The sequence below is a fragment of the Flavobacterium sediminis genome (genome assembly GCF_003148385.1).
Lineage (GTDB): Bacteria > Bacteroidota > Bacteroidia > Flavobacteriales > Flavobacteriaceae > Flavobacterium > Flavobacterium sediminis.
This window is the reverse complement of the sequence record NZ_CP029463.1, coordinates 1,094,707-1,556,079: the sequence shown is the minus strand read 5'-3', so window position 1 is coordinate 1,556,079 and position 461,373 is coordinate 1,094,707. Positions and strand designations below refer to the sequence as shown.

The window sequence follows — 461,373 nt, the reverse complement described above, 5'->3', positions numbered from 1 at the left end:
TATCTGTATTTAAAAAAGCAATTTCTGTGGAGGCTGCCGGCGCAAAAATATAGTCGTAATGTTTTCCTCTAAGCTTTAATTGAATATATTTTGAATGTATATAACTCAAAAGGATTGAATTCTTATAGTTATAACCTTTTCTAAAAATAAGCTTGGTCAATCTGTTAGTAACAGCCATTGCTTTAATGAAAAAAAGTGGAATTGGTCCGATACAATCCACTTTTTCCACATTATTTTTTAAATTTTGATACATCTGGTAGTAGATTCCAGACCACGATTTTTTATCCAACGGGTCAGAAGCTGTAACAAATGCAATTTTTATTTTTTTAGTCATAGAAATTACTTCCATTCAAACTGTTACTGCACAAGAATTTTCTCAAGTTCAGGTGCAAAAGGTGGCTGTGCATATAAAACAGGATCATAATTTTCCCCTTTCCCGGTTGGTGTAAGGGTCGCTGAATTAAAATCCATTTTTAAATGTTCTGTTGGCGAAAAATAAAGAAAAAAATCGCTTCCGATAATTTCGAATTTTTTACCAAAATACTCGTAAGTAAATCTTGAAAATTTCATTATTCCTTGATCAGGATTTTGTCCCGGATCAATTCGTAAATAAGTCATAACAACTTCTTCAGGAATATTAAAAGTGATTTTTTGAGGTTCTTCACTTCCTTTTATCTCAGCCTTAACAGATTGTTCTTCTGTACAATTTGGAGACCCGTCTTCAGTATAATAAATCTGAAAAACATCATCTTTAGGAACTATTGCCTCTATTACTATTTTTACTTCGCTATCTTTCTGTACTTCTTTTTGAGGTACACTATTATTGTTTTCTTCTTTATTTTCTTTATCAATTTTACAGCTTAAAACTATAAAAGAAGTCAAAACTAAAAAAGTAAATATTTTCGTTTTCATCATTATTTTTTTATAGCAAATATATTTCTTTTTTACTATTATTTATAAATTTTTTATTCTATTAAAATCAATTACAAATAATATCTTTTTTACTATTTTTGCTCGATATAAGAAAAACTATGTCTTTAAAAATCAAAAAAAAAAACATTAGTCTATTTGTTTTCAGTCTTCTATATGCAGTTCTCTGCTACGGCTTTGCATTAACAAATTTTACTTTAACAATTGACAATGAGCAAGTTTTTCCTAAAGATCATTCCTTGGGAATGGGAAGATGGGGAACAAACTTAATAAGATGTAGAATTTTTGATGGAATTACTCCCTATTATACATTATTGCTTAGTCTGTTTTTTTTAGCATTTACAGCTGTTGCACTCTCACGCCTTTTCAATTTTAAAAATATATACAGCTATTTATTTTGTGCTTTATTTTTATCATTTCCACAAATGGCTTATCAAATGGTTTTTACAATGCAAGCAGATGCTGTTGCGATAGGTTTTTTTGCTTCATCCCTTTCAATCATTTTGTTTCTATGGGCTTTGGATCATTTAAAAATTGAATCCATAAAATCTTATCTGGCTTTACTTCTTTCTGCAATTTTAATTGTTTTTGTAATTGCTATTTATCAAGCTTTAGTGTTTTTACCTGTTGTAATCTTTACTATTTCTCTTTTTCAAAATACTTTCAAAGAAGATTATTCTTTTAAGAAAGATCTTGTAAGGGTTGGTTTTTTTACGATCTTAATGTTTATATCCGGTATTTTATATTATATTTCTGTAAAACTATTTTGTCCTCCGATGGGCGATATCGGTCATCTTGATAGCTATACATCATCAAATCAAAGCAGTTTTTATAATAGATTTATTGACTTCTATAATTTACTTGTTGATAATTTCAGAGGAGACTTTTATTATGGGGACAAACCTTTTCTCTTTGCATCGCTCATTAGTTTAGTTCTTATTGGGGTTTATATTTATCAAAAAAAGCATTTCTTTATTCGATTTACCTTAATCTTAGCTTCTTTTGTTTTAACTTTCTTTATTTCCTTTTTTATTACAAATGGCGCTCATCCACCAAGATTATATGTGGCAACAAATATTATTTTTGCATTTATAATAATCCATTTCTTTTCAAGTTTTAAATACAAGACTGTAGGCATACTTTTTGCAAGTATTATTTCACTTGCTAATATTTATTTGATCACACTTTTATTCTTATCTAGTTATAAAATTTGTCAACACGACCAGCAAATAGCCAGAAAAATAGATGCTTTTATATATACAAAATACCCTACTTTTAACTACAATACCGATTATGTATATTTTTATGGAAGTTTACCGGCTTCTGAGCATAATCGATTTGTATTACCTAAATCCGAGATTTTCGGAGGTTCATTTTTTAGTTGGGACGGAGGAAGCAATAACAGAATAATTAATTTTATTAAATTTTATGATATTGCATATTATCGTGAAATCGATAACAAAGAAACCTTTTTAAAAATTGCAGATTCAATTGAGTCAATTCCTATTTGGCCTAATCCTGAGTCTATTAAAAAAATAGATAATGTAGTAATCGTTAGGCTTGGAAAAGAAAAAGGATCAAAATTATCAGTAGAATAAGTATATTTATTGGATTACTAAAAACAATAAACTCTCAAAAAATGAAAGGTAAAAAGATATCTATTATTGTACCGGTATATAACTCTGAAAAATTTCTTGATTTACTTGTTGAAGCTGTTGATATTGAAAAAAACAAAAATAACTGGGATTTAGAATTAATTTTAATTGATGATGGTAGTAAAGATCACAGTTTTAAAAAAATATTTGAATTAGCCAAAATTTTCAAATACATCAAAGGAATAAAATTATCCCGAAATTTCGGACATCAAATAGCTGTAAAAACCGGTCTTACTTACTGTTCTGGTGATTACATAGCAATAATTGATGATGATTTGCAAGATCCCCCTAACTTACTTCCTAGCTTTTTCACTTATTTAGATAATGGATATGATGTTGCCTACGGAGTACGAAAGAAAAGAAAAGAATCTTTTATCAAAAAACTTAGTTACGCTTCTTTTTATAAGATCTTAAAAAAAATCAGTAACACTGATATACAATTAGACAGTGGCGACTTTTGTGTGATGAAAAAAAGGGTCGTAGAGAATATGCTAAAACTACAAGAAAAGAACCCTTTTTTAAGGGGTATAAGAGCTTGGATAGGTTTTAATCAGATTGGTGTAGAATATGAAAGACAAGCAAGAGTTGCTGGTGAATCAGGATATACACTTAAAAAATTATTCAAAATAGCTAAAGACGGTATTTTTTCATTTTCTAATGTTCCCATTCGACTAATAACCATTTTAGGCTCGTTAGGTTTAGTTTTTGCTTTCTTTTTCTCTTGTTATATACTTTTTCAATACTTTGTCAATTTAATTCCTGTAAAAGGGTATACTTCTTTAATTATAATTATCTCTTTTTTCAGTTCTCTGATATTAGTCTGTTTAGGGATCATAGGAGAATATATTGTAAGAATCTATGATGAAGTCAGAAACAGACCTTTTACAGTAATTGATGAAACAATAAATGTATGAAGATGAATGTCGGGATTATAGGATGTAATGGTTTTATTGGCAAGCATTTGTCTTTAGCAATATCCAAAATTGATAATATAAATCTAAAACTATTCGGGCGATCTTCTGAGAATAAAACCGGATTGGATTTACCTTATGAAAACATTGATTTTTCAGACAAGGAAAATTTAAAACAAAAAATTGAAAATCTTGATATTATTTATTACTTGGCTTCGACAACTATTCCGGCAACTAGTTGGGATAAACCTATTTTCGAAATAGAATCTAACCTTATTCCTTTTCTTAATTTAGTAGATCTTGCCAGTAAGATAGGTGTTAAAAAAGTTGTTTTTACATCAAGCGCAGGTACAATATATGGTAGTTCAAATGATAAGCTAAAAGAAATTGATGATAAACACCCTTTTTCTCCTTATGGCATTACTAAACTTAGTATGGAGCTTTATCTTAACTATTATAAAGTTAAAAATGATCTAAATTATGATGTTTTCAGAATTTCAAATATTTATGGTGAAGATCAAGATACAAGCAAAGGATTAGGTATTATTAATACATTTTTGGAAAATATAATTAATCATAAAGACATTAATATCTACGGAAAAGGTGATATCGTAAGAAACTATATTTATATCAAAGATGTTGTTGATTTCCTACTTACTTCATTAGACATAAAAAATGATACCTCAAATATTTACAATCTCGCTTCAGATGATAACCTAAGCATTAATAACTTATTAACTGTCATAGATTCTATAGTTGATGAAGATTATAACTTAACCTACCTTCACCACAGGAATAGTGATAATCCTAATATCTATATTGATAACTCTAAAATTAAGAACTCGTTTCCTGAAAAAAAATTCACTCCGATTCATAAAGGCATAAAATCCTGTTATGAATATCTAAAAAAATCTAATTAATTCTATAGCGTTTATTTTATACATTTTATTAAAAAATCAGTTTGATATAGAAACTTGGTAAGTAAATTTATTTTCAACAATATATCTATATTTATAATATAGCTACTTGTCCATAAAACCTAATAAATCAAATGTCCCGTATATAGTTCTTCCACTTCAATTTCCGGCGGTGTGTGTTTTAAGATCACATTACCGGTTGATACAATTTGTCCTTCTATCCTCTGTATCGGTTTTACGATCATATCATTGGAGCCTCTTTGATAAAATTTAATGGTTTGGACTTCAAAATTCTCTCCGTTAAACCTACCGTCACCAAAATAAAAGTTCAATAAAAGTTCTCCGGCTGTTCCGTTAATATAAAAATTAGTAACCGTGTTACTTTCTATTACAAATTGTCCGGTTGATGCTATATTAATATAATAATCTCCTGTTCCCGAACCGTCGCCATCTTCTCCTATAGAAAATAACCGGAATAAACCATAATGTAAAACGCCTTCACTTCTAATATCCTGTTCGGTCTTGCTATGTATTTCTTCTAAATTCGGAGCTGTAACATATACTTTTGTCAGACCATAATCACGAGCCAAATTACAAGAAGAATTGTCTTTTACCACTAATAGATCTCCTTGTAAACTTACCTCAATATCATCTATAATATTTTCGCTGGTCTCAATCTTAACTTCATATTCAGACCCTTCTTTAATTACTAAACCAACACCGGAATAGACTTTTACTTTCGTAAAGTTATCATACGGAAAAGTTTGAGTTACTGTGTTACCGTTTCCCTTAAAACAATCTTCAGAAATACCGCAACTCACTGTTATTGTTAATAATACTAAAAATAATATTTTCTTCATCTTTTATTTTTTCCTGCCTCTACTTTCTCAATAGTTGATTTTAGACATTCTCTTCTGTAAGAAACCAAAGATACTTACAAATCACAAAAGATAACAAAATTTTTAGTTATTCCTTTTAAAAGCTATCTTTGTACATATTGTTTCAAAATGAAAAGAGCTCTAATTACAGGTATCAACGGTCAGGACGGTTCCTATCTGGCTGAATTTTTACTAGAAAAAGGTTATGATGTTCACGGAATTATAAGAAGAAGTTCCACCTTTAATACAGAAAGAATAGAACATCTTTACATCGAAAGTTTACTTCAGGATCTACATAAAGAAAAAAAGATAAAATTGCATTATGGTGATATGACGGATTCGACAAACCTGATCCGTTTGGTTCAACAGATCCAACCTGATGAAATTTATAATCTGGCAGCACAGTCACATGTAAAAGTTTCATTTGACATGCCTGAATACACTGCCGAAACAGATGCTGTCGGAACCTTACGGCTGTTAGAAGCTATCAGGATTTGTGGTTTAACAGATAAGACCAGGATCTATCAGGCCTCTACTTCTGAACTATATGGAAAAGTACAGGAGATCCCGCAATCGGAAACAACTCCTTTTTACCCTCGTTCTCCTTATGGTGTGGCAAAACTATATGCTTTCTGGATCACTAAAAATTACAGAGAGTCTTACGGGATGTACGCTGTAAACGGTATTCTTTTTAACCACGAATCTGAACGAAGAGGAGAAACTTTCGTAACTCGAAAAATAACATTATCTGCTTCCAGAATAAAGCACGGAATACAGGAAAAACTATATTTAGGAAATTTAGATGCCAAAAGAGACTGGGGATATGCTAAAGATTATGTAGAATGTATGTGGCTAATGCTGCAACAAGACCAACCGGAAGATTTTGTGATCGCAACAGGGATACAATATTCTGTACGTTACTTTTGCGAACTGGCTTTTAAAGAAGCCGGAATTACTATTGAATGGCAAGGGGAAGGTGAAAATGAGGTGGGAATCTGCAAAGCAACCGGAAAAGTCTTAATAGAAGTGGATCCGAACTATTACCGCCCTGCTGAAGTTGAAACCTTATTGGGTAATCCGCATAAAGCAAAAACACTATTAGGTTGGAATCCGAGTAAAACTTCTATTGAGGAGTTAGTGAAAATCATGATGAAACATGACTTAGAGTATGTAAAATTGCCTCGTGTATGCTAAAAGATTCTAAAATATTTGTTGCCGGTTCTAACGGTATGGTAGGTTCAGCCATTGTCAGAAATCTGGTTAAAAACGGTTTTAAAAATATTATCACTAGATCGTCTAAAGAACTTGATCTGCGCAATCAGCAAGCTGTTTTATCCTTTTTTGAAATTGAAAAACCGGAATATGTTTTTCTGGCTGCCGCTAAAGTAGGCGGTATACATGCTAATAATACTTATCCTGCAGCTTTTATCTATGACAACATGATGATCCAAAATAATGTGATCCATGCTGCTCATTTAACTCATGTTACTAAACTGCTTTTTTTAGGAAGTTCTTGTATTTATCCAAAATTTGCACCTCAGCCTATTAAGGAAGAATATCTTTTAACCGGAGCATTAGAGCCTACTAATGAAGCGTATGCCATTGCAAAGATTTCCGGTTTGAAAATGTGTGAATTCTATAAAAAACAATACGGCTGTAATTTTATTTCGGCTATGCCAACAAACCTTTACGGTATAAATGACAATTTCAACCTGCAAAACTCACATGTTTTACCGGCATTGCTGAGAAAATTCATTGAGGCCAAACAAAATAACCAACATGAAGTTGTTGTTTGGGGTTCCGGAACTCCGATGCGTGAATTCTTGTTTGTAGATGATTTGGCTGAAGCCTGTGTATTCTTAATGCAGAGCTACAATGAGACCGAGACGGTAAATGTAGGAACCGGTGAAGATGTTACCATTAAAGAATTAGCAGAAACCATTAAAGATATTGTAGGATTTGAAGGCGAATTGGTTTTTGATTCTTCAAAACCTGACGGTACACCAAGAAAACTTTTAGATGTTTCTAAAATAAACCATTTGGGGTGGAAACATAAAACTTCTTTGAAAGAAGGCATTGAGAAAACCTTACAGTGGGTAGAAGAGCAACATTTCGAAATGTTCCGCTAAAAATCACAATCGGATTCCGATAGTTGCTTCAATTGCTTCTGCTCTTCCTCCGTGTGTTTTTAATCCGACTCCGGTAAAACAATTTTTGTATACATAATATTTTAATCCGACCCTTTGGTAGATGTCTATTTCGTAATCAAAGGGTTTGTAGACGTAATAACCAAATTGCGTTTCAACCGATACTTTGTTGATAAACAATTCATGTCCTACAAATAAACCGATTCGCTTGTAATCGGTATCCGGATCGGCATAATCTTTATGATCTTGCGGAAAGGCAATGGAAACAAACTTAATATAATCTCTTAAATATCTGGAAAAGAATATATCCGTTCCTAATTGTAAGGCGCTTTTTCTTCCTATTCTCTTATCGGCATATAGCCCGATGTGATAAAACTGGCGTTGTCCTAAACGCGGAACAGGACCTTCTGAACGTCCGGTTCTAAAAGCAATATTGTATTTAATTCGTTCTCTGAAAGAAGAATTAGGCGGCAAACTGTCTTTTATAAAAGGCTTTTCTTCATCAAAGTTATAGTTCAGACCCACATTAAGAGCAAAGGTGTTAATTCCGCTATTAGGTGCTTTAAAACGACCGTTAGAAAAGTGTGTAAGCATCAATCCGACTTGGATTCCGACTTTATCGAACAAATTTTGTTTCTGATATTGCAGTAAAAAATAGTTGTTGTCTAATATTTTTGTCCCGAAAGCATTATTCTTATTATTGGTCTCCTTATCATAAGGATTTGAGGTCATTCCTATGCCTTGGGAAATACGTAACATTAAATGCCTTTTTAAAAAGTAAAAATTATAATGCACCCCAATGGCATGATTAACGCCTAAACTTTTATTCTTAAAATCAATATACTGATAAGAGAGCCCGTAGTCAGGATAATTATAAATTTGCTGCCATTCCTTTTTTCCGTGTGTCTTCCAGTTGAACCCGACAAAGACTCCGTCAGGATGCCCGGAAATGAGATGTCCGACATAATCGGCATGTTTTATAATATTTCCCCTGAAAATCTGTGCATCAATGTATGTCGCATTTTTTTCTTTTTCCTGAGAAAAAGAAAAAGCAACGGTTAATAAAAGCAAGTAAAGGGGACTGATTTTTCTCATGAATAATTTTGCAGACAATTTGTTAAGCTTTCTTTCCAGTCTTTAATGGTGATACCGAATGTAGTCTTTATTTTAGATTTATCAAGTACACTATAAACCGGACGTTTTGCCGGAGTAGGATAGGCTGCTGTAGGAATCGGTTTTAAATCGATTGTACTATTTTTTTGCCGGAAAATTTCTTTAGCAAATTCGTACCAGGAACATTGTCCTTCGTTGCTAAAATTATAGATTCCATATATATCGGGTACTGAGTTTCGGGTAATAGGTGAAAGGATAATTTCAATCAATACTTTTGCTAAATCCACTGCATACGTCGGTGTTCCGATTTGGTCATTTACAACAGAAAGTGAATCTCTTTCAGAAGCCAATCGCAACATAGTCTTCATAAAATTATTCCCGAATTCAGAATACACCCAAGATGTTCTTACGATTATATGTTTTTTCCAGGTTGCCTGAATTGCCTGTTCGCCCTGTAATTTTGTTAAGCCATACATTCCGCTTGGAAAAGGCACATCGCTTTCCTGAAGTCCTAACTTACTTTTTAAAGGTAAACGCAATTCTCTATCATAGAAAGCCGTTCCATCAGCATAATAGGCATCAAAAACAAAATCGGTAGAAACATGGATTAATACGGTATTATGCTCTTTACAAGCATCGGCTAAATTCTGAGCTCCGTTCGCATTACTATCAAAAGCTTTTTCTGGTTCGCTTTCTGCTTTGTCAACTGCTGTATAAGCTGCTGTATTGATACAAAAATCAGGTTTTTTTTCTGCAAAAACGGTTTTACAGTTTTCCGGATCGGTTATGTCTAATTCTGACGAATTACAAAACACAAAATCGATTGAAGGGTATTTCCCTGCAACCGATCGTATAGCTTGTCCTAATTGTCCGTTAGCTCCCGTTACTAAAACTACCATACTTTTTTTGCATTTTCGAGTTTCGGTAATACTTTGTCTTTTTCGGAAATAATCAGTTCTTCTTCCGAAAAATTCCAATTAACATTGATCGTTGGATCGTTAAAAATAACTCCGCCTTCACTTTCTTTGTTGTAAAAATTATCACATTTGTAAAAGAAAGTAGCGGTTTCGCTTAGGACTAAAAATCCATGAGCAAATCCTCTCGGAACAAAAAATTGTCTTTGGTTTTCTCCGGAAAGTAACACCGATTCATATTGTCCGTAAGTAGGGGAATCCGGTCTGATATCTACTGCGACATCTAGTACTTCTCCTTGTAAAACACGAACTAATTTAGCCTGAGCATGCTCTCCGGTTTGGTAATGAAGGCCTCGTAAAACGCCTTTGGACGAAAAAGACTGATTGTCTTGTACAAAATTTACATGTTGCCCTACTCCTTCCTGAAAAGTCTTTTCGTTAAAACTTTCCATAAAATAGCCTCTCTCGTCTTTAATTATTTTAGGTTCAAGGATAAAACATCCTTTTAGTTTGGTTTCAATAAATTTCATTCTCAATTTTAATAATGTCTTCATATTTCAAACTGAATTCTCTTTGTTTGAAATATGAAGCTTTAAAATTTATAATAAGCTCATCAAATGTTTTCCATAACCGCTTTTTAACAACGGTTCTGCTAATTTCTTTAATTGTTCTGCATCAATATAGCCCATAGTATATGCTGCTTCTTCAATGGCACCTATCTTTAACCCCTGACGTTCTTCAATAACTTGTACAAATTGACCTGCTTGCATTAATGATTTGAATGTTCCGGTATCGAGCCAAGCTGTTCCTCTGTCTAAAATAGATACCTGTAGTTTTCTTTTTTCTAAATATGCTTTATTAACATCAGTAATTTCTAATTCACCACGAGGGCTAGGCTTTATATTGGCTGCTATCTCTAATACTTCATTGTCATAAAAATAGATTCCCGGAACAGCATAATTAGACTTAGGCTGCTCAGGTTTTTCTTCAATTGAAAGTACTTTTCCTTTTTTATCAAATTCAACTACTCCGTATCGTTCCGGATCATGAACGTGGTAAGCATAAACTATTCCTCCTTCAGGATCATTATTAGCTTGTAACAGTTCAGCTAAGCCGGTTCCGTAAAAAATATTATCACCTAATATCAATGCCACTTTATCATCTCCTACAAATTCTTTACCTATGATAAATGCTTCGGCTAAACCATTAGGTTGATCCTGTACAGCATATTCAAAACGACAGCCTAAATGACTGCCATCTCCCAATAGCTTTTGAAACAAGGGTAAATCGTGCGGTGTTGAAATAATTAATATCTCACGAATTCCTGCCCACATCAACGTTGATAATGGGTAATAAATCATTGGTTTATCGTAGATAGGCATCAATTGTTTACTCACTGCTAACGTTAACGGGTGTAAACGTGTTCCTGATCCTCCTGCTAATATTATTCCTTTCATTTTTATGTTTTACAGTTGGAAAAAATATAGCCAACTAAAATTTTTAATTTAAAAACTTATTCAAATACCACGCTACGGTTTTAACAATACCGCTCTCAAAATTCTCATCTGCTTTCCACCCTAATTCATTTTCTATTTTGGTAGCATCTATGGCATAGCGCATATCGTGTCCAGGACGATCTGTTACAAAAGTAATTTGCTCTTTGTAACTTCCTTCTTCCTTGGGTTTTTTCTCATCTAAAATAGAACACACCTTATCCACAATATACAGGTTATTTCTTTCGTTTCTCCCTCCTATATTGTAGGTTTCTCCGGATTGTCCTTTTTTAAAAGCCAATTCAATTCCTTTACAATGGTCTAATACATATAACCAATCGCGTACGTTTTTACCATCACCATAGATCGGAATGTTCTCTCCTTGTAAAGCTTTACGAATAATTGTCGGAATCAATTTTTCATCATGCTGTTTCGGTCCGTAATTATTAGAACAGTTTGTTGTTACCACATTCATCCCGTAGGTATGGAAATAACTACGAACTATCATATCTGAACCGGCTTTAGATGCCGAATACGGACTGTTAGGCGCGTACGCTGTAGTTTCATGAAACAGACCGGTTTCTCCTAGAGTTCCGTAAACCTCATCTGTTGAAACGTGATGAAAACGGGCTTCTTTAAATTCAGCTTTGTATTGATTGGGCTTTTCCATCCAAAGACTTCTGGCAGAATCTAACAAATTGAAAGTTCCTAAAACATTGGTCTTAATAAAGGCTTCCGGTCCGGAAATGGAATTGTCGACATGACTTTCAGCAGCAAAATGGATCACATCGTGGAATTGATATTTTTGGAACAGCTGCTGAATAAATTCTCTATCACAAATATCTCCTTTTACAAAGGTGTATCTCGGATGGTCTTCTACTTCTTTAACATTTTCTAAATTTCCGGCATACGTTAAGGCATCAAGGTTTACTAAATGGTACTCTTCGTTATTTTCTATAAAGTAAGGAACAAAGTTAGAACCGATAAATCCGGCTCCTCCTGTTACAAGTATTGTTTTCATCTAATTCAAATTTCTTTTTGCAAGCTGGTATTTGTAAAAACTCTTCAAAACTGCCAAAATCAGAAAAACAAAAATAAATAAAACCGGTAACAACAGTTTCATTTTCCCGTTTAATCCTCTTGTATCTTTACTATTTAAAGCAGTACTGATCTCTTTTATTATTTTATCATTATTTAATATATTCATTTTGATCGTTCCCTGCTCAGCAATCAAATTATTCTTTGTTCCGATAATTTCACCCAACTGGTTGTTATCGCTATAATAAACTAATTTGTCGCTCTTAGAACCACCGGAAACAGTATTGGAAAATTCATTTATTAAATTATCGATCTGCTTAATAATGCTGTCATTAGCGGCAAGTTTTTCTTTTTGATTTTCAATATATTGCTCTTTAATAGCCTCAAAATACGTTGAACTGTTAAGATAATTCATCAATGGTTTAACTATTTCATCTTCATTTGTATTCTCTCCTGTTGAGAAAGTTATCAGATGAAACGGAAAGTTCTTACTGGTCACTTGGTCAACCGTAATTTCTTTGATATCGCCGTCCTCAGCCATTAACTTGATCAGATCGAAATTTTGTGGTTTTCCGTCAACGAACTTATAAATATCATTTATCGGTTCGATCTCAATTCCATAGAAATTTTTCAGATTTTTGAACCCTAAATCATTAAAAAAAACAGTGTCGTTTTCTTTATTCTTAGAGTCCAGTAATGCTACTTTAGCATACAAATAATCAACACTTCCGTAATTTGGTGAAACAATTATTTCATGTATATATGATTTATTCGTCTTATCCATAAAATAACCTGCAATTACTCCTGTAACCAATAAAACACCTAAATAGATACTATTTCTTTTCAAAAAAAGTATACCGTCAAATAGTTTATCAACTAACAATTGGAATATACCTCCAATTTTCTGGAAAGCCTGCCCTAAATCAATTTCTTGGTCTTGAGAATTTGTACTCATCTTTTTAGTTACTATTAAAAATTTGCTCTAATATTTTGATTGTAATTAAATATGTTGGCTTAACTCCTGTAGTTCCCAATCCTCCGGATGCAAGAGTACTTCCTGTTTCCAAAGGATTATCGGAAGCATAATAAGCATAGCGCACTTTTACATTAGGATTGATACTTTTTCTGATCTTTGAAGCCGATTGAATTGCTTTTTGATAATAGGCTCCTTCCATTTCTAATCCTATTGCCTGCCAAGTGGATTCATGGAAGAATTTCAATAAATCTTTATTTTGAAGAGATGTTCCTAAAACAGTAATCATAGGTCCGGTAAAAACTGGGGTGCCATTTCCGTCAAACATTTCTGCCGTCAATTCATTTTCAAAAGGATAATTATCAGCCGTACCTTCATTAACATGAGCACAAGGGATCATGATGTCTCCTTTTCCTCCTTGTAAAATTCCGGCCTTACCCATAATTGAAACAGATTCTACTCCTAAGAAAATCTTATTTTTCTTATCTGCTTTGTATGGTTTTAATAATTCGTCAATCGTTTCAAAAGCCTGCTCTCCGAAAGCATAATCCATGACAATCAGAACTGGTTCTTTTCCTTTCTCTAATTTAGCTGTCGGAAAAATAGTTTTCTTGAAATCAATCTTTGCCGTATCAAAAACCTGCACATCAATATTTGTTCCTGAAGTATCCGGAAGAAAGGTCATTCCTTGTTTTAATGCATATTCTTCCACTTTACTTCTCAGATCGTCACTTCCCGACTTACTAAGATCTTCAAATATTTGAAAATCAGTAGATTCTTTGTATTTTTTACCTAAAACCGGTTCTGCAAATACTGAATTCATTACACTGTGCATATTTGCACTAATGATATGGATCGGTCTTTCGATTAATTCATTATCCGTCAAAACCTTTTTTATAGCATTAGCCCAGATCTCACCATAAATATGATGTCCTAAACGCTCTCTTAATATAGGGCTAAACGTAATGGTACGTTTATTATTATCAACCACTTCTTCAATGGCTAATTTTCCTAACCAATAAATAACGTGCAAAAATCGATCCGGTTGTTCTGCAATAGCAAACTTGTCATAAATATCCTGAACTTCGGCAAAAGTTCTTCCCAGAACATTTGCAGCATGAGAAACTGCTACTTCTTTTGCTTCCAGTGACAATTCCATATTTTGCTTCACAACCTGTTCCAGTTTTTCCCAATCGCGGGATACTTTTCCTTCGTCATCAATTAAAACACGATCTTTAATTTTATGAGACTCTATGAAAATAAATGTCAAATGGGTCAGAATATCATAAATATCCGAACGTCCTCTGGTTATTTCAACATTCATTTGTTCTTCGTCGATACGATAACAGTTACGTCTTCTCTTAGGAGGAACAATTGCTCTGAAATGTGAATGTGAATACCCTTCATCTGAAGTTAAGTTAATATAACGGCATTGTTCAATTCCTATCGGAAGGCGTTCAATAACATAAAGTAAGCCGTTTAATTCCACTTTTTCTTCTGCAATGGAACCATAGATCTCAGGTCGTAATTGCAATAAAGCTTCTCTTAAAGTATCTCCTGAAACACCCATTGGTTTATAAAATCCTCTGTTAAATAAATGTCTCATGGTAATGTACAGTCTCTCAATAGCTGCTGAGGACTCTTGCGCTCTTGAGCGCGAAATGTTTTTAATGTCTTTCATTAATTTATTTTTTCTTTCTAACCTACAAATGTAGTGTTTTTTTATTTTCTTTTGTTAGGCTTAGTTTAACTTAAGGTATAAAAAAAGAGAGCATTTCATAAAAACACTCTCTTTTTTAATCTCTAAAAATTTCGCACAAATCAATACATGATTTTCTTTGTGATCTCTTTTCCGTTTTCTAAAGTAATCTGAACAATTAAAAGAGTGTTATTCTTCATTACAGTTGTCAACTCAATAGCTGTTGAGGAAGCATTAGTAACTTGTGCTAAGCTTCTTCCTAAAACATCAAAGACATCAACCGTTGAAATCATTTCTTTACTCGAATGGATTGTTAATCCGCTATCAGTATTTACCCAAACATTAGATGCTGTCAATTCATCTTTCTCATTCGAAAGATAGGTTGTGTATCGCAATGTAAATCTGTTATCCGTAACTCCAGTAGTTGTAGTGAAACTGTAAGGTGCATTTTTCAGATCGTGAATAATTCCGAAAGCGGCATCTTCTAAATAAATACTTTGGTTAACATCTGCAAATAGCCCTTCTACTGCACCGATCGCTATTGTATAATTGCCATCCTGAGGAACTCTTAATCCTAAAGGCACTACATCTGTAGTTAAGAAAGGAAGTCCTTTTCCTTGGATAACCATTTTTTGATCGTTTATTAATGAATAAAAATTGTATTCTTTTTTATTATCCGTCGGAGCATCATACAATCTGTCTATTCCGTTTTGAGCTCCGTTAACATATCCTATCAATGTTCGGGTCACTTCTCCGGAATTAGTGGAAACCAGATCTAGCCAAATACTATTCCCTGAACCGTTAACTGCTGTTGGCTGTGCATTTCTAAAGAATTGATCGTTCAAATACGTTTTGTTTCTCATTCCGTTAGTGAACGTTACGTTCTCAGTTGTTGATATGCTTGAGTCACTCATTTTCACAAAGAAACTTTGTCCTGAAGCAATATTTCCGTTGAAAGTTGCCGGTCCGGATGACGCTCCTAAAGCATTATAGGTAATATAGTCATTTACAGAATAATTATACGCATAAGAACCATAGAACGGATTTGCTATTGAACTGTTAGGATTTGTTCCATGTGTCCAGATGTTAATGAATCCATCAATATTTGTATTTGCTGTTAAAAAATCGATAGCACTAATTGCACTTGGGTAAGGGTTTCCGATTAAATTCCAGTTATCGTCTACATTTGTAGCTAAAGTACCTGACGCTCCGGTGTTATAATCTGCTCCTGTATAAGTTCCTCTCTCGATCGGGATTGCTATAGTTCCGTTATTAGGTACTCCCACAAAATTAGCGGTAAAAGTTTGCAGAGTAGTATCAAAATTATCTGGACCTCTTACAATATATCCTTTTCCGAGAATCATAGTTTCATTTCCATTTGTCCAAGATCCGTAACCGTTTACATGTGTAGCAACCGTAGGAATCCATTTCCAGATACTATTACCCGGTGTATTAACAGAAATAGCTCCTGTACTGAAATCAGCTACCGGTGTTGACCAATACACATAATCTAATTTTCGAATGGAAACATCTCTTTTTACCGTTATTATTCCTGAATTAGCAACGTCTTGTTTCTGAATTAAACTAGCATTATTTTCAATGGTCAGTGACGATGAAGAATCAACAGTTACTTTGCCTGTTACAATCAGAGAGTTACCTGTATTAAACACGACATCAGCTCCGCCTATAACCGTAACTGTACATGCTTCGATATCTGAAGATGAGGAATAATTACCACTAAAGGCTACTGCAGTCAATTTTGTAGGCACTCCGTTAGACCAAGCTGTTCCGTCCCAGGTTGTCATTAAATCACCACATACTGTTCCTGTTGCAGGACCTACGGCATAACCTCCTCTTAATTTAGAAGAAAAAGCTGCACTAAAAACGACATTTGTTCCGAATGAGCCAATCGTTACCGGTATCTCTTCAATAGTATAGTTTTCAAAATTAGTACCATTTACTACACTAATCGGATTATCAACAACTTTAATAATTTTCAATTCTGAACGTAGTTTACCTGTTGCTGTTTCCCAAGCCGCAACTTCAGCTTCTGTAAAATAGAAACTAACGGTATAATTAGAAAGTGACGTATCGTTTGTAACATCAATAAAATATGTTTTTGACAGAATATAATTTTGTGTGGCTGTATCAACAAATGGCACTGTTGGTGCTCCTACAGAGGTTTGACTTTGATCAACCTCAACAGAAACACATCCATAGTCAAAAACAATCCCATTGTCTATTTCCGTCATTATTTTATTTGTTGCTGTGTCAGAAGCATATACCTGACCGGAAATAGGAATAGTTGCTTCATAACGCGTTGCATTATTCACTTCCGTTTGAACTTCCGTTTGGATCTCCGCTTCCAATAACAAAGTATCTAATAATAAAAGTCCGACCGTTGTATTATTGTTAGTATGTCTGAAAACTAAATATCCTGTTTGTCCGGCTAAAGCCGTCATATCAATACTGTGTAAAGTAGAAGCACCATTAGCAACTGTTGTCGCTCCTAACAATTGTGTTCCGGCAAGGATTGTTGGTTCGCTACTAGCATCCGTAGTAAAATATACGGTATAATTACCGGCATTAGCACCATATGCAGCCATAATAAATGACAATGTTGCCGAATTTACACCCGATGGTATACTTATCTGCGGACTGATGAAATAATTATTCGGAGAGGCATTTCCTGTTCCTCCCAAATAGCTCAATCGTTTTTCTGAAAAAGCACAACGTCCGGTTATTGTATTAGGAGCGGTACCCATTCCGTCTGCTCCGTTCACTATTCCCCAGTTGTTTCCGTCTCCATCCTGATCTATTACTGTCCAACCGGTCACATCTTCAAAATCTTCTTCTAAAATAGTTATTGTCTGTAAAGGATTCGGTGCAAAATCGTCGTTATACAAAGTAATATTCATTGTTGACGAACCTGAATTTACCAAAGCATCTCCTCCGTTTGCATTAACACTCAGCTCTACTTGAATAGTCTCGTCTACCTCCACTAAACCATCATTATAAACTCTAAGGGTTAAAAACTGATCAGCTGTTGTTCCGGCAGGGAAAGTAACAGAAGTATTTAGTATTGAATAATCTAAATTCTGAGTAGCAGTTCCGCTAGTAACTGTAAAAGTAACATCAGCATTTGCAGTAGCAGCCTTAGCAATAGTTACCGGAAAATCATAATCAGAATAATTACAATTTGTTCCTTCGTTAATAGAGCCGGTCGGTTCCCCAAACTTAATATACGGAGCCGGAGCCTGACAAGCTGTTGAAGCTACTAAAGTAGCTCTTCTGGTAGCAACTGAAAGAACGGTTACCATCCTGTCTTTCTGATCTTGAGTAAAAATGTTCATACAAGTATCGTCTGTATAATCCATGTAGTTCTCAATCATATCATTTCCGGCATTTGTAGGACATGAATCGGTACCTGCCGGACAACCAAAATTTGCTGCTCCTGCTACCGGAGTATCAGCACAAAAATCATCTACCGTACAATTACCATCTCCCCATATATGGCGTAAGCCTAACCAATGGCCTACCTCATGCGTTGTCGTTCTTCCTTTATCGTATGGCGCAGCATAAACTCCAGCCGGATAAATATCTGATGAACCGAACGCATTATATCCCATTATTACACCATCAGTTGTTGCTGCACCTCCATTAGCTGCTAGTCCGGTTAATCCTGAATTACTAGGGAACTGTGCATATCCTAAAACACCGTTCAAATCTCCGGTAAATCTGGCTGTCCACATATTCAGATAATTATCCGGATCCCAAATAGTATTTGGCTTAAGGGTTCCTTCAACACCTGCCTGATCCCAAGCTGCAGTTCCTAAATCAACTCTGTCAATTCCGTCAGTAGGATTTCCGTTAGGGTCTGTCTGAGCCATACAAAATTCGATCTCAACATCTACCCCTGCTCCATAGCCCGGAGTTCCAAGCATTTTTCTGTAATCTTCATTCAATACCTGAATTTGAGACAGTACTTGTTCGTCGGTAATATTTTCACCTGTTCCGTAAGCATCACCGTTATGAATAACATGGACAACTACAGGAATACTATACACTGCCTGTATATTTCTACCCGCAGCTCTATCAGCTTTTATCTGTGCGATTTTAGGTGCCAGCCAAGATTCAAACTCCTGAGTTGTTGATCTGTTATGAAATTTATTTCGTAAGTAAATTTCGTATTCATCCGTATGGCAACGAATGTGCCCACTTGGTGTTAAATTTTGACCAAATGTAACGGGACGATTATTAATTGCTTTTGTTGTGTTGGTTAAACTTAATGGTCTCTGGTTTTGCCCTGTTAAAAAAGAAAAAAATAACAGGCCAGATACAATCAAAAATCTTTTCATAATTATTCGGAGCTTTAAAAAATCGTCCCAAATTATGATGTTTTAAGTTAAAAATCCAAATATTTTTTAAAAAAATGTTATTTTTTAGTTAATTCTTAAGAAAAAACAGCGATAATTAACATGTAAAAAAGAAAATATCAACTTTTATTCAGTTGATCGGCAATTTTACGGTCGTTGCTCAATCTTGGTAATTTATTCTGGCCTCCTAATTTTCCGATTGATTTCATATACTCCTGAAATCCATTATTTTGTACTTTAGTAATAACCAAAGGCTGTAAAACATTTCCCGAAATTAAATCATCATAATAAACATTCTGTTTGCACATCGCTTTATCGATCTTTAAAGAAAATGCCTCTAAATCCGTAGGTTCATTTTCAAATTCTATAAACCATTCATGATAAGGCAACCCTTCTTTCGGGTTTATTTGAGGTGCAACAGTAAATTCATTGATACGAATATCGGTTCCTTGCATTGCCTCTTGTAATGCTGCTTCTACTTCTTTGCCAATAACATGTTCGCCAAAAGCTGATATATAATGTTTTATTCTTCCGGAAACAATTACACGGTAAGGCTTCATACTTGTGAACTGAACCGTATCGCCTATATTGTAGGCCCAAAGTCCGGCATTACTTGATAAGATCATTGCATAATTAACTCCTAATTCTACTTCGCCTATGGTATATCTTTTAGGGTTTTCATTGAAAAAATCATCTGCTTTTACGAATTCATAGAAAATTCCTGAATTCAACAACAACAACATTCCTTTCTCTTTTTGGGAATCCTGATAAGCAAAAAAACCTTCTGACGCCGGAAACAATTCAATGGAATCTACTTTTCTTCCTATCAGGTTTTCAAATTTTGCTCTGTACGGTTCATAATTCACTCCGCCATAGATGAACAAGTCGAAATTTTTAAAGATCTCTCCAACCGGTTTATGCGCCTTTTCTTTTAATCTTTCAAAATACATCTGTACCCATGAAGGTATTCCTGATATTACCGTCATATTCTCATTGATCGTTTCTTCAACTATAGCATCTACTTTAGTTTCCCAATCTTCAATACAATTAGTTTCCCAACTAGGCATGCGGTTTTTTTGCAAATACTGCGGAACATAATGTGCTACTATTCCGGAAAGTCTGCCTAATTTGATTCCGTTTTTCTCATCTAAAATCGGACTTCCTTGTAAAAAGATCATTTTGCCATCTACAAAATCTGCTTTACCGGTTTCGTGGATATAGCTCAAAATAGCATTTCGAGCAGCTTCAATATGATAAGGCATTGATGCAGCAGTAAGCGGAATATATTTAGCGCCGGAGGTCGTTCCGGAAGTCTTAGCAAAATAAATGGGTTTTCCAGGCCAAAGTATATTTTCTTTTCCTTTTACAACCTCATCAACATAAGAACGTAATTGTTCGTAATCGCGAATCGGAACTTTTTTTTGAAAATCCTCATACGATTTAATATCGGCAAACTGGTGGTCTTTCCCGAATCGGGTTTCCTTTGCCTGACGGATTAAATCTTCAAAAACTTTTTTTTGGGTTTCTATAGGATTATCAGCCCATTTTTGGGTTGTATTGTGAATGTATTGCGCAAAAAGTTTCGCGGCAAATGACTTTAGAGACATAACTTATTCAAAATTGATAAATTGCGTTGGATCGATAGGGAAACCATCTTTCCAAAGTTCAAAATGTAATGTAATTCCGGAATTAGGATTTGTTGTTCCTGCCAAAGCAATTACTTCACCCGAACGGATAGTGTCTCCTTGTTTCTTAGTAATTGAAGCCAAGTTTTTATAAACCGATAGAATCCCATCCTGATGACGCATGATAATCACGTATCCGTTAGATGGCGTCCAGTCTGCAAAAACAATAGTTCCGGTTGCTACTGCTTTGATCGGTGTATTGTTCATTAAGGTCAGCGTAACTGCAAGGTGTTTATTAGCGGCATTGTATTTTTCAATTATCTTACCTTGTGCCGGCGGAAATAACACAAAACTTACTTTTGGTTTTGCCGATTCGAATACGTTGAATTTATCTTCCTGCATTACCTGATCGTGCAATTCCTGTTCTGCTTTAGTTGCATTAAGCTTAGATTCGTCTACCACTTGTTTTTCGGCAGCAATCAGTGAATCTTTATTGAACTTTGTATATTCAACTTCCCCAGTCAAAACCTTTTTAATTGAGCTAATGTAGGCTTGATTTTCTTTTACATAAGTTTCTAACGAATCTGATTTTATAGCCAGATTTGTAGCTTCTTTTTTCAATTTGGTTGAAGCATATCCCGGAATATATTCCCGAAGTGGTGTAAAAGCAATGATATATGTTGTAATTCCTATCAAAAAGATGGCTCCTAATGTTGCCACAACAAACACATTCATTAAGTTAAGTTTTAATGAAAAAGTTTCTTCAAAAGTATCTTCATTAAGGACGATCAGTCTTCTTTTATTGAAGAGTTTTTGTATCAATAACTTTCTTTTGTGCTTTTTCTTGGACATTTCATAGTATTTAGGCTTTACAAATATAATAAATCCCAAAAGAGGTGTTTTGTCAGGAGTAATAATAATTCGTTAAAAAATATGTATTTGTCAATTTCTTATTATCTTTGTCTTATAAATTTATGTAAACATGAATGCATTAGCTATATTTTTAGGTCAAATTGGTCCAGGTTCTTGGGTAATTATCGGGATAGCTATCTTATTACTTTTTGGTGGTAAAAAAATTCCGGAATTAATGAAAGGTTTAGGTGGCGGTGTTAAAGAATTTAAAAACGCTATGAAAGATGAGGAAGAGCCAAAAAGCTCTAAAAAAGAAGACGATACTAAAGAATAAACTTTCTCGTTTTATACAACAATAAAAAAACCTAATTACAGCTGTAATTAGGTTTTTTGTTTTTATATAATCATACTTAATTGTATGCGCTTTCTGGCTTCATCAACCTCAATGACTTTTACTTGTACATGTTGATGTAGTTTCACGACTTCATTTACATCAGAAACGAAACCTTCTTTTAATTGTGATATGTGAACCAATCCGCTTTCTTTGATCCCTATGTCTACAAAGCAACCAAATGCCGTAATATTATTCACAATTCCGGGAACTATCATTCCGGGTTTTACATTTGCTATTGAACGTACGCTTGGATCAAATTCAAAAACTTTAGCTGCTTTTCTCGGGTCTAATCCCGGTTTTTCTAATTCTTTAACAATATCCTGAACTCCTAGAATACCAACGTCTTCCGTTGTATATTTTTCGGCTTGAATTTTACTGATTTGTTCTTTGTTACCAATGAGTTCCGAAACCTGAATCCCCAGATCTTTTGCCATTTTTTCGACCATTTTGTACGATTCAGGATGTACGGCAGAATTATCCAACGGATTCTTTCCATCCTTGATACGAATAAAGGCTGCAGCTTGTTGAAAGGCTTTATCACCTAAACGCGGTACTTTTTTCAATTGGCTTCTGTCTTGAAACGGACCGTTCTCAGAACGGAATGTAACAATATTTTCAGCCATTTTTTCACCAATTCCTGAAACATAACTTAACAATGATTTACTGGCTGTGTTGACATTGATTCCAACGGAATTTACACATCGGATTACAATAGAATCCAGTTCTTCTTTCAGCTTGGTTTGGTCTACGTCGTGTTGGTATTGCCCTACTCCGATGGATTTCGGATCAATTTTTACCAATTCAGCCAATGGGTCACTCAATCTTCTACCGATTGAAACAGCTCCGCGAACGGTAACATCGTAACTTGAAAATTCTTCTCGCGCAATTTTACTCGCTGAATAAACAGATGCACCGGCTTCGGAAACTACAAAAACCTGAACCGGCTTATCAAAAGCAATTTTTTTAATGAAGAATTCCGTTTCCCGACTCGCTGTTCCGTTACCTATAGAAATCGCTTCAATATTATACGCATTTACCATAGAACGGATTTTTTTCATTGCCATTCCTGTTTCGTTTTGTGGCGCATGCGGATAAATATTTTCGTTGTGTAACAGATCTCCTTTTTCATCTAAACACACTACTTTACAACCTGTTTTATACCCCGGATCAATAGCTAAAATTCGTTTTTCGCCCAATGGCGGTGCTAATAACAACTGTCGTAAATTTTCAGAGAAAACGTCTATAGCTTTGCTATCTGCTTTTTCTTTAGCTTCTTGTAAGACTTCATTTGAAATTGCTGGTTCCAGCAAACGCTTATAACTGTCGTCAATAGCTTTTTCAATATGGAAAGCGCTTTCTCCTTCATTTTTAATGATTGTTTTATCAATAAAACGCAGGGTTTCGTCTTTATCTTCATCAGAAAGTGAAATTTTAAACTTCACAAAACCTTCAGCTTCAGCCCGCAACATGGCTAACAAACGATGTGACGGGGCTTTCATCAGGTTTTCGCTCCATTCAAAATACTGTGAAAATTTTTGTGCATTGTCTTCCTCTTTTTTGGCTTTAACCACTTTGGTTTCTACCACAGCTTTTCGTTGAAAAGTACGACGCAGATTTTTACGTATAAAGATGTTTTCATTGATCCATTCGGCAATAATATCACGAGCTCCTTGCAAGGCTTCGTCTTCATTCGCTACTTTGTCGTTAATATATTTGGAAGCCAAAAACTCTAAATCATCACTTTTTTGACTCATGATGATCTTTGCCAGAGGTTCTAATCCGTTTTCACGGGCAGTATCAGCTTTGGTTTTGCGTTTCTTTTTATACGGCAGATACAGATCTTCCAATTCCTGTAAATTGAAACTGGTTTCAATTTTTGTCTGTAATTCAGAAGTTAACGCATTTTGTTCTTCTATCGATTTTAAAATCGATTCTTTTCGTTTTATAATTTCATCGAACTGTTTGTTCAATTTCGAAATGGTTTCTATTTGAACCTCATCTAAATTTCCGGTTTTGTCTTTTCTATAACGTGAAATGAATGGTATGGTACAATCTTCTGAAAGTAATTGCAATGTATTTTCAATTCCTTTTACAGGGAACTGAGTTGCATTTTGAATAAATTGTGTGTTCGTCATTTATTTATAAGCATTTATAAAAATAAAAATTGCGCCAGTTAACTGACGCAATTTAGCTAAATTCAGCAAACTGAATTAATCTTGTACAATATAATCTTTTGGATCTACTTTTTTAAATTCGGGTTGGATATTCACGTGATTGATATTGAATTTTTCTAATAAAATTTGTTCTATCTGATTTAAAATTTGATTGAATTCACTCATTTTAATATCTTCTTCACAATCTAAATGTGCCTCTAAATGTAATTCGTCTTCATTTAAGTTCCACAAATGAATGTGGTGCATTTTTTTAACGCCTTTTATTTGATGAACTTCTTTGATAATATCTTTAATATCAATTGATTCCGGGGTAAAAAGCATCAGCATTTTAGTAGCTTTTAACAGTAAATCATAACCAACTATGATAAGATAAATTGCAATCAATAAAGTTAAAACACTGTCTACCCAATAAATTTTATAAAACATCATCAACAATCCGCCCACTAGAACGGCAACTGAAGCCAGCATATCTGTTAACAAATGTAAATAAGCTGATTTCATATTCAGGTTATGATGCGCATCTTTTTGCAGTAATAAAACAGATAATCCGTTTACAACTATTCCTAACAATGCTAACCAAATTACTAAGGTAGGATGAATTTGATGAGGATTAAAAAAACGGTTTATCGCTTCATATATAAGGTATAAAGCCACTATAACTAAAGTAGCGGCATTAGTAAAAGCTGCAATTAATTCGGCTCTTTTGTAACCAAATGTATGATCGAATGAAGCTTTTTTATGCGCTAATTTGTGCGCCACATAACTAAAAACCAATGACAAAACATCTGAAAAATTATGTAGTGCATCTGAAATCAAAGCCAAACTTCCTGAGATCAATCCACCGATCACCTGAGCCAAGGTTATGACTACATTGAGTATAATGGACAATAACAGGTTTTTACCTTTTACTTCGTGTTTATGACTGTGGCTGTGTCCCAAAATTATTTACAGGCAATTTTTTGAACCCTTCTATCGTGTCGGCCTCCTTCAAATTCAGTCGTTAAAAAAGTATGCACCATTTCAACAGCTTGTTCAATAGCTGTAAATCGAGCCGGAATACTAATCACATTTGCATCATTGTGTTGGCGCGCCAGCGCCGAAATTTCTTTGGTCCAACACAGCGCCGCACGAACACCTTGATGTTTGTTCACCGTCATCGCTATTCCATTTCCGGAACCGCAAATTACAATGCCAAAATCAGCTTTTTTAGATTCAACATCATAAGCCACCGGATGACCGAAATCCGGATAATCCACACTTTCAAAAGTATCAGTACCGTGATTGATAACGGTATGCTCATTAAGTTCTAAATATTTAATGATTGCTTTTTTGTATTCCGGACCTGCATGGTCGTTTCCTATTGAAATGATCATAATAATACTATTGTGTTGTTTATAACTACAAAAATAGATATTATCGTCGTATCTTGCTTTACTTATAGGATAATTTTAGTAAAAATGACGTTTAAAGGTGTTATTGATTCATTTGGTGAAAATAGTTTAGGGCATGGTCCTTATATAAAAATTCCTGATACTATATTTGAAGCCATGTTGAAACTTTCACCTGACAAAAGAATAAAATGTACCTTAAATTATTTAGTTACTGTAAGCAGAGCCATGTCTCCCAAAGGTGATTTTCATTATATCTTATTGAACAAAGAAGTATTAAAGCTGGCTAATGTTACCATTAGTGATACTGTAAATGTTGAACTTCAACCGGATCAATCAAAATACGGTATTGAAATTACTGAAGAAATGGAAGAAGTTTTATTTTCAGATCCTGAAGGAAGTACGCTTTTTCATCAACTTACTCCCGGAAAACAACGAACCTTAATTACTATTGTTAATAAAATAAAGAGCTCTCAATTGCGCATTGAACGTAGTTTTGTGATTTTAGCACACTTAAAAAAATTAAAAGGTCAGATTGATTTTAAAATACTCCAACAAGATTTTAAAGATTACCGTAACAAAATGCGTTTTTGATAACTATTTCTTTAAATACCAATCAATTATATACTAATTCACATCAAAAAATAGAAGATGTTAATTAAGGTTTACAATTCATTGATTTTTAGTTAATTATAAATTAACATTAATTGTTAATAACTAAATACAGAAAAAGAGAAGTTTTTTTAGAATGATTCAAAAAATTTTGTAATCAAAAATTGCATCGAATAAATCAAGAGAAGTTTTCGCTTTTTTCAAAAAAGTTATCAGGTTATTTTTTACAGTTTTCAACAGATATGAATAGCTAAAGTTTTTTACAAATTCAATATAAAATAGGAAATCAACAGTTGTTAATAACTGAAAAATAAAATACTTCTTCAAATTAAAAATCAAGCTTTTATTAAAAAAAACTATTGTTAATAGCTTTGTATAAAATTGTAAAACTTAAAAAGTACTATTCTTTTCAAAAAGTTATTCCACATATTAACATGCTATAATCATAACCAAAATTTTAAATTTTTAAAAAAGATTTTTTTTTTGTTTTTAATAATTGTTGAAAACTTCAAAATTTTAAAACTGTTACTTTTTTATTAAAACTAAGAATGGACTATTAAATAGTGCTAACTAATTTGTACCTTTCACTAAAATTTGAAATGATATAATGAGTAAGAAATCTAGAAAACTAGGAAAAAAAGCCAAAGACTTTACGGCTTCCATTTTTAAAATACTTGCAAAAGAACCTTCTAAATCCTTTAACTATAAGCAAATTTCTGCAAAGCTTGAACTGACTGATACTAAGAGTAGAAATGAGATCATCAGGGATTTAAAACTTTTAAAATCTCAGGATAAGATTCACGAAGTAGAACCGGGTAAATACCAAATGGTTTCTAAAGCAGAATATTATGAAGGTTATGTTGATATGACTTCTCGTAAAACCGGTTATTTTGTTTGTGATGAATTAGAAAACGATGTTTTTATACCGTTCATTAATTTGAATCATGCTTTAGACGGCGATAAAGTAAAAGCTTATATTTATAACAGAAGAAGTTCTCGCAGACCGGAAGCAGAAGTTTTAGAAATTTTAGAACGCGATAAAGAAGAATTCGTAGGTGTAATTGATATTCAAAAGAATTTTGCTTTTGTTACCACTTCACATCCGAAGATGTATACTGATATTTTTATTCCGAAAAATAAAATCGGAAAAGCAGAGCATGGTGATGTAGTATTGGTTAAAATGGAAGATTGGCCTAAAAAAGCTGATTCTCCCTTCGGAACAGTTTTAAAAGTACTTGGAAAACCGGGTGAACATGATACAGAGATCCATGCAATTTTAGCAGAATATGGTTTACCGTATGAATTTCCTGTTGAAGTAGAAACTTTTGCAAAAAAATTAGATACTTCGATTACAGAAGATGAAATTGCAAAACGTCGCGATATGCGTGATGTTTTAACATTTACTATAGACCCGAAAGATGCAAAGGATTTTGATGATGCCTTGTCTTTTCAGGTTTTAGAGAATGGAAATTATGAAATTGGTATTCATATAGCCGATGTTTCGCATTATGTACAAGAAGGAACTGTTTTAGATGATGAAGCTTACAACAGAGCTACTTCTGTTTATTTAGTAGATCGTGTAGTTCCTATGTTGCCGGAAGTGTTGAGTAATTTTGCCTGTTCACTTCGTCCGCATGAAGAAAAATACACTTTTTCGGCTGTTTTTCAATTAAATACTAAAGCAGAAGTTGTCGATTCATGGTTCGGTAGAACCGTTATTTATTCTGATCAGCGTTTTGCTTATGAAGAAGCGCAAAACATTATTGAAACAAAATCGGATATAATTCCGGCTGAAATTTCTTTGACCGGTGATGAATATAAAGTAGATAAAAGTATTGTTGAAGCTACTTTAAAGCTTGACGAATTAGCTAAAATTTTACGCAGAAAACGTTTGGCACACGGAGCTATTTCATTTGATAAAGTTGAAGTTAAATTCAATTTGAATGAAAATGCAGAGCCAACAGGTGTTTACTTTAAAATAGCTAAAGATGCTAATCATTTAATTGAAGAATTTATGTTATTGGCTAACCGTAAAGTAGCTGAGTTCATAGGTAAACAAAAGAAGACTTTTGTGTATCGTGTTCATGATGAACCGAATGAAGATAAGTTGATGAACTTACAAATGGTGATCAAAAAATTCGGGTATTCTTTGAATTTTAAATCAAAAGATACAATTTCAAAATCTTTGAATACTTTGTTAGAAGATGTTCAGGGTAAGAAAGAGCAAAATATGGTAGATACTTTAGCGATCCGAAGTATGAGTAAAGCAGCTTATTCTACAGACAACATAGGTCATTACGGTTTAGCATTTGATTTCTACAGTCATTTTACATCGCCTATTCGTCGTTATCCTGATGTTATGGCACATCGTTTGCTACAGTATTATTTAGACGGAGGTAAAAGTGTTGACGAAGAAGCGTATGAAAATAAATGTCGCCATTGTTCGGAAATGGAAAATTTAGCTGCAAATGCCGAACGAGATTCTGTGAAGTATATGCAGGTTAAATTTATGCAGGATCATAAAGATGAAGAATTTTTGGGTGTTATTTCCGGAGTGACCGAATGGGGAATTTATGTTGAAATCGTTGAAAATAAATGTGAAGGAATGTGTCGTATTCGTGAAATCAAAGATGATTATTATGTTTTTGATGAAAAGCAATATGCTTTAGTAGGCGAAGTTTCTAAGAACATTTTACAATTAGGAGATGAAGTTTACGTTAAAGTTAAAAATGCTGATCTGGTTAAAAAGCAACTAGATTTTTGGTATATCCGTAAGAAAGAAGATTAATATAAGTTTGGGATATATTTTAAACTTTAAAAATCAATAAAAATGAAAAAATTATTTTTTACAACCTTATTAGTAAGTTCATTAGCTTTTTCTCAAGTAGAGAAAAAACTGGGAGATTTTGATAAAGTTACTTCTTTTGATCAGATTGATGTTCAATTGGTTAAAGGAAATGAAAATAAAATAATAATTAAAGGAGACAGAGCTAATGAAGTAGAAGTTGTTAATAAAAACGGCGAATTAAAAATAAGGATGCCTCTTACTAAATTATTACAGGGCGATAACATTTCTGTTACTTTATATTATACACATTTAGAAGCAGTTGAAGCAAACGAAGGTTCCAGAATTGCATCTAATGATGTGTTTAAAGCGATTAATTTTGAAATTATTTTAAAAGAAGGTTCAGAAATTTCTTTACAATTAGAAGTGGAACGCTTATCAGCCCGAACAGCAAACGGGAGTATATTAGAACTCAAAGGTACGGCTGAATATGCTGATGTATTAGTAAATTCAGGAGCCAAATATGAAGCTGAAGATCTGATTACTAAACAAACCGTTATTACGGCTAATGCCGGTGGAGAAGCCGAAATTTATGCCACTGATTTTGTAGATGCTAAAGTAAGAGCCGGAGGCGATATTTTAATTTATGGTAAACCGAAACAGATCAATCAGAAAACAATTGCCGGAGGTTCAATTGAACAAGCCGAATAAATAAATAGTTTTTTATAATTAACAATTCAGACAAAGCTTTTTTAAAACTTTCTCAGTTTTAGTAACAAATAGATAGTTTTTCGTAATTTCGTATTATAATAATTACTAATAGCTAGTAACTAATTACTGAAATAGTGCATTATCAAGATATTATAACGGCAATCCCTTGGGGATTGCTTTTAGCATTTTCTATTGGTCCCGGATTTTTTGTGCTTTTAGAAACCAGTATAACAAAAGGTTTTAGAGCAGCTTTAACTTTTGACCTCGGGATTGTATTTGCTGATTTCATCTTTATTTTAATAGCATATTTAAGTACTAATCAACTTTTAGAACAATTAAAAGATAATCCTACTTTGTTTATTGTCGGAGGTATAATCATGTTTGTTTACGGATTAGTGTCTTTTATTTTGTTAAAACGAAATTTTAAAAAGCAAACTGAAATTGAAAAAGACGATGATAATATTCGTAAGAACAATTATTTCGGTTTATTCTTCAAAGGTTTTTTATTGAATTTTATCAATATCGGAGTATTAGGGTTCTGGATGATGATCATTATCACTTATGGTCCCCAAATGAATATGGAAACGGAACGAATTTCTATATTTTTTGCTGCTATTTTAGGTTTCTACTTATTATTTGATATTGCTAAAATTTTGTTAGCCAAACAATTAAAAAACAAATTAACAGCTCAGAACATTTACAAAATAAAACGGGTTATCAGTATGATATTATTGATCTTCGGTTTATTTTTTATACTACAAGGATTCTTTCCGAAAATGAAAGATGACATCACTAAGAAAATTGAAACAGTTGAACGTGAGTGATTTTAAGACATAAAAAGAGCTACTTTTTTAAGTAGCTCTTTCATTTTAGAGGCATCGTCCGGAATATCTTTAATTAATTTTTTCTAAAAATTAGACATAAAAAAAGAGCTACTTAAAAAAGTAACTCTTTATTTCTGAGGCATCGCCCGGATTCGAACCGGGGTAGACGGTTTTGCAGACCGGTGCCTAGCCGCTCGGCCACGACGCCTTTTTATAGGAACGCAAATTTACACATATTTTAATGTAACACAAGAATTTTTTAGTAAATTTTAATTTTAATACACTTTCAAAGCTTATTTTTTACTGTACTTTTGACCGATTTTCATTAAAATTTTATTCATGAAAAAATTACAGCATTTAAAACCTTTATTTAATTTTTTTATAATTGGTTTAATAATCAATAGTTTAAGCAGAATAATCCTTTTTTATATTTTTAAAGAGAGAGTAGTTGAAACTGAAAATTATAGTCAATTATTTTTAATTGGTTTACGTTTTGACGTTATTCTATTGAGTTATTTATCTTTCTTACCTTTTGTTTTAATTACTTTTTTGCCGGATAATTGGTTACAAAAAATAAAAAATTTCTTCACCGTTTATTTTTTATTTTTCCTTTTTATAATGCTTTTAATGGAACTTTCCACTCCGGATTTTGTACACCAATACGATACCCGGCCTAATAGATTATTTTTGGATTATTTAATTTATCCTAAAGAGGTCTTGGGAACTCTTGTAAAAAGTTATTTAGGTTCATTAATAGGTACATTCGTTGTTTTAACGCTTGCTTTGGTTTATGTAATTAAAAAGGGAAAGAAATATTTTTTTCCGGTGTATAACTTTTCCTATTTGTATAAACTGATTACTTTTCTTCCGGTAGGTTTTTTATTGTTTTGGGGTGCTCGTTCCAGTTTGACTTCAAAACGTCCTATAAACGCCAGTAATGCTATTTTTTCATCCGATCAGATGACAAATGCCTTAGCATTGAATTCAACTTATACCGTTGGATTTGCTGCTTATTCTTTAAAGAATGAAGGAAATGTAAAAAAATACGGAAAAATGGATGAAAAAGAGGCATATAATCGTGTGAAAAAGTATATGGATGTAACTGATTTTCTTCCATCCGAGGTTCCTTTTTTACATGAAGTCAAACCGGATTCTGTTCAGCCGAAATATAATGTGGTTATCTTTTTACAGGAAAGTTTAGGAGCAGAATATGTGGGTTGTTTAGGAGGTTTGCCTTTAACACCTGAATTGGATAAACTATCAAAAGAAGGTTTATTGTTTACTAATTTGTATTGTACCGGAACTCGTAGTGTAAGAGGTATAGAACAGGTAACTTCCGGATTTATTCCGAATCCTTCAGAAAGTGTAGTAAAATTAAGTGGTGCTCAACAAGGTTTCTTTACGTTAGCGGAAGCTTTTGGTAATCAAGGTTATGATACCAGTTTTATTTATGGCGGTATGGCTAATTTTGATAATATGGCTTCATTTTTTAACGGTAACGGATTTAAAAATATTATTGATGAAACCGACTTTGATTCAGATGGTAACAACTATGCTCTAAAAGGAACTTGGGGATATAGTGATGAAGATTTAGTTACTAAAGCTAATAATTACTTCAAATCACAAGGTAATACACCTTTCTTTTCTTTGATGTTTTCTACTTCTAATCACGAACCTTTTGAATTTCCAGACGGTAGAATTGATTTGTATGAACAACCTAAGAATACGGTTCATAATGCTATGAAATATGCTGACTTTGCTATCGGTAAATTCTTTGAATTAGCTAAAAAAGAAGATTATTTTAAGAATACCATTTTTATTGTTATAGCTGATCACAATACGAGAACTTACGGTAAAAACCTGGTTCCGGTGAATAAGTTCCACATTCCCGCTTTGATTATAGATCCAAATGTAAAAGCAGGAGTATATGATAAATTAGCCAGTCAAATGGATATAGCTCCTACCCTTTTAGAATTATCAGGTATTACAACGTATTCGCCAATGGTAGGAAGAAATTTAATGAAAAAAGAAGAGGTTGAAGGAAGAACTATAATGTTGTTCCATGAAACGTATTCATTCAGAGTAGGTAACGAAATTGTAGTTTTTAATCCGAATGCAGAGCCTTTACAATTTCAGTTGAAGAATGATACTACTATGATTCCTATGCCTTTAAATAAAGAATTGGCAGCGGATGGCTTAGCTCATATAGTAACTTCAAGTTATCTGTATAAAGAAAGAAAATATAAAAGTAAATAATCCAAAGAAGATCTTTCAAAGAATATTTTTTGTAGATCTGAACTTGTTTCAGATTCTGAATTTGAAAGAGCTTCTTTTTTTAATTTCTGAATTCTTCCATTTCTATAGTAACACTTTCTACATCACCACCTATCGGAGGATTTAATTTAGAAACACCCACTTTGATGCGCGAGACTTGTGGTAATTCTTTAAAAATTCTTACAATGATACGATGAGCTACATGTTCTAATAGTTTAGCTTTTTCAGCCATTTCTTCAGTAACTATCTTATTCAGATGTACATAATCAACAGTATCGTGAAGATCATCAGTTTCAGCAGATTTTCTCAGATCAGTTTTAATTTCCAGATCTACTCTATAATCGCTTCCTATTTTTCCTTCTTCAATTAAACAACCGTGATAAGCAAAAACTCTTATATTATTTAATCTTATGGTTCCCATTGATACTTAGTTTCAAGTTATACGCTCAAAGTTAAGATGTTTTTATATTTAAACAATTAAACATTTTCTATCTTTGCAAAAACATTGAAAAAATAATATGTCAACTGAAGAAAAATCATTGAATTTCATTGAACAAATCATTGAAGAAGATTTAAAAAACGGTTTGTCAAAAGATAAATTACGTTTCAGATTTCCACCGGAACCGAACGGCTATTTACATGTGGGTCATGCCAGTGCTATCTGTTTGAATTTCGGTTTAGGTATTGATTACAAGGCTCCGGTTAATTTACGTTTTGACGATACGAATCCTTCCAAAGAAGAACAGGAATATGTAGATGCTATTAAAAGAGATATAGAATGGCTTGGTTTTCAATGGGATAAAGAGTGTTATGCTTCAGATTATTTTCAGCAATTGTACGATTGGGCGGTTGAATTGATCAAAAAAGGTAAAGCGTATGTTGACGATCAGACTTCTGAAGAAATGGCGCAACAAAAGGGTACGCCAACGAAACCGGGAACTAATAGCCCGAATAGAGATCGTTCAGTAGAAGAAAATTTAGATTTACTGGAACGCATGAAAAACGGTGAATTTCCTAATGGAAGTTATGTTTTACGTGCCAAAATTGATATGGCATCGCCTAATATGTTAATGCGTGACCCGATCATGTACCGAATCATGCATGCAGCTCATCACAGAACTGGTAATTCATGGTGTATTTACCCAATGTATGACTGGGCACATGGTGAAAGTGATTATATAGAACAAGTATCACATTCTTTGTGTACACTTGAGTTTTTGCCACATAGAGAATTGTATGACTGGTTTTTAACTAACATTTACGATGAGTCAAAAGTAAGACCAAAACAACGTGAATTTGCACGTAGAAATTTGTCACATACAGTAGTTTCTAAAAGAAAACTATTGCAATTAGTAAATGAAGGATATGTTACCGGTTGGGACGATCCGCGTATGAGTACTATTTCCGGTATGAGAAGACGAGGTTATACACCGGCATCCATCCGTAATTTTGCAAAAACTATCGGTATTGCTAAGCGTACAAATTTGATAGATGTTTCTTTACTTGAGTTTTGTGTTCGTGAAGATCTGAATAAAATAGCTCCTCGTGTTATGGCTGTTTTAGATCCGGTTAAATTGGTAATTACTAATTATCCGGAAGGAAAAGAAGAATGGCTTGATGCGGAAAATAACCCTGAGGAAGAAAACATGACCTATAGAAAAGTACCTTTTTCAAGAGAATTATATATTGAAAGGGAAGACTTTTTAGAAGAGGCTAGTAAAAAATTTTTCCGTTTATCAATCGGAAAAGAAGTACGTCTAAAAAATGCATATATTATTAAAGGTGAATCAGTTGTAAAAGATGAAAATGGTAATATTACCGAAATTCATTGTACCTATGATGAAGATTCTCGTTCGGGTAGCGGTACTGAAGCTAGTAAGCGTAAAGTAAAAGGAACTATTCACTGGGTTTCAATTTCTCATGCTAAAGCAGCAGAAGTTAGGGTATATGATCGTTTGTTTACACATGAAAATCCTGATGGAAATAAAGAAGTTGATTTTAAAGAATATATTAATCCGGTATCATTGAAAGTTATCACAGGTTATGTAGAACCTAGTTTAGTTACAGCTAAAGATCTGGATCATTTTCAGTTTCAGCGTTTAGGTTATTTTTGTGTGGATAGAGACTCAACATCGGAAAAATTAGTTTTTAATAAAACGGTTGGTTTACGAGACACTTGGGCAAAAATAAGCGAATAGTAATTCGTTTTTCAGTTTCCATAGATTTGTCATTTCGACTAAAAGGAGAAATCACATACAATATTTTAAACCTTCAAGAATAAACTTGAAGGTTTTTTATTTTTGATAGTTCGGGCTTTTAATTATTATTAAAAATTATTATATTATCTTTTTTAATTACTTTATCTAATAATAAATAAAAACTATTTAAAAATATTTTTTTATAATTTATATCTTTTAAAAACGACTTTTATATTTTAAATTTAAGACATTTTAAAAAAAGAGTAATATGATTTTATAGTAGAACTAAAGTAAGTTGATTTAAAGGCTTAATTTTTAATTTTAGTTTTGTAAAAGAAATTATATAGATGAAAACTATAATTTATATCAATTAATATATATTTTTATTATAAACAAAAAAACCATCAGTTTCAACTGATGGTTTTTTGTTAGTTAAACAGAATTTTTTTATTTCAGTATATAATTAAGCTTCTTGGTCATCTTCTGAGCTTTTCTTTTTAGCTGCTTTTTTCATGGCTTCGCCAACTTGATTACTTGCTGTGAAACTAGCTACCATATTGTTTAACATGTCACTTCCCGCTTGTGGAGAATTAGGTAACAGGATCAGGTTACTATTTGTATCACTACCGATTGATTGTAAAGTATCATAATGTTGCGTTACCACAATTAATGCAGATGCTTCCTGAGAATTGATGCCTACTTTATTCAACACATCTACTGATTCTACTAAACCACGTGCAATTTCTCTACGTTGATCTGCAATACCCTGACCTTGTAATCTTTTACTTTCCGCTTCTGCTTTAGCTTTGGCTACAATTCTGATACGTGATGCTTCCGCTTCATATTCAGCAGCAGTTTTTTCACGATCAGCGGCATTAATACGGTTCATTGCATTTTTAACCTGAATATCCGGATCAATATCAGTAATTAAAGTATTGATAATGTCATACCCATAAGTTGACATGGCTTCGTTTAATTCTCTTTTTACAGCAATTGCAATATCATCTTTTCTTTCGAAAACATCGTCTAATTTTAGTTTCGGAACTTCAGCACGAACTACGTCAAAAACATAGGATGTAATCTGATCGTGAGGATATTCTAATTTATAAAACGCTTCGTATACTTTGTCTTGCAATACTTTAAACTGAACGGAAACTTTAAGTTTTACGAATACGTTGTCTTTAGTTTTAGTTTCAATAATAACGTCTAACTGTTGAATTCTTAAGTTAACTCTTCCGGCTACTCTGTCAATTATAGGAATTTTTAACTGTAAACCAGAATTACGTATACTATTAAACTTCCCGAAACGTTCTATAATTACAGAAGTTTGTTGTTTAACGGTAAAAAATAAGGAAATAATAAAAATAACGATTACTCCGAGAACAATGTACATATTTTAATTTTTAATTGGTTACGGTTATTATACGCTTTTTTAGAAAAAAAGTTACAGTATTTAATATTAAACCCTAATTTTGACACAAAACCCTAATTTATATGAAGAAAATAATTGTTCTATTAACCGTTTTAATTTCCATCAGTTCTATAGCACAATATGGATATCGTGATAATAATAGAATCGGAATATCAGGAGGTATTACTCAGCTAAGTTTATTTTCAAATCAATTTAATGCTAGCCCGCAAGCAGGTTGGATTGCCGGTTTATCACTTAGAGGAAATTACTATAACAACTGGCAGGCAGTTTTTGGTATGCATTTTACGGATAGTAATTTTTCTTTACAATCCGTTACAAATGAAGATATTAATTTTAAATTAAGTGCTGTTCAGATATATTTAGTAGCTAGTTATATGGTTGTTGAAAACCATTTAACACTAGAAATTGGTCCGGTTTTACAAGTTAACAGTAAATTAAAGATCGATGGGAAAGATGAATATAAATTTTTGAAAGACAGTCCGTTATTGACAGCTAACGATATAGTGGATATTACAAAAATAAACGGAAATCTGTATGCAGGTGTTACAGCCGGATTGAAAAGAGTTCGTTTACATTTTAGTTATCAGTATGGTTTAAATAACATCATGAATAACTTAAATAAAAAGGATGAATTAGTCCTTTTAAATGGTAATAAAAAATTTAAAGGAAATATCGGATTAATAAGTGGAATGATTACTTTTTATTTATAAAAGAAACCCTCAACATTGTTGAGGGGTTTCTTTTTTTATACTGTAGCAATTGTTTTTTCAATACGTTTGATGGTCTCTTCTTTACCAAGCATTTCAATGATATCAAACAAATGGGGACCTTTTAACTCGCCTACGAGACTTAAACGAAGCGGTTGCATTACTTTTCCCATCCCTATTTCATTTGTTGTCATCCATTCTTTCAAACTGTTTTCAATAGTTTGAGATGTAAAATCTGAATAAGAAGCTAATTGTTCAATTACTTGTTTTAGTAATTCCTTTGTTGCTTCATTCCATTTTTTTGTTACTTTTTCATCATATGATGTTGGAGCTACAAAGAAATAATCCGATAAATCCCAAAGATCCGTAATAAAATTAGCCCTGTCTTTTACTTGAGCAATCACTTTAGTTAAATACTCTAAAGTTGTCGCAATTCCTTTTTCTTTAACAATCGGAGCAAAAAGGACAGCCAATTCTTCATCAGTTTTTTTGATCAGGTATTGATGGTTGAACCATTTATTTTTTTCCGGATCAAATTTTGCACCCGATTTATTTACTCTGGCTAAATCAAAAGAAGCAATCAATTCGTCTAAACTAAACAATTCTTTCTCCGTTCCGTCGTTCCAACCTAATAGTGCTAAGAAGTTGACTACAGCTTCCGGAAAATAGCCTTGTTCACGATACCCCATTGATGTAGATTCCTCTGTTTTCCATTCTAAAGGAAATACAGGGAATCCCATTTTATCACCATCACGTTTAGATAATTTTCCGTTTCCGACTGGTTTTAGTATCAATGGTAAATGTGCAAATTCAGGTGCTTCCCAACCAAAAGCTTTGTATAATAAATAGTGTAACGGTAAGCTTGGCAACCATTCTTCTCCACGAATTACATGAGAGGTTTCCATTAAATGGTCGTCAACGATATTAGCTAAATGATAGGTTGGCATACCATCACTTTTGTACAATACTTTATCATCTAATAAATTGGTATCAAACTTAACCGTTCCACGAATGATGTCATTCAATTCTAAAACTTCATTGGTCGGCGTTTTGAAACGGACTACAAAAGCATCACCATTAGTAATACGCTCTGAAACTTTTTCATGAGATAATGCTAATGAGTTATCTAATTGTTCTCTGACGGTATGATTATAGATAAATGTTTTACCTTCAGCTTCTGCTTGCTTTCTTAATTCATCTAATTTTTCAGCAGAATCAAAAGCATAATATGCCCAACCATTTGTAATTAATTGTTCTGCATATTCTTTATACATGGCCTTGCGTTCACTTTGTCTGTACGGACCGAATTTTTCATTTTTTCCAACGGTTTCATCAGGAGCAATTCCTAGCCATTCCAATGCTTCAAAAATATAAGCTTCAGCACCCGGAACAAATCGAGTTTGATCAGTATCTTCAATTCTTAAATAAAAAGTTCCGCCATTTTTTTGGCAAATAAATAATTAAATAAAGCTGTGCGAACTCCTCCGATATGTAAAGGACCTGTAGGACTTGGAGCAAAACGAACTCTAACTGGTTTTGACATAGTTTAGTATTTGATTCTTTTTTTGATTCAATTTCGCTGCAAAGATACGATACACAGTTAAAATTTAGGCTCTTATGATTAGTTTCTCTATAAATTTTAGCTATTGCCCTATGTAAAAATAAATTGTACTTTTATTGGTTAAATGCAAATGCAAAAGAACCTTGGAAACAAAATCAATCATTTACAGTAAATTAGAGGCTTTCATTAAGAAGTATTATACGAATGAGATCATAAAAGGAACTTTACTTTTTGTGGCTTTAGGACTTTTATACTTTTTATTTACGTTGCTCGTGGAACATTTTTTATGGCTTTCTACTTCTGGACGTACTATTTTATTTTGGCTTTTTATTGTTGTCGAAGTTTTTTTGTTGGTCAAGTTTATTATTTTGCCGCTCTTCAAACTCTTTAAATTACAAAAGGGAATTGATTACACAGAAGCTTCAAAAATAATTGGAAATCATTTTTCTGATGTAGGCGATAAACTGTTGAATTTTTTACAACTTTCAGATGCTGCTCAGCGATCAGAATTGTTATTGGCTTCGATCGATCAAAAGGCTAATGCTTTACAGCCTATTCCTTTTTCCAATGCTGTTGATCTTTCTAAAAACAGGAAGTATTTGCCTTACGCTCTGATACCGATCATTGTTTTGCTTCTGTTTTTTATTACCGGAAATTCTTCGGTAATTGAAAATAGTTTATCACGTGTAGTGCATTATGAAACGGCTTACACTCCCCTGCTCCATTTCATTTTGATATTTTGAATAAAAATTTAGTTGTTCAACAACACGATAATTTTACTTTAATTGTCATTGCGCAAGGGAAAGTTATTCCTGAGAATGTTAAGATAAGGATTGGTAATGAGAACTATTTTATGGAAACAGTTTCTCCGGGTAAATTTCAATATAATTTAGATAATGTTTTGCATAATGTAGAATTCCAATTGATTTCCAATGAAGTGGTTTCTGAGCAATATGTTTTACAAGTTGTAGATGTTCCAACTATTTCAAATTTTAGTATGAAACTGATCTTTCCTAGTTATCTTGATAGAGCAAGTGAAACAGTTACTGGAACAGGAAATATTATTGTTCCGGAAGGAACAAAGATTAATTGGGATATTTCGGCACAGGCTACTACCGAGATTGATTTTGTTGATAATGGTAAGACCTTTGCTTTTCAGTTAAACGAGAAGGTATTTTCGTATTCCAAAGTAATCAAAAACCCTTTAGAATACCAAATAGTAACATCTAATGCACAGTTAAAAGCTTATGAAAAATTAGTGTATTCTATTGATGTGGTAAAAGATCTGCATCCGGTTATCAATGCTAATTTTGCTCCTGATAGTTTAAAAGTTAATTCTGAAATGATCATTGGCCAAGTTTCTGATGATTATGGTTTATCGAAATTACAAGTAGTTTTTTACGATAAGGATGATAAAGAAAAACTAAGAAAAGCTATTCTCCCATTGCAAAAAGGTTTATATGATCGCTTTGTTTACACTTTTCCGTCAGGTTTAAAATTAGAACCTGGTATTTCTTATGAATATTATTTCGAAGTATTTGATAATGATATAGTTAATGGTAATAAAAGTGCTAAATCTAATATTTTTAAGCATTATGAGTTAACTTCCAATGAAAAAGATGATATTTTACTAAAAAATCAACAGGAGAATATTAATGCATTAGAAAAATCTTTACAGGATCAAGAGAAACAATTAGAAAAGATGAACGATTTAGAACGTCTGAATAAGGAAAAATCATCTTTAAATTTTTCAGATCAAAAGAAAATAAAAGACTTCATTTCTAAGCAACAAAGACAGGAAGAAATGATGAAAGAATTCTCAAAAAAATTAGAGGAAAACATTAAGGATTTTAAGAAAGAAGATTCACCCGAAAACAAAGAATTAGAACGGCGTTTAGATGAGTTTCAAAAAGAATCTGAAAAGAATGAAAAGCTTCTGGAAGAGTTAGAGAAACTAACAGAGAAATTACAGAAAGAAGATTTATTTAAAAAAGCAGATCAATTAAAGCAAAATGCAAAGAATCAGCAAATGAGTTTAGAGCAATTAGTAGAATTAACTAAGCGATATTATGCTGAAGAAAAGGCTAAACAAATTGCAGAAAAATTAGATCAACTGGGAGATAAGCAAGAAGAACTTGCAAAAGAGAATCAAGAGAAAAATACCAAAGAAGAACAAGATAAAATCAATCAGGAGTTCGATCAAATTAAGGAAGAATTAAATCAATTAGAAAAGGAAAATAATGAATTGGAGTCTCCTTTAGATATACCTGATACTGATAGTGAAGAAAAGGATATTGATAACGATTTGGATAAGGCGTCGGACCAACTTCAAAAAAAGAATACTCAAAAAGCGCAGTCCAGTCAGAAATCAGCAGGGCAAAAAATGAAGGAAATGAGTAGTCAAATGATGAATTCTCTTGATGCTGGAAATTCAATGCAGATGCAGGAAGATATAAGAGCATTACGTCAGATCTTGGATAATTTATTAGCTTTTTCTTTTAACCAGGAGGATTTGCTAGAAACCACTGATCATGCACAATCATCATCTTTACAATTCAATAAAATTTTAAAGGAGCAGCAAAATTTAAAGATACAGTTCAAGCACATTGATGATAGTATTTTTGCTGTAGCCAAAAGAAATCCTATGATCTCAGAAGTTGTTTTGAATGAGGTAGGAAATGTTCATTATAATTTAGATCACGCCCTTTCTACCCTATCTGAAAATAATTTTTACAAAGGAAAAGGACACCAGCAATATACTTTAACTGCTGCTAACACGCTTGCTGATCTATTGAGTAATATCCAAAGTAATATGATGATGCAAATGCAGATGCAAATGTCCGGTCAGGGTCAGGGTAAACCGCAACCTGGTAAAGGTTCCGGCGGTGGTATGCAACTTCCGGATATTATCAAACAGCAACAAGAGTTGGGTGGTAAAATGGAAGAAGGAATGGGTAAAGGAAAAGAGAAAGGAAGTGAAAAAGGTAAAGAGAGCGGTAATGAAGGTGGCAGTGAAAGGGGTCAGGGAAATAGTGGTCAACAGAATGGTGACAACGGGACAAGCGAAGGAAAAGCCGGTGAAATTTTAGAGATATTAAAACAACAACAACAATTGCGTAATGCTTTGCAACAGGCTTTAGAAAAAGAGGGGAATACAGGGTTAGGTCAGTCTGCATTAGATAAGATGAAAGATATTGAAAAGCAGTTGTTGAATAAAGGTTTTAAAAATGAAACGTTACAAAAGATGTTGAATCTGAATCATGAATTATTAAAATTAGAAAAAGCTATTCAGCAACAAGGAGAGGATAATAAGAGAAAATCTAACACCAATAAAGAGGTTTTCAATGGCACGTCTAAAGCTTTGCCCGACACCGTGAAAGATTATTTGAATAGTATTGAAATTTTAAACAGACAAACACTACCTTTGCACCCGAATTATAATAAAAAGGTTCAAAATTATTTTAACCAACATGATTAGTTTTAACTACGAAATTGATTTTGCTTTAGAAAATGAAGATTTATATTCAGAGTGGATTGAGTCTGTTGTTGAATCTGAAGGAAAAACTCTTGGCGAAATCAATTATATATTTTGTAATGATGAGTATTTGCATCAGATCAATATGCAATATTTAAACCACGATACATTAACTGATATTATTAGTTTTGATTATACAGAAGGGGATATTATTAGTGGTGATATTTTTCTTTCTATTGAGCGTGTAAAAGATAATGCCAAGGATTTCGAGGTTCCCTTTTCTGAAGAGCTAAAAAGAGTAATGGCTCATGGTGTTTTACATTATTGTGGTTATAAAGATAAGTCTGAAGCTGATGAGCAATTAATGAGAGCTAAAGAAGAAGAAAAAATAGTAATGTTCCACGTGAAACATTAAGTCGCTTCTTTATTCTTTTTTTCTTATGGAATAAAAAAGAAGTTTTAAAATTCTAAACGTTCCACGTGGAACGTTAGTAAGAAAAATAAATTTTAGGTTTAGTTGTTCCACGTGGAACAACTAAAAAAATAATTAAAATTCATATTTAAAGTGAGTTTATTTCAAGATCAATATGATGTTATAGTTGTAGGTGCAGGTCACGCAGGATGTGAAGCTGCAGCTGCAGCTGCCAATATGGGTTGTAAAACCTTATTGGTTACTATGAATTTGCAAAACATAGCTCAAATGTCTTGTAATCCTGCTATGGGTGGAATCGCAAAAGGACAAATCGTTCGTGAGATTGATGCGTTGGGTGGTTATTCAGGAATTGTTTCTGATAAAACTGCAATCCAATTCAAAATGTTGAACGTTTCAAAAGGCCCTGCTATGTGGTCCCCAAGATGCCAAAGTGATAGAATGCGTTTTTCTGAAGAATGGAGATTGATGTTAGAGCAAACACCTAATTTAGATTTTTATCAGGAAATGGTTTCCGGTATTTTAACCGAGAATGGAAAGTTAGTCGGAGTGAAAACCGGCTTAGGATTACAAATAAAAGGAAAGACGGTTGTGTTGACCAATGGGACTTTTTTGAATGGTTTGATCCATATCGGAGAAAAACAATTCGGAGGTGGCCGTGCCGGAGAAAGTGCTTCTTACGGAATTACAGAAGATCTAGTGAATTTAGGTTTTGAATCCGGGCGAATGAAAACCGGAACGCCGCCACGTGTGGATGGACGTTCTTTAGATTATTCTAAAATGATTGAACAGCCCGGTGATGTGAATCCTCAAAAGTTCTCCTATTCTAATCAAACACAACCTTTAAAAGAACAACGTTCGTGTTGGATGACCTATACATCTCCTGAAGTACATGATTTGTTGCGTGAAGGGTTCGATCGTAGTCCGATGTTTAACGGACGAATAAAAAGTATTGGACCACGTTATTGTCCTTCAATTGAAGATAAGATTAATCGTTTTGCAGATAAAGATCGTCACCAACTTTTTGTAGAACCGGAAGGATGGCATACAGTTGAAGTCTATGTAAATGGTTTTTCTACTTCTTTACCGGAAGATGTTCAATTCAATGCTTTGCGTTCGGTCGCAGGATTTGAAAATGTAAAATTCTTCCGCCCGGGTTATGCTATTGAGTATGACTACTTCCCTCCTACGCAGTTAAAACATACTTTAGAAACCAAATTGGTCGAAGGTCTATATTTCGCCGGACAAATTAACGGAACCACAGGTTATGAAGAAGCAGCTTCTCAAGGTTTAATGGCCGGGATTAATGCGGCATTAAAAGTGAAAGAAGAAGAGCCGTTAATTTTAAAACGTGACGAAGCGTATATTGGTGTTCTTATTGATGACCTGATAACTAAAGGAACAGAAGAACCGTATCGTATGTTCACCTCTCGCGCAGAATACAGAACCTTATTGCGCCAGGATAATGCAGATTTACGTTTAACTCCTAAAGGATATGCCATAGGCTTAGCAAAACAAGAACGTATGGAGCGTATGGAAGAAAAAATGGTTAAATCGGAAGCATTTCTTCAGTTTTTTAGAGAGACCAGTGTAAAACCGGAAGAAGCTAATCCTATTTTAGAAGCAAAAGGATCTTCTCCGATGGCGCAGCCAGATAAAATGTTTAAAGTATTTTCGCGTCCGCAATTAGAATTAGAAGATTTTAAAAAATTCGAAAAGGTAAGTGAATATATTAACGAACATCATTTAGATAACGAAATTGTAGAACAAGCAGAAATTCAGGTCAAATATTCAGGTTATATTGAAAAGGAAAAAAATCATGCTGATAAATTGAATCGATTAGAAGATGTAACTATTCCTGATAATTTCGATTTTGATAAGATTAGATCTATTTCAATAGAAGCAAAACAAAAGTTAAATAAAATAAGACCTAAAACAATTGCACAAGCATCACGTATTAGTGGTGTGTCACCAAGTGATATTTCAGTGCTGTTGATTTATATGGGAAGATAATTTTAGAGAGAAAAGAGTAAAGAAGAAACAAAAGAAATATTTTATGCTTTCCTTTTGATTCTATTTTTTAAAATTGTTTCACGTGAAACATTTAATCTTACAATTTAATTTTGTCACTTTAAGCGAAGTCGAGAAGTCACATAAAGGAATAAAAGAATGATATTCAAAGAAAACAATATTTACATAAACGTAAAAGATTTTTCGGTTTCCGGAGAATCTTTTTCTTTGTTAGAAAATGTTGAGTATGGAATTTTAAAAACCACTCCTACTCCATCATTAGAGCAATTGCCTTCTTATTATGAAAGTGAAGATTATATTTCACATACGGATGGTTCACGCACATTTTTTGAAAAAATATACCAAAGAGTAAAAAAATATGCCATTCAAAGCAAAGTGCAATTAATTTCGAATTTTGCAACAAAAGGAGCTTTATTGGACATCGGTGCCGGAACAGGAGATTTTTTAGTTGCTGCTCAAAAACAAGGATGGCATGTTTTAGGTTTGGAACCGAATAAAAAAGCAAAAACAATTGCAAAGAGTAAAGGAATTCCGTTTGGAGAAAATTTAAAACTCATTCCGGATCAGAGTTATGATGTGATTACTATGTGGCATGTTTTGGAACACGTTCCGGATTTGGATTATCAATTAGAACAATTGAAACGAATTTGTAAACCGGGAGGAATTATTGTGATAGCAGTTCCTAATTACAAATCGTATGATGCCAAGCATTACAAAGAATTTTGGGCAGCCTATGATGTTCCTCGTCACCTTTGGCATTTTTCAGCAACATCGATCCGAAAAATGTTTTCTGAGAAAAATATCGGGTTATTAAAAATTAAACCGATGTGGTTTGATAGTTTTTATGTGAGCTTATTGTCAGAAAAATATAAAAGCGGAAAAATGAATCCGGTCAAAGCATTTTATATCGGTTTTGCTTCAAATGTATATGGAATCTTTAAAAAGGAATTTTCATCACACATTTACGTCTTAAAAAACAACTAAAACTTATTTTAAGGCATTTTTAAAGTGTTTTAAATGTAAAAATACATAAAACCATTCAAAAAATATAAAAATCAATCAAAATCGATTTATTTAAGTCGGTTTTTATAACAAAAAACTATCTTTTTGCTGTTTTAATAGTTTATTCTTATTTTTGTTTAAACTTGAAATTTTATGAATTCGGAAGAAAAACTTTTTTTTAAAGGTATCTATGGGGACGATTCCATTAACATGGTTCGGGAAACAATCCATATCGGTTCTTTCGAAGCAACAGGAAAAAGACATGAATGGCTTATTAAGCCACATGTTCATAGTAACCTTTTTCAAATTTTTCTCATTGAAGAAGGTTCTGTTGAGTTTTTGATTAATGATGGCTCCGAATTAATTGAAGGTATTTCTTTTTTAACCATTCCTAAAAATATTGTTCATGGTTTTAAAATGCATCCCGATGTAAAAGGTTGGGTTATTTCGTTGCATGATAAGAGTATGGAAAACATGCTTAAGTTGGATGCTGATATAATTATCAGAATGGATGAAGTACATATTTTTAAGTATGATGCTGAAGACAAGTTAATTAGTGATGCTTATAATACTTTGCACAAGTGTATTTATGAATACCATAGCGATTTACCGGCAAAACAACACGCATTGCAATATCTGGTAGGAATGTTATTGTTACGATTGTATAGGATCCCTACAACTTCTAAATTATCGATACAAATTCAAGATAATAAATTTACTTTATTTTACAGAAGATTCTTACAGTTAATTAGGGAGAAGAATTCATTCAAATTCGGTGTAGAAGAATATGCCTCACTTTTAGATATATCTGCCGGCTATTTAAATAAGATCTGCAGAGAAGTTTCCGGTCAATCACCTAAAGATATTATTATTGAATATTACATTGATGAGATCAAAAAAATGTTAGCTGATTTTGAGTTATCTATATCTGATGTCGCTTATAAAATTGAGCTAAACGATCCTGGTTATTTAACTCGGTTATTTAAAAAGAAAACGGGGATGACTCCAAAAGAATACCGAGCTTCAATAGGTGCTAAATAATTTCTTATCAATATATTACTCTTAAATCTTTTCTTTCTTTAAAGACTGTATAAATCAGTTTCTTAACTTCTTCTCAAATTGATTTATATTTTTCAGTTCTATTCAAAAGTCCCCTTTTTTGGGTTACTATAACGTTTGAAAACGTAAAAAATGCTATTTTTTTTTATTTAAAGTGTAAAAAAAATCGATTTGTCCTATTTTTTATTTAAAAACATAATTTTTTGCTCCAAATAAATGCAAAATTTGCATATAACTAAAAAATATGTATAAAAAAATAAATAATACATATTAAGATTTGAGGAATATTATCAAATTAATAATTCGCTCTTTTATTATATAAAAACTTACTATTAATTAAAAAATCAGAAATTATGACTAGAGAGTTAATCGATGAAGTATTGAATAGAATTCAATCTCAGGAAAAAAATGGAGAAGGTAACCCGCGTGTAAAAGAAATTGTAGCTCGTTTGTTGAGAGATTTATTTTATGCCATGGACGATTTGAATATCACTTCAGAAGAAATGTGGCATGCGTGTGATTGGCTAACTCAAACAGGAAAAAACAACGAATGGGGGCTTGTATTTGCAGGTTTAGGAATTGAGCACTTTATTGATGTAAGAATGGACTGGGAAGACGAGCAAGCAGGTGTTCATTTAAAAACACCTCGTACTATCGAAGGTCCGTTATATGTTGCCGGTTCACCGGAGTCATTAAGCTATGCTGAATTAGAAAATGAACCGAATCAAGGTGATGAAACATTGTACATGCAAGGTACTGTAGTTGACGAAGAAGGAAATCCTGTTGAAGGTGCCTTAGTAGAAGTTTGGCATTGTAACTTAAAAGGATTGTATTCGTATTTTGATTCCACACAATCTGAATTTAACTTACGAAGAGCTATTCGTACAGGAAAAGACGGAAGATACCAATTCAAATCATTCTTACCTGTAGGATATAGCTGTCCTCCGAATGGTTGTACCGATAATTTAATGAAATGGTTAGGTCGTCACGGTTCTCGTCCGGCACATATCCACTTCTTTGTAACTGCTCCTAACTACAGAAAATTAACAACGCAGATCAATATTGACGGAGATCCGTTATTAGGTCAGGATTTTGCTTTTGCAGATAGAGAAGAATTGGTTCCGCCAATCACACACTATACTGCAGAACAAGCGAAAGCTTTAGGAAAAGACGAAGCATTTGCTTCTATCGATTTCGATTTTAACATGGTTCATGACTCTACAAAAATAGCTCCGGGTGAAAACCACAGAACCAGAGCAGCTATTGTTACAGCATAATAAACTACATGAAAACCGTGTTTTCTATAACAACACGGTTTTTTTCTCTTCTTAACAAGTAATCACCAAATTATTTTAAATCTTTTAAAAAACTCTATTCCAGAGGAGGATTTCTATTGCCTAAAATGAAGTAATTATGGAACAAAACACAGTAAATTATATCGATTCTTTATTAATTCACGATAAAGAAAACGGAAAGTATCAGCACAACCGAAAAGCTTTTACAGATCCTGAATTATTTGAACTTGAAATGAAATACATCTACGAGAATAATTGGGTGTATTTAGCACACGAATCACAAGTAGCTAATGCAAACGACTATTATACAACAACTATTGGTCGTCAATCGGTTGTAATTACTCGCGATAAAGAAGGACAATTACACGGACTTATCAATTCCTGTTCACACAAAGGAGCACAACTGTGCCGCTACAGAAAAGGAAATAAATCCTCTTTTACATGTCCGTTTCATGGTTGGACATTCAACAATTCAGGAAAACTACTAAAAGTAAAAGATTCCAAGGCAGGCGGATATCCGGAACAATTTAACTGCGAAGGTTCTCACGATCTAAAAAAAATTGCACGTTTAGAATCGTATAGAGGTTTCATTTTTGGTTCCTTAAATCCTGATGTAGTTTCTTTAAAAGAATATCTTAATGACACGACTTTAATTATCGATCATATTGTAGATCAAGCTCCGGAAGGTTTAGAAGTGTTAAACGGTTCATCGCAATATACTTACAACGGAAATTGGAAGTTGCAAATGGAAAATGGTGCCGATGGTTACCACGTTTCATCAGTACACTGGAATTATGTAGCCACAATGGCGCGCCGTAATTACGAAAAAGAAGGTACAAAGGCAGTTGATGCCAACGGATGGAGTAAATCGCCCAGAGCGGGCGGATATGGCTTTAAAAACGGTCATATATTGCTTTGGACAACCAAATTAAATCCGGAAGTAAGTCCTATCTACAAACAAAAAGATCGTTTAATCGCAGAATTCGGTGAAGAAAAAGCTGGATTTATGCTAACAATGACACGCAATTTAGGGGTTTATCCTAATGTGTTCATTATGGATCAGTTTTCTACTCAAATTCGTGTAGTTCGACCAATTTCAGTGAATGAAACTGAAATTACTATTTATTGTTTCGGTGTAAAAGGCGAAAGCAAAGAAGAACGTTCAACCCGAATTCGTCAATACGAAGATTTCTTCAACGTAACCGGTATGGGAACTCCCGATGATTTAGAGGAATTCCGTTCATGTCAAATTGCATACGAATCTACTGAATTGCCTTATAACGACATGAGTCGCGGTGCAACACATTGGGTTTACGGACCAGATGATCACGCTGAAAAAATGGGAATTAATCCGGTAATAAGTGGAATTAAATCGGAAGACGAAGGTTTGTTTGTTTCGCAACATGAATACTGGAAAGAAACTTTGATTAAAGGTGTTTCTAAAGAAGAATTAGTTTAATTAATTAGAATTTAAAATGACAAATTTTGAAAAAATAACTGCTTTTTTATATAAAGAAGCTCGTTTTTTAGATGATAGAGAGTGGGAAAATTGGTTAGAATGTTACCATGAAGATGCTGTGTATTGGATGCCGGCTTGGACAGATGAAGATGAAACCACTACTGATTTTCAATCCGAGATTTCATTGATTTATTATCCTAATCGCGGTGGATTGGAAGATCGTGTTTTCCGTATCAAAACGGAGCGCTCTTCTGCCTCAATGCCTGAACCCAGAACTTCTCACAATATTACAAATGTCGAAATCGTAGAAGAAAACGATGGCGAAGTAAAAGTTCGTTTTAACTGGCATACTTACTCGTTCCGTTATAAAACAACAGATGTTTATTTTGGAACTAGTAACTACACACTACAAAAAACAGAAGATTCCTTTTTAATTACTAACAAAAAAGTTGTAGTCAAAAACGATTACATACGTCAGGTTTTAGACGTTTATCATATTTAAAATTATGTCAAGAATTGCTTTAAATTTTGAGGATGGTGTAACCAAGATAATTGAAGGTTTACCGAATGAAAAAGTATCCGATGCAGCCTATCGCAATAGAATTAATATTCCATTAGATTGTGCAGACGGAGCTTGTGGAACATGCAAGTGCAAAGTAAAATCAGGAAGTTATGACGGAGGCGATTACATTGATGAAGCCTTAACTGATGAAGAAGCAGCTCAAGGCTTTGGTTTGGCTTGCCAAATGACTCCGGAATCGGATATGATTATTGAAATTTTTGCCAGCTCAACAGCTTGTAAGGTAGAAACACAAACTTTTGCTACTACAATTTCAGCCGTTAACTATTTATCTCCCGAAATCGTTCAGTTAAAAGTACAATTGCCTGATAATGCTACTCTAGAATTTTTAGCAGGACAATATGTAAATATTGAAGTTCCGGGAAGTGAACAAACGCGCTCCTACTCTTTTGCAAATAAAGGTAGCCAAAATGAATTAGAATTTTTAATTCGAATGGTTCCCAATGGTTTAATGAGCGAATATTTAAAAAATGAAGCTCAAGTAGGCGCATCATTGAATGTAACCGGACCTTTAGGAAGTTTTTATTTGCGACAAATTGAAAAACCAACTTTATTTTTTGCAGGTGGAACAGGAATTGCACCATTTTTAGCCATGCTGGAAAGCTTAGCAGCCGAAGGAAATTCCAATCCAATTACACTATACTACGGAGCTACAACAGAAGAAAATTTAGTGGAAATAGATCGATTAAAAGAGTTCCAATCGAAACTAAATTTCAACTTTGAGTGTTGTGTTTCTGGACAAGAATCATCTCGTTTTCCAAAAGGATTTGTTACCCAATGGATTACCAAGGACAATTTAACGGAAAACGATTATGATATCTACATCTGCGGACCCAATCCTATGGTGGAAGCCGTTAAAGAATCATTAGCAACAGAAGGAATTCAATACAGCAATTTCTATTTAGAAAAATTTTTACCGACAGGCCACGCTGTTACCACCTAAAACTAACCAAAAAACAAAAACTAACCCAATAACGTAACAACCAAAAATTAAATAAAACTCATGAGAACTATCAACATTCAACAGGTAATCGACGACGCTCGATTCGGAAGTTTTCACTGGAAAGTACTTTTCTGGTGTTTTTTAATCATCATTTTTGATGTGTATGATTTAGTCATTTACGGTGTGGTTTTACCCATTTTGATGAAAGAATGGAACCTAACACCGATGGAAGCCGGGACTTTAGGAAGTTATGCCTTATTCGGCATGATGTTCGGGGCACTTATTTTCGGACCATTAGCTGATAAAATTGGTCGAAAAAAATCGATTATAATTTGTTTGGTTCTTTTTAGCGTATTTACTTTAGTGAGTACTTTAGCAGTTGAGCCATTCCAGTTTGGATTAAGCCGATTTATAGCAGGTTTAGGAATTGGTGGTTTAATGCCTAATGCCGTTGCATTAATCACAGAATATGCACCTAAAAAGATGCGTTCTTTGTTAACAACAATAATGTTTAGTGGCTATGCAGTAGGTGGAATGCTTTCTGCAGGTTTAGGAATGTTGCTTTTGCCTAGTTTCGGCTGGCAATCTGTATTCTATGTAGGTGCAATTCCACTAGTTTTATTGCCTATTATTTTAAAATATCTCCCAGATTCTTTAGGATTTTTAGTGAGAAGTGGTAAAAATGAAGAAGCTTCAAAAATCGTTTCAAAAATTGACCCAAATGCTATTGCTGCCAATGAAAAAGTAACTTTTGAAACACCTGAAAAAGTTCCGGGAGCAAGTTTAGTACAACTTTTCAAAAATAAAAGAGGTATCAGTACTGTAATGTTCTGGATAGCATTTTTTATGTGTTTGTTAATGGTTTACGGATTAAATTCTTGGTTACCAAAATTGATGAATCAAGCGGGATATCCATTAGGATCTAGTTTATCATTCTTATTAGCGTTAAATGTTGGAGCGATGATTGGTGCCATTGGCGGCGGATGGTTAGGTGATAAATTTCACTTGAGAAAAGTTTTGATCATCTTCTTGTCGCTAGCTGCAATTTCGTTGAGTTTGTTAGGTTTCAAGAGCAATACTTTTGTTCTTTATTTACTAATCGGAATGGCAGGTGCCACTACAATTGGAACACAAATTTTATTATATGCTTATGTAGCACAATTCTACCCTATGGACATTCGTTCAACAGGAATTGGTTGGGCTTCAGGTGTAGGTAGACTTGGAGGAATGGCAGGACCAATTCTTGGAGGAGCGTTATTGAGTATGGGATTACCATTCGAAGCAAATTTCATGATTTTCGCTATTCCAGGAGCTATCGGTGCTTTGGCTATTTGTTTTGTAAGTCTAAAATATGCTTACGTTAACAAAGTAACTTCACAAGTTGAACTTCAAACAGAACCCAAATTAGGATAATTATAGAACCTATTTTTTACAAAAATGAACAAATTTTTTCCCAATCGTTTCCAGAATAAAACTATTGTAGTAACCGGTGCAGGTCAAGGAATTGGTAAAGGAGTGGCTGTTAGAGCGGCTCAAGAAGGGGCTCAAGTAGCATTGGTAGACCGTTCTGAAATTGTGTACGAAGTTGTTAATGAAATTAAGGCTTTAGGCGGCGAAGCAATAGGAATTGTTGCCGATTTAGAAGTGTATGAAAATTTTGTTGCGACATTCAAAGAGGTTAAAGCTACTTTCAATAGAATTGATGTTTTAATCAACAACGTAGGAGGCACTATTTGGGCAAAACCTTACGAACATTACAAAGTAGATGAAATTGAAAAAGAAATCAAACGTTCTTTATTTCCGACACTTTGGGGATGTCATGCGGTTCTACCTTATATGCTTGAACAAAATTCTGGAGCTATTGTCAATATTTCTTCTATAGCTACAAGAAGTATCAATCGTGTTCCTTATGCTGCAGCAAAAGGCGGAGTGAATGCTATTACAGCGTCATTAGCTTTTGAAAATGCAACCAAAAATATTAGGGTAAACGGAATTGCCACCGGAGGAACGGAAGCTCCACCAAGAATAATTCCGCGTAATCCAAATGAACAATCGGAAAACGAGAAAAATTGGTACCAACAAATTATAGATCAAACGGTTGATTCTACCTTAATGAAACGTTATGGTACTATTGAAGAGCAAGTTGGAGCTATTTTATTCTTAGCTTCTGACGAAGCTTCTTATATCACCGGAATTACACTTCCGGTGTCGGGAGGCGACTTGGGTTAATCAAAAATAAATAAAGAACTAATCAAAAATGAGAAAAAATATATTGAAGAGCATTAGCATTTTGTTAATGTTCACAGGAGGCTTTTGCTTTTCCCAAAACATAGAACTAGATTCAATAGCTGAAAATAAAAAAATACAAAACGCTGTAGATGCGTATTTAAAAGAGCGTGATGTTAACCTAAAATTTTATGGATTTATCCGTCACGATGCGATGTTAGACTCAAGACAAACAGTAGATGTGAGAGAAGCGGCTGTTGTAATGTGGGCCAAAGACAGAAAATATGATGCTAATGGTGAAGACATCAATTCGGCATCACAATTTCAAATGTTGTCAATTCTTTCCAGAATGGGTGTAAAAATCAAAGGACCTGATGTTTTTGGAGCAAAATTAAACGGAGTTTTAGAAGGAGATTATTTTGGTAATGCCGAAGGAGGAATCAATGAATTTCGTTTGCGCCATGCTTGGATTACCTTAAATTGGAAAAAAACACAAATCGGAGCAGGACAGTTTTGGCATCCGTTAACAATTCCTGAAATTTTCCCCGGAACGGTAAACTTCAGTGGTGGAGCGCCGTATATGCCTTATAACAGGAATCCGCAAATCCGTTTAACACAAAAATTAGGAAATCATTTCAATATGATTGTTGCGGCAATTTCACAACGTGATTTCACTGCAAATACAGAACCCTATACAAATAGTGGTGTTCCGGCAGGGCATTTACAATTCAATTATAAAACAGATAATTTTATCATTGGTTTAGCCGGACATTATGAAAACATTCGCCCGAAAACAAGTTCAGGAACTTTAGGATTATATTCTAACGAAAGACTGAATAGTGTAACCGGAATGTTGTATTCAAGATGGGATACAAAACATTTTACGCTTAAATCAGAAGCTACTTTGGCTCAAAATGCAGCATCTTTCATTATGTTAGGAGGTTTTGTTGGCTTTACCAAGCCTGATGGCAGTTTAGAAACCTATCAAACGATGAATACTCAGGCATATTGGATTGATTTTACAGCTAAAACGAATAAAAGATTGGTGCCGGGTTTCTTTGCTGGATACAGTAAAAACAATGGTGTTGACAAATCTAATAGTGACCCAACGGTTACGGCACAAGCTTACGGATTTTCGGCAGTTGTTAGCGGAATTGGAGCCGGAGCCGGAGCAAGAACCATTAATTATATCTATCGCGTTGCGCCAAGACTAGAGTATGTGTTGAACAAATTAAAATTTGGTTTGGAGTTTGAATATTCTATGGCTGAATGGGGAGATGCTGATAACAGAGGAAGAGCCGTTACAAATTTAAGTGATGTGGCAAATTCCAGAATAATTTTTGCAACTACATTCAATTTTTAAAACATAGTTTGATGCTACAAAATAAATGGATTTCTCTTGCTGTGATATTAATGTCGCCCTTATTAACTGTGGTAGATGTTTACATTGTAAACATGGCTCTACCGGCAATCAGGGCGCAATTCACAGCGACCGATAGTCATACGGAGCTGGTAATAAGTTCTTATTTAGTAGGGTATTGCGTTTTTTTGATAACAGGCGGAAGAGCGGGAGATTTTTACGGACGCAAAAAAATGTTCTTGTGGAGTATGCTGGTCTTTACGTTTAGTTCGGCCATGTGTGGGTTGGCAGGAACCATTTGGCAACTTATTACCTTCCGTTTTATTCAAGGGATTTCTGCTGCTTTTATGGTACCGCAGACCTTGACCATGATTCAAGTGGCGTTTAGAGAACCCAATGAAAGAACTAGAGCTTTTGGTTATTATGGCGTTACTCTAGGAATCGCGTCTATTATCGGGCAATTTTTAGGGGGCTATTTTGTAGCATCAAACTTCATTGAAGAAAGCTGGCGCTTGATTTTTTTAATCAACGTGCCTTTAGGGATCATTACTTTAGCTTTGGCTTGGTTCAGCCTGCAAGAAACCAAACAAAAAAGTGAAGAGCGATTTGATCTTTCAGGAGTTCTGTTATTAACCGTCTCGCTTTCAGCTTTGATTTACAGTTTAACCACTATTCCCGAAACCGGTTTTTCAATAACGTTAGTTTCTTTGTTGTTGTCTGCGTTTTTACTCTTGTTTTTCTTTGGAAAAAATCAGCACAAAAAAACCATTCAACAATTAAACCCATTGCTTACTACTAGTCTATTTAAAATACGAAGTTTCAATTTAATTTTAGTAATAGCCTTGTTTTTTTGGGGAGCACATAATTCGTATTTGTTAATGTGTGCAATTCAGTTCCAAAGGGTTTTACATATCGATGCTTTAACAGCAAGTCGATATTTTTCATTTAATGGTGTAGGTTTTCTAATTTCGTCTTTAATAGCATTTCGTTTCTTAGCGAAATATGGAATTAAACTTTTAATTGGTGGCGGAATTTTAATGATTCTTTCCATTGTATTACAATTGCTTACATTAGACAGTAAAGAAAATATTTTCCTGATTCCGTTTTTTATGTTTATTTATGGTTTAGGACAAGGAACACTTTTACCTTCCATTTTGAATTATGCCTTGAAAAAGATTCCCGTGGAACATGCCGCTGCCGCTGGAGGTGTTTATGTAACGGTTCAGCAATTTTCTTCAGCATTAGGAATAAGTGTAATCGGAAGTGTTTTTTTCTTTGCCATTCGAAATAATTACAATGGTTATGTAATTGCAATGAGTATGGCTGCTATCTATTTGATTGTAGTAGTGTTATCATTACATAGGCTGTCAAAGTTTAAAGAAGCGCACTAATCACACGGATTAGATTCATCCAATAAAAATAAGAAAAGTATAATTTTTGAACCTGAATCAATTAGTAACTTTACGGGATTTAAAAAAATTAAAAAGAATATGTCAAATATAACCATTCAGAAAGTAGAAGCCATAATCGTAGATTTACCTACAATAAGACCGCATCATTTATCCATGACGGTAATGCGTAATCAAGCTATGGTTATCCTACGTTTTTTCTGTAGTGATGGAATAGAAGGAATCGGTGAAGCCACAACTATCGGAGGATTAAGCTACGGCGAAGAATCTCCGGAAAGCATGAAGCTGAATTTTGATACCTACTTTGCTCCTCTTTTAATCGGAAAAGATGCGACCAATATTCACCAAATCATGTATGTGTTGGAAAAAAGCATCCGCGGAAACCGAATTGTAAAATCAGCGGTCGAAACAGCTTTGTTAGACGCTCAAGGTAAAAGATTAGGCGTTTCTGTAGCTACGTTATTAGGCGGAGCCAATACAGACCGTTTACCGGTACTTTGGGCGTTGGCTAGTGGTGATACAGGAAAAGATATTGAAGAGGCTCAGGAATTAATTAAAATGGGTCGCCACAACACATTTAAACTTAAAATCGGATGGAGAGCTCCGGAAATTTCTATTGCTCACGTAGCGGCTATTAAAAAGGCTTTAGGCGAAGAGATTAAAATTACCGTAGATGTAAACCAAGCTTGGGATGAAAGTACGGCTAAAATTGGAATTGCGAAACTTCAGGATGCGGGAATTGATTTAATTGAACAACCCATTGTAAAAGATAATTTTGAAGGTCTGTCACGTTTAACCAATATGTTTATTGTACCCATTATGGCTGATGAAGCGTTGAATGATGCTTCCGATGCGTATAAACTGGCAAAAATACGTGGAGGTGATGTTTTTGCTTTAAAAATCGGAAAATCAGGTGGTTTGTACAATGTGTTGAAAACAGCAGCCGTTGCCGAAGCAGCCGATATCAGTTTGTATGGAGGTACACTTTTAGAGGGAACTATTGGTTCAGTCGCTTCAGCGCATGCTTTCAGTACATTAAAAAATATGTCTTGGGGAACTGAACTTTTCGGACCTTTATTGCTAACGGATGACATTGTAAAAAAAGGAATTGAATTTACAGATTCATCTATGAAATTACCTTCAGGTCCTGGTTTAGGATTAGAATTAGATTTAGACAAATTAGAAAAATACAGAAGAAAATAATAAAAATATAAAGTTATGGTATTCTTAGTCGAAATGGATGTAAATATTCCAACCACTTGGGATGAAGATAAATTGAAAGATTATATCAAGAGAGAACAAGAAACCTCTCAAAAATGGCAAAAATCAGGAAAGTGGAAGTATTTGTGGCGTGTGGCCGGACAATATTCTAACGTAAGTGTTTTAGAAGTAGAAAGCCCGGATGAATTGCATGCGATCATCAGCTCTTTACCCCTTTTTCCATATATGGACATCAAAGTAAAAGCACTTTGCAAACACCCAAATGCTGTTAGAGAAACACTTTTATAAAAAATAGAATTATGCCAATCATAACATTTGAATCAGGAAAAATTAGCGAAGAAAAAAAGCGAGAATTGCTTCAAAAATTAGTAGAAGTTGGGGTTGAGGTAACAGGAACTCCCAAGGAATATTTCGTAGTAAAAATTCATGAATATCCAGATGATAATTTTGCTATGGCTGGTGAAACAGTTACTCAGATTAAAGAAAAACTTCAAAAGAAATAAAAATGTCTTTTGCTAAAGTAAATAACACAAAAATCCACTACGAATACTTGCAAAACGGCAAGGATAAAACATTGGTATTTTCTAATTCTTTAGGAACCAATTTTTCCATGTGGAACCCTCAGATAGAAGCGTTATCTCAGGAGTATAACTTATTGTTTCAGGACACTCGCGGTCACGGACAAAGTGAAGTGACTTCGGGCGAATATTCTGCGGAACTATTAGGTAAGGATGTCTTAGCACTACTCGATTTCTTGAACATTGAAAAATTCGCTTTTTGTGGACTTTCCATGGGCGGATTAATCGGACAATGGTTGGGAATTCACGCTAAAGAACGAATTGAAAAATTAATCATTTGTAATACAGCGGCTAAAATTGGAACACTTGATGGTTGGAACCAAAGAATTGCAACCGTTTCCGAAAATGGGTTGGCCAATATTGTTCCGGCAACTGCCGAAAGATGGTTTACCGAAAAATTCAGGGCATCTTCTTACGATCAAATCCAACCTATTTTAGACGTATTCGCTAAAACGGATGTAGCTGGATATTGTTCCAACTGCGCTATGGTTCGCGATGCCGATTTCAGAACACAATTACATGAAATTGAAGCTCCTACCCTAGTCATTTGCGGAACGGAAGATACAGTTACAACCGTTGAAGACGGAAAATTTATGCAGGAGCAAATTCCAAATGCGCAATTAAAAGCATTTTACGCAGCACATCTTTCCAATGTAGAAGCTGCCGCTGAGTTTAATCAAGCACTATTGGATTTTTTAAAATAAAAGAACTAAGAAAATGAAAAAAACACCACAAATCTCTTTAGAAGAGGCCGCAAAATTGGTGAAAAATGGCGATGTGTTGCTACAAGGCGGATTCGGAATGACAGGAAATCCGGTGCACTTAATGCATGCTTTAGCCAAAACAGATACGAAAGATTTAACCTTTATCGGAAATAATGTAGGTGAACCTGGTTTAGGTGGAGGTCTATTATTGCGTAACGGACAAATCAAAAAAATGATAGGTTCGTTTTTTACCAGTAATCCCGAAGCGGTTAAAGCAGCTCAGGAAGGAAAAGTGGAATACGAATTAATTCCGCAAGGTACTTTGGCCGAAGCGTTAAGAGCTGGTGGAGCCGGAATTGGTGGTTTTTTTACACCAACGGCTGCCGGAACGGTAATTGCTGAAGGAAAAGAAACGAAAATATTGAAAGGCGTGCAACAGGTTTTTGTAGAAGGAATTCGCGGAAATATTGCTTTTATCAGAGCTTGGAAAGCTGATGCTGCCGGAAATTTGGTTTACAGGATGACTGAACAAAATTTCAATAGAGCCATGGCAACAGCTGCTGATTTGGTTATTGCAGAGGTAGAAGAAATTGTACCGGAAGGTTCTATTGATCCTAACGAAATTCATACGCCGGGTTGTTTTGTAGATTACTTAGTACAAGCTACGCTGCATTTGGACGATTTAGGTAGTTCAGCTTCCGTAAGTTCTTCTAAAAAAGTAAGCGAGAGCCGAATGAATGTGGCAAAAAGAGCGCTTCAGGAACTTCAAAAAGGCGATGTAGTAAATCTGGGAATTGGTATTCCTACTCTGGTTGCCGATTTAATTACACCGGAACATGGGATCATTTTACACACTGAAAACGGAATGTTGGGCGTTGGTCCTGCTCCGAAAGATGGTGGAGGTGCTTTAGATTATCCGGTTAATGCCGGAAAGATTCCGGTGACAGCTTTACCGGGAAGTAGTTATTTTGACAGTACCGAATCATTTGCCATGATCCGAGGAAAACATATCGATGTAGCGGTTATGGGTGGTTTAGAAGCTGATGAAGCGGCTAATTTAGCCAATTGGGCTGTTCCGGGACAACCTTTGTTAGGCGTTGGCGGTGCTATGGATTTGGCTTCTGGAGCTAAAAAACTAATCATTACCATGACGCATACCAACAAAGATGGTTCCTCTAAAATTGTACCAACTTGTAAATTGCCTTTAACAGCAATTGAATCGATAGATATGGTAATCACTGATTTAGCGGTATTTAAGTATATCGAAGGCCAATTGACTTTAGTCGAAGTCATGCCGGGAGCAACATTAGAAGAAGTTAAACAAAAAACAGAAGCAAATTTTATAGAAAAATTATCTTAATTTTAATCGAGATAAACGAATATAAAATATGCTCGAAAAATTAATTAAACATAGCATAGGTTCTGATTTAGCCATCTATATTTTCAGATGTTGTTTGGGATTTTGGATTGGTTACGAATTATACATCTATTTCATTGAACATCAATTGTATTGGGCTTTGTTGTCAATAATTTTGGTGATTTCGCCAGAGGCAAAAGATTCTAAACGATTGGCCATAGAACGTTTCAAAGCCAATTTTATTGGTTCGGGAATGGGACTGCTTTGTTTTTTAATAGGAACACCTAATTTCTTGATAATCATTACAGGAATCATTTTATCCATCGTTTTTTGTTATGTTTTTAAATTGATGAATGTGGTACGTACAGCAATTGTGGCTTTGATCATTGTTTTGATCTACGAACGGGACAACATGAGTTGGATGGGAGCTATTGAAAGGTTTTCCGGTGTTGCTTTAGGCTGTCTGATAGGATTAGCAATAACAGTGATTACTTCTTATGGAATTAACTTTCTGCGAAAAAAATGGAATTTGCCTGAAGATGAAGGCTTTAAAAATATTAAAAATGAATAAAAACGTATATATTATTGATGGTATCCGTACTCCCGTTGGAAATTTCGGCGGCGGATTATCACAAGTACGAACAGATGATTTAGCAGCAACAGTGATCAAAGAATTGGTTAAACGAAATCCTGAGATTCCCGTTGAAGAAATTGAAGATGTCATTTTAGGTTGTCATAACCAGGCAGGTGAGGACAACCGAAATATAGCGCGTATGGCTTTATTATTGGCAGGTTTGCCGTATACCATTCCAGGTGAAACAATTAATCGCTTGTGCTCATCAGGGATGTCTTCTATCGTAAATGCAGCCAGAGCTATAGCTTGTGGTGATGGTGATATTTATATTGCCGGCGGGGTAGAACACATGACTCGAGGACCGTTAGTGGTTTCTAAACCGTCTAAAGCTTTTGGAACCGATTCTAGAATGGAAGATTCAAGCTTCGGATGGCGTTTTGTAAACCCGAAAATGAAAGAAATGTATGGTGTTGACCCAATGGGAATAACTGCCGAAAATTTGGTAGAGTTGTACAATATTTCAAGGGAAGATCAGGATTTATTTTCTTATCGTTCACAAATGAAAGCTACAAAAGCGCAGGAAAACGGAAGATTGGCTAAAGAAATTATGACAGTCGAAATTCCACAGCGTAAAGGTGATGCCGTTCTTTTTGAAAAAGATGAGTTCGTCAGACCAAATACGACAACAGAAATATTAGCAAAGTTAAGACCGGCTTTCAAAAAAGACGGAACTGTAACAGCCGGTAATGCATCCGGATTAAATGATGGTGCAGCAGCCGTGTTTTTAGCATCAGAAGAAGCAGTAAAAAAATACAATCTGAAGCCAATAGCTAAAATTGTGAGTTCCGGTGTTGTAGGTGTAGAACCGAGAATTATGGGAATCGGTCCGGTTGGTGCTTCGTATAAAGCACTAAAAAGAGCCGGATTAGAATTAAAAGATATTGATGTTATTGAGTTAAACGAAGCTTTTGCCGCTCAAAGTTTAGCGTGTATCAGAGCATTTGGTTTAGCAGATGACGATGCCCGAATTAACCCCAATGGCGGTGCTATTGCTATTGGTCACCCACTGGGAATGTCGGGAACGCGAATTGTTTATAGTGCGGCTTTAGAGTTGCAGGGACAAAATAAAAAATATGCTTTAGCCACCATGTGTGTGGGTGTAGGACAAGGTTATGCTTTACTTTTAGAGAAAGTATAAAAACACGGTTCCATCCAATTAAAAATTAGGAGTTGGTAACTTGATAAGGAATTCTTATTTTTACCGCCGTAAAATTTTGAATAATAACAAATGAAAAAAGCATTTTTAATTTTAGGACTTGCAATTGCAATGATTTCTTGTAACAAACAAGAAAGCACACCGGCTTATAAAACAGCTTATATTGACACAGCTGAACTTTTAGAAAAATATGAAAAGTTTAAAGATGAAGACGAAAAGTTCAAAGTAAAATCGCAGGAAATGGGTCGTCCGTTGCAAGCAAAATTACAAGCTTTTCAGGATGAGGCTAATAATTTCCAACGCAATGCTCAAATAAAAGGGATGGCTTGGGCACAACAAAAAGGTGCTGAGTTACAACAAAGAGAGCAACAATTAGCAATGGAACAAGATGCTTTATTACGTCAAATTCAGGTAGAAAGCGATAGTATCCGTACAGGAATCATTAAATCGATGAAAGACTATATCAAAGAATACGGTAAAAAAGAAGGGTATGATTATATCTACGGAACGGGTGATGCTGCTACAGTTTTATATGCTAAAGATAACTATGATATTACACAAGAAGTTTTAAAATCGTTAAACGATGAGTTTAAAGCTTCTCAAGGTAAAACAGAAGAAAAAGCTGAAGCTACAGAAGAAACGAAAGAAGAAGAAAAATAATACCATTTTCTGTAAAATAAAAAAAGACCAGATAAAAATCTGGTCTTTTTTTATTTTACAAATACTACATAGATTACCCTAACCAGTAAACGGCTAAAATAGCCGGAATAAAGTAAATAACAATGGTTCTGGCACCATCGTAATCTTTAGCAATTCTTTGTCCGAAAAGCAAAAATAAAAGCGTTATACACGATAGAACGGCTCCATAATAGCCTACAATAGTATCAGGAGTATTGAATAATTCTATTATACCGGAAACGCACATTACACCGGAACAAATTTCCAAAACTAAAATAAGAAATAAGGCCAGCGGAACTTGTTTTCCTAAAAAAGTACCGTTAAAGTGACTTTTAAGCCATTCTACATTACCTTTCCAGTCTTTTATCTTGTCATAACCGGATTGTAAAAAAGTTAGGGCTAATAGAATTAAAATTAAAATAGGTGCTGCTTGAGGAATCATAGTTATTGTTTTTTATGAATGAGTCGGGTTAGTTTAATAGATAGATCTGTTAGAATAATTTTACTATTTCCATTGCGTTCAATGTGGTAAATAGCATCTTCTAACTCCTTAAAAATAGGTAAAATATTGCCACCATCAACAAATGGAGCAAACTTTCTAAGTTCAAACTTTTCAGTCTCAGGTTCCAGATATACCAGTTTTTCTGCCCCGTAATTCTGTAATAAGGCCTGTCTGAAAAAATCGATACAATAATATAAAAATTGTTTTTGAACCTCACGTCCTAATCCGGCTATGGTTTCACTCCAAGAAATTAAGTCTAAAATAGCAGCAGCATTCCCTTTAGCACGAAAGGCGCTTCTCACCCAATCGATGAACCATTTCTCAAAAGGAAACTCACTGGCATCATGATGGAACAAGTGCAACGCTTTGTTGTAATTTCCGTTGGATTGATGCGCTATTTTATAAGCCAGATTTTCTTCACAGCCTTTGTGTTTCATTAAGGCTTTCGCAATGGAATTTTCATCAACTGCCAAAAAATCAATTACCTGGCAACGGGATTGAATGGTTTGAAGAATCTCATCCTGGTTTTCCGTGATTAAGATAAAAATGGTTTTGGCAGGTGGCTCTTCAATCAGCTTTAGTAATTTGTTTGAAGCGGCAATATTCATTTTATCTGCCATCCATATAATCATTACTTTGTATCCACCTTCATAAGCCTTTAATGACAAAGCTTTGTTGATTTCCGTGGCTTCATCCACTCCTATCTGACCTTGTTTGTTTTGAACGCCGATCTGAGTAAGCCAGTCAAATAAATTGCCGTATGGATTTTCTTTTAAAAAAGTCCTCCAGTGAGTCAGATAACTTGCACTGGTTGCATTTTTTTTAACTTCTTCGCTTGTAGTCACCGGATAAACAAAATGCAGATCGGGATGGGAAAAATGATTGAATTTTAAATTACAAGCCTCATTACCGTTGTTGTTTTCTCCTTTATTCTGGCATAAAATGTACTGCGCATAAGCGATTGCCATAGGCAAAGTTCCGCTACCTTCCGGACCGGCAAAAAGCTGTGCATGAGGTATTCTTCCTAAGTTAGCAGTTCTAATCAGGTGATTTTTAATGTGTTCTTGTCCTAAAACGTCTTGAAATAGCATAGCACAAACCTAATCAAAAATTGCTAAACTGTAAATTTTAATTTTTCAAAATCCGAAAACGATTCCGTTAAAAAATATGGCAAATGTGACGTTTGTATTAAATTTGTAGGTTACAATACTTTATATTTGCAAGTATTCCAAAAATAAAATAAAAATGAAAACACTTAACGACTTTAATTTCAATAACAAAAAAGCAATTATCAGAGTAGATTTTAATGTTCCTTTAGATGAGAATTTCAATGTAACCGATGCTACTCGTATTGAAGCTGCCAAGCCTACAATTGATAAAATATTGAATGATGGCGGAAGTGTGATTTTAATGAGCCATTTAGGACGACCGAAAGGCGTGGAAGAAAAGTATTCCTTAAAACATATTGTGGCTAAAACAGAAGAAGTTTTAGGTAAAAAAGTAACTTTTGTTGATGATTGTATCGGTGACAAAGTTGCAGCTACAGTTGCGGCAATGCAGGCCGGAGATGTTGTTTTATTAGAAAACCTTCGCTTTCATGCAGAAGAAGAAAAAGGAGATGTAGCTTTTGCAGAAAAATTATCAAAATTAGGTGATATTTATGTGAACGATGCTTTTGGTACAGCCCACCGTGCTCATGCTTCAACGACGATTATTGCCCAGTTTTTCAGTGATAAAAAATGTTTTGGCTACCTTTTAGCAAAAGAAATCGAAAGTATCAATAAAGTATTGAACGATTCTGTTAAACCGGTAACGGCAATTTTAGGAGGAAGTAAAGTTTCGTCTAAAATTACCATTATCGAAAATATCTTAGACAAAGTAAACCACATGATCATCGGCGGAGGTATGACCTTTACTTTTGTTAAAGCTTTGGGTGGAAAAATAGGTAACTCTATTTGTGAAGATGACAAATTAGATCTGGCTATTGAAATTTTGAAAAAAGCAAAAGAAAAAGGAGTTCAAATCCATTTACCAATTGATGTAGTTGCTGCAGATACCTTTGCTAATGATGCTAATACACAAGTGGTAGATGTAAATCATATTCCTGACGGATGGCAAGGTTTAGATGCCGGTCCGAAATCATTAGAGATTTTCAAACGAATTATTCTGGATTCAAAAACGATACTGTGGAACGGTCCGCTTGGTGTTTTTGAAATGGAAAGTTTTGCAAAAGGAACAATCCAATTAGGAGAGTTTATTGCCGAGTCAACCGAAAAAGGAGCCTTTTCTTTAGTAGGAGGAGGCGATAGTGTGGCAGCAGTTAAACAATTCGGATTGGAAGATAAAATGAGTTATGTTTCAACCGGTGGCGGGGCAATGCTGGAAATGTTAGAAGGTAAAACACTACCCGGAATTGCGGCTATTTTAGAATAGAAAAATATTCCTTAAGTTTGTTTTGCCCTAAATAAACAATACAAACGATGAAAAAAATAAAATTATCCGCTTTAATTATTATGGCTGCACTAAGCTCTTTTGCACAGGAAAAAGAGCTTAATGAGCCTAATTTAGAGCTACCTAAGCTGTCGTATTTAGATTCTCTTAAAAGCACTTTTGTTAATCACAATACAAGTACTTGTATCGATGAAAGATGGATGGCGGAGTTATCTAATGATGAGATTTTTGAAGAAATGCTAACAGATGTAGTAACGACAGATATCGACTCAACGGTCACATTTGATCTATCAACAGACCTGTTAAAGGAACGTTTAAAAAGCCTGGATGCAAAATCTCCTTTCAATGTTGAATATACTCCGGCATTAGAAAATGTAATCAAAGCGTTTTTAAAGAACAGAAAAAGCTCTTTTGAGCGTTTGATGGCAATTTCCGAGTATTACTTTCCTATGTTTGAGGAACATTTAGACAAATACAATGTTCCTTTGGAAATCAAATATTTAGCTATTGTAGAATCTGCATTGAACCCGAAAGCGAGATCGCGTGTCGGAGCAACCGGTTTGTGGCAGTTCATGTATCCTACCGGAAAACAATACAACCTGGAAGTAAATTCGTATGTAGACGAACGTTATGATCCGTTAAAAGCGACAGAAGCTGCCTGTCAATATTTATCTAATTTATACGATATTTTTGGTGACTGGAGTTTGGTTTTAGCTTCTTATAATGCTGGACCCGGCAATGTTTCTAAGGCAATCCGTCGTTCCGGAGGAAGTCAGAACTATTGGAATATTCGTAGAAATTTACCGAGAGAAACAGCGAACTACGTTCCGGCCTTTCTGGCGACAATGTACATTTATGAATACCATAAAGAGCATGCTATCAAGCCAAATAAAGCACCTGTAACATATTTTGAAACCGATACTATTGCTGTTAAACGAGAAATGACTTTTCAGCAAGTTTCAGATATTTTAGATATCCCGGTTGAACAAATTGAATTTCTGAACCCGATCTATAAAATTCAGGTTATTCCGTTTTCAACTGAAAAAGCTCATTTTTTGCGTTTGCCTAAGAACAAAATAGGTTTATTTGTGTCTAACGAAGAAAAGATCTATGCGTATGTAGAGCATCTGGATGAACAGAAAGAGAAAGTTTCTACTTCCAATTCTGCCTTGGCAGATGCTAATCTGAATAGAAGTTTGATTTATCACAAGATCCGTTCCGGAGAAAGTATTGGTCTTATAGCACAAAAGTACAATACGTCTGTCTCTAATATCAAAAGATGGAATAATTTACGAGGAAATATGATTCATGCAGGTAAAACATTAAAGATCTATACCAATGATTATTCATCTTCTTCCCGATCAGCAAATTCAGTAGCTGACGGCTATTATATTGTAAAGAGAGGGGACTCTTTATATTCCATCGCTAAAAAATTTCCGGGAATTTCAGCCGATAATTTAAAAAAATGGAACGATATTAGTGGGGATAATATAAAACCGGGAATGAAACTTAAAATAAACGGTTAATTTCCTTATTTATATTAAACCATAAACGTTAAAAAATGAAGAAGTTTTTTGTAATTGTTGCCAGTATGTTGCTTTTATTTTCGTGTGATGAGAAAAAGCAAGATCCTAAGGCTCTCCTGCCGGAATCTAACGGAAAGATTAATAATGTATCAGTTGTTATTGATGAAAATTTATGGAGTGGTGAAATAGGAGATTCTATCCGTAAAAAATTTGCTGCACCGGTTGACGGATTACCACAAGAGGAACCCTTGTTCAATCTGAATCAGTATCCGATAAAGATTTTTGAAGGGATCATTCGCAAAAGCCGAAACATTATCATTGTAAATAAAGGTAATAGATCCGGTTTTGTTGAAAAACAAAATGAGTTTGCTGTACCGCAAAAAGTGTTTTATCTGGTAGGAAAAACCAATGAAGAGTTACTACAGTTAATTGAAGAAAAGTCTTCAGTTATTATCAATAGTATCAAATCATCAGAAGTTGATGAAAATCAAAGAAGATTAAATAAATCTTTGATCAGTGACAAGAAGATACAGGATCAATTTGGTATAAAACTTAATATCGGTTACGGTTACAAATATGATATGGTAAAAGATAAATTCTTATGGATACGAAAAGAATTTTCTTCCGGTTATAACAGTGTTTTGGTTTATGAAGTACCGCTTCACGTAATAGACAAGGATAGTAATACCATAGGAAATATTACAGCCATGCGGGATTCCATCGGAAAACAATTTATTCACGGAACTCTTGATAATACCTGGATGATTACAGAAGAGGCTTATGCACCTTATCTTTTTAATACAACTATTAAAGGTCGAAAAACATACGAAACGAAAGGAACTTGGGAATTGAAAAATGATTATATGGCCGGACCGTTTATCAATTATGCCATTCGTGACGAAAAGAACAATCGCTACCTGATTTTAGAAGGATTTACCTATAATCCGTCTAAATCAAAACGTGATCTGATTTTTGAACTGGAAGCCATTATCAAATCAGTAAAATTTTTGAAATAAGATAAACAACATTATAATTGTCATTCCGGACGAAGGGAGAAATCTTAGCTAAGCTAAATCTCATTTTTAAAAAAATATGAGACTTCTTCTTTGATCGGAATGACAATTTTTGGTATTAGATATTTTTTGAATGGATTTAGAATTTAAAATAAAGAGTTTTAACGAACTTTCAATAGTAGAACTGTATGAACTATTACAATTACGATCAGAGGTCTTTGTAGTGGAACAAAATTGCGTTTATCAGGATATTGACGGTAAAGATGAAAAAGCATTGCATGTTTTGGGATATTATGAAAGCAATTTAGCAGCCTATTCCCGTCTTTTTGATAAAGGATATTATTTTGATGAAAGTTCCATTGGCCGTGTAGTAGTAAGCCCGAAATATCGAGATAAAAAATTCGGACATGAATTAATGAAAGTCTCTATCCGGGCAATTTCAGATTTTTACAGAGAAGAGACCATAACCATTTCAGCGCAGGAATACCTCCAAAAGTTTTACGAGGCGCATGGTTTTGTAAAAATAAGCGAGATGTATCTGGAAGACGATATTCCACATATTAGAATGAAAAAAGGCTGAATTAATTCAGCCTTTTTCTTTACATATAAATTGTGACCTAGGTCACAGGTGTTTTTGAAGTAGATATCAGAACTTTGCAAAAAGAACAGTAATGAAGAAAATATTTGTAATCAACGGCGGACAACATTTTGCCCATTCCGGAGGCAAATTCAATAAAACAATAACGGATGCTGATAAAGCATTCTTTACGCAAGAAAAAGGATTTGAATTAAAAGTAACAGACATTAATGAGCCATATCATCTGCAGGATGAAGTTGAAAAATTTGTATGGGCAGATGTGGTTATTTACCACACTCCTGTTTGGTGGTTCGGACTCCCTTATAAGCTGAAAGAATATATAGATCTTGTGTTTACTGCAGGTCATCGAAAAGGCATTTATTACAGTGACGGAAGAAAAAATGAAAATCCGGAAGTTAATTATGGAACCGGAGGTTCTTTACACGGCAGGAACTATCTTTTAACGACTAGCTGGAATGCACCGGAAACAGCATTTACATTACCCGGAGAATTTTTTGAACAAAAAACGGTAGATGAAGGAGTCATGTTCGGATTTCATAAAATGAATGCTTTTACAGGAATGCAAAGACTTGACAGTTTTCATTTTCATGATCTGGAGAAAAACGGAACCGTAGAACGAATTGAAAATTATGTGAAATTATATCAAAACCATTTAGAGAAAGTTTTAAATAATTATAAAATCAATGAAAATGAGCAATAAATTAGGAGTAGGCATCAGTGTATTATGCTTAATGATAAGCTTTTCGGGATGTAAAGAAGAGTCAAAAAAAGAATCCGTAGAAATTAAAAAAGAAGAAAAAATGAAAGAGAAAATATTGTTTGTGGTAACAAGTCATGACACAAAAGGAGATACCGGAGAAAAGACCGGATATTATTTAGGGGAAGTTTCCCATCCATGGGAAGTATTAACAGAGGTCGGTTATGAAATAGATTTTGTTAGCCCTAAAGGTGGAAACCCTCCGGTTGACGGTTTTGATCTTGAAGACTCTATTAATAAAAAGTTTTGGGAAGACTCGTATTATCACAATAAAATTTCTAATAGTTTAAAACCCTCAGAGGTGAAACCTTCTGAATATAAAGCTATCTTTTTTGCCGGCGGACATGGAGCTATGTGGGATTTGCCTTTAAATGAAGACATTGCAAAGATCACAGCTGAGGTTTATGAGAATAATGGAGTTGTAGCAGCGGTGTGTCACGGACCGGCAGGTTTAGTCAATGTTAAATTGAGCAATGGCAATTATTTAGTTGAAGGTAAAAAGATAAATGGTTTTACCAATGAAGAAGAAAGTATTGTTAAATTAACAGATGTAGTTCCTTTTCTTTTAGAAGATAAATTGACAGAACACGGTGGTATCTTTGAAAAATCAGAACCTTGGCAGGTTCATGTAACTGTAGATCAAAGAGTAGTAACCGGTCAGAACCCACAATCTGCTAAAGATGTGGGAGAAGCTATAAAAGAGCTTTTAAAGAAATAATTAATAGGTTAATTAGTTTCTGAAAGCATATTCCTTTTTGTATTTTTACGAAATGGAATATGCTTCTTTTTTGCGCCAACATATAGAAGAAATAGTAAGGCTCACAGATGATGAATTTGAGATGATCTCAGGGTATTTTGTACCAAGGAAAGTAAGCAGGAAAGAGTACCTCATCAAAGGCGGGCAAATTGTAACTTCTGAGTTTTTGGTCGTTGAAGGACTACTTAAAGCCTTTATGTTTGATGATTCAGGTAAAGAACATATTATTCAATTTGCAATGGAGAATTGGTGGGTATCTGATTATCCGGCATTTTCTAAACAAGAAAGCGGAGAAATATGTGTACAAGCCTTAGAAACCTGCATAGTGCTGGAATTATCGCTTGAACATAAAAAGAAAATGTGTGAAGAAGTACCTAAAATGTATCAGTTTCACGCACAAAAAGCTTTTAGCGGTTATGTAGCTTTGCAAAAGAGAGTTTTATCCATGTTAAAGAACTCTGCCAAAGAAAAATATGAATTGTTATTAAGCCAGTATCCACAGTTGTTTCAACGTGTTTCTAAAACAATGATTGCTCATTATTTAGGTTTGTCGAGAGAAACTTTAAGCCGATTAGTGAAGGAAATAAAAGCTTAGATTTTAGTGATTACAAGCTCTACCCTTCTGTCAAACTGAGCACCTTTTCCCAGTGGTTGAGTGTTGCCATAGCCTTTATAAGTCATCCGGGTCTTAGCTATTTTTTTTAACAACAGATATTTGTAAACAGCTTTAGCTCTGTTAGTAGAAAGTTCTCTTTTTTTAGTACCGCGGTCAATAGCTTCCTTATGATAAGATGGAGTACAGCAAACATGACCCTGTACTTCAAATTTTATGTTTTTATGTCTTAAAAGTAATTTAGCTACACGCTCCAGTTCTTTTTTAGCTTTGTAGTTCAGAACACTACTACCCCGTTCAAACAGAAGTTTATCTAAGTAAATGCGGTCTCCTACAACCGGATCTTTCGGGACAGTGTTGTAAACCCCGGGATCTTTAATTCTTCAACAACAACGGGTTTGTAATTGACAACAACGTCTACTCTTCTGTTTTTAGAACGGATCTCAGGTACATTTTCTTGTAGATCTTCATCAATCAAGATACGTCCTTTACCTTCAATCGTGATGATGATTTTACTTTTGACGCCTTTCTCAATTAATTTGTCTTTTACTGTATTAGCTCTATTGGTGGAAAGTTTATAGTTGTATTCATCTTTACCTCTGTCGTCACAATATCCGAATATTTCAATGGTCTCAACTTTAGCGGTATCTAAACTTTTAACAAAGTTTACGACAGCTTCGGCTTGTTCTTCTTTTAAATTGTATTTATCAAATTCAAAATAAATAGAATGAACTTCTTCTTCTTGCGCCAGTGCCAAGGCGGAAAGAGAGAGAAGCAGAAAGCTATAGATCCATTTCATGTCATTATTTTTTTAGTATTTTGTTGTATTCTGTTACTGAATTAAGAATTTCCTGTGCTTTTTGTATTTCACCGGCGTTTTGAGTAAAATACGTATAAAGACCTTCTTTATAAGCATAACGAATAATCAGTTCTTCCTGAAGTAAACGTTTGATCTCATTTTTATATTTTTCAACTTCGGTTTCCTCGCTTTTTTTAAGAGCTTGTTTCAGTTGTTCGTATTGAGCAGTGATACTGCTTTCAATCTGTTCTTTTTTAGCTTTTTCTAATACATTTTCCAGAGCTATTTCCGTTTCTGTGTCTAACTTGTAGCGATCTTGTTTTATAAAGCTTTTAAAGACATTAAAATCAGCATCGCTTACCGTTGGATATTTTGATGCATCAGGGTTTTTGTAATACAATTGGGTAACAAAGTCAAAAATAGCATCATTTCCGGTTAAGGCGTCTGTTATAGAACTTGTCTTGGTTTCAGCAACGGCTATATCAGGTGAAATTCCTCCACCGTCATACACAGTTCTTCCGGCTTTCGTTTTAAACGCATTAAACTCTTCCTGAGTTTTTTTAATGGCTTTACCGTTGGAATAATCTAAAGCTTGAATACAGCGCCCTGAAGGTGTATAATAACGGGAAATAGTCACTTTTACCTGTGTTCCGTAAGGTAAGTTTAAAGGTCTTTGTACCAATCCTTTTCCAAAACTTCTGCTTCCTATGATTACGGCTCTGTCTAAATCTTGTAAAGCGCCGGATACGATTTCCGATGCTGAGGCACTTTTACCGTTTACGATAATAGCTAATGGAATTTCGAGATCCAAAGGTTCGTTTCGGGTAGCATAAGTGTTGTTATGCTTTGCATTCTTAGATTTTGTAGTTACGATGACCTCTCCTTTGGGTACAAAAAGATTACAGATGTTTACAGCCTCGTGCAATAATCCGCCGGGATTTCCTCTGAGGTCTAATATAATTTTAGTTGCTCCTTGCCCTTTAAGTTCTAATAAAGCTGCTTTCGTTTCTTTGCTTGCGGTCTCCGTGAATTTTGAAAGAACAATATAGCCTGTAGTTTTGTCATTCAGTAAGGTAGAATAAGGCACAGCTTTAAGCTCAACCTCATCTAAAACAATAGTTGTATTTTTTGTTTGTCCTTGTCTCAAAAATTGTAACGCAATAGTAGTGTTTTTAGAACCGCGTAAAAGCTGAGAAGCATCGTCTTTATAATCAGCTAGTCTGACATCTCCGATCTGTACGATCTCGTCTCCTGCTTTTAACCCTGCTTTATCGGCGGGAAATCCCTTGAAAATTTCTTTTAGAAAAACGCGTCCTTCTTTGCGTTGAACCATAGCGCCTATCCCTGTATATTCACCGGTGCTGTTTATTTTGAACTTTAAAACATCCTGTTCGCTGAAAAAAACGGTGTAAGGATCTAATTCTTTTAGCATACTCTTTAAAGCTACGTCCATTAATTCACCCGGATTGGTTTCATCAACATAATTCTGGTTAACGGTTTTAAAGGTATTAGTGAAGATCTCTATCTGTTTGGCAATCTCAAAAAAATCGTTTTTAAAACTTACGGCAACCCATAAAAAAGCAGAAGCCAAGGCAGGAATTACAACTTTTTTAGGCAAATTAATTTTCATATAAAAAAGATTTAATACTACGAATGTAGTTATTATTGAATAAAAAACGAACCAAAAGCATTAAGAATCGGCCTCTGTTTCAATTAACTTCTTAAAAAGAATAACGGTTTTTTCCTGAATTTCGTGAAAATTTAATTTTTCTTTGGTTTGATAGAAGAACATCATAGCATATTTTTTTTCTAAATTTTCGTTTAAAATATGCTTATTCAAACGATAAGCTTCACGAAGTAATCGTTTATAATGATTGCGATCAACTGCTTTTTTGAAATATTTTTTAGAAACAGAGACTCCCATTCGGATCTTTATATCCGATTCAGGGTCTTCAACGTATACTATTCGCAACGGGTATTTTGCTACTGATTTACCTTCACTGAATAGTAAACCGATAGTTGTCTGACTCTTTAATTTCTCGCTTTTCGGATAGTTGAATTTCATGGCGTAAAGGTATAAAAAAAGCGTTCTTTACAGAACGCAGATTTTTGATATTTGTTTTAAAGGAGGAGTTATTTTTCAGTTGTTTCTTCTGTGTTTTCGGTAAAAGAAAGTAATATTTGTCTCACTTTGTCAGTGTCATCAATAAAATAGCGGGCACTTGTGTCTTCATTGCCTACTTTTACAGACACAGCTTCTTTAGGTAATAACCGGAACATAAATTCATCGGTTCGGTCATCGCCTATTGCAAAAACGAAATCGTAGGTTTTGTTTAACAACCGGTTAGCAGCCGCACCTTTATTGACAGTGCCGTTTTTTACTTCTAAGGCTTTATTACCCTTTAAAACAGCAATGTTGTGATTCGATAAAAATCCGGTTAGTACCGTTGAGAGTTCGTTGGCTCTTATTTCGCCTAATACAGGATCCGTTTTACGATAATGCCAAACCAAAGAATAATTCTTTTCCTCCAGAAAAGAACCCGGTGTGCGGTCTACAAAGTTCTCCATAATCGGTCGGATAGAATCCATCCAGTTGTTGTTCAAAGACTGATTAATGATCCAGTCTTTTCCTTTTTTCTTAGTCCAAACACCGTGCTCAGCAATTAAAGTAACCGGCAAATGTCCGAATTGTTGTTCCAGAAAATCTTTATCTCTTCCACTGATAATGACCAGATCATTATTGTTAGTTATAAGCTGATCTAAAATAGTATACAGTTTAGCGTCTGGTAAAGCTAAATGCGGATCCGGATGAAAATTGACTAAGGTTCCGTCGTAATCTAAAAAGAAAATTTTAGATTGAGCAGTCCGGTATTGTGTGAGAACATCTTTCATTTCCGGCTCATTGAGCCATTTGGTTTTCTTTTCTTTTTGTAAGTCTTTAGTTGCTTCTAAAGATTTCATGAATTCCGTAGCCCATTTTTCCACGTCATAACGTTTGATTCTTTTTTGAATGAACTTATTCCGCATGATCTGTTCTTCTTCGGGCATTTCGAATGCTACTTTTAAAGCCTCGGCAATTTGATTGGAATCATTTGGGTTTATGATCAGTGCTTCACTCATTTCCTGAGCAGCTCCTGCCATTTCGCTTAAAATAAGGGTTCCGGTCCTGTCCGTTCGGGAAGCAATATATTCTTTGGCAACTAAGTTCATGCCGTCGCGTATTGGGGTTAAAAGCGCTATTTCACACGAAGTGTACAGGTCTATCAATTGTTCAAAAGGGAGGGAACGGTAAAAATACCAGACCGGAGTCCAACTAACAGTTGAAAATTTACCGTTGATACGTCCGACCAATTCGTCTATTTCTCGTTTTAACCGTTGGTATTGTGGAACGTTTTCCCGTGACGGAACGGCAAGCATTACCAGTCGGGCTTTTTCCTGAAATTGCGGATATTTGGTTAAAAAATATTCAAATGCTTTTAAGCGTTGGGCAATTCCTTTGGTATAGTCCAAACGATCGATGGACAAGATCAGTTTAGCATCATTAGAAACCTGAAGATGCTGTTCTAATCTGACTTTTAACTGACTTTTTTCTTCTTGAGATTTGTTTGTATTGTCAATAGCCGCTTCTTTAAATTTTTGATAATCAATTCCCATAGGAAAAGAATCGATTTTTACTTTTCTCCGACCTACCTGAATCGTGTTGAAATTAACATCATAACGCAGAATACGACTAACGGAACTGATAAAGTGCCTTTCGTAATCGTAATTGTGAAAACCGATGAGGTCAGAGCCCAACATTCCCTTTAAAAGCTCTTCCCGTTTTGGCAGAACCCTGAAAATTTCATAAGAAGGGAAAGGAATATGCAAAAAGAAACCAATGGAAACATTCGGTTTTGCTTCTTTAATGAGTTGAGGTAAAAGTAATAATTGATAGTCGTGAACCCAAACCTGATCGCCGTCTTCTAAGTACTCCAAAACTTTTTCAGCGAACTTTCGGTTGACTTTTTTATACGCTTCCCAGTGTTCATCTTTGTAATGGGTATATTCTGTGAAATAATGAAATAATGGCCATAAAAGATCGTTGCTAAAACCAAAATAAAAATCCTCTACTTCATCTTGTGTCAGGTCTACGGAGATGCATTTCTGTTGTTGGATGGCTTTGTTTATTTTGTTACGGGTACTTTCATCGATATCGTCTGTTGCTATCCCTGACCAACCGATCCATAAACTGTCTGAGTTTTGATGGATTGACTTCATCCCTGTTGCCAGGCCGCCAACGCTCGGTAAAATTTTTATTTCATTTTCTTCTTCATTTTCGGGTAGTGAAACATTTAGTGGTAATCTGTTTGAGACAATAATGGTTTTGTTTTTCATTAAAAAATATTTTAAGATGAAAATTTAATTTCTTAATTTACAAATATTTTTTAAAACAGCCGTAAAATTTACCGAATAAATGAAAAACTTAGATTATGGAATCATAGGGAATTGTATGAGTGCAGCATTAATTTCTAAAGAGGGTTCGATAGACTGGTGTTGCCTGCCTAAATTTGATTCGCCATCTGTATTTGCTAAAATGTTAGATAATGAAAAAGGGGGAAGTTTTTCTTTTATTGTTGATGAAACGTATACCATTTCACAAGAATATTTAGCCAAGACCAATATTTTGGTTACCAGATTTGAAAGTCCGGATGCCGCATTTGAAGTCCGGGATTTTATGCCGCGTTATTATGATAATGTAGGGAAACTTCATGCGCCGGTCGTGATCATTCGTTATCTGGTTCCGTTAAAAGGCAAGCCAAAGTTTAAAGTCAATTATGACCCAAAAGTGGTTTATGCTAAAGAAGAAACGATAAGTCGAGTTAAAGATGGTTATATTAAAAGCCATACGGTGAAAGGAACCTACGATTCCGTGTATTTATATTCTAATGTGGATTATGAGGCTGTTTTAAGCCAGGAAGAAATAACACTCACAGAAGAATCCTTTTTCTTGTTGAGTTATTATGAAAAGATCTTACCTCAACATATTAATCGTTGTATTTTACATTATCAAAGGACGTATGCGTATTGGTTAGACTGGTCTGAACGGACGACTTCCTATAAATATTACAATAAAGAAATTTTAAGAAGTGCACTGGTTTTAAAAGTCTTAACGTATCAAAAATCAGGTGCTGTATTGGCGGCTGTGACAACTTCTCTTCCGGAGACGATAGGGAGGTGCGAAATTGGGATTATCGTTTTTGCTGGATACGGGATGCTTCTATGGTATTAAGTGTTCTGATAGAATTAGGGCATGCTTCATCTGCCCAGCATTTTTTAAATTTCCTGATTGATATTATTCCGGAAAAAGGGAACAAGATGCAAATCATGTATGGAATAAACGGTGAACAAAAGTTGGAAGAATATTTCTTAGATCATCTCGCCGGATATGAAAATTCCAAACCGGTTAGGGTAGGGAATGCTGCTTATGTTCAAAAACAAAACGATATTTTCGGAATTTTAATGGAAGTGATCTATCAGCAATTCTTCCGTTTTGAAACTACTTTAGAGAACAGTGAAGAACTTTGGACGGTTGTAACCGGCATTGTTTATGTCGTTGAAGAGAATTGGATGAAAGCCGATAAAGGCATTTGGGAATTACGAACAGAAGACCGACATTTTACTTTTTCAAAGCTTTTGTGTTGGGTAGCAGTAGACCGGGCTATTAAGATTGCAGAATTGATCCATAAAACAGCTCCTTTAGAAGAATGGAAGCAATTAAGAGCCGATATTTATGACGATATTTATCACAATGCCTGGAACGATGAGATAAAGGCTTACACGCAATCGTATGGTTCTTCTGATTTAGATGCTTCAACACTTTTGATGCAGAATTATGGTTTTGTAAGAGCAGATGATTCTCGTTATATCAACACAGTTAAAGCTATTGAAAAAGATTTGTGTGAGGACGGCTTAATGTATCGTTATAAAAATAAAGACGATTTCGGGTTGCCTAGTTCTTCCTTTACGATCTGCAGTTTCTGGTTTATTGACAGTTTGTTTAAGATAGGAGAGAAGAAGAAGGCGATTCAGTACTTTGGTCAGTTGTTGTCTTACAGCAATCATCTAGGTTTGTTCAGTGAAGATATTGACTTTAAAACCAAACGTTTATTGGGGAATTTCCCGCAAGCCTATTCTCATTTGGCATTGATTCAGACGGCAATTAATTTTGCCGGTGGCATTACAGAGGAAGATGAATTGAAAGAAGTAATAAAGACGGATTAATATTTTTGAAATAAGGAAAGGCTGCATAAATGCAGCCTTTCCTTATTTATTCTTCACCAATTTTTTAGCAATTTCATCCAGAGTGTTTCTGTTTTGATCCACGTAATATAATCCGGCCTGTATCAGTTCAAAGATGTTTTTTTGTGAGGTGTCATCCATATCTGAAGAGGCGTTTTTAAGTTGTGGCATTAACCGATAGTAATTTTTTCGATTTCGAGGGCCCAACGTGCCATATATTTTGGTTAATAAATAATTTACGGTCTCTGCATTGGATGATAGTAATATATCGATCAAAGGCGAAATCCATTTTATTTTTCCGGCATTTTCAAATTTTTCAAATGTATAGGATTTGAAAACTTCTCCGGTTCCTATAGAAACCAATATAATGTCATTAATATCCGGATAGTCCGGTTTTAAACTGTCGTGTAGCACTTCTGAAAAAGGGATTTTTCGGGCTTCTGCATAAGCGCTTAACGCCGGATTATTAGCAAAAACACCTCCGTCGATCAGTACAAACTCTTGTCCGTATAAAGATTTTATTTTTGCCGGTTCAAAGTAGGTGGGAGCGGCGCTGGTTGCTCTACAAACATCTTTCACAAAGAAATTTTCCAAAGAAGAATGTGCTTCATGACTGCAAAATAATTTAGCTTTTCGCTGATTGATGTCGTAAGACGTAATCAAACAAGGCTTGGTCAGGTCTTTTAATTCTAAATATTTAAAAACATCTTCCAGTTGTTTTTCCAGGTTTTTCTGAGAGATCTTTTCATTAAATAGGCCAAAAGGATTGATGATTCCTTCCCAGAAAGAAACATTAAAAATAGAGTTTCCTTTTTTGGCATAAAGATCCAAAGCTTCTTCAACGGAAAACTTAGCGTTATTGGTGTTGTCAGGAAATAATAAAATGGCGGTTAATAGACCTCCTGTGCTGGTTCCGGCAATCAAATCAAAATAATCACCGATTTTTGCATTCGGATTATCTATTTTTTGTAATTGTTCTTCAATATAACGCAAAATAACACAGGTTATGATACCCCGGATGCCGCCGCCATCTAAACTGAGAATTCTGATTTTTTTTGCCATAGTATTTATTTTAAAGTTGTAGAAATTAGTACCGTTAAAGTGGTTTCCAAAATACGTTTTTTAATGTTGTTCAATCGTATTCTTGAGAGACCGGCAGCCTGTAAAGCCTTTAACGTTAAAATGGATTGTTGGCTTTTAAGCAACCATTTTAATTCAGATGCAGTCAAAACGGCATCAGCAACATAGGTTGTCCAGCGAATCAATTTTGCTTCGGATTTTTGTATGAAATCATCGATATCTTTTTGGATCTCGGGTTTTAAATGCTTGTATTCTTCTCCTAAAGTTTCTACCAAAGCTTTTTTTAACTCTTCAATACTATTGTTCTTTTCCATAGGGTTTTAATTTTGTGATATAACGTTTAATAGGTTGCGTTGAGATGTTTTGTCTTTTTTAATCTCGTATTCAATCAACAGGTCAAAAGCTTCAATGATTTGTTCTGAAGCTTCTTTTATGAAAAAAGGGGAGAGTGATCGTTCCTTTTCCCATTTCCTAAAATAAGCCGTTAGAAGATTTTTTTCTTCATCCGTTAGAATGTTCCACATTTCATACGTTATTTCGTTTTTAGGTTTGTTTTTTTCATATTCTTTAAGCTTAGCGACTTCCATGAGAAACAGTTCGACTTCCTTTTTATGGGTTTCATACGATGAAGAAGCTTTTGACATTAGGCTTTCTGCTTCAATTTTAAGTGCTGTTGTTTTTTGATAGGAATATTGGTCATAAACAGCAGTTTGCAAGGACTGACAAGAAGTAAATAAGATAATCACTGTAAGTCCGATCCATTTTTTTAGTGTTTTCATTTTCTGATTTTTTATTATTAAATTATGATATAACCGTTCTGGTCTTTTTCCTTTTTTGATAATGTTTTCCAATTGTTGTAACCTCGTTTTTCAAAATGAGGTAAATCCTTAAAATTCTTCCAGTTTCCGCCCCATTCCCAACCATATTTAGCAAAGATCTTTACACATTCATACCAATCGGAAACCTGATCGTTATCCCAGTCTTTAGCAGTGTCCCAAGAAGCTGTTTTACCGTTAATGATTAGGCAAATATCAACGGCAAATCCGTAATTATGAATGGATTGTCCGCCTTTAGCATGGGTTACTTTTTTACCGGCTTTAGTTCTTCCTTGTGCATATAATTTGTTTTGCTCTTCAACGGATCGCAGGCCTTGCGTAATGCGTATTTTTGCTTTTCCGGTTAAAGAACGATTGCATTCGTTAATGATGGTTGTTATTTCATCGCGTACCATTGGATGCAAAAGATTGATCCTTTTTTGAGTAAACTTGTCCATGTCTTATATTTGATAATATTAGAATACAAAAATACAAGAAAAAAATCTAATATACAAATATTATAAAGAAAAAAATCTAATTAAAAAGAAAATAATCTACCCAATATATTTTAATTTGTAAAAATTTATTTATAGTATTATTCGTTTTTAAAAATTTTCTTATTACATTAGTTTAAACTTTTGTTATGTCAATGATGCCACAAGCTCAATCTATTGATGAAGTTATTGCTATTTTAAATACCATAATAGATGAATCTGTCCAACAGAGTTCACCGTTAGGCTATTTTGCCGTTTTGTATTGTAAGGTTACAGAAAAAGTAAAAGAAGGTATTGCTAACGGAATGTTTCAAAACGGTCCCAGAATGGAGCGCTTAGATATTATTTTTGCTAATCGGTATATCAAGGCTTATTATGAGTACAGGAATGGAATACAAGCATCGTCTTGTTGGGAAGTTGCTTTTGAATATGCTGAGGATTACTGGGGTATTGTTTTACAGCATTTGTTGTTAGGAATGAATGCTCATATTAACCTCGATTTGGGAATAGCTGCGGCTGAAGTGGCTCCAAAGGATGCTATCAATGACCTGCATGATGACTTTAATACCATTAACGAGATTTTGTCAGGTTTAGTCGGAAATGTTGAAAAGGCCTTATCTGATGTGTGGCCGGTATTGAAATGGATTTTGAAGAAAACCAAACATATCGATACTTTTTTAATAGACTTTAGTATGCAGGAGGCTAGGGAAGGAGCTTGGAAATTCGCTGTTGAATTGGCTCCGTTAAATGCAAACCAATCGGAGGAATGCATTGAAAAGAGAGATTATTCCATAACAAAGGTTGCAGATCTGGTAGTAAAACCGGGAAAAATTGCTTCGTTTTTATTTAAAATCATGCGTTTATTTGAAATAGGATCAGTTGATGCTAAAATAGAAAAGTTGAGGAAGGTGATTTGATTAAGATGAAATTATATTTTTACAATTACAGTTTTTTTTAATAATTTAATTACCAGAATATTTATCCCGATAATCTTTTTTGTTTGTGACTTATTAAGCTATGTTTGAAATCAGCGATTTTATTTTAATAAAGTACTCAAAAACTCTAAAATTTCATCTAAAAACGGTTTAATGTTTTTCGCTTTTTCCCGTATTCTGGCAAATATAGCAATGCCAGTATCTGTTGAAAACGCACTATTTAAAAAGCTATAAAAAAAAACCAATTTTTAGTTTGGGGTTTCAATGACTTGCCAAATTCGTATTCTAACTCTTTACCTTCAAAGTTACTATTAAAATAACCATCAGTTGATAAATATAATTCTGAAATTAAAAAATATTTAATATCTTTTTTTTCTATTAATTCTATTTTTTCTTCTAGTTTTCTTTTAAATTTTAATTTATACGTTAATGACATACTTTTATTGTTTTAATATTATATAATCTATTTTTCCTTCTTTTGTAATGTACATTACTTCTTCTAAACCTTCAATAGCCCAGTCCATGAACTGCTGTTGCAATTTTGAAACATCTCCCTCCCAATTTTTAAGGTTTATTACAACTCTTTTGGATTGATCTTTTAAAACTTTATCTTGAACTTCTGATCAAATACCTCTTACAGGTTTATTTTTATTAAAGGAAGCATAACAATCGAAAACTCTGTCCTAAATAAGGTAGTCAGGTTCTCTTGTCGAATCTTTAATTATGGGATTTTGTTCAATATCAAACCCACTTTTAGCTAAAATTTTAGCAGTTTCATTTTTTAGTTCTAGTGATATTTTTGTTTCAATATCCGCTTTTTTAGAAATTCTATTTATAAATCCTTTTGGTTTAGCATGTACACTTGGCACTTTACTTGGTTTTGTTCTTTTTTTAAATTTTCTACAACCTCATCCAAATACTTCTCTAAATCTTTCCCCTTTTTCAGGTATTCATTAATGGTTTCTGCGAGTTGTTGTTTTGTACCCCTAAAAATTTCTTCTCCTTTATACGTCAGAATGTAAAGATCATCTTTTAGTTGTCCGAATTGTAAAAAAATTTATGATGTAATAAAAAAACCGTTCATTCATGAACGGTTTAAGGTTTAATGGTTTTCTTCAATAAATTTTTTAAAGTCTTGCATAAAAGCATAGAATTCTTGATGTGATAGTTCTAAAGGTTCAACGTCTTGTTTAGCTCTCATTGCCATTTTGTCTATGAGCAAAACACCATTTTTGTTGGCAAAAACAGTTATATCTTCATTGCCCCACACATATGGGTCTTTATCTGCTGCTAATGTTTTGTTTTTTTCTACCCCATCTATGATTTCTTGTGCTTTTTGTGGTGTCCAACCATAATAGGTAAAACTTTCTAATGTTTTGTATTTTTCGTTTTCTGAAAATACATAAAACCAGTCATCTTTTTTGTCAAATTTGTATTTCATTTTACTTTTTTTTAAAGTTTAGGATATGCATTCATTATATTTCCATTAATGTCTATTTCTATCAATATTTTGAATCCATTTGTGCATTCTCCTTCTATCTTTCCAAAATTAGAGTTTGTTGCCATTCTCTTTGTTAAACTTGCGTCTTTTTGAGCATTCTCATAAACAAAAGCAACTTCTTCCATAATTCGTTCTTTACTCCAGTTTCTTGGAAACATAGAAGAAATTTCATTTTTAGGGAAAAGTTTTCCTTTTAATGATTTTACACCAATTCTTGCTCTAAAAGGGATATCTGGTGGTATATCTTTAACCTTAGAAATACCAGATGGATAAATAATATCCCGAACAATTAAAGATTCGTTTAACCAATGCCCACCTTGACCTTGTAATCCTCTATATAGCCATTCTTTAGAATTAATCCATATATCTGATAATTTAGGCTTTATTATTTCTACATCTCCACTTAAATGATTAATAAAATTTTCATCAAATTTAGAACTATATTTTAAAAACGAGTTTTTTCTTTTGTTTATGATTTCAACTAACTCATCCAAATGCTTTTCTAATCCTATTTCATCTCCTTTTTTAAAGTATTCTTCAAGAGCCTTTTTTTATGCCTCTAAAATGTTCTATTCCAGTTTAAAAAATGTTTTTATAAAAAAAGTACAGCAAATAAAACTGTACTTTTAAAACTACCATACAAATATATTCATTTTTAATAATCACAATCCTCAGTTAATCCATTCATAAATTCTTCAAATGAATTTGCTAAAAATTCAGGTTCAACTTCTCCCATATCCATTGGGCAATAATATATTTTACCATAATTAATACCATCATTAAGATTGAAGCAAAAAGGATTTCCTCCTCCATCATAAGCAAAATTCAGAAATTTGTTTGGTAATAGGTCTTTTATCCTATCATATGTCTTTTCCAATGGAGATTTTCCATATTTAATAGGATAAAAGTGTGCAATTACTTTCCCTTTAAAACAGTCTTTTTCGTCTGGGCATCCACCATTAAACCTTAGTATATGCTCTTTATATTTTTCAGGAAGGGTTATTCCAATTTCAAATTCTAAATTTGAAACATCTAAAGTTGTTACTACTTGTTCAGTCAGTATAAAATTGTTCATAATTATAAATATTTTTTTAAAGGTATTGATTTCTGTGCCTGTCCCGCAGAACCAAAATGTCCATAAGTGGCTTCATGTGCTTCACGTAAAACCAATTGCATTGTACATTCCAATTCAGAGTTTAAATCGTCTAAATGATGCCAAGTATAATCTTTTAAAATTACTTTCATTGTTTTTTTATCAGTTATACCCATTACTTTAAAAGATTCTATAAAATCAAGATTTCGTTCACTTTTTATCTGAATCTTTACTATACTTTTATCATTATAGAGATACTTAGGTGCTGTAGAGAAATCTGGTGAAGCACCTACTTTACTTTTAGGAACTTCATATCCTTTTAATCTAGCATTTCTAGGATTATACTTTTTACCATTACTGTTTAGTTTTAAATTTACTTCATCAATAATTTTTTTTCTCTCTTTTGAAGTTTTTTTCGCAAAATTTATAAAACTTTCATAATCTTCCTTCGCTAACCTAAACAACGTATTTCCAGCCTCATCTAATAAATCTATGTTTGATTTTAAAGTTTTTTTAGTGAATCTTCCCTTAATAATTCTATTAAAGATATGATTTTCAATATCAACTAATTCATCCAAATACTTCTCTAAACCTTCTCCTTTTTTCAGGTAATCATTAATGGTTTCTGTGAGTTGCTTTTTTGTACTCCTAAAACTTCTTCTCCTTTATACGCCAGAATGTAAAGATCGTCTTCTAGTTGTCCGAACCGTAAACCTACTTTTGTCAGATCATTTACCCAGTTTTTTTGCAACACCTTTAATGATAGTCTGATAATAGCCGTTATGGGTTCTAATACTGAACCATTTCTAATTTTTGCAAAAAAAAGCTAACTTAACAAGTTAGCTTTTTAATTTTTTGAAAATTATAGATTGTTGAATCAATATAGTCTAATAATTCATCATATTTAAAATTGTCATCATCTAATTGTTTTATTTTGTTAATGATACCTTCAGGTAACAATTTCTCCGTTTTGAATCGTCATCGCTTAAAAATTACTATTACTGCATTTTTAAAGTTTTCTAAAACTTCTTTAGCATCAGAAATACCTCTTACATGGATTATTTCATGTCCATTTGGAGGCTTTTACCTTCGGTGTTATATTGTTTTAGGTCATGATTTTCTATTAGAAATCTTCATCTGATAATTTTTCAAAATGATTTAAAAAATTTTGCTGGTATTCATCTAAACTATTAAAGGAAGTTTCGCTAATTATTAGAATTTCTTTAGCTTCAATTAGAGTCAATTCTGGGAAAACTTCTCTTAATTTTACTATTGAATCTATTGAATTAGATTCTTTTTTTAATTCGTTTAAAATATCAAAAACATTTTTATTTCCTATTTTAATTTTTAAATATTTTTCTTTGGCATCCATAATAATTATTTTACATTAAATTTTTTAACAAATATTTCCATTTTTCCCCCAAACTTTTAGGTACATCAATTATTTTCTTTTCAAACCCCATTTTAGTTACCATTTTTAATACATCTGGATTAATGATAGATGACCCTCCTAATTCAAGTGTACTTATTTTAAATAAACTAGCTATCTTGCTTGATTTCTCTCTATACTCTAAAAATGATTTTAAAGCCTTACCAGTTTTGTCATTTATATAAAAAATATAACTTTGTACTTCATAAGGGGTTTTCGTTAAAAAACCAGAAACATAACCTCCCGTATTAGATAAAAATTCAAATGTTACAGTTTCTCCTTTTAAAAATAAAGATATAGATTTTTCTTGTACACCAATCTTTTTTAGGAAATCAAACTCTATTAAATCATCAATATACTTCTTTGCCTCTTTATCACTCATTTTTTTGAGTTTTTCGGCTAATTCATCAACTTCTTTTTTAATACCTCTAAAAATTTCGTTACCGTTTTTATAAAGACAAAATTGTCATTGTTTTAGATAATAATGAAACATTAAAAATAAGGCTACCATTTCCGGTAGCCTTATTTTTATTTATTTAAAAAAGTTTTCCACTCATAAAGAATTTCAATTAATTCTTTCAAAGGTATTTCAATACTAGGCAAATTACTATCCTCATCTGCAATAAAATATGCAGTTTTTTTATTACACTCAAACTGTCCTGATCCTTCACCAAAATCCCAAGCAACCTGAGGATGCTCTAAAATTTCTTCAAATGTTTTTTTACCTTCTAATACTTGTTCTAATTGAAAGATTACTTCATTAATAGTATATTTTGTGTCATCAACGAAGTAAGATAATAAAACATATTTGTCATCAAAAGGCTTGGTCAAACCTACGTTTTTATAAAATTCTAAATATTTATTCATATTGTTAATTATTAAAATTCATCAAAGTTTAAATATGCATTTTCTATGATGCCTTTTTGTTCTGAAAAAAATTCTACTTGATAACCTTCTTTGGTTTTTCCTACATATTTTCTATTGTTGTGAAAAATTATATTCTCACTGGCTTCTTTGGTAAGTTGTTTTATTTTTTCTAAACTCCAATTTTTAGGCCAAAGTGTGGATTCTTTCTTTTTGAAAAAACCATTAAGCTCTTTAATGAAGAATTGTATTTCAACTTTTTCAACTACTTCTCCTGTATGTAAAATATGAGTTTCGATTGTTTTTATTTTTTTAATTAATTTACCGTCAATGTATTTATGCATATGTACACCACCAGCTTTTTCTACTTTCACTTGCCAGGGAGGTAAAATTTCATTTGCATTTTTTCCTCCTTTACCTGTTGCATACGTGTAAATTTCTTTACTTTTTCCTGTTTGTGCATTTTTTATGTTAATTTTTATATTTCCATATAAAAGATGATCTTCGAATATAGATGTAAAATTCTTAAATTTGAATGATTCTTTCAGTTTTATTACTTCATCCAAATGTTTTTCTAAATCTGTTCCTTTTTTCAGATATTCATTAATGGTTTCTGTGAGTTGCTTTTTTGTACCCCTAAAAACTTCTTCTCCTTTATACGCCAGAATGTAAAGATCGTCTTCTAGTTGTCCGAATTGTAAAAAGATTTATGATGTTATAAAAAAACCGTTCATTACTGAACGGTTTAAGGTTTAATAGTTTTCTTGAACAAATTTTTTGAAGTCTTGGAGGAATTCAATAAACTTGTCAAAAGCCCAAATAAAGTCTTCTTCTTCTTTTTCTCGATTGGTTAAATCAAAGAAGGCAACTCCATCTGTTTTGGTTACGATTATTCCTAAATGTCCTCCTTCTACTTGATATTCTAACTCTTCTGTCCCTTCTAGAGCAATAGATTCATCTATTAATTCTTGTATTTTCTGTGGTGTCCAAAGGCGTGACCCAAAATGATATAGTGGCTTTTCATTTTTATTTAAAGAGTCATAATCTATGCTATATTCAAATTCTTTATTTTTATCTGAAATATTAGATGAATTAATATCATATTTTTTAAATTTATATTCCATAAATGTAGAGTTTGTTTTTACTGATTCATTTCATATAATTAATTATTGGATTGTAAAGGTTAAGTTTAAATTTTCTTTTATGAAGTTCAGGGAGTCTAATACTTCATCGTGAAAATTTATTTTAATGATTCCTTTTTCATTATAGGTTTCCATAAATTTTTCAATATCCTCTAAAGATTTTATTTCACTTCCTTCTGAGTAAAGTGTTTTCAAAATGATAAGAATGTTTTTGTCTCTGTTTTCTACTTTTTTTATTTCAATTGTTTTCATATGTCATTTTTTAATCCATTCAATAATTATTGCTTTAGTATTTTCATCAATAATAATTTCTTTTTCATTTGGTATAAATTTGTTATTAAGGGCTTTATTTAATGCTTTCCCTGCAGGAGTGGCAAAAGCCGCTTTAGTTTTATCTCGAGTAGTATTATAAACTTTCATGAATTCTATGTAATTTGTGTTTAAAGACCCTCTACCACTATATAACCCTCTAACCTTATCAAACCCTATTTGATCTAGAAATTTATACATGGCGGTTGAAATGTCGTGTTTTTGTAAAGTAACTTCAAATACATTTTCAAGAATACCATTATTAATACTAGAATATCCTTGAATTATTTTTTTTTCATATGGATCTATTACATACATAGAAATATCTATAACTCCATCTAAGGATTTGCGGATTTTGTGAGAAAATTTATAACTTAGATTATTAATTAAATCATCAAGCTCTTTGCTTTTTTTAGTTGGAGTAGTATTATATAACTCATCCAAATACTTCTCTAAACCTTTTCCTTTTTTCTGGTATTCATTAATAGTTTCTGTGAGTTGCTTTTTTGTACCTCTAAAAACTTCTTATCCTTTATACGTCAGAGTGTAAAGATCATCTTTTAGTTGTCCGAATTGTAAAAAAATTTATGATGTAATAAAAAAACCGTTCAGGAATGAACGGTTTAAGGTTTAATGGTTTTCTTCAATAAATTTTTTAAAGTCTTGCATAAAAGCATAGAATTCTTGATGTGATAGTTCTAAAGGTTCAACGTCTTGTTTAGCTCTCATTGCCATTTTGTCTATGAGCAAAACACCATTTTTGTTGGCAAAAACAGTTATATCTTCATTGCCCCACACATATGGGTCTTTATCTGCTGCTAATGTTTTGTTTTTTTCTACCCCATCTATGATTTCTTGTGCTTTTTGTGGTGTCCAACCTGAATCACCAAATCTAAAAATTATCTGATATTTTTTTTCTTCTGGCATTATGCCTAAAGTCACTAAATCTTCAATTACTTCTTTGTAAAATTTATATTTCATCTTTTATGAATTTAAATTATTGGATATGCATTCATTATATTCCCTAAATCGTCAATTTCTAATCGGATTTTAAAACCTGAAGTTGTTTTTCCTTCATATTTATTAAATATATCAGATGGTGATTTTATTTTTTTATTTACTCCTTTTACTACTGTGTTTTCATAAACAAAAGCAACTTCTTCCATAATTCGTTCTTTACTCCAGTTTCTTGGAAACATAGAAGAAATTTCATTTTTAGGGAAAAGTTTTCCTTTTAATGATTTTACATCAATTCTTGCTCTAAAAGGTATATCTGGTGGTATATCTTTAACCTTAGAAATACCAGATGGATAAATAATATCCCGAACAATTAAAGATTCGTTTAACCAATGCCCACCTTGACCTTGTAATCCTCTATATAGCCATTCTTTAGAATTAATCCATATATCTGATAATTTAGGTTTTATTATTTCTACATCTCCACTTAAATGATTAATAAAATTTTCATCAAATTTAGAACTATATTTTAAAAACGAGTTTTTTCTTTTGTTTATGATTTCAACTAACTCATCCAAATGTTTTTCTAAATCTGTTCCTTTTTTCAGGTATTCATTAATGGTTTCTGTGAGTTGCTTTTTTGTACCTCTAAAAACTTCTTCTCCTTTATACGCCAGAATGTAAAGATCGTCTTTTAGTTGTCGGAACCGCAAACCTACTTTTGTCAGATCATTTACCCAGTTTTTTTGCAACACCTTTAATGATAGTCTGATAATAGCTGTTATGGGTTCTAATACTACATTAGTTAATGAACCGTTGTAATATACGATAATAATAGCTTTAAATTGAATAAAAATATCATTTAATAAATTTATGATATCCGTTAGAAACGGTTTAATATTCTTCGCTTTTTCCCGTATTCTGGCAAATATAGCAACAAGTTGGTCTGCAACAAATGTTGCCCCGTCTCTTAATTTTTTTAAACTATATTGTGCAGCCTTAAATACATCGGTGATCTCTTTAACGATTATTCTGATCACATCAGCTCCGGTTTTTGCCCCGCCTGTCAATACAGCTCCGATGATGACATCAATAAACATGCCAATCAAATACCCAATATAGTACGCAATTCGGTCTACTGTTATAAAACTTCCTTCGTGGTCTAAGAAGAATTTCGCTAAATTTACGGGTAATGAAAAGATAAATTTATGAAGATCAACTAAGAACGCTATTAATGCTTTCAGGTTTTCCTTAGTGAAAAGGTTACTAATAGTATCAATCATATTTTCAAAGAACTCCAGAAACATGCTTAAATAAGAAGAGGGCGTGATCAGAATACTGGTGCCTGTACTTTTAGCAGCTTGAAGAGCTTCACACAATAAGATTACAATATCAAAAAAACCTTTAAAAACTTCAAAGATACTATTTATAAGCCCTACCAAAAATGCGTTTAAAGCAATCAGTGTGTTTTTAGCAAGAGCAATAGCGAGCAACTCAGGATCAGAAATATAATCTCTTATAGTTTGCAAAACAGTAAGGATCTTCTTTAAAGCTTTTTTCAGATATTTTTTGAACTCGGAAAAAGCAGTATCTTCCATTTGTTGTTCTGTTTTCAACAAAGACATTTCAAAGGAATCGATTTCTTTTAATGCTTTTTTAATGATGTTTTTGGTTTCTTTTTCTTTTGCCTTTTCCTCAAGGGTTTCAAAATGTTCCGGATCAAAAAATAACAGATTTGCTTCTTCATTTTTTGTGCCGTCGGAATTATAATACTGCCATCTTTTCTCATCAAATTTGAGCCCTGCTATTCCTTCTGAAAAAAGTTTCATAGGTTGAATAATAGCCTCTAATGTGAAATTAATAGGTATTGAAATTAATTTATCTGCAAGGATGAATCTTTTTTTAATGAAATGAAGCAAGCTGCCATTGTATTTGATCTCCTCTTCAATAGCTTTAATCAGTGTGTGATTGTCAATATTTATATTTAACTTTAATGAATCTATTACTTTAGTGGTTTGCTTTATAGGAAAAGAGCTAGTTCCTATAACATTATCACCTAACTTTATTCTTAGTACGGAACCGAAAACATTACTTCCCAGATCATTTTCTATAAATAAGACAACTTCATTTTGAAAACATTCAATATTTTGAAAGGCACGTTCCAGTTTTACTCCATCATCCGATACAAAAACAATCACACTTAGGGATTTTTCATGTAGAATATCATTAAGCAAATAAAGAGGAGTGTCTTTTTTTTCTCTGCTAATGCCGATAGTAACATTATCTAATGCTAAAAGCTCTCCTTTATTTAATCGGATATAGAATTTATCCTCAATTGCATAAATTTTTGTAGTAACTGTTTCGAAAGGGTATGCCGAGTAAAGATTGTTATTGAGTGAAAAAGATTCTTCGTTCCATGCAACAATGCCACTTTCTTTTATGTAGTTTATTGTTTCGTCAGATAGTATTTCTCCATCTTCTACATATTCAAAAGCAGTATGATTGTCATTTGTAAAGGCGATTTCTTTGTAAAATACTTCATAAATGTCTTGCTGGTTTTGCTCATTACTTTCATCGTCAATGCGAATATCTTCATTAAAGACAAAGATGTTTGACCGAGTATTTTTATATGAGTAACCACCAAAATTCTGCAGCCCATAATCAATTGCTCTCATAAGATTTTGTTTTTAAAAAAACACTCCGGCAGGTTTTACCTGCCGGAGGTTTAGGTTATTAAATAAGAATTAAAGAAGTTCAACCGTGATGTTGATCTCAACCGTTTGATCGTCTTGTAATTCCACTACTTGCTCTTTTGAACCTTCGGTTACCTGATACGTGTCGGTAGGGAAGTCATTTTCCGCATCTAACAACAATTCATATCTTCCGGCCGGTAAATGATTCAATTCCCAGCTTCCGTTAGCATCACAATACGTAAGGTCTTGTATAGAACCGTCAATGTTCTTCAATAGAATTTTAGAACTGATTCCGTTACTTCCTGCAATTTTACCCAATACTCTTGCAGTTCTCACAACGGTTTGTGCACCGCCTATCTGAGCATCGTTAAAATTAATTTGTGACGATTGCGGTACTTCATCCGGGTTCTCAAAGTCAGTTACATCGGTGTTAAACGGTAAAGCTTTATCTACTTTTAAACCAATGCTTTCCGCTTGTAGAATAGTCATAGACGTTGGCACACGTGTAGGCCAAGCCAAACCGACTTTTTCGCCTTCCGGCGCACGTAGTTCGTCCACAATTGACAAGTACAATTCGTCTTCGATAACCGGAACTTCTCCACCATTCCAGATTTGTCCGGTTTGCATGTAATAACGTACCGCCTCTTCAAAGCCAGGGCGAACGGTTACAATAACACGAGCCATACCACTTTGCATGAATGCTTTGAAAACAGAGTCGTTTGTTTGGTCGTATTGATACATTTTTGCCCATTCCTCACGGTTTGCCCAGTAATACGGATAGAAATTGTAACTCATGATGTCCCATTCAAAGGCTTGTTCCATAAATTTTACAAAGGAAGCATAATCATCAAGGTCGGCGCTCAAATTAACTTCATTACCATCAAACGTATTAACACCATTGAGGAAGTTTTTACCATACGTTCTTTTAGCTGTCGGTGTTTGATCGATCAGGTACGAAATACAGTTTTTACGTAAAATAGTATTTTCAATTTCGCGATAGAATAATGGATTTGTACCCAAAATTTGAACACCTTCGGCTTGTTTTTCAGCTAGCGCATCGTTATAAGTTGCTAATGCTTCTTCATAAGCTTTAATAATGGCGTTGAAGGTTTCTTGTTTCCATTTTTCAATAGAGTTATTATTTAAATAACATTTTGCTCGAATACTTCCGGAAATAATCGGACTTTCTCCGGTTGAAAAGGAATAAGACAGCTTTTTTTCAATGTTTAAACTACTTATAGTACCTGTTTTTAATGTCTGTGCAGTACCAATTATCCAAGTAGAACTCTTACCGCCTATCGTTAAATTAGCTTGATGTGCACCTTTAAAATTATGTGGATAGGTTCCGAATGCATAATCAACACTTTTTACAACATAATTTTCAGGTATATCCAAATCTCCGTTTCCGGATACAATTTGTACTTTACCGTCATCATGACCACCAAATGATGGGTCTCTTCCGTCGAAAGCCTTAGAGATTTCTATAAAGTTTTCCGGTTGGGTTTCAAACTCAACTTTATATTTTCCGGTCCAATATTTTAGCTTATCATTGGTTAATTGTGAGTAATCCGTTAAGGTGAAATCTTCTGCTGTTCTTGGATCAATTGGTTTTTCCAACGTCATAGCTGTTTTGGTTTGTACCAATGAACCTAAAGCTAGTTTATGTAGTTTTGCCGGTTCCGGAACCATAAACTCAAACATTAAACGCTTACCGTAATTAACGATCTGGTTTTTGAAGACTTTGTCTACCCAACGGTAAACGCCTACCACATGTTTATCGCCTTTACGATTGTCAAAGCCATGTGTGTTGTTTTCTTCAAACTCTTCTACAATTTTCTCAATACGCTCTTCTTTTACTTTGGTAACAATGCGGTCTAAGGCTCTTTCCGTGATCTCTTTAGCATTGGTCATTGCCTGACGTGTACTTTGCTCTTTTGAGTTATGAGTAGCATAGTTTGCATTCGTGTTTAAGCCAAAACGCGGTCCGGCAACTTTTGAACCCCATTGAGCACTGAAACTTGCTCCTGCAGAGAAATCTTTACTGTTTGCAATAACATTTGAAACCTCATTCTGCATTTCAAAACGATTAACTGTTGAGGTATCGGTCAATTGTTCTTTTTCGGTTTCGGTGGAAGTAGTTTCCGTAACTTCACTTTTTCGTAAACGTCTTGTCGCTTTCTCTTTGTATTCACGAGCCATAACGTTTTCAATGTGGGCAACTTCACCTTCTACATAACCGTGAATGGTTTGCTCTACTTTATTATAATCGGCTATACCCAATTGTTTGATGCCAAATCCGCTCGGAATAAAAGTGTAATCCGGACTAACAGCACTTCCTGATGTATCACCACTTGTTCCGATAACCGGATCCATTAAGAAGGCTCTGTAAATTGAGGCTAATTTGAAATCAGGAATTACAAATGTTTTTTCGCTTCCATTAGTAAACTGCACAGTTGCTGATAGTTCTTTAAGATCACTGGATATAGTATCCATATTTAAACTTAAGAACAAATCATAGCCTCCTAAATGAATAACTCCGGTAGATGATTTTTCAATGACAGAATCATCTAATTGTGTCATTTTGTATGTGATACTTGAGATTCTCCAGGAAGGATCAGGAATACCAACCATTAAAGTCATGAATCGGGTAGTGCTTAATGTACCTCTTTCTCTTGTTTTAATTTCATACTCAAACGGAGCCAAATTACTTGCGTTGTTATTGGTTTCAATTGTTGTTCCTCCAATTACAACTGTTGTGTTATTGTTTCCTGTTTGATTTTGAGAAATGAGATCATCATTAGCATTGGTTAATTCTTGTAAACCACTATAGGTGCTTTCAAAGGAATTAAAATCCTGAACTAGTGAAAAATCTTCTAATAATCGGCTTTGTTCAGTCGTTCTTCCGGTACTGATTATTGCTGATGGATTAATCAATGTATTAAGGACTTCAAGACTTTCCGTTGATAATTGGTTGGATAGAAAATCCATATCCATCTCATCTCTGAAGCTGAATTCAAATTTCGGCAGATCAGGCTGAGCCACTTCAGCAGGTTGCTGGCAAGGATCATTCGGATCATACGTAATGTTCGGATCTTTAACGCTACAATATTCTTGTCTGGCTGCTTCCAGATCTTTGTTGTACTGATCTAAGAGTGGCTTGATCTTCAACTCATGTGCTTCTAATTGTTTCTGATATTCCGCTTCGTACTCTTTGCGATATGTTTTTTCCGCTTTTTGTAATTCTCTTTGTAGTTTAAGTAAGCTGGCATTATCTTCTTTTAGTTTTGCGGCTGTTTCCAGCTTTTGCATGGCCGGATTCGAAATGTTGATCTCATTAGTTGGAGCAGCAATTTTAGCAGCAATCAGACCGGTTTCAGTTTGATCTTCGATAAACAATGCTTTAGGTAAGATCACTTTGGCTTTTAGTAGATCTTCGATTTTAAAAGAAGCATAGTTTACTAAAATATGTTGTGCTATAAGCAATTGCATCAAAGTTTCTTTGGCGTAAAAATCCTTTTGCGTGATTACTTGGTAATAAAGGTTTTGCCAGATAAGTTTTATGCTTTCGTCTGTTAACAAAGGCATGCCTTCTGCTTTAGCTTTTAATTCAGCGTCTGTAATAGTGCTTCTGTTTTTGGCTACCCAAACAGAAAAATCATATACTTTTTTGTCTAAAGTTTTAATTTCTTCTATTGTTAAGGGTTTAAAGTTTAAAGCCGTTACTTTCAGTGTTTCCAGTTTTGTTGTTTCGGCCGGCTTATTTGCAATGGCTTCGTTAAATTCGCCATAGGCTATTTCGGGTTGCAAAATGAAACCTTTATTCGCTTCATGTTCGGTTGATAATTCAGGAGCTCTCATGCTAACAAAGCGGAAAAGCGTGTTTTTAATTTCGTTACTCATTGTTTAAAAGATTAAAATTGACTTTAATAATAAGAATATATTCTTTGTTTTTGTAATTACATTGCAAATATATAAGATTAAAATCAATTATACAAATTATAATTAGAAAAAAATCTTCTTTTTTGTTGTTTTTTGTCTAAATATTTGACTATAAGCGTATTTTTATTTTGATTTTTAGAAAATAGTCGTATTTTTGTTGCAAAATAATCTTATAACGTATGGTTTCAGAACGATTGGGAATTTATTTAGAGAAAAAGGGCATAAGTTTTTATGCTATTGAAAATGCTTTGAATGCCGGTAGAGGAAGTATTTCTAAGGCTGTTAAAGAAGGAAAGAATATAGGTTCAAATACATTAGAGAATATATTGAATTTATATCCGGATCTTAACCCTACATGGTTATTAACCGGAGAAGGTTCTATGCTTAGGGATGATGATTTCCTGATGGACAAATCAGTTCAGGCTTATCCGTTGAAATCGGATTATTCTATGCACCATCAACAAATTCCGTTGTATGATCTTGAAGCAACGGCTGGCTTGATCCCATTATTTACAGAATCGGCCAATAATATTCCGTTGGATTATATTACCATTCCTAACCTGCCAAAGTGTGACGGTGCAATTTATGTGACGGGGATAGTATGTATCCTTTATTGAAAAGTGGTGATATTGTTCTGTATAAAGCAATAAATGATATTAAAAATGAAATATTTTGGGGAGAAATGTATTTATTGAGCGTAGAAATGAGTGGAGAAGAGTTTGTGATGGTTAAGTATATTCAGAAAGCAGAAAATCCTCAATATGTGAAATTAGTCAGTCAAAATAAACATCATCAGGATAAGGAAGTTGAGATAAGTAAGATAAGAGCTTTGGCTTTGGTGAAAGCGAGTATAAGAATAAATTCAATGAATTAAAAAAGCGGACTTTACAGTCCGCTTTTTTAATAGTATTAGATTTTGTTTTGCTTATTTTTTCTCATAAACGTTGTTGTCTAAATTTACATCAGCCATTAAACCGCTTGGGTCTATTACAATGGCTTTGATGTCGGATTTTGATTTAGGAATTTCAAAACTGAAAGTAGGAAATGCCCAATCCCAACCTTTTAAAACAGTTCGTTCAATAGAGTATGGATTTTCTTTTTCCCAACGCATTAATGTATTCGGAATGTAATAGGTTTTCTGAGTGCCATCTTCAAAGACTACTAACAGATCAAGCGGCATTGGCATGCGCCCGATACGCTCCAATGTTACTTTGGCTTTGCCGTTTTCCTCATCAACTGATTTAACGGCATAATCAATTGTGTTGGTAGTTTGTGTCCAGTCTACTAAATACCAATCTAAAATAGCTCCTGAAACCTTTTCAGCCGAACGTTTGATATCATTAGGCGTAGGGTGTGTGAATTTATAATCGTAGTAGTAACGTTTTAATGTTTTCATTAAATTATCAGTTCCTATTACATAACCTAATTGTGCTAAAAAGATCTCTCCTTTACTATAAGCTGCAATTCCGTAAGCCATATTGTAATCGTAACGATCAGCATGCGTTGATAACGGTTGCTCTTTTCCTGTTTTTACTAAATAACGATAATTTCCGTAAGCGCTCTGAAACGGATTTTGATCTTCTCCTTCTTTCTTTTTGGATGGCAATACTTGTTCCATGGCTAAATCAGAAATAAAGGAAGTAAAGCCTTCATCCATCCATTCGTGTTTGCTTTCGTTTGATGCTAAAATATGTTGGAACCAAGAATGTGCGAATTCATGAGCAGTTACACCAACTAAACTTCCATAGCTTCTGTTACCGGTAATTAACGTACACATAGCATATTCCATTCCGCCGTCTCCGCCTTGTACAACAGAATATTGTTTGTAAGGGTAAGGACCAACTGTTTTGTTGTAGAAATCTAATAATTCAGCCGTTTTAGGTTGCATTTTCTTCCAGTTTTCAAGGTTTTCTTTCTTGTTTTTATAGAAGAAATGTAGTTCTACATTGTCTGGTCCTGTGATTTTATCGTGAATATATTCATTGTCAGCACCCCATGCAAAATCGTGTACGTTTGGTGCTATAAAATGCCAGGTTAAAGTTTTAGTTTTTCTGGGGTGTTTTACCGTTACGCCTTTATCTTCATAACCATGACCGATTTCATTTTTGTTTTGTAAATAGCCGGTTCCGCCAATAGTATACTCTTTGTCTATAGTAATTTTGACATCAAAATTCCCCCAAACTCCGTGAAATTCTCTTCCGATATAAGGATCAGCGTGCCAACCTTCAAAGTCGTACTCTGCCATTTTCGGGTACCATTGTGTCATAGAAAGCGCAATGCCTTCTTCAGAATTTCTTCCGGAACGACGCACTTGCAATGGAACCTGACCGTCAAAATCTAAAGTGAACGTAGTTTTTTGATGAGGTAAAAGAGGCTTAGTTAATTTCACCTCTAAAATAGTGCCTTCTTCTTTAGTTTCAGCAGTTGTACCATCTTGTTTTAAATTGGAAATTTTTAAATAACCTATTTCATCCGGTTTTAGTTGGCTTATTCGGCTTTCATATATTTCTTTATCGGCTTGTTTAAAAGTTTTTACCATTCGCTTGTCCGGATCAGAAATACTGGTTAAACGAGCATCCATGGCACTACCCGGTTGAAAGGCGTTAGGATATAAATGATAGAATACACGATATAAAGTGTCAGAGGAGTTGTTCGTATAAACTAATTCTTGTTTTCCTTTATATTGAAAATTTTTCACATTCATGTCAACTTCCATTTTGTAATCGACATGTTGTTGCCAATATCCCGGATTAGGATTGTTTTGGCTAAAACCTAAAAGTGAAAAAAGAGAAAAGATTGCTATTTTTTTCATTTTTTTAAAATTTTTATCAAGTAACTAAAAAACCACGAAAACACAAAACTTTAGTTGTGAATTCGTGGTTTTCATTATTGATTGGTCAAATGGTTATTTTGACATTTTTTCAGCCAAGATCAGAGCATTATATGCGTTTACGATTTTTCCGGTTTTAGAAACTTCAGAAAAATTAGCTTTGTGCTGGTCTTCACCTGCCTTAATATCATTTTTAAGCGAAATACCACTTTCCATGATGATTTGTTTTACTTGTGCAGCCGTTAATTTAGGATAATAAGAACGGATTAAAGCTGCAACTCCGGCTACATTTGGAGAAGCCATTGAAGTTCCTTGTAAATATTCATACGTGTTTTCCGGTGTAGTAGCGTAAATTTTCATACCCGGAGCAAAGATGTCTACATTGCGTTTTCCGTAGTTTGAGAAAGGGGCTACCATTTTAGAACCATACTCAACATTTAATGCACCAATGATCAATACATTGTTTGAGATTTCAGGCTCACCGTCGTAAGAATCACTTGGATATTTGTTAATTACATCTAGATCATACGATTCATTACCGGCAGCAAAAATTACTAAAACGTCTTTTTCAGCGGCATATTTTAAAGCATCTTGTACCCACTCTTTGTGAGGTGAAAAATATTTACCGAATGAACCGTTGATTACTTTAGCGCCGTTGTCTACTGCATAGCGAATACCTAAAGCAATATCTTTGTCATACTCGTCTCCGTTTGGCACTGCTCTTACAGCTAATATTTTAGCATTAGTGGCTACACCGTCGCCTCCTAAATTGTTATCTCTAACCTGAGCAATAATACCCGCAACGTGAGTTCCGTGTTTTGCTTCTTTAGCAACCGGACCGATCACATTATTGTTACCATATTTAGTATCTGTGATGTCTTCCGGATTGTCGCCAACAATTGAACGTCCGTCAAATTCAACATTTAAGTTGTAATTCAATTGACCGTAAACATAATCTTTATAGCTTTCGATTTGTTTGTCGAAACCAGCTTTATCTGTTTTTGCTAAAATGTTTTCAAACATAGCTTTTGCTTGTGTTAAGCCTGTATCTGTTGTTTGAATAGCTTGAACTTCAGCTAAAGTGAAATCTTTTTTACCTAATTTATCTGCAATTGTTTTTTCCGCATTTAGAATCATGTCTAATTGCATCTTAGCAGGCTGAAGTTCTTTTAGTTTTTCATCTAATTCAGCTTTAGCTTTATTGTATTCCGGAGTTCTCGGTCCTTTTTTTACAATACGAGTCAATTCTAATTGCTCGTTAACGGCATCGCCTAAAAAGTTCCATCCGTGGATATCGTCGATATAACCGTTTTTATCGTCATCAATTCCGTTACCTGCAATTTCTTTCGGGTTAGTCCAGATTTTTCCTTGTAGATCTTCATGGTTGATATCAACACCGGAGTCTACAACTCCTACAATAACTGTTTGTCCTTTTTTCCCTTTAAGTAATTCAGCATAAGCTCTGTCAACGCTCATTCCGGGAACAGTGTCTTTTACTAAATCCAAGTCACTCCATCTTTTTAGATCTTTTTCAGCAAGAGGCGTGATTTTAAGAGGAAGGTTATCAACGTTTTCTATAGGAGTAGAAATCATTTTTTGAGGTCCACAACTTACCAAAGCTAAAGCTAGTAAGGCAGAGACATAGAAAGGATTAATTTTTTTCATTATTTCTTAAATCATTAATTATTGGGTAATACGTATATAAAAACTCTAATTTGTTACACAATTAACACTATTTTAAGACTTCTTCACAAGTCATAACTTCTTTTAAGCGAACCCCTTTTTCAGTATGTTGAACAGTTATGATCTGGTTGTGTGCATCATGTTCCAGCCATAATAAATAATCTTCGTCAGCAGCTTTATTCATGAATTTCGCTTTTTCATCTACGGTTAGTAAAGGACGGGTATCATATCCCATAACGTAAGGAATAGGAATGTGTCCGGCAGTTGCTAATAAATCTGCACAAAATACTAACGTTTTGCCTTCGTATTGAAGGTGCGGCAACATCTGCTTTTCGGTATGTCCATCTACAAAGAGAATTCCGAATCCAAGTGGGCTTTCAGCTAAATAATCTCCATCCGGTTTTTCTATGAATTTAAGTTGTCCGCTCTCTTCCATAGGCAAGATATTTTCTTTTAAAAAAGATGCTTTTTCTCGTACATTAGGAACAGTTGCCCATTGCCAATGGTCTTTATTGCTCCAGTACGTAGCATTTTTAAAGGCAGTTTCATATCCGGTTCTGTCTTTGTTCCAGTTTACACTTCCGCCACAATGGTCAAAATGCAGGTGAGTCATGAAAACATCAGTTATATCATCAGGGTGAAACCCTTTTTCTTTTAAAGATTTTTCCAGAGAAAAATCTCCCCAAAGAGAATAGTAACCGAAAAATTTATCCGACTGCTTGTTGCCCATTCCGGTATCAATTAAAATTAAGCGATTACCGTCTTCAATCAGCATACATCGGGCAGCTATATCAATCAGGTTGTTATGATCTGCCGGATTGGTCTTGTTCCAGATAGTTTTGGGAACAACTCCGAACATTGCTCCTCCGTCTAATTTGAAATTGCCGGCTTCAATTGCATGAATTTTCATTTTGCTATAGGGGATTTTTATAAAATTAACATTCAAAAGCTAAAAGTACTGAATACAATTCAGAAAAGCAGAATATAAAGTTTAATTTTTTTGTGATATGATAAAGGAAAAGGGGAGGATTTCCTGCTTTTTTGTATAAAGAAATCTTATAGATTCATAAGTTATAAAAATGTTATAAGCTATGAAATGAGTGTTAAAAACCATATCTTTGCGGTTAATTTAGACAAAATCAATTTAAGGTATGATAAAAGTGTCGGATTCTGCAAAGAAAAAAGCCATTGAATTAATGCAGGAAGATGGTTTTGATGCCGTTAAAGATTTTATTCGTGTAGGAGTAAAAAGCGGCGGATGTAGTGGTTTGTCCTATGAGTTGAAATTTGATTCCGTTCAAAGAGATGACGATAAGTTGTTTGAAGACAATGGGGTTAAGATTTTAGTTGACAAGAAAAGTTTTTTGTATTTGATAGGTACAACATTGGAATATTCAGGAGGTCTGAACGGAAAGGGGTTTGTATTTAATAATCCTAATGCAAACAGAACTTGTGGATGCGGAGAGAGTTTCTCCCTTTAGTTAAAAAACAAAAATAAGATATGTCTATATCAGACTTAATTTTATGAGTAAGTATACAGAAGAACATTTAAAAGAAGAACTGGCTTCAAAGGAATATGAGTACGGGTTCTATACCGATATAGAATCGGAGACTTTTCCTGCGGGCTTGAATGAAGAAATTGTTCGTGCTATTTCGAAAAAGAAAAACGAGCCGGAATGGATGACAGAATGGCGTTTGGAAGCGTTTCGGGTTTGGAATGAAATGTCTGAGCCGGAATGGGCGAATGTACATTATGAAAAACCGGATTTCCAGTCGGTGTCCTATTATTCTGCACCTAAGAAAAAGGATAAATACCAGAGTTTAGATGAGGTTGATCCCGAATTATTGGAGACATTCAAGAAATTAGGTATTTCGATTGATGAGCAAAAACAATTAGCCGGAGTAGCTGTAGATATTGTAATGGATTCCGTTTCAGTAGCTACGACTTTCAAAAAAACATTAGCAGAAAAAGGAATTATCTTCTGTTCTATTTCCGAAGCGATTCAAAATCACCCGGAATTAGTAAAAAAATATTTAGGAACAGTCGTACCTAAAACGGATAATTTCTATGCGGCATTAAATTCAGCAGTATTCTCAGACGGAAGTTTTTGTTACATTCCTAAAGGCGTTCGTTGTCCGATGGAGTTATCGACCTATTTCCGTATTAATCAGGGAGGGACCGGTCAGTTCGAGCGAACATTGGTAATTGCCGATGAAGGTAGTTATGTTTCGTATCTGGAAGGTTGTACCGCACCCATGCGCGATGAAAATCAATTGCATGCAGCAGTTGTAGAATTGATTGCGTTGGAAGACGCAGAAATAAAATATTCGACAGTTCAAAATTGGTATCCAGGAAACAAAGAAGGCAAAGGAGGAGTTTACAATTTTGTTACCAAGAGAGGTTTGTGTGAGAAGAATGCTAAAATTTCCTGGACACAAGTAGAAACAGGTTCGGCAGTAACCTGGAAATATCCTTCTTGTATATTAAAAGGAGACAATTCAGTAGGAGAATTTTACTCAATTGCAGTGACCAATAATTTTCAGCAAGCTGATACAGGAACAAAAATGATCCATTTGGGCAACAATACTAAATCTACGATTATTTCAAAAGGTATTTCTGCCGGAAAATCGCAAAATAGTTATCGCGGGTTGGTACAGGTTAGCTCCAGAGCAGAAAATGCACGTAACTTTTCGCAATGTGATTCGTTGTTAATGGGAAATGAGTGCGGAGCGCATACGTTTCCTTATATTGAAAGTAAAAATTCAACGGCACAGATAGAGCATGAGGCCACAACTTCAAAGATAGGGGAAGACCAAGTGTTTTACTGTAATCAAAGAGGTATTCCTACTGAAAAAGCTATTGCACTTATTGTGAATGGTTTCAGTAGAGAAGTGTTGAATAAACTACCGATGGAATTTGCTGTAGAGGCGCAAAAATTATTAGAAATTTCATTAGAAGGTTCCGTAGGATAAATTAATGTTCTTGAATAATGAATCTATCAAAAAATCAAAAAATACTAATAGGAATTTTACACTTTCTTCCTGTAATAGGGATGATAGCGTATTTCATTTTCTTTTTTAGTTTTTTTATAAATACTATTCCTTCTTTTGAGAACCAAGATCAGGAAAATCCGCCGGCAGATGTTTTAAGCGGATTTTTAAGTGCATTTGTTATTATAATCATAACAATGTTTGTCTCTATAGGAGTTAAAGTTTTTGACATTATTCATTTGACAAAATCAAATAAAAGAGAGACAGGAAATAAAGTGTTGGTTTGGGTTTTACTTTTTGTTTTTACGGGGATTATCGGGGAGATCGTCTATTATTTTTTAGAAATTCTTCCGGAAAAAAAGCCTGAAAATTAATGCCCTTTCTGTAATAAAATGAAGAATAAAGCTATAATCATTGTAGGATCATCTCGTAAAAAAGGGAACACAACCCGTATAGTTGATGCTATTGAAGAACAATATGATGTTGAGGTAGTTAACCTTAGTGATTATGAGTTTTCGTACTATGATTACGAAGCCCAAAACAAAAATGATGATTTCTTTAGTTTGATAAAGAGAGTTATAGAACATTATGATGTTTTGGTTTTTGCTACTCCTGTATATTGGTATACGATGAGTGGTGTTATGAAAGTATTTTTTGACCGGTTTTCCGATTTGATTCGGATAGAGAAAGAAACCGGAAGAAAATTAAGAGGTAAAAGCATGGCTGTTTTGTCTAATTCACACGATAGTGAAATTGAAGACACATTTTATCTGCCGTTTAAAAAATCGGCTGATTATTTAGGAATGCAATATTTAGGAAATGTGCATTACAATGCTGATATAAAAGAAGATACAATTAATAAAAAGATAAGTTTTTTACAAAAAAGATAAATAATGTTAAGCATTAAAAATTTACACGCTTCTGTAGAAGATAAAGAGATATTAAAAGGAATTGATTTAGAGGTAAAAGCAGGTGAGGTTCATGCTATTATGGGACCAAATGGTGCCGGAAAGTCTACACTTTCTTCTATTATTGCCGGAAACGAGAATTATGAAGTAACGGAAGGAGAAATTATCCTTGATGGTGAAGATATTTCTGAATTAGCTCCGGAAGAAAGAGCCCACAAAGGTATTTTCTTATCGTTCCAATATCCGGTTGAAATTCCGGGAGTTTCTGTTACAAACTTCATAAAAACGGCTATAAACGAAGGACGTAAAGCAAAAGGTATGGAAGAAATGCCGGCAAATGAAATGTTGAAAAAGATCCGTGAAAAATCAGAGCTGTTGGAAATGGATAAAAAATTCTTGTCACGTTCTTTAAATGAAGGATTTTCAGGTGGAGAGAAAAAGCGTAATGAAATTTTTCAAATGGCCATGTTGGAACCTAAAGTAGCTATTTTGGACGAAACGGATTCCGGATTGGATATTGATGCCTTGCGTATTGTTGCTAATGGTGTTAATAAATTAAAAAGTCCTGAAAATGCAGTAGTTGTAATTACTCACTACCAACGTTTACTGGATTATATTGTTCCGGATTTTGTTCATGTATTAATGGATGGAAAAATTGTGAAGTCAGGAACTAAAGAGCTTGCTCTTGAACTGGAAGAAAAAGGATACGATTGGATTAAAGCAGAAATTCAGTAAACAGTCTTAGTAAGACTAATTTGCTGTAAACTGTAAACTAAAGAATATGGATTTAAAAGAAAAATTACTTTCGTCTTATCTTGCTTTTGAGGAGAAGTTTGATGATCATTCTTCCCTTCATGATATACGAAATCATGCTATAAAAAACTTTGAAACAAAAGGATTTCCTTCCAAAAAAGAAGAAGCCTGGAAATATACTTCGTTAAATGCTGTTTTAAAGAACGATTACAGTGTTTTTCCAAAATCAGAACCGGCAATCGAATTTAAAGATGTAAAAAAATATTTTTTACACGACATCGATACTTATAAATTGGTGTTTATTGACGGAAAGTTCAGTTCTTTTCTGTCGCAAACAACACATGACGGAATCGACGTATGTTTGTTGTCTTCCGTTTTGAACAAACCTAAATACAAACTGATTCTGGATACTTATTTCAATCAGGTTGCCAGTAAGGAAGAATCTTTAACGACATTAAATACAGCTTTTGCTCAGGAAGGTGCATTTATCAATATCCCGAAAGGAAAAATTGCAGATAAACCGGTTGAAATTGTTCATTTTTCTACAGGTTCTGAAGCAGCCATAATGTTGCAGCCAAGGAATTTAGTGATCGTTGGTGAAAATGCCCATGTTCAAATTATTGAACGTCATCAAAGCTTGAATGAAAATCCGGTGTTAACAAATAGTGTTACAGAAGTTTTTGCACAGAAGAGAGCGATCTGTGATTATTATAAATTGCAAAATGATGTAGAGACAGCTAACCTGATAGATAACACCTATATTGCTCAAAAACAAGAGAGCAGAGTTTCAGTTCATACATTTTCGTTTGGTGGTAATATAACAAGAAATAACCTGAATTTTTACCATCAAGGGGAAAGAATAGATTCTACATTAAAAGGAATTACAATCATTGGTAACAGACAGCACGTTGACCATTATACTTTAGTGCAACATGCACAGCCTAATTGTGAAAGTCATCAGAATTATAAAGGAATCTTCGGTGATAGTGCTACAGGCGTTTTTAACGGGAAAATATATGTGGAAAAAGAAGCCCAAAAAACCGATGCTTTCCAGCAAAACAATAATATCTTGTTAAGCGATAAAGCCACAATCAATGCTAAGCCACAATTGGAGATTTTTGCAGATGATGTAAAATGTTCGCACGGATGCACTATCGGACAGTTAGATGAAAGCGCTATGTTCTATATGCAACAACGCGGAATTCCTAAAAAGGAAGCCAGAGCATTGTTGATGTATGCTTTTTCAAATGAAGTAATTGAGAGTATTAAATTACCGGACTTGAAACATAGAATTACTAAGATCATTGCTAATAAATTAGGTGTTAATCTAGGATTTGATTTGTAGAGAAAAATTATAATATATTTTAAAGACCGCCTTTAGGGCGGTCTTTTTGTAATGTTAAATTATAATTTCCATACCTTTATTCAAACTTTAATTCATGGGGAAATCAAATTTTTCGAAAATTTTGCTTCAAAAATTATATCAAAAAGAGTTTTTGAATGATAATAATTTAGAAGAAATAGCTGAATATCAAAAGAAAAACATTTTTTCGTTACGAAGCGAATTACTTTTGGTAATTTACTTTTCAGTGATTTTATTTACTTCAGGAATAGGGGTAATTGTGTATAACAATATTGACTCTATTGGACATTTAGCGATACTTTCGGCTAATTTTATTTTGATGTTGGTATGTTTTTATTTTAGTTTTAAAAAAGCGAAAGGCTATTCTAACCATGAGGTTTTATTCGAAAATCCACTTTATGATTATTTAGTTTTAACGGGTAGTTTACTTGCTTGTATTTTTTTAGGATATATTAATTTCCAATATGAAATTTTTGGAGAATCGTATGCTTATGTTTCTTTGATTTCAGCAATACTTTGTTTTTTTGTAGCTTATTATTTTGATAATAGAATTGTACTTTCCATTGCGATCACCAGTTTAGCCGCTTTTATTGGAATAACAATAACACCAAAAAGTTTGTTTGAAAATGAAGTTTATTCTAGTTTACAATTAACGTATTCCGGATTGGTTTTAGGAATCTTTTTATTAGTTTGGATGGAATATACATTAAGAACTAAGATAAAAGCCCATTTTTATTTTGTATATGCCACGTTTGCTTTGCATTTGTTAGGTGTTTGTATTTTGTCTGGTTTACTTTCAGAACATTGGTTTATCTTTATTCCTATTTTAATAGGTTTTGTATATTATTTTTACCAATTCAGTTATAAAGTTTTAGCAACTTCTGTTTTCGCTTTTATGTTATTGTATAGCTATTTCAGCTTCAATGTTTTGGGAGGGAAAATATTAACTTTAATAAATTTTGATCCTTTTTATGAACAGTTAATTATTGTTTCTCCGTTTTATGTTATTGCAAGTATTTATTTTTTTATCCGATTAGTAAAACAATTTAATTCCAAAAAAAATGCAAGCATACAATAAATTAAATATAGAGAATTATTTTTTAGCAGAAGAAGCGAAAAAGTTATATAGAAAGAGATTTTTAAATAAAGAACAATTAATAGCAATATGTTCTCAATTAGTCCAATTGAAATCTAATTCTAATATTTTCTTTCGAATTGGTTTTTTTCTGTTGGGTAGTTTTTTATTTTCAAGTATAATTAGTGCTTTTGCTGTGGTTTTACTTCAAATTATTTCGCATGATTATCAAATTATTTTCTTTTTATATGCTATAGTAGCTTACATTGGTTTGGAAGTGTTGGTTAAAATGAAGTTTTTCCGTCATGGACTAGACGATGCATTTATTCTTTCCTCTCAAGTTTCTTTTTTAATCGGAATAGGAATTCTTTCTGAATCAGTTATATCTGTATTAATAACGATGGTTGTTTTAGGTATTTTTTTTACAATTCGATTTATCAATACCATTTCGGCATTAATTGCATATATAGGATTGGTTGGTATTTTTTTCAATAGTATTGTTGAACACGATTTTATGCCTAAATTTTATTTGTCATTTGTCGGATTAGCATTGGCAGTTTTTATTTATTTTTTTGTAGGTTATTTAATTAAAAATCAAAATTTATATCCTTATTTTAAGACTTTTGATACTATTCGAATAGTTAGTTTACTTTTAGGTTATTTGTCTATGAATTATCTGGTAGTTCGAGAATTATCAGAATCGTTGATGGAGTTAACTATTACAAATGCTTCAGATGTTCCGTTTGCAATAGTTTTTTATATACTAACTTTTTTTATTCCTTTACTGTATATCTTTTGGGGAATAAAATGGAAAGACAAATTGGTTTTATACTCAGGATTATTAACATTGGTATTTGGGTTTTTCTCCATACGGTATTATTACAATATTCTTCCAATCGAATTTGTAATGGTATTTAGTGGTATTTTCCTTTTTGGGTTAGCGTATTTAATAATTCAAAAATTAAAGAATAAAACTGAAGGTGTTACTTTTAAGCCCGATAGAGATTTAGACAATTCATTATTGTTTAATGCTCAAGCAGTTTTATCGTTTGTTAATGTAGCTACACCAACAGAGGACCAAACCAATTCAATGGAATTTGGCGGTGGCGGATTTAGTGGGGGAGGAGCCGGAGAGAAGTTTTAATTCGATTTTAACCTTTATTTATTCTTATTATAAACAATCAAGTTGTAAATTTGCAACATGATTGACATTCAAAAAATAAGAGCCGATTTTCCTATTTTAAACCAAACGGTAAACGGTAAACCCTTAGTCTATTTTGACAATGCGGCTACAGCCCAAAAACCCTTAGTAGTTATTGAGGCTATTGAAAAATATTATAAAGAGATCAATGCTAACATCCATCGTGGAGTACATACATTAAGCCAGTTGGCAACAGATGCCTACGAAGTGTCCAGAAACACGATTCAGAAGCATTTGAATGCCAAACATTCCTATGAGATCATTTTTACTGCCGGAACCACTTTCGGGATCAATTTAGTAGCCAACGGTTTTGCCGCTTTGCTAAAAGAGGGTGATGAGGTAATGGTTTCACATTTAGAGCATCACAGTAATATTGTCCCTTGGCAATTGCTTTGTGAACGTACCGGTGCAAAATTAGTCGTAATTACAATGAATGATGAAGGAGAATTAAACCTTGATGAATTTGAAAAACAGCTTTCCGATAATGTAAAAGTTGTTGCTGTAAATCATATTTCAAACGCCTTAGGAACAGTAAATCCGATCAAAGAGATCATTGAAAAAGCACACAAGGTCGGGGCAGCAGTTCTTATAGACGGAGCACAGGCAACACCACATTTAAAACCGGATGTACAGGAGTTAGATTGCGATTTTTATGCTTTTTCGGGACATAAAGTATGTGGGCCAACAGGAGTAGGCGCCTTATACGGTAAAGAAGAGTGGTTGCGTAAATTGCCTCCTTATCAGGGAGGAGGTGAAATGATTGCTGAGGTAACATTTGAAAAAACGACCTATGCTGATCTGCCACATAAATTTGAAGCCGGAACGCCTAATATTGCAGGAGGGATTGTTTTAGGTACTGCTTTAGATTATCTTAATACAATAGGTTTTGAAAATATAGCGTCTTACGAGCAAGAGTTATTAGAATATGCTACTGAGAAACTACTGCAAATTGAAGGTTTGAAAATTTACGGAACGGGTAAAAATAAAGCTTCTGTAATTTCATTTAATATAGAGGGAATCCATCCGTATGATATTGGCACGATTGTAGATAAATTAGGGGTAGCAGTACGAACCGGACATCATTGCGCCCAACCGATCATGCAATATTTCAATATTCCGGGAACAATAAGAGCCAGTTTTGCGTTCTATAATACCAAAGAAGAAATTGATATCTTTGTAGAAGCGGTTCAAAAAGCGCAAGTTATGTTGTCTTAAAAATTAAGGAATTATGAAAACTTTGGCCACATTTATTTTAGGTTTAATGACTTTAACCGGTTGTAATTGCCAAAAGGCAGTTACAGAAAAGGAAAATATAACTTCTCAAGAGATCATGAAACAACAAACAATTCCTGTTTTGGAATATGAAGCTTTTACAAGAGGCTTTTATCAAAAGATCACAGTAACAGACCAAAAAGTTTCAGTTGTTACGACAAGAAATGGAAAAGCTGTAGTAACACCTATAAGCGATAAGGATTGGGAGGAATTACAAAGTTTATATGCTACAGTAGATAAAGAAGGTCTGGCTACACTAGAATCGCCAACTCAAAAGAGATTTTACGATGGAGCACCGATTGCTAATTTAAGAGTGATCGACGGAGATAAAATATATGAATCTGCTGCGTTTGATGGAGGTTTTCCGCCACAAGCTATAGAAAAAATAGTGAACAAGTTAATTGAAGTTGCTGATAATATAAAAGAACAATAAATGACCATTCAGGAAATACAGGAAGAAATAGTAGATGAGTTTTCAATGTTTGACGATTGGATGCAACGCTATGAATATATCATTGAGTTGGGAAAATCACTTCCTCTGATAGATGAACAATACAAAACAGACGATTATAGTATTAAAGGTTGTCAGTCCAAAGTTTGGGTGCATGCTGATGATGAGGATGGGAAAGTTATTTTTACAGCAGATAGTGATGCCATTTTGACCAAAGGGATCATTGCTATTCTGATACGTACTTTTTCAGGACATACACCCCAAGAGATCTTGGATGCCAATACAGACTTTATCGATGAAATAGGTTTAAAGGAACACCTTTCACCTACAAGAGCTAATGGGTTAGTATCGATGATAAAGCAAATAAAAATGTACGCTCTGGCTTATCAGGCTAAACACTAATAAGTGCATGTCGGTAATCAGAAAAAGAAATAAAGACCTCGGATTATTAGAGCTGGTCGCTATAGCACTTGGCGGTATGGTAGGTGGTGGTATCTTTACAGTTTTAGGGATATCCGTTTCAATGATTGGTAATTTAACTCCGATAGCTTTAATTATAGGAGGTTTGATAGCGCTCTTAGCAGCCTATTCGTATGTTAAGTTGGGATTGTATTACAAAGATGAAGGAGCAACCTATTCCTTTTTTAAAAGAACGTATCCTGATTCTCACTTTTCCGCTTCCATCATAGGCTGGTTTATTATTTTCGGGTATATCAGTACTTTGGCATTGTATTCATTCACGTTTTCGTCTTATGCTTTGAGTGCTTTCGGTTTTGGAGACGTTATTTGGGCTCGAAAAGCGGCAGCAATCTTCATTTTAGGTGTTTTTACTCTTATTAATGTTTGGAGTGTTAACGGAATGGGAAAAATTGAAGATATTATGGTATATACCAAGTTAGTTATTTTGGTTGCCATTTCTTTTGTTTTGATCCAATACGGAGAAGTTGATTTTAATACGTTCTTACAAAACATGGCTGTTGACTATAAAAATTCGACAGTGCTTTCAGTATTAATTGTGGCATCCGTAACCTTTGTTTCGTATGAAGGATTTCAATTGGTCATCAATGCGGTTAATGAAATGACCGATCCGGACAGAAATATACCGAGAGCTATTTATCTGGCTATCTTTTTAGCGATAATTATTTATTTGGTAATTGCTACAGGCGCATTGTTTTCTATAACACCACAGGAAATTGTTAAAAATAAAGAGTATGCCTTAGCTATCGGGGCTAAGAATGCTATCGGGAAGTTAGGTTCTAACCTCGTGGTATTAGGAGCTGTCTTAGCAACGAGTAGTGCTATAAGCGGAACAGTATTCGGTTCGTCTCGTCAGGTGGCTGTTATTGCAACAGATGGTTATTTCCCGAAATGGTTATCGATCAGAAAGGACAGTATTCCTAAAAATGCCATTTATGCCATGACTCTGACCGCTTCATTTTTAATTGTGATCGGAGGGCTGGAATTGATTTTAGAATTCGGAAGTATTACTTTTTTATTAGTCTCTTTATTGATGGCAATAGCTAATTATAAAATAAAAGAAAAGACAAAAGCCTCAACTTTTGCAACAAGTACTGCTATTTTAGGGCTGGCATGTGGCGGAATATTAATTTTATACTATGAATTTACCCATAATTGGGAGCAGATGTCATTCATAATTGTCCTTTATGTTATTTTAGGATTAGGAGCCTGGTTGTTTGCAAAAAGACATGAGAAGAAAACAATAAAAACTATAGATTAAAAATTAATTTTGTTATGGAAGAGTTTAATGATACTATAAACCTTGGTGAAAACGTAGTAAACGTTTTGAAGACCATTTATGATCCGGAAATTCCGGTTGATATCTACGAGTTAGGATTGGTTTATGACGTAATGATTAACGAGGATAATGACGTTAAGATATTAATGACCTTGACTTCGCCTAATTGTCCTGTTGCGGAAACTTTGCCGCAGGAAGTAGAAGAGAAGATAAAATCAATTGATCATGTGAAGTCTTGTGAAGTAGAGATCACATTTGACCCGCCATGGAGCAAGGATCTGATGAGTGAAGAAGCCCAGCTTCAGTTAGGAATGCTGTAAGTTATTTTATTATAGCGCTAATAAATTGAAAATGATTTAAAGATGGAAGAGATTGTAAATAAAATAGCCGAAAGCTCACTTGAAGTTTTTGATCTGGAAGATTATTTTCCGGGTGAACATGTGGTGGAATTGGATATTTCCCAATGGCTTTTAGAAGGTTTTATTCTAAAAGAAAAAGAGTTTCGGCAGCAATTAAAAGATTTTGATTGGTCAATTTATCAGGATAAATATGTAGGGATAACGTGTTCCACTGATGCTATTTTACCTGCTTGGACATTTGCTTTAATAGCGGTGTATTTAAAACCGATAGTGCTTAAAGTTATTCACGGTACAAAAGAGCAGGTTGTTGAGGAGTGGTATAAAGATATACTTGCTAAAACAGATTATTCCCCTTTTCAGGACAAACCGGTGATCTTAAAAGGGTGTTCCAAAAAAGAAGTCCCTCAGAGTGTTTATACGTTAGCTATACAGAAGTTGATGCCTTTTGCCAGAAGTATTATGTTTGGTGAGGCGTGTTCAGCAGTTCCGCTTTATAAAAGAACAAGGTAGGTTTGTAAGTTAAAGCTTGTGTTTTATTGAATTAGCAAGAAATCTTATCTTTGCCGAAATATTAAAATAGAGATATGAAAAAACTGGTATGGGTATTTTGTTTAGTAACTATTGGAATGAGTGCTCAACAAACGGAAACAGATTCAGTAAAGCACTGGACAAGAAAGGGAGTTTTTACACTTTTAGCCAATCAATCATCATTTAACAATTGGTTAGCCGGTGGTCAAAATAACTTTGCAGGGAATACAAATATTAATTACGATTTCAATTATAAAAACGGAGACTGGAACTGGGATAATAAATTGATCGTTGCTTATGGTTTGACAAAGATCAAAGGAGAAGATACTAAGAAAACCGATGATCGGATCGAGTTTAGCTCTTTGTTAGGGAAAAAAGCGTCAGGGTATTGGTTTTATTCTGCTTTTTTGAATTTCAAAACACAAATGGATTCCGGTTTTGACCCGGACGACCAAACCATCAAAATCTCACATTTCTTTTCGCCGGCTTATTTCCAATTCGGTCCGGGTATGTTGTGGAAAAAAAGTGATAATCTGAAAGTGAATATAGCTCCTGCTACTTCTAAACTTGTGATAGTTCATGATCATTTTACAGAATTCGGTTCTTCTTTCGGTGTAGAGCAAGGGAAAACGATCCGTTATGAATTGGGTGCAGCCTTAAATGCTTACTATAAGTTCACGATCATGGAAAATGTTACCGTGGAGAATATTCTGAACTTATATTCTAATTATTTGGAAGACGCTCAAAATGTTGATATAGATTACCAATTGAATATAGTAATGAAGATCAATAAGTACTTATCTACGAACTTTGCTTTTCAAACTATTTATGATGATAACGCATTTAGAGGCTTTCAGACACGTCAAGTTATTGGTGTAGGGGTTAATGCTAGTTTTTGATAGAAAGAATGCTTATAAATAAAAAAAGACCTCAATTTTGAGGTCTTTTTTTATTTATTCGGTATCTTCTGCTTCTTTATATTCCGGATATAAAAAGTTGTTATACGGAAAACGCGTAATATGGATTTCACGAACGGCTTCATATACTTTTTCTCTGAACTCCTCAAAATTAAGTTTATTCGTTGCAGAGATGAACAGTGCGTTGTTTTCACCCATTTTGTGCATCCAGGTTTGTTTCCATTCGTCTAAAGTGAAATGTTTTGATGTTTTTTCGATAGATAAGTCGTTTTCGTCAAAATGAACGGGCTTGTAAGCATCAATTTTATTAAAGACCATGATGGTCGGTTTGTCGTCACTTTTTATTTCCTTTAGAATTTCATTTACCGAAGCAATATGGTCTTCAAAATCAGGATGAGAAATATCTACAACGTGTAATAATAGATCAGCTTCGCGAACCTCGTCCAGAGTACTTTTAAAGGATTCTACTAACTGTGTGGGTAATTTTCGGATAAAACCTACGGTATCACTCAATAAGAACGGAAGGTTTTTAATGACCACCTTTCTTACAGTAGTGTCTAAAGTGGCAAAGAGTTTATTTTCGACAAAAACTTCGCTTTTTCCTATGGCATTCATAAGAGTAGATTTACCAACATTGGTATATCCTACTAAAGCAACACGAACCAAGGCGCCCCGATTGCCGCGCTGAACGGCCATTTGCTTATCAATAGTTTTGATCTTTTCTTTTAATAAGGCAATGCGATCTCGTACAATACGACGGTCAGTTTCAATTTCCGTTTCACCGGGACCACGCATACCGATACCTCCACGTTGGCGTTCCAAGTGGGTCCACATTCCGGTTAATCGCGGTAATAAATATTGGTATTGTGCCAATTCTACCTGTGTTCTGGCATAAGAAGTCTGTGCTCTTTGCGCAAAAATATCCAAGATGAGGTTCGTTCTGTCCAATACTTTACAGTCATCTCCTAATTCACGATTGATATTTTTCTGTTGCGACGGAGAGAGTTCATCGTCAAAGATTACAGTTGAAACATCGTTATCTTTAATGTAATATTTGATCTCATCTAACTTTCCGGCTCCTACAAAAGTTTTAGGATTCGGTTTGTCCATCTTTTGAGAAAAACGTTTTACGACTTCACCACCGGCAGTAAAGGTCAAAAATTCCAATTCATCAAGATATTCATTAAGTTTATCTTCATCTTGGTTTTGTGTGATGATCCCTACCACAACTGTTTTCTCAAATACGTGATTTTCTTTTTCTAACATAGTCTTTTCTTGATAGTACAAAAATACAATTATTTACAATAAAAAAAGTCCCGCATTTGCGGGACTTTTTTAAATAAACGTTTTACAATTAGTTTATTGTAATATTGTCGATTTGCATAGTTGTTGTAGGCCCTGAAGCTCCGTTACCAACGTATTCAAATATAAAATAACCATTTCCTGTGATACCGGATGGGATATTATAAACCCCACTGTCGATAAATGTACCGTATCCGCTTGAGTGACCTGAAGAAATAGTGAAATTAGAAGTAATATCTACTAAAGTAGCGTCAGTAATCAATCCGCCGGCAATATAATCTAACGAATAATATACTTTCAGAACAGATCCATTATCATAACCATCATTTGTTCTAAAAGAGAATGTACTGGCTGATGTCATGTCTACAGGAACAATAAATAAAGTTCTATTGTCCTCATTTCCTCCGAAAGATGTTGCTTGAATATATCTGTTTCCGCTAAATAATCGTACTTGCCAATATCTGCTACCTACCGCAGCATCATTAATATATGGAGGGAATTCGTTTTCATAAGTAGCATAAGATTCAAAGTTTTCAAATAAAGAACCGTTGAATGCTAAAGAACTTCCGACAATCGGCGGGTAGAAGTCAACATCAAAACGGTCATCATTTAGTTGAACATCGTGTAGTGTTCTGATCATAAATTGGTAGCTACCATTATATTTAGTTAAAACACCTCTTATTTTTCCACTTCCGCTTGGAATCGGATCAGAAGCAAATGAAGCATATTCACTAGCTCTTAAATCAATTGTGTTTCCATTCATATCAGTAATAGAATGATTAGTACCTGTACCGGCAGTATTAGTAGGATCAAAGTAAGTAGTTCCCAAAGATCCATCTGCAAATTGAACGTTTTCAAATTCAATTAATTTATGCATATAGGAATCATCTACCTGATCAATAGTGATATGGTTTACTAATTCATCCTCATCTACTTTATCACATCCTCTTAAAATAACATTTTCGTATTTAACAGCAGAAATTCTACCGATTTCGTTACCATAAGTAGGGTCAACATATAATTCACCAATCTCATAAGAATCTGTTAATCCTGTATATGAGTAGTATAAATCTTTTAAGTGAACATATACTTTTCGACCGGGTTCAAATTTAGTGTACAAGTTATAAGCATTAATCGGAATTGTAAAACCGATGCTACTATTAGAGTTGTTAACTGCATCTGTTGAGACTAAAGAGATAGTTTTATAAAAATTACCTCCTTCATCACTTGAAGTTACATAAGCCTCAATTACATCATCAGCCATATATTGTGTCGGGTTATCTGTGGCTGCAATACTTGTGATATCTGAAACTTGTTTAGTCGGGGTTTCAGAAACACATTCAGATGACAAATCCGGTGTACCGTAGTCATCACCATTTACACAACTTGTTAAAGCTGCAAATGTTGTTAATGTTAATAATAATTTTATATTTTTCATAGCTTATTTATTTTCATAAACATTAAGATTGTCAATTTCGTAAGTAGTTGTTACACCACTGCTGCTTCCTCCCTGATAACGGAAAGCAATATAGATATCACCATTAAATCCAGAGATATCAACCGGATCAGTTAGAGAGAAATCACTTGAATAACCACTTGTAGTATATACAGGTAGTTCAACATTCATATCAGTCCATGTTGCATTTGTTATTCCTTCTGCCGTATTACTGCCATCATAATCTGTAGATACCCAAACAGAAACTGCCTGACCATTATAGTACCCGGTAAGGTATTTAAAAGAAAAGGCTTCGTTTTCTGTAGTATCCAGATTTATAGCAGGACTGATTAACCATGCGTCCATATTAGCCTCACCGCTTCCATAAGCTGAGAGTTGAACAAACGTTTCACCTCCGTAAGAAGAACTATGCCATAAATCACCTCCGTTTATTGAAACATTGCTCCAGTTATCAAGATTAGAAGCGTCGTTAAAAGTCTCACTATAAAAAGGAACTTTCATAGTAGGAATAGCAGCATCGTCATCGTTAACACAGCTAACTAAAGAAAGAACCAAAGCTGTTGTAAATATTGTTTTAATTAATTTTTTCATAAAGCAATTTTTTAGAAGTTAATGTAGAAATTAACAAAATAAGTTCTTCCGTATCCATAGAAGTACTTAGAGCCAAAAGAAGGTGTTCCGTTAGCCTGATCTGCGGCTAAATCAGGATAAGTAGCCTTTCTTGATTGTTCAAAACCTCCGGTTTTATATTCAACATCAAACAAGTTGTTGATAGAAGCAAAGAAACCGAAAGTGTTTCTGTTTTTCTTACTGATTCTCCAAGATTTACCACCAGTTAAATTAACTAATGTAAAGTTGTCGAATTTTTCTTGTTTTAATAAGTCTCTTACTGAACTTTCAGTAGCACCGTCATAGTTAACGCCAGTAGAAGGATCAATGGTAAAGTTATCAGTTCTCAAGATACTTGCAACATCAATATAATTGTCCGCTAAATAGTTTACGTTTGCACTAACCCACCAGAAATGAGGATCACGATATTCTAAACCGATTGAATAAGCTTGTTGAGGCATACCTGGTTGACGGTAATCTTTAATATACACTGTTCCGAAGTCTTTTAAAGCATTCAGACCATCAGCAGCTCTACCATCGTCATTTGTTACCAAATGTGCATTGTTAGAATAAATGTATTGTCCGTAAGAAGCAGATCCCATTGCTTTTATTGTTGAAGTAATTTGGTATTCAAGACCTAATTCTCCACCTATAGCTTGTTTGTCTAAACCAGTAACGATTTCACTAACGAAAGAGTCACTATCACCACCTGCATCACCGATGCTTTCAGCATAATAGAAAGATATTTCGGTACTGTTTTGGATTTTATTATAGAATCCGGTTAAACGACCTTTGAATTTAGGCGCTTTGATAATATAACTTGCATCTGCGGCAACAATATTTTCGTCGGATAAATTAGGCGTAATAGTATTGTTTAAACGAGCATTTGAAAAAACATTACGCATGATCGGTGCTTTAGTCATATATGAACCGTTGAAATCAAGCATGTGTCTTCCGTTAATTTTATAAGTCAGACCACCTTTAAAACCGAAGTTCTCATAAGTAACTTTGTCGCTTTTTCCGTAAGAGTTGTCAGCGTAGATGCCGTTTTTATACAAACCTTCTCTTTGATATTCTGTTCTGGAGAAAGATTGCGCTAAATAGAAGTTGAATTTTCTATAATTGAATTTGAATTGAGTAAATCCGTCAATTACGGTAGCAAATAAATTATAATTGTAGCCGTATGTATCTCCTTCAACTACTTGACGATTCGGGTTATTCAAATCAGATTGAGAAGTGTCACCAGAATAAAAAGGATCAATGTCTAAGAAATATTGACCTCCTAAAAGATCTAATAAGTTTTGGAAATTGTGAGATTTTAAATGTTTAAAGTTAACAGCAGCATTTAAACTGATATTATCAGATAAACTTGAGTTTAAGATTGAGTTTGCACTCCATTGTGTATCATCAGTTCGGTCTTCATATAAAGCATAAACACTTCTACCTACATCAGCTGAGTTTTGGTTTGCAATATACATTGCATTCCAATTAATTTGAGGATTTTGGTAAAAATGATCCAATGCAATAGCTGCACCTTCTAAATCAGATTGATTATAGTAGTAATTCGGCATATACCCGTAATAAGTAGGGTCAGGATTGTTAGCATTTTGATAATCAATTCTACTATTACCTATTTTACCGGTTTGGTAAGCAACATTAGTGTTTAATGAAGTTTTTTCACTTATTTTCCAATAGTGAGATAGCATATTGATTGGTTCAGCGATGTCTTTATCTCTTGAATTTCGTTTCTCTCCGTTTTGCCATCCCCAGTAAGAATTGTAAGTAACACCCATTAAATCATTAACTTCTTTAGTGTTAGGGGATGTTTTTCCTCTACTGTTCTCAGCATAAATAGAAGTGAAATTTAAACTGTGTTTATCATTGAATTTCTTTTCAACAGAAGCAAATAGTGAATTTGCACTATAATCGGTTCCTTCAAAGAAACCTTCTTTAGCCCATCTTCTTGAAGCGGAAACTACAAAAGCCCATCCTTTTTTGTTAAAGCCGGAAGCATGTGTTCCCATAGTTCTCCAACTGTAGTTTGTATTAGTTCCTGATAGGGAAATTCTGGTTCCTGTTCTGTAATGTGAAGCACGAGTATTGATTTCTTGTGTTCCTAAGATACCACCGAAAGTATAATCAGAAGGGCCTGAACCCATTGTGAACTCTTGGTTACGAGTAGCATCATTTAAACCACCCCAGTTACTCCACTGCGGTCTTCCGTCATATAATTTATTCATGGAAATACCATTAATCATGGTAGTACCATAAGCATTATCTAAACCTCTTATTCTGAAACGAGCCATACCCCAGTTAAAAGCAGCAGCTTGCTGGTATGTATCTCTGGATGCCTGTAAAAGTCCTGAAGTACTTTCAGAACCTGTATTTTCATCACCCAAGTCATTTTCAGTAATGGTTACTAAACTCAATTGTTGCTCAGAAGTAATATCTTCTTCTAATAAAATTTCACCTAATTCAAGAGTTTCACCTTTAGTTGGTTCAAGAATTAAGGTTTGTGACACATATCCTGTGTAAGAAATTACCAACACAGGTTCATCGTTTGGTAAAGTTTCAAATTCAAAAGTCCCATCAACATCTGTCACAACTGAAACATTTGTGCTCTGAATAGTTGCAGCTACATTCTGTAGCGGTTTTAAGCTTTTCGAATCCACTACTTTACCCCTCAAGGCAGGTTTTTGCTGGGCAAAAACGAAAATGGCTTGTAGTACAAACAAGGTACTCAATACAAGTTTCTTCATAAACAAATTTAAAATTAATAATAATTTAAACGTTAAGCAATTAAAACTTAACAGCCCACAAATGTATAATTTTTAATAATATTATTTACCTTTGGCACCTAATTTGTAATAAACTTGACAGTAATATAACATTCGTTTTATGAAAATTAAACACGTTTTTGTCCTATTCTTTGCTTTTTTCGCAATACAGAATGCAACTTCACAAGACAAACAATTCAAGATTCACACTGTTGCTTTTTATAATTTTGAGAATCTGTTCGACACCATCAAGGATCCTGTAAATTATGATGAAGAATATACTCCGGCAAATGGCTGGACGTCTGAAAATTACAAAAAAAAATTGGATAATTTAGCTCGTGTAATCTCTGAATTAGGAATTAGTGATGTTCAAAAGAACCCTCCGGTAGTAATAGGATGTAGTGAAATTGAGAACAGAAGAGTTTTAGAAGATCTGGTAAACCAACCGAGAATTAAAAATTTAGGATATAGTATTATTCATTTTGACTCACCGGATAAAAGAGGAATTGATGTGGCATTATTGTACCAGCCAAAATACTTTAAGCCGGTTAGTTATACTAATATTCCTTTAATGATCTATTCTGATATGCTGGATGCTAAAAAAGGGAAAAAAGCAAAAGAAGAAACAGTAGAAGACGAAGATCAGGAACAAACTGATGAAAAGTCAAAAAGAGTATATACTCGTGATCAATTATTAGTAACAGGTTTACTAGATGGCGAAGAAATCAGTTTTATCGTAAATCACTGGCCATCTCGTTCGGGAGGTGAAAAAAGAAGTAGTCCTTATCGTGAAGAAGCCGGTAAATTGAATAGAAAAATAATCGATTCTCTATACAAGATCAATCCGAATGCCAATATCATTACAATGGGTGACTTAAATGATGATCCGGTTAATAAAAGCGTTAAAAAAGAAATAGGTACAGTTTCTAATAAGGAAGATATTGAACCTTATGGTATGTACAACCCTATGGAGAAAATGTATAAGAACGGAGAGGGGACTTTAGGCTATAGAGATGCTTGGAATTTATTTGACCAAATTATGCTTTCTGAACCTTTAGTTCGAAAAAGCAAATACGAAACTAAAAATTTCAATACATGGACGTATTGGAAAGCAGGAAGATTTATAAAACCTTATCTGATACAATCAGATGGCAGATATAAAGGTTATCCGAGAAGAAATTCAAATGGTGTGCCTGGTTTCAGTGACCACTTTGCCGTTTATATCTATTTGATTAAACAAGCAAAATAAACGAATTAAGATTATAATTTTGAAAAGGTTGGCGAGTGCCAACCTTTTCTTTTTTCGTAACTTTACAAATAAAAAATCATGGCAATAGCAAAACCTTTTAATCTTCAAAAATGGGTTGAAGAGAACAAACATTTGTTACAACCTCCGGTATCTAATAAAAACCTATATGTAGATTCAGATGATTATATAGTAATGATAGTAGGTGGTCCCAATGCAAGAAAGGATTACCATTACAATGAAACGGAAGAATTGTTTTACCAATTAGAAGGTGAGATTACCGTTTTTGTTCAGGAAGACGGAAAAAAGAAAGCGATGAAACTTTCGGCAGGGGATATGTATCTGCATCCGGCTAAAGTTCCTCATTCCCCGGCGAGAACAGAAGGTTCGATAGGTTTAGTTATTGAAAGGAAAAGAGCAGGGAAAGGGTATAACGATGGTCTATTGTGGTTTTGTGACAATTGCAATCATAAATTACATGAAGTTTATTTTGAACTACATGATATTGAAAAAGATTTTTTACCACATTTTAAACATTTTTATCAATCAGAAGACTTAAGAACCTGTAAGAAGTGTGGACATACAATGGAAACGGATCCTAAATTTGTTAAGTAGTTATATTTCAAAATGTTGTGATTTTTTAATTAACTATTTGTTCATTTTTTCTTCCGTAAAAAAGTGTATATTTGTGAAAAATATAACAAAACAACCATAAAAAAGTTAAAAAATGTCGACAATAACACTATCATCAGTTGCTGAACAATTCGGGATGAAAGAAGCCTTAGGATTGTTAGGTATTAAAGAGGTGAACCAAGGAACATCAACTGGGAACCAATGGTTTTCTAACGGTGAGAAAATAGATAGTTATTCTCCGGTAGACGGACAATTGATTGCATCGGTTACTGCTACTACAAGAGAAGACTACGAACAGGTAATGCAGGCTGCAACGGAAGCTTTTAAAACATTCCGATTAATGCCGGCTCCAAAAAGAGGTGAGATCGTTCGCCAATTCGGAGAGAAATTAAGACAATACAAAGAACCGCTTGGTAAATTGGTTTCTTATGAAATGGGAAAATCATATCAGGAAGGTTTGGGTGAAGTTCAGGAGATGATCGATATCTGTGATTTTGCTGTTGGTTTATCCCGTCAGTTAAACGGATCAACATTACATTCAGAACGTTTCGGACATAGAATGTATGATCAGTACCATCCTCTTGGAGTAGTTGGGATTATTTCTGCCTTTAACTTTCCGGTTGCAGTTTGGTCATGGAATACGGCTTTAGCCTGGATTTGCGGTGATGTTTGTGTTTGGAAACCCTCTGAAAAAACCCCTTTGTGCGGTATTGCATGTCAAAATATAATTGCTGAGGTTTTAAAAGAAAATAACTTACCGGAAGGAATTTCTTGTTTGATTAACGGAGATTACAAAGTAGGAGAGTTCATGACTCAAGATAAAAGAGTGCCGTTAGTTTCTGCAACAGGTTCTACCCGTATGGGAAAAATCGTAGCACAAGAAGTTGCCGGACGTTTAGGAAGATCTTTACTGGAATTAGGAGGTAACAATGCTATTATTGTAACTCCCGATGCAGATATCAAAATGACGGTAATCGGAGCAGTTTTCGGAGCAGTAGGAACGGCAGGGCAACGTTGTACTTCTACTCGCCGTTTAATTATCCACGAAAGTATTTATGATAAAGTAAAAGATGCAGTCGTTTCTGCATATGGACAATTGCGCATCGGTAATCCGTTAGATCAGAATAATCACGTTGGACCGCTTATTGATAAACATGCTGTTGAAATGTATAATAATGCTTTAGAAAAAGTAGTTGCTGAAGGAGGAACTGTTTTGGTAGAAGGCGGAGTATTATCAGGAGATGGTTTTGAAAGCGGATGTTATGTGAAACCGGCTATAGCTGAAGCTAAAAATGAATTTGAGATCGTGCAACATGAAACGTTTGCTCCGGTATTATACTTGTTGAAATATAGCGGAGATGTTGAAAATGCTATTGATATCCAAAACGGAGTAGCTCAGGGCTTATCATCTGCAATTATGACTAATAATTTACGCGAAGCAGAAAAATTCTTGTCACATGCCGGTTCTGATTGTGGTATTGCTAATGTAAATATCGGAACATCAGGTGCGGAAATCGGAGGTGCTTTCGGAGGAGAGAAAGAAACCGGAGGCGGACGTGAATCAGGATCAGATGCTTGGAAAGTATATATGAGACGTCAGACAAATACAATTAACTATACCACTGATTTGCCTTTGGCGCAAGGGATTAAATTTGATTTGTAAGATCAAATTAAAGAATAAAAAATCCCTGTTCAATTTTCATGAACAGGGATTTTTATTTGTTTTTAAGCTCTAACTGAGCTTTTTTTTATTTTGTTTTCTTTACATATTGCGTTAAAATTACAATATGTTGCCCTTCTACCCGTCCTTCAATTTGCTCGGCGTTATCCCAAACCAATTTGATGTTGTGAACCGGAGCACCGCGTTTAGCTGTAAAATTAGCCCCTTTTACATCCAGATCTTTAATCAAAACTACTGAATCACCATCTTGAAGAATGTTTCCATTACTGTCTTTGTGCACGATCTTGCCTTCTTCATCTTCGCCTTCACCTGTTGCTTTGGCCCATTCCAAGGCTTCTTCGTCAAGGTACATCATGTCTAATAGATCATGATTCTTTAAGCGGGCCAGCATTCGCCAAGAAAGTACCTGAACCGGTAAAAATTCACTCCACATACTTTCGCTTAGTCCTCTCCAGTCTATTTCATTCATAATTTCCGGATTGTCAATTTGTTCGGCTAAATTTTTAGCAATTAAAACCGAATGCTCAAGACTTTCTGAAGTATACGGAGGTAAAGTGTAAACGATTAAATCATGTTCTGCGCCGCTAATTTCACATTTAGAGCCGCTTCTGTCCTTTAATTTTTTTTCAATAACGCTCATTTTCTATTTATAGATTAAAACTCATTCCGATTGAGAAGTTAAACTGATTGTTGTATTTTTCAAACCCTACAACATTTGAATCGTATTTTGCAATAGGGAACTGGATCTCACTATAAAGGCCGAAACCATCAGTGAAAAAATAACGTGCACCAACGTGTCCGCCGAAGTTTTTTAAACCTAAATCCAATCCGGGATAAAAATCAAAATGATCTTCAAGCCCGAAGACATCAGCAATATTAGCATTAAAACGCGCTTTAAGATCAAAACGATCTTTGAAATCGGGTTTTTCTCCTGAAATTTTATCTACTCCTAACAGGTAACTTGAAACACCACCAATGGAAAAGTTTTTTCCCAATCCGTAATCATACATTAATATAATGCCACTTCCATGTTCTTGGAGATTGGCACCTACCTGAAACTTTTGATCTCCTTCTCCTTTGAAAACCTGAGCATTCATTAATCCGCAAAAGAATAATGTAAAAAATACTATTTTTTTCATTTTTAATAAAGTTTGAAGGAGCAAAGATAGAAATTTGAATTAATTACGGCCTTTTTCTGTCGGATACAATTGCGGTAAAGGATCACTTTGCCAGAATTCTTTAGTATCGATATCCATGAGCGTTAACCTGCCTTTAAAAGCAGCACCTGTATCTACGTTCCATACACAAGCGGCATTAACCGGAGTTTCTTTGGAAATACGGGTAACAGGAGTATGCCCTATGAAAATTTCACGGTATAGCTTTAATCGGTTAGGATATAGATCACTTTCAATCGGGATGGATGGGTCTAAAGCCAAAGCAGCCTCCCAAAGAGTTCTGTCCCAATAGAACATAGGTTTGTAGAATTCTGCATGAATTCCCCGTATATTAGTAAAACCTGCATGAATAAAAAGTCTGTTTTGACCATCCAGATGGTAATCGTTTAAATTTTCGAGGAATTCAATATGTTTTTGTTTTTGTTCAGAGGAAACTTTTTGATAGGCATTTATTGTAGATGCCCCGCCATGAATGAACCACTCGTCTTTATATTGTCCCGTTTTAAGGTAATTCAGAAGCAGGTCGTCATGATTACCTTTTATGAAAATACAATTTTGAGAAGCCTGAATTTCTATTAAAAAATCCAAGACACCCGGAGATTCGCTCCATCCATCTACATAGTCTCCCAAAAAGATCAAGGTGTCATTAGTTGTAACAGGAGCACTTAAAATGGTCTGCTGCAAGGCTTTTAGCCCTCCGTGGATGTCGCCGATAACAAATTTCTTCATAATAAAATTTTAACAAAATATACAGAAAAACTGGATGGTCAGAATTTTTTAGCTTCTTACTTTTGGTAAAAACATTTGATAATCAATAGATTATATGTTTTTGTAAAAAAAATATTAAAAAAACAAACAAAAGTAAGCATTAACCTTTAAAAGTAAAAATTATGAAAAAATTAACCTTTATTTTGGCAATTTCAACGTTAAGCCTAATTGCAGTTTCATGTACGGCTGATGATTTAGAGATTCAACAAGATGTGAATAACAAAGAAATTATCGTTGATGATTTTGATTATTCATTAGCTGACCGTGATTCACAAACAACAACTCAGGATACAGTAGCAACTACATCAGCAGTTGGTGATTCGGATACAAATCCTATAGTAACTTTACCTAAAAAAGATTGATTAATTTAAGAAAATATATAGAAATGAAAAATACAACCATTTTATTCGGATTAGTAGTATTATATGCTTTATTATCAGTAGCTACAAAAAAATCTTTCAATAAGATCAATGAAAATAATAATATTGTAAAAAGTAACCCATCGATAGGGACAAGTAATTCTATAATTTCTAACGAACAATTGCCAATTATCGATATAAAGAGAGATTGATATTTTTTTTGTTTAGATTTGCTATAAAAGCAATTTGATCTTGAAGTATTTTGTTGGTTTTTTAGCAAGTGTAATTTTTATCATTTCCTGTACAGGTAACGATAAGAGGGTTCGTTCTGATAGTAAGCTGGATTATTATTTTCAAGAAGTTTATAATAACGATTTAAGTAAAAATCAAAAGCTCAGTTATTTGGATTCGGCAAAAAACATTGTCGATCTGATGTCAGATAAGGATTCTCTTAAAGTTAAGAATGTTTTTAAAGTAGCAAATCGTTATTATGCTTTATTGGAATATGATAATTATTTAATAGAAAGTAGAAAAGCACTGTCTTTAAGTAAGCTGCAAGATGATTCTTTAGGTATTGCCAAAGGGAATTATTATATCGGAGATTATTATTTTTTTACATCAAAAAACGATAGTGCTTATTATTATTACTTAAAAGCAGAAAAAAAATATAATAAACTTAATGACAAATATAACCTAGCTAAAACAATGCTTCATATAGCCTACGTGCTATTGTATGAAAAAGATTTTCTGGGAAGTGAAGCACAGACTATTAAAGTCTTAAATATTGCAAAGGAGCTCCGTGACCAAGGTTTGATTTACGAATGTTATGTTAATTTGGGGAGTTCCTTAGCCGGGTTAAAAAATTATGAAAAATCTCTGGAATATCACTTCAAAGCTTTAAAGCAAACAGATAATCTTCAGAAGGATATTTACACACCACTGTATAAAGCACAAGTTCTTAATAATATTGGCTATGTTTATCTGATTCAGAATAAGTTTGATAAGGCACTGGAATATTATTCCGTAGCTTTAAAAAATGAAAAAGTCAGAGAGATCCATCCGGTTCTCTATTCTTCAATATTAGATTATTATGCGTATTCTAATTTTAAGCTGAATAATGACAATGCTCTGAAAGATTTTAACAATGCCTTAAAAATAAGAGATAGTATTAACGATACAGCAGGAAAGATCAAAAGCAGAACTCATCTTTCAGAATATTATTTAGGACAAAAAGACACTGTAAAAGCGTGGCAATTAAACGAAGAAGCTTACAAGTTAGCAAAAGCATCTCGTTATAATATAGAGGTACTGACCACTCTTGACTTTTTCACACAAATTGATCCTAAAAACGGGTTGAAATATGCTAAGGAGTATATCAGGTTAAGTGATAGCCTCCAGGATATGGAACGAAATACCAGAAATAAATTAGCCAGAATAAAATACGAGACAGATGAAATATTAAGTGAAAAAGAAAAAATCTCATCAGAAAAAAACACTATTTTATACGGAGCATTGGCAATAACCTTTTTCGGAGTGTTGCTTTTTATTATCTTTTACCAGAGAAACAAGCAAAAACAATTATTATTGACCCAGGAGCAACAACAGGCAAATGAAGAAATTTACCAGTTAATGCTGGAACAACAGTCCAAATTAGATAATGCGCGTAGTTTTGAAAAGAAAAGAATTGCCAGAGAATTACACGATGGTGTAATGAATAAACTGGCTAGCACCCGATTAAATCTTTTTATTTTAAATAAAAAAACGGACCCCGAAACTATTCAAAAATGCCTTGCCTATATTAATGAGATTCAGAATATTGAAAAAGAAGTAAGAGGTATTTCCCATGAACTATCAAACGAATCTTTATTTCATAATCAGAATAACTTTAATGCTATTCTGGAGGAACTATGTGAGGAACAGGAAACCGTATTCGGTACAAAATGTATTCGGGAAATTGATCAGAATATAACATGGGACACCATTAGTGCTTCTGTAAAAATGAACTTATATCGTATTATTCAGGAAGCAATGAATAATTGTAATAAGTATGCTAAAGCTAAAACTTTATTTATAAAGGTTTCATTAGTAGATAATGAACTGAAACTTCTGATAAAAGATGACGGTATTGGCTTTAATACAGATAAAGTTAAGAAAGGTATTGGACTTAAGAACATTAAGGAAAGAACAGATAACATTGATGGTCAATTCAAAATTTTTTCCGAAATTGGCACTGGAACAACACTTTTGATTAAAATTAATCTCGCCGCTAACCATGGATAAAAAAATACTTAATATTTTAATGATTGACGACCACCCTTCCATGATTGAAGGATATAAAAGTATTTTGACTTTTAATGATTTAGGGTATGGGATCAATGTAACCCCGGCTTATAATTGTCAATCAGCCTATGAAATTATTACTAAAACTGAAGATTTGTATGCTTTTGATATGGCATTTATAGATCTAAGTTTGCCGCCTTATGAGCAAGAGAAAATTTTTTCAGGGCAGGATTTAGCCATGCTTATTAAAAAGAAGTTCCCAGTAATTAAGATTATGATCCTGACTTCTCATGCCGAAGCATTTACTTTATTTGACATAAAAAGGAATATTGAGCCTAAAGGATTGTTAGTCAAAAGTGATTTTACTGCTGATGAATTGCTCAATGCTTTTGAGAGTATAATGGAAAATGAAGTGTACTACACAAAAACGGTTGAGGAAAGTATCAACGAACTAATGGATAATAAAAATGCTATTTTTTTAGACGAACATAATCGTGAAATTATCCAGCTATTGGCAAAAGGAGTACTGACTAAAAACATGCCGAATTATATAAATCTGGGAATAAGTGCTATCGATAAAAGAAAAGCACAGATCAAAGAATACTTCTTAATTAAAGGCGGAACTGACGAAGATATCGTTAGGGAAGCAAAAAACTATGGATTTATCTAATCTAAAACTTTAACAAAATATACATTTTTTCTGTATCCAAGTAAAGGGTATATTCTCGTAACTTTAATTTTTGAAAAAGAGTAGTAAGTTATAGAATAAAAACACCCAGTAAAATGAAAATGTTCTCAAAAGTTGTTATGGTTTTAGTCTTTTTGGCTTTTCTTTGGGTTTATACCATCATGGATTTAGCTCTGTATTTCTTTGATTTTACAAGAGAGACTAAAAATTTGATTTTTAACGATGTAAATCTTGAATTTAAAGTAATCTATTTCTTTGGAATTATTTTGAACTTAGGATTTCTCGGAATGATCTTAATGAGAAAAAGAACACAGTTTTTTTAATTGTATTTCATTTTTCTCAAGACGCGCATAACCTCTTTAAAAGACTGATAAACCTTAGGGTCTTGCCAGGATTTTAAAAGAGGTTTAGCGTTAATGAGCTTTTCTTTGGCTTCCTCAAACCCGTTTAAATAGCACAACATTAAAGTAGAAGGCAAATGCTCTAAGTCTAATCCTTCTCTTGTATTTAGAGTGATTCCATTTCCCAGTTTCTTCAGTAGTGTTAAATTCGAATTGTATATGTGATGCAATAATTTTCTATTGTACTGTGGAGGTTCAAACAACATTTCCGTTTCCATTTTATAGTAGCCATTATCAAAAAAAGTGATTACAAGTTTTTCTAACGGATAGTAACTTGTCCTGTCATTGATTCCCAAAGCAATATATTCCGTTATGATAAAAGTATGGTCGTCAAACTCTAAAGTTACCTCGTCCTGCGCGGAATAGAATAGTTTGATTTGTTCGTTAATAAGCTCAATATCAACGCGCGAAAGTAACTCTTTATTCCTTACTTTTTTCTGAATACCGGCCCAGCAAACTACAAATAACTCTTTAAAAACCTTATAACCGGATTCTAAGTCGCTATGCCGATTGTACAGAAAATCAATCACACCATCTAAAGTATGTTCAATACTATTTCTCGAATTGTTTTCGATGCTGATTACAGTCTCTGTGTTACTTTTCGAATACGGAATTCTATCTTCTGTAGGTATAGAATTACTGCCTCTTCTTACAAAAATAGTATTAGGTAAAATAGTATAAATCCCTTTCTTAAAAGAAGATACTTTACTTTTAGGTTTTATAGTGACCAATCCTACAACCCTGTCCTTATTCAGGTTAGGAAAATGAATGTTTTCATATTGAATTTTAGGAGGATTGTTCAAATAGGCATTGACTAAATTCTGAATTTTACTGTCATCAAAAAAATCATCTCCGGTAATTTCGTTGCTCTCATCTTCAACTCCCACAATAATATAAGAATTATTAGCCGGATTAGAGTTTGATAACGCACAAATATGTTTTAGAAACTTAGCTTTTCCTTCTTTAGTGTGCAGATTTAATTGTCGCTTTTTATCATAAAACGAACTCTCGTCATGATGAGCTAATAAATTCTTGATAAGTAAGCGTTTATTAATCATTCTCTAATTTTTTAAGGTACCCTATGTCCCATGCTCGCAGTCCAGATAGCGAACCAATCTTCTGTTTCTAATTCAAAATCCAGTAGTTTTTTTAAATTCAAAATACGATCTAAATTAGTAGTTCCTATGACCGGAATAATTTTAGACGGATGTCTTAATATCCATGTCAGCAAGATGATTTCGGCTGAAACCTCATATTTTAAAATAAGATCGGCCAATAACATTTTTAAGCGATTGGTTTGCTCATTTTCCTCTCTGAAAACTGAGCCCAGTGGATTCCATGCCATTGGCTGAATATCGTGGAGTTTCATATAATCAAGTTCACCATTTGTCATTGGATGGTAATGAGTTGCGGAAAATTGAATCTGGTTGTAGTCTACAGGAATGTAACGTCGCAAAAGTGCTGTTTGGTGTGGTAAAAAATTCGACACGCCAAACCCCAGTATTTTACCTTCCTTTTTCAACTGCGTAATAGTTTCAGCAACTTCTTCTGCTTGTAAAAGCGGACTTGGCCTATGGAGTAAAAGAATATCCAGATAATCTGTTTTCAGGTTTTTAAGAGATTGATGAACTGCTGCTGTAATATGCTCTTTTGAATAATCATAATGTTTGATAGTGTGAGGCTTAGCCTCACAAACATATTGAATACCACACTTTGTGATTAATTGGATTTTTTCTCTGGCAACATTTGCCTTTTGTAAGGCATTTCCAAAACTTTCTTCTGTAGAATAACCGCCGTAAATGTCAGCATGGTCAAAGCAGTAAATACCTTCGGAAATAAGACAATTTATTCGCTCCGCCATTTCTGAAATACTGAGATTTTTACCCCATACACCCCAGTTCATAACTCCGGCGATCACATTTGATTTTATCATGTTGAATATGAAACAATTTAAAATTTTCTTAAAAGTATAAAAAGAAATTCATAAAAAGCAGCTTTTATAGTGTTTAGCTGATTTTTTTTAACGCTATATTAACACCGTAGTCCTAAATAAATTTTGAATTTTGAAATGTTAAAAATATTTTCAATTTTTGACATGTTAAAAACAAATAAAGATGGAAGATAATACGGCTACTTTAGACATCAGGGCAATCAATGAGAAAATAGAAAGAGAAAGTGCATTTGTGGATTTGCTGACCTTGGAGATGAATAAGGTAATTGTGGGGCAAAAGCAAATGATTGAAAGATTGCTGATCGGACTATTAGGTCAAGGACACATTCTGCTGGAAGGTGTACCGGGATTAGCAAAAACGTTAGCGATTAATACGCTATCACAAGCAGTTCACGGTAGCTTTAGCAGAATTCAGTTTACACCGGATTTATTACCGGCAGATGTTGTAGGAACAATGATCTACAATATCAAGGAAAATGATTTCACAATAAAGAAAGGGCCTATATTTGCTAACTTCGTTTTAGCAGATGAGATTAATCGTGCTCCGGCAAAAGTACAGTCTGCCTTGTTGGAAGCCATGCAGGAAAAACAGGTAACCATCGGAGATGAAACTTTTAAATTAGATAAGCCTTTTCTGGTAATGGCAACACAAAATCCGGTGGAACAAGAGGGAACATACCCGCTTCCGGAAGCGCAAGTTGACCGTTTTATGCTAAAAGTGGTAATTGATTACCCTAAAATGGAAGACGAACGTATTGTTATTCGCCAGAATTTAAGCGGTGGTTTCGAAAAAGTGAAACAAGTTATTTCAACAGAACAGATTTTGCGGGCTCAGGAAGCAGTTCGTGAAGTTTATATGGATGAAAAAATTGAAAAATATATTTTAGATATTATCTTCGCTACCCGTTATCCGGAAAAATACAAATTGGAAGAATTAAAACCTCTGATCAGTTTCGGAGCTTCTCCCCGTGGTAGTATCAATTTAGCTACGGCAGCCAAATGCTATGCATTTATTAAGCGTAGAGGCTATGTGATCCCGGAAGATGTGAGAGCAGTTGTTCATGATGTATTGCGCCACAGAATAGGAATAACCTACGAGGCAGAAGCAGAAAATATCACTTCCGTAGACATTATTAACAAAATTGTGAACGAAGTAGAAGTGCCTTAATAGAAGTCTCAAGCCTGAAGTCCTGAGTTCAAAGAAAATAATTTTTAAGAGCCTAAGACTTTTGACTTTTCACTTTAAGACTTAAATTATGGATACCAAAGAAATTCTCAAAAAAGTTCGAAAAATAGAAATCAAAACCCGAAGATTGAGCGATCATGTCTTTTCGGGAGAATATCACACATCCTTTAAAGGACGAGGGATGACATTTTCTGAGGTGCGTCAATATCAGTTCGGAGATGATGTTCGGGCTATTGATTGGAATGTAACGGCACGCTACAATGAACCTTATGTGAAAGTTTTTGAAGAAGAACGGGAGTTGACCATGATGTTGATGGTAGATTGTAGTGGTTCGGAAAGTTTTGGTACCAAAAATCAATTGAAAAGCGAAATTATTACTGAAATTGCGGCAACATTAGCTTTTTCATCCACTCAGAACAACGATAAAGTAGGACTGATTTTATTTTCAGACGAAATAGAATTATTTATTCCGCCTAAAAAAGGAAAATCTCACGTTCTGAGAATTATCAGAGAGCTCATAGAGTTTACACCAAAAAGTAAAAAAACCGATCTGGCTCAGGCATTGCGTTTTTTGTCGAGCGTGCTTAAGAAAAAAGCAATTGTATTTTTGATCTCCGATTTTATGATAGGAGATTACGAGCATACATTAAAAATAGCTGCTAAAAAGCATGATGTAACCGGAATTCGGGTTTTTGACAGAAGAGAAGAAGCCTTGCCTAACATAGGGATGGTTAATATGCTGGACGCTGAAACAAGAGAAACACTTTGGGTAGATACTAATTCTAAGGCAGTACGTCAAAATTATGAGAAATACTATCATGATAACGTACACTATTTTACCAATACCTTTTCACGCTGTGGTGCCGGTAGTGTAAGTTCAAGAGTCGATGAAAGTTATGTGACCAAGCTTTTAGGCTATTTTAAATCGAGAAATTAGATTTTAGAGCATAGAAAGTAGAGAAAAGAAGAAAGATTAAAATGAAAACTAGTAAAAAATTTAATGTTAAAGACTTATTTTTTAAGATTTTGTCACATCGAGCAGAGTCGAGATGTCTCATTATCTTTTTCTTTTTCATCAGTTCAGTTTCCTTTTCTCAATCAATAACGTCTTCGGTTGATTCTACTCAGATAAAAATAGGCTCTCAGTTTAATTTAACAATAAAAGCCCAGGGGTCAAAAGTTCCGATAAAGTAGTCTTCCCTGAAGGTCAGTTCTTCGGACCGTTAGAAATAGTAGAATCATATCCGGTTGATACTGTCAGAAAAGAAGACAAGCTGGAATTAATTAAAAAATATGGTTTAACCCAATTCGATTCCGGTCGATACGTGGTACCGCCACTTCAGGTAGTAATTAATAATAAGATCACTAAAACCGATTCTTTTACTGTTGTAGTAAACAATGTTGTCGTAGATACTTTGAAGCAACAGCTGTATGATATTAAACCGATTGTTTCAGTTGAAGAACCGTTCAACTACGAATGGTTGTATTGGATATTGGCTTTACTGGCAATTGCTGCTATTGGTTTCGGGTTGTATTATTTTATTAAAAATCGTCAGGATAAACAAAATAAGGTTGAAGAAGAATTATTTGCATCTCCTATTGAAAAAGCGTTAAATCAGCTACAGGTTTTAGAGAAAAAAGAGCTTTGGCAAAAAGGAGAAACAAAAGCATACTATTCTGAATTGACCGATATTACACGAACTTACATTGAAGAAGCAGTTGAAGTTCCGGCAATGGAAAGTACTTCCGGAGAATTATACGAGTCTTTAATCGTCGCAGTTCGCCAAAAAAATATTAAGTTAAACAGAGAAACCCTAGAGCGGTTTAAAAGAGTAATGGCAACTGCTGATTTGGTTAAATTTGCCAAGTCAAAACCGTTAGACTTTGAGATCGAAAATGATAAAAGAATAATTGACAGTTTCTTAATGTCTTTGGATAAAGCAATTCCGAGAACAGATGAAGAAGCAGAAAATCAATTTGCAGAAGAACTCAAACGGAAAAAGGAAAAGAAACAAAAAATGCAACGATTAGCGATCCCGTTAGGAGTGATGGCTTTTCTGATGATGATTGTTCTGACGTTCTTTCTTGTTTCCAAGGGAACAACGTATATTCGGGATAAATGGGTCGGACATTCTGCTAAGTCTTTATTAGAAGGAGAATGGGTTACATCGGATTACGGAGATCCGGCAATTATAGTGTCGACACCAAAAGTGTTGAAACGAATTGTGGATGAGAAAACCCAGAATAATCTTCCGGCGCACATAAAAGGAACAGCAATGTTCAGTTACGGAAGTTTAACAGATAATTTTTCAATAACGCTGAAAACGATAGCTTTCAAAGATACCACGCAATTAGATATAAGTCAGGCGGCAGAAAGAGAATTAAGACAAGCTGAGTTGTTAGGCGCACATAATATGGTTGTTCAGACTGATGATTATGAAGATCCGAAAGGGATAACCGGCAAGAGAGCACAAGGAACATTTACCGCTTTGAATCAGGTTACTAAAGAAGAGGAAAAAATGAAGTACATGCTATTGGTTTTTGCTCAAAAAGGAGGAGCTCAAATCTTATGGCTTATATCGAGAGAAGACGACCAATACGCTGCAGAGGTAATGGATAAAGTCTTAGACTCAGTAGAACTAAAAAAAGCAATACCAAATGACTAATGTAACGTTTTTACATCCGGAGTTCTTTTGGTTGTTTTTGGCTTTGCCATTAGCAATAGCCTGGTATTTTTTTAAACGAAAAGAACAAACCGCAACGTTAAAGATAAGTTCAATCCGACCTTTTCAAAATAGCGGTACACTTTTAGCCAAACTTAGACCGCTTTTATTAGTGATGAGGTTGCTGGCGCTGAGCGCTATCATTGTTGCTTTAGCACGGCCAAGAAGCGTGGATGTTTCGGCAAAATCAAGAGTAACTAAAGGAATTGATATTGTAATGGCAATTGACGTTTCCGGAAGTATGCTGGCCAGAGATTTAAAACCAAACCGTTTAGAAGCGTTAAAAAGAGTAGCTTCAAAATTTATTGAAGACCGGATAAATGACCGAATCGGTTTAGTGGTCTATGCCGGAGAAAGTTATACCAGAACTCCGGTAACATCAGACAAAGCAATGGTGCAACAATCATTAAATACCATTGAATATGACGATACGGTTTTAGCTGACGGAACAGGTATTGGTGTAGGTTTGGCTACGGCTATCAATCGTTTGAAAGACAGCAAGGCAAAAAGCAGAATCATTATCCTTTTAACAGACGGAGTAAACAATGCCGGAACTATAGATCCGCGAATGGCGGCAGATATTGCTAAGGAGTATGGAATAAAAGTATATACCATTGGTATAGGGACTAATGGAACAGCGCCTTTCCCTTATGCAAAGGATCCGAGAAACGGACAGTTCTTATTCCGGAACATGCCTGTTGAAATCGATGAGAATCTGATGAAAGAGATTGCAAAAACTACTGAAGGAAAATATTTCAGAGCAACCAGTAATAAAAAATTAGAAGAAATTTATACAGAGATCAATAAGTTGGAAACTACAGAGGTTGAAGAAAAAAAATATTTCAATTACGATGAAAAATTTAAACCCTATGTGCTTTTTGCTTTGATCCTGTTAGGATTAGAAATGTTATTAAAAAACACCGTTTTTAGAGGTTTCTTATAAAATTATGCAATTAGAAGAACCAAAATATTTATATTTTTTAGTGTTACTGGCATTGGTGACCGTTTTGTTCATGCTTCAGTTGTTCTGGGGAAGAAAAAAACGTCGTGAATTTGCCGATGATGAACTGTTAAAACAATTAGCACCCGATAGCTCCGTTTTTAAACCGATTCTGAAATTTGTTACGCTAGCATTAGTACTTGTAGCTTTGATTATTGCTTTGGTAAATCCTAAAATAGGAACCAAAATGGAAACGGTAAAACGTCAGGGAATTGATATTGTTTTTGCTTTGGACGTGTCCAAAAGTATGCTGGCTGAAGATGTGGCTCCTAATCGTCTTGAAAAATCAAAACAGCTAATCAGTCAGATCATCAATAGTTTAGGGAGTGACAGGATTGGTATTGTAGGTTATGCGGGAAGTGCATATCCGGTTTTACCCATGACAACGGATTATAGTATTGCAAAAATGTATCTTCAGAACATGAATACCGATATGGTTTCATCGCAAGGAACAGCTCTGAATGATGCGATCAATATGGCAACAAATTACTTTGATGCTGTTGACACCAGTAAACTGATTATTTTAGTTTCTGACGGAGAAGATCATGGTGACGGAGCCGATCAGGCGAGTGAAATAGCCAAAGAAAAAGGAATTAAGATCATTACGATCGGAGTAGGAACTGAAAAAGGAGGTCCTATACCTATTAAAGATCGAAACGGTCGGGTTGAAGAATATAAGAAAGATAGCAACGGAGAGACTGTAATTACTCAGATGCATCCGGAAACACTCGAAACTATTGCAGAAAATGCAGACGGAGGCTATATTCCGGGGAATTCAACCAAAGAAGTAGTAGAGCAAATCAAAAATGCTTTAGACAATATTGAAAAAACTGAATTTGAAACACAACAAATAGCTGAATACCAAACACAATACCAATGGTTTGTAGGAATAGCATTTGTCCTGTTATTATTAGATATTTTCTTTTTGGAACGCAAAACAAAATGGTTGCAAAAATTGAATTTATTTAACGAAAGATAGTATGGAAAGGATTATAGTAGCTTTAACGGTTTTTGTATCATCAATCATCTTTGCACAAAACAAAGACCAAAACCTCTATGACGGTACAGTAGCATTTGACCAGAAAAAATACATTGATGCTGAGGTTGATTTTAGAGTCTCGCAATCTAATAATGCTGATAAAAAAGCCGTTGCTGAGTACAATCTCGGGAATAGTATTTATCGTCAGAATAATCCCGGCGAAGCCAAATATAAATTCTATAATGCAGTCGAAACGGCTAAAACAAAGGAACAAAAACATAAAGCATTTCATAATCTTGGGAATGCCTTTATGAAAGAAGAGAATTATCAGGCTGCTGTTGAAGCCTATAAAAATGCGTTGCGAAATAATCCTTATGACGAAGAAACACGTTACAATTATGCGTTGGCCAAACAAAAATTAAAAGATAACCCGTCGCAAGGAGATAACAATAAAGATAAAAACGGCGGGGATAACAATAAAGATCAGCAAAACCAGCAGAATCAGCAAAACAAAGAGCAAGGCGACAACAAAGACAACAAAGACAACAAAGATAAGGGCGACAACAAGGATAAAAACGATCAGGATAAAGGAGATCAAAAAGATAATAGTGATAAAGGCGACGATAAAAAGGACAAAGGTGACGGCAAGGACAAAGAGGAGGAGCAAAATAATCCACAACCTAAACCTTCCGGAGCTAATAAACAACAAATTGAAAACCTTTTAGAAGCGGTAAATAACGCCGAAAAGAAAATTCAGGATAAGATCAATGCTAAGAAAGTAAAGGCTCAGCCTGCTGCAAATGACAAAGATTGGTAAAATGAAAAAACTGCTATTTTACATATTGATTTTATTTCAAATGACAGCCTTAGCCCAAGAAGCGAAATTTGAGGCTAAACTGAGTAAGTCCTCCCTTGGATTAAATGAAAAACTTCAGGTTACTTTTTCTATTAATCAGGATGGCGATAATTTTCAAGCGCCTTCTTTTGATGGTTTTAATGTTGTAGGCGGTCCGTTTCAGTCCACTAATTTTTCCTGGGTAAACGGAGTAAAATCTTTTAACCGAAGTTATTCTTTTGTGTTGCAACCTAAGCAAAAAGGAACGTTGACAATCAAATCGGCGACCATTGAATACGGGGAGAGGTCTACAAAACCCAACCGGTTAAAGTGAAGGTTACAAATGCAGTTGAATTACCGAAAGACCCTAATAGTCCTGATTACAAGGCAGGAGAAGGTATTCATCTTGTAGCCGAAGTGTCTAAAGGAAATCCTTATTTGAATGAGCCTATTACGGTAGTTTACAAACTCTATTTTGATCCGCGCTTTTCAGTTCGGAATGTTCGCGAAATAGAAAATCCTAAATACAACGGTTTCTGGAGTCAGCATATAGATATCGACAAGTTACGGGCTGTTCAGGGAACGTACAACGGGCAGGATTATGCTATGGTAGTATGGAGAAAAGTACTGTTGTATCCGCAAGAAACCGGAGTGAAACAATTAGAACCTTTAAAAATAGAGCTGGATGTAGACGTTCCGGTTCGGAAGAGGATGGGTGGTTTCTTTGAAATGATGGATTATGAAACGACCTCTAAAACTGTTTCGGCAGGAGCCAAAAGTATTACGGTAAAACCATTGCCGGAAGACGGAAAACCGGCTGATTTTACAGGAGCGGTAGGGAGTTTTGATTTTCAGGTGAAACCGTCTAAAAATGAATTAAAAAGCGGAGAATCGCTTGATCTCGAGATTAGTGTTACGGGTAACGGTAACTTAAAATTATTCAATTTGCCGAAACCGGAGTTTCCTAGTGCGTTTGAAGCGTTTGAACCGCAACATCAGGAAAATGTCAATACCCCTTTGAGTGGTATGACCGGAAAGATCTCGGACACATACACCATTGTGCCACAATACAAAGGGAAATATACGATTAAACCGATCTCTTTCTCCTATTTTGATTTGGACACACAGAAATATAAAACCATTACTTCAAAAGAAGTTGATATCAATGTAACACAGGGAGCAGAAAATACTGCCGGAGGAAACAATGCCGCTGTTGCTAAGCAAGAAGTGGTAAAAAACAATACATTCCAGTTTATAAAATTAAACACAGTTTTTACACCATTAGTTAAAGAAGACTTTTTCGGAACAACACGTTATTACCTGTATCTGCTTTTGCCTTTTGCTTTAATTCCGTTTATCATATTAGGCAGAAAGAAAAAAGAAGCCATAGATGCTGATGTAGTAGGAAACAGAATCAGAAGAAACAACAAATTAGCTAAAAAATACCTTTCTGAAGCTAAGAAACAAATGAAGAGCAAGGTGTCGTTCTATATGGCAATGGAGAAGACTTTGCATAATTTCTTAAAAGCTAAATTACATTTAGAAACATCTGAAATGAGTAAAGAGAACATTCAGGAATTATTGTTGGACAGAAATGCGAATACCAATACGGTTTCTGACTTTATCCAATTGATGAACGATTGCGAATTTGCTCGTTATACACCATCTTCAGATGTAGCTATGCAAAAAGATTACGATAAAGCAGTAAGTTTAATTTCGGAACTGGAAAAACAATTATAGGTCATGAACAAAGTAATCGTTTATATCGTATTTTTTATTTCCAATATAGTTTTGGCTCAAGATGCGGCACAAGTAATTTTTGAAAAAGCCAATGAAAATTACCGGAAAGAACAATACCAAGCGGCAGCAGAGCAATACGAATCGATTTTAGAAAAGCAGAAAGTTGCTTCAGCGGAACTGTATTACAATCTGGGGAATTGTTATTATAAATTGGGGAAATAGCACCTTCTGTTTATAATTACGAAAAAGCACTATTAGTAAAGCCTAATGACGAAACCATAGAGACTAATTTACATTTTGCTCAAAAGCGGGCTATAGACGACATCAAAGTAGTACCGGAAGTTGGGTTCTCAAAATGGGTCTATAATTTTACTTCATTGCTTACGTATAACAGTTGGGCTTGGTTTGCAGTTGTTTGTTCCATAGTTTTTTTATTGTTTTTTGTAGGCTATTATTTTTCAGCGATTACCAATGTAAAACGAACATTCTTTGTGGGGATGTTTGTTGTTTTAGGACTTCTCGGAATGGCAGTGCTTTCTGCGTTTTTGCAAAAACGTTTTGATAGAAAAATTAGACCGGCTATTGTTTTTGCAGAAAGTGTTTTCGTGAAATCAGAACCTAAAAATAGTGCCGAAAATGCTTTTGAACTTCACGAAGGTACTAAAGTATTCGTAAAAGAAACATTAGATAACTGGAAACGAATTCAGTTGACGGATAAAACGGAAGGTTGGATCAAAAAAGATGCAATTAAAGAGCTAAAACCTTAAATACGTTCTTTTTTAAGTTTTTTGTTTGTTAATTTCAATACGATAAAAATACTTATAGCGACCATAATAGCGCAGAACAAGAATAAATATTTCATTCCGAAGAGGTTGATCACTGTTCCTTCCAGAGGACCGGTAGCACCTAGAGAAAGATCAATAAAAAGACCATAGCATGCCAGTGCTGCTCCCGCATTTGAAGGTGGTGCCAGCCGAACGGCTTCAACACCTAAGGCCGGGAAAATAAGAGAAAATCCTAAGCCGGTTATTGCAGCACCTACCAGAGCAAAACCAGGATTCGTAGCTAAAAATAAGAGGAGCAAGCCTATCGTTTCGGTGATTAGACAAATCAGAGATACTTTTAATCCGCCACGAATAGTGATCTGATTCGCAAAAAATACGCGACCAAGGATAAATAAGGCGCTAAAAATACTCAAACATAAAGCGGCATTCGTCCAGTTAAAATAGTCATAGTATAATGTAATAAAATTTGACAATCCCCGAATCCTAATCCGGCCAGACTTAGACAGATTCCGTAAGGAGTAACCAAACCTAAGACTTTTAAAAAGGGAATAGGTTCTGATTTAGAATTTCCTACGACAGATTTCTGAAAAAGCGTATACATCAATCCTAATAAGGCCACAATCGAGATGCAGATCGAAATTGTAGTTATTCCGAAATTTTTACTGATAATAACCCCGAGAGGAGCGCCTAAGGCTAAAGCACCATAACTGGCAATTCCGTTGTATGAGATAGCTGTTGCCGTATGTTGGTCGCCTACAACTAACATGGCCCAGTTGATAGGGCTTGCTCCTACCATACCTTCAGCACATCCGGTGATTAATCGAGTAATGGCTAAAAGAGTTAAACTTAACATTCGGTTTTCTTCGTAATGAAAAGCAATGAACAGTAAGATACCACTGAGTAAAAAATTGCTCATACTGATAATAACTGCTAGTTTAGGGCCTTTGGTATCTACAATTTTACCAGCAATTCCTCTTACTAAAAAAGTAGTAACATATTGCAAGCTTATGATAACCCCTGCAATAATTTCGCTAAATCCAAGTGTTTTATGGATGTAAACGGGTAAAACTGCTAAAGGAAGACCTATGCACAAATAACCCAGAAAGTCAGTGAAACAAAACTGACGATTTGCAATTTAGGGTTGTTAAACGACAAAGGTAAAAGTGTTTTGGGGAACATGTTATAGAAAAAGGATTTTAAAAGTGCAAATTTAAGCTGATTTTACCATAGCAAACCTTAAAAATAAGTTAAGTTCTTTTTTAAGTCTAGGATAAAAAGCAAATTTCTGATACATAAAAGAGACTAATTTTTTTACTTTTGAAAAAAAGGAAAATTGTCTATATGAATCATGAGATTTGGGATCCGATTGAACGTTTTGAGTTTGATCAGGCGGTATCCGGTTACGGATTTATTACTCGTTTAGCTTTTGAAAATAACTGGACTGCATTTTTTACTTTAAAAGCAATAGAGGAATACAAAAAGTTTATGTATCTGGCGGCAGTTGAAAATGTAATGGTTTCACCTTCAAAGATCGTAGATGTGGTTTGGCACCAGCATTTGATCTTTACCCAATCGTATAATGATTTTTGTAGCATTTTAGGAAAAAGAATTGAACATATCCTTCAACACACAATCCGCAAGAAAAAGAAAAGTTTGATAAAGCAGTAATCAAAACAAAAGAACTTTATGAGAGAAATTTTGGTGAGCAGCCAAAAGAATTTTGGTTCGATCAATCATTCGAAGACTCATTTACGTTTAAGCCTTCAAAGGTCAATGTGGTTTTGCAGGTAGTAATAGCTATTGGTATAATGGGAACAGGAGTGTTTCTATTCAGTCGTTATTTATATGATTTCTATATTGGAATTAATACCCCTGAATTTTTGTTTGATTTTCTCCTTTTAATAACAATTAGTTTTTTAGGACTGACAATTTACAATCGTATCAAGCTAAAAAAAAATAGCTAAAGTTCTTTTTACCCATCCTGCTATCCGGAATCTGAATGCAAGCGAATTAATCTACATTAAAACAAATCGTCTTAGAAATGTAATTCATGGGTATCTGAATAATTTGGTTGTTAGTAGAGATCTGAGAATTGTGTCCGAAAATAGTTTTGAAGCTGAAGAAGAGTATGAGCAACATGAGCAAACAGAATTTAATGTGATTATGGATGTTTGCAACGAAAGAACGTCATGGAGATATGAATACTTATTAACAAACTTAGAACAAAAGCCTATATTTCTAAAAGTGAAAAACGCTGTAGATATCATAAAATCAACAGTGTCAAATTCAGTGTCTTTCAAAAGACAGTTTTTCGTTAATCTTTTGGTTCTTTCTATTGTTTTGACTGTTGGTTTAACCAGAGCCTTCATTGGTTTTACAAGAGAAAAACCGATATTCTTTATTGTGCTGATAAATATTGTGTTGATCGTAATTAGTGCCATCTATTTGCAATACTTATATAACAACGTCTTAAAAGAAGTCTCAGGTCATTATGAAAAAGAAATTATCCCCAAAGACAGAACTCACTTTGACGGTTGGGAATGGAATTATTTTTTAATTGGATCGTCTTTATTATCTGTTTCATTTAGTTATTTGTTAGAATCTCAGGGAGGTCAAAGTACATTTACCTCTAATCATGATAATTTTTCTTGCGGTAGTTCTTGTGGTAGCTCATGTGGCAGTTCCTGTGGAGGAGGCTGCGGAGGTTGTGGGAATTAATTAAATCAAAAAGAGTAAACAATTAATCTGTTCTTTTAGCGTTTTTACTTTGTAAAAAATGGATACTGTTTTAAATTTGATATTTTATTGTTTTTTAAAAATTGTAAACTTTTTTAATTTTCAAAAAAATTAATCATCTATAAAACAGTAATTTAGTTATTTTTATTTGTAAACTTTTTAAAATTAACTGTTTTTAAAAATTTTATTTTTTACTTTTACAGAGTTAAAAAATCTGAAGTTATGGATACAAATTTAGAAGTTCAAAAAAAGCAAATCTATTCTAATGAGGAAGCCTATCAGGCATCATTAGAGTACTTTAAAGGAGATGATTTAGCAGCCAGAGTTTGGTTGAATAAATATGCCTTAAAGGATTCAGAGGGTAATGTCTATGAAAAATCGCCTGATGATATGCATTATAGGATTGCTAAAGAAATTGCCCGAATAGAAGCCAGATATCCAAACCCGCTTTCAGAAACGAAAGTATATGATTTGATTAAAAATTTTACCTACATTATTCCGCAAGGAAGCCCGATGACAGGAATCGGAAATCCATATCAGGTGGCTTCATTGTCTAATTGTTTTGTGATCGGAAACAAAGGGCAAAGTGATTCTTACGGTGGAATCATGAAAATTGATCAGGAACAAGTGCAACTTATGAAGCGTCGGGGTGGAGTAGGACACGACTTGTCACACGTTCGTCCTAAAGGTTCTCCGGTGAAAAATTCTGCGTTAACGTCAACCGGATTAGTTCCTTTCATGGAACGCTATTCTAATTCAACACGGGAAGTAGCACAAGACGGAAGACGAGGTGCCTTAATGTTATCGGTTTCCATTAATCATCCAGATGCGGAAGATTTTATTGATGCCAAGTTAGAACAAGGAAAAATTACAGGGGCAAATGTTTCCGTTCGAATTGACGACGGTTTTATGCGGGCTGTAAAAAGTGGCGAAGCATATACCCAAAAATATCCGACTTTCAGTCCGAGTCCGGTGGTGTCCAAAAAAATAAATGCAGTAGATTTATGGAAGAAAATTGTTCACAACGCTTGGCAATCGGCTGAACCAGGAATTTTATTTTGGGATACCATTATTCGTGAATCTTTACCGGATTGTTATGCAGATTTAGGATATGAAACCATTTCTACAAATCCGTGTGGTGAAATTCCATTGTGTCCGTACGATTCTTGTCGTTTGTTAGCAATTAATTTATTTTCTTATGTAAAAAATCCTTTTACAAAACAAGCATATTTCGATTTTGAATTATTCAAAGAGCATGTAGGCTACGCACAAAGAATGATGGATGATATCATCGATCTGGAATTAGAGAAAGTAGATACTATTTTAGCTAAAATTGATAAAGATCCGGAAGATGATGAAATCAAGCGAACTGAACGTAACCTTTGGTTAGAAATCCGTAAAAAAGCAAAAGAAGGCCGCAGAACCGGTGTTGGGATCACAGCAGAAGGTGATATGTTAGCGGCTCTGGGAATTCGTTACGGAAGTAAAGAAGGTAATGCGTTTTCAATTGATGTTCATAAAACATTGGCTTTAGCGGCCTATCGTTCGTCGGTAGAAATGGCTAAAGAACGTGGCGCTTTTACCATTTTTGAGGCGCAAAGAGAAGTAAATAATCCATTCGTACAACGAATTAAAGAAGCTGATGAAGCTTTGTTCCGGGACATGCAAAAGTATGGTCGTAGAAATATTGCTTTATTGACGATTGCACCAACGGGTACAACTTCGTTAATGGCACAAACAACTTCAGGAATTGAGCCTGTGTTTATGCCGGTTTATAAAAGAAGAAGAAAAGTAAATCCAAATGATAAAGATGTTCGTGTAGATTTTGTAGATGAGGTAGGTGATTCATGGGAAGAATATATTGTTTTTCACCATAAATTCAAACAATGGATGGAAGTGAATGGAATCGACACTTCTGTAAATTATTCCAACGAAGAACTAGATAAGATCATTGAACAATCGCCTTATTATAAAGCCACTTCAAACGATGTGGATTGGTTGAGCAAAGTAGAAATGCAGGGTGCTATACAAAAATGGGTAGACCATTCTATTTCGGTAACCATTAATATTCCGAATGATGCTACAGAAGAATTGGTAAACCAACTGTATTTGAAAGCTTGGGAAGTAGGTTGTAAAGGCGTAACGGTTTATCGTGATGGTTCGCGTTCAGGCGTTTTAATTGCTAAAGACGAGAAAAAAGAAAAAGAAGTTGAAGATATTGATGTAACATTCAAACGCGTTTTCCCGACTAAACGTCCGCAGATTCTTGAAGCTGATGTTGTTCGTTTCCAGAATAATAAAGAAAAATGGATTGCTTTTATCGGAAAAATTGATGGTCAGCCGTATGAGATCTTTACCGGTCTGGCCGATGATGAAGATGGAATCTTACTACCGCGTTGGGTAAATGATGGTTTTATTATCAAAAACAGAGATGACAAAGGAAATTCACGTTACGATTTTCAATATGTGAATACCAGAGGCTATAAAACGACTATTGAAGGCTTATCCTTCCGCTTTAATCCGGAGTTCTGGAATTATGCCAAATTTATTTCGGGAACTTTACGTCACGGATTAGAGATCGACAATGTAGTAGAATTAATCAACGGATTACAGTTAGATAACGAATCGATCAATACCTGGAAAAACGGAGTGGCTCGTGCGTTAAAACGCTATATTCCGGACGGTACAACTGCAAGCGGACAAAAATGCGGCAATTGCGGCGGAACCCATTTAATGTATCAGGAAGGTTGTTTAACCTGTAAAGATTGTGGTTCGTCTAAATGCGGATAAATAAAAAAAGGAGCTTTTAAGCTCCTTTTTTTATTTGATTTATTCTGTTTTTTGTTCATTATCAGGTCCAACATCTTCGTTCTCTAAGTCAATTGCATTTTCATTGTCAGTTGAAGGCTGAACGCTATTTTCATACCATTCTTCAATTTTTGGATACAAAAAAGCTGAGATTTCCTTGGTTGGATTGTAAAAAATAGATTCGTCTAACGTTCCTTGTTCAACCAACATATTATTCACATTCATTTTTTCGAAAAGTAAAATTACCACGCTTAACATCAAAATGGTTTTTAAAGCACTGAAAAAAGCTCCGGCTAATTTGTTCATCCAACCTAAATAAGCAAAATCGGCTATTTTGGTCAATAATTTTGCCGAAAGATGGATAACAACTACCACAAAAATAAAAGTCAGCGCAAATGCTGCAATTTCTATGTATTTCGGTTCCCAACTCACTTTGGTTTCTAAAACTGATTTTAAAACATACGAAAATTTTATAGCTACAAAAATTCCGGCCACTAAGGCGATAAGCGAAGCCAATTCCACAAAAAGCCCGTTTTTAATACCTTTATACAAAGCATAACTCAAGAATACGGCGAATACAATATCAATAAAGCTCATTTTTTCAAGAAAATAGATGAAAGAATAAAGAACAAAGACGACAGATTACGTAAAAACCAAAACCATCTTTTATCTTTGCAAAACAAATATAGAAAAACGAGAAGAATCTTTTTTCTTTTCTCTTTTTTCTTTCATCTTTAAAAAAAATGTCCAGAGACGAACAATTAAAAGCACGTTGGGAACGTGTGGTCACAATATTATCTGAAAAATTTGCCGATGGCGACGAACTTGATCTAGATGGAATTATCTATTTGATTGGAATTCAGGAATTAGGTAAATTTAAGCAAACTTTCAAGAAAGACGAAAAAGTAAACCTAATGCACATTGCCATTTGTCGTTTACTAGAACCTTATGGGTATTATCAATTTGAACATTTCGATAACGAAGGTTGGCCACATTACAAAGTAAAAGAACAATTACCAACGCTTAAAGCCGGAGAACAAGCCGTTTTAATGAAAGAAGCTGTCGTGAATTATTTTTTAGAGAAAGAACTGATCGATTAAATTATTATGGCTGATGAAAATCGACAAATTTGTTTTAGCAATAATAACTACGGTTTTTCTGGCGTATCTATTTCCGCAATGGGGAGCCAAAAGCAGTCCCATCCCTTTAGGTTTGATAGGAAGTTTAGGAATTGCACTGATTTTCTTTTTCTATGGGTTAAAATTACATCCGGATAAAATCAAAAGCGGACTCAAAAACTGGAAATTGCACGTTGTAGTTCAATTATCTACGTTTTTATTGTTTCCTTTAGTTATTTTAATAGTTAAACCATTAATTCACTCGGAACATACCGAAATGATCTGGTTAGCCTTTTTATTTTTAGCTGCGCTACCTTCTACTGTTTCATCTTCAGTGGTAATGGTTTCTATCGCTAATGGAAATATTCCGGCAGCCATTTTCAACGCCAGTATTTCCGGATTGATCGGTATTGCGATAACACCACTTTGGATGGGATTATTTTTGCAGCAATCAGCAAGTGATTTCGATTTAGGTGCAATCTATATCAAATTGTTGACAGAGATTCTTCTACCGGTTGTTTTAGGGTTGTTATTGCAACGATTTTTAGGAAAATACGCTGCAAAGTACAACAAACAATTGACCTTGTTTGATAAATCAGTTATTCTGTTGATTATTTATAAAAGCTTTTCGGAATCTTTCGAAGAGAAAGTCTTTACTTCTGTGAAGTTAATAGATTTACTCTTCATTTTTGCAGCAGATATTTTATTGTTTTTCGGGGTCTATTATCTAATTGGATTTCTTGCGAAGAAACTAAAATTTAACCGTGAAGATCAGATTACAGCTCAATTTTGCGGAACCAAAAAATCATTGGTACACGGAACTGTTTTTTCAAAAATTCTGTTTCCGACCACGATGGCTACCGGAGTGATTTTATTACCCCTAATGTTGTTTCATGCCACACAAATTTTTATTATCAGCGTCATAGCTTCCAAACTCGGGGTTGAAGAAAACAAATAGTTTTTCTTCTTAAAATGAGAAACTTTACAATTAAATCAGACCAAAAAAAATTTAATTTGTAAATTTGCGATCTATTTTAAGATTTGCAATGATTGACAAGATAAAAGAGCACATTGAAGAAGTAAAAGCTTTTCATGCTGACAATAAGGAGAAAATTGAAGAATTCCGCATCAAATATTTGGGAAGCAAAGGATTGCTAAGAGAACTGTTCGCTGACTTTAAAACGGTTCCGAATGAAATGAAGAAAGATTTCGGGCAAGTGATCAATCAATTAAAAACCATTGCTGAAGAAAAAGTAGCTACTTTACAAGAACAAATTGAAAGTAAAGAAGTAGCAAAAGGTATTTATGGCGATTTAACACGTCCCGGCGAACCTGTAACTTTAGGTTCCCGTCATCCGATATCCATTGTAAAAAATCAAATTATTGATATATTTTCCAGTGTAGGTTTTAATGTGTCCGAAGGGCCTGAAATTGAAGACGACTGGCATAATTTTACGGCATTAAACCTGCCGGAATACCATCCGGCAAGAGACATGCAGGATACCTTTTTTATTCAGACAAATCCGGATGTCTTGTTGCGCACGCACACGTCATCGGTACAGGTGCGTTATATGGAGAACAATCAACCGCCTATTCGTACGATTTCTCCGGGTAGAGTGTTTCGTAATGAGGATATTTCAGCTCGTTCACACTGTATCTTCCACCAAGTAGAAGGTTTATATATTGATAAAGATGTTTCTTTTGCCGATTTGAAACAAACGTTGTTGTATTTCACTAAAGAAATGTTCGGTAAGTCAAAAATTCGTTTGAGACCTTCTTATTTCCCGTTTACGGAACCAAGTGCTGAAATCGATATTTATTGGGGACTTAAAACAGAAACCGATTATCGCATTACGAAAGGAACCGGTTGGTTAGAAATCGGAGGTTGTGGTATGGTCGATCCGAATGTGTTGAAAAATTGCGGCATTGATGCTGATGAATATACCGGTTTTGCTTTTGGTATGGGAGTAGAGCGTATTGCTATGTTGTTGTACCAAATCGGAGATATTCGTATGTTTTACGAAAATGACGTACGTTTCTTAGAGCAATTCAAATCAAGTTTGTAATCAAGTGGTTTGTCATTCCGAGCGAAGTCGAGGAATTTCATAATCTTAATAAAATAAGGAACGAAATATTCGTTCCTTTTAATTATCATGAAAAAAGACATTATCATCCCAAAAGTAGAAGGCGTTCAAATCGTAGCGATTCAAGAATGGAACGATGATTTTCAGGAACATTCTTGGTACGCTTATTTATTGAATGAAACTGACCAAAAGTTAGAAATGGCAATTGTAGTTTCAAGAGCTTATGGACTAATTAATGGTGAAAATAGAAAAACCGGGACTTTCCGTCATGCTTTCAAAGAAGTGGAGCCTAAATCGGCGGTAAAAGTTGAGTTCTTAGAGAATAATGTGTTGCAGTTGAACAATGAATTTATGCTGAGTTATTTTTTAGAGGGCAAATTGTACGATAAAAAATTCATTTTCAAAACAAACAGTATCAACGAAAAAGCACAAACCGACTTACCGGTTATTGGACGTAGAGGTGTTTTAGCGGTGTAAATGTATATTATTGTCATGCTGAACTTGTTTCAGCATCTTTTTAATTATGTCTTTTAGAAATTATCATAATTATTGGGTCTATATATTGACTAACAAGCCAAAAGGGACTTTGTATATTGGAGTTACCGGAGGAATTGATGATAGAATGGAAAGACATATTAGTGGACAAGGAAGTAAATTTACAGCAAAATATAAATTGAAAATATTAGTTTATTGTGAAGAATTTCAGTTTATTAATGACGCGATTGCGAGAGAAAAACAGTTAAAAAACTGGCATCGAAATTGGAAAATCAATTTGATAGAAGAGCACAATCCAAATTGGGAAAATTTATGGAATTTTTCAGAATCTGAAAAATGAGTAAGTTACTGACTTAGTAAATAAGTTTAGATTGATTTTTAGATCCCGAAACAAGTTCGGGATGACAAGATCGCCTGTCATGCTGAACTTGTTTCAGCATCTTAAAACGCTATAATTTAACCACAATTACTGTTATTTTATTCCGGTTAATTGTGAATTTTATATAAAATCCTCAATTTTACAACTTTAAACAAACTGTAAAATGAGGATTTTTCTTTTTAGTATACTTTTAATTGTCAACTCTATTTTTGCACAAGACGTTGCAAATCATGTCAATCCGTTTATCGGAACGGGTGGTCACGGACATACGTTTCCTGGTGCAACAGTTCCTTACGGAATGGTGCAATTATCGCCGGATACCCGTATTGATGGTAGTTGGGATGGTTGTTCCGGTTATCATTATTCTGATGCTGTAATTTATGGTTTTTCGCATACACATTTGAACGGAACCGGTGTTTCTGATTATGGCGATATGATGCTGATGCCAACTATGGGTGAGCCTTCTTTTGATCATAAAGTGTATTCTTCGTCTTTTTCACATACTAATGAAAAAGCTTCAGCCGGATTTTACAGCGTAAAATTAGACAAACACAATATCGATGTACGTTTAACAACGTCTACTCGTGTGGGCTTTCATGAATATACGTTTAATAAAGCCGGACAAGCCAATATTATTTTGGATTTAAACCATCGTGATAAATTATTAGAAGGAAGAATTAGAGTTATTGACAATAAAACAATTGAAGTTTTAAGAAGAAGTGAAGCTTGGGCACAAAATCAATATGTTTTCGCACGAATAGAATTCAATGTTCCTATGATTATTAACAAGGAAAAAACGAGGTATAAAAGTGACGGGAAAATTTACGAAGGTGTTGAATTAGCTTTAAGTTTTTCAAAACAAGTCAAAAAAGGTGAAAAAATTCTAATAAAAGTATCGCTTTCACCAACCAGTTATGAAGGCGCCGAATTGAATAGTTCCGAAATCAAACATTGGGATTTTGAAAAAGCACATCAGGATGCAGTAGCACTTTGGAACAATGAGTTATCAAAGATTGAAATCACTTCTAAAGATAAAGACAAGTTAGCTATTTTCTACACCGCTTTGTACCACACCATGATGCAACCCAATATTGCACAAGATTTGGATGGAAAATATCGCGGTCGCGACAACCAAATTCATCAAGCGGAAGGATTTGATTATTATACGGTTTTTTCACTTTGGGACACCTTTAGAGCAGCACATCCTTTATATACATTAATTGATAAAAAGCGAACTTCAGATTATATCAATACGTTCATCAAACAATACGAACAAGGCGGAAGATTACCGGTTTGGGAATTGGCTTCAAATGAAACCGATTGTATGATTGGCTATCATTCCGTTTCTGTGATAGCTGATGCTATGGCAAAAGGTATTAAAGGTTTCGATTACGAAAAGGCTTTTGAAGCTAGTAAAGCTTCCGCTATGCGAGATGTTTTAGGTTTAGAAGCTTATAAGAACAACGGATTTATAGCAATTGACGATGAACACGAAAGTGTTTCTAAAACGGTAGAATATGCCTATGATGATTGGTGCATTGCCCAAATGGCAATGTTGTTAGACAAGCAAGACGACTATCAATATTTCATGAAGCGTTCCCAAAATTGGAAAAACATATTCGATTGGGAGATCGGATTTATTCGTCCGAAGAAAAATGGCGGTTGGGACGTGCCATTCGACCCCAAAGAGATCAATAATAATTTTACGGAAGGGAATGGTTGGCAGTATACTTTTTTCGTGCCTCAGGATATTCACGGTATGATTGAGGCGTACGGCGGACCATCAATCTTTGAAGCCAAGTTAGACGAAATGTTTAACAGCGAAAGTAAAACGACCGGAAGAGAGCAGGTAGATGTTACAGGTTTGATCGGACAATATGCTCACGGAAACGAGCCAAGTCACCACATGGCATATTTATATAATTACATTGGTAAACCCCAAAAGACAAATGAAAAAGTAACATATATTTTAGATAATTTCTACAAGAATACACCAGATGGTTTGATTGGGAATGAAGATTGTGGTCAAATGAGTGCCTGGTATGTATTGAGTTCGATGGGAATTTATCAAGTGACACCAGGACAACAATACTTTAACACTTGTAAATCAACTTATCCTAATGCAAAAATCAGAATCAATGAAAATAAAATTGTAGTTCCTAATACTGATGAAAGTGAGAATAAGTTTGTAAACTATAATTTGAATTATTTTCTTAAAGGACCAGATACTTTAGTTGCTCCTCCAGATGGTTTAGTTTCTATATTTCCAACTGTCCCTGTAATTGTAGCGAAAAGTAAATCATTTAAGGAAGAATTGCCAATACAGTTTAAAACATGGAATAAAAGGGCAAAAGTGTTTTACAGTATAAATCAATCAACTTTTACCCATTACCAAAAACCTTTTACCTTAAAAGAATCTGCCACTATTCATTTTTATTCAGATGATGAAAAAGGAAATAGAAGTGATACGATTACAGCTCAGTATTTCAAAAAGCCAAACAATTATACGATCGACATTAAATCGGAATATAACCCACAATATCATGCCGGAGGACCGGAAGGTTTGATCGACGGAATTTTCGGTTCTGTCAACTGGAGAAAAGGCGATTGGCAAGGGTATCAAAATAAGGATTTTGAAGCTGTTATTGATTTAAAGAAGAAAACAAAAATAGAAACAGTTTCAGTTGATTTTTTACAAGATACTCGTGCTTGGATTTTAATGCCGACTCAAGTTGAACTCTATGTTTCTGATGATAATGTGAATTTTGAAAAGATTGCCGTAGTTAAAAATACTCTTGATCCTAAGGATTATGAAGTGCAAACTCAAAAATTGACAACAAAAGTATCTGCAAAAGCACGTTATGTAAAAGTCATTGCACGAAACTTCGGAAAACTTCCTGTATGGCATCAGGGTTATCCTTTCGACGGTTTTGCATTTATTTTTATAGATGAAATAGAAGTGAACTAATCTCTGTGTTTAAAAAAGAATTATTTTTTATAAGGAAATAATATGGACCAGAAAATCGAGATAACCAAAATGCTCCCTACAACAGCTAAAGAAGTAGGAGAAGATATATGAACAAAAGGAGCAATAATCATTTTTGTACCGATAAAAGCTAAAATTAACGCCAATCCGTAATGTAAACGCCCGAACATATACATGAAGTTAGCTAAAAGAAAATAAAGCGATCTAAGCCCTAAAATAGCAAAGATATTAGAGGTGTATAAAATAAAAGGATCGTCCGGAGCAATTGCAAAAATGGCTGGAATACTATCAACGGCAAATAACAGATCGGTAAATTCCACAATAGCTAATACAACTAAAAGAGGCGTAGCCATTTTAATTCCGTTCTGAACAGTAAAGAATTTATCACCGTCAAATCGGTCGCTTACTTTAAAGAATCTATGAATAATTCGGGCTCCTGGACTTTTAGAAAAGTCTTTATCTCCTTCGTCCTCTCCGTGACTAAACCAAGATTTGATCCCTGCTACAATCAGGATGAATCCGAAAATAGTTAATAGATAATTGATCCTTACATGATGCCCGAAAAGCTCCATTTCAGGTAAATACGTATAATTTAAGATCCAAACCCCTGAAAAAATAAATATGGCTCTGAAAAATAAAGCTCCTAAAACCCCCAAAATAAAACTTTGTGTTGTAATTCACGACCTACATTAAAATAACCGAAAACCAAGATAAAAACAAAGAGATTATCGACAGATAATGCTTTTTCGATCCAATAGGCTCCTTGAAATTGTGAGAATTTCTCGATTCCCATATAATGGTAAATGATACCGCTGAATCCCATAGCCAACGAGATCCAGATGGCAGACCATATTGCAGCTTCTCTACTGGATATTGCATGACTTTTTTTATTTAAAATACCTAAGTCTAAAAGAAGCATGACAAAAATAGTGATCGCAAAAACAGTAATTATAACCGGATGATTAATTAAATGGTCCATGTAGAAAGTTTTTGCAAAGATATGAGGTGTTTTTTAAACCAAGGGATTTGTAATTACTTTTCTGAAAATCAATTTATTATAAAAATATAAAAACCATTAAAAAACAGGTAAATACTTGTTTTTTAATGGTTTATGTTTGTTTTTTTAAGAAACGGCTTTAATCCAGTTTTTCTGTTAATTTTTTAAAGACAGTTTTCGGATCCTTATTTTCATATAAAATGCTGTAAACAGCATCAATAATAGGTGTTTTTGCACCGTACTTTTGGTTCAGCAAATAAGCGCTTTTAGTGGCGTAATATCCTTCAGCGACCATGCTCATCTCCATTTGTGCTGATTTTACAGTATACCCTTTGCCTATCATGTTCCCGAACATACGATTTCTTGAAAAAACTGAATAACCGGTTACTAACAAGTCACCTAAATAAGCTGAATTGTTAATGTTACGTTTCATTTTGTGTACTTTTCGGATGAATTTTTTCATTTCCCGAATAGCATTACTCATCAAAACTGATTGAAAGTTATCGCCATAGCCTAAGCCATGAGCAATACCGGCTGCAATAGCATAGATGTTCTTTAGCATGGCAGCATATTCCGTTCCTACAATATCGTCAGAAGTTTTAGCAGTAATGTAATTACTACTCAGGTTTTTAGCCATTATTTTAGCTTTTTTCAGGTCGCCGCAAGCAATCGTCAGATAAGAAAGTCTTTCTAAAGCTACTTCTTCAGCATGGCAGGGTCCGGTAATAACGCCTATATTCTCATACGGAATATTATAGTGGTCGTGAAAATGCTGACCGACAATCAGGCTGGTTTCCGGAACAATGCCTTTAATAGCGGAAAAGATGACTTTATCGTCAAGACTTTCCGTTAATTTTTCAAGTTCCCCGTTTAAAAAAGCTGAAGGAATAGCAAAAATGATATAATCCGCAAATTTTACGGCTTCATTGATGTCATTAGTGAGGTGTAACTGTTTGATATCAAATTCAACAGAACTTAAATAATTAGGGTTGTGTTTTTGGTGTTTTAAATGTTCAACAGCATAAGTACTTCTCATATACCAAGCGATCTCACTTTGATTTTCGCATAACATTTTGGCTATTGCTGTAGCCCAACTTCCTCCGCCTATAACGGCAAATTTGGGTTTTTCTTCCATTCGTTTACAAATTAAGGAAATTCAAAGGTAAACATTCTGTTGAGAAATAAAAAACGTTTTCGTTGGCCGGGATTTGCCGTTCGATAAAACTTTAACAAATTTTTAAAACAATAGGAGGCAATTAAAAAAAGGATAAGGGCGTTATCTTGGTAATTCATGTTTATAGCTTTGCTACCGTTAAATAGTTTTTGGGTTAAGTCTATTTAAGTTTAGGTTGGTAAAAAAGCGGCTTGGTCCTAAAACCAAGCCGCTTTTATTTTTTTAAAGAGAATTAATAACTCATCTCTACGATTTCGCGAACTTTTTCCGGAGTCACATTTTGTTTTTCTCCTAAGCCTTTCCATCCGCGTTCTTCAAAACGTTTTACAATGATGTTAGCTGTTTCTTCATAGCTATCAGTGTTTTCCGAAATTTTGGTTTTCATTCCCATAGTGTGGAAAAAATTTACTGTTTTTTCAATGGACTGATGTGCTATCTCTTCATCCGTTCCGGTTAAATTCCAAACGCGTTTTCCGTACTGCGTTAGTTTTTCTTTTTTACTTTCAAACATTACTTTGTACAAATTCGGTCCGATAATGGCTAAAGTACGAGCATGATCAATTTCATATAGAGCTGTTAATTCGTGACCAATCATGTGTGTAGCCCAATCAGTAGGAACACCTTTGCTGATTAAGCCATTCAAAGCCATTGTACAGCTCCACATATAATTTGAAGCTAAACTATAATCGGTGGGATTTTCAACAACTTTAGGTCCGATCTCAATTAAAGTTTGTAAAATTCCTTCGGCAATTCGATCTTGTAGAATAGCGTCATGAGAATAAGTTAAATATTGTTCCATGACATGAGTAAAAGCGTCTACTACGCCGTTTTGCAGTTGACGCTTAGGAAGTGATTCAATAACTGTCGGATCACAAATAGAGAATTTTGGGAACAAAGCACTTCCGCCCAAAGTTAGTTTCTCATGAGTAGCTTCAATTGTAACGACAGCTCCAGAATTCATTTCAGAACCGGTTGCCGGCAGAGTTAGAACTGTTCCGAAAGGAACTACGTCATTGAGATCCTTGAAAAGAATTCGTTTTCTCAGAATATCAGCTTCGTCACCTTCAAACTGAACGGCAGCCGAAATAAATTTTGTCCCGTCAATAACACTTCCTCCTCCAACAGCTAAAATGAAATCTATTTTTTCTTGACGAATGATCTCAACAGCTTTCATTAGTGTTTCAAAACGAGGATTGGGTTCAATTCCTCCGAATTCAATTACTTCCACATCTTGTAAAGCATTTTTAACTTGTTCATAAATACCGTTTTTAAAAATACTTCCCCTCCATAGGTCAAAAGTATTTTTTGTGAATGAATTAATTCTGAAAGTTTTGCAATTTGTCCTTTTCCAAAGACATAATTTACCGGATTGTATAACTCAAAATTGTTCATAGCGTTTGTTTTATAAATTGTGCCTAACAAAGTTACAAAAAGGAAAAGAGAACAGTTGGTAATAGAATGTTAAGCTTATTTCGTTATTTTTGTGTATCAGTTACACAAAATAGAGAATATGCAACAAATAAGACTGGCGGTTGATGCAATTATATTCGGATATAGAGATACGGAACTCTATGTATTGTTGATCCAGCAGAAGTTCGGGAGTCAAAATTCATATTGGGCAGTTCCGGGAGGTTTAGTCAAGGAAGATGAGTCGTTGATAGATGCTGTAAAAAGAGAGTTGAGAGAAGAGACCAATGTACGAGTGAATTATTTAGAGCAACTGTACACTTTTGGTGATGATATTACCAGAGATCCGAGAAACCGAGTGGTTTCTGTTGCTTATTTTGGTTTGGTTGATCCTGCAAAGCTGGTTTTGAAAGCTGATACGGATGCAGATCATGTTGCCTGGGTAAAGATTAAAGATATTCCGAATCTGGCATTTGACCACAATGAAATGATTATCAAGGCTATTCAGCGTTTAAAAGATAAGCTGACCTATAAACCGATCGGGTTTGATTTACTTCCTGAAAAATTCTTATTTTCAGAATTGGAGAATCTCTATGCAACAATTTTAGAGAAAGAGATTGATAGAAGAAACTTTAGAAAAAAAATGTTGAGTTTCGGAATTATAGAAGAAACTGAAGAATTTGCCAATAAAAAAAGCGGAAGACCGGCTAAATTATATAAGTTTAAAAGTGCCGAATATCAGAAACTTGAAAAAGAAGGTTTTCACTTTGAAATTAAATTTGCGTAATTTTTACACAAATTATTTTGTGATAAAAGAAATATAATTTATTTTTGTGTAAAATAAACGCAAATATTATGTTTCTCAATTTAGATCCACACTTTATTCCTTTCGGAAAACAAAATGAAATAGAGTTCAAAAGTTTTATTTTTTCCGGAGGGGAGCCACATATCAAAATCCTGGCTGATTTTGATACCAATCACATTGTTACGGTTACCCATCGTATAAATTCATTTAATGATCTGGGTTTGTTTTGTTTGGCTGTAGATGCTCTAAGAAGAATGGGGGTAAAAACAGTTAATGGATTTATTCCTTATTTTCCGGCGGCGAGGCAAGATCGGTTAATGGTGGCAGGAGAACCTTTGTCTGTAAAAGTTTATACAGATATTGTAAATGGTTTAAATCTAAATAAAATACAGGTTTTTGATCCACATTCAGAAGTAACTCCGGCTTTGTTGAATAATTGTGAAGTTATTAGCAATCATGAGTTTATTAAAGAAGTCAAGAGAAGAGTAGGACAGGATGTTTTGTTGATTTCTCCTGATGGTGGTGCTTTGAAGAAAATTTATAAAGTGTCGGAATATCTTGGAGGTGTTGAAGTAGTGGAATGCAGTAAAAGCAGAGATGTGAAAACAGGAAAGCTTTCCGGATTTAAGGTTTATGCAGAAGATTTACAAGGTAAACCTTGCTTGATTGTTGATGATATTTGTGACGGAGGAGGAACTTTTGCCGGTTTGGCTGAAGAATTGAAAAATAAAAATGCAGGCCAATTGTATCTGGCTGTGAGCCATGGTATTTTTAGTAAAGGATTTGATAGTCTGAATGATTTTGAACAAATCTTTACAACCAATTCATTTAAGGATATAGAAGATGATAAAGTAGAAATCATACATCTTTAAAAAATGGAGAAAGATAAATTATATGGTGCGTTATTCGGATTGGCAATAGGCGATGCTTTAGGTGTTCCGGTAGAATTTAAAAGCAGAGAGTTTTTAAAAAAATATCCGGTACAGGACATGCAGGAAAATGGTTCGCATGGACAGCCAAAAGGAACATGGAGTGATGATAGTTCATTAGCCTTTTGTTTAGCTGAAAGCTTGTGTGAAGGATTTGATATAGATAAAATAGCATTGCTTTTTTTGCAATGGTATAATGAAGAAATATGGACACCTCACGGAACAGTGTTTGATATCGGTATTGCTACAAGGAAAGCTATTCATAGAATCTCTCAAGGGGAATCACCCGTTTTATGCGGAGGTTTTAATATAGGAGATAATGGTAACGGGTCATTAATGAGAATATTACCATTAGTATTTTGTTTAAAGAAAGAGAAAGATTATCATGTTGTGTATCAAAGAGTAAAAGACGTTTCATCTATTACTCATGCCCATTTTCGTTCTGTTTTTTCTTGCTTTATTTATATTGTTTATGCTTTGGAAATAATGAAAGGATTAAATAAAAAAGAAGCTTATCATAAAATGAAAGAGGTTGTCAGTGACTTTATATCGGATAAAAGCTTTAATAAAATAGAGTTGCAATTATTTGATCGGGTACTCAGAACAGATATTTCTAATTTAAAAGAGAATGAGATACGTTCAGGCGGTTATGTTTTGGATAGTTTAGAGGCAGGTTTATGGTGTGTACTCAATTCAGACAACTATGAGGAAACAGTATTGAAAGCTGTAAATTTGGGAGATGATACTGATACTACCGGTGCCATAGCTGGAGGTTTAGCGGGATTGATCTATGGATACAAAGTTATCCCGGAAAAATGGATAAGCCAATTGGTTCGAAAAGATGATATTACAAAATTATGTGATAGGTTAAGTGAAAAATATGAAATACACAGTTGAAACTATAAATACAGAGAACAAATTTCTTTTCTTTTGGGGGCATCAACCGGTCAAAGATGGACGAATAATCAAAACGTGTCTGAGCCAGTGGTGGGAAAGTAGTTTTAGTGTAGATGAGGTGGAATATAAAACAGCAGAGCACTGGATGATGGCTAAAAAAGCTGATTTGTTCGGAGATCAGGAAATTTTAGAAAAGATATTGGCTTGTAAGTCTCCTGCTGAAGCAAAGAAATTAGGAAGAGAAGTTAAAAATTATGAGGATTCAGTTTGGAACGAAAACCGATTCAGAATAGTGAAAGAAGGTAATTATCATAAATTTAATCAAAACCAGTTACTTAAAGAGTTCCTTTTGAACACTAAGAATAGAATACTTGTAGAGGCAAGTCCGGTTGATACTATTTGGGGGATTGGATTGGCAAGTGACCATAAAGATGTTTACAATCCGGAAAAGTGGAATGGATTGAACTTATTAGGGTTTGCTTTAATGGAAGTTAGAGATGAAATAAAACTGTAGCATGGAAATTAAGCTTATTCAGGGAGATATAACTCAAATTAAAGCCGAAGGTATTGTAAATGCAGCGAATACTTCATTATTGGGTGGAGGCGGAGTAGACGGGGCTATTCATAAAGCAGGAGGAAAACTGATTTTAGAAGAATGTATAACTATCAGAAACAGACAAGGTGGTTGTAATGTAGGCGAAGCAGTTATAACAACGGCAGGTAATTTACCGGCAAAATACGTGATTCATACAGTGGGTCCGGTTTGGAATGGAAATAAAACAGAGAAAGAACAATTATTAGCCAGCTGTTATAGCAATTGTTTACGGGTTGCAGAAGAGTATCAGTTAAAAACGATAGTTTTTCCTAATATAAGTACCGGAATTTACAGGTTTCCAAAAGATAGAGCTGCAAAAATTGCAATAGATACTATAAAACAGTTTCAAACACAAAGCATACAAGAAATAACCTTTGTTTGTTTTGATGAAGAAAACTATAAGTTGTACCAACAACTTTTATAAAGAAGAGAAAAATGAAATTAGAATTAGAGAGATATACAGAACAAATTGAAAGATGGCCACAAACTGGCTATCATATTATGGCACAATATGACGATAAAGAAATTGTAGTCTATCAATCCTATAATAGAGAAATCGGAAATTCTGCGGTTCAAAACCAATTTTTTGGTGGCGCATTTAGCTTTGAAAGGATGACATGGATAAAACCCAACTTTCTTTGGATGATGTATAGGAACGGATGGGGAACGAAAGATAACGGACAGGAAGTTGTTCTGGCTATTCATTTAAGAAAAGAATCTTTTGAAAAATATTTAAATAATGCAGTCTATTCTTCTTATAATCAGGTAGACGGGGAAATTACTCATGAAGAATGGAAAGAAGCTGTGAAAAAATCTGATGTGCGTTTGCAATGGGATCCTGATCATGACCCTTATGGCGTTAATCTAGAGAGAAGAGCTATTCAAATCGGGCTTCGAAATGGATTTATAAAAACATTCGCTACAGAGGATATTCTTTTAATAGAGGATATAAGTGATTTTGTGGCTGAGCAATATACGCATGTTAAAAACAATTCATTAGAGCTTTTAATGGTTCCTAAAGAAAAGCCTTTAGTTTTTGAAGACGAAATGTTGAATAAAAAACTAAAAATATCAAATTAAAATGAACGGGAAAGACGCAAAAGAGATCAGCAAATTCCTTAGCTTAATTCTAAGACACGCTCCACAAACAATACAATTGCAATTAGATGAAAACGGTTGGGCTAGTGTAAATGAGCTTATCACAAAAAGCAATCAGTTTGGTAAAGAATTGGACGAGGAAATACTAGATTATGTTGTTAAAAATAATGATAAAAAGAGATTTGTTTTTAATGAAGACAAGACAAAGATAAGAGCAAGTCAAGGACATTCTATTGAAGTAGAGTTAGACTTAAAAGAAGCTCATCCTGAACATTTTTTATACCATGGAACAGTGGCAAAATTTCTGGAAGCTATTCAAAAAGAAGGTTTGCAAAAAATGAGTCGCCAACATGTGCATTTAAGTAGGGATAAAGAAACGGCTACTAAAGTCGGAAGCAGGAGAGGTAAGCCGATCATTTTAAGTATTGATGCGCCAAAAATGATAGCAGACGGTTATTCTTTTTACCTTTCAGAAAATGGTGTTTGGCTTACAGACCACGTACCTGTTGAATATATTAAATTTTAATGTAATGTTACAACTCAAATTAGTTTATAGAGGAAAGGTCAAAAACAAAAATCATTAAATTTTTGAGACACCCAAAAATTTCAATATAGATTAAATGAAAAAGGACTGATCTGGGACTATTAAAAACGAAGTAAAAGGAAATAGTTTAATTATTATAAAAACAAAAAACATGAACCCCATATTATTAACAGACGGATACAAAGTCGATCATAGAAGACAGTATCCGATGGGAACCAGCTTAGTATATTCGAACTGGACACCAAGAAAATCAAGAATTCAAAATGTAGATGAAGTAGTCTTCTTCGGCTTACAGTATTTCATTAAAAAATATATTTTAGAAGATTTTCAAACCCATTTTTTCAGCAAACCGAAAGAAGAAGTTACTCAAAAGTACGCGCGTCGTATCAATAATTATTTAGGAGAAAATCAGGTTGGTGTAAAACACATCGAAGCATTACACGATCTGGGCTATATCCCGATGGTCTTCAAAGCATTGCCGGAGGGTGCCACCGTTCCGGTTCGTATACCTATGTTTACGATGTACAATACCTTACCGGACTTTTTTTGGCTGACAAATTATTTTGAGACCTTATTGTCTGCTGTTGTTTGGTTACCTTGTAATTCTGCTACTATAGCAAAACAGTACCGAAAAGTGTTAGACAAATATGCAGAAGAAACTTCCTCTGTTCCTGAATTTGTGGATTGGCAGGCACATGATTTTTCCATGAGAGGGATGGCAGGTATTGAAGCGGCAGTTAGTTCTGCAGCCGGACATTTATTGAGTTTTACTGGAACTGATACAATTCCCGCTATCGAGTTTTTGGAAGAATATTATAATGCAGATTCGGATGAGGAATTAATCGGAGGATCAGTTGCTGCTACAGAACATTCTGTAATGTGTATGGGGACGACAGAAGGGGAATACGACACTTTTAAACGGTTGATTTGCGAAGTTTATCCGAAAGGTATTGTCTCTATAGTTTCTGATACATGGAATTTATGGAAAGTACTGACGGATTATTTACCACGTTTGAAAGATGAAATAGTAAATCGTGAAGGAAAAGTAGTAATTCGTCCTGATAGTGGCGATCCTGTTCATATTTTATGCGGGAATCCGAACGGTAAGACGGATGAGGAAAGAAAAGGAGTAGTAGCATTACTTTGGGAAATATTCGGAGGAACAGTAAATGAAAAAGGCTATAAAGAGTTGATTCCGCAAATCGGAGCTATCTATGGTGATAGTATTACAATCGATAGAGCGACTCAAATATGTGAGATGCTGAAAGAGAAAGGATATGCTTCTACAAATGTAGTTCTGGGAATAGGGTCCTTTACTTATCAGTACAATACCCGGGATACTTTCGGTTTTGCCATGAAAGCCACCTATGGAGAGGTTAATGGCGAAGGAAGAGCTATTTTTAAAGATCCGATTACTGATGACGGAACTAAAAAATCGGCTAAAGGATTGATAAAAATTGAAAGGGAGAACGAAAAGTATAAACTGGTGGATGAGGTTTCTTGGGAAGAAGAGAGAACAGGAGAATTACAAGAAGTTTTCCGAGACGGAAAATTATTGATCAACCACTCTTTAAAAGATATCCGTAAAAGAATGCGATAGAATGTAAAAGGCTGAATAATTTCAGCCTTTTCTTTTTTTTATTTCTTGTAAAATAAATTGTGTGCTACATATTCCAATACACCCTGAGGAAGCATAGGTCTCACATTTTTGCCGTCTTTAATGCTTTTGCGGATAAATGTAGAAGAAAGTTCAATGACAGGAGCACCTACACGGTGTATTTTAGGATGATCGATAAATTGTTCATCAATCTCTCCCGAATTCACTCTCGGATAAACATATACCTCATGATGCTGTAAAATGACCTCATAATTCTTCCATTTATGTAACGAATTGAGATTGTCCTCTCCCATGATGAGACAAAATTCATGTTTAGGAAATTTTTCCTGTAAATGGGCTAAGGTATTAACCGTGTAATTCGGTTGAGGTAGTTTGAATTCAATATCGCTAGGCTGTATTTTTTCGTAAGCTTCTGTTGCCAGATGTACCATGTGTAAACGATGGTAATCGTCCAGCAACGTGTTTTTCTTCTTATGCGGATTATGAGGAGTTACCACCATCCAGATCTGATCTAAATCGGAATATTCGGCAAAATGATTAGCAATAATCACATGCCCGATATGTATAGGGTTAAACGTTCCGAAATATAATCCGATTTTCATGTTCTTAATTTTGAGTAACAGTTCAGCTTAGCCAAATTAGGGCATCGAGAATCATTAATAAATGCTGATTATTTAGAAATAAAATCTTTAACCAATTGGTAAGATTCCTCTTTAGCAGTGTCTAGATCATAATTTTTAATAATTCTGTCAAATTGCGGAGCAGTAGCTAATTCAACGTGTGCTTTGGCAATCCGCATATTGATCTTATCCTCACTTTCGGTTGAGCGTTCTTTTAAACGGCGTTTTAGTTCGTCAACACTAGGAGGTTTGACGAAAACGGCCAAAGTTTCTTCCGGAAATTTGCGTTTTATACGCAGTCCTCCGGCTACATCAATATCAAAGATCACGTGTTTTCCTTTTGCCCAAATGCGCTCCACTTCTGTTTTTAAAGTTCCGTAGAAGTTATCGGTGTAAACCTCTTCCCATTCAACAAAATCCTCTGCTTTAATATGCTTCTTAAAATCTTCCCAGGAAATGAAATAATAATCTTTTCCATCTATTTCTTCACCACGAGGAGCGCGGGTAGTACAAGAAATGGAGAATTCTAAGTTTAAATCTTCTTTACCTAATAAATACCTGACAATTGTTGTTTTTCCGGAGCCTGAAGGAGCTGAGAAAACAATTAGTTTGCCTTTATGTGTTGAACTCATTTTAGTATCGTTGTGTTGTTTTTCTATTTTTCTTAAAGGACATTTAAAACCTGTTCTTTAATTTTTTCAAGTTCGTCTTTCATCATAACCACCAGTTTTTGCATTCCGGCATGATTGGATTTGGATCCCATCGTATTGATTTCACGTCCCATTTCCTGTGAGATGAATCCTAATTTTCTTCCATTAGCATCTTTACTATCCATAGTTTGAAGAAAATACTCTAAATGATTGCCTAAACGTACTTTTTCTTCTGTAATATCCAGTTTCTCAAGGTAATAAATCAATTCCTGTTCAAATCGGTTTTCGTCGATTTCCGTTTTTAATTCAGAAATGGCATTTTGCAGACGATTCTTAACATTTTCAATGCGTTCTGCGTCCAATGCAACAACTTGTTCCATCAGGTTCTGAATATTTCCGATGCGCAATCTGAAGTCTTTTTCTAAGGAAGCTCCTTCAGAAGATCTGAACTGATTGATGTTGGTTAACGCTTCATGTACAATGGTTTCAATTTGTTTCCATTCATTTTCATCAATTTCCTCGCGTTCCGTTTTTAAGGCATCCGGCATTCTGACTGCCATCTTCATCAATTCAGTTAGGTCAGCACCTGGGATAACTTCTTGCATCTGGTGGATGTAACTTTTAACGATAGGGACATTTATTCTTGAAGTGGTTTCTTCCCCTGTGATCTCTATATAAAGTGAAAAATCTATTTTTCCTCTTTCAAGGCTTTGAGAAATAGTATTACGTAGTGAAAGTTCCATTTCTCTGTATGCAGCAGGCATTCTTACGTTTAAATCCAACCCTTTGCTATTCAGGGATTTTATTTCAACGGTAATTTTTTTGGTTGGCAATTGCAAATAAGCTTTGCCGAAACCGGTCATAGATTGTATCATATATATATTAAATAGTCTACAAAAGTAATTAATTGTGGCGGATAACCCAAAATATCAGGTAGTATCATTTATAAAAGTAAAAAGCCAGATTCGTTAGAATCTGACTTTTATATAACGCTTTATAATTATAGTAAGGATTTACAAAACCTTTTGAAAATGATCTCGATCTTCGGTTAAAAAGATACGGATGTTAAGCGAATTTAAGAAAAATTATCTTTTTTAAAAGAAAAATATGTATAATTTTTGACGAATTTAATTAAAAAACGCAGCCAAGGCCTTTAAATTTTTCGGACTGTTACCAATAAATATCTGTTCGTCAATAATGATTACCGGTCGTGCTAAGAAAGTGTAATGTTCAAGAATGTAGCGTTTAAAATCATTTTCGGAAAGCTTTTCGTCTTTTAGTCCCATTTCTTTGTATAACTTAGCTCTTTTGCTGAATAAAGCTTCATAACTTTTAGAAAGTGAGTGCATGTCTTCTAATTGCTTAACTGTTATAGGCTGTTCTTTGATGTCTTGAAGTTCAAAAGAATCTAAATTAGGGATCGATTGTAAAATTCTTTTACAAGTGTCACAAGTCTTTAAGTAATAAATTTTACGCATAGGATTGAAGTTTTTGCAAAAATAAGCTTTTCGTTAAAATAAACGTTATTTCAATTCAGACAAAAAAATCTGATTACATTTGATAAACTTTAAGAAGAATGAGTGTTTTTACAAAAGAAATTTCGATTCGCTGGTCAGATTTAGATCCTAATTTTCATTTACGGCATAGTGCTTACTATGACTTCGGAGCTCAGCATCGTATAGAGATTTTAGACAGTCAGGGATTGACTTTACGAGTGATGCAAAAGGAACATTTTGGTCCTGTTCTTTTTCGAGAAGAGTGTATTTTCAGGAAAGAAATTCACTTAGGAAATCGTATAACTATAAGTACTAAGATCGGAAAAATGAAGCCCGATGCTTCCCGTTGGACTATTGTACATGAATTAAAGAATGAAAAAGAGGGATTGTGTGCAGTGATATCAGTCGAAGGAGCATGGCTCGATACGAAGTTACGTAAATTAGCTAACCCTGTTCCGGAAATTGTACAGAAAGTAATGAATACATTTCCGAAAGCAGACGATTTTATAATGTTATAAATAAAAATATGATGGAAACAACGTTTAGAATTAATCAAACCAGTAGAAACTTTTCAGAAAGTTTTTTAAAAAATTTAAGTTTAGACCAACTTAATAAAATTCCAGATAATTTTAAAAATAATATTATCTGGAATATAGGGCATATTATAGTAACACAGCAACTTTTAGTTTATAAATTATCGGGACTTCCAATGAAGATTTCGGATGAGTTGATTGCTAAATATCAAAAAGGGACAAAACCGGAAAAACCGGCTTCTCAGGAGGAAGTGGATGAAATAAGGTCTTTATTGTTTTCAACGATTGAAAAAACAAAAGAAGATTATGAAAATGGTGTGTTTAAAAATTTTATGCAATATACTACTCAAACCGGAAACTTTGATATACACAATGTTGAAGATGCCTTAGAGTTTAATAATTATCATGAAGCATTACATGTTGGTGTTATGTTACAACTTAAAAAGTTTGTATAATTAGCTAACTTTGTACCCTAAAATTTTGAAAATATGAAATTCAACACAAAAGCGATACATGGTGGACAACATCATGAAAAGGTTACAGGCTCAGTAATGCCGCCTGTTTTTCAAACATCAACATTTGCACAGGTTTCTCCGGGCAAACCGGTTGGGGAATATGAATATAGTAGAGCCGCAAATCCAACCAGAACAGCGTTAGAAGAAGCTTTGGCAAGTATTGAGAACGGAACGAAAGGTTTGGCTTTTTCTTCCGGTTTAGCAGCTACTGATTCGGTTTTAAAATTGTTAAAACCCGGAGATGAAGTAATAGCGATGGATGATCTATATGGCGGAACGTATAGAATGTTCAGCCGTATCTATAGCGAATTCGGGATCAAGTTTCACTTTGTGGATATGACGAATTTGGAAGCTTTAGAATCTTTAATAAACGAGAATACAAAATTAGTGTGGGTTGAAACACCAACGAATCCGTTAATGAAGTTGGCAGATATTGAGGAAATAGCTAAGATTACTAAAAAATATCCTAATGTATTATTTGCGGTAGATAACACCTTTGCTACGCCGTATTTACAACGTCCTTTAGATCTTGGTGCGGATATTGTGATGCATTCCGCAACAAAATATTTGGGAGGACATTCAGATGTCATTGCGGGAGCTCTTGTAGTAAAAGATAAAGAGTTAGGCGAAAAATTACATTTTGCACAATTTGCAACCGGAGGAACTTTAGGGCCTATGGATAGTTATTTAGTATTAAGAGGTATTAAGACATTGCATTTGCGTGTGCAATGCCATTGTGAAAACGGACAAAAAGTAGCAGAGTATTTGAACGCTCATCCTGCTGTTGCAAGAGTGTATTATCCGGGTTTAGAATCTCACCCGAACCATGCTATTGCAGCAAAACAAATGAAAGGTGGCTTTGGCGGAATGGTAAGTTTTACCTTTGTTTCCGGAAAAAAAGAAGATGCGATCCATTTTCTTGAAAAAGTAAAGGTTTTTACACTTGCAGAGTCATTAGGGGGAGTAGAGTCGTTAGCTAATCATCCGGCGTTAATGACACACGCTTCAATTCCGGCAGATAAAAGAGCTGAGGTTGGAATTACAGATGATATGGTTCGTCTAAGTGTCGGAGTAGAAGATATCGAGGATTTATTGAAAGATTTAGAACAAGCTTTAAGATAAAGAAAAATAATATCATAAAAAATGCCTTGATTTCTCAAGGCATTTTTTATTTATGTAAAGTCAATTTTTTATCTTTTTAATCTAAGTAATAAATGTATCCGAAATTAAGCCACAAGTTCCAGTCGTTAGATTTATTCTCACTGTAGATATCCGGATCTTTTCGTAAACCGTCAACCCAATCAGAGAAGTAGTATTGCCAACGTAACTCAACAAATAAATCGGATAACTCAGTTAATTTGTAACGAGTACCTACAGATGATACAACAGACCAAGTTGTTCCTCCTTCAGTTGACCAGCCATCCGGTAAATAATCAGGATAGGTAGTTAACGGAGAACCTAAAGGGCCTAGTTCAGAATACGTGTTGTTTTGGAAAATAGAGAAATGAGCACCTAAAGCAACGAATGGAGCCCATGAACCTTCAGTAGCTGTAAACTCTCTGATGCTCAAAGGAAAATATTCTAATTGCATACCGATATCGGTTACTTTCGCTTCACCTTTCATAGCCGCTAATTGCGTTCCGAAAATACTGTTTTTATCAGCCCATTTACCAAAGTGTTCTAACTTAGTGCTGTTGTAAGATAACTCCGAACGAAGTTTAAAGTGGTCATTAAAATAAGTGTCCGGTGTGTAACAGTTACATTCAGCACGATAAGAAAAGTTCATATAATGAACTAATCCGATTGCAAAACCGGTATTACCGGCATTTGTCTTAAAGTCGTGACGAACCCCAAAGTCAGACTGAAAAGCCACTCCTCCAACGAATGCTCCAATCTCATGTGAAAAACCAAACTGGGCTTGAATGGTAAGGGGAGCCAAAAATAACAATAACAGTAGGTGTTTTATTTTTTTAGTCATCACTAAAAGTTTTCTATTATCTGACAAATATATAAAAACAATGCACACTTCAAAAAAAAATATTAAAATTCTCTTTAAAAAATATTAAAAAAAAACTGAGTATCAGGGTAATTAGCAATTTGATAAAATTTTGCCAAAAAAATAACTACTTTTATAATTAGATGTATATTTGTTGGACAAAAACAAACTGTGATTTATTATAAAAACTAAACCAAAAAAGAGTGATGAAAGAAAGTGTAAAATCTTTTGTTGAAACGGTTGCTAAGCGTAATGCAAACGAACCTGAATTTTTGCAAGCAGTGCAAGAAGTTGCAGAAACTGTAATTCCATTTATTGAGGCTAATCCTAAATACCAAGGCAAAATGCTGTTGGAGCGTATGGTGGAGCCGGAAAGAGTGGTTATGTTTAGAGTAGCATGGGTTGATGATGCAGGGCAAACACAAGTAAACAGAGGATACAGAATTCAGATGAATTCAGCTATTGGTCCATACAAAGGAGGGCTTCGTTTTCACCCTTCGGTAAATTTAAGCATTCTTAAATTTCTAGCTTTTGAACAAGTGTTCAAAAATTCATTAACAACTTTACCAATGGGCGGTGGTAAAGGAGGATCAGATTTTGATCCGAAAGGCAAATCAGATAATGAAATTATGAAATTTTGCCAAGCTTTTATGACTGAGTTAAGCCGTCATATCGGAGCAGATACAGATGTGCCTGCCGGAGATATAGGTGTCGGAGGACGTGAAGTAGGATATATGTTCGGGCAATATAAAAAATTACGTAACGAGTTTACAGGAGTTCTGACCGGAAAAGGAATCACTTTCGGAGGGTCGTTGATCCGTCCGGAAGCAACAGGCTACGGAGCTGTTTATTTTGCTGAAGAAATGCTTAAAAGAAAAGGAGATACGATTCATGGTAAAATCGTAGCGGTTTCCGGTTCTGGAAATGTGGCACAATTTGCAATAGAAAAAGTACTGCAAATGGGAGGAAAAGTAGTCACAGCTTCTGATTCTTCAGGATATATTTATGCACCTAACGGTATCCATACTGAGAAGTTAGATTTCTTAAAGGAACTTAAAAATGAAAGAAGAGGTAGAATTGAGGAAATGGCAGATAAATTTGAAGATGTACAGTTTTTTCCTAATGAAAGAGCATGGAATGTACCGGTTGAAGTTCATGTAGCCTTACCTTGTGCAACCCAAAATGAGCTAAACGGAGAAGAAGCAAAAGCATTAGTAGCTAACGGATGTATCTGTGTGGCAGAGGGAGCAAATATGCCATCAACTCCGGAAGCAATTGAAGTGTTCCATACTGCGAAGATATTATTCTCTCCGGGTAAAGCATCTAATGCCGGTGGTGTAGCGACATCAGGGCTTGAAATGTCTCAAAATTCATTGCGTTTAAGCTGGACAAGAGAAGAAGTAGACGAAAGATTAAAAGCTATTATGGCAGATATACACGATGCTTGTGTAAAATACGGAAAACAAGAAGACGGTTTTGTAGATTATGTGAAAGGAGCTAACATTGCCGGATTCGTTAAAGTTGCTGACGCTATGTTAGCACAAGGAGTTGTATAGTTTTCTTTAAAAAAACTAATAATATATAAAAGGTTCTCGATAGAGAACCTTTTTTTATGTTTTATATACCGAAATTATTATTCCTTCGTTTATACTATATTTGTAAAAAGTAGTTAAAAAATGAAAAATATCTTTTTTGCCTTTGCACTATTAATTTCCGTTACGGTTTCTTTTTCACAGAACAATCAGTTGTGGAAAGGATATTTTTCTTATAATGAAATTGTTGATGTGGCTTCTGCTACAAATAAAATATATGCGACCACTGAAGTTTCGGCTTTTTATAAAGATCTCCTACTATCAAACGTTGAGCAGATAAATTCTGTCAATGGATTTAAACCTGAAGATATCACGACAATCTATTACTCTGATAGTTTTAAAAAGTTTATTGCAGGAAACTCAAACGGTTTGTTGCTGATCGTTAACAATGATGGGACAGTTGTAACGAAGGTCGATATAATAGAGGAAGTTCCGGTAGCTCCTAATGTTAAAAGAGTGAACAGCTTTTACGAATACGACGGTAAATTATATATTTCATGTGATTACGGAATTTCAGTACTCAATCTGGCAACCAATGAATTTGTTTCCACCTATTTTATCGGTACTTCAGGAGAAGAAACCAAAGTATACCAGACAACCGTTTACAATAATGAGTTGTATGCGGCAACACAGGAATTCGGAATACGCAAAGCAACAGTAACCAATCCCTTTATTTATGACTTTTCACAATGGCAAACTTTTGATACAGGCTATTGGAATGGTATAGCAACATTTAACAATCAATTGGTGGCTATGAATACAAATTCCAAAACCTATAGATATAATGGAAGTAGCTTTGTAGAAATACTCAATCATAATCAGGCAGGATTAACTTTAAAAGTAAACGAGGGATATTTGACCGTCACGACTCAAAATAATGTCTATGTTTTAGACGATTCGTTTTTGCAAGTAGCACATGTTACAAACATTCCTGACTATTCAGTGATTTTTACAGCGGCAACAGTTGTAAACGATCATGTTTTTATAGGAACAGCGACAAACGGGCTTTTTTCGGCTTCTTTGTCTAATCTTTTTTCGTTTGAGAACTTATCACCGGACGGGCCGGTAAGAAACTATATTTTTCGACTAAAAAAAGCACCAAATTATCTTTGGGCAGTTTACGGAGATTACACCCGATTATATAACCCTTATCCGTTAGATGAATTCGGTGTAAGCAAATATTCCGGAGAGGACGGCTGGGAGTTACTACCATACGATGATGTTTATCAGGCAAAATCGTTAAGCGATATCATTTTAAACCCGAACAATGCAAATGAGGTTTACATCGCGTCATATTTCTCGGGACTATTAAAAATTAACGGCGATAACATTACACTGTATAACGATCAGAACACAGGGTCAAACGGATTAGAATCACTTGTATTAAGTGGGAATCCTAATTATGTAGACATCAGGATCAATAGTTTAGCCTTTGACAGAGAAGGAAATTTATGGATGAGCAATGCCTTTGTCGACAGAGGACTCAAAGTGTTGAGAGCCGGTGGACAATGGCAGTCATATAATTTGTCAAATGTATTGACAAATATTGCTACCGGTCGTTACGGAAGTATGGCGATAGATAATAATTTAACCAAATGGCTTCCTACATTGAATGATGGTTTGCTGGCTTATAACGAAACGCTCAATAAATATATTGTTTTAGATACGGAAACAGCAAATTTACCGGATAACGATGTTAGAAAGGTCGTGATTGATAATAATAACCAGCTGTGGATCATTACGTATAGAGGATTAAGGATTTTGTACAATGTCAGTACATTTTTGCAGCAAGAAGAACTGACCACTAATAATATTGTGATACAAGAAGGAGATCTGGCACAAGAACTTTTTTATCAGCAATCATTAATCGATATCGAGGTAGACGGAGCCAATAGAAAATGGATTTCTGTAGCTGACGGAGGAGTGTTCTTGGTGTCTTCAAACGGACAACAAACCATATATCAGTTTAATAAGAATAATTCGCCATTGCCAAGTAATAATGTAAATGATATTGAAATTGACGGAGTTACCGGTGAGATATTTTTCGCAACCGATAAAGGAATGGTATCCTTTTTAGGGACATCTACTAAACCAAGTGACGATCTGGAAAATGTATATGTTTACCCTAATCCGGTGCGACCTAATTATGTAGGAACTATAAAAATAGCCGGTTTGACCGATAAAGCAAATGTAAAAATAACTGATATAGAGGGAAATCTGGTTTTTGAAACTACTTCTGCCGGAGGAACAATAGAGTGGGACGGAACAGCCTTCGGGAAACACAGAGTGGCATCGGGAGTATACATGATTTTTGTAGCAACCGAAGACGGAATGGATACTACAGTTAAAAAAGTAATGATCATCAGGTAGTTAGTTGTTGTATGCTGGTCAAAACGAAAGCAATAGTTATCTCATCCCTAAAGTATCAGGAAAAAAGCTTAATTGTAAAATGTCTGACGGTTTCCGATGGCTTGAAATCGTATTTCATAGCCAACGCTTTCACCGGAAAAAAAAATCAGCAAAAAAGCTCATTTTTCCAGCCTTTGACTATCTTAGGAATAGAAGCCTATCATAAAAACAAAGGAACACTGGAGCGATTTAAAGAAATTCAGATAGAAACACCGTACCAAACGATCCATCAGGATATTTATAAAACGACCATCACACTTTTTCTTTCAGACATGCTGCACCATGCGCTGAAAGAAGACGGAAAAAATGAAACCTTATTTACGTTTTTAGAAACAGCCTTAACATGGCTTGATTCGCATGATGAAGTCTCTAATTTCCATTTGATCACCTTGCTGCAATTAACGCGCTATTTAGGATTTTATCCGCAATCAGACGTTGATTTACCTTTTTTCGAAATGACAGAAGGCATTTTTGTGCCTTTCCAGTCCCTTACCTGCTTGTCAGAAGAAGAAACCAAACTCTTTAAAACACTGCTTCAGCTGAGATTTTCAGACGATCAAAAAGTATTTTCAGGAAGTCAAAGACAAAAGTTACTTAAAATGATCGTAGACTATTACAGTTTTAATATCGAAGGCTTCCGGAAACCCAAATCTTTAGAAGTTCTAAAAGAAGTTTTCGGATAACATTTAAAGAAACAAACTTTTTAAATTTTAAAAAAGACTTAAAATTTCCTGTTTTCAGATAAAAATCAGCTCTCTTTAGCCTATTTTTTGTTCTCTTTTATTAAAAATCCTTACTTTCGCAAATCGATTTAAGCAAACGACAAAATGAGTACAAAATTTACTGAATACAAAGGACTTGACTTGCCTAATCTGGCAACGGAAGTCTTAGATTTTTGGAAACAAAACGATATCTTTCAAAAAAGTGTGACGTCACGCGAGGGAAATCCGCATTATGTGTTTTTCGAAGGACCGCCATCCGCAAACGGATTGCCGGGAATACACCACGTAATGGCACGCTCTATTAAAGATATTTTCTGTCGTTACAAAACACAAAAAGGATTCCAGGTTAAACGTAAAGCAGGTTGGGATACCCACGGACTTCCGGTAGAATTAGGAACCGAAAAAGAATTGGGTATAACCAAAGAAGATATCGGAACAAAAATTTCAGTAACCGAATACAACGAAGCCTGTAAACGTACAGTGATGCGTTATACAGACGTTTGGAACGATTTGACCGAAAAAATGGGCTATTGGGTAGATATGAAAGATCCGTATGTGACCTATAAACCCAAATATATGGAAAGCGTTTGGTGGTTGCTAAAACAGATTTACGATAAAAACCTATTGTATAAAGGATATACCATTCAGCCGTATTCGCCAAAAGCCGGAACCGGATTGTCTTCGCATGAAGTAAACCAACCGGGAACGTATCGTGATGTAAGCGATACGACGATTGTAGCTCAATTTAAAGCAGTTGAAGCAACGTTGCCTGACTTTTTACAAGGTTTCGGAACCATTCATTTTTTAGCTTGGACGACAACACCTTGGACGTTGCCAAGTAATACAGCATTAACCGTTGGACCAAAAATTGATTATGTTTTAGTAAAAACCTTCAATCAATATACTTTTGAGCCAATCAATGTAGTTTTAGCGAAACCATTAGTTGGAAAACAATTCGGAGGAAAATTCTTTGTGGCTGAAAGTGAGGAAGATTTTGCAAACTATAAGCCGGAAGACAAAAAAATACCTTATCAAATTATTGCTGAAGCTAAAGGTGCTGATCTGGTTGGTATCAAATACGAACAATTATTACCTTATGCTTTACCATATCAAAATCCTGAAAATGCGTTCCGCGTAATTTCTGGTGATTTTGTTACTACAGAAGATGGTACAGGTATTGTTCACACGGCGCCAACTTTTGGTGCAGATGATGCTAAAGTAGCCAAAGAAGCTACTCCGGAAGTGCCGCCAATGTTAGTTTTAGACGAAAATGGCAACCCCGTTCCGCTAGTTAACTTACAAGGTAAGTTTGTAGCTGGGTTAGGGGATCTGTCCGGTAAATATGTGAAAAACGAATATTATAATGATGGTGAAGCTCCTGAGAAGTCAGTTGATGTTGAAATAGCGATTCGTTTAAAAGAAGAAAATAAAGCGTTCAAAGTTGAAAAATACGTACACAGTTATCCGCATTGCTGGAGAACCGATAAACCTATTTTATACTATCCGTTAGATTCTTGGTTCATTAAAGTAACTGAGGTAAAAGACAGAATGTTCGAATTGAACGAAACGATCAATTGGAAGCCTAAGGCAACCGGAGAAGGACGTTTCGGAAACTGGTTGAAAAATGCAAACGACTGGAACTTATCACGCTCTCGTTATTGGGGAATTCCATTGCCTATTTGGAGAACAGAAGACAAAACAGAAGAAGTTTGTATCGGTTCGGTAGAAGAATTGTTCAATGCTATTGAAAAAGCGGTTGAAGCCGGTTTCATGACCGAGAATCCATATAAAGGATTTGAAATCGGAAATATGGAGGAAACCAATTATGATCTTGTGGATCTGCATAAAAATGTGGTTGATAATATTGTGTTAGTTTCACCTTCAGGAAAACCAATGAAGCGTGAATCTGATCTGATCGATGTTTGGTTTGATTCCGGTTCTATGCCTTATGCACAATGGCACTATCCTTTTGAAAATAAAGAATATATAGACAAGCACGAAACCTATCCGGCTGATTTTATTGCGGAAGGAGTGGATCAAACTCGTGGTTGGTTCTATACGTTACACGCTATCGGAACGTTGGTTTTTGACAGTGTAGCCTATAAAAATGTGGTGTCAAATGGTTTAGTGTTAGACAAAAACGGACAAAAGATGTCGAAGCGTTTAGGAAATGCGATCGATCCGTTCACTACTTTAGCCGAATACGGACCGGATGCTACACGTTGGTATATGATCTCCAATGCTAACCCGTGGGATAATTTAAAATTTGATCTGGAGGGCGTAGGAGAAGTACGTCGTAAGTTCTTCGGAACCCTGTATAATACCTATTCATTCTTTGCGTTATATGCTAATATCGATGGGTTTAAATATGCTGAGGCAGAAGTACCGTTAGAAGAAAGACCGGAAATCGATCGTTGGATCTTATCAGAGTTACACACGTTGATCCGATTTGTAGATGAATGTTATGCGGATTACGAGCCTACAAAAGCCACTCGAGCTATTTCTGACTTCGTTCAGGAGAATTTGAGTAACTGGTACGTTCGTTTATGTCGTCGTCGTTTCTGGAAAGGTGAATATGCACAGGATAAAATCGCAGCATACCAAACGCTATATACATGTTTAGTAACGGTAGCTAAGCTTTCAGCTCCGGTGGCTCCGTTCTTTATGGATAAACTTTACAGAGACTTAACTTTAACGACACAAACTGAAGCTTTTGAAAGTGTACATTTGGCGGAATTTCCGAAATATGTTGAAAAGTTTGTTGATAAATCTTTGGAAAGCAGAATGTTGAAAGCGCAAACTGTTTCGTCGTTAGTTTTGTCATTGCGTAAAAAAGAGATGATAAAAGTACGTCAGCCGTTGAAAAGGGTTATGATTCCTGTGCTTGACGCTGCTTTTAAAGCTGAAATTGAAGCTGTTTCAGACTTGATTAAAGCGGAGGTAAACGTTAAGGAAGTGGAATTAATGGATGATGCTTCAGGGGTTTTAGTAAAACAGATAAAACCTAATTTTAAAGCACTCGGACCACGTTTCGGTAAAGATATGGGGTTGATTTCCAAAGAAATACAGAGTTTTTCTCAGGAGCAGATCAATACATTAGAGCGACAAGGTGAAATAACGCTTGACATTTCAGGAAAAAGTATTAACTTAACAACCGAAGATGTAGAGATTTCGTCACAAGATATTCCGGGATGGTTAGTAGCCAATGCAAATGGTATCACAGTAGCACTTGACATTACCATTACGGATGCTCTGCGCAATGAGGGTATAGCAAGAGAGCTGGTGAACAGAATTCAAAATATCAGAAAAGATTCTGGTTTTGAAGTTACCGATAAGATTAAAGTTCAATTGCTAAAAAACGATCAGATTGAACAAGCTGTTAAAGCAAATGAAGGTTACATCAAGTCCGAAACTTTAACAAACGAACTTGTTTTTGTGGACCAAATAGAAAATGGTACGGAAATTGAGTTTGATGATTTGAAAACAATAGTATTAATTTCTAAATGATCGAAATTATGGTAGACGAGAAAGTAAGATATTCCGATGCTGAACTTGCGGAATTTAAGGAGTTGATTTTAGCCAAAATCGAAAAAGCGAAAGCAGATTTAGATTTGATTAAGAGTGCTTACATGAATGATTTGAATAACGGAACAGACGATACGTCTCCTACATTCAAAGCATTTGAAGAAGGAAGCGAAACCATGTCTAAAGAAGCCAATTCTCAGTTAGCCATACGTCAGGAAAAGTTTATCCGCGATTTAAAGAATGCCTTGATTCGAATTGAGAACAAGACTTATGGTGTTTGTAAAGTAACAGGGAAATTAATTGGTAAGGAGCGTTTGAAAATTGTTCCTCATGCCACTATGAGTATCGAAGCAAAAAATTTGCAACGATAAAATACAAACAAATTCCCGATTTAGGGGAAAGATTCCAGACTCCCAATGACTTAACCGAGGTTGAGCAGGAAGAGTTTGGAATTTTTTTTAGTAAATAGAAAAGTTAAAATTAGGCTAAAATAAGTGGTTAATTCAATAAAATTACTTTTTTTCGTTTTTAAAATAGGAATGTAGAAATTTCAGTACTTTTGCAGCTCAAATTCAAGAATATGTCATTAAAGAAAGCTTATATTTTAGTTTTTTTAGTCCTTATAATCGATCAAGTATCCAAAATATATATCAAGACCCATTTTTATTTAGGAGAATCCGTTAAAGTATTAGGTTGGGAATGGTTCCAGATTCATTTTATTGAGAATGAAGGAATGGCTTGGGGAGCCGTAATTCCCGGAGATTACGGAAAGTTGGCATTAACAGTTTTTCGTATAATAGCCGTTTTTGGTATCGGTTGGTGGTTATGGGATTCTGTGAAAAAGAAAGCTTCAAATTACTTAGTTGTCGCTATTGCATTGATCTTGGCAGGAGCTGTAGGAAACATCATTGATTCTGTTTTTTACGGTGTCATTTTTAACGATAGTTACCATCAGGTGGCAACGCTGTTTTCTGAAGATCCTTACGGTAAATGGTTTTACGGAGAAGTGGTAGACATGTTCTATTTTCCTATTTGGGAAGGTAATTTGCCGGAATGGTTGCCCATCTGGGGCGGTAAATATTTTACATTTTTCAATGCTATTTTCAATGTAGCAGATGTTGCTATTTCTGTGGGCGTTGGAATTTTGATCGTTTTTAACAAAAGAGCTTTTGGAGGCAGTAAAGAAGAAAAAACGCTTGCTGCTACTGCCGGTATTGAAGAAAAATAAGAGCTTGTCGGATAAAAATTCTTCTTAAAAGGAATAAATTTTACTATCCGTTACACAAAAATCCAGTTTCATATCTGTTTCCAGAATGTCTTTAATTTTTTCTTCCGGTTCAAAGAACGAAAGCCCGATCTTAATAACATCCGGTTTGCATTCACTTAGGAAAATATCATAAAAGCCTTTTCCGTAACCTACACGATGTCCTTGTTTGTCAAAGGATAATAAAGGAACAAAGACCACGTCAATTTTAGATACAGGGACTTCAATTCCGTTAACAGGTTCCGGAATATTGTATTCGTTTTTTTTGATTCGTGTAGCATCAGTCAATAAAAAATGAGTCATTCTTCGGGTTTCAAAATCACTTTTTGACACAACGGTTTCCTTGTCTTTTCCGGCTAAGATTTGCAAGATAAATTCAGTATCCACTTCTTTATGTTCCACAATAGGTAAAAAGAGATGATAATACGTCTTGTCCCATATATTCAGTTGTAATAAGTTATTAGCTATCGCTAAACTCTTTTCTTCAATATCGTTTGAAGAAAGTTTTTTTCGTGCTTCTTTACTCTTTTTTCGTACTTCTTTTTTATCCATTTATAGCCGCTTTCAAATCTGCTATAAAAGTAGTTAAATGTTCTACTTCAACATGATCCATTAAGACAATTTTATACCATTTGTTGTGTTCGTTATGTTGCTGCGGAACCAAATCGTATTTTTCGGCTATAGTTTCAGGAATGTTTTCAGAATGAATGGTCACCAGATTCATAAAAGGTTCGCGGAAATATTCAATGTTAAGTTGATCCAGTTCCTGACATAAAAATTGAGTTCTCATTTGAAGAACACTGATTTTTTCGTACCAACCGTAAGCGCCGTACGTAAACAAAATCATCCAGACCGCAACGGCATTAGCCCCCGAACGGCTTCCGCAAAGTGTCAGATCCATTCCTTCAACATATTCGGCCTCTTTGGTCAGAACATTTTCAATTAAACCCTTTCTGCAAATAAAAACACCGGTTCCGTAAGGAGCCTGCAACATTTTGTGAGCATCAATAGTAATAGAACTAATTTTAGGATTAGAAAAATTGATGTTGGAATTCGGATTACTGAATGGGTAAACAAACCCGCCGTAAGCGCCGTCTATATGTAATTTATAGGGTACATTATGTCTTTCTAAAACCGTACTATATATATCCGGATCATCAACAGAACCGAACATGGTAGTAGCCATATTAGCCACTGCCATAAAGTATTTCTTTCCGTTTTGAATAGCATTTTCTACAATTTGTTCCAGTTGGTCTTTTTGGATTTCTCTTGTATTAAAATCAACAGGGATCTTTAGCCATTCTACCTGAAGAAGGTTTGAACCTTTCGGAATAGAATAATGAGTGTCTTCAGAAGATAAAATAGCTATTTCATCCGGTTTAGCATTATAGGTATTAAAGAAATAATTACGAAAGATCCAAAGTGCCTGAATGTTTGCTTCTGTTCCTCCCGGAGCAATATAACCGTCAAATTCGTTTTCTTTGGCTTTAAAAATATCTACGGCAATTACGTTTAGTACTTCTCGTTCGATCTCCTGAGTACCGCTGAAAGCTTTTTCAGAGGTTCCGAAAGTATGGCAACCGATGTTGTTAGGATTAGCAACATAGGTTTGCAATGTCGGAGCATCTTTTAGAAAAGGAGCATCGTCATTAAATACCCGACTGTCTAATTTTGAGGCAGGATAACCTAAAGAAGCATCCTTTGAAAAGTTGACATTTTGCTGTAAAGCCAGTTGAATCCTCTGTTGGCGTTGTTCTTGAGTAAGTTTTTTCCAGAATTGCATACCTAAAATTTTGACAAAGGTACTGCTTTAAAAAAATAAAGAACATGACAAATGTTAGGTGTCCAGACTTGTTGTGATATGAAAAATAGCATCTCCTTGGTATACAAAAGGAGTGTGATTCACATTGATCAGATAGCCGTTATTAGGAGATTTAACGTTGTGTTCTACTTTACCGTAAGGATCTGAAATCGTAGCCAGAATGTCTCCTTTTTTTACAAAACTGCCTATTTGGGCTATGCCATGGAACATGCCTGAATATTTAGCTCGGATCCAGTTCGATTTTTGAATATAAATAGATGAATGTGGCGGTTTTGAGGCTTTCTTCTTCGGGTTTAACATGTCTAAATGTTCTAAAAAACGTTTAGAACCTTGCAAAGCTTCGTTTGTTATGTCGTCATTTAGGTCAAGTGATTTTCCTCCTTCAAAAAGTAACATTTTAACGCCAAGTTTGTCGCAGGTGTTTCTGAATGAACCCGAAATGTTCTTAGAGTATAAAGTAAAAGGAGCATGAAAAACTTCAGCCAGTTCTTTTAATTCAGATTTCCCTTGTTCAATGCGGATTTGAGGCGCATTAAAACGTTGAGCCCCTCCGGCATGAAAGTCAATTACATAATCTACATTCGGTAAGATCTCTTTTACAATGTAATAAGCGAAACGACTGGCCAGAGAACCACCTTTGCTTCCGGGGAAAACACGGTTCAGGTCACGTTTGTCTGGAAATTCACGCGTTTGGTTTACAAAACCGAAAATGTTGATAATGGGAATACAAATAATTGTGCCGCGTTTTGGTTTGTTGAGTTTTTTTATGATCATCTGGCGAACGGTTTCCGTTCCGTTGATCTCGTCGCCGTGAAGCCCTGCCGAAAAAAGGACTGTTGGTCCGGGAACTTTAGAGCGCTCTATGATAATAGGCACTTTCAGCTTATTCATAGTATGAAGTTTCGCAATTTCCATACTGATAGTTTTGCTTTCGCCGGCTAAAATGCTTTCGCCAAAAAGGGTTAACGGTTTTAATGACTCCATATCAATCACATAACGTATTAAGTGCCTAAAAGTAAAAATTTAATTGGTAAATCCTAAAGCTGATTTTGTAATTTTGTGTCATGCAAACGCCACTTGAACTTCAGATACAAACTTTGCCCGATGGTCCGGGGGTTTATCAATATTTTGATAAAGACGGAAAGATCTTATATGTTGGTAAGGCTAAAAACCTTAAAAAAAGAGTTCAATCCTATTTTACCAAGCATCATGATAATTATAAAACAACGGTCTTGGTTAAAAAAATTGTTTCGGTTAAACATATTGTAGTCCCTACAGAAACGGATGCTTTGCTCTTAGAGAACAATTTAATTAAGAAATTGCAGCCGCGTTATAATGTATTACTGAAGGACGATAAAAGTTATCCGTGGATTTGTATTAAAAACGAACCTTTTCCCAGAGTGTTTCAGACCCGAAGAATGATTAAAGACGGTTCGGAATATTTTGGCCCGTATACCAGTGGTAAAACAGTTCATACACTTTTAGATCTGATCAAAGAACTGTACCCGTTGCGAACCTGTAACTATGATCTGTCAAAAGCAAATATTGATTCCGGAAAATACAAGGTGTGCCTGGAATACCATATAGGAAATTGTAAAGGTCCTTGCGAAGGTTATCAGACTTTACAAAATTATCAAGACCAGATACAGGCAATACGAGAGATTTTAAAAGGAAATTTCAAAGAGAGCCTGAAAGATTTTAGAAACCTGATGCTGGAACTGGCGGGAGAGATGAAATTTGAGGAAGCGCAGAAGATAAAAGATAAAATAGAAGTTTTAGAGAACTATCAGGCCAGATCAACGATTTTAAATCCGAAGATTACCAATATCGATGTTTTTTCAATAGTTTCTGATGAAACTATGGCTTATGTTAACTTCTTGCAGATATCGCACGGTGCTATCATTCGTTCACATACGTTAGAGTTAAAAAAGAAATTGAGTGAGACGGATCAGGAACTTTTAGAATTAGCTATTGTGGAACTAAGAGAGCGTTTTCATTTACTTTCTAAAGAGATCATCGTTCCGTTTAAAGTAGATTTAGGAGAAACTATAAAAGTAACCGTTCCTAAATTAGGAGATAAAAAACAGATTCTCGATCTATCAGAGCGCAACGCCAAACATTACCGTTTAGATCAATTGAAACAAATCAAGATTGTTGATCCTGATCGGCATACGAATCGTATTATGGCGCAGATGAAAAAAGACTTACGGCTTTCTGTAGAACCGAGACATATAGAATGTTTTGATAATTCTAATATACAGGGAACCAATCCGGTTTCGGCCTGTGTAGTTTTTAAGGACGGAAAGCCGAGTAAAAAAGATTACCGCCATTTTAATATCAAAACCGTTGAAGGCCCCAATGATTTTGCCTCTATGGAAGAAGTGGTATACCGAAGATACAAGCGTTTACTGGATGAGAACCAACCGTTGCCTCAACTTATTGTCATTGACGGAGGAAAAGGGCAATTGTCATCGGCTCTGAAGAGTTTGGATGATCTGGGATTGAGGGGCAAAATAGCCATCATAGGAATCGCTAAACGATTGGAAGAGTTGTTTTATCCGGAAGATCCCGTTCCGTTGTATCTCGATAAAAAATCGGAAACCTTAAAGATCATACAACATTTGCGTAACGAAGCGCACCGTTTCGGTATTACGCATCACAGAGATAAACGCAGCAAGTCGGCCTTACAGACTTCTTTGGAAACGATTCCGGGAATCGGTGAAAAAACGATGATTACGTTACTAAAGCATTTCAAAAGTGTTAAAAGATTGCAAGCAGCTTCAGAAAAGCAAATTTCTGAGGTTGTAGGAGTTTCAAAAGCCAAAAAAATTTCCGAATTTTACAAAACATTGAATCCTAAAAAAGAATGAAATATATTTTCTTGTTGATAAGCCTACTATTTCTCGCCCCAGCCAGCTTAGCACAAGAGGAAAATTTGACAAATCAAGAGCAACACCCTAAGATCGGATTGGTTTTAAGTGGTGGTGGAGCCAAAGGTTTAGCCCATATAGGCGTTTTAAAAGTCATAGATTCTCTCGGTATAAAAATTGATTACATTGGTGGTACCAGTATGGGTGCTATCATAGGGGGCTTGTATGCTTCCGGATATACTGCTAAACAATTAGATTCTATTTTCAGTAACGTAGATACAGATGCTTTGATCCAGGACTATATTCCACGAGGAGCAAAGAACTTCTACGAAAAAAGAAATGATGAGATCTATGCGATCACGCTCCCGTTCGATAAATTCAGATTAGGCTTGCCTACAGCGCTTTCAAAAGGGCTTTATAATTATAATTTGTTGTCGAGGTTGACCTTTAATGTTTGCGGGATTCAGGATTTTAAAGATTTACCGATTCCCTTTTTCTGTATTGCAACTAATGTAGAGACCGGAAAAGAAGTGATTTTAGATTCCGGAAGCCTTCCTCAAGCTATCATTGCCAGTGGCGCAATACCTTCATTGTACAATCCTATTGAAATAGACGAAAAATTGTTGATCGACGGAGGAATTGTTAACAATTACCCGGTAGAATTGTTGCGTGAAAAAGGTATGGATATCATTATTGGGGTAGATGTACAAGATGGTTTAAAATCACGTGAGGATTTAAAAGGCGCTTCTAGTGTTTTGTTACAGGTCAATAATCTGGGAATGATTCAGAAAATGCAAAACAAAAGAAAGTTGACCGATGTTTATATTAAACCGGATATCCGTAATTACAATATGATGTCATTTGATGAAGGGTATAATATTATTTTGAAAGGAATTGAGGCCGCTACTATTAAAGAAAAAGAATTGGTAAAGTTAGTTCCCGAAAAACCGATTTACAGGGAACCCTTAAAAGTGATGGATTCTTTAGTGGTTTCTGATATTGAGATTAATCAATTGCAGGATTTTACCAGGGCATACGTAAGAGGAAAATTAAAGTTTAAGACCAATGTTAAAATTAGTTTTGATGATATTGTGAGAGGAATTGATAACTTGAATGCAACTCAAAACTTTAAAACCATCAATTATAATTTTACAAAAGGATCGATAAAAGGGACTAAACAATTCAATTTGTTTTTACAGGAAAAAGAGAAAACAACGTTTTTAAAGTTCGGATTGCATTACGATGATTTATTGAAAAGTTCTATTTTGATCAATTATACCAAGAAGAAATTTTTAACAAAGAATGATGTTTTTTCGTTTGATTTTATTTTGGGGATAATGTTCGCTATAATTTGAATTATTATATAGACAACGGTTTTTATTGGAGTTTTGGTTTTAATTCTAAAATGATAAGTTTCAACAGGAATATACCCAATGATTTTAACAACGGCTTAACCTTGACAGATTTAGGGTTGAGTTCAATTAATGTTGATTTTACAGATATTAGTAATCAGATCTATTTGCAAACCATTTTCGCTCAAAAATTTTCCATAGGCGGCGGCGGCGAGTTGAAGTTCCTAAAAATCAAATCTGAAAATATTGGTAATACCAATCCGGTTTTTGAAGATAACAATTATTTTTCTGTTTTTGGCTATGCCAAATATGATTCGTTTGACAACAGGTATTTCCCTAAAAGAGGTTGGTATTTTAACGGAGAGTTAAAATCGTTTATTTATTCATCGGACGATCCCGATAATTTCCAAAATTTTACCATAGCTAAAGCCGATATGGGGTTTGCTAAAACATTTTACAAAAAAGCAACTATTAAACTGCAATGCGAAGGAGGGTTTAAAGTCGGAGATAAATCAATAAATTATTTTGATTTTGTTTTAGGAGGGTATGGCTTTGCGCCGATCGTTAACTTCAGACCGTTTTACGGATATGATTTTGTAAGTTTAATGGGTGACAGTTATGTAAAAAGCAGTGCAACGCTGGATGTGGAAGTTTACAGAAAACATCATTTGAATTTTACCGGAAACTTTGCTAACATTGGTAACAATTTATTCCAAGATGTCGATAATTGGTTGAAAAAGCCTGCTTATACAGGTTATGCAATTGGATATGGACTTGAAACAATCATAGGGCCTATTGAAATAAAACATTCCTGGGCACCCGAAACCCGAGATCATTTCACATGGTTTACAGTTGGTTTTTGGTTCTGATTTTTAGAAATGTTCAAAAATATTTCCCTATATTTGTGATATCATGAATTTGTATTGGAAAAATTTATTATCTCATTTAAAATTCCTCATCAAGAGAAATCCTGAGTGAGAAATTCAATTTGTCAATTATTCAGTGTAACAATGAAAATTGCTACATACTACATTGTTTAATTTAAAAAATTGAAGAGATGCCGATATATCACAAACTAGGAAAAATTCCACACAAACGCCATGTTCAGTTTAGAAAAGAAAATGGTGATTTGTATTACGAACAACTTTTCGGTACTATTGGATTTGACGGAATGTCAACCAATATGTACCATGAACACCGCCCTACACAAGTAAAAGAGATAAAAGGGCAATATGATGTTGCGCCAAAAATCGCGAAATCTAATAATATTCAATCATATCGCTTGAGAGGGTTTCAGGTGGAACCACAAGATGATTTTCTGGAGAGCCGGAAGATTGTGTTGACAAATTCTGACTGTCATATTGTTTTGGCAGCGCCTAAAAAATCTACTACAGATTATTTCTATAAGAATACGGATTCAGACGAGGTCATCTTTATTCATAAAGGAACCGGAAAGCTGAGAACCATGTTAGGAAATCTGGATTTTAAATATGGTGATTATTTAGTTATTCCGAGAGGGATGATCTATAAAATAGATTTTGATACAGAAGATAATCGTCTGTTTATAGTAGAGTCTCATCGTCCGGTTTATACTCCTAAAAGATACCGTAACTGGTTCGGGCAACTTTTAGAACATTCTCCGTTTTGCGAGCGCGATATACGTCGCCCCGAAGAATTAGAAACCAATGACGAAAAAGGAGATTTTCTTATCAAAATCAAGAAAAGAGATGAGATCTTTGATATGGTCTATGCTACACATCCCTTTGATGTAGTGGGGTATGACGGTTACAATTATCCGTATGCTTTTTCAATTCATGATTTTGAACCGATTACGGGAAGAATTCATCTTCCGCCGCCAATCCATCAAACTTTTGAAACAGACGCTTTTGTAATATGTTCATTCGTTCCGCGTTTGTACGATTACCATCCGCAATCTATTCCGGCGCCTTACAATCACAGCAATATTGATAGTGATGAAGTACTATATTATGTTGATGGTGATTTTATGAGCCGTAACGATATTGAAGCCGGACATATTTCACTGCATCCGGCAGGGATTCCACATGGTCCGCATCCCGGAGCAGTCGAAAGAAGTATCGGGAAAAAAGAAACATTGGAGTTAGCAGTTATGGTAGATACTTTTAAACCTTTAATGGTTACGGAAGATGCTATGAAAATAGCAGATGAGAAGTATTACCAATCTTGGTTGGACTAATTTTCGTTGGAAAACAAAAACTATTAAATAAACACATAAGGTCATTGACCTAAAATAACACACAAACTATAGATTATCATGGCAAAAGAAGTAAAATCCGTAGAATACGGACTGGAAAAAATATTTGAAGGAGCACAAGATTTCCTTCCGCTTTTAGGAACTGATTACGTTGAATTTTATGTAGGAAATGCAAAACAAGCCGCTCATTTTTATAAATCGGCTTTTGGCTTCCAATCTTTAGCATATAAAGGATTAGAAACAGGATCAAGAGATGAGGTGAGCTATGTTTTGGTACAAAATAAGATCAGATTAGTGTTGACAACACCGCTAAATAGTAAATCGCCTATCAATGAGCATATTGTAAAACACGGTGATGGTGTTAAGGTAGTGGCTCTTTGGGTGGAAGATGCGCGTTCTGCTTTTGAAGAAACAACAAAAAGAGGGGCAAAAGTATTTATGGAGCCTACTGTTGAAAAAGATGAATTCGGGGAGGTTGTAAGAGCAGGTATTTATACTTATGGAGAGACTGTTCATATGTTTGTAGAGCGCAAAAATTACAACGGTACTTTTATGCCGGGCTTTGTAGAATGGAAAACACAATATAATCCGGAGCCGGTAGGTTTAAAATACATAGATCACATGGTAGGAAATGTAGGTTGGGGTGAAATGAACACCTGGGTAAAATGGTACGAAGATGTAATGGGCTTTGAGAATTTCTTATCTTTTGATGATACTCAGATCCATACTGAATACTCTGCCTTGATGAGTAAAGTAATGAGCAATGGTAACGGACGTGTTAAATTCCCGATTAACGAACCGGCAGAAGGAATTAAAAAATCACAGATTGAAGAATATCTTGACTTTTATGAAGGGGCAGGAGTACAACATATTGCCGTAGCAACAGATAATATTATTGAAACAGTATCAGCATTGCGTTCAAGAGGTGTGGAATTTTTAACAACTCCGCCGGAAGAATATTACAAAGCAGTTCCGGGGCGTTTGGAAGAGCACTCTCATGAATTGAGAGAAGATATAGAAACGTTAAAAGGCTTAGGGATTATGATTGATGCCGATGAAGAAGGATATTTGTTACAGATTTTTACAAAACCTGTTGAAGACAGACCTACGCTTTTCTTTGAAATTATACAAAGAATGGGAGCAAGAGGCTTTGGAGCAGGAAACTTTAAAGCACTTTTTGAATCTATTGAAAGAGAACAGGCTTTGAGAGGTACATTATAAAAACTGATTTTTATTATAAAGTAATCAATTTTTAAACCTAAAGTATTGAAAATAATGTGTTAAAAAGGTTAAAGTTTATTTTTCATAAAGAAAAATTTAAAAAGTAATTACCTTTGCACTCGCAAAAAAAGGGACGATATGTTCGTTTTTTTGCAGATAATTTTTCATAATTTATAGTTTTTGGTTGGTTAATAGCATAAAAAACTCAGTCATTAATTTTGACTGGGTTTTTTTGTTTTAGTATTTTTGGAACAGAAATTGCATTTCAAGTGTGTTTAATCACAACAGAAAAGTTACACATTGGTAATGAGTAGGTTATGTGATTGTTATAATTTAGACACTCACTAAAAAGCTGACAAATGAAAAAAATAGCCCTTTTACTTTTAATTTTTGTTACGACAAATTCTTTTGTACAAAATGAAGAAGCATTTCAAACGGGAGAATGGTTCAAGTTGCGGATACATTATGGAATGATTAATGCCGGTTATGCTACTCTTGAAATCAAAGAAGCAACCAGAAGCAATAAAAAAGTACATCATGTAGTAGGGAAAGGTTGGACTGTAGGGATGGCGAAACTTTTCTTTAAAGTAGAAGACGACTACCAAAGTTATTTTGATAAGGAAACCGGAAAGCCGTATCAGTTTATAAGAAAGATAGACGAAGGCGGCTATACTAAAAACCAGATAGGCTACTTCAATCAGAATAGAAATACCGTTCTGGTAAAAGATTATAAAAAAGATACCGAAAAAACGTTTTCTGTGCCTGACAATGTTCAGGATATTGTTTCCTCATTTTATTTCTTAAGAAATCATCCGCAGCTCGATAATCTAAAAGTCGGAGAATCAATTGTTATTGATATGTTTTTTGACGACGAAACGTTTAAGTTTAAGTTAAAATATATTGGTAATGAAGATTTAAAAACTAAATTTGGAACGGTTCCGTGTAAAGTCTTCAGACCTTATGTACAAGCGGGTCGCGTTTTTAAGGAAGAAGAAAGCTTAACGGTTTGGATATCAAATGATGAAAATAGAATTCCGATACGTATAAAAGCCAGTTTGGCAGTAGGATCCTTAAAGGCAGATTTAGAAGCTTTTAAAGGACTAAAAAATTCTTTTAAAATTAAAGTTGAAAATTAATTCATGAATACAGAAACGCTTTATCAGGATAAGATAGAGGCTTTAGAAAAAAAATTTAAGGCAATCAATCAAAATACGGAAACGCATTTGGAAGGATTGTTATGGTCAAAACCCATAACATATTGGGATTATATACAAACAGATGCACTTCTAAATTTACAAACACAAAGAACAACGTTGCCCGATGAAATGGTATTTATTATGTACCACCAGATCAATGAACTGTTGTTTAAAATGATCTTGTGGGAAATAGATCAATTGTGTCATACAGAACTTCCGTCTACAGCATATTTTACTGAGAAATTAGGTCGTATCAGTCGTTATTTCGACATGTTAACGACCTCTTTTGATATTATGACAGACGGAATGGAGGTGGATCAATACCTGAAGTTCAGGAATACATTAACACCGGCAAGCGGATTCCAGAGTGCGCAATATCGTTTGATTGAATTTGCATCTACAGATCTTATTAATCTTATAGATGCCCGCTTCAGAGCAACAATTGACAGAAATACACCGTATGAGCATGCTTTTGAACATTTGTATTGGCAGGCAGCCGGAAGGATTATAAAACAGGAGAGAAGTCTTATCTGATTCAACAATTTGAGAAACGCTATAAAAAAGAATTTCTTGATTTTATGGAGGAATATAATACAATCAATGTTTGGCGAAAGTTTAAACAACTTCCTCTTGAAGATCAGCAGAATGAAGATTTGGTAGAAGCAATGAGGCATTATGATAAAACGGTTAATATTACTTGGGTAATGGGGCATTTTCGGACTGCGGTGAAGTACATTGAAAGTTCACAAGGGAATGGAGAAGCAACCGGAGGAAGTGATTGGAAAAAATACATGCTGCCGAAATACCAAAAAAGAATTTTCTTTCCGGAGCTGTGGACCAAAGAAGAATTGGATAAGTGGGGCGAAAATGTTTAATGTGAAAAAGAGTTTAAATTGAAATACCTAACATCTCTATTGCTGTTACTTACTGCTGTAATAGCATGTGATACTAAAAATAAGAAAGAAGAAAAACAAGAAGAGAAAATTGAAAATGCAGAACCTGTAATTAAAAGATACGGATTTGTATATAATGATTTTCATGTTGTAAACGATACAATTAAAAGCGGTGATACGTTCGGTACCTTACTACAGAATTATGTCCTTCCGGATAGTATGAATGTACATCAACTGACTGAAAAGATCAGAGATTCCTTTAATTTACGAGGAATGAAAGCCGGTAAGCCCTATGTTTTACTTTTTGATAAGCAAAAGCAAAACGACCTGAAAGCTTTTATATATGTAAAAGATAAGATACACTATACCGTAATTGATCTAAGAGATTCTGTTGCAGTTCTTAATAAGAAAAGACCGCTTTCTATTAAAAAAAGAACAATTGCAGCAGAGATAGAAGGCTCATTGTCTGAAACATTAGATAGAGAAGGAGTAAGCGCTTCTTTAGCGCCCAAACTGGCCAGTGTATATGCTTATTCCATTGACTTCTTTAAAATTCAGAAAGGAGATAAGTTCGCCGTAACACTTTATGAGAATTTTATAGAAGATTCTATCTATGCAGGAATTGACCATATTGAATCAACGTACTTTCAGCACAGAGGAAGAGATTTTTATGCTTTTCCATATAAATTAAAGCCGGGACAAAGAGAATATAGTTATTATGATGAAGAGGGAAAGGCATTAAAAAGTATGTTTTTAAAAGCGCCTTTAGATTATTATAGGATATCCTCAAAATTTTCAGGGAAACGCTTCCATCCGGTACAAAAAAGATGGAAAGCTCACAACGGAACGGATTATGCTGCTCCGCATGGTACACCGATTAAGGCAACAGCAGCCGGAGTGGTGTCGAGAGCAGGCTATACTTCCGGGAATGGTAATTTTGTAAAGATAAGACACAATGCAACTTATTCCACACAGTACCTTCACATGTCTAAAATTTTAGTCAAAAAAGGAGAGTACGTTGCACAAGGACAAGTCATCGGGAAAGTAGGAAGTACAGGTTTAGCAACAGGACCACATGTATGTTACCGTTTTTGGAAAAACGGAGTACAGGTAGATCCTTTTAAAGTACAATTGCCAAGTGCAGAACCTATGGCAGAAAAAGACAGGTTGAAATATATAGAATATATTAAACCGTTCAGAAAAGAATTAGACAGCATTTTAAAAGTTAAATTTAAAGAATAATGAGCTTACAATCTATTAATCCGTCAGGTACGGTTGCATGGCAAAACATCAGAGAACATTTTACTGAAATGTATAATGTTTCTATGCAGGAAATGTTTCAGGAAGATTCAAAACGTGCCGAAAAATTCCATATCAAATGGGAAAAGTTTTTAGTGGATTATTCTAAAAATAAGATCAATGAAAAAACATTGGCATTGCTTTTAGATTTGGCAAATGAAGTAGGTTTAAAAGAGGCTGTTGAAAGCTATTTCGGAGGTGAAAAAATTAACCGGACCGAAAAAAGAGCTGTTCTTCATACAGCTTTACGAGCTAATAAAGAAGATGTTGTTTTAGTTGATGGCGTAAATGTAATGCCGGAAGTTTTTGCAGTTAAAGAGAAAATTAAAACTTTTTCCGACAAAGTGATAACGGGAGGTATAAAAGGTTTTACGGGTAAAGCATTTACGGATATAGTGAATATAGGGATAGGCGGATCTGATTTAGGACCGGCTATGGTGGTTGAAGCTTTACAATATTATAAAAATCACTTAAATGTTCATTTTGTATCTAATGTTGATGGTGATCATGTTCAGGAAGTTTTAAAGAAAGTCAATCCGGAAACAACTCTTTTTGTTATTGTTTCTAAAACATTCACGACTCAGGAAACATTGTCTAATGCTGAGACAATAAGAAGTTGGTTCTTGCAATCTGCCAAACAAGAAGATGTTGCCAAACATTTCGTAGCCGTTTCGACCAATATTCAAAAAGTAACAGATTTTGGTATTGCTGAAGATAATATTTTTCCGATGTGGGACTGGGTCGGAGGAAGATTTTCGCTTTGGAGTGCGGTGGGACTATCCATAGCTTTAGGTGTAGGATATGATAATTTTGATACACTGTTAAAAGGAGCTAATAAAATGGACACTCATTTTAAAACGGCTGAGTTTTCACAAAATATACCGGTAGTTTTAGCCTTATTAAGCGTTTGGTATAATAATTTCTTCGGAGCTGAAACGGAAGCTTTGATTCCTTACACCCAATATTTACAAAAATTAGCACCTTATCTTCAACAGGGGATTATGGAAAGTAACGGAAAAAGCATCGGAAGAGATGGAAATCCGGTAAATTATCAGACCGGAACTATCATTTGGGGCGAACCGGGAACTAATTCTCAACATGCTTTCTTTCAATTGATCCATCAAGGTACGAAACTGATCCCGACTGATTTTATCGGTTTTAAAAAATCGCTTTACGGAGATACAGATCATCACAACAAATTGATGTCCAACTTTTTTGCACAAACAGAAGCTTTGTTGATGGGTAAAACAGAGAAACAGGTGAAAGCAGAGTTTGAAAAGCAGGGAATTACCGGAGATTTTGCGGATTATTTATTACCTTTTAAAGTATTTGACGGGAATAAACCGACCAATACGATTTTAATTGATTCCTTAACACCGGAAACCTTAGGGTCATTAATTGCTCTATACGAACATAAGATCTTTGTTCAAGGAGTAATTTGGAATATTTTTAGTTATGATCAATGGGGAGTTGAACTGGGTAAACAATTGGCAAATTCAATTTTAGAAGAGATAAATCAAGAAAAAATTAATGCACATGATCCGTCAACGGAGTTCTTGTTACGCAATTTTCTGTCGGAATAAATAAGAACTTTAAAAAAAGCTTGAATTTTTATCGGTGATCTGTTAAAAAAAACGTTAAAAAGTTCGTTTTTAGAAAGATTGTTATAAGTGTTTTATTGTTAACAATTTCTTAACCTTAGTTAAAATCTGTTGTTTGAAATTTGCAAAAAAAAACATAAAACACAAGAAATGAGAGATTTTGCAAAAAAATTACTTTTTGGATTTGTCTTTTTGACTTCCTTAACGGTTTTTTCTCAGGCAACAGTTACCGGAGTAATTGTTGATGCCGATTTGAACGAGCCTTTAGCAGGAGCTAATGTTGTAGTTAAAGGAACTACAGATGGTGCAACTACCGATTTTGATGGTAAGTTTGAATTTACAACTTCAGAAAAATCAGGACAGATTGTAGTGTCTTATTTAGGTTTTGAGTCTAAAGTTATTTCTTTTACAGTTTCAGGAAACACAGTTAACTTAGGAAACGTTACTTTAACTCCTGATGAAAATCAACTAGAAGGAGTTGTAGTAGTAGGTAGCGGAGTAATTGACTTAGCTAAAGATAGAAAGACACCTATTGCCGTTTCAACAATTAAAGCAGCTGAAATTCAAGCTAAGATCGGTACTGCAGACGTAACGCAGGCATTAGTGAATACACCTTCGGTATATGTAGCAGGACAATCAGGTGGTTATGGTGATTCAAGAATGACTGTTCGTGGATTTCAACAAGACAATACAGCTTTCTTATTGAATGGTCAACCGATCAATGGTATGGAAGACGGTAAAATGTACTGGTCTAACTGGTCAGGTATGTCTGATATTGCTAATGTAATCCAGATTCAAAGAGGTTTAGGATCTTCAAAATTAGCTATTTCATCTGTTGGGGTACAGTAAACTTTGTTACTAAAGCAACCGAAAAGAAACAAGGTGGTTTTGCTTCAATGGGTGTAGCAAATAGTGATTATTTCAAATCAACTGTAGGGTACAACACAGGAATGTCTAAAAAAGGTTGGGGATTCAGTGTAATGATGTCTCACTGGCAAGGTGACGGTTACAATATGGGAACCAGAGGGGAAGGACAAAATTATTTTATCTCTTTAGGATATAAGCCAAGTGATAAACACAATTTCAACTTCTTATTGACAGGTGCACCACAATACCACGATCAGAATTTTACTAAATCAATTAGTACATATTTACAATACGGTAGAAAATACAATAATAACTACGGATACCTAAATGGTCAGTATTTATCTGAAAGAACAAACTTTTACCACAAACCGGTAGCTAATTTAAACTGGGATTTCAATATTAATGAAACAACACAGTTATCAACTGTATTATATGCTTCTTGGGGTAGAGGTGGTGGAACCGGTAATTACGGAACCAGATTAAGAACAGCTGATGGTTTAGTTGATTTTGACACAATGTATGCTAATAACCTAGCTACAGCAAACGGAGAAGGATCGTATTCAAACGGAAACTATCTTATCAGAGCTTCAATGAACAACCATGCGTGGTACGGAATGGTTACTAATTTGAAAAAGAAAATTAATGAAAACCTTTCTTTTAATGCAGGGATGGACTTAAGAACCTATTATGGTACACACTATAGACAAGTTGCAAATTTCTTAGGCTTAAATTCATGGACCGAAAGTAGAAACTTAAAAGGACAGAATGATTTACCTACCGGTACTATTGTTTCAAATACAGTTACAGATTACGGTATCGCAAGACCATGGGAAGCAATGTTTAATACTGTAGGGAAAGCCAAAGAATTGATTACGATTATAGTGAGAGAATTTCTTACGGAGGAGTGTTCGGACAAGTAGAGTATGCTACAGAAAAGGTATCAGCCTTTTTCCAAGGATCAGTATCTGAACAAATGCACCAAAGATTTGACCGTTATGATTATTTGCCGGAATATAAAGATGCTAAGAAAGTAGACAACTTTGGTTTCAATACTAAAGGTGGTGTAGCTTATAATATTACAGGGCAACACACAGTTTTTGTTAATGCAGGATATTATTCTCGTCAACCGTATCATGATAATATCTATTTGAACTATACAAATGCAGTTAATCCTTTAACAGAAAACGAAAAAATATTAGGGTTAGAAGCAGGATATACATTTACTTCATCAATTTTTACGGCTAATTTAAATGTTTACAGAACATCTTGGAAAGATCGTGTAACTACAACTTCTACTGTATTAACGGCAGATGGAACAATTGGAACCACACCGGTATCAACAGGCGATTTGATCTATACAACCAGTCAAAACGATGAGCAGTTACATACAGGGGCTGAGGTAGATTTCACATTAAAACCAATAAAAACATTAAGTGTTAAAGGTTTTGCATCAGTTGGAAACTGGGAGTACAGGGGAAATGCTGTTCAAAGAAAATATAATGAAGGCTTAGATGTATTAGATGAATCAAAAGTTGATATTGAAGGAGGTAAAGTAGGTGATGCTGCTCAAACAACTTGGGGTTAGGTGCTAAATATGAAATCTTTGAACGTTTCTCAATTGACGCTGATTGGAGAAATTACGATAAATTGTATGCAAATGTTTCTGCAAGAAAAGAAAATATAGAGTTACCGTCTTATGATTTAGTAGATGCAGGTATTTCATATAAAATGTTAGTAGGGAAAGATAAAAAGAACTCTGTTGGTTTCAGATTCAATATGAATAACGTTTTCAATGAAGTTTATTTATCTGAATTAACTACAGCAAACAAAGTTCAAGCCGGAGATGAAACTTGGAATGGAATTAATGTTTCAAATGCAGGATATTTCGGTTTAGGAAGAACATGGAATTTCTCAATCCGTTACAATTTCTAATGACTGTTTAGTTTTAATTATAAAAAAGCCCTTTAGCAATTTTGTTAAAGGGCTTTTTAAATTTTATATCTTTGTAAAAACACAAATAAAACTAATCAGTATGTATACAGCCGTTCAAACTGCCCATTCTATTTTTGCTTATGTAGTATTAGCACTATTGTTTTTAGCTAGTATAAACGCCATTGCAGGTTTGGCAAGTAAGAGACTTTTTAAAGATAAGGATCTGCGTTTGTCCTTATTTGCACTTATTGTTACCCATTTACAATTAGTATTGGGAATTGTTGTTTATTTTATCTCTCCGTTAGGATTATCCGCATTCGGACAAATGTCAAACTCTGCTTTGCGACTTACATCTTTAGAACATCCGCTAATTAATGTTATTGCTATAGCATTCGTTACAATCGGTTGGTCTAAGCACAAAAGAGAAGAAAGCAACAACGGGAAGTTTAAAAAAATAGCCCTGTTTTATTCTATTGGGTTCTTGTTGATTCTATCAAGAATTCCTTGGTCAAACTGGTTAGGCTAAAATAGTATGCATCTGTTTTCATGGAATAATAGATTTTTTAGGTTTTCCCTGATAGCTCTCCTGTTAGTAGGGGCTTATTGAGTTTGGGATTCAAAGCGTCTGAAACAGATGATTCTAATAAAATAAAGCGTGATTCAGTACAACAGGATTCACTAAAAAGAAATAAATTCTACAAAACAAATGTCCATGCGTCTTATTATCATGATAAATTCAATGGCAGAAAGACAGCAAGCGGACAACTATTTGATAATAAATTATATACTGCAGCACATAGAACACTGAAATTCGGGACAAAAGTTAAAGTGATTAATCCCGATACCGATAAATCAGTGATCGTGGTAATTAATGACAGAGGGCCGTTTGTTTCGGGTAGGGAAATAGACCTCACCAAAAAAGCCTTTAGTGTAATAGCAGATAGTAAAAGAGCAGGTTTCTTAATTGTAAACCTAGAGATCATAGAGTAAGTCAGGTATTTTGCCTGACTTTTTTCTTTAAGTAAATTTAACAAAACTTTAAGTTCGGTTGCAACCGAACTAACCGAACTATTAATTATTTTTGCGTCAAAATTGTAATTATGGATAATAATGCAGAAAAGGAAAAAGAAGAATTAATAGAAATGTTTGGGGTACATTTTGAAAAATTTCACATGTTGCCACCTTTAGCAGCCAGAATCTTGGCTACTTTAATTCTGAACTCCAGAGAAAAAGACCTGAGTTTTGAAGATTTGGTGTGTATTACAGGGGCAAGTAAAAGTTCGGTCTCAACAAACATTAATCTGTTACTTAAACTAGAAAAAATCATCTATTATACAATTTGCGGAGATCGTAAAAAGTTTTTTAAACCTGCCAGCCTAGCCGATAGAATTAAAAACCATCTGGTTTTTATAAAGTCAGAACAAAATATAATAAAAAGAATCAGTAGTTACGAAGAAAAGTACAAAAGAAAACCTTTGACGGTTATGGAAGAGAAAAGTCTGGAGATCTATCGTGAATACGTCAATAATTTTGAAGTGCTGCTTCAGGATTCCATCAAGAAAATAGAAGAATTAGAAACCAAATAACCCATTTATTTTATAGTTGAATTTTATGAAAAAGAAGTTTGTTTCAGCCGTAGTGTTTGTTAGTGTTCTTTTTGTTTCGTGTAAAAAAGAACAACAGCAACAAGCGAAACCAGTAATGCCTTATAAAGTTGTGCAAATTGCTAAAACCAATACAACATTGCAGGCAGAATATCCGGCTACCCTTGAAGGGGTCATGGATATTGACATCCGTCCTAAGGTTGACGGTTATATTCAAAAAATCTTTGTTGATGAAGGACAGGAAGTAAAAAAAGGACAAGTTCTTTTTAAATTAGAAACCCAATCTGTATCCCAAGACGCAGCAGCAGCAAAAGCAAAAGTAGATGCTGCTCAGGTTGAAGTGGATCGTTTAGTTCCGTTAGTGGAAAGAAACATCATTAGTAAAGTACAATTAGAAACAGCTAAAGCAAATCTTGCAAGCGCAAAAAGCACTTATCAAAGTGTAATTGCAAATATCGGATATGCTACTATAACAAGTCCGGTTAACGGAGTTGTAGGTACAATCCCGTATCGATTAGGAACGTATGTAAACAGTCAGACAGATCAACCGCTAACCCGTGTTTCTGATATCACTAAAGTATATGCTTATTTCTCAGTAAGTGAAAAGCAGCAATTGGATATGGTAATGAATTCCGAAGGAAAAACATTTCAGGATAAAATTGCTAAAATGCCGGCTGTAAGCCTGATCTTAAGTAATGGGATAGAATACAGTCAAAAAGGAAAAGTAGAAACTTTTAGTGGTTTAGCTAACCCGGAAACAGGTTCGTTTAATGTGAGAGCCGGTTTTCCTAATCCGGAAAAGATATTACGTTCAGGAGGAACAGGAACTGTAACAATTCCGACAGATTTAAAAGATGTAATTCTTATTCCTCAAAGCGCTACTATGGAAATGCAAGATAAAACAATTGCTTTAGTAGTTGATAAGGAAAACAAAGTGAAAATGGTACCGGTTGAAGTGCGTCCGGTTCCCGGAGGAAAATTCTTTGTAGTAGACAAAGGCTTAAATGTAAACGATAAAGTTCTTATCGAAGGAGTAGGACTAATTACAGAAGGGACACCTATTAAACCGGAAGTAGTTCCATTGAACGACATATTAAATCCGACTGAAAAATAATCGACTAATCAATATTTGAAAATATTATTTTATGTTAAGAAAATTTATTGACAGACCCGTGTTGTCAACGGTGATTTCTATTATCATCGTGATTTTGGGAATCCTGGGGCTTATCACTCTTCCGGTATCTCAATATCCGGAAATTGCACCGCCAACAGTTACGGTATCGGCTAGTTATCAGGGAGCCAGTGCCGAAGTAGTGATGAACTCGGTAGTTATTCCGTTAGAAGAGCAAATCAACGGGGTAGAAGATATGACCTATATGACTTCTACTTCAAGTAATGACGGTTCGGCAACGATTAATATTTATTTTAAGCTGGGTACAAATCCGGATATGGCTGCGGTAAACGTTCAGAATCGAGTGTCAAGAGCCACTCCGTTATTACCACAGGAAGTTACCCGGGCAGGTGTTACAACAGCTAAGCGTCAAAGTGATAACATTTTGATCTTTGGTTTGTATAGTGCCAATGAAACCTATGATATGACATTTCTCCAAAACTATGCTAATATCAATATTATCCCTAAATTAAAAAGGGTAACAGGTGTTGGTGAGGCTATGGTTTTCGGACAGAAAGATTATTCGATGCGTATTTGGTTAAAACCGGATGTAATGGCTTCACATAGTTTGGTTCCGGCTGATGTAATGAATTTATTGTCGGAACAGAATATTGAAGCGGCTCCAGGACAATTCGGTGAGGATAGTGACCAATCTTTTCAATATACTCTAAAATATAAAGGACGTTTACAAAGTATCAAAGAGTTTGAGCAAATAGTAGTGAAGTCAACAGAGAATGGAGAAGTTTTACGTTTAGGAGATATTGCCCGTGTGGAACTAGGGGCTCAAAATTATGCAAGTAATACTTTGATCAACGGACATCAGGCAGTGGCAGTAGCCATTGCACAGACTGCCGGTTCAAATGCACAGGAAGTTATTGAAGGTTGTTTGAAAGTTTTAGAACAATCAGAAGTAAGTTTCCCTAAAGGAGTTGAATACGCATCTTTGGTTAACGCAAATGATTTCCTGGAAGAATCCATTTCAAAAGTACTTCATACCTTAATTGAAGCCTTTATATTAGTGTTTATCGTGGTATTTGTATTCTTACAGGACTGGAGATCTACATTGATTCCGGCAATTTCAGTACCGGTAGCTATTGTAGGTACATTTTTTTTCCTGAACTTATTCGGATTTACGATAAACATGTTAACCTTGTTTGCGTTAGTGTTGGCAGTAGGTATTGTTGTGGATGATGCTATTGTGGTAGTAGAAGCGGTCCATGCTAAAATGGAAGCCGGCGAGCACAATCCTAAAAAGGCAGCTCACAGTGCAATGGATGAGATCAGTGGGGCTATTATTTCCATTACCTTAGTAATGTCGGCCGTATTTATCCCTGTTTCGTTTATTAGTGGATCAGCCGGAGTATTTTATAAGCAGTTTGGTTTAACATTAGCCGTTTCGATTGTTTTATCAGCGATTAATGCACTTACTTTATCACCTGCATTGTGTGCTATTTTCTTAAAACCGCATGATGAACATGAAAACAGTAAGAAAGGACTTTTAAAACGTTTTTACACAGCATTTAATGTTGCTTTTGATTCTACAACCAGTAAATACAAAAGATCAGTTGAGTTTTTCTTGAATCGTAAATGGTTAGCATTCTTCGGCATCATTGTTTTTGCAGGAATCTTCGTTTTCTTAATGAATATTACACCAAAGTCTTTCGTGCCGAATGAAGATACCGGAACAATTATGTCTGACGTGTCATTGCCGCCGAGTACTTCTTTAGAGCGTACGGAAGCTGTACTGTTACAAATTGAAAATGCCGTAAAAGACATCCCTGAAATTGAAAGAGTTTTGCGTATTTCAGGGCGAAGTTTGATCAGTGGTACAGGAAGTAATTACGGAATGATCATCGTAAACTTAAAGCCATGGGCTGAACGTAAAGAAGTGAATCAGGAAATTAATGCAGTTGTGGGCGAATTGTTTAAAAGAACAGCTACGATTAAAGATGCTAGAGTAATTTTCTTTGCCCGCCCTACTTTAACCGGTTTCGGTTTCAGTAGTGGATTTGAATTTCAGTTACAGGATCAAAAAGGAGGAACTATTCAGGAACTGAATACCATTAAAGATAAGTTTTTGGGAGCATTGAACAGTCGTCCTGAGATTAAGTATGCAACGACTTCATTCTCACCTAACTATCCGCAATATCAAATTGATTTGAATGTTCCGGCAATTAAGAAATCAGGTTTAACAGTATCGGATGTGTTGGGTACTATGCAAGGATATTACGGTGGGGTTTATGCCTCTAATTTTAATAAGTTTGGAAAACAATACCGTGTAATGTATCAGGCTGAACCGGAATACAGAAGTGATCCGGAATCGTTGAACAAAGTAATGGTTCGTACGGCTAGTGGCGTTATGGCACCGATATCACAGTTTATAGATCTGAAAAAAGTATTCGGACCACAGGTAATCAATCGTTTTAACTTGTTTACTTCCGTAAATATTAATGGAGCGCCTGCTGACGGATTCAGTTCAGGAGATGCTATTAACGCTATTGAAGAAGTAGCTCAGCAAACTTTACCGATCGGATATGGTTATGAATATTCTGGGATGACTCGTGAAGAGATCAATGCCGGTGGTCAAACAGTCTTTATTTTCTTGTTGTGTTTGATCTTTGTTTATTTCTTGTTATCTGCACAGTATGAAAGTTATATGTTGCCGTTTGCAGTATTGCTATCCTTGCCGGTTGGTTTGGCAGGAGCCTTTATCTTTGCTTATTTGTTTAATGTGAGCAATAATATTTACCTGCAAATTACATTGATCATGCTGATCGGTCTGTTAGCGAAAAACGCCATTTTGATTGTAGAATTTGCTGCTGATGCGAGAAGAAAGGGAATGAGTATTTCCCAAGCAGCCGTTCAGGGTGCTGTAGCTCGTCTTCGTCCGATTTTGATGACCTCATTTGCTTTTATTCTGGGGTTAGTTCCGTTGATGTTGGCACAAGGAGCCGGAGCCGTCGGAAACCAGTCGATCGGTACAGGAGCAATCGGAGGGATGTTGATAGGAACTATTTTTGGTGTTTTGATTATTCCGGTGCTGTTTGTTGTATTCCAAAGTTTACAGGAAAAAGTAAGTTCAAAAAATGCATAAATAAGGGCGGCCAAAAAGAGTAATAAATATAAAATTCAGTGATATGAAATAGAATTGAAAGACGGGGAAAGTCATTGAAATTTGATAATCACGATGATATTTTCAACCTGACAGAGCAAACTAAAGAATCAGACAGGTTTGAAGAATTTGCACCGACTTTCAGAGCATTTATGGGAAAACTGAAAGGAAAAAATTAGCCGTAAAGAGAAAAAGATACCACATAACGGGTAAAATAGTCATAAAATGAAAAAAATCATTCTTTTAATAGTTGTAGGGTTGACAATGCAATCGTGTTTTGTTGCCAAAAATTATAAAAAACCCGAAGTAGATACAACTAATTTATATAGAACAGAAGAAGTCTTAGACAGCACTTCCATAGGAACCTTATCTTGGAAAGAGCTTTTTACGGATGTTAAATTGCAAGAGTACATTAACGAAGGGATCCAAAATAATTTAGATCTTCAGATTGCTTTGCAAAACATGGCTTCAGCGGAAGCAGTGTTAAAGCAGGGAAAAGCAGGCTACATACCTTCTTTGACTGGTAATGCAACTTGGACACATCAGGAAACATCCTCAAATAGTCAGTTTGGGCGACTTTTCAGTAGTATCGATCAGTATGAACTATCGGGCGTGTTAAGTTGGGAAGCAGATATTTGGGGTAAAATCAGAAGTACAAAGAGAGGTGCTTTAGCGGCTTATCTTCAAACAGAAGCTGCTAAAAGAACAGTTCAGTCAGAACTAGTTGCCCAAATAGCCTCTTTATATTACCAGATGTTGGCAACAGAAGAGCAAATCAAAGTGGTAACACAAACGTTAGAGAATCGTAAAAAAAGTGTTGAAGTCATCCATGCTCTGAAAGATGCCGGAAATGTTAATGAAGTAGGAGTTAAGCAAACGGAAGCGCAACAATATGCTACCGAAGTAACGCTTAGTGATTTAAAGTACAATCTGAGAGTACTGGAAAACTCATTTAATGTGTTGTTAAACAAAAAACCGGGTTCTGTTGAAAAGGGTAATTTTAATGAACAGAATATAACGGTTGATATCAAAACAGGAGTGCCGGCAATGTTGTTGAGCAATCGTCCTGATGTGGTTTCAGCCGAATTAAATTTCAGAAATACTTTTGAACAAACCAATGTGGCTCGTAGTAATTTCTATCCTTCATTAACAGTAACAGCTACGGGAGGTTTTCAAAGTCTAGAGTTGAAAGAATGGTTTAGTGCGAAATCATTATTTGCAAATATTGTAACAGGTTTAACACAACCGATCTTCAACCAAAGAAAAATAAGAACACAATATGAAGTTGCTAAAGCAAATCAACAAGTAGCTTATTTACAGTTCGAAAAATCGCTTTTAACCGCCGGAAAAGAAGTGTCAGATGCTTTAGCAAGCTATACAAATGAAACAGATAAGCTGGTGTCTCGAAAAAAGCAATTAGATGCATTAAAAGCAGCAGCAAATTATTCAGATGAATTGCTTCAATATGGTATGGTAAACTATTTAGAAGTATTAACGGCTAAAGATAATGCGTTAAGTACTGAGATAAATTATATTGATAATAAATACCAACAGTTGAATGCTGTGATCAGCTTATACAAAGCACTGGGTGGCGGAGCAAATTAAAAAATAATGCTGTCTGAAAATCCATTTTACTGAATATTTGGTTTTCTGAGAGAAAGGGTTGATTATTTCTTAGGAGGTAAAATGATTTCAGACAGCTTTTTTATTAGATATGGAAACAAAGAAACACGAGTTGATTCAGCGAACATTGGATTATTTCCTGAAATACGGAAGTAAAAATGTTACTATGGATGATATCGCTTCTGAGTTTGGTGTTTCCAAAAAGACGATCTATTCCTGCTTTAAAAATAAGGAAGAACTCGTTCGTGACTGTACCCAATTTTTGTGGGAAAGATTTCTTGAAGAGTTAGATAAAATTGAAGTGAAAGATCCGATCAGAAAAATTATTCTGATCTATCAAAAAGTAATAGAGCATATTAGTTCAATAAGACCTGTGTTTGTTTTCTCTTTAAAAAAGTATCACAAAGAGTCATTTGAGGATTACGATCTCTATAAAGTATATTTCAGAGATCACATTGTATTACCATTGCTTAAACAAGCTCAGGAGGAAGGTAAGATCGATACTGAGGTATTACTGGAGCTGTTTTACCAAGTAAACTTTGATGATATCGGAGAGCGATTGTGGCAATTAAAATTCTTTGAAGAATATTCCAATAAAATGGCACTGGAATATTTTGTGATCCAGAAACTTAAAGGCATTGTGAAAGTAGACTATCTGGATTTGTTTTTATTCTCTTAATTTTTATTTTTTACCAAGTGGCGTAAGGATGTTGGCTTAAATAAGAGTTGTAATAGCGAGGATCCTGTGTGACTTCTTCACCTAACCATTCCGGTTTTTCAAACTCCTCGTCTTCTGATTTTAATTCCAATTCAGCTAAAACCAAGCCTTTGTTTTCTCCTTCAAAAACATCTACTTCAAAAACATGAATCCCGACCATTACCTCATAACGGGTTTTATCGATCATTCCTTCTTCACAAAGTACTAATAAAGCGTCAGCCTCATGAACATCGATTTCCTTTTCCCATTCAAACCGGCTGATTCCGTTTGCACTACTTTTTCCCTTAACCGTAATGTACCCTTTGTTCGATTTGATGCGAACCCTAACCGTACGTTCGGGAGCTGAGTTTAAGTACCCTTGAACAATTCGGTTTATACAAGTACTTTCTTTGACGAAATCGTCTGATTTGACCAAAAATTTACGTTCAATCTCTTTCAAAGTTTCTTCTTTTTTATGTCACGAAAGTATTAAAAAATACCAGTATTTGCTATATTTACGGGAGATTTTTACCTATGAAAATTTTTAGAAGAAATACCAACGACACCTTTGAAATCCTAACGAAATCTTATTTTAATGAATTACACGTCTGGAAAGATACAGAGAACAAAGTAGAGATTTTAGCAGGCCTGATAGATACCATTCGCCCTAAGAAAACAACAAACCTGAAGTTCTTCAATATCGATCCTATAATTGATTTTTTTAAGGAGAATGAGGTAGAACGCCAAAATTTTATAGCTTTTTTAAAAGAAATATTAGTTTATAAACGAATTAATACCATTTTTTCAGATGCCGGAATTTTACAGGAAACCGATTTTTTCTATGAGGTAAGAAAACGCATTTTCGCTAAGATAATACCTTATCAGGCTCCTAAGAATACTTTAGAATTTGTTCTGAATCAGGTATTTTATGACGCTTCAGATCCGGAATGGCTGGAAAAAATTCCAATGATCCAGCTAACGGAACTTTTTTATCTGTTAGAATTCACCAATATTTACGAAGAGAATCAACCGGATTTGTTTTTGGCTGAAGTAATACAATCGATGAATCTGTTATTGCAACGTTCCAGCGGTAAAGCACTAGAAACAGATGTGGTACAAATGGTTCCGGAATATCATGAACACAGAAGTCCTTTTTCCGGTTTTGAAAAAGAACTATATCTTTTAGAAGATATTCTGAAAGAAGAGAATACACCCTGTTATGTTAGCTCAGAAGATATTATTTACAAGCAGTTGAACATTATGTTCCGGCAGTGTAATGATTTTGTAGACAAAGCATTTCATAATGCCTCAAAATACGGGATATCTTTACGGGTAAACCAAAACCTGCTGCGCATTCGTCAGCAATTAAAACGCTTGGGAGAGCTAATGCCTTTTCTGGTCATTGATAACGAAGAAGACAAGACACCTAAGACCATTCAATTAGTTCTGCTGCTTATCAGACACAATTCCCAGAAAAATAATATTGAAACTTTAGTAAGCGATAGCGTTCAGGTGCTTTCCTATGAAATTACACAGCATACGGCCAAAACCGGAGAAAAATATATTACAGAAACCCGCAAAGAATATTTTAAAATGTTTAAAGCGGCTTTAGGAGGAGGTTTTATCGTGGGAATACTTTGTATTATTAAAGTATTGTTCTCTAAACTTCCGGTGAGCGATTTCGGTCATGCAGTACTCTATAGTATGAATTATGCTTTCGGATTTATAGCGATTTATTTAATGGGATTTACATTGGCTACAAAACAACCCGCAATGACCGCTTCGGCACTTGTCAGAGCCATTCAGGAGGGCATGAAAAAAAAGAAAGCCCTTCCGGAAGAAAAACATCATGAATTTGCAGTTTTATTTTCGCATATCTTTCGCTCACAATTTATTGCCTTTTTAGGCAATATTATCATGGCCTTCCCAATTGCATGGTTAGGGATTTGGCTGATAGATACCGCTTTTAGTTATAATATCGCAGAGCAAAAATGGCTAAGACTCATAAATCATTTAAGCCCGGTGAAATCTCCAGCTGTTTTACATGCCGCTATTGCCGGGATATTTCTTTTTCTTTCCGGGATCATATCCGGAAGTGTATCAAACAGAGATAAGCATTTTCAGGTATATTACCGTATCCAGGAACATCCTTGGTTGAAACGGAACTTTGGAAAGGGTATGGCGAAAAGAATTTCAGAATGGTATGAAAGGAAATGGGCCGGAATAATATCTAATTTCTGGTTTGGAGTATTCATGGGAACAACAGCCTCTATAGGTGCTTTTATAGGGCTTAATCTGGATATCCGTCACGTTACATTTTCCGCGGGGAATTTTGCATTAGCGATGTATGGTTCGCAGTATCAATTGACCATTTCACAGATCGCATGGGATCCGTAGGATTGGTTCTGATCGGATTTATTAACTTTATAGTGAGCTTCGGTTTGTCATTAGCATTGGCCTTTAAATCCAGAAACATACCGTTTCAGGAATTGAGATCGATCAGCAGAGCAGTTTGGAGATATTTCAGAAAAAAACCATTGCGTTTTTTCTTTCCGGCAAAGATAAATGATGCCGAAGCTAAATAGAAATCATTTTTGTTATGGATTCCAATTTGTTTGCCAATCGAAAAATAATCCACATTGATATGGATGCCTTTTATGCCTCTGTAGAACAAATGGATAATCCTGAATTAAAAGGCTTACCGATCGCTGTCGGAGGAAGCGAACAGCGAGGAGTAGTAAGTGCAGCTAGTTATGAGGCAAGAAAATTCGGTGTGCGCAGTGCAATGAGCAGTATTCATGCCAAAAGATTATGTCCGGAACTTATTTTTGTAAGACCCAGATTTGACCGCTATAAAGAAATATCTAAAAAAATCCGGAAGATATTCCTGGAGTATACTGATCTGGTAGAACCCTTATCACTAGATGAAGCTTATTTAGATGTTACAGTTAATAAAAAAGGGATGCCCAGTGCCACATTAATTGCTCAGGAGATAAGAAAAAGAATCCTTACAGAAACAGGTTTGACCGCTTCGGCAGGGATTTCAATTAATAAATTTGTCGCAAAAGTGGCTTCCGACTACAATAAACCAGACGGACAAAAAACAGTTAATCCTGAAGAAGTAGAAGCCTTTCTGGAACAATTAGATATTAAAAAGTTCTATGGGATCGGTAAAGTTACAGCAGAAAAAATGTATCAGTTAGGAATATTTACGGGACTGGATCTAAAACAAAAAAGCCGGGAGTTTCTAGAAAAACACTTTAGTAACAGCGGAACTTATTATTATCAGATCTCAAGAGGGATACACCACAGTGCCGTAAAACCGAATCGCACGATTAAATCGGTAGGAGCCGAGCGCACATTCTTTGAGAATCTCTCATCTGAAATTTTCCTGGAAGATAAGATTATAAACATCGCCGATGAATTGGAAAAACGTTTGCAACGCAGTAAAATAGCCGGTAAAACGATCACGCTAAAATTGAAATACTCTGATTTTTCACTACAAACAAGAAGTAAGACATTACCTTATTTTATATCTGATAAAAATTTAATCATTGATGTGGCAAAAGAGCTATTGTATCAGGAGCGACTGAAAAATTCTGTACGGCTTCTGGGAATCTCTCTTCACAATCTGAATAATCAGTTTTCAAAAGACACTGAACCTAAACAAAAAAGTATCTCTATTCAGTTGCAGTTTAATTTTAAGGATTAAAACTTTAACAAAATATACATTTTTTCTGTATCCGAGTTAGGTTCAGGCTGTCGTATATTTGTGATGGTTAATAGCAGTAATTTTATTTCTTATCAAGAACATCTAGTCCCGAAATCCTTTCGGGACTTTTTGTTTTTTTATAGAATTTTAATTCTATATTTGTATCATTATAAGCCAATTAATTCATATACGCCATGCAACAGAACGATTTGTTCTTTACACTTGCTTTATTGCAAGTGGAAGGAATAGGAGATGTGATCTCAAAAAGATTATTACAAAACTTCGATACTGCTGAAGAAGTTTTTAAAGCCAAAAAGACAACATTGGCAAAAATAGACGGGGTAGGGAAACTACTTATCGAAAATTTAAAGAACCCCTCAGTTTTTCAAAAAGCAGAAAAGGAATTATTTTTTCTGGAGCAGGAAAAAATAAAAGTTCTGTTTTACAAAGATGATATCTATCCGGAACGATTGAAACATTGCTTTGATGCTCCGGTTATCTTGTTCCAATCCGGAAATGTAGAAATGAAACAGCAAAAACTGATAAGTATTGTCGGTACGCGAAAAATGACAACTTATGGTTCTGATTTTACCAGAAGATTTATTGAAGATTTAGCACCGTTAAATCCCACAATCATTAGTGGATTTGCCTATGGAGTAGACATCCTTTCACATCAGATGGCGATGGATCATGGTTTACAAACTATAGGTGTTCTGGCACACGGTTTAAATCAGATATATCCTAAAAATCACAAAAGATATATGGTAAAAATGGAACAGAAAGGAGGTTTTCTAACGGAGTTTTGGACACATACAAAACCGGACAGAGAGAATTTTGTTAAAAGAAATCGTATTGTAGCCGGAATAAGCGAGGCCATTATTGTAATTGAAAGCGCAGAAAAAGGAGGTTCACTCATTACGGCTCAGATAGCCAATGATTATAACAGAGAAGTATTTGCTGTTCCGGGAAGAGCGGGAGATAAGTATAGTCAAGGGTGTAATCATCTTATTAAAACACAAAGAGCACAATTGTTAACATCGGCAGCAGATTTGGTCTACATGCTTAATTGGGAAGTTAAAAAGAAAGAACCTAAACCTGTTCAAAAACAATTATTTGTTTCTCTGACGCCTGAGGAACAAAAAGTATATGATTTCTTGTTTCGTAACGGGAGGGAGCACTTGGATAGTCTTTCTCAAATATGTGGCATACCTGTTTTTAAATTGTCAGGAATCTTATTGAATATGGAATTGAAAGGAGTCGTAAAGCCTTTGCCCGGAAAATCTTTTGAAGCCATTTAAAAAATCGTTACCTTTAAATGTTTTTTCAAAAAGAAAGCTATGTATTCTTTACCTAAATTAGAACGTTTTAATCAAAACGTCGCCTCAAAATACAATATTTACAACAGCATATTCATTACACTCCCATTCGATGAGATCAATAATACCGGAGTTTTATTGCCGCTATTTTCTGAAGTCTGCGAGCAGGGGTTTAAAAGCAATATGAGCCCTGATGAAATTTTTAATGCGTTTGTAAGCAAGTATTTGGATAACCCTACTGAGGGCCAAAAAATAAGCCTGATGTTGCGATTTATTCAATATGTTGAACGACAGGTAGTGTTGTTTGATGCAATTGAAGATGCTGCTTTTTCAGTAGTGAACAACCTTGAAGGAAGAGGATCACTTCGTGATATGAAAGAGAATGCTGACCAGCGTTCTAAACTTCAGGAGCTAAATGATTTTCTGGAAGATTTCAAAGTGAGAGTTGTACTGACAGCCCACCCTACACAGTTTTATCCGGGTTCGGTTTTGGGTATCATAACAGATTTGACAGAAGCTGTTAAAGTCAATGACCTCAATAAAATAAAAGAATTGTTGGCTCAGTTAGGTAAAACTCCTTTTATCAAAAAAGAAAAACCGACACCTTTTGATGAAGCGGTAAGTTTGATCTGGTATTTAGAAAATGTATTTTACCATACAATCGGTGAAATGATGCAATATATTCAAAAGAATATTACAAAAGGGAAAGGTCTGTCCAATGACCTCTTAAACTTAGGGTTTTGGCCCGGAGGAGATCGGGACGGGAATCCGTTTGTTACTACTGAGATCACATTAAAAGTAGCAGACCGATTGCGAACCTCTATTTTGAAGTGCTATTATTTAGATGTTAGAAAACTGAAAAGAAAATTAACTTTTTCCGGTGTTGATGTTTTAGTAGCTGAACTGGAAAATAAATTATACCGTTCGGTATTCTACTCGAGTGGAAACATTTATATTACAAAAGATGAATTTTTAGAGTCATTACAGCAAATCAGAAAATTGGTGGTAGAAAAACATCAATCGCTTTATGTGGATGAAATCGATTTGTTAATCAATAGGTATAATGTATTCGGATTCCACTTCGCAACCTTAGATATTCGTCAGAACAGTAAAATTCATAAGCAGGTTTTTCAGGATATTATTTCCCATGTTCCTGCAATCTTTCCTGAAGATTATGACGAACTGGATGAAGTTGAAAAAATTGAAATTCTGTCCAATGTAAAAGCAAACCTTCAGGAATATGATTTTGATAATGAAATGACCAAAGCAACAATCAGCTCGATAAAAGCTGTTAAAGTTATTCAGGACAAAAACGGAGAATTAGGATGTAATCGTTACATTATCAGTAATAATGAAAGCGCTTTGAATGTAATGGAAACTCTGGCGATGTTTCATTTGACAGGGTGGGAAAATCCTACAGTTGATATAGTGCCTTTATTTGAATCGGTAGAAGATCTGATGAATGCAGATAAAGTAATGGAACGTTTGTATACGAATTCTGTGTATTCGAAACATTTAGCAAAAAGAGGAGGCCAACAGAGTATTATGCTTGGCTTTTCTGACGGTACAAAAGATGGCGGGTATTTAATGGCTAACTGGAGTATCTATAAAGCTAAAATGGCATTGACGGCTATTTCCAGAAAATATAATATAAAAGTCGTTTTCTTTGACGGGCGAGGAGGACCACCTGCACGCGGAGGAGGAAAAACACATCAATTCTATGCTTCTTTAGGTCCGAAAATTGAGAACAAGCAAATCCAGCTTACAGTTCAGGGGCAAACCATAAGCGCTAATTTCGGGACTCTGGATTCCAGTCGTTATAACATGGAAAATCTTTTGAGTGCCGGAGCCAATAATCAAGTATTCCATAGTGATGAAAATGAATTGACAGCCAAGGAAGAAAATGTACTTCAGGAACTTTCTGAAGTGAGCTATCAAAAATATATTGATTTTAAAAAGCACCCTAAATTTGTTCCTTATCTGGAGCAAATGAGTACATTGAATTATTATGCTAAAACTAATATCGGAAGCCGTCCGTCAAAAAGGAAACAATCTGCTCAGTTGAATTTAGATGATCTGAGAGCAATTCCTTTTGTAGGTTCCTGGAGCCAATTGAAACAAAATGTTCCCGGTTTCTTCGGAGTGGGAACTGCTTTAGCTCATTTTGAGAATAGCAATCGATGGGAAGAAGTACAGCAGTTGTATCATTCTTCCTTGTTTTTCAGAACTTTGATCGAGAATAGTATGATGGCTTTAAGTAAATCTTTCTTTCCACTAACGGCTTATATGAAAAAAGATCCTGAGTTTGGAGCATTTTGGCAATTGATATATGATGAGTTCTTAGAAACGCAGCGCTTATTGTTAAAATTGTCAGGCTTTAAGGAATTAATGGAGAATTATCCGGACAGTAAAGCTTCTGTTGCTATGCGGGAAAAAATTGTATTGCCATTACTAACGATCCAACAGTTTGCCTTATTAAAAATCAAGGAATTAAAAGAGTCTCCGGAAGAAAATGCTGATAAGATAGCGATATATGAAAAAATTGTAACACGGTCACTCTTCGGAAATATCAATGCGAGTAGAAACTCAGCATAGTTGATTGATAAGATACAGTAAAACAGAGGCAGTTATTTTAATTAACCGCCTCTGTTTGTTTTTATTTGGTTCCTACAAAGAATAAGATTCTGTTCTTTCAGTAGTTTCGGTATAATTTTCAGTGAATACAGAAGAAACGAAGTTCCATTCAGCATTAACAGTACTTGGTGTAAATTTTACAGTTACATAACCCCTGTCAGAAGCATTCAGATAATCCATATCATCAATTAAGAGTTGTAGGGCATCTTCAAAACCGGAAATACCGGTAGGATCTATTCCCAGATAAACTTCCAGTCCGGGAGAACTCACAGACGAGGTGGCAAACTCTTTACCTTTCTCATTATTGGAATTATCAGTCAATTTATTGTACCAGGCATTGTGTGTGTCTCCGGCAAGGGAGATAACTTTTTTTCCGGCAAAACCGGCATATAACATTTCCCGTTCCATTGGATAGCCATCCCATGCATCTAAATTATAAGGTAGAACAGTGTTTATTCTGGTTAGTTCTGCCGGAGTAAGTGTAGGATCTCCATTTGCAAAACGCAATTTGATTGTAACTAATTCCGTGATTTGCTGTTGAAAATATTGTAATGTGGCTGGCGAAGCAGATCCTTCAGACTGAATGGCGGCTAAAGTTCCTAATAATTCAGCCGGAATCATCATTTTACCCATTAAAACTTGTTGTCCCAGAACCTGCCAATGTGCAGGGCTTCCGGTTACTTCGGAGATCAACCAGTTTCTTTGTGTGGAACCTAAAATAGAGCGGTTAGGGTTCAGCCAATCTGTCTGGAATGAAACCGCATCAAAGTTTCCGGATGTGTCGTAATAATTTGCATAATCCAATTGTTGATCTCGTCCTATGATACGGGTGTCTAACATGATTAAGTTAACAAGATTTCCGATTTTAAAACTTCTGTATATTAAATTGATATCGTTGGTTTTCATCGGTAAAAATTCGCTGTAAGCTTTGATAGCAGCCTCTTTTCGGGCTTCAAAACTACCTTCGCTTGCCTGATGGTTTTCAGCTCCGTCTTTATAAGCATCATTCGCTATTTCATGATCGTCCCATACACAAATAAATGGTTTTTTCTGATGAGCCAGTTGTAAGTTCTTATCAGATCGGTATTGTTTATAGCGTGTTCTATAGTCGTTTAAAGTTATAATTTCATTAGCCGGGTGGTGCGTTCTTCCTAGTGTATTGGTGTAATCGTTTGTTCCATATTGATCTTGACCGTATTCGTAGATGTAATCACCTAAATGAACAATAATATCTGCATCTGAGTTAGCCATAGCATTGTAGACATTAAATAAACCGGCCGGATAATTAGAACAGGAGCAAACAGCCAGTTTTATTTCATTAACATCTAAAGGTAAAGTGATTGTTTCTCCTACAACAGAGGCATTTCTTTCTGTCATATTAAAAAAGCGGTAGTATAATTTTTTATTTGACTCCAGATTTTGCAACTCAATAGCAACAGTATAGTCTCTTGAAGCATCAGTTGTAACTTCACCGGATCTGAAAACTGTTTCAAAATCAGGATCATAAGCTACTTGCCAAATGATGGAAACAGAAGACTCTGTTGTATTGTAGCGGGTCCATATAATGACTTGGTCATGAGTGGGATCAAAACTAGCTACGCCATGAGGAAATTTATCTGAGGTATAATCTCTGGGAATAGCATAGACAGTGTCGTCGTCACTACAACTGATAAAATTAGGAGCTAATAATAAACCACCTGTTGTAAGAACAGAATTGATTAAAAAGCGTCTTCTGGAAAGAGAGTCTTGATTCATTTTTTTATTTTTTTGAATGAATCAAAATTCCAATTCTATTTTTTAAAAGCCTTAAAGGCAGTATTAAAACTTTATTAAGGAAAAAGAAAGAACGCTATAAATTGTTCCTCTTGTTAACATTTTGTAAAACTTTACGTAAAAAATGTTTTAAAGCAGTCCGTCCCATTCCGAGTAAAATTGAGCTAAAAAAAGCTCCATGAACCGATGTCTTTCTTTTGCCATCTTTTTACCCGTTTCCGTATTCATTTTATCTTGAAGAATCAAAAGTTTTTCGTAAAAGTGATTTAGAGTAGGAGCATTACTTTTCTTATACTCTTCTTTAGTCATATTCATTTTAGGTGCAATTGCAGGATCGTACATCGGACGGTTTTTAAAGCCACCATAATTAAAAGTTCGGGCTATGCCTATGGCTCCTATAGCGTCTAAACGATCTGCATCCTGAACTATTTGAAGTTCAAGAGAAGAAAAATCAGGATTGAAATTCCCTCCCTTGAACGAAATATTCTCTATTATGGAGACAACGTGACGAACAATCTCTTCGTCAACCTCTTGTTGTAAAAGAAATTCACGAGCGGTCTTAGGTCCGACGGTTTCATCTCCGTTGTGAAACTTTGAATCAGCTATGTCATGGAGTAAAGCTGCTAATTGGACAATTTCTATATTACAATCAGTTTCATGCTCTGCAATTTGAACAGAATTTTGAAATACCCGTTGAATGTGAAACCAATCGTGGCCACCTTCGGCATTTGCCAATTGTTTTTTTACAAAACCTATAGTGTTGTCGATGATAGCTTTACCCATAGTAAACTTAAACAGTTGCCGGTTGAACCCATTTAAAGATATGGCTTGTTTCCGGAATTACCAAACGTTCTGATATTTTTGCCATTCTTTGCGGTAATTTCATTAGAAAATCCCTTGCTTTCTCGGCTTCATCAGTTAAATTGGTCATTTTGTCAATTTCCCATTTGTCAATCAACTTTTGAAGGATTTCAACATAATCCTGAGCGGTATATACACCGATGCGTTGGGCTGAATCTGAAAATTGTTCAAAAGCGGTACTGATTTTTTGACCTGATTCTCTCAGAAAATGAGCTGGCATGGTAATTTTATGTTTCATCATGTGTTGGAAAGCCAACATCATCTGACTCGGATCAACTTCAAAAATATTTTTTACGAAAGTGCTGTAAGCCATGTGGTGACGCATTTCATCTCCGGCAATGAGTTTACACATTTTGGACAACTTAATGTCTCCGTATTTTTTAGCTAATAAGGCTACTCTGTTATGTGAAATATATGTTGCTAACTCTTGAAAACTTGTGTATACAAAGTTTTTATAAGGGTCAGTTCCTGTACCGATATCAAAACCGTCATTGATTAAATGGTGAGTAGTTTGTTCTACTTCTTTCATATTTACTCGTCCTGACAAATACAAATATTTGTTCAGAACATCACCATGTCGGTTTTCTTCTCCGGTCCATTGACGAATCCATTTGCTCCAACCATTTCTTCCTTCCTGATCGACGCCTTCAACATTCATTAACCAAGATTCATAGGTAGGTAAAGCTTCTTCAGTGATAGTATCTCCTACTAATACTACCCAAAAATCATAAGGAAGATCTTTTGCTATTTCCCGTAATTCTTTAACGTTTTCTAAAAAGTTTTCGTTTTCAGAATCCGGAAGTAAGTCAGATGGTTGCCAGATTTTTTCAACCGGAATTAAAAATTCTTCCACGAAGCTGTCAATTTTTTTCTCTAAAAATTGCATCACTTCTAATCGGATGTTGTGTATAGACATTATTTTTTTATTTAAGATTATTTATAATAACATTTTCGGTCTTTTCGAATATCTCTTCAAAAGAATAATCCGAAATTTTTAAAGGTTCATGGATATTAAAATATAAACGATTTCCAAGCCCTAACGGGAATTGTCCGAATCGAGTCATTTTCCAAGAATTACTGATGCTGATAGGAACAAAATAAGCATCCGGTGCAAACTTGTAGAGCATTTTTAACCCGTTAACAGAAAAAGCTTTAGGTTTTCCGGTTTTACTACGGGTCCCTTCCGGAAATATAACGACAGAATAGTTGTTTTTATTGATATATTCTCCCACTTTTTTTATGGCCGGTAAAGCTTGTTTCGGATCTTTCCGGTCAATAAGTGCCGAACCGCCATGTTTTAAATTATATGAAATACTAGGAATTCCTTTTCCTAATTCTTTTTTACTGATGAATTTCGGATGCCAATGACGCATGAACCAGATGATCGGTGGTATGTCATATAAGCTTTGATGATTTGCGATGATGATCAAAGGTGCATTTTTCGGAAGCTGATCTCTTCCTGTAATTGAATAGGTCGTTCCTAAGATATGAGTAGTCCGAACTAGAAATAAATTTAAGATGGCCACGCTCCGGCGATGAGCATTATAGCCGAAAACGTTAAGACATATACGTTGGATCGGTTCAAATAGTACGAGCCATAAAAAAAACAGCACGTAAAAAATAATAGACAACGGTATAGAGATAATCTTTTGCATCAGATTTAGTTTGTATTACAAAAGTAACTTTAAAAACAAAAAACCATCGTTTTTTTGATGGTTTTTTGCTAGAATGCTATATACTGTAAGTTTTAATTTAACAAAACTCGTCGAAAGCGTCTTTTAGATTTTCTGCAATTAATTCTGCCGGACGCCCTTCAATATGGTGTCTCTCTAACATGTGTACCAATTCTCCGTCTTTAAACAAAGCAATACTTGGTGATGAAGGAGGAAAGGGGAACATGTGTTCTCTGGCTTTTGTCACAGCATCTTTATCAACCCCTGCAAAAGCGGTTACTAAATGAGCTGGTTTTTTAGCGTTGTCTAAACTCATTTTTGCACCCGGTCTTGCGTTTCGGGCAGCACAGCCACAAACGGAGTTTATCACTACTAAAGTAGTTCCTTCTTTAGCTAAAGCATTTTCTACATCTTGTTCTGTATATAATTCCACAAAACCGGCATCTGTTAACTCCGCTTTCATAGGTCTTACCATTTCTTCTGGATACATAGTCTTTTTTTTAAATTATACGCAAATTTACGAATAAAAGTTTATTGAGAATCAATAAAAATATTAAAGTCTTCTTAAAGACGAAATGAAAAGCCTGTAGCCCAATAATATTTCGGAGCAGCTGAATTTAAGCCTAAACCGGCCGAACAATCAACCATAAAATCGGATGAAATCAAATAGGTAAATCCGCCATCAAAAAGATGTTGGGCTGGTTCTTTTTTCGTAAGATTACCAAAAACTTCTGCATAAACCCCTAATCTGCCAGTAATTGAATAGCCATAAGAAACAGTATAAATATAAACCGGAAATAAATCGTTAGTATCCCATTCTGTTCCTAAATTATAGCTGAATGTTTGATTGTGGTGTAGATTGTGTAAAAATGTAAGTCGGAATTCAGGTGCCCATTTTTCATTGCGAAATGCTTTTGAAGCACTTTTAACTAAGTGAGCATGGGCAATGAGAGAAATCTTAGGGAAGATTCCGTTTTCTTCAGTAAGTTTTATTTTAGTTCCGAATGCTATCGGACGGAAGCCGCTTACTTCCTGAGTTTCATCTTTTTCTTTTGTTAATTCGGTTATCATTCTGAATTCGATTTTTTCTGAAAAACCATATTTCCATAAGTTTTCGATAAAATTGATGTTATAACTTTTGCTAGTATGCTTCGTGTAACTAAAACCATTTTCCATTTGAAATCTCCCTTTAGGAACCAAAAAGGCTGTTTCTGTCTGGTCGGGTCTGTCCGTATTAATAGCTGTTACTGCGGATTCCTGTGCCTGTAAAAAACTACCGAAAAGAATTAAATAGATGTGTTTTTTAATCATGTTTTAAATTTATTTTTAGACAAACCTAAAAATTAAATTTGGTTATACAAAATATGTTTTTAAATTTGCTAAACAATTTGATTATCATGACTATTTCAGAAGAAAACTATTTAAAAGTAATTTATCACTTGTCTTTAGTTTCACCAAAAGGGGTTAATACGAATGCTATTGCAGGAATGATGGATGCCAAAGCTTCATCGGTAACGGATATGATTAAAAAACTGGCAGATAAAGAATTAGTGAGCTATATTAAGTATCAAGGTGTTTCTTTAACTGAAAAAGGCTCTTACTCAGCTAAGATGATTGTGAGAAAGCACCGTTTATGGGAAGTCTTTTTAGTAGAAAAATTGCGATTTTCTTGGGATGAAGTACACGAGATCGCGGAAGAACTCGAACACATAAAGTCTGAAAAACTAATCAATCGTTTGGATGAATTTTTAGGTTTTCCGGATTTTGATCCGCACGGAGACCCGATTCCGAATACAAACGGTGAAATTAAGAAAATAAACAAACTACTATTATTAGAAGGGATGTTGCAAACACCTTACGTTTGTATAGGGGTGAAAGATACATCATCAGATTTTTTACGATATTTAGACAAACAAAAAATAGCATTAGGTTCTGTAATTACTATTTTAGAGAAAGATGATTTTGATGATTTGCTGAAAATTGAAGTGAATGGGGTCAGATCTGTGATTTCAACGAAGATTGCCGGAAATTTATATATTAAAAAACAGTAGTTTATGAAGAAGAATAACTCATTGGAAGAAGTTCATAATTCGATAGATACAGGAGCAAAAACATCTGTTTTTAAAAGGATATTAGCTTTTTTTGGCCCAGCTTATATGGTAAGTGTCGGGTACATGGATCCCGGGAATTGGGCCACAGACCTTGCGGGAGGAAGCCGATTTGGCTATACTTTGTTATGGGTTCTCTTGATGTCTAATTTAATGGCCTTGCTTTTACAAAGTTTGAGTGCCAGATTAGGAATTGTACGGCAAAGAGATTTAGCTCAGGCCTCCAGAGATACTTATTCGAGACCTGTTAATTTTATATTGTATTTTTTAGCAGAGATTGCAATTGCGGCTTGTGATCTGGCTGAAGTTCTGGGAATGGCAATAGGACTTGAACTTTTATTTGATATTCCATTATTATGGGGCGTTAGCATTACGCTTTTAGATACGTTTCTTTTATTGTTTCTGATGAACAAAGGCATCAAAAAGATGGAAGCCTTTATTATTTCGTTAATTGCAATTATTGGTCTCTCCTTTATTATAGAAATATTCCTTGCTGAACCGGAAATGAGTGAAATGGCAAAAGGATTGATTCCTTCTATTCCCGGAGGTGAAGCGCTTTACATTGCTATCGGAATTATAGGAGCAACTGTAATGCCGCATAACTTGTACCTGCATTCTTCATTAGTACAAACCCGAAAGTTTGACCGAACCAAAAAAGGAATTAAGCAGGCGATCAAATACAATTTCTGGGATTCAGTAATTGCTCTGAATTTAGCTTTTTTCGTTAATGCGGCAATTTTGATTCTTGCTGCAGCCACTTTTTACAGAAACGGAATGTTTGAAATAGCTGAAATTCAGGACGCTCATAAATTGTTACAACCGCTTTTAGGAACAAAATGGGCTGCTATTTTATTTGCACTGGCTTTGATCGCCGCAGGACAAAGCTCAACAATCACAGGGACATTAGCCGGACAAATTGTAATGGAAGGCTATCTGAATTTGAGAATTCAACCGTGGGTTAGAAGAATTTTAACCCGTTTGGTGGCTATAGTACCGGCTTTTTTGGCTATTTATTATTTTGGAGAGAGGTCAACAGGAGAATTATTGATCTTAAGTCAGGTTATCCTGAGCTTGCAATTAGGATTCGCGATTATTCCATTGATTCATTTTGTGAGTAATAAACAGAAAATGCAAGGCTTTGAAATTTCTTTGCCAACTAAAATAGTTTCCTGGTTAGTAACTTTGGTGATCGTTTCATTAAACATTAAATTGGTGTATGATGAGATCCACTCATGGCTTATGTCTTCTGAAAATCCGGTTTATATCTGGGTATTTGTAATACCTTTAGCTGTTTTTTTCTTATTCTTACTGGTCTATATTACAATTAAACCGGTCTTAGAAAAAGCACGAGGGCAAGCCAAATTAGTACCGCATATCGATAAAATAATCGTGTCAGAGAATAATCGTTCTATTACGTATGCTAATATTGCAATTGCATTAGATTTCTCTGAAATTGATAAGAAAAGTTTAGAGAGTGCTTTTCAGCTTGGAGGAAAAGAAGCGAAATATGTTTTGATTCATATTGTAGAAACTGTTGGAGCGTTTGTTTATGGAGACAAAGCGCATGATTTTGAAACTATGAGCGATGCCAGGTACTTAGATGAATATAAAAAGAAAATGGAAGCTTTCGGTTATAAAGTAGAGGTTAGATTGGGCTTCGGAAATCCTAAAACAGGTATACCGGAAGTAGTAAACGGAGCCGATTTTGATATTTTAATTATGGGAGCTCATGGCCATAATTGGGTCAAAGATTTGCTTTTCGGAACAACCGTGGGGGCTGTACGTCATAAAATAAATATTCCGGTTTTAATTACAGTTTAAAAATGAAAAAGCTCATGATAATAGCAACGCTTATTTTAGTAAGTTGCAATAGCGTTAAAGATTTTACAAAGGATGGGATACTGGAAATTTCCAGCCAGAAGAAAGTACAAGTTAGTGAAACAACATTTCTGAAAATAGAAAAGATAGTTTCGGATAGTCGTTGTCCGAAAGGAGTTGCTTGTGTTAGAGCCGGAGAAGTAAAACTGATTTTAGGTGTTTATGATGAAACAGACCATTCGGAAGTCTTACTAACATTGGATCCTCTTAATTTTGAAACGAATAAAAAATTTTTAGAAAGCCGTATCAAGTTAAATGATCAGACAATTTCAGCTATACATGTTTATCCTGAAAAAGTAGCAGGACAGACAATAGTTCTGAAAGATTATTGGTTGAAGATCATTTTGGAAAAGAAGAATTAATGACAATTACAATCTTCTCCGCAGGAATTGGATTTCTTTGTTTTTTTTCGCCAAAAGAATTTACGAATCAGAAAGATCAGGGCAAAAGCGACTGTTATATAAACTAAAATTTGTTGCATTTTCTGAAAGATTAAAAATAATGTCCGATACCTAAAGTTACAAAATTATATTGAGGTGTCCCAATTTTAAGATGCTCAAAGCCAAATGAACAGACGTTTTTTCTAAAATGATAATTTCCTTTAAAAGTGTATGTGTTTACAGGAATGCTATTCATAGAACTCCAGTTCAGATCTCCTGAAAAACTGATGTTTTTTATTAGAAATGTATCAAAATGAATGCCTAAATTCAATCCCGCCTGTTTGATGTCATTGCCAATATAGGTCAGGCCGATATTCCAACCGAAATTAAATTCCTGAAAACGTATTCGGTCATACATCAAGTTAAACTGAAATAATGACAACTGATCCTGGGTATGGGAAATAGGGTTTCGCTCAAATAACTGATGAAAATCGGTTTTAAAATAAAAATGACTGAAAGGTCTGTATTTCAATGTAAGACGATTGGCAAACAAATTTGAATTGCTGTACAAAAGGTTTTCACTTACGAGAAATTGGAAGTTGCGTTCTTTTTTTAAAGCTGTATAATTGCCGAGTGTTTGCTCTTGAAAAGGATGTCGGTTAACATAATTTCCAAGATGTTCTTCACTGTTATAGTTACCTATAACGACATATTTAAAAACACCCCAAGTCATATACATAAAAACTTTACCGACTAAGGGCATTTCTTTGCGATCGTCAGCAGTAGTTCTCTTTTTTGTCTCGGGTTCTTCTTTTGCTGCTTTTAATTCTTTTTTTGATCGGTCAATTTTGTTTTGACTCAGGCTTACTTGAAATGACAGAAAAAGCAGTAGGAGGAAAATGAGAAAAACTTTTTTCATAAGTTATTTCAGAGCTTGATAAGCAATTAAAGCAATCACATAAGCAAATCCACTCATAAAAACTAATTGTATAACCGGCCATTTCCATGAGTTTGTCTCTTTTTTAACAATAGCTAAGGTTGAGATACACTGCATAGCAAATGCATAAAATAACAGTAAAGAAATTCCTGATGCAAAATTGAAAATCTTGTTTCCTGTAACGGGGTTGACTTCTGCTGCCATTCTGTTTTTGATCGTTACTTCTTCGTCACTATGACTTCCTACACTGTAAATGGTTGCCAGAGTCCCGACAAAGACTTCACGAGCCGCAAAGGAGCTTACAACTGCTACACCTATTTTCCAGTCATATCCTAAAGGTCTGATTACAGGTTCTATCATTTTCCCGGCAATACCAATATAAGAATTCTCTAACTTATAAGAATTAATTTCATCTTCTAATTCAGAGCTCGATTTGTCCTGATGTTTAGCATTTACAATTGCTTCAGCATTGTCAAAACTTTCTTTTGGACCATGAGACCCTAAAAACCAAAGGATCACAGACAGCGCCAGAATGATTTTTCCGGCACCTGTAACAAAGGATTTCGTCTTTTCAACAACGTTGATGGCTACATTACGAAACAATGGAATTTTGTATGAAGGCATCTCCACAACAAAATAAGACTTGCAATTTAATTTCAGGATTTTATTTAAAATGTATGCTGATAAGATTGCCATCCCGAATCCGGCAAGATACAATCCCATTAAGGTTAACCCTTGAAGATTTAAGAACCCCAATACTCTTTTTTCAGGTATTATTAAAGCAATTAAAATAGCGTAAACGGGAAGTCTTGCAGAGCAAGTGGTGAAAGGAGTGACTAATATTGTGATCAGACGTTCTTTCCAGTTTTCTATATTTCGGGTTCCCATAATGGCAGGAATAGCGCAGGCAGTTCCTGAAATTAAAGGAACAATACTCTTTCCTGATAAACCGAATTTCCTCATGATTTTATCCATAAGGAATACAACACGACTCATATAACCGCTTTCTTCCAGAATAGAAATGAATAGAAATAAAAAGGCAATTTGCGGAATAAAGATGACGATTCCTCCTATACCCGGAATCAATCCTTCACTAATTAAATCGGTAAATTCACCAGGTGGCAAATGGGTCTTAGCAAACGAACTCAAATTAGCAAAGAGCTCGTCTATAAAATCCATAGGAACGCTACTCCAGTCAAAAATAGACTGAAAGATCAAAAGCAGAATACCAAAGAAAATTACATAACCAAAAATTTTATGGGTTAATATACGATCTAGCCGAGCTCTCAGATCGGTAGCTTTTGTAAGATCAATCTTTTGCCCTAATTTAAGGGTGTCATTAATAAACTGATAGCGTTTTATGGTTTCTTTCTGCTGTAAACGTTTTAATTCAGAATGCGATTTTGTAAATGAACTTTTGATCTCATTTCGTTCTAAATTTAAAAAGTTTACATCTTGCGTAATGACCAGCCAGAGTTTATATAATAATTGATTTGGAAAAGCTTTTCGAAGTTTATCAAAATATTCCGGATCAATGCCGGAAGCATTTAAACAAGGTTCTGTGGGTAGATCTTCGTAATTTAAGATTAACTCTTTTAGAGTATCAATCCCTGTTTTTTTTCGGGAACTAATTAAGGCTATTTTGGTTTTCAGTTGTTGTTCCAAAACCGGAATGTCTAATTCAATTCCCTTTAACTGCATTCGATCCGCCATGTTGATGACCAAAATAGTAGGAATTTCCAAATCTTTAATTTGAGTAAATAAAAGAAGGTTTCGTTTCAGGTTTTCAACTTCAGAAACAACCACCGCAACATCCGGAAAATCTTCGTCATTTTTATTCAAAAGCAACTCAATAACCACATTTTCATCAATAGAGCTGGCATTTAAACTATAAGTCCCGGGAAGGTCAATGATTTTAGCTTTTACATTCTCAGATAATTTGCTGTACCCTTGTTTCTTTTCAACGGTAATTCCCGGATAGTTGCCTACTTGTTGGTTTAACCCGGTTAGCTGATTAAATACAGAAGTTTTACCTACATTCGGATTACCAATCAGGGCAACTTTTAAAATTTTATTTTGCATCTACATTTAGCGAATTTTCCAGAACGACGGTTACTTCATGAGCGATTTCCTTCCTGATAGCTACATGAGAATCATTGATGTTAAAATAATATGGATCGCCTAAAGGTGCGATCTGTACCAAGGCAACTTCATTTCCGGGCAAACATCCCATCTCTAAAAGTTTTAGTGGGATTTCATCAATATTTACATCAATAATTATAGCCTTTTCACCAATTTTTAATTCTGAAAGAGAGACCGACATCCTTATTTAGATTGAATTAAAATACAAATATACGCTATATTTAATAAATCGAAATGATATTTATCATTAAAATTTATTCGTTGCATAAGAAGTTAATATCTTCTAAGAGCTTTTCCATGTCCTCTTTGTTTGTACCGTCATAAAAACCTCTGATCCTTTTCTTCTGATCTACCAGAACAAAATTTTCTGTATGAACCATGTCATATAGATCTTCAGGTTTTCCCGTTTTAACGACTAAATAAGACTTTCTTGCCAGATAATAAATGTCTTTCTTATTACCGGTTACTAAGTTCCATTTTTCATCAATCACTCCTTTTTCTAAAGCATATTGTTTTAAGACAGGAACGCTGTCAATATCCGGTGTAACCGAGAATGAGAGTAATTTTACTTTTGAATTATCTTTAATTTTATCCTGTAACCACACCATGTTATCGGTCATTTTCGGACAGATAGTTTGACAAGTGGTAAAGAAAAAATCGGCTACATAAACGTTGTTTTCATAATCTTTCTGAGTAATGGTTTTACCATTTTGATTAGTAAAAGCAAAATCAGCAATGACATGATTGTAACCAACATGTTGTACGGTAGAATCTACCAGTTCCGGATTTACATCTCTGGGAGTAAAGACCGGGAGAGTCTTTTTAGGAATAGAAAGTTCATATATTCCGATGAATATGATTATAGAAAGTAGACCGAAAAGAATAATGAAGTTTCTGTATTTTCTGAAGCCTGTTATCATCTTTTTTTTGCAAAAGTACAAAGGAAGAATAGTAGATTAAAATTATTTTAGAGATTAAACAAAGAATGAATAGTTGTAAATATTGCATATTTGCATATTTTTGTTAAAAAAATTTAAAAGTGTATTGGTTTTTGAATTAAAAATTGAAAATAAATAAATTTGCAGATTAAATAAATAGAATTTCAACAACAAAACTTAAATAACCCTAACTATATGAAAACCTCAATGATAATTGTAATAACAGCACTGCTTTTCTCTGTAGGTCATGCTCAGCAAAAAGATAAGCCTGTTACGCATCAAAAATTTGTAAAGATCAGTCGGTCAAATGTGTCTGCTCAACAGGCATTGAACCAATTTTCAAAAGCATACGAATTAAATGATCAAAATCAGTTCAGGCTGATCTCGACTTCCAGAGATAGTAAAGGAAATTTACATCAAAGGTTTCAGCAATATTATAACAACTTTAAAGTTGAATATGGAGTTGCTATTACTCATAGCCAAGATGGAAGTATTATTCTTGTTAACGGAGAGTTGTATAATGCACAAAATTTAAACACTTCTCCTCAGTTAACAGGGCAAGAAGCTTTAGAAAAAGCGAAACAAGATGTTAATGCCTCCCGTTATTTATGGGAAGATTCTGAACAGGCTCAATTGATGGGGTATAAAAAACCGGAAGGAGAGTTGGTTGTGTTTCCGGATCTGAAAGATAATACGGTACATTTAGCATATAAATTAGATGTATATGCAATACAACCAATCTCAAGACAAATCATTTATGTTGATGCAAATAATGGGAAAATCCTTTTTAAGGATGCCGTTATTAAGCATTTACATGAACATGCACACGGTTCAAAAGAAAGTTTTGGAAAAAAAGAGACCAATGCACTTATAGCCGGAACAGCAGCTACACGTTATAGTGGGTCCAGAAATATTGAAACAGACTTCACAGGAACAGAATATAGATTAAGAGATTATTCCAGAGGAAATGGGATTTTAACATACAATTGTCAAACGACAACAAACTATCAGAATGTTGATTTTACCGATGATGACAATAACTGGACAGCAGTTGAATACAACAATTCAGCTAAAGATGACGGAGCATTAGATGCACATTGGGGAGCAGAAATGACCTTTGATTTTTGGGGGAATGTTTTCGGAAGAAACAGTTTTGACGGCAACGGTGCTGCTATCAGAAGTTATGTTCATTATGATTCCGGATTTAACAATGCTTTTTGGAACGGTTCAGTAATGACGTATGGTGACGGAAGCGGAATGGATATTTTTACAGCCATTGATGTTTGTGGTCATGAAATTGGTCATGCCATTTGTTCTTATACAGCTGATCTGGCATATCAGGATGAATCCGGCGCAATGAATGAAGGGTTTTCGGATATATGGGGAGCTTGTATTGAACATTACGGAAGAACAGGAACTATGTCAGGAACAGTAAGTAGTGACGTTTGGCTTATAGGAGAAGATATTAGTTCTACTTATTTGCGTTCAATGCAAAACCCTAATATTAAAGGTGATCCGGATACTTATTTAGGAACGTATTGGTATTCCGGAACTGCTGATAACGGAGGAGTACATACAAATTCAGGAGTATTGAACCATTGGTTCTATATTTTAGCAGCGGGAGAATCCGGAACAAATAACGCTCCGACTCCTGACACCTATAATGTAACAGGTATCGGTTTGTTGAAAGCTGCTGAGATTGCCTATTTTATGGAGAGAGACTATCTGACTTCTAATGCTACTTATGCTGATGCGAGAGCAGCATCAATTGAATTAGCAAGTAGTTTGTATTGCGGAAACAGTCCGGAAGTTATGGCGGTTACTGATTCATGGTATGCAGTAAATGTAGGCGAAACTTATGTTAATGCACCGGATGACGTGGCATTACATGCAATTCAAAACACGAACTTAGTGAGTTGTGACGGAACAGTAGCCGTAAATCCTGAAATTACAATGAAAAATCACGGAACAAATGATATTACATCTGTTGCTATTTCATATAGTATTGATGGAGGAACAGCGACAAATTTAACATGGAACGGGTTGATCTCACCTTGTGGAGAAGAGAATTATTCATTCCCTGTAAGCGGCTTAACAAGAGGAGCTCATGAAATTGAAGTTACAACGACAATAATAAATGACGGTAGAAGCGAGAACAATACACGTTCGGCAATTTTATTGGTAGACGATCAGGGTACAATAGGGGTAGTTAATCCTTTTACAGCAGCTACAGATGCTTTAGTTACATATAACGAAGACAATTCTGCAACACCATGGGTTAGAGGAATCAGAACCGGAGGTAGCCTTTCGGGAGGATTCAATAATTATATTTACAGTACAAACTTAAGTGGCAATTATACTGATATGACAAAAAAATATTTGGTGTCACAATGTTATAATTTAGCCAATGTTAGCGGACCCACGATTAATTTTGATATGAAATATGATCTGGAAGAAAACTGGGACATAGTGTATATAGAATATACTACCGATTTCGGAGCTACCTGGAATGTATTGGGAACAAAAACTTCCGGTTGGTATAATAGCGACAGAACCTTAGCATCATCAGGGGGTAATGACTGTTACAACTGTCCGGGTGCACAATGGACAGGAACTAATACTACAAATACCAATTACTCTTATCCGTTAACAGCATTAAACAATGAAACAAATGTAATATTCAGAATTGTATTCCATTCAGATGAAGCTGTTAATCAGTTAGGAGTAAATATTGATAATTTTGTGATCAACGGAACTTTAGCGGCAGATAGTTTTATGTTAAATAACGAAATTGTTGTTTATCCGAACCCTTCAAAAGGGATGTTTACCGTAAACTTGGGGACGCTGGAAGCAGAGAACATTGAAGTATATGATATTTCCGGAAAGAAAGTATTAGTAAAAGAAAACATTTCCGCAGTTGAAACCAATTTAGACCTAACAGCAGCAGCTCAGGGAATTTATTTTGTAAAAATCAATTCGGATTCGCAAGCAGTTGTAAAACGAATTGTTAAAGAATAGTTGATTTTAGAGAGTTAAAAAACAAAAACTTATATTTGCTTTTTAACTTTCTTTAATTCAAATAAATGAAAAATTATATTATTAAAGGAAGCTTAGGCTTCCTTTTTTTAGCTTCATTCTTAAATTCTTGTAAATCATCGCAGGAATCAGTATCGGTGGCAGCATCAGAGAAGCCGGTTCAAGCGAAGATTGGTATTAATACCGATTATATGGACACTTCGGTAAGTCCGGCTGATGATTTCTTTCGCTATGTAAATGGCAAATGGTTAGATAAAACAGAAATACCTGCTGATAGAACACGTTGGGGAAGTTTTGATGAATTGCGTAAAAATACGGATGATGATGTAATGGCAATTCTGAAAGAGGCCTTAGCAGATAAGTCTATTACTCCTGATTCGGATCAAGGAAAAGCGTTGAGCCTTTATAAATCCGTATTGGATACAATTACCCGAAACAAAATGGGGGTTGCTCCTTTAAAACCCTATTTGGCTAAAATTGATGAGGTTAAAAATGTGAAAGATCTAGTTGCTTTGATTACGGAAATGGAATCAGAAGGAGGAATCGGATTTTTTGGTAGTTACGTGTATACAGATGCTAAAGATAGTAACCGAAATGTAGTATATGTCGGAACCGGAAGTTTAGGTTTACCGGATAGAGACTATTATGTCTCCGACGCGGCTGACACAAAAGAAAAGAGAGAGAAATATGTTGCACATATTACACGTATGTTGCAATATTTAGGAGATAGTGAAGCCTCTGCAAAAAATGCAGCAGAAAAAGTATTAGCATTGGAAACAAAGATGGCAACAGCTTCTTTAGACAGAGTTGCTAGAAGAGACAGAAGAAATACATATAATCCGATGAAAGTTTCCGATCTGCAAAAAATTGTTCCGACTGTAGATTGGAATAATTATTTTGAATCCACAGGAATTGGAGCCATTGATTCAGTAGTAGTTTCGCAACCGAAATACATGGAAGAAGTAGAAACTATTTTTCAGGAAGCCGATATCGATTCGTGGAAAGCTTATTTACGTTGGACTTTATTAAATGATAATGCCGGAGTATTGTCGACAGAAGTTGCCGATGCAAATTGGGAGTTTTACGGGAAAACATTAAAAGGAGCCGTAAAACAACGGCCGGCCGACGAAAGAGCTTTAGCGACTGTTAACGGAAGATTAGGGGAAGCATTAGGTAAATTATATGTAGCTAAAAAGTTCCCGCCGGAAGCAAAGACAAAAGCACAAGCAATGATTGCTAACGTGATGAAGGCTTTTGAGAACAGAATCGACCGCTTGCCTTGGATGACTAAAGAAACAAAAGAAAATGCCAAGTTAAAATTAAATAAACTGACAGTAAAGATCGGTTATCCTGACAAATGGAAAGATTATTCAAAATTAACAGTGACCAGCCCTGAAAAAGGAGGAACTTATTTTGAAAATACAATCCGCTACAGACATTGGTCACACCAAAAGAATATTGAAAAATTAGGAAAACCGGTTGATAAAACAGAGTGGGGAATGTCTCCTCAAACAGTTAATGCTTATTTCAACCCTTCTAATAATGAAATTGTATTTCCAGCGGCTATTTTGCAGCCGCCGTTTTATGATTATAAAGCAGATGAAGCCGTAAATTACGGAGGAATCGGAGCCGTAATTGGTCATGAAATTTCACATGGATTTGATGATTCAGGTTCCCGCTATGATTCTAACGGTAACTTAGTGAACTGGTGGAGCGATGAAGATCTGAAACAATTTACAGGACTTGGAGGAGCTTTGGCAGACCAATATTCAGCTTTACAACCGCTACCGGGAATCTATGTTGACGGTAAGTTTACTTTAGGCGAAAATATCGGAGATTTAGGAGGTGTAAATGCTGCATTTGACGGTTTACAAATTTATTTGAAAGAAAACGGAAACCCAGGATTGATCGACGGATTTACTCCGGAACAACGTTTCTTTATTTCATGGGCGACCATCTGGAGAACTAAGATGCGTGACGAAGCGATTAAGAACCAAGTAAAAACAGATCCGCATTCACCGGGAATGTATCGTGCATCAGTGCCTTTGCAAAACGTTGACGCATTTTATAATACGTTTAATGTACAAGAAGGTAACGGAATGTATGTAGCACCTGAAAGCAGAGTTAAAATTTGGTAATATAGACCCTACAATTAAAGTAAAAAGCCAACTTTATTATTGAAGCTGGCTTTTTTTGTTCTTCTAAAACTTTAACAAAATATACATTTTTTCTGTATCCGAGATAGGTTCAGGCTGTCGTATATTTGTGATGGTTAATAGCAGTAATTTTATTTCTTATCAAGAACATTTAGTCCCGAAATCCTTTCGGGACTTTTTGTTTTTATAGATTTTTAAAATTGTAAAAAATAAAATTTCAACAAAATATAGTTTAATAAAGCAATAATGCTACTTTTTTCAATGAATTTGCAAAAACTCTTTATATTTATTGTATAACCTGTTTAGTTATTTTTAAAGTCAACAACAATGTTAGATGTTTTGAAAAAAAATCTAATATTTCTGAATGGGGGATGCTTTTTTTCTTGCTTGTTGTCTCGATAAAAATCATTAAGTTTAGTAAACGAGGTAATAGAAAAAAATAAAAAGCAGGCAAAAGCCTGCTTTTTAAGTAATCAAAAATTATAAGAGATTTTTATTCGATTTCAGAAACTCTTAAGGTATTTACCATCCCTTTTTTCATGATTGGCATAGCAGCAAGATTAATTACCATGTCGCCAATATTTAGATAACCTCTTTCTTTACAAATATGATTCAGATCGTCAATAGTGTCGTCAGTACTGACAAATTTATCATAATAATAAGCTCTTACGCCCCATAAAAGGTTTAACTGTGTTAAAATACGCTTGTTAGAGGTAAAAACTAAAATATGGGATTTAGGTCTCCAAGCAGAAATCTGGAAAGCCGTATAACCTGAATTCGTTAATGTTGTAATTGCTTTAGCATTGATGTCATCTGCCATAATAGCGGCATGATAACAGATTGATTTTGTAATGAAACGCTTTGTGCGGATATGAGGTGGGTTTAAAGGTACTTTGATCAACGGCGAATCTTCAACGCTCTCAATAATTTTTGTCATCGTTTCAATAACCTGAACCGGATAGTTTCCTACTGAGGTTTCTCCCGAAAGCATAACGGCATCAGCACCATCCATAACTGAATTGGCAACATCATTGACTTCAGCTCTTGTAGGCGTTAAACTTGTGATCATAGTTTCCATCATCTGAGTAGCTACAATTACAGGGATACGGGCTGTTTTAGCTCGGTTTATCAGTTTTTTCTGAATCAATGGTACTTCCTGAGCAGGTACTTCTACACCAAGATCCCCTCGGGCAACCATTAAACCGTCGCAGAAAGCTACGATTTTGTCGATATTTTCAACTGCTTCCGGCTTTTCGATTTTTGCTACGATCGGAATCTTATGATCAGAGTGTTTAGCAATAAGGTCTTGTAAGTCCTCTAAATCTTTCGGAGTTCTTACAAATGAAAGAGCAATCCAGTCAACATTACATTCAATAGCAAAAATAGCATCGCGAATGTCCTTTTCGGTAAGTGCCGGTAGCGAAACTTTAGTATTAGGCAGGTTAACCCCTTTTTTAGATTTCAAAGGTCCTCCTTGAATTACAACAGCTTCTACTTCTGTCTTTTTATCCGTTTTAGTGACTTCAAAGATCAACTTTCCGTCATCAAGTAAAATGCGTTCGCCCGGGTTTACATCATTAGGAAAGGTTTTATAGTTCATGTAAACGCGTTCTGCTGTTCCTAAAATATCTTCTGCAGTAGTAAAGGTGATTTTGTCTCCTTTGTTTACAACAACATCTTCTTTCATTACACCTACACGAAGTTTAGGTCCCTGTAAGTCAGCCAGGATCGATGTAGTATGTCCCATTTCATCATTTAGCTCACGAATCATATCAATTCGTTCCCTTACATCTGTATAATCAGCATGTGAAAAGTTAATTCTGAAAACGTTAACACCTGCTTCGATCATGTCTTTTAAAATGTGTTTTTCACTACAGGCAGGTCCTAATGTTGCTACAATTTTAGTTTTTTTAGTTGTTGGCATTTTTAATTAAAAAATTAAATTATTTTTTGATTTTAGTTTGTCTTGGTTTATGGTATAAGCCATAGTAATAAATTTAATCCGGCTTAATTGTTTAAGAACAATATCTGAGTCAAAAAAAGAATCAGTATTGTCAACTTTTAAGATGTAATCGGCTTTTTTAAATTCAGGTACTAAATGAATAGTGGCATCAACGTTATCAAACAAACTTGCAGTTTGCTGTTTGGTTGTCAGTACACTTTTGTTTTCAACTAAATGCCAGCAGATATCCTGTATTTCATCATCAAAGATAAAATGCTCAAAAGAGCTTTTGCTATCTAAAACACTTACTTCAATTGCATTCGAATTTTTCTGAAGTTTAATATTGAGTAACTGATTAATAAAATAAGCCAATCTGTAATCTTCCAAATTAGAATGAATGGCGATTAATTCATAATCAGTTGAAATAAAATCGTTTATTTGAATTTTATGAATAGCCATTAGTCCAAATTTGCTCCGTAAATATACTATTAATTAGGTACAAAAATGCTACTTTTGGTAAGAGTTAACGATTTTTTATAAACGAAATCGATATAGTCTCGGTTATTTCTTTTGTATTTTTTCCTGTAGCGCAAAAAAAGCACGTTGGGACGCTTTTTCTTCTGCTTTTTTCTTTGAAGTAGCCCGTGCTTTGCCCATTACTTTATCATCGATTAGTAACTTAACACTAAAGTAACGTTGCTCTTCATTTTTAGTGGTGTCATCAACAGCGTCATAATGGAACGTTTTCTTCTCTTTTTGGCACCATTCTATAATTAAACTCTTATAGCTAATGATTTTGCCTTCTAATTGAGCAATGTCTACATAAGGTTCAATAATTTTCTTTTGGATAAATTTTTCACAATAAATGAATCCTTTATCGAGATAAATAGCGCCGATAAAAGCTTCAAAAATATTTCCGTGAATGTTTTCTCCGAAATACTGAGGATTTACTTTGCTTTCAACAAAATCGATTAATTTAAAATCACGTCCCAGTTCGTTAAGGTGTTCCCTGCTTACTATTTTAGAACGCATTTTAGTTAGATAACCTTCATTTCCGGTAGGGACTTTGTTGTAAAGGTGAGCGGCGATCACACTGCCTAACATTGCATCGCCAAGAAATTCGAGGCGTTCATAGTTGAATGGGTTGCCTTTAGCATCTACTTTATTAGTCGATCGATGTGTAAAAGCTTTTTTGTAATAGGTAAGATTGTTAGGTTTAAAACCCAGAATTTCGTAAAGTTGATCAAAAAAAATCCCGTCTTCAGGAGAACGGGAATTTTTGTATATTTTTTTGAAAAGTTTACGCATGGAATTAATCTTCAAATTTTTTGAATAACACACACGCATTATGACCTCCGAATCCAAAAGTATTACTCATGGCTACTTTGACTTCTCTTTCCTGTGCTTTGTTTAAAGTCAGGTTCAAAGAAGGATCGATCTTTTCATCATAAGTTGTATGATTGATCGTAGGAGGAACAATACCGTGTTTGATGGCCATAATAGAAGCAATAGCTTCAATAGCACCGGCAGCTCCCAGTAAGTGACCTGTCATGGATTTAGTTGAGTTGATATTGATGTCTTTGGCATGGTCACCGAAAACAGCCGAAATAGCTTTTAATTCAGCCACGTCTCCAAGAGGAGTAGACGTACCGTGAGTGTTGATATGGTCAACATCTTCGGGATTTATACCGGCGTCTCTCAAACAATTTTCCATTACAGCTATAACCCCGATTCCTTCCGGATGTGGAGCCGTTAAGTGATAAGCATCTGATGATAAACCACCACCGCCTACTTCACAATATATTTTTGCACCACGAGCTTTAGCATGTTCGTACTCTTCCAATACTAATGCACCGGCACCTTCTCCTAAAACAAAACCGTCACGAGTAGCATCAAAAGGTCTTGAAGCCGTTTCGGGTGATTCATTTCTTGTAGAAAGAGCCTGCATAGAGTTAAATCCGCCCATTCCTGCAATAGTTACGGCTGCTTCAGACCCTCCGGACACAATAACATCACACATTCCTAAACGAATGTAATTTAAGGCATCTACAAGAGCATTAGCTGAAGAAGCACAAGCAGAAACGGTAGTGTAGTTAGGTCCCATAAACCCATTTCGCATAGAAATGTGTGCAGGAGCAATGTCTGCGATCATTTTAGGGATAAAGAACGGACTGAAACGTGGCGTTCCGTCTCCTTGAGCATAGCTCATTACTTCATCTTGGAAAGTTTGTAAACCTCCGATACCGGCACCCCAGATGACACCAACTCTTTTTTTATCTACATTTTCCGGTGTTATTCCGGCATCTTTTATAGCTTCATCACTGGCAACTATAGCATACTGCGAAAATTTATCCAGTCTTCGTACTTCCTTACGGTCTATAAAATCTTCAACGTTGAAGTTTTTAACTTCGCAGGCAAATTTTGTTTTATGTTTCTCGGTGTCATAATAAGTAATAGGTGCAGCACCACTTTTACCGTTTATTAAGCCATCCCAGTATTCTTGAAGGGTATTCCCTATAGGAGTTAAAGCCCCAAGACCTGTAACTACAACACGCTTTAATTGCATAAACTAGATTTTTATGTTATATAAAAAAACCCAAAGTGCTTTTAAGGTAACTAAAAGAAACAATGGGTATTACATAATGCTTTATTTAATGATTGTAATACAATCAATGTTTTTAAAATGAATAAAATTTCAAATGCAAATGTAGTAATTACATTGAAAAAATATTAGCGAAAGCTTAGAAAATCAGTTGCTTTTTGGGTTATAATCAACTGATTAAATAATAACACCCGCAATAAGCTTATTACGGGTGTGTATTAATATTATTTCTTAGCTTCCTCGATGTAAGAAATAGCTTGACCAACAGTAGCAATGTTTTCAGCTTGGTCATCTGGAATTTGAATGTCAAATTCTTTTTCGAATTCCATGATTAGCTCAACAGTGTCTAATGAATCAGCTCCTAAATCGTTAGTGAAGCTTGCTTCAGCTACAACTTCGTTTTCGTCAACACCTAATTTGTCCACGATGATCGCTTTTACTCTTGATGCAATGTCTGACATAATCTTTCAATTTTTTAATTTAATTTGTTGGCAAAAATAAAAAACTTTATTTTAAAACAACATTTTTGACGTTAAATGTGTTTACGAAATTAAAAAAAATAATTCACAAAGTGATTTTTTTTCTGTTTTTTACCAATTATTATTCTTTTTTTTGTGCTGTTAAATCAAGGGGTTATGAGAAGAATAGTAATCTTTGCTTCCGGAGCAGGTTCTAATACCGAAAAGATTATTTTGCATTTTAAAAATTCTACTTTTGCAAAGATTTTTGCTGTTTTTTCCAATAAAGTTAATGCAGGAGTTTTAGAAATTGCAAGAAAAAACGGTATAAAAAGTATTGTTTTTGATAGAGAGGAGTTTGAAAATGGTGGCGTTACACGACAAATTGAGGAAATTAAACCGGATTTGATCGTCTTGGCCGGTTTTTTATGGAAATTTCCTGCTGATATTATAGCCTTGTATCCTGATAAAATTATAAATATTCATCCGGCATTGCTTCCGAAATACGGAGGAAAAGGAATGTATGGAAAATATGTTCACGAAGCGGTTCTTCATAATAAGGAAAAAGAAACGGGGATCACAGTGCATTATGTGAATGAACATTATGACGAAGGAGAATATATTTTTCAAAAAGTAGTTAATATAGAACAATGCACTTCATCGGAAGAAATTGCACAAAAGGTTCATGAACTGGAACATGAGCATTTTCCGAAAATTATTGAGAAGTTGTTACAATAAAAGGCTTATCCGATATTATAGTGGGAAAAAAGAAAAAATATTATACTGTTTGGAGAGGACACCATACCGGAGTTTTTGAAACATGGGAAGATTGTCAGGCTCAGATTAAAAATTATCTGGGGGCACAATATAAATCATTTCCTACTTTTGAAGAAGCTAAAAAAGCTTATAAAGACGACTACAAAAATTATATAGGTAAACCAAAGACGTTTAAAAGCGAGCTTGATAAAGCTCAACTTCAAAAGATCGGTTTGCCGAACTATAACTCTATTTCAGTGGATGCTGCGTCCAGTGGTAATCCGGGAATAATGGAATATAGAGGAGTGGATACTAAAACGAAAAAACAAATTTTCATTCAAGGACCGTTTGAAGAGGGGACCAATAACATCGGTGAATTTTTGGCCATTGTACACGGATTAGCATTTTTAAAAAAGCACCAAAGTAATCGTATTATTTATACGGACTCCAGAACAGCAATGAGCTGGGTAAAAAAAAAGAAATGCAATACAAAATTAGAACCTACAGCAAAGAACAAATCTCTTTTTGAGCTCATACGACGGGCAGAAATCTGGTTAGAGAAAAACACCTATACTACGCCAATAGTTAAATGGGAAACTAAAGCCTGGGGAGAAATTCCGGCTGATTTCGGGAGAAAATAACCAGACTTTTAAAGTTTAATCAAGGGAAACCCTTAGATTAAAATTCGACAATTACCCTTAAAAAATCCCTAAAACATTTGGGCAATTTTGCCATGTAAATTATTTACACGCTTTTATTTACAAGTGCTTTCTGTTTAAATAATTGCGATTCTTCAGGTACGGGATCAGGTGATGTGTCGTTTTATAAAATCACTTTTGATGGAATAACTTATGAGAGTGAAATGCTAAGTAGTGCAATGGCAACTTTTACTGAACTCACTGCCTTAAATGCAGTGCGAGACTTTATTAGGTACTTTTAACAAGATGAAGAACTAGAATGCAATCACATTTTTTATGAATTGCATGATTTGAAATTGAAGGAAACACCCCTCAGGGGAGGGGATAAAGACCATAGCCCAAATAGGAATTAATGATCTGAAGACTTGATTAACTTGGTTTTATAGTTTTTCAAAAGTATAAAAAAACTAACAGATTTACTTTTAAGAATTAAGGAAACGAAACCTTGTTTCAGAACAGTTTTTGTTTACTTTTTAAGTTGTTTTCGTAAAATTTAACTTTTGCAACTCTGCTGAGAAAAGATTATCTTTGCACCTTATTTTTTATAGAAATTCAATGAACAAATTATTGATTGTAGGAACGGTAGCTTTTGATGCTATCGAAACTCCTTTCGGGAAAACAGATAAAATTTTAGGAGGTGCGGCAACGTACATTGGTTTAGCTTCTTCTTTTTTTAATGTCGATGCAGGAATTGTATCCGTTGTAGGGGAAGATTTTCCAAAAGAATATTTAGATTTATTAGAGAATAAAGACGTAAATATCGAAGGTGTAGAAGTGGTTAAAGGGGGAAAAACATTCTTTTGGAGCGGAAAATACCACAACGATCTGAACTCTCGTGATACTCTGGTAACGGAGCTAAATGTTTTGGCTGATTTTAATCCTGTAGTTCCGGAAGCCTATAAAAATGCGGATGTAGTTCTGTTAGGTAACTTACATCCTTTGGTTCAAACAGCTGTTTTAAATCAGTTGACTGAAAAACCAAAGTTAATTGTATTAGATACAATGAACTTTTGGATGGATAATACATGGGATGAATTGATGGAAGTGATTAAGCGTGTAGACGTGATAACCATTAATGATGAAGAGGCTCGCCAACTTTCTGGAGAATATTCTTTAGTTAAAGCTGCTGAAAAAATTCATGAAATGGGGCCGAAATACGTTGTGATCAAAAAAGGAGAACACGGTGCATTATTGTTCCACAAAAAAGAAGTATTCTTCGCGCCGGCACTTCCGTTGGAAGAAGTTTTTGACCCCACAGGTGCGGGAGATACATTTGCCGGTGGTTTTGCCGGATACATTGCCCAAAGTGAGAATATTTCATTTCACAATATGAAAAACGGGATTATTTATGGATCCAATCTGGCTTCCTTTTGTGTAGAACAATTCGGAACCAAACGAATGGAAGATTTAAAAAGAGAAGATGTTAATACCCGTTTAAAACAGTTTAAAGCATTGACTCAATTTGAAATAGAATTAGACGAGTAAGATTATGCCCCGATTTTTCGGGGCATTTTTAATTTAGATTTTAAAAACAAACCAATAACAAACAACACAACAACTCATGAGCGACGCTATTAAACACGAATGTGGTATTGCTTTACTTCGATTATTAAAACCATTAGAATATTATAAAGAAAAATACGGATCAGCTTTCTACGGAATACAAAAAATGTATCTGTTGATGGAAAAGCAGCACAATCGCGGACAGGACGGAGCCGGTCTGGCTAGTATAAAATTTGATATGGAACCCGGCCAACGATACATCAGCAGAGTGCGCTCCAATGATGCCCAACCGATAAAAGATGTTTTTACTCAAATCAATGACCGTATCAACTTTGAGCTGGAAGAACATCCGGAACTTCATGATAATGTTCAGTTGCAAAAAGAAACTATTCCTTATATAGGTGAACTGTTCTTAGGTCACGTTCGTTATGGAACATTCGGAAAAAACAACATCGAAAGCGTTCACCCTTTTTTACGCCAGAATAACTGGATGCACCGTAACCTGATTGTTGCCGGTAATTTCAATATGACCAATGTTAGAGAATTATTTCAGGATTTGGTAAATCTGGGGCAACATCCTAAAGAAATGGCAGATACCGTTACGGTAATGGAAAAAATAGGTCATTTTCTGGATGATGAGGTTAACGATGTGTATAAAGAATGTAAAAAAGAAGGACTTTCAAAAATGGAAGCGTCAGCGGCTATTGCTGAAAGATTAAACATACAGCGAATATTAGAGCGTGCCTCAAGAAACTGGGACGGAGGCTATGCAATGGCTGGATTACTAGGGCATGGTGATGCTTTTGTGATGCGTGATCCCGCAGGAATACGTCCTACATATTATTATCAGGATGATGAGGTTGTAGTTGTAGCTTCTGAGCGTCCTGTAATTCAAACTGTTTTTGATGTGCCTTTTGATAAAGTTCAGGAATTAGATCCCGGTAAGGCTATAATCGTTAAAAAAAGCGGAGATGTTTCAATTAAAGAGATCAGAACTCCTTTAGTTAAAAAAGCATGTTCTTTTGAACGGATATATTTTTCAAGAGGTAGTGATGCGGAAATCTATCAGGAACGTAAAGATTTAGGAAAAAGAGTTTTTCCGGCGGTTTTGAAAGCTATTGATAATGATACAGACAATACAGTATTCTCATATATACCTAATACAGCTGAAACTTCCTTTTTCGGTATGTCCGAAGCTGCTCAGGATTTTTTAAACCAAAGGAAAGCAAAAGCCATTTTAGAAGCGAAAGGACAACTGACAGACGAGCAATTGCATAAAATATTGGATGTTAAGATCCGAACAGAGAAGATTGCGATAAAAGATGCGAAGCTTAGAACCTTTATTACTGAGGATAGCAGTAGAGATGACTTGGTAGCGCATGTTTATGATGTGACTTACGGAGTGGTTAAACATACAGATCATCTGGTAATTATTGATGATAGTATTGTGAGAGGAACAACTTTGAAGCAGAGTATTATTAAAATGATGGATAGACTAAGGCCTAAAAGTATTGTAGTTGTTTCTTCTGCACCACAAATACGTTTTCCGGATTGTTATGGTATTGATATGGCTAAGTTAGAAGGGCTGGTGGCATTTAAGGCAGCACTTGAGCTCTTAAAGGAAAGAAATATGCACAATCTTATCGAAGAGGTTTACCAAAAATCAAAAGCACAGGAAAATTTCTCAGATGCAGAAGTGGTCAATTATGTAAAGGAGATCTATGCTCCTTTTACAGATGAGGAAATATCAGACAAGATTGCTCAAATGTTGACTCCGCCAAACACAAGTGCTACTGTTAAGGTTATTTATCAAAAAGTAGAAGATTTGCACAAAGCATGTCCGAAAAATTTAGGAGATTGGTATTTTACCGGTGATTATCCTACAGCGGGAGGAAACCGGGTAGTGAATAGAGCGTTCATGAATTTTTATGAAGGGAAAGATGCTCGCGCTTACTAATTTATTGTATTTTGTCGATTTTTTTAAGCATTTGTCAATTTTTTTAGGATATAATTTAATTATCGCCATATCTTAGCACTACCAGAAAATTAGTAGGTTAAGTTTTATGGTAGATTTGGGGGCAAAAAGGTGAAAGAAATTTCACCTTTTTTTTGTTTTTAACTTAGATATATTAAAAAAAGAGTTTTAAAAATGCAGTTTATCGGTTTTTTGTGTTGTTCAACAATTTTTTTATGAAATAATTTAGATGTCGCCATATCTTAGCACTACCAGAAAATTAGTAGGTTAAGTTTTATGGTAGATTTGGGGCAAAAAGGGTGAAAGAAATTTCACCTTTTTTATTTTTACTTAGTAAAGGAACTGAAAGAAAAAGGGAGAACATTACATAATGTTCTCCCTTTTTTAACTAAAAAATATAAAATCAATAAAATTTATTTTTCAGTAGCAAAACGTCTGGCTACTTCAGTCCAGTTAATTACATTGAAGAAAGCTTCAATATAATCCGGTCTTCTGTTTTGATAATGTAAATAGTAAGCATGTTCCCAAACGTCTAATCCTAAGACTGGGTTTCCTCCACAACCGATACCCGGCATTAAAGGATTGTCTTGGTTAGCAGAAGAGCAAATTTCTAACTTACCACCTTCGTGAACACATAGCCAAGCCCAACCACTACCGAAACGAGTAGCAGCCGCTTTTGAAAACTGATTTTTGAATTCTTCAAACGAACCGAAATCTCTGTCAATAGCTTCAGCTAATTCACCGGTTGGAGCGCCACCACCATTAGGACTCAAGATGGTCCAAAATAAATTGTGATTGTAATAACCACCTCCGTTATTTCTAACAGCAGTGTTATTCATGTCCAGATTAATTAAGATGTTTTCGATTGTTTTACCTTCTAAATCTGTACCTGCAATTGCATTATTAAGATTAGTAGTGTATCCGTTGTGATGCTTTGTATGGTGAATTTCCATGGTTCTTGCATCAATATGTGGTTCCAATGCATCGTATGCATAGGGTAATTTTGGTAACTCAAATGCCATAATATTATATTTTTAGATTATTAATATTTTTCCCAAATTTACGAAATAAACTTTGTTCTGTAAAATAGATAGTTTTTATATCACCATAATTAAGATAAATATAACAATTTGAAACAAGCCGCTTTTACAATTTACGATGCTTCAGCAGGTTCCGGGAAAACGTATACACTCACGAGAGAATATTTAAAAATTTTGTTTCGGGCGCAAACTCCTGATGTTTACAAAAGAATTCTGGCTATTACTTTCACAAACAAGGCTGTTGAGGAAATGAAGAATCGAATTGTAAATAGTTTGTATGAATTCTCAAAAGGCGATACTGCAGAAAAATATGAGCCGCTTTTAAAGGATATTTCTGTTGAAACCGGTTTGTCAATTGCAACGATAAAAGAAAAAGCGAAGGAAATTATCACGCATATTATCCATAATTATACAGCTTTTGGAATTTCTACTATTGATAAGTTTACACATAAGGTCATTCGTTCTTTTGCGCAAGATCTTAACTTGCCGTCCAATTTTGAAATTGCTTTAGATACAGATACGCTGTTACAGGAAGCGGTAGATGTAGTTATTGCCAAAGTAGGAGAAGATGAGACAATTACTCAGTTCTTGCTTGAGTTTACGAAAGCGAAAACAGATGATGATAAGAATTGGGATGTTTCACGCGAACTTTTTGAGGTTGCTAAATTATTGGTAAACGAAAATAATGCAGCAGAAATAGCTGCTTTTGAAGATAAGAATTTCGGTGATTTTAGTGATATAAAGAAAGTCTTGAAAATAAAAGTTCAGGAACTTACGGAAAGCACTATGGAATTAGGAAAAGCAATAAAAAATCTTATTGCTGATAAGGGAATTGATATTAACTCTTTTCAAGTTTATTTTATAAGACATCTCGATAATATTCAGGAAAATGAACTTAAACCGACACAGAAGAAATACTGGGAGCCAGAAGATATTAAGGTGAAAGCCAAAGCCAAAGATGCGGATAGTATTGAACACTGGAAGCCCGAGATATTGAAAAAGCTGGCTCAGGTTTATGCTAACTATGGGAAAATAGCTTTTTATGAAGCCTTTTTGCAAAATATCAATCCGCTTTCATTGCTTAATATTATTCATTTGGAGTATAAAAAAATACAGGAAGAGCAAAATGTATTGTCGATCTCTGATTTTAATAAAATCATTTCAAATGAAATTCAGGATCAGCCGGCGCCTTTTATTTATGAAAAACTGGGAGATAAGTATCGACATTTTTTTATTGATGAATTTCAGGATACTTCCGTGTTGCAGTGGCATAATTTAATTCCCTTGATTGATAATGCTTTGGCTTCTGAAGAAAATGGTGTGCAGGGCTCTTTGATGATCGTGGGCGATCCCAAACAAGCCATTTACCGTTGGCGGGGCGGAAAAGCAGAACAGTTTATAGCTTTGAGTAAAGATCAAAATCCGTTTTCTAATAAATCAAAACAAGTGGAAAGGCTCAAGGTCAATTACAGAAGTTATGACGAGGTAGTTGACTTTAACAATGCGTTTTTCGCTTTTTTGTCCGGGAAGTTTGAAAATGAAGATTATATAAATTTATATAAAGAATTTTCATTTCAGGAAAAGAACGACAAACCGGGAGGTTGTGTTTCGGTTTCTTTTATTGATATTCCGGATACAGAGAATGCTGAAACTTTTGATGATGATTCAGACTATTCTGTAAAGGAAAAGATTTATCTGGATAAGACGAAAGAAATCATCGAAAATGTGAGACAAAACGGATTTGACTATAAGGACATCACGTTGCTTACGAGAAGAAAGTCTGAAGGGGTATTGCTGGCCAATTATTTGACCGAAAGCGGAATTCCGATCCTTTCCTCAGAGACTTTATTGATTCAAAATGCAACGGAAGTAAAATTACTCATTGCTTTGCTTCGGTATTTGAATAACAGTAAAGATGAAGAATCAAAAGTTTTTCTGCTATACTATGTGGCTAAATACAAACAAACGGAATTGCCGGTACATGATTTTATTGTGAAACTGAAAGGGTTGACCGAAAAAGAAATCGAACTGGAGCTTCAAAAAGCAGGGGTTCAGGTGTCATTTGCTCATTGTAGAAAAAAATCCTTGTATGAAGCCGTAGAATTATTAGTGACAGCTTTTATACAGCCAAAAGCGAATACGTCTTATGTGCAGTATTTTTTAGACTTGGTTTTAGAGCGTGACAGTAAAACACAATCCGGTATTGCAGATTTTCTGGAGTATTGGGATAAAACCGGATTTCAGAAAAGTATTCCTTCTCCGGAAGAAAGTGATGCCGTTCGCATCATGACTATTCATAAATCAAAAGGATTAGAATTTCCGGTGGTCATTTACCCGTTTGCTGAAGAAAATTTCAGTAGAAGAATTAAAGACAAGCTTTGGATTGATTTTGATGAAGAAGATCAAATCGATTTTCCGAAAGCTTTGGTGAATCAAAAAAGTGAGGTCGAGACTTATGGTCAAAAAGCAAAAGAAATTTATCAGGAAAGAAGTCAGGAGGAGATTTTAGATGCAATTAATGTACTTTATGTGGCACTTACAAGAGCCGAAGAACAGTTGCATATTGTGTCAAATTATTTAGTGAATAAAAGTGGACTGCCTAATAATTTATCATCCTATTTTATAGAGTTTTTACAGCTGTATAAAGGATTTGGGGAAGAAAAAAGAACAATTACTTTCGGTAGTCCTGAAAGAATTTCTTCTGTTTATCAAGCAAGGGGAACGCAAGGAAAGATTGAAGTTGTGTCTGAAAAATTACCTTTTCAGAATATCAGGATCGCTCAGAGAGAAGCTCTGATGTGGGGGAGTAATCAGCAAAAAGCTATTGATTTCGGAAACGTATTGCATGAAATTTTATCCTATATCCACAAAAAAGATGATCTTGAAATGGCCTTGGAGCAGGCAAAAGAAAACGGCTTGATTACAATGGGACAACAAAAAGAAGTAAAAGAAGTATTGGTACAAATAGTAACACATCCTGAACTTCACGAGTTCTTTAATTCCGAAGGCGAAATTTACAATGAACGAACGATTATCGATCAGCAATTAGGGAATATAAAACCGGACAGAGTAGTCGTTGAGGAAAGGAAAGCCTATTTGTTGGATTATAAAACAGGAGATAAAAAAGAAGAGCATATCCGGCAAGTATTGAGTTATACATCTGCTTTAGAAAAAATGGGTTTTAGTGTGGTAAAAAAAGTTTTGGTCTACACAATAGGAGATCAGGTAGAAGTTGTAATTTTGTAAACAACAAAAAACTAAACTAAATAAAATGTACGGAAAAATTAAACAACACTTACAAAATGAGATTGAGACCATAAAAGAGAACGGTCTATATAAAAAAGAAAGAATCATTACTTCGCCGCAAGGAGCAGAAATTACCATTTCAACGGGAGAGACTGTTTTGAATTTTTGTGCTAATAATTATTTAGGACTTTCATCACATCCGGAGGTAATTCAGGCAGCAAAAGACACGATGGATTCACACGGTTTCGGAATGTCATCTGTTCGTTTTATTTGCGGAACTCAGGATATTCATAAAGAATTGGAACAAAAGATCGCTGATTTCTACGGGACTGAAGATACAATTTTATATGCAGCGGCTTTTGATGCTAATGGTGGCGTGTTCGAACCGTTATTAGGGGAAGAAGATGCTATTATCTCAGATAGTTTAAATCACGCTTCTATTATCGACGGTGTTCGCTTGTGTAAAGCGGCTCGTTACAGATATGAAAATAATAATATGGCAGATCTGGAGCAGCAATTAATTAAAGCCAATGCTGAAGGTCGTCGATTCAAATTGATTGTAACAGACGGGGTCTTTTCTATGGACGGCTTAGTAGCGCCTTTGGACAAGATCTGTGATTTGGCAGAACAATATGGTGCCATGGTAATGGTTGATGAATGTCATGCAGCCGGATTTATAGGTGCTACAGGTAAAGGTACTTTAGAAGCTAAGGGTGTGATGGGAAGAGTTGATATTATCACGGGAACACTCGGGAAAGCGCTTGGAGGAGCAATGGGAGGATATACTACAGCCAAAAAGGAAATCATAGAGATCTTACGCCAGCGGTCACGTCCGTATTTGTTTTCTAATTCGCTGGCACCAAGTATTGTCGGAGCTTCTTTGAAAGTTTTCGAATTATTAGAAAAAGACACTTCATTACGCGATAAGTTAGAGTGGAACACTAATTATTTTAAACAAGGAATGAAAGCAGCCGGATTTGATATTATAGACGGAGATTCTGCTATTGTCCCGGTTATGTTGTACGATGCTAAATTATCGCAAACAATGGCTGATGAATTGCTTAAAAAAGGAGTATATGTGATTGGTTTCTTCTATCCGGTTGTTCCTAAAGATAAGGCGAGAATCAGGGTGCAATTATCGGCAGCACATGAGAAAGAACATTTAGATAGAGCTATTCAGGCCTTTACAGAAGTTGGTAAGTTGTTAAATATCATAGGATAAGAAATTTTAATATTTACTTTTTTTAACAAAGTTTTTTGTAATTAAAAAAAAATATTACTTTTGTTCTAATTATAACGCATTGTAATTAAAATAGTAAAGTATGAAACATTTAAACAAATTATTTGCTGCTGCTTTTATGTTTGCAGGTTTAGCTACTCAAGCACAGGACAGCAACAACCCATGGGCAGTATCATTTGGTGTTAACGCTGTTGATACTAAAATTAGTGCTGAAGGAAACGATAGTCCGAAATTTGTGCAATTAGTAAACGCAAAAAGTAACTGGAACATCTTGCCATCAGTTTCTTACTTAAACGTATCCAGATACGTTGGAGATGGTTTTTCAGTAGGGTTAACAGGATCTGTTAACAAAATTGACAAATGGATCGACAGAGTTCCTGGTACTGAATCTACAGATTTAGTTTACAACCCAGGTGATTTATCATATTATGGTATCGATGCAGCTGTTAAATACAGCTTTATGGATTTAATCGGTACAAAATGGTTAGACCCATCATTACAAGTTGGTGGAGGTTACCAATTCGTTGGTGATGCTTCTGCAGGTACTGTAAACGGAGGTGTTGGTTTAACTTTCTGGTTCACAGAACAAGTAGGTTTACAATTACAAACTACTTACAAACACTCATTTGATGATAATAGAGTGCCGGATTTAGATGTTCCTACTCACTTCCAACATTTTGCAGGTCTTACTTTCAAATTCGGAGGTAAAGATACAGACGGTGACGGTATCTATGATAAAGATGATGCTTGTCCGGAAGAAGCTGGTTTAAAAGAATTCAACGGATGTCCTGATACAGACGGTGACGGAATTGCTGATAAAGATGATTCTTGTCCGGATGTAGCTGGTTTAAAAGAATTCAACGGATGTCCTGATACAGACGGTGACGGAATCATTGATTCAGAAGACGCTTGTCCGGATGTAGCGGGTTCTAAAATCATGAAAGGTTGTCCGGATGCTGACGGTGACGGAGTAGCTGATAAAGATGATAACTGTCCTAACGTTAAAGGTCCTAAAGAAAACGCTGGTTGTCCTTGGCCTGATACAGACGGTGACGGAGTAGCTGATAAAGATGATCAATGTCCTACAGTTGCTGGTACAGTTGCTAACCACGGATGCCCTGAAGTTTCTGATGAAGCTATCAAAAAATTAAACGAGTATGCTAAAACTATCTTGTTTAACTCTGGTAAATCTTCATTCCAAAAACAAACGTATCCGGTTTTACAAGCTATTACAGCTATCTTAAAAGAGTATCCTTCTGCTAAATTCTCTATCGAAGGACATACTGATAGCCAAGGTTCAGATGCATTAAACCAAAAATTATCTGAAGAAAGAGCTTCTGCTGTTGAAACTTATTTAGTAGAAAACGGTATCGATGACTCAAGATTAACTTCTGTTGGTTTTGGTGAAACTAAACCAATCGATACAAATAAAACTGCTAAAGGTAGAGCTAACAACCGTAGAGTTGAAGTTAAATTAGTAAAATAATTTCTACCGGAAATAGTTTAAAAAAATAGATAAAGAAAACGTCCCTAAAATCGGGACGTTTTTTTATTTTTATAATATGATGGCAAAAACCTTTCTACAAACACTTTCCGGTAAGATATTAGCTAACTATGAAGATGATTTGAGCAGAGCGGTTATCGTTTTGCCTAATAAGAGAGCTCGTGTTTTTTTATTGGATATTCTCAGGAAAGAATGGTCAGAAACCAACTTTGCACCAAAGATTGCCAGTATAGAAGAGCTTATTCAGGAAATATCAGGCATTAGAAGTGTAGATAGTATTGAACTTTTGTTTGAGTTTTATGATGTTTACCTTTCAATGACAGAGAAAGAAGATCAGCAGTCTTTTGATGTGTTTTCAGGTTGGGCAAAAATAGCAATTCAGGACTTTAATGAAATCGACCGTTATTTAATAGAGCCGACTTACATATTTTCTTATTTGAGTGATATTGAAGCTTTAAAACGGTGGAAACTTGAACACAACGATACTACAGAGCTGATCGATAAGCATCTGGCTTTCTGGAAAAAATTACCTCAGTATTACGAACAGTTGTATAAACATCTTAAAGAAAGGGGAGTTGGTTACCAGGGATTAATTTACAGAGAAGCAGTTCGTAAATTACCTGCTTTTTCTTCAGAAAAAGCTAATTATGTTTTTGCAGGGTTCAATGCCTTGAATGCTTCAGAAGAAAAGATCATACTGCATTTCATAACAAATGGTTTAGGTAAGGTTTATTGGGATATCGATAATTATTTTCTGGAAAATGTACATCATGATGCCGGCTTGTTTATCCGACGTTTTAAGAAGAACTGGAAACCTTATTTAGCGTCAGATTCTTTTGATTGGGCCTTTAATCATTTTTCAGAGGAAAAGAATATTAAGATAATCGGTACTCCAAAATCAGTTGGTCAGGCCAGAATTGCAGGAAAGCTGGTGAGTGATTTGACAGAAGATGGACATACTTTAGATAAAACAGCATTGGTTCTGGGTGACGAGAACTTATTACTTCCGGTTTTAAATAGTTTGCCGAAAAAGGTTGATAGCCTTAACATCACTATGGGTTATCCCAGTAAGAATAATCCGGTGCAACTTCTTATTGTGAAGATCATTAAACTTCATGTAAATGCACTGACACGCAATGAGCAGCATTACACGTTGTATTATAAAGAAGTATTAGAAGTTCTGAATCATCCCTTTATAGAACCATTCGGTAATTTTCACGAACTGGTACAAATTATTAATTTCAATAACTTCACTTTTTTCTCCTTAGAAACGCTTTTCCGTTTAAAGAATGAAGTTGCATTTGTAAATGAAGCTCTTTTCACAACATTATTCTCTCGTTGGGATGGTATGAGCGTCATTCAAATTCTGGAATCACTTAAGGGGATCACAATTATGCTTCGCGACTTTCTTAGGTCAGAAGGAGAGGATGAGAAAGTTTCGCAGGCTTTCGTATATAGCGTTTATAAGATGCTTAATAAGATGATTGTTTATCAGGAAAAATATGAAAAAATGATCTCCGTAAAAGACATTCAGGCAACGTATAAACAGATTGTGGATCTGGCAGAGGTGTCTTTTGAAGGGGAGCCCTTGACCGGTTTGCAGGTAATGGGTGTTCTGGAAAGCAGGGTTTTAGATTTTGAAAATGTAATCATAACTTCTGTTAACGAAGGGAAGTTTCCTTCAGGAAAGAGTCAGCAGTCATTCATTCCTTATGATGTAAAGCAAGAGATCGGTTTGCCAACCTATAAAGAAAAGGATGCTATCTATAGTTACCATTTTTATCATTTGCTATTTCGGGCAAAAAATATTTTTCTTTTGTATAATACGGATAGTGAAGGGATCGACGCAGGAGAAAAAAGTAGGTTTATTACTCAGTTGGAGATTGAAAAACTCCCTAAGCATCACATGCAACATCTGATCTATAATGCTGTTCTGCCTGATAAACCGTATGAAAAAATTCGAATTGAAAAATCAGAGCTTGCCTTAGATCGCTTACAGGAAATTGCAACAGGAAAAGGATTTTCACCTTCTTCTTTAACGGCTTATATCAGAAATCCGATCCGGTTTTATTTTCAGAGAGTCTTAGGAATCAGGGAATCGGATGAAGTAGAAGAGAATATTGCTGTTAATACACTGGGAACTATAGTTCATGAAAGTTTGGAACAATTGTATCAGCCATTCGTAGGAGATTTTTTATCGCTTCAAAGTATTGCGTTAATGACAAGCCAACTTGATGATGTGGTTTTGCAAAAGTTTAAAGAAGTTTATAAAGAAGGTGAGATCAAAAAAGGTAAAAATTTTTTAGCTTTTGAGGTAGCTAAACGAAATGTATACAATTTTTTGCAGTTAGAAAAGAATAGGATAGAATCCGGTGAAGCAATTAAGATCTTAATGTTGGAAACAGAATTAAGAGGAGAATTAGAACATGCTCGATTGCCTTATACAGTAAAGATCTCCGGAAAAGTAGACAGAATAGAGCTATGTGACGGAAAATTGCGCATTGTGGATTATAAAACCGGAAAAGTAGAAGCAAGAAATTTAAGGATCAAGTCTTTTGAGGGCATGACAGAAGATTTAAAAAATGAAAAATCCATTCAGTTGCTTTGTTATGCATTAATGTATGTTCAACAATTCGGGTTTCCGAAAGAGGAGATTGAAGCCGGAATTATTTCATTTAAGAATCTCAAAGGAGGATTTATGCCTTTCGCATACGATAAGGAAACCTATATTACTCCGGAAATAGTAGAGCTTTTTAAAGAAGAATTAGCATTTTTAATAGCACAAATCTTAAATCCTGATTTAGCTTTTGAAGAGCAATGGGTTTAGTTGAAACAAGTTTTTAAAAAAGAAAGAATCTCATGAGTAGTTTCCTTTTTGTTCTCTAAGTGGCTCATGTGTCCTCCATGCAATGAAACAACCTTGGTGTTTGTGCCTTCTGCTTGTTTAAGACTTTCTTCATAATTTAGAACAGGGTCATTGTTTCCTAAAATGAGAAGTTTAGGAAAATCAGACTGGTGAAGAATAAATTCCCGGTCTTTACGGTTTTTTATCCCTTCCTGGGTAGCGATGATGCCTTGAAGCGGAGTGTTGATAGCATCTTTTTTCACTTGTTCTATTTCTGCTTGCATAGTGGTTTGGTTTTCCTCGCTGAATAAGTTGGTAATCGCCATATTAATTGCAGCTATATGGTTTTTTTTGAAAACTTTAATAGCCCGGTCTCTGTTTTTCTTTTTTATTTCCGAATCCTCCTTTGAAGTCGAATTCAGAAGAACGATACCTTTTACGGCTTCGGGATATAATTCGGCAATAGCTAAAGCAGCATATCCGCCCATAGAGTGACCTATAAAAACGGCTTCTTTAATTCCTGATTCCAGTAGTACGTGAAAAACAACATCTGCCATGTCTTCCATAGCGTGTACATAACCCAGTGAGTCAGATTGACCATGACCTAAAAGGTCAATGTTAATAACACGATATTGTTCTTTTAAAAGCGGCTCTAAATGACGCCACATTTTTTGATTTTCTAAAAAGCCATGAAGAAGAACTACGGCATTTCCGGAGCCTTTATCACTATATGCTATAGAAGCATTTTTGTAATGTGTTTTTTTCAAAAGAATCAATTTTTTGCAAAAGTAAGGATTAGAAAGCAATAGTGAAGTGTTTATAGATCAAGAAAAAGTATTAGTACAGAAAGAAAGTTTAGAAGAATGAAAGAAGTGATAAGAAGTAATAGATTGTAATTATTTATGCTTAGGAATCCGAAGCAAATGGTTATTTTTGAGAAAACGAATTAGTTATGTTTGATGATTCTCCGAAGCGGTTTGACCGGATTGTTGCCCTACTCATACAATTGCAATCAAAAAGAGTTGTAAAAGCACAAGAACTGGCAGATCGTTTTGAGGTAAGCTTACGAACAATCTACAGAGATATTCGCTCTTTGGAGGCTTCCGGAGTTCCGATCTATGGAGAACCGGGTGTCGGTTATTCATTGGTAGAAGGGTATCGATTGCCTCCGGTAATGTTTACCCGTGAAGAAGCCGGTAGTTTTATTGCGGCTGAAAAATTGATGCAGACATTCATTGATAAAGAATTAGGAGCACATTACACTTCTGCTATGTTTAAGATCAAATCTGTTTTGAGAAATTCTGATAAGGATTGGTTGTCGGCCATTGAGTCAAAAGTTATTGTTCAGAGAACCGGAAGTAAGTTGTTTAATGATGCTGTGCCGGAAGCAATGGCTGTTCTTTTTGAAAGCATTGCTGATAAAACACAAGTGAAATTACAATATCAGTCATTTGAGGCTGAAGAGGTGTCGGAAAGAACTATCGAGCCGGTTGGGATCTTTCACGATAATAATAACTGGTATGTGTTCGGTTTCTGTCATCTGAGAAAGGATTATCGTCAATTTCGGGCAGACAGGATTCAAGGTATCAAAATAACAAAGTTTCCGTTTGTAAAAGAACACGGAGCTTTAGAAATGTACCTGAACAAAGAAAAAGAATATCCTACTACAAAAGTGGTGCTTTTAGTAGATAAAAAGATTTCCAAATATCTTGAAAATGAGAAAAAATACCATGGTTTTATTTCTCAGAAAAATGTAGAGGATAAGATAGAGATGACTTTTTTAAGTCGTGACGTTGAAAACGGTTTCTCAAGATGGTTGTTGATGTTTATGGATTTTGCCGTTATAGTCGAGCCACAAAGGTTAAAAGAACGGGTGTTGGAATTGTTGGAAACTTATAAAACAGGCTTGTTAAAATAAACCCCGAAAATGCTTCGGGGTCATACTTTATTATAATTCTCTTTCCCAAAAAAGAGGAGGTGTTTGTCCAAGTGCTCTTAAATAAACGTAGGCTTGCCCTCTGTGATGAATTTCGTTATCAATGAAGTATAAGATGTTTTCAATGATCGGGAACTCATATTGCCCGAAAAGATTGAATGTTTTTTCAAAATCTTCAATGGAAAGTTTACTCCAATACTGGTTGATCTCCTCTGTAGCTTCATCCCATTTTTGTAAATATTGTGCTTTTGTGGTTAATGATGCGTTTTGTCCTTCTTGATACGGTTGCTCGTCTCTGTTTACGATCCCTTTTAATGCGGGAGCGGCAATAGCTAAAAGTTCGGAAATCAATTGAGAAAAAGGACGCATCCCTCCGATAGAGAAATCAAAGAAATCTTTTTCGGGAAAGACCTCAATAACACGACGGGTTAGGGTACGGTGACCTTGCCAGTGTTTTAACAGGTGTTCAGGGCTGATTACTTGTGCATTAGTGTTCATTTTGTTTGTTTTTTTATGTTTATGAAACAAAATTAAAAACACAATGTGACAACAGTTTGTCAGTAGCTTTTTCTGATTATAAAAAAATCGGTTCTATAAGAACCGATTTTTATTTTATGAATTCATTAAGCTTTCAATTTCGTCAGCTTCAATAGGGATGTTTTTCATCAGATTAAATGGTTCGCCCGAAGGTTGGATAACAACATCATCTTCAATTCGAATACCGAAACCTTCTTCAGGAATATAAATTCCCGGTTCAACGGTAAATACCATGTTGGCCTCCATTGGTAGATGTAACAAACCATAGTCATGCGTGTCTAATCCCATGTGGTGTGAGGTTCCGTGCATGAAATACTTTTTGTAAGCCGGCCAGTCCGGATTTTCATTTTGAACATCGGCTTTGTCTAAAAGCCCTAACCCTAATAGCTCAGAAGTCATGATTTTACCTACTTCAATATGGTATTGTTTCCAAAGTGTACCCGGAACCAACATTTTAGTGGCTTCATTCTTAACTCTCAGAACAGCATTGTAAACCGCTTTTTGACGCTCTGTGAATTTTCCTGAAACCGGTATGGTTCGAGTCATATCGCTTGAATAATTAGCATATTCTGCTCCTACATCCAGTAACAATAAATCTCCTGCTTTACATTCTTTATTGTTTTCAATATAATGTAGAACATTTGCACTATCACCACTTGCAATAATAGGAGTATAGGCAAAACCTTTAGAGCGGTTGCGTAAAAACTCATGGGCAAACTCTGCTTCAATTTCATATTCCATCACTCCCGGTTTTACAAAGTTCAGGATTCTTCTGAACCCTTTTTCAGTAATGTTGCAGGCAGTCTGAATAAGTTCTAATTCCTGAGGTTCTTTAATTGAACGTAGTTTTTGTAAAATAGGATTTGATTTTTCAACTTTATGTGCCGGATAAATTTCTTTGAACCACTTAATAAAACGATCTTCCCGAGTTTGAGTGTCTACTGAGGCACGGTAATGTTCATTCGTATTTAGGTATATAGTATCGGCGTAACTCATGACCTCTTTTAAGGTTTTGTGAAAATCTTGAAGCCAGATAACGGTTTTAATACCTGAAACCTCAAAAGCTCTTTCTTTAGTTAATTTTTCGCCTTCCCAAACAGCAATATGTTCATTGGTTTCCCGTAAGAATAAAATTTCTTTCAGGTGTTCGTAAGGAGCATCAGGAAACAATAAAAGAATACTTTCTTCTTGATCAACACCACTCAAATAGAAAATATCGCGATGTTGGGCAAAAGGTAAAGTGCTGTCAGCACTTACAGGGTAAATATCGTTAGAGTTAAAAACAGCGACACTGTTAGGTTTCATCTGTGCCGTGAATTTTTGACGATTTTTGACGAATAATTCACGGTCTATAGCATGATATTTCATAGTAATATAAGTATAGATTTTTAATGTATCAAAGGTAAAAAGATAATTATGGAATTGTTGTTAATTGAATCAAAAAAATAAAAACGAAAGCCTTTTATGTATATTAAAATAGCAAAAAAAACGAATTTTAATTCTTTTTATATAATGGTTTGTGTTTGTATTTTATTGTTAATCAATATGTTAAAATTCATTTTATATTCATTATAAATTAACTCGAAAAGGTTGTAGTTAATTTCAAATAAGCGTATTTTTGTTTGATTTTTATAAAACTATTACAATCAAATAAAATTATGGCAAAATCAGCGCTCTTAAAGTCATCTATTGCAAAGAAATACTGGATGGCTCTTACAGGTTTATTTTTATGCTTGTTTTTGGCGGGTCACTTGGCAGGTAATTTACAATTGTTGTTACCTAATGCAAGCGAAAAATTTAATGCATACGCATTATTTATGACTACCAATCCGGCAGTAAAAATTTTATCGTATTTAACGTATATTTCAATTATATTCCACGCGGTAGATGGAATATTATTAACGTTCCAGAACAAAGCGGCTCGTCCGGTTCGTTACGTTAAGACAAATCCGGCTGCTAACAGCGGTTTTGCTTCTCGTAACATGGCAATCTTGGGAACGGTAATTTTGGTTTTCATCGTAACTCACATGGTGAATTTTTGGGCAAGAATGCATTTCGACAAAAATATGCCATTAATGAAAACTACTATTTCTGTTAAAGGACAACAACCGAAAGAGTTTTATGTTGGTACAGCAGAAGGACAATACTATATGGTAGATCAGGTAGCTTTGGCAGGAGAAGTTAAAGATACAACTGCTAATAGAATGATGCCTCCTAAGCAATTAAAAATTGTTAACGGAACTGAAGTTCATAATGCAGCAGCTAATGTTAAGGTTGGAAATGTCTATAAAGATTTACATAAGATAACAGTAGACTTCTTCAGAGATCCTAAAGTTGGATTGTTAGCTACTTTAGGATATGTAATTGCTATGTTAGCGCTTGCTTTCCATTTATGGCATGGTTTCCAAAGTGCTTTCCAATCATTAGGGATAAATAATAAATTCACGCCAACAATCAAGTTTGTCGGTAGAGCTTTTGCAATCATAGTTCCGCTATTGTTTGCTATTATTCCTTTATATATTCATTTTACAAAATAATCAACACATATTATTATGAAGTTAGATTCTAAAATACCTGAAGGACCATTAGCACAAAAATGGACTGAACATAAAAATCACTTAAAATTAGTTGCTCCTAATAACCGTCCGAAGATTGATATTATTGTTGTAGGAACAGGTTTAGCTGGTGCGTCAGCAGCAGCTTCCTTAGGAGAAATGGGATATAATGTTAAAGCATTTTGTTTTCAGGATTCTCCGAGACGTGCACACTCAATTGCGGCACAGGGAGGTATTAATGCAGCAAAAAATTATCAAAACGACGGAGATAGTACTTATCGTTTGTTTTATGATACAATTAAAGGAGGTGACTACCGTGCACGCGAGGCAAATGTTCATCGTTTAGCGGAAGTTTCCGGAAATATTATTGACCAATGTGTGGCTCAAGGTGTTCCTTTTGCTCGTGAATACGGCGGAACTTTAGACAACCGTTCATTCGGTGGTGTACAGGTAAAACGTACGTTCTATGCTGCAGGGCAAACCGGACAACAGTTGTTGTTAGGGGCTTATTCAGCTTTGTCAAGACAGATTGGTTTAGGACGTGTGAAAATGTACAACCGTCACGAAATGCTAGACTTGGTAAAAGTAGACGGGAAAGCACGTGGTATCATTGCTCGTAATTTAATTACAGGTGAAATTGAAAGACATTCGGCGCATGCTGTAGTAATTGCTTCGGGAGGTTACGGAAACGTATACTTCTTATCAACGAATGCAATGGGAAGTAATGTAACGGCTTCATGGAAAATTCATAAACAAGGAGCTCATTTTGCGAATCCGTGTTATGTACAAATCCACCCGACTTGTATTCCGGTTCACGGAACTAATCAGTCAAAATTAACTTTGATGTCTGAGTCACTTCGTAACTCAGGACGTATTTGGGTTCCTAAGAAAAAAGAAGATGCAGAAGCAATCAGAGCCGGTAAATTAAAGCCAACTCAAATTGCTGAAGAAGATAGAGATTATTACTTAGAGAGAAGATACCCTGCTTTCGGTAACTTAGTGCCTCGTGACGTAGCGTCAAGAGCAGCTAAAGAGCGTTGTGATGCCGGTTTCGGTATTGAAAACAATGCAACCGGAGAAGGTGTTTATCTGGATTTCTCTTCTGAAATTAAAAATAAAGGAAAAGAGGTAGCTTACGCTCACGGTAACCACAATCCGTCTGAAGAAGAGATCATCAAGTTAGGAAAACAATGGATCGAGGAAAAATACGGTAACTTATTCCAGATGTATCAAAAGATTACTGACGAAAACCCGTATGAAACCCCGATGAAGATCTACCCTGCCGTTCACTATACTATGGGAGGTGTTTGGGTTGATTATAACTTACAATCATCAATTCCGGGTTGTTTCGTAGCCGGTGAAGCGAACTTCTCTGACCACGGTGCTAACCGTTTAGGAGCTTCGGCTTTGATGCAAGGTTTAGCTGATGGATATTTTGTATTACCTTATACAATTTCTAATTATTTAGCTGAAGAGATTAGAACAGGTAAAATTTCAACAGACTTACCGGAGTTCCTTGAAGCTGAAAAACGTGTAAAAGATCAGATTGGAAAATTCCTGAACAACAACGGTTCCAGATCAGTAGATCACTTCCACAAAGAGTTAGGAAACATTATGTGGAATAAAGTAGGAATGGCTCGTAACGAACAAGGCTTAAAAGAAGCTATCGATCAGATTGCTAAATTACGCGAAGAGTTCCATAAAGATGTTTATGTTCCGGGATCAGCAGACGAATTGAACCCTGAATTAGAAAAGGCTTTCCGTGTTGCCGATTTCTTAGAATTAGGACAATTAATGGCAATGGATGCTTTACAGCGTAAAGAGTCTTGTGGAGGTCACTTTAGAGATGAGTACCAGGATGCAGAAGGAGAAACTCTTCGTGACGATGAGCACTTCTCATTTGTTGGAGCTTGGGAATATAAAGGAGAAGATATCAATCAAGAGCAATTACACAAAGAAGAACTTAAATATGAGTTCATCAAAATCGCAGCTAGAAATTATAAATAATTAGATTATGGCTTCAAAAAGTATCAATATAAACCTTAAAGTTTGGCGTCAAAAAAACGCTAAAGCGAATGGAGCAATGGAAACATACAAATTAGATGATGTTTCTACAGATAGTTCCTTTTTAGAAATGTTAGACCAATTGAATGAACAATTGGTTACAGAAAAAAAAGAACCGGTAGCATTTGACCACGATTGTCGTGAAGGAATTTGCGGTATGTGTTCTTTGTTCATCAACGGACGTGCTCACGGACCGGAAACCGGAATTACAACGTGTCAGTTACACATGCGTTCTTTTAAAGATGGTGATACTATTTACATCGAACCTTGGAGAAGTAAAGCTTTCCCGGTTGTTAAGGATCTAGTAGTAGATAGAAGCGCTTTTGATAGAATTCAACAAGCCGGTGGTTTCGTTTCTGTAAATACTTCAGGAAACACTATTGACGCTAACTCTATTCCGGTGCCGAAACAGGATGCTGATAAAGCTTTCGAAGCTGCTGCATGTATTGGTTGCGGAGCTTGTGTAGCTACTTGTAAAAATGGTTCTGCGATGTTGTTTGTAGGAGCAAAAGTTTCACAATATGCATTGTTGCCGCAAGGGCAAGTTGAAGCAACGGATCGTGTAATGAATATGGTGCGCCAAATGGACGAAGAAGGATTCGGTAATTGTACCAATACCGGAGCATGTGAAATTGAATGTCCGAAAGGAATTTCATTAGAGAACATTGCCCGTATGAATCGTGAGTTCTTAAAAGCGAGTACAAAATAATCGGATATCAATTGAAAGGTACCTTTCGATTGAGTAAAATAATCTAAACCTGTCAGATCTAAAACCTGACAGGTTTGTTTTTTTAAGTACATTTGTGAAAAAGGAAAAAGAATGAGAGTAGCTTTAGTGCAAACGTCTTTACATTGGGAAAATCCTATCGCTAACCGATTAACATTGGAAAGCAAGATTTTATCCTGTCCTAAAAAATTTGATCTGTTGATCTTGCCTGAAATGTTTACTTCCGGTTTTACAATGAATCCTGAGCGAGTGGCTGAAACGATGGATGGAGAAAGTATCCTATGGCTTAAAAGTCTGGCAAAATCAAAAAAAACAGCTATTACAGGGAGCTTAGTGATCGAGGAAGAAGGAAATTACTATAACCGATTGGTATTTGTTTTTCCTGACGGAGCTATTCAATACTACAATAAACGTCATTTGTTTACTTTGGCAGGTGAAGAAGAGGTATATACAAAAGGAGAAGAGAAATTGGTAGTAGAATATAAGGATTGGAAAATATGTCCGCTAATTTGTTACGACTTGCGATTTCCTGTATTTGCCCGAAATATTGAGAATTATGATCTGTTAGTATATGTTGCCAATTGGCCTAAGCCGAGAATACAGGCTTGGGATGCGCTTTTAAAAGCCAGAGCAATAGAAAACATGTGCTATGTGGCGGCAGTTAATAGGATCGGATCAGATGCAAACGGCATGCCTTATGTAGGACATTCACAAGTGATAGATGAGTTGGGTAACGAAATAGTAGCTCCTTTTGAAGAAGATGCCATAAAAGTGATCACATTAGATAAGAAGAAAGTTACGGAAAGCCGAAACAAGTTCAATTTTTTGAAGGACAAGGATGTTTTCGAAATAAAAAGAGATACCTAAATATAAAATAAAAAAGAGCCATTGGCTCTTTTTTATTATTTTAAAAATCTTGTTCAACATCCCAGTTAGCCCTTACATCGATCTCTTTTGGGTAATATTCTATCTCTTCAGCCTGGCGTTTTTCTAAAAAGTTTCCGGTGTCCCATTTTTTATTTTCGTTATCATCATAAATAACCCTAAGGGTATATTGGTTAGGTTCAATAGCATCAAATTGTAAGGTTCTTTCTCCGGTAGAAACGGCAGACTCTTTAACGGTACCATCGCTAGTCAGTATTTGTAAGATAAGAGGAAAGCGTTTAACAGATTTTAAATTAACCTTTAGGTTTCCGTAATCTGTATAGGATTTGGTTGAAATTCCCACAGCTAAAGTGTCATTTATGGTTCCGTAAAAATCCTCAAAGGCTCCGGGCAGAGCCGTTAAAGCATATTTTTGATTTTCTTTCTTCTGGAAATCAAGGATGATCTCATTTTCAAATAATCTATATTCCAGTGCAAAAGATACTTTAACAGAATCTTTATCCAGTAAAGTGATCTTTTCCTGATCGATCTTTTCTATCGGAGTAGTCGTAATTAACCGGAATTGATCCCTGAAATGCAATACTCCGGTCGGTTTAGGAGTAATAGAAAGAGAATCTTTAGTTTTTAACTCTTTGAGCTTAGTTGTAAACGATTTTTCAAAATCGCCATTGCTTACAGTAATATTAAGAGAATCGGCTTTAAGTATCGGAATGAATAGTTGAACGGAATCTTTACCGGTTTGAGGGAATTTAGTCATCCTTACCGGAACATCTTCTTCTCCGTTCTTGATCTTGATCTTGGCATTTTTCGGATCTCCTTCAAAGCCCATATAAAGTTTATTTTTTGTCTCCTGAATCGGTTTTACAGCCTTAAAAGGAGTTTCTTCTTTAAAAAGTTCCAGTTCAAAAACAGTATCGTTTGGGATAGTAATAACATTTTTTAAAAAGCCTATTTTATCGGCTTTCGGATCAAATTTATAATTGTTGTTTTTGTCTTTTAGCGCAACAATATAATACTGACCTTCTTTTAAGTTTTCTAATGAAAAGAACTTTAAACTGTCTAACGTATTGGTTACATATAAAGGTACTTCGTTATAAGCAGTGGAATCAGTATACGTTTGGGCATCATACAATTGTACGGAAACAAAATTATCCGGTTTCTGTTCAACAGCATCTTTGATTTTTCCGATTATAGCCAGCGAGTCAATATAACTTCCGGTTGAAAATACATATTTGTATTGAGAATAAGGATTTCCTTCATTATTATCAGTGATACTTTGTCCGAAGTTAAAACTATAAGTAGTATTAGGTTGTAAAGTATCTTTTATTCTGATAGAAATAAATTTACTTGCACTTCCTTGCGGTAAAATTGTAGGTTGATTTTTCATGGGAGGTGAAATGATCAACTGCTTACTGATGTCTTTTACTTTGATAAGTTCATTAAAAGTAATTCTGATTTCTTGAGCATTAAAGTTAGTTTGATAATTTTCCGGATGAGAAGAAAGAATTGCCGGTGGAATAGTGTCTTTAGGTCCTCCTGTAATAGTGCCTCTTTTGGCACAACCGGTAAAGGCTATTGTAAAACTCAGAATGCTAAATATAATGATAAAATAAACTTTCTTCATACCGTAAAAACTAATTCATCACAAAATAACAACTTATATTATTACAATGCTAAATTTTTAAAATTATTTATGATAAGGTATAAGCTATTGTAAGAATACTGATTTTTGTATTCGGAATTTCTAATAAAGCATTTCCGCAGGATTCTAAGGTTGCACCGGTCGTTAAAACATCATCAATAAGTAAATAATGTTTCCCTTCGTTTTCTTTATTGTATTGAACGGCAAAAACATTCCTTTTGTCCATCTGGCGTGATTCCTTATTCTTTTTAGTTTGCGTTTTGGAATATGTTTTTCGGTATAAAATAGTCGGATTATAATCTACTTTACAGGTTTCGGCTATAGTTTTGGCAAAAGTTTCTATTTGATTATAACCTCTTTCTTTGAGTCGTTTAGGGTGTAATGGGACCGGGACAATACAGTCTACATGGTATTTTTCAATAACTTTTCTAATGTCGCTGCTGTAAATCATGCCCAGTTCTTTTCCAATTGCGGTTTTATTGCGGTATTTGAGATTGTGGATCAATTCTTTTACGTTGTTTTTATGTGTAAAGTATAGAAAAGAACAACTGAATTCTAAAGGTAATAAACCGTAAAATTTTTTATGTATTTCATTTTGTTCCGGAGATTGATGGTGATATGTTCTGGGTAATGTATGTCGACATGCTGTACAGATAACCCTCTCGTTTTTAATTAATAACGAACCGCAACCGTAACAAATATCCGGAAAAAGCAGTTTTAACAGATTTTTTAGCATCTTGTCGATAAATATTCAGAAATATACTAAATATTTCCTTAATTTAAAGAAAAAAAGTAAGAATGGCGTTAAAAGCAGCGGTTAATTTAAAATATGTGACACTCGCGGCAAGTGTTATAGCTGTCTTTATTTCTTTTGGTTATTTGAATGTTTACCAAAAGTATCAGATGCTGAATAAAAAATCGACTATTGAAAATCAATTGCTCCAAAACCAATTGAGCGAAATGATCCGAAAATATGATTCTGTATATTATATTCTGGAGCAAGGAAATGTGATAACCGTTAATAAAGAGATTAAAAATAAGCAAGAAACGCTGAAATTAGAAATTGATAATAATGAAATCGTTGATCAGATCAACGAACTGAAAAAGAGCATTACCAGCGATGAAGACAATATTCTGGAGTTAAAAGGGAAAGTAGAGTCTAACCGGAATACGTTATTAAAATTACAGTCTTTGCGCAAAGCCAATAAAAAAACAAATCCCGGAAAATTAAACGCTTTGAATGTAAAAGCCAGAGGCGTTAAGATATTGTCCAATGTCTATAAAGATTCTAAAAGAAAAAAAATTCAGGAAATACGGGTTTGTTTTACATTAGAAGCAAATGAGTTCGTATTGCCCGGAAACAAAGATATCTACATACAGGTAATAAATCCTGAAAATGAAGTCATATCAATAGATCAGACGTATATAGAACAAAAAGGAATTGTACTGCATTATAGTGGTTATATTGAAACGTTCTATAATCAAAAAGATACAGATGTTTGTACCTATATTCCTTTAGAAAAGGCAAAGGTCAGTAAAGGAACATATAAGATCAATATCTTCAATAAATTCTTTAAAATAGGGACTACTACCTTTCAATACAATTAATTCCGTATTTTAAACAAAAAAACTTTTCTAAATTTCAATCCTATTTTTACTTTTGCAACATGGCAAAACAAGACGATTTATTTAAAAATGTAGTTTCGCATGCAAAAGAGTACGGATATATATTTCCGTCAAGCGAAATTTACGACGGTTTGAGTGCAGTATATGATTATGCTCAAAATGGTGTTGAACTAAAGAAAAATATTCGTGAATACTGGTGGAAATCCATGGTGCAAATGCATGAAAATATTGTAGGTATTGATGCTTCGATCTTCATGCACCCTACAACTTGGAAAGCTTCAGGTCACGTTGACGCTTTTAATGATCCGCTGATTGATAACAAAGACTCTAAGAAAAGATATCGTGCAGATGTTCTGATTGAAGATTATTGTGAAAAATTATATCAAAAAGCGCAGAAAGAAATCGAAAAAGCAAAGAATCGTTTTGGAGAAGCTTTTGACGAAGAGCAGTTTGTAACCACTAATCCGAGAGTATCCGGATACCTTTCTAAGAAAAAAGAAATTTTAGAAAGAATGGCTAAAGGTTTAGATTCCGGAGATTTAGCGGATGTAAAAGCTTTAATAGAAGAGTTAGAAATAGCCGATCCTGAAACCGGTTCTAAAAACTGGACAGAAGTGCGTCAGTTCAACTTAATGTTCGGTACAAAATTAGGTGCTTCTGCTGATTCAGCAATGGATCTGTATTTACGTCCGGAGACCGCTCAGGGTATTTTTGTGAACTTTTTGAATGTTCAGAAAACAGGGCGTATGAAAATTCCTTTTGGTATTGCGCAAACAGGAAAAGCATTCCGTAATGAAATTGTGGCGCGTCAGTTTATTTTCCGTATGCGTGAGTTTGAACAAATGGAAATGCAATTCTTTGTGAAACCGGGAGAAGAAATGAAATGGTACCAATATTGGAAAGAAACACGTCTGAAATGGCACCAGTCATTGGGTATGGGAGCTGAAAATTATCGTTACCACGACCATGAGAAATTAGCACACTATGCAAATGCTGCCACAGATATTGAGTTTGATTTTCCGTTTGGTTTTAAAGAGTTGGAAGGAATTCATTCCCGAACAGATTTTGATTTAAAAGCGCACGAACAATATTCCGGAAAAAAATTACAGTATTTTGATACGGAAGAAAATAAAAGTTATGTTCCATATGTGGTAGAAACATCTGTAGGTTTAGACCGTATGTTTTTAGCCGTTTTCTCTAAATCACTTCAGGAAGAAACCTTAGAAGACGGATCAACAAGAACAGTTCTTCGTTTGCCTTCAGTATTGGCACCAACAAAAGCAGCTATTTTACCATTGGTGAAAAAAGATGGTCTGCCGGAAGTGGCTAAACAAATTGTAGAAGATCTGAAATGGGATTTCAATGTGGCATACGATGAAAAAGATGCAGTAGGTCGTCGTTACCGCCGTCAGGATGCTTTAGGAACACCATTCTGTATTACAGTAGATCACCAGACTTTAGAAGATAAGACTGTAACCATTCGTCATAGAGATTCAATGGAGCAACAACGTGTTGCCATTACTGAATTGCGTGGTTTGATTAATGAAGAGGTGTCGATGCGAAATTGGTTGATGAAAATGAAATAAAAAAACAGTTCAGTTTATACCGGAAAGCCGATGATTTTATCATTGGCTTTCTTTATTAACATAGGTTAAGCATTTTGATTTTTTTTCTGCGGAAATTTGTCTTGTTAAATTAAAAAAAGAAATCATGAAAAAATTAATGACCTTAGTTATAGCTTTTACATTTGTTATAGCTGCTAATGCACAAACTAAAACACAAACGTGGAATGTTGATCCATATCACTCCTTTTTAACCTTTTCAATTAAACACTTAGGGATTTCGTTTGTTGACGGGAAATTTGACCAATATCAAGGAACATTGAAAATGACAGGAGAAGATGTTACTACTACAAACTTTGATTTTTCTATTGATGTGAATTCAATTAACACAGGAGTGGAAGCTCGTGACGGGCACTTAAAATCAGCAGATTTTTTTGATGCGGCAAAATATGATAAAATCACATTCAAACAAACATCAATTAAAAAAATTAAAAAGAACAAATACCGTTTAACAGGAGATTTAACAATCAAGAATGTAACAAAATCAGTGACATTTGAATTGGTTTACGGTGGAAAAATAGATAATGACGGTTTTGGTAATGAGAAAGTAGGTTTCCAGGCGACTACTACAATTAACCGTTTTGATTTTGGTGTAGCTTATGACCCAACCGGTCAGGCAGTAGCTAAAGAAGTTCAAATTACTGTAAATTTAGAATTTGCTAAACAAAAATAAACGAATCAATTATTGTTTATATGAAAAGCCTCGCACAAATGCGGGCTTTTTTGTCGATAGAATGGAGCAGTTGGTATATTCAGATAGCTGATTGGTCTATTTTGTTTTTTTAGGTTTTGCTTCGAAGGTAACTTTGAGTAAAAATTTAAAAGAATGAATACTGTAAAATTAATAATTGCCTTACTTTTTTCGGTCTTGACGTTCGGACAGGATGTCGCGAAAAAAGAGAAGTGGACTTTGGAGGATTGTATTCAGTATGCAAAAGAAAAGAATATAACCATACAGTCTGCTGCGTTAGACCAGAATTCTGCTGAAGTAAATTATAGTCAGTCAAAATCATCCAGATGGCCTAATTTGACAGGTAGTGCTTCTCAAAGCTTATCAAATGGTAATACTATTGACCCTATTACCAGTGATTATGTTGCACAGCAAATCCACTCAACAAGTTTAGGATTGAATACCTCAGTAACATTGTTTCAGGGAAATCAGGTGAACAACCAGATCAAACAAAACAAGTTTCAGGTAGATCAGAATTCTATGTATGTAAAAGAAGCAGAGAATAATGTTGTTTTAAGTATTGTAGAAGCTTATATGCAGGCATTGTATAGTAATGACGGTGTGACTATTGCTTTAAAAAATCTAGAATCTTCTCAAAAACAGATGGACGTTGCAAAAGCGCGTTTTGAAGCAGGAAGTGTAGCCAAAAAAGATTATACAGATGCAGTATCGCAAGTAGCAACTAATAAGTATAGCCTTATTGCTGCACAAAACACTTATGATTTGCAATTACTGACATTAAAACAATTATTAGAGTTAGAGCCAGAGGATGCTTTTGAAATTGAAACAACCATAAATAATTTAGTAGTTAACGAATTGCCGGATAAAATAGAAGTCTATACTAATGCTTTAGCTCAAATGCCTGAAATTCAGGCTTCAAAGTTAGGGATTGCTATTTCGGAAAAAGATCTGGATATTGCAAAAGGAACTTTTTTACCGACACTTACTTTGTCAGGAAGTTTAGGTTCAGGATATACCAGTACACAGAATTTGGGCTTTGCCGATCAGCTCGATTTGAACTTTAATCAAAGGGTAGGCTTGTCTTTATCTATTCCTATTTTTAATAGAAATCAAAGCAAATCACAGGTTCAGAATGCAAAGATTAGTATTGAAAAATCAAAAATTGAATACCGGACTGTACAAAAAGAATTGTATAAGAAAATAGAAACGGCATGGCAAAATGCTAAAGCTTCCTTAGAGCAGACAGAGCAAGCCATAGCAGCAAAAGAAGCCGCTCAGGAATCGTATACATTAGCTCAAAAAAAATACGAGCTAAATGCACTTAGTACATCAGATCTAGTAGTGGCGCAAAATACACTGACAAATGCAGAACAGAATTATTTTCAGGCAAAATACCTAAGTATTCTATACACACAATTATTACAGTTTTACCAAAGCAATGAAATTAAACTTTAAGAATATGAACAATAAAAAAATAAAATGGATAGCCTTAACAGGAGTTACTATTATAGTTCTTACACTGGCTTATTTTCTCTTTTCGGGAAATAAAGAGTCTGAGATTAAGGCAGAAACGGTAAAAGCTAAAAAAGCAAATGTTGTATCTGCTGTTACGGCAACGGGAACAATAGAACCGATCACTCAGGTAGAAGTAGGGACACAGGTTTCCGGAGTAGTAGAAAAGATCTATGTTGATTATAATAGCGAAGTAAAAGAAGGACAATTGATAGCCGAATTGGATAAAACCAATCTGCAGGCAGCACTTGTTCAGGCTAAGGCTTCTTATGACAGTGCTTTAAATGAACAAAATTATTTAGAGACTATTTATAAAAGACAAAAAACACTTTTTGAGAATAATGTGATCAGTAAGTCAGATTATGATGAAGCAAGATACAATTACAATAATGCAAAAAGTGCTGCTATACAAAAGTTATCGGAATTACAAAAAGCACAAACCAATTTGAGTTATGCAAATATCTATTCTCCTATAGACGGAGTTGTTCTGTCAAGAGATGTAGATGAGGGACAAACAGTAGCAGCAAGTTATAGTACCCCAACCTTGTTTACTATTGCTAAGGATCTTAAAGAAATGCAGGTTGAAGCCGATGTTGATGAAGCCGATATCGGACAGGTAAAAGAAGGGCAGAGAGTTACTTTTACGGTAGATGCTTATCAGGACGAAGAGTTTTCCGGAAAAATAACGCAGGTACGGCTAAATCCTACAACTACATCTAATGTAGTGACTTACACCGTTGTTATAAAAGCGGAAAATCCGGAATTAAAATTAAAACCGGGACTAACGGCAACTATTTCAATTTATACTTTAGAATTACAAGATGTATTAACTGTTGAAGCCAAGGCTGTTAATTTTATTCCGAATGAGGCTTATTTAGAGCAATTTAATGGACAAAGTGAAACAGTAACCGGTAAAAGGCTGAAACAATCAGTTGCGGATGATGAGAATCAAACAACATTATGGGTGTTGGAAAACAATCAAATTGTATCCCGAAATGTAAAATTAGGAGCAAGTGATGGCGTAAACGTACAGGTTTTAAATAATTTGTTAGAAGGAGAAGATGTTGTGTACGGATTAAAAGAGGTCAGCGGGCAAGAGGCAAATACAGAAAGTAGTAGTGCCGAAAGTCCTTTTATGCCAAAACCACCCGGAAAAAAGAAATAAAAAATGGAAAAAACAATCATAAAAATAGAAGAACTTAAACGCTCTTTTGTGATGGGAGATGAAACCGTCCATGCGTTAAAAGGGATATCATTTGCTATAAAAGAAGGGGAGTTTGTAACCATTATGGGATCCAGTGGTTCCGGAAAAAGCACCATGTTGAATATTCTGGGGTGTTTAGACCAACCAACATTAGGGACGTATGAAATAGACGGAGTCTCTGTAAAAGAGTTAAGTAAGAATAAACTGGCCGGAATTAGAAATGAAAAGATCGGATTTATTTTTCAATCGTATAATCTTTTACCCAGAACAACGTCAATAGAAAATGTTGAATTGCCTTTGTTTTACAATAATGAGGTTACATCTACAGAGCGAAAAGAAAAAGCAATTGAAGCCTTAAAATTAGTAGGACTGTCAGAACGTTTATACCATACTCCGGCTCAGCTATCAGGAGGGCAGCAACAAAGAGTTGCGATTGCAAGGTCACTGGTTAATAATCCGGTGGTTATTCTGGCAGATGAGGCAACAGGGAATTTGGACACAAAAACATCTTATGAGATCATGGCACTATTTCAGAAACTGAACAAGCAGGGTAAAACAATAGTTTTTGTAACACACGAACCTGATATCGCTGCTTTTAGTTCGAGAACAATAGTGCTTAAGGATGGAAACATTATTAAAGACGAATTAAATAATAATGTTCTGTCAGCAGCAGAAGCTTTAGTAAACATTAAAAAGACAGAAGACTAATGAGACTTTTAAATTTATTTAAAATAGCATGGAAAGCCATAGTGCTTAATAAGGTCAGAACATTCCTTACAATGTTAGGAATTATTATAGGGGTAGGGTCTGTTATAGCCATGTTAGCCATTGGAGAAGGTTCAAAAGAAAGTATCAAGACACAAATTTCCAGTATGGGATCTAATATGATAACCATTCGTCCGGGAGCAGATATGAGAGGAGGAGTGAGAATGGATCCGAGTGAAATGCAGTCATTGACGCTAAGTGATTTTAATGTGTTAAAAGCAACGGCACAAAATATCACCGCTATATCTCCTTTAGTTAACGGAAGCGGACAGGCAATTAACGGTTCAAATAACTGGCCGACCTCTATTTACGGAATTTCCCCCGATTACCTCACTATTAAGGTATGGGATCTTAGCTCGGGGAGTATTTTTACGAATGCAGAGGTCAAATCAGCGGCCAAGGTAGCTGTTGTGGGGCAAACAGTTGTGTCTAATCTTTTTCCGAATGGAGACGATCCGGTAGGAAAAACAATCCGGTATAACAATATTCCGCTTAAAATTATAGGGGTATTAGAAAAAAAAGGAGAAAATACCTTCGGACAGGATCAGGATGATGTTATTTTAGCACCATTTACAACAGTACAAAAACGTATTTTAGCGATCGATTATTTACAGTCAGTTGTAGCTTCCGCAAAGAGCGAGAATGATGCTCCGGCAGCAGTGGAAGAAATTTCAGAGATATTAAGAAAACAGCATAAGATATCAGTAGGAGACGACGATGATTTTAATGTCTTTTCAATGGAAGAATTGATATCAACATTCAGTTCAACCAGCGAAATGCTTACAGTATTGTTAGTAGCTATTGCCAGTATATCCCTTCTGGTGGGAGGAATAGGAATTATGAATATTATGTACGTTTCCGTAAAAGAAAGGACCCGGGAAATAGGATTAAGAATGGCAGTAGGAGCCAAGGAAGCTGATATTTTGATGCAATTCCTTATCGAAGCTATGATGATCAGTATCACAGGAGGTCTTATAGGAGTTTTTTTAGGGTTAACGTCTACGATCTTTATAGAAAAAGTATTAAATTGGCCTACGGCAGTTACCAGCTATTCCGTGATAATATCTTTTATTGTATGTGCCATAACCGGTATCTTTTTCGGATGGTATCCGGCTCGTAAAGCAGCTGCTTTAGAACCGATATCCGCATTGAGATACGAATAATTAAACTAATGAATATTGTTAAGAATAAAAGAAGCATTGTTTTTTTCCATTTTTTAGTTTGGATAATACTTTTTAGTCTTCCGTATCTGCTCTCTTCAGGTCAGTCGGAAGCACTTCAAAAAGTATTGGTACATTCTTGGATACCACTGTGTTTTTATGCTTTGATTTTTTACGGAAACTATTTTATTTTGATCGATAAATTTCTGTTTCGGGAAAAGATCCTGCTGTTCGTTGTATTGAATGTAATCATGGTAGCCGTATTTGTTTTAGTCAATAATGAGATAAAAACATTTCTTGTCGATCAATTGATAAGGCCTGAAATAAAAGGGCAGGGACCTCCTAAAAAGCTTTTTATTTATGTAGATATCATATCTTTTTCTGTTCCCGTCGTTTTTTCCATTGCGTTAAAAACAACGCAAAAATGGATTAAAACAGAAGCATTGCAAAAAGAAGCCGAAAATGAACGTTTACAATCAGAATTACAACACTTAAAATACCAATTGCAACCTCATTTTTTTTTCAATTCTTTGAACAATATCTATGCAATGGTAGATGTTTCCCCGGAACAATCAAAAGAGGCTATTCATAGTTTGAGTAAATTGATGCGTTATTTCTTGTATGAAACAGACCAGAAAGAAGTAGACCTCAATAACGAGATTACTTTTATGGTTAATTATATAGAATTAATGAAATTGAGATTTAATCAAAATGTAAATGTAATCTATCATTTTCCGCAAAATGCTAAAGAAATAAAAATAGCACCTCTTCTTTTTGTATCTTTAATTGAAAATGCCTTTAAACATGGAGTCTCCGCCAGTGAGAGTACCACAATCTCTTTTGATATGAAAGTTGAAAATCATACGGTTATTTTCAGATCAGAGAATAAAAATTTTTCTAAAAGTACTGCTGACAGAAGTGGTTCCGGCATTGGGTTAGAGAATTTAAAAAGAAGATTGACATTACTTTACAAAGATCGGTATACAATGGATATAGAGATCGGTAATAAGAATTATATAACAACTTTGGCTATTAATTTGTAGCAGATAACAGGGTAAGTTGCTGTCAAAATGTTAAAGAGAACAGTTGTTGAATTAAAGAAATTTGGGATGGAAGAAGATAAACTAAGTTGTTTAATTGTAGATGATGAACCTATGGCGCTGGATTTAGTGGAACGTTATGTCCTGAAAACACCATTCCTGCAATTGGCAGGGAAGTGTAATAGCGCTGTAGAAGCCTTAGCCTATATTGAAAAAGAAAAGGTAGATGTTGTTTTTCTAGATATTCAAATGCCTGATCTGACCGGTTTGGAATTCGCTAAAGTAGTTCCTAAATCGACACGTATAATTTTTACCACTGCTTTTAATCAATATGCTATCGAAGGCTTTAAAGCGGAGGCTTTGGATTATTTACTGAAACCGTTCAATTATGCTGAATTTCTCTTAGCAGCTAATAAAGCAAAAGAATGGTTTGCACTTTGGAAAAAGAGAAAAGAAAATATAAAAGAGAATTCTTTTTTCTATGTGAAATCAGAATACAAGCAACTGAAAATTTCATTCGATGAAATACTTTATATCGAAGGACTGAAGGATTATGTCAAAATTTGGCTTAAAGACAATCCAAAACCGATTTTAACGCTTATGAGTCTGAAAAGTTTGGAAGAAGTATTGCCTTCTGACAGATTTATGCGGGTACACAGATCATTTATTGTGTCGTTGCCCAATGTTGAAGTGGTAGAAAGGGGTCAGATAGTGATAAATAAACAAAGAATTACGGTTTCAGAACAATATAAACCGCAATTCTTAGCCTATATAAATAATAATTCTTTAGAATAAATTATTCTTCTTTTATAGCATTCCAACCTCTGGCTTTTAAAGCAATTTTAGTGTTGGCACGAGTAATAAGGTGGGTACCTTCTTTTTCTTCCGTCATATGTCCGATAACAGTGAAGTTCGGATTCCCTTTTATTTTGTCATAATCTTCCGTTGAAATGGTAAACAGTAATTCATAATCTTCACCGCCGTTTAAAGCAATAGTTGTGATATCCAGATTAAATTCTTCACAAACATTGATCAATTGCGGATCACCCGGAATTTTATCCTCATATAAGTTGCATCCTACGCCGCTTTGTTTACACAAATGCAATATTTCGGACGATAGTCCGTCTGAAATATCGATCATAGCGGTAGGTTTTATTTCGAGTTTTTCTAAAATCTCCTTGATGTCTTTTCGTGCTTCCGGTTTAAGCTGTCGCTCTATTAAGTAAGTGTAAGCCTCTAAATCCGGTTGGTTGTTAGGGTTTACCAAAAAAACTTGCTTTTCCCGTTCTAAAACCTGTAACCCCATATAAGCGGCTCCTATGTCTCCGGTAACCACTAGTAGATCATTGGGTTGGGCTCCGCTACGGTATACAATATCGTTTAAATTGGCTTCGCCTATAGCTGTAATGCTAATAATTAATCCTTTTTGTGAAGAAGTTGTATCTCCTCCAATAATATCAACATTATAGATCTTAGCGGCTAATTTTATTCCTTCGTAAAGTTCTTCAACAGCTTCTAAAGGAAATCGGTTAGAAAGAGCTAATGAAACCGTGATTTGTGTAGGTGTTGCGTTCATAGCACAAATGTCAGATACATTAGCTGCTACAGCCTTATATCCTAAATGCTTTAAAGGCATATATGCCAAATCAAAATGAACACCTTCTACTAACAGATCCGTAGAAATAACCGCTTTTTTATCTTTAAAATCTAAAACAGCAGCGTCATCTCCGATACCTTTCAAAGTTGATTCTTGAGATATTTCAATATTTTTAGTCAAATAATCAATCAGTCCGAATTCACCTAAAGACTCTATATTGGTTTTATGTTGGTTTTTATCTTCCAGCATGTTCTTAATTTTTGTGCAAAGATAAGGCAATAAGTTTTATCTGTATTTTAGATTTAACGATTACTTTATTTTGAATAAAGACAATCTTAATAAGTAGTGAGTAATTTTGTAAAAAAAATTAAACATGGAAATCAATCAACATTTAAAAGAAGTTTTAAACGTAGGTGTTGCTCCGCTGCAAAACAAAGAGGAGCAAAAGAAACCACAGAAAAATAAGAAAAAAAGAAAATCTAAATTTTCATTTTTCAATTTATTTTAGTGAGTATTCAACTCATTTAGTTTGTCAAAAATTAAATGGGATTCATAGCCTTTCCGATATAAAAAGTCGGTAAACTTCTTGTTTTTTTTAGAACCTTTCGGTTCTTTTAAACTAATCCAATGCTTTTCTGCCAATTGGTGAAAATTATCAAAATATTCTTCTTCAGAAATTTCAGCCAGTGCTTCCCGAATTAGTCGGGATGAAATATCCCGAAACTTTAATTCATTCGTAATGCGTACTCTTCCCCAGTATTTATAGCGATGTTTACCGCGAACAAAACTCTTGGCAAAACGTTCTTCATTGACAAAGTTGTTTTCCATTAAATGGAGTAAAATTTTTTCTTTAGCTTCCGGTATTAAATGAAACGATTTTAACTTCTCATAAATTTCTTTATAACAACGATCTTGGTAGGAACAATAATATTCCATTTTAGCTGTGATTTCAGCAACAGAAAGTGTTTTTTCAGGTTTTGAACTCAATTTCTTAACAATTTATTAAAGCCTTTTTTTAACAAAAAGACTGATTCTCAAATATTTTTGCATAAATTTGCCCGCTTTTCTAAAGGCGAAACTAATTTTTATTAACCCAAATTAGTAAAAAAATGAAATTAAAATTACTACTCTTAACATTATTTTTTTCAGCTCTTTCTTTTGGGCAAACGACAGTTTCTTATGACTTTTCAGCAGCAGGAGCTGTTACTGGATTAAATCAAGCGGCACCAGGTATTGCTTTAGACGCAAATATAGGCTTTGGCTCTTTTAAAAATAGTGGAACTTCTAATCCTGCTATTTTTAGTGGTCAGTTAAGGTTATATCAAAACGCAACAAAAGGAGGCTCTATAATAGTTTATGCTTCAAATGGAGTTACTATAACAGATGTAGTGGTTCATGCTTCTGGAACTACAGGACCTGCGGCTTACACCGTTGATGGAGGGGGAGCTACTAATCTAGCTGCTGGAACTACTTATACAATGTCCGGTTTGACAGCTACTAGTGAAGTTGAATTTTATCAAAAAGATGGTAGTAGTAGTAATAGGATTTATGTAGATTTTTTTGAGGTAACTTATATCTCCGGGGTTTCGACCTATACAGTAACCTATGACGGAAATGGAAATACAGGAGGTTCCGTGCCTACAGATGCTAATGCATATAATTCAGGAGATACTGTTACTGTTCTGGGGAATACAGGCGGTTTAACAAATACGGGATATACATTTAATGGTTGGAATACGGCGAATGATGGTAGTGGAATTGCTTATGCAACCAGTACAACTTTTACTATTACTGCTAATACAACTTTGTATGCTCAGTGGTTGTTGACTTCACCACCGGTTATTACGAGTGCTTTAACGGCAACAGGGGTTATAAGTACTGCTTTTGCGTATGATATTGTTGCTACAAATACACCCACCAGTTATAATGCAACCGGTTTGCCTGCCGGTTTGTCGATTAATACAACTACAGGAGAAATTACAGGTTCGGTTGCAACACCGGGAACTTATAATGTAACTATTAGTGCAACTAATGCTTATGGAACGGATACTGAAACTTTGGTAATTACAATTACGGATAGCCCTTGTTTATCTGAATCAAGTTTTTCGGCTACGCCTTCAGGTTGGGATGCTAATAGTGTTACATATTCTTCAGGAGAAGCCGTTTTTGGAAGCTTTGCGGGTGATTTAACAACTTTAGCGCTTTCAAATCCCGCAAGTTTAACATTTGATTTGAGAAGAACAACAAATACAAGTGCAAAAGATTTAATAATTGAAGTTTCAACAACTTCTCAGACAGGACCATTTACTACTGTCTTTACATACGACCATTCTAATACTACTTCAGGAAGTATAACTGCTTGTACAGTTGATTTATCTGCATATACTTCTTTTTCTACAGTTTATATAAGATTTACAAAAGCATCTTCTACTACTTCACCGTGGTATTTGAGTAATGTTAATGTGTTTTGTGGAACACCTTGTACTCCGGCGGTCGTATCAGTAACGCCTACTTCCGGACCTGTAGGTACTGAAGTTACAATTACAGCTTCGTCAGGAGATTTAACAGGTTCTTCTGTGTCTTTTGGAGGAGTAAGTGCCAGTATAGTTTCTAATTCTGCAACGGAAATAGTAGCAATAGTGCCTAGTGGAGCTACTACCGGAGATATCATAATTACAGACAGTCAGCCTTGCGATACAAGTGCTGCATTTACATTAATTACAAATGATAGAACTTCTTGTGAAGGAAGCACGATTACAGATTTGATAATATATGATATTCATGATGAACAAACAGGCTCTGGCGGGTTTATAACTTTGTATAATGGTACCGCAGCGACAGTTGATATGACCAATTATAGTATTTGGAGAACCAGTAACTATAATGACGGAAATGAGATAGATTATGCTGCTTTAACAGGTACAATTGCACCAGGTGATTTAGGAATACTAAAGGTTTCTGTGGGGAGTTGCGGACCAGCATCAACAAATGGTACTATCGATAACGGTTTTAATGAAGACGACGGTATTCAATTAAGAAATGCGGATGGAAGTGTTGTAATTGATGATGTACATACATACGCTACAGGACCAGGATACTATATGGTTAGAAATGCAGGGGCACTAAGTGCAAGAACTTCTTTTGTCGCTGCAGATTGGAGTACTACACCTTTAGCTGCTGGGGAATGTTATCCTAGTGCAGGATTGGTTCTTCCGGATGCTAACGGGAATAGCCCTTCGGTAACTCTTAATCCGGTAGATGTTAATTCTAGCTGCTCATCTACTTCGGCAACGCTAACTGTTTCAGGAACCGAAGGGGTAGCCGGAGGTTTTGGTTTAACATATCAGTGGTATGTAAATGTGCCAGGGAACACAGGTTGGTCAGCAGTTAGTAATGGCGGTGTTTATAGCGGAGCTACTTCAACTACTTTAAATATTTCATCAACAAGTGGTTTAAATGGCTATCAATATTATTGTCAAATTAGAGAAGATGCAGTTACATGTTTTACTGCTACTGATGCGGCAATCATAAAAGAAGGCGCTACTGTATGGGATGGAACAACTTGGTCAAACGGCGTGCCCGATTTAATGAAAGCAGCGACTATTAATGGAAACTATGATACGGCTGTAAACGGAAGTTTCGAATGTTGTAGTTTAGTAGTAAATACGGGCTTTACTTTAGATGTTCAGGCAGCTGATTATGTTTTGATTGAAAACAATCTGGTAGTTGATGGTACTTTAACAGTACATAATGACGGTTCTTTGGTACAGATAAATGATGCAGGAGTAAATACCGGAGACATTACTTATGAAAGAACAACAACGGGTAATACATTTGACTACGTTTACTGGTCTTCACCTGTTGATGGTGCTAATGCACCATCAGGTTATGTGTATACTTGGGCTACTACAGTTGCCAATACAAACGGAGGAGAAGGAAATTGGGTTGCAGCCGGAGGATCTTCAATGGCAGCCGGAGTAGGTTATATTATGAGAGACGTATTCAGTAGAACTTTTACAGGTGTTGCTCGAAATGGTATTGTTACACCAACAATTCAAAGAGGAACGTATGAAGGGGCAGATTATGCCGGAACTAACGGAACGACAATCACTCGTTTTGATGATAACTGGAACTTAGTCGGTAATCCGTATCCGTCAGCGATCAGCGCAGAAGATTTCTTATTGGCAAACACAAATATCGAAGGAGCTGTTCGTGTTTGGACACATTCAACATCGCCTTCAACAGCTATTAATAACCCTTTTTACGGAACGTTTGTAGCTAACTATACTCCGAACGATTATATTACTTTTAACGGGACAGGTACAGTAAGTGGTCCGGCAGGATTTAACGGGTATATTGCAGGAGGGCAATCGTTCTTGGTGAATATGTTGGATGGTTCTACAACATCTGAAACAGTAACTTTCAATAATGCTTTAAGAAGTACTAGTTATGATAACAGTCAGTTTTATCGTCAGTCTAATGGTAAAATAGCAAATATAGGTATTGAAAAGCATAGAATTTGGTTGGATATTTCAAATGCAAATGCTGTTTCAGATAGAACATTAGTAGGGTATGTTGCCGGGGCAACGGAAGGAAAAGACAGAATGTTTGATGCTGTAACAGCGGTTAAAACCAGCATGAAGATTTATTCTATCATTGATGAAGATAAAATGACTATCCAGGGTAGGGTTTTACCATTTGATAATAAAGATAAAGTACAAATGGGTTATTTTGCACCTTCAAACGGAACATATAATATTTCAATTGCTGCTGTTGATGGCCTTTTTACAGGCAGTCAGGATATCTATCTTGAAGATAAAGAACTAAATGTTATTCATGATTTAAGACAAGCACCATATAGCTTCTATACTGTTGCCGGAGAGGATAACGATCGTTTTGTCCTTCGCTATACTACAGTAGCACTGACTACAGACGTTTTTACGGGTAATGAAAATGAAGTTACAATAGCATCTGCTGAAAACTTGATTATTAATTCTGCAAATAATACAATAAAACAAGTAACGATCCACAATGTACTAGGTCAGTTGTTGTTCAATAAACAAGTGAGTACTTCAACACTTCAGGTGGAAGGTATTGCAAAATCAAATCAGGCATTGATTGTTGAGGTTGTATTAGAAAATAATGAAAGAATAATTAGAAAAGTGATCTTCTAATCAAGATAATAAAACCATTAAAAAGCGACAGATTTCTGTCGCTTTTTTTATGTACTAAAAAGTTGTTTTTGAGTTTTATAAATAATAGGCTTTGTTTTTATAACAATTTTTAAGAATTTACTATTAAAACAATTTTGTATTTTTGAAAATATTCAAAATAAAAGAATGGAAAATATAAAGCAGTACGTTCAGGAAAACAAAGAACGTTTTTTAAATGAATTAGTTGATTTATTAAAAATACCTTCAGTTAGTGCAGATAGTGCTTATGCACATGATGTGATCACTACAGCTGAAGAAGTGAAAAGAAGATTAGAAGAGGCAGGTTGTGATACAGTAGAATTATGTGAAACTCCAGGCTATCCGATCGTTTACGGTGAAAAGATAATAGACAAAGATTTACCGACAGTACTGGTTTACGGGCATTATGATGTTCAGCCGCCCGATCCGGTAGAATTATGGACTTCACCTCCTTTCGAACCTGTTATAAAAGCAACGACTATCCATCCGGAAGGAGCCATTTTTGCAAGAGGAGCTTGTGATGATAAAGGGCAAATGTATATGCATGTCAAGGCTTTTGAGTATATGATGAAGAATGATTGCCTGCCTTGTAATGTTAAGTTTATGATCGAAGGAGAAGAAGAAGTAGGTTCAAAAAGTCTGGGATGGTTTGTAGAACAGAATCAGGAGAAATTAGCCAATGACGTTATTTTGATTTCCGATACAGGAATGATTTCTAATACACAACCTTCAATAACTACCGGGTTAAGAGGATTAAGTTATGTGGAAGTGGAAGTGACCGGCCCTAACAGGGATCTGCATTCCGGATTGTATGGTGGAGCAGTGGCCAATCCTATTAATGTTTTGACAAAAATGATCGCTTCTTTGCATGACGAGAATAACCATATTACCATTCCCGGTTTTTATGATAAAGTAGAAGAGCTTTCAGCAGAGGAAAGAGCAGAAATGGCTAAAGCGCCGTTTTCTTTAGAAAGTTATAAACGAGCATTAGATATAGAAGATGTTTACGGAGAAACAGGGTATGTGACCAATGAACGTAATTCCATCCGTCCGACCTTAGATGTTAATGGTATTTGGGGTGGTTATACCGGTGAAGGAGCAAAAACGGTAATTCCGAGTAAAGCGTATGCTAAAATTTCGATGCGTTTAGTGCCCAATCAAGATTGGGAAGAGATCACTGAATTATTTACAAAACATTTCGAAAGTATAGCACCTAAAGCAGTTAAAGTAAAGGTTACACCGCATCACGGAGGTCAAGGATATGTTACGCCAATAGATTCAATTGGATATCAGGCCGCTTCAAAGGCTTATGCAGATTCTTTTGGGATTGTGCCGATTCCGGTTCGTTCAGGAGGTAGTATTCCGATTGTAGCTTTGTTTGAAAAAGAGCTCAAAAGCAAAACAATTATGATGGGATTCGGTTTGGATAGCGATGCTATTCATTCGCCAAACGAGCATTTTGGAGTGTTCAATTACCTTAAGGGTATTGAAACCATTCCGTTATTCTATAAGTACTTTACAGAATTGAATACAAAATAAAAAAAGCGACTTTAAGTCGCTTTTTTTATATATTCTTGTGTGTATCAGCTATAGCTCTCTCGTTTTTATAATCGATCCAGTCTTGTCCTTTTCTTCTACGCATAAAATTGTCGTAATGACGCATGACAAAAACATTGTAGGCGGCTTTTAAAAGATTGCTTGGCTTGCTGGGAAATGCCCTTAAACTCATAGAAAATCCAGGAGTAACATATTTCATATAATGCCAGAATCCCTCAGGCATGAATAAAACATCTCCATGATTAAGTTCACAGAGTAAACCGTTTGCTTTTTGAAGTGCCGGAAATTTATCAAAATCAGGGTTGTCAAAGTCAATATCTTCTCTTGAAATTAAGGAATGCGGAACTTTGTACATGTATGGTGTTTGTTTCGGGTCAAATAAGATACACTGTTTTTTGCCGTGAAAATGAAAATGTAAAATATTAGAATAATCAATGTCAAAGTGCATGAAAACTTTAGCATTTTCGCCGCCAAAGAATAACATCGGAAGCTGTTTAACCAATCGTAGTCCTATATTTGGCCATTTAAAATCATTCTGAAGTTGGGGAACTTCTTTCATCAGATTGTACAAAAAAATACGGTAGTTAGTAGGCTCTTTTTGTAATAAATCGATGTAATCGCTCATTTTCATTTTAGCATGAGCCTCGTTAAAGCCATCTTCATGAGAAACAGGTCGGTCGTCATATAAAGGGACAATTTTGTCACCGGCAACCTCTTTGATATAGTTTAAGTTCCATTTTTCAAAGGCAGGCCAGTCTTTGGTGAGCCCTTCAATTACTACCGGTTTTTGCTTTTTAAAGTAGTTATTGTAAAAATCTTCTTTAGAAATATTCTTTACACGTTCAATTGGAGTTAATTGAAACTGTCCCATAATCCATACAAAAAATTAAACCACAAAGTTATTAAAGTGTTATGATTTTTTTATTCTTTTAAGAAAACTTTATCGGGTTCATGGAGCAAAATCCATTCATTATGGGTGAAATAATTCCATTCAGCCTTAGCCATATCATACTCAGGGTCAATGAAAATAAGGTGTTTTTTTTCGTTTATAGCATTTTTACAATTGACATAAATACTGATGTCTCTGTCTGCGTATTCTGATTTAATTTTTTGGCAGAATTGCCATATAAAATCAGGTTTAGTGGCTATTTGAGTATGTTGTTTCGAAGAAAGTTTATCGTAATGGTTGTAAATGTGAGACTGATCGGTTTTGCGATCCACGATCCTGAAAGAGATATATCCGCTTCTTTTTCTGAGCATCATTCGCCAGCTTAACCGATGTCCTTCTTCTGTCCATAATACATCCCTTCAATTAAGTGATGGCGTAAGGGTAAAAGTAGTTGAATCGTTAAAAACGGGATGAATAGAAAATAGAAAACGTTTCGGTTCTGATAGTTATAATGTTCTTGTGATGTAATATATTCTTTGTCTCTTAAGAACAGTCTTCTGATCTTTTCCGGAGGATAAAAAAATAAAGCAAAGCTTAAGGCGAAATAAGGGAAAATGCCTATTTGCAAAGTGATCGAATTGAATAAATGAAATATTAGAGAACTGATTAAAGCAATAGTTCTGGTTCGTTTAAACAAAAGTAAGGGAACAATAAGCAGATCATAAAAAATCCCTGCATAGGCAATTAAAAGGTAGAACCATTTTTGGTTGAACAGATCGTAAATAAAGGAATCCTTACTGATATAATTAAATAATGGCGCTGTTAACAATAGATTCTTAGTAAAAGTTCCGTCGAGCCAATCAGGATAAAATTTAGCCAGAGCAGCATAGGTGTAAACAATACCGATCATAATTATAAAAAACATCCGAATCCAGTTTGGCATAGTTTGCTTTCTAATGGTACGATTTAGCTTTACGTCCAAAGATTTTTCTTGATTGGCTGGTAAAAAGATCATTACAAAACTTATCAATAGTAATAAGTAATAATGATTGTTGTAAGATGTTTTTTGCATGAAATAAACTCCGGCCCATAAGAGAGTGTAAAAAGCGATGCTTATCCTGTAGTAAAATCCTGTTATAATAAAAATGCCTAAGATGCCCATTATGGCAAAGTACAAATACATACCGTTTTCAGGTAAGGGTTGTAACCATTCAAATCCGATAAAAGGAAAGGTAAATTCCGGTTCAATAAAAACTTTTTTGACCCATCCGGTTAAAATAGCTCCGAAACTTTCCATGGCAACTAAGAACCCGAAAATTATCCGGAATACAATTAGCGGAGCAATATCAACAGATTTAAAAAAAGTTGTTTTGAACATGTTATTTATTCTTCTTTTGAGAAGTAATTTAAACTGTAAATTTTGTCTTTTTCTAATTGGGTTTGTAATAATTCTATCGAATCAAATTTTTCTTCGTCACGTATTCGTTTTAGAAAACAAACACGAATTTCCTTGTTGTAAATATCTTTGTTAAAATCAAAGAGATTCACTTCAAGATTCAGCTTTTTGTTTTCATTTACCGTCGGGTTAAAACCAATACTCATCATTCCGTTATAAGTTTCTTTCTCAATACTGCACTGCACAACATAGACTCCTAAGTTGGGGATTAACTTGTATTTTTCCTTGATTTCAATATTTGCGGTAGGAAAATTGATTTTACGACCTAATTGTTGTCCTTTTATTACAGTTCCGTTTATAAAATAAGGATAACCTAAGTAAGAGTTAGCCAGTTCAATTTCTCCGTTTTCTAATGCTTTCCTGATTTTGGTCGAACTTACTGAATTGTTGTCAATTACTTCTGCGGGAATCTGTTCTACTTCAAAATTATATTCTTTTCCGAATGTGATCAGATCGTCAATCGTTGCTGTTCTGTTTCTGCCGAATCGGTGATCATAACCGATAATGATCTTAGCAATATTAAGCTTTTCAACCAGAATGTTTTTAACGAATTCTTCAGCGGTAAGCCTTGAAAATTCTTGGCTGAAAGGATGAACAATTAATGTGTCTAAGCCTAATTTTTCAAGTAGTTCTCCTTTTTCTTCAATAGTGTTTAAAAGTCTTAGAGTATCATCTTGTTGTAAAACCATTCGCGGGTGCGGAAAAAAAGTAAGCACAATGCTTTCCAGGTTTTTCTTCTGGCCTTCCGAGACCACTTTTTCAATTATTGACCGATGCCCTATATGAACGCCATCAAATGTCCCAAGGGTCAAGATGGTTTTTTTTTCAGAAGCTTTGTAATGATTTATTCCTTCTATTGTTTTCAAATCCTGAAATTTTCTAACAAAAATAATACAACTGAAAATTCCATTCATGAGGAAAAGCCCTTTTTTTTGAAAAAATAAACAAAAAGTAAAATAAATGTTAAATTTTTGTAAAAGTAAAATTAATTTATATATTTGCTTGTTAACCAACTATTTTAAAATAACAAAAATGAAAAAAACACTACTATTAACACTCGGAGTTTTTGCCTTTAGTGTTTTGGGATACTCCCAAACGGAAAAAGCTTGGAGTGCTGTAAAGAACCGAGATTTTCAGGTTGTTAATTCTGCTAATCGACAAAGCTTTCCTTCTGATTTTAAGTTAATTCAGCTGGATTATAATGTTTTAAAAACTGCTTTATCAAATGTTCCGGATAGAGTCGGGGAGGAAAATCTAATATTATTATTGCTTTGCCTAATTCTAAAGGGGAATTGGAGCACTTCAGAATGTATGAAGCGTCAAATTTTGATTCTGATTTACAGGCACAGTTTCCTGATATCAGATCGTATGTTGGAGAAGGTATTGAAGATAAATATGCTCAGGTTAGATTAAGTATCGATCCTAGAGGAATTCAATCTATGGTGTTTCGAGCTGACAAAAGAAATGATTTTTTAGAGCCTTATTCTACTGATGGTAAGGTGTATGTAGTTTATAATTCGTCAAGAAACAAAGGTAAATTGCCGTTTACTTGTTCTACTCCTGAACAGTCTTTGGCTACAGATTTAAGTGAGAGACTTAATGAGGTTGGTCGTTCTAGTACAGGTCAGTTATTGGATTTCAGATTGGCATTATCTTGTACGGCTGAATATGCTAATTATTTTGGAGCAACCAGCTCGCTTAATGTTTCTTTGGTTATGGCCGCATTTAACGCAACAATGACCAGAGTTAACGGAGTCTTTGAGAAAGATTTTGCAATCCACATGACTATGATTGCCAATACCAGTAGTGTAATTTATTACAACCCTACTACTGACCCGTATTCAGATGCTTCAAGCATGGGGAACTGGAATTCGGAATTGCAAACAACATTAACATCTGTCATTGGTGAAGCAAATTATGATGTAGGACACTTGTTTGGTGCTTCAGGAGGAGGAGGAAATGCAGGATGTATCGGATGTGTTTGTGTTAACGGACAGAAAGGAAGCGGTATCACATCGCCGGCTGATGGTATTCCGGAAGGAGATAATTTTGATATAGATTATGTGGCACACGAATTAGGACATCAATTCGGAGCTAATCATACATTTTCTTTCAGTAATGAGGGAACAGGTGTAAATATGGAAGTTGGATCAGGATCAACAATTATGGGGTATGCTGGGATTACGTCTCAGGATATTCAGTCGCATTCTGATGATTTTTTCCATTCGGCAAGTATAGCTCAAGTGCAGGCTAATATGGCAACAAAAAGTTGTCCTACTTCTACTCCTATCACGCATGGATCGCCGGTTGTAGATGCAGGAGCAAATTATACGATACCTAAAAGCACACCGTTTATTTTGGATGGTTCAGCTACAGATGCAGGAGGAGGAAGTTTGACCTATTGTTGGGAGCAATACGATAATGCAAGTCCTGCCCAAACAGGAGCTAATTCAGCAGCTTCTGAAACTAAAGCTTCAGGACCTAACTGGATGTCTTATAAACCGGTATCAACTTCAGTAAGATATATGCCTAATTTAACATCGGTATTCAATGGATCAACAACTACCAGTGGTTCAGAGATATTAATTGAGGCTTTGAGTTCTGTTTCCAGAAACTTAAACTTTAGATTGACAGTTAGAGATAATGTGACAGGTCAGGGACAAACCGGTTTTGATGATATGGTTGTGACAGTTGATGGGAGCAAAGGACCTTTGACAGTTACTTCTCAAAATGCGACCGGAATTTCTTATGATGTGAATTCAGTTCAAACCGTAACATGGACCGTTAATAATACAAATACCATAACAGGAGGTTCAAACGTTGATATTTTGATCACATCAGATGGAGGTGCAACTTGGACTACACTGTTAGCAAATACGCCAAATGATGGTTCAGAAGCTGTAACAATGCCTGCAACAGCTTCGCCTTTCTGTAGGTTGATGGTTAAAGCAAGTAATAATATTTTCTTCAATGTTAATACTGAAGATTTTGCGGTAGGATATGTGGTAACTACAACTTGTAATACTTATACAAATAGTACACCGTTGGTAATTCCTGATGGTACTGCGGCAAATACACCAGGGGCTGTTGTTTCTAATACAATAAGTGTACCGGCTACAGGGACAATTTCAGATGTGAATGTTAGTTTAGATGTTACTCATACATGGCCAAACGATTTAGTGATTGAGATTGATCATCCGGATGGATCTACTTACGATATTGTTTGGGATAGAGCTTGTGGAGGTAATGATAATTTTAATGTCACTTTAAGTGATGGTTCGCCTACATTTACATGTGTTGCAAATATGACCGGAACTTTTTCTCCTTCAAATCCGTTATCTGTATTCAACGGGCTTGATCCTAATGGAACATGGACCTTATATACAGCAGATTTTTATAATGCAGATACAGGGCAAATTAACTCTTGGTCTATAGAAGTTTGTACGCAGACAGCAGTTTTGGCTACAAAAACTTTTGATTCAAATGATTTTGTAATTTATCCTAATCCGAACAATGGTTCGTTTAATTTACAGTTAACAGCCGTTTCGGATAATATCACTGTAAGAGTTAATGATATAAGGGGTAGATTGATATTGGATAAACAAATTCAGGCTAATGGATTGGTAAATGAATCTATTCAGTTATCAAATGCTCAATCTGGTGTTTATTTAGTTACGATTGAAGACGGAGGTAGAAAAGTAACTAAGAAAATAGTGATTGAATAAAAAGCATAATATTTATATATAATGTTAAAAAACAAGGGGGATGTTAATTATCTCCCTTGTTTTTTTATATTTGTGGCTTAACCAAATTGTTAACAAGAAATGAAAAAAACATTACTATTTTCATTTTTCACCTCTTTCGTTTTTTTACAGGCTTCTTATGGTCAAACCGGTAAAGTTTGGTCGGATGTAAAAAAAGGATCATTTGAAAAAAGAAATACGATTGAGCGAGTAAGTTTTCCTACGAGCTATCTGACAAGAAGTCTTGATTTGTCAAGTATGACAAGATCACTTTTAGCTGCTCCGGAAAGAAATTCCGGGGATTATTCAACAGTTATTGTTGAAATTCCGAATGCATCAGGCAATTTAGAGAAGTTTAGAATGTATGAAGCATCAAATTTCGATTCTGATTTACAGGCACAATTCCCGGGAATCAGATCTTATGTTGGTGAAGGGATAGATGATAAATTCGCTCGTTTAAGATTAAGTTTAGACCCGAAAGGAATTCAAGGTGTAATTTTTAGAACGGGGAAAAGAAATGAATTTTTAGAACCGATCTCTAAAAACGGAGAGGTTTATGCTGTTTACAGCTCTGGTCGTGAAAAAGGGAAATTACCTTTTACATGTTCTACACAGGAACAGACTTTAGCTTCAGATTTTTCAGATAGATTTTCTGAAGTTGGGAGATCAAGTGCCAGTCAATTATTGACTTTCAGATTGGCATTGTCTTGTACTGCAGAATATGCAAATTATTTCGGAGCAACAAGTGCTTCTGATGTAGCCTTGGTTATGGCAGCATATAATGCAACTATGACTAGAGTAAATGGTGTTTTTGAAAATGATTTTGCTATTCATATGAATATCGTTTCTCAATCTACTAATGTTATTTATTATAATGCTTCAACAGATCCTTATTCAGATGCTTCTTCCGGAGCTTCCGGAGCATGGAATACGGAACTTCAGAATACGTTGAGTTCAAGTTTAACCGGTGCGTCAACTTCTATAACGGCAAATAATGCGGCTTATGACGTTGGTCACTTATTTGGGGCTTCCGGAGGTGGAGGAAATGCAGGATGTATCGGATGTGTTTGTGTTAACGATACATTGAGTCCACTTGATGAGAATAAAGGAAGTGGATTTACCTCACCGGCTGACGGAGTTCCTGCCGGAGATAATTTTGATATTGATTATGTAGCGCATGAAATGGGGCATCAATTTGGTGCAAACCACACTTTTTCTATGAGCTATGAAGGTTATGGGGCAAATATGGAAGTTGGTTCCGGATCAACAATTATGGGCTATGCAGGAATTACATCTCAAGATGTTCAGTCACATTCTGATGATTATTTTCATGCTGTTAGTATCGCTCAGGTTCAGTCTAATATGGCAACAAAAAGTTGTCCTACTTCGACAGCGATAACTCATGGTGCACCGGTTGTTAATGCCGGGGCTGATTATACAATTCCGAAAAGTACTCCTTTTATGCTGACAGGTTCTGCTACGGATATTGGAGGAGGTAACCTTACCTATTGTTGGGAACAATATGATGATTCAAGCGGTACTTTAACAGGGGCAAATTCAGCAGCGTCAGAAACAAAAACTTCTGGTCCAAACTGGAGATCTTATGATCCTGTAACTTCGCCGACAAGATATTTTCCTAATATGACTTCTGTATTGAGCGGTTCAACTACTACCGATGGAGATGCGATTTTAGTAGAAGCATTAAGTTCTGTAGCCAGAACTTTAAGCTTTAGATTAACTGTTAGGGACAATGTAGTAGGTCAGGGGCAAACAGGTTATGATAATGTGATTGTTACCGTAAGTGGTACTAAAGGGCCTTTGACAGTAACGTCTCAAAATACTACTGGAATTGTGTGGACGCCGGGAACAACGGAAACTATTACATGGACAGTTAATAATACAAATACGATCAGTGGCGGAGATAATGTGGATATTTTGTTGTCTACGGATGGGGGACAAACTTGGGGAACAACATTAGTTTCTGCAACTGCTAATGATGGTTCTGAAACGATTACTGTTCCTAACGTAACTGCTGCTAACTGTAGAGTTATGGTAAAAGCTTCGGCAAATATCTTCTTTAATGTTAATTTACAAAATATAGCTGTTGGAGATTATACTTATCAAGCTCAAAATGTTTGTGAAGATTATACTTTTAATTTAAATGCAAGTATTGCTGAATCAACAGCTAATAGCTATGCAGGGTATAATTTACCTATTACAGATTCTTTTGTAATAACGGATATTAATTATTATGCTGATGTTACTCATCCAAGTATTGGTCAAGTAAATATCTTGTTAAAACAACCATGGGAAGATACTTCTGCCGGCTTGATTACTGCATTGTGGTATAATAACACATGTACTACTGCAGATTTGGATAAATGGTTTGATACTTCTGGGGTAGCTGTAGATTGTGCTCAAACAACAACTGGAAGTGACTTTGTACCTTATTCAATAGGAAATATTAATGCTGGTGTAGGGCAAAATAGTGCCGGTACTTGGGGGTTTACTATAAAGATGGTGTTGTTGACGGTTCAAATGGTATTCTTAATACTTTTACTATTCAGTTATGTCATGCAGAATATGTACCTGTATTAGCAACCGAGTCTTTCGAATCTAATGATTTTGTGTTGTATCCAAACCCTAACAACGGTTCGTTCAATTTACAGTTAACTGCTGTTTCAGATGAAGTTTCTGTAAATGTTTACGATATGAGAGGTAGATTGATCTTGAATAAAGAATTCCAAGCAAACGGTTTAGTTAATGAAGCGATTCAGTTAAACAATGCTCAATCTGGAATTTATTTAGTAACCATTCAAGATGGTGGCAGAAAAGTGACTAAAAAGATCGTTGTTGAATAATGATTTAAAATAGTTTATCAAAAAAGGGCGCTTTAAGCGCCCTTTTTATTTTCCGTTAAAAGTATTCATTGTATTGCTTAAACCGGCTAAAGCAAAAGATTTGATTACCTCTGAAGCTGTTTGAAGTCTTTCTTGTAGTTTTTCTTTTTCTTCTTCGTCCCATTCGCCTAAGACATAGTTAATTTGTTGCCCTTTTTTGAACGAATCACTGATGCCAAATCTGAATCTGGGGTATTCATTCGTATTCAGTAGAAGCTGAATGTTCTTCAGTCCGTTGTGACCGCCGTCGCTTCCTTTTCCTTTTAGTCTAAGAGTTCCGAAAGGAATGTTCAGGTCATCAGTAATTACTAAAATGTTTTCTTTAGAAATGTTTTCTTTGTCCATCCAGTATTTAACGGCTTTCCCGCTTAGATTCATATAAGTATTAGGCTTTAGGAGGATTAATGTTCTGCCTTTAATTTTAAATTCGGCAACATCGCCTAATTTAGCGGTACTAAAATCTATATTTTCTGTTTTTGCAAAATGATCTAAAATTTTAAACCCAATGTTGTGACGAGTGTTAACGTATTCTGAGCCAATGTTTCCTAAACCGATGATTAAAAACTTTTTCATGATATTGGAATATGTTTTTTTAAAGCTGAAATTTATAAAAGAAACTGTTTTAAACAAAAAAAGACTGTTTAAAAACAGTCTTTTGCCTTGTACCGCGGGTGGGAATCGAACCCACACTCCGTAGAACACGAGTTTGAGTCGTGCGCGTCTACCAATTCCGCCACCGCGGCTTCTTGAAATTGTGAGTGCAAATGTATAGAAAAATTCTAAATTAAAAAGTAAAAATGTTTAAAATTTACTTTCAGAGTTGAAATTTATTCCTAAATTTGCAGCCTGATTATTTCAGACACAACACTAACTAACTACTAAACAAATAATTAAAAATGTCATTCAACGAGCCAGAAGCAAAAATTTTTGCATGTTCTCAGAGTGTATATTTAGCGGAGAAAATAGCTGAGGCTTATGGAGTACCGCTAGGTAAAGTTACGTTCTCAAGATATAGTGACGGAGAGTTCCAACCTTCTTTTGAAGAATCAATCAGAGGGCTTAGAGTTTTCTTAATTTGTTCAACTTTTCCAAGCTCAGACAATTTGATGGAACTGTTGTTGATGATCGATGCCGCTAAGCGTGCTTCAGCTCGTCATATTACAGCAGTTATCCCTTATTTTGGTTGGGCCAGACAGGATAGAAAAGATAAACCAAGGGTTCCTATAGGAGCTAAATTGGTAGCAAAACTGTTAGAATCAGCCGGAGCAACCCGAATTATGACCATGGATTTACATGCAGATCAAATTCAGGGCTTTTTTGAAAAGCCGGTGGATCATTTATTTGCATCAACGATCTTTTTGCCTTATGTGAAGAGTTTGAAATTGGAAAATTTAACAATCGCTTCACCGGATATGGGAGGTTCTAAAAGGGCTTATGCCTATTCTAAATTTTTAGAATCGGATGTAGTGGTTTGTTATAAGCAGAGAAAAAAAGCAAATGTTATTGACACAATGGAGCTGATCGGGGATGTGAGAGGCAGAAATGTGATCTTGGTAGACGATATGATTGATACCGGAGGAACTTTAGCAAAAGCAGCCGATGTGATGATTGAAAAAGGAGCTTTAAGTGTTCGTGCGATCTGTACTCATGCAATACTTTCAGGAGATGCGTATGAGAAAATTGAGAAATCTAGCTTAAAGGAACTGATTGTTACAGATTCTATTCCGTTGAAGAAAGAGTCAGGTAAAATAAGAGTGGTAAGTTGTGCTTCTCTTTTTGCCGAAGTAATGCATATGGTACAGAATAATAATTCTATCAGTGGCAAATTTTTAATGTAAATTTTTTTATTAATTATATATTTTTTTAAATGAAATCAATTACGATTAAAGGATCAGAAAGAGAAAGCGTAGGTAAAAAGGCAACTAAAGCCGTACGTGATGCTGGAATGGTTCCTTGCGTTATTTACGGAGGATCAGAACCAGTTCATTTTGTTGCAGACGAAAGAGCTTTCAAAAACTTAGTTTACACTCCGAACGCACACACTGTTGTAGTTGAGTTAGAAGGTGGAAAAACAATTGACTGTATCTTACAAGATATTCAATTTCACCCAGTAAACGATAAAATTTTACATATCGACTTCTACCGTTTAAATGATGAGAAAGAAGTGGTTATGGAAGTGCCTGTAAAAGTAACAGGAAAATCTCCTGGAATTATGGCAGGGGGTACTTTGCGTTTAAACTTACGTCGTTTAAAAGTAAAAGCTTTGCCTAAAAACTTACCGGATTTCGTTGAGGCTGATATTACTCCGCTTGAAATGGGTAACAGATTATACGTTACTAAATTAGCGTCTGATGATTTTAAAATCATGCACCCGGACAATACTGTTGTATGTCAAGTGAAAGTATCTCGTGCTGCTATGAAAGCTGCTCAGGAAGCTGCTAAAGCTGAAAAAGCTGCTAAAGGTGGTAAAAAGAAATAATTTTTCAATCTTTATACAAAAAAGGGAACCATTTGGTTCCCTTTTTTATTTGATTATTTGAGCTTTGCTCTTTTTTCTTTTGCTTTCTGAAGATCTTTATTTAGCTCTTGTATCTCCTGTTCTCTTTTAGCTATTTTTTCATGAAACTTTTCTTCATCTTCCGGAGTTAGTTTGTTTTTAGCCTTATTTTTCTCCATTTTTTTTTGCAAATCTTTTACATCGCCAGTTTTATTTTTTATTTTCTGTTCGATCTTTTCTACTTTTTTATCTGCATCATGGATCTTTTCAAGACGTTTTGCTGCTTTTTTTTGCTCTTTTTCAGCTGCTTTTAAAGCTTTTTCAGCTTTTTTTCTGTCTTTTTCCATTTTTTTCTGCTGAGCTAAAAGTTCCTTCTGCTCTTTTATAGTTGCTTTGTCTTCCTGTGCATTACTGAGCTGAAAGCAAAATACAGCCATTAAAGTCATTAAATAAATTTTCATTGCATCCAATTTTGTTTACATTTACACAAATGTACTAAATAAAGATTAATGCGATATAGACTGATTCTATTCTATTTCTTACTTTTTTTCGGATTAAATTCTTGTAGAGAAGTGATTCCAAATGATGAGACAGTAACTGATTATGCTCTTTCTGAATCGGTTAGTTCGGATGAGCCTTTTGATTTTCTGCCAACATCTACAACAAAATCAGTTTACCATCATGAAAGTTATAGTTTCTCATATAAAGAAACTTCTGAACAATCAGAATGGGTTGCATATACCTTAGAAGAAAAAGATCTGAAGAATGCGACATATAAACGCCCGTTTTTTAATCAGGATCCGATAGTGAAAACAGCTTCGGCTGATTGGAGAAATTATAAAAAATCAGGGTATAATAAAGGGCATTTGTGTCCGGCAGGTGATAGAAAGAATAGTTTTAAAGAGTACGAAGAAACATTTTATACTTCCAATGTTTCTCCTCAAAAGTATAACTTTAACGCTGGAGTTTGGAATCGTTTAGAACAAAAAGTACGTTACTGGGCTTCTAAATATAATGGCGTTTATGTTATCACGGGAGGAGTTTTGAGTGATAATTTAAAGACTATCGGTTATGAAAAAGTGGCTGTTCCTAACTATTTTTACAAGGTTCTCTTAACTAAAGATAAAAAAAGAATGATCGCTTTTTTAGTGCCACATAAAAAGTCAGATAAAGCCTTGTATGAATTTGTTGTTTCAGTTAATGATCTGGAAAAAATGACAGGTATTGACTTTTTTCCGAAATTAGAAGATAGTTTGGAAAACCAATTGGAGCAAAATTCTGATTATAAATCCTGGAGTTTTTAGTTTACGTGTTACCATTCGTTTACTTTGTTGGCATCTAATTTTACAAAGATAAAAAGCATAATTGTAAACGCCCACAAACTGGAACCACCATACGAAAAGAAAGGTAAAGGAACTCCGATTGTCGGGAACAATTTAATAAGCATAGCAATATTTACAAAGAAATGGATAAAGAGGTAAGTAGCCACACAGTAGCCGTATACACGGCTGAATTTTGTCTTTTGATGTTCTGCCAGATAAAGAATTCGTAAAAATAAAGTCATAAACAGTAAAATAACTACGGCACTACCTGCAAAACCCCATTCTTCACCAACAGTTGTAAAAATGTAATCTGTATGTTGTTCAGGTACAAAGCCTCCTTTTGTTTGCGTGCCTTCTAAATAACCTTTTCCTGTTAATCCGCCCGATCCTATGGCAATCATGGATTGATTCAGATTATAACCTTCTTTTTTCAGATCCACATTATCTCCGATTAAAACATCGATCCTGTCCTTTTGATGCGGTTCAAGTACATTGTTGTAGACATAGTTTACAGAGTAAACAAATCCGCTTACAACTATAAAAACAAAAGCATAGATAAATGGATTTCTGGAGATCTTTTTGTTATTAATAAAATGCAAGATGATTAAGAGCAGAACTCCGATAACGATATACAAGGGATTTATTAATAATGCCGCAAAGAATAAAATAATAGCGCTCACTCCTGAAATTATGTACCAGCTAGGCAGACCTTCTCTGTAAAGAACAAAGATCAACGATAAAAAGATCATAGCGCTTCCTGCATCCGGTTGCATCATTATCAATAAGATAGGTAATCCGATTATGCCAAAAGCAATGAGTTGGTGCTTAAACTGATTTAAATTGATTTGCGGGTAGCTCAAATATTTAGCTAATAGCAATGCAGTTGCTGTCTTGACAAATTCAGAGGGTTGAAAACCAAAACCTCCGAACTGATACCAGTTGGTTTGCCCTTTTTTGGCTACACCAAAAACAAACAGTCCGAGCAATAAAATAATGCCGATTCCGTAAAAAACAAAAGAGAGTCTTTCGAAAATTTTTGCATCCAGAAACAAGATGATTAAAATTAGTGGAATAGTAAGAAAGATAAAAAGCATTTGACGACCATAGGTTTGACTTAAGTCAAAAACGGTTGTTGGTTCCAGTGGTAATGAAGCCGAATAAATGGTCATCCATCCCATTCCTACTAATGTTATGTATAGTAAAATGGTCAGCCAGTCAATTCCTCTATTTACATTCTTTGATGAACTCATTAATGTTTTTCTTCTTCTTTAGCTTCTCTGTTGTTATTGTCCGTTGCGTCGGCTATAGGCTCATCCTTTTTTGTGCCCACTGTATTTCTTCCGTAAATAATGTCTTCCAGTTTTTGGTATTCATCCTGAATGGAACCGTTTAACATGCGATCTTCCAGGTCTTTTCGGGTAATTTTACCTTTGACGTACTTTTCAACCATTAAGGTAGCAATAGGTCCGGCCCATCGGCTTCCCCAATAGCCGTTTTCAATAAAAACAGCAATAGCTATTTTAGGGTTGTCTTTGGGAGCAAAAGCAACAAAGATGGAATGATCTTGTAATTTATAAGTTACTTTTCCTACTCTTATTTTATTTTCAGCAGTACCTGTTTTACCGCAAATCTGAAGGCTGTCCACATGTAATGCGGCGGCTGTTCCTCCGGGATTGTAAACGTCAGCTAATCCTTGAATTACCGGTTCAAAATATTCCTTATCTATAGATGTAACGTGTTTTGTTGTGAATTTTTTATCTATTTCCTGACCTTTTATTTTTCTGACGATGTGTGGCGTGTAGAAATACCCCTGTTAGCAACTGCAGCCATCATATTGGCTAATTGGATAGGAGTGGTCAATATTTCTCCCTGACCGATGGCGTTTGAAATGATGTAAGAACTTCTAATAGGAGCTCCTTTGTAAACCCTTTTGTATAATTTAGAATCGGGAACAAGTCCTTTGGCTCCGATAGGCATGTCGGTACCTAAATATTGCCCGAGGCCAAAGCTTTTAACATGATTGGCCCAAGTGTCTACACTTTCAAAGGAATTAGGGTATTTTTCGATGATTCTTTTGTATGTGTTGCCAAAGTAACTGTTACATGATCTGTAAATTCCGTTATTTAGCTGCAAAGCGTGATAACCGCAGTGACATCCCATGAACCTGCCGAAATTAGCACCGTGGTTACAGTAAAAAGTGGTGTGTTCGTCTATAACTTGTTCCTGCAAACCGATGAGGCCTGTTAAAATTTTAAAAGGAGATCCTGGTGGATAAGATGCCAATAGTGCTCTGTCATATAAAGGTTTTGCGATGGAATCATAATATAAATTCGTATAGTTTTTGGAGCGTTGACGACCTACTAAGAGACCGGGGTCATAGGTCGGAGCCGAAATTAATGCCAATATTTCTCCCGAACTAGGCTCAATAGCCACAATTCCACCTCGTTTGTTAACCATTAATTTGGTGCCATACTCTTGCAGATCAGCATCAATGGTTAATGTTAAATCTTTCCCTTGTTGGGCAATAGTATCAAATTTTCCTTCCTTATAAGAATCAATAATTTTATTGTGTTTGTCCCGAAGTAAATATTTTACACCTTTTACGCCTCTTAAAACCTCTTCGTATTCTTTTTCAAGACCCTGCTTTCCGATCAAGTCACCGCTATTGTAATAAGGGTTTGTTCTGGTTGTAGCCTCGTTTACCTGGGCAATAAATCCAAAAATGTTGGCACCATAAGAAACCTGATAATCTCGTAACGCTCTTTTTTGAGTATAGAAGCCTTCAAATTTTCGTTCTTTTTCCTGAAAACCGGCATATTCTCTTTTGTTTAATTGCGGAATAAAAACAGAGGGTAGTCTTGGACTGTATTTTTTTGCCTTTGTGATCTTTTTTATAAAATCTTCTTTAGTAATACTCAGTAGTTTGCAGAGTTCTAGAGTATCAATATTTTTCATTTCTCTCGGTACGACCATAATATCATATGATGGCTGGTTGGCTACCAAAAGTTTTCCATTACGGTCATAAATATAACCTCGTTCAGGAAAATCAAATTCTTTTTTGATTGCGTTGTTCTCTGATTGCAATTTGAACGAATCGTCAATTACCTGCAGATAGAAAATTTTGGCTAACAGTAAAATGGTGGCCGCAACGATTAGTCCGGGTAAAAGAAACTTTCTCATCGCTTGTTAGGTTTAATCAGGTAAATAATCAAAAGGCAAACAACAAAGGTGAACAGGGTAGTGGTTACTGTTTTCCAAATGATGTCAATGAACAGGCTCAATCTGAAAAACTCCAGCAAAAACAATACAAAATGATGTATAAATATTGATAAAATTAAAAAAGTGATACGTTCAGAAGTGATTTTGTCAGCAATCTTTATGGTTTGATATTCATAACTTAAACCAAAGGAAAAACGAAACAGTGAAGGTCTTATATACGCAATTATTAAACAAGAAGCCGCATGAATACCTCCCGAATTACAAAACATATCTAAAAAAAGACCGAGTAAAAAAGAAGTTATTAGCAAAATGCTTCTGTTTCCGTTTACTGGATAAAGCAGAATGAATAATAAGTAAGGGTATGGGTTTAGAAAACCAAACAGGTTAATATTATTGAACAATAATACCTGAAAGATAAGTAAAACTATAAAGCGGACTATGTTTTCTAAAAAAATATTCACAAAATTTACGGGTTAGATTCAGTTTGTGACTCTAAAGTCTCTTTTTCGGTTTTTAATTTGTTTTCGATGACATAAACATAACCTAATGCCGTCATGTCGTTAAAAAGTCTTACGTTAATAATATAATAATTTGTTTTTTTATCGATATAAACTTTGTCTATCTTCCCTATAGGAATGTTCTCCGGAAAGATCTCGGAATCAGCACCGGTTACAATAGAATCTCCTTTTTTCAGAGATGCCAATCTGGGAACATCCATTAATTGAACATATCCTACATTTTTGCCATCCCAAGCCAAAGATCCGAAATGTTCTGAATTTTTGATTTTGGCATTGATTCTGGATTTGGTATTCAATACGCTTAATACGGTAGCAAAATGATTGGATGTTTTTTCAATAATGCCTACGATTCCTTTATCGTTAATCACTCCCATATCTGTTTTGATACTGTCTTTCGCACCAATATTCAGCGTCAGGTAATTCTCTCTCGTGTTGAATTGATTTTTGATAACTTTTGCTTTCCGGATAGTAAATTTATCATGTTCTCTTACTACGATATCTTTGATGTTAAGCAAAGTGTCTTTTTTGTTGAACAGCAACTCTTTCAAACGAGCATTCTCTTCCGCTAAGCTGTTATTTTTTTGCTTCAGACTCAAATATTCATTCATGGAATTTATGTTTTCATAAACACCTCCTGTGATAGCATTTGCTGAATTAATATACTCACTTCTGTGGTAAGAATGAGATTTTATAGTGAGAATTAAGCTAATGCCCAAAAGCAGCAAAAACAGCATCTTATAGCTGTTTTTTATTAGGAAATTTAATATTTGCTGCATGAACTACTTTTTATTTGATCAGTATACTTTTGAAACGGTTAATATTTTTCAGAGCAATTCCTGTTCCTCTTACAACAGCTCTTAGGGGATCTTCAGCAATGTAGACCGGTAAGTCGGTTTTTAATGAAATCCTTTTATCAAGTCCTCTTAACATAGATCCTCCTCCGGCTAAATAAATTCCGGTGTTGTAAATGTCTGCTGCTAATTCCGGCGGTGTTTGTGATAATGTTTCCATAACGGCATCCTCAACTCTTTGGATAGATTTGTCTAATGCTTTTGCAATTTCACGATACGAAACATCAACTTGCTTTGGCTTACCTGTTAGTAAATCTCTACCCTGAACGGACATTTCTTCCGGAGGGCTGTCTAAATCTTCTGTAGCAGCACCGATTTGGATCTTAATTTTTTCAGCGGTGGTTTCTCCTACGAATAAGTTGTGTTGCGTTCTCATGTAATAAATGATGTCATTTGTGAAAACATCACCGGCAATTTTTACTGATTTATCACAAACGATACCACCCAAAGCAATTACTGCAATTTCGGTAGTACCTCCTCCGATATCCACGATCATATTTCCTTTAGGCTGCATAATGTCGACACCGATACCGATTGCAGCAGCCATAGGCTCATGAATTAAGTATACTTCTTTACCATTAACTCTTTCTGCAGATTCTTTTACTGCCCGCATTTCCACCTCTGTAATTCCTGAAGGAATACAGATAACCAAACGCAATGCAGGAGTGAATAGTTTTTTCTTTAATGCCGGAATGCTTTTAATGAATAACTGAAGCATTTTTTCTGAGGCATCAAAGTCTGCAATTACACCATCTTTCAGAGGACGTATGGTTTTGATGTTTTCATGGGTCTTCCCTTGCATCATATTGGCCTCTTTACCAACAGCAATAATTTTCCCTGTTATCCTGTCACGAGCAACAATTGACGGACTGTCAATTACAACTTTGTCGTTATGAATAATCAAGGTGTTTGCGGTTCCAAGGTCAATTGCAATGTCCTCGGTCATGAAATCAAAAAATCCCATACTAATCTCTCCAGGGTTTTAAAGTTAATATTTATCTAACTCACAAATTTAATAAAATTAATGTTTAAAATGACGAGTACCTGTAAATACCATTGCCATATTATTTTCATTGCAATAGTTGGTGCTTAATTCGTCTTTTATTGAACCGCCAGGTTGAATCACAGCTGTTATTCCTGCGTGATCTGCTATTTCCACACAATCCGGGAACGGGAAGAAAGCATCGCTTGCCATTACAGCTCCTTTTAAGTCAAAATTAAAAGATTTTGCTTTATCAATAGCTTGTCTTAATGCATCAACTCTTGATGTTTGTCCGGTTCCTGAAGCACAAAGTTGTCCGTTTTTAGCTAAAACAATAGTGTTTGACTTTGTGTGTTTGCAAATCTTAGATGCAAATAACAGATCGTTAATTTCAGCCTCTGTCGGTGCTAGCTTTGTAACGACAGTTAGATGTTCTTTATTGTCTGTTACATTATCTTTTTCTTGGATCAATATTCCGTTTAAGCAAGTTCTCACTTGTTTTTCCGGAAGAGCTACGTTATGTAGTACTAAAATGATCCTGTTTTTCTTTCCTTTTAATAATTCTACAGCATCTTCATCAAATGAAGGAGCGATAATCACTTCGCAAAAAAGTGAGTGTATCTCTTCTGCGGTTGCCAAATCGATATTACCGTTTGCGATTAAAACACCTCCGAAAGCGCTGGTAGGGTCACCGGCTAGTGCATCTACATAAGCTTCTTTCATAGACGGTCGGGTAGCTATACCACAAGCATTGTTGTGTTTTAAGATAGCGAAAGTCGGTAAGTCATTTTTAAATTCTCCTATCAGGTTAACAGCTGCGTCAACATCTAATAAGTTGTTATATGATAACTCTTTTCCGTTTAATTTGGTAAACATTTCGTCAAAGTCGCCGAAAAAGAAACCTTTTTGGTGCGGATTTTCACCGTAACGAAGTGTTTGTCCGTTAGCCACACTGGCTTTGTAGTAAGTTTCGTCAGTATTGAAGTAATTGAATATAGCAGTATCGTAATTAGACGATACGTGGAATGCTTTAGTAGCCAATAATTTTCTTTGTTCTAAAGTCGTGGCTCCTTTTTCGTTTGTATAGAAATCTAGGAACAAAGCATATTCTTCAACAGAAGGAACAATAACTGTATCTTTAAAGTTTTTAGCAGCAGCTCTGATTAAAGAAATACCACCGATATCTATTTTTTCTATGATATCTGCTTCACTTGCTCCTGATGCTACTGTTTTTTCAAAAGGATATAAATCAACGATCACCAAATCGATCTGCGGAATGTTGTATTCTTCCATCTGCTGAACATCGGATGGATTATCTTGCCGGTTTAAGATACCTCCGAAAACTTTAGGGTGTAATGTTTTAACTCTTCCGCCTAAAATAGAAGGATACGAAGTAACATCTTCTACTGCTACTACTGGGATTCCAAGATCTTTGATAAAAGCTTCCGTACCTCCTGTAGAATAGATAGTTACACTGTTTTGGTGCAGGGCTTTTACAATGGGTTCTAATCCCGTTTTATCGAATACCGAAATTAAGGCAGATTGAATTGATTTTGCTGTGTTCATTGTGTTGTTTAATTTAAGCTGCAAAAGTAGTTATTGTTAGGTGTACTTTCAAAATTAATAACCTGATTTTGTTCTTTTTTTGTAACAAAGTAGTAATTATTTCTACTTATCAACAAGAATCATAAATTTATGCTTTTATATTTAAGGTTACTAAAAGAAAGTCTGGCTTTTGCACTGAATGCGCTTCGAAATAACAAACTGCGTACACTACTGTCATTGTTGGGTGTAACTGTTGGTATTTTTTCGATTATTGCCGTATTGGCAGCAGTAGATTCCATGGATAAAAAGATCAAAGAAGATCTGAGTGATATGGATCTGAATACTATTTACCTGATTCGTTTTTCTTTTGGTCCTTCTGATGTTCCTCGCTGGAAAAGGGAGCAATTTCCTGACGTAACGTATGAAGAATATGAATATTTAAGACGTTCAGTGAATGGGATTGATAAAATATCTTTTAATCTTTTTACCCGAAATGAAAATATCAAGTATGAAGATAAAACGGTTAATTCTATTCGTATAAAGCCATCTACTGATGAGTTTATTGATATTGAACCGATAAAAGTTGAGCAAGGGCGGTTCTTTAATGAATCAGAATCAAATTCCGGAGTTCCTGTAATTGTGATCGGTAGTGAAGTGGCAAGCGGATTGTTCGGAGATACGGATCCGTTGGGTAAAAAAATCCGATTGTACGGACAGAAATTTACGGTTATCGGGGTTTTAAAAAAGGAAGGACAAGGAATGTTTGGCGACAGTAATGATATAGCTGTTTTTTTTCCGGTGAATTTTTTGAGACGGATGTATGGTGATAATAGTGATATGCTAACGCCTGCTATTATTATGAAACCGGTAAAAGGTATTGATATAGATGAGTTCAAAGCAATGGTTACTCAGAAATTAAGAACTTTCAGAGGGCTAAGGCCTGATGAAATGAATAATTTCTTTTTGAATATCCTTTCAGGGTTTACCGATTTTATTGACAGTATCGTTGGGCAACTGAACTTTGTAGGATGGATCATTAGTCTTTTCTCTCTACTTGTGGGAGGGTTTGGTATTGCAAATATTATGTTTGTTTCTGTAAAAGAACGAACTAATTTGATTGGGATCCAAAAAGCCTTAGGTGCTAAAAGACGCTTTATTTTGTTTCAGTTCTTGTTTGAGGCCATTATACTTTCTATTATTGGAGGAATTGTCGGGATGCTTTTAGTATGGCTTTGTGCTGTGATATTAAGTTCAGTTCTAGATTTTGAATTTGTGCTTAGTACTCAGAATATACTTCTAGGAACTGGATTAGCAGGGTTGATCGGCTTGGTTTCCGGAATTTTACCGGCTATTTCGGCTTCAAAATTAGATCCGGTAGAAGCTATAAGAACAGGAATGTAAAATTTTAAAAAAATAGAAGAAAATAAAAAAGCGACCAATTTTGATTGGTCGCTTTTATTTTTAGGTATGAAACAGATCTATTATTTTAAGGTTTTAATTCCCATATTGTATAAAGTAAAAGCTTGCATATCCACCTGTTCGTTGATGATAGCTTCTGTTGATTTACCCGCACCGTGACCTGCGTTAACATCTATTCGTATTAAAACCGGATTCGACCCGTTTTGTTTTTCTTGTAATATAGCGGCAAATTTAAAGCTGTGAGCCGGCACTACACGATCATCGTGATCTCCTGTAGTGATTAAAGTTGCCGGATATTGAACTCCTTTTTTAACGTTGTGTACGGGAGAATAGGCTTTTAAGTAATGAAACATCTTTTCGCTTTGTTCTGAAGTTCCGTAGTCATAAGCCCAACCTGCTCCTGCTGTAAAAGTATGATAGCGCAACATATCTAAAACTCCGACTTGTGGTAGTGCTACTTTCATCAGGTCAGGACGTTGGGTCATGGTAGCTCCTACAAGTAGACCTCCGTTTGACCCTCCTTTTATAGCTAAAAAATCAGATGAAGTATACTTTTCATGAATCAGGTATTCCGCTGCTCCTATAAAATCATCAAAAACGTTCTGTTTTTGCATTTGTGTTCCGGCATTGTGCCATTTGGTTCCGTATTCACCACCGCCCCGTAAATTCGCTACCGCATAAATTCCTCCGTTTTCCATCCAGACAGCATTAGCAATACTGAAGCTGGGGTTAAACTAATGTTGAATCCACCGTAACCGTATAAAATTGTCGGGTTTTTGCCATTTAATTTGAGTCCTTTTTTATACGTTATGATCATTGGCACTCTGGTACCATCTTTTGAAGTATAAAAAACTTGCTTAGATTCATATTCTTCTGATTTGAAATCAACTTTTGGTTTTTCGTATATTTCGGAGATTCCGGTTGCAGGATCATAGGCATAAATGGTTCCCGGAGTGATATAATTGGTAAAAGAGTAGTATAAGATGATTTCTTCCTTTTTTCCGCTAAAACCTCCGATTGAACCTAGTCCCGGTAATTTAACGACACGGATCAGATTGCCTTCATAATCGTATTGATTGACATGAGACACGGCGTCTTTCATATATTCTGCAAAAAAATAACCGCCTCCTTTAGTAGGAGAAAGTACATTTTCGGTTTCCGGAATAAAATCTTTCCAGTTTTCTTGTTGTGGTTGTGCGAGATCAAGGGTTACAATTCTTTTGTTTGGCGCCTTGAAATCCGTTACGATGTAGAATTGAGTTCCTTTATTATCTAAAACATAATTGTTACTGTTAAAGTCGCCAACTATATTTACGATTGGACCGTTGTTTGCCAAGTCTTTTATGTACAATTCGTTTCCGTTAGTTGCATTGGCTGCTGAAATAACAAGATAGTTTCCGTCTTCGGTTACATAGCCGTCAACATATCGGCGTTTTTCATTGAGTCCGAAGATAACTTTATCTTCTTCCTGAGAATGATCTAATTGATGGAAATATAATTTATGCTGATCTGTTTTAGCAGAAAGTTCACTGCCATCCGGTTTGTCATAACTGGAATAATAGAAACCTTCATTTCTGTACCAAGAAATCCCTCCGAACTTTACGTCGATAATAGTGTCTCCGATAACTTCTTTGGTGTCTGTTTTTAAAACTATAACTTTACGCCAGTCACTTCCTCCTTCTGAAATGGAATACGCTACTAAACTTCCGTCTTTTGTAAAACTTAAGCTGCTGAGGGAAGTTGTACCGTCTTCTGAAAAGGTGTTTGGATCCAGAAAAATCTCCTCATTTCCGTCCTCTCCTTTCCGGTATAAAACCGATTGATTTTGTAGTCCGTTATTTTTGTAATAATATGTGTGCTTTCCACGTTTAAACGGAGCTGAAATTTTTTCGTAGTTCCACAGTTGCTCCATCCGGTTTTTTAGTGCTTTACGAAACGGAATCTGATTCAAATAACCAAAAGTCACTTTGTTTTCTTCTTTAACCCAAGCTTCGGTCTCCGAACTTCTGTCGTCTTCTAACCAATGGTAAGGGTCTTCTATTTTAGTATTGAAGTAAATATCGCTATGCTTTACTTTTTTTGTTTTAGGGTACGAAATTTTTGTTTGTGCATTCATAGTTAAGGAACAAACAATAGTGGTTAAAATTATTGTTTTTTTCATCTTTTAATTGGTAATGATAACAAAAATAATCATTTGAATTGTGAAGAAATGTTAAATAAACAAAAGCTGCTTTTAAAGACAGCTTTTGTTGGTAGTGCTATTCTGTAATTTTAATATTGATTCCTTTCATAGTTGCCCAACCTTCAGCGTCAGTAAGTTGAATCATAAAGTGGTAATCTCCTGTATCAATGTCTGTAGGAACCAGTATCTGTTGTTCACTGATGAATTCTTTAGTGTTTTCAGGAATTGAATATGTTAATGTAAGGATCCATGGGTTTACAGCATCTTTTATGGCATCCAAATTACAAGCATCAACTTCGGTGTCGTGACTGTGGTGATCAAAATTGTTATGAATGTTGATACTGTAGGCTCCTAATTCCTGATTGTCTGTGAAAAGTGCTTTGAAAGGAATAGTACTCCCTTTTGAAATAGAGGAACAGCTTGTCGGAAAAGCATCGGCAATAGTTAAATTGATTTCTGGTTTTGTAGTGTCTTTTTCACTGCTGTCATCATTACTACAACTTTGTATTGTTAAGCTGATTATTAGTGTGAAAAAAAATAGTTTTTTCATGGTCTCTGTTTTTTAATTATAAATACTACTTCCTGTTAACAGGAAGTAGTATTTTATTAGTATGATTATTCTATGGTTAAAGTATATTCAACGGTTGAAGTATTTCCTAAATTATCGGTAACTGTAAAGTGAAAATGATATTCCCCTGTTGGTTGGCCAGACGGGATACTTATATGCTCGTGGAAATTAGCGTTAGTTTGTCCGGCATAATTTGTATAGGTTTCTTCAATTCCCGGGACAGAGTTGTCCTCCTCATTATGTATTTCTATTTCAATTGTAGCAATAGGATTGGTTGAAACTATTGTTCCTTCTACATGAAGGTCATTACCTGCGCTTACAGAAGAATTTCCAACAGTTCCGTTGCCTAATTCGTCAATTGTAATTTGGAACAGGTTGTCAGTATTGGCTAAGATTTCTACTTCCGCCTCTACCGTTTTAGTATTTCCTTGTTCGTCAATTACTGTAAAATGTAAATGATAATCTCCGGCGGGTTGACTGGCAGGAATTTCAATGTGTTTGTGAAATTCAGCATTGATCATTCCTGAATAATCTGTGAATGTTTCTGAAATTTCTTCGATTGAGCTGTCTGTTTCGCTGTGTATTTCAACGGTTACTAAGGCTATTTTAGCAGGAGCTACAATAGTTGCTTCAATATGTAGGTCATCTCCAGCTGTTGCATGTCCGCTGTTCTCTAAACCTATCTCGGTAAACTCAACAGCAATAGTGTTGTCGGTTGAATTGGGATCATCATCATTACTACAAGAAGCTAAAAATGAAAATGAGATTAGGGTTATAAAAAGGGCAAATTTTGTGATATGTTTTTTCATGTTTTTTAATTTTTAAAAGTATTTTAATTCTAATTTGTCTGTTTTTTTGAGCATTAAAAAGGGAGGAGCTCTACCTTTTTTATATGTTAAAGAGATGGGAATTAAATGGTTTTTAAATGGAAATTTTATCTTGTAATTTAGAATGATGACTAATATTTCTTTGAACAAAGGAGTCCCGTTGATAAAAGAACAAAAGTGAAACTTACATATAGGGCAATCGTAAGAAGTTTTAGTGACAGTAGATTGTGACTTAGGTGTAGTGATCGTTTTGCTTTCATGTGAAATAAGAAAATAATGGATCGGTTCAAATAGCAGAGAGCCAATGAATATGAAAGTCAGAATTAAAATGCTGATCCGAGAGATTATATTTCTATTTTGTTTATTTCGCATGTTGGGCTAAAAAGGTATTTTAACGAATAAGACAAAGTTCCTTCCGGGTTCGGGTACTCCGATCAGGCGGTAAAAACTGGTGTGGTTAAAATATTTTTTATTGAATACATTCTGGATTTGAAAACGAATGTTTACTTTCTGAGTGCCCCAAACAATATCGCTACCTAACCCTAGATTGATTACGTGATAATCAGGAGTTTTGTTTTCCGGTGGCACAATATTGTTTTGTTCAGTAACATATTTGAGATCAACAGAAGCAAAAGTGTTTTGTATATTTTGTCCAAAATCTTTAGAGTAAGTAAAATGAAGCAGTACTGATGGTGGAGGAGAGAAAGGCAAGGTGTATCCTTTTTTGACTCCTGAAAGCTGTTCGGAATATACGTATTCACCAACAATTCCTGCGGTATAATTATCGTTAAAGTTATAATCTATTTTCAGTTCACCTCCGTAACGTAAAACCCTACTTTCCGTATATTCATAAATTTGATTTCCGGCGCCATACGCATAATCATATTCAGGTGTCGGGTTCAGATATATATAATTAGAAAAGTAGTTTAGGAAAGGATTAATATCAACATAAATTTTATTTTTTTGCCAGGTTGCGCCTAAATCCAACTGATAAGATTCCTCGGGAGACAGATCAGGATTGCCCAACTCATAGCTGAATTGATGGTAATTTACACCGTTTGACGCTAGTTCTTTTGCTATGGGTATACGGAAACTTTTACCAATGTTAGCTCTCATTAATAGATAGTCTGAATTGTAATTGATGCCAAAAGACCAACTGATGTTTCCAAAATTCTTTTTAACAGTATTGGCACGTTGTAAATATTCGTTATTTCCATTAACAGGAGTTGTAAACCAGTCGTAGTAACTTTTAGTTTTTATGGTTCCGTAATCGTAGCGAATTCCGGTATGTAGTATTGTTTTTTTAGTTATTTTAAATTTATCATACATAAAAAGACCGGCATTCGTTTGTGTATAAGCCGGAATAATAAATCCCCAACCGCCAATAGAATTGTTTTGATGTTCGGTATTTATTCCGGAAGAAATAGCATGTTTGTTAATTGTGAAGCTGATTTTTCCGTTAAATGAGTAAACATTCTTATTGAAACCTCTCTCCAAAGTTTCTTTTATGGCTAATGTTTCAGGATAGTTTGAAGGCATATAACCATGGCTGATGTAGTCGCTGTATTCTTCTCTGAAATTATTCTGAAAACCTAGATCAAATTCTAGTTTGAAAGTGTTACCATTCAATTTAGTACGGTTAATTACTTTGAAATGGTTGATGTTTTGCGACGGATTTTGGATATCTCTGTCAGAAGCATCATGAAGTTCGGTGTCCACATTTCTAGGTTCTAAACCATGAGCATTGGCAAAAAGACCTGTTTTAGTCTTTAAGTTACTAATGTAAAAAACAGAACTAAATTTGTCCTTTAAAATTCCGGTTGAGAAATGAAGGTTAAGTTCATTTCCGGCGGTATTACGCAGTCTGTTTTTGTACAAAGGCGCTCTGTATGAGTAAATAGAGATGTGATCTGTCGGAACTTTATAATCGGCATAGTCATTATAGGTGATTCGGGTATCAAAAAAAAGACTTTCCTTTCTTTTGAAAACATTGAGCGAAGAACCGAAAAGTTCATTATTTGTTTTGCCTGTTAATGTCAATGAGCCTCCAAAGGTGTTTTTTTTCGGGATTTTATTTTTCTCAATGACTATAATGCCTCCGATCGCATCTGAACCGTATTGTAACGAGGCCGGACCTTTTATGATTTGAACCTGATCTACAGCGTACTGATCGATTTCTAATCCGTGATCGGAACCCCATTGTTGCCCTTCATGCTTAACACCGTTTTCAGTTACCACGACACGGTTGAATCCAAGTCCTCTTATAATTGGTTTTGATTGTCCGGAACCAATGGAAATGGTGTTGATTCCGCCAATTTTTTCAAGGGATTGCATTAAACTTCCATTGATATTCTTTTCAATGAAACCCTGATTTATGATTTCAACGTGTTGTGCTGATTCTTTCTTGATCTTTTGTTCTAATCCGTCACTTTTAACAACAACCTCATTGATGAATGAAACAGAGGTTTTCATCTTAAAATCTAAAACCAAATTTTGAGTAACAACTACAGTAGTATCAATGGTTTCATAACCGATATAGGAAATTAACAGTCTGTTTTTTCCTTTTGGTATGCCAAAAACAGAAAACTTACCATCTTGGTGGCTAATCGCGTTTTTATTTTGAATATGTACATGGCATTCTGCTAAAGGATTGTTGTTTTCGTCTGAAATTTTTCCGCTTATTGTATATTGTGAAATAGCAGAATAGCTGGAAAACAGCAGTAATAAATGAAGATAAAAATATCGCATTTTGTTCTGTTCATAGTTATAAAATAGGTTCCTTCACCAAATAAAAATCTGATGAGGTTTTTAAATTAATTGAAATGAACAGGAAGAGGAGGCCCTCTATGAGCAAATAAACTTCCGCAAAAGAAGCAGGTCGCTTCCTTAATGCTAAAAGAATAAGGACTTATTTTAAAAGGAGAAAAAAATGTATATGTAAAAATTTCCGGAGAAAGGAAGCTGGCGAATTTAAAGTCACAAATAATACAATCTTCTTTTTCGGAAATAGTTTGTTTAAAACTTTTCTTTTGCTCTTTGTTGTTCAGGCAGCAATCTGAAATCTCTGAATGGTGATGCGAAAAGGCATGCAGTGACTGATAGCTAACAGCGAAAATCACCGAAAGCATCAGAATAAAATTTAGTATGGCAAGCCTTTTCTTCACAGATTTGCAGTTAGCTAAAAATTAAAATTGATCCCTAAAACAATGTTTCTTCCCATGTTTGGGATACCATCACTTTTTAAACGAGAGAGATGCGCAACATAAGTTTTATCTAATAGGTTTTTAGCATTCAATGAAAGATCAAATTTCATTTTTTGTAGTTTAACAGTTCCCCCTAAGCCTAAATTGACTAAAGTATAATCATTAGTTTTGGTTTCGAATGAGCTGATATTATTTTGATCAAAAGTATAATTTACCTGAAGGTTGGCAAAAGCTTTTTGGAACCATTTCCCCAATTCAAATTCTCCTCGTAATGTGTTTTTCCATTGATTAGCAGGAATTAAAGGTAAATATTCACCTCCTTTTTGTTTTCCGATGACCATCTCATAACTACTGGTGAAATGCAACCAGTCAATAGGGTGCGGGTGAAGGTGAATCCCGGTTTCACCACCATATAATGTTGCATTATTTTGCAGGTATTCGTATACGTAATTAGCATCTAACATATTTCCGGTCGGTGAAATAAAGATATAGTTGTTAATGTGATTATAGAATCCGTTGATGAAATATTCAAAGTGTTCACTTTTGTACTCAAGGTTCAGGTCGGCTTGAAAATTTTGCTCGTTTTTTAAGTTTTGATTACCAATTTCATAACGATTACTTCCTTCATGTACACCGTTTGATGTCAATTCCGATAAATTCGGTGCCCTGAAACCGGAAGCTAAATTAATGCGGCTGATGATTTTGTCAGTAAGATTGGTTTTATAGCCCAATGCAAAATTAAAGCTGTTGAATTTTTTATCGATGGCTCCAAAATAGCCTTCTTCACCTATAGTCCCGTGTTCGGAAGTGATTACATTTCTATTGTCAAAACGAATTCCGGCTTGTAAAACATTAGTGTTCCATTCGTAGTTTGATGTAATAAAAGTACCAAAGTCGTCAACGGTAGCATCCGGGATTAACATTTCTTCCCCAAAATTGCTATTGGTTTGGTGCATTCCTTGAACGCCTACAATTGTTTCCAGATTTTTCCATTTAGGTAGATAATATTTGATATTGTAATTGCCTGTTTTTAATTTCATGTGCAAGGCAATGACATCAACGTCTTCTAATTCTTTCCTGTTGTTGAATGTGTAACCTAGATCGGCCTCTAATTTTGAATTTTTGAAATATACTTTTTGGTTCAAACTCAAAATGTGATTGTCGATATCCTGTTTCGGATATAGGGGATTGCGAAATCCTGTGTTTTCAATGCCCTCTTCGGGTAAACCCAAATTTAATTGGTTATAATTGTAGCGAATATCAGTTGAGAAACGGGAATTCGCATAACCAATTCCATATTTTAAATCCTTTTCAATAGAACGTGTATTTGTAATTCTGTCACCCGAAGAAATTTTGTAATCTGCTTGCGAATTGTAATTGGCGCGTAACAAAAATTTCCAGTTATTAGGTGATGATTTGATACCGAATGAAGTATTAGTTCCTTGTGTGTTGGAAGCGAATTGTTGGAATACATTCCCTCTGGTAGTATTGTTCGGGCATATTTTTCAGGGTTAAAATATAAGACACCTCCTATGGCATCTGAACCATATAATAATGATGCCGGGCCTTTGATGACTTCGACACTTTCAATACCTGAGGCGCTTAGTCCTAAACCGTGTTCTTCGCCGAATTGCTGGTTTTCTAAACGTACTCCTTGTGCATAGGTTAAAACCCTGTTTGAGCTTAAACCTCTGATTACCGGTTTACCTATAGATGTTCCTGTAGAGATTTGGCTTACTCCCGGGATATTAGTTACACCATCCATTAACGAAATAGCTCCGCTCTTTTTGATCTCCTCCATACTTTCGTGTGATACTTTCATCACATTTTGTGATTGGATCTTATTAAAAGCAGTAGAGACAATTACTTCGTCTAAATGTTGTTCTTTTTCTTTTAGCGTAAGATCGTATTCCTGAACGTCAAGTGAGTTTATTTTGAGGGTTTGCTGTTCATAACCGAATAAGTAAACAACAATGGTAATATTCCCTTGTGGAACTGATTCTAATTGATAATTTCCGTTTTCATCTGTTTCCGTGTAACCGTTATTCTCTATTAAGTGAAGTGTTACAAATTGTAGAGGCATTCCTGCTTCATTAGTGATCTTTCCGGATATTTTTTGTTGGGAAAATGTCCAAGTACTCACCATTAGTAAGGCAAGCATATATAAATGTTTCATGTTTTTTTGTTTAAAAAGGATAAGATAAATAGCTGTCTATCTGACAAGACAGACAGGTAATGACTGCTAATAAAAGATACCGGCAGTTTTAATTTTAAACAAAAGAAACAGGAGGTCCCCTATGCGTAAATAAACTTCCGCAAAAGAAACTCGTAGCTTCCTTAATGCTGAAAGAATAAGGGCTTATTTTAAAAGTTGAAAAAACAGTATATGTGAAAATTTCAGGAGAAAGAAAACTGGTGAATTTAAAATCACAAACCGGACAGTTTTCTTTCTCTGAAATTACTTTTTTAAATTTTGTGTGAGTGGAATCACTGTGTTCAGAACAATGGGAAACCACTTCATCATGATGTGAAAAAGCATGCAAAGATTGATAGCTTACGGCAAATAGAACCGAAAGCATCAAAATCATATTAAGTATAGCTAGCTTTTTCTTCACAATTGCAAAGATAAAGAATTAAACTAAACCGTTTGCAATTAAATATTCTCCAATCTGAATTGTATTGGTCGCAGCCCCTTTTCTTAGATTATCAGCAACAATCCACATGTTAACAGTATTGGGTTGGCTTTCGTCTCTTCTGATACGACCTACAAATACTTCGTTTTTACCTTGAGCATAAATTGGCATCGGATAGCTAAAAGTCTTTAAATTATCCTGAACCTTTATTCCTGGAGTGCTATCAAGAATTTCTCTGATTTCATTTACATCAAAATCATTCTCAAATTCAATGTTAACAGCTTCACTGTGTCCGCCTACTACAGGAATTCGGATAGCAGTTGCTGTTACAGCGATTGTTTTATCATTTAATATTTTTTGAGTTTCACGAACCAGTTTCATTTCTTCCTTAGTGTAGCCGTTATCTTCAAAAACATCACATTGCGGAATGGCATTTCTGTGAATAGGGTAATTGTATGCCATATCACCCTGAACGCCATTGTATTCGTTTTCTAACTGTTGAACAGCTTTAACACCGGTTCCGGTGATGGATTGGTAAGTAGAAACAACAATTCTTTTAATCTTGTATTTATTATGTAGCGGAGCCAGTGCCATGACCATTTGAATAGTTGAACAGTTAGGATTGGCTATGATTTTATCTTCTTTAGTTAACTCATTCGCGTTGATTTCAGGAACAACCAGTTTTTTAGTAGTATCCATACGCCAAGCAGATGAATTGTCGATAACGGTAGTTCCGACAGCAGCAAATTTTGGAGCCCAATCTAATGAAGTTTGTCCGCCTGCTGAAAATAAAGCAATTTCCGGCTTCATGTCTATAGCGGTTTGCATGCCTACAACTTTGTATGATTTGCCATTCCACTCAATTTCTTTACCCACCGATTTTTCAGAAGCCACAGGGATAAGTTCCGTAACCGGAAAATTTCTTTCTTTTAAGACCTGAAGCATAACCTCGCCTACCATTCCGGTAGCGCCAACAACTGCTACTTTCATTATTGTTTTTTTATTTTTTGCAAAGGTATAGATATTTGAATCTAAAAAAATTATTTTATAATAATATCACAAAATTTTATATTTATAACAAATAATATAAAAAATCCACACTCGACAAGTGTGGATTAATAGTATATGTAATGTAGCGTTAGTTTACTGTTTTTTTAATAAATCTCTTATTTCAGCTAACAATTCTTCCTGGCTTGGTCCTTTCGGCGCTGCAGGTGCCGGTGCTTCTTTTTTCTTCATAGCGTTTACACCTTTAACGATCATAAACATTACAAAAGCAACGATGATGAAATCTATAAGGTTGGTCAGGAATTCACCCCATAGAACAGAAACTTCGCCTTCAACAACTCCTTCAGCATTTACAACTCCTTCTATAATAGTCCACTTTAGATCTTTGAAATTTGATTTAAAAATTAAACCGACTAAAGGCGAAACTATTCCTCCGGTAAAAGAAGAAACGACTTTGTTAAAAGCAGCCCCCATTACAAAACCTACCCCGATGTCGACTAGGTTTCCTTTCATTGCAAATTCCTTGAATTCTTTAAGCATAAAATTATTTTTTAGTTGTTTTAATTGGTTTTTATAAGAACGAATATAGCGAAAATCTTTTAATTTTTATAAAAAACGCGTTTTACTCTTTGTGAAATACCCGTAAGGATTTCATAAGGGATGGTGTTGAGAAATTCCGCTAGTTCTGTGACTTTTGGTCTTTCACCGAAAATGATAACTTCGTCTCCCTCTTTGCAATTTACCCGGGTAACATCAACCATAAGTGTATCCATACAAATATTTCCGATTATATCTGCTCTTTGTCCGTTAATAGTTACGTAACTTTTTTGGTTACCTAAAGATCTTCGGATACCATCAGCATAGCCGATGGGGATAGAGGCTACAGTAGTTGGCTTGTTAGCTATAAATTTTCGGCTGTATCCTACAGATTCTCCTTTCTCAACAATCCGTATTTGTGAAATGATACTTTTTAAAGTACTTACATTCTGCAATTGCTGATTCTCGTAGTCAGAATTGCCTATGCCGTATAGGCCGATGCCTAAACGAACCATTTCCATTTGCATTTCGGGATAATTAAAGATCCCCGAAGTGTTCAGTATGTGCCGAATCGGTTTGATATGAAGTGTCTCTGTTAGCTTTTTTGAATTTTCCTGATAGCATTCAAACTGTTTATAAGTAAACGCGTCAAATTGCTTGTCATCACTGGCGGCTAAGTGCGAGAAAATACTTTTAACGGCTACAAAATTATTGTTTTTTAAAACAGCGATCAGTTCGTCTAACTGAGCCGCTTCGAAACCTAAGCGGTGCATTCCGGTATCCAGTTTGATATGGATGGGATATTGCGAAATATTTTTCTCCTGAGCAATTTTTAAAAAACTGTGTAAGCCGTTTATAGAATAAATTTCCGGTTCCAGATCGTAAGCGATCATGGTGTTAAAACTATAATTTTCAGGGTTTAACACAATTATGGGGGTGCTAATTCCGGCTTTTCTTAATTCTACACCTTCATCGGCAAAGGCGACCCCTAGATAATCAACTTTCAGATGTTCCAATAGCTTAGCGATTTCAAAACCTCCATTGCCATAGCCAAAAGCTTTGAGCATGACCATTACTTTGGTCTCCGGTTTTAATTTTGATCTGTAAAAGTTTAGATTGTAAGTTATAGCATCTAAATTGATTTCCATAACCGTTTCATGTTTTTTCTCTTCCAGTAGTACAACGATCTCATCAAAATTAAAACTTCTGGCACCTTTGACTAAAACCGTTTCGTTTTGGAATGATTGAGTGTTGAATTGTTTTAAAAAATCAGCAGTGGAAGAAAAAGAGATTACATGAGGCAATTTACTTAAATAATTAGAAATAGTTTCGCCAATGGTAATGATGCGGTCAATATGGTTGTTTTGTAAAGTAGAAAAAACCTTTTGGTATAAAACTTCAGTGGGTAAACCACTTTGAAAAATATCCGATACAATGATCGTTTTCTTTTGATGTAATTTTTGTTGTTCTAAGAAATCCAGTGCTATCTTTAGCGATTGGTAATCTGAGGAATAAGAATCATCAATAATGATACAGTTATTAATTCCTTTTTTTGCCTGTAGCCGGATTTCGATCGGATATAAATTCTGAATACGTTCTGTGATTACAGAAATCGAAGTGTTCAAATACAATAAAACACCGATGCAATTCATGGCATTTTGAATTGAGAACTCGTCTGTAAAAGGAAGCGTAACTTCAAAAGTTTGATCTTGGTAAACCAAAGTTAAACGAGTTGCTGTATTTTCAGCCCATTTTTGGGATACAAAAAGCGTAGCGTTTTTATCGGTAAAACTCCAAGTGAGTTTAGGTTGTGAGATATAGTGTTCGATCAATGGGTTTTTCTCCAGAACAACTAGAGAACAATGATTGAAAAGTTTTGTTTTTTCGGCTATTTTTTCTTCTTGTGAGAGGAAACCTTCATCATGCGCCGAACCGATAGAGGTAAAAACTCCGATATTTGGTTGTATGATGTTTTCTAGTTTTTCCATTTCGCCTTTTTGCGAAATCCCGGCTTCAAAAATACCTAAATCGTGTTGTTCATTAATACCAAAGACCGACAATGGAACCCCTACCTGCGAATTGTAACTTTTAGGACTTCGTACGACACTGTAATCCGGACTCAGCAAAAAGTTGAGCCATTCTTTTACGATGGTTTTTCCGTTACTTCCGGTAATCCCTATTATCGGAAAAGAAAACAGACTGCGATAGTAACCTGCCATTTGTTGTAGGGCAAATAGTGTGTTTTCAACCACTAAAAAGTTAGCTTTGTTTTCTAATCCGTCAGGAATATACTGCACAACAAAATTGCGAACTCCTTTATTGATTAATTGTTGAATGTATTGGTGACCGTCATGGTGCGAACCTGTTAAAGCAAAAAATAAAGTGCCATTTCCATTTTGCAATGAACGACTGTCTATAGAGATATTTTCAGGTTTGAAATCTTCAAAACTGCCTGAAACTTTTGCGTTAAGCGCTGAAATAATGCTTGTAAGAGAAAAAGTCACCGTTTACTTATTGTCGTTTTCTTTGTTTTTCTTCATCGCTCTGAAAAAAGCGGCACGGCTAAGCGGTTCGTATTCTTCCGTTTCGCCGAGTAATACTAATTTATCGTCTTGCGATTTTCTAAAGCTGTAATTCGCTAAATTTCCCGTTCGAGTACAAACGGCATGTACTTTAGTAACATATTCGGCTGTAGCCATCAAAGAAGGCATAGGTCCAAACGGGTTGCCCTTAAAGTCCATATCAAGTCCGGCTACAATAACGCGAATGCCTTGATTAGCAAGGTCGTTACAAACCGCTACGATCTCATCATCAAAGAATTGCGCTTCGTCAATTCCGACCACATCACACCCTTGAGCTAAAATTCGGATGTTCTCAGCAACCGGAACCGGAGTAGAGCGAATTTCATTTGCATCATGAGACACCACCATCTCTTCATGATAGCGGGTATCAACAGCGGGTTTAAAAATTTCTACTTTTTGTTTGGCAAATTGAGCGCGTTTCAGTCTACGGATCAATTCTTCGGTTTTGCCCGAAAACATTGAGCCACAGATCACTTCGATCCAGCCAAATTGTTCAGATTGGTTTACAGTATTTTCGAGAAACATTTTGTATCTTTCGGGAAATTAATATTAAATTCTGCTACATTTGTAGTCACAACAAATTTATTAAAAAAGCATCCATATTTTCAATTTCTATTCCATAAAGTTATGAAGAAAAAGTTAGAAGGAGAGTTAATCAGTATAGCTCATAGGGTTTTAAAATTAAAAAATCGTTCTGAGACTAAACAATTACAGGAAGAGGCCAAAAAATTATATGAACAGTTAACGATTTTGAGGTTTTATGAAGAAAACTTTGAAATTGTAAAAGAGGAAATAGCACCGGAAGTATTAGAGGAAAAGTTAGAAACCATTTCTCAGCAAACTGTTGTGGCTGAGCAATCGGATGTAGTAGCACAAGAAGAACAAGTAGAAGAACCAATAGTGGAGGAGGAGCCTGCTTTTGAACCTGAGGTGGCAGCAGAGCTGGCGGAGGAAGAGCCAACACAACAAGAAGAAATAGAAGCCGTTGAAGTTGTAGAAGAAGAGACCGTTTCGGAAATAGCATCTGAACCACAAGTAGCTTTGTTTGATGATGTTTTTGCAGCGGATTTCAAGGAATTGGATTTTGTTAAGGTAGAAGACGTTCCGCAGGAAGTAGAGCAGGTTGCCGACCTAACTTTTGAAGCAGCGCCGGAAACAGATGAATCTCAAGAACAATTAACTACAGAAGACAAACAAGAAGAACCTGTTGCAGTTATCGAAGAAACAGAAATAGAGTCCCAACCTGAGCCGGTTGCAGAACTAAGAGTTGACAAAACCAACGTTCAGGAGATCGTAATAGAGGAAGTGCCTGAGGTCGTTTTTGAAGAACCTAAAGCAATGTCCTTGAATGACCGATTGAACAAAGGCGGAATCAATATCGGGTTGAATGACCGCATTGCTTTTGAGAAAAAACTTTTTGATGGTAGTACTGATGATTTTAACCGTGTATTGTCACAATTAAACACATTTGACTCTTTTGATGAAGCCAGAGGCTTTATTGATAGTTTTGTAAAACCCGATTATAACAATTGGGAAGGTAAAGAAGAATACGAAGTTCGTTTCTTAGAATTCGTAGAAAAGAAATATTTATAATTTTTGGGGTGTTCCCTTTCAGGGTGCACTTTCACTACTCGCTTTCCGCCTCACAGGGCGGGAGCTCAAACAAACGTTCAATCGCTAACACATGGGAAAACTATACCTTGTCCCCACACCTATAGGTAATTTAGAAGACATGACCTTCAGAGCTATCAAAGTGCTCAGAGAAGTAGACTATATTTTAGCAGAAGACACGCGCACAAGTGGAAAACTTCTAAAGCATTTTGAAATTGCAACACCCATGCAAAGTCACCACATGCATAACGAACACAAAACCGTTGAAAATCTGGTAAAGCGCATGCAAGGGGGCGAAACGATTGCTTTAATCAGCGATGCCGGAACACCGGCGATTTCTGATCCGGGTTTTTTGTTAACCAGAGCTTGTGTAGAGAGTGGAGTTGAGGTAGAATGCCTTCCGGGAGCTACGGCTTTTGTGCCGGCTTTAGTGAATAGTGGTTTGCCTAACGATAAATTTGTGTTCGAGGGTTTTTTACCCGATAAAAAAGGACGCCAAACCCGTTTTTTAATCTTAGCTGAAGAAACCCGAACTATGATTTTTTATGTTTCACCGCATAAATTGAACAGAACATTAGCGGAATTTGTACAATACTTTGGTGCCGACAGACCAGTTTCGGTTTCCAGAGAAATTTCAAAATTACACGAAGAAACCGTTCGCGGTACTGCTGAAGAGGTCTTAAAACATTTTGAGGCCAAACCCGCAAAAGGCGAAATAGTAGCGGTTGTTGGCGGGAAGAAATAGTAGTGGTTTATGGAATTTTTTGCAACCAAATAGAATAAATTTACTAAATTAAAAAACATGGCAACACATACAGTAACTACAACTTGGAAGGGTAAAATGCAGTTTGAATCCACAAATCCCAGTGGAGAAACTTTATTAATAAATACCGCACCGGAACACGGCGGAGGCGAAGAAGGATTACGACCGAAAGCTTTGATGCTTTCTGCTTTGGCAGGATGCTCAGGTTTAGATGTCGCTTCTTTAATGGAAAAAATGAAGTTAGAAGTTGACGATTTCAAAATTGAAACCGTTGCCAGTTTAACAGAAGAACACCCGAAAGTATATGATGCTGTGACCGTAGAATATCATTTTTATGGCAGCAATTTAAACGAAGCTAAATTACAGCGTGCAGTCGATTTATCGGTTGAAAAATACTGTGGTGTTATGGAAATGTTCCGTCAATTTGCTAAAATGGAAATTAAGGTTTTGTTTCATCATCAATAAACCAAGTTGTCATTTTGACCAAAGGGAGAAATCACATAATCAAAGTTGAAGCTTATTCAAAATGATGATTTAATATTGATTTCGTTATGTGATTTAGCTACGCTGAACTTATGTTTCTCACTACGTTCGAAATGACAGGTCTGGCATTAATTTACTCCACTTCCAAATCCACAAAAGAGAATGTATTACCGCTAAACAATCCTTTATCAGAAAGTTTTAAATCAGGAATGACCAATAAAGCCATAAACGAAAGCGTCATAAATGGCGCTTTTAACGAGCTTCCCAATGTTTTTGCCATTTGGTCAATTTCCTGATATAATTTTCCGGTTTCCCAACCATCTTTATCACTGATAATTCCGGCAACAGGTAAAGGTAAAACTTTCTGTTCCGAACCATTTACAGCGCAAACACCACCTTTGTTTTCAATTAATAGATTAACCGCTTTACAAATTTCTTCGTCAGAAGTTCCTACTGCTACAATATTGTGGCAATCGTGTGCTACCGAACTTGCAATGGCGCCTTCTTTTAGCCCGAAATTCTTAATAAAAGCGATAGCCGGTCTTGCGTCCTGATAACGGTTAACAACCGTCATCTTTAAAATATCATCAGTAGTGTTGGAAATCAAATTCCCATCTTGTGTTAGAGAAGTATGATGGATTTCATTGGTAATCAATTGTCCTTCTAAAGCTTCAATAACTCTGATTTTATTTGCTGGACTCAATACTTCAAAATCACTTATATTTTTAAGAGAAGTGTTGAAATTATTTGGTGTTTCAAAAGAAATTTCCGGAATAAACGATTTGCCATTTTCAGCGATTAGTTTACCGTTTAAATAGGTTTGAAGTACTTCAAATTGAGCCAAATCTTTTACGACAATAAAATCTGCCGGATCATTTTCTTGTAATAATCCTACGTTCATGTTGTAATGCTTCACCGGATTGATACAAGCGACTTGTAATATTTTAAAAAGGTCTATTCCTTTGGTAACAGCTCTGGCACAAAGAGCATTAATATGACTTACAATTAAATCGTCAGGGTGTTTGTCGTCCGAACAAAACATCATATTTTCATAATGTTCAGGAAGCAAATCGATTAATGCTTCAAAGTTTTTAGCGGCACTTCCTTCGCGAATGATGACTTTCATGCCTAAGGATAATTTTTCGGCAGCTTCGTCATACGTAAAACATTCGTGATCGGTAGTTATTCCTGCTGAAATATATTTTTTTACAGCATCACCTCGTAAACCGGGTGCGTGACCGTCAACAGGTTTGTCGAAATGCTTTGCCCAAGCAATCTTTTTCATAACTTCTTCGTCTTCATGAAGTACTCCGGGGTAATTCATCATTTCAGCTAAATAATGAATGTCGGGAGAGGCTAAAAGTTCTTTAATGCCTTCTGAATCAATTACAGCACCAGCGGTTTCAAAAGAAGTAGCCGGTACACACGACGGAGCTCCGAAATGAAATTTCAGCGGAACTTTTTTACTGTTCTCGATCATGAAAAAAACACCTTCAGCGCCTAAAACATTAGCGATTTCATGCGGATCGGAAATAGTGCCTACAGTTCCGTGTAAAACGGCAATTTTAGCAAATTCTGACGGAACTAACATAGAGCTTTCAATATGAATGTGTGCATCAATAAATCCGGGCATGATGTAATGTTTCACATTGTGTTCTTTTTCTATGACGGATTTAATTTTTCCGTTTTCTACGGTGATTTCTCCGGGAAAGATTCTCTTATTGAAAATGTCAACGATTTGTCCTTGAATTTGCATTTTAATGGGTTTTAAACAGATCTTTTTCAAAATTAAATAAAAAATAAGACCAACGCTAAAAACAATAATTTTAATTCGACATTTCTGTTTACATTTGTATTTCGTACATGCCAAAATCAATTATTCAAATCATTAAAATGTAATTTAATATGCGTTGGAATTTTAAATCAAAGCCACAAAAAGAAAAAGTACAAGCCTTACAACAAGCGTTGCAAGTAGATGAAATTATTGCCACTTTATTGGTTCAAAGGGGAATTGAAACCTTTGAGCAAGCCAAAGAATTTTTCCGCCCGACTTTAGAAGATTTGCACGATCCGTACTTGATGAAGGATATGGATAAAGCGGTGAATCGGATTGAAAGTGCTATTGTAAACGGAGAAAATATTTTAGTTTTCGGAGATTATGATGTCGATGGTACTACTGCTGTTTCTCTGGTTTCTTCTTATTTAAAAACGATTACACCTAATATTGCAACTTATATTCCCGATCGATATACTGAAGGTTACGGTGTCTCTTTTCAGGGAATTGACTTTGCTGATGATAATGATTTCTCCTTAATTATTGCATTAGATTGTGGGATCAAGTCTGTTGAGCATGTACAATATGCAAAAGACAAAGGGATTGATTTTGTAATCTGCGATCACCACCGTCCGGGAGAAATTTTACCGGAAGCCATTGCGGTTTTGGATCCGAAACGAAAAGATTGTTCGTATCCTTATGATGAATTGTGTGGTTGCGGAGTTGGGTTTAAATTGATTCAGGCCTTAGGAATAAATCGAGATCAAACAATAGATGATTTAGTTTCATATCTGGATTTAGTAGCAACAGCCATTGCGGCCGATATCGTTCCGATAACCGGAGAAAACAGAGTTCTGGCTAAATTTGGTTTGGAAGTTATTAATAGGGATCCGAGACCCGGGATCAAGGCTTTGATTCAAAATCTGAAGAAAAAGCAATTAACCATTTCTGATGTGGTGTTTTACATAGCGCCACGAATTAATGCAGCAGGACGAATTAAACACGGAGATTATGCTGTTCGATTACTAACAGAGTTTAATTTGGAGCAAGCCGTTGAGTTCGCTTCTGAAATTGAGTTGTTCAATGCTGATAGAAAAGATCTGGACAAACAAATTACGCAGGAAGCTTTGCTTCAGATCGAAAAAAATGAGGAGGGCGAAAATTTCAGTACGGTAGTGTATCAGGAAGATTGGCATAAAGGTGTAATAGGAATAGTAGCCTCGAGATTGGTGGAGAATTATTATCGTCCGACTATAGTTTTTACAAAGAGTGGAACTAAATTAGCGGCATCTGCACGTTCCGTGCAGGGGTTTGATGTATATAATGCGCTGGAGGCTTGTTCTGAATATCTGGAACAATTCGGCGGGCACATGTATGCTGCCGGAATGACGCTTTTAGAAGAGAATTATAAAAAGTTTAAGGAAGCTTTTGAAAAAGAAGTTAAAGCTACAATTCAGCCTGAGATTTTGACACCTGAGGTTTCAATTGATGCTGAAATAGAATTAAATGAAATAACGCCTAAACTTGTTCGGATTTTAAAACAATTTGAACCTTTCGGACCGCAGAATATGACACCGGTTTTTGTAGCATACAATGTTATAGATTCAGGTTATGCAAAAACTATCGGAGCTGAACATGAGCATTTGAAATTATATCTGAAACAGGGAGATTCTACAGGCTTTGGGGCAGTGGGTTTCGGTTTGGGGAATAAATTAGATAATGTAAGCAATAGAAAATCATTTGACATAGTTTTTTCTATAGAAGAAAACGAATGGAAAGATGTCGTTTCCATTCAATTACAAATAAGAGATATACAGAATGAAGCCTAAAAAAGATCCGTTTTCATCCTTGCGGATAAAAGAATTCCGTTGGTTTATTTTAATGCGTTTAGCCTTGGTTTTGGCTTGGTCTATGCAATTTGTTTTAGTGGAATGGGAAGTTTACAGTATAACTAAAGATCCTTTTTCATTAGGATTGATCGGTTTAATGGAGGTGATTCCGGCTGTGAGTATGGCTTTGTTTGCAGGACATATAGTAGATCAAAATGAAAAACGAGGCTTGTTATTGAAATGTTTGGCGGCTTTGGTATCTATTAGTTCTATGTTGTGTTTATTAGTGTATTCTGAATTTACAGAACATCTGGATGAAAAAATAGTATTGTGGACCATTTACGGGTTAGTGTTTTTAGGAGGAATTGTAAGAGCTTTTATTATTCCGTCTGTTTTTAGTTTACTAGGTTTGATAGTTCCTAAGAAAGAATATCCGAATGCAGCGACCTGGAGTAGTTCAACGTGGCAAATATCAGCAGTTTTTGGTCCTGCAATTGCAGGTTTTGCTATTGGTTGGATCGGGGTTTTTTGGTCATTGGTTTTTGTAGTATTTAGTATTTTAATAGCAATCGGAGCTTTGTTTCAGGTGGAAAGAAAGCCTATTTTGAATCAGAAACTGGGCGAACCGATGTTGAAAAGTTTAAAAGAAGGATTGGATTTTGTGTTCACGCACAAAACAGTTCTTAACGCTATGGCACTCGACATGTTTGCTGTTTTGTTTGGCGGTGCTGTAGCACTACTTCCGGTTTTTGCACAAGATATATTAAAGGTAGGTTCGCAAGGGTTCGGAATTTTAAGAGCAGCACCTGCAGTGGGAAGTTTGCTGACTATGTTGATCGCCACATCTTTACCGTTACACCGACAAGCAGGAAAAAAATTATTGACGGCTGTTTTTGGTTTCGGGATCTGTATTATTGTTTTCGGATTGTCAACTAATTTTTGGCTGTCGGTTTTTGCCTTGTTTTTAAGCGGAGTGACAGACGGAATTTCAGTGGTTATTCGTCAAACAATCCTGCAGATATATACTCCGGATCACATGCGCGGCAGGGTTTCGTCTGTGAACTCTATTTTTGTCGGATCATCTAATGAATTAGGCGCTTTTGAAAGTGGGTTTACTTCAAAATTAATGGGAGGAGTTGTGAATGCTGTTGTTTTCGGCGGAATTATGACTTTAGTGGTTGTTACAGGTACGGCAGTTGTTTCACCCAAATTCAGAGAGTTAGATATAGAGAAGGATATGGAAAATCTCTAATATTTTTTCAGTTCAAACTTTTCGCCGTCAAAAACGCCATAGGTAAAATAACTGATCCAGTCTCCTAAATTGATATATTGTGAGTTTTTGCCAACATTAATCACTAATGGTAGGTGGCGGTGACCAAAAACAAAATAATCGTAATGTTTGGTTTCTAATTTTCTCTTAGTATATTGAACTAACCATTCGTTTTCTTCTCCTAAGAACTTTACGTCTTCTTCTCCGGATATCAATTTGTTCTTCACAGAAAGATATTGTGCTAATCGTACTCCCAAATCAGGGTGTAACCAACGAAACAGCCATTTTGAGAAAGGGTTGGTAAAAACTTTTTTCATGCGTTTGTAACCAAGATCACCAGGGCCCTTTCCGTCACCATGACCGATTAAAAACGTTTTACCGTTAAAAGTAAATTCTTGATTGTCGTGGTATACGGGAATATTGAGCTCTTTTTCAAAGTAATCAAACATCCAAAGGTCGTGATTGCCTACAAAGAAATAAATAGGTATTCCGGAATCCCGGATCTCAGCCAGTTTACCTAATACTCTTATAAAGCCTTTAGGAACAACTGTTTTGTATTCAAACCAAAAATCAAATAAGTCGCCTAAAAGGAAAATAGCTTCGGCTTCTTCTTTTACTTCATCCAACCATTTTACAAATTTTTGTTCGCGTGGAAAACTTCTCTCAGGTGTAGGGGCTCCGAAGTGCTGGTCAGAAGCGAAAAATACTTTTTTATTTTTATTCAACTTTTATTGATTTTTATTAGAGACTTTGCAAAAATAACTAAATAATAAATTGGTTATATAACAAAATTTTAGGTAAATGTTAATTTTTAGAAAGAATATTTATTAGTTGTTTTAAATTGTTAAATTTGGCAAATTAATCAAACCATAACAAAAAATTAACATAATGAAAAAACTTTTACTTTTTTTCATGTCATTAAGTTTCTTGTTTTCTTCAGGTCAGGTCTTGTTTGAAGGATTTGAAGGAACAAGTACGCCTGCTGCAGGAGACTGGAGTTTAGGATCAGGTACTTGGAAGATTTTTGACAATGGAATTGGATTGGCTCAAACTTGGCAGCCGACAACATCTGCTGTGTATGCCGGGTCAAGAGCTGCTTTTCTTAACAAAGAGAATGTTACAGACGGGACAACTGCATTAGACTGGTTGGTAACTCCGCAGGTAGCAGTGCCGGCAGACGGGCAATTGCGTTTCTTTACAAGAAAAACCCAAGCCGCTAACTATGGTAGTATTTATACTATCAGGGTCTCTACTGCGACCCAAACAACAGCTACTGATTTTACGATTGTTCAGACATGGACAGAAAGTGATTTGGTGGCTAACTTTAGCGTTTACGAACAGAAAGTAGTTGACCTAGCAGCTTATATAGGTCAAAATGTCTACATCGCTTTCGTTATGGAGACGGACAACGGAGATAGATGGTTGGTGGATAATGTTTATGTTGATTCTAAATGTGATCCGGTAACCGCTTTAACCGCGGGTTCCATTTCTGATACTTCTGCAGACCTTAGCTGGACTTCAGGAGCTCCTATTTATGAAATAGAATACGGTATTACCGGATTTGCTCCGGGTACAGGTACGGTTATTACAAATATTACCGGTAATAATTATCTACTAACGGGTCTCGTAGCAGGAACAACTTATGATTATTATGTAAGAGCAGACTGTGGGGGAGAAAATTATAGTGATTGGACGACTGATCCATATACTTTTACAACGGCATTATGTCCGATAGCGAATCAGTGTGTGTTTAATTTTATTATGACTGATTCAGGAGGGAATGGTTGGCAAGGAAATACTATGACCATTTCTCAAAATGGTGTTGATGTAGCAACGATAGGTTCTACATTTACTTCTGGTGGTGGACCGGTTACAGTTGGAGTCCCATTATGTCAAGGGCAGCCTTATCAGCTTTTCTGGAATAGTGGTGGGACAAGTCCAACTCAGGTGGGTATTGAAATTCAAAACCCTTCTACAGGAACTACTGAGTTTACTCATGCTCCTGGGACTAATCTTCAGAACTCTATTTTGTTTCAAAGTGTAGCGGCATGTACACCGCCTACTTGTCCTCAACCGACAAATATTACAGTATCAGGTGTTAACGCTGATTCAGGGTTAATTACATGGACGGATAACACTTCCGGCAATGCATCAGAATGGAATATTGTTATTCAACCGGCAGGTACAGGTTATCCGGATGCAACTACAACGATAACAGCAACTGTAAATAGTACTTCTTACAATTTCTCAGGATTGAATTCAGATACAGAATATGAAGTTTATATCAATGCAATCTGTGATGCAACAACAACTCCTGATCCGAGTTTTTGGTCAGGACCTCAAAACTTTGCGACAACTAAGGATTATTGTGGAGGAGATTCATTTACTGATTCAGGAGGAACCGGAGGGAATTATTCAAATAATGAGAATGTAATAACGACTATTTGTCCTGATAATCCGGGAGATATAGTTACGGTTATATTTAACTCTTTTCAAACAGAATCTTGTTGTGATCACCTATTAGTTTATGATGGGGATAATACTTCAGCTCCTTTATTAGGGGATTATGTAGGAACAAACATTCCGCCGATTCTTGTTTCAACGGCAGCTTCAGGTTGTTTGACATTTCACTTTACATCTGATAGTAGTGTAGTGTATTCTGGTTGGGATGCAACAGTTATCTGTGGTCCGCCACCAGCGTGTGCGCAACCAACGGATTTATCAGCTACAAATATTACATCTGACTCAGCAACATTGTCATGGACAGATAATAATACTCCTGCAATTAGCAGTTGGCAAATTGTGGTGCAACCGGTAGGTTCAGGATATCCAACCAGTTCATCAACGACTATTCCTGTTACTTCTACAACTTATACGGTTCAGAATTTAGATCCAAATACTTCTTACGAATATTATGTGTTAGCAGATTGTGGAGCAACAGACGGAGTAAGTTATTGGACAGGGCCGTTAGCGTTTAATACGCTTTTCCCGGGATGTAATGGCTCAGATCCTGCAGGGAATGAGTGTGTTACTGCAGTTCCGGTATGTACTTTAGATGGTTATTGTGGTAATACTTCGGGAACGTATACAGTTAATACTTGGCCTGAATTGTCAAGTGCATTTTGTGGGTCAATTGAAAATAACTCATTTTTGACTTTCCAAGCTACGTCTACTTCAATTACATTAGATGTAAACGTAGGAAACTGTACAAACGGTAGTGGTATTCAGTTTATGGTCTTTACTGCTACTCAATGTGGAAGTGGACCTGTTACCGAAATTGAGTGTTTCTTTTCTATGAATCCAGGGGTTAATACTTTGAATATAACTGGTTTAACACCTGGCGTGACTTATTATTTAATGATTGACGGTTTTGCCGGTGCAATATGTGACTATTCTGTATCTGTAGCTGCTGGTTCAGGTGGTTCAACAGCAACAAATGTTAATATTGTAGAAGATGATACTACAATATGTATGGGTGAATCTATCACATTAAATGCAACCGGAGGAAATGGTGTGTTTAACTGGTCAACAGATTGGTCACCTGCTCCTGAGCTTGATACAACAACAGGAAATATTGTAGTGTTTACTCCTACAGCTCCTGGTGTATATACAATTACAACAGAAACAGACGATACTAATACAATTTGTGCTACTTCTGACTTTGTCGTAATTACAGTTTTAGATGATACAGATCCGTCGTTCTCAAATCCGGGACCTATCTGTCAAGGATCTCCTAATGTAACGTTACCGACATCAGACTCAAATGGTATTACAGGTACATGGACACAAGGAGGAACGGCTGTTACAGAAATAGATGCAACTACGGCTGGTATCTACGACTATATATTTACTCCGGATGCAAGTTTCCAGTGTGCTGATCCGTTTACGATGCAAGTACAAGTTTTAGCAACATGTACATTTAATGCTTATTCAACAGCTGTTTATTTAGATAATTGTGAGACTACTGATCCGGGAGAATATTTTAATACCACCGGTTCAGATTCATTTGACGGAGGAACTTTGAATACGTTCTCTAACAATGACTTAGGTACTTATGTTCAGAATTCAGGTAACTTAGTATTAAAAGGTGGAGCATTAAAGTCATTCAAAACAGCTACATCAAATGTTTGTGGTGGTAATATGTATTACCGTGTATATGAAGCTTCTGCTACGCCTGGAACTTTTACAACTATTCCGTTTGCTTATGTAGAAGATTGTGGTGCCGGAAATACTTTTACTTCAGGAGCCGTTTGTAATCCGGGAGATCAGATTTGGGCTGAGCTTTCTCAAGCGATTGATCTAACAACTAATGCACCGGGAGACTATTATTTAGAAGTTTATTATGATTTAGTAGGGGATAACAATGACCCTACTCAATGTGATGATACTATTTTAGTTGATAATGCAGGTAATAATTTCGTTGCTTCGTTCTCAATTCAAAATACACCTAGTTTTACACAACAAAATGAGGAATGTAATAGTTCAAATGCTGTAATCACTATTGCAGGATTTAATCCTGGGGATGTTTATGCAGTAACTTATCAGGATGATACAACAGTTGTAGGTCCTGTTAATTATACAGCTACATCTAACGGGGATATTATTATTACAGGATTAGATGCCGGTACATATTCAGATTTCAGTTTCGTTATTAACGGATGTACTATTTCTGATCCGACACCTATTGTTATTACAAATTTTGCACCTGTAGTAACACAAGTGACATCAAATGATCCGATTTGTTATGGTGAAGACGCAGTGTTCACTGTAGTAGCAACACCTAACTTTAATATAAGATATACAATTAATGGCGGAGCGCCACAGACTATAGGAGTTGATAACACCGGAATAACAACAATTACTATTCCTGCTCCTGCTGTTGGTACGGTAGATTTAGCATTAACCAATATTTTCAATACAGTATGTGATGTAACAGTTTTTGATACTTCTTCTGTAACGGTTAATCCATTACCGACTGCTAGTATATCGGCTGCTTCTCCTTACACATGTTTGGGAACTGATGCGATATTTAATATAACCGGTACGGCAGATGCTGAAGTTAATTATTCAGTAAACGGTGGAGCAACACAAATGTTGACTCTGGATGCTACAGGAAATTATGTTCTTAACATAACTTCAACAACTAATTTAGAAGTTGTGTTGTTAGATGTAACAAATCCAACGACTAACTGTACAAATACAATCGCAGGACAAGTTGCAACAGTTGCAATAGTTTCTGTGCCTGATGTTACATTAGATGAAGTAGTTCAGCCGACATGTGATGTTCAAGAAGGAACAATTACTATAGCAGAACCATTAATTTCTCAATTGAATTATCCAGGAAACTTATTTATTTCTGAAGTGACTGATGCATCTAACAACGGATCGTCACAGGTGAAATTAAATTATATTGAAATTTATAACGGAACAGGGGCACCTGTAGATTTAAGTAACTATAAAGTTAAAGTGGATGCTAATGTGGATTGTGAGATAACATTAAGCGGAATGTTAGCAAATGATGATCTAATAGTTGTGAAATATGGTACGGCTACTCCGATTGCCGGTGTTGCTTATGATTTTGAATTTACAGGATGTACGGGTGATATCAATAACAATGATATGGTACTGTTAACAGATTTAAATGATGTTGTAATTGATGTTTGGGGACAATTAACATATTTTACACCAGGAAATCAGGTAGGATATAACTATAAGAGAAATACTTTAGGAACAACCCTTCCTTCACCGATCTGGGATCCGGCTGATTGGACGGTTACAGACTGGACATCTTATGCTACAGACGACTATTCAGATGTTGGTATCTATACTTTATTTGTAGCAAGTTATGAATATATCTTAAGTGATGGCACGAACTCTACAACGATAACTGTTCCTGATCCGAATGATTTATCACAGTTGCCAACATTTACTAATGTGACTCCTGGCACATATACAGTGACAGCTTATGATACGGCGGTTGGATGTTATTCAGCTAGTTTAAGCGTTACAATAGATCCGGCTCCGGCGGCTGTTCAAGCAACATTTGATCCGGTAACATTGTGTTTAGGCGATATTAACAATATAGCACTACCGACTACTTCATTAGAAGGTTATACAGGTCAGTGGACTTATGGTGGAACAGCTGTAACAGATATTGATACATCAGTAGCAGGAACATTTACGTATGACTTTACTCCGGATGCTGGTCAATGTGCAACAGCCGGTACTTTAGCAGTTACTATAACAGATGCAGCTCCTGCAACATTTAACCCTGTAACATTATGTTTGGATGATGTAAATGCAGCTAATATAGCGCTACCTGCTACTTCATTAGAAGGTTATACAGGTCAGTGGACTTACGGTGGAACAGCAGTAACGAATATTGATACATCTGTAGCGGGAACATTTACATATGACTTTACTCCGGATGGAGGTCAATGTGCTGCTCAAGGAACATTAGACGTTACAATTAGCGATAAATTAAATGTGTCTTTTGAAAGTGTTGAGATTTGTGCTAACGCTGCTTTAGAATTCCCAGTAGAATCTTACGAAGGATATTCTTTAACAGGGACATGGAATCCGTCTGAAATAGCTACAAGTATAGGAACTTATACTTATACCTTTACTCCGGATGATGTTTGTTATGCTCAAGGTACTTTTGTAGTTGATGTTATTGCTTGTGAAATTCCGAAAGGAATCTCTCCTAATGGTGATGGCTTAAATGATGAATGGGATTTAACATCTTTCAATGTAACTAAAGTAGAAATCTTTAACCGTTACGGATTGAAAGTTTATTCTAAATCGGGTTATACAGATGAGTGGCATGGACAATCAGATAATGGTAATGATTTACCTTCTGCTACTTACTATTATGTGGTTGAGTTCAATGACATGCCGACAAGAACCGGTTGGGTTTATATCAATAGAGAAGAGTAAAATTAGTAGAGTAAGCTTCCTCTTTAAAAAAAGAGGAAGCTACCTTAAAAAAGCATTTAATAATGAAAAAACTTTTATTAGTTATAATTACGTTGCTGGGAATCTCAAATGAGATGCTAGCTCAGCAAGACCCCCACTATACTCAATACATGTATAACATGAGTGTAATGAATCCTGCCTATGCCGGTTCTAAGGAGAATTTAGCCTTAGGATTATTGTATAGAAAGCAGTGGGTAGATATTGAGGACGCTCCGACTACAGCTACTTTTTTTGGACATAGTCCCGTTGGTAAGAATGTAGGTTTAGGACTTTCGGTTATTTCAGATAAGATAGGTCCGGTTGAAGAAAATAATATTTACGGAGATTTCTCATATACATTAAACTTAGGCGGAGAGCATAAATTAGCTTTTGGGATCAAAACTGGTTTAACTTTGCATAAAGTCGGGCTATATTCTGATATCGGAAATGGTCATGTTCCAGATGCGAATGACCCTGCTTTCCAAGAGAATGTGAGTAATACCTATTTTAATATCGGTTCGGGACTTTTTTACTATACCAATAAATACTATGTTGGTTTCTCAGTTCCTAATATGTTAAAATCAAAACATTTGGATTTATCTGTGAATGGTGATCAATACCAGTTCGGTTCTGAAACGTCTCACTATTTCTTAACGGGGGGATATGTATTTGATCTTTCTCAAACGGTAAAATTCAAACCGTTTTTCATGTTGAAGTCAGCATTTAATGTTTCTCCTTCATTAGATCTATCAGCTAACTTTTTGTTTAATCAGAAGTTTGAAATTGGTGGAACTTACCGATTAGATGACAGTTTCGGAGCGATGGCCAGTTATGCAATTACTCAAAATTTAAAAATTGGTTATGCATATGACCATATTATTTCTGATTTGAAAGTAACAACGCCTTCATCTCATGAGATTATATTATTGTTTGATTTGAACTTCCCTAAGAAAGTTTCAAGTTCACCAAGATTTTTCTAACCTAAAAGCGATAACGACATGAAGAAAATTTTTATTACACTTAGTTTTGTGATCGCTTGTGAGATGTTAAGCGCACAAACAAAAGAGACAAAAGCAGCTGATAAGCTTTTTGATCGATATGAATATACCGAAGCTGCTAATGAATACCTGAAACTTGCGGATAAAGGAAACGGGATTCTTACATCAATAAACAATTAGCAGAATGTTATTATAATGTTTTCAACTCCAAAGAGGCAGTAAAGTGGTATGCTAAAGTGGTTGAAGAACCTCAGGATGCAGAAACATATTTTAAATATGCTCAAATGTTGAAGGCAGAAGGTAAATATGCAGAAGCGGATAAGCAAATGGATAAATTTGCTTCTTTAGCGCCAAAAGACCAAAGAGCTATTGCCTATAAGGGAAATCCGAATTATTTAATAGCACTAAAGGAACAGGCTAAATTGTTTGAGATTGAACCATCAGATATCAGTAGTGATAAATCTGATTTCGGAGCTGTTTTGACTGCTGATAACACCATTTATTTTACCAGCGCCAGAAATACAGCTAGAAAAACTCACGGCTGGAATGATGAGCCTTATTTGGATATTTATAAAGCGACTTATAATTCAAACGGAACAATAAGTGAAGCAACTGAATTAGATGGTGTAAATACGAAATGGCACGACGGACCGTTGGCAATTACAAATGATGGTAATACTATTTATTTTGCCAGTGAGAGTTTCAATGAAGGTCAGTTTGAAAAAGAAAAAGCTAGCTACCAAACATTGAAAAAAGGTAAGATTTACTTATACAAAGCAACTAAAGAGGGAGATACATGGGGAAATAAGAAATTGCTTCCTTTTAATGATACTACTTATTCTGTTAGAAACCCAAGTATAAGTAAAGACGGAAAAACTTTATACTTTTCTTCCGATATGCCGGGAGGTATAGGCGGAGAAGATATTTGGAAAGTTTCTGTTAACGGTGATGAATACGGTGAACCGGTTAATTTAGGTTCGCTTGTAAATACAGAAGCAAATGAGAGTTTCCCTTTCATTGCTGATGATAATGTTTTATATTTCGCTTCTGACGGAAAACAAGGTTTCGGAGGTCTGGATGTTTACAAGGTTGATTTAAACAAGAATGATAAAGCCGTTAATTTAGGTGCTCCTGTAAATGGAGAAAAAGATGATTTTTCATTTGCTTATAACAAAGACAAAAAAGTAGCTTTATTTTCTAGTAATAGAGCAGGAGTAGATAATATTTATATTGCAACACCGATTTGTGGAGTTAACGGATTAGTAATAGCTAAAAATGCAAAAACAGGAGAAGTTATCGAAGGTGTAAATGTTATTGCTTTGGATGACAAAAATGCTACTGTTGCAACAAAATCAACAGCTATGAATGGAAAAACAGCTTTCAATTTACTTTGTGATAAGTCGTATTCATTCCAGGCAAGTAAGTCAGGATTTGAGCCTGCTGTAACTACGTTAAACCCATCTGAAGGTGGTGATCAGATAGTTGAAATATTATTAGAGCCGGTTAAACCGATTATTACTGAAACAGAAGTTATTTTACAACCAATCTTCTTTGAGTTCAATAAGAGCAATATTACTGCGCAAGGAGCTGAAGAGTTGGATAAGTTAGTTGAAGTAATGAATGAGCATCCGGATATGGTTATCTTTGTAAAATCACATACGGATAGCAGAGGTAGTGATCGATACAATATGAACTTGTCTGACAGAAGAGCTAAAGCTACTGTACAATATGTAATTTCAAAAGGAATTGCTAAAGATAGAATTTCAGGTCAAGGATTTGGTGAATCAGAGCCAAAAATTGAATGTAAAAAATGTACGGATGAGGAATATGCTCAAAACAGACGTTCTGAATTCATGATTGTGAAAAAATAAGACATTTCTCTTATAATTAAAAAGTCCCGCATTGCGGGACTTTTTTTATACATCTAAATTTTTAATTATCAGAAGCAAACCATTCCGCAAAGGAAGTTTCAGTTTCCTGCAAGCGAAGTGAAAATAATTTGATGTCTTCAGGAAGCCTTCTTTTGATCTTTTCGGCAAAATCAATTACCATATTTTCACTGGTTGGCTGATAGTCTACTAAAATAACGTGATGACCTCTTTTTTTGAGCTCGTTTGCTAATTCTATATGAGGTGTGTTCTGATTGAAAACAGTTGCATGATCAAAGATGTCTACAATATCTTCTTTAACAATCTTTTTAAGGTCGCCAAAATCAATCACCATTCCGTATTTAACATTAGAAGTGTCCTGAATAGGTTTTCCGATAACGGTTACTGATAATTTATAGCTGTGACCATGAACATTTTTACACTTTCCGTCATATCCGTATAAAGCATGTCCGGTCTCAAATGTAAATTGCTTGGTGATTCTAATTTTACTCATTCTTTATAAAAAATTACGATACAAAATTAATAAATTATTCGAAGTAAATTTTGTATTGTTTTTCATGCTATATTTGCTCACTTTTTTTGACATATATGAATGGGTTAACTGAAAATCCAATGTACGAAAAGATCATTGAAGATCTTTTAAATCAACAATATAGTATTGTTGATGATTTTTTTACTGAAGAAGCTGTAACAAGTTTAAGAAATAGTCTTTTGGATAAGTATGAAGAAGATTATTTTAAGAAATCCGCAATAGGAGATCAATTCAATGAACAAGTGATACGATCCATTCGGGGCGATTTTATTTCCTGGATAGAAGAGAATAAACTGAGTGAAGTTGAGCAAAACTTTTTTTCAAGAATAGATCATTTTTCAAATTATTTGAATCAAACCTGCTTTTTGGGAATCCAAGATCGTGAATTTCATTATGCATTATATCCGGTGGGGACATTTTATAAAAGACATTTGGATATATTTCAGAATGACGACAGTCGCAAGTTATCTGTAGTGTGTTATCTGAATGATGAGAACTGGCTACCGGAATATGGTGGGGAATTAGTTATCTATAAAGAACATGATGAAGTAAAAGTATATCCGTTAAAGGGGCGTGTTGTGATCTTTGAGAGTCAAGTATTGGAACATGAAGTTTTACCGGTTATGTGGGAGCGTTTAAGCATAACAGGTTGGTTAAAAACGAGGAGACTATAAAAAAGCAGTCTGTTTGACTGTTTTTTTTATTTTTCCAGACTCAATACTTTTTGAGCCATATTGTCTTGCTGTAACAGGATTTTGTAATAATCCAGGTCTGTTTTAAGCTGTCTGACGAACTCTGCATACAGATAAGTCAGGATCTTGTCTTTTTGATGGAAACTAAGTAGAATACCACTTCCTGAAATGTATTTTTTGAATTCATCAAGGTACTTTTCATCAGAAAAAATTTCTTCTTTAAGCTCGGTTAAATTGAGTTGGTCAAAATAGTTCCGGTTTTTATCAATTTGTTCAAAAGCAAAATAGTTCACCAAGCCGGATTGCATGACCATTATAGTGGCTTCTTCTCCGTGATTAGCTTCAAAGGGAACAAATACATCAGGAATTATTCCGCCGCCGCCGTATACTGTTCTCCCTTCTTTGGTTCTATATTTTAAGCTGTCAGCTACTTTTATACTATCTGCTTCGTATAGCTCGCCGTTTGCAAAACGCTTCTCAAATTCATTAAAATAACCTTCTCCTTTGTCTCCGTAAGGTTTTTGAATAGAACGTCCGGAAGGAGTGTAATAGCGCGCAACAGTTAAACGTACGGCTGAACCATCGCCTAAAGGCATTTCACGTTGTACTAAGCCTTTGCCGAATGAACGACGTCCCACAATTGTTCCTCTGTCATTATCTTGTATAGCACCGGCTAAGATTTCACTCGCTGAGGCTGAATTCTCGTCGATAAGGATGTAGAGTTCTCCGGTCTCAAATTCTCCTTTTTCAGTTGCAAAAGTAGTATCAACTTTTCCTTTTTTGTTCTTAACTTTTACTATAACATCTCCTTTTGGTAAAAGATCATCAGCAATAGCAACAGCCATTTCCAGATAACCACCGCCATTACCTCTCAAATCAATCATTAAGCGAGTCATACCTTGCGCTTTTAATTTTAATAAGGCATTGTGAAACTCTCTATAGGTAGTTTCTGAAAAACGATTTATTTTTATGTAACCAGTTAAATTATCCGTCATAAAAGAAATATCAACACTCTTCAGAGGAATAATATCCCTAAGGACTTTGACCTTGAATTCTTTTTTTTCAGTTTTTCGGTAAATAGTTAAGTTAACAGCAGAACCTTCAGGACCTTTTAGTTTACCGAATAAGGAGTCATTTGGCAGATTTTTACCATAGAGTGTGTAATCACCGGCAGCTAAAATGCGATCACCGGCTTTGATTCCTGCTTTTTCAGAAGGTCCTTCTTTTACAGGTTTGATAACAGCAACAGTATCATGATACATATAAAAGTTCACGCCGATCCCTACAAAGTCACCACGCATACTTTCATTTACGGCAACCATTTCTTTCGGATCAATGTAAACAGAATGCGGATCCAGATTTTCCAGAATCTTATTTACTGTCAGATCCACAATAGAATCAGTATTAATATCATCTACATAATCCCGGTCGATTAAGTCAATTAATCGGTTTAGCTTTGCTTTTTTATTATTGGATTGATAGTCGGAAAAAGTAGACAGTTTACTTCCTAAGAGTAAACCCAGAGCTACTGCTGCTGATAAGAATAACGGGAAGTAAATTTTATTTGGCTTCAATGCTTTGTCTTTTATGAGAGTTCTTCTATTAATTCTACTTCTACCCCGGCTTTTTTAAGAAAATCTATTCCGGAACAGTCTTTGTATTCCTGATGGTAAACTACTCTTTTAATGCCGGCTTGATGAATCAGTTTACTGCAATCTTTGCAAGGCGATAATGTAATATAAAGTGTAGCACCTTCACAGGATTGTGTAGAACGAGCCACTTTCAGAATAGCATTGGCTTCTGCATGTAACACATACCATTTAGTTAGACCAACTTCATCTTCACAACAATTTTCAAAACCGGAAGGAGTTCCGTTATAACCGTCAGAAATGATCATTCTGTCTTTTACAATGATGGCACCAACCTGTTTTCTTTTACAATAAGATAATTGTCCCCACTCTTTAGCAATGCGCAAGTAGGCTTTATCGTATTTGGATCTTTTTTGAGACATAAATTTTTATCTTTTCCAGATTTCGTTTTCAATGATCATAGGAACTACTACTCCCATTATAAATGCAGACATTACCAAGGCCCAGTCTCTTTTTGAAAAACGGAAAAATGTTTGTACAACGTAAGCCAGAATCAGAACAATTAGAACAACAATGATTTGTGCGGCTTCAATGCCTAAAGCAAATTCTAATAAAGGCAATAGTTTATCGGAAGCACTGCCCGGTAAAATTGCTTTAAAATAGTTAGAAAAGCCTAAGCCGTGTATAATTCCGAAAAACAAAGTTACAATAGAAACAAAAGAAATGCTTTCAGTCTTAGCAGATTTTCCGGCTGTAAATAAATGAAAAACAGCGGTTGCTAAAATGGTTATGGGAATTAAAAACTCTACATATAACGGATTTACGCTGACAATACCGAATACGGCAAGGAACAAAGACAATGTGTGTCCTAATGTAAATAAGGAAACTAAGATCAGCACACGTTTCCAGTCCTTAAAAGTATAAGGGATCATTAATGCAGTTAAAAATAATACATGATCATAGGCATGTATATTTAATACGTGAGTAAGTCCTATTTTAAAGTACGGCCAAAATTCTGACATACGAAATTAATTATCTAAAAATAATAAACTTTTAAATCGTAAAGATACACAAACGCGGTTAAAATAATACAAAGCTTTTTTACTTAATCTTTTTCATTAAAAAAGAGAAACTTCAAGGAAGTTTTCTTTTAGTAAAAGGATAGTATTTATTTTATAAAAATCGTAAATTTACGTATGTTTGCGAAACTAAAAATTTAACAGATGTCAATTTCAGATTTATTCGATAGTGGATTCCGTAACAGAAACAAAGGTCATTTTTCTGCCATTGTAAGAGTGGCTCTTGCGGATGGGAAAATTTCAGAAGAAGAGCAAAAGTTCTTGGATAAATTAGCAATTAAATTAGAAATCTCAGAACAAGAGTACGAAGAGATTTTAGAGAACCCGACAAAATATCCGGTAAACCCTCCGTTGTTGCATACCAGAAGGTTAGAGCGTTTGTATGATCTGGCCAGAATGGTATATGCAGATCATGAATTGGGAGAGAGTCAACACGAATTACTAAGACGTTTTGGTGTGGCTTTAGGTTTTACACCGGGAAATATTCAGTATATTGTTGATAAAGCTTTATCTCTGGTACAATTAAACGTGGATTTAGATACTTTTATTTACGAAATGCAGAACATGAACAGATAAAATAAAAAAGCTCCCTAATTAGGGAGCTTTTTTATTATTGAGCGTTTTTCATAAACTCTTCAGCTTTTTCTACCATATTTTTACTTCCGCAAAAGAACGGAACTCTCTGGTGTAATTCTGTCGGCTGAATTTCCATAATTCGGCTGAATCCGTCAGAAGCTTTTCCGCCTGCCTGTTCCGCTAAAAAAGCCATCGGATTGCATTCATATAACAAACGCAGTTTTCCTTTAGGAGCCTTAGAACTCGTCGGATAAATATAAATACCGCCTTTGATCATGTTACGATGAAAATCAGAAACCAAACTTCCGATATAACGAGAAGTATAAGGTCGGTCACCTTCTTCTTTCTGACAATATTTAATATAATCTTTTACACCTTGCGGAAAATGAACATAATTCCCTTCATTTATGGAATAAATGTTTCCGTCTTCAGAATATCTCATATTAGGATGCGAAAGGTAAAAGGTTCCGATAGCCGGATTTAAAGTGAATCCGTTAACGCCATGTCCGGTAGTATAAACAAGCATGGTAGAAGTACCATAGATCACATAACCTGCAGCTACCTGATTTACACCCGGTTGTAAAAAATCTTCCGGTTGAACAGGGCTACCAACAGGGGTAACTCTTCTGAAAACAGAAAAAATAGTTCCGACAGAAACGTTTACATCAATGTTAGATGAACCGTCCAGAGGATCCATTAAAACAACATATTTATTGTTATGGTTGTTATCTGCACCTGCTACCGTGATATAATCATCATTTTCTTCAGAAGCGATTCCGCATACGATTTCTCTGTTTGTCAATGTCTGGATAAAAGTTTCATTGGCAAAAACATCCAGTTTTTGCTGATCCTCTCCTTGAATATTTTGTTCGCCGGCAGCACCTACAATATCAACTAATCCGGCTTTGTTTACTTTGTAGTTTACTACTTTAGCCGCTAAACGGATTGAATTAATGATGCGTGACAGTTCGCCGGTCGAATATTGAAATGAGTTTTGATTTTCAATGATAAACTCACCTAAGGTGGTATTTCTTTCTTCCATGTCGAAATCGATGTAGTTGTGTTAATGGCACAAATATCGGTTTTTTTGTGATATGATTAAAAAAATTACAAACTTGTTTTTCAAGCTATTATTTTTGCACTTTCATTTTATCAGAAAATAGAGAATTAATAAAAAATGATTATACGCAAAGGAACAAAAGAAGATATGCCGGCAGCTTTGGAACTGATCAAAGAATTAGCCATTTTTGAAAAAGAGCCGGAAGCAGTTGTGGTTACAGTGGAGGATTTAATCAGAGACGGTTTTTCTGAGAATCCACTGTTTTATACATTTTTTGCAGAAGTTGAAGGAGAAATCGTAGGTATGGCTTTATATTATTATCGCTACTCAACATGGAAAGGAAAAACGATCCATTTAGAAGACCTGATCGTTAAAGAAAAGATGAGAGGAACGGGAGCCGGTAGTGCGTTGTACCAAAAAATAATGGAACAAGGAGAGAAAGAAGGTGTGAGAAGGATCGAATGGAATGTGCTGGATTGGAATATAAACGCAATTAATTTTTATGAGAAGTCCGGAGCTGAAATTTTATCAGATTGGCGGGTAGTACAAATGGATGAAGAAGGAATCAAACGATTTGTAGCGAAGCTAAATTAATTTTATGAATTGTAATTGAATCAGGTTATATGAGGATATTTAAGTTTGGAGGAGCATCCGTAAAAGATGCCGAAGGTGTTAAAAATGTAGCTTCAGTGCTAGAAAAAGTGGGACACCAAAATACACTTTTAGTGATCTCAGCAATGGGAAAAACAACAAATGCACTAGAGGTGGTTATAAAAAATTATTTTGAAAAGTCTAATGACTTAAATGCATCCATTCAGGAAGTTCGAAAGTATCATAATCAGATTTTAATAGATTTATTTGAAGATGAAGAACACAATGTTTTCTTTGCCGTGAATAGTCTTTTTAATGATCTGGAATATTTTATCAGAAGTAATAAGTCGCCTAATTATAATTTTGTTTACGATCAGGTAGTGAGTTTCGGAGAAATTGTTTCAACAACGATTGTGAGTTATTATTTTAATGAAAAAGGATTGACAAACATATGGTTAGATGTTCGCAATTTTATAAAAACAGATGTAACTTATAGAGATGCTAACGTAGATTGGGAAGAAACACAAAAGTTAATTCAGGAAGGTGTTGATAAAAATAAACTATATATTACGCAAGGATTTTTAGGTTCAGATTCAAATAATTTTACCACAACACTTGGAAGAGAAGGGTCAGATTACACAGCGGCTATTTTTGCGTACTGCTTGAATGCTGAAAGTGTTTCAATATGGAAAGATGTGCCGGGAGTGTTGAATGCCGACCCTCGTTATTTTGAAAATGCTGTTTTATTGAACCAGATCTCTTATCGGGAAGCAATTGAGCTAGCTTTTTACGGGGCAACGGTAATTCACCCGAAAACATTACAGCCTTTACAACGAAAAGAAATTCCATTGTATGTAAAGTCATTCCTCAATCCGTTGTTGCCGGGTACCAGCGTTTCTAAAGGAGCCGATCTGGAACCGCAAACGTCATGTTTTATTGTTAAGAAAAACCAGTTGCTGCTTTCATTGTCTTCACTCGATTTCTCTTTTATCATGGAAGAGAATATAAGTGAGATCTTTGCTTTGTTCCATCAGTACAAAATGAAAGTAAACCTTATTCAGAACTCGGCGATTAGTTTTTCAGTTTGTATAGAAGACAAATTCAATAATTTTGAAGAGCTGAGGAATCATTTAGCCAAAAAATTCAAAGTGTCATTCAACGAAAATGTATCGCTTTACACGATCAGACATTTTAATGAAAAATCAGCAGCAACAGTTGAAACGGGTAAAACCGTTCTTCTGAAACAGATTTCAAGAGAAACCCTTCAAATTGTAACAAAAGAATAAGTTTCATATATACCCTTTTTTATGTTGCCTCTGTCTGAGTGAATTTTTCAGACAGAGGCTTTTACTTTTCAAAAAAGGAATGTACTGTTATTTACATTAATAAATACTACTTTTGAATTTTCAGAGTTATAGGTATTAATGGTAAAAATCGGATTTATAGCATTGTTTTTTCTTTGGTTCTCGGAGTTGTATGCTCAGGAAACCGAAACGCCTTACAAATCTAAAAAGATCGCTGTTGTAAAAGATACGATCTCATTGGAAAAAGTAAGTATTAACAGAGCTTTTTTTAAGGTAAAAGATTTTGCCGGTAATGAAATTGACTCAACGCTTTACCATGTTGATTTTCCCAAAGGGAAGATCATTTTTCATCCCAATACCATGCTTCCGGACAGTTTAGAGGTCCGGTATTTAATGTTTCCGGATTATATTACAAAGGAATATGCCATTTATGATGATAGTAAAATAGTACCCAATGCGGCAGCCGGAAATCTTTACAGTTTAAAAAGAGAGTCCGTAACAAAGTTTAAACCATTTGACGGTTTGAATACTTCCGGAAGTATTTCGAGAGGGATTACTATAGGTAACAATCAAAATACTGTTGTTAATTCTAATTTAGATTTACAGATTACCGGAAAAATTTCAGATAAAGTAAGTCTGAGGGCTTCCATTCAGGATAGTAATATTCCATTGCAAGATGGAGGATATTCGCAAAAGTTAGATGAATTTGATCAGATTTTTATTGAACTCTTTTCGGATAATTGGAGTATCAGAGCGGGAGATTTGTTCTTAGAGAACAGACAGTCTCAGTTTTTAAATTTCAATAAAAAAGTACAAGGTTTATCGACAAGGTTCTCGTTCGGTAAATCCGATAGCAAAACAGAAGTTTATACAGCAGCTGCAATTGTTCGTGGTCAATATGCCAGAAGTACTTTTACCGGGCAGGAAGGGAATCAAGGACCTTACAAACTGAAAGGAAATAATGACGAATTGTATGTTCTGGTGATTTCAGGTTCAGAAAGAGTTTATGTTAACGGGATATTATTGGAACGTGGAGAAAATAATGATTACGTTATTGATTACAATGCCGGAGAAGTTATTTTTACCTCTTTGTTTCCTATTACCTCTGAAATGCGTATTAATGTAGAATATCAATACACCGATCGGAATTTTACAAGAATTGTAACTTATGGAGGAGTAACCCATGAAAGAGAAAAATTTAAGATAGGAACATTTTTATATTCAGAAAATGATATAAAAAATCAACCTTTACAACAAAATTTATCTGAAGAGCAAGTAAGTGCACTGCAAGAAGCCGGTGATGATCAAAGTCTGATGAATGCGCCTTCTGCTTATTTGGACGTTTATTCTGAAAATAAAATACTCTATAGAGTCGTTACGGTGGGTGCTGAACAAATTTATGAGTATTCTAATGATCCCAATGAAGAATTGTATAACGTTCGCTTTACTTATATTGGCGAAAATCAAGGGAACTATGTCATAAGCAACAGTAATGCTATCGGGAAGATCTATGAGTATGTAGCTCCTGTAAACGGAGTTTTGCAAGGCGATTATGAACCTATAGTGAGGTTAATTGCACCTACAAAAATTCAGATAGCAACGGTTTTGGGAAGTTATTTACCTTCTGAAAAGACAACAGTTGATTTTGAAGTAGCTGTCAGTAACAATGACCAGAATCTCTATTCGACAATTGATGATAACAATAACAAAGGAGTAGCAGTTAAAATAGATGGTAAACAAAGACTTTATACCGGAAAATTCAATTTAGATCTGACGACGAAATATGATTTTGTTCAGCAAGACTTTAAAACTATCGAGCGTTTGTATAACATTGAGTTCAATCGGGATTGGAATATTAGTACGGTTTCCGGAAACCAATCCTTGTTGCAGAGTGGTTTGAATTTCAATTTTTTCAGGAATGGTTTTGTACATTATCAGTTTGAGAAATTAGACTTTTCTAAGAATTTTTCGGGGAATCGTCATTTGGTAGAATCAAACCTGAAACTCAATAAAACAGCTATAGTTACTAACTTCAGTGCTATGAACAGTCAAAATGAGGCTTATAATTCTAAATTTATCAGAAACCAAAGCAAAGTATTGCAACATATCGATAAAAATTGGGTAGGAGCCACTTTCAATATAGAGAACAATCGTCAAAAGAATAGTGTTAGTGATGAATATACAGCACTTAGTCAACGCTTTACGGAATACGGTTTTTTTGCCGGAAGAGGCGATTCTACGAATGTGTATGTTGAAATCGGATATAAAAACAGAGCGAATGATAGTTTGGTTAACAATACCATAGAAAGAGTAAATCAATCCCATTCTTATTATTTAAAATCGCAACTGATCAAAACGGAAAAAAGCAACTTAAGTATTTATTTTAATTACCGGAATTTAAAATACAAAGACGAGCAGCAACCTAAGCAAACGTCGTTAAATTCTAGGCTGTTGTATACCAATTCGTTTTTCTCAAATCTGATACAAAGTTCTACAATCTATGAAACCACTTCCGGAACCATACCACAACAAGAATTTACCTATTTAGAAGTAGATCCCGGACAAGGAGTTTATATGTGGAATGATTATAACAATAACGGAATTCAGGAGATCCAGGAATTTGAGATAGCACCTTTTCCCGATCAGGCGAAATATGTAAGAGTCTATCTGCCTAATCAGGTATATGTGAAAACACACCAGAACAAATTTTCGCAATCGATTGTTTTTAACGGACTGGCATGGCAAAATAAAACCGGATTACAGAAGTTTCTATCTAAATTTTACAACCAATTCTCATTTTTGGTAGAGCGGAAGATTAAAAAAGAGAATAGCAATTTTGACTTAAACCCTTTTTCTAAGAACGATAATATTTTAGGACTCAATAACAATTTCAGGAATAGTTTGTTTTTCAATAAAGGAAGACAGCATCATTCCGTAACCTATACTTATATTAATAACCATGCAAAAAGTCTTCTGAATGTGGGAAGTCAGGAAAATAAATCATTTACACATCAATTGCAATATGCCCATTTAGTCGCTAAAATGTGGTTACTAAAATTAGCCTCTCAAACCGGAAATACTAAAAGTTATTCTGAAAATTACAGTTCCAGAGACTACGAAATAGACAATTATTCCGTTTCTCCAAAAATCTCGTATATTTTTTCAAAAAATGCCAGTTGGGATGTTTTTTACGAATATAAAAATCAAAAAAACACAATCAATTTAATGGAAACATTAGAGCAAAACCAGTTAGGAACCGGACTTACATTTAATTCTGAAAAAGGATTTACGTTAAATGCTTCTTATTCTTTTTACAATAATAAGCTCACAGGAGATAGTCTGTCACCTGTTTCCTTTCAAATGTTACAAGGCTTGCAAGCCGGGAAAAATTCAGTCTGGCAATTGGTACTTCAGAAAAACATCACACAATACCTCGATATCAATATTAACTATCAAGGACGCAGATCCGAAACAAGTAAAGCAGTCCATACCGGAAATGTGCAGTTGAGAGCCTTTTTTTAGTTAAAATTGTATTGGTTTGAGTTAAAGTGATTAAATTTACCCCTTTGTATAAAATTCATTCATTGATGATGAAACGAATATTTTTTTTATTATTAGTATCTTTTTTTGCGATAAATTCATTTAGCCAACTTAGTAATAAGCATTGGATACCACCTTTATATGCTAATGAGACGATGTCAACTAATCTGGTTAAAGATCATTATATATATTTATCAACACCTGAACCAACTCCTTTTCCTGTTACAATAAAGGCAGGTAATGGAGTACCGATTAACGGGTCACCTTTTACAATCTCTCAAGGGAATCCGGTGAGAATTAAAATAGGAGACGACCAACCTTCATTGATGATGCTTGATATAAGTCAGGTAGGTAGTGTTGTTGCAAACAGAGGATTAATATTAGAAGGACAGTATGATTTTTATGTAAGTTTCAGAGTGAGGGCAGATAATCATGCTGAAATTTTGGCTTCAAAAGGAAGAACCGGCGCAGGAACGGTGTTTAGATTAGGAAGTTTGCCGCAAACAAGCGGTGGGTCCATTAGAAATTTTGTAACCAGTTTTATGGCGACAGAGGATAATACAACCGTTGTATTGTCAGATTATGATGTTAATGTAAGCTTTATTTTAGGGAATACTACTTTTTCAGCTCCTTCTCAAACCTTTGTCCTCAATAAAGGGGAAAGTGTTGTTGTGAGCGGAGAGGTGAGTACTTCGTTTAGTACTTCTGTAAATAGAGTTGGTTTTATAGGCGCTTTATTGACTTCGGATAAACCAATTGTTGTGAATACCGGAAATTTAACCGGCGGAATGCTAAGTGATAGTGCAGGGCAGGATTTTAACTTAGATCAAATTGTTCCTTTAGAACAAGTAGGGAAAGAATATATTGTTATGAAAGGTAACGGGAGTGACAGTACAGAGCACCCGTTAATAATTGCACATGAAGACAATACGGAAATAAGACTTAACGGAAGCCCTACTCCTGTAGCGACTATAGATGCGGGAGAATATTATTTGGTTCCAACTTCTTATTTTTTAGGTTCTGCTTCTAATTTCAATATGTTAATTCAGACCTCTAAGCCATCATTTGTTTACCAAATAATCGGTGGAAGTTTATCCGATGCTACTTCCGGATTCTTTTTTATTCCTCCGTTGAGTTGCTTCTGGCAAAAAAGTGTCGATTTGATTCCTGATGTGGATAGAATCGGTAACACAGCTTATACAGGAGGGATATTAGTTGCTACGGAATCTTTTGTTAACGGAGATCCTTCAAACCCAACAGTTGTAACTATAAACGGAGTTCCGGTCAGTGCTAATTCGGTTGCGGTAACAGGAAATCCTAACTGGAAAACATATCGAATTGACAATCTTACGGGAGATACTGAAGTTTCTTCTACCGGAGCATTAGCAGTAGGGGTTTTCGGTGCTTCAGGAGCTGCGGGATACGGAGGGTATTTTTCGGGTTTCGGAAGTGTTCCTAGTAATAGAACGATGGATGTTTGTTCCGGGACGACTATTGATCTTTTTGATGAGATACCCGGAAATCCGGAAACCAACGGAACTTGGGATTATAACGGAACTCCGAAAGCAGACGGGCTGTTTGATCCGACTATTGATTTACCGGGTGATTATTCTTATCATTTTTCAAAGACATGTGACGGAATCACAAGATTTTATGATATCACAATTACGGTAAATTCTATTGTGCCAGGGCCTAGTGCCGGTGCTTCTTCGGTTCAGAATTTATGCCAGGTAAATGAATCAATCGATTTAACAAGCTTTTTAGGTACAAATATTACTTCCGGAGGAACCTGGACGTATAATGGAACGCCTAGAAATCCGGATAATGGAGATTTTAATCCGACTATAGACCTTCCGGGACTATATACCTACACTGTTTCAGATGTTAATGGTATTTGTGATCCGGTGTCTGCAACTGTGACTGTTAATATTGTTTCATCACCGGATGCTTTAACAGTAACATCGTATGAAATTTGCGATACAGATAACGATGGGGATGATACGAATGGTTATGCTACGTTTTTATTAGATACAAAAAATGCTGAAATCATAGGGAATCAAACGGATATCTTAAGTGTTCAATTTTATGAAACCATGATTGATGCTGAAAACAATATGCCTCCTCTTTCCAATAGTTACTATTCGAACTCTAAAACGATCTATTTTAGAATTACTAATAATAACGGATGTTATGAAATAGGAACGTTAGATTTAGCGGTTAATCCATTGCCGGTTTCTGTCTCAGAGATTACATTGAAGCAATGTGATACTGATACAGATGCTATAACTAATTTTAATCTGATTCAAGCGAATAGTCAGATTTCAACAGATAGTGATGTTGTATTTACCTATCACAATTCCTTGTCGGGAGCTGAAGGTCAAACAGATTATGTAGCAGACGATACAAATTATACTGCTGCAAACGGAAGTGAAGTGTGGGTAAGAATTGAAAATGATTATGGATGTTACAGAACAGCAAAAGTAAATTTGATAGTTTCTGCCACTACTGTAGCACAAAGCTTTAGTTTTCCTTTAGAGGAATGTGATGATTATTTGGATGCTAATGATCCTGATGATGACGGTATTGATTACTTCGACTTAACTCAGATAGAAGCTACACTTATCAGTCAGTTTCCTTCTAATCAATCCTATACTTTTTCATATTATGAAAATGAGACGGATGCTTTAATAGAGCAAAATAGTATTCAGGATATTACTAATTTTAGAAATACAGTGCCTGATTACCAGGAAATATGGGTTCGTATGGAGAGTAATCTTTATGAATGTGCTGCCTTAGGTCCTTTTCTTAAATTAATAGTTAATCCATTGCCTGATACTGATTTAGGGGATAATTTCTTTCTTTGTGTTGATCCGCAAACGGGTTCGGGGTCACAAGTTATTGATGCAACTCCTGCAACATCCGGAAATTATGCGTATCAGTGGAGTTCAGATATTGTAGGCTTAGACCTGACAAATGAGGTAGGTTCTCAATATGTAGTGACTGAGGAAGGAACTTATACAGTTATAGTTACAAATCTGGATACTTCTTGTAGTTATACAGATCAGATAACGACAACCTATTCTTCTGAACCGGTTAGTTTTACAGCTGAGGTAATAACACCACCGTTCTCGGCCGGTACTGCTACTATAGTAGGTGCTGCTGAAGGAGGTTATGGAATTTATGAGTATAGTATAGACCTTGTGAATTGGCAAACCAATCCTACTTTTACAGATTTGCCTAACGGAAATTATACGATATATGTAAAAGATATACAAGGCTGTGGAGAGCTACTTTCTGTGAGTAACCTGAATGCTATAACGTATCCTAATTATTTTACTCCTAATGGTGATGGGTATAATGATACATGGAATATTAAAGGGCTGTCAGAATATGATGCTAAGATTTATATTTTTGATCGTTACGGAAAATTGATAAAGCAGATTAGTACAAATGGAGAAGGTTGGAACGGAACCTATAATGGACAGCCTTTGCCTTCAACAGACTATTGGTTCAGAGTTGATTATGTTGTTAATGGTACTTCTCAAGAATTTAAAGCACACTTTAGTTTAAAGAGATAAAATATGGATGCTTTTGTTAAAACAGCAATCAATACTAAAATTGCAACAATTACTTTTTATAATAAGGCGGGAAATTCTTTGCCAGGTGATCTATTGAATCAATTGGCACAATCTTTCTATAATTTAGGAAAAGATAATTCCGTGCAACTGATTGTGTTGAAAAGTGAAGGGGAAACTACTTTCTGTGCCGGTGCCTCTTTTGATGAGCTACTAAGTATTTCCAATTTTGAAGAAGGAACCAAATTTTTCTCAGGCTTTGCGCATGTGATTAATGCAATGCGAAAATGTGAAAAGATTATAGTCGGAGAGGTACAAGGAAAAGCTGTAGGAGGCGGAGTGGGGCTGATCGCTGCTTGTGATTATGTCTTTGCCTCAGTAAATGCCTCAGTCAAATTATCAGAATTGGCAATTGGTATCGGTCCGTTTGTTATTGAGCCTGCTGTTTCCAGAAAAATAGGAAAAACAGGTGTTGGAGAAATGGCATTGCAACCGACACAATGGAAAGATGCTCATTGGGCAAAAGAAAATGGTTTGTTCAATCGTGTTTTTGATTCAAATGAAGAAATGAGAACAGCTTTGAAGAGTTATACTGAAGAATTATCAGAATATAATCCGGAAGCATTAGTCGAGCTTAAAAAAGTATTGTGGGAAGGAATTGATGATTGGGATCATTTGTTGTTTGAGAGAGCAGCTATTTCAGGAAGGCTTGTTTTGTCAGATTTTACGAAAAAGGCCTTGTCAAAATTTAAAAGCAAATAAATCATGAAGTGGATCGCTTTAATTCAACAAGTAAATATAGAAGAAAAGATAAAAAACGCTCCGGATAAACAATACGAAATAGGAGTGGTTATCGGAACTTTTTTACCTTTTCTGGTTCTGATCGGAATAGCTTATTTTCTTTATTACAGAGCTAAGAAAAAAGAAAAGAATAATAGCTAAATATATTATTTATTGACAGCATCATGAACAACTGTCGGGTTGCCTTCATTCCAAAGGGTTAGGATGTCAGTTCCGACAGCTGCGCCACTGCCAGCTGCAATAGAGAGCTGACTTCTGTGTCCTGCTAAAACTCCGGATACATATAATCCTTGTTTTACTAAGTGATCGTTATTTTTAAGCTGGATCTTATTTTTGACAGCCGCTATTTTCTGATGAGGTTCTATGTAGGCATCTAATCCTTCCAAAGAGATAGGGTTTCCGGCACCAATAGCGACTACAATGACTTTTGATTTGTATTGACCCTTGTTCGTAACAACAATATAAAAATCATCCTGCTCCTTGATCTCCGTTACTTTTTCTCCGGAAATTTGCTCCACATGCGGATACGTCTGGCCTAAATGAGCTAAACTTTCCGATAAAATTTCAGCTCCTAATTTTCCGGGAGGAATTCCGTATGCATTATTAAAAACAGCCGTTTGTAAAGACGAAGCTCTCTGATGGGCAATAATCCCTATTTTTTTGTCGGTAGCAAAAGGTTTATTTTTTGCAGATCCTAAAATTAAAGCGCAAGAAACTCCTGAAACTCCAGCGCCGATAATTAAAACGTCAAACATAGTTTATTTTACTTTTTCATCAATTTTTCTGGCTGCTCTAAAAATCAATAAGAGAACAATAGCACATAATCCGGCAACGACACCAATCGAAGCGATAGTACTATCGCCTTGAAAAGGGTTGGAAAAATCTACCTGAGTCAGATTGAAGATTATTAGGGCTATGGCAACAGCCATGATAACATAAGTTAAGATTTTCATTTTATTATTTTTAATTCAATAATCCTTTTACATTGGCTGCAAATAATTTTACAGCAATAGCCAATAATATAACTCCGAAGATTTTTCGTATGACACCTAAACCGTTAGAACCTAATAGTTTTTCTATTTTTCCTGATAATTTTAAAACAGTGTATACTAAAATGATGTTGATTAATATGGCTACAATAATATTAATTTTTTCATATTCTGCACGTAACGAAAGTAACGTTGTCATCGTTCCGGCTCCGGCAATAAGCGGAAAAGCAATAGGAACGATTGATGCCGTACTCGGATTGTCTTCTTTGTACAAGCGGATGCCCAGTATCATCTCTAATGCCAAAAAGAATAAAACAAATGCCCCAGCAACGGCAAATGAATTAGCATCAATACCGATCAAATTTAAAATTTCTTCCCCTACAAATAAAAAAGATATCATGATAATTGCAGCAACAATAGTTGCTTTTTCCGATTGAATATGACCCATTTTACTGCGGAGGTCAACAATGATAGGAATGCTGCCTATAATATCTATTACGGCAAACAGGATCATTGTGATAGTAAAAGTTTCTTTCCAGCTGAACATTGTTAAAATTTTATGCAAATATAGAGAATACTTAAAGATGTGGCTTTAACTTTAACGATACCTTATCAAAATAGCACTTTTTTAAAGGCAGGATTCTAAATTCTAAATTTTAAAGTATCTTTGTTGCTTAAATATACCTGTAAAATGTTTCAGTTAGATAAAACCATAATTTCAGAAGAAATTCTTGAGAAAGAATTTGTTTGTAATTTGAATGCTTGTCACGGGGCATGTTGTGTTGATGGAGATGCCGGAGCACCTTTAGAAGAAGAGGAAACTAAAATTATGGCAGAAATCTATCCTAAGGTAAAACCTTTTCTCAGACCGGAAGGAATAAAAGCGATTGAAGAGCAAGGAACCCATGTAGTCTCTGATTTCGGAGAATTGGAAACACCGTTGATTGACGGTAAAGATTGTGCGTATGTTATCTTTGATGGTAAAACAGCCTTATGCGGAATTGAACAAGCATACAATCAGGGAGAAGTAGATTGGAAGAAACCGGTTTCTTGTCATTTGTATCCTATTCGTATTAAAGAATATTCTGATTTTGCGGCGGTGAATTATCATAAATGGCATATTTGCTCTGATGCATGTGCCTTGGGAGAAGAATTAGGAGTTCCGGTCTATAAATTTGTAAAGGAAGCTTTGGTGCGAAAATTCGGTCAACAATGGTATGATGAATTGGAAAAAGTAGCTGAAGAGTTTAAGAAGTAGCAATGCTGTTTTTTTTATTAAAAATATCAAAATAAAGTCTGTGAGAATTAAAACTTTTTACAGACTTTTTTATTGCTGTTAATTCTGAAAAGATTTTGTCTGAATCGTTCCTTAACGCCTGTTTTTTCACTTGTTAACGGGGATTTTGTTTGTTTGTTTAAAAATTTAAACATTTGGTAATCAACATCTTGTAACTTGTAAAAAAACAATTGTTATTTTTTAAAGTTGTTAAAAACTTCCCCTAATTGTGAATAAGTTTGCCTTTTATTTTTCAATTCAAATAGCAAACTTTGTATTCCCCTTATCGCTTAAAGTAATCATTTAATAACGCAGTAAATATCAAGCCACTATGTCAGTAGTCGAACCTATTTTGCAAGAAAACAAAGATCGATTCGTAATTTTTCCTATCAAACACCATGATATTTGGGAACAATATAAAAAACAAGAAGCTTGTTTCTGGACAGCAGAAGAGATAGATTTACATCAGGATCTTAATGACTGGGAAAACAAATTGAATGATGATGAAAAATACTTCATCAAGCATATCTTGGCATTTTTTGCGGCATCTGATGGTATTGTAAATGAAAATTTAGCAGAAAATTTTGTAAGCGAGGTTCAGTACGCTGAGGCTAAATTTTTCTATGGTTTTCAGTTAATGATGGAGAATATCCATTCTGAAACCTATTCGCTATTAATTGATACGTATGTAAAAGACGAAAAAGAAAAAAATATACTTTTTAAAGCACTTGAAAATTTTCCGGCTATTGCCAAAAAAGCGCAGTGGGCTCTCAAATGGGTAGAGTCTCCGAGTTTTGCTGAACGATTGATTGCTTTTGCGGCTGTAGAAGGAATTTTCTTTTCAGGAGCGTTCTGTTCTATCTTTTGGTTAAAGAAAAGAGGGTTATGCCGGGCTTAACCTTTTCCAATGAGTTGATTTCGCGTGATGAGGGATTACATTGTGATTTTGCAGTGCACTTACACAACAATCATTTAGTGAACAAAGTACCGAAAGAAAGAATTACAGAGATCTTAACAAATGCCCTAAATATAGAACGCGAGTTCATAACCGAAAGTTTACCGGTAAGTTTGATCGGTATGAATGCTAAACTGATGACACAGTATCTGGAATTTGTAACTGACCGTTTGTTGGTTGAGCTAGGCTGTCCTAAAGTTTACAATGTGACCAATCCGTTTGACTTCATGGATATGATTTCACTACAAGGAAAAACTAATTTCTTTGAAAAACGAGTGTCTGATTATCAAAAAGCGGGAGTTTTAAACAACGATACCAGCGGTAACAAAATTAGTTTCGACGCCGATTTTTAGCTTTTAGTAACAAAAACGTCAGAATTGCATATTGTTTTTTCTGTCGTCTGTTACCTTTTTTTGAGACAACGATAAGCCTGTTGCTAATTCGTAATGGATTTTTTTGTCTCAAATCATAATTTCTGAAGAAGAATACTTCCGTAAGGGCCGGGAAGAAAAATAAGAGCACATTTTAGAGAAAAAAATTAACCATTTTGTATATAGACTAAGTGTAGGGTCTGTATTCAAAACTTCATAATCCAATAGAGTATGTACGTAGTAAAAAGAGATGGCCGTAAAGAGCCGGTAATGTTCGACAAGATTACCGACCGCATTAGAATGATGTGTTATGAATTAAACGATTTAGTTGACCCGGTAAAGGTTGCTATGCGTGTAATTGAAGGTTTGTATGATGGTGTAACCACTTCAGAATTGGATAATTTAGCTGCTGAAACTGCTGCTTCAATGACAGTATCTCATCCGGATTATGCACAGTTAGCTGCTCGTATCGCTGTTTCTAATTTACATAAAAATTCTAAAAAGTCATTTTCTGAAACGATGACTGACTTGTATCAGTATGTAAATACACGTACAGGGAAGGAAGCCCCGATGATCTCAGACGAGGTGTATCAGGTTATCATGGATAATGCGGAACGTTTGGATTCGACAATTATCTATAACCGTGATTTCAATTACGACTATTTTGGATTCAAAACGTTGGAGCGTTCTTATTTGTTAAAGATTAACGGGAAAATAGCAGAACGTCCGCAACACATGCTAATGCGTGTTTCTGTCGGTATCCATTTAGACGATATCGATTCGGCTATTGAAACGTACGAATTAATGTCTAAAAAATATTTTACACACGCTACGCCAACTTTATTCAATGCGGGAACACCAAAGCCGCAAATGTCTTCTTGTTTCTTATTGACAATGCAGGATGATAGTATTGATGGGATTTATGATACATTAAAACAAACAGCAAAGATTTCGCAATCTGCCGGAGGGATTGGTTTGTCAATTCATAATGTAAGGGCTACAGGTTCATATATCAGAGGAACAAACGGAACCTCAAACGGAATTGTTCCAATGCTACGTGTATTCAACGATACTGCTCGTTATGTAGATCAGGGTGGTGGAAAACGTAAAGGAAGTTTTGCGATTTATGTGGAGCCTTGGCATGCTGATATTTTTGATTTCTTAGATTTAAAGAAAAATCACGGAAAAGAAGAAATGAGAGCAAGAGATTTGTTCTATGCAATGTGGATTCCTGATTTGTTTATGAAACGAGTTGAAGCTGATGCAGAGTGGACATTAATGTGTCCGAATGAATGTCCGGGACTTTATGATACCCATAGTGAAGACTTTGAAAGAATGTATGAAGAGTATGAAGCAGCAGGAAAGGGAAGAAAAAAGATTAAGGCTCGTGAACTTTGGGAAAAAATATTAGAATCTCAAATTGAGACAGGTACACCATACATGCTATATAAAGATTCGGCAAATAGAAAATCGAATCAAAAGAATTTAGGAACGATCCGATCGTCAAATTTGTGTACCGAGATTTTAGAATACACTTCTGAGGATGAGATAGCTGTTTGTAATCTGGCTTCTATTTCACTGCCAATGTTTGTAGAAGATGGAGAATTCAATCATCAATATTTGTTTGATGTAACCAAACGTATTACCCGTAACTTAAACAAAGTAATTGACAGAAATTATTATCCGGTAGAGGAAGCGCGTAACTCAAACATGCGCCACCGTCCGGTTGGTTTAGGAGTACAAGGTTTAGCAGATGCTTTCATTTTATTGAGAATGCCTTTTACCAGTGATGAAGCTAAAAAATTGAATCAGGAAATTTTTGAAACCATATATTTTGCAGCCGTTACAGCATCAATGGAAATGGCTAAAGAAGAAGGTGCTTATTCTACATTTGCAGGGTCTCCGATTTCACAAGGAGAGTTTCAATATAATCTTTGGGGATTAAATGATAATGATTTGTCAGGTCGTTGGGATTGGACGTCATTGCGTAAAGAAGTAATGGAAAACGGAGTGCGTAACTCATTGTTATTGGCGCCAATGCCTACAGCTTCAACATCTCAAATTTTAGGTAACAACGAAGCTTTTGAACCCTATACTTCAAATATTTATACGCGTCGTGTATTGTCGGGAGAATTCATTGTGGTTAACAAACATTTGTTGAAAGACTTGGTAGATTTAGGTTTGTGGAATGAGAACTTAAAACAAGAAGTGATGCGAAACAACGGTTCGATCCAAAATATTGACGGAATTCCGCAAGATATCAAAGAACTGTACAAAACCGTTTGGGAAATGAGCATGAAAGATATCATTGATATGTCTCGCCAAAGAGGTTATTTCATTGACCAATCGCAATCGTTGAACTTGTTCATGGAAGGAGCGACTTATGCTAAATTAACTTCGATGCATTTTTATGCTTGGAAAAGCGGTTTAAAAACAGGAATGTATTATTTGAGAACTAAATCAGCAGTTGATGCTATCAAATTTACATTGGACAATGAGAAAAAAGCACAGCCCAAACAAGAAGTTGAAGCGAAAACGGTAAAGGTAGAAGCGGAAGCAATGAGCACAGAAGAGTTTAGAGCTATGTTGCAACGTTCACAAAATTCCGGACCGGAAGATTGTGAAATGTGCGGATCATAATCTTTTGTAAAATATTTATTTAAATAGCCATTTCAAGCGGAGTCGATAGATCTTATAAAGATTTTATATCTGTTTGAAATGGCATTTTTTTATAGTTTCAATTTGAGTAACTTTGAACGATTAACAATATGCCAAAAACTTCTACTTTTATGATGCAGTGGGAACAATTACTTTCTTTAAAACGACAAGGAGATACTACAAAAAGATTGCGTTCTGAACAAGATGATACACGTTTAGGTTTTGAAGTGGATTATGACCGTATTATTTTTTCGACAGCTTTTCGAAGCCTTCAGGATAAAACACAGGTTATTCCGCTTTCTAAAACTGATTTTGTACATAACAGGCTGACTCATAGTTTAGAGGTTTCTGTAGTGGGACGTTCGTTAGGACGCTTGGTCGGAAAAAAAATTTTAGAAAAATACCCGCATTTACAATCTGTTCATGGCTATCATATGAATGATTTCGGAGCAATTGTTGCAGCAGCGGCCTTAATGCATGATATCGGGAATCCTCCTTTCGGACATTCTGGCGAAAAGGCTATAGGGGAATATTTTAAAACTGGAGTCGGAGCTAAATTTAAAGACAAGATGACGGCTAAAGAGTGGCAGGATTTAGTTGACTTTGAGGGAAATGCTAATGGTTTTTCGGTGGTTTCAACTTCCAGAGAAGGTGTTGAGGGATCTATTCGTTTAACATATGCGACTTTGGGGGCTTTTATGAAATATCCGAAAGAGAGTTTGCCTAAGAAACCAACTTCTAAGATATGTGATAAAAAGTACGGTTTCTTTCAACAAGACAAAGTTTTCTTTAAAGAAGTGGCGGAAGAATTAGGTCTCATTCCGAATAAGTCAGGAGAAGATATAGGTTATGAAAGACACCCGCTAGCCTTTTTAGTCGAAGCAGCAGATGATATTTGCTATACAATAATTGATTTTGAAGACGGAATCAACCTTGGCTTAATTGAAGAGGATTATGCTTTGGAGTTTTTAGTTAAGTTAGTACAGCATTCTATTGATAAGAGCAAATATAACGCATTAAAAACCAAAGAAGACCGGATCAGTTATTTGAGAGCTTTGGCAATAGGAAGTTTAATTAGCGATGCTGTTCAGGTTTTTTTAACTTATGAAGAAGAAATATTGAAAGGAGAGTTTACAGTTTCCTTAATGGATAAAAGCAAGTATAAAGCTCAGATGGATGATATAATAGCTATAAGCGTCAAAAAAGTATATCAAAGTAAAGAAGTAGTTGAGAAAGAGATTGTAGGGTATAATGTGATTAATGGTTTGTTAACAGCTTTTTGTGAGGCATATTATAATAAGATGAACGGAACGGAATCAAATTATGATAAATTAGTATTAAAGCTTTTACCGGAAAAATTCCAAGTAGAAAAAGGAACCGTTTATGAGCAATTATTACATGTTTGTCATTTCGTTTCATTATTAACAGACGGTAAGGTGATTCAGTTTTTTAAACTTACTCAAGGGAATTTGTGATTAAAATGTGGAAAGTGTCAAAATTATTTGCTTTTATTGCGTAATGTTTTAATTTTGTTGAACTTAACTTAACTATAAATTAATAATGAAAAAAACATTACAATTTTTTGTTTTGTTTTCGGTGGGTCTGGTAACTTTTGCTCAAGACTATAATTCGAAGGTTCAGGAGTATCTGAACACTAACAGACAAAAATTAGGATTAAGCCAATCTGATGTGAATGATTGGTTTGTTGAAAGTACTGCAAACAGTGAAGCGACTGGTATAACCAATTACTACGTAAAACAAAATTATCAAGGAGTTGAAGTTTTTAATTCAGTTTCTAATTTCTGGATTAAAAATGATGCGGTAATAAATGCGGATGTGAAATTTGTTCAGAATTTAAGCTCAAAGATAAATACAGCTACACCTGTTGTAGATGTATTAGAAGCTTTCAATTATGCACATCAAAACTTAGGAGAGAATGCAGTTTCTCACCAGGTGCTCGATTATAACGGAGGTCGAATTGTACTTTCTAACGGAAATTTGGATGATTCAGCTACGGCTAAAATAGTTTATGCTTCAGTAAATGATTATTTGCACTTAGCTTGGGATCTGACATATTACTCTCAAGATTATAAACATCTATGGAGCGTTAGGATTGATGCAGTAAACGGAGAACTTTTGGAAAAACACGACTGGGTTATTTCTTGTGACTTTAAAGGATGTGCTGATCCGGAACATCATCATGATTCACAAAATTTCTTTTCATACAAAAAAATGTTTAATGTACCGACAACTACACTGTTAAGTGAGTCAAGTACATATAATGTTTTACCTTTTGAAATAGAAAGTCCTAATCACGGTTCCAGACAATTACTGTCCAGTCCTTACGACTTAGTGGCTTCGCCTTACGGATGGCATGATATAAATCAAATTGACGGAGCAGAGTATACATATACCAGAGGTAATAATGTTTTTGCTCAAGAAGATCAGAACGGGAATAACGGAAACGGAAATTATCCTGACGGAGGTGCTAGTTTAGTATTCGACTTCCCTTATGGAGGTATAGGTGTTGCTGCGACAACTTATACTGATGCTGCGACAACGAATTTGTTTTATATGAACAACATCATGCACGATGTTTGGTACCATTACGGATTTAATGAAGTTAATGGTAATTTTCAAAAGAATAATTACGGTAACGGAGGAACAACAACTTTCTTTGGTGATTTTGTTTATGCTGATGCTCAAGATGGAAGCGGAACGAATAATGCAAACTTTTCTACACCTGTTGATGGTTCAAGCCCTAGAATGCAAATGTATTTATGGGATGTAGGACCTGTTCCTTATTATTTGACAATAAATTCGCCATCTTCGATAGCCGGAGATTATTATGCGGCAGATAATGCTTTTGATCCGGGGCATATAGATTTACCTGCTCTTCCGGGATTGACTACTGATTTAGTATTGTATCAGGATGCAACTCCTGATAATACCGATGCTTGTGAAACAGCAGTAAATGCTGCTCAATTAGCAGGTAAAATCGTAGTGATTAGAAGAGGAACATGTAATTTCACGGTTAAAGTGTTAAATGCACAGAATGCAGGAGCTGCAGCTGTTATCATTGTTAATAATGATACTGCAAACCCGAACCAATATGTAAACATGTCGGGAGCAGATGCTGGAATTACTATTCCGGCTGTTTTTGTTACCTATAACATAGGGGAAGCATTAATTGCGGAAATGGCTTCCGGAACTGTAAATGCTACATTGAAAAACGATGATGTTACATTTATCAATTCTGATGGAGATTTTGATAATGGAGTTATAGCTCACGAATATACTCATGGTATATCAACTCGTTTGACAGGCGGAGCATCAAATTCTTCTTGTTTGCAGAGTTCAGAACAAATGGGAGAAGGATGGTCTGATTGGGCAGCATTGATGATGCAAGTACAGGCAGGAGACCAACCTACTGATGTAAAAGGGATCGCTACATTTTTATATAGTGAGCCTACAAACGGAACAGGTATCAGACAATATCCTTATTCAACCGATATGTCTATAGATCCTTTAACTTTTGGAGATACAAACGGAATGTGGTATACATATAACGGTTCAGATTATATAGATGTGCACTCAGTAGGAACAGTGTGGGCTACTATGCTTTGGGACTTAACATGGGCGTATATTGATAAGTATGGTTTTGATCCTGATAAATATAACGGAACCGGAGGTAATAATAAAGTAATGCAGTTAGTATTAGATGCAATGAAATTACAGCCTTGTAACCCATCTTTCGTTAGTGGTAGAGATGCTATTATTGCAGCTGATCAGGCAACAACAGGAGGTGAGGATTATTGTATGATCTGGGAAGTATTCGCCAGAAGAGGTCTTGGGGTAAATGCTTCATCAGGAACAAATAGCGGAATAGCAGGTATTAATGATCAAACAGAAGATTTTACTGAGCCTGCACCGGGTCCGAACTGTGTTTTATCAGCTAATTATTTTGAGAATACGGATATGTTTAAAGTATATCCTAACCCGGCGAACAACAACTTAAATATTTCCATCCTGAATTATTCAGGTAAATTAAACATTCAGTTGTTTGATTTGAATGGAAGAGTTGTTGTAGAACAAAAAGTAGATAGCTTTAATTTAGAAAGTACAATCAATATTCAGTCGTTGCAAGCGGGTGTTTATATGTTGAAAGTTCAAGGCGATAATTTAAGTTATACGCAAAAAATCATCAAGCAATAAACTGTTTTTAGATAGTAGATAATAAAAAAAGAGAAGATTTATATCTTCTCTTTTTTTATTTATAAAACCATTTCACTATAGTTGAGTATGGTGCTGAACCCTTTAGTGTTAAAATATTCGGTAGGATCATCTTTGCTGATTACCATCACGAAATCACCACCCCAAGCTCCCAAACTTTTAATCACACCTTTGAAGTCAGGAAATAACTTTTCTTTTACTGTTTCAGTTTCCAGAACATCACTCATTAAAGCCTGATGTTTTTCCATTAAAAGAGCAAAATCACGTCCGTCCTGACAGTCTAAAGCATCAAAAGTAATTTTGTTTATTTTGGAGAAAACTTTGCTGTGGCTATGCTCTTTAGCAAAATATTGTGTGATAGCTGCTGTGCTACTTTGTTTTTTGTTGAGGTATACAAAGTGTATGTTTTCTTTAAATGGCGGGTTAAAATTTACCTTTTTAAAATGTGGCTCATCGTTTTCCAGATAATAAATTATAGGAGCATCACTTTGTGCGCAGGCAACATCATATCCGCTACCGCCAAAACTTTTTCTTAATAGTTCAAAAGCGTCTATTTGTAACCATTGTGCAATATTATTTATAAGCGTTGAAGAAGTTCCCAGTCCCCATAGTCTGGGAAAGGTTAAGTGTGTTTCTATTTTAAAACCGTTATTTTCGTCAATATAAGCAGGATTTTGTTTGTAAGCCTGATACAAAATCTCTATCAGTTTATTTTTTACACCAGAGTAATCATCCGATTTTCTTTTTTTAATAATATCTTCAAATAAAAGAATGTCTTGAAACCAGATACTTTGATCGGCGTCATAACTGGTCCATTCAATTTGGTTTTGGTCAGCAGATGCAATTTCTAAGGTTTGTCCGTATTTTGTAGGAACAGCTAATGCTTTGGCTCCGTCAAGGACTAAATATTCACCTGTAAAAAGTAATTTCCCGTTACTATAATATTTTTTTATTTCCATAGTTTTTAACCGGTTTGCGATAGTAATATCCTTTTTATTGGAGGAAGAAATACTGTTGTAATAGTTTAAAATCAGCTTCTTAAACTTTCTAAATAATCAACAACCAGACTGTGAGAAATAGTAGTGTCTTTAAAGTATTCCAAGACTTGTAATTTTTCTTCTTTAGTGGCGTGATGTTGATTCAGAATGTTCATGATGTGCATTTTCATGTGCCCTTTTTGAATACCTGTAGTGGTTAAGGATCGAACGGCAGCAAAATTCTGTGCCAGACCGGCAGCAGCTATAATTTGCATAAGTTCTTCTGCTGATGGTTTGCCTAACATTTCAAGAGAGAACTTTACTAAGGGATGCAGGGAAGTTAGACCTCCGATGGTACCTAAAGCAAGTGGAATATCCATCCAGAAAGTGAAGATTCCGTTTTCTATTTTAGCATGAGATAAACTAGAATATTGTCCGTCTTTACCGGCAAAGGCATGTACTCCGGCTTCTATCGCTCTGAAATCATTTCCGGTAGCGATAACCACAGCATCAATACCGTTCATAATACCTTTGTTGTGAGTAACGGCTCTATAAGGTTCTATTTCGGCAATTTTGACTGCTGTTGCAAATTTCTCTGCAAATTCTTTTCCTTCAATACTTTTATCATCACTCATATTATCAACGGGGCTCGATACTTCTACGCGAACCAAGCAATTCGGGACATAATTGCTTAAGATACTCATAATAACCTGGATTGTCCGGTTTTCTTTTAGGAAAGGAGTATATTCCTGAGCTTCGTTCACTAACGTCTTAGCAAATTGTTCTAAGCAGGTGTTGATAAAATTAGCTCCCATGCTGTCTTTTGTGTTGAAAGTAGCATGAAGTTGATAGTAGTGCTCTAATTCGTGTGTTTTATTGATTAACTGAATATTGACAATTCCTCCACCTCTTTTTTGCATATTCTTGGTGAATTCATCCGTGTCGATCCAGAATTTTGCTTTTATACAATCAAAAAAGGCTTCTAACTCATCTGCGTTTCCGTCAAATAAAAAATGAACCTGACCGATTTTTTCGGTGTCAATGATGGTAGTTTTAAAACCGCTTCTTTCACTCCAAAACTTGGCCGCTTTAGAAGCTGCAGCTACGACAGAACTTTCTTCAATAGCCATAGGGATTGTGTAGCTCTTTCCGTTAATAAGGAAATTAGGTGCCACACCATAAGGTAAATAAAAATTAGTTAAGGTGTTTTCGATAAATTCGTCGTGAAGTTTTTGAAGTTCCTCATTGTTGTTCCAGTATTGTGTAATTACTGTTTTGGCTTCTGCCGGATTGGAAAAATAAGTTTGAGCAATCCAGTTGATTTTTTCCTCTTTTGTAAGTTTGGAAAAGCCTTTTATGTTTTGGGTCATTTTGCACGTTAATTTAGAAATGCAAAGATAGGAAATATTAGCGTTCTAAAGTTTTAAGCCACTTTTGAAGTGTGTTTTTAAATATTTTTTTGTCAATAGGTTTTATGATGAAATCCTTCATGCCAATGTCCATGCATTTTTCTTTTTCACCGGCAATGATTCCGGCAGTAAGAGCAATAATTATTGCCCTCGGATTAATTTTTCTGATCTCAACAGTTGCCTCATAACCATTCATAACAGGCATTTGGATGTCCATTAAAGTGACTTTAGGGTTAACTTGTTTGAATTTTTTTAGCGCTTCTAATCCGTTATGTGCTTCGTGAATAATGATATTAGGGAAGCTTTTAGATATAAGTGTTTTGGTGAGTAGTAAATTGATCTTGTTGTCTTCTACTATTAATAGGTCTATTGTACTGTTTGATTTGTTTTTTTCTTCAGAAACAGGAATAATGATCGGTTCATTTTCATTATTTATTTTGTTCAGGTAATTTTGGAGGATATTAAGCTTTATCGGTTTTATGATTGAAGAACCGTTTTTGAAATTTTTGATCTCAGGAAAGTTCGTAGTTGCATTATGCATAACAATACACTTAATATTCGGATTGTTTTTGATGATTTTTGCGGTTAATTTATCCCCTAGATATTCATAATCTAATAAGATCAGGTCGTAATTTGAGTTGGCAATGGTTTCGCATAATGTGTCTTTGTCGGTTGCAACGGTGTTTCTGATGTCAAATGAATTGAATATACGTTGAATGATAGCCGCAACACGCGGATTGTCTTCTATGATTAATGTATCTTTAAATTGATTATTGACTAATATAAAATGAGTTTTGCATTTTTCAGCTTTTACATTAAGAATAAAACTGAATGTACTGCCCTTGTTAGGTTCGCTTTCAATAATCAGTTCGCTGTCCATTAATTTCAAAAGATTATTAGTAATGGATAATCCCAGTCCGGTTCCTCCGAAATTACGAGTTGTGGAGGTGTCTTCCTGAGAAAAAGCTTCTAATATTTTAGTCTTGTTTTCCGGTTTTATTCCTATGCCCGTATCTTTAATGCTGAACATTATTTTGGAAAATTCCTGATCGGGATTTTCTTCTACATTTGAAATTTCAATTTCAATTTCACCTTTTAAAGTAAACTTTATCGCATTGCTAAGCAAGTTTTGCAGGATCTGTTTCAATCGTATTTCATCGGTCCAGATGTTGCATTTTATGTCTTCGTGGATATTGATCAGGATTTCCAGACCTTTCTGGTGGGCATTGAACTTGAGCATATCAACAGATTCGTTAACCACAGAATGGATGTCGATTTTACTGTTTTCCAAAAGTAATTTTCCAGCCTCAATTTTTGAAATGTCCAGAATGTCATTTACCACATTTAAAAGTGTTTCTGCAGATTGATTTACAGTCTCTAAGTATTGTTTTTGTACTCCGGTCGTTTCAGTGTTGAGCAATAGTTTACTAAACCCTATGATTCCGTTGAGCGGAGTACGGATTTCGTGGCTCATATTGGCTAAAAATTCAGATTTTGCTTTATTTGATTTTTCAGCAACTTCTTTAGCCAAAATAGCTTCTTCAATATTTTTTCTTTCTGTAATGTCTAAGACTACTCCTTCAATATATTCTATGTTTCCGTCAATAAAGATGGCTTCGCCAAATTCTTCGATCCATATAATGCTGTTGTCTTTTTTTATGATTCGACTTGTAATATGAAACGGAGTTTTATTTTTTACACTAAGGCTGATCTCTTCTAAAGCCGCTTCTTTATCTTCCGGATGGTACAGATCCGAAAGTTTGATCTTGTTACTTAGAAAATCTTCTTTGCTATAGCCGGTAAGTCTTTCAATTTCATTGTTTAAGTATATTTTAGAACGGTTCTCGTCAAATCGAACGAGATAGACACCTGCAGGGATATTGTTGGCTAAGAGCTTAAATTTATCTTCATTTTCTTTTATAATCCTTTCATTATTAATACGGGCAATGGTTGCCGATATATTGTTAGCTAATGTTCTAAGAATGTTCATTTCTTCTGAAGACCATTTCCGTTCCACATAGCAGTCGTCAAAACCCAAGAAACCGAAAAAGGTACTCTTGTAAAAAAGAGGAATGATCAAGATCGATTTGATTTGTTGAGCTAAAAGTATTTCTTTCAGATTACTTGGTTCCAATTCCTGTACAATGGCTTCAAAATTTTCATTTTTTAGCAATTTGCGCATCAAGGTAGGAAATGTATTGTGAGGAACATTCTGTAGATCAGGATTGTTGATCTCAGCAAGTTCAGGGGAAGAAACCCATTCAAATTTTTGACTCAGTAAATTACTGTTCAGATCATTTTCAAAGTAATATAAGCGGTTTACATTTAATGTCTTTGCAATAACTTCAACAGAGGAATCCAGAATCTGATTGTATTCTTTTTTTACCAAAAGTTTGCTGGTAACCTCTGCTATAGCAGTTAATATTTTGTTTTTATAGATGATCTGACTTTCCGCTTCTTTTCGTTTAAAAGTTTGTATTGCTAATGCAATGATCTCAGAAACTGTCTTTGCAAAATTAATGTCTTCATGTGTCCAGTTTCTGATTTTGTCAGTAGCCTCAAAACATAAAATCGCAGTTAATTTTCCGGAAATGTAAATGGGAAGATCTAAAAGTGAGGTAATGTTATAACTCTTAAAATAAGAGTTGTAAAATTCTCGGGTATATGGGTTTTTAGACGCATCAGAAGCAATTACTATAGGCATTGAATCAATTGAGCTAAAATAATTCGGAAATTTATCCTTAAATAATTTAAGATCTGTTGAATGCTTTTTCTCTTTGTGGATGTATAGATTTTCTAAACTGATGTGGTCATCAAAGTTTTCCCAAAGGCTTACGCGTTCAATTTCTAAACCTATGGAGGCCTCTTTAGTGATGTGTTTTAATAATTGACTCAGGCTTTCAAATTTCAGAAAATCAAGCGTTGATAATTTATTTGAAATCTGATTGAGGTGAGTGATGCGGTCTAAGCGTCGTTTCTCCTCCATTTCTACAGACTTTGTAAACGTGATATCCCGCATTATAGAAGAATATCCGGTAATTTTGCCATATTCATTTCTTTGAATGGAGATTTTTTGAGAAACCCAAATACTTGTTCCGTTCTTAGCTAGAATAGGAAATTCCAGAATTTCTATTTCTGCATTCTCTACTCCGTTACTGATGTAGTAATTCTCGATGGTTTTTTTATAATCGTCTCTTATAAAATTGCTATAGTGCTTACCTATTAGTTCATGAGATTCATATCCTGTAAGTTGAAACGTAAAGTCGTTACAATACGTTATAACACCATATTTGTCTGTTTCATAAATAATATCTCGGGCATTTTTAACAAATTCATAGTATTTATTCTCAATGAGGATTTTAGACGTAATGTCCTGTCCGCTGGCAACAAAAAGATTGTCGTTGTATTTGAAGTCAGACCATTGAATGTATTTGATTTCTCCGTTCTTACATCGTAATTTCCGATTGTAAATAGTGTTAGGCTTAAATTTTTGATTGTAATCAACATTTTTAAAATCGGTATCCTGTGTCAGTTTCCAAAAATTATCTCCCATTACCTCTTCCGGTGTATAGCCTAGAATTTTAGAGATTGAATCGTTGCAATAAACCAGATTTCCTAATTTATCTGTAGCAATGATTAATGAATTCGCATTATTGATAATCTCATTTGAGAGAAATAACTTCTCGTTTGTGTGAATGATATTAAGTCTTCGGGCAAAGTTGATGACTAATATGATAAAGATCGAATTGATTAAGGCTATAAGCGGTATTGTTTCACCCGGTTTCAGGTATAAAAGTCCCAACAAAAACAGAAAAGACAGAGAAATGAATAAAAAGTATATTTTTATTTGTTTGAAAATATTGAAAGAGAAAAAAAGCAATAGAAGATATTCTGAAAAAGTGATGAAATCAATTTTATAGAATACTAAATTATAGATAGTTGTAGCATAATAAGCTAAAAAACAAACTGTAAATAGCGTTTGGGAATACTTTATGAATTGTTTCTTGGAAGTAAGATAAAAAAAGAAAAGACAAATTCCGCCAAGAACAAGAGAGTCGATAAGCTTGTAATGGTTAGTGCTGCCAAAGATCTGATGGAAAATTTCAACAGAAGGGAAAATAAGACCTAAATACAGAAAGTAAGTGTTGAATTCAGCAGCGTCATGCGTTTCTAACAGAATACTGTTTCTGAATTTGAATTTTGTAGACTTATTCCATATTCGGGCAAAGAAAATAGAGATAACAATAAATGAAAAAAGATAAATAACTAAATATTTGTAAAAAATACTCAGTTTAATAAAAGAAAAGAAACTGAGAACAAAACACAACGACGCCTGAACGGATGAAATTTCCACTCCGTTTATCAGGTTAAAAAGCAGGCAGTAACTTTGCGTCATTTATTGTAAAAAAAATATGTTTTAAAGTTAAAAAAAAATTATTTGTTTGATTAAAATAGGTTAAAATTTATGGCTGTCTCATATATTTTCACTAAAATTGGGGGTTTTTTACATATTTTATAAAATGAAGACAATAAAATTTATAACGTTATTATTCTTATGTAGTTCAGTTTCATTAGTTGCCCAACAAAAGTTATCGCTGGAAGAGATCTGGTCGGGTGCTTTTAGGACTAAAGGAATGGATGAGTTACATGCTATGAAAAATACGAACCAATATACCGTATTAAATTTTGATAGAAGTACTCGTACCATGCAGATCGACTTGTATGACTTTCAGACTCTGGATAAAGTAAAAACACTTTTCGATACCAAGAATTTTACTGAAATTCAATATGTAGACTCATATACTTTTGATGAAAAAGAAGGAAAAATCCTTATTGCGACTAATTCAAAACCTATTTTCAGACATTCTTTTACTGCTGAATATTTTGTATTAGATATCGCGACCCAAAAAATACAAAAATTAACAAACAAAGAGGTTCAGGAACCAACTTTCTCCCCTGATGGTACTAAGGTAGCATTTGCTTTCCAGAATAATTTATACATAAAAGACCTGCTTTCCGGAGTTGAAGAACAAATTACAACTGACGGTAAAAAGAACCATATCATTAACGGTATTACAGACTGGGTTTATGAAGAAGAATTTGCTTTTGTGAGAGCCTTTGACTGGAATGCTTCCGGAGATAAACTGGCTTACATCCGTTTTGATGAATCTCAGGTTCCGGAATTTTCAATGGACATTTACAATCAAGGATTATATCCGACACAGGAAGTGTTCAAATATCCGAAAGCCGGTGAGAAAAACTCTGAAGTTTCTTTGCATGTTTTTGATGCAAGATCAAATAAAACAAAAACCGTTGATTTAAGTAATTATAATGATTTTTACATCGCTAGGATTGATTGGACTAAGGACTCAAATATTTTGAGTGCTCAGGTTTTAAACCGACATCAGAATAATTTAGACTTGTTGTTTATTGATGGTACAACTGCAATCGCTAAAGTGGTTTTAAACGAAAAAGACAAGGCTTATGTTGATGTTACAGATAATCTGACATTCTTAAGTGATAATAGTTTTATCTGGACTTCCGAGCAAAGCGGATACAATCATATTTACCATTACGATAAGAGCGGGAAGTTGAAAAAACAAGTAACTAACGGAAATTGGGAAGTAACAGCTTACTATGGTTATGATGAAAAAAATAAAACAGTATACTATCAATCGGTAGAGAACGGATCTATTAACCGTGATATTTATGCTGTAAAAATAAATGGTAAAGGCAAAATAAGATTGTCAGAGCAAACCGGAACAAATGAGGCTACTTTCAGTCCTAATTTCCAGTATTATATCAATAGTTTTTCCAATGCCACAACAGCACCGGTTTATACCTTGAACAATTCTAAGGACGGAAAAGTGTTAAAGACAATAGTTGAAAATAAAATATTGGAAGCAAAATTGGCTCAATACGATGTGGCCCCTAAAGAATTTTTTACACTTACTACAGAAAAGGGGCATGAACTAAATGCCTGGATCATTAAACCGAAAAATTTTGATGTATCTAAAAAATATCCGGTTTTCATGTATCAATATTCAGGCCCCGGTTCTCAACAAGTAGCCAATAACTGGAACAATATCAATGATTACTGGTTTATGATGTTGGCACAACAAGGCTATCTTGTAGTCTGTGTTGACGGTAGAGGAACAGGTTTCAAAGGAGCAGAATTTAAAAAATGTACCTATAAGGAATTGGGAAAATATGAAGTAGAAGATCAAATTGATGCGGCAAAAGTGATTGGGAAATACCCTTATGTAGATGCTACCCGAATTGGTATTTTCGGATGGAGTTACGGAGGCTTTATGGCTTCAAACTGTATTTTCCAGGGAGCAGATGTGTTTAAGACAGCTATTGCAGTAGCTCCGGTAACAAGTTGGAGATATTATGACAGTATTTATACAGAGCGTTACATGCAAACGCCTCAGGAAAATCCGGGAGGCTATGATAACAACTCGCCTATAACACATGTACAAAAGTTGCAAGGAAACTTTTTGTTAATTCACGGAACAGCAGATGATAACGTACATGTTCAAAATTCTATGAAAATGATAGAAGCTTTGGTTCAGGCTAACAAACAATTTGACTGGGCAATCTATCCGGATAAAAATCATGGAATCTACGGAGGTAAAACCCGCCTTCAGCTGTATACTAAAATGACCAACTTTATAAAAGAGAAATTATAATGGAGATTGCACAGAAGAATCAAAAAGAATTATTCGGACACCCAGTAGGGCTATATGTTTTGTTTTTTACGGAAATGTGGGAGCGTTTTTCCTATTATGGAATGCGAGCCATTTTAGTATTATATTTAGTAGCTAAAACAACTGATCCAAATGCCGGTTTAGGGTGGACACAAGCCGAGGCACTTTCTCTTTATGGTTGGTATACGATGCTAGTTTATGTAGCATCAATTCCGGGAGGATATATAGCTGATAAATTGATAGGGCAAAAAAAATCGGTTTTAATAGGTGGGTTACTTCTGGTATTAGGACACGGTATCTTAGCAGTAGAAGAGTTATGGGCTTTTTACAGTGGTTTAGGACTTATTATTGCGGGTGTAGGATTGTTAAAGCCAAATATTTCAACAATGGTTGGCGGACTTTACAGACAAGGAGATATCAGAAGAGACAAAGGATTTACTATCTTTTATATAGGAATTAATGTAGGCGCCTTTTTGGCATCATTGGTTGTCGGATATGTCGGCGAAAATATCGGGTGGCATTATGGCTTTGGTTTAGCCGGAATCGGGATGTTATTAGGACAAATTATTTATATGCTTGGCCAAAAAAACTTGACACATGTAGGTAATTATTTAGGTAAATCGGCAAAACACGAGGCTTCAGAAGATTTTGATAAACCTTTGACAAAAATTGAAAAAGACAGGATCATAGTTTTACTTCTTTCTTTCTTAATTGTGATTGTTTTTTGGGGAGCATTTGAACAGGCTGGAGGTTTAATGAATATTTATACTTCTGAAAAAACAGATAGAGTCTTATCTTTTTCATTGCCATTAATCGGAAATACTGTTCCGGCTTCTTGGTTTCAATCTTTGAATGCGTTGTTCATTATCATTTTCGGTACAATTGTAGCATCTTTTTGGGCCAATAGAAAAATTAAAAATAAAGAAGCTTCTTCTTTATTCAAAATGGCAATAGGAACCATGATTATGGGATTCGGGTTTTTATTCATGACAGCAGCGGCAGCACAATATGATGCGCAAGGGTCATCAGCAATGTATTGGTTAGTATTAGCTTATTTATTTCACACTATAGGGGAATTGTCTTGTTCTCCGGTTGCATTATCTTTTATTACTAAGTTATCTCCTGCAAAATATGGCTCAATTATGATGGGGATTTATTTTGCAATGACCGGTTTTGGAAATAAAGTGGCTGGTTTGCTAGGAGAATCTGCTTCAGAATTAGGGGAGTATACCATATTCACAGGTATTGCTGTTTTTTGTATGCTTTTCGGGGCTTTAATTTTGATGTTCCTTAAAAAGCTAAAAGCTTTAACCCACGGAGCAGAAGAAAGAGAAAGTTAATTATATAACGATAAATTTCATGAGTCAAACAACAAGTCACTTTTTTAAAAGTAAGGTTTTAGGGCATCCAAGCGGATTATTTGTATTGTTTTTTACCGAAATGTGGGAGCGTTTTTCGTTTTACGGAATGCGAGTTCTATTGGTGAATTTTTTAACAGCAGCAGCTATTGGTTCTAATCCCGGTTGGGAGTGGTCGGCTGAAAATGCAGGTGCTTTATTTGGAACTTATGCTATGCTTCTTTATCTAACACCTATTGCCGGGGGTATTATCGCAGATAAAGTTACAGGTTATAGATGGGCTGTAGTAATAGGAGCCTTTATTATGACCTTAGGGCATGCTGCTATGGCTGTAGAGACTGAATTGATGTTGTATATAGGATTAGCTTTATTAGTTATAGGAACAGGTTTTTTTAAGCCTAATATGACTTCTATTATATCTGAAATGTATAAAGATTTGCCTGAAAAAAAGGACGGAGCCTATACGATCTTTTATATGGGAGTTAATGCCGGAGCATTCTTCGGGATGATGCTTTGTGGTTATTTAGCCGAGAGAATCGGATGGAGTTGGGGCTTTGGATTAGCAGGTGTCTTTATGTTGTTAGGAACGTTACAATTCTGGTTAGCTAAACCTTTATTTGGAACTATAGGAGATGTGCCGTCTAAAACACCGGTAGTTGAAACAGAAGATGGAGAAGTGATAGAAGGGAAATCTTCTGACTCTAAAGAGGTAGAAAAGTTAAATCCTTTTACACTTATTGATAAGATATTAATAGTTGTTTCGACTGTTATTGGTTTAGGTTATGCAATTAATGATCCGCTATCAAAGATTGCAGGAATTGATATTTTTGGTTTTTTACAGATAGGTAGTCTGGAAGGACAATACGTAGCAGTTCTTTTCGGATTATTAGTGTTTTTAGTATTAGTGATCTATAGAATTGCAAGGTATACTACTATAGTTAGAGATAGAATGATAGCGGTGATTATATTTGCTTTCTTTACGGTATTCTTCTGGATGAGTTTTGAACAAGGAGCTTCTTCACTTGTTTTGTTTGCAAGAGATAGTGTAGATCGGGTATTGACAGGAAATGCACAAATGACTTTTAACATAGTTAATACTCTATTAACTGTTGTTCCGCTTGCGATCATAACTTGGGTGTTATATTTATTGGCTAAAGAAACTAAACATAAAATTTTAGGATCAAATATAATTCTGGCAATTTGTTTTGCCGGAATATGGGGGCTTGTTATTTGGATGTTGAAAAGAGAATTTTCTGCTGAAGTTGCAGAAATTACAGTTTCATGGTTTTCTATTCTGAATTCATTTTTTATAATTGCATTTGCTAACGTATTCTCAAAATGGTGGGATTCCAAATATAACCCCTCTGCAGCAGTTAAATACGGATTAGGATTAATTATTATGGCTGTTGGATTTGGTTTGTTGGCATTTGGTTCGTACGGATTGATTGATGGAGTGAAAGTGAGTATGGTATGGCTTATTTTGGCTTATCTGTTTCATACGTTAGGGGAACTATGTTTGTCACCTGTTGGGCTTTCTTATGTTTCAAAATTAGTTCCGGCAAGAATGATTGCATTTATGTTCGGAATGTGGTATTTGGCAATTGCAATCGGAAATAAGGCAGCAGCTGTTTTGGGAGGGCAAATTGAAAATATAACTAAAGAATATAGCTTGTCTACTTTCTTTTTAATTTTTACAATCGTTCCAATTATAGCAGGACTTTTAGTGATTGCATTAAACCCTTTCTTGAAGAAACTAATGCACGGTGTAAAATAAGTTACACAACTTGGCACTCTTTTTGTTAATTTTATAGAAAAGAACTCAAATGAAAAAAATTATTGTATTATCATTTTTATTTTTAAGTGTATTGTCAGTACAGGCACAGGAACTGGAATGGCACACAGATATATCAGATGCGGCAAAAGAGTCGTTAAAGACTAAAAAGCCATTAATGCTGTTCTTTACTGGTTCCGATTGGTGCGGCTGGTGTAAACGTTTACAAAAAGAAGTTTTTCAAACACCTGAATTTAAAAAATGGGCAAAGAAAAATGTGGTTTTAGTAGAGTTGGATTATCCCAAAAGAACACCTCAGGAGCAAGCCTTAAGAGAGCAGAACTTTAATTTGCAACAAATGTTCGGAGTAACAGGATACCCTACAATTTGGTTTGTACAACCTGAAAAGAAAGAAGGGAAAAAAGTAAACCTGAATCCGTTAGGCAATACCGGATATGTGGCTGGAGGACCAACTAAATGGCTCGAAGTAGCCGATGGTCTTATAGAGGACAAGAAATAAAAAAGATTAAAATTTATAAAATCCCTTTTCAGCAGTAGCATGAAAAGGGATTTTTTCTTTTCTGCAAGTCGATTTCCAGATTTTAATGAAGTAAAAATTATTACTGCCATCTGCAATAATTTTTTGAGGATCAATATCTTTAATGAGCCTTTCTAAATTGATTTTCGGGTTCTGTGTCAAGATCACAATGTCCGGTTTTAAAGAAATATTATAAATGCCTGAACTATCGATGATCAAGCATCTTTTTTTACGAATGAAGAAAGTGTTGGAAAGAGGTTTGATCGAAATGTCATCTGTAAAAGTACCTTTCTTATAATCCATAATGATTTTGTGGTTTTCTTCCGGATTATTTGTAAAAAAGACGGTTTGCTTTGGGGTGACTCTTTGTGCTAAAACGGAATGAGAGCTGTGAAACAGAATAAGCTCTTTTTTATTGTTTTGGTACACAAAGGTCCCAATATATCCTAATTGAACAAATAATAAACTATATAAAACCCATCTGAAGTTTTTGAAGTTTTTGTTGTAAAGCCAGAACAGAAAGCTAAAAATAAAGGTATAGCTTAGAAAACAGAGTAGTGGAGTATAAGCTATATTTCGAATGGTTAAATCGTGCCAATGGGCTAATCGGTCAATGAATAAGTTTAAATAATGAACAAAAAATTCTATCAGGTCAGCAATGAATTTTGATAGCGCAGGAATCATAAAATGGCAGATAAGTAAGCTTAAACTTAAAATTAACACCAAGGTGACTAAAGGGATAGCAACAATATTGGCCGGTAGAAATAATATCGGAAACTGGTTGAAATAAAGTATGCTAAGAGGTAATACACCTATTTGGGCAGATATAGAAACCAGAATAATATCTATAAAATAGATAATAGACTTATTGGAACTGAATCTGAAGTATTTAAAAAAAGGATTGAATAGAACAATGCTTAGCACTGCTGCATAGCTCAACTGAAACCCGATGTCAAATAAGGAATTCGGATTAAAAAGCAATAATAGGAGTGCAGAAGCAGCAATAAGATTATAGACAGCATTCGTTTTATTGAGTATCTTTCCTAAAGCAATTAAACTGAATACCGTAACAGCTCGACTTACTGATGGAGAAAAACCGGTTAATAAGGCAAAACCCCATAATAATGAAAGAATGATGAAGAGTTGTATGAATAAACCATATGTAAGCCGTTTAAGCGGATTGGTCAGAAAAAGTAGAATAAGATATAAGATTCCGATATGTAAGCCGGAAATAGCTAAGATATGCATGACGCCGGCATCTTGATAATTTTGAGTGATCGTATCATCCAATAAGAAACGTTCTCCTAAAATTAATGCTTCAATGATGGCTGTGGTTTGTTTTTCCCAATTGTAACTTTCAAAGACGGAAAGTAATTTTCTTTTAATCCGATAGAGATAAAAACGAAAGCCTTTGTCATTCCCGATGTAAAGTATGGCTTGTTTTTTTAGAAAGATAACCTGATAGATCTGTTTGTTTCTCAGATAGTCAGCATAGTTGAATTGATAGGGGTTCAGGTTTTGAAGTAACGGAGAAAACTGAGAACGAAAAACAATTTTGTCGTCAGGAATAAAATGTTTCGTTAATTCTTTAGGGATATATAATAACGCTTTTCCAAAAGTAGCTTGTTCTTCTATAGAAGTTATCTCAATAAGATATTTAGACTGCTTTTCGGAAGTTTTTAATTCGCTGATTATTTTGCCGGAAATGAGTTGTGTGGTATTCTCTTTATAGTGAGTATAGTGGTCCCTATATTGGTTTTCGATATGAACGGTATGAAGAATTGAACCCAGTAGTAGACTTAAAATAAGCGAGTTCACGCCAAAAAGAACACTGGGAATAAGTTGGCGTTTGGTTTGCAGAAAGGCATAAAGCCACAAGCACAATGTCAGTACAACAACTATGCTGATAAAAAGGTATGAAAACCTTAAAAAATGATGTAGCGCAATGCCAAGAGCTATACCTAAAGTATAGACAATTAGCGGATAAGGAAAAAATTTCAAATGTTTGAAATATACTTAAACCAACAATAACTTATTCAATTAAGCGGTTAATCTGCGCAAAAGTGTTAGCATAATAGCGCTCAGCAGTAGATGATACAATAACTCCGCTACTTGTGGAGGCATGTATGAATTTTATTTCGTTACCGTTTATTTCTGTAATGATGCCCACGTGGTTAATGGATCTTTTGCCGTTAGTCTTAAAAAAAATCAGATCACCGGGTAGCGCTTTGCTTTTAGAGACCTTTTTTCCTTGTAAGGCTAAACTGCCGGATGTACGCGGAACATTTATGTCAAAACTTTTAAAAGTTGTATAGACTAAGCCGGAACAATCCATTCCGGATTTGGTAGTACCACCTGTTCGGTAGCGAACACCTTTGTAGTCCATTGCTTTATCAACAATTTCATAAGCAATTCCTGTTTTTTTAGCAGTATAACTTTTTGGGAAGAAGCGGAAGTAGTAACAGAAACTTTATCTTTTTTAGAAGTTGCATTAGTATAGCTGTAAATTCCCTTTGATTTTGCTTCTTCTTTAGAGGTTACAATTGATGATTTTGTTTTACAGCTTGTTACTACCAGACTCAGTCCTAAAATGTATACCAGTTGTTTCAAAATTGCTTACTTTTTTGCTAATGTAAGATTATTTCTTAAAACTGTCAATAATTAATTCAGCCGTTTTTTCACTTGCTCCTAATCCGCCGAGTTTAACTTCTAATAGATTAAAATCCTTGATCATTTTAGTGCGTCCCTTTTCATCTAATATTTTTTCCAGTTCTCTCTTTAAGTTTTTAGTGTTTAATTCGCTTTGTATTAATTCTGTTACAACTTCCCGATCCATGATCAGATTAACCAGTGAGATGTATTTCAGGGTTATAATTCGCTTTGCAATCTGATAGGAAATCCAGTTTCCTTTATAACATACCACTTCCGGAACTTTAAAAAGAGCGGTCTCTAAAGTGGCAGTACCGGATGTTACCAAAGCAGCATGTGCTATACTTAACAGATCATAGGTTTTATTGGTAATGAAATGAATGTTCTGATTGGTTAGAAAAGGCTCGTAAAAACTATCATCTTGCCCGGGTGCACCGGCTATTACAAATTGATAATCTGGAAAATGCTTTACAACAGACAGCATAATAGGGAGCTTTGTGTTGATCTCCTGTTTGCGACTTCCGGGTAATAAAGCAATAATAGGTTTGCTACTTAATCCATGAGTCTTAAGAAAAGTCTCTTTATCAACCGAAGGTCTGTTTTCAATTGCGTCGATAAGCGGATGTCCTACAAAGTGAACATTAAAGTGATGTTTGTTTTCATAAAAATCCTTTTCAAAAGGAAGAATAACATACATGTGGTCAATATCACGTTTTATGGCGTTGATCCTCTTTTCTTTCCAGGCCCATATTTGCGGAGAAATATAATAATGCGTAGGAATACCTTGTTCTTTTGCCCATTTAGCAATGCGCATGTTGAAACCCGGATAATCAATAAAGATTAAAGCATCCGGCTGAAAAGCCAAAATGTCTTTTTTACAAAAAGAGATATTATTTAAGATGGTCTTGAGATTCATTATTACTTCGGCAAACCCCATAAAAGCCAGATCCCGATAGTGTTTTACTAAAGTTCCGCCGGCTTTTTGCATAAGATCTCCTCCCCAAAAGCGTATATCTGCTTTATCATCTTTTTTGAAAAGGGATTTCATAAGATTGGAACCGTGCAGATCACCGGAAGCTTCACCTGCAATAATGTAATATTTCATATTAGAGGATTAGGGTTAAAACCGTTAAAAAGAACATTGCCAGGATTATACCTCTTGCCATTAATTCTTTGTTTTTATTCAGTAAAATAAAAAATAAAATCAAATTCAGTACAGCTCCCAGGGTAATGATTTTGCCGATCATTCCTGCCTGACGCATCGCAGTGAACCCGTTTAGAAAACCTACTTCTGTAAAAAATTGCAGTACAATAAAACACCCGATGAAGCCTCCTAAAAGCCCCAATAAGAATCCGATAAAAATATCTTTCTTGTTTTTCATATTATAAATCCCAATTGTTTAAGGTTTGAATAGCATGATGAGCTGTTAGGTCAAACTGTACGGGAACGACTGATACAAAGCCATTTTCTAATGCGTATTCATCTGTGTCATGCCCTTTGTCCTGATTGATAAATTCTCCGGTTAACCAATAATATTCTTTTCCCTGAGGATTGATGCGTTTGTCAAATTCTTCTACCCACATCGCTTTAGCCTGTCGGCATACTTTCATTCCTTTGATTTCTCCTTTGTCAGCTTTAGGGAAATTAACATTCAGAACTATTCCGTCAGGAAGCCCGTTTTGTAATACCTCCAAGGCTATTTTCTTAACATATTTTTTTACCGGTTCAAAATCGGTGTCCCAACCGTAATCTAAATGCGAAAAACCGATTGCAGGAATACCCTCAATTCCGGCTTCTACAGCTGCCGACATCGTGCCTGAGTAGATAACATTAATAGAAGAATTAGAACCGTGGTTAATCCCGGAAACGCATAGATCCGGTTTTCTTTTTAAAATTTCATGAACCGCCATTTTGACACAATCTACCGGAGTACCGGAACAACTGTATTCGTACTCTAAGTCTTTGTCAAGTAGTACTTTATCTAAGTGTAATGTGTTATTGATTGTGATGGCATGTCCCATTCCGCTTTGCGGACTATCCGGAGCAACTACCGCAACATGTCCTATTTCTTTCATCACTTCTATTAGGGTTCGGATACCGGGTGAAACTATACTATCGTCGTTTGTAACTAAGATTAAGGGTTTGTCCATAATTTTTTTTGCTAAAAAGATTAATTTAGTCAAAACTGACTAATAAAGAGTAGTTTACAAGAACCGAAAGAGTTATCGGTAACGATTTAGTAATGGTGCTTACTACACTTGCTTTCATTCAATTACCTTGTAAATCATTACTGCAAATGTATAAAAAATAAAGGTAAAGCAGTGAAACTTTACCTTTATTTTTCGTCTTGCTCGTCCATCCTTTTGATAAGTGCATCCCGAAGACTATCGAGGAACTTTGTTCGGTTTATCTTCCTGCCTTTCAGTTCCAAATAGGAATGGTAGAAATCCCCTAAGTCAATATTAAATATATTTTCAAAAGTCTTGGCGATGATTTTTATATCTGCATTACCATTGTCAATTGAACCCTGCGAATGCAGCGAATAAATCAACTCAATGAGTGAAGTTTTACTACCTGTCCAGTTTAGGGGAGGCGTTTCAAGTAGCTTTCTCTGATTGTTATTGCTCAACTGGTCTTCGAGGTAAACCTGTATCAAGTCGTTGGCAATAATCTTAGCTACCTTGTAATCGTGCGAGGTTGCAAAATTATGGTCTGCTTCAAAATAATAGGTGTCTAAACTCAACTTTATATCGTGCTTGCCACGTAAAAAGAATTTATAGTCCAGATGAGTGCTGTTGGTTCTGTAATACTTGTAAAATTCCAAATTAGCATCGAAATACCTCTTGATTTTGGAAAGCTCAACATTCAGATATTTCTTGATGATTTTATCGCCGCCTCGTGGTCTTTTTGTTTCAATCTTGTAAATGGCATTGAAGTAGATGAGCTTCGATACTAATTGAGGCTTTAGCTGTTTGAAAAAAAGTATTTCGGCTTCATCATCTTTAAATCCATTCTTCTTAATGTATTTTTTTATCTCCTCAAGTTTCTGCAAGACTAATATAATTGCATTTTCATACGATATCAATGAATTACTTGGCTCATAGGTCAATTCGTTAATTCTATCGTCTAATTCGTTTATTATAGTTTGGTAATAATTTGTCATCGAAAGCGAAATTTAAAGTATGAAACCAATTAAAAAGCACAAAATGAGGCAGCAATTGCAGATAGCCCACAATAAATTGCCTCATTTTAGTATGTATTGATTGAGTATAAGAGAGCCCTATCCTTAATTAAAACTGGATAGGGCTAAGAGATTAAACCACTAATGGTTCTGCTTTAAAGCCTTTTTTCTTAACGATGGCAACTATTTCATCTTGTGTTATACCCTCTGATTTTACGGTTAAAATTTTGTCATTGTTGGCTGTATCTACATTCCATTCGCAGATACCGTCGGTACTGTCCAAATCCGCTTTTACCTTTGATACACAACCGCCACAATTAAGATTGGTCTTGAACTGAAATTCTGTATTTTCCATATTTTTTTAAACTTATTTACTATTGTTTTGAACTGTCGCAAAATTCAACATAATCCCGAAGTCTGCTATTGTGATATTCCGGGTTTAATTTGTGACTTTTACTGTTTTCCTGTTACAGACTATTAATGGTTGTGCGTGTGGTGGCTGTGGTCTTCTACCGATTTTTCGCCTTCTGATACGGTAATAGTAAAATCTGCCGTATGTACCACATTGTTTATTTTGAACTGTGCCCACAATCTATAAAGCCCTGCTTTTTTGATAAGCGTTTCGGCATAGATTGGGAAATTCTCTTTTGATACCGGGTGTATATGTAGAAAATCCTTATTAGTTTTACTTATCATTACGATATGGGCAGTCGCTCCGAGATAATTCTGCATATCCTTTTCCTCTAATTTCTTGCCGTCCTTTTCTACCGAAAATTGCAAGCCCTGATTTCTGTTTGTTTTAAAGTCTTCGCCGTTAAGCAGCGTTACCGTAAAACCATCTACGGTTGAAACCAATTTTGTCTTTAAATCGGCTGTTTGTGTTGCTGCCGTACCTTTTACCTCAATGGTTTGCTTATTGACCTCTCCCTCGGCTCCGTTCGGTTTGTAGTCGGTAAATAACAGGTATTTACCTGCTGTAGGGAATGTTTCTGAAACCTTATAAGAACCGTCTGCCTGTTCTTCGGGGTGGATATGGTCAAACCAGGTCAGTTCTTCATTCACTACCAAAAGGTGCATTTTCATTTCGTGCACTACTTCCAACGGTACATTTTTACCGTGTTCACTAATGGCGATGGATAGATTAGTTGGTTTACCTGCTTCCACATTTTGCGGGTCGGCAGCCACTTTTACTTCATACTGGCTTTTCTCTTTATTAACAGGGCTCAAAGCCATACCACATTTAGGGCATTTATCGCCTTTGTTTCCTTTTACTTCCGGGTGCATCGGACAAGCGTATGCGCTGTCGTGATTTGCGTGCTGATGTGCATTCATATCCTCTGATTTTTTATTATTACTTTCTGAATTGTTGCAGGCAGATAACGCTGCCAGTGAAACAACCGTGCTTAGTAATATGGTTTTAAATTATTCATTTATTTATCTCTCTTATTACAATACAAATTTCCGCATTAAATGGGTTGTATCTATTGTGATATTCTTTGTTTGATTTACGATTTTTACTGATTGCTAACGCTGTTCTTTTGGCTCATTACAATCCTGATAACCGCTATCAATGTGATGATAAGCATCGGTATCAGTACAATGTTTACGCCATTCCAACCCCAGTAATTAAACAGGCTGCCTGCAAAGAAGCTAGCAATACTGATTACTGCAAAAACCGTGAAATCGTGGAAAGCCTGCGTTTTTTCTTTCTCTTCGGGACGGTACACTTTGGTAAGCAATGACGAACCGCCGATAAACAGGAAGTTCCAACCTAAGCCCACGATGAACAATGCGGAAACGAAATGCGCAAAGCCTGTTCCCATCAGGGCAATGATGATGTACAGGAACAAAATCGCCAAACCGGAAATAATGATACGGTAAACGCCGAATTTCTGAATAAGCATACCTGTAAAGAATGACGGCAGGAACATACCTAATACGTGCCACTGGATAACCGTTGCGGAGCTGTCGGACGAATGCCCTACGCTGTGCATTGCTATCGGGGTAACAGTCATAGACATTCCCATTACGGCAAATGCGGTAGATGATGCCAGTATTGCAAGTATGGTATCTTTATTCTTAATGATTTCTTTTAACGGGCGACCTTTCTTTACCGCTTCATTGGTTTGTACCGCAGATGTTCTTTGCAGCTTTAAAAAGGAAACAACACCCAAAGCGACCACGCTTAACAGGATAATAGAAAAGTAGGGATAAGCGTAAGGAACCGCCCCTAAATGCTGCGTAAACCTCGCTAAGTTGGGTCCTGCGAATGCTGCAACAATGCCACCTGCAATAACAAAAGAAATTGCCTTGCTTTTCGCATAGTCGGGAATGGCATCAGCCGCCGCAAAACGATAGTATTGCGAAAAGCCTTGATAAGTACCAATGAGCATATTACCCACTGAAAACAGCCAAAAGGAATTTTGGATAATACCGTACCACGAAACCAAACCCGACAAAACACCTATCAGTGTACCTATCATAAAGGCATTGCGCTGACCTAATTTTCTAATAATGAGGGATGCGGGTATCATCATACCTGCCGTACCTACGGTAATCATTGCCAATGGTAAGGTCGCCAGATTTTTATCGGGAGCCATTTGTAAGCCTACCACACCCGAAAGTGTAATGACCAATATGGATGCAGTCTGGAACAACGCCTGCGAGGTAAACAGTAGATACACGTTGTTCCATTTTATTTTTGCTGTCATAATCTTAAAATTTATGATGCAAAATTGGCAATTTGTTTCGGGCTGCCTATTGTGATATTTCTTGTTTGATTTGTGAGGTTTACTGATTTAGTCTGGTATTGTAAATGCAAAAAGGTTATAGCATAACCGCTACAACCTTTGTCTATTTTATGAATGAAATCCTTTAGTAATTGAGCGAAAGTCCTGCACCAAAGCCCATATCACTATCATAGTGCGCCCTGATACCGATATGCCTCGTCAAAATGTACCGCAGGTCTGCCATATATTCCAAATCGGTATTGACCATAAACCCGGCTCTTAACCGTCTGGAGATAGGTATATCCTCCCGCATCAATGATACCCTGAAAATACCGTCGTGGTAAACTTCTGCCTGTACGTTGACCAACATCGGCAAGGTGTACATTACCCCTAAGCTCACAGCAGCTCGGTTGTCTTTTTTATTAACCTGTCCGAAGAGGTTTTTCTCGTGCTCGTCCATTCCCATTCTGCGGTATCGCCAATCGAAACCGACAAAAGGCATCAGCCATTGCATTTTACCAATGTAACGTCCCAAATGCGTTTCCACTTCATAGCCGTGCATATCATTATAGCCTAAACGCCATTCCGTACCCAAACTGTAACGGGCGTTCATCAACATTGCTTCTCCGTCAATACCATTGGTCGCAAAATCACTTTGAGCCATCAAATGTGGCATATTGCTTTCACGCTGCAACATTTTATATGCTTTTTCCTTATTGGGTAAATACGGATTTTTGTAATCATCCACAGCGAAAACCCTATTCATACCTGCCATCATATGATACAGGATATGACAATGGAAAAACCAATCACCCTCGGTATTCGCAAGGAACTCTATCGTATCGGTTTCCATCGGCATAATGTCGATGATGTTTTTCATCGGTGCATTTTCGCCGTGCTCATTCAGCACCCTGAAATCAAAACCGTGCAGGTGTATCGGGTGGCGCATCATTGAGTTATTATAAATCGTAATCCTCAATACTTCGCCTTTTTTAACAGGTATCTTATCTGTTTCTGCCAAAACCTTGTTATCCATACTCCAAACGTAACGGTTCATATTTCCCGTTAAGGTAAATTTCAGTTCCTTAACCGGGGCATCAGCCGGAAGCGTGGTATTATGCGGCGATTTCAACATTGCGTAATTGAGCGTTTTAATGTCGCTCAACGCATTAGCATTATAACGGTTGGGGTCTTCGTCGCTATTCATCTTATGGTCGCCGTGATGCTCCATAGACGGTGCTGTACCCTTGTTTTTTTTGCTCTTTTCCTCGCCTGTAATCTCCGGGTACATCACTACGTTCATATCCATTTGGTTCAGGCTCATATTCATTCCCATATCTTCCAGGTCGCCGTTCATCTTCATCATATCGTTCATCATTTGCATACCCTCAAAATATTTCAGGCGTGGCATTTCCCCGACCAATTGTTTTGTACCGTTGCCAATAAAATAGCTTGTGGATTGGGTACGGTCTTCGGTGGTTGCCATAAATTCAAAGGCTTTGCCGTCCTCGGGAATGGTAACAACCACATCGTAAGTTTCCGATACAGCAATAATCAGCCTGTCCACTTCCACAGGCTCCACATCGTTGCCATCACTCGCCACTACGGTAATTTTACCGCCTGCATAGCGCAGCCAAAAGTAAGACGATGCACCCCCATTGGAAATGCGTAAACGTACTTTATCGCCTGCTTTTAAGGGCTTGCCGTCAATGCTTTTTAAATCGGTATGATGATTACCGTTCATCATTACACGGTCGTAATACACATCGCTCACGTCCATTGCCAACATACGCTTCCATTCGTTGTTCAGCTTGGTTTTGAATTTTCCGCTTCTAATGGCTTCGGCGTAGCTTTGTGTTGCGCCTTTCCTTATCGCAAACCAGTCGCTTGCTGCGTGCAGCATACGGTGTACATTTTCGGGCTTCAGGTTCGTCCATTCGCTTAGCATTATGGGAATTTCCGGTAAATCGTCAATTCCTTTCCTAAATGTTTTATCATCAGCCCTTTTGCGCATTATAAAGCTGCCGTACATTCCAATCTGTTCCTGCAATCCCGAATGTGAGTGATACCAATGCGTTCCGTTCTGAATAATCGGAAATCGGTAAGTATAAGTTGCGCCCGGCTCAATCGGCATTTGCGTTAAGAAAGGTACGCCGTCTTCCTTATTCGGCAGGAACAAGCCGTGCCAGTGCAGGGATGTACTTTCTTTTAACTGGTTATGCACTACGATTTCTGCCGTGTCGCCCTCTGTAAATTCAAGCGTGGGCATCGGGATTTGCCCGTTTACAGCAATTGCCCTCTTTTCCTTGCCCGCATAATTTACAAGCGTATCTTTTACATACAGGTCGTAATGAACTACCTTTTGTGCAATGCTGACTTGTGATATAAAGATTGCCAACAGGGTTAGCGGCAACAGCTTTTTGTAAAGAAATTTTTGATTATCCATTTTAAAAATCGCATTGGTTATAAAGATTAAAAGGCATTGCCCATTGAGCAATGCCTTTGTGGGTTATTATTTAGTTTCGGTAACTTTACCACAAGTAAGCATAGAAGAACCGTAGTAAGGATTTTTAATCTCCTTTTCTTTGCTTAACCAATATGCTTTTTTCATCGGGCAATATTGGTAGTAAACGGGTTGGTTTACTTTGTCTGATGATTTTACCACTTTCCACAGTACGGTTGATACTTCGTTGAAAGCGGCTCTTTGCTTTTCAAGGTTGTTACCTGCCTTACTTAATTTGTCGGTGGCTTTCTGCAATTCTGCTTTCTGTGCAAAATCGCCCTCGCTCTTAACGGCTTCGTTCAGTGCGCTAATGGCGGTGCTTGCCGCTTTACTATCGCTGCTTACCAAAGCATTTTTTACGCTGATGTAGTTGTTCAGCAGGTTGCCTGTATTTTGCGCAAAGGCAGAAAATCCAAACAACATTACGGTCATTGCTACTATTAACTTTTTCATTTTTTTATCCTTTTTAATAATGAGTGAATGGCTGATTATTCTGAAATGGGTTCAGCTTTAAACCCTTTTTTCTTGATGATGGCGACAACCTCGTCTTCGGTAATGCCCTCTGCTTTTACAGTCAGGATTTTATCGGCGTTGGTCGTATCAACGTTCCATTCGCAGATACCGCCTGCGTTATCTAAATCTGCCTGCACTTTTGATACACAGTTGCTGCAATTAAGGTTTGTCTTGAATTGAAGATTTTTGCTTTCCATTGTCTTGAACTTTTATTTGTTTTTGCTGATACAAAAATCGGTAGATAATGCGCTAAGCTGTTTGTGAAATTCCTTGTTTGATTTATGATATTTACTGATTGCATTTCAAAAACGGTTCCGCTTGTAATATTCCGGCTTTGTTTTATGACTTTTACTGATTATAGTGCTCGTTCAGAATAAGCGGAATACTTTTATCGAAGTATAACGCTAACTGTTTTATAAAATGGCTATCAAAACCTTTCTCTCCGTTTTGCATCGGGCTATGTTGTAGCTTCGGGTTCCCAACCCCAACACGATTGCACAAATCTTCTTTGTGCAACAATCTTTATTGCAAAATCACACATAACATAATTTTTAAAAATCATATATAATGACAAACGATTTAAAGAACGTCGAATATGGCTTGGATAAGATATTCGAGGGCGCACAAGATTTTTTACCGATTTTAGGAACAGACTACGTGGAATTTTATGTAGGCAATGCGAAACAGGCTGCTCACTATTACAAATCAGCTTTCGGGTTTCAGTCGTTGGCGTATGCCGGACTGGAAACAGGCTTACAGGACAGGGCTTCTTACGTGGTAAAGCAGGACAAAGTGAGACTGGTATTAACGACCGGGATGCGCTCTAATTCCGAAATTAACGGACACGTAAAGAAGCACGGCGACGGCATCAAAGTAGTGGGTCTTTGGGTAGAAGATGCCCGCAAAGCCTTTGAAGAAACCACGAAAAGAGGTGCTAAAGCCTATATGGAACCAACTGTAACTACCGATGAAAACGGCGAAGTGGTACAATCGGGCATTTATGCGTATGGCGAAACGATTTTTATGTTTACCGAACGCAAAAACTACAACGGTATATTTATGCCGGGCTATGAGCAATGGGAAACCGAATATAACCCTGCGCCTGCGGGACTAAAATATATTGACCATATGGTGGGCAATGTGGACTGGAACCAAATGGACACCTGGGTAAAATGGTTTGAGGATGTAATGGGATTTGAGAACTTCCTGTCATTCGATGATAAGCAGGTTTCTACCGAATATTCTGCCCTGATGTCTAAAGTAATGGCAAACGGTAACGGCAGAATTAAATTCCCGATAAACGAACCCGCAGAGGGCAAAAAGAAATCACAGATTGAAGAGTACCTTGAATTTTACGAGGGCGAGGGCGTTCAGCATATTGCCGTAACTACGGATGATATTGTAAAGACCGTAAACGACCTGAAATCAAGAGGGGTTGAATTTCTGTCAAGACCGCCACAAGCGTATTATGATGCCATTCCTGAACGCTTAAAAGCGCATATGCACCGCTTTAAAGAAGATATCAAGGAATTGCAGGAGTTGGGTATTCTGATTGATGCGGACGAAGAGGGCTATTTGTTACAAATCTTTACCAAACCAGTTGAAGACCGTCCTACATTTTTCTTTGAGGTTATTCAAAGAATGGGTGCAAGAGGTTTCGGCGCAGGAAACTTTAAGGCATTGTTCCAATCTATCGAAAGAGAGCAAGAACGCAGAGGAACATTATAATTTTTGTAACTTTAGCAAAGTCCTGATTTATTTCAGGGCTTTGTTGTTTATATAAAAAGGAGAATGGATATAGCGACCGAGAACAATCAGGATAAAATGATAGGTTATTTCGATTTTTTTGGAATGCCAGATGGGATTGTAAGCAACACAGTTTGGTTTGACGAGAATTATAAAATTGTTTTCTTAAAAGAAGGACGTGTTAATGTTGATTTTGTTGACTATGATTTTGAAGAAAGTACATTGCTTTTCTTTAGTATAGGGCAACAATTCAAAATATCTAAAAATTCGGAAGGAAGCATTGTTTATTTTAACCCGAATTTCTATTGTATCGCTTTTCACGATAAAGAGCTTGCTTGTGACGGACTTCTTTTCGACAACGTTTTTGAACTTCCTTTTATAGCGCTCACCGCACATCAAAGAGACATTTTTCAAAAAATACTTATTTCTATTAAAGAGGAAATTGCGGTAAAAGATTTTTGGGCGGAAGAAATGATTAAGACCTATATCAAGCAGGTTGTTATTTTTGCTACCCGAACTCTTGCAAAAAAGGACTACGATATTTATCACCCCGTATCATTCGATAAAGAGCTGGCGAGAAAATTTAGCCAATTGGTAGAGCAAAATTATCGAACTATCCACTCCGTAGCAGATTATGCATCTATGCTCAATCTTACACCTAAAAACCTCAACCGAAAAATAGTAACAGAAAAACAGATTGCTCCAAATACAATTATCAAAAATCGAATTATCCTTCAGGCAAAAAGATTACTTGTCAATACAACGTTAAGCATTAAAGAAATCGCTGTTTATCTCGGGTACGAAGACTATTCTTATTTTCTTCGCTTTTTCAAATCACAAACGGGCTCTTCACCTCTTACATTCCGAAATTCAATGTAACCCTACTTATGGGTAAAATGTCCTATTAAGTGTGAAGTATGTGTATTGATAGCCTTTCTCTGAAGCAGTAATTTTGTTATGTAATTAAAAATAGAGTACAATGAAAGCAAAAATCACAGCTAAATGGCAAGGTAATTTTAAAAACGGAAATGGAAATTTTGATGCATCGCATTCTACTATTGGTAGAAGTGTTTTTAAACACAATAAAGCAGAAGGAGAAACTACTGCTACTAATCCGGAAGAATTAATGGCGGCAGCGCACGCAGCTTGTTACACAATGACATTAAATTATATCCTCACGAGCAACGGTATAGAGGCAGAGAAAATTGAAACATCCTGTACTATAACCGCAACAAGCTTCGATATTACTAATTCCGATTTGGTACTGGATGCAGAAATACCTGGTTTAACCAATGAAGATTTTTTAAAATACGCTGAACAGTCAAAAGCAATGTGTCCTGTAGGAAAAGCATATAATTTAGAAATTTCATTAACTGCCACCTTAAATTAAAATCAGGTCAATTTTGGGGGATTGAGTTCATTAGTTTAATCAAATTAAAGTCACGGTATATCCCGTGACTTTTTAGTTTGCAATATTTACATAAAGTACTTTAAGAACTTTGGATTAACAACCCAAGAAGCGACGACAATAGCAGTACGCACTTCCAACAATTCAGTTTATTCATATTATCAATTTTTAAAGGTTAAATTTTTACTATTTCAGTGTTTTCTTTAGGGATAACCAGCACAGGTACATTTACCAAATGCCTTACCTGATTTATGGTTGCGCCGTACAACAAATCTTTCAATCCCTTATGCCCGTGTGCACCCATTACCACCAGTTCAGCACCGGACTGATTGACGATTTCGGCAATGGCATTGGCAGTCCTTCCAAAGCCTAGTTTTGCATCAGCAAAATATCCGTTGTCCTGTAACTGCTTTGCGTATTCCTCCAAAAACTCCCTGTCTTTTACAGTTTCCTCGTCGGTACTGTCGTGAAAGTGCGATGCGGATGCCACACTCTCCACGATATGAATGAGCGTGTACCTGCTGTCTTTACCGCCCTGCGTAATGGCGTGGTTGATAACCTTGTGGTCAAGGGTCTTAAAATCCACAGTAAGCGCAATATTCCGGTATGGCACGAATGGTTGTAGCTGCAAAGGCTCCGGCTTGTCGTGCGGTGTTATTTCACAAAAGGCTTTTCTACTGAATAATGGGTACAACGTAGTATATGCCATCAAAATGATAAAACCTATCCCACCCAAAATGATTAAACTTTTACAAGCTATGTTACCTGAAGTAGCAAAAAAACTAAATGCTTCCTCTGCTAATAGTTTGGAATTTAGATACACCAGTAGGATTGTTATAACCCAAGCCGTTATTTTTATCAAGGGCTTGATGGCAAATTTGCCCATTGTCCTTTTATCACTTACAAAATGTATAAGTGGAATAACTGCAAAACCCAGTTGCATACTCAATACCACCTGGCTGAAGATAAGCAGGCTATCTACATTGTCCTCGCCATTGATTAGGATTACCAAAGCTGCCGGAACTATGGCGAGTAACCTCGTGATAAGCCTTCTTAATAAAGGGTTTATTCTAAACCGCAGATAACCCTCCATTACGATTTGGCCGGCAAGCGTACCTGTAATGGTACTGCTTTGCCCGGCAGCTATCAATGCTACGGCAAAGAGTTTGGCTGTAAAATTACTTCCGAAATGTTGAGGTAATAGCTCGTAAGCCTGCTTTAGCTCCGCCACATCAGAACGCCCGGTTTTGTAAAAAACCGTAGCGGCAAGAATTAATATAGCAGCATTTACAAACAATGCCATATTTAATGCAATAGCACTGTCCCAAAAATTTAGCTTGATTGCTTTTTTGATGCTGGCGTCATCACGGTTAAACTTTCTTGTCTGTACCAATGCAGAATGGAGGTATAGATTATGTGGCATTACCGTCGCACCGATAATGCCGATGGCGATATACAATGCTGTATCGTTCTGAATGTGTGGTATCAGTCCTGTCGCTATTTCTCCTACATTGGGATTAGCTACCCATATTTGCACAAGGAATGACATTCCGATAACGAATATCAATCCAATAATAAAGGCTTCTAGTTTTCTCATTCCCCATTTTTGTAGGGTCATCAACAAGAATGTATCTAACGCAGTAATTGCAACACCCCAAATCAAGGGCATTCCTGTAAGTAATTGCAAGCCTATCGCCATACCCAATATTTCAGCAAGGTCTGTGGCCACAATAGCTATTTCTGCAAGTAGATACAGTATAAAGTTTATTTTCTTCGGGTATGTTTCCCGGTTTGCCTGTGCCAAATCCCTATTACGAACGATGCCCAACCTTGCTGACAAGCTCTGGAGCAATAAACCCATAATGCTACTCATCAACAAAACCCAAAGTAATGAATATCAGAACTGGCTGCCACCCGCCAAACCAGTTGCCCAGTTGCCTGGGTCCATATACCCAACACTGACAAGATAAGCTGGCCCGAAAAAAGCCAGTACTCTCCGCCAACGGGATTTACCAGGAGTGGTCGTATCGACTGAATTATGTATTTCGCTTAGTGAAGCCTGTGATTGTTGTTTACCCATTTCCAAAATTGCTTACGATAAAAAAACTGCCGCAAAAATAATCTTGCGGCAGTCCAACTTAACAATTAAAACTTCATTCTTTGTATCCGCACCGCATTAAGAATTGCTAATAAGGCTACACCTACATCGGCAAATACAGCTTCCCACATTGTTGCTAATCCTCCTGCACCAAGTATAAGCACGATTGCTTTTACTCCGAATGCCAATGCTATATTTTGAAAGACGATTTTTTTAGTCTGTTTTCCGATATTAATAGCCATTGGTATTTTGGATGGCATATCGTCCTGTATCACAACATCGGCTGTTTCAATAGCAGCATCACTTCCTAAACCGCCCATTGCGATACCTGCATCACTCAACGCAATTACTGGAGCATCATTTACACCATCACCTACAAACGCCACGCTGCCATTACGGGATTTGATTTCCTTTACTTTATTTACTTTGTCTTCAGGTAATAAATCCCCATACGCACTGTCAATGCCCAACTGTCCCGAAACAAACTGAACAACGGTATTTTTATCACCACTCAACATTGTGGTTTTTACACCCATTTTACGCAGATTTTCAATTGCTGCTTTTGCATCTACTTTAATGCTGTCCGAAATGGTTAAATATCCTACGAACTTTCTATCATAAGCAATCGCTATTACTGTGTAAACTATGTTTGCGGTATCTGCATCGTGGCTGATGTTAAATTTATCGAGCAATTTGAAATTACCTACTAAAAGCTCTTTACCGTTAACGGTGGCTTTTAATCCGTGTCCTGCTATTTCTTCAACATTTGCTAAATTTACGTCGGCATCTACCTCTCCCCAATAATTGTGGATTGCGGTTGCAACAGGGTGTGTACTTTGACTTTCCAATACGTTGACGAGGTTGAGTATTTCGTCTTTATTGAATTCTGGTTTGATAAAGACTTCCTGGACTTTGAAAACACCTTCGGTGAGGGTTCCCGTTTTATCCATCACTACATTTTCTACTTTGGCAAGAATATCAAGGAAATTAGACCCTTTAAGCAGGATACCGTTTCGACTTGCTGCCCCAATACCACCAAAATAACCCAGAGGGATGGAGATTACCAAAGCGCAAGGACAAGAGATAACCAGGAATACCAATGCTCTATACAACCATTCACTGAATACATAATTATCTACGAAAAGTGCGGGAAGTAAGGTAATAGCAATAGACAGATATACGACTATCGGCGTATAAATTTTGGAAAATTTACGGATAAACAACTCGGTTGGTGCTTTTTGCGATGTGGCATCCTGAACCAGTTCCAAAATTCTGCTTAACTTACTATCCGAATAATCGGTTGTTACCTTTATTTGGCTTACAGTGTTGAGGTTAATCATACCTGCCAATACAGCTTCGCCTTTACTTTTTGTATCAGGTTTGCTTTCTCCTGTAAGGGCTGCTGTATTGAAAGAGGCGGTTTCTGAAATCAACTCGCCGTCCAATCCCAATTTTTCGCCCGGCTTTAACTGAATAACATCGCCTATGTAAGCATCTTCAGCTTTTACAACAATAGGCTTACCTGCTCTGATAACCGTTACCTCATCAGGGCGTTGGTCTAATAGGGCTTTAATATTACCTTTTGCTCTTGATACCGCAATAGTCTGAAATACTTCACCTACGGAGTAGAACAGCATTACAGCTACTGCTTCAGGATATTCGCCAAGTGCAAATGCACCGATTGTCGCAATCGCCATCAAGAAAAATTCTGAAAAAAAGTCTTTGTATCGGATACTTTCAATAGCTTCTTTGATTACTGGCAATCCGACAGGTAAATAAGCGATAACGTACCAGGCAATTCTAACCCAACCAGTGAACCAGTTTTGAGTAAAGTAATTATCAAAACCGATAGCAACAAGTAATAAAGCTAAAGATATACCCGCAGGCATAAATAACTGAAATGGCGTTTTGCCCTCTATGTCGTGACTGTGGTCGTGGTCATCACCGTGGCTGTGCCCGTGGTGATCGTGATTGTGTCCGTGGTGGTCGTGATTGCGTCCGCTTTTTTCTATATGGTTGTGGTCATCATCACAATGTTTAGTATCGGCTTTACTGCAACTTTTGCCGCCAGTGTGTCCGTGTCCGTCATCGGAATGATTAGCATCTTTCAGCAAATCTGATGCACCTGCATTTTTATAAATCTTTTCTGTTTTCAAACAGCATAGTTGATTTCCCTGTGTATCATATTTATGTTTATGCTCTTTTTTATTTACCAGGTTCAGACTATCGTCTGTACTACAACATATTTTTGACATATCTAAAATTTTTTTTATTTCTATTTGTAAAACAAAATTACTCTGCCATTTTGGGAACCTGGTTGCAAAAGCGAAACAGCTACCATTTTAGCAAAACCCTTATATTTGATTTACTGGCTGATTGCTTATTAGGAACAATCAGAGGGTATTTGTTATTTTAGTGTGCGTGAGCGTGACCGCCACCACCTGATAATTTCGCATTGATGAAAAACGCACCTTTGGTAACTATCCTTGCATCTTTGGGAATTTCCGTTACTGGAGTAATGCTCGTATAACCCATTTCTGTAACACCTGTAACCACTTCAATTTTTTCAAAATTTACCGTGCCTGCCGCTTCCTCTTTATGCGCTGTCTTTTCATCGCCGTGGTCGTGCCCGTGTCCGTCTTCTTCTCCGGCTGCCTGCGGCTTTTTGTTGGTAATGACAAAGATGTATTTCTTACCGTCCGCATCTACCACCGCATCATTTGGAACTGACGGGGAAAGCACATTGTTGAGGCTCACAATCGCCGTAATGTTCATCCCGTCAATCAGTCCCTTTACATTGCCTTTTACACGGGCGTGTATGGGAATGGTTTTGCTGTCGTTTTCAAACGCCGAACCAATACCGTATATCACGGCATCGTGCTCGTTTACCGGATTATTGGTCAGGGTAAAATGTATGGTCTGCCCGGTTTTCAGCAAGGGCAAATCTTTTTCAAATACATTCAAATGCAAATGCAGGGAACTGTTATCTACAATTTCAGCCACAGGCGAAGAAACATCTACATAGCTGCCGATTTTGCCGTACACATTGCTAATGGCTCCGCTAATGGGGCTTGTAACTATCAGTGAGGATTTAAGTGAACTGTTGCTGACTGAATTTGGATTGATGCCCATTAGCTGTATTTGTTGATGCAAAGAGGCTTTGCGGGTTCTTAACGCATTGAGTTCGGCGGTGGCATTTTGCAGGTTTTTCAATGCCCCGGCATTGCCGGTGTTCAGTTCTTTTTGTCTTTGCATTTCCTGTTCGGCAAAAGTTATTTTACTGTTGATGGTCAGGTATTCTTCCTGCAACTGGATAAACTGCGGGTTGGCAATGGTGGCAATAACCTGTCCTTTGCGTACATAGTCGCCAATCTGTACATTAATAGATTTTATCACGCCACCGTATAAAGAGGTAGCATTTGCCTTGCTACTGTTGGGCAAACTCAAAATACCGTTCGCTTTAATAGTGGCGGTTAGTTCTTTCATTTCCACCACACCGTATTTGATACCTACAGCTTCAATCTGTTGGGGCGTAAGTGCCGCAACGGTGGCAGCGCCCTCTTCGGCTCCGTGCTCGTGTCCGTGCCCTGTATCGGCTTTTGCTTCCGTTTTGTGCTCGTGGTTATGACCGTCTTCGCTTTCCTTTTTTTGACTATCTCCACAGGCGGTCAGGGAAACTGTAAAGAGTGCTGCTAAAAACATTTTCGATATATTGTTCATCTTATTTGTTATTAAGGTAATTGTATTGAATTGCTGAGTGATTGTAACTGTTCAGAACGTCCAGATAATTTTGGCGGATATTGATTGCCTGCGTTAAGAACTGGCTTAGTTCTGCAAAGCTGATATCTCCCGAGCGGTAGCTTTGTGACGCCGCTTCGGTAATATCCTTTGCCTGTTGCAGTCCCGATGTTTCAAAGAAGCTCAACAAAGCCATATTCTTTTCCATTTCTGCGATGGCAGATTTCTTGTCCGTTGCCATTACCTGCGTTTGGTAAGACAATAGGTTTTCCTGTACTTCCTTTTCCTTGTTGGCTACATTCACTTTGTTTTTATACGCACCTGCACCAAACAACGGGAAGCCTACCGAAACCGAAAAGCCCGTAAACGGGTCTGAAACGCCGTACAATCTCTGGCTGAATACCCTTGCTGAAAATTCGGGCAAATTGCTTTTCTTTTGTATCTTGATATTTGCCGCCGCAACGCTTACATTTTGCTGCTGCAACTGCAATACCGGGTGTACATTGTTTTCATCATACAAGTTCGTTTCCAATTTCTGTAACGGCTCATCTATTGGGAGTATCCATTCGTTACGATTGAGCAATACCATTAATTGCTGTTGCTGTATTACAATTTCCTTATTGTTCTGCTCCACGTAGGCTTTTAACTGTTTGAGTTGGGCATCTGCCGCAATCTGGTCGAGCTTTGCGACGTCGCCCGTTCTAACCCGAACCTGTGTTGTATTGAAGAGGTTGGTGTAAATGCTGTCAAGGCTTTTCAGTAACAGATTTTTATCCTGCAAAAACCACAACTGGTAATAAGCGGTTCTAACGTCTTTTCGGATATTGGCATTCATAACCTCTGTATTCAATTCGGAATATTTTAGCTGTGCTTTTAAATAGTCCTTGCGGGCAGCATATAAGCCGGGCCACGCAATACTTTGCGTAAGCCCGATTTTCCATATACCCGTTTTGTCCGATGGTCTTAAATCTTCATTTTCTACAAATACCTGTGTCATTGGTATATCGTTAGCGGTCTTTACATTGTATTTAGCCGCATCAATCTCCGACTTATTGACGTTGACCTGCCCATTGCTTTGCAATGCGGTATTAATAGCAGTATCTATGCTTACCCTTTCCTGGGCATTGGCAGTGGTCATACCTCCGATACCCAGTAAAAGAGCGATTACGGTTGTTTTCACACCTTTACTGTTTTTGAAATTAAATTTTGAATTGAATATGATGTAGAGCAATGGCAATACAAACAGGGTAAGAAATGTAGCCGTTATTAATCCGCCAATCACTACTGTAGCCAATGGCTTTTGTACTTCTGCCCCGGCACTGGTGCTGATTGCCATCGGCAGGAAGCCCAGTGATGCTACCGTTGCCGTCATCAATACCGGACGTAACCGGATTTTTGTTCCCTCGATTGTCCGTTTTATCACATCATCCAAACCGTCTTTTTTCAGTTGGTTGAATGTGCCTATCAATACAATACCGTTCAATACGGCAACACCGAACAGGGCAATAAAGCCGATACCTGCGCTAATACTGAAAGGCATTCCCCGCAGCATCAAAGCAAACACACCGCCGATGGCACTCATCGGGATGGCAGTAAATATCAAACCTGCCTGCTTGAATGAACGGAATGTGAAATAAAGCAATGCGAATATCAATAACAGCGATACTGGTACGGCAATCATCAGGCGGTTACTGGCTTCTTTCAGGTTCTCAAACTGACCGCCGTAAGTAAAGTAATACCCTGTGGGCAATTTTACTTTTTCGGAAAGCTGCTGCTGAATATCGGTAACAACGCTTTGCACATCACGTCCGGCTACGTTAAAGCCAATCACAATGCGGCGTTTTCCCGCTTCACGGCTGATTTGTGCGGCATCCAATTTGTAATTGACATCAGCAACCTGCGATATGGGTATCTGAAAGCCTGTATTAGTTGGTATCATCAGGTTCCTTACATCTTCGATGCTGCTGCGGTGTACGCTATCCAACCTTACCACAAGCTCAAACTGCCTTTCGTTCTCATAAATAACCCCGGCTGCTTTACCTGCAAATGCGGTACTCACAATATCGTTTACCTGTTGTATCGTCAGCCCGTAATTTGCCATCCGGGTACGGTCGTAGTCGATGTTAATCTGCGGCAAGCCGTTTACCTTTTCCACCTGTGGCGGTGTGGCTCCTTTTACCTGCTGTACTACTTCGCTAACCTTATTGGCATACACGCTTAACGTGTCCATATTCTCCCCGAATATCTTAACGGCAACGTCCTGACGAATACCTGTCATCAATTCGTTGAAACGCATCTGTATCGGTTGGTTCTTCTCAAAGAAAACGCCCGGAATAACGGACAGCCTTTCCATCATTTCATCCCCTAACTCGTTGTAGCTTTTCTTGCTTTTCCATTCGTCCTGCGGTTTGAGGATAATCATCATATCCGTAGCTTCAGGCGGCATCGGGTCGGTAGGCACTTCGGCAGCTCCGGTCTTGCCGACTACCATTTTAACCTCGTCAAATTCTTTAAGAATGCGGGATGCCTGCATCGACGTTTCTATACTCTGATTGAGCGAACTTCCCTGAGGTAAAATACAGTGAAAGGCAAAATCTCCCTCCTGCAACTGCGGGATGAACTCGCCGCCCATTCTGCTGAACAGAATAACGGCAACTACAAATACCGCAGTGGTAACGCCCACTAACCAATATTTAACCCTGATAGCTTTCTGCAACAAAGGTTGGTAGAAGCCTTGCAGCTTATCCATAAACTTGTCGCTGAAATTCGGCTTGTCGTGCCCTTTTTTCGGCAGGAACAACGCACACATCATTGGGATATAGGTCAAGGACAATATCAATGCGCCGAAAATGGCAAAGCCTACGGTTTGCGCCATCGGTGTGAACATTTTACCCTCAACGCCTACCAACGTCAGGATTGGGATATATACGATAAGGATAATGATTTCGCCAAATGCGGCACTTGTCCTGATTTTGGAAGCGGACAAAAATACTTCCTCGTCCATTTCGCTTTGGGTCAGTTTATTGGTGGATTTCCGCAAGCCCAAATGGTGTAGGGTTGCTTCCACGACAATAACGGCACCGTCCACAATCAAACCGAAGTCAATCGCTCCCAGGCTCATAAGGTTGGCACTAACGCCAAACACGTTCATCATCCCCAATGCAAACAGCATCGCTAACGGAATGGCTGATGCTACGATTAGCCCGGCTCTTAGGTTGCCCAGAAACAGCACAAGCACAAAAATCACAATCAAAGCTCCCTCAATCAAGTTCTTTTCCACTGTGTCCATTGCCCTGCCTACTAATTCGGTACGGTCTAAATACGGCTCGATGGTTACATCTTCCGGTAATGATTTCTGAATGGTGGGTAATTTCTCTTTTATCCGTTTTACCACCTCGTTACTGTTCTCGCCTTTGAGCATCATTACCACACCGCCCACGGCATCTACTTCTCCGTTATAGGTTAGTGCGCCGTAACGCACGGCACTACCGTAACGCACATCGGCTACGTCTTTAATAAAAATGGGTGTATGCCCCGTGATTTTTACGGGTATATTTCTAATATCTTCCAACGAAGTAGCCAAGCCCACACCACGGATAAAATAAGCGTTAGGCTTCTTGTCGATATATGCACCGCCCGTATTCTGATTGTTTTGTTCCAGTGCGTTGAATATGTCGGGAATACTTACGGTCATCGCTCTCAATCGGTCGGGGTTTACCGCAACCTCGTATTGTTTCAATTCTCCGCCAAAGCTGTTTACTTCGGCAATGCCTGGCGTGCCGTACAACTGGCGGGCAACAATCCAATCTTGCATTGTACGCAGGTCTTTGGCGTTGTACTTATGCTCGCTGCCTTTTTTGGGGTGGATGATGTATTGATAGACTTCTCCAAGCCCTGTACTTACCGGAGCCAGTTCAGGCGTGCCGATACCTTTCGGAATTTTTTCTTCGGCTTCTTTCAGTTTTTCATTGACCAACTGCCTTGCAAAGTAGATGTCTACATTTTCTTTGAACACTACCGTAACGACGGAAAGCCCGAACCGGGATATACTTCTTGTTTCTACTAAATCGGGAATGTTGGCGATGCTCTGCTCAATGGGGAACGTAACCAACTGTTCCACTTCCTGCCCCGCCAGTGTAGGACAGGCAGTAATAATCTGTACCTGATTATTGGTAATATCCGGTACGGCATCTATTGACAATTTGGTTGCACTCCATACGCCCCAAATGATAAGAACCAATGTCATTATAGCAATGACGATTTTGTTCTTGATGCTGAATTTAATTATACTATCTAACATTTGAATTTGTATTAAGCCTGAAATGTTTTGTATTTGGTGTCTACTGCGGATATTCCATCATTAAAAAGCAGCCGGAATATCGGTCGTCAATCATAATGAGAATTACAGGCTCCCGCAGTTCGTCGAGGCTTTCATCGTAGAAGAAGTCATAAGATTTCATCAGGGCTAAATTGCCAATGATGACTTCGTGCCCGTTTACAAATCCTTTGATACCATAACCAGGTATCTCTTCAAATTTTTCGACCTTGTAATCGGATAGCGTGATACCCGGAAGAAATTTGAGCAAACTGCTTGCTATACGGTGCGTGGAATGGGATTGCATTGCTGCCGTATAAGCAATCACGATTTCTTTTTCGGGTACTGCACATTCAAAGGAAATTACATCAAACAGGCGGTTGCTTTTGTAGGCTGTATCTATATCTGCTGAATAATGATTTTTTATTGCCATTGTCATATTATTTTAATTTACAAGGCAAAATTATCAGTCGGTTTTGGGAACCTGGTTGCAAATACAAACAGCCATATCGGGAAATATGGCTGTTTGTAAATTTAAAGATGAGTATCATAAAATATTATTTTGTTTTAACGAACCTCGAACATTCGTTGCACATTCCTTTCATTACAAAATTGATACTCTCCAACAAAAATTTGTCGGGCAACTGGATAGGCGGAATGGCAATACTTTCGAGGCAGAAGGTATTCTTGCATCGGTTACAGTTAAAGTGCACGTGCAAGTCGCCAACGGTGCACATACAGTTATCGCTGCAAATAGAATACTTCATTGCGCCGGAGCCATCATCAATAGTATGAATGAGTAGGTTATCGTGAAAGAGGGTCAACGTCCTGAATATGGTCGATTTATTGACCGTTTCCAGTTCGGTTTCCAAATCAGTCAGGCTGAAAGCCTTTTTAAAGTCAGACATTCTTCTAAAGATTAACAGCCTAACCGAAGTTGGTTTTATGTTCCTGCGCAATAGTTTTTCTTCTAAATCTTTCATTTTGTCATTGTCGGTTTTAGAACCGTATTTAAAATCTAATGTAAAATTATAGAAGCTGCTATGCACAAGTATTATAATTTCCTTTGATAAATTTGTGATTTTTACTGTTAGGTTTTATAGGTAATGGATATAACCTATTTCGGGCAGGTATTTACAGTCTTCGCAGTTGTCATACGCAACGGTTGCTTTTTCGGGTTGGTCAAAATTGATTTCCAAAAACGCATTAGAAAATAACGCATATGGCGGGTATTCCGCAATGTGATTTTTCAGCATCTTGTGGGCTTCTACCACTGGTGCTCCGTAGAGCTTCTCGAATTTCCCGATTTTGTATTTGGTAAATTCCCCGTAGTGTACAATTATCTTTAATGATAAAGGAATTTCTATTGCCAGTTGTAATGCGAGGCGTTTGCATTCCTTTTGAAAATCGTTGTACATCTGTTCTATCTGCATCAATGTTTCTTCAAAGGTGGGCAGGTTGTGGTACTTGTAAAAAAGTATCGCATCGCCCTCAACCTCGGAAATTTCAAGGCAAAGGATATTGCTATCCATTACTGATTTGAGCAGGCTTTCTGTTATGTATTTTCCAACAAACATATTTGATTTGATAACGAAATCCGTAAAGCCTGAAATGTCGGGTATCATTATCATACCGTTTTTATTGGCAGTATCGTGTTGCATTTATATCATCGTATTAACCATTAAAAATGCAGGGGCTTGTTACCGTCCCCCGCAAATTGAGTGTATCTCACTCCAACAAAAACTATTTTATCTGCCCAGTAGCTTTGTGGTACACAGCTTCGGCTATTTTGTACCGTATTTTTGCATCCAACATATTGCTGTATGCTCTTTGCCAAAGCGTTTCAGCTATCAGCACATCTTCTCCGGTAATGGTTCCGGCTTTAAAGCGGTCATTGCTCAACTTCAAATTTTCGTCGGCTTCAATTAATGACGCCTGCATCAAATCAATGTTATTCGCCTGCAATTGCAGATTAAGCATTGCGTGCTCAATCTCCACCGTGATTTGGCTTTTCAGTTCTTTCAAACCGTATTCAGCCGAACGTATATTAGCTTCCTGCTGTTTTACTTTTTCTTTTCTGCTACCCCAGTCAAAAACCGGGATTTTCACGCTTAGCATACCAAAGTAGGTTAGCATATGGTTTTTGGTCGGGTCGCCAAAGTTAATACCCTCTTTTCCAAAGGCAGCCATTCCATTGAGCGATAAGCCTACCGATGGTTTCAGGTCGGCTTTGAGCATACTTTTGGTAAGCTGGCTCATTTTAATGCCATTGGTTGCCAACTCAATTTCCGGTCGGTTCGCATCGACAGCATCCAAAACACCCTGCTTAGAAAAGTCGCCCGTACTCAATGTATCGGCTACGTCTATACCTGTTGGGGCTTCCATCCCGATTAACTGGCTCAATCTTCTTTTTGCCAGGATGAGCTTATTCTCCGCAGCCTGCAAACGGGCTTCGTTTTCATTCTGGAGCACCTTTGCCCGCAATACATCGTTTTTGTAAATCAATCCTGCCCCAAACTGGTTGTTCAGGAATGTATAATGCGAAGCCAGTTGCTTTTTAACCTGCTGTTCCAGTTTGATTTCTTCCTTAGCCTGCACTAAAAGCCAGTAAGCGGTTTCGGTAGCCAGTAATACTTCGTCTTCCACCAATCGTTGTTGCGCATTGCTCATCTGTATATTGGTTTCTGCCATCTGCTTGCCGTACTTAATCTTACCGCCTGTGTAAATCGGCTGTGTAACGCTGACCATCGGTGCAAACCCGTATTCGGGCAGCATTGTGTTCAATGGCTCGCCAAAGTAAAAGGCGGTTGCCGAAGCATCCAGTTTTGGTCTGCCTGCCACATCCGCAATCAGCTTGTCGGATTGGGTGGCAATTACGTCTTCTTTAGCTTTGCCTATTCTGTTATTGTTTTTTAATGCCAGTTCTTTGCTTTCCGCAAGGGTTAGCTGCTGTTGTGCAAAGAGGTTGTTTGTTCCCTGCAAAAGAACGAAACCGCATATAAAAACCTTTATGACTGTTTTATATCTTTTCTGTAACATAATCCCTTTTTATGATAAATATTTTTGGTGGTGAACATCGGTATCGGTATTGCGCTCGTGCTGTTCATCCGATTGTTTGTTTTTAGGTGGTTTTACGAACCTGTAATACAGTACCGGAACGATAAATAATGTGGTAATCATTGATACCAGAATACCGATTGAAATGGTACTTGAAATCGGTCCCCATTCCGGCGAGCCACTCGCCATTAACGGTATCAAACCGATTGCTGCCGCCATTGAGGTAAGGAAGATTGGTCGCATTCTTCGTTTAGCTGCAAACAGGGCTGCTTCTCTAATCGTATGACCGTGCTCCCTTACCAGTTCATCTGCATAGTCCACGAGGATAATCCCGTTACGGACTACGATACCCAGTAAGGCGGTAATACCGATGATTGCCATAAACCCGAACTCGTACCCTGTAAGGAACAAGCCCAACATTGCGCCCAGTAAACTCAACGGGAACGAAGCCAGTACAATGAATACTTTACCCACACGCTTGAACTGGAATAACAGCACAAGGAAGATGAGAACGAAACTTATCATAAAAGCCTTTCCCATTTTGGGACCGCTTTCCAGTCCATCCTCATACTCGCCGCCGTAGGCAATCTTAATGCCTTTAGGCAGTTTCAGGCTGTCAATTTTAGGCTGTACTTCTGCAAATACTTCTGCGGGTTTTCTGCCCAACTGCGCTTCGGAAGAAACGGTTAAGGTTCTTAACCCGTTACGGTGTACAATAGCCCCAGTATGCCACGACGGTTGTAAATCTACCACCTGCTTTAGAGGAACCTTAGCACCGAATGTTGAATTGATGTACATATTGCCCAAAGCATCCAGATTTTCCCTGTCGCTTTCGTCTGTACGCAATACAATGTCGATGGCTTTATTGCCCTCCCACATCTGCGATACCGGGTATCCTTTTATCTTTGCACCCAATGCCTGTGCTATCTGCGCTTTGGTAACGCCCAAACGCAAGGCTACATCTTCTTTAACCACGGCTTTCAGCCCTACATAATCATTCTGATAATCGGTGCGCACCCAGTTAGAACCTTTAGTGTTTTCCAGTAATGCTGCAACCTGCTTGGCTACTTTTTTCTGCTCGGTCATATCCTTGCCAATCACACGGATTTCAATCGGTGCGTGCTGCTGCTTCTTGCTTAGCTGCCTAACCCGCACATAACCGTTCGGCAGGTAGTTGTTGAATTTCTGTACATACTCGTCTATCATTTCTGCCGTTGCATCTTTGCTTGTGGTATTGATGAATACCTGCGCAAAGTTTTCCCGTGGGTGCTCCGGTGCATAGGTAGAGTAGAAACGTGGCGAGCTTGTACCGATAAAACTTGCTGTGTTTACAATGCGCTTATCGCCTGCAATTTCCTTTTCTATCTTCTTAACGGCTGCTTCGGTTTCGTGGATATTCGTACCGTTATCCATCCACAATTCAAGGTTGAACTGGTTTCTTTCCACGATAGGGAAAAATTCGGTTTTAACCTGACTACCTACCACGAAAGACAGTAAGAAGATAACCAAACCTGCTACCAACGTAGTTTTCTGCCATTTCATACAGAACTCGATTGCCCGGTCGAAACCGTCCTGCATCCGGTCTAAGAAATTGCGTTTTTTGGGTTTATCATCGTGCTTTTTCAATCCTTTTTTCAGGAAGTGGTAACACATATACGGCGTAAGGAACAAGGCTACAAGGAACGAAACCGCCAAAGCTATGCTTACGGTAATCGGTATCCATTGCACAAACTCTCTCGTAAGCCCGGTAAGCGTAAATGCCAACGGCAGAAACGATAGGACAATGGTAAGCGTAGCCGTGAAAATGGGAACCATCAACTGCGTGGCACTCTGCCAGGCGGCAGTCCACGACGGTATTTTTTCGTCCACTTTCTCGATGTAATTATCCACTACGATAATGGCATCATCGACCACCATCCCCAGTACGATAATCATTGCCGCCAAACTAACCTGGTGCATTTCGATACCCAACAAATTGAGGATAGCAAATGTTACGGCAATGGTAACGGGTGCTGCAATGGCTGAAATGGTGGCAACCCTGAACGGCAGCAGGAGCATTACGACCAAGATAACGGCTGCAATGGCGATACCGAACTCGATAAAGAAATGCCCCAAATTCATATCAACCACTTCGGGTTGGTCAACAATGGTGCTGACCTGCACATCTGATGGCAGGATTTCTTTTACTTCAGCAACTTTCTGTGTCAGCGCATTACCCAAATCGACAATGTTCTGTCCGGGCTGCATTTCTACGGTCAGCATCATTACATCGTTTCCTGAAACGGTAATTTTGCTTTTCAGGTCTTCATATCTTCTCTCGATGTTGGCTATATCCCGCAAACGGATATTGCCGCCCTGCGGGGAACTATATACAATCAGGTTCCCGATTTCATTTTCATTCTGATACTGCGCATCCGTGAAAATAAGGAAACGGTTTTTGTCAATTTCAATATCGCCACTCGGAATAGTTACATTCTGTTGGCTTAATGTGTTTGTGATTTCGTTGATACCGAAACCGTATTGCTTCAATACATCTTCTCGCAGGGTAATAAATACCTGCTGCTTCTGTCCGCCGTAACGCTTGATTTTGGAAACGGACGGTATCGTCTTAATGCCGTCTTCCAGTTCATCCAAATAGTTTTCCAACTGGGCGTAAGAACGACCGGGGCTGATACGGCAATCATCTGAACAACCACATCGCCGAAATCGCTGTTCACATACGGTCCCTGTACGCCCCGTGGCAATGCTAAAGGCATATTGGCATCCAAACCGTGCTGTAAAGTATTCCAGAATTTTTTGGTGTCCTTTACATAGTCCTGCAATTCTACCGTTACAACCACCTGTCCGGGCTTACTTTCCGAATGGGTTTTTTCTTTTTTGATTTCCTCGAAACCGAACAGGTATTGTTCCAGCTTGTCGGTTACTTCTTTCTCTATCTGCTCTTCGTCGGCTCCGGGGTAGAAAGCCACAACAAGCCCCTGTCTAACTGTTACACGGGGTCTTCACTTCTCGGCATCGTCATTAATGAAATTAACCCGGCAAACACCATAATAACGGTAATCGCTATCGGTACTTGCGGAAATTTCATTGCCGCTTCAATGAGGTTTATCTTTCTTTTCATAAATTATTCAGATTTTGGGGCTGATGCTGTTACCGATGTAGTTTGCGCTTTTACTTTCTGCCCGTCTTTCACGTTATTTTGCCCGGCAAGGATAATGGTCTGGCTTTCGTTAAGACCATCGGTTATAATAACCGCATCGCCTACGATTTTGCCCACTGTAACCCTCGTCAGCTTAGCGGTGTTGTTCTTATCTACCACGTACACGTGCGGGATTTTATCTACATTGTTGATGATGGCGGTAAGTGGTACACGTACCTGCTTAACCTTTACCGGGACGCCTGCAAGCACTTCGGTAATCATTCCCGGCATCAGCACGCCGCCCGGATTGTCCAAGCGTACTTTAAGGGTAAATGCTTTTGAAATTTCATCGGCTACGGGATTAATGATGGTGATTTTACCCGTGAAATTGCGTTGCAATGTAGGAATATTCACATCTACCTGCATCCCTTGTTTAAAGCTGCCGATTTCGCTTTCGGGTACGGCAAACTGCGCATATACCATATCTGTTTTTACAATGGTAAAGGCAGGAACGCCCGGTGCTGCCATACCGCCAACCTCGGCAGTTTTCACGGTAATTATACCATTGGTAGGCGAATGCAAACGGCTGTCGGCAATGCGCTTGCGGTTGATTTTTTTGTTGGCTTCTGCCTGCGCTACTTTGGTCTTGATGTCGATGTAATCCTTTTCAGGGAAACTTCCTTTTTTGTACAGTTCATCAAATCTTCTGAACGCATCCTGGCTCTGCTCTAAACTGGCATTGGCAATCTGCAATGCCGCTTCGTACTCGGTGGCATCAATGCTTGCAAGAAACTGTCCTTTGCTCACTCGCTGCCCCTCATTTACACCCACACTGTTAATCGTGCCGGGAACGGCAAAACTTATGGTAGTCATATTGTCGGGAACAATGGAACCCGAATAGGAAACGGATTGCTCGGTTTCCGAACTGTTGATAGTGGCTACGGTTACTACCGGAGGCTCATCTTTTAACTGTTTTTCTTCTTTTTGTTTGCAACTCTGTATCAATCCGGCTCCGATAAGGAAGAGGGATAACAAACCAATTTTACTTGTTCTCATCTTACATTTATTTTGTTACGCTTCTTTGTTTAGTTAAACTTTGAAAATTTTAAATACAGGGGCAAAGGTCGGGTTACAGCTAAGGTGCAGCTATACGAAATGACGGGTAAAAGTTGTGAAATTTACTTTTTTGATTTGGTGGTATCTGCCTGAAACAAACAGAGCTACTGATGTTTCAGTAGCTCCGATGCCTGCATTAAAAAAATAGCAAAATGCTTGGGGGATGGATTGGAAAACCCTTAATGCGGGGGTTGCGCTTCGTCCATCTGCATAGTAACGGCTTCCCCGTGTTCCTGCTTTACCTGCTTGAAATAGCTTGATGTAAAGCCCGTGTGTTTTTTCAACTGGTTGGAAAGGTATGCCTGACTGCTGTACCCCAGTACGTGGGCAATCTCGGTCAGCGACATTTCGGTATGTACCAAAAGGTCTTTTACCTTTTCAATCTTCCGACGAATGATGTACTTTTCGAGTGTAATTCCCTCCACTGAAGAGAATAAGGCACTCAATGTATCGTAGTTCTTGTGCAGCTTGCCACTGATTAAGGTTGTGAATTTGGTAGGTGTGCCGCTTTGCAGTTGCAACGTGATACCTTTCTCCACCAACTCTTTTATCCTGTTTATTGTCTTTTGGTTTTTGTCATACATCAGTTCCAAGCCGATGCCTTTCAGCATCGTTTTGATTACTCCCAACTTCTGCGAAAAGTCTGTCGTATCCTTTATGATGGCTTGCCCCAGTTTTATATCCAAAACCTCAAAACCCAAAGCTGTCAATTCCTGTTCAAGAACATAGGTACATCTATTGCACACCATTCCTTTTATTAATAGTGTCATATCTTCTAAAATGTATAAGTTCCTTTATTCAATGGTCAAAATTCTGCATTTGCCCCGACAAACTATTATGATATTCCGGCTTTGTTTTGTGAAATTTTATGAAAATCGGTGCAGTAACATTAAATATCATAAACTAAATAAGGAAAAGTACATAGCTACTTCCGACCATCTTACGGAATTTTGTAATAGACAACATCCGTATAAAAATGAAGAACAAAAAGAGCAACGAACATCAGGTTTTAAAGGTGCTGAAAGATTACAACGCAGGTAAAAGCGGACTGGAACTTTTCGAGAAATACGGCGTTTACGGCACGAACATTTTTGAACTGAAACACAAATACAAGGATTTAGGGATGGATATTCTTGTAGAATTGGTAAATTTAAACGAAGAAAACAGCAGGCTGAAAACAATGTATGCCGAACTGTGCATACAGCACCGGAAGCTCAAAGACCTGCTGAAAGAAGATTTCTGACAGGACAGTCGGGAGCGGTAAGCAGCAATTTAAAATACTATTACTATGACAAATGTAACGTACAAATACGCTACGGTTTTGGTAGCAATACAGAACCTACGCAACGAGGGGTATAACGTGGATTTCAATCTCGAAGAGAACTGTTTAATCTGCGGCGATAACAAATATACCATTGATGATTTTGAGATTGAGCAGGTCTATCGCTATGAGGGCGAAAGCAACCCAAGCGATGAGGCTACGGTGTATGGCATTGCCTCGAAAGACGGTTTAAAAGGAATTTTGGTTACGGCTTATGGTGCTTATACCGATAGTATGAGTACGGCAATGCTCCGCAAACTGGCACTAAAAAACGATTAAGATTTTAAAGTATGATAAAAGTGTTTATAGCCGGAGCCACCGGGTGGGCAGGCTCGGCAATCGCAAAAGGTGTTTATAACGAAAAAGGAATGCAACTGGCAGGCGGCTTGTCACGCTTCAATAAACAAGAGAATTTAGCCGAAATCCTGGATTTCGGAAATGATGAAATCCCATTGTTCGGAACCATAGAAGAGGCACTGGAGCAAGTGGATTTTGATGTACTTGTCGAATTTACCAAACCAGATATTGCCAAAAAGAATATCCTGTCAGCCTTAAATAAAGGAAAAAAAGTTGTGGTGGGTACTTCGGGACTTACTAATGAAGATTATACCGAAATAGAAAAGGCAGCCAACGATAATAACACTTCAGTACTTGCCGCAGGCAACTTTGCCATTACAGCCGTCCTGCTATTCAAGTTCGCTTCTATTGCTGCGCAGTATATTCCCAATTATGAACTCATAGACTACGCAAGCCAAAACAAAGTGGATGCGCCGAGCGGCTCGGTAGCGGAACTGGCGCATCGTTTGTCGGGCATACAGCAATCGAATATTACGGTTCCCGTTAAGGACACCATTGGCAGCAAAGAAACAAGGGGTGCAGATATTGAGGGCGTACAGGTGCACGCTGTAAGGCTTCCGGGTCACGTGTTGGGTATTGAAGCCATCTTTGGAATGCCGGACGAAAAGCTGATTTTAAGGCACGATGCGGGAAACAGTGCCGAACCTTATGTAAAGGGCGCAATCCTTGCCATCGAAAAAGTAAGCACGTTCAAAGGGTTGAAAAGGGGTCTTGATGCGGTAATGGATTTCTAAAAAAACAAAGTGCAAAATAATAGCTGAAACTGATATTTTGCCTTTTTTCTATACCCGGTATTTACTGCACCGTCACACAAACATCGGCATTCATCGGGTAGCTTTGGCAAAGCAAAATTATTCCCTCTGCGATATCCTGTTCTGTCAGTGCCCCGTTATGGAGCATCCGAACTTCGCCATCGGTTTTTACTGCCCAACAAGCCCCGCAGGTTCCATTCTTACAGGAACTCGCCACTTTGATATGGTGCTCTTTCATCGCATCCAGAAGCGACTGCTTCGGCTGTACCTCAATGAGCGATGTGCATTCATACGTTTGCTTTTCCTCGTTCTCGTAGTAGTCCTCGTAATAGTTTACAATCACATCTTTAACAGTACCGTCCGTTTCCAAATCGCCCGCATTCCCCGGAACCGGGTCGAAGTATTCCAAATGGATATGGTCTTCGGGAATGTACAAGCCCGTTAAGGCATCCTGGTACAAATCCATCAGCCCGTTGGGTCCGCAGATGTAATAATGGGCTGCAGCAACATCGCCAACCAGTCTTTTAATGACCGAACGTAAAACAAGCAGATTGAACCTGCCTGCAACGTGGTTGAGTTTGGTGGAAATAAAATCAGGTGCAGTAAAGGAATAACAAATATTCAATTCTTGCGCTGCCTGCATCGCTTCCAGTTCATTCCAAAATATGGTTTCTTCCGGTGTTTTATTGCTGTACACCAGTAAGGGTATCCGATTGCTGTTTTCAACGCTTTTCAGCATTGCGTATAACGGGGAAATACCGCTACCGCCTGCCAGTAAAACAATTTGGGATTGCTCGGCTATCGGTTTTTCTAAAACAAAGCTGCCAAATGGGGCTTCTATTTCCCAGGCTTCGATGTTGTCTGCATTATTTAAGATGTAATTGCTCATCTTTCCACCTGTAACCCTTTTAATAGTAATGGCGGGAAATTCGTCAGACGGCACAGAACTGAACGAATACGAACGTATGAGCAGTTCGCCGTTTACGGTAAGCCTGATGTTGAGGTACTGACCGGGCAGGTAGGTAAACGCCTGCTGCTCCGTGTCAAAGTATAGGGTAATGGTATCTTCGGTTTCCTTTATAATTTTATGTGTTCGCCACGTGTATTTCTTCATCCCTCGGTTTTTAATGTCTTGCATTGCTGATAAAAAGAAAACCTCTGCTCCTGTACACAAAGCGAGGTTTCATAAAGACTTCTATTTAAAAGTTTGCTGTTCTGATAATTATAGTTCGTTTTGCTTTTCCTGTTGTCTTCTGATGATTTCGAGCTTGTTTTTTCGTATCTGCTTAAAATGGGCAGACGTTAATCCCGTATAGGTCATTAATTGCTCGGACAGTTCCGTCGGCTTTTGATAGCCTAACGCCTTTGCGATTTGTGACAGCGATTGCTCGGTGTACACCAGTAACTCTTTTACCTTTTCGATAATGCGCCTGATATAGATAATTTCAAGGCTCATATCATATTTAACAAGGAACAGATTGTTCAACTGGTGATAATCTGCTTTCAATTCGTTTGTAAGCTGTACGGCAAACGGTGCAGATTTACCTGTGTCCAACCTGTTCTGTATAATCCGGTCTGCTACATTGCAAACTTTCGTCATTATCTCCGAACAGTCGCCTGAATTTTGTTTCTGTAACATTGCTTTTTATTTATGGAACGAGATTTAACTGTTTCATACGCTGGGTAGCTTTGGTAAAAAATACCGGAGAAGTACTGGTGTGCTTGCTCCGGGACTGTCCAAAACTTATCCGCAGCATCCTGTTGAACAACTTGAAGCCTTTCCGCTGTCGTCGCCGCCAACTTTGTAGCCTGCTTTTTCAATCGCCTCAACCAACTCTTCTTTCACTTCGTCGTTTTCAACTGAAACAGATAATTTTCCTGCTTCCAGTTTTTCTACTTTAATGCCGTCAATGTCTTTGATTGCTCCGTTTACTCTCGACTGGCAGTGTGCACTTTGCATATCTGGTATGCTTAATTCTACATTTTTCATTTGAACTTATTTTTTATTGTGATACAAATTTCCGTATTAAACGAGGTGTTACTATTATGGTATTCCCTGTAAGATTTGTGATTTTTACTGATTTTGAAATCGCCGTGTTATTCCACGATTAATTTACCTTTCATATAGATGTAATGACCGGGAAACGAGCACAGGAAATCATACGAGCCTTTTGCCGGAGCCGTAAAGGTAATTTCTGTGGTTTGCCCACCGCCAATCATATCCGTTTTTGCGATTACGGCGTTTTCCATTCCTTTAGGTATGTAGCCGTTGTCCTTAGCATCTATCGCAGCATTGGCAAAAGTGTTGAAGTCTGTGCCCTGGGCAAGTATAACAACATTGTGCCCCATTGCCTCAATCGGTGCTTTTCCGATGTGCTTTAAAATGAGCTTTACGGTTTCGCCTGCTTTGGCTTTCAGTTCGGTTTTGTCGAATTTCATATCATCGCCGCCGCTAATGGTAATTACATTTTCGTTCCCTGTTTCTGCGGGGGCAACTGTTTCTTCTATTACAGGCTGATTGCTCTCCTGTGTGGTCTTGTCTTTTTGCTGATTGTTGTTACAGGCAGTAAATGCGATTACCGACAATGCTAACACTAACTTTTTCATTTCTATTTGAGATTTTATTTTGTTATCTGATAGTGCAAATTTCAGTACATAAGGTCACTTCCTCATTACGCTTTTCCCTGTTTGATTTGTGATATTTACTGATTGGACAGGGCACAAAAAAGAGGGCTGCAATAACCCTCTAAATTTTAAACAAAAAAAAATGCCAGTATTACGCTGCCATTTCCTCACAAGCCTTTGCACAAGCTCTGCACGCTTCTGCACATTCTTTACAATGCTCCATACCCATTGCAGCGTGTTTCTCACACTCTTCAGCACAAGCGTTGCAAATGTCAGCACATAGTTTGCAAATCTCTTTGCTAAATTTACCATCAAGACTTAATACGTTTGCTGCCGCTTGGCAAATAGCTGCACATTCCAGGTCTAACTGGATACATTTCTTTACGTGTGCAACATCATCTTCATTTAAACAAGCAATGGCACATTGGTTACAGATAGCTACGCACTTCAGGCAAGCCTCGATACACGATTGAAATTTTGTTTGTATCATAATATAAAATTTAAAAAATTAAGAAATAGATTTTATACTGTTTCTAACAAATATCAGTCCCTTGCAAAAGAAATGCTTTGTAAAATTCCTTGTTTGAATTGTAAGATTTACTGATTTGATATTTCGTAATATAAGGCTATATAAATAAAACCTACCTAATATTATTTCTGTAAAGAATTAGAATAAAAAAAACGACAGTCCCAATTAAGGAACCGCCGTTTTAGCAAACGCAATAAAGCTAAGTTCTACATTATTTTTTCAGTTTGTCGGCAGGAGGATTGTAATCAGACAATGTTGTTACCCTTACGGTATCAACCCCGGTAATATCCCAAGTGATAGGTATCATAGTCATATACTCACATTTCGGACACATATCACCCTCTGAACCTATCATTTCTTTATGACCGGGACAGCCTGTAATCAAATGTCCGTGGGCATCAATCAGCTCGCCTTTTTCGTTCCTGTCTTTTGCTGTAATTTTTTCGGCGGGTTTTTCAACCACCTGTTCCGTAGCGTGGTCGTGCCCGTCGCCCTCGGTGTGTGCGTGTCCGTCTTTTGCTGTTTTGGTATCGCCCCCGCAAGATGCTAAGAAAATCGCTAAGGAGGCAAATACGCCTATCAATAATTTGTTCACTTTCATTTCTATTTATTTTTTAGAGATTAAAAACTTGATTTTATTCCAGTAAGATTAATGATTATGATGGTCGTGTGCTGACGGTTCAGCCTTTACAATACATAGCACCGAATTATCGTGTAGATGTGCTGGTGTTTCCAACTGGATGGTAACGTGATGGATATTCATATGCTCTAATTCGTGTTCTACTTTACGAAGTAATATTTCACTTTCTTCGATAGTCATTTTTTCATTTACAACGGCGTGGCACGTAAGTGCATTCAATCCACTTGTAATTGTCCAAATATGCAGGTCGTGAATACTTTTAATACCATCGGTTTTAAGGATTTTTTCATTGACCTTATCCACTTCAACATTTTCGGGTGTGCCTTCCATCAATACGTGTACCGATGATTTAGTAACTAAATACCCACTTCTCAATACCAGTATCGAAACAATAACGCTTGCCAACGGGTCTGCCCACCCCCAACCGAAAAACATAATGAGCAACGCTGCGATAATTGCACCAACCGAACCGAGCATATCACTGATGACGTGCAGGTAGGCTCCACGCATATTGAGGTTTTCCTTTACGTCAGCACCACGCATCATTATCCAGGCTACAAGCACATTAACCAATAAGCCTACAATTGCTACAATGAGCATACCTCCTGATTGAATTTCCGGTGGGCTCTGAAAGCGTTCTATCGCCTCGTAAATGATATAAACTGAAATCAGGATAAGTGTTGCACCGTTGATAACTGCTGCAAGTATTTCAAAGCGCTTATAGCCGTAGGTCTTACTGTAATCGGCTATTTTACTGCTGAACTTAAAGGCCATCAGCGCAATGAAAAGCGATATTGCATCACTCAACATATGTCCGGCATCGGCTAATAAGGCAAGGCTGTTTGTCAGAAAACCTCCCACTACCTCCACTACCATATATGTAGTGATGATTACCAAGCTAATGGTCAGGGTCTTTTTATTCGCAGTATGCGAGTGGCTGTGTCCGTGGTCTTGTCCCATATTTACTTGTGATTATTGTTTCACTGCTGCAAATATCAGCAGCAAAACGTTTCTATCTATTTTAATATTCTTTGTGTGATTTATCGGTTTACTTCTTCCATTTCAAACGTAAACTGTTACTTACCACACTTACACTACTCAACGCCATTGCGGCTCCGGCAATCATTGGGTTTAGTAAGAAACCATTGATTGGGTAAAGAATACCTGCTGCAATCGGAATACCTATAAGGTTATAGATAAATGCCCAAAACAGGTTCTGCTTAATGGTTGATACGGTTTGTTTTGATAGTCTTATGGCTTGAGGTATTTTGGTAAGGTCTGATGAAATAATGGTCATCTTCGCCACGTCCATTGCGATATCCGAACCTTTACCCATTGCGATACTTACATCGGCAGTTGCCAGTGCTGTACTGTCATTGATACCGTCGCCAACCATTGCTACTACTTTGCCTTGCTGTTGCAGTTCTTTCACAAAATCAGCTTTGTGCTGTGGCAAAACTTCGGCTTTGTAATGCTTGATACCAGTTTGCTCGGCGATAGCTTTGGCGGTAGCCTCATTATCTCCCGTCAACATATACAGTTCGATATCCGCATCCTGCATTTCTTTGATAGCCTGTACCGATGTCTCTTTAATTTTGTCGGAAATAGCGATTACAGAAAGAGCTTGTTTACTGTTTGCAAACCATATAACGGTTTTAGACTGTGTGCCCCATTCGTCCGCCTGCTTTTGCAGTTGGTCGGCAATGGTAATGTTGTTTTCGGCTAACAGTTTTTTATTACCTACATAGTAAGTGTCGCTGTTGTAATCGGCTTTTGCGCCTTTACCTGTTATACTGTCGAAGTTTGATAATAAAGTTGTAGAAACGCCCTCCAAATTTTTCACAACGGCTTCCGCTAATGGGTGCTCCGATTGCTTTTCAATGCTCAATAAAACATCTTTCGTCGCATCGTCATTGTTCAGCCATTGGATGCCTGTAACCTGTGGTCTTCCCTCGGTAATCGTACCTGTTTTATCCAGCACGATAGCGTTTACTTTCTTCGCTAATTCCAAACTTTCCGCATCTTTAATCAGGATGCCGTTTTCTGCACCCTTACCAACGCCCACCATAATAGCGGTAGGAGTAGCCAAGCCTAAAGCACAAGGACAAGCAATAACCAATACAGTAACGGCTGCTAAAAGACCTTGTACAACACCATTCTCGCCTCCTAAGAAGAACCAAAGAATAAATGTCAGGATAGCAATACCGATTACTACCGGAACGAAAATACCTGCGATTTTATCCACCAGTTTTTGTACGGGTGCTTTACTTCCCTGTGCATCCTGCACCATTTTGATGATTTGGGCAAGCATTGTTTCTTTACCCACTTTTACCGCCTTGAACTGGAAGCTACCTTTTTGGTTGATGGTTCCGGCAAATACCTTTTCGTTTTCCTTTTTCAGTACCGGAACAGGTTCGCCGCTTAGCATACTTTCATCTACATACGAATTGCCCGATACAACTGTACCATCCACCGCAATTTTTTCGCCCGGCTTAACCAAAATAATATCGCCTGCGTTTACATCTTCGATGGCTTTTTGTCTTTCCGTGCCGTCTGCTTCTATTACGATAACCGTTTTCGGTTGCAAGCCCATCAGCTTTTTAATGGCTGATGAGGTATTGCCTTTGGCTTTTTCTTCCAATAGCTTGCCCAATAAAATAAAGGCAACGATTACGGCTGCGGCTTCAAAGTACACGTGTGCGTGTAAACCTCTTTGATGCCAAAAGTCCATAAACAGCATATTGAATACGCTGAATATATAGGCGATACCTGTACTCAATGCGACAAGTGTGTCCATATTGGCAGAACGGTGTTTCGCCTGCTTCCACGCATTGATAAAGAAGTCTTTACCTAACCATAAAACTACCGGAGTGGCGAATGCCCACATTATTTCATTACCGTAAGGCATATCCATAAAGAACATACCGATAATGACCACCGGTAGCGATAGGATTACTGCCCAAATGGTTTTGTTTTTAAGTTTTCTGAATTTTTCGGCGTGGATAGCTTCTAAAGTTTCCTGTTGCTTGCTCTCGTCTTCGAGCAATAGGTCATAACCGCCGTCCTGTACCGCTTTCCTGATTTGCTCGGAATTGGTTATATTCGGCAGGAATTCAACGTTGAGGTTTCCCGTACCGTAATTCACTTCGGCACTTACTACGCCCGGCGTATATTTTGCCATACTCTCGGCACTGCCTGCACAAGATGCACAGGTCATACCTAAAACGGGATAAGTCTTTTTAACAGTGGGAACGCCGTAGCCTAAATCTTTAATTGCTTTTACAGCTTCGCCTACTACCTCGTTATCATTAACGGTAATAGCCGCCCTGCGGTTATTTAGCTCTACTTTGTGGGTTTCTACGCCTTTTACCTGTGCCAGTCCTTTTTCGACGATTAATGCACAGTGCTCGCTTTCTACATCCTCTAAAGGAATGTAAATTGTTTCTTTATTGGTTGCCATATCTCGATTGCTTTATTTTCATAATGCAAAGGTGGCAACAATAAAGAGGAGTTCTATTGTGAAATTCTGGGTTTGATTTGTAAGATTTACTTAAACCTTATCCAGTGGCTTGCGCTTGTCTTCCCTTATCTGCTTGAAATGGCTCGGTGTAAGCCCTGTTACTTTCTTGAACTGGTTGCTCAAATATGCCACGCTCGAATAATTCATACGGTCGGCAATCTCGCTTAACGACAGCTCATCGTACACCAACAGTTCTTTTATCTTTTCTACTTTCTGTGCGATAAAGTACTTCTCAATGGTCGTACCCTCAATATCGGAAAACAGGTTGCTAAGGTAGTTGTAATCGTGGTGCAGCGCATCGCTCAACACATCCGAAAGATTGGTTTTCGCATCGTTGTCCTGATGGTGCACCAGGTCAATGATAACGTTCTTTATTTTCTCAATCATCCGGCTCTTCTTGTCGTCGATGACCTGAAAACCCAAAGGGTCTAAAACGTTTTCCAATGCCTCACGCTCTGCTGTGGTTAAATCTTTTTTAAGGATTATTTCGCCCAGTTTTATATTGGTAGCCTCTATGCCGAGTTTGTCGAGTTCGTTCTGAACTACGAGAATACAACGGTTGCAGACCATATTTTTGATAAATAATGTACTCATATTTCGCTAAATCACAATTCATTTTGTTGCATCAATACGCAACCACAAATTTAAGATTAAAAATTAAGTATTTATTGATTATGAGTGACTAAGTGATGCAAACGACGGTTTTCATAGGGGAAAATAGCTAAAATATTCCCCATTGTAGGGGAATATTGGCGGTTAAAGTGCTGTTTATTAATAACATTTGCTAAGGTACTCTGATATTGATAACGTAATCCTCCCTACTATGAGAAAGTTATTAGGAACTATTGTTACCGAAATTCAGGAGCAGGAACGGAAACTGTCAATTACGTGCTCGGGCTAATTGAAGAGGCTTTTCAAATGACGGTCTTTCTTCAGGAGCTATTGGTTTCGGCAAAAGAATGTGTGCTAAGTTCGGAATTTGAGAACGATGCAAAAGAGATTGAGTTCTTTAAAATGATTAAGCCCCAAATCCTGGGCAAACTCATCTATTATAACAAGCTCTACCGGATAGAAACCTCGTGCCCGGTCAATAACGGGAAAATATATCATAACTATTTCTCGAACCATTTAACGGAGCTAAAGATTGAGTTTAGGGAACACATCTGCAACTCCCATTTTTATCGCTACTACCGTTCGGGCAGGGTGGATAAAGACCACGAATATTTTAAGCGTGGGCAGATAAACTACCTCGATGGGCTTAATAGTTACGTATTTGAAATCGACCCGCAATTCTCTACCTATTACGATTACAAAGTAGCCCGCATCCTCGCCAACGACCTCTTATACGCCTACCTCTTAACCAAAATCAGCCCCGAAGAAAATTCCGATACATTTTTCAGTAGCGCCAGCGAAATTAAAGAGCTATCCTGGACGGACAGCAAGAATGCTCTGATTGAGCTAACGTATGCCCTCTACGCATCAGGTGCTATTTCAGGAGGTAAGTTAGGCATCCGGAAGCTCACTGCTATTTCACAAGTGTTGTTCCGAATACCACTGACCGATGTGCATCACGCATTCCACCGTATGAAAACCCGTGCAGGCTCTCGCACCTTGTTTTTAGACCAGTTGAAACAAGCACTGGAAGAATATATGGATAAAGACTTATAAACACTCCATCAATAAAGGCTTTGAAAGCAATACGCATTCCGTATTGCTTTTTTTTGTGCCTGCGTTCGCCAATATATGGCAATTGGCGAACGGGCATATTTCCTTATCCCAAAATCGGAAAATCTGCCGAAACGCTTATTTAATAAGGCTTTCCGGCAAATTGTAAAATTTTCAAAAAACCGCTTTTTCAATTGGCAAGCATTGGCGGACAAACACTGCCACAATTCTGAATTTTGCCCTGTGAACATTAAACGACAGCGCAATGAATATAATAACAGTTGACGAAGAAGTGTGGCAGCACCTTAACGAACGGTTGAAAGCCATTAGCGAATATATCCTGAAACTGGAAGATACAAGCTATGATAGTTTGTGGCTCAACAATCACGAAGTCTGCCAGTACCTCCACATCAGCGAAAAAACATTGTGGCGTATGCGCACCAACGGGCAGATAGCCTTTTCAAAAATGTACGGGCAGTATTACTATACGATTGGTGCTATCAAGGAAATGCTTAACGCCAATGCCGTACAAACTACCGATGAGTATGTGGAGCAGCTTATGGCGAAAGGCAAAAGCTACATTAAACAAGGCAGAAAGCTAAAATCAGGTAATAAGTAAAAGTTTTGGGTATGAATATCGACAAAATGGAATTTGTGGCGTGGATGGAACGCATAATGGATAGGCTTGACATTCTCGGCAACCACATAGACGATTTACAAAAGAAGCGCAATAGCATAGACGGAGAAGAATTACTGGATAATCAGGATTTATTACAAATGCTGAAAATCAGCAACCGTTCCCTGCAACGGTATCGCTCCATCGGTAAGCTGCCTTACTATACCATCAGCGGAAAATTGTATTACAAACTATCCGATGTGCATCAGTTCATCAGGGAAAGTTTTAACCCGCCTTTGCCCAAACTGGATGCCAATAAGTGACAAACACTGCCTTTGAGTGCCACATAGTGCAATACGGTGCAGGCTTCCTTTACATTCGACAGCGAACTTTTAAAATTTTCAGAATATGAGTGAAGAAACAACTAATAAACAGGAAATGCCCGAACAGCTTTCGGACATATTACTCGTACTGGATAAAGAAAAAATGAAAATCCAGGCAGTGAAGAGTATCGACGAAAACGGGAAAATGGAAACCGTCGAACCCACGAAGAAAAACCAAAACCAGTTTATGCGTGTGGACAAAAGCGGCGATTTCTTTTCCAACTTCTTTTCCAATTTTTTCAGCCAGTTAAAGAACCCTACAAACTTTACTTTCTTCAAAGTACCCGCCCCTATTGCTGCTGAAAAAGCACAGGAATTACAAAAGCACGTAGATAAGCCCACTCCCGATGGCGAGAAAGTGCTGAAAGAACTCGAAGTAAAGGCAGAACCGCAACAGGACAAAAAACAAGAAAATCAAAATAATATGGCAACAGCACAAACAACAACGGAAACGAGTGAATATCGCTACAAGCCGGAGCAGATTGATTGGGACACAATGAAAAACCTCGGATTAAGCAAAGAGTATCTTGAAAAAAGAAACCTGCTTGACCCTCTATTAAGAGGTTACAAAACCAATGAACTCTTACCGATAGGCATTAACCTCGGCGGTTCTATTCTGCGCACGGATGCCCGCTTGTCTTTACAGCAAGCGGAAGACGGTAATGTTATCGTGGCAATACACGGTATCAAAAAAGAGCCTAACCTCCATTTTGAGTTTTTCGGTCACAAGTTTACGGACGAAGACAAGAAAAACCTGCTTGAAACGGGCAATATGGGGCGTGTAGTCAATTTGGTAAATTCTAAAACGGGCGAACTGATGCCGTCTATTATCAGCATTGACAGGCTTACCAATGATGTAGTGGCATTGCGAACTGATTTCATAAAAATACCTGATGAGTTAAAAGGTGTGAAACTGAATGACGAGCAAAAGCAAACCTTAATGGAAGGCAAACCGCTTTATCTGCAAGGTATGATTTCTACCAAAGGAACAGAGTTTTCTGCAATGGTACAGTTTAATGCGGACAAACGATATGTAGAGTTCCTGTTTGACAGAAGCAATAACCATCAGCAGGCGCAAACCAACCAACAAACCAATCAACAGGGCAATCAGCAGAATAATCAGCAAAGCCAACCGCAGGAAGCTCCGAAAACTTTCAGGGCAAAGAACTGGACGATGAGCAGTACAACAAATTCAAAGCCGGGCAAACCATATATGTGGAATTGAAAGATAAAAAAGACCAACCCTACAAGGGTTATATCACTTTCGACAAAGATACCGGAAAGACCAACTTTGAATTTCCCGGTCAGTATAAAGCACGGGTAGAAACTGCCGAAACCCATAAAACACAGACTGCCGTTAATTCAGAGGGTAAGACCAATGAAGCAACCAAGAACATCAAAGAGCCTTTGAAGTCCGGGCAACAAAGACCGAAAAATGAAAAGCAGCAGGAACAACAAGAAAAACCCGAAACTCCTGCAAAATCCAAAGGCAGAAAAATGTAATACAGTATGAAAACAATTATAGCAGAAAAACCAAGCGTAGCAAGGGAGATAGCCGGCTTGTTGGGAGCATCTGAAAAAAAGGACGGCTACCTGACAGGTAACGGCTATTTTGTTACGTGGGCATTCGGTCATTTAATAGGACTGGGAATGCCCGAAGATTATGGGATTACGGGATTTGACAAAGCCGCTTTGCCTATATTGCCTAACCCGTTTTTATTGACCGTTCGCAAAGTCAAAAAAGATAAAGGCTATACTGCCGATGCTGGCGCATTAAAGCAACTGAAAGTAATCAAAGAATTGTTCAATAAAAGCGATAGCATTATCGTGGCGACAGATGCAGGTCGTGAGGGCGAACTCATTTTTAGGTACATTTATGAATACCTGAAATGCAACAAGCCGTTTGAACGCCTTTGGATTAGTTCGCTTACAGAAAAGGCAATTAGGCAGGGCTTTGACAACCTTAAAAACGGAAAAGAATTTGACGGGTTATATCAGGCTGCACAAGGCAGAAGCCGTGCCGATTGGCTTGTAGGCATCAACGCTACACAGGCGTTGAGCATTGCCGCAGGCAATGGTATTTACTCGCTCGGAAGAGTGCAAACTCCGACGTTGGCTTTGATATGCAAACGCTATCTCGAAAACAAAAATTTCTCTGTAAAGAAATATTGGCAGATACAATTGCTACATCACAAAGCACAGGTTGATTTCAAAAGTATTTCCGTTACCAAGTGGGATGAAAAGCATCTTGCTGATGATACGCTGAAAGCCATTCAGCGCAATGAAATTGCAACCGTTACATCGGTAGAAACCAAAAGCGTTACAGAACAACCGCCCTTGCTTTTTGATTTGACGGGCTTGCAAAAAGAAGCCAACAAAAGGCTGAAATTATCTGCTGAAGCAACGCTCAATATTGCGCAAAGCCTGTACGAAAAGAAGTTTATTACTTATCCCCGTACCGGAAGCAAATACATACCCGAAGATATGTGGGCAGAAATTCCCAACCTTGTGCGGGCATTGCAGAACCGTGAAGATTGCAAACAAGCCCTTACCAAAATCAAATGGGGACGGTTCAATAAACGTATCGTGAATGACCTCCGTGTAACGGACCATCACGGTTTATTGATTACCGACAAAGTGCCGTCTGTACTGAATGCAGATGAAGATAAGATTTACAATATGATTGCACTTCGCCTGCTCGAAGCCATATCACAAGCCTGTGTCAAAGAGATAACCGATGTATCATTGCAGGTGTTGCACTACGATTTTACGGCAAAAGGTTGTAAAATTCAGGAAGCAGGTTGGCGTTCCATCAAAGGAAGTTTTACCGATGATGGCGAAGAGCCAGTGCAGGAACTACCCGAACTGACTAAAGGCGATGAACTCAAAATAAAAGAAGCTGCCGTTTTGGAAAAGCAGACCAAACCACCAGTCCTTTATACCGAAGCCGGGCTTCTATCGGCTATGGAAACCGCCGGAAAAGAAATTGAAAACGAGGAAGAACGGAAAGCCCTGAAAAATATTGGTATTGGTACTCCGGCTACAAGAGCCGCCATTATCGAAACCTTGTTTACCCGTAATTATATCCAAAGGGATAAGCGTTCTTTAATACCTACAGAAAAAGGATTGCAGGTGTACGGGCTTGTTAAAGAACGCAAGATTGCAGATGTAGCTATGACCGCAGAATGGGAACTGGCATTGCAGAAAATTGAAAACAACGAAGCGGATGCCGGAGCATTTCAAAAGGAAATGGAAACCTATGCGAAATCTATTACCGATGAACTGCTGCAAACTTCTATTGCAAATACTAATCAGCCAAAATTGACCTGTCCGAAATGCAAAAGTCAGCAACTCATCATTCGTGACAAGATTGTGAAATGTTCTGATGAGGCTTGTAATTGGGTGCAGTTCCGTACCGTCTGCGGGTACAAATCAGTATCGAAAATATTGTAAGCCTTATCAATAAGGGTAAAACGGCTTTAATCAAAGGAATGACGAGCAAAGCCGGAAAGAAATTCGATGCTTATATCGTGCTGAAAGAAAATGCAGAAACCTCCTTTGAGTTTGAAAAAAACAAAAGCAATAAGCGTAATGGAAAATAAATCGTCTATTATACCCAAAGAAATAAGGAACCTGATTTATACTATTCGGGGCAAACAAGTAATGTTGGATAGTGACCTTGCTGCCTTGTATCAGGTGGAAACAAAGAACCTCAACAAAGCCGTAAAACGGAATATCGAGCGTTTTCCTGCTTCGTTCTGCTTTCAACTGACTGAAAAGGAAGTTGAAAACTTGAGGTTCCAATTTGGAACCTCAAGTTTAAATTACGGTGGCAGACGTTATTTACCCTATGCTTTTACCGAACAGGGGGTTGCAATGGCATCTGCCATACTCCGTTCGGACATAGCGGTAAGAATGAGTGTTCAAATAATGGAAGCCTTTGTAGAAATGCGGCGTATGCTCATTAGCAATGCTTCTTTGTTTCATCGGCTAGATAATATTGAATTGAAACAACTGGAAGCCGACCAAAAATTTGAAGAGATTTTTAAGGCTTTGGAAAGCGACAAGCTGCACAGCGAAAAAGGTATCTTTTACAACGGACAGGTTTTTGATGCCTATGCTTTTGTTTCTGATATTATCCGTAGTGCCGGAAGTTCCATTATCCTGCTTGATAATTATGTGGATGATACGGTGCTTACTTTATTGGGTAAGCGCAATGATAATGTAACTGCCACTATCCTTACCAAAAGTATCAGTCACCAGTTACGGTTGGATTTACAACGCTACAACAGCCAATATACTGTAATAGATATTGAGATTTTCTCCGATGCCCACGACCGTTTTTTAATTATTGACAATACAGAGCTTTACCATATAGGGGCATCGCTCAAAGACCTGGGCAAAAAATGGTTTGCCTTTTCTCGAATGGATATTGAAGTCGGCAGGATGCTCCAAATCCTTAACAAGCCATAAAAATGAACCTCTGAATTTTTCAGAGGTTTTTTATTGTCCATTACGCCAAATACCGCCTCTCAAAGCCAAACCCTGCAACATTCACAAAGGCATTTGCTTTCGCTTATAATTTTAGGATTTAAGTAAAATTCTAAACAAAATATAGTATGGACGTACAGCAAAAAGACCTATCGTATTTCAGATTACGACTGCAAGAATTATTAAACAGCAGCTTCCCCGAAAAGGTACACGACCAAAAATTTATAGACCAACGGTCTTCGTGGGCTGCCAACGCTTATGAGGGGCGTTCCGGTCGGGAAACGCCTTAGAGCAATGCAATGAAATAGCTAATTACATATTGTTTGAGGGCTTACACTTCTCCAAGTTCGACACGGTTTTTAAAGTGGTATGCAATGAGTTTGATACCATAATGGCAGATGAGGAACTGCGACCGTTCGCCCTGAAAATGTTTCCTGTTTGCGAACCTGTATTTGCAGGATATGAATTAACCGATGATTTCATCCACGGGTTTGAGTTCGATTTACTCTATACCGAACTGACCGGAACCATCGCAATATGGATTGAGGAAAATGGGCTTCAGTAAGCGGTTCCATCTCCAACAGAATATTGATGCCCTGCGAATTGTTTTTAAACTGGAAAAGGAGAAACGGCAAGCCACCGTAGGCGAAAGACTGCTAATGATGCAATACAGCGGATTTGGCGGTCTTAAATTCGTTCTGAACCCCTTTGAAAATGAAATAGACATCAATAATTGGAGAAAAACGGAACACGACCTCTTTCCGATTACGCAGGAACTCCACCAACTACTCAAAGAAAATTCCGAAGACGATAAGCAATACCGCAGGTATGTGGATAGTATGAAAAGTTCTGTTTTAACGGCTTTTTATACCCCGCCAGAGGTCATAGATGCCATTTCATCAGCCTTGCGGGATAGCGGTCTGCATATTGATAAATTCCTCGAACCCTCCGCAGGTATCGGCTCATTCATACAATCCTTTTCGGAAAGTCAAAAAGCCAATGTTACTGCCTATGAAAAGGACTTGCTGACAGGCAAGATTTTAAAGCAGCTCTATCCCGAAAGCAATGTACGTGTAAGCGGTTTTGAGGAAATTCCCGAAAGGGAACAAAACAGCTATGATGTAGTAGCCAGTAACATTCCTTTTGGCGATACTTCCGTATTCGACCTTTCTTATTCCCGAAGCAAGGACAATGCAAAAATACAGGCTGCCCGAAGCATACACAATTACTTCTTTCTGAAAGGTGCTGATATGCTCCGTGAGGGTGGTTTGTTAGTTTATATCACTTCACAAGGCATATTGAACAGCCCTAAAAACGAACCCATACGCAGGGCGTTAATGCAGGATAATAATTTGGTATCGGTTGTAAGATTACCTAACAACCTGTTTACAGAATATGCAGGTACGGAAGTGGGAAGCGACCTGATTATCCTGCAAAAAAATACGGCAAAAGAAAATCTGACCGACAGGGAAGATCTGTTTTGCCGAAGCAATCCAACCGAATACAATACACCAGGCAATGCCTTGTTTCAAAACAGTGCAAGGATTGTGCATACAGACTACAAATTAGATACTGACCCATACGGACAGCCTGCCTTAATCTATACGCATAAAAATGGTGTTGATGGGATTGCCAAAGATTTGAAACAAATGCTTTCCGAAGATTTCGGTAAGCATCTGAATTTGGGTTTATACAAAGGCAAACGGAACGATGAGCCTATTATACAAATTCCGATTGAGCCAAAGGTTATACCTCCGGTAATAGAGCCTGTAACCATTCGGCAAAAACTACAACCCGAACCAACTCCGGTAGTCCGTCAGGAAAGCCCGCAGGAATTGAAACAACTAAGCATTTTCGACCTGTTTGAAAGTGCGGGCGAACCTGTTGCCGTAATTGCGTTACCCAAAAGAACTACCCGAAGCAAAAAGCAAAGCACCCGAAAAAGCAGAGATACAATAGGTCGCCAAACCGATCTGTTCAGTGGTGCATTGCAGCAAACCTATATACCGCCAAAAACCAACGGTACTGCTAACGGTACTCCAAAGATAAACAGCAAAAATCAGGAAGCAATTGGCGACCTGTTTTCACAAATAAACGGGAATGGCCAGACTGATAAGTCAGCCGTTCCCAATGCCATTAATAACGCCATTCCCGAACCTACCCCGTATAGTGGCGAACTGCAATCATTCCACCGTAATGATTGCCTTGTTGCGGATAATGGTTGGGTTGGTTATCTGCAAGATGTCGAAAGAAACGAAGAAAAATCATCAGCAACCTTTCATACATTGCAATTACCGACTTTACAAAAAGCAAGAGCCGAAGCCTATATTGCCGTAAGGGACAGTTATATTAACCTCTATCAAAAAGAAGCTGAAAGGCAAACCGAACACAAGGAAGAACGGGAAACGCTGAACCTCCTTTATGATGCCTTTACTAAAAAATACGGCAATCTGAATGCTGCCGACAATGCCAAGCTCATAAAGACAGACAGCGCAGGTAAGGAAATACCGTATCTGGAGCGTATTATCGGGGCGTAATTCACAAAGCAGATATATTCAGCCGCCCCGTTAGTTTTTCTACTACCACATTAGCAACCGACAATCCCGAAGAGGCTTTAGCGTCATCGCTGAACAAATACGGAAGCGTGGATTTGGATTTTATGTCCGAAATCAGCAGCCTGCCTGCCTATACGCTGAAAGAAGCCTTGCACGGGCGGTTGTTCTACAATCCGCTACAACAGGAATATGAAATTGCTGAACGGTGGATAGCGGGCAATGTTGTTGAGAAAGCAAATGATGTACGAGCATATCTCGAAAACAATCCTGATGATAAGGAAGCCAAAGAAAGCCTTACCGCTTTAGAAGAAGCCCGACCAAGACGGATTGAATTTGAGGAACTTGATTTTAACCTCGGTGAACGGTGGATACCCACGGGAATTTATGCCCGGTTTGCTTCGCATTTGTTTGATGCCGATGTACTGGTTCATTATTCGGAAAGCTCCGACGACTTTTCCGTAAAGTGTCATCAGGGCAATATGCACATTTGGGAAAAATATGCAGTCAAGGCAGAAAGCCGAACATTTGATGGTATTGCGCTGCTCAAACACGCCCTTGTCAATACCACGCCGGATATTACCAAAAAAGTAATGGTTGGCGACCAAGAGGTCAAGGTACGGGATATGGAAGCCATACAAATGGCGAACACCAAGATTGATGAAATCCGTACCGCCTTTACCGACTGGCTACACGCACAGAACGATGAGTTTAAAAACAGGCTGACCGACCAATACAACGATACCTTTAACTGTTTTGTTCGCCCGAACTATGACGGCAGCCATCAGGACTTTCCGGGATTAGACCGAAAGGCAGCAGGTATTGAAGACCTGTATTCAAGCCAAAAGGACACCGTTTGGATGATAAAACTGAACAACGGCGCTATCTGCGACCACGAAGTAGGTGCAGGAAAAACGCTGATAATGTGTACAGCAGCACAGGAAATGAAGCGGTTGGGCTTAGCCCATAAACCAATGATAATTGGGCTGAAAGCGAATATACCTGCCATTGCTGAAGACTACCGCAAAGCCTATCCACACGCTAAAATCCTTTATCCAGGTATTGATGATTTTACACCTCAAAAACGCCTCCGGATTTTCGGGGATATTAAAAACAACGATTGGGATTGTGTGATACTCACGCACGACCAGTTCGGAATGATACCGCAATCGCCCGAAATACAAAAGGAAATCCTCGAAATAGAATTAGACAGCGTAGAGCGCAACCTCGATGCCCTGCAATCGCAAGGTAAGGAAGTAACAAGAGGGATGCTTGCGGGTGTAATCAAAAGGAAAGAAAATCTTGAAGTAAAACTGAAAACACTCCAACACGATATTGAAAACCGCAAGGATGATATTGTGGACTTCAAAATGATGGGTATAGACCATTTGTTTGTGGACGAAAGCCACCAGTTCAAAAACCTGATGTTCAACACCCGTCATACAAGGGTAGCCGGACTGGGTAATGTGGACGGGAGCCAAAAGGCACTTAACCTGCTCTTTGCTATCCGCACCATTCAGGAGCGAACCAATGCGGATATGGGTGCAACCTTTCTTTCAGGTACAACCATCAGCAATTCCTTAACAGAACTGTACCTGCTGTTCAAATACCTGCGCCCTCGTGCATTGGAAAAACAGGGCATTCATTCTTTTGATGCGTGGGCAGCTATCTATGCAAGGAAAACGACCGATTATGAATTTTCGGTAGCCAATAATATAGTCGCTAAAGAGCGTTTCCGCTACTTCATCAAAGTGCCGGAACTGGCACAGTTCTATTCTGAAATCACAGATTACAGGACGGCAAAGGATATTGGTATTGACCGCCCCGAAAAGAATGAGGTATTGTACAATATACCGCCAACGCCCGACCAAGAAGATTTTATCCAAAGCCTGATGCAGTTTGCTAAAACGGGCGATGCTACTTTGCTCGGAAGATTACCGTTATCGCAAAGGGAAGAAAAAGCAAAGATGCTCATTGCTACGGACTACGCCCGTAAGATGTCCCTTGATATGCGAATGGTAAGCGGAATGTATGACGACCATCCCGACAACAAGGCTTCGCATTGTGCGGCAAATATTGCCAAGTATTACAACCAGTTTAATGCACAAAAAGGAACACAGTTCGTTTTCTCTGATTTGGGAACCTACAAGCCAGGCGAATGGAATGTGTACTCCGAAATAAAACGCAAGCTCGTGGAAGACCACGGCATACCTACAAACGAAGTAAGGTTTATTCAGGAAGCCAAAAATGATAAGCAGCGTAAAGACCTCATCAACGGAATGAACGAGGGTAAAATCCGTGTGCTGTTCGGCTCTACCAGTATGTTGGGAACGGGTGTTAATGCACAGAAAAGAGCCGTTGCCGTTCATCATTTAGATACGCCGTGGCGACCGAGCGACCTTGCACAAAGGGACGGGCGGGCTATCCGAAAAGGCAACGAGATAGCCAAATTCTTCGCTGATAATAAAGTTGCTGTGATTATCTATGCCGTTGAAAAATCTTTGGATAGTTATAAGTTCAACCTGCTGTATAACAAGCAACTTTTTATCGACCAGTTAAAGACTAATAACCTAAGCAAAAGAACGATTGATGAGGGAAGTATGGACGAAAAATCGGGAATGAACTTTTCGGAATATGTGGCAATCCTATCAGGAAATACAGACCTGTTGGATAAAGCCAAACTTGAAAAGCAGATTGCCGGATTGGAAAGCGAAAAGCAGGCGTTTAACCGTTCTAAATCCAGTGCCAAATTTAAGGTGCAGGATTATACGGAAATGTTGCAAAGTACCCAATCCCGTTTGAACCGGATGAGTACAGACTGGGAAAACTTGCAGCAACGCCTACAAAAGCATTCAGACGGAACAATCGCAAATCCGGTGCTGTTGGATGGCTTACCGCCGAATGCAAACCCGAAACAAATCGGTACGAAACTCAACCAGATTGCGGATAAAGCTCGTACCGCAGGGCGATATGAAGAAATCGGCAGCTTGTATGGTTTTACGCTGTTGGTTAAAACTGAAATCTCTGAAAAAGAGGGAGCAGATATTAGGGTAAACCGTTTTTTGGTTCAGGGCGAGGGCAACATCAAATACACCTACAACAACGGCATAATGGCGAAAGACCCTGAAACCGCAGCAATGAATTTTTTGAGGGCTTTAGAAAAGCTGCCGGGCTTTATTAAGCAGGAGCAGGAGAAAATTTCTGAAATACAAAAAGACCTGCCCATACTTCAGGAAGTGGTTAACGGTACGTGGGCTAAGGAAAGCCGATTGAGCGAACTTAAAACGGAACTGGCTGCTGTTGAGAGGAAAATACAGCTATCCATTACACCGGAAACAAAAGCAGATACTCCGGAACAAGTGGAAAAGCAGAAAGAAACCCCAATGGTTCAGGAAAGCATTGTACGGGCAAAAGGTATTCATATACCTCGTGGTATATTGTAGTAATATAGCATACGGGCAAAATAAAAGGGAGGTGTTAGACGGTGTTAGACTTCCCTTTTATTTTATCACTCCTGTACCAAATGCTGTAAATCGGGGTCATTCTTGATGCGTTCCATTTCACTTACAACAATATTTAGTATATCTGATTTTATCTGTTTGTAATTGGCTTCAATTTCCTGCTTCATTTTATCTTCACCCTGCTTATCAACAAAGGACAGGATTTCCGGTATTTTCTGATAGGCTTTTGTTTCGGCAGCAACTGTTTCATTATCTACCACAATTTCGGCGTGAAATATTTTTTGCTCGATACGTTCATCAAAGTTATCCGATACAGAACCTACAAACATACCTTGTGTCAAAGTTGAGATTTTTGATGCAGGTATGAGGCTGTCTAACTGTGTGGATATCGAAGTAGATTTATCATTTCTGTTAATGGTCATACTTTGGCGTTTCTGCAACACCTTGCCGAAGCGTTCAGATAAACTTTTTGCCGTTTCTCCAACCACCTGACCACTGAATATATTACCAACCGTGTTCTGTATTACCTTGCTCTCTTTGTCGCCGTAATCCCTCGTTAATTGCGAAAAGTCCTGAAAGCCCAGGCAAACGGCTACCTTATTACTTCTCGCCGTTGCGATAAGGTTATCCAGTCCCCTAAAATAAATTGTGGGCAACTCATCTATGATAACCGAACTCTTTAACTGCCCTTTTTTATTGATGAGTTTTACAATCCTTGAATTGTACAAACCCAAAGCTGCGGAGTAAATATTTTGACGGTCAGGATTGTTACCAACGCATAAAATCTTCGGCTCGTTCGGGTTGTTGATGTCGAGCGTGAAGTCGTCGCCAGTCATTACCCAATAAAGCTGCGGGCTTATCATTCTTGATAAAGGAATTTTTGCAGAAGCAATTTGCCCCTGTAACTGGTCTTGTGCGCCGCCTTGCCAAGCATCCATAAAGGGCGATAAATAATTCTCTAAATCAGGGTATGAGGTAAGAATTGTGAATACGTCCGAATACTTTTTATTCAGTAATTCAATGGCGTGCGGGAATGTGCAATACTTGCCGTTTTCATAGATTTTCAGATACCAAATAATAGCTGCAAGCAAGATAATTGGGCTTTCCACGAAAAAATCCCCTTGCTTCTGTATCCACGACCTGTTGAGGTTCAGCATTATGGTATAAGCTGCTTCGTAAGCATCGGAAATATCCGTCATAAAGTCGGGATTGAGTGGATTGCAACGATGGCTCTTGCGTGGGTCGTCAAAATTTATCACATAGAATTTCGGCTGAATTTTATACTTGTCGCGATGCTTCAGTAAGTGATTGTAGGCAATGGTAGAAAGGTCGTCGAATTTGAAATCGTAGATATACATACTAAAGCCTTTCTCAATCTGCTGCTTGATGTAGTTATTTACGATAGCATAGGATTTTCCTGAACCCGGAGTACCCAACACGATAGATGCCCTGAAAGGATTTACGATGTTTATCCAACCGTTGTTCCATTTGCCCTTGTAGTAAAATTTGGTGGGCAAGTTGACGGAGTATTCATTTTCCATCAGCTTGGTTTCCTGTTGGAAGCTCTCGTTTTCATTATTGAAAACGTCGTCCATAAGGTTAGTACGGAGCAAACGGCTCATCCATACACCTGCCATCAATAAGGAGATATAACCTAAAGAGATGGTAAGGATATACAGAAATGTGCCTGTTGCCGGAGATAGCTTTAATAATGAGGTATTAAGAAAAAACAGCACAAAGCCTACCCCCAAAGCCACATAAATTTTAGACCAGGTTATCTTCTCATTTTTTACGCCTTTCGTTCCTAAGCAACTCAAAGCCAACAAAACCAAAGCAAATGCTTTGGTGTATAAGGTATGTGAGAACAAACCTGCCGTTCTGTCGAAATTGCCCAGTATTTTGTTGATTACTTCCAACGTCCACCCACGTTCTAAAAAGAAACCGTAGCAGAACCAATAAAGGTGCATCAGTACCAAAAGAATACTGACTGCCCGCATAAAAGCCATTATCTTGGCAAGCCCTCTTAAATCGTCTTCTCCCTGCATTATTTTAAGTTTTAATGTTCGGGCGTGAATTTAAAGGCTCTATGGAGTGGCTATAAGAAAGTGGCAGCCAGTGGCGTTGTGTGGCAGTATTTGGCTGATTACTATTTCTGACCTCTTTGGCGTTTGCGTTTCTTCTTCATCTTGTTAGCAAAATCCAATTCTTCATAATCCTCGCCCTGGGCTTCGGGTAGCAAACCGCCCAATGCTTCAATCAAACCGTCTTCGTGTTTTTCCGTAGTTAAGAAATCGAACAAATGGTGTGCTTCTTCCGCAGGAAGATCCGCATCATTTGATGTGGATATTTTGGGTTGCTGTAAAGCAGGTTCTTTTATCTCCGGTTTGATGTTATTGTTCCAATAATCATTAAAGACATTGGCAGAAAGTTCCTTTGCTAAGCGTGAACCGTTCCAAACCGTTTTAGAATTATGGTCTATAAAAGTCATTCCGTAAATGCGACCTGTATCATTCCGGCGTACCACTACGTTAATGCCCTGTTCAGCCAATTGCTTTTTGAAAGCCTGCTCATCGCTCGTTGTTTTCAGGGCAATGGTAGCGGCAGCTTTTAGGGTTTGCTTGCTTGGGTGGTCTTTTAAAGCTGTTTTGCATTTCGCAAAATGCAATTCCAAAGCAGGTAGCCCTGCGCCCTTGCCGAAGAGGGAAGCCTTAAACGGATGCCCGGCTCTTTCGCCTTTTTCATTTAATGGAATGTACAATAAACCCTGCTGCATTTTTCCCTGCAATTCTCCTTCGATTTTCTCGGCGGTAATATTGAAAAGAGATAGCAAGGCATTGTATTCGCCCAAACTTTGGTACTGGTAATAGTTCGGCAGGTGTCGGACTACCGAAGCGATTTGGCTTTTTACATCGCCTGCCCTATAATCTACCGGACGGAAAACCTTATCATTCTGATTGCGCTCTTTATCTGTTGCGGGTATCAACCCGTGTTTTTTTTCCAACTCCCGGCACAGGTTCATAGACCGCATTTTCTCGAACTTATCCGAAATTTTTTTGCCCTGCTCATCAACACAAACCGATACAATATGGATGTGGCTGCGGTCAATATCGGTGTGTTTGAATACTACAAAAGGCTGTTCGCCGTAACCCATTTCACGCATATATTCCTCTGCTATTTCCCGAAATTTATCATCGCTTACCTTGTCATTCGGGTCGGGGTTGAGCGAAATATGCAAAGTATGTTTCTCGGTATTTCGGTTGGCAATCAGATAGGGCGCAAAAGATTGGGCTAATTGTGCAACGGAATAATGCCCGTTAGCGGTTTCAATTATCTTATTGGCGAACAAAATTTGTCCGTTTTCATTTTCTACTTTGAGCTGATTGTACGCCAATGCTCCGTATAAATTCCCGCTTCTGCCAATCTTTGCTATCATTTCTACCGCTATTTTTTGAGGTATTTTGCATCAAATTCCTCGCTCATCTGAATGATTTTTTGACAGAGCATCGCCATTTCAGCCGTTTGTTTTTCCAGTTTGTACAGGAATGCTGCGGCTTTTTTCTCCGAAAAATTCTTGTACAACAGCTTTACAATTTGGTTGTAGTTCACGCCTATGGAACGGAACTGGCTGTGAAAAGAGGTCAGCCGCATATAAAAATCAACTGTTCCTTTGTCAATCTGAATGGTCTTTATGGTCTTGTCAAAGATGCAGGACGTAATAAAATGCGCCTTTACCTGCATACCTGATTTGTCAAAAAGAGCAAGAAAACGGGCGTGTTCCTGCTCGTTAAAGGAAATCGTGTATCGGATGTTCGCCGGGTCTTTTTTCGGGCGGCGTCCGGTCTTCTTCTGTTGCTTATTGTTATTATCATTCATCACTAATCCATTTTAAATCCATACAAAACCCTGACTTCGGAAGGTGTTTTCTGCCCCTGCAAAGGGCAAGTTGTTTTGAGCATCGGAAATCATTCCGAGATGCTCAAAACACAACTTGCCGTGTTCTGATGAACACAATAATCCGCCCTGCGGGACGGATTAAAAGTAGCAGGGAAAAACGGCTCGATGCCGTTCCCGTTACCCTCCGATTTGTGAAAAGACTTTTGCATAAATCCGTTAATAAAAATCATTTTACAAAGTAACCCCCTCTTTACGAAAGGATTGTAATGTATGGCAGTGCCAAACACTGCCTTTGAACGCCAAACAGTGCCACGTTAATGAAAGCACCTATATATCTGCATTTCTTTGTGCCTATCAACAGATATAAGGGCATAGATAGCTATGCAGGTAACAGCGTAACTACGCAAGTACCGATATAAAAAAGTGCAGTTGTGCAGATGTGAAAAAGTACAGACGGAAGCACCTGTTTATGGGGTTAGGTACATAGAGTTTTAAGCACCTAAGCAAGCAGGTATATTGGTAAGAACCTGCGTACCTGCCTACGGACATAAATGCGTATTGGGGTATATAGATAACTCGCCGCATACTCGCTTACCTGACTATTGCTGTACACGACTATGAACCTATATACAATGGTGCATAACCAACTGCGGATAAACGGACATAGGTATTTGGATATATAAATAATTAAATAAGTAGAAATATGAACGCAAAACACAAAACAACATTTATCGCCTTTTCTTCTCAAAAAGGCGGTGTAGGCAAAAGCACATTTACAACGCTTGTTGCGAGTACTATGCACTATCGGTTAGGCTACAATGTAGCCGTATTTGATGCGGATTTTCCGCAGCACAGCCTGATGAAAATGAAGACGAGGGATTTGGCAATGGTAATGGAAAATGAGGCTTTGAAAAAGCTGGCGTATAAGCAATTTACCACCATCAACAAAAAAGCCTACCCGATTATGCAGCATAAAGCGGATAGTGTATTGGATGCGGCTCACGAATTTGTAAACACTTCTTCGGTTCCGGTTGATGTGATATTCTTTGACCTGCCCGGAACTGTGAACACACCAGGCATCCTGAAAGCACTGGCAGGGATGCACCACATTTTCACGCCCATTACCGCAGACCGTGTGGTAATGGAAAGTACGCTCATTTTCACACAGCTTTTACAGGATGTGATTATGAAAAAAGGGGAAACTTCCATAGAAACCATTAACCTGTTTTGGAACCAGGTGGACGGCAGGGAAAGCACACCCTTATATGATGTGTATAACCAACTTATCGAACAATTGGGGTTAAGCCTGATGCAAAGCCAAATCAAGAACAGCACCCGTTTTCGTAAAGAAAGTGAAGCAGATAGCAAAACCGTTTTCCGCTCTACCGTGATGCCTCCCGATGAACGTTTGATGAAAGCCTGTCAGTTAGACCTGTTCATAGACGAGTTTTTAAAAATCATTCAATTGTAGCCTTATGGAGAAAGATAATAAAAGAAAAGCCACGCCGGATATTAACGAGGAACTGATGATGAACCTGATGGTGGACGGCATTAAAAAGGACGGGTTACAGCTTCCTCCGGAACCTGCGGAAAAACCGGAGAAACAAGATATAAAGCCCGATGAATTGCCAAAGGAGAAACCTGTGGTTAAAGAAAAAAGCAGGGTTAAAAAGGCAAACGAAACCGATTATGAAAGTATCTTTTTCAGAAGACCGGACACCAATGCCCGTGATGGAAAAACGGTTTATATCCGACCAGACTTTCACGAAAAACTAACACGTATCGTACAGGTAATAGGCGAAGATAAAATAACCATTTACGCCTACTTAGACAATTTGCTTGATTACCATTTTCAGGAATTTGGCGAGCAAATTACCAAGAGTTTTAATGATAAGTACAAACCCATTTTATAAGCTATGGAAACAGTAATTGTGATATGCTTGCTGATAGTCATTGCTCTGCTTTTGCAGGACAAGATTGTCATTAAAAAAAGGTCGGAACAAAAGCAAAAGCAGGAAAAAGTGAACCCAAACCTGCCGAATATTATGGGGCAGCCCAAGCCTGTAAGAAGCCTTTCAGTGCCAAACAGTGCCAACGAAAGCCAAATAATGGAACAGGAGATAAACCCCGATAATTTAGACATAGAATACGACGAAAATGAAAACGTAGGTATTCAGGTTCCGCAGGAAGAGCTGGACGAAGTTTTCAGTAATATACCTGATTGGGAGGAAGAGGAAGAAGAATGGAATAGGTATGGAATATCCAGTGGCGATAACAGTCTTGCCCAGGGGGTTACCTATGATGAACTAAGCTCTATAGGGGCGTTGCTCCAAAAGGAAAATTTGGAACAATCCCAAAAAGAAACAGCGGTAGCGATAGTTCAAAGATTACAAGGTACTGAATTATTCAGCCTGCTGGAAAATTCCATTGAGGGTGCATCCCGGAAAATTTCCGAGCTTTTGGATAGTACGCTCTCATCTGAAGCTGAAGCCAGTTCTTCCACCTTGCGGAAAAGTGATTTGGGTGATTTTGACATTGGGGAGTTTGTTTAGGCAAATTCCCCTTTTTATTTTTTCTGTTCTAAAAATTCTTCGTAGGTTATTGATTTAGCATAGTCAGGAATGTCATCAGCATTGCTCAACCAAGAATAATCAGCATCTATTTCTACATCAAATTTGGAGGGAACAGTAATGAAAGTTAATTGTTCATATTCTTCTATTTCTAAAGGAAAGAAAGCACCGCCAGGTTCTGAATGTAGAAAAAAGTCGCCTTGCAAAGCTCCACAATTCTCACAAAGATTTGCCCAATAACTACTTTCCGCCGTCTTAGAATACGCAATTTTATAATTTGGAAATAATCTATTGATTTTGCCTGCAAGTTCATTTTCGATAAATATCGGCATACTAAAAAAAGACAACCCATCCGCTCGAAACCATTTTTCATCCTCATTGTCGTCAGTACTCAAATAATAAAAATTATTTGAAGCTAAGGATATGACAGCAGTTTTGTTTGCACATTTATAACAATCACTACTATTTAAAGCAATTGATACAGGCGATTTTATAATAACCGATGCTTTTGATTTGTCTATCCATTGTTGGAAATCATTAATATCCTTATGGTCAGGAACAAACCAAGTTTTTTGTTCCACATCCCAAAAAGCGCCTTTTGATTTGGCAACATCTTTATCGCTATAGGGTACATTTATTTTTAATGGCATAGTGTTAAATCTTCAGATATTTTATATTTCAGTTTCCGAGAACTCTTCAAACACAGAATAGTTTTTTATTCCTTTAGACTTGTTTACTTTTCCCATTATTGTACCATCAATCCGGCTTTTTAGATATGATGCCAAATCATCAAAGTGTCGAACATCAATATAATTCATTCCTGATGCTTTATATCTTTTGGATAATGAAATGGTGAAAGCAGCCCAATTAAATTTTTCTCCTTTTTTGTTTAATTCAATCTGTTTCCAATCGCCATACCGTTTTTTTAAATAGTCAATATAGTTCTTCTTAGAAAGCTCTTTTCCCAATGCTCCGTCCGGTAATTCAATTTTTGGCTTTACAGGCTTAGACTTTTTTACAAATTTTGGAAAATATTTATGTAATAAAGCCTCTGATTGCTCAATATGTTTTGTTATAGTATCCCATCCCCAATAATACAAATGAAATGGTAGTCCCTGTTCTCTTTTAATTTGATTTAGGTATTCCTGTATTTGAGCATCGTCACGAAATGTAGAAGCAAAAACAAATTTGTCAAAATCAATTGCTAAATCCCTTGCTTTTTCTAAGTCTGCATTTATATCCTGAATTAGATTTTTCCTGATAGTTTCGTCTTTTCTTCCAATGCTTTTCAATTTGCATTGTATTACCGTTTTGGTTTTAGTAGAAAAGACATCAATACCTTTCTGATTTTGCCCTTTCACGCCAAATGTCTGAAAGTCTGTATTTTCATATGACGAAGTATTCTCTACAAAATTGAATAAATCACAAGTGAGTTCCTCGAATAACCTTTCATCTTTTAAAGGGGGTAATTGATATTTCGCCATTTAAAAAAAACGTTTAAAAATTGTTTCCTGCTCTGTATCTGAATATTCAGCAATTACTTGTTTAGACCAATCAAAATCAAACTTTCCGAACTTACTTTCGTCCCCGTTTAAATCAATTTCATCCTCATTGAAAGTAACGATATATTGAAAGTTATGTAGCTCATTTGATTTATGGTACATATAGTTCAGGACATTGGATATTGTTCTGTATGATATGGCGTGAAATACACCATCGTGTACAAGAAAATCCGGGATGTTCCGTTTGTCAATCCTGCTTTTTAAGAATACCATTAAATCATATGCTACAATTTTTAAACGTTCTTGTCCTAAAGCATCCGCTTTGGGAATTTCCAGACTTATTTTAAAAGGCAATTGATTTCTTGGCGAAGTAGAGTTTAATGTGATATTAAAATAAGAATTATCAAATTCTTCATCCAAATAGATAGCATTTTCAAGAATTTGTTGAAATAACAATCGCAACTCATCAAGATAGGTTTGTTGCTTGTTTAGTTCGCTAACAATATCCCTCTTTAATTCAGCTATTACAATATTTGAGTTCCCTAATATTTCTTCGATTTCGTCAATTTCTCTTACAATAGAGGTGTTTCGTTCTAAAAGCGTTTTTTCATTCACTAATCTTTCATAGGTACTCTCAATCCTATCCAACGCACCTCTCTCTTTCAACAATGAAAATAATTGGCTCCTATTTTTTTCTAATTTTTCAAGTTGTATTAAACTTTGGTCTATTGAGGATTGTAATTTCTTTTCTTCCTCTAACAAATATTTATTCCTATTCGCCAAAAGTTGCTTTTTAAAGTCTATAACTTCATCTAAACTTCTTTTTACAAAGTTGCCAAACGTTGCTACCGTTTCATTGTAGAGTTTACGAATTTTGTCCAGGTCAATAGATGACACCTCGTTATAAGAGGATTTTAGTTTATCTAATTTCCGATTTGTATTATGATATATGATAGATTGCTCATTAATTTCAGAAATGACCTGATTTAATTTTTGCTCTATCTCTTTATGATTGGCAAGAAAATTATACTCCTTCAGACTGCTTTCGAGTGCTGCAATATCTTTTTCAATTTTTAGACGCTCGGTTCTAAACTCCTGAATATCTTTACCTGTATCTGCTTTGACCTTTTCTGAAAGGGATTTTACTGTATTATTATACCTTTCGTATTCCGAAGAAACCTCATTATATTTTAAAAGCGTTTTAGTTGGAAGGTTAAGCAAATAAAAATTATATAATGCCTTTTCTCTTGCATTGGCATTGTAGGAAACAAAATTTAAAGGGTCAGCCCTTTGCTGGTTTTGCAAATCATCCTTAACAAAAAATTCCATTAACGTTCCATACCTTTTTCCTTCAAAGAACACTTCGTTGTTCTCTGTCGGGAAAAATATCCCTTCCAGTACTTTGGGCATTTCAGGTTTTTCATATTCATCAAGAGCATCTGGTCGTTTTCCAAAAAAGATTTTTTTTGTATCGGAAAAACCCCTCTTAATAAAATACTTTTGTCCCTGTATGTCAAATTCTAAAGTAATGGTGTGGTCATCATCCCGTAAAAAATCATACTTTTTTTGAGCAAATCTTTTCTCTGCTTTACCACTTAATAAGGTAAAATCAACAAGCCTAACCAACGTGGACTTGCCAATACCATTAATACCTCTTGCTTCTTTATCCCCAGAGTATTTACCCAATATGATGTTTATTCCATTGTGAAATGGAACAGTATCTATAAGGTTCGTTTCTGAATATATTTTAATTAACATTGTCGAATAAACTTGTTTGATTTTCCTCTTGGATTTCCTTCTTCACTAATTTGATTTTATACCCTTTTTTCTCAATACTACCAATCGTATGCAAAAATGTCAAAGCATATAGAAAAAGGTCGGGCGTTCTATCTTTATCCCTGTTTAAAAACTTATTCATTATATCATCAACGATGGCATATTTGTTTTTAAATGGAGAATTGCCCATAATACTTATAATATCCGCCCCAATACCATAAGGTTGGTTTTAAGATTGCTTTCCGGCTGTGGTAATATCATAGTTCATTTTCTGTTTTTCTACCTATTAAACACTGTTCAAACATATACAGCAGAATAGATTTTACGCATTTCACATATTCATCGTCTTTAATGTTTCCATATGCCGTTGTATATTGGTCAGTCAGATTATATAACCTCTCCTTAAAACTTCCTGAAAGTTTATTGTAATCGTTTATAATCCTTCTTTTCAGCGTATTGATTTCATCGTCATTATACCCCGAAAGTATATTGGTAATTGTATTAAATTCCTCCATAACCAATACCATTTCCGAGTTCATCCCGTCCCAATCTTCCTGCGCAAAATTGAGTTCAATTTTCTGTTGAGGGGAACTAATGATTTTCTGTCAAAATGCAAAGCCTTATCTTCTTCACTGGAAGCATTCAACAAATCGTTAATGATGTCTTGAATATAGTCCTGAATAAAGAAGTTTTCAATACCCAAATAGGCTGCAAGTTTTCGCTTTTTACTTGATACAAGCTCATCAATAGTTGAAAGGATTTGGTCTATGCCCTTTATCGAAGTATTACCGTCCAAATCCTGAATTAACGTAAACTGCTCCGGCGATACTTCGTGATTTACATACATTTCCCAATTTGGAAATTTGTCTTTCCAGTTTTTCTGATATTTTTCAAAATCTCCTTCTTTGTTTGTTGCCCCTAAAACTTTCGTTTCAAAATCAGTTTTGTTATATTTTCTTGGTGCGTAACAAGCCAATATTTTTTGTTCGGGTAAAATAGTACCGTCATTGCCTTTATCCTTATTCCTTCTGATGGGCGTATAGTTATCGACGCCATATTTCAAAAGAAACAGTTCATCAATAAATTCTTCGAACTCAAATCCTTCTTTGGATTGAATTTGCATTTTAAAAGCATTCTTTAATAATTTATCCATATACAAATCAGAGTTCCAAATTAATTTTAACCGTACCGTCAAATCCTTTTTCTACTATCTCTTTAAGGGTTTGAAGTTTGATATTATTTCCATAATCAGTTTCGACCTTAGAAATATAACTCCTTTTCTTACCTACTTTTTGAGCTAATTGTTCTTGAGTTAATTGCCTTTGTTCTCTGGCTTCCTTCAGCATTTCTCCAATATGTCTGCCTGATATCTTCATCTCAAAAATGATTAAAATTAACTTTATTATGAATGTACAAATGTAATTTAAAAGTTGCATTGAACCAACTGTTAATTGCATAAAAAGCATCTGGTTATTAGTGCTTCTGCCCTAAAGATTTCCACCCCAAAAGCCACTCACAGCCAAACACTTCCTTTGACTGCCACATTCTTATAACACCTCTTTTTCCATAAGACATTTGTCCCGAAAACTCGCAAGGTGCGGGATAAACAGTAACAAATTAATGTGTTTCAATTATGGAAAAACAAAGAAAAAAAGTTTTGCTGACGGCAGCGGCTATGCTGTCAGCAATTGGTGTGTTTGCACAGGGAAACGGCTCGGCAGGCATCAACGAGGCTACCCAAATGGTAACGTCTTATTTCGACCCCGCAACCCAATTAATTTACGCCATCGGTGCGGTCGTGGGGTTAATCGGAGGTGTTAAGGTGTACAACAAATTCAGTAGTGGCGACCCTGACACATCGAAGACTGCGGCAAGCTGGTTCGGTGCGTGTATCTTCTTAATCGTAGCGGCTACCATCCTGCGTTCATTCTTCCTTTAATCCTTTGCTTTATGAACAGTTACAACATAAACAAAGGCATTGGCAGAACAGTGGAATTTAAAGGGCTAAAGGCACAATACCTGTTCATCTTCGCTGGCGGACTGCTCGGTACGCTCATCCTTGTGATGATACTGTATATGGCAGGCGTAAACTCCTACATCTGCCTGTTCCTCGGAGCAGGCGGTGCTTCGCTTATTGTGTGGCAGACCTTTTCACTCAACAGGAAGTATGGTGAACACGGGCTAATGAAAATCGGGGCAAATAAAAGACATCCCCGATACATCATTTGTCGCAAGCCTGTACACCGCTATTTAAAATTCACTCCTAAATCGAATGCCCTATGAGAAACGTTTCAAAGACAACAACGCTGGAAAACAAATTTCCTTTGTTGGCAGTAGAAAACAACTGCATCCTTTCCAAAGATGCAGACATTACTGCCTGCTTTGAAGTGCGTTTGCCGGAACTGTTTACGGTAGCTTCTGCGGAATATGAAGCCATTCATTCCGCCTGGCACAAGGCTATCAAAACTTTGCCCGATTTTACGGTTATCCATAAACAGGATTGGTACATCAAGGAAAGCTACGCTCCCGATTTAGCAAAGGAAGACCAAAGTTTTTTGGCTAAATCCTACCAACGCCATTTTAATGAGCGACCATTCCTTAACCATTATTGTTACCTGTTCCTTACCAAGACCACAAAGGAAAGAATGCGTATGCAAAGCAACTTCAGTTCGCTTTGCAAAGGTACGCTGATACCAAAGGAAATCAGGAACAAGGAAACGATACACCGTTTTATGGAGGCAGTCGCTCAATTTGAGCGTATCGTGAACGATAGTGGTTTCATAACCCTGCAACGCCTTACTGAAGACGACATTATCGGAACAGACGAAAAGCAGGGATTGTTGGAACAATACCTAACCCTGTCAAGGGAAAGCGGAACACCGATGCAGGACATCGCACTCGGAACAGAAGAAGTCCGTATAGGGAACAAAAGATTGAGCCTGCACACTTTGTCCGATACGGACGATTTGCCTGGAACGGTATCGGCTGATACCCGTTTTGAAAAACTATCTACCGACCGGAGCGATTGCCGTTTATCGTTCGCCGCTCCTGTGGGACTACTCCTTAGCTGTAACCATATCTACAACCAATATTTGTTTTTAGATAACAGCGAAGACAACCTGCAAAAGTTTGAAAAGTCCGCAAGGAATATGCACTCGCTGGCAAGGTATAGCAGGGCTAACCAAATCAACAAAGAGTGGATAGAAAAGTACCTGAACGAAGCCCACAGCTTCGGGCTGTCTTCCATAAGGGCGCACTTCAACATTATGGCGTGGTCGGAAGACCCTGCCGAATTGAAACAGTTGAAGAACGATTGCGGTAGTGCGTTGGCACTAATGGAGTGTAAGCCCAGACACAACACTACGGACGTAGCCACTTTGTATTGGGCAGGAATGCCGGGCAATGCTGGCGATTTTCCGAGTGAGGAAAGTTTTTACACTTTTATCGAACCTGCTTTGTGCTTCTTCACGGAAGAAACCAACTACCATAATTCGCCCTCTCCGTTCGGCATTAAAATGGCTGACCGCTTGACCGGAAAGCCTATCCATTTGGATATATCGGATTTGCCAATGAAACGTGGGATTATCACGAACCGCAACAAATTTATTTTGGGGCCATCTGGTTCGGGAAAATCGTTCTTCACAAACCATATGGTAAGACAATATTACGAGCAGGGCGCTCACGTTCTGCTCGTAGATACAGGTAATTCCTATCAGGGTTTGTGCGAACTTATCAAAGGAAAGACCAGAGGCGAAGACGGCGTTTACTTCACTTATACTGAAGACAACCCGATTGCCTTTAATCCTTTCTATACGGACGATGGTGTTTTCGACATCGAAAAGCGTGAAAGTATCAAGACCTTGATACTTACGCTTTGGAAGCGTGACGATGAACCGCCAACCCGTTCGGAAGAAGTAGCATTGTCAAATGCTGTAAGCGGTTACATCGAACGTATCAAACAGGACGATGTTTATCCGTCATTCAATGGTTTCTATGAGTATGTAAAAGGCGACTACCGTAAGGTACTCGAAGAAAAACAGGTAAGGGAAAAAGACTTTGACATCGCCAATTTTTTAAACGTTCTCGAACCCTACTACAAAGGTGGCGAGTACGATTATCTGTTGAACTCCGATAAGCAGTTAGACCTGCTTTCCAAACGCTTTATTGTGTTTGAAATTGATGCAATTAAAGACCACAAAATCCTCTTTCCTATAGTTACCATCATCATTATGGAAGTCTTCATCAACAAGATGAGGCGACTTAAAGGTATCCGAAAGCTCATTCTGATTGAAGAAGCGTGGAAAGCGATTGCCAAAGAAGGTATGGCTGAATACATCAAGTACCTATTTAAAACTGTAAGGAAGTTTTTTGGAGAAGCAATTATCGTAACGCAGGAGGTTGACGACATCATCCAGTCGCCCATTGTCAAAGAAAGTATCATCAATAATTCCGACTGTAAAATCCTATTAGACCAACGCAAGTATATGAACAAGTTTGATGATATACAGGCAATGTTGGGACTTACAGATAAAGAAAAAGGTCAGGTGCTTTCCATCAATATGAACAACGACGCTTCACGGCTTTACAAAGAAGTGTGGATAGGTTTAGGTGGTACGAACTCGGCAGTCTATGCCACCGAAGTAAGTCTCGAAGAATACTTAGCCTACACCACTGAAGAAACCGAAAAAATGGAAGTGATGCAGCTCGCCCAAGAGCTGGACGGTAACGTCGAACTCGCCATCAAGCATATCTCTATGCAAAGGCGTGACAAGGCAAATCAATAGTCATTAACAATTTAAAATTCAGAAACAATGAAAAAAGTATTGTATCTGGTGTGTACGGCACTAATGCTTGCCGTAGCACCGTCAGCAAAAGCCCAATGGGTAGTAACCGACCCTACAAACCTGGCATCGGGTATTCTCAATAGTGCAAACGAAATCGTACAGACTTCCTCTACCGTGAGTAATGTGATTAAGAACTTCAACGAGGTAAAGAAAGTGTATGAGCAAGGTAAAGAATACTACGACAAGCTTAAAGCCATCAACAACCTTGTGAAAGATGCCCGCAAAGTACAGCAAACGGTTTTGCTGGTAGGCGATGTGTCCGAAATGTATGTGCAAAATTTCGGCAAGATGATGAACGACCCCAATTTTTCGCCGCAGGAATTGGTAGCTATCGGCAACGGTTATTCAGCGTTGCTGAATGAAAGTACAGAACTGCTGAAAGAACTCAAACAGATTGTAACAGCATCAAGCCTTTCTCTGAACGACAAGGAGCGTATGGATATTATTGACCGTGTGTACAAAGAAGTAAAGGACTACCATAGCCTTGTACGCTATTACACCAATAAGAATATTTCTGTCAGCTACCTGAGAGCGAAAAAGAAAAATGATGCCAAAAGAGTGCTTGAACTCTATGGAACTGCTAACCAAAAATACTGGTAAAAATGGAATGGGATAATCTTCACGAACTCTTACGTTCACTCTATGATGATATGATGCCACTTGCCGGAGATATGGCGGCAGTGGCTAAAGGTCTTGCGGGATTGGGTGCGTTGTTCTATGTGGCATTAAAGGTTTGGCAGGCGTTAAGCCGTGCCGAACCTATTGATATGTTCCCGCTGTTACGTCCATTCGCTTTGGGGCTTTGCATTATGTTTTTCCCAACTATAGTATTAGGAACTATCAATGCGGTATTAAGTCCGGTGGTTACAGGAACACACGCCATACTTGAAGACCAGGTGCTTGACCTGAATAAGCTCCAACAGCAGAAAGACCAATTGGAATACGAGGCAATGGTCAGAAATCCCGAAACCGCTTATATGGTATCAGATGAAGAGTTTGATAAAAAGCTGGACGAATTGGGCTGGTCGCCCTCCGACATTGGAACAATGGCGGGAATGTATATGGACAGGCAAGCCTACAAGATAGAAAAAGCCATAAAAGATTGGTTCCGCAATTTGCTGGAAATACTTTTTCAGGCGGCTGCTTTGGTTATTGATACCATACGAACATTTTTCCTCATAGTCTTATCCATACTCGGGCCGATAGCCTTTGCGATAAGCGTATGGGATGGTTTTCAGTCCACGCTCACGCAATGGCTGACCCGATATGTTAGTGTTTACCTGTGGCTTCCCGTTTCGGATTTGTTCAGCTCGATGTTGGCAAGAATACAATCTCTCATATTGGAAAGGGATATAGCAATGCTGGCTGACCCCACCTTCATTCCCGATACCAGCAATACGGTGTACATCATTTTTATGATTATAGGCATCATCGGGTACTTCACGATACCGACCGTAACAGGTTGGGTAATCCAAGCCGGAGGCGCAGGAAACTTTACCCGAAATGTAAATCAAGCTGCAATGAAAACCGGAAACATCGCCGGAGCTGGTGCGGGTTCTACGGTTGGAAATATTGGCGGAAAGCTAATGAACAAATAAACAATTAATCATTAAAAAAATGGAATTTAAAACGCTAAGAAATATCGAAAACAGCTTTAGGCAGATACGTTTGTATGCCATTGTGTTTGCGGTTCTCTGCATTGGCGTGGTAGGATATGCCGTATGGCAGTCCTACCGCTTTGCAGAAGAACAACGCCAAAAAATTTATGTACTGGATAACGGTAAATCTTTAATGCTTGCTTTATCCCAGGATGCAAGCATCAACCGCCCGGTTGAGGCGAGGGAACACGTCAGACGTTTTCACGAACTATTCTTTACGCTCGCTCCCGATAAGAACGCCATCGAAAGCAATATGAGCAGGGCTTTTAACCTTGCAGACAAAAGTGCTTTTGATTATTACAAAGATTTAACGGAAAAGGGTTACTACAGTCGTATTATTTCGGGGAACGTACAACAACGCATAGAGGTGGATAGTGTTGTGTGCAATTTCGATAACTATCCGTATGCGGTGCGAACCTATGCCAAACAATTCATCATTCGTTCGAGCAATGTAACCAAGCGTAATCTGATTACCTCTTGCTATCTCGTGAACTCTGTTCGCTCAGACAACAACCCGCAGGGTTTCAATATCGAAAAGTTTGCAGTCGTAGAAAACAGGGATATCGAAGTTATCGAACGCTAAAACAAATCTTATGGAAGCATTATCAGATTTAAACACATTCGCAAAAATCCTTACTGAAAAAGGATACAACGGCTATTTCCATACGCAGGGTGCGTATGCTGGAAAGCTAAAAGATAGCATCAGCGAATATCTTGAAAACTGCCAAAAAGGTGCAGACAGCCTGCCTAAGCAGGACTTGTTATTGACTGGCTACCTGCAATGGTCGGGAGAAAATAAGCCTCGTGTAGAATGCAATATGTGGGTAAAATACCTGAACGGCAAATTCTCTCTTAACAGAATGGACGTAATAAAGACGGACGCTTTTGGGCAACTGCTGAAAAAGTCGGAGCTGACAAACCTGTCTATAATATCCGTACCCAAAGCAGTTGAAGCGGTCGCATTGGTCAACGATGAGCCGAAGCAAAAAGCAGGGAAAAGTCCTAAGCGTTTCAAGCTATAACAACAGAAATAGTAAGGCTATGAAAAAATTAAGAGCAAATATGGATAGGTATTTCGATAAGCTGGACGAACATTGGCAGGCATTGCCAGTTCGTAAACAGCAACAATATACCCTGTATTTTTTTGTGGGTTATCTCTTGCTTACCGCAGGGGTTATCGGCAAAGTAGTGTACGATACAGGTAAGCCCAATGATGCCATCAACATCAGGCATATCGAAAACCCTATTCTCAAAAAAAATGAAAGTCCAGCAAGGTTGCAGGACACAGTATCAACAATTTTAAAAAATAGGATTTATGAAAGAAAATGAGAACAAAAAATCGGTTGTTCGGGTAACAGAGGGAAACCCGACATCAACTGCTGATGTACTGCAAGATGGTACACAGAACAAAGCCGAAAAGCTCAAAAAGCCACTCATTTTTGGCTTAATGGCAGTTGTCTTCTTAGGTTGTATGTACCTCATATTTAAACCGTCTGAAGATAAAAAGGCAATTGAAAACGTAGGGCTTAACGATGCAGTTCCACAGGCAACGGGTGCAGGAATGCCTGCCGACAAGGGCAAGGCTTACGAACAGGAAATGCTCGAACGAAAAGAACAGGAAAAGCGAAATTCTTTAGCTACGCTTTCTGACTATTGGGATACGGAAGATAAAGATGAGCCGACTGACGAACAATTTTCTGACGAAGATGAAAATAACGGCTATGGTAATAGTAAAAGTTCGGTAAGAAACGGTAGTCCAGCGTTGAGCAGCTACAGAAATGCGCAAAGTACATTAGGGTCATTTTATCAGAGTGAAAATTCGGAAACAACCGAACTACGCAGGCAATTGGACGAATTGAAAGAACGATTAGCAGAGAAAGATGTACCTAAACCCGTTACTGTTAATGACCAGCTTGCCCTGATGGAGAAATCCTATCAGATGGCGGCAAAGTATCTTCCACAAGGTACTGCGAACACAGGAGAAGCACCTCAAACTAATGGTACAGCATCAAAGGCTTCGGGTGCTAATCAAAAAGAGCATTTTGTAGCTTTTACCCCTACAAAGAAAAACACCGTATCAGCCCTGTACCGTGAGCCAAGCGACAGTGCTTTTTTAGCCGATTGGAGCGAAACAAAAAATCGTGGGTTTTATACTGCTGGTTCTACTGAGCAAACAGTGCAGCCGAAAAACAGTATTAAAGCCTGCGTTCACGAAACGCAGACTGTTATCGGGGAAACAGGCGTAAGGCTGCGTTTATTGGAACCTGCTAAAACACCTAACCGAACCATTCCCAAAGGGACGATTGTAACGGCGAATGCCAAATTTCAGGGAGGACGTTTACAGCTAAAAATAACATCCATTGAATTAGAGGGCAACATCATCCCGGTTGACATTACCATTTACGATTTGGACGGACAGCAAGGTTTATACGTTCCATATTCGCCCGAAATGAACGCCCTAACCGAAATGGCGGGTAATATGAGCCAGACTTCAGGAACAAGTATAATGCTTACGCAGAATGCCGGACAACAGGTTGCTGCTGATTTAAGCCGTGGCGTGGTACAGGGTATTTCGGGTTATTTCGCCAAAAAAGTAAGAACTCCAAAAGTTACCCTGAAGACAGGGCATCAGGTCTTCCTTGTTTCCAAACAATAATGTTGAACTCAAATAAATAAAATAATGAAAAATCTTTTTAAAACCTTTTGGGCATTCGCTCTGACTGTCGGCATTGCCGCAACCTCTTTTGCACAGGATAGTGCAAAGGCAAAAACACCGCTTGCCTTGGGCAAGATAGAACCGTACCATATGGAAGTTACCTATGATAAAACTTCGCACCTGATTTTCCCAACTGCCATTCGTTACGTGGATTTGGGCAGCGAATACCTGATTGCAGGGAAAGCGGAAGATGCGGAAAATGTTTTGCGTGTAAAAGCATCTGTGAGAAACTTTGAGCCGGAAACCAATTTCTCTGTGATTACTAATGACGGACGTTTTTACAGCTTCAATGTATATTATAGTTCCTATCCGGAGGCGATAAGCTATGACCTGCTAACGATGCAAAAAGCGGTAGATAAAGCAAACGGAAACGATGTGCTTTTTGAAGAATTGGGCAACAATTCCCCGTCATTGGCAGGCTTGCTTTTGGAAACCATTTATAAAAAGGATAAACGTATAGTAAAACATATCGGGGCTAAGAGTTTCGGAATACAATTCATTCTGAAAGGTATTTACATTCACAATGGCAAATACTATTTCCATACGGAATTGAGAAACCGTACCAATGTACCTTTCGAGATTGATTTTGTGAATTTCAAGGTGGTAGATAAGAAAGTAGCCAAACGCACCGTAGTACAGGAACGCCCGATGATACCACTTAGGACTTACAAACCATTGGACGGCATTGCCGGAAAAGCGACCGAACAAAATGTGTTCCTGCTTGACCAATTTACCATTGCCGATGATAAGGTACTGCTGATTGAGATTTTCGAGAAAAACGGCGGCAGACATCAAACACTTCAGGTAGAAAATTCCGACTTAATTAAAGCCCGTTTGATTAACGATATGCACCTGAAATTTTAATAACCTCTTAAAGCAAATAATATGAAAAAGTATATCTATACCGTGATGCTCATCTTTATGGCCATCACGGTTACACAGGCACAAAGAATGCTGCCTAAGCAGAAAGGATTGGAAGTGAGTACAGGTGTACTATCCGATGATAAAATCGGGAATGATTATTATATCAATATAGCAATGACCGTAAACGGTAAGAACGGTAATTACCAGCTTTGGGCGTTGGAATATACGCATCAATATCACGATTATAAAGACCTCCGCATACCACAGGAAACCTATACCGCAGAGGGCGGTTATAGTTTCTTCCTGCTGGGCGATACCCGTAAGAACATCACATTGAACTTCGGAATAACAAGTGTAGTCGGTTATGAAAGCATCAACCGGGGCGAAACGATGTTGTATGACGGGGCGAAAATATTAGACGAGGACAATTTCGTTTATGGTGCTGGTGGTCGGCTGACTTTTGAAACCTACCTGTCAGACCGATTTGTGTTAGTCCTGCAAGGGCGAACAAAAGTTCTTTGGGGTACAGACCTGGAGCAGTTTCGACCATCCGCAGGCATAGGATTAAGGTTTAACTTTTAAAACGTAGAACAATGATAGCAATATTTAATAAATTCAGAATGGGGCTACTGCCTGTATATGTACTCTTGGCAATCCTCACAGCTTCGGTTTCGCTGGTATCTTGTAGCAAAGATGATGAACTCGAAATACAGAATGATTTTCCTTTCGAGGTTAAAGTGATGCCAGTACCTAAAGATGTTGCCAACGGACAGACCGTTGAGATACGCATTACTATACAGCGCACTGGAAATTACAGCAACACGCAGTATTTTCTTCGTTATTTCCAATTTGACGGACAAGGCACATTACAGTATTATGATGAACCACCGTATTTGCCAAATGACTTGTACCCATTACCCACAGAGCAATTCAGATTGTATTATACCTCGACTTCTGCCGTATCGCAATCTTTTGACGTTTGGATTTCGGACAGTTTTGGAAACGAGAAGCAGGTAAGTTTTCAGTTTAACAGTAGTGATTAGGACAATGTATGTATTCAGAGCGAACGGCTTATCTTTTCGATAAGCCGTTTTAGCATTCAGCGTATTCGCATAGGAATAATTTTAGAGGTTAATCAATATTTTTTAAATTTATCATCGGTAAAAATTAAAAGTAAGGGCTATGGTGGCATCATTGGTTATAGGAATAATATTCTTGGTTTTGGGGTTGGGTCTTCGTTATTGGATTAACCGTCGGAAGTTTTACAGACGAAGCGACACCGGAGCAGAGGGCTTTTCGTCCTATGAAAAGCAGGTCGCCATTAAGTTTATTGAACGAGTTGGTAAATGGATAGCTTATGCACTGATTATTTTCGGGCTGTTGTCATTGTGGGTTTATTCCCGTGAGAAAAAAGATAAAGAAAAAACAGAAGTGGAAATTCAAAATCCTCGATAATCAATCTGTTTATTCAACCTCCCGCCTAATAAATTTGCATAATTTTGTAGTATGTTAAACAGCAAAATTGGCAAAATATAATTTGAATGAAATTACGAATTGAAAATTGGATTGAGAATAATAATTTTTCAGAAGATGTAAACGTACTATTTACTGATGCCGTTACTTGTTATAAAGCAAGAGCGAACAGAGCATCATTATTGTTTTCATATTTGGCTTTTCTGACAATACTGAAGGAAAGAATAATAGAAGGAACTAAACCAAACCTATTTCCGCAAGGAGAATGGGATAAACTAATCTCTAAATTACAAAATGAAGACCTGTGGGAAGCAAATGTATTTGATGCTACACAACAACAAGAAAAAATTGACCAGGCTACAAAGCAACGTATTAAAGACCCAATTTTTAGCCTTAATGACAATCTACGATTGCAAATAAAATATTGGAAAGACAGGAGGAATGATTGCGCTCATTATAAAGATAACATTATAGACACTTTCCATATCGAAAACTTCTGGGCATTTATGGAGAGTAATATGTCAAAAATAACGATAGAGGGCGGAATGCAATCTTTGATAAATAAAATTTATAAGCACTTTGACCCAACTATTACTCCACCGGATAAAGATATTACTCCATTAATTCAAGAGGTTGAATATTCCGTAGAAAGGTCAAAATTGAAACATTTTTGGGAAACATTACTAAATAATGGAGAGTGGGATTTTGACTTATCTAAAAGGAAACAGGAACTAATTAGTAAAAGTTTAGAGGTAAATAAAGATTTCGTAAACGATAGTTTAATTGCAATTGTCAAAGCCAATAAATTTTATTTAAAAGATTTTCTATCGAACCATACGGATAAGGTTTTAAGATTTAATTTTAACGAAGAAGAAGTCAGAAAATTTTGGAAAACTCAATTGCCATCCTGTAATAATATTTTAGGATTATATACCTCTTTTTTAAGAAATGGTTTAATTCCACAAAATGAAATAGCTGAAGCAAATAGGACTATAATAAGTGCTATACGAGAGTATTCTCCAACTATCAATGAACATCAAATATTGTTAGGAAATGGCTTCTTAAATACGTTTAAAGAAGAGGTTTTAAACAATAGCAGTTTTGTGGGATATAAGTCATATTTATGGGTAAATGATAGAGCCGATATTATTTCCGGAGTAATTAAAAATTATCCCCTGACAATGATATAATTAACAGATTGGTTGAGCATTATAATCAACGAGATAATTCTGATTGGTTATTGGAAAGATTTAATAATATATTTATTGAAGGAAGTACCATTACCAATGAATATAAAAGTATTTTACAATCTAATAATGTAGAAATACCGGAGAAATTAAAAAAGTATTTTCCTTAAATTGTGAATGAACAATATCAAATCGGATAGCTTAAATAACTATCCGATTTTTTTATTTAAGACAAAAGTAAACTGCCAAATACTGCCTTTCAAAGCCAACGGGCGCAACCTTTCCCAACCGCACAAAAAGCCTTTATAAATTCGACTTCCACAGAAAAATAATGCAAACTATGGAAGTTATTGCAGTGCAAAAATCCGCATTGGACGGAATGAAGAATGATATAAAGGAGCTTTTGGAACTGACCGAAAATGCTACTCATAAATATACCTCGATTTTCAAAGAAGAACAATGGCTCGATAACCAGGAGGTGTGCCTGATGATGAACATTACTAAACGGACTTTACAAAGCTACAAGGATAAAGGCATACTGCCTTACTCCAAACTGAACCGCAAGAATTACTATAAACTTTCGGATGTGCAGGCTTTGCTCGAAGCCGGACAGCCGTACAATACAAATGACAATGGATTTACTTACGAATGAAGCCGAAGAAATCATCGCCTATCAGGAAATGATAACACGGTTGCGAAGCCGTATTGAAGAAATATTGAAAAACTACCGTCCTGTAATGAACGGAGAAATTTACCTTTCGGGCGAAGATATGTGCGGATTGCTACATATCAGCAAACGAACTTTACAACAATACCGTGATGATAATATCCTGCCATTTATCCAGATTGGGGGCAAAATAATCTATAAGGAAAGTGATATTCTGAAAATTTTGGAACAGAACTATATATCCAATAAGCCCAACACAGTATAACCATTTTTTACACTTATTATGTTCCGGCATCGGAACGAGTTTAGTATCTTTGCATCTGAAAATATAGAAAATCTTAAAGTGTTTTTGCTTTAGGTTCCGCATTAGAAACTGGTAATTTTTAAAACCCGGAACAGATAAGTAAGAACGCTCACGTCACAGGCGTGGGCGCTCGCTTATTTGGGGGTCAGGCGTACCAGTGCCTTAATGCCAATAAGTGTAGTTGCCTGCGCCTTCTTTTTTAGTGCAGTCTGCCACTAACTTTAAAAATTGATAGTTATGGAAACTGTAAACAATCTCGACCAAACCAGCATTGCCTTTATCAATGATAAAAGCCCAATTTTGGATTTGACCAACAACGACCTCGTTGCTTCAGGAATTAATGTATTGTTTCGTTCGGAAAACATTGAGGACGGAATATCTCAATTATCCTCTTTAAAGACACTTCCCAAAGTCTTTATTATTGACCTTGATTTTCACGATATGATTGTGCTTACCCAGCTTCGGGAATTAAGGACAAAATATCCAAACATTAAACTTATTGCCTATAGTGATATTGATGTAGATAAAACGGTAAAAGCCGTCTTAGAAATTGGCTTTGAAAGTTATCTGCTTATCGGTAGCGATACAGACGATTTTAAAAAAGCCATTGAAGTTATTATCAATGGCGGTAGATATTTTAGTGTGGGAATAGCAAAAATTGCACAAGAATACTTTACTGATAATTAAAGCTGCTTTTTTAAATCTGTAATTTTTATTTGAATAATATTGTTATCATTTATTCCAAGTTGCAACAATGTTTCCTTGTGTGCTTGCTTTTCAAGCTCACTATAATATGAAACATTCCAAATTACATTTTCATTTAGTTTGGCTTTTAATATTTCAAAATATTTTAAATCAACTTCTGAAATGGAATGTCCCAAAACAATAACTTTTTCAACCTCCGTAAGATTTGTAAAAAAATCAATATTGTGTTCTATAATTGAAGTTGTATTTTTAAATGCCTTTGTATAATAAGATAGTATTTCTTGTTTAGCACTTTCATAAGAAAAGTCATATTCATCAGCCTTTTGCTCACGCCATTCATAGAGTTCTTCTTCGCTTAAACCTTGTGGCGGTTCTTCTTCTTTCTCAATAAAATTCGATGGGTCGGTTCCGTGTCCTAAAATTAGTGTACAGTTGTCTGCATTGGCTCTGTTATGAATATAGGTTATTCGCTCCTCGGGAATATTGTAGCTTTCTTGTAATGTTTCAGTGTAATTGAAGTTTAAAAAATGACTATCATCTTCCAAGTCAATTAGTATGTCTTTTGGAATATTTTCGTATTCAACTTCAAGGATAAAATTATTAAAGTCGTTAATCAGAGTTGTAGTTAAATCTTTGATGATTTCTTCCATCTCTATCTGATAACTATGCCAATCTCTATCTCGAAAATCCTCAGCACCAGGGCGAGCAATTAGGTCAGAATTATCGTCCAATACTGTTAAGTAATCTAAATCAGCTAACGCTTGCTCAAATCTTGACCATAACGCATATTCTTCATCTGTCAATTCGGGGTTTGTAATATCAGGAAGTCCATAATAATTTAATAAAAGGTCATAGACTTCGCTGTCATTTTCAGCCAAGTAGTTTGCAAAACTTTGATATCTTGTGTCTAATCTATGATGGATGTCAAATCCATTACCGATAATGTATAATGTTTTCATAATTCAGTTGCTCAATTTATTCTTGTAGGTTTATAAACCACTGCGTTTGCCAAATATTGGGCTTAGTTTATCCCAAAACTGCTGTTCAAGAATTTCGACAATGAAACGCTCGATAGTTTCATTACTTTCCGAAATGACTTCGTATGCAAAAATATTCAAATCATATTCTAAACAATTGTCCCACTTGCATAAATGTAAACTATAAACTCTCGTTCCCTCTGTACCAAGATGATTTTTAATTCTTGTCCTGAAATCTGTTGTTGAGCTTCCAACGTATAATACATCCGATGAAGTTTTGTTGTATCGGGAAAGATTAACTCTATCTTTATTCTTTGTTTTTAGCTTGTTTGCAGAATGATAGTTTTCAAAATATTCAATTAATCTTTTTACCTTTTTTGGGGACTGAACTCGTAATATATAGATAAGTGGATTATCACTTTTGGGTATTTTATCTATGTGCTTTTTTAGTGTTGCTTTATCTCTAAACTGCAAGGAATGAAAAGATATTTCACAAAATGGTTGAACCGTAATTTTAGAAATTTGGTCAGCTACATTTAATGCGAATTTTTCAGATTGCTTTACGATGTCTTTTGTGTCAATTTTCATTTAAATGATTTTCCTCCGTTCTAATTTATTCAATTTTACCTTTTCTTTACTTAATTCGTCATCCCAAAAAAACACTGCCGATTTCTGATTTCTATTTTGTGAAGAGGGGTAAATAATTCCCGATATTTTATTCTTTCTATTTTTATTAAATGGATACCTTAAAAATTCAGTCACAACTTGCGTTGGAACATATTCGGTATGCTCTTTTCCATCTTTAGTAATTTGTTGAGTTATATCTCTTACAAATGAGTAAAGGAATAAGATAAGGTAGTATCGTTTCTTATCTCTAATTCCGAAAATGCTTGGGATTTTAGGCAACTTATTAAAATCAACAACAATCTGATTTTCTAATGTTTCAAATTCTGCAATCGTAACATACTTTTTGTATTTATCTGTCCTGCTTATTGTTTCCAAAATTGCTGTATCAATATCAAACGCAGAATAAAACATTGATATTCCTGAAGGACTAAACCTATTCGGATAAATTGCTTTTTTATTTGGTGGAGCCGAAATTTCGTCAAATTCAGTAAAATGTGTTTTGAAGTCGTGCTGTCTGCAACGATAAAGTTTTGTTCCTGCCGGGATTTCCCTTATTATATTTAATTTTGATATTAGCTTGCCAACCTCTTGTAATATGTGTAATGCTTTAGGTTGGTCACTATCTCCAGACGAAAAAAGATAACGGGATTTATGTTTAATAATATCCTTAAAGTATTTCCACTGAAATTCTAAATCATCTTTAATATTGTCATAATACAAGTCCGGTTGAGCCCAAGCAATATCTTCAATTGAGTTAACGATGTCTTCTATAACTTCAAACGGCTCAGCGTTTAATTCGATGTGTTCTTGAATGAGTTCGTCAGGAGTATAAATTTCTCCAAGATAACCGCCCTCTCTTGAATTGTAACTCATAAAATTGGCAGCATCTTCGTAGAAATTTGAAATTCCATCCATAATAAATTCCATTAAATCTTCAAGGGGAACGACTTTTAATTCCTTGCCACAATAATCGCAAAAGCCATCTTGATAGTTTTTTTTAATGAAACGGTTAATACTTTTGTCTTCAAAATGCTTGATACAAATGTTCTTATCTGGAATACTACTTAAATTTCTACTTTCCAATTCAAGCCACCTCTGTTTTACACCTCCCATATATCTGATTTGTTAGAATACAAATTTAGTGAATTTAAAAAAGTGCTTCTACTCCCATAATCGAAATCAAAACCAATATAGCGACGTTCTTTTGCTTCTTTTCTTTGGTCGCTTATGTAGAAAGAAAAGAAGTTGTTATGATACAAAAAATGGGATAAAGAATATCCCACGCAATAATGCTGCAACCTGTTTGCTAAAATGAAGAAGAAGGAATTGTGTGTGGTGCATTTTGGCAATGGAGTTGCACCTATCTAAAGCAAAAAGACTGCCCGACCATCGGGAGGATCTGTCTTTTTGCCGCCCGACTTTTCGGGTCAGGCGATTTTTATCGGGTGGGTTCGGAAGCCTTTCAGATTGTGAAAAAAACCTTTGTATTCGGTCATTCCCCTGCGAAACAAATTCCACAATAAGGAGCAACCCATTTGTGTCAATGATGAATTGATAAACAAATCTTGATGTTCCAATGCTTCGGCAAGTGAGCAACTTGGTGTGTTGTCCTCTTGTTCGGATTGCATCAGCAATTCGCCAAATTCTTCTGTAACAAATGGCAGGCTTGCCACCGTTTGGTACTTTTCTGAGTTGGGTTGTTTAATTTCCCCGATTGTAGATAACAGCACTTGTCCTGTATTTTGGCTATTGCCGAAATCCAGCCAATACTTTGGGGTATCTCGGTAATTTCTGCGGTTGCTTAATGCTTTCAGTATTTCAGCAACACCAAACCTTGCCTGTACATTATCTACGCAAGTAATTGTAATGGTCGCCTGTGCTTCTTCGGGTATCTGTCCGAAATTATCCTTTTCAAATTTTCGGTTCTCGGCTTTCCAATTCGTACCGATACAACGGTTTACACGGTTAATTAAAGCAACGGATTTATACAATCCTGTTTCACTTTCAAAAAAACGCTGTCTGCCTAAATTTGCAGTCGTGATAATATCATCATCCCACAACCTTACGGACAATCCTGCGTGTCCCAAAGCCGTCAGACTTTCGTTTATCTCTAACAAGGCTGTCAATACTTTTGAGCCTGTGCCACCTGCTCCGATAAGGTTTACTGTAATCGGGTTGGTTGGGTTTAACAGATAGTTATCTGTGAAATGTATTTTTGTTTTCTCGTTATTCATCACAATAGATTTTTAAGGGTTTTACTGTTCTTTTTTAATGCTTCTTTCGGAAAGGGTTTGTTTGTATGAACAAGGTCTTTCCAAAGGGTTACGATGTTCTTTTTGGTCAAGTTCTCGCACAATGAATGGCTGAAATAAGAATTGAAAAAATAATGCTCCCAAGCCTGTATAAATTCTTCAACCGAAGCCGAATTTTTAATGTCAATGCTTACTGTTCCCATACATACGTTGCCTTTTTCGTAGATATTGAAAAATGGGGCGTAATGCAAAGGTGTTTTCTCGGTGGGTCTTCTGTCGTTTGCCAAAGCAAATACAGTCAGACTGCTTTTACTCGCTAACCAAAGCATTGCAGGTACTTGTGCCATTCCGTTGGGAATGTCCAAACCGTCCACAAAATACAGTTGCCTTTGCTGTGCTTTGGTGTACCATAGCACAGTGCCTTTATCAAGGTTCGGATTGATATGCAGAACATTGGTAGGCAAAATTCCTTTTGACTTTAAAAAGGCGGTGTTCTTTTCTTCATCGGTCTGTAAACACTTTGCCAAAACATTGGCTTCTTTTACGGTCAATGGGTGGGCATTGATAGGGTTGCCATCCTTATCCATATCGAAATGCTCTACATAGGTTTCTTTCTCTGTGCTGTTGGTTTCGTAAAAAACCAATGCTGATTTAGGAAAATAAAGCGTTCCGAAATTTGCTGTTATGTCGGTTGCATTGTTCATTATTCTGTGGTTTTATAATTATTCAATAGGTATGAAAGGTCGTCCAATAGTTCAAACATTCGGTTCTCAAAATCAAGGTTTCCAACCGATATTTTCTTGCCGTCAAAGGCTTTGCTAATGGTCGGTTCTTCCAATACTCCGCACTCGTTAAACTCGTTGTTGATGCTGTCTTTAACGCTTTCATACAACCAACCTTTAGTATCTGCGATAAAGGAAATATACTTTTCCATTCCGATAACTTCGTTTTCGCAATCATCGGTATAGGGGTCTTGTTCGGGCATTGGTGCGTTTCGGAAAATACTTGCTGTCGGGTATTCCGTGTAAAGAGCAAAGGCATTACAAGCCACGTTCCAACATTCGTGGTCAAATGTATCACGGCTTTTAAAACGGCTTAAACGCTGTTCAAATACCGTTAGATTGATACGGTTGTATAACTTCTGCTCAATCTTGTCGCCAATGGTTTCCGCTTTCCTCAATTCATTTTTATAACTTTCGGTTTCTTCCGTTTCATCGTCATTATCTATCCAATCTTTATGCGTTTCATACAGCCAATACAAATAACTGTCCTCCTGTCTGTAATACGGTATTCGGGCAATATGGTACAGATAACTGCAAACCGAAGTCAGTAAATGTGCGGTGTGTTTTCGCTGTTTGTCGTGCAACATTTCAAAGAGTGGAACAATAGGAATGTAAAACAGCGTTGTACCTGTGTCGTATCTTTCCTCACTCGTTAAAAAGGTTTTCTTACTGTCCAGTATCAATTTAAAACCGTCCCAATTTCTAAGGCTTCGTTTCATTTTAGTGTCCATATCCCACATAGCCAGTACCATATTGTAGGGATAACCGTAATCCTGTTGGGTTGGCATTGGCTCAATGCTGTAATGCTCGGCAAGTTTGGAAAGGGACTGATAAAAATCCCTTTCCGATTTCTTACAAGCCTGTACAGATTGTGCTGTTTTCAATTTAGGCAGAAACGTACATTTTAAAAAACCATTGGTAGCATTGCTATCGGTACGGATTTCCGTTTGTCTTTTTGTACTTGGTCTGCGTCTTTTGGTCTTTGCATCCATTGTGCGAACTCGCCCAACTGTCGGTGCAACTTCTGTTGCCTTTGCTGTTCGGGTATATGGATTGTTCCCGATATTTTGTTGCGTTGCATAGTTCATTGCTTTACGGTTTTAAATTATCCTTTTGTCCCCATTACGCTTTCAAATCTGTACTCGACTGCATCGTCCTTAATCTTCGGTGCTGATACCTTTGCAGTTGTCAAAATCGGGTACATATTGGCGTAAAAATTCATTACTGCTTCCACGCTCCAACCTGTTTCGGGTCGGTCAATGTGATTTCCTGTCCTTTATCTTTGAGTATAAAAACTCTCGGTAATACTGTTGCTAATAACATAAATTCGATTTTAAGGGTTAATACTGTTCTTCGTTCTCGTCTGCTTCATCAATGGGATAATCGGCAGTAGCTTCTACCGTTTGTAGTGGCTCTGCGGTTGGTTCTTCCATTGCTCCGAAAAGGCTCGGTGTTGCAAACTTGTCGGACAATGATGTTTTGCGTTTGCGTATCTCATCTGCTTTTTCGGGAAACTCCGTAATGTCAGGTACTTTCATCCACGCTTCACGGAATTTGCCCTCTTTCTCCAGCTCGTCCACCTTTGCCATACCGTCTTTGTATTTCTTGTCTTTGGCTTCTTTTTCCTTTTTGGCTTTCTCGGCTTTCTGCTTCTCCATTTCGGATTGCATTTTGACTGCTTCCATTTGCTTCATAAAGGCTTCCATATCGACCATTAAACCCGAAACGGTTTGTATAGGTGCGGTTATCTGCTGAAAAAATCCCTCGTCAAACTCTTGGGGCGTGGCGTTAAATGTCAATGGGGGAATGAGGTTTTTGGCACTATCTCCGCATTGCTCATTGTTGAGAATAATCGATACAATTAGGTTATTTTCTACTCCCTTAGAAATGTTCAGTTGCAATACTCCTGTAAAATCCAATTGCTGTATTTGATTGAAAAAATTTGTGTTCATTGCTCTTAAATTTTAATGTGTTGTTACTTGTTCTTTGATTGCTGTCAGTTTCTCGTACATATCCACCCAATAGGCTTTTTGCCTTTTGTCAAACTCCGAAAAACTTTTATCCTTATGCCTGTATTCCTTGTAGTCTGCCGTTATTCTTATGGCTTCGTCAAGGTCTGTTACTTCAATTAGGCAACCGTTTAAATCTGTGATGTACATTGCTTTGCTGTTAAGAGTTTAATTTTTCGGAGGTATAAATCCCATTTACATAGTAGCCGAATGATTGTTCCCAAAGGCGTATTAAACCGTTAGTATCTACATAGAATTTTTCTGTTCTATTGCAGTAAATAATGTGTATGGTTTCGTCTATGTGCTTCTTTTCAAGGCTCTGTGCTTTAGCCAGATTTTTTGCTTCTTCTATTGTATTCGCTTCCATATTGATTTTTTATAGTAGGCTACCACCGTTTAAGGCGGTAGCCTGTTATTATTTAATTAAGGTTTAGGATTTCCGCACCGTCCAAAGCAAATGCAGTACATAATTCAAATGCTTTCTGTGATTTGAGTTGTGCAGTTCCACCCAATACAATGCTCTGTAATTTGGCTTCATCATTCTTATAATTTCTTACGTTCTGATAGTAGCCTGTAACAGCGTTATAAGCTCCGAACAATGTACCTTTGGTGGTATCCATTTGCTGTGTGTCGCTTATCATAGCGTATGCAAATGCGTCTTCAACGGTGTTTTTGAACACGGTGGAAATTTCATCGTCTGCACCTTTTTTGATAAGGTCAAGCGTTTCCTTGTTTGGGCAAAGTGCCAACTGGATTAGCTTTCTTACTTCTCGGTCATTCACTTTTACTTTTGTCCACTCGTTGAAAATACCCTCTAATTGGTTGCTCAAAGTATTGGCAAGTCCCATAATCTTGTGGGCGTTCTCGATACGTTGTTTTGCTCCCGAAGTGTGTTTGATACGAACTACATTGGTCATACTGCGTAGTGAGGCATTCAGTGTGTTTTGGCATACAATCCTGATAGGAGTAAATGCGGCTGTGATACTTCCGCTACCATCGTGCGAAGTGGTTAAGAAAATGTACTTTTCCGTTACATCATCGCCATTGCCTACACGGATATAGTCGGGTAGTTTCGCTGTGATAAAAATGCGTTCTCCGTTGCCTAACGCTCCTGCGGTTTCATATAGAATGCCCTCGCCACCACCTACAATAGCATCAAAGAAATTAAAGGCTTCACGGTTTTGTACAATGTGGTAATCCTTGCCGACTACGCCCAATACTGCATTGTTATCGGTGCGTATGTTGGCGAAATAGTTAGGTACAGCTAATTCGCTACTGCCTATCTCTATGCCGTTGGCAGTTTCGATAATGCCCGAACCTTTGGTAAATAGAGGGGATTTTTCGACCTCATAATCTAACCCTGCGTGTATAATAGCTTCTTCGCTTGTTGGGTATTGCTCCACGATTTGCCCTAAACCGTGCCACGCTTTTTGTTGAACGCTAAAGAATGAATAACGTCCTGTTCTCTCGTTGAAATTGATATTATGTGCCATAATGTTTGAAATTTTGATAGTTAAAAAATGATTGAATGTTAGTTGTTAAAATGGGAGGTCGTCATTTACTCCCTGCGCTGTAAATCCGTTGCTTTCAGATTGTGCAGCAGTAGCCTGTACGGTTTCTACTTTCTTGCTACCTCCGTGTAATTTGATTTGTGAGGTATTGAAGTTTAGCCCCGAACGTGCTTCGCCGTCTTTGCCTATCCACGCCCTTGTGCTTACCCTGCCCGTGAGTTCTACCAATGTGCCTTTTGTAAGCAGGTTTGCTACTTTTGCCGATAGCCAGTAGGCACAATCGAAATAGGTTGTTTGCTCTACACGTTCGCCCTGTTTGTTACGGTAGCTTTCGTTGGTCGCAACTGAGAAGTTTACTACCTGTTTTTCGTTCGACAATGTGCGTACTTCCGCATCTTTTGTCAGTCTTCCTATGATGTTCATAATCGTCCTGTTTTAAAAGTTTTACATTTTGTTACGTTCGCTTTCTTCGCTTCCTGCTCCCTGTTAGTGGCTTTCTCCGCTTCGCTTCGCAAATCATTTTTCCAAAAGAAAAACCGGAAAAAAGAAAGCAGATAATCCAAGCGGGCTATGCGGAAAAACCAAAAGGAAACGGAATAAGTCCCGGAGGGTGGCAAGGCAACACACTACAACCGGCGAAGCCATCATTTTGCCTTGCCATTATGCCGTAGTCTTTTGGTTGGGGAGGTGCGATGGCAGCCCGCTATAACTTAGCTGCCTTTTTACCGGTTGATTGTGGAAAATTTATTATCTAATAAACCTTTTAGAATAAATGACCAGGCTATGAAAGCCTGTGATAGAGATTTGAAAATGGATTAATGAGGGCATAAAAAAAGCAGAACCGTTAAGTTCTGCTCGCTTATGAAGTAATAAAGATTAATCAGATTGCTGTTAAAAATGCTTCTTCCATAGCTTGAAATTTTGGGGCAACTAAGTCCATATCCTTACTGATTTTCTGGCTTGTGATTTTAGCATAAATCTGAGTAGTAGCAATATTTTTATGTCCCATCATTTTGCTAAGGCTTTCAAGTGGTACACCCTCGGTCAAGAACATTGTTCCAAAAGTATGTCTTGCCGTATGAAAGGTTACTTTTTGTTCTGTAATAATTTCTGCTTTTCCAATCAATTTACCTACGTGGGTATTACAGGTTGCATTGGTCGGAACGGGGAAGATAAATTCATTTCTTGTTGTGCCCTGATATTTTTCAATGATGCGTTTTGGTATTTCCATTAGTCGAACATTGGATGCAACATCTGATTTTTTCCTCTTGCTGATAATCCACTGATGTCCATCAAAGAATGATTGAATATTGTTTCTTGTCAATTTTTTAATATCTGCGTATGCAAGTCCGGTAAAGCAACTGAAAATAAAAAGGTCTTTTACAAGTTCATAGCGTGGGTGCGATGGTACGCATAGCATAAATCTTTCAACATCTTCTTTAAGAATGTACCCTCTGTCGGTTTCTTCCATACTAATTTCATAATCCTGAAACGGATTATCACGTATCAAACCTTTCTTAATAGCCAATTCAACCAGACTTAATACAGGCATTGTGTAAACCCAGACCGTATTATGAGAGGACTGTAAATCATATCGAAGATAAAAATCAAACTCACGAATAAAGTCGGCAGTCAATTCCCGAAAAGCCATATCATCACGATGATAACGCTCTTTTATAAATGTGGTAAGATGATTGTAAACAGTGATATATTTATTATAGGTACTCTGGGAGCGTTCTTCCTTTTCAACCAATTTTTTAAAATCTTCATTTTGGTCGTTAAAGACTTTTAGTATTGCATCATCCATTACACCTACACCCAAAAAAGATAATTTTACTTTTTGGGCAGTAGCAAAGCCCTCGTGCTTCAGCATATCTTCATATATCTTGTCAATACGCCCTCGTATATTGTCCAGTTTTTTGTTAATGCTCAAAGCTGTGGCACTTTTGCCCTCAACTCTTCCGTATTTTAAATCCCAATTATTAGGGTCAATTTCTAACTTTGTTCCCAAAGTTTTAGGTGTTCCATCAATGGTAATACGTGCCATAATTGGGGCGTTACCATTCTTTTTCAGTTCGTTCTTTTTCAGATAGAAAAGCAGTTTGAACGTCGATTTTTTTGTCTGCTCCATAACTCGAATGTTTAATGTTTAAAATTAAATTACATTGAGTTACAAGGAAATAGAGAAAACAGAGCAAAAGACTGAAGTATAATCAGTTAAGTTGTATTGTTACCGTTGTCAATCGGTAACGAATTAGTAACCTAACCTTGTCATTTTAAGCACAAAACCTATCAGACACCGAGTTCCAAACTAAGACTACAATTTTACAAAGCTTTGTATAACAACGGTTTTAACCGTTTTGCTTATTTTTGCTTTTTACTAACCTTTTTTTGCTAAAATAATTAAAATTCGCTCAATAATAGTATTCATGCCCCATTAGTAGGGAGGCTTTAACAAAAAATTATCGTACCTTGCAATGTAGTGGCATGGTTTTTTATGTAACTTAGTTAAAAATTTTCAATGAAAAGAATTTTTGAATTTATGAAGAGAAATTATAAGATTATTTTGTTCGTTACGGTAATTTCAGCCGTGCTATGGAGTTTTATGCCTTCTAAAAAAGTAGAAGACCCTGAAAAAGATAAACTTTTATTGGAATTATTGTCGTTCATTTTAGAAAAAGGGCATTATAGTCCGATCGCTATGGATGATGATTTTTCGAAAGACGTATATACTAAATATATTGATGGGGTTGATCCTACTAAGCGTTTCTTTTTACAGTCGGATATTGATGAATTTTCAAAATATCAGGATAAAATTGACGATTTGATTCGTGATAAAGATCTTACCTTTTTTGACTTGACGAATAATCGTTTGTTAAAAAGAATTGAAGAATCAAGAGCTATATACGATGAAATATTGAGTAAACCATTCGATTTTTCTAAAGAAGAGACGATTAATGTAGATTATGATCACCTGCCTTATGTTAAAAATGAGAAGGAGTTAAAAGACAGATGGAGAAAGCAATTAAAACTTTCTGTTTTGTCAACGGTAACAGATAAGGAAAAATTAGAAGAAGAGAAGTTTAAAAAGGACAGTACCTACGAAAAGAAACCTTTTAAAGTGTTAGAAAAAGAAGCCAGAGAAAGTTCTGAAAAATCTTTAAATGATTATTTCAACTTTATCCAGAAAGAATTAGATAGAAACGACTGGTTCTCTATTTTCTTAAACTCAATCGTGGAGCGTTTTGATCCGCATACATTCTATTTTTCACCGGATGATAAAGATAAGTTCGATATCAGTATGAGTGGAAAATTTGAGGGGATCGGTGCCAGATTGCAAAAGAAAAATGATGCTGTTGAGGTTTCGGAATTAATCTCAGGCGGACCGGCATGGAGAGGAAAAGAATTAGAAGCCGGTGATGTGATTCTTAAAGTAGGACAAGCTGATGAAGAACCTCTGGATATTGCCGGAATGCGTTTGGATGATGTAGTGAAAAAGATAAAAGGGCCTAAAGGGACTGAGGTGCGTTTAACCGTTAAAAAAGTAGATGGAACTATAGAAGTTATTTCTATTATAAGAGACGAAGTGGAAACAGAAGAAACTTTTGCCAAGTCATCTACCGTAGAAAAAGACGGAAAAAAATTCGGAATTATCTATTTGCCAAAATTCTACATCAGTTTTGATAACAAAGCAGAGAGAGATGCTTTTAAAGATGTTGCTTTAGAAATTGAACGATTGAAAGAGCAAGGGGTGCAAGGAATTGTTATGGATCTGAGAGGAAACGGAGGAGGTTCGCTGGAAACGGTTGTAAATATGACCGGATTGTTTATCAAAGAAGGACCGGTTGTTCAGGTAAAGTCAGCCAACAGAAAACAAGATGTTTTATTCGATAAAGATCCGCAAGTGCAATGGGATGGTCCTTTGGTTGTGATGGTAGATAATTTTTCAGCTTCTGCATCAGAGATTTTTGCAGCAGCTATTCAGGATTACAAAAGAGGAATCGTTATCGGTAGTAAGCACACTTATGGTAAAGGAACTGTGCAAAATGTTATTGATTTGAATCAGTTTGTCAGAGGGAATTCTTATGGTGACTTAGGTGCTTTGAAAACGACGACTCAGAAATTTTATAGAATTAACGGGGCTCAACGCAAAGAGAAGGGGTTTTAAGTGATGTAGTGTTACCGGATAGATTTGGGTATTTAGATATGGGTGAGCGCGATGAAAAATACGCATTACCTTGGGATAAAATTGATCCGGCCGATTACCAAGAGGTGTTTAATACTTTTGAGCCTATTATTAACAGAAGTAAAGCCAGAGTTGCTCAAAATGCCCAATTCAAATTAATTGATGAGAATGCAAAATGGATCTTTGAAAGAAAAGATGACAATGAGTTTGATCTGAATCTGAAAAAATATGAAAAAGAAGAAGAAAAGACTGATGCTATCTTGAAAAAATTCAAACCGATATCAAATTATACTAATCATTTAGCATTTGAGTCTTTGCCTTACGAAGTTGAAGCTGTTGCAAAAGATACGGTGCTTCAGGAAAAACGTAATCGTTGGCACGAGGAAATGCAAAAAGATGTTTATATAGATGAAGCATTGAATGTATTAAGTGATATAAAAACGAATTTATACAGTCAAAAAACAGCTAGTGTTAATCAAAAGAAAAATAAATTTTCAAGAGTTGACTAAAGAAATAATAAGGTAATATAGAAAAGGAGCTTAAAGCTCCTTTTTTTGTACTGTATAAAGGTGTTTTAAGCCGAATAAGAATAATTGTGCTAGAAGAAGTAAAGGTGTTGAGAATACCTGCTTTTTCAGAATAGAAAAGCTTATTAATGGTTTTTTGAAGATGGCACTCAAATGAAAGGATGGTATAAGGAAAATATTAATGATTTGCTGTGTATAATACTGTTTTTGAGTAGTAAGATTTGTTTTGAAGAAAAAGGATTTGGTATTTGATTTTCTTTAAAAAAAGACATTGAGGTGCATAAAAAAAGGAATCGAATTATCGATTCCTTTTTTAGTATGATTTATTTAAAAAGAGAGATTAAAATCGTGCTCTTTCGTCTTCAATTTTAGCTTTTTCTTTAAGTGCTTGATAAGCTCTCATTTGTGCAGCATTTTGTTGTTGAGTAAGCTCGGTTTCTACATACGAATTAACATTTGCAGCCTCCGGAGCATCAGTTATACTCTTAGTTCGGATCATGAAAACACCTGTGTTACCATCGATTAATTTAGATGTTTTACCGGCTTCAAGATCAAATGCAGTTCCGATAACTTTCGGCTCACTACCGATGTTCGGAATAAAAGGACTTGAAGTAGCAACACCTGAAGCTAAAATCATAGATGATCCGGTAGCTTTAGAAACGTCTTCTAAAGTAGCTCCTGACATTTTTTTCTTGATGATCTCTGCCTTTTTCTTATTCATTAAGATGTTTCCAACAGATTGTCTTGCCACATCGATTGATAATAAACCGGTTTCGTTTTTGTCTTTTAAAACAGCTACAACATAACCTTGTGGTACATCAAAACGTCTTACATCACCATTGTTGGTGTCATCGTTAAAAGCCCAACGAACAATTTCTCTTTGTGCGCCTAAACCGGCTACATATTCGTCTGAAGCTTTTAAGTTAGATGCAGGAACAATAGTAGCTTCAACTTCTTTAGCTGCTTCGTCAAATTTCTTTTCATTGGCTAAAGCTTCAAATTTACTTGCTTTAGTGTAGATAGCGTCAATAGTTGTTTCTGAAGGCTCTATACTTTGTGCTACAGTTGCTAATAGAACAGCATCGTATTTGTCTAATACCTTAATCACGTGGAAACCGAAATCAGTTTCAACTATACCGGTAGTACCTACAGGGTTGTTGAAAACAAAATCATTGAAAGTAGGAACCATTTGCCCCGGTGCAATATTGTCATAAACACCTCCGTTGTTTTTAGAACCCGGATCATCACTGTTAGCAGCAGCCAGAGAAGCAAATTCATTAGGGTTAGCTTTTACTTTAACTAATAATTCGTTTGCTAATGCCTGAGCCTCATCTTTAGTTCGGGTAGCAGTCGAACGTTCAGCTCCTTCAAAACTGATCAGAATGTGACTTGCTTTTGCGCTTGCATTAGGCTTTCTGTCTAACATTCTTGAAACACATTGGTGATTGCTAAACAAATAAGGTCCGAATACTTCACCTTTTCCTAAATTGAATAATTGCTCCTGATAGTCAAGAGGTAATTCTTTTTTAGCTAAATAAGTAGAATCAAATTTAATGTCTGAATATTTGTTTACAAACTCAGCAACATTTACTACATCCTTGAATGCAGGAATAGTGTCGTTCTTTTGAGTTTTTTTGTTGAATTCAACATTTCCGTATAGAACCTC

At 36.1% G+C, this 461,373-nt stretch carries 405 protein-coding genes, 2 tRNA genes and 18 pseudogenes (2 of these 425 cut by a window edge); 228 read left to right on the top strand and 197 right to left on the bottom strand.

Annotated features, from left to right (window positions below):
• Together DI487_RS07190 and DI487_RS07185 are read right to left on the bottom strand one after the other, a co-directional pair.
• Positions 1 to 349 carry the 5' portion of a glycosyltransferase family 4 protein gene (locus DI487_RS07190; protein WP_109569036.1) on the bottom strand. It extends 596 nt beyond the left edge of the window, so only the first 349 of its 945 coding nucleotides appear in the window; its start codon is at positions 347 to 349; its stop codon lies off the left edge, out of view.
• Positions 350 to 357: 8 nt separating this feature from the next.
• Entirely contained in the window at positions 358 to 912 is a 555-nt protein-coding gene (locus DI487_RS07185; protein WP_109569035.1) for a hypothetical protein, read from the bottom strand.
• A gap of 119 nt (positions 913 to 1,031) precedes the next feature.
• Between DI487_RS07185 and DI487_RS07180 the strand changes: the two genes are divergently transcribed.
• Genes DI487_RS07180 through DI487_RS07170 form a run of 3 tightly spaced genes read left to right on the top strand, consistent with a single transcriptional unit; the run spans position 1,032 to position 4,416 of the window.
• The gene (locus tag DI487_RS07180; RefSeq protein WP_109569034.1) at positions 1,032 to 2,528 is read left to right on the top strand and encodes a glucosyltransferase domain-containing protein; all 1,497 of its coding nucleotides are present in this window, start codon (positions 1,032 to 1,034) and stop codon (positions 2,526 to 2,528) included.
• A 41-nt stretch (positions 2,529 to 2,569) separates the two neighbouring features.
• Entirely contained in the window at positions 2,570 to 3,499 is a 930-nt protein-coding gene (locus tag DI487_RS07175; protein ID WP_109569033.1) for a glycosyltransferase family 2 protein, read from the top strand.
• Entirely contained in the window at positions 3,496 to 4,416 is a 921-nt protein-coding gene (locus DI487_RS07170; RefSeq protein WP_109569032.1) for an NAD-dependent epimerase/dehydratase family protein, read from the top strand. The genes DI487_RS07175 and DI487_RS07170 overlap by 4 nt, the downstream gene beginning before the upstream one ends.
• Before the next feature lie 119 nt (positions 4,417 to 4,535).
• Here the strand turns inward: DI487_RS07170 and DI487_RS07165 are convergent, their stop codons facing one another.
• Complete coding sequence (locus DI487_RS07165; RefSeq protein ID WP_109569031.1) at positions 4,536 to 5,273, bottom strand: head GIN domain-containing protein; 738 nt, start codon at positions 5,271 to 5,273, stop codon at positions 4,536 to 4,538.
• 147 nt (positions 5,274 to 5,420) lie between these two features.
• On the opposite strand from DI487_RS07165, the gene gmd reads away from it, so the two are divergent.
• Both gmd and fcl read left to right on the top strand, forming a co-directional pair.
• Positions 5,421 to 6,485, top strand: a complete 1,065-nt coding sequence (gene gmd, locus DI487_RS07160) for a GDP-mannose 4,6-dehydratase (protein WP_109569030.1) — start codon at positions 5,421 to 5,423, stop codon at positions 6,483 to 6,485.
• Entirely contained in the window at positions 6,479 to 7,420 is a 942-nt protein-coding gene (gene fcl, locus DI487_RS07155; RefSeq protein WP_109569029.1) for a GDP-L-fucose synthase, read from the top strand. Before gmd ends, fcl begins: the two co-directional genes overlap by 7 nt.
• Before the next feature lie 3 nt (positions 7,421 to 7,423).
• On the opposite strand, the gene DI487_RS07150 is transcribed toward fcl, so the two are convergent.
• The 10 genes from DI487_RS07150 to DI487_RS07105 form a co-directional block, all read right to left on the bottom strand.
• Positions 7,424 to 8,533: an acyloxyacyl hydrolase gene (locus DI487_RS07150; protein WP_109569028.1), complete on the bottom strand. Its 1,110-nt coding sequence runs from the start codon at positions 8,531 to 8,533 to the stop codon at positions 7,424 to 7,426.
• Positions 8,530 to 9,450: a dTDP-4-dehydrorhamnose reductase gene (rfbD, locus tag DI487_RS07145; RefSeq protein ID WP_109569027.1), complete on the bottom strand. Its 921-nt coding sequence runs from the start codon at positions 9,448 to 9,450 to the stop codon at positions 8,530 to 8,532. The genes DI487_RS07150 and rfbD overlap by 4 nt, the downstream gene beginning before the upstream one ends.
• Complete coding sequence (gene rfbC / locus DI487_RS07140) at positions 9,444 to 9,995, bottom strand: dTDP-4-dehydrorhamnose 3,5-epimerase (protein ID WP_109569026.1); 552 nt, start codon at positions 9,993 to 9,995, stop codon at positions 9,444 to 9,446. The genes rfbD and rfbC overlap by 7 nt, the downstream gene beginning before the upstream one ends.
• A gap of 69 nt (positions 9,996 to 10,064) precedes the next feature.
• Positions 10,065 to 10,922 carry a glucose-1-phosphate thymidylyltransferase RfbA gene (rfbA, locus tag DI487_RS07135; RefSeq protein WP_109569025.1) on the bottom strand — a complete coding sequence of 286 codons (858 nt, stop codon included), beginning with the start codon at positions 10,920 to 10,922 and terminating at the stop codon, positions 10,065 to 10,067.
• 43 nt (positions 10,923 to 10,965) lie between these two features.
• Positions 10,966 to 11,979 (bottom strand): dTDP-glucose 4,6-dehydratase, encoded by a 1,014-nt coding sequence (rfbB, locus tag DI487_RS07130; protein ID WP_109569024.1) that lies wholly within the window; start codon positions 11,977 to 11,979, stop codon positions 10,966 to 10,968.
• Positions 11,980 to 12,951, bottom strand: a complete 972-nt coding sequence (locus DI487_RS07125) for a hypothetical protein (protein ID WP_109569023.1) — start codon at positions 12,949 to 12,951, stop codon at positions 11,980 to 11,982. It lies immediately after the preceding gene.
• 4 nt (positions 12,952 to 12,955) lie between these two features.
• Entirely contained in the window at positions 12,956 to 14,650 is a 1,695-nt protein-coding gene (locus DI487_RS07120) for a DUF6909 family protein (RefSeq protein ID WP_109569022.1), read from the bottom strand.
• Positions 14,651 to 14,790: 140 nt separating this feature from the next.
• Positions 14,791 to 19,026: a choice-of-anchor J domain-containing protein gene (locus DI487_RS07115; RefSeq protein ID WP_109569021.1), complete on the bottom strand. Its 4,236-nt coding sequence runs from the start codon at positions 19,024 to 19,026 to the stop codon at positions 14,791 to 14,793.
• Between the two features lie 137 nt (positions 19,027 to 19,163).
• Entirely contained in the window at positions 19,164 to 20,651 is a 1,488-nt protein-coding gene (locus DI487_RS07110; RefSeq protein WP_109569020.1) for a GH3 auxin-responsive promoter family protein, read from the bottom strand.
• 3 nt (positions 20,652 to 20,654) lie between these two features.
• A complete protein-coding gene (locus DI487_RS07105) occupies positions 20,655 to 21,521 on the bottom strand; it encodes a murein hydrolase activator EnvC family protein (protein ID WP_109569019.1) in 867 nt (288 codons plus the stop codon).
• 130 nt (positions 21,522 to 21,651) lie between these two features.
• Here DI487_RS07105 and DI487_RS07100 point away from each other — a divergent pair, with 130 nt between their 5' ends.
• On the top strand, positions 21,652 to 21,855 hold the full coding sequence (locus tag DI487_RS07100) for a Sec-independent protein translocase subunit TatA/TatB (protein ID WP_109569018.1): 204 nt from the start codon (positions 21,652 to 21,654) through the stop codon (positions 21,853 to 21,855).
• Between the two features lie 62 nt (positions 21,856 to 21,917).
• Here DI487_RS07100 and DI487_RS07095 read toward each other — a convergent pair whose 3' ends face one another.
• From DI487_RS07095 to rpiB, 3 genes are all read right to left on the bottom strand, one after another.
• A complete protein-coding gene (locus tag DI487_RS07095) occupies positions 21,918 to 24,050 on the bottom strand; it encodes a Tex family protein (protein ID WP_109569017.1) in 2,133 nt (710 codons plus the stop codon).
• A gap of 75 nt (positions 24,051 to 24,125) precedes the next feature.
• Positions 24,126 to 25,028, bottom strand: a complete 903-nt coding sequence (locus DI487_RS07090; protein WP_109569016.1) for a cation diffusion facilitator family transporter — start codon at positions 25,026 to 25,028, stop codon at positions 24,126 to 24,128.
• A gap of 2 nt (positions 25,029 to 25,030) precedes the next feature.
• Entirely contained in the window at positions 25,031 to 25,462 is a 432-nt protein-coding gene (rpiB, locus tag DI487_RS07085) for a ribose 5-phosphate isomerase B (protein WP_109569015.1), read from the bottom strand.
• Between the two features lie 84 nt (positions 25,463 to 25,546).
• On the opposite strand from rpiB, the gene DI487_RS07080 reads away from it, so the two are divergent.
• The 4 genes from DI487_RS07080 to DI487_RS07060 all read left to right on the top strand — a co-directional run bounded on the left by DI487_RS07080 (position 25,547) and on the right by DI487_RS07060 (position 30,409).
• Positions 25,547 to 26,071 carry a YdeI/OmpD-associated family protein gene (locus DI487_RS07080; RefSeq protein WP_109569014.1) on the top strand — a complete coding sequence of 175 codons (525 nt, stop codon included), beginning with the start codon at positions 25,547 to 25,549 and terminating at the stop codon, positions 26,069 to 26,071.
• A gap of 625 nt (positions 26,072 to 26,696) precedes the next feature.
• A complete protein-coding gene (rnr, locus tag DI487_RS07070; RefSeq protein WP_109569012.1) occupies positions 26,697 to 28,877 on the top strand; it encodes a ribonuclease R in 2,181 nt (726 codons plus the stop codon).
• Between the two features lie 42 nt (positions 28,878 to 28,919).
• On the top strand, positions 28,920 to 29,585 hold the full coding sequence (locus DI487_RS07065) for a head GIN domain-containing protein (protein WP_109569011.1): 666 nt from the start codon (positions 28,920 to 28,922) through the stop codon (positions 29,583 to 29,585).
• A 134-nt stretch (positions 29,586 to 29,719) separates the two neighbouring features.
• Positions 29,720 to 30,409, top strand: coding sequence for a LysE family translocator (locus tag DI487_RS07060; protein ID WP_109569010.1), 690 nt, complete (start codon positions 29,720 to 29,722; stop codon positions 30,407 to 30,409).
• Between the two features lie 137 nt (positions 30,410 to 30,546).
• On the opposite strand, the gene DI487_RS07055 is transcribed toward DI487_RS07060, so the two are convergent.
• A tRNA-Cys gene (locus DI487_RS07055) sits at positions 30,547 to 30,617 on the bottom strand.
• Between the two features lie 419 nt (positions 30,618 to 31,036).
• On the opposite strand from DI487_RS07055, the gene DI487_RS07050 reads away from it, so the two are divergent.
• Positions 31,037 to 32,665, top strand: a complete 1,629-nt coding sequence (locus tag DI487_RS07050) for an LTA synthase family protein (protein WP_245896552.1) — start codon at positions 31,037 to 31,039, stop codon at positions 32,663 to 32,665.
• Positions 32,666 to 32,744: 79 nt separating this feature from the next.
• On the opposite strand, the gene folB is transcribed toward DI487_RS07050, so the two are convergent.
• Positions 32,745 to 33,104, bottom strand: a complete 360-nt coding sequence (gene folB / locus DI487_RS07045; RefSeq protein WP_109569008.1) for a dihydroneopterin aldolase — start codon at positions 33,102 to 33,104, stop codon at positions 32,745 to 32,747.
• A 97-nt stretch (positions 33,105 to 33,201) separates the two neighbouring features.
• On the opposite strand from folB, the gene DI487_RS07040 reads away from it, so the two are divergent.
• On the top strand, positions 33,202 to 34,881 hold the full coding sequence (locus DI487_RS07040) for a glutamine--tRNA ligase/YqeY domain fusion protein (protein ID WP_109569007.1): 1,680 nt from the start codon (positions 33,202 to 33,204) through the stop codon (positions 34,879 to 34,881).
• Between the two features lie 463 nt (positions 34,882 to 35,344).
• Here the strand turns inward: DI487_RS07040 and DI487_RS07035 are convergent, their stop codons facing one another.
• Positions 35,345 to 36,274 (bottom strand): SPFH domain-containing protein, encoded by a 930-nt coding sequence (locus tag DI487_RS07035; RefSeq protein WP_109569006.1) that lies wholly within the window; start codon positions 36,272 to 36,274, stop codon positions 35,345 to 35,347.
• A 101-nt stretch (positions 36,275 to 36,375) separates the two neighbouring features.
• Here DI487_RS07035 and DI487_RS07030 point away from each other — a divergent pair, with 101 nt between their 5' ends.
• On the top strand, positions 36,376 to 37,023 hold the full coding sequence (locus DI487_RS07030; RefSeq protein WP_109569005.1) for a hypothetical protein: 648 nt from the start codon (positions 36,376 to 36,378) through the stop codon (positions 37,021 to 37,023).
• A 35-nt stretch (positions 37,024 to 37,058) separates the two neighbouring features.
• On the opposite strand, the pseudogene gltX reads toward DI487_RS07030, so the two are convergent.
• Positions 37,059 to 38,563 (bottom strand): annotated as a pseudogene (gene gltX / locus DI487_RS07025) (glutamate--tRNA ligase).
• Positions 38,564 to 38,724: 161 nt separating this feature from the next.
• Here gltX and DI487_RS16600 point away from each other — a divergent pair.
• The 22 genes from DI487_RS16600 to DI487_RS06920 all read left to right on the top strand — a co-directional run bounded on the left by DI487_RS16600 (position 38,725) and on the right by DI487_RS06920 (position 62,160).
• Complete coding sequence (locus DI487_RS16600; protein ID WP_317046281.1) at positions 38,725 to 39,324, top strand: hypothetical protein; 600 nt, start codon at positions 38,725 to 38,727, stop codon at positions 39,322 to 39,324.
• Positions 39,321 to 42,059: a hypothetical protein gene (locus tag DI487_RS07020; RefSeq protein ID WP_317046280.1), complete on the top strand. Its 2,739-nt coding sequence runs from the start codon at positions 39,321 to 39,323 to the stop codon at positions 42,057 to 42,059. Before DI487_RS16600 ends, DI487_RS07020 begins: the two co-directional genes overlap by 4 nt.
• Complete coding sequence (gene ybeY / locus DI487_RS07015) at positions 42,052 to 42,471, top strand: rRNA maturation RNase YbeY (protein ID WP_109569004.1); 420 nt, start codon at positions 42,052 to 42,054, stop codon at positions 42,469 to 42,471. The genes DI487_RS07020 and ybeY overlap by 8 nt, the downstream gene beginning before the upstream one ends.
• Positions 42,472 to 42,621: 150 nt before the next feature.
• Entirely contained in the window at positions 42,622 to 44,499 is a 1,878-nt protein-coding gene (mnmG, locus tag DI487_RS07010) for a tRNA uridine-5-carboxymethylaminomethyl(34) synthesis enzyme MnmG (RefSeq protein WP_109569003.1), read from the top strand.
• Between the two features lie 156 nt (positions 44,500 to 44,655).
• On the top strand, positions 44,656 to 45,501 hold the full coding sequence (locus DI487_RS07005) for a class I SAM-dependent methyltransferase (RefSeq protein ID WP_109569002.1): 846 nt from the start codon (positions 44,656 to 44,658) through the stop codon (positions 45,499 to 45,501).
• Between the two features lie 171 nt (positions 45,502 to 45,672).
• The gene (locus DI487_RS07000; RefSeq protein ID WP_109569001.1) at positions 45,673 to 46,560 is read left to right on the top strand and encodes an AraC family transcriptional regulator; all 888 of its coding nucleotides are present in this window, start codon (positions 45,673 to 45,675) and stop codon (positions 46,558 to 46,560) included.
• A gap of 371 nt (positions 46,561 to 46,931) precedes the next feature.
• On the top strand, positions 46,932 to 47,855 hold the full coding sequence (locus tag DI487_RS06995) for a dioxygenase family protein (protein ID WP_109569000.1): 924 nt from the start codon (positions 46,932 to 46,934) through the stop codon (positions 47,853 to 47,855).
• Between the two features lie 136 nt (positions 47,856 to 47,991).
• Positions 47,992 to 49,332, top strand: coding sequence for a Rieske 2Fe-2S domain-containing protein (locus tag DI487_RS06990; RefSeq protein WP_109568999.1), 1,341 nt, complete (start codon positions 47,992 to 47,994; stop codon positions 49,330 to 49,332).
• 16 nt (positions 49,333 to 49,348) lie between these two features.
• A complete protein-coding gene (gene benB, locus DI487_RS06985; RefSeq protein ID WP_109568998.1) occupies positions 49,349 to 49,834 on the top strand; it encodes a benzoate 1,2-dioxygenase small subunit in 486 nt (161 codons plus the stop codon).
• Between the two features lie 4 nt (positions 49,835 to 49,838).
• On the top strand, positions 49,839 to 50,855 hold the full coding sequence (benC, locus tag DI487_RS06980; protein ID WP_218925792.1) for a benzoate 1,2-dioxygenase electron transfer component BenC: 1,017 nt from the start codon (positions 49,839 to 49,841) through the stop codon (positions 50,853 to 50,855).
• A gap of 60 nt (positions 50,856 to 50,915) precedes the next feature.
• Positions 50,916 to 52,268, top strand: a complete 1,353-nt coding sequence (locus DI487_RS06975) for an MFS transporter (RefSeq protein ID WP_109568996.1) — start codon at positions 50,916 to 50,918, stop codon at positions 52,266 to 52,268.
• A 24-nt stretch (positions 52,269 to 52,292) separates the two neighbouring features.
• On the top strand, positions 52,293 to 53,084 hold the full coding sequence (locus DI487_RS06970; RefSeq protein ID WP_109568995.1) for a 1,6-dihydroxycyclohexa-2,4-diene-1-carboxylate dehydrogenase: 792 nt from the start codon (positions 52,293 to 52,295) through the stop codon (positions 53,082 to 53,084).
• Positions 53,085 to 53,112: 28 nt separating this feature from the next.
• Entirely contained in the window at positions 53,113 to 54,444 is a 1,332-nt protein-coding gene (locus tag DI487_RS06965; RefSeq protein WP_146193390.1) for a hypothetical protein, read from the top strand.
• A gap of 11 nt (positions 54,445 to 54,455) precedes the next feature.
• Positions 54,456 to 55,832, top strand: a complete 1,377-nt coding sequence (locus DI487_RS06960; RefSeq protein WP_109568993.1) for an MFS transporter — start codon at positions 54,456 to 54,458, stop codon at positions 55,830 to 55,832.
• A 99-nt stretch (positions 55,833 to 55,931) separates the two neighbouring features.
• Entirely contained in the window at positions 55,932 to 57,053 is a 1,122-nt protein-coding gene (locus tag DI487_RS06955) for a muconate/chloromuconate family cycloisomerase (RefSeq protein ID WP_109568992.1), read from the top strand.
• A gap of 15 nt (positions 57,054 to 57,068) precedes the next feature.
• Complete coding sequence (locus DI487_RS06950) at positions 57,069 to 57,359, top strand: muconolactone Delta-isomerase family protein (protein ID WP_109568991.1); 291 nt, start codon at positions 57,069 to 57,071, stop codon at positions 57,357 to 57,359.
• Between the two features lie 11 nt (positions 57,360 to 57,370).
• Entirely contained in the window at positions 57,371 to 57,574 is a 204-nt protein-coding gene (gene dmpI, locus DI487_RS06945) for a 4-oxalocrotonate tautomerase DmpI (RefSeq protein WP_109568990.1), read from the top strand.
• A gap of 2 nt (positions 57,575 to 57,576) precedes the next feature.
• Positions 57,577 to 58,353, top strand: a complete 777-nt coding sequence (gene pcaD / locus DI487_RS06940) for a 3-oxoadipate enol-lactonase (protein WP_109568989.1) — start codon at positions 57,577 to 57,579, stop codon at positions 58,351 to 58,353.
• A 13-nt stretch (positions 58,354 to 58,366) separates the two neighbouring features.
• The gene (locus DI487_RS06935) at positions 58,367 to 59,713 is read left to right on the top strand and encodes a 3-oxoacid CoA-transferase (RefSeq protein ID WP_109568988.1); all 1,347 of its coding nucleotides are present in this window, start codon (positions 58,367 to 58,369) and stop codon (positions 59,711 to 59,713) included.
• 28 nt (positions 59,714 to 59,741) lie between these two features.
• The gene (locus DI487_RS06930; RefSeq protein WP_109568987.1) at positions 59,742 to 60,281 is read left to right on the top strand and encodes an FUSC family protein; all 540 of its coding nucleotides are present in this window, start codon (positions 59,742 to 59,744) and stop codon (positions 60,279 to 60,281) included.
• Positions 60,274 to 61,482 (top strand): 3-oxoadipyl-CoA thiolase, encoded by a 1,209-nt coding sequence (gene pcaF / locus DI487_RS06925; protein ID WP_109570629.1) that lies wholly within the window; start codon positions 60,274 to 60,276, stop codon positions 61,480 to 61,482. Before DI487_RS06930 ends, pcaF begins: the two co-directional genes overlap by 8 nt.
• A 90-nt stretch (positions 61,483 to 61,572) precedes the next feature.
• Positions 61,573 to 62,160, top strand: a complete 588-nt coding sequence (locus DI487_RS06920) for an OmpH family outer membrane protein (RefSeq protein ID WP_109568986.1) — start codon at positions 61,573 to 61,575, stop codon at positions 62,158 to 62,160.
• Between the two features lie 73 nt (positions 62,161 to 62,233).
• Here the strand turns inward: DI487_RS06920 and DI487_RS06915 are convergent, their stop codons facing one another.
• On the bottom strand, positions 62,234 to 62,617 hold the full coding sequence (locus DI487_RS06915; protein WP_109570628.1) for a DoxX family membrane protein: 384 nt from the start codon (positions 62,615 to 62,617) through the stop codon (positions 62,234 to 62,236).
• Positions 62,618 to 62,622: 5 nt separating this feature from the next.
• A complete protein-coding gene (locus tag DI487_RS06910; protein WP_109568985.1) occupies positions 62,623 to 63,771 on the bottom strand; it encodes a DNA polymerase III subunit in 1,149 nt (382 codons plus the stop codon).
• A 154-nt stretch (positions 63,772 to 63,925) separates the two neighbouring features.
• On the opposite strand from DI487_RS06910, the gene DI487_RS06905 reads away from it, so the two are divergent.
• From DI487_RS06905 to DI487_RS06875, 7 genes are all read left to right on the top strand, one after another.
• Positions 63,926 to 65,113, top strand: coding sequence for a phosphoglycerate kinase (locus DI487_RS06905; RefSeq protein WP_109568984.1), 1,188 nt, complete (start codon positions 63,926 to 63,928; stop codon positions 65,111 to 65,113).
• 47 nt (positions 65,114 to 65,160) lie between these two features.
• Positions 65,161 to 66,657: a lytic transglycosylase domain-containing protein gene (locus DI487_RS06900; RefSeq protein ID WP_109568983.1), complete on the top strand. Its 1,497-nt coding sequence runs from the start codon at positions 65,161 to 65,163 to the stop codon at positions 66,655 to 66,657.
• Positions 66,658 to 66,692: 35 nt separating this feature from the next.
• Positions 66,693 to 67,673, top strand: coding sequence for a DUF4837 family protein (locus tag DI487_RS06895; protein ID WP_109568982.1), 981 nt, complete (start codon positions 66,693 to 66,695; stop codon positions 67,671 to 67,673).
• Positions 67,674 to 67,803: 130 nt separating this feature from the next.
• Positions 67,804 to 68,250 carry a GNAT family N-acetyltransferase gene (locus DI487_RS06890; protein ID WP_109568981.1) on the top strand — a complete coding sequence of 149 codons (447 nt, stop codon included), beginning with the start codon at positions 67,804 to 67,806 and terminating at the stop codon, positions 68,248 to 68,250.
• A gap of 91 nt (positions 68,251 to 68,341) precedes the next feature.
• Positions 68,342 to 68,968 carry an NAD(P)H-dependent oxidoreductase gene (locus DI487_RS06885; RefSeq protein ID WP_109568980.1) on the top strand — a complete coding sequence of 209 codons (627 nt, stop codon included), beginning with the start codon at positions 68,342 to 68,344 and terminating at the stop codon, positions 68,966 to 68,968.
• The gene (locus tag DI487_RS06880; RefSeq protein ID WP_109570627.1) at positions 68,958 to 69,743 is read left to right on the top strand and encodes a type 1 glutamine amidotransferase domain-containing protein; all 786 of its coding nucleotides are present in this window, start codon (positions 68,958 to 68,960) and stop codon (positions 69,741 to 69,743) included. Before DI487_RS06885 ends, DI487_RS06880 begins: the two co-directional genes overlap by 11 nt.
• Positions 69,744 to 69,780: 37 nt before the next feature.
• Positions 69,781 to 70,377 (top strand): Crp/Fnr family transcriptional regulator, encoded by a 597-nt coding sequence (locus DI487_RS06875; RefSeq protein WP_245896551.1) that lies wholly within the window; start codon positions 69,781 to 69,783, stop codon positions 70,375 to 70,377.
• Here DI487_RS06875 and DI487_RS16595 read toward each other — a convergent pair.
• The 5 genes from DI487_RS16595 to DI487_RS06855 form a co-directional block, all read right to left on the bottom strand.
• Entirely contained in the window at positions 70,374 to 70,652 is a 279-nt protein-coding gene (locus DI487_RS16595) for an OmpA family protein (protein ID WP_317046288.1), read from the bottom strand. The genes DI487_RS06875 and DI487_RS16595 overlap by 4 nt on opposite strands.
• A 74-nt stretch (positions 70,653 to 70,726) precedes the next feature.
• Positions 70,727 to 71,194 carry an OmpA family protein gene (locus DI487_RS16590; protein WP_317046279.1) on the bottom strand — a complete coding sequence of 156 codons (468 nt, stop codon included), beginning with the start codon at positions 71,192 to 71,194 and terminating at the stop codon, positions 70,727 to 70,729.
• 4 nt (positions 71,195 to 71,198) lie between these two features.
• A complete protein-coding gene (locus DI487_RS06865) occupies positions 71,199 to 72,824 on the bottom strand; it encodes a S41 family peptidase (RefSeq protein WP_109568978.1) in 1,626 nt (541 codons plus the stop codon).
• 60 nt (positions 72,825 to 72,884) lie between these two features.
• Complete coding sequence (gene rnpA, locus DI487_RS06860) at positions 72,885 to 73,259, bottom strand: ribonuclease P protein component (RefSeq protein ID WP_109568977.1); 375 nt, start codon at positions 73,257 to 73,259, stop codon at positions 72,885 to 72,887.
• Between the two features lie 68 nt (positions 73,260 to 73,327).
• Complete coding sequence (locus DI487_RS06855) at positions 73,328 to 75,568, bottom strand: bifunctional alpha,alpha-trehalose-phosphate synthase (UDP-forming)/trehalose-phosphatase (RefSeq protein ID WP_109568976.1); 2,241 nt, start codon at positions 75,566 to 75,568, stop codon at positions 73,328 to 73,330.
• Positions 75,569 to 75,647: 79 nt separating this feature from the next.
• On the opposite strand from DI487_RS06855, the gene DI487_RS16695 reads away from it, so the two are divergent.
• Positions 75,648 to 76,463, top strand: coding sequence for a trehalase-like domain-containing protein (locus tag DI487_RS16695; RefSeq protein WP_394335977.1), 816 nt, complete (start codon positions 75,648 to 75,650; stop codon positions 76,461 to 76,463).
• On the top strand, positions 76,454 to 77,455 hold the full coding sequence (locus DI487_RS16690; RefSeq protein WP_394335976.1) for a glycoside hydrolase family 15 protein: 1,002 nt from the start codon (positions 76,454 to 76,456) through the stop codon (positions 77,453 to 77,455). The genes DI487_RS16695 and DI487_RS16690 overlap by 10 nt, the downstream gene beginning before the upstream one ends.
• A gap of 42 nt (positions 77,456 to 77,497) precedes the next feature.
• On the opposite strand, the gene DI487_RS06845 is transcribed toward DI487_RS16690, so the two are convergent.
• From DI487_RS06845 to DI487_RS06830, 4 genes are read right to left on the bottom strand one after another with little or no spacing between them, the layout of a single operon-like run.
• The gene (locus DI487_RS06845) at positions 77,498 to 78,535 is read right to left on the bottom strand and encodes a patatin-like phospholipase family protein (RefSeq protein ID WP_109568975.1); all 1,038 of its coding nucleotides are present in this window, start codon (positions 78,533 to 78,535) and stop codon (positions 77,498 to 77,500) included.
• Between the two features lie 5 nt (positions 78,536 to 78,540).
• On the bottom strand, positions 78,541 to 78,867 hold the full coding sequence (locus tag DI487_RS06840; RefSeq protein WP_109568974.1) for a hypothetical protein: 327 nt from the start codon (positions 78,865 to 78,867) through the stop codon (positions 78,541 to 78,543).
• 6 nt (positions 78,868 to 78,873) lie between these two features.
• Positions 78,874 to 79,332: a hypothetical protein gene (locus DI487_RS06835; protein WP_109568973.1), complete on the bottom strand. Its 459-nt coding sequence runs from the start codon at positions 79,330 to 79,332 to the stop codon at positions 78,874 to 78,876.
• A gap of 17 nt (positions 79,333 to 79,349) precedes the next feature.
• A complete protein-coding gene (locus tag DI487_RS06830; protein WP_109568972.1) occupies positions 79,350 to 79,826 on the bottom strand; it encodes a M15 family metallopeptidase in 477 nt (158 codons plus the stop codon).
• Positions 79,827 to 80,011: 185 nt separating this feature from the next.
• Here DI487_RS06830 and DI487_RS06825 point away from each other — a divergent pair, with 185 nt between their 5' ends.
• Positions 80,012 to 80,779 (top strand): DUF5995 family protein, encoded by a 768-nt coding sequence (locus DI487_RS06825; protein WP_245896550.1) that lies wholly within the window; start codon positions 80,012 to 80,014, stop codon positions 80,777 to 80,779.
• A gap of 238 nt (positions 80,780 to 81,017) precedes the next feature.
• Here DI487_RS06825 and DI487_RS06820 read toward each other — a convergent pair whose 3' ends face one another.
• The 18 genes and pseudogenes from DI487_RS06820 to DI487_RS06745 all read right to left on the bottom strand — a co-directional run bounded on the left by DI487_RS06820 (position 81,018) and on the right by DI487_RS06745 (position 94,685).
• The gene (locus tag DI487_RS06820; RefSeq protein WP_109568971.1) at positions 81,018 to 81,233 is read right to left on the bottom strand and encodes a hypothetical protein; all 216 of its coding nucleotides are present in this window, start codon (positions 81,231 to 81,233) and stop codon (positions 81,018 to 81,020) included.
• 4 nt (positions 81,234 to 81,237) lie between these two features.
• Positions 81,238 to 81,399, bottom strand: a pseudogene (locus tag DI487_RS16020) (CdiA C-terminal domain-containing protein); the annotation flags it as partial.
• An 81-nt stretch (positions 81,400 to 81,480) separates the two neighbouring features.
• Positions 81,481 to 81,666 carry a hypothetical protein gene (locus tag DI487_RS06815; RefSeq protein ID WP_109568970.1) on the bottom strand — a complete coding sequence of 62 codons (186 nt, stop codon included), beginning with the start codon at positions 81,664 to 81,666 and terminating at the stop codon, positions 81,481 to 81,483.
• Between the two features lie 233 nt (positions 81,667 to 81,899).
• Complete coding sequence (locus tag DI487_RS06810; RefSeq protein WP_109568969.1) at positions 81,900 to 82,238, bottom strand: hypothetical protein; 339 nt, start codon at positions 82,236 to 82,238, stop codon at positions 81,900 to 81,902.
• Positions 82,239 to 82,249: 11 nt separating this feature from the next.
• A complete protein-coding gene (locus tag DI487_RS06805; RefSeq protein ID WP_170108180.1) occupies positions 82,250 to 82,792 on the bottom strand; it encodes an EndoU domain-containing protein in 543 nt (180 codons plus the stop codon).
• Between the two features lie 161 nt (positions 82,793 to 82,953).
• A complete protein-coding gene (locus tag DI487_RS06800) occupies positions 82,954 to 83,373 on the bottom strand; it encodes an SMI1/KNR4 family protein (protein ID WP_109568967.1) in 420 nt (139 codons plus the stop codon).
• A gap of 2 nt (positions 83,374 to 83,375) precedes the next feature.
• Positions 83,376 to 83,969, bottom strand: a complete 594-nt coding sequence (locus tag DI487_RS06795; RefSeq protein WP_109568966.1) for an HNH endonuclease signature motif containing protein — start codon at positions 83,967 to 83,969, stop codon at positions 83,376 to 83,378.
• 26 nt (positions 83,970 to 83,995) lie between these two features.
• Positions 83,996 to 84,145, bottom strand: coding sequence for a hypothetical protein (locus DI487_RS16015; protein WP_170108179.1), 150 nt, complete (start codon positions 84,143 to 84,145; stop codon positions 83,996 to 83,998).
• 369 nt (positions 84,146 to 84,514) lie between these two features.
• Positions 84,515 to 84,763, bottom strand: a complete 249-nt coding sequence (locus DI487_RS06790) for a hypothetical protein (RefSeq protein WP_109568965.1) — start codon at positions 84,761 to 84,763, stop codon at positions 84,515 to 84,517.
• Positions 84,764 to 84,773: 10 nt separating this feature from the next.
• Positions 84,774 to 85,202 (bottom strand): hypothetical protein, encoded by a 429-nt coding sequence (locus tag DI487_RS06785; protein ID WP_109568964.1) that lies wholly within the window; start codon positions 85,200 to 85,202, stop codon positions 84,774 to 84,776.
• A gap of 146 nt (positions 85,203 to 85,348) precedes the next feature.
• Positions 85,349 to 85,687, bottom strand: coding sequence for a hypothetical protein (locus tag DI487_RS06780; protein WP_109568963.1), 339 nt, complete (start codon positions 85,685 to 85,687; stop codon positions 85,349 to 85,351).
• 11 nt (positions 85,688 to 85,698) lie between these two features.
• Positions 85,699 to 86,250 carry an EndoU domain-containing protein gene (locus DI487_RS06775; RefSeq protein ID WP_109568962.1) on the bottom strand — a complete coding sequence of 184 codons (552 nt, stop codon included), beginning with the start codon at positions 86,248 to 86,250 and terminating at the stop codon, positions 85,699 to 85,701.
• Between the two features lie 186 nt (positions 86,251 to 86,436).
• Complete coding sequence (locus tag DI487_RS06770; protein WP_109568961.1) at positions 86,437 to 86,808, bottom strand: hypothetical protein; 372 nt, start codon at positions 86,806 to 86,808, stop codon at positions 86,437 to 86,439.
• A 42-nt stretch (positions 86,809 to 86,850) separates the two neighbouring features.
• On the bottom strand, positions 86,851 to 87,078 hold the full coding sequence (locus DI487_RS06765; protein ID WP_109568960.1) for a hypothetical protein: 228 nt from the start codon (positions 87,076 to 87,078) through the stop codon (positions 86,851 to 86,853).
• 3 nt (positions 87,079 to 87,081) lie between these two features.
• Positions 87,082 to 87,579 carry a hypothetical protein gene (locus DI487_RS06760; RefSeq protein WP_109568959.1) on the bottom strand — a complete coding sequence of 166 codons (498 nt, stop codon included), beginning with the start codon at positions 87,577 to 87,579 and terminating at the stop codon, positions 87,082 to 87,084.
• A 186-nt stretch (positions 87,580 to 87,765) separates the two neighbouring features.
• Positions 87,766 to 88,116, bottom strand: a complete 351-nt coding sequence (locus tag DI487_RS06755; protein ID WP_109568958.1) for a hypothetical protein — start codon at positions 88,114 to 88,116, stop codon at positions 87,766 to 87,768.
• A gap of 11 nt (positions 88,117 to 88,127) precedes the next feature.
• Positions 88,128 to 90,767 carry an EndoU domain-containing protein gene (locus DI487_RS06750; protein ID WP_109568957.1) on the bottom strand — a complete coding sequence of 880 codons (2,640 nt, stop codon included), beginning with the start codon at positions 90,765 to 90,767 and terminating at the stop codon, positions 88,128 to 88,130.
• 69 nt (positions 90,768 to 90,836) lie between these two features.
• Positions 90,837 to 94,685, bottom strand: coding sequence for a hypothetical protein (locus DI487_RS06745; protein ID WP_146193388.1), 3,849 nt, complete (start codon positions 94,683 to 94,685; stop codon positions 90,837 to 90,839).
• A 218-nt stretch (positions 94,686 to 94,903) separates the two neighbouring features.
• Between DI487_RS06745 and DI487_RS16305 the strand changes: the two genes are divergently transcribed.
• Both DI487_RS16305 and DI487_RS16300 read left to right on the top strand, forming a co-directional pair.
• A complete protein-coding gene (locus DI487_RS16305; protein ID WP_245896549.1) occupies positions 94,904 to 95,341 on the top strand; it encodes a helix-turn-helix domain-containing protein in 438 nt (145 codons plus the stop codon).
• Complete coding sequence (locus DI487_RS16300) at positions 95,326 to 95,598, top strand: S24 family peptidase (protein ID WP_245896548.1); 273 nt, start codon at positions 95,326 to 95,328, stop codon at positions 95,596 to 95,598. The genes DI487_RS16305 and DI487_RS16300 overlap by 16 nt, the downstream gene beginning before the upstream one ends.
• Before the next feature lie 51 nt (positions 95,599 to 95,649).
• Here the strand turns inward: DI487_RS16300 and DI487_RS06735 are convergent, their stop codons facing one another.
• The 3 genes from DI487_RS06735 to DI487_RS06725 form a co-directional block, all read right to left on the bottom strand.
• Positions 95,650 to 97,536 (bottom strand): M1 family metallopeptidase, encoded by a 1,887-nt coding sequence (locus tag DI487_RS06735; protein ID WP_109568955.1) that lies wholly within the window; start codon positions 97,534 to 97,536, stop codon positions 95,650 to 95,652.
• 93 nt (positions 97,537 to 97,629) lie between these two features.
• Complete coding sequence (locus DI487_RS06730) at positions 97,630 to 99,219, bottom strand: S8 family peptidase (protein WP_109568954.1); 1,590 nt, start codon at positions 99,217 to 99,219, stop codon at positions 97,630 to 97,632.
• Positions 99,220 to 99,286: 67 nt separating this feature from the next.
• A complete protein-coding gene (locus DI487_RS06725) occupies positions 99,287 to 100,147 on the bottom strand; it encodes an MBL fold metallo-hydrolase (RefSeq protein WP_109568953.1) in 861 nt (286 codons plus the stop codon).
• A gap of 241 nt (positions 100,148 to 100,388) precedes the next feature.
• Here DI487_RS06725 and DI487_RS06720 point away from each other — a divergent pair, with 241 nt between their 5' ends.
• From DI487_RS06720 to DI487_RS06650, 15 genes are all read left to right on the top strand, one after another.
• On the top strand, positions 100,389 to 100,718 hold the full coding sequence (locus tag DI487_RS06720; RefSeq protein ID WP_109568952.1) for a HesB/IscA family protein: 330 nt from the start codon (positions 100,389 to 100,391) through the stop codon (positions 100,716 to 100,718).
• A 43-nt stretch (positions 100,719 to 100,761) separates the two neighbouring features.
• On the top strand, positions 100,762 to 102,210 hold the full coding sequence (gene sufB, locus DI487_RS06715; RefSeq protein WP_109568951.1) for a Fe-S cluster assembly protein SufB: 1,449 nt from the start codon (positions 100,762 to 100,764) through the stop codon (positions 102,208 to 102,210).
• A gap of 17 nt (positions 102,211 to 102,227) precedes the next feature.
• Entirely contained in the window at positions 102,228 to 102,602 is a 375-nt protein-coding gene (locus tag DI487_RS06710) for a hypothetical protein (protein ID WP_146193386.1), read from the top strand.
• Between the two features lie 18 nt (positions 102,603 to 102,620).
• Positions 102,621 to 103,118 (top strand): flavodoxin family protein, encoded by a 498-nt coding sequence (locus DI487_RS06705; RefSeq protein WP_109568949.1) that lies wholly within the window; start codon positions 102,621 to 102,623, stop codon positions 103,116 to 103,118.
• Positions 103,119 to 103,121: 3 nt separating this feature from the next.
• Positions 103,122 to 103,871, top strand: coding sequence for a Fe-S cluster assembly ATPase SufC (gene sufC, locus DI487_RS06700; RefSeq protein WP_109568948.1), 750 nt, complete (start codon positions 103,122 to 103,124; stop codon positions 103,869 to 103,871).
• 46 nt (positions 103,872 to 103,917) lie between these two features.
• A complete protein-coding gene (sufD, locus tag DI487_RS06695; RefSeq protein ID WP_109568947.1) occupies positions 103,918 to 105,234 on the top strand; it encodes a Fe-S cluster assembly protein SufD in 1,317 nt (438 codons plus the stop codon).
• Between the two features lie 94 nt (positions 105,235 to 105,328).
• Positions 105,329 to 106,330 (top strand): DUF2157 domain-containing protein, encoded by a 1,002-nt coding sequence (locus DI487_RS06690; RefSeq protein WP_109568946.1) that lies wholly within the window; start codon positions 105,329 to 105,331, stop codon positions 106,328 to 106,330.
• Positions 106,314 to 107,471: a hypothetical protein gene (locus DI487_RS06685; RefSeq protein ID WP_109568945.1), complete on the top strand. Its 1,158-nt coding sequence runs from the start codon at positions 106,314 to 106,316 to the stop codon at positions 107,469 to 107,471. Before DI487_RS06690 ends, DI487_RS06685 begins: the two co-directional genes overlap by 17 nt.
• Positions 107,472 to 107,528: 57 nt before the next feature.
• Positions 107,529 to 108,743 (top strand): aminotransferase class V-fold PLP-dependent enzyme, encoded by a 1,215-nt coding sequence (locus DI487_RS06680; protein WP_109568944.1) that lies wholly within the window; start codon positions 107,529 to 107,531, stop codon positions 108,741 to 108,743.
• 13 nt (positions 108,744 to 108,756) lie between these two features.
• Positions 108,757 to 109,233 (top strand): hypothetical protein, encoded by a 477-nt coding sequence (locus DI487_RS06675; RefSeq protein ID WP_109568943.1) that lies wholly within the window; start codon positions 108,757 to 108,759, stop codon positions 109,231 to 109,233.
• Positions 109,234 to 109,653 (top strand): SufE family protein, encoded by a 420-nt coding sequence (locus DI487_RS06670; protein WP_109568942.1) that lies wholly within the window; start codon positions 109,234 to 109,236, stop codon positions 109,651 to 109,653.
• Between the two features lie 7 nt (positions 109,654 to 109,660).
• Entirely contained in the window at positions 109,661 to 110,989 is a 1,329-nt protein-coding gene (locus DI487_RS06665) for an APC family permease (protein ID WP_109568941.1), read from the top strand.
• A 14-nt stretch (positions 110,990 to 111,003) separates the two neighbouring features.
• Positions 111,004 to 111,327 carry an SUF system Fe-S cluster assembly protein gene (locus tag DI487_RS06660; protein WP_109568940.1) on the top strand — a complete coding sequence of 108 codons (324 nt, stop codon included), beginning with the start codon at positions 111,004 to 111,006 and terminating at the stop codon, positions 111,325 to 111,327.
• A 42-nt stretch (positions 111,328 to 111,369) separates the two neighbouring features.
• Complete coding sequence (locus DI487_RS06655; RefSeq protein ID WP_109568939.1) at positions 111,370 to 111,876, top strand: DUF2480 family protein; 507 nt, start codon at positions 111,370 to 111,372, stop codon at positions 111,874 to 111,876.
• A 74-nt stretch (positions 111,877 to 111,950) separates the two neighbouring features.
• Positions 111,951 to 112,793: a DUF3078 domain-containing protein gene (locus DI487_RS06650; protein ID WP_109568938.1), complete on the top strand. Its 843-nt coding sequence runs from the start codon at positions 111,951 to 111,953 to the stop codon at positions 112,791 to 112,793.
• A gap of 54 nt (positions 112,794 to 112,847) precedes the next feature.
• Here DI487_RS06650 and hflX read toward each other — a convergent pair whose 3' ends face one another.
• From hflX to DI487_RS06630, 4 genes are all read right to left on the bottom strand, one after another.
• Positions 112,848 to 114,077 (bottom strand): GTPase HflX, encoded by a 1,230-nt coding sequence (gene hflX, locus DI487_RS06645; protein ID WP_109568937.1) that lies wholly within the window; start codon positions 114,075 to 114,077, stop codon positions 112,848 to 112,850.
• A gap of 88 nt (positions 114,078 to 114,165) precedes the next feature.
• On the bottom strand, positions 114,166 to 115,551 hold the full coding sequence (locus DI487_RS06640) for a DUF5689 domain-containing protein (protein WP_109568936.1): 1,386 nt from the start codon (positions 115,549 to 115,551) through the stop codon (positions 114,166 to 114,168).
• Between the two features lie 3 nt (positions 115,552 to 115,554).
• Positions 115,555 to 116,160, bottom strand: a complete 606-nt coding sequence (locus tag DI487_RS06635) for a choice-of-anchor J domain-containing protein (protein WP_109568935.1) — start codon at positions 116,158 to 116,160, stop codon at positions 115,555 to 115,557.
• Positions 116,161 to 116,171: 11 nt separating this feature from the next.
• On the bottom strand, positions 116,172 to 118,937 hold the full coding sequence (locus DI487_RS06630) for a carboxypeptidase-like regulatory domain-containing protein (RefSeq protein ID WP_109568934.1): 2,766 nt from the start codon (positions 118,935 to 118,937) through the stop codon (positions 116,172 to 116,174).
• Positions 118,938 to 119,076: 139 nt separating this feature from the next.
• Between DI487_RS06630 and DI487_RS06625 the strand changes: the two genes are divergently transcribed.
• From DI487_RS06625 to amaB, 3 genes are all read left to right on the top strand, one after another.
• Entirely contained in the window at positions 119,077 to 120,204 is a 1,128-nt protein-coding gene (locus DI487_RS06625; protein ID WP_109568933.1) for an endonuclease/exonuclease/phosphatase family protein, read from the top strand.
• A 78-nt stretch (positions 120,205 to 120,282) separates the two neighbouring features.
• Positions 120,283 to 120,816 carry a 3-hydroxyanthranilate 3,4-dioxygenase gene (locus DI487_RS06620; RefSeq protein ID WP_109568932.1) on the top strand — a complete coding sequence of 178 codons (534 nt, stop codon included), beginning with the start codon at positions 120,283 to 120,285 and terminating at the stop codon, positions 120,814 to 120,816.
• Between the two features lie 112 nt (positions 120,817 to 120,928).
• Entirely contained in the window at positions 120,929 to 122,497 is a 1,569-nt protein-coding gene (gene amaB / locus DI487_RS06615) for an L-piperidine-6-carboxylate dehydrogenase (RefSeq protein WP_109568931.1), read from the top strand.
• 85 nt (positions 122,498 to 122,582) lie between these two features.
• Here the strand turns inward: amaB and DI487_RS06610 are convergent, their stop codons facing one another.
• The 3 genes from DI487_RS06610 to DI487_RS06600 are packed head-to-tail and all read right to left on the bottom strand — an operon-like array spanning position 122,583 to position 124,419.
• On the bottom strand, positions 122,583 to 123,155 hold the full coding sequence (locus tag DI487_RS06610; protein WP_109568930.1) for a PhnA domain-containing protein: 573 nt from the start codon (positions 123,153 to 123,155) through the stop codon (positions 122,583 to 122,585).
• Between the two features lie 7 nt (positions 123,156 to 123,162).
• A complete protein-coding gene (locus DI487_RS06605; protein ID WP_109568929.1) occupies positions 123,163 to 123,654 on the bottom strand; it encodes a DUF6646 family protein in 492 nt (163 codons plus the stop codon).
• 39 nt (positions 123,655 to 123,693) lie between these two features.
• Positions 123,694 to 124,419, bottom strand: coding sequence for a metallophosphoesterase (locus DI487_RS06600; RefSeq protein ID WP_109568928.1), 726 nt, complete (start codon positions 124,417 to 124,419; stop codon positions 123,694 to 123,696).
• Between the two features lie 161 nt (positions 124,420 to 124,580).
• On the opposite strand from DI487_RS06600, the gene DI487_RS06595 reads away from it, so the two are divergent.
• The 5 genes from DI487_RS06595 (at position 124,581) to DI487_RS06575 (ending at position 128,108) form a co-directional block, all read left to right on the top strand.
• Complete coding sequence (locus tag DI487_RS06595) at positions 124,581 to 124,820, top strand: hypothetical protein (protein ID WP_109568927.1); 240 nt, start codon at positions 124,581 to 124,583, stop codon at positions 124,818 to 124,820.
• Positions 124,821 to 124,843: 23 nt separating this feature from the next.
• Complete coding sequence (locus DI487_RS06590; RefSeq protein ID WP_146193384.1) at positions 124,844 to 125,029, top strand: hypothetical protein; 186 nt, start codon at positions 124,844 to 124,846, stop codon at positions 125,027 to 125,029.
• Positions 125,030 to 125,069: 40 nt separating this feature from the next.
• Positions 125,070 to 127,097 carry a tetratricopeptide repeat-containing sensor histidine kinase gene (locus DI487_RS06585; protein WP_109568925.1) on the top strand — a complete coding sequence of 676 codons (2,028 nt, stop codon included), beginning with the start codon at positions 125,070 to 125,072 and terminating at the stop codon, positions 127,095 to 127,097.
• The gene (locus DI487_RS06580; RefSeq protein WP_109568924.1) at positions 127,090 to 127,767 is read left to right on the top strand and encodes a response regulator; all 678 of its coding nucleotides are present in this window, start codon (positions 127,090 to 127,092) and stop codon (positions 127,765 to 127,767) included. The genes DI487_RS06585 and DI487_RS06580 overlap by 8 nt, the downstream gene beginning before the upstream one ends.
• A gap of 113 nt (positions 127,768 to 127,880) precedes the next feature.
• Entirely contained in the window at positions 127,881 to 128,108 is a 228-nt protein-coding gene (locus tag DI487_RS06575; protein WP_109568923.1) for a hypothetical protein, read from the top strand.
• Here the strand turns inward: DI487_RS06575 and DI487_RS06570 are convergent.
• Together DI487_RS06570 and DI487_RS06565 are read right to left on the bottom strand one after the other, a co-directional pair.
• Positions 128,105 to 129,244 carry an ATP-binding protein gene (locus DI487_RS06570; protein WP_109568922.1) on the bottom strand — a complete coding sequence of 380 codons (1,140 nt, stop codon included), beginning with the start codon at positions 129,242 to 129,244 and terminating at the stop codon, positions 128,105 to 128,107. The genes DI487_RS06575 and DI487_RS06570 overlap by 4 nt on opposite strands.
• An 11-nt stretch (positions 129,245 to 129,255) precedes the next feature.
• Positions 129,256 to 130,119, bottom strand: a complete 864-nt coding sequence (locus tag DI487_RS06565; protein ID WP_109568921.1) for an aldo/keto reductase — start codon at positions 130,117 to 130,119, stop codon at positions 129,256 to 129,258.
• A 181-nt stretch (positions 130,120 to 130,300) separates the two neighbouring features.
• On the opposite strand from DI487_RS06565, the gene DI487_RS06560 reads away from it, so the two are divergent.
• From DI487_RS06560 to DI487_RS16575, 10 genes are all read left to right on the top strand, one after another.
• Entirely contained in the window at positions 130,301 to 131,305 is a 1,005-nt protein-coding gene (locus DI487_RS06560) for an AAA family ATPase (RefSeq protein WP_109568920.1), read from the top strand.
• An 88-nt stretch (positions 131,306 to 131,393) separates the two neighbouring features.
• Complete coding sequence (locus DI487_RS06555; protein WP_109568919.1) at positions 131,394 to 132,260, top strand: DUF58 domain-containing protein; 867 nt, start codon at positions 131,394 to 131,396, stop codon at positions 132,258 to 132,260.
• A gap of 388 nt (positions 132,261 to 132,648) precedes the next feature.
• Positions 132,649 to 133,989, top strand: coding sequence for a hypothetical protein (locus DI487_RS06550; protein WP_109568918.1), 1,341 nt, complete (start codon positions 132,649 to 132,651; stop codon positions 133,987 to 133,989).
• On the top strand, positions 133,982 to 134,989 hold the full coding sequence (locus tag DI487_RS06545) for a vWA domain-containing protein (RefSeq protein WP_109568917.1): 1,008 nt from the start codon (positions 133,982 to 133,984) through the stop codon (positions 134,987 to 134,989). The genes DI487_RS06550 and DI487_RS06545 overlap by 8 nt, the downstream gene beginning before the upstream one ends.
• Positions 134,990 to 134,993: 4 nt before the next feature.
• Entirely contained in the window at positions 134,994 to 136,025 is a 1,032-nt protein-coding gene (locus DI487_RS06540; protein WP_109568916.1) for a vWA domain-containing protein, read from the top strand.
• 1 nt (position 136,026) lies between these two features.
• On the top strand, positions 136,027 to 136,842 hold the full coding sequence (locus tag DI487_RS06535; RefSeq protein ID WP_109568915.1) for a tetratricopeptide repeat protein: 816 nt from the start codon (positions 136,027 to 136,029) through the stop codon (positions 136,840 to 136,842).
• Position 136,843: 1 nt separating this feature from the next.
• A complete protein-coding gene (locus DI487_RS16585; protein ID WP_317046278.1) occupies positions 136,844 to 137,194 on the top strand; it encodes a BatD family protein in 351 nt (116 codons plus the stop codon).
• Positions 137,191 to 138,600 (top strand): BatD family protein, encoded by a 1,410-nt coding sequence (locus DI487_RS06530; protein ID WP_317046277.1) that lies wholly within the window; start codon positions 137,191 to 137,193, stop codon positions 138,598 to 138,600. Before DI487_RS16585 ends, DI487_RS06530 begins: the two co-directional genes overlap by 4 nt.
• 3 nt (positions 138,601 to 138,603) lie before the next feature.
• Entirely contained in the window at positions 138,604 to 138,822 is a 219-nt protein-coding gene (locus DI487_RS16580) for a hypothetical protein (RefSeq protein ID WP_317046276.1), read from the top strand.
• 155 nt (positions 138,823 to 138,977) lie between these two features.
• Positions 138,978 to 139,367 (top strand): SH3 domain-containing protein, encoded by a 390-nt coding sequence (locus tag DI487_RS16575; protein ID WP_317046275.1) that lies wholly within the window; start codon positions 138,978 to 138,980, stop codon positions 139,365 to 139,367.
• On the opposite strand, the gene DI487_RS16170 is transcribed toward DI487_RS16575, so the two are convergent.
• Entirely contained in the window at positions 139,364 to 139,798 is a 435-nt protein-coding gene (locus tag DI487_RS16170) for an MFS transporter (protein WP_218925790.1), read from the bottom strand. The two genes, DI487_RS16575 and DI487_RS16170, sit on opposite strands and share 4 nt — an antisense overlap.
• Positions 139,795 to 140,520, bottom strand: coding sequence for an MFS transporter (locus tag DI487_RS16165; RefSeq protein WP_394335979.1), 726 nt, complete (start codon positions 140,518 to 140,520; stop codon positions 139,795 to 139,797). Before DI487_RS16165 ends, DI487_RS16170 begins: the two co-directional genes overlap by 4 nt.
• Before the next feature lie 206 nt (positions 140,521 to 140,726).
• Between DI487_RS16165 and DI487_RS06515 the strand changes: the two genes are divergently transcribed.
• From DI487_RS06515 to DI487_RS06505, 3 genes are all read left to right on the top strand, one after another.
• Positions 140,727 to 141,053, top strand: a complete 327-nt coding sequence (locus DI487_RS06515; protein WP_109568914.1) for a glycine-rich domain-containing protein — start codon at positions 140,727 to 140,729, stop codon at positions 141,051 to 141,053.
• 399 nt (positions 141,054 to 141,452) lie between these two features.
• The gene (locus DI487_RS06510; protein ID WP_146193381.1) at positions 141,453 to 142,103 is read left to right on the top strand and encodes a hypothetical protein; all 651 of its coding nucleotides are present in this window, start codon (positions 141,453 to 141,455) and stop codon (positions 142,101 to 142,103) included.
• Between the two features lie 240 nt (positions 142,104 to 142,343).
• Positions 142,344 to 144,911, top strand: a complete 2,568-nt coding sequence (locus DI487_RS06505) for an adenosylcobalamin-dependent ribonucleoside-diphosphate reductase (protein WP_109568912.1) — start codon at positions 142,344 to 142,346, stop codon at positions 144,909 to 144,911.
• Positions 144,912 to 144,950: 39 nt separating this feature from the next.
• On the opposite strand, the gene DI487_RS06500 is transcribed toward DI487_RS06505, so the two are convergent.
• Positions 144,951 to 145,526, bottom strand: coding sequence for a CvpA family protein (locus DI487_RS06500; protein ID WP_109568911.1), 576 nt, complete (start codon positions 145,524 to 145,526; stop codon positions 144,951 to 144,953).
• 146 nt (positions 145,527 to 145,672) lie between these two features.
• Between DI487_RS06500 and DI487_RS06495 the strand changes: the two genes are divergently transcribed.
• The 6 genes from DI487_RS06495 to DI487_RS06470 all read left to right on the top strand — a co-directional run bounded on the left by DI487_RS06495 (position 145,673) and on the right by DI487_RS06470 (position 151,973).
• The gene (locus DI487_RS06495; RefSeq protein ID WP_109568910.1) at positions 145,673 to 146,029 is read left to right on the top strand and encodes a hypothetical protein; all 357 of its coding nucleotides are present in this window, start codon (positions 145,673 to 145,675) and stop codon (positions 146,027 to 146,029) included.
• A 13-nt stretch (positions 146,030 to 146,042) separates the two neighbouring features.
• Positions 146,043 to 147,005: a bile acid:sodium symporter family protein gene (locus tag DI487_RS06490; RefSeq protein ID WP_109568909.1), complete on the top strand. Its 963-nt coding sequence runs from the start codon at positions 146,043 to 146,045 to the stop codon at positions 147,003 to 147,005.
• An 88-nt stretch (positions 147,006 to 147,093) separates the two neighbouring features.
• Positions 147,094 to 148,113, top strand: a complete 1,020-nt coding sequence (gene pheS / locus DI487_RS06485) for a phenylalanine--tRNA ligase subunit alpha (RefSeq protein ID WP_109568908.1) — start codon at positions 147,094 to 147,096, stop codon at positions 148,111 to 148,113.
• An 87-nt stretch (positions 148,114 to 148,200) separates the two neighbouring features.
• Positions 148,201 to 148,608: a hypothetical protein gene (locus DI487_RS06480; protein ID WP_109568907.1), complete on the top strand. Its 408-nt coding sequence runs from the start codon at positions 148,201 to 148,203 to the stop codon at positions 148,606 to 148,608.
• Positions 148,609 to 148,654: 46 nt separating this feature from the next.
• Positions 148,655 to 148,966: a GIY-YIG nuclease family protein gene (locus DI487_RS06475; RefSeq protein WP_109568906.1), complete on the top strand. Its 312-nt coding sequence runs from the start codon at positions 148,655 to 148,657 to the stop codon at positions 148,964 to 148,966.
• 202 nt (positions 148,967 to 149,168) lie between these two features.
• Positions 149,169 to 151,973 (top strand): GH92 family glycosyl hydrolase, encoded by a 2,805-nt coding sequence (locus DI487_RS06470; RefSeq protein WP_109568905.1) that lies wholly within the window; start codon positions 149,169 to 149,171, stop codon positions 151,971 to 151,973.
• A 20-nt stretch (positions 151,974 to 151,993) separates the two neighbouring features.
• On the opposite strand, the pseudogene DI487_RS06465 reads toward DI487_RS06470, so the two are convergent.
• From DI487_RS06465 to DI487_RS06455, 3 genes and pseudogenes are all read right to left on the bottom strand, one after another.
• Positions 151,994 to 152,784, bottom strand: a pseudogene (locus tag DI487_RS06465) (TerC/Alx family metal homeostasis membrane protein).
• Between the two features lie 343 nt (positions 152,785 to 153,127).
• A complete protein-coding gene (locus DI487_RS06460; protein ID WP_109568904.1) occupies positions 153,128 to 154,123 on the bottom strand; it encodes an NAD(P)H-dependent glycerol-3-phosphate dehydrogenase in 996 nt (331 codons plus the stop codon).
• A 271-nt stretch (positions 154,124 to 154,394) separates the two neighbouring features.
• Positions 154,395 to 155,554: pseudogene (locus tag DI487_RS06455) on the bottom strand (iron-containing alcohol dehydrogenase).
• Positions 155,555 to 155,672: 118 nt separating this feature from the next.
• On the opposite strand from DI487_RS06455, the gene DI487_RS06450 reads away from it, so the two are divergent.
• From DI487_RS06450 to DI487_RS06415, 8 genes are all read left to right on the top strand, one after another.
• Positions 155,673 to 156,356 (top strand): NUDIX hydrolase, encoded by a 684-nt coding sequence (locus DI487_RS06450; RefSeq protein ID WP_218925788.1) that lies wholly within the window; start codon positions 155,673 to 155,675, stop codon positions 156,354 to 156,356.
• 68 nt (positions 156,357 to 156,424) lie between these two features.
• Entirely contained in the window at positions 156,425 to 157,246 is an 822-nt protein-coding gene (gene prs / locus DI487_RS06445; RefSeq protein ID WP_109568903.1) for a ribose-phosphate diphosphokinase, read from the top strand.
• A gap of 3 nt (positions 157,247 to 157,249) precedes the next feature.
• Positions 157,250 to 158,200, top strand: coding sequence for an ADP-ribosylglycohydrolase family protein (locus tag DI487_RS06440; protein WP_109568902.1), 951 nt, complete (start codon positions 157,250 to 157,252; stop codon positions 158,198 to 158,200).
• The gene (locus DI487_RS06435; RefSeq protein WP_109568901.1) at positions 158,184 to 158,714 is read left to right on the top strand and encodes an NADAR family protein; all 531 of its coding nucleotides are present in this window, start codon (positions 158,184 to 158,186) and stop codon (positions 158,712 to 158,714) included. Before DI487_RS06440 ends, DI487_RS06435 begins: the two co-directional genes overlap by 17 nt.
• A 1-nt stretch (position 158,715) precedes the next feature.
• Positions 158,716 to 159,219 carry an O-acetyl-ADP-ribose deacetylase gene (locus tag DI487_RS06430; protein WP_109568900.1) on the top strand — a complete coding sequence of 168 codons (504 nt, stop codon included), beginning with the start codon at positions 158,716 to 158,718 and terminating at the stop codon, positions 159,217 to 159,219.
• An 11-nt stretch (positions 159,220 to 159,230) separates the two neighbouring features.
• A complete protein-coding gene (locus DI487_RS06425; protein ID WP_109568899.1) occupies positions 159,231 to 159,875 on the top strand; it encodes a DUF4291 domain-containing protein in 645 nt (214 codons plus the stop codon).
• 1 nt (position 159,876) lies between these two features.
• Positions 159,877 to 160,419, top strand: coding sequence for an RNA 2'-phosphotransferase (locus DI487_RS06420; RefSeq protein WP_109568898.1), 543 nt, complete (start codon positions 159,877 to 159,879; stop codon positions 160,417 to 160,419).
• A 169-nt stretch (positions 160,420 to 160,588) separates the two neighbouring features.
• A complete protein-coding gene (locus DI487_RS06415) occupies positions 160,589 to 162,037 on the top strand; it encodes a nicotinate phosphoribosyltransferase (RefSeq protein ID WP_109568897.1) in 1,449 nt (482 codons plus the stop codon).
• Between the two features lie 38 nt (positions 162,038 to 162,075).
• On the opposite strand, the gene nadD is transcribed toward DI487_RS06415, so the two are convergent.
• The 4 genes from nadD to DI487_RS06395 form a co-directional block, all read right to left on the bottom strand.
• Positions 162,076 to 162,657, bottom strand: coding sequence for a nicotinate (nicotinamide) nucleotide adenylyltransferase (nadD, locus tag DI487_RS06410; protein ID WP_109568896.1), 582 nt, complete (start codon positions 162,655 to 162,657; stop codon positions 162,076 to 162,078).
• A gap of 68 nt (positions 162,658 to 162,725) precedes the next feature.
• Positions 162,726 to 163,307 carry a guanylate kinase gene (gene gmk, locus DI487_RS06405; protein WP_109568895.1) on the bottom strand — a complete coding sequence of 194 codons (582 nt, stop codon included), beginning with the start codon at positions 163,305 to 163,307 and terminating at the stop codon, positions 162,726 to 162,728.
• A gap of 32 nt (positions 163,308 to 163,339) precedes the next feature.
• Positions 163,340 to 164,200: a YicC/YloC family endoribonuclease gene (locus DI487_RS06400; protein ID WP_109568894.1), complete on the bottom strand. Its 861-nt coding sequence runs from the start codon at positions 164,198 to 164,200 to the stop codon at positions 163,340 to 163,342.
• Between the two features lie 252 nt (positions 164,201 to 164,452).
• Positions 164,453 to 164,803 carry an arsenate reductase family protein gene (locus DI487_RS06395; protein WP_109568893.1) on the bottom strand — a complete coding sequence of 117 codons (351 nt, stop codon included), beginning with the start codon at positions 164,801 to 164,803 and terminating at the stop codon, positions 164,453 to 164,455.
• Between the two features lie 98 nt (positions 164,804 to 164,901).
• On the opposite strand from DI487_RS06395, the gene DI487_RS06390 reads away from it, so the two are divergent.
• Genes DI487_RS06390 through DI487_RS06380 form a run of 3 tightly spaced genes read left to right on the top strand, consistent with a single transcriptional unit; the run spans position 164,902 to position 166,991 of the window.
• Positions 164,902 to 165,339 carry an acyl-CoA thioesterase gene (locus DI487_RS06390; RefSeq protein WP_109568892.1) on the top strand — a complete coding sequence of 146 codons (438 nt, stop codon included), beginning with the start codon at positions 164,902 to 164,904 and terminating at the stop codon, positions 165,337 to 165,339.
• Positions 165,340 to 165,347: 8 nt separating this feature from the next.
• The gene (locus tag DI487_RS06385) at positions 165,348 to 165,809 is read left to right on the top strand and encodes a DinB family protein (protein WP_308219308.1); all 462 of its coding nucleotides are present in this window, start codon (positions 165,348 to 165,350) and stop codon (positions 165,807 to 165,809) included.
• Between the two features lie 33 nt (positions 165,810 to 165,842).
• Complete coding sequence (locus tag DI487_RS06380; RefSeq protein ID WP_109568890.1) at positions 165,843 to 166,991, top strand: cystathionine gamma-synthase; 1,149 nt, start codon at positions 165,843 to 165,845, stop codon at positions 166,989 to 166,991.
• 76 nt (positions 166,992 to 167,067) lie between these two features.
• On the opposite strand, the gene DI487_RS06375 is transcribed toward DI487_RS06380, so the two are convergent.
• Positions 167,068 to 167,847 (bottom strand): THC0290_0291 family protein, encoded by a 780-nt coding sequence (locus DI487_RS06375; RefSeq protein WP_109568889.1) that lies wholly within the window; start codon positions 167,845 to 167,847, stop codon positions 167,068 to 167,070.
• A gap of 224 nt (positions 167,848 to 168,071) precedes the next feature.
• On the opposite strand from DI487_RS06375, the gene gdhA reads away from it, so the two are divergent.
• The 6 genes from gdhA to DI487_RS06345 all read left to right on the top strand — a co-directional run bounded on the left by gdhA (position 168,072) and on the right by DI487_RS06345 (position 177,341).
• The gene (gdhA, locus tag DI487_RS06370) at positions 168,072 to 169,421 is read left to right on the top strand and encodes an NADP-specific glutamate dehydrogenase (protein ID WP_109568888.1); all 1,350 of its coding nucleotides are present in this window, start codon (positions 168,072 to 168,074) and stop codon (positions 169,419 to 169,421) included.
• 120 nt (positions 169,422 to 169,541) lie between these two features.
• Positions 169,542 to 171,827 carry a type IX secretion system anionic LPS delivery protein PorZ gene (gene porZ / locus DI487_RS06365; RefSeq protein WP_109568887.1) on the top strand — a complete coding sequence of 762 codons (2,286 nt, stop codon included), beginning with the start codon at positions 169,542 to 169,544 and terminating at the stop codon, positions 171,825 to 171,827.
• An 11-nt stretch (positions 171,828 to 171,838) separates the two neighbouring features.
• Complete coding sequence (gene recO / locus DI487_RS06360; RefSeq protein WP_109568886.1) at positions 171,839 to 172,549, top strand: DNA repair protein RecO; 711 nt, start codon at positions 171,839 to 171,841, stop codon at positions 172,547 to 172,549.
• A gap of 144 nt (positions 172,550 to 172,693) precedes the next feature.
• Positions 172,694 to 176,095, top strand: a complete 3,402-nt coding sequence (gene ileS / locus DI487_RS06355) for an isoleucine--tRNA ligase (RefSeq protein WP_109568885.1) — start codon at positions 172,694 to 172,696, stop codon at positions 176,093 to 176,095.
• Between the two features lie 8 nt (positions 176,096 to 176,103).
• Positions 176,104 to 176,484: a TraR/DksA family transcriptional regulator gene (locus tag DI487_RS06350; RefSeq protein WP_109570624.1), complete on the top strand. Its 381-nt coding sequence runs from the start codon at positions 176,104 to 176,106 to the stop codon at positions 176,482 to 176,484.
• Positions 176,485 to 176,693: 209 nt separating this feature from the next.
• The gene (locus DI487_RS06345; RefSeq protein ID WP_109568884.1) at positions 176,694 to 177,341 is read left to right on the top strand and encodes a lipoprotein signal peptidase; all 648 of its coding nucleotides are present in this window, start codon (positions 176,694 to 176,696) and stop codon (positions 177,339 to 177,341) included.
• A 24-nt stretch (positions 177,342 to 177,365) separates the two neighbouring features.
• Here DI487_RS06345 and DI487_RS06340 read toward each other — a convergent pair whose 3' ends face one another.
• The 3 genes from DI487_RS06340 to DI487_RS06330 are packed head-to-tail and all read right to left on the bottom strand — an operon-like array spanning position 177,366 to position 180,183.
• Positions 177,366 to 177,929 (bottom strand): 5-formyltetrahydrofolate cyclo-ligase, encoded by a 564-nt coding sequence (locus DI487_RS06340; protein WP_109568883.1) that lies wholly within the window; start codon positions 177,927 to 177,929, stop codon positions 177,366 to 177,368.
• On the bottom strand, positions 177,922 to 179,160 hold the full coding sequence (locus tag DI487_RS06335) for a pyridoxal-dependent decarboxylase (protein WP_109568882.1): 1,239 nt from the start codon (positions 179,158 to 179,160) through the stop codon (positions 177,922 to 177,924). Before DI487_RS06335 ends, DI487_RS06340 begins: the two co-directional genes overlap by 8 nt.
• 54 nt (positions 179,161 to 179,214) lie before the next feature.
• Positions 179,215 to 180,183 carry a succinylglutamate desuccinylase/aspartoacylase family protein gene (locus DI487_RS06330; RefSeq protein ID WP_109568881.1) on the bottom strand — a complete coding sequence of 323 codons (969 nt, stop codon included), beginning with the start codon at positions 180,181 to 180,183 and terminating at the stop codon, positions 179,215 to 179,217.
• Between the two features lie 80 nt (positions 180,184 to 180,263).
• Between DI487_RS06330 and uvrC the strand changes: the two genes are divergently transcribed.
• From uvrC to DI487_RS06250, 20 genes and pseudogenes are all read left to right on the top strand, one after another.
• Positions 180,264 to 182,069 (top strand): excinuclease ABC subunit UvrC, encoded by a 1,806-nt coding sequence (gene uvrC / locus DI487_RS06325; RefSeq protein WP_109568880.1) that lies wholly within the window; start codon positions 180,264 to 180,266, stop codon positions 182,067 to 182,069.
• Positions 182,066 to 184,290, top strand: a pseudogene (locus tag DI487_RS16685) (patatin-like phospholipase family protein). Before uvrC ends, DI487_RS16685 begins: the two are co-directional and overlap by 4 nt.
• A gap of 188 nt (positions 184,291 to 184,478) precedes the next feature.
• Entirely contained in the window at positions 184,479 to 185,636 is a 1,158-nt protein-coding gene (locus DI487_RS06315; protein WP_109568879.1) for a homogentisate 1,2-dioxygenase, read from the top strand.
• A 78-nt stretch (positions 185,637 to 185,714) separates the two neighbouring features.
• Entirely contained in the window at positions 185,715 to 186,875 is a 1,161-nt protein-coding gene (hppD, locus tag DI487_RS06310) for a 4-hydroxyphenylpyruvate dioxygenase (RefSeq protein ID WP_109568878.1), read from the top strand.
• A gap of 359 nt (positions 186,876 to 187,234) precedes the next feature.
• Entirely contained in the window at positions 187,235 to 188,011 is a 777-nt protein-coding gene (locus DI487_RS06305) for a DUF3108 domain-containing protein (RefSeq protein WP_109568877.1), read from the top strand.
• Positions 188,012 to 188,014: 3 nt separating this feature from the next.
• Positions 188,015 to 188,946: pseudogene (locus DI487_RS06300) on the top strand (tryptophan 2,3-dioxygenase family protein).
• 18 nt (positions 188,947 to 188,964) lie between these two features.
• On the top strand, positions 188,965 to 190,206 hold the full coding sequence (locus tag DI487_RS06295; protein ID WP_109568876.1) for a M23 family metallopeptidase: 1,242 nt from the start codon (positions 188,965 to 188,967) through the stop codon (positions 190,204 to 190,206).
• The gene (gene pgi / locus DI487_RS06290) at positions 190,206 to 191,846 is read left to right on the top strand and encodes a glucose-6-phosphate isomerase (protein WP_109568875.1); all 1,641 of its coding nucleotides are present in this window, start codon (positions 190,206 to 190,208) and stop codon (positions 191,844 to 191,846) included. Before DI487_RS06295 ends, pgi begins: the two co-directional genes overlap by 1 nt.
• Before the next feature lie 168 nt (positions 191,847 to 192,014).
• Positions 192,015 to 192,713: a carboxypeptidase-like regulatory domain-containing protein gene (locus tag DI487_RS16570; RefSeq protein ID WP_245896545.1), complete on the top strand. Its 699-nt coding sequence runs from the start codon at positions 192,015 to 192,017 to the stop codon at positions 192,711 to 192,713.
• A gap of 47 nt (positions 192,714 to 192,760) precedes the next feature.
• A complete protein-coding gene (locus DI487_RS16565) occupies positions 192,761 to 193,651 on the top strand; it encodes a TonB-dependent receptor (protein WP_245896544.1) in 891 nt (296 codons plus the stop codon).
• Positions 193,636 to 194,316 (top strand): TonB-dependent receptor, encoded by a 681-nt coding sequence (locus DI487_RS16560; RefSeq protein ID WP_317046273.1) that lies wholly within the window; start codon positions 193,636 to 193,638, stop codon positions 194,314 to 194,316. Before DI487_RS16565 ends, DI487_RS16560 begins: the two co-directional genes overlap by 16 nt.
• Positions 194,307 to 194,663: a TonB-dependent receptor gene (locus DI487_RS16555; RefSeq protein ID WP_317046272.1), complete on the top strand. Its 357-nt coding sequence runs from the start codon at positions 194,307 to 194,309 to the stop codon at positions 194,661 to 194,663. Before DI487_RS16560 ends, DI487_RS16555 begins: the two co-directional genes overlap by 10 nt.
• A 100-nt stretch (positions 194,664 to 194,763) precedes the next feature.
• The gene (locus DI487_RS06280) at positions 194,764 to 195,189 is read left to right on the top strand and encodes a hypothetical protein (RefSeq protein WP_109568874.1); all 426 of its coding nucleotides are present in this window, start codon (positions 194,764 to 194,766) and stop codon (positions 195,187 to 195,189) included.
• Between the two features lie 83 nt (positions 195,190 to 195,272).
• Positions 195,273 to 195,653, top strand: coding sequence for a septal ring lytic transglycosylase RlpA family protein (locus DI487_RS06275; RefSeq protein ID WP_245896543.1), 381 nt, complete (start codon positions 195,273 to 195,275; stop codon positions 195,651 to 195,653).
• Between the two features lie 110 nt (positions 195,654 to 195,763).
• The gene (locus DI487_RS06270) at positions 195,764 to 196,249 is read left to right on the top strand and encodes a GbsR/MarR family transcriptional regulator (protein WP_109568872.1); all 486 of its coding nucleotides are present in this window, start codon (positions 195,764 to 195,766) and stop codon (positions 196,247 to 196,249) included.
• A 25-nt stretch (positions 196,250 to 196,274) separates the two neighbouring features.
• Entirely contained in the window at positions 196,275 to 197,381 is a 1,107-nt protein-coding gene (locus DI487_RS06265; protein ID WP_109568871.1) for an efflux RND transporter periplasmic adaptor subunit, read from the top strand.
• A gap of 31 nt (positions 197,382 to 197,412) precedes the next feature.
• Positions 197,413 to 200,532, top strand: a complete 3,120-nt coding sequence (locus tag DI487_RS06260) for an efflux RND transporter permease subunit (protein ID WP_109568870.1) — start codon at positions 197,413 to 197,415, stop codon at positions 200,530 to 200,532.
• Positions 200,533 to 200,606: 74 nt separating this feature from the next.
• Positions 200,607 to 200,729 carry a DUF3861 domain-containing protein gene (locus DI487_RS16160; RefSeq protein ID WP_218925787.1) on the top strand — a complete coding sequence of 41 codons (123 nt, stop codon included), beginning with the start codon at positions 200,607 to 200,609 and terminating at the stop codon, positions 200,727 to 200,729.
• A 46-nt stretch (positions 200,730 to 200,775) separates the two neighbouring features.
• On the top strand, positions 200,776 to 202,155 hold the full coding sequence (locus DI487_RS06255) for a TolC family protein (RefSeq protein ID WP_109568869.1): 1,380 nt from the start codon (positions 200,776 to 200,778) through the stop codon (positions 202,153 to 202,155).
• Positions 202,156 to 202,264: 109 nt separating this feature from the next.
• Positions 202,265 to 202,852, top strand: coding sequence for a TetR/AcrR family transcriptional regulator (locus DI487_RS06250; protein WP_109568868.1), 588 nt, complete (start codon positions 202,265 to 202,267; stop codon positions 202,850 to 202,852).
• 10 nt (positions 202,853 to 202,862) lie between these two features.
• On the opposite strand, the gene DI487_RS06245 is transcribed toward DI487_RS06250, so the two are convergent.
• On the bottom strand, positions 202,863 to 203,330 hold the full coding sequence (locus DI487_RS06245; RefSeq protein ID WP_109568867.1) for a CYTH domain-containing protein: 468 nt from the start codon (positions 203,328 to 203,330) through the stop codon (positions 202,863 to 202,865).
• A gap of 74 nt (positions 203,331 to 203,404) precedes the next feature.
• On the opposite strand from DI487_RS06245, the pseudogene DI487_RS06240 reads away from it, so the two are divergent.
• The 4 genes and pseudogenes from DI487_RS06240 (at position 203,405) to DI487_RS06220 (ending at position 210,493) form a co-directional block, all read left to right on the top strand.
• Positions 203,405 to 205,455 (top strand): annotated as a pseudogene (locus tag DI487_RS06240) (recombinase).
• Between the two features lie 14 nt (positions 205,456 to 205,469).
• A complete protein-coding gene (dinB, locus tag DI487_RS06230; protein ID WP_109568864.1) occupies positions 205,470 to 206,582 on the top strand; it encodes a DNA polymerase IV in 1,113 nt (370 codons plus the stop codon).
• 194 nt (positions 206,583 to 206,776) lie between these two features.
• A complete protein-coding gene (dprA, locus tag DI487_RS06225) occupies positions 206,777 to 207,880 on the top strand; it encodes a DNA-processing protein DprA (RefSeq protein ID WP_109568863.1) in 1,104 nt (367 codons plus the stop codon).
• A 39-nt stretch (positions 207,881 to 207,919) separates the two neighbouring features.
• Positions 207,920 to 210,493, top strand: coding sequence for a phosphoenolpyruvate carboxylase (locus DI487_RS06220; protein ID WP_109568862.1), 2,574 nt, complete (start codon positions 207,920 to 207,922; stop codon positions 210,491 to 210,493).
• A 72-nt stretch (positions 210,494 to 210,565) separates the two neighbouring features.
• Here DI487_RS06220 and DI487_RS06215 read toward each other — a convergent pair whose 3' ends face one another.
• The 6 genes from DI487_RS06215 to DI487_RS06190 all read right to left on the bottom strand — a co-directional run bounded on the left by DI487_RS06215 (position 210,566) and on the right by DI487_RS06190 (position 216,150).
• A complete protein-coding gene (locus DI487_RS06215) occupies positions 210,566 to 212,287 on the bottom strand; it encodes an alkaline phosphatase D family protein (protein ID WP_109568861.1) in 1,722 nt (573 codons plus the stop codon).
• Between the two features lie 147 nt (positions 212,288 to 212,434).
• Entirely contained in the window at positions 212,435 to 213,088 is a 654-nt protein-coding gene (locus tag DI487_RS06210) for an HD domain-containing protein (protein ID WP_109568860.1), read from the bottom strand.
• A 7-nt stretch (positions 213,089 to 213,095) separates the two neighbouring features.
• Positions 213,096 to 214,082: an acyl-ACP desaturase gene (locus DI487_RS06205; RefSeq protein ID WP_109568859.1), complete on the bottom strand. Its 987-nt coding sequence runs from the start codon at positions 214,080 to 214,082 to the stop codon at positions 213,096 to 213,098.
• Between the two features lie 7 nt (positions 214,083 to 214,089).
• Positions 214,090 to 214,821, bottom strand: coding sequence for a lysophospholipid acyltransferase family protein (locus DI487_RS06200; RefSeq protein ID WP_109568858.1), 732 nt, complete (start codon positions 214,819 to 214,821; stop codon positions 214,090 to 214,092).
• A gap of 97 nt (positions 214,822 to 214,918) precedes the next feature.
• Positions 214,919 to 215,329, bottom strand: coding sequence for a BrxA/BrxB family bacilliredoxin (locus DI487_RS06195; RefSeq protein WP_109568857.1), 411 nt, complete (start codon positions 215,327 to 215,329; stop codon positions 214,919 to 214,921).
• A gap of 74 nt (positions 215,330 to 215,403) precedes the next feature.
• Complete coding sequence (locus DI487_RS06190) at positions 215,404 to 216,150, bottom strand: transporter (RefSeq protein ID WP_109568856.1); 747 nt, start codon at positions 216,148 to 216,150, stop codon at positions 215,404 to 215,406.
• 86 nt (positions 216,151 to 216,236) lie between these two features.
• On the opposite strand from DI487_RS06190, the gene DI487_RS06185 reads away from it, so the two are divergent.
• From DI487_RS06185 to DI487_RS06175, 3 genes are read left to right on the top strand one after another with little or no spacing between them, the layout of a single operon-like run.
• Positions 216,237 to 216,890, top strand: coding sequence for a metal-dependent transcriptional regulator (locus tag DI487_RS06185; protein WP_109568855.1), 654 nt, complete (start codon positions 216,237 to 216,239; stop codon positions 216,888 to 216,890).
• A gap of 3 nt (positions 216,891 to 216,893) precedes the next feature.
• A complete protein-coding gene (locus DI487_RS06180; RefSeq protein ID WP_109568854.1) occupies positions 216,894 to 218,768 on the top strand; it encodes an Nramp family divalent metal transporter in 1,875 nt (624 codons plus the stop codon).
• Between the two features lie 2 nt (positions 218,769 to 218,770).
• Complete coding sequence (locus DI487_RS06175; protein ID WP_109568853.1) at positions 218,771 to 219,187, top strand: hypothetical protein; 417 nt, start codon at positions 218,771 to 218,773, stop codon at positions 219,185 to 219,187.
• Here DI487_RS06175 and DI487_RS06170 read toward each other — a convergent pair.
• The 5 genes from DI487_RS06170 to DI487_RS06150 form a co-directional block, all read right to left on the bottom strand.
• Positions 219,184 to 219,306: a FeoB-associated Cys-rich membrane protein gene (locus DI487_RS06170; protein WP_109568852.1), complete on the bottom strand. Its 123-nt coding sequence runs from the start codon at positions 219,304 to 219,306 to the stop codon at positions 219,184 to 219,186. The two genes, DI487_RS06175 and DI487_RS06170, sit on opposite strands and share 4 nt — an antisense overlap.
• A gap of 11 nt (positions 219,307 to 219,317) precedes the next feature.
• The gene (locus DI487_RS06165; RefSeq protein WP_109568851.1) at positions 219,318 to 220,124 is read right to left on the bottom strand and encodes a hypothetical protein; all 807 of its coding nucleotides are present in this window, start codon (positions 220,122 to 220,124) and stop codon (positions 219,318 to 219,320) included.
• 3 nt (positions 220,125 to 220,127) lie between these two features.
• Positions 220,128 to 222,224: a ferrous iron transport protein B gene (gene feoB, locus DI487_RS06160; RefSeq protein ID WP_109568850.1), complete on the bottom strand. Its 2,097-nt coding sequence runs from the start codon at positions 222,222 to 222,224 to the stop codon at positions 220,128 to 220,130.
• Complete coding sequence (locus tag DI487_RS06155) at positions 222,214 to 222,465, bottom strand: FeoA family protein (protein WP_109568849.1); 252 nt, start codon at positions 222,463 to 222,465, stop codon at positions 222,214 to 222,216. The genes feoB and DI487_RS06155 overlap by 11 nt, the downstream gene beginning before the upstream one ends.
• A 73-nt stretch (positions 222,466 to 222,538) precedes the next feature.
• Positions 222,539 to 223,204, bottom strand: a complete 666-nt coding sequence (locus DI487_RS06150; protein WP_109568848.1) for an SCO family protein — start codon at positions 223,202 to 223,204, stop codon at positions 222,539 to 222,541.
• 213 nt (positions 223,205 to 223,417) lie between these two features.
• Between DI487_RS06150 and DI487_RS06145 the strand changes: the two genes are divergently transcribed.
• Both DI487_RS06145 and DI487_RS06140 read left to right on the top strand, forming a co-directional pair.
• On the top strand, positions 223,418 to 226,240 hold the full coding sequence (locus DI487_RS06145; RefSeq protein ID WP_109568847.1) for a M4 family metallopeptidase: 2,823 nt from the start codon (positions 223,418 to 223,420) through the stop codon (positions 226,238 to 226,240).
• Positions 226,241 to 226,305: 65 nt separating this feature from the next.
• Entirely contained in the window at positions 226,306 to 228,396 is a 2,091-nt protein-coding gene (locus DI487_RS06140; RefSeq protein WP_109568846.1) for a M13 family metallopeptidase, read from the top strand.
• Between the two features lie 511 nt (positions 228,397 to 228,907).
• On the opposite strand, the gene pyk is transcribed toward DI487_RS06140, so the two are convergent.
• From pyk to DI487_RS06115, 5 genes are all read right to left on the bottom strand, one after another.
• Positions 228,908 to 230,338, bottom strand: coding sequence for a pyruvate kinase (gene pyk, locus DI487_RS06135; protein WP_109568845.1), 1,431 nt, complete (start codon positions 230,336 to 230,338; stop codon positions 228,908 to 228,910).
• 6 nt (positions 230,339 to 230,344) lie between these two features.
• Positions 230,345 to 230,815: an IPExxxVDY family protein gene (locus DI487_RS06130; protein WP_109568844.1), complete on the bottom strand. Its 471-nt coding sequence runs from the start codon at positions 230,813 to 230,815 to the stop codon at positions 230,345 to 230,347.
• Positions 230,816 to 230,917: 102 nt separating this feature from the next.
• On the bottom strand, positions 230,918 to 231,664 hold the full coding sequence (rnc, locus tag DI487_RS06125; protein WP_245896542.1) for a ribonuclease III: 747 nt from the start codon (positions 231,662 to 231,664) through the stop codon (positions 230,918 to 230,920).
• Between the two features lie 4 nt (positions 231,665 to 231,668).
• On the bottom strand, positions 231,669 to 232,922 hold the full coding sequence (gene fabF, locus DI487_RS06120; protein WP_109568842.1) for a beta-ketoacyl-ACP synthase II: 1,254 nt from the start codon (positions 232,920 to 232,922) through the stop codon (positions 231,669 to 231,671).
• 260 nt (positions 232,923 to 233,182) lie between these two features.
• Positions 233,183 to 233,419, bottom strand: coding sequence for an acyl carrier protein (locus DI487_RS06115; protein ID WP_002988156.1), 237 nt, complete (start codon positions 233,417 to 233,419; stop codon positions 233,183 to 233,185).
• A gap of 174 nt (positions 233,420 to 233,593) precedes the next feature.
• Here DI487_RS06115 and purN point away from each other — a divergent pair, with 174 nt between their 5' ends.
• The 4 genes from purN (at position 233,594) to DI487_RS06095 (ending at position 238,330) form a co-directional block, all read left to right on the top strand.
• A complete protein-coding gene (gene purN, locus DI487_RS06110; RefSeq protein WP_109568841.1) occupies positions 233,594 to 234,154 on the top strand; it encodes a phosphoribosylglycinamide formyltransferase in 561 nt (186 codons plus the stop codon).
• A gap of 17 nt (positions 234,155 to 234,171) precedes the next feature.
• Positions 234,172 to 234,813 carry a ribonuclease H1 domain-containing protein gene (locus DI487_RS06105; protein WP_109568840.1) on the top strand — a complete coding sequence of 214 codons (642 nt, stop codon included), beginning with the start codon at positions 234,172 to 234,174 and terminating at the stop codon, positions 234,811 to 234,813.
• Between the two features lie 612 nt (positions 234,814 to 235,425).
• Positions 235,426 to 236,355: a PfkB family carbohydrate kinase gene (locus DI487_RS06100; RefSeq protein ID WP_109568839.1), complete on the top strand. Its 930-nt coding sequence runs from the start codon at positions 235,426 to 235,428 to the stop codon at positions 236,353 to 236,355.
• A 76-nt stretch (positions 236,356 to 236,431) separates the two neighbouring features.
• On the top strand, positions 236,432 to 238,330 hold the full coding sequence (locus tag DI487_RS06095; RefSeq protein ID WP_109568838.1) for an amidophosphoribosyltransferase: 1,899 nt from the start codon (positions 236,432 to 236,434) through the stop codon (positions 238,328 to 238,330).
• A 431-nt stretch (positions 238,331 to 238,761) separates the two neighbouring features.
• On the opposite strand, the gene DI487_RS06090 is transcribed toward DI487_RS06095, so the two are convergent.
• Complete coding sequence (locus DI487_RS06090) at positions 238,762 to 239,370, bottom strand: superoxide dismutase (RefSeq protein ID WP_109568837.1); 609 nt, start codon at positions 239,368 to 239,370, stop codon at positions 238,762 to 238,764.
• A gap of 108 nt (positions 239,371 to 239,478) precedes the next feature.
• Between DI487_RS06090 and DI487_RS06085 the strand changes: the two genes are divergently transcribed.
• The 4 genes from DI487_RS06085 to DI487_RS06070 all read left to right on the top strand — a co-directional run bounded on the left by DI487_RS06085 (position 239,479) and on the right by DI487_RS06070 (position 248,205).
• A complete protein-coding gene (locus DI487_RS06085; RefSeq protein ID WP_109568836.1) occupies positions 239,479 to 242,634 on the top strand; it encodes a UvrD-helicase domain-containing protein in 3,156 nt (1,051 codons plus the stop codon).
• Between the two features lie 25 nt (positions 242,635 to 242,659).
• Complete coding sequence (gene kbl / locus DI487_RS06080; RefSeq protein ID WP_109568835.1) at positions 242,660 to 243,856, top strand: glycine C-acetyltransferase; 1,197 nt, start codon at positions 242,660 to 242,662, stop codon at positions 243,854 to 243,856.
• Between the two features lie 100 nt (positions 243,857 to 243,956).
• Positions 243,957 to 245,360 carry an OmpA family protein gene (locus DI487_RS06075; RefSeq protein ID WP_109568834.1) on the top strand — a complete coding sequence of 468 codons (1,404 nt, stop codon included), beginning with the start codon at positions 243,957 to 243,959 and terminating at the stop codon, positions 245,358 to 245,360.
• Between the two features lie 76 nt (positions 245,361 to 245,436).
• Positions 245,437 to 248,205 (top strand): PD-(D/E)XK nuclease family protein, encoded by a 2,769-nt coding sequence (locus DI487_RS06070; protein ID WP_109568833.1) that lies wholly within the window; start codon positions 245,437 to 245,439, stop codon positions 248,203 to 248,205.
• Here DI487_RS06070 and DI487_RS06065 read toward each other — a convergent pair.
• Positions 248,202 to 248,990, bottom strand: coding sequence for an alpha/beta fold hydrolase (locus DI487_RS06065; protein ID WP_109570623.1), 789 nt, complete (start codon positions 248,988 to 248,990; stop codon positions 248,202 to 248,204). The two genes, DI487_RS06070 and DI487_RS06065, sit on opposite strands and share 4 nt — an antisense overlap.
• A gap of 185 nt (positions 248,991 to 249,175) precedes the next feature.
• Here DI487_RS06065 and DI487_RS06060 point away from each other — a divergent pair, with 185 nt between their 5' ends.
• Positions 249,176 to 250,141 (top strand): helix-turn-helix transcriptional regulator, encoded by a 966-nt coding sequence (locus tag DI487_RS06060; RefSeq protein ID WP_109568832.1) that lies wholly within the window; start codon positions 249,176 to 249,178, stop codon positions 250,139 to 250,141.
• A 30-nt stretch (positions 250,142 to 250,171) separates the two neighbouring features.
• On the opposite strand, the gene DI487_RS06055 is transcribed toward DI487_RS06060, so the two are convergent.
• Both DI487_RS06055 and DI487_RS06050 read right to left on the bottom strand, forming a co-directional pair.
• The gene (locus DI487_RS06055; protein ID WP_109568831.1) at positions 250,172 to 250,657 is read right to left on the bottom strand and encodes a DinB family protein; all 486 of its coding nucleotides are present in this window, start codon (positions 250,655 to 250,657) and stop codon (positions 250,172 to 250,174) included.
• Positions 250,658 to 250,771: 114 nt separating this feature from the next.
• Positions 250,772 to 252,064 (bottom strand): aminopeptidase P family protein, encoded by a 1,293-nt coding sequence (locus DI487_RS06050; RefSeq protein ID WP_109568830.1) that lies wholly within the window; start codon positions 252,062 to 252,064, stop codon positions 250,772 to 250,774.
• 290 nt (positions 252,065 to 252,354) lie between these two features.
• Here DI487_RS06050 and DI487_RS06045 point away from each other — a divergent pair, with 290 nt between their 5' ends.
• The 4 genes from DI487_RS06045 to DI487_RS06030 all read left to right on the top strand — a co-directional run bounded on the left by DI487_RS06045 (position 252,355) and on the right by DI487_RS06030 (position 256,909).
• Positions 252,355 to 253,233 carry a succinate dehydrogenase cytochrome b subunit gene (locus DI487_RS06045; protein WP_109568829.1) on the top strand — a complete coding sequence of 293 codons (879 nt, stop codon included), beginning with the start codon at positions 252,355 to 252,357 and terminating at the stop codon, positions 253,231 to 253,233.
• A 15-nt stretch (positions 253,234 to 253,248) separates the two neighbouring features.
• Positions 253,249 to 255,258: a fumarate reductase/succinate dehydrogenase flavoprotein subunit gene (locus DI487_RS06040; protein WP_109568828.1), complete on the top strand. Its 2,010-nt coding sequence runs from the start codon at positions 253,249 to 253,251 to the stop codon at positions 255,256 to 255,258.
• A 7-nt stretch (positions 255,259 to 255,265) separates the two neighbouring features.
• Positions 255,266 to 256,024, top strand: coding sequence for a succinate dehydrogenase/fumarate reductase iron-sulfur subunit (locus tag DI487_RS06035; RefSeq protein ID WP_254005778.1), 759 nt, complete (start codon positions 255,266 to 255,268; stop codon positions 256,022 to 256,024).
• Positions 256,025 to 256,135: 111 nt separating this feature from the next.
• On the top strand, positions 256,136 to 256,909 hold the full coding sequence (locus tag DI487_RS06030) for a nitrilase family protein (protein ID WP_109568826.1): 774 nt from the start codon (positions 256,136 to 256,138) through the stop codon (positions 256,907 to 256,909).
• A 40-nt stretch (positions 256,910 to 256,949) separates the two neighbouring features.
• Here the strand turns inward: DI487_RS06030 and DI487_RS06025 are convergent, their stop codons facing one another.
• Positions 256,950 to 258,551 (bottom strand): Ig-like domain-containing protein, encoded by a 1,602-nt coding sequence (locus DI487_RS06025; protein ID WP_109568825.1) that lies wholly within the window; start codon positions 258,549 to 258,551, stop codon positions 256,950 to 256,952.
• Between the two features lie 67 nt (positions 258,552 to 258,618).
• Complete coding sequence (locus tag DI487_RS06020) at positions 258,619 to 259,305, bottom strand: ComF family protein (RefSeq protein ID WP_109568824.1); 687 nt, start codon at positions 259,303 to 259,305, stop codon at positions 258,619 to 258,621.
• A gap of 62 nt (positions 259,306 to 259,367) precedes the next feature.
• On the opposite strand from DI487_RS06020, the gene DI487_RS06015 reads away from it, so the two are divergent.
• The 9 genes from DI487_RS06015 to DI487_RS05975 all read left to right on the top strand — a co-directional run bounded on the left by DI487_RS06015 (position 259,368) and on the right by DI487_RS05975 (position 268,984).
• A complete protein-coding gene (locus DI487_RS06015) occupies positions 259,368 to 260,177 on the top strand; it encodes a hypothetical protein (protein ID WP_109568823.1) in 810 nt (269 codons plus the stop codon).
• A gap of 59 nt (positions 260,178 to 260,236) precedes the next feature.
• Positions 260,237 to 261,781, top strand: coding sequence for a glycine--tRNA ligase (locus DI487_RS06010; protein ID WP_109568822.1), 1,545 nt, complete (start codon positions 260,237 to 260,239; stop codon positions 261,779 to 261,781).
• 124 nt (positions 261,782 to 261,905) lie between these two features.
• A complete protein-coding gene (locus DI487_RS06005) occupies positions 261,906 to 262,490 on the top strand; it encodes a YceI family protein (RefSeq protein ID WP_109568821.1) in 585 nt (194 codons plus the stop codon).
• A gap of 153 nt (positions 262,491 to 262,643) precedes the next feature.
• Entirely contained in the window at positions 262,644 to 263,963 is a 1,320-nt protein-coding gene (locus tag DI487_RS06000; RefSeq protein WP_109568820.1) for a TolC family protein, read from the top strand.
• A gap of 4 nt (positions 263,964 to 263,967) precedes the next feature.
• Positions 263,968 to 265,185, top strand: a complete 1,218-nt coding sequence (locus DI487_RS05995; protein ID WP_109570622.1) for an efflux RND transporter periplasmic adaptor subunit — start codon at positions 263,968 to 263,970, stop codon at positions 265,183 to 265,185.
• A 3-nt stretch (positions 265,186 to 265,188) separates the two neighbouring features.
• Positions 265,189 to 265,932: an ABC transporter ATP-binding protein gene (locus DI487_RS05990; RefSeq protein WP_109568819.1), complete on the top strand. Its 744-nt coding sequence runs from the start codon at positions 265,189 to 265,191 to the stop codon at positions 265,930 to 265,932.
• Complete coding sequence (locus tag DI487_RS05985) at positions 265,932 to 267,152, top strand: ABC transporter permease (RefSeq protein WP_109568818.1); 1,221 nt, start codon at positions 265,932 to 265,934, stop codon at positions 267,150 to 267,152. Before DI487_RS05990 ends, DI487_RS05985 begins: the two co-directional genes overlap by 1 nt.
• A gap of 8 nt (positions 267,153 to 267,160) precedes the next feature.
• Complete coding sequence (locus DI487_RS05980) at positions 267,161 to 268,192, top strand: sensor histidine kinase (RefSeq protein ID WP_109568817.1); 1,032 nt, start codon at positions 267,161 to 267,163, stop codon at positions 268,190 to 268,192.
• Between the two features lie 27 nt (positions 268,193 to 268,219).
• Entirely contained in the window at positions 268,220 to 268,984 is a 765-nt protein-coding gene (locus tag DI487_RS05975; protein ID WP_245896541.1) for a LytR/AlgR family response regulator transcription factor, read from the top strand.
• Between the two features lies 1 nt (position 268,985).
• Here DI487_RS05975 and thiL read toward each other — a convergent pair whose 3' ends face one another.
• Positions 268,986 to 270,035 carry a thiamine-phosphate kinase gene (thiL, locus tag DI487_RS05970; RefSeq protein ID WP_109568816.1) on the bottom strand — a complete coding sequence of 350 codons (1,050 nt, stop codon included), beginning with the start codon at positions 270,033 to 270,035 and terminating at the stop codon, positions 268,986 to 268,988.
• Positions 270,036 to 270,159: 124 nt separating this feature from the next.
• Between thiL and DI487_RS16460 the strand changes: the two genes are divergently transcribed.
• On the top strand, positions 270,160 to 270,294 hold the full coding sequence (locus DI487_RS16460; RefSeq protein ID WP_256475998.1) for a hypothetical protein: 135 nt from the start codon (positions 270,160 to 270,162) through the stop codon (positions 270,292 to 270,294).
• On the opposite strand, the gene DI487_RS05965 is transcribed toward DI487_RS16460, so the two are convergent.
• Complete coding sequence (locus DI487_RS05965) at positions 270,291 to 270,773, bottom strand: regulatory protein RecX (RefSeq protein WP_317046271.1); 483 nt, start codon at positions 270,771 to 270,773, stop codon at positions 270,291 to 270,293. The genes DI487_RS16460 and DI487_RS05965 overlap by 4 nt on opposite strands.
• Positions 270,774 to 270,895: 122 nt before the next feature.
• Between DI487_RS05965 and DI487_RS05960 the strand changes: the two genes are divergently transcribed.
• Together DI487_RS05960 and DI487_RS05955 are read left to right on the top strand one after the other, a co-directional pair.
• Complete coding sequence (locus DI487_RS05960; RefSeq protein WP_109568815.1) at positions 270,896 to 274,960, top strand: InlB B-repeat-containing protein; 4,065 nt, start codon at positions 270,896 to 270,898, stop codon at positions 274,958 to 274,960.
• Positions 274,961 to 275,125: 165 nt separating this feature from the next.
• Entirely contained in the window at positions 275,126 to 276,517 is a 1,392-nt protein-coding gene (locus DI487_RS05955; protein ID WP_109568814.1) for a dipeptidase, read from the top strand.
• A gap of 25 nt (positions 276,518 to 276,542) precedes the next feature.
• Here the strand turns inward: DI487_RS05955 and DI487_RS05950 are convergent, their stop codons facing one another.
• Genes DI487_RS05950 through DI487_RS05940 form a run of 4 tightly spaced genes read right to left on the bottom strand, consistent with a single transcriptional unit; the run spans position 276,543 to position 279,746 of the window.
• Positions 276,543 to 277,406, bottom strand: a complete 864-nt coding sequence (locus DI487_RS05950; RefSeq protein WP_109568813.1) for a cupin-like domain-containing protein — start codon at positions 277,404 to 277,406, stop codon at positions 276,543 to 276,545.
• Between the two features lie 50 nt (positions 277,407 to 277,456).
• Positions 277,457 to 277,795: a hypothetical protein gene (locus DI487_RS16680; RefSeq protein ID WP_394335975.1), complete on the bottom strand. Its 339-nt coding sequence runs from the start codon at positions 277,793 to 277,795 to the stop codon at positions 277,457 to 277,459.
• A gap of 11 nt (positions 277,796 to 277,806) precedes the next feature.
• Entirely contained in the window at positions 277,807 to 278,802 is a 996-nt protein-coding gene (locus tag DI487_RS05945) for an HTTM domain-containing protein (RefSeq protein WP_394335974.1), read from the bottom strand.
• Between the two features lie 5 nt (positions 278,803 to 278,807).
• Positions 278,808 to 279,746 (bottom strand): bifunctional riboflavin kinase/FAD synthetase, encoded by a 939-nt coding sequence (locus tag DI487_RS05940; protein ID WP_245896540.1) that lies wholly within the window; start codon positions 279,744 to 279,746, stop codon positions 278,808 to 278,810.
• 405 nt (positions 279,747 to 280,151) lie between these two features.
• Here DI487_RS05940 and DI487_RS05935 point away from each other — a divergent pair, with 405 nt between their 5' ends.
• From DI487_RS05935 to DI487_RS05925, 3 genes are all read left to right on the top strand, one after another.
• On the top strand, positions 280,152 to 282,605 hold the full coding sequence (locus DI487_RS05935) for a zinc-dependent metalloprotease (RefSeq protein ID WP_146193380.1): 2,454 nt from the start codon (positions 280,152 to 280,154) through the stop codon (positions 282,603 to 282,605).
• Positions 282,606 to 282,704: 99 nt separating this feature from the next.
• Entirely contained in the window at positions 282,705 to 285,221 is a 2,517-nt protein-coding gene (locus tag DI487_RS05930; protein WP_218925786.1) for a reprolysin-like metallopeptidase, read from the top strand.
• The gene (locus DI487_RS05925; RefSeq protein WP_109568811.1) at positions 285,122 to 285,484 is read left to right on the top strand and encodes a T9SS type A sorting domain-containing protein; all 363 of its coding nucleotides are present in this window, start codon (positions 285,122 to 285,124) and stop codon (positions 285,482 to 285,484) included. The genes DI487_RS05930 and DI487_RS05925 overlap by 100 nt, the downstream gene beginning before the upstream one ends.
• 45 nt (positions 285,485 to 285,529) lie before the next feature.
• Here DI487_RS05925 and pth read toward each other — a convergent pair whose 3' ends face one another.
• Positions 285,530 to 286,096 (bottom strand): aminoacyl-tRNA hydrolase, encoded by a 567-nt coding sequence (gene pth, locus DI487_RS05920; protein WP_146193378.1) that lies wholly within the window; start codon positions 286,094 to 286,096, stop codon positions 285,530 to 285,532.
• A gap of 90 nt (positions 286,097 to 286,186) precedes the next feature.
• Positions 286,187 to 286,266, bottom strand: a tRNA-Leu gene (locus tag DI487_RS05915).
• Between the two features lie 153 nt (positions 286,267 to 286,419).
• Between DI487_RS05915 and DI487_RS05910 the strand changes: the two genes are divergently transcribed.
• Together DI487_RS05910 and DI487_RS05905 are read left to right on the top strand one after the other, a co-directional pair.
• A complete protein-coding gene (locus DI487_RS05910) occupies positions 286,420 to 287,361 on the top strand; it encodes a ribose-phosphate pyrophosphokinase (RefSeq protein WP_109568809.1) in 942 nt (313 codons plus the stop codon).
• 29 nt (positions 287,362 to 287,390) lie between these two features.
• Positions 287,391 to 288,002, top strand: coding sequence for a 50S ribosomal protein L25/general stress protein Ctc (locus DI487_RS05905; RefSeq protein ID WP_109568808.1), 612 nt, complete (start codon positions 287,391 to 287,393; stop codon positions 288,000 to 288,002).
• 53 nt (positions 288,003 to 288,055) lie between these two features.
• Here the strand turns inward: DI487_RS05905 and DI487_RS16010 are convergent, their stop codons facing one another.
• The gene (locus DI487_RS16010; RefSeq protein WP_170108178.1) at positions 288,056 to 288,481 is read right to left on the bottom strand and encodes a hypothetical protein; all 426 of its coding nucleotides are present in this window, start codon (positions 288,479 to 288,481) and stop codon (positions 288,056 to 288,058) included.
• 48 nt (positions 288,482 to 288,529) lie between these two features.
• On the opposite strand from DI487_RS16010, the gene DI487_RS05900 reads away from it, so the two are divergent.
• Positions 288,530 to 289,324, top strand: a complete 795-nt coding sequence (locus DI487_RS05900; RefSeq protein WP_109568807.1) for a DNA/RNA non-specific endonuclease — start codon at positions 288,530 to 288,532, stop codon at positions 289,322 to 289,324.
• 8 nt (positions 289,325 to 289,332) lie between these two features.
• Here the strand turns inward: DI487_RS05900 and rodA are convergent, their stop codons facing one another.
• The 5 genes and pseudogenes from rodA to purH all read right to left on the bottom strand — a co-directional run bounded on the left by rodA (position 289,333) and on the right by purH (position 296,478).
• Complete coding sequence (gene rodA, locus DI487_RS05895; protein WP_109568806.1) at positions 289,333 to 290,592, bottom strand: rod shape-determining protein RodA; 1,260 nt, start codon at positions 290,590 to 290,592, stop codon at positions 289,333 to 289,335.
• A pseudogene (gene mrdA, locus DI487_RS05890) lies at positions 290,592 to 292,522 on the bottom strand (penicillin-binding protein 2). The gene rodA and the pseudogene mrdA overlap by 1 nt, the downstream one beginning before the upstream one ends.
• Positions 292,523 to 293,027: 505 nt before the next feature.
• Positions 293,028 to 293,855, bottom strand: coding sequence for a rod shape-determining protein MreC (gene mreC, locus DI487_RS05880; RefSeq protein WP_109568804.1), 828 nt, complete (start codon positions 293,853 to 293,855; stop codon positions 293,028 to 293,030).
• A gap of 10 nt (positions 293,856 to 293,865) precedes the next feature.
• Positions 293,866 to 294,894: a rod shape-determining protein gene (locus DI487_RS05875; RefSeq protein ID WP_109568803.1), complete on the bottom strand. Its 1,029-nt coding sequence runs from the start codon at positions 294,892 to 294,894 to the stop codon at positions 293,866 to 293,868.
• Positions 294,895 to 294,951: 57 nt separating this feature from the next.
• Positions 294,952 to 296,478, bottom strand: a complete 1,527-nt coding sequence (gene purH / locus DI487_RS05870; protein ID WP_109568802.1) for a bifunctional phosphoribosylaminoimidazolecarboxamide formyltransferase/IMP cyclohydrolase — start codon at positions 296,476 to 296,478, stop codon at positions 294,952 to 294,954.
• 129 nt (positions 296,479 to 296,607) lie between these two features.
• On the opposite strand from purH, the gene DI487_RS05865 reads away from it, so the two are divergent.
• Positions 296,608 to 297,858 carry an ABC transporter permease gene (locus DI487_RS05865; RefSeq protein WP_109568801.1) on the top strand — a complete coding sequence of 417 codons (1,251 nt, stop codon included), beginning with the start codon at positions 296,608 to 296,610 and terminating at the stop codon, positions 297,856 to 297,858.
• 80 nt (positions 297,859 to 297,938) lie between these two features.
• On the opposite strand, the pseudogene DI487_RS05860 reads toward DI487_RS05865, so the two are convergent.
• From DI487_RS05860 to DI487_RS05810, 12 genes and pseudogenes are all read right to left on the bottom strand, one after another.
• Positions 297,939 to 300,037: pseudogene (locus tag DI487_RS05860) on the bottom strand (prolyl oligopeptidase family serine peptidase).
• A gap of 97 nt (positions 300,038 to 300,134) precedes the next feature.
• On the bottom strand, positions 300,135 to 300,608 hold the full coding sequence (locus tag DI487_RS05855; protein WP_109568800.1) for a DUF4625 domain-containing protein: 474 nt from the start codon (positions 300,606 to 300,608) through the stop codon (positions 300,135 to 300,137).
• 65 nt (positions 300,609 to 300,673) lie between these two features.
• Positions 300,674 to 301,435, bottom strand: coding sequence for a DUF4625 domain-containing protein (locus tag DI487_RS05850; RefSeq protein ID WP_109568799.1), 762 nt, complete (start codon positions 301,433 to 301,435; stop codon positions 300,674 to 300,676).
• A gap of 396 nt (positions 301,436 to 301,831) precedes the next feature.
• Entirely contained in the window at positions 301,832 to 304,201 is a 2,370-nt protein-coding gene (locus DI487_RS05845; RefSeq protein WP_109568798.1) for a TonB-dependent receptor, read from the bottom strand.
• A 65-nt stretch (positions 304,202 to 304,266) separates the two neighbouring features.
• Complete coding sequence (locus DI487_RS05840; RefSeq protein ID WP_218925785.1) at positions 304,267 to 304,617, bottom strand: hypothetical protein; 351 nt, start codon at positions 304,615 to 304,617, stop codon at positions 304,267 to 304,269.
• Positions 304,618 to 304,631: 14 nt separating this feature from the next.
• Entirely contained in the window at positions 304,632 to 306,077 is a 1,446-nt protein-coding gene (locus DI487_RS05835) for a TonB-dependent receptor plug domain-containing protein (RefSeq protein ID WP_317046286.1), read from the bottom strand.
• 161 nt (positions 306,078 to 306,238) lie between these two features.
• Positions 306,239 to 306,739, bottom strand: a pseudogene (locus DI487_RS16550) (carboxypeptidase-like regulatory domain-containing protein); the annotation flags it as partial.
• 187 nt (positions 306,740 to 306,926) lie between these two features.
• Positions 306,927 to 307,271 carry a hypothetical protein gene (locus DI487_RS05830; protein WP_146193376.1) on the bottom strand — a complete coding sequence of 115 codons (345 nt, stop codon included), beginning with the start codon at positions 307,269 to 307,271 and terminating at the stop codon, positions 306,927 to 306,929.
• An 18-nt stretch (positions 307,272 to 307,289) separates the two neighbouring features.
• Positions 307,290 to 308,279 carry an aspartate-semialdehyde dehydrogenase gene (locus tag DI487_RS05825; protein WP_109568795.1) on the bottom strand — a complete coding sequence of 330 codons (990 nt, stop codon included), beginning with the start codon at positions 308,277 to 308,279 and terminating at the stop codon, positions 307,290 to 307,292.
• Positions 308,280 to 308,432: 153 nt separating this feature from the next.
• Positions 308,433 to 308,837 (bottom strand): large conductance mechanosensitive channel protein MscL, encoded by a 405-nt coding sequence (mscL, locus tag DI487_RS05820; RefSeq protein WP_109568794.1) that lies wholly within the window; start codon positions 308,835 to 308,837, stop codon positions 308,433 to 308,435.
• Positions 308,838 to 308,896: 59 nt separating this feature from the next.
• Positions 308,897 to 311,338 (bottom strand): bifunctional UDP-N-acetylmuramoyl-tripeptide:D-alanyl-D-alanine ligase/alanine racemase, encoded by a 2,442-nt coding sequence (locus DI487_RS05815; RefSeq protein ID WP_109568793.1) that lies wholly within the window; start codon positions 311,336 to 311,338, stop codon positions 308,897 to 308,899.
• Between the two features lie 3 nt (positions 311,339 to 311,341).
• Complete coding sequence (locus DI487_RS05810; RefSeq protein ID WP_109568792.1) at positions 311,342 to 311,941, bottom strand: thymidine kinase; 600 nt, start codon at positions 311,939 to 311,941, stop codon at positions 311,342 to 311,344.
• 102 nt (positions 311,942 to 312,043) lie between these two features.
• Between DI487_RS05810 and DI487_RS05805 the strand changes: the two genes are divergently transcribed.
• From DI487_RS05805 to DI487_RS05795, 3 genes are all read left to right on the top strand, one after another.
• Positions 312,044 to 313,009: a hypothetical protein gene (locus tag DI487_RS05805; RefSeq protein ID WP_109568791.1), complete on the top strand. Its 966-nt coding sequence runs from the start codon at positions 312,044 to 312,046 to the stop codon at positions 313,007 to 313,009.
• Positions 313,010 to 313,100: 91 nt separating this feature from the next.
• Positions 313,101 to 313,772, top strand: a complete 672-nt coding sequence (gene rsmI, locus DI487_RS05800; RefSeq protein WP_109568790.1) for a 16S rRNA (cytidine(1402)-2'-O)-methyltransferase — start codon at positions 313,101 to 313,103, stop codon at positions 313,770 to 313,772.
• Positions 313,773 to 313,829: 57 nt separating this feature from the next.
• The gene (locus tag DI487_RS05795) at positions 313,830 to 314,255 is read left to right on the top strand and encodes an OsmC family protein (RefSeq protein WP_109568789.1); all 426 of its coding nucleotides are present in this window, start codon (positions 313,830 to 313,832) and stop codon (positions 314,253 to 314,255) included.
• A gap of 151 nt (positions 314,256 to 314,406) precedes the next feature.
• Here DI487_RS05795 and ade read toward each other — a convergent pair whose 3' ends face one another.
• Positions 314,407 to 316,029: an adenine deaminase gene (gene ade, locus DI487_RS05790; RefSeq protein WP_109568788.1), complete on the bottom strand. Its 1,623-nt coding sequence runs from the start codon at positions 316,027 to 316,029 to the stop codon at positions 314,407 to 314,409.
• A gap of 149 nt (positions 316,030 to 316,178) precedes the next feature.
• Here ade and recJ point away from each other — a divergent pair, with 149 nt between their 5' ends.
• A complete protein-coding gene (gene recJ / locus DI487_RS05785) occupies positions 316,179 to 317,876 on the top strand; it encodes a single-stranded-DNA-specific exonuclease RecJ (protein WP_109568787.1) in 1,698 nt (565 codons plus the stop codon).
• Positions 317,866 to 319,128 carry an MFS transporter gene (locus DI487_RS05780; protein WP_109568786.1) on the top strand — a complete coding sequence of 421 codons (1,263 nt, stop codon included), beginning with the start codon at positions 317,866 to 317,868 and terminating at the stop codon, positions 319,126 to 319,128. The genes recJ and DI487_RS05780 overlap by 11 nt, the downstream gene beginning before the upstream one ends.
• Here the strand turns inward: DI487_RS05780 and DI487_RS05775 are convergent.
• Positions 319,125 to 319,871 (bottom strand): UDP-2,3-diacylglucosamine diphosphatase, encoded by a 747-nt coding sequence (locus tag DI487_RS05775; RefSeq protein WP_109568785.1) that lies wholly within the window; start codon positions 319,869 to 319,871, stop codon positions 319,125 to 319,127. The genes DI487_RS05780 and DI487_RS05775 overlap by 4 nt on opposite strands.
• A 163-nt stretch (positions 319,872 to 320,034) precedes the next feature.
• Here DI487_RS05775 and DI487_RS05770 point away from each other — a divergent pair, with 163 nt between their 5' ends.
• From DI487_RS05770 to DI487_RS05760, 4 genes are all read left to right on the top strand, one after another.
• A complete protein-coding gene (locus DI487_RS05770) occupies positions 320,035 to 326,082 on the top strand; it encodes a fibronectin type III domain-containing protein (protein ID WP_109568784.1) in 6,048 nt (2,015 codons plus the stop codon).
• Between the two features lie 62 nt (positions 326,083 to 326,144).
• Positions 326,145 to 327,080 (top strand): PorP/SprF family type IX secretion system membrane protein, encoded by a 936-nt coding sequence (locus DI487_RS05765; RefSeq protein WP_109568783.1) that lies wholly within the window; start codon positions 326,145 to 326,147, stop codon positions 327,078 to 327,080.
• 18 nt (positions 327,081 to 327,098) lie between these two features.
• A complete protein-coding gene (locus tag DI487_RS16265) occupies positions 327,099 to 327,278 on the top strand; it encodes a hypothetical protein (protein ID WP_245896539.1) in 180 nt (59 codons plus the stop codon).
• A 56-nt stretch (positions 327,279 to 327,334) separates the two neighbouring features.
• On the top strand, positions 327,335 to 328,969 hold the full coding sequence (locus DI487_RS05760) for an OmpA family protein (protein WP_245896538.1): 1,635 nt from the start codon (positions 327,335 to 327,337) through the stop codon (positions 328,967 to 328,969).
• 61 nt (positions 328,970 to 329,030) lie between these two features.
• Here DI487_RS05760 and DI487_RS05755 read toward each other — a convergent pair whose 3' ends face one another.
• Positions 329,031 to 329,480: a 6-pyruvoyl trahydropterin synthase family protein gene (locus DI487_RS05755; RefSeq protein WP_109568782.1), complete on the bottom strand. Its 450-nt coding sequence runs from the start codon at positions 329,478 to 329,480 to the stop codon at positions 329,031 to 329,033.
• Between the two features lie 95 nt (positions 329,481 to 329,575).
• On the opposite strand from DI487_RS05755, the gene DI487_RS05750 reads away from it, so the two are divergent.
• Positions 329,576 to 330,193: a 2OG-Fe(II) oxygenase gene (locus DI487_RS05750; RefSeq protein ID WP_109568781.1), complete on the top strand. Its 618-nt coding sequence runs from the start codon at positions 329,576 to 329,578 to the stop codon at positions 330,191 to 330,193.
• Between the two features lie 26 nt (positions 330,194 to 330,219).
• Here the strand turns inward: DI487_RS05750 and DI487_RS05745 are convergent, their stop codons facing one another.
• From DI487_RS05745 to DI487_RS05735, 3 genes are read right to left on the bottom strand one after another with little or no spacing between them, the layout of a single operon-like run.
• On the bottom strand, positions 330,220 to 331,785 hold the full coding sequence (locus tag DI487_RS05745; protein ID WP_109568780.1) for a S41 family peptidase: 1,566 nt from the start codon (positions 331,783 to 331,785) through the stop codon (positions 330,220 to 330,222).
• 11 nt (positions 331,786 to 331,796) lie between these two features.
• Entirely contained in the window at positions 331,797 to 332,222 is a 426-nt protein-coding gene (locus DI487_RS05740; RefSeq protein WP_109568779.1) for a deoxycytidylate deaminase, read from the bottom strand.
• A 6-nt stretch (positions 332,223 to 332,228) separates the two neighbouring features.
• Positions 332,229 to 332,822 carry a HupE/UreJ family protein gene (locus tag DI487_RS05735; protein WP_109568778.1) on the bottom strand — a complete coding sequence of 198 codons (594 nt, stop codon included), beginning with the start codon at positions 332,820 to 332,822 and terminating at the stop codon, positions 332,229 to 332,231.
• Between the two features lie 201 nt (positions 332,823 to 333,023).
• Between DI487_RS05735 and DI487_RS05730 the strand changes: the two genes are divergently transcribed.
• Positions 333,024 to 333,455 carry a tellurite resistance TerB family protein gene (locus DI487_RS05730; RefSeq protein WP_109568777.1) on the top strand — a complete coding sequence of 144 codons (432 nt, stop codon included), beginning with the start codon at positions 333,024 to 333,026 and terminating at the stop codon, positions 333,453 to 333,455.
• Positions 333,456 to 333,489: 34 nt separating this feature from the next.
• On the opposite strand, the gene fbp is transcribed toward DI487_RS05730, so the two are convergent.
• A complete protein-coding gene (fbp, locus tag DI487_RS05725) occupies positions 333,490 to 334,497 on the bottom strand; it encodes a class 1 fructose-bisphosphatase (protein ID WP_109568776.1) in 1,008 nt (335 codons plus the stop codon).
• 135 nt (positions 334,498 to 334,632) lie between these two features.
• Here fbp and DI487_RS05720 point away from each other — a divergent pair, with 135 nt between their 5' ends.
• The 6 genes from DI487_RS05720 to DI487_RS16005 all read left to right on the top strand — a co-directional run bounded on the left by DI487_RS05720 (position 334,633) and on the right by DI487_RS16005 (position 344,467).
• Positions 334,633 to 335,109: a GNAT family N-acetyltransferase gene (locus DI487_RS05720; protein WP_109568775.1), complete on the top strand. Its 477-nt coding sequence runs from the start codon at positions 334,633 to 334,635 to the stop codon at positions 335,107 to 335,109.
• A gap of 29 nt (positions 335,110 to 335,138) precedes the next feature.
• Positions 335,139 to 336,392 carry an aspartate kinase gene (locus DI487_RS05715; protein WP_109568774.1) on the top strand — a complete coding sequence of 418 codons (1,254 nt, stop codon included), beginning with the start codon at positions 335,139 to 335,141 and terminating at the stop codon, positions 336,390 to 336,392.
• A 138-nt stretch (positions 336,393 to 336,530) separates the two neighbouring features.
• Complete coding sequence (locus tag DI487_RS05710; protein ID WP_109568773.1) at positions 336,531 to 339,932, top strand: hypothetical protein; 3,402 nt, start codon at positions 336,531 to 336,533, stop codon at positions 339,930 to 339,932.
• A 65-nt stretch (positions 339,933 to 339,997) separates the two neighbouring features.
• A complete protein-coding gene (locus tag DI487_RS05705; protein WP_109568772.1) occupies positions 339,998 to 343,528 on the top strand; it encodes a T9SS type B sorting domain-containing protein in 3,531 nt (1,176 codons plus the stop codon).
• A gap of 3 nt (positions 343,529 to 343,531) precedes the next feature.
• A complete protein-coding gene (locus tag DI487_RS05700; protein WP_109568771.1) occupies positions 343,532 to 344,287 on the top strand; it encodes an enoyl-CoA hydratase/isomerase family protein in 756 nt (251 codons plus the stop codon).
• Between the two features lie 3 nt (positions 344,288 to 344,290).
• Positions 344,291 to 344,467: a hypothetical protein gene (locus DI487_RS16005; RefSeq protein WP_170108176.1), complete on the top strand. Its 177-nt coding sequence runs from the start codon at positions 344,291 to 344,293 to the stop codon at positions 344,465 to 344,467.
• Between the two features lie 5 nt (positions 344,468 to 344,472).
• Here DI487_RS16005 and DI487_RS05695 read toward each other — a convergent pair whose 3' ends face one another.
• The 3 genes from DI487_RS05695 to DI487_RS05685 are packed head-to-tail and all read right to left on the bottom strand — an operon-like array spanning position 344,473 to position 345,862.
• Positions 344,473 to 345,081: an FAD-dependent oxidoreductase gene (locus DI487_RS05695; protein WP_109568770.1), complete on the bottom strand. Its 609-nt coding sequence runs from the start codon at positions 345,079 to 345,081 to the stop codon at positions 344,473 to 344,475.
• 3 nt (positions 345,082 to 345,084) lie between these two features.
• A complete protein-coding gene (locus DI487_RS05690; RefSeq protein WP_109568769.1) occupies positions 345,085 to 345,279 on the bottom strand; it encodes a hypothetical protein in 195 nt (64 codons plus the stop codon).
• 10 nt (positions 345,280 to 345,289) lie between these two features.
• A complete protein-coding gene (locus tag DI487_RS05685; RefSeq protein ID WP_109568768.1) occupies positions 345,290 to 345,862 on the bottom strand; it encodes a MarC family protein in 573 nt (190 codons plus the stop codon).
• 144 nt (positions 345,863 to 346,006) lie between these two features.
• Between DI487_RS05685 and DI487_RS05680 the strand changes: the two genes are divergently transcribed.
• The 5 genes and pseudogenes from DI487_RS05680 (at position 346,007) to DI487_RS05660 (ending at position 354,790) form a co-directional block, all read left to right on the top strand.
• The gene (locus tag DI487_RS05680) at positions 346,007 to 346,573 is read left to right on the top strand and encodes a DUF3109 family protein (protein ID WP_109568767.1); all 567 of its coding nucleotides are present in this window, start codon (positions 346,007 to 346,009) and stop codon (positions 346,571 to 346,573) included.
• A gap of 349 nt (positions 346,574 to 346,922) precedes the next feature.
• Positions 346,923 to 347,899, top strand: a pseudogene (locus tag DI487_RS05675) (ribonucleotide-diphosphate reductase subunit beta).
• Positions 347,900 to 348,148: 249 nt separating this feature from the next.
• Entirely contained in the window at positions 348,149 to 350,557 is a 2,409-nt protein-coding gene (locus DI487_RS05670; protein WP_109568766.1) for a ribonucleoside-diphosphate reductase subunit alpha, read from the top strand.
• 152 nt (positions 350,558 to 350,709) lie between these two features.
• Positions 350,710 to 352,050 (top strand): dGTP triphosphohydrolase, encoded by a 1,341-nt coding sequence (gene dgt, locus DI487_RS05665; RefSeq protein ID WP_109570617.1) that lies wholly within the window; start codon positions 350,710 to 350,712, stop codon positions 352,048 to 352,050.
• A gap of 85 nt (positions 352,051 to 352,135) precedes the next feature.
• Complete coding sequence (locus DI487_RS05660; RefSeq protein WP_109568765.1) at positions 352,136 to 354,790, top strand: T9SS-dependent M36 family metallopeptidase; 2,655 nt, start codon at positions 352,136 to 352,138, stop codon at positions 354,788 to 354,790.
• Between the two features lie 59 nt (positions 354,791 to 354,849).
• On the opposite strand, the gene DI487_RS05655 is transcribed toward DI487_RS05660, so the two are convergent.
• The 3 genes from DI487_RS05655 to DI487_RS05645 all read right to left on the bottom strand — a co-directional run bounded on the left by DI487_RS05655 (position 354,850) and on the right by DI487_RS05645 (position 361,590).
• A complete protein-coding gene (locus DI487_RS05655; RefSeq protein WP_109568764.1) occupies positions 354,850 to 355,767 on the bottom strand; it encodes a GYDIA family GHMP kinase in 918 nt (305 codons plus the stop codon).
• Positions 355,768 to 355,838: 71 nt separating this feature from the next.
• Positions 355,839 to 357,176, bottom strand: coding sequence for a hydroxymethylglutaryl-CoA reductase, degradative (locus DI487_RS05650; RefSeq protein ID WP_262498009.1), 1,338 nt, complete (start codon positions 357,174 to 357,176; stop codon positions 355,839 to 355,841).
• A gap of 16 nt (positions 357,177 to 357,192) precedes the next feature.
• On the bottom strand, positions 357,193 to 361,590 hold the full coding sequence (locus tag DI487_RS05645; protein WP_109568762.1) for a PAS domain S-box protein: 4,398 nt from the start codon (positions 361,588 to 361,590) through the stop codon (positions 357,193 to 357,195).
• A 124-nt stretch (positions 361,591 to 361,714) separates the two neighbouring features.
• On the opposite strand from DI487_RS05645, the gene DI487_RS05640 reads away from it, so the two are divergent.
• Genes DI487_RS05640 through DI487_RS05625 form a run of 4 tightly spaced genes read left to right on the top strand, consistent with a single transcriptional unit; the run spans position 361,715 to position 367,553 of the window.
• The gene (locus DI487_RS05640; RefSeq protein WP_109568761.1) at positions 361,715 to 363,886 is read left to right on the top strand and encodes a S9 family peptidase; all 2,172 of its coding nucleotides are present in this window, start codon (positions 361,715 to 361,717) and stop codon (positions 363,884 to 363,886) included.
• Complete coding sequence (locus DI487_RS05635) at positions 363,886 to 365,244, top strand: peptide MFS transporter (protein WP_179948692.1); 1,359 nt, start codon at positions 363,886 to 363,888, stop codon at positions 365,242 to 365,244. The genes DI487_RS05640 and DI487_RS05635 overlap by 1 nt, the downstream gene beginning before the upstream one ends.
• A gap of 19 nt (positions 365,245 to 365,263) precedes the next feature.
• Positions 365,264 to 367,036: a peptide MFS transporter gene (locus DI487_RS05630; protein WP_109568759.1), complete on the top strand. Its 1,773-nt coding sequence runs from the start codon at positions 365,264 to 365,266 to the stop codon at positions 367,034 to 367,036.
• Between the two features lie 49 nt (positions 367,037 to 367,085).
• On the top strand, positions 367,086 to 367,553 hold the full coding sequence (locus tag DI487_RS05625; RefSeq protein WP_109568758.1) for a thioredoxin family protein: 468 nt from the start codon (positions 367,086 to 367,088) through the stop codon (positions 367,551 to 367,553).
• A gap of 6 nt (positions 367,554 to 367,559) precedes the next feature.
• On the opposite strand, the gene DI487_RS05620 is transcribed toward DI487_RS05625, so the two are convergent.
• The 14 genes from DI487_RS05620 to DI487_RS16000 form a co-directional block, all read right to left on the bottom strand.
• On the bottom strand, positions 367,560 to 369,572 hold the full coding sequence (locus tag DI487_RS05620) for a ComEC/Rec2 family competence protein (RefSeq protein ID WP_109568757.1): 2,013 nt from the start codon (positions 369,570 to 369,572) through the stop codon (positions 367,560 to 367,562).
• A gap of 31 nt (positions 369,573 to 369,603) precedes the next feature.
• The gene (locus DI487_RS05615) at positions 369,604 to 369,957 is read right to left on the bottom strand and encodes a C40 family peptidase (RefSeq protein WP_109568756.1); all 354 of its coding nucleotides are present in this window, start codon (positions 369,955 to 369,957) and stop codon (positions 369,604 to 369,606) included.
• On the bottom strand, positions 369,888 to 370,181 hold the full coding sequence (locus DI487_RS15975; protein ID WP_146193374.1) for a hypothetical protein: 294 nt from the start codon (positions 370,179 to 370,181) through the stop codon (positions 369,888 to 369,890). Before DI487_RS15975 ends, DI487_RS05615 begins: the two co-directional genes overlap by 70 nt.
• A 28-nt stretch (positions 370,182 to 370,209) precedes the next feature.
• Positions 370,210 to 371,325 (bottom strand): lipid-A-disaccharide synthase, encoded by a 1,116-nt coding sequence (gene lpxB / locus DI487_RS05610; protein ID WP_109568755.1) that lies wholly within the window; start codon positions 371,323 to 371,325, stop codon positions 370,210 to 370,212.
• Between the two features lies 1 nt (position 371,326).
• On the bottom strand, positions 371,327 to 371,602 hold the full coding sequence (locus tag DI487_RS05605) for a hypothetical protein (protein ID WP_109568754.1): 276 nt from the start codon (positions 371,600 to 371,602) through the stop codon (positions 371,327 to 371,329).
• 1 nt (position 371,603) lies between these two features.
• Entirely contained in the window at positions 371,604 to 372,371 is a 768-nt protein-coding gene (gene surE, locus DI487_RS05600; protein ID WP_109570616.1) for a 5'/3'-nucleotidase SurE, read from the bottom strand.
• A 185-nt stretch (positions 372,372 to 372,556) separates the two neighbouring features.
• Positions 372,557 to 373,384 carry an RteC domain-containing protein gene (locus DI487_RS05595; RefSeq protein WP_066434328.1) on the bottom strand — a complete coding sequence of 276 codons (828 nt, stop codon included), beginning with the start codon at positions 373,382 to 373,384 and terminating at the stop codon, positions 372,557 to 372,559.
• Between the two features lie 151 nt (positions 373,385 to 373,535).
• The gene (locus DI487_RS05590; RefSeq protein ID WP_066434334.1) at positions 373,536 to 373,757 is read right to left on the bottom strand and encodes a heavy-metal-associated domain-containing protein; all 222 of its coding nucleotides are present in this window, start codon (positions 373,755 to 373,757) and stop codon (positions 373,536 to 373,538) included.
• A gap of 122 nt (positions 373,758 to 373,879) precedes the next feature.
• Positions 373,880 to 374,734 (bottom strand): heavy metal-binding domain-containing protein, encoded by an 855-nt coding sequence (locus tag DI487_RS05585; protein ID WP_219071571.1) that lies wholly within the window; start codon positions 374,732 to 374,734, stop codon positions 373,880 to 373,882.
• A 182-nt stretch (positions 374,735 to 374,916) separates the two neighbouring features.
• Positions 374,917 to 376,113, bottom strand: a complete 1,197-nt coding sequence (locus DI487_RS05580) for an MFS transporter (protein WP_066434337.1) — start codon at positions 376,111 to 376,113, stop codon at positions 374,917 to 374,919.
• Positions 376,114 to 376,276: 163 nt separating this feature from the next.
• Positions 376,277 to 378,577 (bottom strand): multicopper oxidase family protein, encoded by a 2,301-nt coding sequence (locus DI487_RS05575; RefSeq protein WP_066434340.1) that lies wholly within the window; start codon positions 378,575 to 378,577, stop codon positions 376,277 to 376,279.
• A 66-nt stretch (positions 378,578 to 378,643) separates the two neighbouring features.
• Complete coding sequence (locus DI487_RS05570) at positions 378,644 to 379,087, bottom strand: DUF3347 domain-containing protein (RefSeq protein ID WP_082738211.1); 444 nt, start codon at positions 379,085 to 379,087, stop codon at positions 378,644 to 378,646.
• A gap of 35 nt (positions 379,088 to 379,122) precedes the next feature.
• A complete protein-coding gene (locus DI487_RS05565) occupies positions 379,123 to 379,344 on the bottom strand; it encodes a heavy-metal-associated domain-containing protein (protein ID WP_027384830.1) in 222 nt (73 codons plus the stop codon).
• A gap of 151 nt (positions 379,345 to 379,495) precedes the next feature.
• Positions 379,496 to 379,666, bottom strand: coding sequence for a hypothetical protein (locus tag DI487_RS16000; protein ID WP_218925784.1), 171 nt, complete (start codon positions 379,664 to 379,666; stop codon positions 379,496 to 379,498).
• A gap of 48 nt (positions 379,667 to 379,714) precedes the next feature.
• Between DI487_RS16000 and hppD (DI487_RS05560) the strand changes: the two genes are divergently transcribed.
• The 3 genes from hppD (DI487_RS05560) (at position 379,715) to DI487_RS05550 (ending at position 382,283) form a co-directional block, all read left to right on the top strand.
• The gene (hppD, locus tag DI487_RS05560; RefSeq protein ID WP_066434350.1) at positions 379,715 to 380,875 is read left to right on the top strand and encodes a 4-hydroxyphenylpyruvate dioxygenase; all 1,161 of its coding nucleotides are present in this window, start codon (positions 379,715 to 379,717) and stop codon (positions 380,873 to 380,875) included.
• Positions 380,876 to 380,938: 63 nt separating this feature from the next.
• Positions 380,939 to 381,772: a helix-turn-helix domain-containing protein gene (locus DI487_RS05555; RefSeq protein WP_066434353.1), complete on the top strand. Its 834-nt coding sequence runs from the start codon at positions 380,939 to 380,941 to the stop codon at positions 381,770 to 381,772.
• Between the two features lie 100 nt (positions 381,773 to 381,872).
• Complete coding sequence (locus DI487_RS05550; protein ID WP_066434354.1) at positions 381,873 to 382,283, top strand: OsmC family peroxiredoxin; 411 nt, start codon at positions 381,873 to 381,875, stop codon at positions 382,281 to 382,283.
• 193 nt (positions 382,284 to 382,476) lie between these two features.
• On the opposite strand, the gene DI487_RS16545 is transcribed toward DI487_RS05550, so the two are convergent.
• The 14 genes and pseudogenes from DI487_RS16545 to DI487_RS05490 form a co-directional block, all read right to left on the bottom strand.
• Positions 382,477 to 383,010, bottom strand: a complete 534-nt coding sequence (locus tag DI487_RS16545; RefSeq protein ID WP_308196694.1) for a universal stress protein — start codon at positions 383,008 to 383,010, stop codon at positions 382,477 to 382,479.
• A gap of 93 nt (positions 383,011 to 383,103) precedes the next feature.
• Positions 383,104 to 384,186: pseudogene (locus tag DI487_RS16540) on the bottom strand (Nramp family divalent metal transporter); the annotation flags it as partial.
• Positions 384,187 to 384,446: 260 nt separating this feature from the next.
• Positions 384,447 to 386,654 (bottom strand): heavy metal translocating P-type ATPase, encoded by a 2,208-nt coding sequence (locus tag DI487_RS05540; protein WP_066434355.1) that lies wholly within the window; start codon positions 386,652 to 386,654, stop codon positions 384,447 to 384,449.
• Positions 386,655 to 386,811: 157 nt separating this feature from the next.
• On the bottom strand, positions 386,812 to 388,119 hold the full coding sequence (locus DI487_RS05535) for an efflux RND transporter periplasmic adaptor subunit (protein ID WP_066434357.1): 1,308 nt from the start codon (positions 388,117 to 388,119) through the stop codon (positions 386,812 to 386,814).
• 1 nt (position 388,120) lies between these two features.
• Positions 388,121 to 392,437, bottom strand: a complete 4,317-nt coding sequence (locus DI487_RS05530; RefSeq protein WP_109568753.1) for a CusA/CzcA family heavy metal efflux RND transporter — start codon at positions 392,435 to 392,437, stop codon at positions 388,121 to 388,123.
• 40 nt (positions 392,438 to 392,477) lie between these two features.
• Positions 392,478 to 392,885 carry a hypothetical protein gene (locus tag DI487_RS05525; protein WP_146193372.1) on the bottom strand — a complete coding sequence of 136 codons (408 nt, stop codon included), beginning with the start codon at positions 392,883 to 392,885 and terminating at the stop codon, positions 392,478 to 392,480.
• 124 nt (positions 392,886 to 393,009) lie between these two features.
• Positions 393,010 to 393,435 carry a Fur family transcriptional regulator gene (locus tag DI487_RS05520; RefSeq protein ID WP_082738301.1) on the bottom strand — a complete coding sequence of 142 codons (426 nt, stop codon included), beginning with the start codon at positions 393,433 to 393,435 and terminating at the stop codon, positions 393,010 to 393,012.
• 114 nt (positions 393,436 to 393,549) lie between these two features.
• Positions 393,550 to 394,113 carry a DUF2652 domain-containing protein gene (locus DI487_RS05515; protein ID WP_066439821.1) on the bottom strand — a complete coding sequence of 188 codons (564 nt, stop codon included), beginning with the start codon at positions 394,111 to 394,113 and terminating at the stop codon, positions 393,550 to 393,552.
• Between the two features lie 82 nt (positions 394,114 to 394,195).
• Positions 394,196 to 395,491, bottom strand: coding sequence for a TolC family protein (locus DI487_RS05510; protein ID WP_066439822.1), 1,296 nt, complete (start codon positions 395,489 to 395,491; stop codon positions 394,196 to 394,198).
• A gap of 9 nt (positions 395,492 to 395,500) precedes the next feature.
• Positions 395,501 to 398,143 (bottom strand): efflux RND transporter permease subunit, encoded by a 2,643-nt coding sequence (locus tag DI487_RS05505; RefSeq protein WP_170108174.1) that lies wholly within the window; start codon positions 398,141 to 398,143, stop codon positions 395,501 to 395,503.
• Positions 398,035 to 398,478 carry an efflux RND transporter permease subunit gene (locus DI487_RS16455; protein ID WP_109568751.1) on the bottom strand — a complete coding sequence of 148 codons (444 nt, stop codon included), beginning with the start codon at positions 398,476 to 398,478 and terminating at the stop codon, positions 398,035 to 398,037. The genes DI487_RS05505 and DI487_RS16455 overlap by 109 nt, the downstream gene beginning before the upstream one ends.
• Before the next feature lie 20 nt (positions 398,479 to 398,498).
• Positions 398,499 to 398,630 carry a hypothetical protein gene (locus tag DI487_RS16450; RefSeq protein WP_262498006.1) on the bottom strand — a complete coding sequence of 44 codons (132 nt, stop codon included), beginning with the start codon at positions 398,628 to 398,630 and terminating at the stop codon, positions 398,499 to 398,501.
• Positions 398,631 to 398,633: 3 nt separating this feature from the next.
• Positions 398,634 to 399,704 carry an efflux RND transporter periplasmic adaptor subunit gene (locus tag DI487_RS05495; RefSeq protein ID WP_050377138.1) on the bottom strand — a complete coding sequence of 357 codons (1,071 nt, stop codon included), beginning with the start codon at positions 399,702 to 399,704 and terminating at the stop codon, positions 398,634 to 398,636.
• A gap of 239 nt (positions 399,705 to 399,943) precedes the next feature.
• Positions 399,944 to 400,534, bottom strand: a complete 591-nt coding sequence (locus DI487_RS05490) for a helix-turn-helix domain-containing protein (RefSeq protein ID WP_066439830.1) — start codon at positions 400,532 to 400,534, stop codon at positions 399,944 to 399,946.
• Between the two features lie 206 nt (positions 400,535 to 400,740).
• On the opposite strand from DI487_RS05490, the gene DI487_RS05485 reads away from it, so the two are divergent.
• From DI487_RS05485 to dapB, 3 genes are read left to right on the top strand one after another with little or no spacing between them, the layout of a single operon-like run.
• Complete coding sequence (locus DI487_RS05485; protein ID WP_050377136.1) at positions 400,741 to 401,007, top strand: hypothetical protein; 267 nt, start codon at positions 400,741 to 400,743, stop codon at positions 401,005 to 401,007.
• A gap of 45 nt (positions 401,008 to 401,052) precedes the next feature.
• Positions 401,053 to 401,364, top strand: coding sequence for a hypothetical protein (locus tag DI487_RS05480; protein WP_066439832.1), 312 nt, complete (start codon positions 401,053 to 401,055; stop codon positions 401,362 to 401,364).
• An 11-nt stretch (positions 401,365 to 401,375) separates the two neighbouring features.
• Entirely contained in the window at positions 401,376 to 402,176 is an 801-nt protein-coding gene (gene dapB / locus DI487_RS05475; RefSeq protein ID WP_066439833.1) for a 4-hydroxy-tetrahydrodipicolinate reductase, read from the top strand.
• Between the two features lie 61 nt (positions 402,177 to 402,237).
• On the opposite strand, the gene DI487_RS05470 is transcribed toward dapB, so the two are convergent.
• The 9 genes from DI487_RS05470 to DI487_RS05430 all read right to left on the bottom strand — a co-directional run bounded on the left by DI487_RS05470 (position 402,238) and on the right by DI487_RS05430 (position 410,102).
• A complete protein-coding gene (locus DI487_RS05470) occupies positions 402,238 to 403,308 on the bottom strand; it encodes a flavin reductase family protein (RefSeq protein WP_164467814.1) in 1,071 nt (356 codons plus the stop codon).
• Between the two features lie 108 nt (positions 403,309 to 403,416).
• Positions 403,417 to 403,794: a helix-turn-helix domain-containing protein gene (locus tag DI487_RS05465; protein WP_146193369.1), complete on the bottom strand. Its 378-nt coding sequence runs from the start codon at positions 403,792 to 403,794 to the stop codon at positions 403,417 to 403,419.
• Between the two features lie 144 nt (positions 403,795 to 403,938).
• Positions 403,939 to 404,184, bottom strand: a complete 246-nt coding sequence (locus DI487_RS05460; RefSeq protein ID WP_066439837.1) for a heavy-metal-associated domain-containing protein — start codon at positions 404,182 to 404,184, stop codon at positions 403,939 to 403,941.
• A 107-nt stretch (positions 404,185 to 404,291) separates the two neighbouring features.
• Positions 404,292 to 404,801, bottom strand: a complete 510-nt coding sequence (locus tag DI487_RS05455; RefSeq protein WP_066439840.1) for a plastocyanin/azurin family copper-binding protein — start codon at positions 404,799 to 404,801, stop codon at positions 404,292 to 404,294.
• A gap of 169 nt (positions 404,802 to 404,970) precedes the next feature.
• Positions 404,971 to 405,309 (bottom strand): four-helix bundle copper-binding protein, encoded by a 339-nt coding sequence (locus tag DI487_RS05450; RefSeq protein ID WP_066436100.1) that lies wholly within the window; start codon positions 405,307 to 405,309, stop codon positions 404,971 to 404,973.
• A gap of 250 nt (positions 405,310 to 405,559) precedes the next feature.
• Entirely contained in the window at positions 405,560 to 405,949 is a 390-nt protein-coding gene (locus tag DI487_RS05445) for a hypothetical protein (protein WP_066436101.1), read from the bottom strand.
• A gap of 48 nt (positions 405,950 to 405,997) precedes the next feature.
• Positions 405,998 to 406,948, bottom strand: a complete 951-nt coding sequence (locus DI487_RS05440) for a cation diffusion facilitator family transporter (RefSeq protein ID WP_066436104.1) — start codon at positions 406,946 to 406,948, stop codon at positions 405,998 to 406,000.
• Positions 406,949 to 407,036: 88 nt separating this feature from the next.
• On the bottom strand, positions 407,037 to 409,448 hold the full coding sequence (locus DI487_RS05435; protein WP_066436105.1) for a heavy metal translocating P-type ATPase: 2,412 nt from the start codon (positions 409,446 to 409,448) through the stop codon (positions 407,037 to 407,039).
• Between the two features lie 90 nt (positions 409,449 to 409,538).
• Complete coding sequence (locus tag DI487_RS05430) at positions 409,539 to 410,102, bottom strand: helix-turn-helix domain-containing protein (protein ID WP_066436106.1); 564 nt, start codon at positions 410,100 to 410,102, stop codon at positions 409,539 to 409,541.
• A 294-nt stretch (positions 410,103 to 410,396) separates the two neighbouring features.
• Here DI487_RS05430 and DI487_RS05425 point away from each other — a divergent pair, with 294 nt between their 5' ends.
• The 8 genes and pseudogenes from DI487_RS05425 (at position 410,397) to DI487_RS05385 (ending at position 422,658) form a co-directional block, all read left to right on the top strand.
• On the top strand, positions 410,397 to 411,176 hold the full coding sequence (locus DI487_RS05425) for an RteC domain-containing protein (RefSeq protein WP_317046266.1): 780 nt from the start codon (positions 410,397 to 410,399) through the stop codon (positions 411,174 to 411,176).
• Positions 411,177 to 411,438: 262 nt separating this feature from the next.
• Complete coding sequence (locus DI487_RS05415; RefSeq protein WP_109568748.1) at positions 411,439 to 411,792, top strand: helix-turn-helix domain-containing protein; 354 nt, start codon at positions 411,439 to 411,441, stop codon at positions 411,790 to 411,792.
• Positions 411,793 to 411,803: 11 nt separating this feature from the next.
• On the top strand, positions 411,804 to 412,112 hold the full coding sequence (locus DI487_RS05410) for a helix-turn-helix domain-containing protein (protein WP_002978404.1): 309 nt from the start codon (positions 411,804 to 411,806) through the stop codon (positions 412,110 to 412,112).
• An 85-nt stretch (positions 412,113 to 412,197) separates the two neighbouring features.
• Positions 412,198 to 413,675: pseudogene (locus DI487_RS05405) on the top strand (DUF3945 domain-containing protein).
• Between the two features lie 6 nt (positions 413,676 to 413,681).
• Positions 413,682 to 415,774 (top strand): annotated as a pseudogene (locus DI487_RS05400) (DNA topoisomerase 3).
• Positions 415,764 to 416,645 carry an ORF6N domain-containing protein gene (locus DI487_RS05395; RefSeq protein WP_109568747.1) on the top strand — a complete coding sequence of 294 codons (882 nt, stop codon included), beginning with the start codon at positions 415,764 to 415,766 and terminating at the stop codon, positions 416,643 to 416,645. Before DI487_RS05400 ends, DI487_RS05395 begins: the two are co-directional and overlap by 11 nt.
• A gap of 146 nt (positions 416,646 to 416,791) precedes the next feature.
• Positions 416,792 to 417,228: pseudogene (locus DI487_RS05390) on the top strand (DUF1896 domain-containing protein).
• Positions 417,215 to 422,658: pseudogene (locus DI487_RS05385) on the top strand (N-6 DNA methylase). The pseudogenes DI487_RS05390 and DI487_RS05385 overlap by 14 nt, the downstream one beginning before the upstream one ends.
• 65 nt (positions 422,659 to 422,723) lie before the next feature.
• Here DI487_RS05385 and mobC read toward each other — a convergent pair.
• From mobC to mobA, 3 genes are all read right to left on the bottom strand, one after another.
• Positions 422,724 to 424,721: a conjugal transfer protein MobC gene (mobC, locus tag DI487_RS05380; RefSeq protein WP_109568746.1), complete on the bottom strand. Its 1,998-nt coding sequence runs from the start codon at positions 424,719 to 424,721 to the stop codon at positions 422,724 to 422,726.
• Positions 424,722 to 424,822: 101 nt separating this feature from the next.
• Entirely contained in the window at positions 424,823 to 426,109 is a 1,287-nt protein-coding gene (gene mobB / locus DI487_RS05375; RefSeq protein ID WP_066440843.1) for a conjugal transfer protein MobB, read from the bottom strand.
• A gap of 8 nt (positions 426,110 to 426,117) precedes the next feature.
• On the bottom strand, positions 426,118 to 426,549 hold the full coding sequence (gene mobA / locus DI487_RS05370) for a conjugal transfer protein MobA (RefSeq protein WP_066440844.1): 432 nt from the start codon (positions 426,547 to 426,549) through the stop codon (positions 426,118 to 426,120).
• Between the two features lie 724 nt (positions 426,550 to 427,273).
• Between mobA and DI487_RS05365 the strand changes: the two genes are divergently transcribed.
• From DI487_RS05365 to DI487_RS05355, 3 genes are all read left to right on the top strand, one after another.
• A complete protein-coding gene (locus DI487_RS05365) occupies positions 427,274 to 428,041 on the top strand; it encodes a ParA family protein (RefSeq protein ID WP_109568745.1) in 768 nt (255 codons plus the stop codon).
• A gap of 4 nt (positions 428,042 to 428,045) precedes the next feature.
• Complete coding sequence (locus DI487_RS05360; protein WP_109568744.1) at positions 428,046 to 428,483, top strand: DUF3408 domain-containing protein; 438 nt, start codon at positions 428,046 to 428,048, stop codon at positions 428,481 to 428,483.
• A gap of 132 nt (positions 428,484 to 428,615) precedes the next feature.
• Positions 428,616 to 429,122 carry a conjugal transfer protein TraD gene (locus tag DI487_RS05355; protein ID WP_443655661.1) on the top strand — a complete coding sequence of 169 codons (507 nt, stop codon included), beginning with the start codon at positions 428,616 to 428,618 and terminating at the stop codon, positions 429,120 to 429,122.
• A gap of 14 nt (positions 429,123 to 429,136) precedes the next feature.
• Here the strand turns inward: DI487_RS05355 and DI487_RS05350 are convergent, their stop codons facing one another.
• The 6 genes from DI487_RS05350 to DI487_RS16150 form a co-directional block, all read right to left on the bottom strand.
• The gene (locus tag DI487_RS05350; protein ID WP_109568742.1) at positions 429,137 to 429,790 is read right to left on the bottom strand and encodes a DUF5710 domain-containing protein; all 654 of its coding nucleotides are present in this window, start codon (positions 429,788 to 429,790) and stop codon (positions 429,137 to 429,139) included.
• A 21-nt stretch (positions 429,791 to 429,811) separates the two neighbouring features.
• A complete protein-coding gene (locus DI487_RS05345) occupies positions 429,812 to 430,624 on the bottom strand; it encodes an endonuclease (protein ID WP_109568741.1) in 813 nt (270 codons plus the stop codon).
• Positions 430,625 to 432,400 carry a DUF2326 domain-containing protein gene (locus tag DI487_RS05340; protein ID WP_109568740.1) on the bottom strand — a complete coding sequence of 592 codons (1,776 nt, stop codon included), beginning with the start codon at positions 432,398 to 432,400 and terminating at the stop codon, positions 430,625 to 430,627.
• 275 nt (positions 432,401 to 432,675) lie between these two features.
• Entirely contained in the window at positions 432,676 to 432,957 is a 282-nt protein-coding gene (locus tag DI487_RS16155) for a hypothetical protein (protein WP_218925783.1), read from the bottom strand.
• The gene (locus DI487_RS05330) at positions 432,954 to 433,571 is read right to left on the bottom strand and encodes a hypothetical protein (RefSeq protein WP_218925782.1); all 618 of its coding nucleotides are present in this window, start codon (positions 433,569 to 433,571) and stop codon (positions 432,954 to 432,956) included. Before DI487_RS05330 ends, DI487_RS16155 begins: the two co-directional genes overlap by 4 nt.
• Positions 433,572 to 433,578: 7 nt before the next feature.
• Positions 433,579 to 433,875 (bottom strand): helix-turn-helix domain-containing protein, encoded by a 297-nt coding sequence (locus DI487_RS16150; RefSeq protein WP_245896536.1) that lies wholly within the window; start codon positions 433,873 to 433,875, stop codon positions 433,579 to 433,581.
• A gap of 176 nt (positions 433,876 to 434,051) precedes the next feature.
• Here DI487_RS16150 and DI487_RS05320 point away from each other — a divergent pair, with 176 nt between their 5' ends.
• The 17 genes from DI487_RS05320 (at position 434,052) to DI487_RS05240 (ending at position 446,818) form a co-directional block, all read left to right on the top strand.
• The gene (locus tag DI487_RS05320; protein WP_078690882.1) at positions 434,052 to 434,357 is read left to right on the top strand and encodes a DUF4134 domain-containing protein; all 306 of its coding nucleotides are present in this window, start codon (positions 434,052 to 434,054) and stop codon (positions 434,355 to 434,357) included.
• Positions 434,358 to 434,368: 11 nt separating this feature from the next.
• Positions 434,369 to 434,701: a DUF4133 domain-containing protein gene (locus tag DI487_RS05315; RefSeq protein WP_078690881.1), complete on the top strand. Its 333-nt coding sequence runs from the start codon at positions 434,369 to 434,371 to the stop codon at positions 434,699 to 434,701.
• The gene (locus DI487_RS05310) at positions 434,698 to 437,202 is read left to right on the top strand and encodes a TraG family conjugative transposon ATPase (protein ID WP_109568739.1); all 2,505 of its coding nucleotides are present in this window, start codon (positions 434,698 to 434,700) and stop codon (positions 437,200 to 437,202) included. Before DI487_RS05315 ends, DI487_RS05310 begins: the two co-directional genes overlap by 4 nt.
• Before the next feature lie 27 nt (positions 437,203 to 437,229).
• A complete protein-coding gene (locus DI487_RS05305; protein WP_109568738.1) occupies positions 437,230 to 437,862 on the top strand; it encodes a DUF4141 domain-containing protein in 633 nt (210 codons plus the stop codon).
• Positions 437,863 to 437,864: 2 nt separating this feature from the next.
• Positions 437,865 to 438,860, top strand: coding sequence for a conjugative transposon protein TraJ (traJ, locus tag DI487_RS05300; protein WP_109568737.1), 996 nt, complete (start codon positions 437,865 to 437,867; stop codon positions 438,858 to 438,860).
• Positions 438,861 to 438,879: 19 nt separating this feature from the next.
• Positions 438,880 to 439,503 carry a conjugative transposon protein TraK gene (traK, locus tag DI487_RS05295; RefSeq protein ID WP_109568736.1) on the top strand — a complete coding sequence of 208 codons (624 nt, stop codon included), beginning with the start codon at positions 438,880 to 438,882 and terminating at the stop codon, positions 439,501 to 439,503.
• A gap of 10 nt (positions 439,504 to 439,513) precedes the next feature.
• Positions 439,514 to 439,942 (top strand): hypothetical protein, encoded by a 429-nt coding sequence (locus DI487_RS05290; RefSeq protein ID WP_109568735.1) that lies wholly within the window; start codon positions 439,514 to 439,516, stop codon positions 439,940 to 439,942.
• Between the two features lie 19 nt (positions 439,943 to 439,961).
• On the top strand, positions 439,962 to 440,249 hold the full coding sequence (locus DI487_RS05285) for a nitrogen regulatory IIA protein (protein ID WP_109568734.1): 288 nt from the start codon (positions 439,962 to 439,964) through the stop codon (positions 440,247 to 440,249).
• On the top strand, positions 440,236 to 441,576 hold the full coding sequence (gene traM, locus DI487_RS05280) for a conjugative transposon protein TraM (protein ID WP_109568733.1): 1,341 nt from the start codon (positions 440,236 to 440,238) through the stop codon (positions 441,574 to 441,576). Before DI487_RS05285 ends, traM begins: the two co-directional genes overlap by 14 nt.
• 24 nt (positions 441,577 to 441,600) lie before the next feature.
• The gene (traN, locus tag DI487_RS05275; protein WP_109568732.1) at positions 441,601 to 442,500 is read left to right on the top strand and encodes a conjugative transposon protein TraN; all 900 of its coding nucleotides are present in this window, start codon (positions 441,601 to 441,603) and stop codon (positions 442,498 to 442,500) included.
• 21 nt (positions 442,501 to 442,521) lie between these two features.
• Positions 442,522 to 443,082 carry a conjugal transfer protein TraO gene (locus DI487_RS05270; RefSeq protein WP_109568731.1) on the top strand — a complete coding sequence of 187 codons (561 nt, stop codon included), beginning with the start codon at positions 442,522 to 442,524 and terminating at the stop codon, positions 443,080 to 443,082.
• Positions 443,083 to 443,093: 11 nt separating this feature from the next.
• Positions 443,094 to 443,543 carry a DUF3872 domain-containing protein gene (locus DI487_RS05265; RefSeq protein WP_109568730.1) on the top strand — a complete coding sequence of 150 codons (450 nt, stop codon included), beginning with the start codon at positions 443,094 to 443,096 and terminating at the stop codon, positions 443,541 to 443,543.
• A gap of 139 nt (positions 443,544 to 443,682) precedes the next feature.
• Positions 443,683 to 443,955 carry a molybdenum ABC transporter permease gene (locus DI487_RS05260; protein ID WP_109568729.1) on the top strand — a complete coding sequence of 91 codons (273 nt, stop codon included), beginning with the start codon at positions 443,683 to 443,685 and terminating at the stop codon, positions 443,953 to 443,955.
• Positions 443,956 to 444,041: 86 nt separating this feature from the next.
• A complete protein-coding gene (locus DI487_RS05255; RefSeq protein WP_109568728.1) occupies positions 444,042 to 445,163 on the top strand; it encodes a hypothetical protein in 1,122 nt (373 codons plus the stop codon).
• 337 nt (positions 445,164 to 445,500) lie between these two features.
• A complete protein-coding gene (locus DI487_RS05250; RefSeq protein WP_109570614.1) occupies positions 445,501 to 445,812 on the top strand; it encodes a helix-turn-helix domain-containing protein in 312 nt (103 codons plus the stop codon).
• Positions 445,793 to 446,092: a helix-turn-helix domain-containing protein gene (locus DI487_RS05245; protein ID WP_109568727.1), complete on the top strand. Its 300-nt coding sequence runs from the start codon at positions 445,793 to 445,795 to the stop codon at positions 446,090 to 446,092. The genes DI487_RS05250 and DI487_RS05245 overlap by 20 nt, the downstream gene beginning before the upstream one ends.
• Positions 446,093 to 446,368: 276 nt before the next feature.
• Positions 446,369 to 446,818 (top strand): response regulator, encoded by a 450-nt coding sequence (locus DI487_RS05240; RefSeq protein WP_109568726.1) that lies wholly within the window; start codon positions 446,369 to 446,371, stop codon positions 446,816 to 446,818.
• Here DI487_RS05240 and DI487_RS05235 read toward each other — a convergent pair.
• The 13 genes and pseudogenes from DI487_RS05235 to DI487_RS05175 form a co-directional block, all read right to left on the bottom strand.
• Positions 446,815 to 447,795, bottom strand: a complete 981-nt coding sequence (locus tag DI487_RS05235) for a bacteriophage abortive infection AbiH family protein (RefSeq protein ID WP_109568725.1) — start codon at positions 447,793 to 447,795, stop codon at positions 446,815 to 446,817. The two genes, DI487_RS05240 and DI487_RS05235, sit on opposite strands and share 4 nt — an antisense overlap.
• A 30-nt stretch (positions 447,796 to 447,825) precedes the next feature.
• Positions 447,826 to 448,401 carry a hypothetical protein gene (locus tag DI487_RS05230; RefSeq protein ID WP_109568724.1) on the bottom strand — a complete coding sequence of 192 codons (576 nt, stop codon included), beginning with the start codon at positions 448,399 to 448,401 and terminating at the stop codon, positions 447,826 to 447,828.
• Positions 448,402 to 449,553: a HEPN-associated N-terminal domain-containing protein gene (locus DI487_RS05225; RefSeq protein ID WP_109568723.1), complete on the bottom strand. Its 1,152-nt coding sequence runs from the start codon at positions 449,551 to 449,553 to the stop codon at positions 448,402 to 448,404. It lies immediately after the preceding gene.
• 314 nt (positions 449,554 to 449,867) lie between these two features.
• Complete coding sequence (locus tag DI487_RS05220; RefSeq protein WP_109568722.1) at positions 449,868 to 450,674, bottom strand: PRTRC system ThiF family protein; 807 nt, start codon at positions 450,672 to 450,674, stop codon at positions 449,868 to 449,870.
• The gene (locus DI487_RS05215) at positions 450,674 to 451,396 is read right to left on the bottom strand and encodes a PRTRC system protein B (RefSeq protein ID WP_109568721.1); all 723 of its coding nucleotides are present in this window, start codon (positions 451,394 to 451,396) and stop codon (positions 450,674 to 450,676) included. Before DI487_RS05215 ends, DI487_RS05220 begins: the two co-directional genes overlap by 1 nt.
• Positions 451,396 to 452,562: a hypothetical protein gene (locus DI487_RS05210; RefSeq protein ID WP_109568720.1), complete on the bottom strand. Its 1,167-nt coding sequence runs from the start codon at positions 452,560 to 452,562 to the stop codon at positions 451,396 to 451,398. Before DI487_RS05210 ends, DI487_RS05215 begins: the two co-directional genes overlap by 1 nt.
• Positions 452,563 to 452,579: 17 nt before the next feature.
• Positions 452,580 to 452,797 (bottom strand): annotated as a pseudogene (locus DI487_RS05205) (PRTRC system protein C).
• 17 nt (positions 452,798 to 452,814) lie between these two features.
• Positions 452,815 to 453,426, bottom strand: a complete 612-nt coding sequence (locus DI487_RS05200) for a PRTRC system protein E (protein ID WP_109568719.1) — start codon at positions 453,424 to 453,426, stop codon at positions 452,815 to 452,817.
• Positions 453,427 to 453,438: 12 nt separating this feature from the next.
• Positions 453,439 to 453,633 (bottom strand): hypothetical protein, encoded by a 195-nt coding sequence (locus DI487_RS05195; RefSeq protein ID WP_109568718.1) that lies wholly within the window; start codon positions 453,631 to 453,633, stop codon positions 453,439 to 453,441.
• Between the two features lie 10 nt (positions 453,634 to 453,643).
• Positions 453,644 to 453,850, bottom strand: coding sequence for a DNA-binding protein (locus DI487_RS05190; RefSeq protein ID WP_109568717.1), 207 nt, complete (start codon positions 453,848 to 453,850; stop codon positions 453,644 to 453,646).
• Positions 453,851 to 453,902: 52 nt separating this feature from the next.
• Positions 453,903 to 454,976 carry a DUF932 domain-containing protein gene (locus tag DI487_RS05185; RefSeq protein WP_109568716.1) on the bottom strand — a complete coding sequence of 358 codons (1,074 nt, stop codon included), beginning with the start codon at positions 454,974 to 454,976 and terminating at the stop codon, positions 453,903 to 453,905.
• A 45-nt stretch (positions 454,977 to 455,021) separates the two neighbouring features.
• Positions 455,022 to 455,417 (bottom strand): single-stranded DNA-binding protein, encoded by a 396-nt coding sequence (locus DI487_RS05180; RefSeq protein WP_109568715.1) that lies wholly within the window; start codon positions 455,415 to 455,417, stop codon positions 455,022 to 455,024.
• Between the two features lie 457 nt (positions 455,418 to 455,874).
• Positions 455,875 to 457,125, bottom strand: a complete 1,251-nt coding sequence (locus DI487_RS05175) for a site-specific integrase (RefSeq protein ID WP_109568714.1) — start codon at positions 457,123 to 457,125, stop codon at positions 455,875 to 455,877.
• A gap of 390 nt (positions 457,126 to 457,515) precedes the next feature.
• Between DI487_RS05175 and DI487_RS05170 the strand changes: the two are divergent.
• Positions 457,516 to 459,689: pseudogene (locus DI487_RS05170) on the top strand (carboxy terminal-processing peptidase).
• Positions 459,690 to 460,047: 358 nt separating this feature from the next.
• Here DI487_RS05170 and DI487_RS05165 read toward each other — a convergent pair.
• Positions 460,048 to 461,373, bottom strand: partial view of a peptidylprolyl isomerase gene (locus DI487_RS05165; RefSeq protein WP_109568713.1) — the 3' portion only. The gene runs 777 nt beyond the window's last position; 1,326 of the gene's 2,103 nt are visible here — the last part of the coding sequence; its start codon lies off the right edge, out of view — the gene reads right to left on this strand; its stop codon occupies positions 460,048 to 460,050.

Coding starts and splice junctions, on each gene's coding strand:
- DI487_RS06575 (WP_109568923.1), top strand. CDS start 127,881: ATGAAAATGTTCTCAAAAGTTGTTATGGTTTTAGTCTTTTTGGCTTTT.
- DI487_RS06685 (WP_109568945.1), top strand. CDS start 106,314: ATGCAAGCATACAATAAATTAAATATAGAGAATTATTTTTTAGCAGAA.
- ileS (WP_109568885.1), top strand. CDS start 172,694: ATGAGTACAAAATTTACTGAATACAAAGGACTTGACTTGCCTAATCTG.
- DI487_RS06055 (WP_109568831.1), bottom strand. CDS start 250,657: ATGAACACTAATGCACAAGTAATCAGCCCTGAACACCTGTTAAAACAC.
- DI487_RS05245 (WP_109568727.1), top strand. CDS start 445,793: ATGGATTTACTTACGAATGAAGCCGAAGAAATCATCGCCTATCAGGAA.
- prs (WP_109568903.1), top strand. CDS start 156,425: ATGTTTCTCAATTTAGATCCACACTTTATTCCTTTCGGAAAACAAAAT.
- DI487_RS07110 (WP_109569020.1), bottom strand. CDS start 20,651: ATGTCTCTAAAGTCATTTGCCGCGAAACTTTTTGCGCAATACATTCAC.
- DI487_RS05630 (WP_109568759.1), top strand. CDS start 365,264: ATGAGTCAAACAACAAGTCACTTTTTTAAAAGTAAGGTTTTAGGGCAT.
- DI487_RS05730 (WP_109568777.1), top strand. CDS start 333,024: ATGTCAATTTCAGATTTATTCGATAGTGGATTCCGTAACAGAAACAAA.
- traM (WP_109568733.1), top strand. CDS start 440,236: ATGAAAGAAAATGAGAACAAAAAATCGGTTGTTCGGGTAACAGAGGGA.
- DI487_RS06810 (WP_109568969.1), bottom strand. CDS start 82,238: ATGAAATACAAATTTGACAAAAAAGATGACTGGTTTTATGTATTTTCA.
- DI487_RS06845 (WP_109568975.1), bottom strand. CDS start 78,535: ATGGCAAAAAAAATCAGAATTCTCAGTTTAGATGGCGGCGGCATCCGG.
- DI487_RS06670 (WP_109568942.1), top strand. CDS start 109,234: ATGACCATTCAGGAAATACAGGAAGAAATAGTAGATGAGTTTTCAATG.
- DI487_RS05190 (WP_109568717.1), bottom strand. CDS start 453,850: ATGGAAGCGAATACAATAGAAGAAGCAAAAAATCTGGCTAAAGCACAG.
- DI487_RS16690 (WP_394335976.1), top strand. CDS start 76,454: ATGGTATTAAGTGTTCTGATAGAATTAGGGCATGCTTCATCTGCCCAG.
- DI487_RS06380 (WP_109568890.1), top strand. CDS start 165,843: ATGAAATTCAACACAAAAGCGATACATGGTGGACAACATCATGAAAAG.
- DI487_RS05635 (WP_179948692.1), top strand. CDS start 363,886: ATGGAGATTGCACAGAAGAATCAAAAAGAATTATTCGGACACCCAGTA.
- DI487_RS06690 (WP_109568946.1), top strand. CDS start 105,329: ATGGGGAAATCAAATTTTTCGAAAATTTTGCTTCAAAAATTATATCAA.
- DI487_RS06495 (WP_109568910.1), top strand. CDS start 145,673: ATGTCCAGAGACGAACAATTAAAAGCACGTTGGGAACGTGTGGTCACA.
- DI487_RS06720 (WP_109568952.1), top strand. CDS start 100,389: ATGATAAAAGTGTCGGATTCTGCAAAGAAAAAAGCCATTGAATTAATG.
- DI487_RS05485 (WP_050377136.1), top strand. CDS start 400,741: ATGAAGAACAAAAAGAGCAACGAACATCAGGTTTTAAAGGTGCTGAAA.
- DI487_RS06865 (WP_109568978.1), bottom strand. CDS start 72,824: ATGAAAATTAATTTGCCTAAAAAAGTTGTAATTCCTGCCTTGGCTTCT.
- DI487_RS06735 (WP_109568955.1), bottom strand. CDS start 97,536: ATGAAAAAAATAGCAATCTTTTCTCTTTTTTCACTTTTAGGTTTTAGC.
- DI487_RS05340 (WP_109568740.1), bottom strand. CDS start 432,400: ATGTTAATTAAAATATATTCAGAAACGAACCTTATAGATACTGTTCCA.
- DI487_RS05415 (WP_109568748.1), top strand. CDS start 411,439: ATGAATATAATAACAGTTGACGAAGAAGTGTGGCAGCACCTTAACGAA.
- DI487_RS07120 (WP_109569022.1), bottom strand. CDS start 14,650: ATGAAAGACATTAAAAACATTTCGCGCTCAAGAGCGCAAGAGTCCTCA.
- traK (WP_109568736.1), top strand. CDS start 438,880: ATGGAATTTAAAACGCTAAGAAATATCGAAAACAGCTTTAGGCAGATA.
- DI487_RS06880 (WP_109570627.1), top strand. CDS start 68,958: ATGAGCAATAAATTAGGAGTAGGCATCAGTGTATTATGCTTAATGATA.
- DI487_RS06965 (WP_146193390.1), top strand. CDS start 53,113: ATGAGAAAAAATATATTGAAGAGCATTAGCATTTTGTTAATGTTCACA.
- DI487_RS05530 (WP_109568753.1), bottom strand. CDS start 392,437: ATGTTAGATAGTATAATTAAATTCAGCATCAAGAACAAAATCGTCATT.
- DI487_RS07185 (WP_109569035.1), bottom strand. CDS start 912: ATGAAAACGAAAATATTTACTTTTTTAGTTTTGACTTCTTTTATAGTT.
- DI487_RS06610 (WP_109568930.1), bottom strand. CDS start 123,155: ATGAGCGTTATTGAAAAAAAATTAAAGGACAGAAGCGGCTCTAAATGT.
- DI487_RS07150 (WP_109569028.1), bottom strand. CDS start 8,533: ATGAGAAAAATCAGTCCCCTTTACTTGCTTTTATTAACCGTTGCTTTT.
- DI487_RS05185 (WP_109568716.1), bottom strand. CDS start 454,976: ATGGCACATAATATCAATTTCAACGAGAGAACAGGACGTTATTCATTC.
- DI487_RS05590 (WP_066434334.1), bottom strand. CDS start 373,757: ATGGAAAATACAGAATTTCAGTTCAAGACCAATCTTAATTGTGGCGGT.
- DI487_RS06115 (WP_002988156.1), bottom strand. CDS start 233,419: ATGTCAGACATTGCATCAAGAGTAAAAGCGATCATCGTGGACAAATTA.
- DI487_RS05750 (WP_109568781.1), top strand. CDS start 329,576: ATGAATGGGTTAACTGAAAATCCAATGTACGAAAAGATCATTGAAGAT.
- mreC (WP_109568804.1), bottom strand. CDS start 293,855: ATGCAGCAAATATTAAATTTCCTAATAAAAAACAGCTATAAGATGCTG.
- DI487_RS06015 (WP_109568823.1), top strand. CDS start 259,368: ATGGCGTTAAAAGCAGCGGTTAATTTAAAATATGTGACACTCGCGGCA.
- DI487_RS06375 (WP_109568889.1), bottom strand. CDS start 167,847: ATGACTAAAAAAATAAAACACCTACTGTTATTGTTATTTTTGGCTCCC.
- traN (WP_109568732.1), top strand. CDS start 441,601: ATGAAAAATCTTTTTAAAACCTTTTGGGCATTCGCTCTGACTGTCGGC.
- DI487_RS07050 (WP_245896552.1), top strand. CDS start 31,037: ATGGAACTTTCCACTCCGGATTTTGTACACCAATACGATACCCGGCCT.
- DI487_RS05490 (WP_066439830.1), bottom strand. CDS start 400,534: ATGACACTATTAATAAAAGGAATGGTGTGCAATAGATGTACCTATGTT.
- DI487_RS06255 (WP_109568869.1), top strand. CDS start 200,776: ATGAAAAAAATCATTCTTTTAATAGTTGTAGGGTTGACAATGCAATCG.
- DI487_RS05200 (WP_109568719.1), bottom strand. CDS start 453,426: ATGAACACAAATTTTTTCAATCAAATACAGCAATTGGATTTTACAGGA.
- DI487_RS06150 (WP_109568848.1), bottom strand. CDS start 223,204: ATGATAACAGGCTTCAGAAAATACAGAAACTTCATTATTCTTTTCGGT.
- DI487_RS05985 (WP_109568818.1), top strand. CDS start 265,932: ATGAGACTTTTAAATTTATTTAAAATAGCATGGAAAGCCATAGTGCTT.
- DI487_RS06600 (WP_109568928.1), bottom strand. CDS start 124,419: ATGAAGAAATTTGTTATCGGCGACATCCACGGAGGGCTAAAAGCCTTG.
- DI487_RS06415 (WP_109568897.1), top strand. CDS start 160,589: ATGAACCCCATATTATTAACAGACGGATACAAAGTCGATCATAGAAGA.
- DI487_RS06930 (WP_109568987.1), top strand. CDS start 59,742: ATGCTCGAAAAATTAATTAAACATAGCATAGGTTCTGATTTAGCCATC.
- DI487_RS06640 (WP_109568936.1), bottom strand. CDS start 115,551: ATGAAAAATATAAAATTATTATTAACATTAACAACATTTGCAGCTTTA.
- sufD (WP_109568947.1), top strand. CDS start 103,918: ATGGATTTAAAAGAAAAATTACTTTCGTCTTATCTTGCTTTTGAGGAG.
- DI487_RS06260 (WP_109568870.1), top strand. CDS start 197,413: ATGTTAAGAAAATTTATTGACAGACCCGTGTTGTCAACGGTGATTTCT.
- DI487_RS05990 (WP_109568819.1), top strand. CDS start 265,189: ATGGAAAAAACAATCATAAAAATAGAAGAACTTAAACGCTCTTTTGTG.
- DI487_RS16005 (WP_170108176.1), top strand. CDS start 344,291: ATGAAGTGGATCGCTTTAATTCAACAAGTAAATATAGAAGAAAAGATA.
- fabF (WP_109568842.1), bottom strand. CDS start 232,922: ATGCAATTAAAGCGTGTTGTAGTTACAGGTCTTGGGGCTTTAACTCCT.
- DI487_RS06420 (WP_109568898.1), top strand. CDS start 159,877: ATGAACGGGAAAGACGCAAAAGAGATCAGCAAATTCCTTAGCTTAATT.
- DI487_RS05810 (WP_109568792.1), bottom strand. CDS start 311,941: ATGTTTCTCGAAAATACTGTAAACCAATCTGAACAATTTGGCTGGATC.
- dinB (WP_109568864.1), top strand. CDS start 205,470: ATGGATTCCAATTTGTTTGCCAATCGAAAAATAATCCACATTGATATG.
- DI487_RS06385 (WP_308219308.1), top strand. CDS start 165,348: ATGATGGAAACAACGTTTAGAATTAATCAAACCAGTAGAAACTTTTCA.
- DI487_RS06480 (WP_109568907.1), top strand. CDS start 148,201: ATGAAAAAAGACATTATCATCCCAAAAGTAGAAGGCGTTCAAATCGTA.
- rpiB (WP_109569015.1), bottom strand. CDS start 25,462: ATGATCATTTCAATAGGAAACGACCATGCAGGTCCGGAATACAAAAAA.
- feoB (WP_109568850.1), bottom strand. CDS start 222,224: ATGCAAAATAAAATTTTAAAAGTTGCCCTGATTGGTAATCCGAATGTA.
- DI487_RS06825 (WP_245896550.1), top strand. CDS start 80,012: ATGTCAATGATGCCACAAGCTCAATCTATTGATGAAGTTATTGCTATT.
- DI487_RS06515 (WP_109568914.1), top strand. CDS start 140,727: ATGAATCATGAGATTTGGGATCCGATTGAACGTTTTGAGTTTGATCAG.
- DI487_RS06545 (WP_109568917.1), top strand. CDS start 133,982: ATGACTAATGTAACGTTTTTACATCCGGAGTTCTTTTGGTTGTTTTTG.
- DI487_RS05215 (WP_109568721.1), bottom strand. CDS start 451,396: ATGAACAATGCAACCGACATAACAGCAAATTTCGGAACGCTTTATTTT.
- DI487_RS05410 (WP_002978404.1), top strand. CDS start 411,804: ATGAATATCGACAAAATGGAATTTGTGGCGTGGATGGAACGCATAATG.
- DI487_RS06635 (WP_109568935.1), bottom strand. CDS start 116,160: ATGAAAAAATTAATTAAAACAATATTTACAACAGCTTTGGTTCTTTCT.
- DI487_RS06350 (WP_109570624.1), top strand. CDS start 176,104: ATGGTAGACGAGAAAGTAAGATATTCCGATGCTGAACTTGCGGAATTT.
- DI487_RS06050 (WP_109568830.1), bottom strand. CDS start 252,064: ATGAAATATCATGCTATAGACCGTGAATTATTCGTCAAAAATCGTCAA.
- DI487_RS16265 (WP_245896539.1), top strand. CDS start 327,099: ATGAAGAAAATTTTTATTACACTTAGTTTTGTGATCGCTTGTGAGATG.
- dmpI (WP_109568990.1), top strand. CDS start 57,371: ATGCCAATCATAACATTTGAATCAGGAAAAATTAGCGAAGAAAAAAAG.
- DI487_RS06100 (WP_109568839.1), top strand. CDS start 235,426: ATGAACAAATTATTGATTGTAGGAACGGTAGCTTTTGATGCTATCGAA.
- DI487_RS06560 (WP_109568920.1), top strand. CDS start 130,301: ATGGAAGATAATACGGCTACTTTAGACATCAGGGCAATCAATGAGAAA.
- rfbC (WP_109569026.1), bottom strand. CDS start 9,995: ATGAAATTTATTGAAACCAAACTAAAAGGATGTTTTATCCTTGAACCT.
- DI487_RS06990 (WP_109568999.1), top strand. CDS start 47,992: ATGGAACAAAACACAGTAAATTATATCGATTCTTTATTAATTCACGAT.
- DI487_RS06215 (WP_109568861.1), bottom strand. CDS start 212,287: ATGAATCAAGACTCTCTTTCCAGAAGACGCTTTTTAATCAATTCTGTT.
- DI487_RS06785 (WP_109568964.1), bottom strand. CDS start 85,202: ATGAGTGATAAAGAGGCAAAGAAGTATATTGATGATTTAATAGAGTTT.
- DI487_RS16585 (WP_317046278.1), top strand. CDS start 136,844: ATGAAAAAACTGCTATTTTACATATTGATTTTATTTCAAATGACAGCC.
- surE (WP_109570616.1), bottom strand. CDS start 372,371: ATGGACAAACCCTTAATCTTAGTTACAAACGACGATAGTATAGTTTCA.
- DI487_RS06435 (WP_109568901.1), top strand. CDS start 158,184: ATGAAATACACAGTTGAAACTATAAATACAGAGAACAAATTTCTTTTC.
- DI487_RS05585 (WP_219071571.1), bottom strand. CDS start 374,734: ATGAATGCACATCAGCACGCAAATCACGACAGCGCATACGCTTGTCCG.
- DI487_RS06505 (WP_109568912.1), top strand. CDS start 142,344: ATGGATACAAATTTAGAAGTTCAAAAAAAGCAAATCTATTCTAATGAG.
- DI487_RS05210 (WP_109568720.1), bottom strand. CDS start 452,562: ATGAACTATGCAACGCAACAAAATATCGGGAACAATCCATATACCCGA.
- DI487_RS05330 (WP_218925782.1), bottom strand. CDS start 433,571: ATGGATAAATTATTAAAGAATGCTTTTAAAATGCAAATTCAATCCAAA.
- mobB (WP_066440843.1), bottom strand. CDS start 426,109: ATGATAGCAAAGATTGGCAGAAGCGGGAATTTATACGGAGCATTGGCG.
- DI487_RS06035 (WP_254005778.1), top strand. CDS start 255,266: ATGGCTTCAAAAAGTATCAATATAAACCTTAAAGTTTGGCGTCAAAAA.
- DI487_RS06710 (WP_146193386.1), top strand. CDS start 102,228: ATGAATCTATCAAAAAATCAAAAAATACTAATAGGAATTTTACACTTT.
- fcl (WP_109569029.1), top strand. CDS start 6,479: ATGCTAAAAGATTCTAAAATATTTGTTGCCGGTTCTAACGGTATGGTA.
- DI487_RS06905 (WP_109568984.1), top strand. CDS start 63,926: ATGAAAACACTTAACGACTTTAATTTCAATAACAAAAAAGCAATTATC.
- DI487_RS07080 (WP_109569014.1), top strand. CDS start 25,547: ATGACGTTTAAAGGTGTTATTGATTCATTTGGTGAAAATAGTTTAGGG.
- DI487_RS06835 (WP_109568973.1), bottom strand. CDS start 79,332: ATGAAAACACTAAAAAAATGGATCGGACTTACAGTGATTATCTTATTT.
- DI487_RS05220 (WP_109568722.1), bottom strand. CDS start 450,674: ATGAATAACGAGAAAACAAAAATACATTTCACAGATAACTATCTGTTA.
- DI487_RS06075 (WP_109568834.1), top strand. CDS start 243,957: ATGAAACATTTAAACAAATTATTTGCTGCTGCTTTTATGTTTGCAGGT.
- DI487_RS05980 (WP_109568817.1), top strand. CDS start 267,161: ATGAATATTGTTAAGAATAAAAGAAGCATTGTTTTTTTCCATTTTTTA.
- benB (WP_109568998.1), top strand. CDS start 49,349: ATGACAAATTTTGAAAAAATAACTGCTTTTTTATATAAAGAAGCTCGT.
- DI487_RS06340 (WP_109568883.1), bottom strand. CDS start 177,929: ATGGATAAAAAAGAAGTACGAAAAAAGAGTAAAGAAGCACGAAAAAAA.
- DI487_RS05565 (WP_027384830.1), bottom strand. CDS start 379,344: ATGGAAAGCAAAAATCTTCAATTCAAGACAAACCTTAATTGCAGCAAC.
- DI487_RS06010 (WP_109568822.1), top strand. CDS start 260,237: ATGGCAAAACAAGACGATTTATTTAAAAATGTAGTTTCGCATGCAAAA.
- DI487_RS06780 (WP_109568963.1), bottom strand. CDS start 85,687: ATGAATAAATATTTAGAATTTTATAAAAACGTAGGTTTGACCAAGCCT.
- DI487_RS05995 (WP_109570622.1), top strand. CDS start 263,968: ATGAACAATAAAAAAATAAAATGGATAGCCTTAACAGGAGTTACTATT.
- DI487_RS06620 (WP_109568932.1), top strand. CDS start 120,283: ATGGCAATAGCAAAACCTTTTAATCTTCAAAAATGGGTTGAAGAGAAC.
- DI487_RS05270 (WP_109568731.1), top strand. CDS start 442,522: ATGAAAAAGTATATCTATACCGTGATGCTCATCTTTATGGCCATCACG.
- DI487_RS05845 (WP_109568798.1), bottom strand. CDS start 304,201: ATGCGATATTTTTATCTTCATTTATTACTGCTGTTTTCCAGCTATTCT.
- DI487_RS05440 (WP_066436104.1), bottom strand. CDS start 406,948: ATGGGACAAGACCACGGACACAGCCACTCGCATACTGCGAATAAAAAG.
- DI487_RS05580 (WP_066434337.1), bottom strand. CDS start 376,113: ATGACAGCAAAAATAAAATGGAACAACGTGTATCTACTGTTTACCTCG.
- DI487_RS06935 (WP_109568988.1), top strand. CDS start 58,367: ATGAAAAAAACACCACAAATCTCTTTAGAAGAGGCCGCAAAATTGGTG.
- recJ (WP_109568787.1), top strand. CDS start 316,179: ATGCGTTGGAATTTTAAATCAAAGCCACAAAAAGAAAAAGTACAAGCC.
- DI487_RS16565 (WP_245896544.1), top strand. CDS start 192,761: ATGGGTGTAGCAAATAGTGATTATTTCAAATCAACTGTAGGGTACAAC.
- DI487_RS05690 (WP_109568769.1), bottom strand. CDS start 345,279: ATGAAAATCTTAACTTATGTTATCATGGCTGTTGCCATAGCCCTAATA.
- DI487_RS06500 (WP_109568911.1), bottom strand. CDS start 145,526: ATGAGCTTTATTGATATTGTATTCGCCGTATTCTTGAGTTATGCTTTG.
- DI487_RS05350 (WP_109568742.1), bottom strand. CDS start 429,790: ATGCCATTAAAAATAAATGTACCCTATAGCGATAAAGATGTTGCCAAA.
- DI487_RS05450 (WP_066436100.1), bottom strand. CDS start 405,309: ATGATACAAACAAAATTTCAATCGTGTATCGAGGCTTGCCTGAAGTGC.
- DI487_RS06975 (WP_109568996.1), top strand. CDS start 50,916: ATGAGAACTATCAACATTCAACAGGTAATCGACGACGCTCGATTCGGA.
- DI487_RS06855 (WP_109568976.1), bottom strand. CDS start 75,568: ATGAAAAACAAAACCATTATTGTCTCAAACAGATTACCACTAAATGTT.
- DI487_RS05900 (WP_109568807.1), top strand. CDS start 288,530: ATGCGATATAGACTGATTCTATTCTATTTCTTACTTTTTTTCGGATTA.
- DI487_RS05435 (WP_066436105.1), bottom strand. CDS start 409,448: ATGGCAACCAATAAAGAAACAATTTACATTCCTTTAGAGGATGTAGAA.
- DI487_RS05705 (WP_109568772.1), top strand. CDS start 339,998: ATGATGAAACGAATATTTTTTTTATTATTAGTATCTTTTTTTGCGATA.
- DI487_RS06020 (WP_109568824.1), bottom strand. CDS start 259,305: ATGCTAAAAAATCTGTTAAAACTGCTTTTTCCGGATATTTGTTACGGT.
- DI487_RS06820 (WP_109568971.1), bottom strand. CDS start 81,233: ATGTCATTAACGTATAAATTAAAATTTAAAAGAAAACTAGAAGAAAAA.
- DI487_RS05355 (WP_443655661.1), top strand. CDS start 428,616: ATGGGGCAGCCCAAGCCTGTAAGAAGCCTTTCAGTGCCAAACAGTGCC.
- dgt (WP_109570617.1), top strand. CDS start 350,710: ATGCAGTGGGAACAATTACTTTCTTTAAAACGACAAGGAGATACTACA.
- kbl (WP_109568835.1), top strand. CDS start 242,660: ATGTACGGAAAAATTAAACAACACTTACAAAATGAGATTGAGACCATA.
- DI487_RS06395 (WP_109568893.1), bottom strand. CDS start 164,803: ATGCGTAAAATTTATTACTTAAAGACTTGTGACACTTGTAAAAGAATT.
- DI487_RS05700 (WP_109568771.1), top strand. CDS start 343,532: ATGGATGCTTTTGTTAAAACAGCAATCAATACTAAAATTGCAACAATT.
- DI487_RS07035 (WP_109569006.1), bottom strand. CDS start 36,274: ATGTACATTGTTCTCGGAGTAATCGTTATTTTTATTATTTCCTTATTT.
- DI487_RS06950 (WP_109568991.1), top strand. CDS start 57,069: ATGGTATTCTTAGTCGAAATGGATGTAAATATTCCAACCACTTGGGAT.
- DI487_RS06755 (WP_109568958.1), bottom strand. CDS start 88,116: ATGAAATATAAATTTTACAAAGAAGTAATTGAAGATTTAGTGACTTTA.
- DI487_RS06190 (WP_109568856.1), bottom strand. CDS start 216,150: ATGATTAAAAAACACATCTATTTAATTCTTTTCGGTAGTTTTTTACAG.
- DI487_RS06960 (WP_109568993.1), top strand. CDS start 54,456: ATGCTACAAAATAAATGGATTTCTCTTGCTGTGATATTAATGTCGCCC.
- DI487_RS06095 (WP_109568838.1), top strand. CDS start 236,432: ATGAGCGACGCTATTAAACACGAATGTGGTATTGCTTTACTTCGATTA.
- benC (WP_218925792.1), top strand. CDS start 49,839: ATGTCAAGAATTGCTTTAAATTTTGAGGATGGTGTAACCAAGATAATT.
- DI487_RS16150 (WP_245896536.1), bottom strand. CDS start 433,875: ATGCAATTAACAGTTGGTTCAATGCAACTTTTAAATTACATTTGTACA.
- gmk (WP_109568895.1), bottom strand. CDS start 163,307: ATGAGTTCAACACATAAAGGCAAACTAATTGTTTTCTCAGCTCCTTCA.
- DI487_RS05735 (WP_109568778.1), bottom strand. CDS start 332,822: ATGTCAGAATTTTGGCCGTACTTTAAAATAGGACTTACTCACGTATTA.
- DI487_RS05740 (WP_109568779.1), bottom strand. CDS start 332,222: ATGTCTCAAAAAAGATCCAAATACGATAAAGCCTACTTGCGCATTGCT.
- purN (WP_109568841.1), top strand. CDS start 233,594: ATGAGAAGAATAGTAATCTTTGCTTCCGGAGCAGGTTCTAATACCGAA.
- DI487_RS05535 (WP_066434357.1), bottom strand. CDS start 388,119: ATGAACAATATATCGAAAATGTTTTTAGCAGCACTCTTTACAGTTTCC.
- DI487_RS06330 (WP_109568881.1), bottom strand. CDS start 180,183: ATGGAGTCATTAAAACCGTTAACCCTTTTTGGCGAAAGCATTTTAGCC.
- DI487_RS05175 (WP_109568714.1), bottom strand. CDS start 457,125: ATGGAGCAGACAAAAAAATCGACGTTCAAACTGCTTTTCTATCTGAAA.
- DI487_RS05365 (WP_109568745.1), top strand. CDS start 427,274: ATGAACGCAAAACACAAAACAACATTTATCGCCTTTTCTTCTCAAAAA.
- DI487_RS06765 (WP_109568960.1), bottom strand. CDS start 87,078: ATGAAAACAATTGAAATAAAAAAAGTAGAAAACAGAGACAAAAACATT.
- pheS (WP_109568908.1), top strand. CDS start 147,094: ATGATTGACAAGATAAAAGAGCACATTGAAGAAGTAAAAGCTTTTCAT.
- DI487_RS06305 (WP_109568877.1), top strand. CDS start 187,235: ATGAAAAAAATAGCCCTTTTACTTTTAATTTTTGTTACGACAAATTCT.
- DI487_RS06730 (WP_109568954.1), bottom strand. CDS start 99,219: ATGAAAAAAATTAATCCTTTCTATGTCTCTGCCTTACTAGCTTTAGCT.
- DI487_RS06970 (WP_109568995.1), top strand. CDS start 52,293: ATGAACAAATTTTTTCCCAATCGTTTCCAGAATAAAACTATTGTAGTA.
- DI487_RS06030 (WP_109568826.1), top strand. CDS start 256,136: ATGAGAGTAGCTTTAGTGCAAACGTCTTTACATTGGGAAAATCCTATC.
- mscL (WP_109568794.1), bottom strand. CDS start 308,837: ATGCTTAAAGAATTCAAGGAATTTGCAATGAAAGGAAACCTAGTCGAC.
- gdhA (WP_109568888.1), top strand. CDS start 168,072: ATGAAAGAAAGTGTAAAATCTTTTGTTGAAACGGTTGCTAAGCGTAAT.
- rfbB (WP_109569024.1), bottom strand. CDS start 11,979: ATGAAAACAATACTTGTAACAGGAGGAGCCGGATTTATCGGTTCTAAC.
- DI487_RS07170 (WP_109569032.1), top strand. CDS start 3,496: ATGAAGATGAATGTCGGGATTATAGGATGTAATGGTTTTATTGGCAAG.
- DI487_RS16460 (WP_256475998.1), top strand. CDS start 270,160: ATGGAAATCAATCAACATTTAAAAGAAGTTTTAAACGTAGGTGTTGCT.
- DI487_RS06555 (WP_109568919.1), top strand. CDS start 131,394: ATGGATACCAAAGAAATTCTCAAAAAAGTTCGAAAAATAGAAATCAAA.
- DI487_RS05795 (WP_109568789.1), top strand. CDS start 313,830: ATGGCAACACATACAGTAACTACAACTTGGAAGGGTAAAATGCAGTTT.
- DI487_RS05495 (WP_050377138.1), bottom strand. CDS start 399,704: ATGAGAACAAGTAAAATTGGTTTGTTATCCCTCTTCCTTATCGGAGCC.
- DI487_RS06830 (WP_109568972.1), bottom strand. CDS start 79,826: ATGGACAAGTTTACTCAAAAAAGGATCAATCTTTTGCATCCAATGGTA.
- DI487_RS16590 (WP_317046279.1), bottom strand. CDS start 71,194: ATGAAATGGATCTATAGCTTTCTGCTTCTCTCTCTTTCCGCCTTGGCA.
- pgi (WP_109568875.1), top strand. CDS start 190,206: ATGAGCTTACAATCTATTAATCCGTCAGGTACGGTTGCATGGCAAAAC.
- DI487_RS05930 (WP_218925786.1), top strand. CDS start 282,705: ATGAAAAAAACATTACTATTTTCATTTTTCACCTCTTTCGTTTTTTTA.
- DI487_RS05605 (WP_109568754.1), bottom strand. CDS start 371,602: ATGAAAAACAAGAAAGATATTTTTATCGGATTCTTATTGGGGCTTTTA.
- DI487_RS05265 (WP_109568730.1), top strand. CDS start 443,094: ATGATAGCAATATTTAATAAATTCAGAATGGGGCTACTGCCTGTATAT.
- DI487_RS06895 (WP_109568982.1), top strand. CDS start 66,693: ATGAAGAAGTTTTTTGTAATTGTTGCCAGTATGTTGCTTTTATTTTCG.
- DI487_RS05315 (WP_078690881.1), top strand. CDS start 434,369: ATGAACAGTTACAACATAAACAAAGGCATTGGCAGAACAGTGGAATTT.
- DI487_RS05645 (WP_109568762.1), bottom strand. CDS start 361,590: ATGACGCAAAGTTACTGCCTGCTTTTTAACCTGATAAACGGAGTGGAA.
- DI487_RS05595 (WP_066434328.1), bottom strand. CDS start 373,384: ATGACAAATTATTACCAAACTATAATAAACGAATTAGACGATAGAATT.
- DI487_RS05180 (WP_109568715.1), bottom strand. CDS start 455,417: ATGAACATCATAGGAAGACTGACAAAAGATGCGGAAGTACGCACATTG.
- DI487_RS06955 (WP_109568992.1), top strand. CDS start 55,932: ATGTCAAATATAACCATTCAGAAAGTAGAAGCCATAATCGTAGATTTA.
- DI487_RS05770 (WP_109568784.1), top strand. CDS start 320,035: ATGAAAAAACTTTTACTTTTTTTCATGTCATTAAGTTTCTTGTTTTCT.
- DI487_RS06840 (WP_109568974.1), bottom strand. CDS start 78,867: ATGGAAAAGAACAATAGTATTGAAGAGTTAAAAAAAGCTTTGGTAGAA.
- ade (WP_109568788.1), bottom strand. CDS start 316,029: ATGCAAATTCAAGGACAAATCGTTGACATTTTCAATAAGAGAATCTTT.
- rfbA (WP_109569025.1), bottom strand. CDS start 10,922: ATGAAAGGAATAATATTAGCAGGAGGATCAGGAACACGTTTACACCCG.
- DI487_RS06595 (WP_109568927.1), top strand. CDS start 124,581: ATGAAAAAATTAACCTTTATTTTGGCAATTTCAACGTTAAGCCTAATT.
- traJ (WP_109568737.1), top strand. CDS start 437,865: ATGGAATGGGATAATCTTCACGAACTCTTACGTTCACTCTATGATGAT.
- DI487_RS05655 (WP_109568764.1), bottom strand. CDS start 355,767: ATGGAAATAAAAAAATATTATAGTAACGGGAAATTACTTTTTACAGGT.
- DI487_RS06655 (WP_109568939.1), top strand. CDS start 111,370: ATGGAAGAGATTGTAAATAAAATAGCCGAAAGCTCACTTGAAGTTTTT.
- DI487_RS06490 (WP_109568909.1), top strand. CDS start 146,043: ATGAAAATCGACAAATTTGTTTTAGCAATAATAACTACGGTTTTTCTG.
- fbp (WP_109568776.1), bottom strand. CDS start 334,497: ATGGAAGAAAGAAATACCACCTTAGGTGAGTTTATCATTGAAAATCAA.
- DI487_RS05875 (WP_109568803.1), bottom strand. CDS start 294,894: ATGGGATTTTTTGATTTCATGACCGAGGACATTGCAATTGACCTTGGA.
- gmd (WP_109569030.1), top strand. CDS start 5,421: ATGAAAAGAGCTCTAATTACAGGTATCAACGGTCAGGACGGTTCCTAT.
- DI487_RS06000 (WP_109568820.1), top strand. CDS start 262,644: ATGAATACTGTAAAATTAATAATTGCCTTACTTTTTTCGGTCTTGACG.
- mobA (WP_066440844.1), bottom strand. CDS start 426,549: ATGAATGATAATAACAATAAGCAACAGAAGAAGACCGGACGCCGCCCG.
- DI487_RS05910 (WP_109568809.1), top strand. CDS start 286,420: ATGTCATTCAACGAGCCAGAAGCAAAAATTTTTGCATGTTCTCAGAGT.
- DI487_RS07105 (WP_109569019.1), bottom strand. CDS start 21,521: ATGTCCAAGAAAAAGCACAAAAGAAAGTTATTGATACAAAAACTCTTC.
- DI487_RS06440 (WP_109568902.1), top strand. CDS start 157,250: ATGGAGAAAGATAAATTATATGGTGCGTTATTCGGATTGGCAATAGGC.
- DI487_RS06280 (WP_109568874.1), top strand. CDS start 194,764: ATGTATACAGCCGTTCAAACTGCCCATTCTATTTTTGCTTATGTAGTA.
- hppD (WP_066434350.1), top strand. CDS start 379,715: ATGACAAACGATTTAAAGAACGTCGAATATGGCTTGGATAAGATATTC.
- DI487_RS05225 (WP_109568723.1), bottom strand. CDS start 449,553: ATGGGAGGTGTAAAACAGAGGTGGCTTGAATTGGAAAGTAGAAATTTA.
- DI487_RS07100 (WP_109569018.1), top strand. CDS start 21,652: ATGAATGCATTAGCTATATTTTTAGGTCAAATTGGTCCAGGTTCTTGG.
- lpxB (WP_109568755.1), bottom strand. CDS start 371,325: ATGAAATATTACATTATTGCAGGTGAAGCTTCCGGTGATCTGCACGGT.
- DI487_RS05550 (WP_066434354.1), top strand. CDS start 381,873: ATGAAAGCAAAAATCACAGCTAAATGGCAAGGTAATTTTAAAAACGGA.
- DI487_RS05320 (WP_078690882.1), top strand. CDS start 434,052: ATGGAAAAACAAAGAAAAAAAGTTTTGCTGACGGCAGCGGCTATGCTG.
- DI487_RS05455 (WP_066439840.1), bottom strand. CDS start 404,801: ATGAAAAAGTTAGTGTTAGCATTGTCGGTAATCGCATTTACTGCCTGT.
- DI487_RS06425 (WP_109568899.1), top strand. CDS start 159,231: ATGAAATTAGAATTAGAGAGATATACAGAACAAATTGAAAGATGGCCA.
- DI487_RS06200 (WP_109568858.1), bottom strand. CDS start 214,821: ATGCAAAAGATTATCTCTATACCGTTGTCTATTATTTTTTACGTGCTG.
- DI487_RS06195 (WP_109568857.1), bottom strand. CDS start 215,329: ATGTATCCAGAAGAAATGGTAAGACCTATGAAAGCGGAGTTAACAGAT.
- DI487_RS16010 (WP_170108178.1), bottom strand. CDS start 288,481: ATGAAAATTTATTTAATGACTTTAATGGCTGTATTTTGCTTTCAGCTC.
- DI487_RS06220 (WP_109568862.1), top strand. CDS start 207,920: ATGTATTCTTTACCTAAATTAGAACGTTTTAATCAAAACGTCGCCTCA.
- DI487_RS06605 (WP_109568929.1), bottom strand. CDS start 123,654: ATGAAAAAAATAGTATTTTTTACATTATTCTTTTGCGGATTAATGAAT.
- DI487_RS05715 (WP_109568774.1), top strand. CDS start 335,139: ATGAGGATATTTAAGTTTGGAGGAGCATCCGTAAAAGATGCCGAAGGT.
- DI487_RS06315 (WP_109568879.1), top strand. CDS start 184,479: ATGCCGATATATCACAAACTAGGAAAAATTCCACACAAACGCCATGTT.
- DI487_RS06270 (WP_109568872.1), top strand. CDS start 195,764: ATGGATAATAATGCAGAAAAGGAAAAAGAAGAATTAATAGAAATGTTT.
- DI487_RS05540 (WP_066434355.1), bottom strand. CDS start 386,654: ATGTCAAAAATATGTTGTAGTACAGACGATAGTCTGAACCTGGTAAAT.
- DI487_RS07040 (WP_109569007.1), top strand. CDS start 33,202: ATGTCAACTGAAGAAAAATCATTGAATTTCATTGAACAAATCATTGAA.
- DI487_RS06345 (WP_109568884.1), top strand. CDS start 176,694: ATGTCATTAAAGAAAGCTTATATTTTAGTTTTTTTAGTCCTTATAATC.
- DI487_RS05305 (WP_109568738.1), top strand. CDS start 437,230: ATGAAAAAAGTATTGTATCTGGTGTGTACGGCACTAATGCTTGCCGTA.
- DI487_RS06535 (WP_109568915.1), top strand. CDS start 136,027: ATGGAAAGGATTATAGTAGCTTTAACGGTTTTTGTATCATCAATCATC.
- DI487_RS06625 (WP_109568933.1), top strand. CDS start 119,077: ATGAAAATTAAACACGTTTTTGTCCTATTCTTTGCTTTTTTCGCAATA.
- DI487_RS06705 (WP_109568949.1), top strand. CDS start 102,621: ATGAAGAATAAAGCTATAATCATTGTAGGATCATCTCGTAAAAAAGGG.
- DI487_RS07000 (WP_109569001.1), top strand. CDS start 45,673: ATGAATTCGGAAGAAAAACTTTTTTTTAAAGGTATCTATGGGGACGAT.
- DI487_RS05680 (WP_109568767.1), top strand. CDS start 346,007: ATGTTTCAGTTAGATAAAACCATAATTTCAGAAGAAATTCTTGAGAAA.
- DI487_RS06185 (WP_109568855.1), top strand. CDS start 216,237: ATGACTATTTCAGAAGAAAACTATTTAAAAGTAATTTATCACTTGTCT.
- DI487_RS07115 (WP_109569021.1), bottom strand. CDS start 19,026: ATGAAAAGATTTTTGATTGTATCTGGCCTGTTATTTTTTTCTTTTTTA.
- DI487_RS06580 (WP_109568924.1), top strand. CDS start 127,090: ATGGATAAAAAAATACTTAATATTTTAATGATTGACGACCACCCTTCC.
- DI487_RS05250 (WP_109570614.1), top strand. CDS start 445,501: ATGGAAGTTATTGCAGTGCAAAAATCCGCATTGGACGGAATGAAGAAT.
- DI487_RS06890 (WP_109568981.1), top strand. CDS start 67,804: ATGGATTTAGAATTTAAAATAAAGAGTTTTAACGAACTTTCAATAGTA.
- DI487_RS05825 (WP_109568795.1), bottom strand. CDS start 308,279: ATGAAAGTAGCAGTTGTTGGCGCTACCGGAATGGTAGGCGAGGTTATG.
- ybeY (WP_109569004.1), top strand. CDS start 42,052: ATGATTAGTTTTAACTACGAAATTGATTTTGCTTTAGAAAATGAAGAT.
- DI487_RS05755 (WP_109568782.1), bottom strand. CDS start 329,480: ATGAGTAAAATTAGAATCACCAAGCAATTTACATTTGAGACCGGACAT.
- DI487_RS05710 (WP_109568773.1), top strand. CDS start 336,531: ATGGTAAAAATCGGATTTATAGCATTGTTTTTTCTTTGGTTCTCGGAG.
- DI487_RS16580 (WP_317046276.1), top strand. CDS start 138,604: ATGAACAAAGTAATCGTTTATATCGTATTTTTTATTTCCAATATAGTT.
- DI487_RS05570 (WP_082738211.1), bottom strand. CDS start 379,087: ATGAAAAAGTTAATAGTAGCAATGACCGTAATGTTGTTTGGATTTTCT.
- DI487_RS06910 (WP_109568985.1), bottom strand. CDS start 63,771: ATGCTATTTCAAGACGTTTTAGGACAAGAACACATTAAAAATCACCTG.
- DI487_RS06175 (WP_109568853.1), top strand. CDS start 218,771: ATGAAAAAGCTCATGATAATAGCAACGCTTATTTTAGTAAGTTGCAAT.
- DI487_RS05240 (WP_109568726.1), top strand. CDS start 446,369: ATGGAAACTGTAAACAATCTCGACCAAACCAGCATTGCCTTTATCAAT.
- DI487_RS05950 (WP_109568813.1), bottom strand. CDS start 277,406: ATGGGACAGTTTCAATTAACTCCAATTGAACGTGTAAAGAATATTTCT.
- DI487_RS05430 (WP_066436106.1), bottom strand. CDS start 410,102: ATGAGTACATTATTTATCAAAAATATGGTCTGCAACCGTTGTATTCTC.
- DI487_RS05310 (WP_109568739.1), top strand. CDS start 434,698: ATGAGAAACGTTTCAAAGACAACAACGCTGGAAAACAAATTTCCTTTG.
- dapB (WP_066439833.1), top strand. CDS start 401,376: ATGATAAAAGTGTTTATAGCCGGAGCCACCGGGTGGGCAGGCTCGGCA.
- DI487_RS06250 (WP_109568868.1), top strand. CDS start 202,265: ATGGAAACAAAGAAACACGAGTTGATTCAGCGAACATTGGATTATTTC.
- DI487_RS06090 (WP_109568837.1), bottom strand. CDS start 239,370: ATGGCATTTGAGTTACCAAAATTACCCTATGCATACGATGCATTGGAA.
- nadD (WP_109568896.1), bottom strand. CDS start 162,657: ATGAAAATCGGATTATATTTCGGAACGTTTAACCCTATACATATCGGG.
- pcaD (WP_109568989.1), top strand. CDS start 57,577: ATGTCTTTTGCTAAAGTAAATAACACAAAAATCCACTACGAATACTTG.
- DI487_RS05290 (WP_109568735.1), top strand. CDS start 439,514: ATGGAAGCATTATCAGATTTAAACACATTCGCAAAAATCCTTACTGAA.
- DI487_RS16570 (WP_245896545.1), top strand. CDS start 192,015: ATGAGAGATTTTGCAAAAAAATTACTTTTTGGATTTGTCTTTTTGACT.
- pth (WP_146193378.1), bottom strand. CDS start 286,096: ATGAAAAAGTTTTTAATCATCGGTTTAGGAAACATTGGCTCAGAATAC.
- DI487_RS06885 (WP_109568980.1), top strand. CDS start 68,342: ATGAAGAAAATATTTGTAATCAACGGCGGACAACATTTTGCCCATTCC.
- DI487_RS05685 (WP_109568768.1), bottom strand. CDS start 345,862: ATGTTCAGCTGGAAAGAAACTTTTACTATCACAATGATCCTGTTTGCC.
- DI487_RS05945 (WP_394335974.1), bottom strand. CDS start 278,802: ATGTTCAAAACAACTTTTTTTAAATCTGTTGATATTGCTCCGCTAATT.
- DI487_RS06470 (WP_109568905.1), top strand. CDS start 149,169: ATGAGGATTTTTCTTTTTAGTATACTTTTAATTGTCAACTCTATTTTT.
- DI487_RS05905 (WP_109568808.1), top strand. CDS start 287,391: ATGAAATCAATTACGATTAAAGGATCAGAAAGAGAAAGCGTAGGTAAA.
- DI487_RS06430 (WP_109568900.1), top strand. CDS start 158,716: ATGGAAATTAAGCTTATTCAGGGAGATATAACTCAAATTAAAGCCGAA.
- DI487_RS05850 (WP_109568799.1), bottom strand. CDS start 301,435: ATGAAAAAACATATCACAAAATTTGCCCTTTTTATAACCCTAATCTCA.
- DI487_RS05480 (WP_066439832.1), top strand. CDS start 401,053: ATGACAAATGTAACGTACAAATACGCTACGGTTTTGGTAGCAATACAG.
- DI487_RS16450 (WP_262498006.1), bottom strand. CDS start 398,630: ATGAAAAGAAAGATAAACCTCATTGAAGCGGCAATGAAATTTCCGCAA.
- DI487_RS06060 (WP_109568832.1), top strand. CDS start 249,176: ATGTTTGATGATTCTCCGAAGCGGTTTGACCGGATTGTTGCCCTACTC.
- rsmI (WP_109568790.1), top strand. CDS start 313,101: ATGGGAAAACTATACCTTGTCCCCACACCTATAGGTAATTTAGAAGAC.
- rnc (WP_245896542.1), bottom strand. CDS start 231,664: ATGCGTAAACTTTTCAAAAAAATATACAAAAATTCCCGTTCTCCTGAA.
- DI487_RS05525 (WP_146193372.1), bottom strand. CDS start 392,885: ATGGCAATAAAAAATCATTATTCAGCAGATATAGATACAGCCTACAAA.
- DI487_RS06650 (WP_109568938.1), top strand. CDS start 111,951: ATGAAAAAACTGGTATGGGTATTTTGTTTAGTAACTATTGGAATGAGT.
- DI487_RS07125 (WP_109569023.1), bottom strand. CDS start 12,951: ATGAGTACAAATTCTCAAGACCAAGAAATTGATTTAGGGCAGGCTTTC.
- DI487_RS05960 (WP_109568815.1), top strand. CDS start 270,896: ATGAAATTAAAATTACTACTCTTAACATTATTTTTTTCAGCTCTTTCT.
- DI487_RS05640 (WP_109568761.1), top strand. CDS start 361,715: ATGAAGACAATAAAATTTATAACGTTATTATTCTTATGTAGTTCAGTT.
- uvrC (WP_109568880.1), top strand. CDS start 180,264: ATGCAAACGCCACTTGAACTTCAGATACAAACTTTGCCCGATGGTCCG.
- DI487_RS05695 (WP_109568770.1), bottom strand. CDS start 345,081: ATGTTTGACGTTTTAATTATCGGCGCTGGAGTTTCAGGAGTTTCTTGC.
- porZ (WP_109568887.1), top strand. CDS start 169,542: ATGAAAAATATCTTTTTTGCCTTTGCACTATTAATTTCCGTTACGGTT.
- rnpA (WP_109568977.1), bottom strand. CDS start 73,259: ATGAAATTCAACTATCCGAAAAGCGAGAAATTAAAGAGTCAGACAACT.
- DI487_RS06390 (WP_109568892.1), top strand. CDS start 164,902: ATGAGTGTTTTTACAAAAGAAATTTCGATTCGCTGGTCAGATTTAGAT.
- DI487_RS05285 (WP_109568734.1), top strand. CDS start 439,962: ATGAAAAAATTAAGAGCAAATATGGATAGGTATTTCGATAAGCTGGAC.
- rnr (WP_109569012.1), top strand. CDS start 26,697: ATGAGTAAGAAATCTAGAAAACTAGGAAAAAAAGCCAAAGACTTTACG.
- sufB (WP_109568951.1), top strand. CDS start 100,762: ATGAGTAAGTATACAGAAGAACATTTAAAAGAAGAACTGGCTTCAAAG.
- DI487_RS06180 (WP_109568854.1), top strand. CDS start 216,894: ATGAAGAAGAATAACTCATTGGAAGAAGTTCATAATTCGATAGATACA.
- pyk (WP_109568845.1), bottom strand. CDS start 230,338: ATGCCAACAACTAAAAAAACTAAAATTGTAGCAACATTAGGACCTGCC.
- DI487_RS06335 (WP_109568882.1), bottom strand. CDS start 179,160: ATGCAATTCTGGAAAAAACTTACTCAAGAACAACGCCAACAGAGGATT.
- DI487_RS05515 (WP_066439821.1), bottom strand. CDS start 394,113: ATGCAACACGATACTGCCAATAAAAACGGTATGATAATGATACCCGAC.
- DI487_RS06140 (WP_109568846.1), top strand. CDS start 226,306: ATGAAAAATTATATTATTAAAGGAAGCTTAGGCTTCCTTTTTTTAGCT.
- DI487_RS06900 (WP_109568983.1), top strand. CDS start 65,161: ATGAAAAAAATAAAATTATCCGCTTTAATTATTATGGCTGCACTAAGC.
- rodA (WP_109568806.1), bottom strand. CDS start 290,592: ATGAGTTCATCAAAGAATGTAAATAGAGGAATTGACTGGCTGACCATT.
- DI487_RS05395 (WP_109568747.1), top strand. CDS start 415,764: ATGGAAAATAAATCGTCTATTATACCCAAAGAAATAAGGAACCTGATT.
- DI487_RS05660 (WP_109568765.1), top strand. CDS start 352,136: ATGAAAAAAACATTACAATTTTTTGTTTTGTTTTCGGTGGGTCTGGTA.
- DI487_RS06540 (WP_109568916.1), top strand. CDS start 134,994: ATGCAATTAGAAGAACCAAAATATTTATATTTTTTAGTGTTACTGGCA.
- DI487_RS07005 (WP_109569002.1), top strand. CDS start 44,656: ATGATATTCAAAGAAAACAATATTTACATAAACGTAAAAGATTTTTCG.
- DI487_RS06995 (WP_109569000.1), top strand. CDS start 46,932: ATGACTAGAGAGTTAATCGATGAAGTATTGAATAGAATTCAATCTCAG.
- DI487_RS05780 (WP_109568786.1), top strand. CDS start 317,866: ATGAAGCCTAAAAAAGATCCGTTTTCATCCTTGCGGATAAAAGAATTC.
- DI487_RS16695 (WP_394335977.1), top strand. CDS start 75,648: ATGAAAAACTTAGATTATGGAATCATAGGGAATTGTATGAGTGCAGCA.
- DI487_RS05975 (WP_245896541.1), top strand. CDS start 268,220: ATGTTAAAGAGAACAGTTGTTGAATTAAAGAAATTTGGGATGGAAGAA.
- DI487_RS07175 (WP_109569033.1), top strand. CDS start 2,570: ATGAAAGGTAAAAAGATATCTATTATTGTACCGGTATATAACTCTGAA.
- DI487_RS05460 (WP_066439837.1), bottom strand. CDS start 404,184: ATGAAAAATGTAGAATTAAGCATACCAGATATGCAAAGTGCACACTGC.
- recO (WP_109568886.1), top strand. CDS start 171,839: ATGCTGGTCAAAACGAAAGCAATAGTTATCTCATCCCTAAAGTATCAG.
- DI487_RS06790 (WP_109568965.1), bottom strand. CDS start 84,763: ATGGATGCCAAAGAAAAATATTTAAAAATTAAAATAGGAAATAAAAAT.
- DI487_RS07065 (WP_109569011.1), top strand. CDS start 28,920: ATGAAAAAATTATTTTTTACAACCTTATTAGTAAGTTCATTAGCTTTT.
- DI487_RS05465 (WP_146193369.1), bottom strand. CDS start 403,794: ATGACGAAAGTTTGCAATGTAGCAGACCGGATTATACAGAACAGGTTG.
- folB (WP_109569008.1), bottom strand. CDS start 33,104: ATGGGAACCATAAGATTAAATAATATAAGAGTTTTTGCTTATCACGGT.
- DI487_RS06475 (WP_109568906.1), top strand. CDS start 148,655: ATGTCTTTTAGAAATTATCATAATTATTGGGTCTATATATTGACTAAC.
- DI487_RS05510 (WP_066439822.1), bottom strand. CDS start 395,491: ATGTTACAGAAAAGATATAAAACAGTCATAAAGGTTTTTATATGCGGT.
- DI487_RS06145 (WP_109568847.1), top strand. CDS start 223,418: ATGAAAACCTCAATGATAATTGTAATAACAGCACTGCTTTTCTCTGTA.
- DI487_RS06130 (WP_109568844.1), bottom strand. CDS start 230,815: ATGGCTATTCATAAAATTCAAATAAACGATTTTATTTCAACTGATTAT.
- thiL (WP_109568816.1), bottom strand. CDS start 270,035: ATGCTGGAAGATAAAAACCAACATAAAACCAATATAGAGTCTTTAGGT.
- DI487_RS06165 (WP_109568851.1), bottom strand. CDS start 220,124: ATGAAAAAAGTTTTTCTCATTTTCCTCCTACTGCTTTTTCTGTCATTT.
- DI487_RS06570 (WP_109568922.1), bottom strand. CDS start 129,244: ATGATTAATAAACGCTTACTTATCAAGAATTTATTAGCTCATCATGAC.
- DI487_RS05235 (WP_109568725.1), bottom strand. CDS start 447,795: ATGAAAACATTATACATTATCGGTAATGGATTTGACATCCATCATAGA.
- DI487_RS06155 (WP_109568849.1), bottom strand. CDS start 222,465: ATGTCGGTCTCTCTTTCAGAATTAAAAATTGGTGAAAAGGCTATAATT.
- hflX (WP_109568937.1), bottom strand. CDS start 114,077: ATGTTAGAAAAAGAAAATCACGTATTTGAGAAAACAGTTGTGGTAGGG.
- DI487_RS05855 (WP_109568800.1), bottom strand. CDS start 300,608: ATGAAAAAACTATTTTTTTTCACACTAATAATCAGCTTAACAATACAA.
- DI487_RS05955 (WP_109568814.1), top strand. CDS start 275,126: ATGGAAAATATAAAGCAGTACGTTCAGGAAAACAAAGAACGTTTTTTA.
- DI487_RS05670 (WP_109568766.1), top strand. CDS start 348,149: ATGTACGTAGTAAAAAGAGATGGCCGTAAAGAGCCGGTAATGTTCGAC.
- DI487_RS06450 (WP_218925788.1), top strand. CDS start 155,673: ATGCAACAAATAAGACTGGCGGTTGATGCAATTATATTCGGATATAGA.
- pcaF (WP_109570629.1), top strand. CDS start 60,274: ATGAATAAAAACGTATATATTATTGATGGTATCCGTACTCCCGTTGGA.
- DI487_RS05255 (WP_109568728.1), top strand. CDS start 444,042: ATGAAATTACGAATTGAAAATTGGATTGAGAATAATAATTTTTCAGAA.
- purH (WP_109568802.1), bottom strand. CDS start 296,478: ATGAACACAGCAAAATCAATTCAATCTGCCTTAATTTCGGTATTCGAT.
- DI487_RS05575 (WP_066434340.1), bottom strand. CDS start 378,577: ATGGATAATCAAAAATTTCTTTACAAAAAGCTGTTGCCGCTAACCCTG.
- sufC (WP_109568948.1), top strand. CDS start 103,122: ATGTTAAGCATTAAAAATTTACACGCTTCTGTAGAAGATAAAGAGATA.
- DI487_RS06460 (WP_109568904.1), bottom strand. CDS start 154,123: ATGGAAGAAAAACCCAAATTTGCCGTTATAGGCGGAGGAAGTTGGGCT.
- DI487_RS05445 (WP_066436101.1), bottom strand. CDS start 405,949: ATGAAAGTGAACAAATTATTGATAGGCGTATTTGCCTCCTTAGCGATT.
- rfbD (WP_109569027.1), bottom strand. CDS start 9,450: ATGGTAGTTTTAGTAACGGGAGCTAACGGACAATTAGGACAAGCTATA.
- DI487_RS16155 (WP_218925783.1), bottom strand. CDS start 432,957: ATGAACTCGGAAATGGTATTGGTTATGGAGGAATTTAATACAATTACC.
- DI487_RS06205 (WP_109568859.1), bottom strand. CDS start 214,082: ATGTCTATACACAACATCCGATTAGAAGTGATGCAATTTTTAGAGAAA.
- DI487_RS06725 (WP_109568953.1), bottom strand. CDS start 100,147: ATGAAAATTCATGCAATTGAAGCCGGCAATTTCAAATTAGACGGAGGA.
- DI487_RS05720 (WP_109568775.1), top strand. CDS start 334,633: ATGATTATACGCAAAGGAACAAAAGAAGATATGCCGGCAGCTTTGGAA.
- DI487_RS05765 (WP_109568783.1), top strand. CDS start 326,145: ATGAAAAAACTTTTATTAGTTATAATTACGTTGCTGGGAATCTCAAAT.
- DI487_RS16305 (WP_245896549.1), top strand. CDS start 94,904: ATGGTTTCAGAACGATTGGGAATTTATTTAGAGAAAAAGGGCATAAGT.
- DI487_RS06800 (WP_109568967.1), bottom strand. CDS start 83,373: ATGAACAATTTTATACTGACTGAACAAGTAGTAACAACTTTAGATGTT.
- DI487_RS06265 (WP_109568871.1), top strand. CDS start 196,275: ATGAAAAAGAAGTTTGTTTCAGCCGTAGTGTTTGTTAGTGTTCTTTTT.
- DI487_RS05615 (WP_109568756.1), bottom strand. CDS start 369,957: ATGGACTACAAAGGTGTTCGCTACCGAACAGGTGGTACTACCAAATCC.
- DI487_RS06745 (WP_146193388.1), bottom strand. CDS start 94,685: ATGAGTAACGAAATTAAAAACACGCTTTTCCGCTTTGTTAGCATGAGA.
- DI487_RS07030 (WP_109569005.1), top strand. CDS start 36,376: ATGAAGAAAATAATTGTTCTATTAACCGTTTTAATTTCCATCAGTTCT.
- DI487_RS05865 (WP_109568801.1), top strand. CDS start 296,608: ATGCTTTTATATTTAAGGTTACTAAAAGAAAGTCTGGCTTTTGCACTG.
- DI487_RS05520 (WP_082738301.1), bottom strand. CDS start 393,435: ATGAAAGATTTAGAAGAAAAACTATTGCGCAGGAACATAAAACCAACT.
- DI487_RS05260 (WP_109568729.1), top strand. CDS start 443,683: ATGGTGGCATCATTGGTTATAGGAATAATATTCTTGGTTTTGGGGTTG.
- DI487_RS06920 (WP_109568986.1), top strand. CDS start 61,573: ATGAAAAAAGCATTTTTAATTTTAGGACTTGCAATTGCAATGATTTCT.
- DI487_RS07180 (WP_109569034.1), top strand. CDS start 1,032: ATGTCTTTAAAAATCAAAAAAAAAAACATTAGTCTATTTGTTTTCAGT.
- DI487_RS06770 (WP_109568961.1), bottom strand. CDS start 86,808: ATGGAATATAAATTTAAAAAATATGATATTAATTCATCTAATATTTCA.
- DI487_RS05195 (WP_109568718.1), bottom strand. CDS start 453,633: ATGTACATCACAGATTTAAACGGTTGCCTAATTGAAGTAACAGACCTT.
- DI487_RS06045 (WP_109568829.1), top strand. CDS start 252,355: ATGGCAAAATCAGCGCTCTTAAAGTCATCTATTGCAAAGAAATACTGG.
- DI487_RS06675 (WP_109568943.1), top strand. CDS start 108,757: ATGAAAACTTTGGCCACATTTATTTTAGGTTTAATGACTTTAACCGGT.
- DI487_RS06590 (WP_146193384.1), top strand. CDS start 124,844: ATGAAAAATACAACCATTTTATTCGGATTAGTAGTATTATATGCTTTA.
- DI487_RS06665 (WP_109568941.1), top strand. CDS start 109,661: ATGTCGGTAATCAGAAAAAGAAATAAAGACCTCGGATTATTAGAGCTG.
- DI487_RS07095 (WP_109569017.1), bottom strand. CDS start 24,050: ATGACGAACACACAATTTATTCAAAATGCAACTCAGTTCCCTGTAAAA.
- DI487_RS06400 (WP_109568894.1), bottom strand. CDS start 164,200: ATGATACAATCTATGACCGGTTTCGGCAAAGCTTATTTGCAATTGCCA.
- DI487_RS06070 (WP_109568833.1), top strand. CDS start 245,437: ATGATGGCAAAAACCTTTCTACAAACACTTTCCGGTAAGATATTAGCT.
- DI487_RS06040 (WP_109568828.1), top strand. CDS start 253,249: ATGAAGTTAGATTCTAAAATACCTGAAGGACCATTAGCACAAAAATGG.
- DI487_RS05805 (WP_109568791.1), top strand. CDS start 312,044: ATGAAGAAAAAGTTAGAAGGAGAGTTAATCAGTATAGCTCATAGGGTT.
- DI487_RS05345 (WP_109568741.1), bottom strand. CDS start 430,624: ATGGCGAAATATCAATTACCCCCTTTAAAAGATGAAAGGTTATTCGAG.
- DI487_RS06210 (WP_109568860.1), bottom strand. CDS start 213,088: ATGGGTAAAGCTATCATCGACAACACTATAGGTTTTGTAAAAAAACAA.
- hppD (WP_109568878.1), top strand. CDS start 185,715: ATGGCAAAAGAAGTAAAATCCGTAGAATACGGACTGGAAAAAATATTT.
- DI487_RS06660 (WP_109568940.1), top strand. CDS start 111,004: ATGGAAGAGTTTAATGATACTATAAACCTTGGTGAAAACGTAGTAAAC.
- DI487_RS16680 (WP_394335975.1), bottom strand. CDS start 277,795: ATGCTCAGAAAAAGAAGCGGATATATCTCTTTCAGGATCGTGGATCGC.
- mobC (WP_109568746.1), bottom strand. CDS start 424,721: ATGCAGGGAGAAGACGATTTAAGAGGGCTTGCCAAGATAATGGCTTTT.
- DI487_RS06005 (WP_109568821.1), top strand. CDS start 261,906: ATGAAAAAATTAATGACCTTAGTTATAGCTTTTACATTTGTTATAGCT.
- DI487_RS06565 (WP_109568921.1), bottom strand. CDS start 130,119: ATGATAAAATCAAATGTGATCGCCGGAGTTATGAACTGGGGTGTATGG.
- DI487_RS16300 (WP_245896548.1), top strand. CDS start 95,326: ATGTATCCTTTATTGAAAAGTGGTGATATTGTTCTGTATAAAGCAATA.
- DI487_RS05360 (WP_109568744.1), top strand. CDS start 428,046: ATGGAGAAAGATAATAAAAGAAAAGCCACGCCGGATATTAACGAGGAA.
- DI487_RS06750 (WP_109568957.1), bottom strand. CDS start 90,767: ATGAGAGCAATTGATTATGGGCTGCAGAATTTTGGTGGTTACTCATAT.
- dprA (WP_109568863.1), top strand. CDS start 206,777: ATGCAACAGAACGATTTGTTCTTTACACTTGCTTTATTGCAAGTGGAA.
- DI487_RS05625 (WP_109568758.1), top strand. CDS start 367,086: ATGAAAAAAATTATTGTATTATCATTTTTATTTTTAAGTGTATTGTCA.
- DI487_RS06680 (WP_109568944.1), top strand. CDS start 107,529: ATGATTGACATTCAAAAAATAAGAGCCGATTTTCCTATTTTAAACCAA.
- DI487_RS05470 (WP_164467814.1), bottom strand. CDS start 403,308: ATGAAGAAATACACGTGGCGAACACATAAAATTATAAAGGAAACCGAA.
- DI487_RS06025 (WP_109568825.1), bottom strand. CDS start 258,551: ATGAAGAAAGTTTATTTTATCATTATATTTAGCATTCTGAGTTTTACA.
- DI487_RS05230 (WP_109568724.1), bottom strand. CDS start 448,401: ATGAAAATTGACACAAAAGACATCGTAAAGCAATCTGAAAAATTCGCA.
- DI487_RS06170 (WP_109568852.1), bottom strand. CDS start 219,306: ATGCAACAAATTTTAGTTTATATAACAGTCGCTTTTGCCCTGATCTTT.
- amaB (WP_109568931.1), top strand. CDS start 120,929: ATGTCGACAATAACACTATCATCAGTTGCTGAACAATTCGGGATGAAA.
- DI487_RS06630 (WP_109568934.1), bottom strand. CDS start 118,937: ATGAAGAAACTTGTATTGAGTACCTTGTTTGTACTACAAGCCATTTTC.
- DI487_RS05555 (WP_066434353.1), top strand. CDS start 380,939: ATGGATATAGCGACCGAGAACAATCAGGATAAAATGATAGGTTATTTC.
- DI487_RS07165 (WP_109569031.1), bottom strand. CDS start 5,273: ATGAAGAAAATATTATTTTTAGTATTATTAACAATAACAGTGAGTTGC.
- DI487_RS16545 (WP_308196694.1), bottom strand. CDS start 383,010: ATGGCATATACTACGTTGTACCCATTATTCAGTAGAAAAGCCTTTTGT.